The organism is Pleurocapsa sp. PCC 7319 (genome assembly GCF_000332195.1).
In the GTDB taxonomy this organism is placed as follows: domain Bacteria; phylum Cyanobacteriota; class Cyanobacteriia; order Cyanobacteriales; family Xenococcaceae; genus Waterburya.
In genome coordinates this window covers 3,275,959-3,737,331 of the sequence record NZ_KB235922.1, presented here as the reverse complement: position 1 = coordinate 3,737,331, position 461,373 = coordinate 3,275,959, and the positions used below count along the sequence as shown (strand labels likewise).

The 461,373-nt window shown below is 38.8% G+C and carries 393 protein-coding genes, 3 tRNA genes, 10 pseudogenes and 1 riboswitch (1 of these 407 only partly in view); of the genes and pseudogenes, 197 read left to right on the top strand and 209 right to left on the bottom strand.

The features are described from left to right. Window positions 1-113 precede the first annotated feature (113 nt). The 5 genes from PLEUR7319_RS42815 (at window position 114) to PLEUR7319_RS0120960 (ending at window position 6,373) form a co-directional block, all read left to right on the top strand. Entirely contained in the window at window positions 114-305 is a 192-nt protein-coding gene (locus tag PLEUR7319_RS42815) for a hypothetical protein (protein ID WP_144054351.1), read from the top strand. Between the two features lie 132 nt (window positions 306-437). Continuing rightward, window positions 438-872 (top strand): GNAT family N-acetyltransferase, encoded by a 435-nt coding sequence (locus PLEUR7319_RS0120975; RefSeq protein ID WP_019507196.1) that lies wholly within the window; start codon window positions 438-440, stop codon window positions 870-872. A gap of 160 nt (window positions 873-1,032) precedes the next feature. Further along, complete coding sequence (locus PLEUR7319_RS0120970; RefSeq protein WP_019507195.1) at window positions 1,033-1,470, top strand: DUF1330 domain-containing protein; 438 nt, start codon at window positions 1,033-1,035, stop codon at window positions 1,468-1,470. Window positions 1,471-1,713: 243 nt separating this feature from the next. Then, window positions 1,714-3,087: an efflux RND transporter periplasmic adaptor subunit gene (locus PLEUR7319_RS0120965; protein ID WP_019507194.1), complete on the top strand. Its 1,374-nt coding sequence runs from the start codon at window positions 1,714-1,716 to the stop codon at window positions 3,085-3,087. 184 nt (window positions 3,088-3,271) lie between these two features. Further along, window positions 3,272-6,373, top strand: a complete 3,102-nt coding sequence (locus tag PLEUR7319_RS0120960; RefSeq protein ID WP_019507193.1) for an efflux RND transporter permease subunit — start codon at window positions 3,272-3,274, stop codon at window positions 6,371-6,373. Here the strand turns inward: PLEUR7319_RS0120960 and uvrA are convergent. The 5 genes from uvrA to PLEUR7319_RS0120935 form a co-directional block, all read right to left on the bottom strand. Then, window positions 6,370-9,300, bottom strand: coding sequence for an excinuclease ABC subunit UvrA (uvrA, locus tag PLEUR7319_RS0120955; RefSeq protein WP_019507192.1), 2,931 nt, complete (start codon window positions 9,298-9,300; stop codon window positions 6,370-6,372). The genes PLEUR7319_RS0120960 and uvrA overlap by 4 nt on opposite strands. 122 nt (window positions 9,301-9,422) lie before the next feature. After that, window positions 9,423-9,495: transfer RNA gene (locus tag PLEUR7319_RS0120950), tRNA-Glu, on the bottom strand. 114 nt (window positions 9,496-9,609) lie between these two features. Further along, window positions 9,610-10,155, bottom strand: a complete 546-nt coding sequence (locus PLEUR7319_RS0120945; RefSeq protein ID WP_019507191.1) for an NYN domain-containing protein — start codon at window positions 10,153-10,155, stop codon at window positions 9,610-9,612. 130 nt (window positions 10,156-10,285) lie between these two features. Then, window positions 10,286-10,999, bottom strand: coding sequence for an energy-coupling factor ABC transporter ATP-binding protein (locus tag PLEUR7319_RS0120940; RefSeq protein WP_019507190.1), 714 nt, complete (start codon window positions 10,997-10,999; stop codon window positions 10,286-10,288). Further along, window positions 10,999-11,274, bottom strand: coding sequence for a hypothetical protein (locus PLEUR7319_RS0120935; protein ID WP_019507189.1), 276 nt, complete (start codon window positions 11,272-11,274; stop codon window positions 10,999-11,001). Before PLEUR7319_RS0120935 ends, PLEUR7319_RS0120940 begins: the two co-directional genes overlap by 1 nt. A 389-nt stretch (window positions 11,275-11,663) precedes the next feature. On the opposite strand from PLEUR7319_RS0120935, the gene psbD reads away from it, so the two are divergent. The 5 genes from psbD (at window position 11,664) to PLEUR7319_RS0120910 (ending at window position 16,142) form a co-directional block, all read left to right on the top strand. After that, a complete protein-coding gene (psbD, locus tag PLEUR7319_RS0120930) occupies window positions 11,664-12,722 on the top strand; it encodes a photosystem II D2 protein (photosystem q(a) protein) (RefSeq protein ID WP_019507188.1) in 1,059 nt (352 codons plus the stop codon). Between the two features lie 484 nt (window positions 12,723-13,206). After that, a complete protein-coding gene (locus PLEUR7319_RS0120925) occupies window positions 13,207-14,130 on the top strand; it encodes an NAD(+) kinase (RefSeq protein WP_019507187.1) in 924 nt (307 codons plus the stop codon). Between the two features lie 91 nt (window positions 14,131-14,221). After that, window positions 14,222-14,917 (top strand): response regulator transcription factor NblR, encoded by a 696-nt coding sequence (gene nblR, locus PLEUR7319_RS0120920; RefSeq protein WP_019507186.1) that lies wholly within the window; start codon window positions 14,222-14,224, stop codon window positions 14,915-14,917. Between the two features lie 13 nt (window positions 14,918-14,930). Beyond that, window positions 14,931-15,434, top strand: a complete 504-nt coding sequence (locus tag PLEUR7319_RS0120915) for a DUF192 domain-containing protein (RefSeq protein ID WP_071592935.1) — start codon at window positions 14,931-14,933, stop codon at window positions 15,432-15,434. A gap of 498 nt (window positions 15,435-15,932) precedes the next feature. Then, a complete protein-coding gene (locus tag PLEUR7319_RS0120910) occupies window positions 15,933-16,142 on the top strand; it encodes a DUF2949 domain-containing protein (protein WP_019507183.1) in 210 nt (69 codons plus the stop codon). Window positions 16,143-16,173: 31 nt separating this feature from the next. Here the strand turns inward: PLEUR7319_RS0120910 and PLEUR7319_RS0120905 are convergent, their stop codons facing one another. From PLEUR7319_RS0120905 to bchB, 8 genes are all read right to left on the bottom strand, one after another. Further along, window positions 16,174-17,424, bottom strand: a complete 1,251-nt coding sequence (locus tag PLEUR7319_RS0120905) for a DUF445 domain-containing protein (RefSeq protein ID WP_019507182.1) — start codon at window positions 17,422-17,424, stop codon at window positions 16,174-16,176. 38 nt (window positions 17,425-17,462) lie between these two features. Further along, window positions 17,463-18,173, bottom strand: a complete 711-nt coding sequence (ubiE, locus tag PLEUR7319_RS0120900) for a bifunctional demethylmenaquinone methyltransferase/2-methoxy-6-polyprenyl-1,4-benzoquinol methylase UbiE (protein ID WP_019507181.1) — start codon at window positions 18,171-18,173, stop codon at window positions 17,463-17,465. Between the two features lie 137 nt (window positions 18,174-18,310). Then, complete coding sequence (locus tag PLEUR7319_RS36245) at window positions 18,311-20,173, bottom strand: diguanylate cyclase (RefSeq protein WP_019507180.1); 1,863 nt, start codon at window positions 20,171-20,173, stop codon at window positions 18,311-18,313. Between the two features lie 197 nt (window positions 20,174-20,370). Further along, window positions 20,371-21,606 carry a DUF4912 domain-containing protein gene (locus tag PLEUR7319_RS0120890; RefSeq protein WP_019507179.1) on the bottom strand — a complete coding sequence of 412 codons (1,236 nt, stop codon included), beginning with the start codon at window positions 21,604-21,606 and terminating at the stop codon, window positions 20,371-20,373. A 428-nt stretch (window positions 21,607-22,034) separates the two neighbouring features. Next, on the bottom strand, window positions 22,035-22,382 hold the full coding sequence (locus tag PLEUR7319_RS0120885) for a hypothetical protein (RefSeq protein ID WP_019507178.1): 348 nt from the start codon (window positions 22,380-22,382) through the stop codon (window positions 22,035-22,037). 147 nt (window positions 22,383-22,529) lie between these two features. Then, the gene (gene rpmA / locus PLEUR7319_RS0120880) at window positions 22,530-22,799 is read right to left on the bottom strand and encodes a 50S ribosomal protein L27 (RefSeq protein ID WP_019507177.1); all 270 of its coding nucleotides are present in this window, start codon (window positions 22,797-22,799) and stop codon (window positions 22,530-22,532) included. A gap of 48 nt (window positions 22,800-22,847) precedes the next feature. Next, the gene (gene rplU / locus PLEUR7319_RS0120875; protein ID WP_019507176.1) at window positions 22,848-23,237 is read right to left on the bottom strand and encodes a 50S ribosomal protein L21; all 390 of its coding nucleotides are present in this window, start codon (window positions 23,235-23,237) and stop codon (window positions 22,848-22,850) included. 350 nt (window positions 23,238-23,587) lie between these two features. Then, the gene (gene bchB, locus PLEUR7319_RS0120870; protein WP_019507175.1) at window positions 23,588-25,114 is read right to left on the bottom strand and encodes a ferredoxin:protochlorophyllide reductase (ATP-dependent) subunit B; all 1,527 of its coding nucleotides are present in this window, start codon (window positions 25,112-25,114) and stop codon (window positions 23,588-23,590) included. A gap of 657 nt (window positions 25,115-25,771) precedes the next feature. On the opposite strand from bchB, the gene PLEUR7319_RS41670 reads away from it, so the two are divergent. Together PLEUR7319_RS41670 and aroQ are read left to right on the top strand one after the other, a co-directional pair. Beyond that, window positions 25,772-25,915, top strand: coding sequence for a hypothetical protein (locus PLEUR7319_RS41670; protein WP_019507174.1), 144 nt, complete (start codon window positions 25,772-25,774; stop codon window positions 25,913-25,915). A 31-nt stretch (window positions 25,916-25,946) separates the two neighbouring features. After that, window positions 25,947-26,399 carry a type II 3-dehydroquinate dehydratase gene (gene aroQ / locus PLEUR7319_RS0120860; protein WP_026102675.1) on the top strand — a complete coding sequence of 151 codons (453 nt, stop codon included), beginning with the start codon at window positions 25,947-25,949 and terminating at the stop codon, window positions 26,397-26,399. 12 nt (window positions 26,400-26,411) lie between these two features. Here aroQ and PLEUR7319_RS0120855 read toward each other — a convergent pair whose 3' ends face one another. After that, window positions 26,412-27,803: an RNA-guided endonuclease TnpB family protein gene (locus PLEUR7319_RS0120855; protein ID WP_026102398.1), complete on the bottom strand. Its 1,392-nt coding sequence runs from the start codon at window positions 27,801-27,803 to the stop codon at window positions 26,412-26,414. A 56-nt stretch (window positions 27,804-27,859) separates the two neighbouring features. Here PLEUR7319_RS0120855 and tnpA (PLEUR7319_RS0120850) point away from each other — a divergent pair, with 56 nt between their 5' ends. The 3 genes from tnpA (PLEUR7319_RS0120850) (at window position 27,860) to PLEUR7319_RS0120840 (ending at window position 30,651) form a co-directional block, all read left to right on the top strand. Next, window positions 27,860-28,348 (top strand): IS200/IS605 family transposase, encoded by a 489-nt coding sequence (gene tnpA, locus PLEUR7319_RS0120850; protein ID WP_019504823.1) that lies wholly within the window; start codon window positions 27,860-27,862, stop codon window positions 28,346-28,348. A gap of 55 nt (window positions 28,349-28,403) precedes the next feature. Then, window positions 28,404-29,258 carry a DUF72 domain-containing protein gene (locus tag PLEUR7319_RS0120845; RefSeq protein ID WP_019507172.1) on the top strand — a complete coding sequence of 285 codons (855 nt, stop codon included), beginning with the start codon at window positions 28,404-28,406 and terminating at the stop codon, window positions 29,256-29,258. A 217-nt stretch (window positions 29,259-29,475) separates the two neighbouring features. After that, on the top strand, window positions 29,476-30,651 hold the full coding sequence (locus PLEUR7319_RS0120840) for an RNA-guided endonuclease TnpB family protein (RefSeq protein ID WP_019507171.1): 1,176 nt from the start codon (window positions 29,476-29,478) through the stop codon (window positions 30,649-30,651). A 648-nt stretch (window positions 30,652-31,299) separates the two neighbouring features. Here the strand turns inward: PLEUR7319_RS0120840 and PLEUR7319_RS0120835 are convergent. Beyond that, window positions 31,300-31,812: a phosphoribosyltransferase gene (locus PLEUR7319_RS0120835; protein ID WP_019507170.1), complete on the bottom strand. Its 513-nt coding sequence runs from the start codon at window positions 31,810-31,812 to the stop codon at window positions 31,300-31,302. A 96-nt stretch (window positions 31,813-31,908) separates the two neighbouring features. On the opposite strand from PLEUR7319_RS0120835, the gene PLEUR7319_RS0120830 reads away from it, so the two are divergent. The 3 genes from PLEUR7319_RS0120830 (at window position 31,909) to ppk2 (ending at window position 35,821) form a co-directional block, all read left to right on the top strand. Further along, on the top strand, window positions 31,909-33,486 hold the full coding sequence (locus PLEUR7319_RS0120830) for an MFS transporter (RefSeq protein ID WP_371265400.1): 1,578 nt from the start codon (window positions 31,909-31,911) through the stop codon (window positions 33,484-33,486). A 118-nt stretch (window positions 33,487-33,604) separates the two neighbouring features. Next, window positions 33,605-34,837, top strand: coding sequence for a UvrD-helicase domain-containing protein (locus tag PLEUR7319_RS0120825; RefSeq protein WP_019507168.1), 1,233 nt, complete (start codon window positions 33,605-33,607; stop codon window positions 34,835-34,837). A gap of 135 nt (window positions 34,838-34,972) precedes the next feature. Next, window positions 34,973-35,821, top strand: coding sequence for a polyphosphate kinase 2 (gene ppk2 / locus PLEUR7319_RS0120820; protein WP_019507167.1), 849 nt, complete (start codon window positions 34,973-34,975; stop codon window positions 35,819-35,821). A 453-nt stretch (window positions 35,822-36,274) separates the two neighbouring features. Here the strand turns inward: ppk2 and trpC are convergent, their stop codons facing one another. After that, window positions 36,275-37,159 carry an indole-3-glycerol phosphate synthase TrpC gene (gene trpC / locus PLEUR7319_RS0120815; RefSeq protein WP_019507166.1) on the bottom strand — a complete coding sequence of 295 codons (885 nt, stop codon included), beginning with the start codon at window positions 37,157-37,159 and terminating at the stop codon, window positions 36,275-36,277. A 240-nt stretch (window positions 37,160-37,399) separates the two neighbouring features. Here trpC and PLEUR7319_RS0120810 point away from each other — a divergent pair, with 240 nt between their 5' ends. After that, a complete protein-coding gene (locus tag PLEUR7319_RS0120810; RefSeq protein ID WP_026102674.1) occupies window positions 37,400-38,167 on the top strand; it encodes a transposase in 768 nt (255 codons plus the stop codon). 125 nt (window positions 38,168-38,292) lie between these two features. Here the strand turns inward: PLEUR7319_RS0120810 and PLEUR7319_RS36240 are convergent, their stop codons facing one another. From PLEUR7319_RS36240 to PLEUR7319_RS36235, 4 genes are all read right to left on the bottom strand, one after another. After that, window positions 38,293-40,836 (bottom strand): GUN4 domain-containing protein, encoded by a 2,544-nt coding sequence (locus tag PLEUR7319_RS36240; RefSeq protein WP_202804258.1) that lies wholly within the window; start codon window positions 40,834-40,836, stop codon window positions 38,293-38,295. Then, a complete protein-coding gene (locus PLEUR7319_RS0120800; RefSeq protein WP_019507162.1) occupies window positions 40,817-41,383 on the bottom strand; it encodes a Uma2 family endonuclease in 567 nt (188 codons plus the stop codon). Before PLEUR7319_RS0120800 ends, PLEUR7319_RS36240 begins: the two co-directional genes overlap by 20 nt. Window positions 41,384-41,550: 167 nt before the next feature. Then, complete coding sequence (locus PLEUR7319_RS0120795; RefSeq protein ID WP_019507161.1) at window positions 41,551-42,480, bottom strand: branched-chain amino acid transaminase; 930 nt, start codon at window positions 42,478-42,480, stop codon at window positions 41,551-41,553. 8 nt (window positions 42,481-42,488) lie between these two features. Then, window positions 42,489-42,725, bottom strand: coding sequence for a hypothetical protein (locus PLEUR7319_RS36235; protein WP_019507160.1), 237 nt, complete (start codon window positions 42,723-42,725; stop codon window positions 42,489-42,491). Between the two features lie 137 nt (window positions 42,726-42,862). On the opposite strand from PLEUR7319_RS36235, the gene PLEUR7319_RS0120785 reads away from it, so the two are divergent. Then, entirely contained in the window at window positions 42,863-44,344 is a 1,482-nt protein-coding gene (locus PLEUR7319_RS0120785; protein ID WP_019507159.1) for a PLP-dependent aminotransferase family protein, read from the top strand. Window positions 44,345-44,556: 212 nt separating this feature from the next. On the opposite strand, the gene PLEUR7319_RS0120780 is transcribed toward PLEUR7319_RS0120785, so the two are convergent. From PLEUR7319_RS0120780 to pyrF, 5 genes are all read right to left on the bottom strand, one after another. Next, a complete protein-coding gene (locus PLEUR7319_RS0120780) occupies window positions 44,557-45,336 on the bottom strand; it encodes a photosystem II S4 domain protein (RefSeq protein WP_019507158.1) in 780 nt (259 codons plus the stop codon). Between the two features lie 208 nt (window positions 45,337-45,544). Beyond that, window positions 45,545-46,564: an HD-GYP domain-containing protein gene (locus PLEUR7319_RS0120775; RefSeq protein ID WP_019507157.1), complete on the bottom strand. Its 1,020-nt coding sequence runs from the start codon at window positions 46,562-46,564 to the stop codon at window positions 45,545-45,547. A gap of 385 nt (window positions 46,565-46,949) precedes the next feature. Next, window positions 46,950-47,816: a tRNA (5-methylaminomethyl-2-thiouridine)(34)-methyltransferase MnmD gene (locus tag PLEUR7319_RS0120770; RefSeq protein WP_019507156.1), complete on the bottom strand. Its 867-nt coding sequence runs from the start codon at window positions 47,814-47,816 to the stop codon at window positions 46,950-46,952. A gap of 63 nt (window positions 47,817-47,879) precedes the next feature. Further along, complete coding sequence (locus tag PLEUR7319_RS0120765) at window positions 47,880-48,941, bottom strand: Mrp/NBP35 family ATP-binding protein (RefSeq protein ID WP_019507155.1); 1,062 nt, start codon at window positions 48,939-48,941, stop codon at window positions 47,880-47,882. A gap of 215 nt (window positions 48,942-49,156) precedes the next feature. Further along, entirely contained in the window at window positions 49,157-50,065 is a 909-nt protein-coding gene (pyrF, locus tag PLEUR7319_RS0120760) for an orotidine-5'-phosphate decarboxylase (RefSeq protein ID WP_019507154.1), read from the bottom strand. A gap of 74 nt (window positions 50,066-50,139) precedes the next feature. Here pyrF and PLEUR7319_RS0120755 point away from each other — a divergent pair, with 74 nt between their 5' ends. Continuing rightward, window positions 50,140-50,937: a Zn-ribbon-containing protein gene (locus PLEUR7319_RS0120755; protein WP_144054349.1), complete on the top strand. Its 798-nt coding sequence runs from the start codon at window positions 50,140-50,142 to the stop codon at window positions 50,935-50,937. Between the two features lie 26 nt (window positions 50,938-50,963). Here the strand turns inward: PLEUR7319_RS0120755 and PLEUR7319_RS0120750 are convergent, their stop codons facing one another. Further along, window positions 50,964-52,292 (bottom strand): ABC transporter substrate-binding protein, encoded by a 1,329-nt coding sequence (locus PLEUR7319_RS0120750; RefSeq protein WP_019507152.1) that lies wholly within the window; start codon window positions 52,290-52,292, stop codon window positions 50,964-50,966. 117 nt (window positions 52,293-52,409) lie between these two features. On the opposite strand from PLEUR7319_RS0120750, the gene PLEUR7319_RS0120745 reads away from it, so the two are divergent. Continuing rightward, window positions 52,410-53,429, top strand: coding sequence for an ion transporter (locus tag PLEUR7319_RS0120745; protein WP_019507151.1), 1,020 nt, complete (start codon window positions 52,410-52,412; stop codon window positions 53,427-53,429). Between the two features lie 304 nt (window positions 53,430-53,733). After that, window positions 53,734-55,290 (top strand): histidine kinase dimerization/phospho-acceptor domain-containing protein, encoded by a 1,557-nt coding sequence (locus tag PLEUR7319_RS0120740; RefSeq protein ID WP_019507150.1) that lies wholly within the window; start codon window positions 53,734-53,736, stop codon window positions 55,288-55,290. Here the strand turns inward: PLEUR7319_RS0120740 and PLEUR7319_RS0120735 are convergent. The 4 genes from PLEUR7319_RS0120735 to PLEUR7319_RS0120720 all read right to left on the bottom strand — a co-directional run bounded on the left by PLEUR7319_RS0120735 (window position 55,287) and on the right by PLEUR7319_RS0120720 (window position 61,422). Continuing rightward, the gene (locus PLEUR7319_RS0120735) at window positions 55,287-56,684 is read right to left on the bottom strand and encodes an ATP-binding protein (protein ID WP_019507149.1); all 1,398 of its coding nucleotides are present in this window, start codon (window positions 56,682-56,684) and stop codon (window positions 55,287-55,289) included. The two genes, PLEUR7319_RS0120740 and PLEUR7319_RS0120735, sit on opposite strands and share 4 nt — an antisense overlap. A gap of 129 nt (window positions 56,685-56,813) precedes the next feature. Beyond that, entirely contained in the window at window positions 56,814-57,731 is a 918-nt protein-coding gene (locus PLEUR7319_RS0120730) for a histone deacetylase (protein WP_019507148.1), read from the bottom strand. 120 nt (window positions 57,732-57,851) lie between these two features. Beyond that, window positions 57,852-59,891 (bottom strand): glycoside hydrolase family 9 protein, encoded by a 2,040-nt coding sequence (locus PLEUR7319_RS0120725; protein WP_019507147.1) that lies wholly within the window; start codon window positions 59,889-59,891, stop codon window positions 57,852-57,854. Between the two features lie 160 nt (window positions 59,892-60,051). Beyond that, complete coding sequence (locus tag PLEUR7319_RS0120720; RefSeq protein WP_019507146.1) at window positions 60,052-61,422, bottom strand: DNA cytosine methyltransferase; 1,371 nt, start codon at window positions 61,420-61,422, stop codon at window positions 60,052-60,054. A 770-nt stretch (window positions 61,423-62,192) separates the two neighbouring features. Here PLEUR7319_RS0120720 and PLEUR7319_RS0120715 point away from each other — a divergent pair. Next, on the top strand, window positions 62,193-62,465 hold the full coding sequence (locus tag PLEUR7319_RS0120715; RefSeq protein ID WP_019507145.1) for a hypothetical protein: 273 nt from the start codon (window positions 62,193-62,195) through the stop codon (window positions 62,463-62,465). Between the two features lie 61 nt (window positions 62,466-62,526). Here the strand turns inward: PLEUR7319_RS0120715 and PLEUR7319_RS0120710 are convergent, their stop codons facing one another. The 10 genes from PLEUR7319_RS0120710 to ureA form a co-directional block, all read right to left on the bottom strand. Next, window positions 62,527-62,943 (bottom strand): hypothetical protein, encoded by a 417-nt coding sequence (locus tag PLEUR7319_RS0120710; RefSeq protein ID WP_019507144.1) that lies wholly within the window; start codon window positions 62,941-62,943, stop codon window positions 62,527-62,529. A gap of 377 nt (window positions 62,944-63,320) precedes the next feature. Further along, window positions 63,321-64,334, bottom strand: coding sequence for an aromatic ring-hydroxylating dioxygenase subunit alpha (locus PLEUR7319_RS36230; protein ID WP_019507143.1), 1,014 nt, complete (start codon window positions 64,332-64,334; stop codon window positions 63,321-63,323). Then, window positions 64,324-64,836: a bifunctional 2-polyprenyl-6-hydroxyphenol methylase/3-demethylubiquinol 3-O-methyltransferase UbiG gene (locus tag PLEUR7319_RS36225; protein WP_019507142.1), complete on the bottom strand. Its 513-nt coding sequence runs from the start codon at window positions 64,834-64,836 to the stop codon at window positions 64,324-64,326. The genes PLEUR7319_RS36230 and PLEUR7319_RS36225 overlap by 11 nt, the downstream gene beginning before the upstream one ends. After that, window positions 64,823-66,070, bottom strand: a complete 1,248-nt coding sequence (locus tag PLEUR7319_RS0120695; RefSeq protein WP_019507141.1) for an alpha/beta hydrolase — start codon at window positions 66,068-66,070, stop codon at window positions 64,823-64,825. The genes PLEUR7319_RS36225 and PLEUR7319_RS0120695 overlap by 14 nt, the downstream gene beginning before the upstream one ends. Window positions 66,071-66,278: 208 nt before the next feature. Continuing rightward, the gene (locus tag PLEUR7319_RS0120690) at window positions 66,279-67,142 is read right to left on the bottom strand and encodes an urease accessory protein UreD (RefSeq protein WP_019507140.1); all 864 of its coding nucleotides are present in this window, start codon (window positions 67,140-67,142) and stop codon (window positions 66,279-66,281) included. A 160-nt stretch (window positions 67,143-67,302) separates the two neighbouring features. Then, window positions 67,303-67,695 (bottom strand): type II toxin-antitoxin system death-on-curing family toxin, encoded by a 393-nt coding sequence (locus PLEUR7319_RS0120685; protein WP_019507139.1) that lies wholly within the window; start codon window positions 67,693-67,695, stop codon window positions 67,303-67,305. Further along, the gene (locus PLEUR7319_RS0120680; RefSeq protein ID WP_019507138.1) at window positions 67,692-67,913 is read right to left on the bottom strand and encodes an AbrB/MazE/SpoVT family DNA-binding domain-containing protein; all 222 of its coding nucleotides are present in this window, start codon (window positions 67,911-67,913) and stop codon (window positions 67,692-67,694) included. Before PLEUR7319_RS0120680 ends, PLEUR7319_RS0120685 begins: the two co-directional genes overlap by 4 nt. 50 nt (window positions 67,914-67,963) lie before the next feature. Then, entirely contained in the window at window positions 67,964-68,596 is a 633-nt protein-coding gene (gene ureG / locus PLEUR7319_RS0120675) for an urease accessory protein UreG (RefSeq protein ID WP_019507137.1), read from the bottom strand. 40 nt (window positions 68,597-68,636) lie between these two features. Continuing rightward, a complete protein-coding gene (gene ureB / locus PLEUR7319_RS0120670; protein ID WP_019507136.1) occupies window positions 68,637-68,942 on the bottom strand; it encodes an urease subunit beta in 306 nt (101 codons plus the stop codon). Between the two features lie 28 nt (window positions 68,943-68,970). Continuing rightward, window positions 68,971-69,273 (bottom strand): urease subunit gamma, encoded by a 303-nt coding sequence (gene ureA / locus PLEUR7319_RS0120665; RefSeq protein ID WP_019507135.1) that lies wholly within the window; start codon window positions 69,271-69,273, stop codon window positions 68,971-68,973. 429 nt (window positions 69,274-69,702) lie between these two features. Here ureA and urtA point away from each other — a divergent pair, with 429 nt between their 5' ends. From urtA to PLEUR7319_RS0120615, 10 genes are all read left to right on the top strand, one after another. Continuing rightward, window positions 69,703-71,031 (top strand): urea ABC transporter substrate-binding protein, encoded by a 1,329-nt coding sequence (gene urtA, locus PLEUR7319_RS0120660; RefSeq protein ID WP_019507134.1) that lies wholly within the window; start codon window positions 69,703-69,705, stop codon window positions 71,029-71,031. Window positions 71,032-71,361: 330 nt separating this feature from the next. Then, window positions 71,362-72,522, top strand: coding sequence for a branched-chain amino acid ABC transporter permease (locus PLEUR7319_RS0120655; protein WP_019507133.1), 1,161 nt, complete (start codon window positions 71,362-71,364; stop codon window positions 72,520-72,522). A 32-nt stretch (window positions 72,523-72,554) separates the two neighbouring features. Next, complete coding sequence (gene urtC, locus PLEUR7319_RS0120650; protein WP_019507132.1) at window positions 72,555-73,724, top strand: urea ABC transporter permease subunit UrtC; 1,170 nt, start codon at window positions 72,555-72,557, stop codon at window positions 73,722-73,724. Between the two features lie 60 nt (window positions 73,725-73,784). Beyond that, a complete protein-coding gene (gene urtD, locus PLEUR7319_RS0120645; protein WP_019507131.1) occupies window positions 73,785-74,531 on the top strand; it encodes an urea ABC transporter ATP-binding protein UrtD in 747 nt (248 codons plus the stop codon). Between the two features lie 52 nt (window positions 74,532-74,583). Continuing rightward, window positions 74,584-74,814, top strand: coding sequence for a DUF433 domain-containing protein (locus tag PLEUR7319_RS0120640; RefSeq protein WP_019507130.1), 231 nt, complete (start codon window positions 74,584-74,586; stop codon window positions 74,812-74,814). Then, window positions 74,811-75,176: a DUF5615 family PIN-like protein gene (locus PLEUR7319_RS0120635; RefSeq protein WP_019507129.1), complete on the top strand. Its 366-nt coding sequence runs from the start codon at window positions 74,811-74,813 to the stop codon at window positions 75,174-75,176. Before PLEUR7319_RS0120640 ends, PLEUR7319_RS0120635 begins: the two co-directional genes overlap by 4 nt. A 52-nt stretch (window positions 75,177-75,228) precedes the next feature. Next, entirely contained in the window at window positions 75,229-75,930 is a 702-nt protein-coding gene (gene urtE, locus PLEUR7319_RS0120630) for an urea ABC transporter ATP-binding subunit UrtE (RefSeq protein ID WP_036800506.1), read from the top strand. Between the two features lie 151 nt (window positions 75,931-76,081). Beyond that, complete coding sequence (gene lexA / locus PLEUR7319_RS0120625) at window positions 76,082-76,696, top strand: transcriptional repressor LexA (protein WP_019507127.1); 615 nt, start codon at window positions 76,082-76,084, stop codon at window positions 76,694-76,696. Between the two features lie 357 nt (window positions 76,697-77,053). Beyond that, complete coding sequence (gene dusB / locus PLEUR7319_RS0120620; protein ID WP_019507126.1) at window positions 77,054-78,121, top strand: tRNA dihydrouridine synthase DusB; 1,068 nt, start codon at window positions 77,054-77,056, stop codon at window positions 78,119-78,121. Window positions 78,122-78,310: 189 nt separating this feature from the next. Continuing rightward, on the top strand, window positions 78,311-78,709 hold the full coding sequence (locus tag PLEUR7319_RS0120615; RefSeq protein WP_019507125.1) for a hypothetical protein: 399 nt from the start codon (window positions 78,311-78,313) through the stop codon (window positions 78,707-78,709). Between the two features lie 17 nt (window positions 78,710-78,726). Here PLEUR7319_RS0120615 and PLEUR7319_RS0120610 read toward each other — a convergent pair whose 3' ends face one another. The 3 genes from PLEUR7319_RS0120610 to PLEUR7319_RS0120600 form a co-directional block, all read right to left on the bottom strand. Then, window positions 78,727-80,133 carry a hypothetical protein gene (locus PLEUR7319_RS0120610; RefSeq protein WP_019507124.1) on the bottom strand — a complete coding sequence of 469 codons (1,407 nt, stop codon included), beginning with the start codon at window positions 80,131-80,133 and terminating at the stop codon, window positions 78,727-78,729. 262 nt (window positions 80,134-80,395) lie between these two features. Then, the gene (locus PLEUR7319_RS0120605) at window positions 80,396-81,529 is read right to left on the bottom strand and encodes a DUF4350 domain-containing protein (RefSeq protein WP_019507123.1); all 1,134 of its coding nucleotides are present in this window, start codon (window positions 81,527-81,529) and stop codon (window positions 80,396-80,398) included. 32 nt (window positions 81,530-81,561) lie between these two features. Beyond that, window positions 81,562-82,170 carry a DUF4129 domain-containing protein gene (locus tag PLEUR7319_RS0120600; RefSeq protein WP_019507122.1) on the bottom strand — a complete coding sequence of 203 codons (609 nt, stop codon included), beginning with the start codon at window positions 82,168-82,170 and terminating at the stop codon, window positions 81,562-81,564. Window positions 82,171-82,356: 186 nt separating this feature from the next. Between PLEUR7319_RS0120600 and PLEUR7319_RS0120595 the strand changes: the two genes are divergently transcribed. Both PLEUR7319_RS0120595 and PLEUR7319_RS0120590 read left to right on the top strand, forming a co-directional pair. Continuing rightward, a complete protein-coding gene (locus PLEUR7319_RS0120595; RefSeq protein WP_019507121.1) occupies window positions 82,357-83,142 on the top strand; it encodes an RDD family protein in 786 nt (261 codons plus the stop codon). A gap of 42 nt (window positions 83,143-83,184) precedes the next feature. Then, window positions 83,185-83,802: an NUDIX hydrolase gene (locus tag PLEUR7319_RS0120590; protein ID WP_019507120.1), complete on the top strand. Its 618-nt coding sequence runs from the start codon at window positions 83,185-83,187 to the stop codon at window positions 83,800-83,802. 765 nt (window positions 83,803-84,567) lie between these two features. Here PLEUR7319_RS0120590 and PLEUR7319_RS0120580 read toward each other — a convergent pair. Then, window positions 84,568-87,039: a ribonucleoside-diphosphate reductase subunit alpha gene (locus PLEUR7319_RS0120580; protein ID WP_019507118.1), complete on the bottom strand. Its 2,472-nt coding sequence runs from the start codon at window positions 87,037-87,039 to the stop codon at window positions 84,568-84,570. A 320-nt stretch (window positions 87,040-87,359) separates the two neighbouring features. Here PLEUR7319_RS0120580 and PLEUR7319_RS0120575 point away from each other — a divergent pair, with 320 nt between their 5' ends. The 5 genes from PLEUR7319_RS0120575 to PLEUR7319_RS0120555 all read left to right on the top strand — a co-directional run bounded on the left by PLEUR7319_RS0120575 (window position 87,360) and on the right by PLEUR7319_RS0120555 (window position 91,637). Further along, window positions 87,360-87,653 carry a PipX family protein gene (locus PLEUR7319_RS0120575; RefSeq protein ID WP_019507117.1) on the top strand — a complete coding sequence of 98 codons (294 nt, stop codon included), beginning with the start codon at window positions 87,360-87,362 and terminating at the stop codon, window positions 87,651-87,653. 46 nt (window positions 87,654-87,699) lie between these two features. Then, window positions 87,700-88,371 carry a YggS family pyridoxal phosphate-dependent enzyme gene (locus tag PLEUR7319_RS0120570; RefSeq protein ID WP_019507116.1) on the top strand — a complete coding sequence of 224 codons (672 nt, stop codon included), beginning with the start codon at window positions 87,700-87,702 and terminating at the stop codon, window positions 88,369-88,371. 401 nt (window positions 88,372-88,772) lie between these two features. Next, window positions 88,773-89,345: a cell division protein SepF gene (locus PLEUR7319_RS0120565; protein WP_019507115.1), complete on the top strand. Its 573-nt coding sequence runs from the start codon at window positions 88,773-88,775 to the stop codon at window positions 89,343-89,345. Window positions 89,346-89,374: 29 nt separating this feature from the next. Beyond that, entirely contained in the window at window positions 89,375-90,181 is an 807-nt protein-coding gene (gene proC / locus PLEUR7319_RS0120560) for a pyrroline-5-carboxylate reductase (protein WP_019507114.1), read from the top strand. Window positions 90,182-90,350: 169 nt separating this feature from the next. Beyond that, window positions 90,351-91,637: a S41 family peptidase gene (locus tag PLEUR7319_RS0120555; RefSeq protein WP_019507113.1), complete on the top strand. Its 1,287-nt coding sequence runs from the start codon at window positions 90,351-90,353 to the stop codon at window positions 91,635-91,637. A gap of 78 nt (window positions 91,638-91,715) precedes the next feature. Here the strand turns inward: PLEUR7319_RS0120555 and tnpA (PLEUR7319_RS0120550) are convergent, their stop codons facing one another. Further along, the gene (tnpA, locus tag PLEUR7319_RS0120550; RefSeq protein WP_026102670.1) at window positions 91,716-92,201 is read right to left on the bottom strand and encodes an IS200/IS605 family transposase; all 486 of its coding nucleotides are present in this window, start codon (window positions 92,199-92,201) and stop codon (window positions 91,716-91,718) included. 31 nt (window positions 92,202-92,232) lie between these two features. Between tnpA (PLEUR7319_RS0120550) and PLEUR7319_RS0120545 the strand changes: the two genes are divergently transcribed. Next, the gene (locus PLEUR7319_RS0120545) at window positions 92,233-93,558 is read left to right on the top strand and encodes an IS200/IS605 family accessory protein TnpB-related protein (RefSeq protein WP_019507111.1); all 1,326 of its coding nucleotides are present in this window, start codon (window positions 92,233-92,235) and stop codon (window positions 93,556-93,558) included. Window positions 93,559-93,852: 294 nt separating this feature from the next. Here the strand turns inward: PLEUR7319_RS0120545 and PLEUR7319_RS0120540 are convergent, their stop codons facing one another. After that, the gene (locus tag PLEUR7319_RS0120540; protein WP_019507110.1) at window positions 93,853-94,290 is read right to left on the bottom strand and encodes a response regulator transcription factor; all 438 of its coding nucleotides are present in this window, start codon (window positions 94,288-94,290) and stop codon (window positions 93,853-93,855) included. A 764-nt stretch (window positions 94,291-95,054) separates the two neighbouring features. Between PLEUR7319_RS0120540 and sufC the strand changes: the two genes are divergently transcribed. From sufC to PLEUR7319_RS0120525, 3 genes are all read left to right on the top strand, one after another. Then, window positions 95,055-95,831: a Fe-S cluster assembly ATPase SufC gene (gene sufC, locus PLEUR7319_RS0120535; RefSeq protein ID WP_019507109.1), complete on the top strand. Its 777-nt coding sequence runs from the start codon at window positions 95,055-95,057 to the stop codon at window positions 95,829-95,831. Continuing rightward, complete coding sequence (sufD, locus tag PLEUR7319_RS0120530; protein WP_019507108.1) at window positions 95,831-97,168, top strand: Fe-S cluster assembly protein SufD; 1,338 nt, start codon at window positions 95,831-95,833, stop codon at window positions 97,166-97,168. The genes sufC and sufD overlap by 1 nt, the downstream gene beginning before the upstream one ends. Before the next feature lie 78 nt (window positions 97,169-97,246). Beyond that, on the top strand, window positions 97,247-98,536 hold the full coding sequence (locus PLEUR7319_RS0120525; RefSeq protein WP_019507107.1) for a SufS family cysteine desulfurase: 1,290 nt from the start codon (window positions 97,247-97,249) through the stop codon (window positions 98,534-98,536). A 35-nt stretch (window positions 98,537-98,571) separates the two neighbouring features. Here PLEUR7319_RS0120525 and PLEUR7319_RS0120520 read toward each other — a convergent pair whose 3' ends face one another. Both PLEUR7319_RS0120520 and PLEUR7319_RS0120515 read right to left on the bottom strand, forming a co-directional pair. Continuing rightward, window positions 98,572-99,492, bottom strand: a complete 921-nt coding sequence (locus PLEUR7319_RS0120520) for a class I SAM-dependent methyltransferase (RefSeq protein ID WP_019507106.1) — start codon at window positions 99,490-99,492, stop codon at window positions 98,572-98,574. Window positions 99,493-99,848: 356 nt separating this feature from the next. Next, on the bottom strand, window positions 99,849-100,046 hold the full coding sequence (locus PLEUR7319_RS0120515) for a hypothetical protein (protein ID WP_019507105.1): 198 nt from the start codon (window positions 100,044-100,046) through the stop codon (window positions 99,849-99,851). Between the two features lie 291 nt (window positions 100,047-100,337). On the opposite strand from PLEUR7319_RS0120515, the gene PLEUR7319_RS0120505 reads away from it, so the two are divergent. Both PLEUR7319_RS0120505 and PLEUR7319_RS0120500 read left to right on the top strand, forming a co-directional pair. Next, entirely contained in the window at window positions 100,338-101,330 is a 993-nt protein-coding gene (locus PLEUR7319_RS0120505; protein ID WP_019507103.1) for a D-glycerate dehydrogenase, read from the top strand. A gap of 734 nt (window positions 101,331-102,064) precedes the next feature. Next, window positions 102,065-102,601, top strand: a complete 537-nt coding sequence (locus PLEUR7319_RS0120500; RefSeq protein ID WP_158441867.1) for a COP23 domain-containing protein — start codon at window positions 102,065-102,067, stop codon at window positions 102,599-102,601. 130 nt (window positions 102,602-102,731) lie between these two features. Here PLEUR7319_RS0120500 and PLEUR7319_RS0120495 read toward each other — a convergent pair whose 3' ends face one another. From PLEUR7319_RS0120495 to PLEUR7319_RS0120470, 6 genes are all read right to left on the bottom strand, one after another. Continuing rightward, the gene (locus PLEUR7319_RS0120495) at window positions 102,732-103,106 is read right to left on the bottom strand and encodes a hypothetical protein (protein WP_237743597.1); all 375 of its coding nucleotides are present in this window, start codon (window positions 103,104-103,106) and stop codon (window positions 102,732-102,734) included. 301 nt (window positions 103,107-103,407) lie between these two features. Beyond that, window positions 103,408-106,539: a cyclic nucleotide-binding domain-containing protein gene (locus PLEUR7319_RS0120490; protein WP_019507100.1), complete on the bottom strand. Its 3,132-nt coding sequence runs from the start codon at window positions 106,537-106,539 to the stop codon at window positions 103,408-103,410. Next, window positions 106,536-107,984 carry an MFS transporter gene (locus PLEUR7319_RS36220; protein WP_019507099.1) on the bottom strand — a complete coding sequence of 483 codons (1,449 nt, stop codon included), beginning with the start codon at window positions 107,982-107,984 and terminating at the stop codon, window positions 106,536-106,538. Before PLEUR7319_RS36220 ends, PLEUR7319_RS0120490 begins: the two co-directional genes overlap by 4 nt. A gap of 143 nt (window positions 107,985-108,127) precedes the next feature. Beyond that, on the bottom strand, window positions 108,128-109,336 hold the full coding sequence (locus PLEUR7319_RS0120480) for a HAMP domain-containing sensor histidine kinase (RefSeq protein ID WP_019507098.1): 1,209 nt from the start codon (window positions 109,334-109,336) through the stop codon (window positions 108,128-108,130). 229 nt (window positions 109,337-109,565) lie between these two features. Then, window positions 109,566-110,438: an aldo/keto reductase gene (locus tag PLEUR7319_RS0120475; RefSeq protein ID WP_019507097.1), complete on the bottom strand. Its 873-nt coding sequence runs from the start codon at window positions 110,436-110,438 to the stop codon at window positions 109,566-109,568. A 141-nt stretch (window positions 110,439-110,579) separates the two neighbouring features. Beyond that, a complete protein-coding gene (locus PLEUR7319_RS0120470; protein WP_019507096.1) occupies window positions 110,580-111,278 on the bottom strand; it encodes an SDR family NAD(P)-dependent oxidoreductase in 699 nt (232 codons plus the stop codon). 63 nt (window positions 111,279-111,341) lie between these two features. On the opposite strand from PLEUR7319_RS0120470, the gene PLEUR7319_RS36215 reads away from it, so the two are divergent. Next, window positions 111,342-111,785: an SRPBCC domain-containing protein gene (locus PLEUR7319_RS36215; RefSeq protein ID WP_019507095.1), complete on the top strand. Its 444-nt coding sequence runs from the start codon at window positions 111,342-111,344 to the stop codon at window positions 111,783-111,785. A 130-nt stretch (window positions 111,786-111,915) separates the two neighbouring features. On the opposite strand, the gene PLEUR7319_RS0120460 is transcribed toward PLEUR7319_RS36215, so the two are convergent. From PLEUR7319_RS0120460 to PLEUR7319_RS0120445, 3 genes are all read right to left on the bottom strand, one after another. Then, window positions 111,916-112,485, bottom strand: coding sequence for a Uma2 family endonuclease (locus PLEUR7319_RS0120460; RefSeq protein ID WP_019507094.1), 570 nt, complete (start codon window positions 112,483-112,485; stop codon window positions 111,916-111,918). Between the two features lie 103 nt (window positions 112,486-112,588). Then, on the bottom strand, window positions 112,589-113,596 hold the full coding sequence (locus PLEUR7319_RS0120455) for an NAD(P)-dependent alcohol dehydrogenase (protein ID WP_019507093.1): 1,008 nt from the start codon (window positions 113,594-113,596) through the stop codon (window positions 112,589-112,591). A gap of 153 nt (window positions 113,597-113,749) precedes the next feature. Continuing rightward, complete coding sequence (locus tag PLEUR7319_RS0120445; RefSeq protein WP_019507092.1) at window positions 113,750-114,535, bottom strand: GNAT family N-acetyltransferase; 786 nt, start codon at window positions 114,533-114,535, stop codon at window positions 113,750-113,752. Window positions 114,536-114,859: 324 nt separating this feature from the next. Between PLEUR7319_RS0120445 and PLEUR7319_RS0120440 the strand changes: the two genes are divergently transcribed. Beyond that, window positions 114,860-115,561, top strand: coding sequence for an SDR family oxidoreductase (locus PLEUR7319_RS0120440; RefSeq protein WP_019507091.1), 702 nt, complete (start codon window positions 114,860-114,862; stop codon window positions 115,559-115,561). Between the two features lie 10 nt (window positions 115,562-115,571). Here the strand turns inward: PLEUR7319_RS0120440 and PLEUR7319_RS41395 are convergent, their stop codons facing one another. After that, entirely contained in the window at window positions 115,572-115,727 is a 156-nt protein-coding gene (locus PLEUR7319_RS41395) for a hypothetical protein (protein WP_019507090.1), read from the bottom strand. 57 nt (window positions 115,728-115,784) lie between these two features. Here PLEUR7319_RS41395 and PLEUR7319_RS0120430 point away from each other — a divergent pair, with 57 nt between their 5' ends. Continuing rightward, window positions 115,785-117,176 (top strand): IS4 family transposase, encoded by a 1,392-nt coding sequence (locus tag PLEUR7319_RS0120430; protein WP_019503390.1) that lies wholly within the window; start codon window positions 115,785-115,787, stop codon window positions 117,174-117,176. 102 nt (window positions 117,177-117,278) lie between these two features. Further along, the gene (locus PLEUR7319_RS36210; protein WP_019503389.1) at window positions 117,279-117,560 is read left to right on the top strand and encodes a hypothetical protein; all 282 of its coding nucleotides are present in this window, start codon (window positions 117,279-117,281) and stop codon (window positions 117,558-117,560) included. Here PLEUR7319_RS36210 and PLEUR7319_RS43615 read toward each other — a convergent pair. Next, a pseudogene (locus PLEUR7319_RS43615) lies at window positions 117,532-118,429 on the bottom strand (IS630 family transposase). The gene PLEUR7319_RS36210 and the pseudogene PLEUR7319_RS43615 overlap by 29 nt on opposite strands. 312 nt (window positions 118,430-118,741) lie before the next feature. Between PLEUR7319_RS43615 and PLEUR7319_RS0120415 the strand changes: the two are divergent. From PLEUR7319_RS0120415 to PLEUR7319_RS0120400, 4 genes and pseudogenes are all read left to right on the top strand, one after another. Next, entirely contained in the window at window positions 118,742-119,311 is a 570-nt protein-coding gene (locus PLEUR7319_RS0120415; protein WP_019507089.1) for a Uma2 family endonuclease, read from the top strand. A gap of 362 nt (window positions 119,312-119,673) precedes the next feature. Beyond that, window positions 119,674-120,731 (top strand): annotated as a pseudogene (locus PLEUR7319_RS36200) (transposase). Between the two features lie 36 nt (window positions 120,732-120,767). Next, complete coding sequence (locus PLEUR7319_RS0120405) at window positions 120,768-121,214, top strand: MAPEG family protein (RefSeq protein WP_019507088.1); 447 nt, start codon at window positions 120,768-120,770, stop codon at window positions 121,212-121,214. Between the two features lie 111 nt (window positions 121,215-121,325). Next, a complete protein-coding gene (locus PLEUR7319_RS0120400; RefSeq protein WP_019507087.1) occupies window positions 121,326-121,541 on the top strand; it encodes a type II toxin-antitoxin system Phd/YefM family antitoxin in 216 nt (71 codons plus the stop codon). On the opposite strand, the gene PLEUR7319_RS0120395 is transcribed toward PLEUR7319_RS0120400, so the two are convergent. The 15 genes from PLEUR7319_RS0120395 to PLEUR7319_RS36180 form a co-directional block, all read right to left on the bottom strand. After that, window positions 121,532-122,431, bottom strand: a complete 900-nt coding sequence (locus PLEUR7319_RS0120395) for an SDR family oxidoreductase (RefSeq protein WP_019507086.1) — start codon at window positions 122,429-122,431, stop codon at window positions 121,532-121,534. The genes PLEUR7319_RS0120400 and PLEUR7319_RS0120395 overlap by 10 nt on opposite strands. Before the next feature lie 56 nt (window positions 122,432-122,487). Further along, window positions 122,488-122,793: a hypothetical protein gene (locus PLEUR7319_RS0120390; protein ID WP_019507085.1), complete on the bottom strand. Its 306-nt coding sequence runs from the start codon at window positions 122,791-122,793 to the stop codon at window positions 122,488-122,490. Continuing rightward, entirely contained in the window at window positions 122,778-123,035 is a 258-nt protein-coding gene (locus PLEUR7319_RS36195) for a VOC family protein (RefSeq protein ID WP_019507084.1), read from the bottom strand. The genes PLEUR7319_RS0120390 and PLEUR7319_RS36195 overlap by 16 nt, the downstream gene beginning before the upstream one ends. A gap of 37 nt (window positions 123,036-123,072) precedes the next feature. After that, window positions 123,073-123,915, bottom strand: a complete 843-nt coding sequence (locus PLEUR7319_RS0120380) for an oxidoreductase (RefSeq protein WP_019507083.1) — start codon at window positions 123,913-123,915, stop codon at window positions 123,073-123,075. Between the two features lie 171 nt (window positions 123,916-124,086). Continuing rightward, window positions 124,087-124,503 carry a VOC family protein gene (locus tag PLEUR7319_RS0120375; protein WP_019507082.1) on the bottom strand — a complete coding sequence of 139 codons (417 nt, stop codon included), beginning with the start codon at window positions 124,501-124,503 and terminating at the stop codon, window positions 124,087-124,089. Between the two features lie 32 nt (window positions 124,504-124,535). Beyond that, a complete protein-coding gene (locus PLEUR7319_RS0120370) occupies window positions 124,536-125,435 on the bottom strand; it encodes an MBL fold metallo-hydrolase (protein WP_019507081.1) in 900 nt (299 codons plus the stop codon). Between the two features lie 186 nt (window positions 125,436-125,621). After that, window positions 125,622-126,398, bottom strand: a complete 777-nt coding sequence (locus tag PLEUR7319_RS0120365) for an SDR family oxidoreductase (protein ID WP_019507080.1) — start codon at window positions 126,396-126,398, stop codon at window positions 125,622-125,624. Between the two features lie 91 nt (window positions 126,399-126,489). Next, the gene (locus PLEUR7319_RS0120360) at window positions 126,490-126,927 is read right to left on the bottom strand and encodes a nuclear transport factor 2 family protein (protein ID WP_019507079.1); all 438 of its coding nucleotides are present in this window, start codon (window positions 126,925-126,927) and stop codon (window positions 126,490-126,492) included. 66 nt (window positions 126,928-126,993) lie between these two features. Next, window positions 126,994-127,542, bottom strand: a complete 549-nt coding sequence (locus PLEUR7319_RS36190) for an SDR family NAD(P)-dependent oxidoreductase (RefSeq protein WP_158441866.1) — start codon at window positions 127,540-127,542, stop codon at window positions 126,994-126,996. A 167-nt stretch (window positions 127,543-127,709) separates the two neighbouring features. Further along, window positions 127,710-128,636, bottom strand: a complete 927-nt coding sequence (locus tag PLEUR7319_RS0120350) for a hypothetical protein (RefSeq protein WP_019507077.1) — start codon at window positions 128,634-128,636, stop codon at window positions 127,710-127,712. A gap of 36 nt (window positions 128,637-128,672) precedes the next feature. Beyond that, window positions 128,673-128,915 carry a nuclear transport factor 2 family protein gene (locus PLEUR7319_RS0120345; RefSeq protein ID WP_158441865.1) on the bottom strand — a complete coding sequence of 81 codons (243 nt, stop codon included), beginning with the start codon at window positions 128,913-128,915 and terminating at the stop codon, window positions 128,673-128,675. After that, window positions 128,879-129,487 carry a putative quinol monooxygenase gene (locus tag PLEUR7319_RS0120340; protein ID WP_019507075.1) on the bottom strand — a complete coding sequence of 203 codons (609 nt, stop codon included), beginning with the start codon at window positions 129,485-129,487 and terminating at the stop codon, window positions 128,879-128,881. Before PLEUR7319_RS0120340 ends, PLEUR7319_RS0120345 begins: the two co-directional genes overlap by 37 nt. 151 nt (window positions 129,488-129,638) lie before the next feature. Beyond that, window positions 129,639-130,007, bottom strand: coding sequence for a nuclear transport factor 2 family protein (locus PLEUR7319_RS36185; protein WP_256380670.1), 369 nt, complete (start codon window positions 130,005-130,007; stop codon window positions 129,639-129,641). Window positions 130,008-130,176: 169 nt separating this feature from the next. Beyond that, on the bottom strand, window positions 130,177-130,611 hold the full coding sequence (locus PLEUR7319_RS0120330; protein WP_019507073.1) for a VOC family protein: 435 nt from the start codon (window positions 130,609-130,611) through the stop codon (window positions 130,177-130,179). A 13-nt stretch (window positions 130,612-130,624) separates the two neighbouring features. Beyond that, window positions 130,625-131,326: a TIM barrel protein gene (locus PLEUR7319_RS36180; RefSeq protein ID WP_083892512.1), complete on the bottom strand. Its 702-nt coding sequence runs from the start codon at window positions 131,324-131,326 to the stop codon at window positions 130,625-130,627. 207 nt (window positions 131,327-131,533) lie between these two features. Between PLEUR7319_RS36180 and PLEUR7319_RS0120320 the strand changes: the two genes are divergently transcribed. Both PLEUR7319_RS0120320 and PLEUR7319_RS0120315 read left to right on the top strand, forming a co-directional pair. Then, a complete protein-coding gene (locus tag PLEUR7319_RS0120320; protein ID WP_019507071.1) occupies window positions 131,534-131,824 on the top strand; it encodes a nucleotidyltransferase family protein in 291 nt (96 codons plus the stop codon). Beyond that, window positions 131,814-132,164 carry a DUF86 domain-containing protein gene (locus tag PLEUR7319_RS0120315; protein ID WP_019507070.1) on the top strand — a complete coding sequence of 117 codons (351 nt, stop codon included), beginning with the start codon at window positions 131,814-131,816 and terminating at the stop codon, window positions 132,162-132,164. Before PLEUR7319_RS0120320 ends, PLEUR7319_RS0120315 begins: the two co-directional genes overlap by 11 nt. Window positions 132,165-132,347: 183 nt before the next feature. Here PLEUR7319_RS0120315 and PLEUR7319_RS0120305 read toward each other — a convergent pair whose 3' ends face one another. Both PLEUR7319_RS0120305 and PLEUR7319_RS38390 read right to left on the bottom strand, forming a co-directional pair. Next, window positions 132,348-132,785: a nuclear transport factor 2 family protein gene (locus PLEUR7319_RS0120305; RefSeq protein ID WP_019507068.1), complete on the bottom strand. Its 438-nt coding sequence runs from the start codon at window positions 132,783-132,785 to the stop codon at window positions 132,348-132,350. A 254-nt stretch (window positions 132,786-133,039) separates the two neighbouring features. Then, window positions 133,040-134,317, bottom strand: coding sequence for a GNAT family N-acetyltransferase (locus tag PLEUR7319_RS38390; protein ID WP_019507067.1), 1,278 nt, complete (start codon window positions 134,315-134,317; stop codon window positions 133,040-133,042). An 80-nt stretch (window positions 134,318-134,397) separates the two neighbouring features. Between PLEUR7319_RS38390 and PLEUR7319_RS0120295 the strand changes: the two genes are divergently transcribed. Then, entirely contained in the window at window positions 134,398-135,204 is an 807-nt protein-coding gene (locus PLEUR7319_RS0120295; protein ID WP_019507066.1) for a phytanoyl-CoA dioxygenase family protein, read from the top strand. A 69-nt stretch (window positions 135,205-135,273) separates the two neighbouring features. On the opposite strand, the gene PLEUR7319_RS0120290 is transcribed toward PLEUR7319_RS0120295, so the two are convergent. Further along, on the bottom strand, window positions 135,274-136,884 hold the full coding sequence (locus PLEUR7319_RS0120290) for a Ppx/GppA phosphatase family protein (protein WP_019507065.1): 1,611 nt from the start codon (window positions 136,882-136,884) through the stop codon (window positions 135,274-135,276). A 215-nt stretch (window positions 136,885-137,099) separates the two neighbouring features. Between PLEUR7319_RS0120290 and PLEUR7319_RS0120285 the strand changes: the two genes are divergently transcribed. After that, window positions 137,100-137,972 carry a 4-hydroxybenzoate solanesyltransferase gene (locus PLEUR7319_RS0120285; protein WP_019507064.1) on the top strand — a complete coding sequence of 291 codons (873 nt, stop codon included), beginning with the start codon at window positions 137,100-137,102 and terminating at the stop codon, window positions 137,970-137,972. 52 nt (window positions 137,973-138,024) lie between these two features. Here the strand turns inward: PLEUR7319_RS0120285 and PLEUR7319_RS0120280 are convergent, their stop codons facing one another. Continuing rightward, a complete protein-coding gene (locus PLEUR7319_RS0120280; RefSeq protein ID WP_019507063.1) occupies window positions 138,025-138,690 on the bottom strand; it encodes a histidine phosphatase family protein in 666 nt (221 codons plus the stop codon). A gap of 33 nt (window positions 138,691-138,723) precedes the next feature. Then, on the bottom strand, window positions 138,724-138,957 hold the full coding sequence (locus PLEUR7319_RS0120275; protein ID WP_019507062.1) for a DUF4278 domain-containing protein: 234 nt from the start codon (window positions 138,955-138,957) through the stop codon (window positions 138,724-138,726). 218 nt (window positions 138,958-139,175) lie between these two features. On the opposite strand from PLEUR7319_RS0120275, the gene PLEUR7319_RS0120270 reads away from it, so the two are divergent. Then, window positions 139,176-140,045 carry a branched-chain amino acid ABC transporter permease gene (locus PLEUR7319_RS0120270; protein WP_019507061.1) on the top strand — a complete coding sequence of 290 codons (870 nt, stop codon included), beginning with the start codon at window positions 139,176-139,178 and terminating at the stop codon, window positions 140,043-140,045. A gap of 117 nt (window positions 140,046-140,162) precedes the next feature. Here the strand turns inward: PLEUR7319_RS0120270 and PLEUR7319_RS0120265 are convergent, their stop codons facing one another. Further along, window positions 140,163-140,924, bottom strand: coding sequence for an ATP-binding cassette domain-containing protein (locus tag PLEUR7319_RS0120265; RefSeq protein WP_019507060.1), 762 nt, complete (start codon window positions 140,922-140,924; stop codon window positions 140,163-140,165). Between the two features lie 131 nt (window positions 140,925-141,055). On the opposite strand from PLEUR7319_RS0120265, the gene PLEUR7319_RS0120260 reads away from it, so the two are divergent. Further along, a complete protein-coding gene (locus tag PLEUR7319_RS0120260) occupies window positions 141,056-141,829 on the top strand; it encodes a hypothetical protein (protein WP_019507059.1) in 774 nt (257 codons plus the stop codon). Window positions 141,830-141,968: 139 nt separating this feature from the next. Then, complete coding sequence (locus PLEUR7319_RS0120255) at window positions 141,969-142,331, top strand: DUF1815 family protein (protein WP_019507058.1); 363 nt, start codon at window positions 141,969-141,971, stop codon at window positions 142,329-142,331. A 90-nt stretch (window positions 142,332-142,421) separates the two neighbouring features. Here the strand turns inward: PLEUR7319_RS0120255 and PLEUR7319_RS0120250 are convergent, their stop codons facing one another. Then, window positions 142,422-143,402 (bottom strand): ABC transporter ATP-binding protein, encoded by a 981-nt coding sequence (locus tag PLEUR7319_RS0120250; RefSeq protein ID WP_019507057.1) that lies wholly within the window; start codon window positions 143,400-143,402, stop codon window positions 142,422-142,424. A gap of 237 nt (window positions 143,403-143,639) precedes the next feature. Between PLEUR7319_RS0120250 and PLEUR7319_RS0120245 the strand changes: the two genes are divergently transcribed. The 5 genes from PLEUR7319_RS0120245 (at window position 143,640) to PLEUR7319_RS0120220 (ending at window position 151,236) form a co-directional block, all read left to right on the top strand. Further along, complete coding sequence (locus PLEUR7319_RS0120245; RefSeq protein ID WP_019507056.1) at window positions 143,640-144,737, top strand: glycosyltransferase family 4 protein; 1,098 nt, start codon at window positions 143,640-143,642, stop codon at window positions 144,735-144,737. A 98-nt stretch (window positions 144,738-144,835) separates the two neighbouring features. Continuing rightward, entirely contained in the window at window positions 144,836-145,969 is a 1,134-nt protein-coding gene (locus tag PLEUR7319_RS0120240; RefSeq protein ID WP_036799050.1) for a DegT/DnrJ/EryC1/StrS aminotransferase family protein, read from the top strand. Window positions 145,970-146,098: 129 nt separating this feature from the next. After that, a complete protein-coding gene (locus PLEUR7319_RS0120235) occupies window positions 146,099-148,699 on the top strand; it encodes a polysaccharide biosynthesis tyrosine autokinase (protein WP_019507054.1) in 2,601 nt (866 codons plus the stop codon). 141 nt (window positions 148,700-148,840) lie between these two features. After that, the gene (gene murG / locus PLEUR7319_RS0120230) at window positions 148,841-149,926 is read left to right on the top strand and encodes an undecaprenyldiphospho-muramoylpentapeptide beta-N-acetylglucosaminyltransferase (protein WP_019507053.1); all 1,086 of its coding nucleotides are present in this window, start codon (window positions 148,841-148,843) and stop codon (window positions 149,924-149,926) included. Window positions 149,927-150,336: 410 nt separating this feature from the next. Next, the gene (locus PLEUR7319_RS0120220) at window positions 150,337-151,236 is read left to right on the top strand and encodes a homogentisate phytyltransferase (RefSeq protein WP_019507051.1); all 900 of its coding nucleotides are present in this window, start codon (window positions 150,337-150,339) and stop codon (window positions 151,234-151,236) included. Window positions 151,237-151,353: 117 nt separating this feature from the next. On the opposite strand, the gene PLEUR7319_RS0120215 is transcribed toward PLEUR7319_RS0120220, so the two are convergent. After that, window positions 151,354-152,949, bottom strand: a complete 1,596-nt coding sequence (locus PLEUR7319_RS0120215) for a glycosyltransferase family 39 protein (RefSeq protein ID WP_019507050.1) — start codon at window positions 152,947-152,949, stop codon at window positions 151,354-151,356. A gap of 779 nt (window positions 152,950-153,728) precedes the next feature. Here PLEUR7319_RS0120215 and PLEUR7319_RS0120210 point away from each other — a divergent pair. The 6 genes from PLEUR7319_RS0120210 (at window position 153,729) to PLEUR7319_RS0120185 (ending at window position 161,024) form a co-directional block, all read left to right on the top strand. Next, entirely contained in the window at window positions 153,729-155,186 is a 1,458-nt protein-coding gene (locus tag PLEUR7319_RS0120210) for an NAD(P)/FAD-dependent oxidoreductase (RefSeq protein WP_019507049.1), read from the top strand. Window positions 155,187-155,256: 70 nt separating this feature from the next. Then, entirely contained in the window at window positions 155,257-156,306 is a 1,050-nt protein-coding gene (locus PLEUR7319_RS0120205) for a glycosyltransferase family 2 protein (RefSeq protein ID WP_019507048.1), read from the top strand. A 3-nt stretch (window positions 156,307-156,309) separates the two neighbouring features. Beyond that, window positions 156,310-157,536, top strand: a complete 1,227-nt coding sequence (locus PLEUR7319_RS0120200; protein ID WP_019507047.1) for a glycosyltransferase family 4 protein — start codon at window positions 156,310-156,312, stop codon at window positions 157,534-157,536. Between the two features lie 96 nt (window positions 157,537-157,632). Next, window positions 157,633-158,628 (top strand): sulfotransferase domain-containing protein, encoded by a 996-nt coding sequence (locus tag PLEUR7319_RS36170; RefSeq protein WP_019507046.1) that lies wholly within the window; start codon window positions 157,633-157,635, stop codon window positions 158,626-158,628. A gap of 8 nt (window positions 158,629-158,636) precedes the next feature. Then, window positions 158,637-160,145, top strand: coding sequence for a lipopolysaccharide biosynthesis protein (locus PLEUR7319_RS0120190; protein WP_019507045.1), 1,509 nt, complete (start codon window positions 158,637-158,639; stop codon window positions 160,143-160,145). A gap of 6 nt (window positions 160,146-160,151) precedes the next feature. Continuing rightward, a complete protein-coding gene (locus PLEUR7319_RS0120185; RefSeq protein ID WP_019507044.1) occupies window positions 160,152-161,024 on the top strand; it encodes a glycosyltransferase family 2 protein in 873 nt (290 codons plus the stop codon). Between the two features lie 50 nt (window positions 161,025-161,074). Here the strand turns inward: PLEUR7319_RS0120185 and PLEUR7319_RS0120180 are convergent, their stop codons facing one another. The 3 genes from PLEUR7319_RS0120180 to PLEUR7319_RS0120170 form a co-directional block, all read right to left on the bottom strand. Continuing rightward, complete coding sequence (locus PLEUR7319_RS0120180; RefSeq protein ID WP_019507043.1) at window positions 161,075-162,106, bottom strand: glycosyltransferase family A protein; 1,032 nt, start codon at window positions 162,104-162,106, stop codon at window positions 161,075-161,077. 268 nt (window positions 162,107-162,374) lie between these two features. After that, entirely contained in the window at window positions 162,375-162,740 is a 366-nt protein-coding gene (locus PLEUR7319_RS0120175) for a DUF1818 family protein (protein WP_019507042.1), read from the bottom strand. Between the two features lie 34 nt (window positions 162,741-162,774). After that, the gene (locus PLEUR7319_RS0120170; protein WP_019507041.1) at window positions 162,775-163,002 is read right to left on the bottom strand and encodes a DNA-directed RNA polymerase subunit omega; all 228 of its coding nucleotides are present in this window, start codon (window positions 163,000-163,002) and stop codon (window positions 162,775-162,777) included. A gap of 226 nt (window positions 163,003-163,228) precedes the next feature. On the opposite strand from PLEUR7319_RS0120170, the gene PLEUR7319_RS0120165 reads away from it, so the two are divergent. Beyond that, window positions 163,229-163,933, top strand: a complete 705-nt coding sequence (locus PLEUR7319_RS0120165; RefSeq protein ID WP_019507040.1) for a GDSL-type esterase/lipase family protein — start codon at window positions 163,229-163,231, stop codon at window positions 163,931-163,933. A 34-nt stretch (window positions 163,934-163,967) separates the two neighbouring features. On the opposite strand, the gene grxC is transcribed toward PLEUR7319_RS0120165, so the two are convergent. Beyond that, window positions 163,968-164,282: a glutaredoxin 3 gene (grxC, locus tag PLEUR7319_RS0120160; RefSeq protein WP_019507039.1), complete on the bottom strand. Its 315-nt coding sequence runs from the start codon at window positions 164,280-164,282 to the stop codon at window positions 163,968-163,970. Window positions 164,283-164,517: 235 nt separating this feature from the next. Here grxC and PLEUR7319_RS0120155 point away from each other — a divergent pair, with 235 nt between their 5' ends. The 6 genes from PLEUR7319_RS0120155 (at window position 164,518) to PLEUR7319_RS0120130 (ending at window position 170,367) form a co-directional block, all read left to right on the top strand. Then, entirely contained in the window at window positions 164,518-165,501 is a 984-nt protein-coding gene (locus PLEUR7319_RS0120155) for a LysR family transcriptional regulator (protein WP_051044445.1), read from the top strand. Between the two features lie 39 nt (window positions 165,502-165,540). Beyond that, window positions 165,541-167,082 carry an NAD(P)/FAD-dependent oxidoreductase gene (locus PLEUR7319_RS0120150; protein ID WP_019507037.1) on the top strand — a complete coding sequence of 514 codons (1,542 nt, stop codon included), beginning with the start codon at window positions 165,541-165,543 and terminating at the stop codon, window positions 167,080-167,082. Window positions 167,083-167,298: 216 nt separating this feature from the next. Further along, a complete protein-coding gene (locus PLEUR7319_RS38385) occupies window positions 167,299-169,107 on the top strand; it encodes a GUN4 domain-containing protein (RefSeq protein ID WP_019507036.1) in 1,809 nt (602 codons plus the stop codon). A gap of 13 nt (window positions 169,108-169,120) precedes the next feature. Beyond that, window positions 169,121-169,546: a secondary thiamine-phosphate synthase enzyme YjbQ gene (locus tag PLEUR7319_RS0120140; protein WP_019507035.1), complete on the top strand. Its 426-nt coding sequence runs from the start codon at window positions 169,121-169,123 to the stop codon at window positions 169,544-169,546. Beyond that, entirely contained in the window at window positions 169,543-169,893 is a 351-nt protein-coding gene (locus PLEUR7319_RS0120135; protein WP_019507034.1) for a DUF952 domain-containing protein, read from the top strand. The genes PLEUR7319_RS0120140 and PLEUR7319_RS0120135 overlap by 4 nt, the downstream gene beginning before the upstream one ends. 30 nt (window positions 169,894-169,923) lie before the next feature. Next, a complete protein-coding gene (locus PLEUR7319_RS0120130) occupies window positions 169,924-170,367 on the top strand; it encodes a bis(5'-nucleosyl)-tetraphosphatase (RefSeq protein ID WP_202804255.1) in 444 nt (147 codons plus the stop codon). 39 nt (window positions 170,368-170,406) lie between these two features. On the opposite strand, the gene PLEUR7319_RS0120125 is transcribed toward PLEUR7319_RS0120130, so the two are convergent. The 9 genes from PLEUR7319_RS0120125 to PLEUR7319_RS36160 form a co-directional block, all read right to left on the bottom strand. Further along, complete coding sequence (locus PLEUR7319_RS0120125; RefSeq protein WP_019507032.1) at window positions 170,407-171,897, bottom strand: GMC oxidoreductase; 1,491 nt, start codon at window positions 171,895-171,897, stop codon at window positions 170,407-170,409. Between the two features lie 229 nt (window positions 171,898-172,126). Next, a complete protein-coding gene (locus tag PLEUR7319_RS0120115) occupies window positions 172,127-173,053 on the bottom strand; it encodes a hypothetical protein (protein WP_144054348.1) in 927 nt (308 codons plus the stop codon). Between the two features lie 141 nt (window positions 173,054-173,194). Next, window positions 173,195-173,815 (bottom strand): heme-copper oxidase subunit III, encoded by a 621-nt coding sequence (locus PLEUR7319_RS0120110; protein WP_019507029.1) that lies wholly within the window; start codon window positions 173,813-173,815, stop codon window positions 173,195-173,197. Between the two features lie 199 nt (window positions 173,816-174,014). After that, window positions 174,015-175,238, bottom strand: a complete 1,224-nt coding sequence (locus tag PLEUR7319_RS0120105) for an aryl-sulfate sulfotransferase (RefSeq protein WP_019507028.1) — start codon at window positions 175,236-175,238, stop codon at window positions 174,015-174,017. 76 nt (window positions 175,239-175,314) lie between these two features. Beyond that, a complete protein-coding gene (gene ctaD, locus PLEUR7319_RS0120100) occupies window positions 175,315-176,967 on the bottom strand; it encodes a cytochrome c oxidase subunit I (RefSeq protein WP_019507027.1) in 1,653 nt (550 codons plus the stop codon). 29 nt (window positions 176,968-176,996) lie between these two features. Further along, a complete protein-coding gene (locus PLEUR7319_RS0120095; protein WP_019507026.1) occupies window positions 176,997-177,902 on the bottom strand; it encodes a cytochrome c oxidase subunit II in 906 nt (301 codons plus the stop codon). Window positions 177,903-177,911: 9 nt separating this feature from the next. Next, window positions 177,912-178,511 (bottom strand): DUF2231 domain-containing protein, encoded by a 600-nt coding sequence (locus PLEUR7319_RS0120090; protein ID WP_019507025.1) that lies wholly within the window; start codon window positions 178,509-178,511, stop codon window positions 177,912-177,914. Beyond that, window positions 178,511-179,011 carry a DUF2231 domain-containing protein gene (locus PLEUR7319_RS0120085; protein WP_026102662.1) on the bottom strand — a complete coding sequence of 167 codons (501 nt, stop codon included), beginning with the start codon at window positions 179,009-179,011 and terminating at the stop codon, window positions 178,511-178,513. Before PLEUR7319_RS0120085 ends, PLEUR7319_RS0120090 begins: the two co-directional genes overlap by 1 nt. 893 nt (window positions 179,012-179,904) lie before the next feature. After that, window positions 179,905-180,027, bottom strand: a complete 123-nt coding sequence (locus tag PLEUR7319_RS36160; RefSeq protein ID WP_036799046.1) for an element excision factor XisH family protein — start codon at window positions 180,025-180,027, stop codon at window positions 179,905-179,907. A 208-nt stretch (window positions 180,028-180,235) separates the two neighbouring features. On the opposite strand from PLEUR7319_RS36160, the gene PLEUR7319_RS0120075 reads away from it, so the two are divergent. Both PLEUR7319_RS0120075 and PLEUR7319_RS0120070 read left to right on the top strand, forming a co-directional pair. Continuing rightward, entirely contained in the window at window positions 180,236-182,236 is a 2,001-nt protein-coding gene (locus PLEUR7319_RS0120075) for an endonuclease/exonuclease/phosphatase family protein (protein WP_019507023.1), read from the top strand. A gap of 62 nt (window positions 182,237-182,298) precedes the next feature. Beyond that, a complete protein-coding gene (locus PLEUR7319_RS0120070; protein WP_019507022.1) occupies window positions 182,299-183,498 on the top strand; it encodes a hypothetical protein in 1,200 nt (399 codons plus the stop codon). Window positions 183,499-183,525: 27 nt separating this feature from the next. On the opposite strand, the gene PLEUR7319_RS0120065 is transcribed toward PLEUR7319_RS0120070, so the two are convergent. Further along, on the bottom strand, window positions 183,526-183,933 hold the full coding sequence (locus PLEUR7319_RS0120065) for a TerB family tellurite resistance protein (RefSeq protein WP_019507021.1): 408 nt from the start codon (window positions 183,931-183,933) through the stop codon (window positions 183,526-183,528). Between the two features lie 34 nt (window positions 183,934-183,967). Next, a complete protein-coding gene (locus PLEUR7319_RS0120060; protein WP_019507020.1) occupies window positions 183,968-185,323 on the bottom strand; it encodes a 16S rRNA (cytosine(967)-C(5))-methyltransferase in 1,356 nt (451 codons plus the stop codon). Window positions 185,324-185,594: 271 nt separating this feature from the next. Beyond that, window positions 185,595-185,661: riboswitch (Glutamine riboswitch) on the bottom strand. A gap of 575 nt (window positions 185,662-186,236) precedes the next feature. Here PLEUR7319_RS0120060 and PLEUR7319_RS41390 point away from each other — a divergent pair. The 3 genes from PLEUR7319_RS41390 to PLEUR7319_RS0120045 all read left to right on the top strand — a co-directional run bounded on the left by PLEUR7319_RS41390 (window position 186,237) and on the right by PLEUR7319_RS0120045 (window position 189,998). Next, complete coding sequence (locus tag PLEUR7319_RS41390; protein WP_158441863.1) at window positions 186,237-186,374, top strand: hypothetical protein; 138 nt, start codon at window positions 186,237-186,239, stop codon at window positions 186,372-186,374. 196 nt (window positions 186,375-186,570) lie between these two features. Then, window positions 186,571-188,913: a CHASE2 domain-containing protein gene (locus PLEUR7319_RS0120055; RefSeq protein WP_019507019.1), complete on the top strand. Its 2,343-nt coding sequence runs from the start codon at window positions 186,571-186,573 to the stop codon at window positions 188,911-188,913. A gap of 308 nt (window positions 188,914-189,221) precedes the next feature. Beyond that, window positions 189,222-189,998 carry a DUF928 domain-containing protein gene (locus PLEUR7319_RS0120045; RefSeq protein WP_158441862.1) on the top strand — a complete coding sequence of 259 codons (777 nt, stop codon included), beginning with the start codon at window positions 189,222-189,224 and terminating at the stop codon, window positions 189,996-189,998. 87 nt (window positions 189,999-190,085) lie between these two features. Here the strand turns inward: PLEUR7319_RS0120045 and PLEUR7319_RS0120040 are convergent, their stop codons facing one another. Further along, window positions 190,086-191,492: an AAA-like domain-containing protein gene (locus PLEUR7319_RS0120040; RefSeq protein ID WP_019507016.1), complete on the bottom strand. Its 1,407-nt coding sequence runs from the start codon at window positions 191,490-191,492 to the stop codon at window positions 190,086-190,088. Between the two features lie 395 nt (window positions 191,493-191,887). Between PLEUR7319_RS0120040 and PLEUR7319_RS0120035 the strand changes: the two genes are divergently transcribed. The 7 genes from PLEUR7319_RS0120035 to PLEUR7319_RS0120005 all read left to right on the top strand — a co-directional run bounded on the left by PLEUR7319_RS0120035 (window position 191,888) and on the right by PLEUR7319_RS0120005 (window position 204,629). Next, window positions 191,888-192,334 (top strand): hypothetical protein, encoded by a 447-nt coding sequence (locus PLEUR7319_RS0120035; RefSeq protein WP_019507015.1) that lies wholly within the window; start codon window positions 191,888-191,890, stop codon window positions 192,332-192,334. A gap of 331 nt (window positions 192,335-192,665) precedes the next feature. After that, window positions 192,666-193,802: a thioredoxin domain-containing protein gene (locus tag PLEUR7319_RS43300; RefSeq protein ID WP_019507014.1), complete on the top strand. Its 1,137-nt coding sequence runs from the start codon at window positions 192,666-192,668 to the stop codon at window positions 193,800-193,802. A gap of 371 nt (window positions 193,803-194,173) precedes the next feature. Then, window positions 194,174-196,393 carry a peptidase domain-containing ABC transporter gene (locus tag PLEUR7319_RS0120025; RefSeq protein WP_019507012.1) on the top strand — a complete coding sequence of 740 codons (2,220 nt, stop codon included), beginning with the start codon at window positions 194,174-194,176 and terminating at the stop codon, window positions 196,391-196,393. Window positions 196,394-196,505: 112 nt separating this feature from the next. Further along, window positions 196,506-198,008 (top strand): HlyD family efflux transporter periplasmic adaptor subunit, encoded by a 1,503-nt coding sequence (locus PLEUR7319_RS0120020; RefSeq protein ID WP_019507011.1) that lies wholly within the window; start codon window positions 196,506-196,508, stop codon window positions 198,006-198,008. Window positions 198,009-198,090: 82 nt separating this feature from the next. Continuing rightward, a complete protein-coding gene (locus PLEUR7319_RS0120015) occupies window positions 198,091-199,110 on the top strand; it encodes a Rieske 2Fe-2S domain-containing protein (protein WP_019507010.1) in 1,020 nt (339 codons plus the stop codon). 84 nt (window positions 199,111-199,194) lie between these two features. After that, a complete protein-coding gene (locus PLEUR7319_RS0120010) occupies window positions 199,195-201,876 on the top strand; it encodes a filamentous hemagglutinin N-terminal domain-containing protein (RefSeq protein WP_158441861.1) in 2,682 nt (893 codons plus the stop codon). Continuing rightward, entirely contained in the window at window positions 201,873-204,629 is a 2,757-nt protein-coding gene (locus PLEUR7319_RS0120005; RefSeq protein ID WP_019507008.1) for a CHAT domain-containing protein, read from the top strand. Before PLEUR7319_RS0120010 ends, PLEUR7319_RS0120005 begins: the two co-directional genes overlap by 4 nt. Before the next feature lie 321 nt (window positions 204,630-204,950). On the opposite strand, the gene PLEUR7319_RS0120000 is transcribed toward PLEUR7319_RS0120005, so the two are convergent. The 4 genes from PLEUR7319_RS0120000 to PLEUR7319_RS41385 all read right to left on the bottom strand — a co-directional run bounded on the left by PLEUR7319_RS0120000 (window position 204,951) and on the right by PLEUR7319_RS41385 (window position 209,334). Then, window positions 204,951-206,246, bottom strand: a complete 1,296-nt coding sequence (locus PLEUR7319_RS0120000) for a DUF389 domain-containing protein (RefSeq protein ID WP_019507007.1) — start codon at window positions 206,244-206,246, stop codon at window positions 204,951-204,953. A 12-nt stretch (window positions 206,247-206,258) separates the two neighbouring features. Then, window positions 206,259-207,428, bottom strand: a complete 1,170-nt coding sequence (locus PLEUR7319_RS0119995; RefSeq protein WP_019507006.1) for an AI-2E family transporter — start codon at window positions 207,426-207,428, stop codon at window positions 206,259-206,261. A gap of 791 nt (window positions 207,429-208,219) precedes the next feature. Then, window positions 208,220-208,489, bottom strand: coding sequence for a hypothetical protein (locus tag PLEUR7319_RS36150; RefSeq protein ID WP_019507004.1), 270 nt, complete (start codon window positions 208,487-208,489; stop codon window positions 208,220-208,222). A 92-nt stretch (window positions 208,490-208,581) separates the two neighbouring features. Next, window positions 208,582-209,334 carry a hypothetical protein gene (locus PLEUR7319_RS41385; RefSeq protein ID WP_019507003.1) on the bottom strand — a complete coding sequence of 251 codons (753 nt, stop codon included), beginning with the start codon at window positions 209,332-209,334 and terminating at the stop codon, window positions 208,582-208,584. A 242-nt stretch (window positions 209,335-209,576) separates the two neighbouring features. On the opposite strand from PLEUR7319_RS41385, the gene PLEUR7319_RS0119975 reads away from it, so the two are divergent. From PLEUR7319_RS0119975 to bioF, 5 genes are all read left to right on the top strand, one after another. Continuing rightward, complete coding sequence (locus tag PLEUR7319_RS0119975; RefSeq protein ID WP_019507002.1) at window positions 209,577-211,391, top strand: ABC transporter ATP-binding protein; 1,815 nt, start codon at window positions 209,577-209,579, stop codon at window positions 211,389-211,391. Between the two features lie 322 nt (window positions 211,392-211,713). Continuing rightward, a complete protein-coding gene (purL, locus tag PLEUR7319_RS0119970; protein ID WP_019507001.1) occupies window positions 211,714-214,068 on the top strand; it encodes a phosphoribosylformylglycinamidine synthase subunit PurL in 2,355 nt (784 codons plus the stop codon). 214 nt (window positions 214,069-214,282) lie between these two features. Then, window positions 214,283-215,779: an amidophosphoribosyltransferase gene (gene purF, locus PLEUR7319_RS0119965; protein WP_019507000.1), complete on the top strand. Its 1,497-nt coding sequence runs from the start codon at window positions 214,283-214,285 to the stop codon at window positions 215,777-215,779. A gap of 289 nt (window positions 215,780-216,068) precedes the next feature. Then, window positions 216,069-216,290, top strand: coding sequence for a hypothetical protein (locus PLEUR7319_RS0119960; RefSeq protein ID WP_019506999.1), 222 nt, complete (start codon window positions 216,069-216,071; stop codon window positions 216,288-216,290). 97 nt (window positions 216,291-216,387) lie between these two features. Next, a complete protein-coding gene (gene bioF / locus PLEUR7319_RS0119955; protein ID WP_019506998.1) occupies window positions 216,388-217,539 on the top strand; it encodes an 8-amino-7-oxononanoate synthase in 1,152 nt (383 codons plus the stop codon). A 67-nt stretch (window positions 217,540-217,606) separates the two neighbouring features. On the opposite strand, the gene PLEUR7319_RS0119950 is transcribed toward bioF, so the two are convergent. Together PLEUR7319_RS0119950 and PLEUR7319_RS0119940 are read right to left on the bottom strand one after the other, a co-directional pair. Beyond that, a complete protein-coding gene (locus PLEUR7319_RS0119950; RefSeq protein WP_019506997.1) occupies window positions 217,607-218,701 on the bottom strand; it encodes an AI-2E family transporter in 1,095 nt (364 codons plus the stop codon). Between the two features lie 678 nt (window positions 218,702-219,379). Then, window positions 219,380-219,943, bottom strand: coding sequence for a response regulator (locus tag PLEUR7319_RS0119940; RefSeq protein WP_019506995.1), 564 nt, complete (start codon window positions 219,941-219,943; stop codon window positions 219,380-219,382). Window positions 219,944-220,122: 179 nt separating this feature from the next. Between PLEUR7319_RS0119940 and lipA the strand changes: the two genes are divergently transcribed. Next, on the top strand, window positions 220,123-221,040 hold the full coding sequence (lipA, locus tag PLEUR7319_RS0119935; RefSeq protein ID WP_019506994.1) for a lipoyl synthase: 918 nt from the start codon (window positions 220,123-220,125) through the stop codon (window positions 221,038-221,040). A gap of 97 nt (window positions 221,041-221,137) precedes the next feature. After that, window positions 221,138-222,313, top strand: coding sequence for a class I SAM-dependent methyltransferase (locus PLEUR7319_RS0119930; RefSeq protein WP_019506993.1), 1,176 nt, complete (start codon window positions 221,138-221,140; stop codon window positions 222,311-222,313). Between the two features lie 114 nt (window positions 222,314-222,427). On the opposite strand, the gene PLEUR7319_RS0119925 is transcribed toward PLEUR7319_RS0119930, so the two are convergent. Next, window positions 222,428-223,099, bottom strand: a complete 672-nt coding sequence (locus tag PLEUR7319_RS0119925; RefSeq protein WP_019506992.1) for a hypothetical protein — start codon at window positions 223,097-223,099, stop codon at window positions 222,428-222,430. A gap of 30 nt (window positions 223,100-223,129) precedes the next feature. On the opposite strand from PLEUR7319_RS0119925, the gene lepB reads away from it, so the two are divergent. Next, entirely contained in the window at window positions 223,130-223,687 is a 558-nt protein-coding gene (gene lepB / locus PLEUR7319_RS0119920; RefSeq protein WP_019506991.1) for a signal peptidase I, read from the top strand. 39 nt (window positions 223,688-223,726) lie between these two features. Here lepB and PLEUR7319_RS0119915 read toward each other — a convergent pair whose 3' ends face one another. Continuing rightward, entirely contained in the window at window positions 223,727-224,044 is a 318-nt protein-coding gene (locus tag PLEUR7319_RS0119915) for a 2Fe-2S iron-sulfur cluster-binding protein (RefSeq protein ID WP_019506990.1), read from the bottom strand. A 191-nt stretch (window positions 224,045-224,235) separates the two neighbouring features. Between PLEUR7319_RS0119915 and PLEUR7319_RS0119910 the strand changes: the two genes are divergently transcribed. Further along, window positions 224,236-225,063, top strand: coding sequence for a squalene/phytoene synthase family protein (locus tag PLEUR7319_RS0119910; protein ID WP_019506989.1), 828 nt, complete (start codon window positions 224,236-224,238; stop codon window positions 225,061-225,063). Between the two features lie 3 nt (window positions 225,064-225,066). Continuing rightward, on the top strand, window positions 225,067-225,936 hold the full coding sequence (locus tag PLEUR7319_RS0119905; protein ID WP_019506988.1) for an alpha/beta fold hydrolase: 870 nt from the start codon (window positions 225,067-225,069) through the stop codon (window positions 225,934-225,936). 165 nt (window positions 225,937-226,101) lie between these two features. Here the strand turns inward: PLEUR7319_RS0119905 and PLEUR7319_RS36140 are convergent, their stop codons facing one another. The 8 genes from PLEUR7319_RS36140 to PLEUR7319_RS0119865 form a co-directional block, all read right to left on the bottom strand. Beyond that, window positions 226,102-226,512, bottom strand: coding sequence for a hypothetical protein (locus PLEUR7319_RS36140; RefSeq protein WP_019506987.1), 411 nt, complete (start codon window positions 226,510-226,512; stop codon window positions 226,102-226,104). A 102-nt stretch (window positions 226,513-226,614) separates the two neighbouring features. Then, the gene (locus PLEUR7319_RS36135; protein WP_019506986.1) at window positions 226,615-227,184 is read right to left on the bottom strand and encodes an alpha/beta hydrolase; all 570 of its coding nucleotides are present in this window, start codon (window positions 227,182-227,184) and stop codon (window positions 226,615-226,617) included. Between the two features lie 148 nt (window positions 227,185-227,332). Beyond that, window positions 227,333-228,154, bottom strand: coding sequence for a Cof-type HAD-IIB family hydrolase (locus tag PLEUR7319_RS0119890; protein ID WP_019506985.1), 822 nt, complete (start codon window positions 228,152-228,154; stop codon window positions 227,333-227,335). A 148-nt stretch (window positions 228,155-228,302) separates the two neighbouring features. After that, on the bottom strand, window positions 228,303-229,403 hold the full coding sequence (locus tag PLEUR7319_RS0119885) for a TRAP transporter substrate-binding protein (RefSeq protein ID WP_019506984.1): 1,101 nt from the start codon (window positions 229,401-229,403) through the stop codon (window positions 228,303-228,305). A gap of 223 nt (window positions 229,404-229,626) precedes the next feature. Further along, a complete protein-coding gene (locus PLEUR7319_RS0119880; protein WP_019506983.1) occupies window positions 229,627-230,799 on the bottom strand; it encodes a response regulator in 1,173 nt (390 codons plus the stop codon). Then, on the bottom strand, window positions 230,796-231,218 hold the full coding sequence (gene mutT, locus PLEUR7319_RS0119875) for an 8-oxo-dGTP diphosphatase MutT (RefSeq protein ID WP_019506982.1): 423 nt from the start codon (window positions 231,216-231,218) through the stop codon (window positions 230,796-230,798). Before mutT ends, PLEUR7319_RS0119880 begins: the two co-directional genes overlap by 4 nt. 122 nt (window positions 231,219-231,340) lie before the next feature. Further along, window positions 231,341-231,667 carry a DUF760 domain-containing protein gene (locus tag PLEUR7319_RS0119870; RefSeq protein ID WP_019506981.1) on the bottom strand — a complete coding sequence of 109 codons (327 nt, stop codon included), beginning with the start codon at window positions 231,665-231,667 and terminating at the stop codon, window positions 231,341-231,343. A gap of 352 nt (window positions 231,668-232,019) precedes the next feature. Next, complete coding sequence (locus PLEUR7319_RS0119865; protein ID WP_019506980.1) at window positions 232,020-232,976, bottom strand: RNA polymerase sigma factor, RpoD/SigA family; 957 nt, start codon at window positions 232,974-232,976, stop codon at window positions 232,020-232,022. 691 nt (window positions 232,977-233,667) lie between these two features. Here PLEUR7319_RS0119865 and PLEUR7319_RS0119860 point away from each other — a divergent pair. Then, complete coding sequence (locus tag PLEUR7319_RS0119860) at window positions 233,668-235,605, top strand: S9 family peptidase (protein WP_019506979.1); 1,938 nt, start codon at window positions 233,668-233,670, stop codon at window positions 235,603-235,605. A gap of 60 nt (window positions 235,606-235,665) precedes the next feature. On the opposite strand, the gene PLEUR7319_RS0119855 is transcribed toward PLEUR7319_RS0119860, so the two are convergent. Both PLEUR7319_RS0119855 and PLEUR7319_RS0119850 read right to left on the bottom strand, forming a co-directional pair. Then, window positions 235,666-235,944: a TMEM165/GDT1 family protein gene (locus PLEUR7319_RS0119855; protein WP_019506978.1), complete on the bottom strand. Its 279-nt coding sequence runs from the start codon at window positions 235,942-235,944 to the stop codon at window positions 235,666-235,668. Window positions 235,945-235,970: 26 nt separating this feature from the next. Beyond that, on the bottom strand, window positions 235,971-236,333 hold the full coding sequence (locus PLEUR7319_RS0119850; RefSeq protein WP_019506977.1) for a TMEM165/GDT1 family protein: 363 nt from the start codon (window positions 236,331-236,333) through the stop codon (window positions 235,971-235,973). Between the two features lie 171 nt (window positions 236,334-236,504). Between PLEUR7319_RS0119850 and PLEUR7319_RS0119845 the strand changes: the two genes are divergently transcribed. From PLEUR7319_RS0119845 to PLEUR7319_RS0119830, 4 genes are all read left to right on the top strand, one after another. Then, complete coding sequence (locus PLEUR7319_RS0119845) at window positions 236,505-237,452, top strand: serine hydrolase (RefSeq protein ID WP_019506976.1); 948 nt, start codon at window positions 236,505-236,507, stop codon at window positions 237,450-237,452. Between the two features lie 199 nt (window positions 237,453-237,651). Continuing rightward, on the top strand, window positions 237,652-238,698 hold the full coding sequence (locus tag PLEUR7319_RS36130) for a tetratricopeptide repeat protein (RefSeq protein ID WP_019506975.1): 1,047 nt from the start codon (window positions 237,652-237,654) through the stop codon (window positions 238,696-238,698). A 37-nt stretch (window positions 238,699-238,735) separates the two neighbouring features. Further along, window positions 238,736-239,212, top strand: a complete 477-nt coding sequence (gene bcp, locus PLEUR7319_RS0119835) for a thioredoxin-dependent thiol peroxidase (protein ID WP_019506974.1) — start codon at window positions 238,736-238,738, stop codon at window positions 239,210-239,212. 81 nt (window positions 239,213-239,293) lie between these two features. Then, window positions 239,294-239,578, top strand: a complete 285-nt coding sequence (locus tag PLEUR7319_RS0119830; protein WP_019506973.1) for a DUF2470 domain-containing protein — start codon at window positions 239,294-239,296, stop codon at window positions 239,576-239,578. A gap of 165 nt (window positions 239,579-239,743) precedes the next feature. Here PLEUR7319_RS0119830 and PLEUR7319_RS0119825 read toward each other — a convergent pair whose 3' ends face one another. The 3 genes from PLEUR7319_RS0119825 to trpB all read right to left on the bottom strand — a co-directional run bounded on the left by PLEUR7319_RS0119825 (window position 239,744) and on the right by trpB (window position 242,460). After that, window positions 239,744-240,376 (bottom strand): ribonuclease H-like domain-containing protein, encoded by a 633-nt coding sequence (locus tag PLEUR7319_RS0119825; RefSeq protein ID WP_019506972.1) that lies wholly within the window; start codon window positions 240,374-240,376, stop codon window positions 239,744-239,746. Window positions 240,377-240,389: 13 nt separating this feature from the next. Then, window positions 240,390-240,947, bottom strand: coding sequence for a CAP domain-containing protein (locus PLEUR7319_RS36125; protein WP_202804254.1), 558 nt, complete (start codon window positions 240,945-240,947; stop codon window positions 240,390-240,392). A 250-nt stretch (window positions 240,948-241,197) separates the two neighbouring features. Next, window positions 241,198-242,460, bottom strand: coding sequence for a tryptophan synthase subunit beta (trpB, locus tag PLEUR7319_RS0119815; protein WP_019506970.1), 1,263 nt, complete (start codon window positions 242,458-242,460; stop codon window positions 241,198-241,200). Between the two features lie 192 nt (window positions 242,461-242,652). Here trpB and PLEUR7319_RS0119805 point away from each other — a divergent pair, with 192 nt between their 5' ends. Beyond that, window positions 242,653-242,901, top strand: a complete 249-nt coding sequence (locus PLEUR7319_RS0119805; RefSeq protein ID WP_019506969.1) for a hypothetical protein — start codon at window positions 242,653-242,655, stop codon at window positions 242,899-242,901. A 127-nt stretch (window positions 242,902-243,028) separates the two neighbouring features. Continuing rightward, window positions 243,029-243,919, top strand: a complete 891-nt coding sequence (locus tag PLEUR7319_RS0119800; RefSeq protein ID WP_158441859.1) for a tetratricopeptide repeat protein — start codon at window positions 243,029-243,031, stop codon at window positions 243,917-243,919. A gap of 111 nt (window positions 243,920-244,030) precedes the next feature. On the opposite strand, the gene PLEUR7319_RS0119795 is transcribed toward PLEUR7319_RS0119800, so the two are convergent. Beyond that, complete coding sequence (locus tag PLEUR7319_RS0119795; RefSeq protein WP_019506967.1) at window positions 244,031-244,390, bottom strand: iron-sulfur cluster assembly accessory protein; 360 nt, start codon at window positions 244,388-244,390, stop codon at window positions 244,031-244,033. Window positions 244,391-244,651: 261 nt separating this feature from the next. Then, on the bottom strand, window positions 244,652-244,987 hold the full coding sequence (locus tag PLEUR7319_RS0119790) for a hypothetical protein (protein ID WP_019506966.1): 336 nt from the start codon (window positions 244,985-244,987) through the stop codon (window positions 244,652-244,654). 562 nt (window positions 244,988-245,549) lie between these two features. Here PLEUR7319_RS0119790 and PLEUR7319_RS0119785 point away from each other — a divergent pair. Further along, window positions 245,550-245,930, top strand: a complete 381-nt coding sequence (locus tag PLEUR7319_RS0119785) for an alr0857 family protein (RefSeq protein ID WP_019506965.1) — start codon at window positions 245,550-245,552, stop codon at window positions 245,928-245,930. Window positions 245,931-246,045: 115 nt separating this feature from the next. On the opposite strand, the gene PLEUR7319_RS0119780 is transcribed toward PLEUR7319_RS0119785, so the two are convergent. Both PLEUR7319_RS0119780 and PLEUR7319_RS0119775 read right to left on the bottom strand, forming a co-directional pair. Beyond that, a complete protein-coding gene (locus PLEUR7319_RS0119780; protein ID WP_019506964.1) occupies window positions 246,046-247,002 on the bottom strand; it encodes a hypothetical protein in 957 nt (318 codons plus the stop codon). Window positions 247,003-247,179: 177 nt separating this feature from the next. After that, entirely contained in the window at window positions 247,180-248,127 is a 948-nt protein-coding gene (locus tag PLEUR7319_RS0119775; protein ID WP_019506963.1) for a glycosyltransferase family 9 protein, read from the bottom strand. Between the two features lie 103 nt (window positions 248,128-248,230). Between PLEUR7319_RS0119775 and ispD the strand changes: the two genes are divergently transcribed. The 3 genes from ispD to PLEUR7319_RS0119760 all read left to right on the top strand — a co-directional run bounded on the left by ispD (window position 248,231) and on the right by PLEUR7319_RS0119760 (window position 252,399). Next, window positions 248,231-248,938 (top strand): 2-C-methyl-D-erythritol 4-phosphate cytidylyltransferase, encoded by a 708-nt coding sequence (gene ispD, locus PLEUR7319_RS0119770; protein WP_019506962.1) that lies wholly within the window; start codon window positions 248,231-248,233, stop codon window positions 248,936-248,938. 12 nt (window positions 248,939-248,950) lie between these two features. Next, window positions 248,951-250,192 (top strand): MFS transporter, encoded by a 1,242-nt coding sequence (locus tag PLEUR7319_RS0119765; RefSeq protein ID WP_019506961.1) that lies wholly within the window; start codon window positions 248,951-248,953, stop codon window positions 250,190-250,192. Between the two features lie 404 nt (window positions 250,193-250,596). Further along, the gene (locus PLEUR7319_RS0119760; RefSeq protein ID WP_019506960.1) at window positions 250,597-252,399 is read left to right on the top strand and encodes an EAL domain-containing protein; all 1,803 of its coding nucleotides are present in this window, start codon (window positions 250,597-250,599) and stop codon (window positions 252,397-252,399) included. A gap of 84 nt (window positions 252,400-252,483) precedes the next feature. On the opposite strand, the gene cax is transcribed toward PLEUR7319_RS0119760, so the two are convergent. The 7 genes from cax to hemJ all read right to left on the bottom strand — a co-directional run bounded on the left by cax (window position 252,484) and on the right by hemJ (window position 261,840). Next, window positions 252,484-253,575: a calcium/proton exchanger gene (cax, locus tag PLEUR7319_RS0119755; protein WP_019506959.1), complete on the bottom strand. Its 1,092-nt coding sequence runs from the start codon at window positions 253,573-253,575 to the stop codon at window positions 252,484-252,486. Between the two features lie 329 nt (window positions 253,576-253,904). Then, complete coding sequence (locus tag PLEUR7319_RS0119750) at window positions 253,905-254,411, bottom strand: AAA family ATPase (protein ID WP_019506958.1); 507 nt, start codon at window positions 254,409-254,411, stop codon at window positions 253,905-253,907. 350 nt (window positions 254,412-254,761) lie between these two features. Then, window positions 254,762-256,357 (bottom strand): hypothetical protein, encoded by a 1,596-nt coding sequence (locus tag PLEUR7319_RS0119745; RefSeq protein WP_036800437.1) that lies wholly within the window; start codon window positions 256,355-256,357, stop codon window positions 254,762-254,764. 28 nt (window positions 256,358-256,385) lie between these two features. Further along, window positions 256,386-258,308, bottom strand: a complete 1,923-nt coding sequence (locus tag PLEUR7319_RS0119740; RefSeq protein ID WP_158441858.1) for a CRTAC1 family protein — start codon at window positions 258,306-258,308, stop codon at window positions 256,386-256,388. Between the two features lie 275 nt (window positions 258,309-258,583). Further along, a complete protein-coding gene (locus PLEUR7319_RS0119735; protein WP_019506955.1) occupies window positions 258,584-259,852 on the bottom strand; it encodes a glycosyltransferase in 1,269 nt (422 codons plus the stop codon). A gap of 132 nt (window positions 259,853-259,984) precedes the next feature. Continuing rightward, a complete protein-coding gene (gene recF, locus PLEUR7319_RS0119730) occupies window positions 259,985-261,142 on the bottom strand; it encodes a DNA replication/repair protein RecF (RefSeq protein ID WP_019506954.1) in 1,158 nt (385 codons plus the stop codon). A gap of 104 nt (window positions 261,143-261,246) precedes the next feature. Further along, entirely contained in the window at window positions 261,247-261,840 is a 594-nt protein-coding gene (gene hemJ / locus PLEUR7319_RS0119725; protein ID WP_019506953.1) for a protoporphyrinogen oxidase HemJ, read from the bottom strand. 160 nt (window positions 261,841-262,000) lie between these two features. On the opposite strand from hemJ, the gene PLEUR7319_RS40825 reads away from it, so the two are divergent. Together PLEUR7319_RS40825 and psaK are read left to right on the top strand one after the other, a co-directional pair. Further along, on the top strand, window positions 262,001-262,270 hold the full coding sequence (locus PLEUR7319_RS40825) for a hypothetical protein (RefSeq protein WP_026102656.1): 270 nt from the start codon (window positions 262,001-262,003) through the stop codon (window positions 262,268-262,270). Between the two features lie 258 nt (window positions 262,271-262,528). Beyond that, on the top strand, window positions 262,529-262,795 hold the full coding sequence (gene psaK, locus PLEUR7319_RS0119715; RefSeq protein WP_026102655.1) for a photosystem I reaction center subunit PsaK: 267 nt from the start codon (window positions 262,529-262,531) through the stop codon (window positions 262,793-262,795). An 81-nt stretch (window positions 262,796-262,876) separates the two neighbouring features. Here psaK and PLEUR7319_RS0119710 read toward each other — a convergent pair whose 3' ends face one another. Next, on the bottom strand, window positions 262,877-263,065 hold the full coding sequence (locus PLEUR7319_RS0119710) for a DUF6335 family protein (RefSeq protein WP_019506951.1): 189 nt from the start codon (window positions 263,063-263,065) through the stop codon (window positions 262,877-262,879). An 86-nt stretch (window positions 263,066-263,151) separates the two neighbouring features. Next, window positions 263,152-263,568, bottom strand: coding sequence for a rhodanese-like domain-containing protein (locus PLEUR7319_RS0119705; RefSeq protein WP_019506950.1), 417 nt, complete (start codon window positions 263,566-263,568; stop codon window positions 263,152-263,154). 192 nt (window positions 263,569-263,760) lie between these two features. Here PLEUR7319_RS0119705 and PLEUR7319_RS0119700 point away from each other — a divergent pair, with 192 nt between their 5' ends. From PLEUR7319_RS0119700 to PLEUR7319_RS0119690, 3 genes are all read left to right on the top strand, one after another. After that, entirely contained in the window at window positions 263,761-264,633 is an 873-nt protein-coding gene (locus PLEUR7319_RS0119700) for an SDR family oxidoreductase (RefSeq protein ID WP_019506949.1), read from the top strand. A gap of 637 nt (window positions 264,634-265,270) precedes the next feature. After that, the gene (locus PLEUR7319_RS36120) at window positions 265,271-267,727 is read left to right on the top strand and encodes an ATP-binding protein (protein WP_144054346.1); all 2,457 of its coding nucleotides are present in this window, start codon (window positions 265,271-265,273) and stop codon (window positions 267,725-267,727) included. Then, entirely contained in the window at window positions 267,727-269,928 is a 2,202-nt protein-coding gene (locus tag PLEUR7319_RS0119690; protein ID WP_019506947.1) for an EAL domain-containing protein, read from the top strand. Before PLEUR7319_RS36120 ends, PLEUR7319_RS0119690 begins: the two co-directional genes overlap by 1 nt. Window positions 269,929-269,935: 7 nt before the next feature. Here the strand turns inward: PLEUR7319_RS0119690 and alr are convergent, their stop codons facing one another. Further along, complete coding sequence (alr, locus tag PLEUR7319_RS0119685; RefSeq protein ID WP_019506946.1) at window positions 269,936-271,126, bottom strand: alanine racemase; 1,191 nt, start codon at window positions 271,124-271,126, stop codon at window positions 269,936-269,938. A 264-nt stretch (window positions 271,127-271,390) separates the two neighbouring features. Here alr and PLEUR7319_RS0119680 point away from each other — a divergent pair, with 264 nt between their 5' ends. The 6 genes from PLEUR7319_RS0119680 (at window position 271,391) to PLEUR7319_RS0119655 (ending at window position 278,055) form a co-directional block, all read left to right on the top strand. After that, the gene (locus PLEUR7319_RS0119680) at window positions 271,391-271,888 is read left to right on the top strand and encodes an HNH endonuclease (protein ID WP_019506945.1); all 498 of its coding nucleotides are present in this window, start codon (window positions 271,391-271,393) and stop codon (window positions 271,886-271,888) included. A gap of 122 nt (window positions 271,889-272,010) precedes the next feature. After that, window positions 272,011-273,249 carry a bifunctional oligoribonuclease/PAP phosphatase NrnA gene (locus tag PLEUR7319_RS0119675; RefSeq protein WP_019506944.1) on the top strand — a complete coding sequence of 413 codons (1,239 nt, stop codon included), beginning with the start codon at window positions 272,011-272,013 and terminating at the stop codon, window positions 273,247-273,249. A gap of 22 nt (window positions 273,250-273,271) precedes the next feature. Further along, window positions 273,272-273,766 carry a phosphohistidine phosphatase SixA gene (gene sixA, locus PLEUR7319_RS0119670; RefSeq protein WP_019506943.1) on the top strand — a complete coding sequence of 165 codons (495 nt, stop codon included), beginning with the start codon at window positions 273,272-273,274 and terminating at the stop codon, window positions 273,764-273,766. A gap of 389 nt (window positions 273,767-274,155) precedes the next feature. After that, complete coding sequence (locus PLEUR7319_RS0119665) at window positions 274,156-274,485, top strand: MgPME-cyclase complex family protein (RefSeq protein WP_019506942.1); 330 nt, start codon at window positions 274,156-274,158, stop codon at window positions 274,483-274,485. A gap of 102 nt (window positions 274,486-274,587) precedes the next feature. Then, window positions 274,588-276,456 (top strand): fatty acyl-AMP ligase, encoded by a 1,869-nt coding sequence (locus PLEUR7319_RS0119660; RefSeq protein WP_019506941.1) that lies wholly within the window; start codon window positions 274,588-274,590, stop codon window positions 276,454-276,456. Between the two features lie 30 nt (window positions 276,457-276,486). Beyond that, window positions 276,487-278,055 carry an alpha/beta hydrolase gene (locus tag PLEUR7319_RS0119655; protein WP_019506940.1) on the top strand — a complete coding sequence of 523 codons (1,569 nt, stop codon included), beginning with the start codon at window positions 276,487-276,489 and terminating at the stop codon, window positions 278,053-278,055. A gap of 176 nt (window positions 278,056-278,231) precedes the next feature. On the opposite strand, the gene PLEUR7319_RS36115 is transcribed toward PLEUR7319_RS0119655, so the two are convergent. From PLEUR7319_RS36115 to PLEUR7319_RS0119635, 4 genes are all read right to left on the bottom strand, one after another. After that, window positions 278,232-279,011 (bottom strand): helix-turn-helix domain-containing protein, encoded by a 780-nt coding sequence (locus PLEUR7319_RS36115; protein ID WP_144054345.1) that lies wholly within the window; start codon window positions 279,009-279,011, stop codon window positions 278,232-278,234. Further along, window positions 278,972-279,325, bottom strand: coding sequence for a DUF4160 domain-containing protein (locus tag PLEUR7319_RS0119645; RefSeq protein WP_019506938.1), 354 nt, complete (start codon window positions 279,323-279,325; stop codon window positions 278,972-278,974). Before PLEUR7319_RS0119645 ends, PLEUR7319_RS36115 begins: the two co-directional genes overlap by 40 nt. An 87-nt stretch (window positions 279,326-279,412) precedes the next feature. Beyond that, window positions 279,413-279,739: a hypothetical protein gene (locus PLEUR7319_RS0119640; RefSeq protein ID WP_019506937.1), complete on the bottom strand. Its 327-nt coding sequence runs from the start codon at window positions 279,737-279,739 to the stop codon at window positions 279,413-279,415. 161 nt (window positions 279,740-279,900) lie between these two features. Further along, the gene (locus PLEUR7319_RS0119635) at window positions 279,901-282,765 is read right to left on the bottom strand and encodes a filamentous hemagglutinin N-terminal domain-containing protein (protein WP_019506936.1); all 2,865 of its coding nucleotides are present in this window, start codon (window positions 282,763-282,765) and stop codon (window positions 279,901-279,903) included. A 116-nt stretch (window positions 282,766-282,881) separates the two neighbouring features. Here PLEUR7319_RS0119635 and PLEUR7319_RS43610 point away from each other — a divergent pair. Next, window positions 282,882-283,037, top strand: a pseudogene (locus PLEUR7319_RS43610) (zinc ribbon domain-containing protein); the annotation flags it as partial. A gap of 233 nt (window positions 283,038-283,270) precedes the next feature. Here PLEUR7319_RS43610 and PLEUR7319_RS0119630 read toward each other — a convergent pair. The 5 genes from PLEUR7319_RS0119630 to PLEUR7319_RS0119610 all read right to left on the bottom strand — a co-directional run bounded on the left by PLEUR7319_RS0119630 (window position 283,271) and on the right by PLEUR7319_RS0119610 (window position 291,802). Further along, window positions 283,271-286,264: an S-layer family protein gene (locus tag PLEUR7319_RS0119630; RefSeq protein WP_019506935.1), complete on the bottom strand. Its 2,994-nt coding sequence runs from the start codon at window positions 286,262-286,264 to the stop codon at window positions 283,271-283,273. Between the two features lie 479 nt (window positions 286,265-286,743). Continuing rightward, the gene (locus tag PLEUR7319_RS36110; protein WP_019506934.1) at window positions 286,744-290,127 is read right to left on the bottom strand and encodes a filamentous hemagglutinin N-terminal domain-containing protein; all 3,384 of its coding nucleotides are present in this window, start codon (window positions 290,125-290,127) and stop codon (window positions 286,744-286,746) included. A 169-nt stretch (window positions 290,128-290,296) separates the two neighbouring features. Then, window positions 290,297-290,773, bottom strand: coding sequence for a DUF4112 domain-containing protein (locus PLEUR7319_RS0119620; RefSeq protein WP_026102652.1), 477 nt, complete (start codon window positions 290,771-290,773; stop codon window positions 290,297-290,299). 46 nt (window positions 290,774-290,819) lie between these two features. Beyond that, window positions 290,820-291,329 (bottom strand): DUF1499 domain-containing protein, encoded by a 510-nt coding sequence (locus tag PLEUR7319_RS0119615; RefSeq protein ID WP_019506932.1) that lies wholly within the window; start codon window positions 291,327-291,329, stop codon window positions 290,820-290,822. After that, window positions 291,329-291,802, bottom strand: coding sequence for an N-acetyltransferase (locus tag PLEUR7319_RS0119610; RefSeq protein ID WP_019506931.1), 474 nt, complete (start codon window positions 291,800-291,802; stop codon window positions 291,329-291,331). Before PLEUR7319_RS0119610 ends, PLEUR7319_RS0119615 begins: the two co-directional genes overlap by 1 nt. Window positions 291,803-292,018: 216 nt before the next feature. On the opposite strand from PLEUR7319_RS0119610, the gene murD reads away from it, so the two are divergent. Continuing rightward, entirely contained in the window at window positions 292,019-293,419 is a 1,401-nt protein-coding gene (gene murD, locus PLEUR7319_RS0119605) for a UDP-N-acetylmuramoyl-L-alanine--D-glutamate ligase (RefSeq protein ID WP_019506930.1), read from the top strand. 137 nt (window positions 293,420-293,556) lie between these two features. Here the strand turns inward: murD and PLEUR7319_RS0119600 are convergent, their stop codons facing one another. Next, the gene (locus PLEUR7319_RS0119600; protein WP_019506929.1) at window positions 293,557-293,781 is read right to left on the bottom strand and encodes a hypothetical protein; all 225 of its coding nucleotides are present in this window, start codon (window positions 293,779-293,781) and stop codon (window positions 293,557-293,559) included. 120 nt (window positions 293,782-293,901) lie between these two features. After that, window positions 293,902-294,597, bottom strand: a complete 696-nt coding sequence (locus PLEUR7319_RS0119595) for an MBL fold metallo-hydrolase (RefSeq protein ID WP_019506928.1) — start codon at window positions 294,595-294,597, stop codon at window positions 293,902-293,904. A 128-nt stretch (window positions 294,598-294,725) separates the two neighbouring features. Between PLEUR7319_RS0119595 and PLEUR7319_RS0119590 the strand changes: the two genes are divergently transcribed. Beyond that, window positions 294,726-296,222 carry a site-2 protease family protein gene (locus PLEUR7319_RS0119590; protein ID WP_019506927.1) on the top strand — a complete coding sequence of 499 codons (1,497 nt, stop codon included), beginning with the start codon at window positions 294,726-294,728 and terminating at the stop codon, window positions 296,220-296,222. A gap of 210 nt (window positions 296,223-296,432) precedes the next feature. On the opposite strand, the gene aqpZ is transcribed toward PLEUR7319_RS0119590, so the two are convergent. Further along, window positions 296,433-297,212: an aquaporin Z gene (aqpZ, locus tag PLEUR7319_RS36105; protein ID WP_019506926.1), complete on the bottom strand. Its 780-nt coding sequence runs from the start codon at window positions 297,210-297,212 to the stop codon at window positions 296,433-296,435. 206 nt (window positions 297,213-297,418) lie between these two features. On the opposite strand from aqpZ, the gene PLEUR7319_RS38370 reads away from it, so the two are divergent. From PLEUR7319_RS38370 to PLEUR7319_RS0119570, 3 genes are all read left to right on the top strand, one after another. Beyond that, entirely contained in the window at window positions 297,419-297,754 is a 336-nt protein-coding gene (locus PLEUR7319_RS38370; protein ID WP_019506925.1) for a hypothetical protein, read from the top strand. Window positions 297,755-297,879: 125 nt separating this feature from the next. Then, on the top strand, window positions 297,880-298,923 hold the full coding sequence (gene bioB, locus PLEUR7319_RS0119575) for a biotin synthase BioB (RefSeq protein ID WP_019506924.1): 1,044 nt from the start codon (window positions 297,880-297,882) through the stop codon (window positions 298,921-298,923). 9 nt (window positions 298,924-298,932) lie between these two features. Then, complete coding sequence (locus PLEUR7319_RS0119570) at window positions 298,933-299,736, top strand: bifunctional 2-polyprenyl-6-hydroxyphenol methylase/3-demethylubiquinol 3-O-methyltransferase UbiG (protein WP_019506923.1); 804 nt, start codon at window positions 298,933-298,935, stop codon at window positions 299,734-299,736. 154 nt (window positions 299,737-299,890) lie between these two features. Here the strand turns inward: PLEUR7319_RS0119570 and PLEUR7319_RS0119565 are convergent, their stop codons facing one another. From PLEUR7319_RS0119565 to ppk1, 3 genes are all read right to left on the bottom strand, one after another. Continuing rightward, window positions 299,891-300,610: a rhomboid family intramembrane serine protease gene (locus PLEUR7319_RS0119565; RefSeq protein ID WP_019506922.1), complete on the bottom strand. Its 720-nt coding sequence runs from the start codon at window positions 300,608-300,610 to the stop codon at window positions 299,891-299,893. 230 nt (window positions 300,611-300,840) lie between these two features. Continuing rightward, the gene (locus PLEUR7319_RS0119560) at window positions 300,841-301,842 is read right to left on the bottom strand and encodes a 2-hydroxyacid dehydrogenase (protein WP_019506921.1); all 1,002 of its coding nucleotides are present in this window, start codon (window positions 301,840-301,842) and stop codon (window positions 300,841-300,843) included. Window positions 301,843-301,855: 13 nt separating this feature from the next. Further along, window positions 301,856-304,015, bottom strand: coding sequence for a polyphosphate kinase 1 (gene ppk1, locus PLEUR7319_RS0119555; RefSeq protein ID WP_019506920.1), 2,160 nt, complete (start codon window positions 304,013-304,015; stop codon window positions 301,856-301,858). A gap of 360 nt (window positions 304,016-304,375) precedes the next feature. On the opposite strand from ppk1, the gene pyk reads away from it, so the two are divergent. Beyond that, a complete protein-coding gene (gene pyk / locus PLEUR7319_RS0119550; RefSeq protein ID WP_019506919.1) occupies window positions 304,376-306,133 on the top strand; it encodes a pyruvate kinase in 1,758 nt (585 codons plus the stop codon). A 253-nt stretch (window positions 306,134-306,386) separates the two neighbouring features. After that, a complete protein-coding gene (locus PLEUR7319_RS0119545; protein ID WP_019506918.1) occupies window positions 306,387-307,346 on the top strand; it encodes a YegS/Rv2252/BmrU family lipid kinase in 960 nt (319 codons plus the stop codon). 87 nt (window positions 307,347-307,433) lie between these two features. Here PLEUR7319_RS0119545 and hisH read toward each other — a convergent pair whose 3' ends face one another. Next, window positions 307,434-308,081, bottom strand: coding sequence for an imidazole glycerol phosphate synthase subunit HisH (gene hisH / locus PLEUR7319_RS0119540; protein ID WP_019506917.1), 648 nt, complete (start codon window positions 308,079-308,081; stop codon window positions 307,434-307,436). A 162-nt stretch (window positions 308,082-308,243) separates the two neighbouring features. Here hisH and PLEUR7319_RS0119535 point away from each other — a divergent pair, with 162 nt between their 5' ends. Beyond that, complete coding sequence (locus tag PLEUR7319_RS0119535; RefSeq protein ID WP_019506916.1) at window positions 308,244-308,639, top strand: hypothetical protein; 396 nt, start codon at window positions 308,244-308,246, stop codon at window positions 308,637-308,639. Window positions 308,640-308,709: 70 nt separating this feature from the next. Next, window positions 308,710-309,741, top strand: coding sequence for a folate-binding protein YgfZ (locus PLEUR7319_RS0119530; RefSeq protein WP_019506915.1), 1,032 nt, complete (start codon window positions 308,710-308,712; stop codon window positions 309,739-309,741). Window positions 309,742-309,882: 141 nt separating this feature from the next. Here the strand turns inward: PLEUR7319_RS0119530 and PLEUR7319_RS0119525 are convergent, their stop codons facing one another. From PLEUR7319_RS0119525 to PLEUR7319_RS0119500, 6 genes are all read right to left on the bottom strand, one after another. Continuing rightward, window positions 309,883-310,722 (bottom strand): alpha/beta hydrolase, encoded by an 840-nt coding sequence (locus tag PLEUR7319_RS0119525; protein WP_019506914.1) that lies wholly within the window; start codon window positions 310,720-310,722, stop codon window positions 309,883-309,885. 96 nt (window positions 310,723-310,818) lie between these two features. Beyond that, on the bottom strand, window positions 310,819-311,037 hold the full coding sequence (locus PLEUR7319_RS0119520) for a DUF4278 domain-containing protein (RefSeq protein ID WP_019506913.1): 219 nt from the start codon (window positions 311,035-311,037) through the stop codon (window positions 310,819-310,821). 128 nt (window positions 311,038-311,165) lie between these two features. Continuing rightward, window positions 311,166-312,347 carry a M20 family metallopeptidase gene (locus PLEUR7319_RS0119515; protein ID WP_019506912.1) on the bottom strand — a complete coding sequence of 394 codons (1,182 nt, stop codon included), beginning with the start codon at window positions 312,345-312,347 and terminating at the stop codon, window positions 311,166-311,168. Between the two features lie 46 nt (window positions 312,348-312,393). After that, the gene (locus PLEUR7319_RS0119510) at window positions 312,394-313,119 is read right to left on the bottom strand and encodes a Stp1/IreP family PP2C-type Ser/Thr phosphatase (RefSeq protein WP_019506911.1); all 726 of its coding nucleotides are present in this window, start codon (window positions 313,117-313,119) and stop codon (window positions 312,394-312,396) included. Between the two features lie 78 nt (window positions 313,120-313,197). Further along, the gene (locus tag PLEUR7319_RS0119505) at window positions 313,198-314,991 is read right to left on the bottom strand and encodes an AarF/ABC1/UbiB kinase family protein (RefSeq protein WP_019506910.1); all 1,794 of its coding nucleotides are present in this window, start codon (window positions 314,989-314,991) and stop codon (window positions 313,198-313,200) included. Window positions 314,992-315,186: 195 nt separating this feature from the next. Next, on the bottom strand, window positions 315,187-315,555 hold the full coding sequence (locus PLEUR7319_RS0119500; protein WP_019506909.1) for a DUF6825 family protein: 369 nt from the start codon (window positions 315,553-315,555) through the stop codon (window positions 315,187-315,189). A gap of 183 nt (window positions 315,556-315,738) precedes the next feature. Here PLEUR7319_RS0119500 and PLEUR7319_RS36095 point away from each other — a divergent pair, with 183 nt between their 5' ends. The 3 genes from PLEUR7319_RS36095 to PLEUR7319_RS0119485 all read left to right on the top strand — a co-directional run bounded on the left by PLEUR7319_RS36095 (window position 315,739) and on the right by PLEUR7319_RS0119485 (window position 320,572). Further along, window positions 315,739-317,385: a mechanosensitive ion channel family protein gene (locus PLEUR7319_RS36095; RefSeq protein WP_158441857.1), complete on the top strand. Its 1,647-nt coding sequence runs from the start codon at window positions 315,739-315,741 to the stop codon at window positions 317,383-317,385. Between the two features lie 370 nt (window positions 317,386-317,755). Further along, window positions 317,756-320,029 carry a BON domain-containing protein gene (locus PLEUR7319_RS36090; RefSeq protein ID WP_019506907.1) on the top strand — a complete coding sequence of 758 codons (2,274 nt, stop codon included), beginning with the start codon at window positions 317,756-317,758 and terminating at the stop codon, window positions 320,027-320,029. A gap of 15 nt (window positions 320,030-320,044) precedes the next feature. Further along, a complete protein-coding gene (locus tag PLEUR7319_RS0119485; protein ID WP_019506906.1) occupies window positions 320,045-320,572 on the top strand; it encodes a Rab family GTPase in 528 nt (175 codons plus the stop codon). A 133-nt stretch (window positions 320,573-320,705) separates the two neighbouring features. Here the strand turns inward: PLEUR7319_RS0119485 and PLEUR7319_RS38365 are convergent, their stop codons facing one another. The 5 genes from PLEUR7319_RS38365 to hemC all read right to left on the bottom strand — a co-directional run bounded on the left by PLEUR7319_RS38365 (window position 320,706) and on the right by hemC (window position 328,410). Further along, entirely contained in the window at window positions 320,706-324,569 is a 3,864-nt protein-coding gene (locus tag PLEUR7319_RS38365; protein WP_019506905.1) for a substrate-binding domain-containing protein, read from the bottom strand. Between the two features lie 439 nt (window positions 324,570-325,008). Beyond that, a complete protein-coding gene (locus PLEUR7319_RS0119475; protein WP_019506904.1) occupies window positions 325,009-326,160 on the bottom strand; it encodes an iron-containing alcohol dehydrogenase family protein in 1,152 nt (383 codons plus the stop codon). A 90-nt stretch (window positions 326,161-326,250) separates the two neighbouring features. Beyond that, window positions 326,251-326,760, bottom strand: a complete 510-nt coding sequence (locus PLEUR7319_RS0119470; RefSeq protein WP_019506903.1) for a Ycf51 family protein — start codon at window positions 326,758-326,760, stop codon at window positions 326,251-326,253. Between the two features lie 245 nt (window positions 326,761-327,005). Beyond that, window positions 327,006-327,350 carry a hypothetical protein gene (locus PLEUR7319_RS0119465; protein ID WP_144054344.1) on the bottom strand — a complete coding sequence of 115 codons (345 nt, stop codon included), beginning with the start codon at window positions 327,348-327,350 and terminating at the stop codon, window positions 327,006-327,008. Between the two features lie 91 nt (window positions 327,351-327,441). Further along, window positions 327,442-328,410 carry a hydroxymethylbilane synthase gene (gene hemC / locus PLEUR7319_RS0119460; protein ID WP_019506901.1) on the bottom strand — a complete coding sequence of 323 codons (969 nt, stop codon included), beginning with the start codon at window positions 328,408-328,410 and terminating at the stop codon, window positions 327,442-327,444. A 433-nt stretch (window positions 328,411-328,843) separates the two neighbouring features. Between hemC and PLEUR7319_RS0119455 the strand changes: the two genes are divergently transcribed. Both PLEUR7319_RS0119455 and PLEUR7319_RS0119450 read left to right on the top strand, forming a co-directional pair. Next, entirely contained in the window at window positions 328,844-330,103 is a 1,260-nt protein-coding gene (locus PLEUR7319_RS0119455) for an inorganic phosphate transporter (RefSeq protein ID WP_019506900.1), read from the top strand. A gap of 218 nt (window positions 330,104-330,321) precedes the next feature. After that, window positions 330,322-331,464, top strand: a complete 1,143-nt coding sequence (locus PLEUR7319_RS0119450; RefSeq protein WP_026102649.1) for a citrate synthase — start codon at window positions 330,322-330,324, stop codon at window positions 331,462-331,464. A gap of 488 nt (window positions 331,465-331,952) precedes the next feature. Here PLEUR7319_RS0119450 and PLEUR7319_RS42160 read toward each other — a convergent pair whose 3' ends face one another. The 5 genes and pseudogenes from PLEUR7319_RS42160 to PLEUR7319_RS40200 form a co-directional block, all read right to left on the bottom strand. Beyond that, on the bottom strand, window positions 331,953-332,207 hold the full coding sequence (locus tag PLEUR7319_RS42160; RefSeq protein WP_202804253.1) for a hypothetical protein: 255 nt from the start codon (window positions 332,205-332,207) through the stop codon (window positions 331,953-331,955). Then, window positions 332,180-332,572: an MFS transporter gene (locus PLEUR7319_RS42155; RefSeq protein ID WP_026102647.1), complete on the bottom strand. Its 393-nt coding sequence runs from the start codon at window positions 332,570-332,572 to the stop codon at window positions 332,180-332,182. Before PLEUR7319_RS42155 ends, PLEUR7319_RS42160 begins: the two co-directional genes overlap by 28 nt. A gap of 228 nt (window positions 332,573-332,800) precedes the next feature. Then, window positions 332,801-333,628, bottom strand: a pseudogene (locus PLEUR7319_RS38360) (IS4 family transposase); the annotation flags it as partial. Between the two features lie 18 nt (window positions 333,629-333,646). Then, a complete protein-coding gene (locus PLEUR7319_RS42790; protein WP_237743596.1) occupies window positions 333,647-333,943 on the bottom strand; it encodes a hypothetical protein in 297 nt (98 codons plus the stop codon). Between the two features lie 258 nt (window positions 333,944-334,201). Further along, a pseudogene (locus PLEUR7319_RS40200) lies at window positions 334,202-334,369 on the bottom strand (type II toxin-antitoxin system HicA family toxin); the annotation flags it as partial. 72 nt (window positions 334,370-334,441) lie between these two features. On the opposite strand from PLEUR7319_RS40200, the gene PLEUR7319_RS0119420 reads away from it, so the two are divergent. The 6 genes from PLEUR7319_RS0119420 to PLEUR7319_RS0119395 all read left to right on the top strand — a co-directional run bounded on the left by PLEUR7319_RS0119420 (window position 334,442) and on the right by PLEUR7319_RS0119395 (window position 337,934). Then, window positions 334,442-334,738: a BrnT family toxin gene (locus PLEUR7319_RS0119420; protein WP_019506895.1), complete on the top strand. Its 297-nt coding sequence runs from the start codon at window positions 334,442-334,444 to the stop codon at window positions 334,736-334,738. Then, window positions 334,728-335,015, top strand: a complete 288-nt coding sequence (locus tag PLEUR7319_RS0119415) for a hypothetical protein (RefSeq protein WP_019506894.1) — start codon at window positions 334,728-334,730, stop codon at window positions 335,013-335,015. The genes PLEUR7319_RS0119420 and PLEUR7319_RS0119415 overlap by 11 nt, the downstream gene beginning before the upstream one ends. 117 nt (window positions 335,016-335,132) lie before the next feature. After that, window positions 335,133-335,450: a hypothetical protein gene (locus PLEUR7319_RS0119410; protein ID WP_019506893.1), complete on the top strand. Its 318-nt coding sequence runs from the start codon at window positions 335,133-335,135 to the stop codon at window positions 335,448-335,450. 234 nt (window positions 335,451-335,684) lie between these two features. Beyond that, window positions 335,685-336,530, top strand: coding sequence for a tetratricopeptide repeat protein (locus PLEUR7319_RS0119405; protein WP_036799034.1), 846 nt, complete (start codon window positions 335,685-335,687; stop codon window positions 336,528-336,530). Between the two features lie 4 nt (window positions 336,531-336,534). Continuing rightward, window positions 336,535-337,062: a hypothetical protein gene (locus PLEUR7319_RS0119400; protein ID WP_019506891.1), complete on the top strand. Its 528-nt coding sequence runs from the start codon at window positions 336,535-336,537 to the stop codon at window positions 337,060-337,062. A 56-nt stretch (window positions 337,063-337,118) separates the two neighbouring features. Further along, window positions 337,119-337,934, top strand: a complete 816-nt coding sequence (locus tag PLEUR7319_RS0119395; RefSeq protein ID WP_083892509.1) for a CHAT domain-containing protein — start codon at window positions 337,119-337,121, stop codon at window positions 337,932-337,934. 338 nt (window positions 337,935-338,272) lie between these two features. Here the strand turns inward: PLEUR7319_RS0119395 and PLEUR7319_RS0119390 are convergent, their stop codons facing one another. After that, window positions 338,273-338,752 carry a hypothetical protein gene (locus PLEUR7319_RS0119390; protein ID WP_026102646.1) on the bottom strand — a complete coding sequence of 160 codons (480 nt, stop codon included), beginning with the start codon at window positions 338,750-338,752 and terminating at the stop codon, window positions 338,273-338,275. A 211-nt stretch (window positions 338,753-338,963) separates the two neighbouring features. On the opposite strand from PLEUR7319_RS0119390, the gene PLEUR7319_RS0119385 reads away from it, so the two are divergent. The 3 genes and pseudogenes from PLEUR7319_RS0119385 to PLEUR7319_RS43605 form a co-directional block, all read left to right on the top strand. Beyond that, on the top strand, window positions 338,964-339,218 hold the full coding sequence (locus PLEUR7319_RS0119385) for a type II toxin-antitoxin system HicB family antitoxin (RefSeq protein WP_019506888.1): 255 nt from the start codon (window positions 338,964-338,966) through the stop codon (window positions 339,216-339,218). After that, on the top strand, window positions 339,218-339,430 hold the full coding sequence (locus PLEUR7319_RS0119380; RefSeq protein WP_019506887.1) for a type II toxin-antitoxin system HicA family toxin: 213 nt from the start codon (window positions 339,218-339,220) through the stop codon (window positions 339,428-339,430). Before PLEUR7319_RS0119385 ends, PLEUR7319_RS0119380 begins: the two co-directional genes overlap by 1 nt. An 86-nt stretch (window positions 339,431-339,516) precedes the next feature. After that, window positions 339,517-339,720, top strand: a pseudogene (locus tag PLEUR7319_RS43605) (transposase); the annotation flags it as partial. Between the two features lie 639 nt (window positions 339,721-340,359). Here the strand turns inward: PLEUR7319_RS43605 and PLEUR7319_RS43600 are convergent. The 3 genes and pseudogenes from PLEUR7319_RS43600 to PLEUR7319_RS0119365 all read right to left on the bottom strand — a co-directional run. Next, window positions 340,360-340,731, bottom strand: a pseudogene (locus PLEUR7319_RS43600) (RHS repeat-associated core domain-containing protein); the annotation flags it as partial. Between the two features lie 100 nt (window positions 340,732-340,831). After that, window positions 340,832-341,191 carry a hypothetical protein gene (locus tag PLEUR7319_RS0119370; protein ID WP_019506885.1) on the bottom strand — a complete coding sequence of 120 codons (360 nt, stop codon included), beginning with the start codon at window positions 341,189-341,191 and terminating at the stop codon, window positions 340,832-340,834. Window positions 341,192-341,212: 21 nt separating this feature from the next. Beyond that, window positions 341,213-342,280: a DUF6443 domain-containing protein gene (locus PLEUR7319_RS0119365; protein WP_144054343.1), complete on the bottom strand. Its 1,068-nt coding sequence runs from the start codon at window positions 342,278-342,280 to the stop codon at window positions 341,213-341,215. 92 nt (window positions 342,281-342,372) lie between these two features. On the opposite strand from PLEUR7319_RS0119365, the gene PLEUR7319_RS0119360 reads away from it, so the two are divergent. Continuing rightward, complete coding sequence (locus PLEUR7319_RS0119360; protein ID WP_019506883.1) at window positions 342,373-342,663, top strand: hypothetical protein; 291 nt, start codon at window positions 342,373-342,375, stop codon at window positions 342,661-342,663. Between the two features lie 75 nt (window positions 342,664-342,738). On the opposite strand, the gene PLEUR7319_RS0119355 is transcribed toward PLEUR7319_RS0119360, so the two are convergent. From PLEUR7319_RS0119355 to hisF, 3 genes are all read right to left on the bottom strand, one after another. Further along, window positions 342,739-342,811, bottom strand: a tRNA-Ala gene (locus PLEUR7319_RS0119355). Between the two features lie 48 nt (window positions 342,812-342,859). Then, window positions 342,860-343,042: a hypothetical protein gene (locus tag PLEUR7319_RS0119350; RefSeq protein WP_019506882.1), complete on the bottom strand. Its 183-nt coding sequence runs from the start codon at window positions 343,040-343,042 to the stop codon at window positions 342,860-342,862. Window positions 343,043-343,138: 96 nt separating this feature from the next. Then, window positions 343,139-343,909 (bottom strand): imidazole glycerol phosphate synthase subunit HisF, encoded by a 771-nt coding sequence (hisF, locus tag PLEUR7319_RS0119345; protein WP_019506881.1) that lies wholly within the window; start codon window positions 343,907-343,909, stop codon window positions 343,139-343,141. Between the two features lie 281 nt (window positions 343,910-344,190). Here hisF and PLEUR7319_RS0119340 point away from each other — a divergent pair, with 281 nt between their 5' ends. The 3 genes from PLEUR7319_RS0119340 (at window position 344,191) to PLEUR7319_RS0119330 (ending at window position 347,673) form a co-directional block, all read left to right on the top strand. Beyond that, the gene (locus PLEUR7319_RS0119340; RefSeq protein WP_019506880.1) at window positions 344,191-345,939 is read left to right on the top strand and encodes an ABC transporter ATP-binding protein; all 1,749 of its coding nucleotides are present in this window, start codon (window positions 344,191-344,193) and stop codon (window positions 345,937-345,939) included. A 34-nt stretch (window positions 345,940-345,973) separates the two neighbouring features. Then, complete coding sequence (locus PLEUR7319_RS0119335; protein WP_019506879.1) at window positions 345,974-346,897, top strand: histone deacetylase; 924 nt, start codon at window positions 345,974-345,976, stop codon at window positions 346,895-346,897. Between the two features lie 443 nt (window positions 346,898-347,340). Beyond that, window positions 347,341-347,673 carry a filamentous hemagglutinin N-terminal domain-containing protein gene (locus PLEUR7319_RS0119330; RefSeq protein WP_144054342.1) on the top strand — a complete coding sequence of 111 codons (333 nt, stop codon included), beginning with the start codon at window positions 347,341-347,343 and terminating at the stop codon, window positions 347,671-347,673. Between the two features lie 222 nt (window positions 347,674-347,895). On the opposite strand, the gene PLEUR7319_RS0119325 is transcribed toward PLEUR7319_RS0119330, so the two are convergent. The 4 genes from PLEUR7319_RS0119325 to PLEUR7319_RS0119305 all read right to left on the bottom strand — a co-directional run bounded on the left by PLEUR7319_RS0119325 (window position 347,896) and on the right by PLEUR7319_RS0119305 (window position 354,400). Next, window positions 347,896-349,671 (bottom strand): glycoside hydrolase family 9 protein, encoded by a 1,776-nt coding sequence (locus tag PLEUR7319_RS0119325; RefSeq protein WP_019506877.1) that lies wholly within the window; start codon window positions 349,669-349,671, stop codon window positions 347,896-347,898. 117 nt (window positions 349,672-349,788) lie between these two features. Further along, window positions 349,789-350,649, bottom strand: coding sequence for a universal stress protein (locus PLEUR7319_RS0119320; protein ID WP_019506876.1), 861 nt, complete (start codon window positions 350,647-350,649; stop codon window positions 349,789-349,791). 17 nt (window positions 350,650-350,666) lie between these two features. Next, window positions 350,667-352,160, bottom strand: a complete 1,494-nt coding sequence (locus tag PLEUR7319_RS0119315; protein WP_019506875.1) for a SulP family inorganic anion transporter — start codon at window positions 352,158-352,160, stop codon at window positions 350,667-350,669. Between the two features lie 803 nt (window positions 352,161-352,963). Then, on the bottom strand, window positions 352,964-354,400 hold the full coding sequence (locus PLEUR7319_RS0119305; RefSeq protein ID WP_019506873.1) for an efflux RND transporter periplasmic adaptor subunit: 1,437 nt from the start codon (window positions 354,398-354,400) through the stop codon (window positions 352,964-352,966). A gap of 457 nt (window positions 354,401-354,857) precedes the next feature. Between PLEUR7319_RS0119305 and PLEUR7319_RS0119295 the strand changes: the two genes are divergently transcribed. The 3 genes from PLEUR7319_RS0119295 to PLEUR7319_RS0119285 all read left to right on the top strand — a co-directional run bounded on the left by PLEUR7319_RS0119295 (window position 354,858) and on the right by PLEUR7319_RS0119285 (window position 359,540). Then, window positions 354,858-355,082, top strand: a complete 225-nt coding sequence (locus tag PLEUR7319_RS0119295; RefSeq protein ID WP_019506871.1) for a hypothetical protein — start codon at window positions 354,858-354,860, stop codon at window positions 355,080-355,082. Then, window positions 355,079-356,527 (top strand): sodium:solute symporter family protein, encoded by a 1,449-nt coding sequence (locus PLEUR7319_RS0119290; RefSeq protein WP_019506870.1) that lies wholly within the window; start codon window positions 355,079-355,081, stop codon window positions 356,525-356,527. Before PLEUR7319_RS0119295 ends, PLEUR7319_RS0119290 begins: the two co-directional genes overlap by 4 nt. 601 nt (window positions 356,528-357,128) lie before the next feature. Continuing rightward, window positions 357,129-359,540, top strand: a complete 2,412-nt coding sequence (locus tag PLEUR7319_RS0119285) for a phosphoketolase (RefSeq protein WP_019506869.1) — start codon at window positions 357,129-357,131, stop codon at window positions 359,538-359,540. Between the two features lie 471 nt (window positions 359,541-360,011). On the opposite strand, the gene PLEUR7319_RS0119280 is transcribed toward PLEUR7319_RS0119285, so the two are convergent. Together PLEUR7319_RS0119280 and PLEUR7319_RS0119275 are read right to left on the bottom strand one after the other, a co-directional pair. After that, the gene (locus PLEUR7319_RS0119280) at window positions 360,012-361,307 is read right to left on the bottom strand and encodes a dihydrolipoamide acetyltransferase family protein (RefSeq protein ID WP_026102645.1); all 1,296 of its coding nucleotides are present in this window, start codon (window positions 361,305-361,307) and stop codon (window positions 360,012-360,014) included. 309 nt (window positions 361,308-361,616) lie between these two features. After that, a complete protein-coding gene (locus tag PLEUR7319_RS0119275) occupies window positions 361,617-362,861 on the bottom strand; it encodes an FAD-dependent hydroxylase (protein WP_019506867.1) in 1,245 nt (414 codons plus the stop codon). 357 nt (window positions 362,862-363,218) lie between these two features. Between PLEUR7319_RS0119275 and PLEUR7319_RS36060 the strand changes: the two genes are divergently transcribed. From PLEUR7319_RS36060 to PLEUR7319_RS0119260, 3 genes are all read left to right on the top strand, one after another. Continuing rightward, a complete protein-coding gene (locus tag PLEUR7319_RS36060; RefSeq protein ID WP_019506866.1) occupies window positions 363,219-363,728 on the top strand; it encodes a hypothetical protein in 510 nt (169 codons plus the stop codon). Window positions 363,729-363,804: 76 nt separating this feature from the next. Beyond that, window positions 363,805-364,854 carry an energy transducer TonB gene (locus PLEUR7319_RS0119265; protein ID WP_019506865.1) on the top strand — a complete coding sequence of 350 codons (1,050 nt, stop codon included), beginning with the start codon at window positions 363,805-363,807 and terminating at the stop codon, window positions 364,852-364,854. 300 nt (window positions 364,855-365,154) lie between these two features. Further along, window positions 365,155-367,656, top strand: coding sequence for a TonB-dependent receptor domain-containing protein (locus PLEUR7319_RS0119260; RefSeq protein ID WP_019506864.1), 2,502 nt, complete (start codon window positions 365,155-365,157; stop codon window positions 367,654-367,656). Between the two features lie 672 nt (window positions 367,657-368,328). Here the strand turns inward: PLEUR7319_RS0119260 and PLEUR7319_RS36055 are convergent. The 3 genes from PLEUR7319_RS36055 to PLEUR7319_RS38950 form a co-directional block, all read right to left on the bottom strand. Next, entirely contained in the window at window positions 368,329-368,874 is a 546-nt protein-coding gene (locus tag PLEUR7319_RS36055) for a calcium-binding protein (RefSeq protein ID WP_019506863.1), read from the bottom strand. 151 nt (window positions 368,875-369,025) lie between these two features. Further along, on the bottom strand, window positions 369,026-369,751 hold the full coding sequence (locus PLEUR7319_RS36050) for a LemA family protein (RefSeq protein WP_019506862.1): 726 nt from the start codon (window positions 369,749-369,751) through the stop codon (window positions 369,026-369,028). A 21-nt stretch (window positions 369,752-369,772) separates the two neighbouring features. After that, complete coding sequence (locus PLEUR7319_RS38950) at window positions 369,773-370,657, bottom strand: YgcG family protein (RefSeq protein WP_019506861.1); 885 nt, start codon at window positions 370,655-370,657, stop codon at window positions 369,773-369,775. A gap of 221 nt (window positions 370,658-370,878) precedes the next feature. On the opposite strand from PLEUR7319_RS38950, the gene PLEUR7319_RS36035 reads away from it, so the two are divergent. The 4 genes from PLEUR7319_RS36035 to PLEUR7319_RS0119225 all read left to right on the top strand — a co-directional run bounded on the left by PLEUR7319_RS36035 (window position 370,879) and on the right by PLEUR7319_RS0119225 (window position 376,567). Further along, window positions 370,879-372,225, top strand: coding sequence for an AAA-like domain-containing protein (locus tag PLEUR7319_RS36035; protein ID WP_019506860.1), 1,347 nt, complete (start codon window positions 370,879-370,881; stop codon window positions 372,223-372,225). 9 nt (window positions 372,226-372,234) lie between these two features. Continuing rightward, window positions 372,235-375,624, top strand: a complete 3,390-nt coding sequence (locus tag PLEUR7319_RS0119235) for an AAA-like domain-containing protein (RefSeq protein WP_019506859.1) — start codon at window positions 372,235-372,237, stop codon at window positions 375,622-375,624. Window positions 375,625-375,738: 114 nt separating this feature from the next. Further along, complete coding sequence (locus PLEUR7319_RS0119230) at window positions 375,739-376,308, top strand: Uma2 family endonuclease (RefSeq protein ID WP_019506858.1); 570 nt, start codon at window positions 375,739-375,741, stop codon at window positions 376,306-376,308. Window positions 376,309-376,384: 76 nt separating this feature from the next. After that, window positions 376,385-376,567 (top strand): hypothetical protein, encoded by a 183-nt coding sequence (locus tag PLEUR7319_RS0119225; RefSeq protein WP_019506857.1) that lies wholly within the window; start codon window positions 376,385-376,387, stop codon window positions 376,565-376,567. Here PLEUR7319_RS0119225 and PLEUR7319_RS0119220 read toward each other — a convergent pair whose 3' ends face one another. Then, window positions 376,568-378,106, bottom strand: a complete 1,539-nt coding sequence (locus PLEUR7319_RS0119220; protein WP_019506856.1) for a gamma-glutamyltransferase — start codon at window positions 378,104-378,106, stop codon at window positions 376,568-376,570. It lies immediately after the preceding gene. Between the two features lie 301 nt (window positions 378,107-378,407). On the opposite strand from PLEUR7319_RS0119220, the gene PLEUR7319_RS0119215 reads away from it, so the two are divergent. Beyond that, on the top strand, window positions 378,408-381,032 hold the full coding sequence (locus tag PLEUR7319_RS0119215; protein WP_019506855.1) for a protein kinase: 2,625 nt from the start codon (window positions 378,408-378,410) through the stop codon (window positions 381,030-381,032). 69 nt (window positions 381,033-381,101) lie between these two features. Here the strand turns inward: PLEUR7319_RS0119215 and PLEUR7319_RS36030 are convergent, their stop codons facing one another. Continuing rightward, on the bottom strand, window positions 381,102-381,656 hold the full coding sequence (locus PLEUR7319_RS36030; RefSeq protein WP_019506854.1) for a COP23 domain-containing protein: 555 nt from the start codon (window positions 381,654-381,656) through the stop codon (window positions 381,102-381,104). A gap of 567 nt (window positions 381,657-382,223) precedes the next feature. On the opposite strand from PLEUR7319_RS36030, the gene PLEUR7319_RS0119205 reads away from it, so the two are divergent. The 3 genes from PLEUR7319_RS0119205 (at window position 382,224) to PLEUR7319_RS0119195 (ending at window position 389,836) form a co-directional block, all read left to right on the top strand. Further along, a complete protein-coding gene (locus tag PLEUR7319_RS0119205) occupies window positions 382,224-384,980 on the top strand; it encodes a filamentous hemagglutinin N-terminal domain-containing protein (RefSeq protein WP_019506853.1) in 2,757 nt (918 codons plus the stop codon). A gap of 267 nt (window positions 384,981-385,247) precedes the next feature. Continuing rightward, window positions 385,248-387,011 carry a ShlB/FhaC/HecB family hemolysin secretion/activation protein gene (locus PLEUR7319_RS0119200; RefSeq protein WP_144054341.1) on the top strand — a complete coding sequence of 588 codons (1,764 nt, stop codon included), beginning with the start codon at window positions 385,248-385,250 and terminating at the stop codon, window positions 387,009-387,011. Next, on the top strand, window positions 386,957-389,836 hold the full coding sequence (locus PLEUR7319_RS0119195; RefSeq protein WP_019506851.1) for a CHAT domain-containing protein: 2,880 nt from the start codon (window positions 386,957-386,959) through the stop codon (window positions 389,834-389,836). Before PLEUR7319_RS0119200 ends, PLEUR7319_RS0119195 begins: the two co-directional genes overlap by 55 nt. Before the next feature lie 5 nt (window positions 389,837-389,841). Here the strand turns inward: PLEUR7319_RS0119195 and PLEUR7319_RS0119190 are convergent, their stop codons facing one another. The 5 genes from PLEUR7319_RS0119190 to PLEUR7319_RS0119170 all read right to left on the bottom strand — a co-directional run bounded on the left by PLEUR7319_RS0119190 (window position 389,842) and on the right by PLEUR7319_RS0119170 (window position 394,843). After that, the gene (locus PLEUR7319_RS0119190) at window positions 389,842-390,207 is read right to left on the bottom strand and encodes a hypothetical protein (protein ID WP_019506850.1); all 366 of its coding nucleotides are present in this window, start codon (window positions 390,205-390,207) and stop codon (window positions 389,842-389,844) included. Window positions 390,208-391,003: 796 nt separating this feature from the next. Then, on the bottom strand, window positions 391,004-391,873 hold the full coding sequence (locus tag PLEUR7319_RS0119185; RefSeq protein ID WP_026102642.1) for a hypothetical protein: 870 nt from the start codon (window positions 391,871-391,873) through the stop codon (window positions 391,004-391,006). Between the two features lie 85 nt (window positions 391,874-391,958). Further along, window positions 391,959-393,479: an aldehyde dehydrogenase gene (adh, locus tag PLEUR7319_RS0119180; RefSeq protein WP_019506848.1), complete on the bottom strand. Its 1,521-nt coding sequence runs from the start codon at window positions 393,477-393,479 to the stop codon at window positions 391,959-391,961. Window positions 393,480-393,695: 216 nt separating this feature from the next. Beyond that, a complete protein-coding gene (locus PLEUR7319_RS0119175) occupies window positions 393,696-394,067 on the bottom strand; it encodes a response regulator transcription factor (protein ID WP_019506847.1) in 372 nt (123 codons plus the stop codon). Between the two features lie 104 nt (window positions 394,068-394,171). Continuing rightward, on the bottom strand, window positions 394,172-394,843 hold the full coding sequence (locus tag PLEUR7319_RS0119170) for a response regulator transcription factor (protein WP_019506846.1): 672 nt from the start codon (window positions 394,841-394,843) through the stop codon (window positions 394,172-394,174). Between the two features lie 240 nt (window positions 394,844-395,083). On the opposite strand from PLEUR7319_RS0119170, the gene PLEUR7319_RS0119165 reads away from it, so the two are divergent. From PLEUR7319_RS0119165 to PLEUR7319_RS0119135, 6 genes are all read left to right on the top strand, one after another. Beyond that, entirely contained in the window at window positions 395,084-397,570 is a 2,487-nt protein-coding gene (locus tag PLEUR7319_RS0119165) for a tetratricopeptide repeat protein (RefSeq protein ID WP_019506845.1), read from the top strand. 451 nt (window positions 397,571-398,021) lie between these two features. Next, the gene (locus PLEUR7319_RS38350; RefSeq protein ID WP_019506844.1) at window positions 398,022-399,458 is read left to right on the top strand and encodes a Hint domain-containing protein; all 1,437 of its coding nucleotides are present in this window, start codon (window positions 398,022-398,024) and stop codon (window positions 399,456-399,458) included. A gap of 57 nt (window positions 399,459-399,515) precedes the next feature. Next, window positions 399,516-400,154: a YqiA/YcfP family alpha/beta fold hydrolase gene (locus PLEUR7319_RS0119150; RefSeq protein WP_019506843.1), complete on the top strand. Its 639-nt coding sequence runs from the start codon at window positions 399,516-399,518 to the stop codon at window positions 400,152-400,154. A 295-nt stretch (window positions 400,155-400,449) separates the two neighbouring features. After that, the gene (locus PLEUR7319_RS0119145; protein ID WP_019506842.1) at window positions 400,450-401,619 is read left to right on the top strand and encodes a hypothetical protein; all 1,170 of its coding nucleotides are present in this window, start codon (window positions 400,450-400,452) and stop codon (window positions 401,617-401,619) included. Between the two features lie 21 nt (window positions 401,620-401,640). Next, window positions 401,641-403,344 carry an aconitase/3-isopropylmalate dehydratase large subunit family protein gene (locus PLEUR7319_RS0119140; protein WP_019506841.1) on the top strand — a complete coding sequence of 568 codons (1,704 nt, stop codon included), beginning with the start codon at window positions 401,641-401,643 and terminating at the stop codon, window positions 403,342-403,344. Window positions 403,345-403,703: 359 nt separating this feature from the next. Beyond that, window positions 403,704-404,072, top strand: coding sequence for a DUF6464 family protein (locus tag PLEUR7319_RS0119135; protein WP_019506840.1), 369 nt, complete (start codon window positions 403,704-403,706; stop codon window positions 404,070-404,072). Window positions 404,073-404,127: 55 nt separating this feature from the next. Here PLEUR7319_RS0119135 and fmt read toward each other — a convergent pair whose 3' ends face one another. Together fmt and PLEUR7319_RS0119125 are read right to left on the bottom strand one after the other, a co-directional pair. Further along, window positions 404,128-405,129, bottom strand: a complete 1,002-nt coding sequence (gene fmt / locus PLEUR7319_RS0119130; RefSeq protein WP_019506839.1) for a methionyl-tRNA formyltransferase — start codon at window positions 405,127-405,129, stop codon at window positions 404,128-404,130. A gap of 66 nt (window positions 405,130-405,195) precedes the next feature. Further along, the gene (locus PLEUR7319_RS0119125) at window positions 405,196-405,576 is read right to left on the bottom strand and encodes a hypothetical protein (RefSeq protein ID WP_019506838.1); all 381 of its coding nucleotides are present in this window, start codon (window positions 405,574-405,576) and stop codon (window positions 405,196-405,198) included. Window positions 405,577-405,788: 212 nt separating this feature from the next. On the opposite strand from PLEUR7319_RS0119125, the gene PLEUR7319_RS0119120 reads away from it, so the two are divergent. Together PLEUR7319_RS0119120 and PLEUR7319_RS0119115 are read left to right on the top strand one after the other, a co-directional pair. After that, a complete protein-coding gene (locus PLEUR7319_RS0119120) occupies window positions 405,789-406,058 on the top strand; it encodes a hypothetical protein (protein WP_144054340.1) in 270 nt (89 codons plus the stop codon). Between the two features lie 176 nt (window positions 406,059-406,234). Continuing rightward, window positions 406,235-406,441 carry a hypothetical protein gene (locus PLEUR7319_RS0119115; protein ID WP_019506836.1) on the top strand — a complete coding sequence of 69 codons (207 nt, stop codon included), beginning with the start codon at window positions 406,235-406,237 and terminating at the stop codon, window positions 406,439-406,441. A gap of 271 nt (window positions 406,442-406,712) precedes the next feature. Here PLEUR7319_RS0119115 and PLEUR7319_RS0119110 read toward each other — a convergent pair whose 3' ends face one another. The 3 genes and pseudogenes from PLEUR7319_RS0119110 to nuoH (PLEUR7319_RS0119100) form a co-directional block, all read right to left on the bottom strand. Next, window positions 406,713-408,800 (bottom strand): prolyl oligopeptidase family serine peptidase, encoded by a 2,088-nt coding sequence (locus tag PLEUR7319_RS0119110; protein WP_019506835.1) that lies wholly within the window; start codon window positions 408,798-408,800, stop codon window positions 406,713-406,715. 85 nt (window positions 408,801-408,885) lie between these two features. Further along, window positions 408,886-409,425: pseudogene (locus PLEUR7319_RS36015) on the bottom strand (thiopurine S-methyltransferase); the annotation flags it as partial. 41 nt (window positions 409,426-409,466) lie between these two features. Next, window positions 409,467-410,618: an NADH-quinone oxidoreductase subunit NuoH gene (nuoH, locus tag PLEUR7319_RS0119100; RefSeq protein ID WP_019506833.1), complete on the bottom strand. Its 1,152-nt coding sequence runs from the start codon at window positions 410,616-410,618 to the stop codon at window positions 409,467-409,469. 424 nt (window positions 410,619-411,042) lie between these two features. Here nuoH (PLEUR7319_RS0119100) and PLEUR7319_RS0119095 point away from each other — a divergent pair, with 424 nt between their 5' ends. The 3 genes from PLEUR7319_RS0119095 to PLEUR7319_RS0119085 all read left to right on the top strand — a co-directional run bounded on the left by PLEUR7319_RS0119095 (window position 411,043) and on the right by PLEUR7319_RS0119085 (window position 418,460). Beyond that, the gene (locus PLEUR7319_RS0119095; RefSeq protein WP_019506832.1) at window positions 411,043-414,612 is read left to right on the top strand and encodes an NB-ARC domain-containing protein; all 3,570 of its coding nucleotides are present in this window, start codon (window positions 411,043-411,045) and stop codon (window positions 414,610-414,612) included. A gap of 130 nt (window positions 414,613-414,742) precedes the next feature. Next, window positions 414,743-416,233, top strand: coding sequence for an Asp-tRNA(Asn)/Glu-tRNA(Gln) amidotransferase subunit GatB (gene gatB, locus PLEUR7319_RS0119090; protein WP_019506831.1), 1,491 nt, complete (start codon window positions 414,743-414,745; stop codon window positions 416,231-416,233). Between the two features lie 319 nt (window positions 416,234-416,552). Beyond that, window positions 416,553-418,460 carry a glycoside hydrolase family 9 protein gene (locus PLEUR7319_RS0119085; protein ID WP_144054339.1) on the top strand — a complete coding sequence of 636 codons (1,908 nt, stop codon included), beginning with the start codon at window positions 416,553-416,555 and terminating at the stop codon, window positions 418,458-418,460. A 114-nt stretch (window positions 418,461-418,574) separates the two neighbouring features. Here PLEUR7319_RS0119085 and PLEUR7319_RS36010 read toward each other — a convergent pair whose 3' ends face one another. The 3 genes from PLEUR7319_RS36010 to PLEUR7319_RS0119070 all read right to left on the bottom strand — a co-directional run bounded on the left by PLEUR7319_RS36010 (window position 418,575) and on the right by PLEUR7319_RS0119070 (window position 421,882). Further along, a complete protein-coding gene (locus tag PLEUR7319_RS36010) occupies window positions 418,575-419,651 on the bottom strand; it encodes an alpha/beta hydrolase (protein WP_019506829.1) in 1,077 nt (358 codons plus the stop codon). 135 nt (window positions 419,652-419,786) lie between these two features. After that, a complete protein-coding gene (locus tag PLEUR7319_RS0119075) occupies window positions 419,787-420,704 on the bottom strand; it encodes a hypothetical protein (RefSeq protein ID WP_019506828.1) in 918 nt (305 codons plus the stop codon). A gap of 173 nt (window positions 420,705-420,877) precedes the next feature. Further along, on the bottom strand, window positions 420,878-421,882 hold the full coding sequence (locus tag PLEUR7319_RS0119070) for a multicopper oxidase domain-containing protein (protein ID WP_019506827.1): 1,005 nt from the start codon (window positions 421,880-421,882) through the stop codon (window positions 420,878-420,880). A gap of 365 nt (window positions 421,883-422,247) precedes the next feature. Here PLEUR7319_RS0119070 and PLEUR7319_RS0119065 point away from each other — a divergent pair, with 365 nt between their 5' ends. The 3 genes from PLEUR7319_RS0119065 (at window position 422,248) to mreD (ending at window position 424,792) form a co-directional block, all read left to right on the top strand. After that, window positions 422,248-423,249 carry a rod shape-determining protein gene (locus PLEUR7319_RS0119065; RefSeq protein ID WP_019506826.1) on the top strand — a complete coding sequence of 334 codons (1,002 nt, stop codon included), beginning with the start codon at window positions 422,248-422,250 and terminating at the stop codon, window positions 423,247-423,249. Window positions 423,250-423,267: 18 nt separating this feature from the next. Next, complete coding sequence (gene mreC / locus PLEUR7319_RS0119060; RefSeq protein WP_019506825.1) at window positions 423,268-424,017, top strand: rod shape-determining protein MreC; 750 nt, start codon at window positions 423,268-423,270, stop codon at window positions 424,015-424,017. A 220-nt stretch (window positions 424,018-424,237) separates the two neighbouring features. Beyond that, on the top strand, window positions 424,238-424,792 hold the full coding sequence (mreD, locus tag PLEUR7319_RS0119055; RefSeq protein ID WP_026102638.1) for a rod shape-determining protein MreD: 555 nt from the start codon (window positions 424,238-424,240) through the stop codon (window positions 424,790-424,792). A gap of 358 nt (window positions 424,793-425,150) precedes the next feature. Here the strand turns inward: mreD and PLEUR7319_RS0119050 are convergent, their stop codons facing one another. Together PLEUR7319_RS0119050 and PLEUR7319_RS0119045 are read right to left on the bottom strand one after the other, a co-directional pair. Then, window positions 425,151-425,456 carry a hypothetical protein gene (locus PLEUR7319_RS0119050; RefSeq protein WP_019506823.1) on the bottom strand — a complete coding sequence of 102 codons (306 nt, stop codon included), beginning with the start codon at window positions 425,454-425,456 and terminating at the stop codon, window positions 425,151-425,153. Window positions 425,457-425,574: 118 nt separating this feature from the next. Next, the gene (locus PLEUR7319_RS0119045) at window positions 425,575-428,826 is read right to left on the bottom strand and encodes an ATP-binding protein (RefSeq protein WP_019506822.1); all 3,252 of its coding nucleotides are present in this window, start codon (window positions 428,824-428,826) and stop codon (window positions 425,575-425,577) included. Between the two features lie 290 nt (window positions 428,827-429,116). Here PLEUR7319_RS0119045 and PLEUR7319_RS42780 point away from each other — a divergent pair, with 290 nt between their 5' ends. Continuing rightward, on the top strand, window positions 429,117-429,917 hold the full coding sequence (locus PLEUR7319_RS42780; RefSeq protein WP_019506821.1) for a response regulator: 801 nt from the start codon (window positions 429,117-429,119) through the stop codon (window positions 429,915-429,917). A gap of 68 nt (window positions 429,918-429,985) precedes the next feature. Continuing rightward, complete coding sequence (locus tag PLEUR7319_RS40185; RefSeq protein WP_019506820.1) at window positions 429,986-430,138, top strand: hypothetical protein; 153 nt, start codon at window positions 429,986-429,988, stop codon at window positions 430,136-430,138. Window positions 430,139-430,403: 265 nt separating this feature from the next. Here the strand turns inward: PLEUR7319_RS40185 and PLEUR7319_RS0119025 are convergent, their stop codons facing one another. From PLEUR7319_RS0119025 to PLEUR7319_RS40815, 3 genes are all read right to left on the bottom strand, one after another. Next, a complete protein-coding gene (locus PLEUR7319_RS0119025) occupies window positions 430,404-431,669 on the bottom strand; it encodes an NAD(P)/FAD-dependent oxidoreductase (protein ID WP_019506818.1) in 1,266 nt (421 codons plus the stop codon). A gap of 104 nt (window positions 431,670-431,773) precedes the next feature. Further along, complete coding sequence (locus tag PLEUR7319_RS0119020; RefSeq protein WP_019506817.1) at window positions 431,774-432,148, bottom strand: hypothetical protein; 375 nt, start codon at window positions 432,146-432,148, stop codon at window positions 431,774-431,776. A 91-nt stretch (window positions 432,149-432,239) separates the two neighbouring features. Then, a complete protein-coding gene (locus PLEUR7319_RS40815) occupies window positions 432,240-434,222 on the bottom strand; it encodes a calcium-binding protein (RefSeq protein WP_019506816.1) in 1,983 nt (660 codons plus the stop codon). Here PLEUR7319_RS40815 and PLEUR7319_RS41380 point away from each other — a divergent pair. Further along, on the top strand, window positions 434,221-434,364 hold the full coding sequence (locus PLEUR7319_RS41380; protein ID WP_019506815.1) for a hypothetical protein: 144 nt from the start codon (window positions 434,221-434,223) through the stop codon (window positions 434,362-434,364). The genes PLEUR7319_RS40815 and PLEUR7319_RS41380 overlap by 2 nt on opposite strands. Before the next feature lie 508 nt (window positions 434,365-434,872). On the opposite strand, the gene PLEUR7319_RS0119005 is transcribed toward PLEUR7319_RS41380, so the two are convergent. Next, complete coding sequence (locus PLEUR7319_RS0119005; protein WP_019506814.1) at window positions 434,873-435,157, bottom strand: hypothetical protein; 285 nt, start codon at window positions 435,155-435,157, stop codon at window positions 434,873-434,875. Between the two features lie 377 nt (window positions 435,158-435,534). Then, window positions 435,535-436,582: pseudogene (locus PLEUR7319_RS43595) on the bottom strand (ISAs1 family transposase). Window positions 436,583-436,701: 119 nt separating this feature from the next. Here PLEUR7319_RS43595 and PLEUR7319_RS43590 point away from each other — a divergent pair. Continuing rightward, window positions 436,702-436,767: pseudogene (locus PLEUR7319_RS43590) on the top strand (hypothetical protein); the annotation flags it as partial. Window positions 436,768-436,836: 69 nt separating this feature from the next. Then, complete coding sequence (locus PLEUR7319_RS42775) at window positions 436,837-437,007, top strand: hypothetical protein (protein WP_019506813.1); 171 nt, start codon at window positions 436,837-436,839, stop codon at window positions 437,005-437,007. A 152-nt stretch (window positions 437,008-437,159) separates the two neighbouring features. Here the strand turns inward: PLEUR7319_RS42775 and glmS are convergent, their stop codons facing one another. Continuing rightward, window positions 437,160-439,043: a glutamine--fructose-6-phosphate transaminase (isomerizing) gene (gene glmS / locus PLEUR7319_RS0118985; RefSeq protein WP_019506812.1), complete on the bottom strand. Its 1,884-nt coding sequence runs from the start codon at window positions 439,041-439,043 to the stop codon at window positions 437,160-437,162. A 62-nt stretch (window positions 439,044-439,105) separates the two neighbouring features. Next, window positions 439,106-439,690 (bottom strand): DUF3172 domain-containing protein, encoded by a 585-nt coding sequence (locus PLEUR7319_RS0118980; protein ID WP_019506811.1) that lies wholly within the window; start codon window positions 439,688-439,690, stop codon window positions 439,106-439,108. Window positions 439,691-439,795: 105 nt separating this feature from the next. On the opposite strand from PLEUR7319_RS0118980, the gene PLEUR7319_RS0118975 reads away from it, so the two are divergent. Continuing rightward, on the top strand, window positions 439,796-440,629 hold the full coding sequence (locus PLEUR7319_RS0118975; RefSeq protein ID WP_051044554.1) for an ABC transporter permease: 834 nt from the start codon (window positions 439,796-439,798) through the stop codon (window positions 440,627-440,629). Window positions 440,630-440,688: 59 nt separating this feature from the next. On the opposite strand, the gene PLEUR7319_RS0118970 is transcribed toward PLEUR7319_RS0118975, so the two are convergent. The 3 genes from PLEUR7319_RS0118970 to PLEUR7319_RS0118960 form a co-directional block, all read right to left on the bottom strand. Next, on the bottom strand, window positions 440,689-441,585 hold the full coding sequence (locus PLEUR7319_RS0118970; RefSeq protein WP_371265399.1) for a pentapeptide repeat-containing protein: 897 nt from the start codon (window positions 441,583-441,585) through the stop codon (window positions 440,689-440,691). A gap of 794 nt (window positions 441,586-442,379) precedes the next feature. Next, a complete protein-coding gene (locus tag PLEUR7319_RS35985; protein WP_019506808.1) occupies window positions 442,380-443,825 on the bottom strand; it encodes a GAF domain-containing protein in 1,446 nt (481 codons plus the stop codon). 831 nt (window positions 443,826-444,656) lie between these two features. Continuing rightward, window positions 444,657-446,207, bottom strand: coding sequence for a DUF6798 domain-containing protein (locus PLEUR7319_RS0118960; protein WP_036800372.1), 1,551 nt, complete (start codon window positions 446,205-446,207; stop codon window positions 444,657-444,659). Between the two features lie 697 nt (window positions 446,208-446,904). Here PLEUR7319_RS0118960 and ald point away from each other — a divergent pair. Beyond that, window positions 446,905-447,990: an alanine dehydrogenase gene (ald, locus tag PLEUR7319_RS0118955; protein ID WP_019506806.1), complete on the top strand. Its 1,086-nt coding sequence runs from the start codon at window positions 446,905-446,907 to the stop codon at window positions 447,988-447,990. 42 nt (window positions 447,991-448,032) lie between these two features. On the opposite strand, the gene PLEUR7319_RS0118950 is transcribed toward ald, so the two are convergent. Continuing rightward, window positions 448,033-449,463, bottom strand: a complete 1,431-nt coding sequence (locus tag PLEUR7319_RS0118950) for a carotenoid oxygenase family protein (RefSeq protein WP_019506805.1) — start codon at window positions 449,461-449,463, stop codon at window positions 448,033-448,035. A gap of 916 nt (window positions 449,464-450,379) precedes the next feature. On the opposite strand from PLEUR7319_RS0118950, the gene PLEUR7319_RS0118945 reads away from it, so the two are divergent. The 10 genes from PLEUR7319_RS0118945 to PLEUR7319_RS0118900 form a co-directional block, all read left to right on the top strand. After that, a complete protein-coding gene (locus tag PLEUR7319_RS0118945) occupies window positions 450,380-453,598 on the top strand; it encodes a non-ribosomal peptide synthetase (RefSeq protein ID WP_019506804.1) in 3,219 nt (1,072 codons plus the stop codon). An 87-nt stretch (window positions 453,599-453,685) separates the two neighbouring features. Beyond that, window positions 453,686-454,771, top strand: a complete 1,086-nt coding sequence (hppD, locus tag PLEUR7319_RS0118940) for a 4-hydroxyphenylpyruvate dioxygenase (protein WP_019506803.1) — start codon at window positions 453,686-453,688, stop codon at window positions 454,769-454,771. A gap of 435 nt (window positions 454,772-455,206) precedes the next feature. Beyond that, window positions 455,207-456,325, top strand: coding sequence for an NADH-quinone oxidoreductase subunit NuoH (gene nuoH, locus PLEUR7319_RS0118935; protein ID WP_019506802.1), 1,119 nt, complete (start codon window positions 455,207-455,209; stop codon window positions 456,323-456,325). Between the two features lie 99 nt (window positions 456,326-456,424). After that, entirely contained in the window at window positions 456,425-457,039 is a 615-nt protein-coding gene (gene ndhI / locus PLEUR7319_RS0118930) for an NAD(P)H-quinone oxidoreductase subunit I (protein ID WP_019506801.1), read from the top strand. Window positions 457,040-457,158: 119 nt separating this feature from the next. Next, entirely contained in the window at window positions 457,159-457,779 is a 621-nt protein-coding gene (locus PLEUR7319_RS0118925) for an NADH-quinone oxidoreductase subunit J (protein ID WP_019506800.1), read from the top strand. Between the two features lie 89 nt (window positions 457,780-457,868). After that, window positions 457,869-458,174, top strand: coding sequence for an NADH-quinone oxidoreductase subunit NuoK (gene nuoK, locus PLEUR7319_RS0118920; protein WP_019506799.1), 306 nt, complete (start codon window positions 457,869-457,871; stop codon window positions 458,172-458,174). A 250-nt stretch (window positions 458,175-458,424) separates the two neighbouring features. Beyond that, a complete protein-coding gene (locus tag PLEUR7319_RS0118915; RefSeq protein ID WP_019506798.1) occupies window positions 458,425-459,477 on the top strand; it encodes a dipeptide epimerase in 1,053 nt (350 codons plus the stop codon). Beyond that, the gene (locus tag PLEUR7319_RS0118910) at window positions 459,464-460,498 is read left to right on the top strand and encodes a DUF1611 domain-containing protein (protein ID WP_019506797.1); all 1,035 of its coding nucleotides are present in this window, start codon (window positions 459,464-459,466) and stop codon (window positions 460,496-460,498) included. The genes PLEUR7319_RS0118915 and PLEUR7319_RS0118910 overlap by 14 nt, the downstream gene beginning before the upstream one ends. A gap of 142 nt (window positions 460,499-460,640) precedes the next feature. After that, a tRNA-Asp gene (locus PLEUR7319_RS0118905) sits at window positions 460,641-460,714 on the top strand. 571 nt (window positions 460,715-461,285) lie between these two features. After that, window positions 461,286-461,373 carry the beginning of a hypothetical protein gene (locus PLEUR7319_RS0118900; protein ID WP_019506796.1) on the top strand. 656 nt of this gene lie beyond the right edge of the window, so 88 of the gene's 744 nt are visible here — the first part of the coding sequence; its start codon is at window positions 461,286-461,288; its stop codon lies off the right edge, out of view.

Below are 461,373 nucleotides of genomic sequence, written 5' to 3'. Positions count from 1 at the left end.
CAACCAAATTTACATAGATAGCAAAGCGATTTGCCTATCGCGCAGTCTTCGGTATCGGCTTCACGACCTCACTTAAAAGTTTTTGCGACAACAACATAATCAAGGAGATTCCGATGAATAGCTCACTACCATTACGAATTGCCCTTATAGCAAATGCTGTTTTCTCATTTACTTGTGCCATGTTGATGATATTCAACTCGTCTATTGTCGACCAGATACTTGGTATCCAAGCACCGCTGGTGATTCAGTCCATAAATCAGGGAAATCAAAGAGTGATCGCTCGTCTCATACCGAAGTTTTGCTGATATCAATACGATTAATGGTTAACTTTTGAGTGAAGCCCTTTATCTTCGCTATAGCTGTTAGACGGATAACTTAAACTAAGGCTAATAGCTAAAAGCCAAAAGCTAAAGGCTAAAGGCTAAAGAAAAACAATTATGCAAATACGACAATACACTGATGATGATTTGAAAGCAGTAATTTCATCTTGGGAGAGCGCTTCAAAGATGGCTCACCCATTTTTAGAAGAAGATTTTTTGGCGCAAGAGCGAATAAATATCGCTGAGTTATATCTGCCCAATGCGGAAACTTGGGTAGCCGAGCTAGACGGAAAGGTTATTGGGTTTATTGCACTCATAGGTAATGAAGTCGGTGGAATATTCTTACAACCTTCATATCACGGAAAAGGGATTGGTAAAGCTTTGATGGATAAAGCCCAGGAATTACGTGGAAGTCTTGAGGTTGAAGTATTCACTAAAAACTCGATAGGACGAAAATTCTACTCCAATTATGGGTTCGAGAAAATTGAAGAAAAAGTCCATGACAAAACAGGCAATGACTTGCTGCGCTTGAAGTTTATCGCTGCTAAGTAACAGCTCAGTTATTTTCTTTTTTCAAACTGACTTAAGTGTTAGGAGATCCGACCATGACAAATGCACTACCTCCCAAACGACAGAAAACTCTAGATACTTTTTATCAGGTGAAATATGTCGAACGTTCATACCTGTCAAAAAAAAGATAATTGGAGATATTATGCAATATTCAACCGAAAATCTGATTAATATTTATGGTTCTGGTCAAGGATTACCAACGGCTAAACAATGGGAAACTCTCCTTAGTGGGGATATGAACTCACCCCTGACAGTTGTTAACTTTTTCAAGTTTAGCGATCGCGCCGATTCAACTTTAATCAGTGGAAAAGAAATGGCTGGAAGGGAAGCCTTTGCAGTCTATGTTAAAACCAGTGTTCCTAAAGTTTCTCAGGTTGGCGGACATTTCATTCTCCGAGGGATTGTTGAAGGTAGTTTAATCGGAGATAATTCGACCCAATGGGATATTGTTGCGATTGGACAGTATCCTCGACGGGAGTACTTCTTCAAATTATTCCAAGATGATGAATATCAAAAGGCTTTTAAGTTTAGACAAGCAGCCTTAGAAAAACAAGATGTCTTTTTGGTTAGTACAGTGTAGGCATTAATTTGATGACTCTATCTCACCTGTATAAATCTTTAGTAGTAGAACTACAGTTTTTGGCTACATTACCGTATTCAATTTATTTCCAAGTGCATCCCTATTTCTTCCCGATTGTCCCTTAAGGTTGAGAACACTGGTAATGTGATCTCTCCACAGTCAGTTGTCCGTCAAGAATGTACTTCATTTAATTAAGAAGAGCTACTAGTAATTATCTAGGATCGGAACAGATCCTTAGGAAAGATGAAATCTTCTGAATTTGCTAATCCGTTCAACGAGAAGTTTGAAGAATTTGAATCCTCCCCAGCAGAGAATCGTCCCTCAAAATGGCTCTGGGTATTGTTGAGTTTGACAATACTTTGTGGTGGCGGTGTCAGTTGGCTATGGCTGAAGCAAAATAATGCTCCTCTGACGACAGAGAATCAATCTACTCCTGCCATTCCCGTAAGACTGCAACAGTTAGAAGTTAGTAAAATTAATAATACTTCCGAATTTGTCGGCGCACTTGAGGCTCGTCAAAGAGTAAATTTACGACCAGAAGCCGAAGGAAGAATTGTCAACATTTTAATTAGTTCTGGCGACAATGTTAATCAAGGAACACCTCTAATTCAACTTCGACCCGATAAAAATCAGGCTCAACTAAATAGTGCGATCGCGAGGATCAATTCTTTAAAAGCCTCTCTTAACCGAGCTGAATCAGAACTCAGAGCAGCTGAAGCAGAAACATCTAAGGAGGCAGCAGAGTTAGAGTTACAAAAAGAAGAATTGAAACGGACAAGTTTTCTAGTTTCCGAAGGAGCGCAATCCGCCCAAGATCTAGACCGAGTTAAACGCGATCGCCAAGCTGCCCTGGCTAGCTTTGAAGCGGCTCAAAAGCGAATCCAAGCTGCGGAAGCGGCGATAGAGGCTGCTAATGCCGATCTTAGGCAAGCAGAAGCAGAAGCAGATTTAGAACAGGAAAATCTAAAAGATACAGAAGTAGTTGCCCCACTGACAGGAAATATCGGCGATATTCCCGTCAAGATTGGAGATTATGTCGAAATTACTGACACTCTAACCACAATTACCCAAAACCAAGCTTTGGAATTACGTCTTGCTGTTTCGATTGAAGATACTACTAAATTAAGTATTGGTTTGCCAGTAGAACTCAGGACATCTCCAGGAGGAGAACCTTTAATAGTGGGCACGATTAGTTTTATCTCTCCTACAGTAGATACGACATCTCAGACTGTTTTGGCAAAAGCTAATTTTCCCAATCCCCAGGGGAAACTACGAGATAAGCAATTTGTTCGAGCCAGAATAATTTGGGAGCAAGTTTCAGGAGTTTTAATACCCGCTTCGGCGATTACCCGCTTGGGAGGTCAGGCATTTGTCTTTATTGCTCAAAATTCAGAAACTACCAAATCAGAAGAATCAACACAAACAGCTGAGCAACGTCCAGTCAAATTAGGTTCAATTCAAGGGAACTACTATCAAGTTATTGACGGGGTAGAGTCTGGAGAAACTCTGATTACTTCTGGTTTGTTAAATCTCTCTGATGGGGCTGTCATCATGCCCGAATCGGCAAGTTCTTCAACCGAAGCTTCTCCCTCTGAGTTTTTGGCTATTGGCGATTAGTTACTCTCCGCTAGTTGATAAGAATAACAGACTCAAGAGTCAAAACTTCTTGGTGAATTATTAACCGTATGTAAGTTCAACATCGGGAATAATTACTGATTACTGATTACTGATTACTGAACTCCGAACTCCGAACTCCGAATTCACTTATAGCCCATCATATTCTTTGTCAGCTTTAGATATCATGTTTATCGAAACTTTTATCAAGCGACCAGTTTTAACCATTGTCTGTTCGATCGTCGTCTTGTTAGTGGGATTAGTCAGTATTCCCACTTTACCTGTCGAACAGTATCCTGATATCAGCCCCGTGCAAGTGGTAGTAACTGCCAACTATATTGGAGCCAGTGCAGAAGTAGTCGAAAAAACCGTCACCACAGTTTTAGAAAGGCAGATTAATGGTGTTGATGGGATGAAGTATCTTAATTCGATTAGCTCTGAAGATGGCACTAGTCAGATTATAGTTACCTTCGATCAGGGTTATAACATCGACATTGCTGCAGTTGATGTTCTCAATCGAGTGTCTTTGGCTGAACCACAATTACCAGATTTAGTTAGACAAACTGGGGTTTCTGTAACTAAGCAATCCAGTAATTTTCTCCTGGGCATGGCAGTTTTTAGCCAAGAAGAAGGTAAATATGACAGTAACTTTATCAGTAACTATGCCGATCTCTATGTCTTAGATGAAATTAGAAGAATTAGAGGGGTAGCTAATATTGTCCCCTTTGGTGAACGCCGTTATGCTATGCGCTTGTGGTTAGACCCTCAAAGATTAGCTAGTCGGGGTATTACGGCTCAAGATGTGGTTGATGCCCTCAACGAGCAAAACCTAGAAGTTGGAGCAGGAAGGATTGGTCAACCTCCAGCTAAAGACGGACAAATGTATCAACTTACCCTCAAGGCTGTAGGTAGGTTGAAAGAAGCGTCTCAATTTGAGGAAATGATTCTGCAATCGGGTTCGGATGGGACCCTGATTAAGCTCAAAGATGTGGGACGAGCTGAATTAGGAGCTGAAAATTATGAAACCTTTGCTAAGTATAGTGGTCGGAATGCAGTAGGTTATGGCATTCAGCAAGCTCCTGGCAGTAATGCTTTAGAAGTTGCCAATGCTGTCAAAGCCAAAGTAGCTGAACTAGCGGAAGATTTTCCCCCAGGAATAGACTATGAAATTCCTTACGACCCTAGTTTGTTTGTAGTTGAGTCGGGAAGGGAAGTGGTGCGAACTCTAGCTAAAGCAGTGTTGTTAGTAGTCCTGGTGCTGTTTATCTTTTTACAGAACTGGCGAGCTACCCTCGTTCCTGCGATTGTGATACCGATTTCCTTGATTGGAACTTTTGCCTTTATCAAATTATTTGGGTTTTCTATTAATAGTCTGACTCTATTTGGTTTAACTCTCGCTACAGGGATGGTAGTTGATGATGCGATCGTAGTAGTAGAAGACATTGTGGCTAAAGTACAGGAACAGGGAATGCAACCCCATGTAGCAGCGATGGAGGCAATGCGAGAACTTTCAAGTGCCGTAATTGCAACTTCTTTGGTTCTCTTGGCGGTTTTTGTACCTGTAGCCTTTTTCCCTGGAACTACTGGGCAGCTTTATAAACAATTTGCTCTGACTATTGCTTTTTCGATTGTTATTTCTACTTTCAATGCTTTAAGTTTGACACCTTCGCTTTCCGCTTTACTTTTACGTCAAGGACAACAGCCACAAGGTTGGTTAGGCAGAGTTTTTGCTGTATTTAATCGTGGCATAGACTGCTTGCGTCAAGGATATCGGGGTATATTATCGCCCTTAAGTCGGATTAAAGCCTTTATTGTGGGGCTATTTATCTTCTTTTTGTTGTTAACAGTCTGGATGTATCAAAATGTACCCACGGCATTTTTGCCAGAAGAAGACCAGGGCTATTTGATTAAACTGATTCAAGCACCAGAAGGAACTTCTTTAGCCTACACCGAGCAAGTAGTCGATAAGTCCGATCGCTATTTTGAGGATATACCTGAAGTGGCAGGGACGTTTTCGATTGGCGGCTTTGGTTTTACTGGTAACATAGCCAATGTTGCCACTACTTTTACCCCTTTTATACCCTGGAGCGATCGCCTAAAATCCGAACAGTCAGCCCAGGGAATTCTCGGTCAGGTAATCGACAAACTGATGGCAATTCCCGATGCTAGGGTCTTCGCCATTAATCCACCCACAATTCAGGGTTTAGGAAATTTTGGAGGCTTTGTATTTCAGCTTCAAGACCGAGGCAATAATGATATTCAGACTTTCTTACAATTTGCCGGTCAGATCCTAGAAAAAGCTAATCAGGCTCCCGAACTGGAAAACGTCTTTACTACTTATACGGCTAATTCCCCCCAACTATTGTTGGAAATTGATCGTAATCAAGCCAAGGCTGTAGAAGTCGAGATTGATGATATTCTCAATACACTTCAAATTTTCCTCGGTTCACGTTATGTCAACGACTTTAATGAGTTTGGTAGAACTTATCGGGTATACATTCAAGCTGACAAGGAGTTTCGCTCTAACCCCGAAGATATCGGCAAACTCTATGTTCGTTCTGCCCAAAATCAGATGATTCCTCTGAGCAATTTAGTCCAAGTAACTCCTGTAACAGGACCACAGATCATCAATCATTACAATTTGCTTCGTTCAATTGAAATCAATGGTGCTGCTGCTTCAGGTTATAGTTCTGGTCAGGCGATCGCTGCTATGGAACGGATCGCGGCTGAAATTTTACCTAAGAATATGGATTATGAATGGTCGGGAATTTCCTTAGAAGAAATTGAATCTGGCGGTCAAGCCCCAATTATTTTCGGCTTAGGAGTGTTCTTTGTCTTCCTAGTTCTAGCGGCTCAATATGAAAACTTTGTCGATCCGTTTATTATTCTACTGGCAGTTCCTCTTGCCATCTTGGGCGCACTATCAGCAGCTTCTCTCAGAGGTTTTCCCAATGATGTTTATTGTCAGGTAGGTTTAGTGATGTTGATCGGCTTGGCTAGTAAAAATTCAATTCTGATTGTGGAGTTTGCCAACCAACTTAGAGAACAAGGTATTCCCATTGCTAAAGCGGCCCTAGAAGCAGCACAGCAGCGATTACGACCAATTATTATGACGGCAATTTCTACACTGCTGGGAATTTTTCCACTAGTTGTAGCTACAGGGGCGGGTTCGGCTAGTCGTCAATCACTGGGGACAGCAGTATTTGGTGGCATGGTAATTGCTACAGTTCTGAGTCTGTTTATTGTGCCCATACTTTATATTATTGTGGCGAAGCAATTGAGGGATTAATTCAAATCAGCTCCTACTGGGTATTTCTGTAAAACAGTTTTTAGATATTGCCCTGTATATGACTGTTTATTCTGAGCCACTTCCTCTGGAGTTCCTGTGGCAATAATTTCTCCTCCTTGATCTCCTCCTTCGGGACCCAGGTCGATAATCCAATCGGAACAGCGAATTACATCTAGATTGTGTTCAATCACGATCAGGGAATTACCTTTGTCGACCAAACGTTGTAGAACATTTAAGAGATGATGAACATCATAAAAAGATAAACCAGTGGTAGGTTCATCAATTAGGTAAAGAGTTTTACCTGTGGCGCGACGGGATAATTCCGAAGCCAGCTTAACTCTCTGGGCTTCTCCTCCAGAGAGAGTAGGGGCTGGTTGTCCGAGTTTTATGTATCCTAAACCAACATCGACTAATGTTTGCAGTCTGGAAGCAGCGCGGGGGATATTTTTAAAAGTTTCTAAGGCTTCTTCCACAGTCATGTTTAAGACATCGGCAATGGAAGAATTTTTATATTTAACTTGTAGAGTTTCACGATTATATCTTGCCCCTTTGCAGACATCACACTGAACATAGACATCGGGTAAAAAATTCATTTCAATAACATTCACCCCTTGTCCACTGCAGGCTTCGCAACGACCACCTTTTACGTTAAAGGAAAATCGTCCTGCTTTATACCCCCTGGCTTTAGCTTCGATGGTTTCGGCAAAGATCGCTCTAATAGAATCAAATACTCCTGTGTAAGTGGCAGTATTAGAGCGCGGAGTTCTGCCAATGGGAGATTGATCAATGGTAATTACTTTGTCGATCGCCTGTAGCCCTTTGACTTCACCAAGATTTTTGGGGAAAGGTACTTTGCGACTGAGTTGATGCTTTAAAGCGGGATGCAACAATTCATTGACCAAGGTAGATTTACCAGAACCCGATACCCCAGTGATACAGACAAATTTACCCAGGGGGATCTCGATATCAAAATGTTTGAGATTATTCTGATGACAATCTTTGAGAGTTAAACCATGAGCTTTACCCTTTCTTCTGGCTTTGGGAGTGGTAATTACGCATTTACCTGATAAATATGCTCCTGTGAGAGAGGTTTCAGACTTCAATAAAGCGTTTAAATCCCCTTGAACAACAATATCTCCCCCGTGTACTCCAGCTTTAGGACCAATATCTACAATGCTATCGGCAGCATAAATTGTGTCCTCATCATGTTCAACAACAATTAGAGTATTGCCTAGATCTCTTAGCTTTTTCAGAGTTCCCAGTAACTTATGGTTATCTCGTTGGTGCAAACCGATACTGGGTTCATCTAACACATATAGTACGCCTGTCAATCCTGCACCTATTTGAGTCGCCAAACGAATACGTTGAGCTTCTCCTCCAGATAGAGTCATGGCTGCGCGATCGAGGGTTAGATAGTCTAAACCGACATCAAGTAAAAATTGTAGACGAGATTTAATTTCTTTGAGGGCTAATTCTCCAATTAATGCTTGACGATTGGTTAGTTTTAGATTGTTGACTCGATCTAAACAATCGCGAATCGGTACACCTGTTAAATCATTGATGCGATATTGTCCCAAGCTAACGGATAAGGATTCTGGTTTAAGGCGTTGACCGTTACAGGTAGCACAAGGGCGATTAATTAAATACTGTTCTAGTTTATTTTTGACGGAGTCGGAGTTAGTCTCTTGATAGTTGCGTTGCAACATTTTGATAACTCCAGAATAGTGACGATGGTATCCTTTCGGTTGACCACTGCGGGTATCTGATTGGAAATATACTGGTTCGGATGCACCATAGAGAATAACTGACTGTTGTTCTTCTGTAAGCTGTTCCCACTTAGCTTGAATTTCAAAACCAAAAGCTTGACCTACCCCGTGCAGCAGGGAGAGATAGTAAGAATTATCTTTATCTGACCAAGGAGCGATCGCACTGTAGACTGGTTGCTTAGGATCGGGGACAACTAACTCGGGAGCAAAGGTCCGATGACTTCCTAAACCATGACAGGCGGGACAAGCACCATAAGGAGAATTAAAGGAAAATAAACGGGGTGATAATTCTTCAATTACGGCACCATGTTCAGGACAGGCAAAGTTTTCCGAAAAAACGATCTTCGAAGAGTGACTATTCTGTTGACTATCAGCAGCCGTCAGAATTTCTATTTCGGCAATACCATCAGACAGACGTAAACAAGTGGCTAGTGAATCTACCAGACGTTCTTGAATTCCTGCCTTTTTAATTAGGCGATCTATCACCACCTCAATATCGTGTTTATAATTTTTGTCTAATTTGATCTGGTCATCTAACTGTTTAACTTCGCCATTAATCCGCACCCTGACATACCCTTGAGAAGCCAAACTAGATAATAATTGCTTGTGTGTCCCCTTTTTACTCCTGACCACCGGAGCCAGAATAAGAAACTTGGTTTGATCAGGTAATTCCATGATGCGATCGCACATTTCATCAATGGTCTGAGGTACTATCGAGCGATCGCACTTGGGACAATGAGGTTCTCCCGCCCTGCCAAATAAAAGCCTTAAGTAATCGTATATTTCTGTAACCGTGCCTACACTAGAACGAGGATTATGAGAAGTAGATTTTTGATCGATGGAAATAGCAGGACTCAAACCTTCAATGGCATCAACATCTGGTTTATCTAGCTGTCCTAGAAATTGACGAGCATAGGCACTGAGAGATTCTACGTAACGCCTTTGTCCTTCAGCAAAAATCGTATCAAAAGCTAAAGAGGATTTTCCTGAACCAGAAACCCCAGTAAACACGATTAACTGATTGCGAGGCAAGTCTAAATTAACGTTTTTTAAGTTATGTTGCCTCGCACCCTTGATGCGAATCACGTTTTCATCTACAGAAGATCTCTTGATCTCAGTAGTTTTGTGGTTGGCTTGAATACCGTTACTGAAGGGAGTCATACAGACAAGACTTAATAGTTTTTAATCATATTAACGTTTAAAATTGCTTTTTAATGTGTTGGAGTTTTCTCAGCCAAAAAAAAGAAGAGCCAAGATCTAAACTTGACTCTTCTCTTAACTAATACCCCCAAGGGAATTTGAATCCCTGTCGCCTCCGTGAAAGGGAGGTGTCCTAGGCCACTAGACGATGGGGGCTTAGGTTAGTTGGTTGCTACGGTCAAACTCGCAACGTTTTTAAATATATCTAATATTATTGTCACTGTCAACACTTTTTTTTGGGAAAAAGTTTTCATCCCTGAAATAATTTTGTCACATACCTCGCTGCATTTGCCTGAGACGTCTTTGCGCAGCTGGATCGAGGGTATTAAATAAAAAACTTCCCGCAGGCTTTTTCTTCGTCTGTCTCTTAATTCTGGTGTTGCGAGCTGCCTGTTGTACTTCGCCTGCTAGCATTTGAGCAGAACGCCATTCTGCCCCATAGCCAACTACTGTTAATTGTTGTGCGCGATCGCTCGTAGCAACTATTAACCGAGTAGATTCTTGCTGGTATTTTTTGCGGTTAAAAGTGGCACAAAATTTTTCGATATATGTATCTGCGGTTTCTGCAAAAGCTGTGTAATGAACTGATAACGCCGCAGTATACCCTTCTGTACTACGAGGTGTATCCTGATAATGAGCATCAAATATTATTTTGGTTCGATAGGCAACAGCAGCAGTGTAATTGATTAAGCATTCAATTAACTCGCGACGAGCTGCCTCTAAACCGTGACGATCGCGACTTTTTTTTAAGTCTGACCAGTCGCCGATGATGTTATAACCATCGACGAGTAGTATTGCCTGGTAGGAGGAAGACATTGCAATTTATTTTTGTTTCAAAAATGAGAATGATATTCTCATCTATTCTAAGCAGAATGTTAACAAAAAGTTAAACAAATTTAAAAAGCGCCAAATTGCTAACTGAGGTTTTCCAAGTAAAAAACAATAGTTAATAACGTTGTTTTTCTGTCGCCAACAGTTTAGCTTTCAGCTTTTGAGGCTCTCCTTTGGCCACAACTTTTCCTCCTTCTAACAGAAAAGCTCCGTCGCAGTAATCTAATTCTTCAAGACGATGCGTTACCCACAGAGCAGTTAAGTTACGCTTCTTAACCAGATTTCTTACCTGAGCTACTAATTCTAATTGAGTATCAGGATCGAGTAGTGCGGTGGGTTCATCAAACAAAATTACTTCGCAGTTACGAGCAATTGCCCCGGCGATCGCAATTCGCTGTTTCTGTCCGCCACTGAGGGCATGAATCGGTCGTCTCTCCAAATCTAGTAGATTTACTGCTGACAAAGCAGATTGAACTCTTTCCCTGACCTGAACGGTCGATAAATTCTCACTTACTAAACCAAAGGCAATATCCGCACCAACAGTAGGCATGACTAATTGATGATCGGGATTTTGAAAGACAAAACCTGTTTTATAAGGCATGACGATAGAGCCAGCATCAGGGATTAGTAGTCCTGCTAACAGCCTTAATAAGGTAGATTTTCCGCTACCGTTATTGCCTAACAGCATCCAAAACTCCCCAGAAGGTACTTCTAGAGAACAACCATCTAGCACCTTTGCTTCAGTCGACCAACTAAATTTGATCTGGTCTACTCGAATAACTGGTGATTTGTCTGACTCTAGATTCTGATTATCAGTCGAGGAGGTCATTACTGGTCAGCAGCAGTAGCAGCGAAGAAACCAGGTACTCGTCCTTCTGCCATACCGCCAGACTTTTTATTTACATTTACGGCACAGATTAAATTACCCTTAACTGCTACTTTTTTTTCCTCATCTTTGTCACAGGTCAGCTCAACTAAATCTGAACTTCCCGATCGCATTGCCTGAACAATTTGTTGATAAAGACTTTCGGCAGCTTCAGATTCTTTGCGCTGTACGGAAATAGGCAACGGGATGTCTTGTAAAACTATATCAATGGTAAACATAAAGCTCTAATAAAAAAGATGGCAACAGTTAAATTATCTTCCAAATTCAAGGAAATTCCCATCTTGATTTATTTCTACTGAGGGAAAAATTTAATTTTTTCTTTGGATTTGCCCTGGAAATATTAACTGTTTTCTTCTATTATGTGTAATATAAGTAAAGAAAAGTTAACTTTTCTCACAATTGATTTGACCAACGGTCACAGCAGCGCGAAGTTATGTTGCGGGAGTTTCCCCCTTTATCCCAAAGGGATACCGCAAGTATAAGCAAACTTCGAAATGAGGCTTCATCGTTTTACGGCGGAGTAATCTGTGACTTATTAAAAGTTAGATCAGCGAAATCGTAATATTCCCAACGATCTTATTAATTATTATTTCGGAGATTTATTTACATGACAATAGCAGTAGGGCGCGCCCCAGCTAAACGCGGCATCTTTGATGCGGTAGATGACTGGCTCAAGCGCGATCGATTTGTATTCGTAGGATGGTCGGGTATTCTGCTTTTCCCCTGTGCCTACTTGTCCATTGGTGGTTGGCTCACTTGCACTACCTTTGTGACTTCCTGGTATACTCACGGTCTAGCAAGTTCTTACCTCGAAGGATGTAACTTTTTGACCGTAGCCGCTTCCACTCCCGCAGATAGCATGGGTCATTCCCTGCTATTTCTCTGGGGTCCTGAAGCTGCTTGGAGTTTTACCCGTTGGTGTCAAATCGGTGGTTTGTGGGCTTTCATCGCTCTCCACGGTGCCTTTGCATTGATTGGCTTTATGCTCCGTCAGTTTGAGATTGCTCGTCTCGTAGGAATTCGTCCTTACAACGCGATCGCTTTCTCCGCCCCCATCGCCGTATTTGTTTCGGTATTTTTGCTTTATCCTTTAGGACAGCACAGTTGGTTCTTCGCACCTAGCTTAGGTGTAGCGGGAATCTTCCGTTTCATCCTGTTTGTACAAGGATTCCACAACTTCACCTTGAATCCCTTCCACATGATGGGAGTAGCAGGTGTTCTCGGTGGAGCATTATTGTGTGCGATTCACGGAGCAACAGTAGAAAATACCTTGTTTGATGACGGTGGCGAAGCGAACACCTTTAGAGCGTTTGAACCAACTCAAGCAGAAGAAACATATAGTATGGTGACAGCAAACCGTTTCTGGTCACAGATTTTCGGGATTGCTTTCTCCAACAAACGTTGGTTACACTTCTTTATGTTGTTCGTCCCCGTAACCGGACTATGGATGGCAAGTATCGGGATTATCGGCATTGCGTTGAACTTACGAGCATATGACTTCGTATCTCAAGAGTTGAGAGCAGCAGAAGATCCTGAATTTGAAACTTTCTACACCAAAAATATTTTGCTCAACGAAGGTTTGAGATCCTGGATGGCAACTCAAGACCAACCACATCAAAACTTTGAATTCCCTGAAGAAGTATTACCTCGTGGTAACGCGCTGTAAGCAGGAAAAGGATCCTACAGATTAATATGAATATTATCTAGCTGATCTGTAGTTTGATTTAAATCCATCAGGTTTGGTATTAGACCCCTCTACAATGAGGGGTTTATTTTATATTAAATTGATTAGCTTTTGATATAGCGGTTCTCAAATAAGTGAGGTACAAATATAAACTTAGTCAAAGACTTGAAAACCCCTATTCCCTATTCCCTATTCCCTGACTCCACCAAGGTGTATCTCATTAATACGAGAACCGCTATAAATAAGAATGTTAATCATAACAATAAGCAAACTAGACTAGGATTTTTAGCTTGTCCACGATAGTCTAGAAGATAATATTATGAGATGAAATATCCTCTCAAGTTCAAAAGATGAGGAGTATTCAATCGATAGCAATTTACTTTTTAGATTAGTTTTTAGCTAAAAGCCAATAGCTAAAAGCTTTTCGAACATGATAACCAGTTTAGTACAGGATAAATAGTTAGTTGTGCCAAAGCCAATAGCAGGCATTGTTTATAACGATATTAAGCCAATAGCTTGCAAAGTTGCATCAGAAATAGAAGAGAAACTTGCTGGTTCAGGTTGGGATGTACGGATGACGACAGGAGTAGGAGGAATACTAGAATATTCAACTCCCGGTAGTCCTGTGTGCAACACACGAATCGAGCAATTAACCCCTCCTAACTTTGATCGAGATATAGAATTTGCGGTAGTCTTGGGTGGTGATGGTACAGTTTTATCGGCTTTTAGGCAACTTGCTCCCCATAATATCCCTTTGCTGACTATTAATACAGGTCACATGGGCTTTCTGACAGAGACATATCTCACTCATTTAGACGAAGCTGTAGACAAGCTTTTAGCCAAAGACTATGAAATAGAAGAGCGTTCTATGCTCACGGTTAGAGTATTTCGCAATGATGCTATGTTATGGGAGGCTCTTACTCTGAACGAAATGGTTTTGCATCGAGAACCATTAACAAGTATGTGCCATTTTGAAGTACAAATTGGTCAACACGCACCAGTAGACGTAGCAGCTGATGGCATTATCATTTCCACACCAACTGGTTCTACTGCTTATTCTTTGAGTGCGGGAGGTCCCGTGGTAACTCCGGAGGTTCCTGTATTGCAGTTAGCACCGATCTGTCCTCATTCTCTTGCGTCTCGGGCATTAGTGTTTAGCGATCGCGAATCAGTCAAGGTATTTCCTGCCACTCCAAATCGGATGGTAATGGTGGTCGATGGCAATGGTGGATGCTATATTTTGCCTGACGATCATATTTATATTGAAAAATCAGTTTATCCTGCTCGCTTTATTCGACTGCGATCGCCTGAATTCTTCCGTATCCTGAGGGAAAAGTTAGGTTGGGGATTACCTCATATTGCCAAACCTACCTCAGTGGAGCTACCCTAAATCACAGATTACTCCGTCGTTGTACGGCAAAGCAATTTGTGACTGTTAGTTAGCTTTACTCTGAGCTTGCCCTGTAGCGAGTCACACTACCATGATTACCAACAAGAAGACCAATGCCACCAATTCACCAATTTTGTTATTAACCGATAATGATTTTGCCCAACAAGCAAGTTTAGATTTACAGAGGGCGGGCTACTTGCCCCTGTTTGAAAAAGCCCAGAAGGGATGGCAAAAACTAAGTATCCTTCAGCCAGCAATGGTAATTGTCGATCACTCAATTTCTGGCACCTCAGGTGTTAGTTTGTGTCGTCAGTTACGTAGTTCAGGCAATAGGATTCCCATCTTGATGCTAGTTGAGCAAGAAACAGTAGCAGAAAGGGTCGCTTGTTTAGAATCTGGAGCAGATGACTATCTATTAAAACCCTACAATCGTGAGCAACTGTTGGAGCAAATTAGTTTATATCTTCAGTCAGAAGTTCCCGTCCCAGAGCAATTAAGATTTGGTGAATTAATTTTAGATTTAAGTACTCGTCAAGTAATACGTAATGATCGAGTTATCGATTTAACCATGAAAGAGTTTGAATTGTTGAAATACTTGATGTCTAATCCACAGCAGGTCATGACTCGGGAAGAAATCATTGAAAATGTCTGGGGATTCGATTATCGTGGGGAATCCAATGTTATTGAAGTTTATATTCGTTATTTGAGACTAAAAATAGAAAGCCAAAATAGTAAAAGATTAATTCAAACTGTCAGAGGAATTGGTTATGTACTTAGAGAATCGTAAAATTGAAGTATAAATGATGAAATTAAAAATTAATCTAGGTATCGTACTACTAATTCTTTTATCTAGTTGCTCATTTATAACATCTGCTAAGAAAACTATAGCTAATGCTTCAGAGGAAATTAAACAGGGTCAAATGTTACCCATAACCGCCACAGCCGAAATTGCTGAAGCAACAATTCAGTTAGAGGTAGCCCAAACTCCACAACAACAGGCGACGGGCTTGATGTATCGTGATTGTTTAGCAGACGATCGGGGGATGTTATTTCCTTTTGAATCGGTCAAGGTTGCTCGTTTTTGGATGAAAAATGTCCCTATATCTTTGGATATGATTTTCCTAAATGGCGATCGCGTTGTCGGGATTGCTAATGATGTCCCTTCCTGTCAAGATAACCCTTGTCCTGTATACGGTCCAGAAGCTTTAGTCGATCAAGTAATTGAATTACGGGGAGGAAGAGCCCAAGAATTAGGGATTAACGTCGGAGATCAAATTGTAGTTAAATTTTTGGATTCTAAGTAAAAGCTACAATCTTGAATACTAGTGATTAATTATACTTGGCAAAAAAAAAATTGATTAATAATTAGCAATGTTCTTAAACAATAATTAATCTATGCATATTTATTGCTAGCGAAACCTAACTATATATCAATAGGCAGAGTTAAAACAAGCAGTAAATTACATATTATATTTTAACAATCAGTAATTTTAAGTAGTTTTACATACTGATGTATGTCATTATAGAAATTCCCAATTTGTGGAATACTCTAACCGACAAAAAAGTAGAGTTCTTAGTAAATAAAAATAAAATTTTAGTTAATTGTGATTTAAAACACTAGCAATATTTTATTTGTCTCTAACAATAGTAAGAATTCATATTTGATTGATCATGACAAATGACAATAGTCATACTGTTCAGACAGCTCTGACTTAGCTGACTTATGAAGCAATGGACACGGCGGAGCAATCTGTGACTAATGTAATGACTTGATTTAAAAAGTTTGAAACAGGGTAAAAGCAATGAAACCAGCCATCTATGCCAAATTTATTAAATTCTTGACCGAAGAACTATCTCTTTCCCATGACTCTATTGCGATAGTACAAAGAGCCGTGGAAGAAAATCCGGCGCCAATACCGATGATTCTTTGGCAGTATGGACTAGTCACTCTAGAAGAACTAGATCGTATTTATGACTGGCTTCATTCTAAGACCAAATTAGATCTCAACTAGCAATCGGAAATTTTTGAGATTATTATCATTACTAATTAAAAAATAATAAAATTGTTTGTAATAATCCGACAATAAACCCTAGTATTCCTCCTAAGTTAACGATCGCTTGGAGTTCATTTTTAACTATACCTTGTACTGCTATTTCTAAATCTTCGGGAGAGGTAGCAGAAACACGATTGATAATTACTTGATCGATTGACAGGATTGGTATCGCTTGGGCAACTAGTTTCTCTAAATCTTCTTCTAGATAACGTTCCAATACCAAAGCCAATTCCTGACTAATTACTTCTAAAGAATCATTGACTGCCGGCGATGATTGTAGACGTTTGAGAATTAATACTGATAAATTTTCCCACTCCACGGAATCACCTAGTCTGGCAATCACATTACCCCCTTCCTCTCTAATGTAATTGCGTACTGTTTCACGTACTGTTTTACGTAATTGTCTCACTGTAGAAACAGGCAAATTTTGCAGCGAGAGATTTTTGAGCCAATTTTTAATGCGATCGCGAATTTGTAATGAGAAAGTTAATTCTTCTAGTCTGGCGTTGGTGATTTCTTTTTCATCAATACAAAAAGAGCGTAATCTAATTAGACTGTTACGTAAGCCAAATAAGTTGGCAACCACCCAATAAGTACCACTGGTTTTTTCCCGAAAACCTTCATCAATAATTTGAATATTGCGATCGCTTAAAAAATCAATAATTGCACGACGAATTACGTCAGGGGGCAGAACAGAACCTAACAGCCAGTCGGAAAATTTCTTGGCTTGGGACTCTTTGAGTTGAAAATTGAGCAGAATCTGATCGAAAATTTGATTAGTTTGAGCTTCTAAAAAATCATCTCTTCTCGCCAATACTCTAAGCAATCGGGGTAAAGATTGACTAAATAGATCGTGCAAGATATTGGCTAAAACTTTGGCTGTTTTTTGTTCTCGATCTTCCTGAACTTGTTCCAAGGCTAATTTAAGCAACCATAAAATAGCACTTTCCATACGTTCCGTTGCCAGAAGCCTTTGAGCTAACTTTTGCAGTTCACTGGGGGTCAGTAATGAACCCATAATAGTGTCGGAAACTTTTTGAGCTAGACGCTCTTGATTACTGGGAATTAAGCCAGGAGTGAAAGGTAACTTTCGCTTACCAATGTAAATAGCCTTGTAGGGACGAAAGAGCATTTTAATGGCTATGTCGTTAGTAAAATAGCCAATAATACTCCCTGCTACAGGAGGAACAAAAAATATCCAGAGGTTAGCTAATGCCAAAGCAGTATCTTGAATCGACAATAAAGATTAGGAGGCAGAAAATTAATTCCATTCTTATTTTATTTCGTTAGTGCCAATATCCCCATCATTCCTCCCATCAATGGGTAATGGATCGCTTGGCTGAATCCGGCTGAATGAGCTAGTTTAACCTGTTCTTTTCCCAGGGGAAATCTTTTCACACTAGGAGTTATGTAAGCATATTCTTCCTTAAGATTCATTTCTGCCGCAGTTGGTACTACGATGTTAGTAAGATACCACTGTTGAAAAGCTTGCATATAGCCTTGGCTGGGACGATGAAAATCAAGCACTGCTGCTTTTGCTCCTGGTTTAAGAACACGATACAATTCCTGCAAACAACGAGGAATATTAGTCACGTTTCGCAATCCGTAACCCATAGTGGCACAGTCAAATTGATTAGGGACAAATGGCAAATTTAAAGCGTCTCCTTCAAGCCACTCCATTGGTACGGTAGGACATTTAACCATTTGTCGTTGTTTTGCGATCGCCAGTTGCTCGCAGGCAAAATCTAAGCCCGTTACCTTACCACTATTGCCCACTTTTTGTGCTAGTAATAGAGCAAGGTCTCCGCTACCACAACATATATCCAAAGCGTGATCTCCTAAACTAGCCTCACACCATTTGACGGTCATCAGCTTCCAAATACGATGCTGACCAAAACTTAAGCGATCGTTTAATTGATCATATACTGGTGCAATACGATCAAAAATAGCTTTTATTTCTGTTGCTGCTGGAGAAGCCGCTGGAGTCATGAAATTTCTGTCCGGGATTAATTTTTACCAATCATATAACATCGCCTTAAGGCAAAATAAAGAACCGGAAAAATCTTCATCAAACTATTAGTCATTAGTCATTAGTCATTAGTCATTAGCAACTCCACGTATTTCAGTCATGTTGCCAGATTTTCCTCTGCCATAACCCAACAATTTTTCCCCTGTTGTTTTGCTTGATACAGTGCGTTATCTGCACTCTCAATTAGATTTATTGATGATAAGCCAGGGCTAGGGGAAAAACAAGCAATACCACAACTAATGGTGACATAATTTTCTACATTGGAAGTACCATGAAATATATTTAAATTACTGACGGCATTCATCATTCTTGTTGCTACTTGAACAGCACCCTCAGAACTGGTACGAGGCAAAATTATGGCAAATTCTTCTCCGCCATACCTAGCAGTAACATCTTGATCTCTATTAATAGATTCATTCAGAGCTTTTGCTACTTTTTTCAGGCATTGATCGCCCATGGGATGACCATAGGTATCGTTATATAATTTAAAATTATCTACATCACATAAAATCAAAGCGATTTGTGTTCTTTCTCTGATAGATTCTCGCCAAAGTTTTTGCAGTGTTAGATCGAAATAATAGCGATTATAAATTTGAGTCAGACTATCTACATTAGCCAAGCGGCTAAGTTCTTGATTTACTTGTTCAAGATTTCTAGTTCTTTCTTCTACTTTTTCTTCCCATCTAGACTCCAAATTTTCGATATTTTGAGCTGAGGTTTGGAGTTTTATGGCCATAAAATTAAATGACTCTGTAAGAATAGCTAGCTCTTTAATTTTGGATTGCTGCTCGATCGTCAATATTTGTTCACTAGATATTGCTTTGGCAACATGAGAAATATAAGTCACCGATTTAATAATCCACTGATTAGCGATCGCACCCAAAAAAATTGCCAAAATTAAAGCCAGAACACTCAGCAATAGAGTTGTATAAGTATTATTACGAATATATTCTATAAAGTCTGACTCTGGAATTACCGTAACTATTAACCAATCCAAACCAGAGTGGCTATCTAGACTAGTAGCTTGCACAAAATGCCGACTATGATCAAATTTAAAAATCACCTGTTGTGGTGAGTTAATCTGTTGAAAATTGTTAAATTCTAACTGTAAAAAATCTGCTGTAGCTTTAATTAGAGGATCTGAACTATCGGAATAATGCAAACGCTCGTTTCCCCAGGTATTTCTTCTTACTAGAGAATTATTAGTCGAAGTTGCTACCATCTTTCCCGATTTCTCAATAATAAAAGCTCTCCCTGAATCGCTAATTTTTAAAGTGGTTAAAAACTTACTAATTTCATCAAGAGTTAAATCGATCGCCATTACTCCTTTAATCTTCTGCGTTTGACGATCTTTAAGCGTAATTGCAGGAGTAATGCCCAAAACGGGAGGATCTGCAAATAGATATATGGGGGACCAAACTAAACTATCTTGGGAGATCGCTGCTTGATACCAAGGTCTTTGTCGAGGATCGTATTTTTGTTGTCCTAAAAAAGTAGTTTTTTGACCCTGTTCATCTAGACGATACAATTGCCAATATGGTGCGGTAGAAGAGTTTCTCATAGCTACTTTAGGAAAGTCTTTCATCTCTATTTCAATAAAGTCTCCTGTTTCACTACCAAAAAAAAGGGTGTTTATTTGAGGGGTAATTTGGGCTTGCTGCCAAAAAACATCCTGTAAATCTTGAAGATCATCTAAGTTTAAACGATTAGATTCGGCTAATATCTGATTAATCTTGAGAAATGTGAGCGGAATATTCAAATAATCGGCTACGTGCTGCTGAGTATGAGATGTTACTTCTCTACTTAAACGCAATGCTAGAGCTTCAACAGTTTTTTGACCATTTTTCCAGGAAAAGTAACCAGTTAAACCAACGACTACGCCAACCTGAAAAATAAGAGAAGCAATTAAAATTTGACGTATAGATAAGTTCGTATTAAAAGCTCTAGTCGCTCTATTCATGTAGAAGAAAATTAGGACACCAACTCGAATAAGTGTCTATAGATTTTACTGGATACTTATGGAACAATATATTTAGTTTTTTTGATTATGTTTTATTCTGCTCGAACTAAATTTCAAATGTAGCAAAAAACCGAGATGATTTGCTTCATCTCGGTTAATAGTCTGTGATATTTATCGATAATTGGAATCAACTCAACTTAAGCAAACCATTCTTCAACAGCTTCTTCCTTCGTATTAGTGTTACGAGAAGGAGTTTGACGCTCAAAATTCATGTGAACCGAGCGGGTTTGCTCACCATCAACAGCTACAGCCTTAATAGGATAGTCAATGATGCCATCCTGGAACGACATTTGGAAACGGAATGTGCCATCGGGATTGAGTTTTATTTGGCGATCGCCAATAGTAACAGTAGCATCAGGCTCAGTTGCACCATAAACAATTAGTTCTGCATCAGCAACTAACCAGAACTTGCGAGGACGAGCTGGAGGGGCACTAGCAGAGAAGCCTGCTCCAGACATATTGATGCCAGAAGCACTAGGTACAGCCCACATTCCCACACCAGAAGGGAAAACATAAGAACTAACTGCTGCCTCAGGAGTTTGTTGCATGGAACCAAACAAAGATCCTGCCATACGCATAGATTCAGTTGACTTAGTCATGCCAAACACAGCGTCATAAAGCTGATCTCCTTGAGCTGCACCAGCCGTAGATTGTCTCTTAGCAGGAGGTACAAGAGTATATAAAGTTTTACCTCTAAGATCATCCTGCCAGTTGACAGTAATAAAGGCATCTTCAATCCAATCGGAAGGGTAGACAGGAGGAATGCTTACAGATGCCGAACGCGCTAATACTAACCAACGACCATCTGCACAGCGATAGCCGATGTCTGCTACATAATCGCGATCGCTAACTGGAATTGGCAAGTACCATTCTCTTGCCATCTCATCACAGAGATATTCTTGAACACTGTGAGGTGCTTGGTGATTAATATCAATATCCGTTACATCATAAATGCGTAATGCTAGCTGTTGCCCACCCTGACGTCGCAATTCTTCTTTGCTGGTATTGGGGACATCCCAGTAAGCATATGCCCACTGTGGGTCACGAGGCATCAACACAATGCGGCTCTCTCCGTAACCGTCGGGAAGTTCTCCTAAATCTTGATCGACAGAAGCAAGGCTTTCTTGGATATTATCTTCCTGACCGACCTCAAATTTGGCAGCATTAATTTTTTGTTCCACTTCTTGTTCCTCCTGGATGGCTGATGGATTTTGAATAAACCTTTCTTGTTCTGTCTTTTTAATTGCTTCTTTAATAGAAGAAAGTAGTTGCGCTTTGCGCATTCGACTATAACGGGATATTTTATATTCGCTAGCAACTTTTCTCAGCTGCCGCAAAGTCATCTCCTCTAACGGTGGGCGTTCTTTTGCCATTTGTTTACAGCCTCCGATTAATTAGACGATGTTTAGCTGCTGGCAGCCATATTAAGACTTAAGAAGCTAGGAAATAAGCTAAAACTTCGTTGGTCTTTCAACCTTAATTTGCGTCTACTTGTTTTTATTTTGTTTTTGTTTATTTAAATGTGGGAAAGGTATTAACCACTTGATTAAGTTATACCAATAAAATCCCGTTCGGGATCAAGAAGTTCGTGCTTAAAATTTTTAAATAACGATTTTACGTGCTTTCAGCTCTTTTAATGTCATAGATCTATGACAATTATCTTGATATACGATTTTTGATCCCCTGACATTGTCATAAATTCATAACATTAAACTAGTTATAGAAAGTGAAACCCCACGAACGAAGGGGAACCATGGGAGTTTCCAGGTGAGTCTGTTCAGGTCGCAGAAAAAAGGTCGTTTCAAATTCGCTCTACTGAATCTGAAAGAGATTTTGGGATTTGAGGAACTACCAGAATTTCTTTCAAGGATTTTTCTGGCTGTTGTTTTTCTTGTTCTATTTGATAAGGCTTTTTAGTTAATCCCAATTTATTCAAGAGATAATAGGTGCCAATACCTAAAATTGCACCAATAGCTAAACCTAAAGCAATTAGTTTAATAAAAATACTCTCGATCTGTTTTTTGCGTGTCGCAATGTTTTTAGCTGATAAATTCGCATCAATGTTATCTAAATTTTTGTTATCTAAATTTTTGTCTGAATTCGGATCTTGAGAATGATCGAGGTTGAAATTATCGTCAGATTCGTACATCGATAGATAAAATCCTAAACTTAAGTTGAACGTTGCCTTAGTTTAACCAAACAATAAAAAAGCACCCACTAAAATGAGTGCCGTACTATTCAACAGTTAGTAGCTGTTGTTAAATTAATTTATTACTGTAAATGACTTCTAAATGACTTATGCTGTACCTTCGGCAACAGGATAAACACTTACTTTTCTCTGCGATCTACTTCTATATTCAAACTTAACTACGCCATGAATCAGAGAATAAATAGTATCGTCTTTACCACGACCAACATTATTACCAGGATATACGCTAGTGCCTCTCTGACGAACTAAAATACTTCCTGCGGTAACTTCTTGACCACCATAACGCTTTACTCCAAGTCGTTTGGAATTAGAATCGCGACCGTTACGAGTACTACCAGTTCCTTTCTTATGAGCCATGTTATTTTTACTCCTTGAATTTTAATGAAAAATCAAATTAATATTTTTTTATTCTTCCTCAGTTGTTGTTGTTACTGCTGTTACTGCTTTTGATTCAGCTTCAGCAGCAGCAACAACAGAACCATTTAGACTGATAGAATCAATCATCAAGCGAGTTAATTCCTGACGATGACCGCGTTTTTTGCGAGTTTTCTTTTTAGGCTGCATCTTATAGACAATTACTTTTTTGCCTCGTCTATGACGCATTACAGTACCTTCTACCGAAGCACCTGCAATAAAAGGACGACCCACAGTTACATCATCGTCATTACTTACCAATAAAACTTTGTCTATGATATAGCTAGAATCTGGTTCGCCAGCTAATAAGTTAATGTCATAAAAGCGACCTGGTTCAACTCTAATTTGTCCGCCGCCTATTTCTACAATTGCGTAAGTCATAAAATTTATTTCTGTTGAGTATTGCCGTAAGGGTAGCCAGGAAAAAAGCTGAAACCAACTGAGATATCAGCCAAAATTATCAAGCTTTAATGTGGCGTTTGTTAAATGTTTTTACCCGCTCCGAGCAAGTCAAGTATTGAATGCCCAATCTCTAATCTTATTCAGCTCTATTAGTTTTGTCAAGATAATTTTGGGGTTAGATCTAACATTTTATTAGCTCTAACCCTTTAATAATTGAACAACGGACAGATTAGTCCGTCGTTTCATGGCGGACTAATCTGTGACTTTAACTCTTTTTCAATTCACTCTCAAACTGACAAATGTGGATTTGTTTGAGCAATTGAATTTAGCTAAGCACCAACAGATTCTTTGGCAGCATACATTACTTCTAAAGTAATTTCCGAAAGATTGCGATCGCGAGCGAATTTTTCGGTGTTACGTTTTACTTTCCCTCTAACAAAACCAGGAATTTTGGCAAGTTCAGCTTTCGCTTCTTTGTTCCAGTTTAAGTCGGAGTCTGCTGATATTCCTTTCGTAATAACTTCTTTCGTATCGTGTCCACCGAAGATTTCCAAAAGATGATCTTCCATTCCTAAAGTAAAAGAGTTATACACCAAATCAGCAATTTGATTAGTTCCTTCATAACCCACAAATGGTTTATAGCCGATCGGGAAATTTTGGATATGAATTGGTGCCGCAATCACACCACAGGGAATATCTAAACGTTTCCCTACATGACGTTCCATTTGTGTACCAAAGATAGCTGCTGGTTCATGACGAGCGATCGCATCACCAATTTCAGCATTATCATCACTGATCAGAACTTCATCACAATATTCACTTACCTGTTCTCTAAACCAGTCAGCATCGTATTTACAGTAAGTTCCAGCCAAAACAACCTGAATTCCCATTTCTCTGGCTAAGATCTTGGTCATCGCTGCGGCATGAGTATTATCTCCAAATACGACTGCCTTTTTACCTGTTAAATTCTGACAGTCAATAGAACGAGAAAACCAAGCAGCCTGAGAAACATAGAGAGTCTGGTTATTAATATATTCTTCGTAGTCAACTTCTGCCCCCTGAGCATTAATTACCTGTTGAATTTTGCGGATACAACGGGCGGTTTCGACTACTCCCATCGGTGATATATCCACATAAGGCATAGAAAATTCAGATTCTAAATATTCTGCTGCCATTCTACCTAGTTCACGATAGGGAACAAGATTAAACCAAGCACGGGGTAAATTTTTGAGATTGTGTACCGAAGCACCTTCAGGAATTACTTCGTTGACTTCAATTCCCAAGTCAGCCATCAACCGTTTTAACTCAGTGCAGTCGTGTTGATTGTGAAAACCTAAGGTGGAAATACCTAGTATATTGACTGATGGTTTGGCAGTTTTGTCTGTTGGTAAGTTTTCTTTTTTTCTGGCTTTGTCAATGTAATATTTAACCACCTGATATAGAGTGCGATCGGCTGCTTGTAATTCGTTATATCGATAGTGATTAACATCAGCCAGCATCACATCTCCTTGAGTATCCATTTCCGCTCGACTAACGAAGTTTTGTAAGTCTTCTTGCAGAATACTGGATGTACAAGTGGGAGTAAGCACGATCAAGTCTGGGTGTTCTTCCTTATCTTTGCGAGTAATGTTATCCACCACTTTTTCTTGCGAACCACGGGCCAAAACATTTCGATCCACTACGCTAGCAGTAACTGGAGTAAAATTTCTCTCTCTCTCTAACATTGAACGCATGACGTTAAAGTAATCATCTCCGAGGGGAGCATGCATAATGGCATGAACATTTTTAAAAGAACTAGCGACCCGTAGAGTTCCGATATGTGCAGGACCAGCATACATCCAGTAAGCTAACTTCATTTGTTTTAATCTCCTAAATTAAATTGATGAAACCGATTCCAAATAAATATTGGGATAGAAAATAGCGGTATGAATACAAAAAACTCTTTCTGATTGTCCCAGAACGAGGTCAGGAAATGCGACTGACTAATTTTCATCAATATCAAGGCACCAAATATTGAGGAAACCCTCTTGAGGACTATGTTTAAGATTAATCTATTTAATCCGATTTTCTGGATTTTAGGGCAATAAATCTTATTAATGTCTATCTTAATTAACAGTTAAAAAATTATTCTTGACTAAATATTTTCCCTACTATGATCGACAAAATGTACAAGTTAGATGTGGATCAGCTTATTTACTTGGTAATTTACAAAATTTAGTCAAGATATGATTCAGCAGGCAATGCTTAGAACAATATTAAGAATGGCATGATTAGAGCAGAGAATATATACTCATAATCTCACCTTGTGTTAGTCTTTATATTAATTCTAAAATTGTGTTTTTGATTTTACATTAGTAAACTTTTGTAACAAAATATGTCGCAAAAGTTGTAGAATTAAGAAAAAGAAGCTCAATAATTACTTTCTTTCGAGAAGGGTTTAGAAGTTATCGATTTATTGGGCATAAATAGTACAACAAGCAACATTAAGGTTTTCCTAAGGAGTCGTTTATCCGATGGACTATATAGAACAATTACTTGACAGATTAAAAGATTTAGCCCAAAAGCTAATTGAAGTCTTACTAGGACCCGAAACTGAAGCAGAGAAAGAAATGATTCCAATTCCAGTTGATGATCGTCAGCATCGTCAGTATCACTAGTTTGCTATTGATCTTCAATATTTAATTTATCTTGTCTAAAACAAGCATATTGGTTTTGCATGGTCCTAATTTAAATTTATTGGGTCTAAGAGAGCCTGAAATATATGGTTCAACAACTCTAGTGCAGATCAATAAGACTCTTAAATCTAATTCTGAAAAGCTGCAAGTTAGTTTATTCTGCTTGCAGTCTAATTGTGAAGGGGAGCTGGTAGATGCAATACATAATGCCAGAAATCAACACCAGGGAATTATTATCAATGCAGGTGCTTACACCCATACAAGTGTTGCTATCCGTGATGCCATTACAGCAGTTCAAATACCTACTGTAGAAGTGCATTTAAGTAATATTTATACTAGAGAAGAGTTTCGACATCATTCTTATATTGCCCCCGTAGCGATTGGTCAAATTAGTGGTTTTGGCGCCGATAGCTATTGTTTGGGGTTGCAGGCTTTGGTTAATTATTTGAAACAAGAGCAAAGTTAAGAAGTGATGTACCTACACTGACCCTTCGGGTACAGATGTAGGCTTCTCCAAATCCCGAAGGACAGAGAGAACTTGCTTCAAGGTACTATTAGTAGTAGATGCGACTATTACTGGATTCCCTTTACGCCGTTTTAAAGTTGGAAACACATCCAGTCCAACCCTCTTGGTATTTATTCCAGCCGAGATGTCTCGGTCTACCAAAAGTTGATATTCTTCATCCCAATATTCTCTGATGCTGCAATCGGTAAAAACAAATTCATCTTTGTACGGCAGCAATTGAGATGTGTATTGTGGATTAACAGGTATTACCAAAGCACCAGCTTTCTCGGCTTTGAACTTCAGTATGTTGAAAAACTGACCAAAGGCAGCATCAGCCCAAGACTTATTTAGTCCTGATTTAGCTGACTGTCCATTAGGTAAAAACTTACCCGTCTCATCAGTTTTAACTTTATTCCTCCGACTCAACCCAGCAAGATTGAGTTGTTCATGAAAGAAAACTTTTTTGCCAGTATTAAGGAGAGCCTGGGCAGTATTGTAGGCATGATCTTTTCTAGCTCTCGCTATTTGCTGATGTAGCTTGGCTTCGCGCTTCGCCAGCTTACGACGAGATTTACTACCTCGTTTTTTTGTAGATTTACGCGCCTGAATCTTGGCTAGTTTGCCTTGAGATTTCCGAAATGACTTAAGACTAGGTAATTTAACGCCTTCGCTCGTAGCCAAATAGTCATTTTCATGAAGAACAGCGTCCATGCCCAATGAGTTATCCCAAGTAGGAGTAATATCGGGCTGGAAATCAGGAACAGAATCGTCTTGTAATCTTAGGTTGATGTACCAACCATCGACTTTCTTGATTACCTGAGCTTGCTTTAATGTTGCACCATCAACCAGTTGTCTATGATGTCGCACCTTGACCATACCTATTTTTGGCAAATTAATATGCAGCCATTTACCACCAACAGAGCAAGAATGAAGCTTTACCCCGCTCATAACCATCGATCTGAAACGTACGCTTGTTTTGAATCTTGGTTTGCCCGAACGCTTACCGTTTTTGTCTCCCGATACGAAACGACTGAAAGCTAGTTTCACCCGTTTGCACACCTCTTGCAGAGTCTGTGAGGGAACAGAATTGAAGTCCAACAATTCACCACTCCAGCCAACAGAAACCAAATCTTTTTTGATTATTGGTAGCTGCTTTTTTTGCCCATAATATTCAGGTTTTTCTTTTAACTGTGGCAAATGACAGATTAATGGGCATCGGTCAGTGTAGCTACGATTCTTCGACCACCAATCAAACCTTTCTCTCAGTTGGCGGTTGTACCAGTACCGACAGATACGAAGCCAGTCATTAAGGACAAGCTTTTGTTCTGTAGTTGGTCTTAGTCGGTACTGGTAGTTGTATAGCAAAATTAGAGTTGTTTATTTTGATACACTGATATTAACATATTTATCTCCACCTATTCATGAAGAAAGATTTTGTATCAAGAGGGCGTTCTGTATCTGATTTAAAAGCTCATTTAGTTTTAACAACCAAATACAGACGTAAAGTTTTGACTGCGCCAATGATAGATAGGCTTCATGAAATCTGGGAATCTTTGTTGGATAAATTTGACGGCAAAATCGTTGAGTTCAACGCAGAGAGTGACCACGCACACTTGCTTTTTCAATACCACCCAGAAATACAATTAAGCAAACTGGTTAATAGCCTTAAAAGTATTTCTAGTCGTAAGCTGAGGCAAGAATTTTTACCAGAACTAGAGAAAACATACTATAAAAAGAAAGTGGTTTGGAATAGTAGCTACTTTCTCGCGTCATGTGGTGGAGTTACTATTTCAACACTGAGAAAATATATAGAAAATCAAGATTCTCCTATAGCTAGTCTATTACTGGCGATTCATCCCACACTCATTGCTGTCGTAATAGAGATGTGGGGCTTCTCGCCAACTAGCTAATTGCCGTTCAAATAGTGAACTTTAAACAGTAGTTAAAATCATTGAATCATTAATAGTGAATTTTTATTTAGGCTGTGCAGTCTGGTCGTACAAAGATTGGGTAGGCAATTTATATCCTCCTCATAGTAAATCTCAGGATTTTTTGAATTTATATAGTCACCGCTTCACTGCTGTGGAAAGCAATAGCACTTTTTATGCTCTACCTTCGGCAGCAACAATTGAGAAATGGATTGAGCAAACTCCTGTTAGCTTTAAATTTTGTCCCAAATTTAGCCGCACAATTACTCATCAAGGCTTATTATCTCCATTTATTCCTGATGCTTTAAATTTTTTATCCAGAATATCTAGCTTTGGCGATCGCTTGGGAACAACTTTTATTCAATTACCTCCTAGCTATGGTCCGGAATACATAGCAGATTTAACCGAATTTTTGCAAGCTTGTAGCCAATCAGGATTATCCTTGGCATTAGAAGTACGCCACCTAAATTGGTTTCAGCAGAATCATAATACTTACCTTAACTCTCTGCTTACTCAATTAAATATAGCTAGAGTTTTGCTCGATACTCGTCCAATTTATGATTGTCCTGATGATCCACAGCTTGGTTCACCGCGCAAAAAACCTCAAGTACCTCTTCAGTCGATAATTACAGGAGACACTGGCTTTATCCGATTTATTAGCCATCCTGACCAAAAATACAACCAGTCTTATCTGGAACAATGGGCTAGTGATATAAATAATTGGCTTGAGCAAGAAAAAACAATCTACTTTTTTGTCCATTGCCCTCAAGAAGTCAACTCTCCTAAGACGGCAAAATATTTTCAAAGTTTGCTAGAACAAAAAAACTTTAGTCTTTCTCGTTTACCTTGGAATATGATTGAACCCTATCCACAACAACTTAGTCTGTTTTGATAAATACCTTATGTAAAGAGAATGAATATAAACTCATTTAGCAAAATATAAATTTTTCATTAAGATTCTAATGATTTAGAGTACAGCATATATAAGCTGACTATCAACCATTCATTTTACCGATTCGTGCCGTAAAGCCCCTGGCTTCAGACATGGGGATATAAGGCACGGCTAGCACTTGCTGGGTTAGTTTATGCTTATATGATAGCATAAGAATATGTTAGTTCTAGAGATGAAGATACAAGCCAAGCCAACTCAATACGATGCGATGGATGAAGCCATCAGAACGGCACAATTCATACGCAACAAAGCATTGCGATATTGGATGGACAATAAAGGAGTAGGAAAATACCAGCTATCGGCATACTGTAAAGTACTAGCTGCTGAATTCCCCTTTGCTCACAAGCTAAATTCAATGGCCAGACAAAGCAGTGCAGATCGAGCCTGGGCTGCAATATCTCGTTTCTATCAAAACTGTAAACATAAAACTCCTGGAAAAAAGGGATTTCCTAAGTTCAAGAAGCATTCTCGCTCGGTCGAGTATAAGACTACAGGTTGGAAGCTTTCTGAAAACAGAAAACAGATAACCTTCACCGATCAGAATAATATCGGTCGGGTCAAGCTCAAAGGTACAAGAGATTTGAATTGGTACGATATCAAACAATTCAAACGAGTACGAATAGTTAGACGTGCTGATGGTTATTATGGTCAGTTTTTAGTCGATGCCGACAACCGAGAAAGAGTAGAACCATCTTATTCTGAAATTGGTTTAGACGTTGGCTTGAACTATTTCTATACCGACGACAAAGGGAATCAGATTGAGAATCCTCGGTTTTATCGAAGAGGTGAAAAAGCACTCAATCGCTTAAACCGAAGCAAGTCTAAAAAGTACGTCAAAAGTAAAAAACCACAGTCTAAGAACTATCACCAAGCGAGAAAAAGATACGCCCTAAAGCATCTTAAGATAAGTAGGCAACGTAAAGACCATGCCGTGAAATTGGCACGGTGCGTAATCACATCTAACGATGTAGTCGCTTATGAAGACTTAAGAATTGGCAAGATGGTAAAAAATCACAATCTTGCCAAGTCGATAACCGACGCTGGCTGGTATCAATTTAGAGTGTGGTTAGAGTACTTTGGCTATAAGTTTGGCAAAGTAACAGTTGCCGTACCACCGCAGTATACTTCTGTTAACTGCTCTGGTTGCGGAGCTAAAGTAACTAAAACTCTCAGCACCAGAACTCATAAGTGTAAGTGTGGCTGTGTTCTCGACCGAGATGAAAATGCAGCTAGAAACATCCTATCTTTAGGATTAAGTACCGTGGGACACACGGGATCTAAAGCTTGGGGAGACGAAACCTCTATCTTGGCTGATGAGAATTTGTCAGGGTAAGTTTTTTCTACGAACCAAGAATCTCCCGCATTCATGCGTGGGGAGTGTCAAGACTCGAACTGAATGTTGCTTAGTAGTTCTTCTAAAGTTGTCTTGAAGGCATTGTTTGGCTGGCAAAGCCTCTATCTTTTTATTTTTATTTCTTGTCTTTAACAAATAACGTTCCAGGAAGTCAAAATGAAGGTAAACAAAAAGCAATAATTTTAACACTTGATTATACTGAATAACCTCAATTTGACTCTAATCCAAGGGACAGTGCTTCATAAAACTTAATAGTAGCCTGACCGAGGAGAGTCAATAGGTTTGCTTAATTAGTAGCTGTTGATACTTTTATAAATAGACCAAAACTACGCCATTTCATCTTAGAATGGTGATTGTGTATTCATAAAGAGCAACTAGACGTTTAATTAGCTCTTTAAATATTACGGCTCGATTTGAATATTGCTTAACGGTTCTATATGGTTGGCTTTAGGAGTGTTGTTTGGCTGACAATGCTCCTGATTTTTTTGCGTTTTTTCAACTAAGATACAGACTAATTGGAAAATCAAGTTCTTGTCTTCCGTAAATATACTAGTTTTTGATGTTAATTTAACCTTTCAAATTTAAATTTTTGCTAACTTGTTCCGTAGTTAAGCGTATTTGGCGGATTCAATTGGGCTTGAGCAGACCTGCAAGCTCAGCAATACTAGTAAGTTCGTAGTTTTCAAATGGTTGATGTATCCAGGGATTATCAGGAAGATAATCAACATAATAGTCTGGTGTTTTTATCGAAGTATTTTTGTACCAAATTACGGCAGTACGAATTTCTGTTATATTTTTACCGTGTTTTGCCTGAAGCCAGTTCAAAGATTTTTGTAAGCTGATCCCAGAGTCCACCAGATCGTCTACGAGTAAAATGCGATCGCCTAGAGGATATATTGTTGACAGATATTGAGAAAATTTGATGCTGCCGCGATCGCGATTGTCTTTTCCTCCGTAGGAAGAAGCCGACAAAATTGCCAAGGGTTTACGATATAGCCGACAAAAAATATCTCCTACTCTTAAGCCTCCCTTGGCGATGCAGACAATTTGATTAAACTGCCAATTAGATTGATAGACCTTGACAGCTAGGGTTTCGATTTTATGATGATATTCTGACCAAGTTACATATAAATCTGTCATAAATAGAGGAACTTAAAAAAATTGCCTACTAACGAGAAGTCTATAGACCGAGAGCAGCTTAACTTTACCACTAAACTTGCCTATGGTTCTGGAGATATGGGACCAGCTATCACGGCTAATATTTTAGTATTTTTCCTGTTATATTTCTTTACTAATGTTGCCGGATTACCTGCGGGTCTTGCAGGTAGTATTTTAGCTATTGGTAAAATTGGCGATGCGATTAACGATCCGATTGCGGGGATTTTAAGCGATCGCACTCGTACTCGATGGGGCAGGCGTATCCCTTGGATGTTGTTTGGGGCAATTCCTTTTGGAATTTTCTTTTTTTTGCAATGGATTGTGCCCCATTTTAGTGACGATCCCGGGACGAATAATTGGTATTTGTTTGCCTATTACGTGGTTATTGCCATTCTATTTAACTTAGCTTATACAGCAGTGAACTTGCCCTACACTGCCCTGACTCCCGAATTAACCCAAGATTATAATGAACGCACCACCCTCAATAGTTTTCGCTTCGCCTTTTCGATTGGTGGCAGTATTTTATCTTTAATATTGGCAACGGTTATTTTTGCAGCTTATCCAGATAATCCCAAACAACAATATTTAGTTTTAGGCGGAGTTAGCACACTGCTATCAATCATCGCTATCTTATGGTGTACTTTTCGGATTCAAGAGCGGGGAGCATCGCCATTATTATCACAACAGGGGAAGAAAATTTTTGGATTTATTTTGGCTGCAGTAGGAGCCTTAGGGCTTGTTTATGGTGTTAGTCAAATATTAAGTGCTTTGGAAAATGAGCAAGCAAGTGTTTTAGGACTAGTCACTATCTTGTTGGGACTACAGTGTATTGGTTTTGGCTTGACTTTGATTTTGGCTAAAACTGAATCTCATTTAAGCAGTCACGAGGCGATTGCCGCCAGGAATAACGCTAATAGTATTCCTAGTATTCCCCTTAAAGAACAGTTGAAAATTGCTTTTGCCAATAAAGCTTTTTTGTACGTTATTGGAATTTACTTATGTTCCTGGTTAGGTGTACAGCTGACCGCTTCGATTTTAATTTATTACGTAGTTAGTTGGATGGGAATGGAAGAAGCTGCTTTTCCCACAGTGGCGATCGCCGTCCAAGGAACAGCCCTGATCATGTTGTTTTTCTGGAAATTTGTTAGCGAAAAAGTAGGGAAAAAAATTGTTTATTATCTGGGAATGTTTGTCTGGATTATTGCCCAAGCCGCCTTGTTTTTAATTCAGCCCGGACAAATTAGTCTGCTCTATACAGGAGCAATTATGGCGGGCTTTGGTGTCTCTGTAGCCTATCTAATTCCTTGGTCAATGATTCCCGATGTTATTGAGTTAGATGAACTCAATACTGGTCAAAGACGGGAGGGAGTCTTTTACAGCTTTATGGTGTTATTACAAAAGCTTGGTCTAGCTTTAGCCTTATTCTTGGTAGGACAAGCCCTAGAATGGTCTGGATTTATCGAGAGACTCCCAGGAGAACCTATTCCTGTTCAACCAGAAAGTGCTTTAATGGCGATTCGGATTGCGATCGCACCTTTACCCACAGTATTTTTAATTATCGGCTTAATTCTGACCTATTATTATCCCATCACCAAAGAAGTTCACGCCAATATACGTTGGCAATTGCAGGAAAGAAAAAATAAACAGGTTAGTTAAGATCGATCTCGCTCTTGGAGTAAATGTTCTGAGTTTTTTCACAGCCTTAAGTAGTTCTAAGTAGAGACGCAAGGTAAAAATCCGCCTAGGATTTAAATAAATATTATTATGATTTAAAATGTGGATTAATTTTGAACAAAGCCTGGGACAAAGGTTAGAACTGAAGGAGCTAAATTCATCACAAAATAGAGCTAAAAACTTGCGTTCCAAGGGAGCAGCAATTGTTCGCGGAGTAGCAGGTTCGGGAAAGTCTTTAATTTTAAGAAATAGAGCAGAAAAATTATTAGAAGATTTTGAGCAGATTTTAGTCTTAACCTACAATCGTTTTATGAATGGTTGGTTAAAATCTCAATTAGAAGCTAGTCAATTTAATAAGGTTGAGTGTAAAACTTTTCATCAGTGGGCATATAAACATTTGAAATATAGTTACGATGATGATATTAGTAAGTTAGTAAAATTAGCTCATAAATCCACTAAAAGATATCAGGCGATATTGATTGATGAAGCGCAAGATTTTCCTGATGAATGGTTTCAAGCTTTACTAGAAGTTTTAGATAGTAGAACTAAAGCCTTATTTATTGTTTACGATAATACTCAATCAGTTTATGGACAACCTCATCGACGTAAATCTGATTGGAGTTGGAAGAGTTTAGGCATTAATATCCCTGGGGGGCGATCGCAAGTATTTGATTTGAATTACCGTAACTCCCCAGAGATTTTGGAACTTGCCTGGAAGTTTATTACCCCTGCCTTAGAAATTGCAGACATAAAAGTTGAAAAACGGCAACGAGATGAAGCGGGCAAAGTTATTTATACCCCCAGTATTGGTAGCATTATTGAACCCAAGAAAAAGCTATCTCGTAGCTCAGGAATTCAACCTTTATTACTAGAAGTCTATTATGAGGATATGCCAGACAAAATTGCTTATCAAATACAACAGGCATTACAAACTCATCCTGAATCTTCTATTGGCATATTACTTCATCCCCAAGCTCAGGATTTAAAACAAGAAATCAGCAAAGAATTAACGACTTTAAATATTGAACATCACGCTCCTGAAACTTCCCGCGATCGCGATGGCAATGTAGTCAGTCAACCTTACGTCATTGTTGATTCTTGGAATGCTTTAAAAGGGGTAGAATTTGATGCCGTAATTATTGCAGGAGTAGATAGCTTATCGGAGTATAAACCAGAAAATGCTGAGATTAGTTTTGAAACCAAGGCAGGTTTATACACCGCAATGACTAGAGCTAAAGATCATTTAGTCATGCTCTATGAAACTAAAGATGTCATTGTCGCAGAAATTGAAGCTGCCTTAAACTCTGCCGATTGCTTAGACAGCGAAACATAAAAATATTAAACGCAATATTTATTTGCTTAACTATAAGTATGATTAAAATTAACGGTGAGTTACTCTATAGACTGCGATTTTTATTTTAAAAATTGCTATAAGTTACTTTAAGGATTAATTAAGAGCAAGAGAAATATGGGTAAGAAGGATTTAAATGGCAAAGCTACTAAATCAAAGAAAGAGAATAAAAAAGAGCAAGATAAATCTAAAAAGCTGAGTAAGAAAGTATACGAGAAAGAATTAGCCAAACTCCAAATAGAGCTAGTCAAATTACAGAGGTGGGTACAACACAAGGGCTTAAAAGTTGTAGCTATCTTTGAAGGCAGAGATGCAGCAGGTAAAGGTGGTGCAATTAAACGCATTAGTGAATGTTTAAATCCCCGTGTCTGTAAGGTCGTGGCTTTAGGGACACCTAGCGATCGCGAAAAAACCCAGTGGTATTTCCAAAGATATGTACCTCATTTACCCGCAGCAGGGGAAATAATTCTGTTTGACCGCAGTTGGTACAACCGTGCAGGGGTAGAGAAAGTAATGGGTTTTTGTACCTATGATGAATATAATGAATTCATGCGTTCTTGTCCCCAGTTTGAAATGATGATCCAGCGATCGGGCATCATTTTAATTAAGTATTGGTTTTCCGTTAGCGATCAAGAACAAGAAAAACGTTTTCAAGATAGGATTAAAAACCCAACAAAACGTTGGAAAATAAGCCCGATGGATTTACAGGCGAGGGAGAAATGGGTAGATTATTCTCGTGCCAAAGATGATATGTTTGCGGCAACTGATATTCCTGAATCCCCTTGGAATGTAGTAGAAGCTGACGATAAGAAGCGAGCAAGACTTAATTGTATCAGTCATCTTTTAAATACAGTTCCTTATAAAGATCTACCCCCCAAAAAAATTGAATTACCTCCTCGACAAAAGGCAATAGACTATGAGCGTCCACCTATTACCACTCAGAAGTTTGTACCAACAGTATATTAGCTTTTATAGCCGTACCAAATTATGTTAGGACGTTAAAAGTGATTGGTTCGTAAGTAATGAGTAATGAGCCTCTGACGAGGTAGGCAACAGGCAACAGGCAAAGTGTTTCGCTTGATAATCCAGCATTGCTTTTATATCGCCGTTTTGGATTTGAACTTGTTGAGCAGCATGACAATTCCTTAACCATGAAAAAAGATCTATAACTCCAATAGATCTAATCCCTCTTCCTTGAGACTATTGACTCCTCACCGCCCTAAAGAGTCGGTGATTCTGGTTTTTAGTTTTTAGTTTTGTCTTACGAAGTTTGCTCAAGCGGGGGAACCCCGCCACCGCAACTTCGCGCTAGTTTTTAGTTCAAATTGACTACTAATTACTAATTACTAATTACTAAAAGAAGTCTTCCTAGAAGAAAGAGGCTTTAAACCCAGAACGATGGTAAAGATGTCTAGCTTATCAAGAGGCAAATAAATTAGATACTGCTTGTGCTATATTTTCTTGTTTAACTAAAGATTCCCCAATTAAAACAGCTTTTGCTCCTGCCTCTTTGACGGTATTTAAATCTTCTGGGGTATGTAAACCAGATTCACTTACCACCAATATGTTGCGTTGTTCTAAGATATCTTGTCTGGCAGCAAAGATATCCTTCGTAGTTTGCAAGCTAACCGAAAAGTCTTCTAAGTTGCGGTTATTAATACCAATTAACTCGACACCATCGATCGCCAGTACTCGGTCTAATTCTTCTAAAGTATGCACTTCAATTAAGGGAATCATGCCCAAGGCTTTAGTGATCTTGACGAAGTAATTTAAGTCTTTGTCTTCCAAGACCGCAGCAATTAGTAATACCGCATCGGCACCTTTGGCGCGGGCAAAATAGATTTGATAGGGATAAATAATAAACTCTTTACACAGAAGGGGTAATTCTACTTCTTGTCTGACTAAACTGAGATTATCAAAACCTCCCTGGAAAAATTTTTCATCCGTTAAGACAGACAGACAACTGGCACCACCTGCTTCATAAGCTTTAGCGATCGCCACTGGGTTAAAGTCGGCTCTAATTACCCCTTTAGAGGGAGACGCTTTTTTAACTTCGGCAATTAAAGCTGGGTTAGTCTTACCGTTGCGTAAGGCAGCTAAAAAATCCTTGGCAGGAGCAACATCTTGTACCTGTTGACGTAATTTTAAAAGAGGCAAGCGATCGCGCATTCGAGTTACTTCGACCTCTTTATGCCATACAATCTCTTCCAAGATATTATTTGGTTCAGTGTTAGGAATTTTTGATTGATATACCACTTCTCCCGTATTGACTTTAGGATTAGGATTTCTGCGTCTAATCTGCATTTTTTAGCTGTTATGTTACTAGAATAATTAACTACCTTGAATCTTAGGCTAGATTGATTTGACTCTCAAGTCTGGCTCAATTGACAATCATCTGAAAAGCCCTTTTAACCACACGACTTAAAAGTCAAAGAAAAAATGAGAAGGTCTTTTTTATTTGTAGTCTGGTAGGTAAATCAATTTTTCTGAAACGTTTTTCTGGTTATGGTTTTATTTTGCCCACCCTACGAAGGTGTTGAAAAGATGCCCAGAAAACCCCGCAACCTACAAACCAATTATTGCTACCATGTTACCGTTCGTTGTAACAACAGAGAATTTAAGCTTATCCGCCATGAATGCCGTGAGGTGTTCTTGTATGCCCTGAAACGAGCCAGAGAGAAGTTTAATTTTAAACTCTATGCTCTCTGTATTATGAGTAATCATGTCCACTACTTACTCGAACCAGCACAGCCAGAGGATTTACCCCGCATTATGCACTGGTTAAATTGGTACACTGCCATGTGTTTTAACCGAATGCTCAATAGAACAGGGCATTTTTGGGAGAAACGATATTATAGTAGTGGCTTTGAGAAGACTGATTACCAAAGGGCATTAAACACTCTGAGATATATTCATGCTAATCCCAAAGCAGCCAAGATGCAGCAGGGCTTTTTCTATGATTTTTCTAACTATGGTATCCATGACAGGTTGAGTGATGATGGTTTAACACAATGGCATCCTGCTTTCTTATCTTTAGGCAAGTCTCTGGATGAATGCGCTAAAAAGTATAGAGGATTCTGTAAGAAATATAAGCCCAAACCCAAGCCAGAAACTCGCTATCACTGGGGAAACAAGTTGTTGCCTAAAGTGCTGAGTGCACGGGAGAGGAAAAAGCGTGTACCTGGACAGATGAGTCTACCTTTTTGGGACGAATGGGAAGCGAGTAATGAGGAGATAAGGGAAGTAGCAGAAATGTTTGTGATAGCAAATTGCTATGACCCGAAAGTAGCAGCCCAATTTTTAAAAAACTAATTTTGCTCACCCTTTTTGATTACCCCCGAACACAAAGTGCCAGGTATTGATTTAGGAAAAAGCCTATGAACTCGTAGAAAAGTACAAAAAAATAAGGTTGACAAAATTCCTAACCAGCCTATATCTTATAGGTTAAGTCTTGATGCGAGAGAAGAGACATTTGTCATCACATTCCTGTCTGTTTCCCGGGTATAAGAAAGGGCGGGTAAATTGCCATCTTGTGATTCCATTGAAAAGGGCAATGAATTGTACTCCTTCCAGCTTTTTTTTTCGATGTTATACCATTCTACCTGTTTGCCGAATTTTTTTTCCATCTCATAGTCGGGATTTGGGTTTCCTCCCACACCTTCCCATATTCGCTTTTGTATACTGAATCCAAACTTTCCTTTACTGTGATTAACCCAGAGTTGGTCAATCTCGTTGAGGATTTTACTGGGAAAGTTTTTCCATAGCTCTGTCCAATCTTTGAAGTCTTGCTGCACCATCACTACATAAAAAAGCCAGGCGGTTTCCTCATCAGCTTTTCTCCAGTCTCCTTGGCTTAAATAATTCTCTAGTTGACTTGTTCTCTTCTCTTTTGGTAATTCATCTTTCGATCGTCTCAGTTCTGCTTCAAATGCTCCATCTGCTTTATAGTTATATTGAACTGCCAACATTTTAGAGAATCCCTGTCTAAATCGTTCTGGATTATTTTTATCCGCAAATAATAACCTGAAAATCTCCCGCCATTTTTCCTCACTTCTATTTTCTTCATTCCCCCATAGCTCGTGTAATTTATCATGAGCCTTGCGGGAGAGAGAATAGACTTCTGGTGCTTCAGGTAGTCTGATATGGGTAATAATATGGGGCAAAATTCGAGAGACGCGATAGACTCGATCTTCTTCTCTTGGTTCGGGACTGACTTCTATTAGTCCTAACTTAATAGCTTGATTTAACTGTTCTTTGGAATCAGAAACTGCTTCTAATGCTTCTTTAGGTACAGGAATTTCAAATACTAAGCACCGACTGACTATTTTCTCAATAGAAGAGTCGATTTTTAATTTAGGAGCGTCTTCTGTTACCCAAATAACTTTTTCCTTCCAACCTTCAGAACTAGCTTCCAATTCACTGAGTTCTGAATCTGCATTTTCCTTTGATAGAACATCATCATTTAACCATTCCAACAAGCGAGGATTCCCATCTGCCAGTTTTAAAGCTCTTTCAACGATTAATTTCTTCTTATTATCATTCTCATCAAATTCAAAATTTGGTAATTGCTTTAGCTTCTTTTGTAAATCAGCTTTACGTAAGCCTTCTAACGGTTGCTTGTAGAAGTTTTTTAATAAATCCGATTTAAAATCATAACGACAGGTAATAATAATAAGGTGTTCAGTAATACTCTCTTGATTTTTGACCGCCCATACTACATCACTCAACACTTGGGCAACATCAGGTTTAAGAATATACCCTTCATCACGAGGTTCTAAATTCCACTCAAAGTCATCAAATACCAGCAAAAACTTTTGGTTCGAGTTTTTAAATAAACTTTTCAATCGATATTTGAGTTTTTCGTTGTTGTTTATGAGTGCTGCTCGTTTTTCTGAATTCTCAATCTCCCCTTTTATCTGAGCGACTAACTTAAATTCATCAATTTGTCGCCACCAAACAATTTTTGTATGTTCGGGTAATCGATCTAGCAGTCGAGAAGCGATGGTACTTTTTCCCAATCCTCCCATGCTATGAATTAAAACCCCAATCTTGCCTTCTGGCGGAAGCTTCTTTAATTCCCGTAGACAGTTTTGTAACTGGCGACGACGACTAATAAAACTCTCACGGCTAGCAACTCTAACTTCTCCTTCAGAATCTAAAAACTCAGTAGTAACAGAAGGGATAGGTGCAAGTTTGCGTCCTTCTGTGTTGTAACTTGTAACTAATGCACCTGGTAGTTTTTTAGCAACATACAATCGCAACAAATGCCACTTTCGCTTTTTTTCAATTAGTTCTTGGTAGGTTTTGGCAATTGCTTCTGGGAGTGTATCTCCTGCTGATAAGCTACTGTATAAAATTGCTGCTGCTTCCGTAGCATCCAAATCTGGAACATTATCACCCCAACTTAAAACGGCAGTTGCACCTTTTTTTAATAGTACTTCTGCCATTGAAGAAAGCCTACCTTCGTCCCAATGATATCCAGTCCGACAGCCTGAAAGGAAAATTATCTTTGGTGTTTTTTGGGGTGACAGTTTTTTAACAATGTCGTTTGCACTGCTGTATTCAGGCTCTCCTAATTCTGTTTCAGTGATGAAACAATGTTTTTCATTTTTAAAAGTTGCATGACCCACTAGGTGGAAGATATCAAAATGTCCTTTTTCATAGGTTTGCACTAAATAACCCAATTCTTTTAGACAACCGCTTTCTTCGACTTTCAAAGACAAAGGTATGCGTTTCGTTGCTTCTAAAATCTGCCCTTCCTCTGCCTCAAAATCTAACACTGGTTTTATTCCCAAGGGGGACGTTGCCATAAACAAGAGGTTCAGTGCTCGATTTTTTTTCTGCTCATCCCAGGTTAATTTTCTACTACTATTATTTCTCCACCTTACTGGAATAATGGTGCGTTCTACTAAAAAATCATCTCCATTGTGCAGCGGCGCGATCGTCTTTTTCTGTTGTTTATCACTTATACAAATTACCAACCAAACAACTAAAATCAGGTAAAAGAGGAGATTCTATTACATCATTTTCTAACAGAGTAGTTACTAAAACTAATCTAGTATTTTCTCGACGATAGATACTAACTTGTTTGTTAAATCTGTCACAAATCCAATATTCCCTAACTCCGTGTAGAGAATAGAGTTTTAATTTAGCTTCTTTATCTCTAGTTTCGTTATTTTTCCCAAGAGATAATACTTCAATTACTAACTCTGGTGCGCCTAATAAATGTCCTGCTTCATCTTCTATATTGGCTAGCTTTTCTTTGCTTAACCAAACCACATCGGGAATTACACTATCAAAATCGGAAAATATTACCCCTGGTGCGATTATAGTTTCTCCCAAACCACTGTTTTCCGACCAAACATCCAGATAGCGAAATAATTTACCACAAATTCTTTGGTGCAAGCGATGGGGCGATCTGGTCACAAACAACTCTCCATCGATAATCTCATAATTAACCGATTCATTTTGAGGAAGAAATGGTATGTCCCGAATTGTCCAAGCTATTTTTTCTCTGAGTTTGGTCATTGAAAATTTCTGAATGGGCGAATAGAGCCTTAACCTCTTTTATCATATCTAATAGGAGAAAGTGCAACATCAGTTTGTATCGCGATCGCCCTTATGCTTTCCTTTTGTCTCGTCGATTTAAAATTGCCTCAATCGGCAAACTGCTGTATACAAAAGAAGTTAACAAACTACATTTGTTGATTTGTTGAAAGCTTAATAATAGTAATCCAATCTTGATATTGAGGGGCTTTATTTTCTGTAGCTGCCGTAAATTGTTTTTTAAGTTGATTAGTAATGGTTTTGTTGTCTGGAAGCCGATAATTTTCAATACGGTTAACTGAGGTTATTTTTAGTGCTGTGCCGCATACAAAAACCTCATCTGCAATTAATAGCTCAGATTTATCTACTGCTCTTGCTTCGGTTTTGATGCCCAAATCTTGAGCAATGCTCATAATACTATCTCTGGTAATTCCTTCCAGGATATCTTGATTACAGCTGGGGGTAATAAGGGTTTCATTTCTGACTATAAAAATATTTGCAGCAGAAGCTTCCGCCACTTTACCTTGAGAATTGAGTAAAATTGCTTCGTCAAAGCCAGACTCGACGGCTTCAGTCTTAGCCAGAGCAGATGTAATATAAGAAGCACTAGTTTTACCTTTGAGAGGACAGCTGCGATCTTCCTGTCGATACCAGGAGCTAAATCTACAGCTAATACCTTCAGGATATAAGTCATCCGCTATGGCTAAACCATAAACTAAAAAATCCTGCTCAATCTGATGCAATCTAGGAGCAATACCTAAGCTAGAGGTATAAACTAGCGGTCTGAGATAAAAAGAAGTTTGGGGACGGTTTTTAAGGACAAAATCGGTAATGATATGTTCAATTTTATCTGCTGGCAAATCGTAATTCAGATATTTGGCACTGTTACTCAATCTTTGGCAATGACGGTCTAATCTAAATAAAAGAATTTCTGATGGATTTTGAGGATTGAGAACACCTCGTAATCCTCCTAAAGCCGCGGTTCCATAATGTAAAGCATGGGTGGCAATCGAAACTTGAGCTTTCTCTATGGAAATAAATTGATTTTGAAAATATGCTAAAGGTAAAAAATTTTTCATGGTGATTTTCAAAGTTGGGAGTATTTTTGGTCTAGCCAGAATCTGACTTCTTGTTCCGAGGCGAAACTGCTATGCTGTCTGGTTTGAGGATCGTAAACCTGAAAATACTTGTTACCATGGCGATCGCTTTTAGTCAGAATTTTGGGTTGATAGCTATCAAAAGCTAAATTTGTAAGGGAACTGACAATAACTGTGAAGCAATTTTTCCAGGAATTAATAACTTGAGTTGGAACAATTAATTTCATAGTGGACGCTTATAATTATTGCTACTCCTTAATTATTGAAGATTTAACTTTTGGTTTACAGAGGCAGTTTAACTAAATTGTTATCATGACAGTCACAAACAGCAAAACTGTTATGGTGTCAAATAGGGTTAACTGTCGTGATCGACAAATCTTTAAAGCAAAATCTTTACGAACAAGTTGCCGATCGCTTTGGAGAGTTAATTAACAAAGGAACTTTACAACCAGGCGATCGCTTACCCTCTGTCCGTAAATTACATCAGCAATTGTCGGTTAGCATTTCTACAATTTCGGAAGCATATCGTCTGTTAGAAGATCGAGGCTTAATTACAGTACGACCTCAATCTGGCTATTACGTCAAAACAAATATTACTGTTCCAGAACCAAATCCTTCTGCTCCTCCTCTCAAAGTCAGCAATATAGATACATCAATTATTGCTCGGGTTTATGCTGATATAGCTCGACCTCAAATTGTTAAACTAGGTGCTGCCATTCCCTCTGCCGAACTTCTGCCGCTCAAAACTCTCAATCGACTTATGAGTCAGGTAATTCGCACCTACCCAGAAATGGCTCACTCTTACCAAGTTCTCAATGGTTGTGAAATTTTGCGCCACGAAATTGCCAGAAAATTAATCGATGCTGGTTGTTCTATTTCTCCAGAACAAATTCTTATTACTAACGGTACGACGGAAGCAATTTATCTAGCTTTACGAGCAGTCACTAAACCAGGGGATACGATAGTAATTGAATCTCCTAGCTACTATGGGTTACTACAAACTCTAGAATTACTCCATCTGAAAGCCGTGGAACTACCCACCGATCCTAGAGAAGGAATTTGCCTAGAAAGTTTGGAAACAGTATTCAAAAACTCCAGTATTAAAGCTTGTGCTTTAGTCTCCAATTTTAGTAATCCTCTCGGCAGTTGTATGAGCGATCGCCGTAAACAAGATTTAGTCGCCTTATTAAACAAGTACGATGTTTCTCTGGTCGAAGATGATATTTATGGAGATTTATCGTTTAATGGTCATCGTCCCAAAGCGATCAAAGCTTTTGATACTCAAGGTAGAGTTTTATATTGTTCTTCAGTTAGCAAAACCCTTTCTCCCGGCTTAAGGGTTGGTTGGTTGGTAGCGGAACGTCACTTGATTCAAGTCCAGAAATTAAAAATGGTAACTAATGTAATGACTTCGGTTGTGCCACAACTTACGGTAGCAACTTTTCTCGCTAACGGCGGCTACGAACGTCATTTGAGGAAGCTACGGCGCACTTATCATTCCCAGATGGAAAAAATGAGACACAGAATCAGTGATTATTTTCCACCCCAAACCCGAATGACACAACCTCAAGGAGGACAGGTATTATGGCTGGAGTTGCCCCAACATTTCGATGTGATGCAATTTTACGAAGCGGCCTTAAAGTATCAGATTAGTATCGCTCCAGGAATTATATTCTCTCCTACCAACAGCTATAGAAATTGCTTAAGACTTAACTTTGGTTTATTGTGGTCAGAACAGTGTGATTACGCTCCGCGTACCGACAAAGTTGATCGCGCTCTAGAAATTTTGGGAGCTTTAGCACAACAGCAGTTAAGTAGTTCTACTTTGTTAAAAATTAAGCGTTAGAAACTACGAACTTTTAGGGCTAAGACAAGTTTAACCAAAACTGACTTAACCTGATTTCAAGATAAGCTAGAACTTTTATTGTAGTTAACTAGAAATATTATTTTTTCGTTGAATTTCCCTGTAGTGCTTGCTATATGAAAAATACCACAAAAGCTAATAGCTAATAGCTGATAGCTAATCTGACCAGTTAATTGTGGGAACCCAAACTGAGGTTACTTATACCGCACTAAATTAACTCGATAACGTTGCTTTTTAGTAATCGAAACTTCGCCAACTTCTAATCTGCCCTTTCCACGAACGGCAATTAAATCGCCAGCCTTAACGTTATGGCTAGACTGAGTAACTTCTTTCCAGTTAACCCTTACATCCTTGGCGGCGATCGCGTTGGCCATTTTACTACGAGACATTCCAAAGCCGGCAGAGGCGATCGCATCCAGACGCATTGAAGCTTCTACGGTAGTCATTTCTTTCTTTTTGGGGGGACGAATTTTTAATTCACTAAACTCTATTTGCTGAGTTTTGACCGCGACCGAACGCACCTGGGTCAAGGAAGTAGTTAAAAACTCAACCATTTCTGGGACCACGATTACTTGCGCACCTCTTTCCCCTAAAACAATAATATCGCCGACTTTTTCTCTGACAATACCAGTCCCTAAAATTGACCCCAAAAAGTCTCTGTGGGTAGCAGGATCAAAGAGAAAATTGCCAGCTATGTCTAGGGCTGCTAGTTCAATTTGTGATTCATCTAAAGGAAGATCAGGGCGAGCTAAACCTACGCGTTGTCTTTCGGCTTGAGGATAGCCACCCCACGGTAAAGCTGCAATTTCAGTCAAATTTTGAAAAATTGTTTGTACCTCTGCTAACACAGGAGGAGATAGAAAATCTGTAGCGACTACTTCCCAATTTTTAATTGCTTGCTCCGCTTTATCAATAACACGGGTAATGTCTTCTTTATTTTCGACTCGCTTTAATAGGTCTTCTCTCGGTAGCATTGAGTTATGTTTCGTTTTGATCTACATAACAGTTTACCGATAATATTCCCTAAATTGTGAGCGATTCTTGCGGTAATTACTAATGGCAATCTCAAAAGAAACTAGGGTAACATCAGCTTCCACATCGATTTACCTGATAAATTGATCTGAGAATGCAATCTAATACTAGACAATTAAACTACAGTTAGAGTCCAAATCCAAAACTCTATTATTGTTCTTGAGAGCGAATAAAATCGGTAAATTCAGCAATTAGTTGAGGATTACGCCAGCCTTTTTGAGTTTCCTCCATAATTATGTTTAGTGCCTCTACGGGAGTATAAGCTTTCTTGTGAGGGCGATCGCTAGTTAAGGCATCATAAATATCAATAACCTGAAATATTTGAGCTAGATAGGGTATTGCAGAACCATGTAAACCATCAGGATAGCCGGTACCATCCCAACGTTCATGATGGTTACGAATAATAGGCAATACCCCACTACGATTACGCAACGGCTGACAAATTTCTTCTCCAATTAAAACGTGCTGTCTGATTAATTCTCTTTCTTCGGTAGTTAACTCACCTTTCTTGAGCATAACCGCATCAGGAATAGCAATAGTGCCAATATCGTGAAGATGTGCCGCAAAGGCTAGATTATCAATGTCTTCTGCTGATAAATTGAGATATTCGCCAAAAGATTTCACCAATGAAACAACGCGGGCACTACTACCTCGATTAACAGAACGACTATCAACTGCCTTGGCGATGGTAAATAATACCTGTTCAGTTTGATCTAATCCCTCATTGAGACGTTTTTGATTGATTAAGGAGCTAACTCTAGTAGATAGTTCTATACGATTAAGAGGTTTTACTAAAACATCGTCTCCACCAGCCTCCATGACCTTGATCCGGTATTCTCGGCTATCACTCAGAGTTGTTAAGACAATCGGGATATCGGCTGTACGTCGATCTCTTTTCAGTTGACGGCAAAAGGCAAAGCTATCTAATTGCCGCATCATTACATCAAGTAAAATTAGGTCGGGGTGCTGCTCCGTAATGCTAGCAAGAATTGAAGATTCGTTATCAGCTTCCAATACTTCGTAACCATCTAATGAAAGCAAATCTACTGCAGTCATTCGGCTTAGAGGGTTTTCGTCAATAATTAGAATTTTAGCTGGGATAAGATTAGGATGATTGATCTCTGAAAAACTCACTTTAGTCGCCAAAGGTAACTCGCCAACTTTTTTCATTATCTTCCTTATTATTGAACATTTATATATAGCGTTAATGTGAATTCAAACTGGTCTCATAGCTCAAGGTTTTAGAAACGGAGTAACAATGTTTGATAATTTCTGGGAAACTGCGAGCTTTTTGAGTCTAATTCACGTCTAGCATATCCATAGTAAAATAATAAATGATTTATTTCACCTTTAAGCCTAGCTCGGATCTCTGGACTAGATAACAAAATTACTACTAAAGTCTTATATTTTAATTGTCATTAGTACTATTATGAATTTTAATTTTTTGTTTGAGATCGGGCATAATACTGAGTCTATGGTGCTCCATTTCTTTCAGGTAAGCTGACGAAAACTATGTCTAGTTGAATTTACGGTTAACGGTACGTTAAATAGTCAACTAAAGCCAACGTTTTCTCCACTGAGAAGTAGTTTCAAGATTACTATTTTGCTGTTCTTGTTGTCTTGTAATCTTGATTTTTTCTGGTTGAGTTTGTAGATTAGGATCTCGATAAGGAATTGCCGCACGGGTTCTTAAATGTTCCTGTTCTTTTAAAGGTAACTGTGGTAAATTCTTATACTCAAAACTGCCAATTGTTCCCGGGGACTTACGCCCTGCACCCATAATTGAACTTAAATTCAATCCTGCTGTTGATAGGGCAGTGCGAACTGCTGCCGAACAAGAATAGGTAGCTAATCTACCACTAGGATGAAGACATTGTGCAACTAAATTGATAAACTCGACTGTCCATAGTTGAGGACATTTGGGGGGAGAAAAGGGATCGAGAAATATAGCGTCAGCTTGCCAATCTGTTTGAATTACTTGCTGAATTGTCTGTCTAGCATCACCTAATAGCAATTTCCCATTGAGATATTCTGCTTGAACTATAGATTCATTAGCTAATTCGGCCAATAATTGAGGCACTGGGGAACTCCATTGGTCTAATAAATGATTTGCTATAGCCTGACTAGGAACTTCCAAATTGATTTCTAAGGCAGTTAACTCTACTCGGCATTGAGGATTAATTGACCAAATTGCCTCCAACGCGGCAGCAGTGTTATAACCTAAGCCATAACAAATGTCCAAAATTCGGATTTTTGGTTGTTTTGTGGCTAATTGCTTGATTAAACACGGTTCAATATACCTTACTTCAGCTTCTTGTTTGGCTCCAAAAGAAGAGTGAAAAGCTTCTTGAAACTCAGCCGAATAAAAAGTATATGAACCATCCTCAGTTAATTGGGGAATAAATTGGCGATCGCTATCCATAAATTGTTACTGGCAACAAAAAGCTTAGAGCTTAGAGTCTATAGCTTACAGATTACAGCTTTATTAAGCAAAGGCAGCGATGGAAACTTTAGCCGCAATTTGTTCGGCGATCGCCATAAGGGCTTTAGCAGAGGCTGACTCTGGTTCGGCAATAACAATAGGAGTACCAGAGTCTCCTCCTTCTCTTAAAGCAATTTCTAAAGGGACACAACCAAGTAAAGGAATATTTAATTCTTGGGCAGTTCTTTCTCCACCACCTGAACCAAAAAGATCGTAGCTCTTTTCAGGCATATCAGGGGGAATAAAATAGCTCATATTTTCGACAATACCCAGTAGATTTACCCCTAACTGCTGAAACATTTTTAACCCACGCCGAGCATCAATTAGAGATACAGTCTGGGGGGTGGTCACAATCACTGCTCCCGCCATTGGTACAGCCTGAGCCATAGTTAACTGAGCATCTCCAGTACCAGGAGGCATATCCACAATCAAGTAATCCAATTCGCCCCATTCTACCTGATAGAGAAACTGACGAATAATTCCGTTGAGCATGGGACCACGCCAGATTACGGGTTGATCGGGGTCAATCAAAAATGCCATGGAAACTAGCTTAACCCCATGATTGAATGCTGGTTCGAGTATTTCGCCACTACTACCTTGTTTGACAGCGATTTTAGCATCAGATAAACCAAACATATTAGGGGCATTAGGACCATAAATATCCGCATCTAACAAGCCAACTTTAGAGCCTCTTGCAGCTAGGGCAACAGCGACATTAACCGCTACAGAGCTTTTTCCTACCCCACCTTTGCCGCTAGAGATGGCAATGATATTTTTAATTCCTGGAACAGAAGTGCGGTCGGGCAGAGACTTCTGCTGAGGAGTTTCGGCGGTTACTTCTACTTCTACCTTTTCTACTCCAGGCAACTTTTTAACCGCAGTTTCACAGTCTTCGACGATAAACTCTCTCAGAGGACAAGCAGGAGTAGTTAGAACTAAGGTAAAGCTTACTTTGCCTCCGTCTACTACTACATTACGAATCATATTTAACTCGACAAGACTTTTTTGCAGTTCAGGGTCTTGTACGGGGCGCAAAGCTTCTAAAACCGTTTTACTATCTACCATTTAATTAATTCTCCTCTCGCAATGAACGCCTTGGGGGCGATCGCAATTTATGATTGTTGTTTTGAACAAACCGAGTATTGTTACTTAGTTTAATTATCAACGCAAAAGGAGTAAGTAAACAACGTGAGTTCGTAATTCGGAGTTCGGAGTTCGGAGTTCGCTCTGCGGGTTCGACAGTTTTGTACCTCAACTAGTTTGAGAAAGGCTATAGAAAGTTAATTATTCAGTATTTCTTGAACTTGAGCAATAAGATCCAAAGCAGCCTGTCTAATTGTTTCTTGATTGGAATCCGCGCTACCGTATTGATGAGGATACATAATCGCTCTGGAGCTACTTACCACTGCCCCCAGACCATCAGAATTAAAACAGGCTTTTATCCCCTCGTTTCCGCCTCCTTGTGCGCCTACACCTGGGACTAGGAACAAACTGTTTGGTAGTTGTTGACGTAATCGATAGGCAGCTTCGGGGTACGTTGCACCCACTACTGCACCGATACCGCTATAGCCAGATTTGCCAATACTCTGATCTGAAGCGGGTTTAATTAAATCAGCAATAATTTCGTATAAATAACGGTTATCTATTTTTTGCTCTTGGACGATTGCCGCCCCAGGGTTAGAAGTTTTAACACAGACAAAAACACCCTTGCCCCATTTATTGGCTTCTTTAAAAAAGGGTTCGAGACAGTCTTCACCTAAATAGGGAACGATAGTAATCGCATCAGCTTCATAGGGACGGGGTCGCTCAGAAGATAGATAGCTTCTAGCGTAAGCCGTGGCGGTAGATGCAATGTCTCCCCGTTTGACATCTAAGATAACTAGTAAACCGCGATCGCGAGCTGCCATAATCGTTTTTTCTAGGGCAACAAATCCTGCTGAACCAAATAATTCATAATAGGCAGACTGGGGTTTTACGGCGGGAACGAGATCGGCGATCGCGTCTAAAACCATCAGATTATATTGGTAAATTGCCTCTGCACAATCAACTATAGAGCTTTCTTGACTAATCCCCTGTTTTTGTTTCCAGCTATCTGGCATTCTCTCCAAAGCAGGATCTAATCCGACAATACAAGAAGTATTTTTAAGTTTAATTTGCTTGATTAGGCGATCAATAAATAATTTTTTCATGGACAACTTTTAATACAAGAGTGTTTCAACTGTTACATTAAGAGGATTTGAGTGCAATAAAATAGTTAGAACACTTGAATAGCATACATGGATTAGAAATGGATGTTGTAGAGGTTAGGTTTAAAATTAACAGCGATCAAAATAAGGATAAACAGCTAGATCTTATTCACTCGTTGTTAGGTGCTTACAGAATGAATGGGCAAATTTTAGGTCGAGAATTTGTAATTTTCAGACAAAGCGAGGAATATGTGACTCATGTTAAATTGCCAGATACCGATTCTTTACAAGACAAACACAATAACAGATATGTTAATCAAAGTATTGAAAAACTACGTAATAATATTGGATTAGAGCAACCCATAATTAATAAATTGGGCAAAGATACCGACGCTGCATCATTATGTAAATGTGATGCAATCAATGGCTATATTTTATATACGTCTTATATATCGCTAGATTCTCCCCTACGGTGCTTTGATTGCTTTGGCACTATTCCTCTTTATCGAATACCCAAAACATACGATGAGGAATACTACGATATTATTTGTTGGCAAAGCGATTATCAATCATGCGATCAGTTGCAGATGAATTGCAAAGTAGGTGAACAATTTGCTATGAACCAAATGTTTAAACTTGATTCTGCGCTGACTAAACAGGGTATTGAGATATGTCGTAAAATTTATGAGATAACGCAAAAGTCTACTTACTATTATCTATATCAAGGTGAAAGCAGAAGCATAAAGTCTGAACAGACAAGAGTTTGTCCTTCCTGTCAGGGAGAATGGCTGTTAGCAAAAAATATTCACGGAATATTCGATTTCAGATGCAAAAAATGTTCATTACTATCTAATATATCCTGGGATGTTCGCTAAACCATGACTAATTAAATGTATTGAACTTATTGTCCAAAGACTAATTCTAAACGTTGCTGCGATCGCTTTAACGCTTCTTCGGGACTTTGCTTACCTAATAAACTGGCTTCAATGGCACGACCTAAGTTTTCTGATAATCTTGTGTATTGGGGAATAATCGGACGCGATCGCGCCCATTTCATTTGCTCTAAAAAGACTTTTACCACTGGGTTTTCAGCCACAAATTTTTGATACTCCTTGCTTTGTTGAGATTTAAGATTAACTGGTAAATACCCCGTCTTTAATGCCCAAGTAGTTTGGAATTCTTCACTAAGGACATATTCTAAGAATCGTAAACTAGCTTGTTCTCTTTTAGGGTTAGTTTTAAACACAAACAGATTTTCGCCACCAATTACCGCAGCTGGTTTTTCGGCAACAGGAATGGGAAAAACATCATAATCGATATCCGTTGCTTTTAATTGAGCCAAGGTCCAAGGTCCTGTAATCTGCATAGCTGCTTTGCCCGCTACAAAATTATCAATTTCGTAACCTCTTTCTGGAGGGGATAAGATCGCTACTCCATCTTTGACTAAATCGGCTCCTAGTTGTAAAGCGGCGATCGCTCCTGGGTTAACCAAATTAGGTCGCTCTCCCTGTAATAAATCTCCACCAGCACTGTAAATAAAAGGTAGCCAGGTAAATACTGTCCATTCACTTTTACCTAGAGACAGAAAAATTCCATGTTGATCCAAGCGATCGTCGTTATTAGTATCCTGAGTTAGTTGTTTGGCAGTAGCACGTAATTCTGACCAATTACGAGGAGTATTATTGATTCCTGCTTGGTCAAATAAGCTGGGGCGATAAAATACCGCAGCATTGTTGGTAGCAAAAGGAACGGATAAAATATGTTTGTTTAACTCCATAGAGTCAAACATTGCGGGATTAATTTCCGATTTAATCCTTGAATTATTTAACCAATTTTCTAAAGGGAGTAATGCCCCAAGCTGATCTAGTTTTCCTGTAATCTGAGCCACAAACCAAAGAATATCTGGTGGTTGACCACTAACTACAGAAGCAAATATCTTCGGCAGTTGAGCATCAGGTTGACCGATGTATAACGCCTCTACTTTAATATCAGGATTTTCTTGGTTAAACTTGGAAACTAATGCTTGAAAAATATCACGATTTTCGGGGGGATTGATACCATGCCAAAAAGTTATCTTAGTTACTTCTTGTTGAGCAATTTGCTTCTTGCCGCTACATCCACTGAGTAATAAGAGACATAATAGACCACAAATTATGAGAATTTTGGCAAAATTTTGATATTTGAATTTATGAATATTTTTCGATAATTTACGCTTAAAAACTACCAACATAAATTTATTTAATTGATCAAATTCAAGTACGGTGCAATGTTTTAGCTACTTAATAGTCTCTCTGATAAATATCTTTGTATACCTGCTAGGTTATAAAATAGGAGCAGCTCTGGAGTGATGAAAAGAAAGGGATTTCGACGTAAACTTTACCATATTTTAGAAAACAAAAACTACAGTAACTGGTTTGGTAAACTAGACCAGATTTTATTATCTGTTTTAATTTTTCTCGACATCAGTTCATTTATTTTAGAGACATCACAACAGTTAAATCAGCAATATTACTGGGTCTTTAAAAGTGTAGCTATATTTTCAACGATAATTTTTACTCTAGAATATGGGTTGCGCTTATGGTTATGTACGGTAGAACATCGTTTTCGTCATCCATGGTGGGGTAGAATCCGCTATGCTCTGACTCCTATGGCACTGATTGACTTTATCTCCACCTTCCCTTTTTATCTGTTGTTAGTGTTTCACAACCTAGCGTTTTTGAAAACTCTGAGATTACTACGGTTGGCTAGAATACTCAAAATTGGCAGACATTCCAAGTCGGTACGTTCCTTAGTTAGAGTAGTGATTAGCAAACAAGAAGAATTACTCATTACTTTCTCGATCATTTCTTTTCTCTTAATTATTGCTTCTAGTTTGATGTTTTTTGCTGAACACGATGCCCAACCAGATGCTTTTTCGAGTATTCCTGCTTCGATGTGGTGGGGAGTAGTAACCTTAACTACTGTTGGCTACGGGGATATTTATCCCGTGACTATAATCGGTAAATTGTTGGGAGCAAGTTTGGCTTTTTTTGGTATTGGAGTCTTTGTACTTCCAGCAGGGATTGTGGCCTCAGGTTTTGCAGAGAAATTGCGAGAAGGAATAGAGCCAGAAGACCAAAAATATCAGAAGCAAGAACTAAAATTAAATGAGGCTGAGTTGAATGGTTTATCTGCCAACAAGCTAGAGCAACAAGCTAAATATCAGCAGATCGAAGTAGATGCTAAATTATTAAAACATTGTCTACAAACAGCTCAGATTGAACTTGGTTCAATTGATCCTAGTAAAGAAGCAATTGATTCTTGGGCAATGTTTCTTTACCTACAAGCAAAACAAGAAGCGATCGATTTATCTCAGTTGCCTAATTAACAATACAACTCACATCGAGCTTAATCCTACTTATAGCCGTACCAAGTTATGTTAGGACAAGTAAAGTTACTGGTTCGTAAGTAGCAAGTAGCAAGTAGCAAGTATTAGTTTCAAAAAGTGTCCTAACCTAAATACGTAATGCTATAAATCAATCGGCGATTGCGAATTTCTAAGTTCGGTTTTACGTCTTGGTATGAGACGATAAAAACAGCTATTATCAATACAAATTAACAAGTATTACTTTTGATAAGTTTGATTTAAGTATTACTTTTAATATGAGAAGTTACAGGAGGTCAAACCAGTGGTGCCAAACTGGTTACTGCAAAATTTAAGTGATGTTCTGAACCGAGAGTTACAAGCTGAGCTGGATTCTAATAAGCCTGAAGTTAATTTATCAGTCCAACAGGTAACTAAAACTAATTCAGAATCTAAATGTCATAGTGAAAAAAATCGTCTTGCAGAGCTTAAGGCGCAGAGAGAATGGTGTGGTGCGATCGCGTCAGTAGAAAAACTACTTTTATCAGAAATTGAGCAAAATCAAACAACTATTTCTTCAGAAAAACAGGGACTTATTTTTTCTGCTCCTGTTCCATTATTAAGCAATTCTGATTTAATTTCCTGTTTCCAAAGTGCAGTATTTACTAGTGACGCATTTAATGTCAATGCACTGATGCCCTGTCGTTACTCAATGGCATCAAGTCAAGCAAGTAAAAAGGTTGCTCCAGTCATTAGATTACCTTTAATTCCTCAAGATCCAATTGCTGAAGAACAATTTTGTCTAGTTTTAACTGCCAACTTTGGCTTAGTCATGGTTTTAGGACAGGATCGCCAAGGTAGTGCTAAATTTCATTTTTCCTTCGATCCGCAAGTTATTGGTGAAGTATGGGCAACTTTGCGATCGCGTCTGGTGATCGCCAACTATCATCATTTAGAACAGCTAGATAACTTAGTAGAGCAATTTGCACCACAAAATCCCGATTATCGCTTAGTCACTAGCTTTAGTCGCTATTTATTGCAAAATTTACCTGATTTAACTTCTATGGCTGTTGCTCCAACTCGTAAGGTAGAAACCGTTGCTGCTAATTCAGAAGCAGATAAAGCGGATTTCCCAAAAGGTTTTACGCCTCAACGAGCTACCAGTCATCTAGAAATGGAGTTATTACAAGCACTTACCCATGAGGTAAGGACACCTTTAACAACTATTCGTACTCTCACCAAGCTCCTACTCAAGCGTCAACAGGATTTTAAACCTAACGTCGTGAAGCGTTTACAAACTATAGACCGCGAGTGTACTGAACAAATAGAGCGCATGGAATTAATTTTTCGAGCTGCTGAATTGGAGTCTACTGCCCCCACTGCTAAGCCAGTAGAGTTAGTTCCTTTTTCTTTGGATCGAGCTTTTCGGCAGAGTATTCCTCGATGGCAAGAAAAGGCACGAAGACGCAATGTGGAGTTGGATTTTACCTTGCCTCAAAAGTTACCCCAGGTAGTTAGCGATCCTGCTATGTTGGATACTGTTTTAACTGGATTAATGGAAAGTTGTACCCGTAGTTTAACTACTGGGGGACACATCAACGTCAAAGTTTCTACGGCAGGAAACCAGCTGAAATTACAAGTTCTTTCTCAAGCTAGTAATTTTGATAATCCTTTGAAATCCTTAGGTCAATTACTCACTTTTCAACCAGCAACAGGATGTCTCAGTCTTAATTTAGACGTAACCAAAAATATTTTCCAGGCTTTAGGAGGCAAACTTATCGTTAGACAAAGACAAGAGCAGGGCAAAGAATTAACTATCTTTCTTCCTTTAGGCAACTCTAGTAAAAACTCTAACCAGGTAAATAATGCCTGTCTAGAAGTTTAGGGCTTACCATCAATTAATTCTGCTGGTACAGCGGGCAATAATATTTTAAAACTTGTTCCTTTCCCCACCTTACTACTGACAGAAATCGATCCTCCGCACCTTTGGATTAGCTGTCGCACCAGAGTTAATCCTAAACCTGCACCAGTTGCCTTCTCATTGGTAGTTGTTTTGGTACGATAAAAACCATCAAAAATTTTGTTGATTTCTTTGGTAGCGATACCTATCCCTGTATCTGTAACTGAAATTTCAATATATCCATCTTTAAATACTGCTTGGACAAAAACTCTTCCCTGAGGAGGAGTAAAACGCAAACTATTATTGAGAAGATTGATAATAATTTGTCTAAACCAAGTTTGGGGGCAAGCAATAGGGGGAAGAGCTTTAGGAATTGTATAGCCTAGCTGAATTTCTTTTTCTTTCGCTAACGGTTGATATGTACTGACTATTCCAGGTACTAAATCTTCCAAATAGATATATTCCGCCTCGGCGGGAATTTCTAACTGCAATAGCTCTAATAAACCACCCACTAGAGAATTTTGCCGATCGCATTCATCGCTGACCATCTTCAAATAACGCTGGCGTTGTTCTCCTTTGATTTGTTTTGATTCTAGAAGACTTAAAGCCGTTTTCATGTGGGTAATAGGCGATCGCAATTCCCTGACAAGATTATTAAAAAAATCGTCTTGTAATCCCAGCATAGTCAAGTTTTTGTCGGAGTTATGACGAGTTTTAGATAAAGAATCAACTCTCTTTTGTAATATTTCACCAGACTCTACTTGTTTGAGAATTAAATCTCCCAAGAAATCAGATTTTGTGGCTAAATTTTGGGGAAATGACAAGTCTTTCTCGATAGGAATGCCAACACCAGATATTATATTTTCTTGCATCTTTGATAAGATGTGAATGATTTTCTGAGGTTCAAAGCTAGAAACCATTTCTAAATATGGTTGCTGTAGTCTTTTTCCCGAAGATTCAATACATATTTTGCCTTTTTGCCATTGAGCTAATATCAAGCTACAAAAATCGGCAGACAAAATAATTAAAAAAGATTCTCGTTGTAAAAGAGGACTTTGGTGGAGTCCAATTGGCAAAATTGGTGTTTTAGTAGAAGTACGATCTAAAACCGATAGAGCCGGATTATCTTTGTTATTACTACATAAGTAAATACGCTCGGCATTGCCCTCTTGCTGTAATTTGTGTACCTGATTTAACCAACTTTTCGTCTGGGGTAATTTAACCCAAATCGTTGCCGGAATCTGTTTTTCAATTACTAGATCGATAATAGAACTTACATAAGATTTGAGCGTCTCTGCGCCAATAGATTTAGAAACAAGAGGATCGTCTGAATCCTGAGTCAACTGGTACAAAGATAGTTCAGAAGTAACAATATTCATATTTATAAGAGCTTCACTATTTTATCTAGCAAAATTACAGATAAAGACAACGAGATAAATTTACTTGTTGACAAACAGTTTTTAGTTAGATTTTTTTTAGTTAGATTTTTGACAAATAATCATCAACTATTACAGACAACTGTTTAAAGTGGCAACTGCTGAATTAGCTAAAGCTCTTAAATGATAACCGCCTTCTAAACCAAATAATGGGTATCTGGTAATTTGTAGTACATACTTCGTTAATAAATCGTAATCATTAGGTTGTAAGGAAATAGCGGCTAGGGGATCATCATCATTAGCATCATAACCAGCGCTAACAATTAAGAAGTCTGGTTGCCAATTTTGTAAAAAGGGCATTACTTCTTGTTCAAAAACTTGTTGGTAATCTGTAATATTACTTCCTGCAGTCATTGGTAAATTAAGGATATTCTGGTATTTACCATGATCGTTCTGATTACCACCTGTACCTGGATAGCAGGGATGCTGATGTAGCGAACAATAGGCAATCTTTGGGTTATCCCTAACAATCTCTTCGGTTCCGTTGCCATGATGGACATCCCAGTCTAAGATAGCGACTCGCTTAATCTTAGGTTTAGTTAAAGCATAATTGGCTGCGATCGCTGCATTGGAAAATAAACAAAATCCCATAGCAGTATCTCTAGTGGCATGATGTCCCGGAGGACGAGCCAACACAAAAGCAGGGCGATGATGATCTAAAACCTGGTCTACTCCATCTAGCCAAGCACTGACTGCTAACAGTGCCACATCGTAACTACGTTCAGAAATTGGTGTATCCAGATCTATATAACCACCACCTTCACTGGCGACTCGTTTAATCCGCTCTATATGTTCAGAGGTATGAACTTTTTGGATATGAGCTAGTACATTTCTTTGTTCTACAGGTGAAGGCAACTGCCAATCAATCTGCTCTTGCCAATCTACTCCTTTTAAAGCTTCCACAATTGCTGTCAAACGTTTAGCTTTTTCAGGATGACCATAGCCTGTATTATGCTCTAAAAACTCTGAAGAATAAATAACCGAAATCATGTTTACAAGCCTACTATGGGAAGTAAATTAATGATACATCCACAGCAAAAATCCCGCCTCATGGAGACGGGACAGATACTTGAATAAACTTTATAGCTTATAGCTTACAGCTTACAGCTTTTAAAAACCAACGCCATTGGCATCAACCCCAATCAACTGATCTAATTCCGAATTAGAAAGCGCATCTCCACCGGAATCGTCATACTGTTGAATCAGAGCAGAAGCGAAAGGTGCATTGTAGCTAATTCCCACTTCATTAGTTACCCAGTCATCACGTCTATCATTATGCGCATAATCATCTGGAGCATCGGGACCGCCTACAACTGCACCATAGAGAATATTTTCCTGTACTACTGTGGGTTGACCACCTAAGTTAGGAGCAGAACCCCGATGGTGGGGACGCTGAGGATAGTTATCACCAAAACCAATCATATAACTATAGTTGAGGGGATTATCACCCAAAATATAATCCACTTGGTTATTGGCAAAATCACTATAGCGACTATCCTCTTTAACTGTGTCGTTATATAGTTCTGCCAAAAATGCTGTGGCACTGGTAACAGGAATAGAACCCCAGGTGGCACGATGAGCAAATCCCCCAGAAGTATAGTTAATCGCACCTTCGCCATTAATCCATCTATCTAACCAGCCTTCAACTTGATCTTGGAAGAAAGGATCATCACTTTCTTGTGCCAAAATCACTGCTGCGCTATAGGAATGGTCATCTACCGCCCAAGACCAGTCTCCTAGTCCACCAATATTATTCTTAAAATAGTTTTCAGCTTTAGTAAGATAGGACTCTTCTCCCGTAGCCTTGTGTAACCAAGCTGCCCCAGAAGCCAACTCATCCCCGTAGCCACTCCAACTAGTGTAATAAGGATTGGCTGCACTGACAGAATCGGAATATTTGCCTTGATAGGTTTCAGCAAACTCATATAGTTGCTCGGCATTCTTTAACAACTTGTCGGCATAGGTATCATCAACACCTCGGAAAAGCATAGACGCAGCAGCAAAAGCACTAGAGGTAGAAGCAGCTACATCACTGCCAGGATTAGCAGGATCGATAGCAAAAGCATTTCGGGTAGTATTAGCTTCTACAGTCTCAGGTGCGCCCCAATAACCATGATCGTTATTACTACCTCCTTCTCCAACCTGTACCCACAATTTACTGGTATTACCATTGCTATCAGTTTCGTGAGCTTTGAGAAAATAGTCAGTGCCCCACTTGACTGCATCAAGTAATTCATCGAATTGTCCAGATTGTTGGTAGGCTTGTTTGTATTCCACCCCACCCCATGCCAGCATATTGACAGAAGCTGCCATAGGTTGACCGAATTTGACATGGTCTCCCGCATCGAAATAACCTCCTTCTAGGTCGCGACCGACAGTACTACCATCATTGAGGGTAGAATCTTGTCGCCATTCAAGACGGTTATCAGGTCCTAAGTCCCCAGAACGATTGGCTTCGTAAAAGAGGAAATTCTTTTGTAAGGCTTCACCATAGGCAAATTGACCTTGTTGCCCCACTGATTCGCCTTGGTTATCAGGAAAGGGAAATTGATTTAGTTCTTCTACAACTACTGGTTCTGAGTTGTCGACAGGTTCTTCTACAACTACTGGTTCTGAGTTGTCGACAGGTTCTTCTACAACTACTGGTTCTGAGTTGTCGACAGGTTCTTCTACAACTACTGGTTCTGAGTTATCGACAGGTTCTTCTACAACTACTGGTTCTGAGTTATCGACAGGTTCTTCTACAACTACTGGTTCTGAGTTGTCGACAGGTTCTTCTACAACTACTGGTTCTGAGTTGTCGACAGGTTCTTCTTCAACTACTGATTCTGGGGTGTCTAAAGAGTCAATTGAAACTGAATCGATGAATTCGGGGATTATTGCCTCTTGTTGATCCTCATCGATAATGAAGATCGCTTTGAGAGACTGTCCTTGTTGTAAATTTGTTTGGCTGTTTAGACCTTCAATACTATAGTTACCGTCGCCATTGTCGGTTAACTGTACTCCATAGACTTCTCTAATTGTGTAGGGGAGGTTGAAGTCTAGTTTCCAGTTACTGATATCGGATTCTGCTGTTAAATCTACTTCTAGTTTGTATCCTCCATACCAATCTTCAGGAATAAAAGCGTTGATCTCAAAATTTGTAGCCATAAGTAGCTTTAAAGTGTAATTTGTTTAACATCGCTACCTTTATAAAAACTTTACATTGGCTTTACGGTGATTTGAAAAGCCCAATTGCGGTGATTTCACGACATATGAAAAACTGATTGAGATCACTACAATTGGAATGTAATGTGCTAGAGAGACTAGATTATTTTCTTTGTCTTCTGGCGATCGCTCTAGTCTCTAAATGGTGATATGCTTCAGCTTGGGACATTTTGAAGTGCAATAACTCTGTCTGAGCTAAATGATATTGCTGGAGTGGTTTTGTGGGAATAATATTCAAAGCTTGAATAATTTGTTGGGCTATTGCCTTGGCTAATAATGGAGGAACAGAATTCCCAATTTGGCGAAAACCATGCCACTTGGTTGTATGAAACCGAAACCAATCAGGATATGAATGTAATCTTGCCGCCTCTCTGACTGTAATACAGCGGGGAGTGATGGGATGAATCGGGCGAGGGGAGGTGAAAGCACCACGATTACTAGCTGTTCCCGCCCTAAGAGTGCTACACAGACCGTTTAAATCGAGACGATAAAAATGACTAATGCGATCGCTTTGACCGGGAATGGTAGCAGCAAATCTGGTGACAGTTTGTTGACTATGTTTAGTGCGTCGACTACAAGTTAATAATTTTGGGTCATGTTCTCGCTTATAAGAATAATCATCTTGATCGAAAGTTAAATTACGTAGTCTTTTTGCATACTCACTTGGTTGACCATAATTAGCTACTACCCAATCTTGATACTCTAATTCAGGATAATTATTTACCTCAGGAATATCTCCAATCGCGTCTTTGACTGTGGGAGTAAAGGGTAAATTATTTTTAGATGAATGATGTTTCCGAGTTTTGTCTGAAGAGAACAAGACGGGCGAAGAAGCTTTGCCCACTTGATATGTCCGTGAGGAATTAACAGCTTGAATATCCTTACGACCAGGAGGTTGACTGAGAGGTTGAGGATAGTTGGGTAGGATAAATTCAGAGCGGCAACCAATTAAAAATAATCTGTGACGATTTTGAGGAACACCATAGTTGGCAGCATTTAAAACTTGATATTCTTCTTTGACCTGGTAGTTATGGTTTTTAAACTCTTCAATTATGGTTTGCAAAAACTTTTTTTGGCGACCAATGGTAATGCCCCGCACATTCTCCATCACGAAAAATTTGGGTTGCAAATCCAGAACCAGACGCAAAAAATGCCAGATCAAAGTATTTCGTTCATCATCTAAATTACGTTTTCCCATCAGAGAAAAACCCTGACAAGGAGGACCCCCAAAAACCACGTCGATATCGCGATCGCCGATTGCCGATAATTCCCTAATTTCTCTCCCAGTAGTTTCGGTGACACTTTTACAAATAGTTGTCCAAAAAGGGAAATTATACTCATGAACACTAGCATGAATCGGGTCTAGTTCTACCGCTGCCAAGACATCAAAACCTGCTTGCTCAAAACCTAGTGTCATTCCTCCTGCACCAGCGAATAAATCTACAGCTATTGGTCTTTGATTACTCGTAACCATGAAATACCTCTACTGGGAGCTCGATCTAAGATTTTAGTCTGATTGACTGGCGATTGGCTCCGTCATCTCTCTTAGAGAGATCACTCAGAAAATATGATCCAAGTTAACCACTAGCAGGAAAAATATAAGATACAGGGATTAAAGAAAAGTTATTTTCTGTTCCATTCGTTATTTAATTTTGATTACAGGTACTTAATTTTTCCATATTTTTTGGAGGTAGTTATTATCTAGTTTGCCCGATTTTGGCAATTTTTAATACTACCCTTTGATTTTTTATCCTGCTTTAATAAATCAAGTAGTATATGTCTAATAAATACTAAGTTTTCCAAGTATTATTTTTTCTTATTATCGAAATTGTCTTTAGGTTTCTATGACCAATTTCATAATTGACTTAAATTATTTCTCTATGGTCTAATATCCTTGAATATTATCCCCTATTTATTTAGTATTGATTGACAACTTGGTTACAAAAAACTGTTTCTTAGGTTGTTTATATAATTCTTTTTCGACAGAAGTATTTGATATTAGAACTGAATTACATCAAGATTGATTTTATCTTAAATCTAAAATTTTAGAGATATTATTTAAAAGTTGATAACATCCTTGAGTATTTTCAGAATAGCAATTTTAAGGGTTTTACATTTAAGTTGATCTGCTATAATAACTACTAAGTTTCAATTCATTCGTGTTTACCTTGAAATAAAAAATACTATAAATCATAATTTATAATTTTATAGATATCAAATTATAAACGCAATACTCTAATTAAGATGAGCAATAATGATTTCGAAGAAGAATATGAAAAAGTAATCATCAATAAATTGATCGAACTCTCAGAAACAACAAAACTTCTCAAAAAAGATATAATAAATATCAAAAAAGATATGTATAAATTTGAAGAGGATTTGCAAGATATACAACCAATGATTGAAAGTGTTTATAATGTTGTAGGATCTTTAAAGTTGAGTTTGACAATCATCAATATCTTAATGATTATAAGTATTTTAAGCATAGTGTTTTTAACAGTAATCAGTAATCAGTAATCAACATAAAATTGTAGTCTTGTGAATTAGTTATATTCACAAAATATTACTCTTTACGAAACTAAAAAGAATTAACCGCTCCTAATATTTTCAAGGTTTCTTGTTGTGCAGAGGTTAAACCCGTCACTCCAGTAATATTCATCTCTTCGTAAAGTCTTTGAGGTCTAATAATTTTAAGAAATTGACCTGTCGCAACATCCCATAGTGTTATATATTGTAAAGTTTCTAGTTGTAGACAGCGTACCTGTAGATATTCTCTTTCAAGACTTGAAATTTCTTGAGGCTTCTCTCGCGAGGTCAGCAATAAACAACTTTGATGTTTTGTGGCACCAATTAATTTAAACAGTTGTCCATAATCTGGATGACTCTGACAACTATAACTATCTTTCTGGGATTTGGCAGTTTCTAAAATAGATTCGGCATTATCTAAAATTAGTAAACATCTGTAACCAGATAAATATTTTAATAGTATAGTCATTCTAAAATCGAACAAGACTTTGCGACGCGAAGCTAATCCTTTAGGGCATCCTCAAAAAAAGACGTATTTATTCCGCTCCTGGTACTTCCTTGGATGACATCGTTAAATCATACGGAAATTATTTAGAATGACTATATCCCTCTTCTGTCACTCTCCGAGATTTCCTATTAATAAAAAAATTTCAAAAGCAACAATATCAATTCGTTGAGCCGTTTGTAGTTACATTTTCGTCATTTGAGCGCCCGATTAAATTTATACTCAGAAATAACTCAGCAATCATTTAGTAGACAAGGGTTACAGAATTTAGAAATCACAAAAGTTTTCGGAGAGTGACAAAAGAGGGATAACTTATTTTTCTTTGTTGTTAATTGAAATGACTATAATTCCGAACTCCGAATTCCCAACTTCGAACTCACCTTGAGCAAATATTCATGTCGTTTCAAGTATTGTGCGCTACCAGCATCGGCAGCAACAAATTTATTTGATTTGAGGTCAGCTTGCTTGGGTTTTAGCGATCGCAGTACTGGTAAATCCTGTCGTTCTTGAAATATTTTAAACTCAACCATCAGAATCAGCCAGGCTAGCAATCGACCGAGTAACGGTATTTTTACATAATCCTGATAGTAACGAATTGCAACCCAGGAGTTATTTTCATCAATGGGTGTAACTATAACCAGAAGACGTACCTTTGGTGATAATTCAATCAAAGACAATTGGGGAAAAATTACGGTGATTCTAAAAAACCATCCAGGCGATTCTTCAGCAGATTTGCCATCATCCTGGCGTAATTGTCCCCAAGTAGTAATTAAATCACCCTCTGTTTCGACGTGATAAGGATCGATCCGAGTACCTACACCAGGAGTAACAGAGCGATGTACGAAAGGAAGATGATGAATGTCCAAGTTATTCTCCATAATCCGGGCGTAATTAACATTCCATACCTGAGATGCTTCTGCGGTATGTGCCAAATTGGTATCAAGTTGCTTAAATCTAGGTGGTTCGGGTAAAGGCGATCGCTCTTCAGGGCGGTAGGCTACGTCCAATCGCTCTTCACCCCACCAAATCCAGATAAAGCCTTGAGTTTCGCGGACAGGAAAAACTTTTACCTCAAAACCCGGAGGAATTCGAGCCTTCTTTCCTTTACAGGGCATTAGGGTACATTGCCCCTTGGTATCATATTGAAATCCATGATAAGGACACTCAATACAGTTATTCTTGACTCTACCCAAACTGAGAGCAGCACCCCGATGAGGACAGCGATCAATCATGCAAATTACGTTACCTTGAGCATTGCGCCAAAGAACTAAATCTTCGCCCATCCGGCTGATGCTGACTGGTTTTTGCTTGACTTTATTCGCTTCGATGATGGCATACCAATAGTTAGGAATCATAATTGCACCATTTACCTAAGTTTTTGAAAAGACAAGTAAATCTCATGGCATGAACTTCTTTTCCCCTTAAATCAAGCAGAATCTGTCCACCAGATTTTAGAGAAAAATAGGCATTATCCAGCACTCTCCGATCTTCCTCCAAGTTGCTGAAATAACCAAAGGAAGAATACATATTGAGAATGATGTCAAAAGCCTGGACACGCTTAAAATTCCGCATATCATCTTCAACAAACTCGATAGTTGCATTTTGTCGAGATGCATATTCTTGGGCTTTTCCTAGGAGAAAAGGTTGCAGATCGACTCCTGTAACTTCAAATCCTGATTTTTTCAGGGGAATACTATATCTTCCTGGACCACAGCATAGATCGAGAACTTTGCCTGAAGTTCGTCCCAATAAATTTTTAATATTGTCAATTTGTGCTTCTGCTTGCTCAAATGAATCCGTCGGGAACATCCAATCGTAAAATCGATACCAGAAGTCAGTTTGTTCAAACCAATTCATAATCTATATCTGGATATATCTGAATATTCTGTCTGCTCTTGGAAGAAAATACCTCATCGAGCCAGTCAAACATTACCTGATTAGGTAAAGCTGGATTATCGATCTGACAATGGACTTCTCCGCCCTCTTTTTGAGTGAAAATGACTAGCTTGTTTAACGGGTTTGGTAGTTGTTCATAGCACTCGCGGGCAATATCAAGAGTGATTTGAGCTTCCCCTTCCCCCGCCAGACAAAGAGTTGGGCATTGAATTTTACTTAGTTTAACTTTACCAAACAAGAAATATTCACCAGCTTTAACTACACGTCGACAAATATCCTTGGGGTTAAAATTAATTTTCAAACCCATGCGCCAGGCGATCTGCTTAAAAACACTGTTGCTAATTGGGTCTCCGATGCCATGATTTCCCTGCTGTGCTAAGGCAGCACGAAATACATCGGGCATGGCGGGGTTGGCAATTAATGCCTTGATTCGAGGATCGTCTTGAACACCCTGGAAAGCGATGTGTCCCCCCCAACTAAAACCATAAACCGCTAAATTGTCAGGGTTTACTTCAGGACGGGTCAAAGCATAGTCCACTACAGCTTTTACCGAATTTCCCATTCTCGCTCCTAAAAACATTCCGCTCTCAGGATTAACTCCTTGACCGGGCAAATCGACTGTCATGACGTTATAGCCACGCTTAGTACCAGTTAAGCCAGTCATAAAATAACAATCTTCAGCAAAGGTCTCTAGTCCACCTATAACAATGAGAGTAGGACGTTTTTGTTTCCGATCGCCAACTTTCCAGAAATAGCCAGGTAAATGTTTGTCATGAAAGGGAACTTGTATACTCTCAATGGGTGGCTCAAATAAGGAAGCCGCCGTTTGGAAACAGAATTTCATATTTTTCCAGTTGGTTGAAAAAGCGGAATTTGGCGGATTCATGATAAATAAGGGCGCTCGATAATAAGTACAAGCCCGCAAGTATAACTTCCGTCCATTGATGAGATCGCCTCGATTTAAAGCTTGCGAACCTAGTTTCTCTATTTCTTGAGCTAGTTTAAGCCACTCTTGCTGCCAGCTTTCTGCATCGCCATCAACGATCCGTGAGGCGACATTAAAATATTCCTCTGCCTTGCTACCATCGTAAATATGACGACCTAAAATCCAGGCAAAATAGTAGTCCATGTCTTGATGGTCAAAGTACAATTTTTGCTGGCTACGTTGGGCGATCGCTGTCTGTGTAGTTTTCATACTGTTATCAAATTAGGCAATTGATCGATTAGACTTCAAAAATTATTGCCTACCCATAATTTGCAACCATTGGATAATTTGAGCCAGGAAAGATGAAAAGTTAAGCAGATAACTTAAGCTCAACATTACCGATAATTAAAACTTTTCAATACTAGGACTTACGCAGTGAAGCGAATAATCAAATACAGTTAATCAACCAAATTTGATATTACTTGGGAATATGGGGTAAAGAAGATTGATTAGTTATTGCACGTATACAGTTAAGGGCGTACCTAAAATATTTTTTAAGTTCAGTAGTCTTGTTAGCTAAAGCCCGAATTAGAACACCATTACCACTAGGTAGAATCGTTGTTGCCACTTCTATATTGGGACAATTGGCTAATTCTATATTCTCGATGTGTGTAGTCAGAAGATTCAGATCAATATTTGGTAGTACAGCGATCGCACTTCCCATAATGGGTAAAGGTGCAAACAGCTTATTATTTTTGAACGGATTCTCTTTTCCCATTAAACGCATTGCATCAGTAAACAACAATGTGCCTTTTAAGTCTGTCACTTGCAAACGGTTAAAATAATAGTCAAAATCATAATATTCTTGCTTGGCTAATCTACCTGGGAGAATTATTTCAGTTAAAAACAATCTAGCTGTAGAATCCAAATTAATTGTCGTATTTTGCTCTAAAGCTGATTCACTATAAAGAATAATTGGTTCAGGAACAAGCTCTAAACTAGCATTTGCATTAACTATGATTTGAGAGTTAACACTGGCTTTACTGTTAATTTCTGGCATGGGATGCACTTTAGTCGCAGCCTGATCTGTGAGATATAACTGGCTGTTTGCCGCTAGTTGCAGAGAAATATTTAACTCATCTCCAGCGAGTAAGCCAGGAGAAGTATTAATTAAATATAGATAGGCTCGCTCAGAACTAATTCCTTCTAAACGAAATATGGGAGATAAACGCAGAGGAAAAGAAGTGTACTGATGATCGCAAATCGTTTGGCAAGCTTGATTAGAACCGACTATCAATTCCAGGTTATTTTGATATTTGACTTTTTCAATATTTTGTACCATCAATTAGATATTATCTCAGTACAGGACAAAACTTGAACAAGGAAATTGAACAAATCTTCTTGCTCGCCGTCTGTTATGTAAAAATTTTGATTTTGATAAAAAATGACTAATTGCGATCGCTTAACGAGAATTAGTTGCTGGTTTAAAATCTAGCTCTGGTTTAAAATCTAGCTACTGAAAACTCATTCAGCCAATCACTTAATTGCTCCTGTGACATTTGATTAGAAGCTACAGCAAGCATAATATGAACTACATCAACTTCAGAAGCAGTTAGCAAGATTCCATTAATTTGCAGGAAAACTGCCATGACGACGAATGCGGTGCGCTTATTACCATCAACAAAACTGTGATTGTTAGCTATTCCCCAACCAATAGTTGCTGCAAGATCGTAAATAGTAGCTTCTGGATTGTAGTTAGCCAAATTTTGCGCTCTGAACACGGCACTTTCTAACTTGCTTTCATCTAGTATTCCTGGAGAACCACCAAAATTTAATATTTGCTGTTGATGAATTGCTTTAACTTGTTTAACAGTCAAAAACCTGATGTTGCTCATTCCGCTAATTTTTTCAGAGCATTTTTATAGCGAGAACTTACATCTTTTGCTGCTTCCATAACTTCGGCAAATTCTGGATCGTAAGGAGAGAGTAAAATTCCTTCAGGTGTTTCTGTGACATATAAAGAGTCCCCTTCTCGTACCATCAATTTTTCGAGAAGTTCTTTAGGTATGCTTGCACCTAGTGAGTTGCCAATTTTACGAATTTTGAGTTTCACGATTTTGGTAGTTACGAATGTATCTACTATATTAGCAAATTTTCCAAAAACTAATTAGTATTACCTACGATTTCGCGGAATAAAACCGTTTCCAAAATAAAATCCCTCACCCGTTCCAAACCATTTCCCGTTTTACAGTTGGTATAGAAAATAGGTTTTCCTCGTCGGTGTTCTGGTGCTTGTTGACGGATCAAATCTAAGTCGGCACCGACATAGGGAGCAAGATCTATTTTATTGATCACAACCAAATCAGCCTGGACAAAACCTGGACCATTTTTACGGGGTATATCATCCCCGGCACCAACATCGATCACAAAGATATAAGAGTCAACCAAATCATAACTAAAAGTAGAAGCTAAGTTATCGCCACCACTTTCAATAAAAATTAAATCTAATTGAGGGTAAAGCAACTCCAGATCTTTTACAGCTAGTAAATTCATGGTCGGATCTTCACGAATAGCTGTGTGGGGGCAGCTACCTGTTTCGACACCGATAATTTTCGACTCAGGTAAAAATCCTTTTCGCTTGAGGCGATCCGCATCTTCAGTCGTTAGAAGATCGTTGGTGACTACCGCTACTTCAATATTCTGACGAGTTAGCATTGGTACTAAACACTCCAACAGAGCGGTTTTACCGCTGCCTACTGGACCTCCTATTCCCAACCTCGCAACAGATTTACTCATTTACTATTAATCCTGGTAAAATTCCTCATCTTTTATCCTTTCAGACTTTTCCTTCAACTAAGCCATTAAAACCATAAATTTCTCTGCTGCCGGCGATCGCAACTAAGTTGACAATTTTCTCATCCCCTGGCTCGAATCGAACGGCGGTACCAGCAGGAATATTAAGTCGCATTCCTTTGGTAGCCTCACGGTCAAATTGAAGTGCAGAATTCACCTCATAGAAATGAAAATGAGAACCGACTTGGATAGGGCGATCGCCTGTATTAGCAACCTCTATTTCTAAAGTCTCCCGATCTTGATTTAATTCAATTGTCCCTGATTGGGTAATTATTTCTCCTGGAATCATTATTTGATTACTGATTACTGATTACTGATTACTGAATTGGGTTATGGACTGTAACTAACTTTGTTCCGTCGGGGAAGGTGGCTTCTACCTGAACTTCATGAATCATTTCCGGAATCCCCTCCATCACCTCGTCTCGGCTAAGTATAGTTGTGCCATAGCTCATCAACTCGGCGACAGATCTTCCTTCCCTGGCACCTTCCAAAATAGCTGCCGAAATATAGGCGATCGCTTCCGGATAATTCAGTTTTAAGCCCTTATTTTTACGTCGTTCGGCAAGCAACCCTACGGTAAAAATAGTTAATTTGTCTTGTTCTTGGGGTGATAACTGCATAAAATTTGGCTTTACAATTGAAAGAGTTGGTTTAATATCCTAAATTAGTAGCTATTAAGTGGCAGAATTTTCTAAGATTAATATCTTAAATTTTCTATTATTTTGCGTCTATCTTCTGAATTATGATACATAAGCCTCTTTTTTTCTTAACAAAGTACTTTGTATTACTTTATGACTATAAATCTTAAGATTTTTTAATTAATTAGCTTAAATAGAATATTCAATACGCTTTTTGCATCTTTTTAATGAGATATATACAAGTCGTGTGTTTTTTTTGTATAGAATATTTCTTTTTTTATTTTGTATTAGAGAGTACAATTCCTTCTCATACGAAATACTTTGAACAATCAAAAGTAATTCTAGACTAACCATTATCTCTAAAACATAGGTAATCAAGGTCAATTAGAGAAAATAATAAATATTAAGCTCATGTCACAATTAGGAAGACGTAAATTTTTACTTTATAGTTCTACAGGAATCTTAGCTAGCTTACTATTGAAGGGATGTGCTGATGGAGGAGGAGGCGATACTGCTGCCGATCCCTGTGCTGGAGCAGACCCTTGTGCTGCTGCTAATCCCTGTGCTGCTGCCAGTGGAGATGGAATTAAAGTCGGTATATTACACTCCTTAAGCGGGACGATGGCGATTAGTGAAACCACTGTAGTCGATGCAGAAATGCTCGCGATCGATGAAATTAATGCTGCGGGAGGGGTTTTAGGTAAGCAAATTATTCCTGTTAAGGAAGATGGTGCATCGGATTGGCCCACCTTTGCCGAAAAAGCAGCTAAATTAATCGATCAAGATAAGGTAGTTACGGTTTTTGGTTGTTGGACTTCTGCCAGTCGAAAAGCAGTATTGCCCGTATTTGAAGAGAAAAAACATATGTTGTGGTATCCCGTGCAATACGAGGGACAGGAATGCTCCAACAACGTATTCTATACAGGTGCAACACCCAACCAACAGATTGAGCCCGCAGTAGATTGGCTACTAGAAAACAAAGGCAAAGAGTTTTTCTTAGTTGGTTCAGATTATGTATTTCCTCGTACTGCTAATACGATTATTAAAGAGCAATTAGCAGCTAAGGGTGGAACAACTGCTGGTGAAGACTATTTACCCCTTGGCGATACTGAAGTAACTCCGATTATTGCCAAAATCAAAGCAGCATTGCCTAATGGTGGTGTAATCTTTAATAGTCTCAATGGAGATAGTAATGTCGCATTCTTCAAACAGATGCAAGGTGCAGGCTTAGGTCCCGATAAGTATCCTGTAATGTCTGTAAGTGTGGCTGAAGAAGAAGTAAGACAAATTGGACCAGAATACCTCAAAGGGCATTATGCTTCTTGGAACTACTATCAAACTGTAGAAACTCCTGTCAATAACAAGTTTGTCTCAGATTTCAAAGCTAAATATGGCGAAGATCGGGTAACTAACGATCCGATGGAATCAGCATATATTATGGTTTATCTGTGGAAACAAGCAGTTGAACAAGCTGGTACTACAGATTTAGAGCCCGTTAGAGCAGCAGCAGTGGGACAATCATTCGATGCGCCTCAAGGCAAAGTAGAAATGCAGCCTAATCATCATATTTCCCAGACTGTACGTCTCGGACAAGTAAGAGATGATGGACTATTTGATATTGTCTGGTCTACCGAAGGATCTTTAAAGCCTATTCCTTGGAATCAATACGTGAAAGAAACTAAAGGCTTCGGTTGTGACTGGACCGATCCTAATAAAGGCGGAAAGTACAAAGAGGCTTAAAGTCTTGCTAATTTAAAGTTGAGATTGGGAAAGCAAACTGTTAATAGCTATTAGCCATCAGCCCTTAGCTATTAGCTAGTTTATTTTTTAAGTTTCATGTGAATTAAACTCGTTATCTCAAGTAAAAATTAACGAGTAAAGCAGATATCTGAACTCAACTTTAGTTACGAAGGGGTTTGGGGAAGCCGTCACTTCCCCAACTGGGGGCCTGGGGGAAAGTTCCCCCAGAGATAAATATGGTTTTGAATGATGAATTACTAACAAAATAGTTCAAAATTATGCATTATTAATTCACATCAAGCGTTTTTTTAAAGTATCAAAATAAATAATGTGTCTACATTAATAGAAGGTTTATTTAACGGTCTTAGTATCGGTTCGGTATTATTAATTGCAGCTTTAGGGTTAGCCATTGTCTTTGGATTAATGGGAGTAATTAATTTAGCTCATGGCGAATTGATGATGCTAGGTGCCTATGCCACTTTCGTTGTACAAAATATTTTTAAACCCCTGGGAGAACCTTGGTTTAGCTTATATATTATCGTGGCAATTCCCGTTGCTTTTATTGTCTCGGCAATTATGGGATTGATCCTCGAAAGGGGGGCAATTCGCTTCCTCTACGGTAGACCCTTAGAAACCTTGCTGGCAACTTGGGGAGTAAGCCTGATTTTGCGGCAATTTGTGCGTAGTGTTAATTGGCTCTTGTTTATGTCTATCGGCGTTTTCTGCCTTTTGTTTTTTGGGGGGATGAAATTGGTCAAGCGTCGAGCTGATTGGTCAAGAATCAAGAATGGAGCGATCGCTTTACTGCTAGTTTTGTCTGTGGGAATTGCGATCGCTTTTTATTCTTTGCTAGGTAAAAATTCGGCTTTAACCAAAGCTTGGTTTAGTGCGAGAAATGTTGATGTTACAGCCCCTGCCTGGTTACGAGGCGGTACAGACGCACTAGGATTTCAGATGCCTTATGTACGTTTGTTCATTATCGGCTTGACGATAATTTGTTTGATAGGAGTTTATTGGTTTTTACAACGTTCTACTTGGGGTTTAAAAATACGTGCAGTAACTCAAAACCGTACTATGAGTTCATGTTTGGGCATTCCCACAGATAAAGTTGATGCCTTAACTTTTGCTTTGGGTTCAGGTTTAGCGGGAGTCGCTGGCTGTGCCGTTAGTTTGCTTGGTTCAGTGGGTCCAAATACAGGACAAAACTACATTGTTGATACCTTTATGGTAGTGGTAGTCGGTGGCGTGGGCAATCTTCTGGGGACAATCCTGGCAGCTATGGGCATTGGAATTATTAATTATTTGGTTGGTTCGGGGACCTTGGCTTTATTTTTGACTTCAATTAAGGCTTCTCAATCTTTAATTGATTTCTTCTTATTTTTTGCTACCAGTAGTATGGCAAAAGTAATGGTATTTGCCTTAATTATTACTTTCTTACAAATTAAGCCCGCAGGTTTATTTCCCCAAAAAGGAAGAACGGCAGAACTTTAAATCAATGAATAATAAACACTTAATAATTAATAATGAGTTTGGAACTTGAAACGGGAATTCAAAGGAAGCAAAATCAGCGTAGGAAGAAGTTAATTGAACTCAGTATTATTGTTGCTTCGATAGTTATTCTGGCGATTATTTTACCTAGTATTTTGCCTGCTTTCAGATTGCGTCTAATTGGTCGATTTTTATCCTTGGCAATAGTAGCTTTGGGTATCGATCTCATTTGGGGATATACAGGTTTATTAAGCTTGGGTCACGGCATCTTTTTTGCTTTGGGAGGCTATGCTCTGGCAATGCACTTAAAATTACAAATCCCAAAAGGACAGATCCCAGACTTTTTTACTTTGTATGGTGTAAAAGAATTACCTTGGGTATGGCAACCTTTTTACTCTTTTCCCATTACGATCTTAGCTTTAATTGTTATTCCTGGAATGGTAGCTGGATTAATTGGCTATCTAGTATTTCGTAACCGTATTAAAGGGGTTTATTTTTCCATTTTAACTCAAGCGGCGCTACTGGTTTTTTATAACTTTTTTAACGGTCAGCAAAAAATTATTAATGGTACTAACGGTTTGAAAACCGATAGTGAAAAAATCTTTGATTTGGTAGTCAGTTCGGCAAATGTACAACGTAGTTTTTATATAATTACTGTTATATTGCTAGTCCTAATTTATCTTTTATGCCGTTGGCTTACTAGTGGACGTTTTGGTAGATTACTCAAAGCAATTCGAGATGACGAAACTAGAGTCAGATTTTCTGGTTATAACCCGACGGGATATAAGGTTTTGGTGTTTGCCATTTCAGGAGCGATCGCAGGAATAGCAGGAGCCTTATACACTGTCCAAACGGGCATTATTACTCCCAGCATTATGCAAGTAGCCTTTTCAATTGAGATGGTAATTTGGGTGGCTGTAGGTGGTAGAGGGACTTTAATTGGTGCAATTATTGGCACGATGTTAGTTAGATTAGCTCAAACATTTTTAAGCGAAAGTTTTCCTGAAATTTGGTTATTCTTCCAGGGGGCATTATTCCTAATTGTGGTGACAGTATTACCTGACGGTATTGTTGGCTGGTGGCAAGATTATGGCTGGGGTAAATTGCGATCGCTCTTGGGACTTAGCCAGCCCTTAGTTACTTATCCTAGCTTGGCAGAAAATCCCGAAGTACAGCATGAAAGAGATCAAATATCGGGACAATAAGTAGGGGCGAACGGCTGTTCGCCCATAAGTAAATAGGAAATAACTAATGAGTAATGAGTAATGAGTAAGATCTTAGAGATTGAAGATTTAACGGTTAGCTTTGATGGTTTTAAGGCTCTAAACAACCTAAATTTTAGTATGGATTCGGGAGAGCTGAGAGTCATTATTGGTCCTAATGGTGCAGGAAAAACCACTTTTTTAGATGTAATTACTGGCAAAGTTCAGCCAACTAAGGGAAGAGTATTATTCAAAGGTCAAAATCTTAAAAAGTTACCCGAATATAAAATAGCCAGAATGGGAATTGGACGCAAATTTCAAACTCCTAGAGTTTATTTAAATTTGACTGTCAGAGAAAATTTAGATTTAGTTTGCAACCAAAATAAAAACGTTTTGCCCACCTTGTTTGGTCGTTCCAATTCAGGAGAAAAAAGAACAGTTGCGGGATTATTAGAAACTATTGGCTTAGATACAAAAGCTAACCTCTTGGCAAATTTACTATCTCATGGCGAAAAACAACGGTTAGAAATTGGGATGTTAGTAGCACAGTCACCAGACTTACTATTAGTAGACGAACCAGCAGCAGGACTAACAGACGAAGAAACGGAAAACGTCGGGGCATTATTACTTTCTCTGGCTGAAAGTCATTCTATTATCGCGATCGAGCATGATATGGAATTTGTCCGCCAAATTGCCAACGACAAAGTAACTGTCTTACATCAGGGAGCTTTACTTTGTGAAGGAACTATGGACAAAGTACAAAACGATCCTAGAGTAATTGAAGTCTATCTCGGAGAAACACCAGAATAAGAAATCAAGTAAATATTAAAGTATTAAATAATCGCTTATTGAAATAAATATGATGTTTGATCGCATAACATTTAATTCACAAATCATGGGAGGAAGAGCTTGTATTAGGGGAATGCGCATTACCGTATCTTTAGTTTTAAGCTTAGTTGCCAATGGCATGAACAATCAAGAAATTATTGAAGCTTATCCTTATCTTGAAGTAGAAGATATCCAAGCTTGTTTAAACTATGCAGCATTTTTAGCTAGTGAAGAAATTCATCCTTTTACTGAAATTCCAGTATGAAGTTTTTAGCCGATATGGGAGTTTCTCCTCTAACAGTTACAAAACTGAAGGAAGAAGGATATGATGCTGTTCATCTAAGCGAAGTAGGATTAATCCGAATGCCAGATAGCGAAATCTTGGCAAAAGCCAAACAAGAATCAAGAATTGTTCTGACTTTTGATTTAGACTTTACCGATCTTTTGGCAGCTAGTAAAGATAATTTACCCAATGTAATTATTTTTAGATTAAAAACTACTCTTCCCAATTTTGTTAGTTCAAGATTGTTCACTGTGATTTCTGAATGTGCTGAAAATTTCAATAATGGCGCAATTATCATTGTTGAAGATTATCGTTATCGGGTTCGTAATTTGCCATTGAATTAGAAATTAATTAAGAATCAATAATAAAAAAACAATGACACAAGCAACGGATTTAATGCTCAGGGTATCAAACCTGAACGTATATTATGGTGAAAGTCATATTTTACGTAATGTTGACCTTAGTGTACCTGCTGGGCAAATGGTATGTTTAATTGGGCGTAATGGTGTCGGTAAAACTACCTTGCTAAAAACGATTATGGGGCTGTTACCTCCACGCACAGGCAATGTATTTTTTGCCGATAAATCTTTAACTAAGTTAACACCAGATCGTCGAGCAAAGTTGGGTATTGGTTATGTACCCCAGGGTCGAGAAATTATTCCTCGGGTTTCGGTTAAAGATAATCTTCTCTTGGGTTTGGAAGCACGACCTCAAGGAAGAAAAGGGAATGAATCTATCCCTGAAGAAATATTTGACCTCTTTCCTGTGCTCAAAACTATGCTATCCCGCATGGGAGGAGATCTGAGTGGAGGACAACAACAACAGTTGGCGATCGCCCGTGCTTTGATGGGAAAACCCCGTCTCTTGGTTTTAGATGAACCCACCGAAGGCATTCAACCCTCAATCATTTTGGAAATCGAGGCGGCGGTTAAAGGGATCATTGCAGCCACAGGTATTTCTGTGTTATTAGTTGAACAACATCTACATTTTGTACGTCAGGCCGATAAATATTACGCGATGCAGAAAGGCGGTATTGTAGCATCTGGCAACACTGAGGAATTAAGCCAAGAAGTGATTCAACAATTTTTGGCAGTATAACTTCATAAACATTTAAATTGAATATTTAAAACTTGACTTCCTAGGGGTTAATGTCTTCTAATATTTAGTACCTATGTTCTGAATGAACATAGTTAGTTTTTGCTGATTTGGCAAAAGGTTCATCCTCACACAAATATTCGAGAAAGAAGTTATGGAAAGTTTAACTCCAGCCCAGAAAGAGCTGTATGATTGGCTGATCGAGTATATTCGCTCAACTCAACATGCACCATCAATTAGACAAATGATGAAAGCGATGAACCTGCGATCGCCTGCCCCTGTTCAAAGCCGCTTAGAAAGATTACGCAGTAAAGGCTATATCGATTGGATTGATGGCAAGGCGCGCACCATTAGAATATTACATCAACCTGAAAAAGGCTTGTCAATTGAAGGTGAAATTGCTGCGGGAGGATTGGTGGAACCATTTAACGACGAGAAGAATAAACTAGACTTATCCGATTTATTTTCTCAATCCGACTGCTATGTGCTTCGGGTAGTAGGAGATAGCATGATTGAGGATCTGATTAATGAAGGAGATTATGCCATCATGCGATCGCTTTCATCTACGGCAGAAGTAAAAAATGGTGATATTGTCGCTGCTAGAGTTTCTGGACACGGCACAACTTTAAAACGCTTCTATCAAGAACAGGAACAAGTTACTCTCAAGCCTTCAAATCAGAATTACGAATCGATTAAAGTAGAAGCTGATAACGTAGAAATTCAAGGCATCTTAGTTGGTATCTGGCGTTCTGTAGCATCAAACAACTGAATTAAAGCTAGTTCGGAAGTCGGAGTTAGGAGTTATATTTACTTGGCTTGAAACTAAGAACTTCAGCTTCTCAAAAATCAGTAATTATTCGTGTTTTTTGACGAGTTAATCTGGAGCGGATGATCAACATCTCCCAGAAAAACAAATAATATCAAATTGAAAAAAGAATGCGACACATCTCGTAAGGGCGATTGGCCAATCGCCCCTACCCCGAAAACTATCTGTTGTAAACATTAATTGAATTGGTATAAGACGATATCTCCGTTAGATACATGGGAAAGAACTAATTGGCTTGGTTATATATATCACTTGATTACTTAAAACATCTTAACTTCAAACTACGAATTCACATTATTAATGATTTTTGATTCTCCACCCTTGAGTTTGTCTTCTGCACTTAAAACTAAGTTGAGTACACCACTTAATATAGGAGCAGTAGTAGTTAACAGCCGTGTTTTACAGTCTCCTCTATCTGGAGTTACTGATTTAGTATTTCGGCGATTAGTACGGCGATATGCCCCCCAATCGATGATGTATACCGAGATGGTGAGTGCCAAAGAAATTCACCATTTAGCAGAATTACCAGCAATTATGGCGATCGCGTCTGATGAAGATCCGATCAGTATTCAACTATTTGACTGTCGCCCAGACTTTATGGTAGAAGCAGCTCAAAAAGCTGTTGTCGAAGGAGCAAATACGATCGATATCAACATGGGTTGTCCGGTAAACAAAATTACTAAAAAGGGTGGTGGATCTTCTTTATTGCGCCAACCACAAATCGCCGAGGCAATCGTCAAAACTGTCGTCGATGCGGTAGATGTACCTGTGACAGTTAAGACTCGTATTGGTTGGGATGATGGAGAAATAAATATTGTTGATTTTGCCCGCAGGATGGAAGCTCAGGGAGCACAGATGCTAACTCTTCATGCCCGTACTCGCGCTCAGGGTTATAACGGTACTGCGAGATGGGAATGGATTGCTAAAGTAAAACAAGCTCTCTCAATACCTGTAATTGCCAATGGTGATATTTTTTCTGTCGAGTCTGCCGCTGAGTGTCTAGAGAGGACAAATGCTGATGGAGTAATGTGTTCCCGGGGAACTTTAGGCTATCCTTTTTTAGTAGGGGAAATCGATCATTTCTTGAAGACAGGTGCCAGAAGACCTTCACCTTCCACCGTTGAAAAGCTCCAGTGTGCTAAAGAACACTTATTAGGCTTATGGGAATATAAAGGGCAGAAAGGCATCTATCAATCCCGAAAACATTTAGCTTGGTATTGTAAAGGTTTTCCTGACGCAGCAGAGTTCAGAGATCGAGTATCCCAGATTGAAACTGTCGAACAAGGAGCTGCCATATTAGATGAGGCGATTGAGCGAAGCTCACCAGCGAAGCTGATCGCCAAATATAGCCGTACAAAGTTATGTTAGGACAAGCAAAGTTACTGGTTCGTAAGTAGCAAGTAGCAAGTAGCAAGTAGCAAGTAGCAAGTATCAGTTTCAAAAGTGTCCTAACCTAAATACGTAATGCTATACAAACAAGCAGAATAACAATTGAACTTTTTGATTGAGAATTTTGATTTAATTCTAAAAATTTAAACCAGAAATTCGGTCATTGACATGAACCAATTTTTCAAGTGGAAATCATTAATTATCAAAATTAGTCTTGGTTACTTGTTAGTAACTATAATTTTTATTGGTGTTCAAGTTACCAATAGCTCACCTGTATCAGCTCACTCCAATTCTAGTATTAATGCTGAAATTACTAGTTTAAGAGGTCGAATCAGCCGTGTAGAACAAGAAGTTCGTCGTCTGAGTAATTCTAGTAATCGAAGCAATATTCCTCGTTCTGCAACAGTAAAACCTCCAGCTAATAGAAACAATTCGACTAGGATACGAGAGCAAGCGATCGCAGGCAGCGAACCTACATATGATCGCTTGGCTACTTTACTTATTGAATTAAAAGAAGATGTTAGAAATATTGACCAACGATTGACGGAAATTGAGAAAAGATTTTGATCTCAGTAAGATCATCTTTAGACCGTAAATTGTGGCTCTAGCATATAGCTAGGAGTATCCAACCCAAAAAACTTCAACATCGCTGGTGCATATTCAAGATAGTCAACTGTATCCTGAGTAGTACTACTAGTTTTGCTGTTATAGACAATTAAACTTCCCTCTGGACAGTGTCTACCTGAATGATGATCTTCAATCAGAACTTGTCGAAAACCTAAATCATTATGACTAAAGCGTTGACCTTTAATTAAAAATTGATCGGTACGAGAGCTTAAATTAGTTGATAGGGTGATAACCTGGTCGTTGATATCTATTTCCAGCCAAATATTTTCTAGATGGGGTTGAGACTCTTGAATCGCTTGAAAACACTCTTGTGCTTCAGTTCTAGAGGTAAATTTCAAAGAATATTGGGGAATCATCGCTGCATCTATCTGATAGTCATACTGTTTTCCTTGACAGAGTATGTCTAAGAACTTTTGAATATTTTCCAACTTGTAGCTATATTTTGGAGTCTCTGTTAATTTCTCATTTGCAGCTTGTCCCATGCTACTTACTAAAATAAGCGATCGCTGCTGTTGATCGCAATAAGTGATTAAGCGACGAAGAAAATTATCTAATAATTCTAAAGATACTAGAATCTCTGAAGAATATTTATCCATCCATTTTTGATCGTATAGTTGGAGACCATAATCTTCAGGGAACAAACCATACCAATAGCGATGCATATTTGCGGCGATATGATTAGTAAATAAGATTGCTAGATCAACATCTTTTGTTTTGAGTTGTTTAAAGAAAATATCGCCTAGCAAAGTAAATTGCAAGTTTCTTAGTCTTTCTTTATTCACTCTGCCTGTTTTAATTCGAGCTACCAGACTAGCAGCATCTAGTAGAGTTTTTGATTTGATTCCCAATGCAGGAGATTTTACTAACGTAGCAACAGCTTTTTGGCGCGGAAATTTCATAGTTGTTTCGCGACCGTTTTCAGAAGTTGCACTAGTGTTTAATGATTGAAAATCTTGATAAATCTCTGGTTTAGTTATGTTATTGCTGGCAAAACAATCTGGAATCACAAACTTATAGTTGCTTTTATCAATATAGCTATCTGCTGGTGATGAATGTAATGTATTAATTAAGCCTACACTGATACCACTATTGGCAATAGTTTTCCAGTACAGTGGATATTCGTCAGGTTTGGGGTCGTTATACCAATGAATTTTATGCTGATCGTATGCAACTCCAGTATTCAAGGACCCCCATGTTTGAGAAGGATATAAAAAGCTCTCTTCTACATCTTTAGCTTCAGTTTTTAAAACTAAAGATTGATTTAGTAGATGAGCAATACTTGAGTTGGGTTTTAGTTTTTTATAATGATTGAGAATCCTTAAGGGAACTTCATTGATCTCGATAACAACAGCTTTTTTATTCATTTTCTTATTTTAAAATTTAGCTCGTGGGCAGACACCCAAAGGGTTTTTTTGGGGAATAGACAAGTCATGGCAGACTATTAAAGCCTATGCCATCGGATTTGAAAATATCGGAATTATGATTAGATTATCATTCTGAAGAGAATTTTTTAAGTATAAACTCTTATAAAAACTGATTAATTTCGTAACAAGGTAGGTTTGGCGTTAACGTAGCGTCTTGGCTGAAAATAGCCTTTCTCAATGAGTCTAAGAATTTTTATCGTTGTCAGCTTTCAATGATTTTTTGCCATTTTTGAATCCAGGCAATCAATTGTGCCTCACTAATTTTTTGCTTGGTGTTATTGATCTTCAATAATTTACTCAATTCTGCTGATGATTCTTCCCTTTGTACTTGCCAGGCAGAGAGTAGTGTATTTTCATCAACTAGAGATGCTCCTAGACCAAGAGAAGCTTGTAGCTTACGCTGCTCATCTTTACCTACAGTATCCACGACAAAATCAGTACTTTCCGCTTTTTCTAGTACTCCAGCTAGAGCATCAATATAAGCCGTACTATTATCGACGATCGCAGTTTTAGGAATATTTGGGCTACCAAAGCGACGAAATGCCGAAATTGAGGCAATTAAAGCAATAATCACTGTTTGAATAAATAGCAAAAATAAAGGGGTTTTAGCTAAATAACTGAGAACATTTTCCTCTTGCTCTTGCGCAATCGTTTCTTTATCTTTGTAGCCGTGGATATATTCATCTACCCAAATAGCTTTGTTTTGGCTAACTAATTCTGCCAGAAATTCATAGTTATCTGGAAAATCTTGATAAGCATTGGCGGCAAGGTAAGGAGTTGCACTATAAATTACTTTTCCTTTGCCGATAGTTTTTTCCCAGACTACGGCACCATATTGATCGCCTAATAATTTTTGCGTTTCGTTGTCGGATTGATGGCGACGGGTAGTCTCGATTTTAATTTGTTGATCTGATAGAGGTCTAACTCGATTAGAAATTAAACTTTCAAAGGGTGCTGCTGTGGCAGGTTGATGTTCACCAATAATTACTAACGTATTGCCTTGGCTAACCCAGTCATACTCAGATGAAGATAAGTCATGCTCGATGAGTCTGCTTAATTGAAAATCAGTTTTACTCCGAATTTGAATATAGGTAACATCTTGAACATCCTGGTCGAGGAACTGCTCAAAAGGTTTGCGCCAACGCTTAATCGGTATTTCCTTATTAGACATATATTCATACCATGCACCATATCCATAAGGATTTCGTCCATAAGTTGAGCCACTGTCATCTTTACGACCGCTACTATTGGGGGCAGCAAACAAGATTAAAATTACAATTACAGCGATCGCAATGATCCCGAAGAGCCATAGTTTACGTTGACGAAGATTCTGCATACTGGTCAGTGATTATAGTTAAATAGGGGAAATTAACCTTCAATCTGACGATAGGCTTGTTGACATTGCTCGAACAGAGATTGACTGGCTTCTGCACTACTAAAACACAATCTTTGATGAATCGACAATAATAATTCGTAGGGTTGGGTTGGAGAGACTTGCAGCTTACTTAGCGATCGCCGATACTCTTCATCGGTACGACTTAATTGAGCGGGAATTACACCCCGTTCATCTAGTAATTGCAACATTCCCTGATATAAGCACAAAATTGCCTGACGGTAGTTGCCATTGATTCTGGCGGTTTGCGATCGCTCTACCCAATCTGCTGCCGATAGTTTAACTATGGGAGTAGACATCTGTTCTTGAGCAAAGCGATCGCCCTTTCTTTGCCAGCGTTTCCAATAGGGTCGTAATAACAACCATATCTGCCAAGTAATCCACACTAGTAAGACTGCAATAATCGACCAGAGACAAAACTTTATTACTTGCCAGAGTAGTTCAGATTTGAGAAAACTTAGATCCCAAGAATCATTTTCAAGATCTAATTGAGAAGTCTTATATTCGATCCATTCACTTACTCTCTGTTTAATTAAGTCAATGCGCCACCCTAAACCATCTTTCTGGAAAGATCCTGCGGACATAGTATAAGTTTAATTTTCTAGTTGATGATAGGTAAAACTTCCTAATTATCAATATTATCAATTGCTTCAGATCAATTGTCCATTATGATGATTTTATGCATAAAATCACAGTCTATTACCTAATAAAAAGCTAAACTCGAATCCGATATTAATTATTGATTTTTTTATAAAAACTCTTGTTCTTGTATGCGTTTTTTTAATCGAATTAACCTACAAACTCCAGAAAGCGTTGAGCTAGAATTCACTTTGGCAGGGATTGGAAATCGTTCTTTTGCCTTGATAATTGATTATATTATTATCGGCTTGGTTTTGTTACTTGTCTGGATTATCAGTATTTTTCTGGCTTTTCAGCTTGCTCCAGAGTTTATTTCCGATGGCAAAATAAACGGAGTGGTGCAATGGATTTGGGCAATTCAATCAATAACTACTTTTGCAATTTATGCGGGATATTTTGTTATTTTAGAAACTCTTTGGCAAGGACAAACACCTGGAAAAAAATGGACTAAAATCAGAGTTATTCGTGATAATGGCAAACCAGAGAGATTACCTCAAGCAATTTTGCGCGCATTATTACGACCCATAGATGATTTTCTTTTTCTTGGTGTATTCATCATTATATTTTCCCAACAAGAAAAACGTGTAGGTGATTTAATAGCTGGAACCATAGTGATTCAAGATGAGCAGGCGACCAAGTCGGCTGATTTTAAGATTTCTCCTGAGGCTGAGGATTTAGCAATTCAATTGAGAATTGAAGCTGAAATAAGCAATCTCTTACCAGAAGACTTTGCTACTATACGCGATTTCCTGCAAAGACGAAATAACATTATGTTGGAATATCAGCATAAACTGAGTCGCAAACTCGCTGATCAAGTCAAAGAAATTATTGTTTTAGATGAAGTTCCAGATGGCTATAGTAATAGTCAATTTTTAGAAGCGATATATTTAGCTTATCAACAACATAGAGAGTCTTAAGTAATGGACAATGAACTAAGGACAATTGATCATTAACAACTTATGAATTGGATTGAATGGGCAAAAGAACTTCAAGCAATAAGTCAGACGGGTTTACACTATTCCCAAGAGCAATTTGATCGACAACGCTATCAGCGCATTGGAGAAATTTCCGCAGAAATATTGGCAAACCATACTAATCTCTCCGTGGAACAATACTTAGAATTTAATGCGACTGAATTTGGCTATGCAACCCCTAAAGTTGACGTGCGCGGAGTCGTTTTTCAAGACTCAAAAATTCTTTTGGTCAGAGAGATTGCCGATCGCGGGCGTTGGACATTACCTGGTGGATGGGCCGATGTTAATGAAACACCAGGTGAATCAGTCACTAGAGAAGTTTATGAAGAGTCGGGATTTGAAACGAAAGCGATTAAATTGCTAGCAGTCTATGATCGAGAAAAACAGCAACATCAACCAGCTTATCCTTATCATATCTATAAGCTATTTTTTCACTGTGCAATTATCGGAGGGGAAGCTACAGTAAGCAATGAAACCAGTGAAGTTGCTTTCTTTAGTGAACAAGATATTCCTGAATTGTCTGAGTCTAGAGTTACTGAAAAGCAAATCAAAAGATTTTTTAAATATTACCGCAATTCAGATTTACCCACAGATTTTGACTAAAAAGATCATTTCAGTTTTTAGTTAAAGTTGGAGATTCTGTACGAATCAACTATTTGTCTTGACTTAAAACTTTAGGCTCCATAAAATCGTGTTTTTCGTAGTTCCAACCGATTTCCTTCGTGCCTTAGTTAATGTTCAAAGATCGGAACGACCTCTAGTTAACTTGCCCAGCTTGGAGTGCTTTAATAAATTTGCATAATACCAACAGAGGATTTTTCGTTCGTCAAAAAAAAGACAATGACATATCTCGATTAATTTTCTACTGACACTGTTTATTCGTCGAACATCTGGGTTTCCTCCCAATCCGCCTCCATATCAAAGTCCACGTTCAGTTTCATAAATCCTGATAGCTCAGATAAATTTGTTATCGTTATTAATTGCAACAATAGGATAAGAAATTGAGTCGTATTCATCGCGATCGCTTGTTTAAAAGATACTTTGTTCTTGGCAGAAGATTTTTTTGTCTTAGTAGACAGTAATCTTCTATATAACTTAAAGACTAAGTTAGTTTAAATTAATAGGTTTGTTTCATTGGTATAAGGACATACCAATTCATAGCTAAACTAAACCTTAAATTGCCTTAACCCTAACTGACGTTAAGTTAGGCAGTATTTTAAAATTAGATAAGAAGCAATGTTGAATTTAAGTTGAATTCGATCTATCTCCGCTCAAAAAAGAGGGATAGAACAAATGCTCTATCCCTCTAGTAAATAAAATAATTTAATTAACGCCAATCAAAAATCAACTATTAAGCATTAACTTGTTTTAGTTAGCACAAGCTGCGCATCCTTCGCTAGATTCCTTAAAGTCGTCTTTTTGTACAGTCCGGACATAGTAAACTGCTTTGCAACCTTCTTGCCATGCCATAACCAGAGTTTCAAAAATATCTTTAGCTTTAACTGCTCTTTCTGGCTCATCAGGAAAATATACCCCTTGATTGAGATTAAAGAGCAATTCCATGGAAATTCCAGTATCGATCCACTGCTGCATCGTAGCGACGGCTTTGATGACAATTTTTTGATTTAAGCTTTTGTTTTCGCGATAGAACCAAAAACAGTCTTGAATAAATGGTGGGGCGATAGGTACTGTTCCTTTAGCCCATTTATCGTAGAAAAACTTGCTGTAGACAGGCAGAATACTGGCAGTACAGCCTTGGACTAAGGAAGAAGAAGTATTAGGTGCGATCGCCGTAATATGAGAATTACGAATGCCATAAGTTTGCACATCTTGGACTAATTGCACCCACCGCTCTTTATTTTTGGCAATCGCCAAAATTTCCTCTAAGGTTTTCGCTCCTAATAATTTTCCTTTACTCCATTCACTACCAGCAAAAGCAGCATAGGCACCGCGCTCTTTCGCTAATTCCATAGAGGCAGAGGTACACCAGTAAGCTACCTCTTCAAAGAGATGACTAATCTCACTTAGGCTTTCATAGGTTAAATGACGTTTTGCTAGCCAGTCAGCTAGACCCATACAACCAACCCCAATAGTGCGGTATTTATCGTTGTGGGTTTTGCTATCAGTAAAAGGTGGCTTAGTTAAATCAATAGTGTTATCCAGTATTCTGACAGCTAGCTGAGATACAGTCGCTATCTCTTCTGTTTCTAAATTAGCCAAATTAAGAGAGACTAAGTTACAACAATGGGCTTCTAATCCTGGTTTGACGTTGCTAAAGCTCTCACAACATAAGTTAACTCCAGGGATATAGCCTTCATGTTTATTAGGGTTTGCCCGATTAATGGTATCTTTAAAGGCTAAATAGGGCATTCCCGTCTCAACCTGACTGCGCATGATGTGTTTAAACAATTCACGAGCATCCACTTGCTTATAGAGGGTAATTTTGTTGCCTAATTCTGCTTCTATTTGAGCATAGGCAGCTTCAAAATTTTCGCCCCACTGTTCGGCTAACTCTATGCCCAATTGTTCTCTAACTTCATAAGGATCGACTAGCGTCCATTTTTCTTTCGCCTCAACTCGACGCATAAATTCATCGACGATGACTAGCTGAGGAAATACATCGTAAGCTTTGCGACGGCGATCGCCATTTTCTGCCTGCATTTCTAAGAACTCAGGCACGTCCAGATGCCAAATATCTACACCGACAGTAACTGCTCCGGCTCTACGTCCACCTTGATTAACTGCGATCGCTGTGTCATTGAGTAACTTAATCCAGGGAATAATTCCTCCCGATGCATTGTCTTTGCCCATGACCCAGCTACCAGTAGCACGGATCCGACTAACGTTGACTCCAACACCACCACCATTTTTAGAAATTCGAGCGGCGTTAGTAATCTCCTCAAAAATACTTTCTAAGTTGTCGTCCATGCCAATGATAAAACAACTACTCAAGGAGCCGTTAGGCACTCTTAAATTCGCTAAAATCGGCGTTGCCAAAGAAATTTTACGTTGGGCGATCGCTTGATAAAATTTTCTAGCAATAGTTAATCTAATTTCTGGCTTTTCCTGAGAAGCAAGTAATAAAGCACAGGTAAGATAAGCCTCTTGGGGTAGTTCATCGGTTAATAAATAACGTTTAGTTAATAAAACTGCCCCCGCATAATCATAATCTTTATCCCAATCAGGGTTAATCCAACTGCCAGCTTCAACTAATTCGGCAGTTGAATATTTTAAAATCTGGCGATCATAGCGTCCTGCGTCTAATTGAAATTGAACTGCTGCGTAATAATCTCCGTAGCCAAATCCACGATTAACCTGGGTGTCTTTCCATAAACTCCAGACATGAAGCCTTCCCGCTACATATCGCCATTCAGGTTCAGCAGGACTACACATTCCTAAAGCACAGTCGATTAAATTATCTTGAATCTCTCTCGTAGTAACGCCATCACGTAACCTAGTGGTTAAGCCAGCCTCCAAGATAATAGGATTAACATTGTGCTCGCTATGTTGAGCGTAAACATTTGAGGAAATCTCGGGCGACGGGGACTTACAAGCCCATTCAACCACAGAACGTATCTTGGTAATATCTAAAGACGTGAGTGAGCCATCTCGCCTAACTACCTGAATCTTTGAAGTTGCTTCTTGTCGGGTTTTTAAATAAGGTTGTGATGTTCGTGAAGAGCCAGAGTCAGAAAAATTTACTAATTGTTGGGTTTGTCCCGTGTTCAATGTTTTTTGATTTGAATCGTTTGTTGATATTGAAGTCTGGGAATGGAGAAGTTCATCTGCCATATCCAACTGGCTTGTTGAATCGTTAGTTAACGGTAGAGTTGGCTGCATACTCAAACAATTTTGATTAGTCTGGTTTTCTACTATAACCCAACTTTACCCACATATAGTGTTAAATTAATCAGATTCAGCTCATATTACTCTATATATAGTTTTGATTTTAGATTTTGAAACACAATAAAACACAATAATTGGCTCTAGAACGGAACAAATACAATTTGCTTTTCGCACCTGTAAAGTAAATTGCCATTAGAAAATTCCTAATGATTTCTTAAGTTGCCTTGACAATTTTGAATCACCACTATCGATGTGTGAATAGTATAATTTTTAAAAATATTCATGGCATCTAGCAAAATTACTTGAATTACAGAGTGAACAATCAACCAAATGAGAGTCAACCAAATGAAATTTATTTGAATCATCCTACCTTTGGACTTCTCTACAGAATATGTCTGCTTAAGGATAATCAAGAATTATTTACTACTCTGTATGCCCAACGTTTGTTTTTTACGGTAACAACTGACAGTAATTATTTTTCTTTTGAACCCATTAGTAGAACCGATGCTCGTTTATTAGTCGAGAGCTTGATGCGACGATTATTACTCGACCGTGAAGTAGCCAAACATCGTCAACTTCAAGCTATTTATCAGCGTACTTTTCTCTAAAATTCATCCATACTAAGATTTTAAAATTAACTTTTAGATTATCTTAATGACAGACTCGGTCTCGGAAAAAATTCAGCGAATTAAACAAGAAATTCCCAAAACTGTTAAGTTGATTGCCATTACTAAACAGGTTGGTATTAAACCAATGCGTGAAGCTTATGCTGCAGGAGTACGAGATTTTGGTGAAAATCGCCTTCAAGAAGCTCTTACCAAACAAGACCAACTGCAAGATTTGACTGATATTAGCTGGCATTTTATTGGACATATTCAAACCAATAAAGCTAAAAAAATCATTGAGAATTTTGATTGGATTCATTCGGTCGATCGGTTATCTTTAGCAAGGCGATTAGACAAGTTAGCACAAGATTGTCACCTTAGACCTCAGGCTTTACTCCAGGTCAAGATCTTACCCGACCCTAATAAATATGGCTGGGAAGTACCAGAATTACTATCCGCCTTAGAAGAACTAAACCAATATCAGTATCTTAAGATTCGGGGGTTGATGACGATTTTACCGCTAGGATTATCCTCAGAAGAGACACTAAAGGCTTTTCAAGAAACTCGAAAATTAGCAACAATAATAAGACAAAAAAACTACTCTAATTTGTCTATGGAGCAGTTATCTATGGGAATGTCTGCGGATTATTTGTTGGCCATCAAAGCTGAGGCTAATGTGATTCGCTTGGGCAGAATAATTTTTGGTCCCAGGAATATTTGAACGCAACTGTTTATCCGACTGGATTACAAGATATTTTCCGCAAGAAAAATAAATTAAGAAAATTACTGTAATGTTAAGAAAAACCAAGAAAAGCCAAGATAGATAAATTTAAATCAATTTATTGATTTTACCGAACCTGCTATTTAGGGAATTGTGGAGTAGAATTAAGTCGCCAAACAAATATTTCTTTAAACACAGCCACTTTCTCATTCAATTTTGAGAATGATATTGCTAGTTACTCTAATTGTCTCAAGCTGAAGCTATCAAAAGATAAATAAACAAAAATTTGTTGTTTAAAAAATGTTCGGTTTTTCATTTAGATTCATAACTCAGCAATAACTTAAAGAGATATCCTATTCAGCCAAATTAAAGTCGTAAATTAGTTAGGAATTGTTAGCAATATGTTTGATACATTAAAAGAATTTTTTGGGATTGAAGGCGGATACATCGGCGAAGATGAGGATTATATAGAATATGATCCAGCTCAAGAAGGGCTGGAAAATCAGCCTTATAACAACTCTTCGAGATCCAATCAACCAGAACTTACTAAAATCCCATCTTCCAACAACAATAAACCAAACCGTAAGCAAGACATGAAGCTCAATAATGTAATTGGTATGCCAGGATTAGCTAATGGAAATTCCGAAGTAGTAGTAATTGAACCCCACTCTTTTGAAGAAATGCCTCAAGTTATTTTGGCATTGCGGGAGCGTAAATCGGTGGTGTTAAATCTCAACGTTATGAATCCAGAAGAAGCTCAAAGAGCTGTAGATTTTATCGCTGGTGGAACTTATGCCATGGATGGTCATCAAGAGCGAGTTGGCGAAAGTATCTTTTTGTTTACTCCCAGTTCAGTTAAAGTCAGCAGCTTGACAGGAATTCTTAGAGATGTGCATACCCCAGAACCTCATGTACGTCGTTCTGTACCCGAACCTGATTCTTGGGGACAACAACCTAGTGTAGTTGCTCAATAATTCTCATCAATCAATAGTATTATTAGGTAATGACATCTAATAGTATTTGCCTCGGTATCATTGGAGGCGGGATTATGGCAGAAGCTATTTTGTCTCGCCTCTTAGCACAAAAAATATTCGCTGCCAATACCATATTAGTCAGCGAACCCAGAGCAGAAAGACGTGAATTTTTAGTTCAGCGGTATCAAGTTCAAGTTACGGCAGACAATCAAGCTACGGTATCTGCTTCAGAAATATTGTTACTCGCTATCAAACCCCAGGTATTTGCTCAGGCGATCGCTAATATTACTCCAAATCCCCACAGCACAGTAATTTCGATCTTAGCAGGAGTTACCTTAGACAAGTTAGAGCAAGCTTTCCCCCAACAGCCAGTAATTCGGGTCATGCCTAATACTCCCGCTACAGTAGGAACCGGAATGACGGCGATCGCTCCAGGAACAAAAGTACAGGAGCAACATATTCAGCAAGCTAAATCAATTTTTGCTGCGGTAGGAGAAGTCGTAGAAGTTCCCGAGTCTTCCATGGATGCGGTGACAGGATTATCAGGTTCAGGACCAGCTTTTGTGGCATTAGCCATTGAAGCTCTAGCTGATGGAGGAGTAGCTTCGGGATTACCCAGAGCGATCGCACTTCAGCTAGCGACTCAAACAGTATTAGGGACAGCTACCCTAATTAAAGAAACAGGAATGCACCCAGGAATTCTCAAAGATCGGGTAACGAGTCCGGGGGGGACAACTATTGCTGGAGTGGCTAAATTAGAAAGTTTAGGGTTTCGTTCGGCACTAATCGAAGCAGTGAAAACGGCAACCGCTAGATCAAAGGAACTAGGTGAGTAAAATTTCCCAAGCAATTACCGACGACTAGTTACCTTTAAAAGCTATGAGCTGTTAGCTATTAGCTGGGGCGAAGCCCCTTGACTCTCGTTACTGACGATCAGGGTCAAGTTTCCGACTTAGTTCTTCATCACAATGGAAGAAACATAACATTTAATCAAATTAATTAGAGATGAAACCGTCAATCTTTTCTCAGCTTAGTAGATGGAGAGCAGCCCTTGTGTTAGGCTTTTTCTTGATTTGGTTATGCTATTCTATCTCACCTGTTTTTTCGCAATCATCTTCATCTCAAGTAAAAGTATTTGAATCAGCCTGGAGTACTGTCAACGAAAACTTTTTCGACCCCAATTTTAACGGCGTTGATTGGGAAGAAATGCGATCACAGTATCGACCGAAAGCAGCACAAGCTAAATCAACCGAACAGCTAGCTGAAATTATCAATCAAATGCTTTCAGAGTTAAATACTTCCCACACTCACTTCTATACTCAAAACGAACCAGCCTACTATCAAATTGCGGGAATTTTCCGCCAGTACTTGCTGAAAGACCTCAAACCATTTTTACCCAATGGCAAATTGGAATATACTGGCATCGGCATCTACACTGAAGAGTTTAAAGGTAAAACTTTTATCAAAGCAATGATCAATGGTTCTCCTGCTTGTTCAGCAGGACTTAAAGTAGGAGACCAACTATTAAGTGTTGAGGATAAACCCTTTCAAGCTATTCAATCATTTATTGATCAAGCAGGACAAAAAATCCCAGTGCAAATCAAGCGAACTCCTGAATCATCGCCGCAAGAAATTGTTGTCACGCCAAAAGTATTCAATCCCGCAACTATGTTTTTGGATGCTGTTAAAGATAGTGTGGAAGTAATCGAACGGGAAGATAAAAAAGTTGGCTATATTCATATTTGGTCTTATGCAGACCCCAAATATCAAGAACAGCTTGAAGAAGAGCTAGTTTATACTCGTCTAAAAGATACCGATGGATTAGTTTGGGATATTCGTGATGGCTGGGGAGGAGCAAGTCCTGACTACCTAAATATTTTTACTGCACCAGTACCAACCATTACTAGTATTCCCCGCGACGGTGTTGCCAGAGAAAGCCAATTACAATGGCAAAAACCGGTAGTAATGTTAGTCAATCAAGGCTCGAGAAGCGGTAAAGAAATTCTAGCCTATGGCTTCCGTAAATATGATGTTGGACCAATTGTTGGCAGCCAAACCGCAGGAGCAGTAGTTGCCGGTCGTCCCTACATTATGCCCGATGGCAGTTTGCTTTACTTAGCAGTCGCTGATGTATTTGTTGATGGCGATCGCTTAGAAGGAGAAGGTATCATACCTGATGTCAGAGTTCCATGGTCTATTCCCTACGCTCAAGGAGTCGATCCGCAAAAAGAACAAGCAATAGAAAACGTACTGAAGGCGATCATTGATGTGCCTCAAGGTAAATCGTATTGAACAGGCAATCAGCTCGCACTCTCAGTCCTCGCCTCGATAGAGCAGGGCTGAGTTAGAGCGCCGAGCTATTGGTTGAGATTAATCATCGTAGCCTTGGTTTTCGATATATCTGACAAGCACATCGATAGCGGCTCCACCTGCACAAAGGCTTGAGCCGCATGTAGTATAGCCATACCCCTGTTTCCCAAATTTAGGCTTCCTCTCTTGGTCAGCGTTCCCTTGCGCCTGTCGGCGACGCGGGGTCTGACCGCAGTAATAAGGTTTTAGCTCAGTAGCAAATTCTTTTCTAATCTCTCTACTGCTAATAGTTTTCAGAATATTACAAAGCTTACCAAGAGATAATCTAGGCGCAAGGTCTACTAACAAATGAATATGATCTAGTTTTCCTAAGTCTGCTTTGCATTCTAAAAGTTCAGAATCTTGAGTAGAACAAAGCCTCGAAAACATTTCTATTAATCTAGATTCTATTTCTTTGTTTATGACTTCGTGACGATATTTTGTTACAAACACTATATGAACAGCATTGTACCCAAAGCTTTGATTATGAGGCTTTGGTTTGATCATAAAAATAAACACTATATGATACAATACTTTCATGGTCAAACAAAACATCAGGACAGATAAGTGGAGTATTGTGGCAACCCAAAAGCAAAAAGAGTTGTTGCAAAACACTGTGTCCGAGTTCAGATGTTTAGTTCGTTGCTTAATTGGAGTTGTTCAAACACACTGGTCAACTATTGGCAGACTAGAGGCGAATAAACAAATCCCAGCAGTAGAAAGATTAATTCATGCTACTGCTAAAAATCCTGAAATCAAATATAGATACTTTGGTACTCGCTTTCATAAATTCCCTAGCTATTATCGTCGTGGAGCAATTCAATTTGCTATAGGACAAGTATCCAGTTTCGTAACTAGATATAGAGAATGGCAATCAGGAATTAGAAAGCGCAAAGATGCGCTACCGCCAAGATTAAATACTGACTGTCGAACTTATCCCCCTTTATATAAAAATCAGTGTATTCGTTTTGCTGATGACAATAACAGTGCGGAGATAAAAGTGTTCACTGGAAGTGATTGGTTATGGATAACAGTAGGTGTAACTGGTCATAGACAAAGACATTTAAATCCAGATAACCAGCGCCAATCACCATACTTAATTGTAAATGAGCAGAAGTGCCACCTGTCTGTGCCATTTCAAATCAAGAACGCCAAGCTAAAAGAAAAAGATTCAGTCTTATCAATAGACTTGGGAATCAATACAACAGCTACAGCTTCAATTGTTAACTTTGACGGTACTGTAAGCCATCGTGAATTTATTCATCCTGGCAGAGACATAGACCGTCGAGACAAACGACTAAAGCGAGTTAGTAGAAAAGCCAGTCTAACTGGTAAGCTATGCAAAGGTTTCACCCGTGGACTTTACCGCAAAGCAGGAAACATCAATCGAGAAATTGGGCAAAAAGTATCTGCGAGATTGGTTAAAATAGCCAAACAATATGGTGTCAAATATATAGTGTTTGAGCATCTAAAAGGCTGGCGACCAAGAGGTGGCAAGCGGAAGTCTACTCTGAGACAACGTTTTCACAGTTGGTTACATCGTCGCATTGTTGAGCTGACGCAGATGAAATGGTCAGAACTTGGTGGACAAGTTCAATTTGTCTATCCCCGTGGCACTAGCAGTAATGCTTTCGACGGTAGCGGTAAAGTAAAACGAAGTAGTAAAAACTACGAATTAGCCGTATTCAGCAGCGGGAAAAAGTACAATTGCGACTTGTCTGCTAGTTATAATATTGGCGCCAGATTTATTCTTAAACTGATGGGTGGAAACAGCCCACAGGATGAGCAAGGCAAAAGTTCCTGCTCATCACCTAGAAGCTGGGTAACGCTTTCGATGTTGTGGTCATGCAGACCTACATTGTAGAGCAGATACTCAGTCCTCGCCTCCAGGCAGGGCTGAGAGCTTCATGTCTTCACTCTGACAAAACGATAGTGGTTTCCAAGCTGTTCTCATCTAGATAAGTAGGTAGGCATAATAATTTATAAAACCCAGGTAATTAATCTTTTCCCTATCACCCATCCCCTAACCCCTAATCCCTGCCAAAACCGTTTTATATTTAATTTCACCCACCTACTTACGTCGGGATGAACCAAGAATCCCACGTCATTTATGCGTGGGAGCATGACACTGAGAAATTTAATCGATGTCAATCTACAATTAACAATTTTTAATTGGTTTACCCGACTTGGCAATAGAGTCTATGGTGCAAAACGAAGCATAAAAGCTGGGGTTTGTCTGCGAACCCATAGTCCAGAGCTGATAACGGGTAAGTAATAATTCTACTTTGAGTGCGATCTCTGGACCATAGAAAGGAAATTCAATCCAATCATCTGCACCAGATAGTCGCACATCATCAAGTGATTCCAAGGCCATCAATAGAAGTGGACGACTATAGCCACGGCAGCGCAGTTCTCGACATAGTTCAACTCCTCCAGAGGAAAGTTCTGCATCAACCATGATTAGATCAGCCTCTGGAAAAATATTAATCGCGTCTAGTGAGTTCTCAGCCAGACGGGGAGTGTAGTTAGCTGCTCTTAAAAATTGAGCAAGCTTGAGCCAACGGGATAGATCATCTACAACAACCAGAATATTCAACTGGGGACCTCTCGAAATATAAAATTAGTTACTCTCACTAGCATGGAACCCAAAAGTGACAAAGTCGGTACAAAACAGAGATAAAGTGCTTTTTTGTTATGATTCGTAATGATTGTATAGATTTAAGACAATGCTTATTATTTGCAACAAAGATATTCACTCATGAATTAGCTTTGTTCTTTTTACCTTCATTGATCTCCAGGGATCTCAATCGATGAGCTTCAGCTAAGTAGATAGGCATAATAATTTATAAAACCCAAGTAATTAATCTTTTCCCTATCACCCATCCCCTAACCCCTAACCCCTGCAAAAACCGTTTTATATTTAATTTCACCCACCTACTTAATACTAAATCCTGTTGTGTAGCTTACTTAAATAAACGAAGTAATAAGTAACTAAGTATTGATTACTTCCCCAATCTCTCTGGAAATGTCAATCGCGAAATTTTTGATTTGTGTCTAAAGTCCAATTTTGTAGTGGTTAATCAAGATTTTTTCCGACTTTGACAACATATAGGTTGTTAATGTAGTCTACAATAGACTAAAACAACAAAAATGTTGTTTTAATAAACAAATAAACCAATCTTCTTGGAAAGCATTCCCTTGCGGAAAAATGCGGTTTTAGACGAGGTGCTCCAGCTCTTGAAATGAATTCAAGAGTCAGCCTCTCAGGTTTTACCGCTAATCTTCACCAATGTCTAGCTTATCCTAACCTGAGTTTGGGAGTCTTAAAATCAATAGTCAGAAATTGTTTATTAACAAACAATGAGCGAAACAATTTTATCAGTACACAATTTAACAGCCAATGTCGATGGTACACCTATCCTAAAAGGTGTCAATTTAGAAATTAAAGCGGGAGAAGTCCACGCTATTATGGGGCGCAATGGTTCAGGTAAAAGCACTCTATCTAAGATTATTGCAGGACATCCTGACTATGAAGTCACTGGCGGAGAAATTATTTACCAGGGTCAGAATATTCTTGAAAAAGAACCTGATGAAAGAGCTAACAGTGGTATTTTTCTGGCTTTTCAGTACCCGATCGCTATCCCTGGAGTGAGTAATCTAGACTTTATGCGAGTTGCTTACAATGCCAAGCGCAAATATCAAGGGTTAGAGGAAATTGATACCTTTGATTTTGAGGATTTAATTGAAGAAAAGCTAGAAGTAGTCAAGATGAACCCCAGTTTTTTAGAGAGAAGTCTCAATGAAGGGTTTTCTGGTGGAGAAAAAAAACGTAACGAAATTCTCCAAATGGCGTTACTCGATCCTACCCTGACTATTTTGGATGAGATTGATTCAGGTTTAGATATCGACGCACTCAAAATTGTTGCTGATGGGGTAAATCAACTGAAAACTCCTGAAAAGGGTTACTTGGTGATTACTCACTATCAACGCTTGTTAGACTACATTGAACCAGATTTTGTTCATGTAATGCAAAATGGCAAGATTATTACCAGTGGCGGAAAAGAGCTAGCTCTGGAGTTAGAAACACGTGGTTACGACTTCTTGGATGATAAATCTACGGCGGAGGTAGGGGTCTAATGGCTGTACAAATTCCTTTTGCAACTATCTCTCAAATCAATGAAACCCCAGTAGTAGAAGATATTTTTTTCACAGGTTTATTGCAACAATGTCTGGTAAGGGCTAATGAACCTGAGTGGTTACAAGATATTCGTCAACAGTCGAAGAATTGGCTTTCTCATTTATCTGTACCTACCAAAAAAGATGAAGACTGGCGTTTTATAGATTTGTCATCTTTGACAGCAACTAAATTTTTGGCAGTAGAAGACCAAGTAGGAGCAATTGGCAAATCACATTTAAAGGAAACAGAAAATAGCCGTTTAGTTTTTGTCAATGGGTCATACGATGCCAAACTATCTAACGTATCAGGATTACCTTCTGGGGTATATGTTGGTAGTTTAAATGACTTACCTAATAATTTTGACCCCTCAAAATACTTTGCTCAACAGCATGGCGCACAAGATGCCTTTTCCGCTCTCAACACTTCAGGCTGTAATGATATCGCTGTAATTTGGGTGGAAAAGAACGTGGTGCTCGAAAATCCCCTACATCTTTTATTCATATCTAATGGCGATCGAGAAGTAAGTTTTGCTCAACCCCGTACTTTGGTGGTAGCTGAAACAGGAGCTAGTATTTCCTTGCTAGAAGAATATGTAGGTACAGGAGAATACTTTACTAACGCTGTTACCGAAATTTTTGTACAAAATAACGCGAGAGTTAATCATACACGTCTACAACAGGAATCAAAAGCTGGCTTCCATATTGCTAAAACTGCGGTATCTCAAGCTCGCGATAGTCACTATACAATCAATGAGATTAATTTAGGGGCAAGATTATTTCGTCATAACCCAGAGGTATTGCAGCAGGGAGAACAAACCGAAACCTATCTCAATGGTTTAACGGTGGCAACAGGAGAACAAACGTCAGATACTCACAGTATTGTTGCTCTGACAAAGCCCAATGGCACAACAGATCAATTACACAAATGTATTGTAGGCGATCGCGCTCATACAGTCTTTAATGGTAAGGTTTTTGTTCCCAAAGAGGCTCAGTTAACGGATGCTACCCAGTTAAACCGTAACTTGTTGCTATCACCAAAAGCCAGGGTTGATACCAAGCCTGAACTGCAAATTACTGCCGATAATGTCAAGTGCGCTCATGGAGCTACGGTAAGCCAACTAGAAGCCGACGAAATATTCTACCTTCGTAGTCGGGGTTTAAGCGAGGCTGATGCTAATCAACTATTAATCGATGCTTTTGCAGCAGAAATTATCGATCGCTTGGCTCTGGAATCTCTGAAAACCAGAATTACTGAGACTATTGAACAAAAAATTAACTCGCAACCTTCGAAGGAATAGGAAACAGAGAATAGACAAAAAAGATTATATAGTAACTGATACTTAGCTAAAGATTAAAAAGCGAGAATTAAAAGGAATATGACTTTAACCCAGGAAAAAACTTTAGGCGAATTCCCGACCGAAAGTAGCTTAGCCCATCGCGTCAGAAAAGACTTCCCCATCTTACATCAGGAAGTAAATGGCAATCCCCTAATATATTTTGATAGTGCTGCCAGTTCTCAAAAACCTCAAGCAGTTTTAGATGTGCTGCAAAACTACTATCAACAAGATAATGCCAATGTTCATCGGGGTGCTCATACCCTTAGTGGCAGGGCTACCGATGCCTACGAAGGGGCGAGGGACAAAGTTACTCAATTTATTAACGCTGCTTCCCGTGAAGAGATTGTTTTTACCCGTAACGCCAGTGAAGCAATTAACTTAGTAGCTTATAGTTGGGGATTAGCTAACCTTAAACCTGGGGATGAAATTATTCTTTCGGTAATGGAACACCATAGCAATATTGTTCCTTGGCAGTTGATTGCCCAAAAAACCGGTGCAGTAATTAAGTATGTTGAACTAACTCCTACTGAAGAGTTTGATTTTACTCAGTATCAATCTCTACTGTCCGCTCAAACTAAGCTCGTTTCTGTAGTTCATGTTTCTAACACTCTCGGAGTAATTAATCCCATAGAAGAAATTACTCAAGCAGCTCATCAGTATGGAGCTAAGGTATTAATCGATGCCTGTCAGAGTGTCCCTCATATGCCTGTTGATGTCCAAGCAATAAACTGCGATTGGCTAGTAGCCTCAGGACATAAAATGTGTGCTACTACGGGGATTGGCTTCCTTTACGGCAAAAAAGAAATTTTGTTAGCAATGCCACCTTTTATGGGTGGAGGCGAAATGATTGATGAGGTATTTTTAGACCATTCTACTTACGGTGAATTACCTCATAAATTTGAAGCGGGAACTCCTGCGATCGGCGAAGCGATCGCCCTTGGGGCAGCAGTGGACTATCTGACTAATATTGGCATGGATCAGATTCATACCTATGAAGAAGAATTAACTGCCTATTTGTTCCAGAAGCTAGAAACTATTCCTGGTCTCAGAATTTACGGTAAAAAACCCACTGACAAAGGGAAAGGGAGAGCAGCTTTAGCAGCTTTTAACGTCGAAGGTATCCATGCCAGCGATTTAGCTACTCTATTAGATCATGAAGGGATTGCCATTCGTTCTGGTCATCATTGTACTCAACCCTTACACCGTATCTTTAAAGCTTCTGGTAGTGCCAGAGCAAGTCTATATTTCTACAACACCCGTGAAGAAATTGATACCTTTGTAGAAGCTTTGAAAAGTACTATTGAGTTTTTTCAGAGTATGAACGAATAAGTAACACTAAACTTTGGAGCTTAAAGCTTGTTCAATTAATCTGCCTGAGCAATAATTGTTCTGTGTCTGGGACTATTGACAGTAATACTGGGAATCGTCAAACCTGCTTGTGAAAATACTTGTTTCATATCCAACGCAAAGTATTGATCTAGATAAGGTTCAGTGCTTTTGAGTAGAGTTAGGATGTAGGGTGGCATCTTCAGAAAAATTTCCGACTGGGGATTCATGTCCATAATGGCAAGATAACCACCAGGACGTAACAAACGTCGAGCTTCAGTAATAATGTCTTGAGCGGCGGTGGCAGGTAATTCGTGAAACATTAAGCAAGCAGAAACCAAATCGAAGCTAGCATCAGCTAATCCTGTCGATTCAGCAGCAGCATGAACCCAATTAATATTTTTTTGATTTTGTTGCCCCCGATATTGAGCTACCGCCAAAAAGTAAGGGGACAAATCAAGTCCCGTAACTTGGGCTTGGGGATAAATTTCTTGTAAAGCAAAGGTACTCATCCCAACACCACAACCCAAATCGAGAATTGTTGCGGGGGTGATGTCTAATTTCTGTTCCATAACTTGATGGTAGCTTTGCCGTAGCATCGGATCGCCACTAGGATCTCCTGTAGACCAAATTTTGGCATGGACTGCATAAGCAGCAGATTCTACTTCCCAAGCTGCTTTCCAGCTCAGATTTCCCTCTTCGTAGGCATGAAAAGAAGTGGTGTAGTAGTCGGGATATTTGAGTTCTCGATTCTCAACTGCGGTTAATTCTGCATCCCAATTGCGATCGCTTAATCGTTGTACATTTTCTCGCCAGGGTACACCGATCGCTTCAGCTCGCTTAATCATCATGTTGCGGGCGCGGTTTTTGGCAAAGCTGGCTAAGGGTTTGATTGCTAAAACTCCGTTTACCAAACGGGAAGACAATCCAAGCTGAGGTTGAGTTGCAGTAACAGTCATGAAAACAGAATTAATCGCAGATTATTAAATAGTTCCTGTTTTAGGATACCAATCTTTGACATCCTCTCCCGATAAGCTCTTATACTAAATCCTGTTGGTGTAGGTTACTTAAATAAACGAAGTAATGAGTAATGAGTAATGATTACTCCCCCAGTCTCCCAGTCAGCCTACATAAATAACCTCTGTCAATCTTATTTAGTATTACCTCCTTTTAACAGAAGATTCAAAAACAGTTGAGGCTCGGCGATAGATAAACTACGAACCCACTTACCTATCAATCAACAAAAAACCTTGGCAGAATCTGCCAAGGTCAAGTAGGAGAAATCAATGTCGACGAGAGAAAAAATTTAACTATTTTAAGCCAGTAAACCTAACCTTTTACCATTGTCACGGGCCGTTCTAATCAAGTTCTGTCTGGTTGTCCTTTCGATATCAAAACGATTACAAATTTTAGTTATGACCTGAGAATGTAATGCGATCGCTTTACCGCGAAGCTGATTGAACTTGACTTTACCTAGACGATTTCTAACTTGAATTACTATTGGTGCAAACATGATTATTTTCTAGACCTCAATCAAAATTTCTTAAAATTGCCGTTGTGTACTGACTCAATGGCAAATTTTTTATTTATTTCCTTATGTAAATTAATGTAACAAATAATTTAAGTTTTGCAAACTTTATTTGACAAATATATTTTTATAGTATCTATAAGTGAAATTAATCAATACTGGTAAACTGACTATTGAGTTAGAAAAAGAAGTTTTACTCTATGCGATCATCAATTATTTAGGCACCGCTATTATCTGTAATGAGAGTTATTGAGGGAATTACCTTTCATTCAGAATATGTCACCAGCTAATCTAGCCCGAGTATTTATTACTCGCCGTTTACCCCAAGTTGATGAATTAGAACAATTACGCCAGATAGCAGTAGTAGAAACTTGGTCGGAAAGACAACCACCAACTTACTCAGTGTTACTGGAAAAAGTTAAGTCTATAGATGGTTTACTGTGTTTGCTTACCGATTCGATTGATCGGCAACTGCTTGAAATTGCACCATCTTTGAAAGTTATCAGTCAAATGGCAGTTGGCTACGATAATATCGATATCCCTGCGGCTACCGCTAGGGGGGTTCCTGTAGGTAATACACCTGGAGTTCTCACTAATGCCACTGCCGATCTGACTTGGGCATTATTAATGGCAGCAGCACGTCGAATAGTAGAAGCTCAAAGTTTTGTTAGAGGTGGTCAATGGTTGACTTGGGAGCCAACTTTATTACTCGGAGCCGATTTAAGTGGTTCTACCCTTGGTATTGTTGGCTTGGGACGAATTGGTCAAGCCGTTGCCCGTCGCGCCAGAGGATTTGACATGAAAATTCTCTATTACAGCAGACACCGCTTAGAACCTTCATTGGAAGAATCATTGGGTGTAGAGTATGCAGAATTGAAGACTTTATTGTCAGAGTCTGATTTTATTTCCCTACACACTGCTTTATCAGCAGAAACTTATCATCTAATTGGCGATCGCCAGTTTCAATTGATGAAATCTTCTGCCATTTTGATTAATACAGCTAGGGGTTCAATCGTAGACTCCCAAGCTCTATATCAAGCTCTAAGTACGAATCAGATTGCTGGTGCTGCCTTAGATGTTACCGATCCCGAACCAATTCCGATGGATAGTCCCCTCTTAAAATTAGATAATGTGATTATTACTCCCCATATTGGCAGTGCCAGCTATCAAACCAGAGCTAAAATGGCGCAAATGGCTATCAATAATTTAATTGCGGGATTAGAAGGTAAAAGATTGCCCCATTGCGTTAACGATGAATTGTATCGTTAATGTGAGTTAGGAATTCGGAGTTAGGAGTTATGAATTTTTACCTATAGAAAAAAGGATTCAGGCATCTAAAAATTTATAAATTCTGGTAAATTGCTGAGTTTTTAACATCGTCGAACTGACGTTATCGTTAAGAAAACCGTCTGAGCAATTGTTTGGCAATGTTAAGTAGCTCCACCTAATAAAACGTCTAATAAAACAGTAAAAAAATTGAAGATGATTCTCCCTAATCCCTAACCCCCATCACCTAACCCCGATCTTAACCATTCCATGTTTAATAAAGTGGATCTACTTAGGAGCGCAATTACCAGTAAATTCAATGATACAAATCAAGGGCATTCTGACGTAGGATGGCGATCGCAATTGTCTCTGCTTCCCTAGTAGTTAATTCCTTTCGAATTAGTCTGAATTGCTGCTGTGCGATGGTTAAAGCCAACGGAAAACACTAGTAAAAAGAAGTATTAGCCACGCTAGATTTTACTGGCGATCGCCCTGGGAAAAGCTCAAAAGCGATCGCCAGTAAACATCAACTACAGTTAACAGAAATATGAGGAGTGTGGGTAATCAATCTTGTCTGTGCGATAGGCAGTATTCCCACTCGCACTATAAAGCAAGTTTGAGTCTTGTTTGGGCTTGATTTTTGTTTAAGTCCTGGTTAATTCAAATTAATAATCTTTCCAGTTTGAAGAGGTAATATGTTAGTAAAAGCCTGTAGCCAAATGAGCTACTTAAGAGCTATGAAAAGCATAAATTTATCTTTAGGATCTCTGTTAGTAGCTGGCATAATTGCTGCTGCCACTACCGCTGCTCATGGCGAATCTAACCTGTTATCGTCAGAGAAAACCTTTTTTTGCCAAACTAATAATAAGATCTCTTCTACCTTAGCCAAAACCAGTGATGGTGAGATTTTACCTATATTTAACTGGAAGCAAGAAGCTTTGCCCAGCGAGACTGATCTCCAGCAAACCTGCAATGATGTATCCCAAAGACTAGAAAATTATTTTGTTTCACATGGCGATTTGTCTAGTCTGACTTTCAAACCGACACAACTAGAAAATCTTCCCGTTATTTGTTTGGCTGGGGAAAACAATGAGTGTAATTTTCTTTTACTGGCTCTAGATCCTAATGAAAAACCTCTCAAAACCGCGAATGAAGTTCTAGAATCAATTCTCAACCCTCAACTCCAAGCTAATAAAAAGATGTCTTACGAGCGAGGGGTACAATCGATTTACTATTCAGTTGACTTATTGCAACTTCTAGGACTCAAAATTTAAAATTAAATGCTTGCGCTTAATTACTCAATTGAGTTAATCCACATTTAACTTGCAATTTATTAATGCTGTTCATCATCATCCAGATTGAGGGATGGCAACGCCAGATTTCACCTGCGATCGCCAGTGAACATTAACTACACTTAGCAGAAATATGAGGAGTGCGAGTACCGAGCTTATCTGTGCGATAGGCAGTTAAGATAACTTGACCATCTTTAGTTTTGATCGCCCCTCTGGCTGGAAGGATTTTGCCCATGCTAGTTTTAATGGGGTTTATATCTTGAGATTTAGCTGATAAATTTGGGGTGGCAACTTGACCATCAACTAACAACAAACCAGAATCTAAAGGTTGGCTCGGTTCGGGGAGGATACCACCTTGGCCTTTAATCGTTAAGCCATTTTGAGCAGCTATTTCACGATTAGCATTACAAGCTTGGACTATTGTTTCTTCGGATTCTATTACATTACTAGGTAACTCTACTACATCCTGAAAAGAATCAACATCCAAAGTCAGGATTGAAACTGTGCCATCTAAACCCAATTGAGAACTGGCACTAATAAAGTTAACTCCTGCTTCACGTTCTCTCTCTTCTATCCCAAAAATTCCTTACTTGTTACTTGTTACTTGTTACTTGTTACTTGTTACTTGTTACTTGTTACTTGTTACTTGTTACTTGTTACTTAAACAACGCGAAAATAAAGTTTTGCCACCGTAAATTTCGCTCACCCGTAACCGAGAGACCGAATGCCTTGGCTAAACCCCTACCCATTAATACAATGACTACTTTAAGTTGAAAATTGCTCAGAGTTTAAGACGATCGCATTTTCTTTGCAGACATATACTTGTCAGTTTCCCGTAACCTTTTGCTCAAAAAGCGACAAATTTCTAAAATAATGTGGGGGCGTTGAGAAATCAGACTAATAAAGCGTTTCTTTTCCAAGCCTAGTAAGACAGAATCTTCTAGAGCGATCGCTCCATCCCAACGGGGAGCCTCATCAAAAAGAGCGATTTCACCAAAATATTGTCCTGTAGATAATTGTTTAATTTCCTGCTGCTCACCATCAACCTCTTTAACAATTTGTATTCTTCCCTCAGCAATAATATACAAATGCCAGCCCCAACTTCCCTCAGAGTAGATAGTTTCTCCTGCCATGACTTGTCTTTGTTCCAAAGCTTGATCGATGGGAAACAGCTCATCTAGAGAGAGATTTTTAAACAGGGCGACGTTTCGCAGTAAGAGTAATCGATTCATAGAAGTGCTAACAGGAGAAGTAAGCTGAGCAGCGGCAGGAAAAATTTCCTGTGCCACTGATTGTACGATCGGATCGGGGTCTTTGAGTAGGGCGGTGGGGATAACTGCTAAAGCTATCGATGCCCCAGTTTTAATCCAGCGATCGCTCGACTCTAAAGCTTCCAGTAGTAATTTATAGCCTTTATTTCTTAACCATTGGGGAGAAGACTCGATTTGATTTGGAGGTTGTTCCGCTACAGCTTGTTCCAATAAAGGTATCAAAGGTTGAATAAAACGACGGTGATTGATCGAAGACAAGACTTCCACCGCGTTAGCTAAATCACGACGATCGCTGGTTGCCAAAATACGCTGTACTAAATTAACCGTGCGGGAATACCCTAAACAGGAGAGGATATACAAAACCTTTTGCAGTAGACGTTGCTGATAATCTTCAATAGCTACCGCCAGTAATTTCCAGCTAGGATCTTGAGCGGGTATTTGCTGTTGCCACTTGCGAGTTAGAGCTAATTGCTGAAACTCTGGAGTCAGGTGGGTGAATAAGATTTCGTTAGCGCGTTTGCTTCTAATTTTACCAATAGTAGCGATCGCCGTGTTAACCACATCAGGATTATCAGCCGCCAGGTTAGTTTTGGCGATCTTTAAACCATCTTTGCCAAATGCCGCCAAAGTGCTGGCTACCTGTTGACGAACTCGTGGATGATGATCTTTTAATCCAGTAGCAACAACATCTAACATTTCGGCAGAATGAGTAATTTCCAATAACTTATATGCCGCAATTCTGACTGAAGGTTCAAAATGACCAATTTCAGATCGAGCCAATTTTGCCAAATTATGGTCTTGAGGTAAAGCTAAGCTAGCCAGAGCTGCTAATGCTTCCTGCTTAGCTACTGGACTGGATCGAGGTAGTAAATATTCAATCAGGGTAATAAATTCGGGATTTCGGCTATAACGAACAACTCTAGAAATTGCTTTGGCAATAGTGTCAGATAATTCCGACTGCCAAAATTGCTCGGCAACATTGAGGTCTAGATCTTCGGAATTGGTACATTGAAACGCGGCAATTAAGCCTAATATTTTTACTTCCTCATCACTGTCGTCAATTAACACTTCTAGCTGTGATGATTCAAAAGTATATTGGTTAGCAATCAAAACCTCTAGAGCAGTTGCTCTTACAGTAGGATGATTATCAGTCAATAAATGGGCAAACTTTTGTAGTGTTACTTCATCGCGATCGCTGCTAAACAGCTTGAGTATTTCTTGACGTAGCAAATTATCAGCATCAGGTAATAAAACTTTGATCTCAGGAAAAAACTGACTCGGATTCCCGACATTGGCAGCTAATTCCAATCCCTTAATTTGAGTGTAGCGATCGCTATCTGCCAGAAATTCCCGAATTACCTTGCCTGACTGAGGTGGTAATGGAGTTCCTTCATCGCTAAAATCATCTAAATTAATTGTATCAGAGCGAATCATTTCCTCCAGACTCTGGGCATAGAACCGACCCATTGGTAAACGCACTAGTAATAAAATTAGGGTCAAGGCAGCTGCCAACCAAGTTATTTGCACCAAGCTCAAATAAAAATGACAGACCCACAAAACTACTCCAGCTAAAGTTAACCCCAGAGAATAAATCAAACCATCGCTCAATGCCCGAATTCTGCCGACAAACTGATGGGGAATGCCGTTGTAGTTTAGCTGATGTATGGGAAGATTAATTGATTTATAGAGTGCATCTCCATTGATATGTAGTCCAATCGCTGAAGCTAAATTAAAATTAAGCAGCAAACCTCCAAGGCTCAAGAGAGTAGTAACTGGATACACTGCATTTAACCGAGCTACACCTACCCATTTAAGTAAGGGACGAGTAATACCGTACAGGAATACCACTTGGATGAGGGAAATAATCATCCGCATTAATCCCAAAAATGCGGTTAATTTTGATTCATTGAAGTATTGTCCATAAATATTGAACCAAAGAAATTCGGAAGTTATATAAATAATTACGAGTAAATAAGTGCTAGTAGCCAAAAATAACACTAAAGGATAACGTCGGCACAGATCGGGTAATGTTCTTAAAGATTCGACGATACTGATGTCTGATTCCTTGGTAGGAGTTTGGAGACGACGTTGAGATTTTTCTAAATATATTAATTGTCCAAAAGCGATCGCCATAAATAATGGCAAAGCCAATAGTAATTCCCGACTGGGAAAGTAACGGGAGAGCAAAATAGTCAAACCACCACCCAAGAGAGTACCTACTGCCTGAGCCATCCCAATATAGGGAGCATATTGCTTATATTCCAGGGTAGTAAAATAATCCGTTAGGAGTCCAGGATAAAGAATATTATTATTAAAATCCCACTGAAAAAAAATCGTGATTAAAAGAGCATAATAAATCCAAGCCAGATCCAGACTAATCAACAGCCTTAATCCCAACATCATAACAATTGAGATTAACAACACATAGCGAAATATCTGGGGACGACTATAGCGATCGGCAACCTGAGAAAAAGCACCATAAGCAGGAAGAGAACATAAGCCAATCAAAATAAACGCGATCGGCAGTTCTCCAGCCCCAACATGACTGACAAAAAGAGAATTAGCACTCGCCATAGCCATGACGTTATAAGTCAATACTGTTACGGCTAACAGTAAGAGTTGAGGCAAGCGACCAAATTGACTAATCATGATGTTTTTTGCTCATTTGCTGCATTACTTTCTGCCAGTTTAGAAGCTCTTTCTTCTTGAGTCTCTAAGTTTTTCATCTCGATTGTCAAATTATCAACGGGGCTAGATTGAACTAATAAAGTTAACCCCGCCGCGATGACCAAAAATACTCCACCGATGACCACAGCTAAAAGACGATTCTCATGGAGAAAATGCTGCATAACCCACCCAAAACCCAGAGAAACTGTAATTTCTGGCAGTACAACAAAAAAATTAAATATTCCCTGGTAAATCCCCTGACGCTGGGGTGGAATTGAACCGCTCAACATAGCGTAAGGCATAATCAAAGCACTAGACCATGCTATTCCTAAACCCACCATTGCTAGGAGTAGCAAATATTGATTGGTAATTATTAACAGAGAAATCAAACTAATTCCGCCGCAAAGCAAGCACAAACTGTGAGTTACGGGACGACCAAGTCTCTGAGCAATACGGGGCAAAACAAAAGAAAAGCCGATGCAAACCGCATTATATACTGCAAAACAAATTCCCGCCCATTCCACTCCTTCGCTATAGAGTATTGAATTCTGACTTGTGGCACCAAAAATATTCCAAGCCACCGCAGGAGGAAAATAAAGCAAAAAACAAAATATACCCAACCAAGTAAAAAACTGTACCCTCGCTAATTGCTGCATCTTCCCTGGCATTTGTCCTAAAGTCTGCCAAGTTTCTCGTAGACTACTGGTAATACCGCCTCTTTTGGCTCTTAAACGCTCAAACTTAGCTAAATTTGGCGGTGGATACTCAGGAGTAGTTACAATTGTCCACAATACAGTACCCAAAAATAGTAGACTCCCAATGTAAAACGAAATTTCTACTGTGAGAGGGATTTTCCCCAAACTACCACTAATATTACTAACATGAAAAACTTGACTTAATACCCAAGGCAGAGCTGATGCCGAAACCGCTCCCAAGCCCAGCATAATACTCTGCATCGCAAAACCTTTCGTTCTTTGCTTTTTGGGTAACAAATCGCCGACAAAAGCTCGAAACGGCACCATACTCACGTTCGCACTCGTATCTAAAATCCATAATAATCCTGCTGCCAGCCAAAGATTAGAGCAATTAGGCATTGCTACTAAGGCTATAGAAGCTAGAATTGCCCCTACTAAAAAATATGGTCGCCTTCGGCCCAAAGAATTCCAAGTATAGTCACTTAAATTACCGACAATAGGTTGAACCAACAAACCGGTTAAAGGAGCAGCAATCCAAAGAATCGGTAATTGAGCTGCGCTGGCGCCTAAATGCTCAAAAATAGCACTCATATTGGCCATCTGTAGTCCCCAGCCAAATTGAATTCCTAAAAAACCGAAGTTCATATTCCATAGTTGCCAAAAATTAAATTGGGACTTGGAAACTGAAAGTGATGCATTTTCTGATTCACTAGATGGTTGAGGAGTTGACATAAAACAAAAATGGATAGATTGTTGGTAGACTCAACAAACTTGGTACTAAGGTAAGTTTAATGCAACATCACTCCTTAGCTTGATAATCTTCGATATATCATCAGACTTTTACACTTATAACTTGACGATTACGATGTTAAAAACTAATTTTCTGTTTCCTTGTCTGTAATCGTTGTCGGAAAAGTTACGGTAAAAGTAGAACCCTCTCCGGGTTGGGAAACTAAGTCTATTTCACCCTGAAGTAGTTTGACTAACTTGTCCACAATAGCTAATCCCAAACCAGTACTATGAGGAGAGTAGCTGCCTTTCGAGCTAGCTCGATAATAAGGTTCAAAAACTTGGGTCTGAGCTTCGGGATCTATACCAACTCCAGTATCGGTAACAATAAGTGACCATTGGTCATTGTTGTCGGTAAGACAGGTTATCGTAATAGTTCCTGAATCGGTATAACGAATAGCGTTGCTAAGCAAATTAGTAATAATTTGCTGTAATTTTAGAGGATCGGTGCGTATTTGTTCGGGAGCGAGATCGCAGTTTAAGATTATTTCTAAGTTTTTCTGAATAGTAGAAATTTCTAAAGTTTCTGTGATCACTCGAATAAGCGATCGCAAGTCAGTTGATTGCAAATTTAATTGTATTTTTCCGGTTTCGTAGCGAGAAATTTCGAGAATATCGTTAATTAAACGCAGTAGTTGTCTGCTATTTGTAATTACCTTTTCGGTAAGTTGTAGACTCAAAGATGTATCTTTGCCTTGAGTAACTTTTTGCTGTTGTTGTAATAGCAGGGTAGAAAAACCCATGATTGAATTAAGAGGAGACTTTAATTCGTGTGCCAAATGAGAAATATCTTCTTTTTGCGTTGCTACCAGACGAGTCAATTCTTGGTTGGTAAGCAATAGTTGACCCCGTACTTGTTCGAGTTCTTGTAATTGGGTTTCAAGATAACTTTCTAGAGATAGAGAAATGACGCGATCTATTAATGAATCAACAAGTTCGATTGCTTTCAGTATTTCATCCCCAGATTTAACCAGCAAATCTGGTTTTAAGATCGTAAAAATAATTTTGCGTAATAAACTATATTCTCGCACGATCTCAGCTACATCATAGCCTTGTTCGGCTCTCATAATTCCATGTTCCCAACCTTTATCTTCTAGCTTTTGTGGTTGATTGGTTAATGCTTGAGAAAGCAAAGTAGCGAGAGCTTCTACAACTAAAGGAATACTATTACGTACAGCCTGGTATGTCATCCCTTTAGAACTCTCTATATCAACATCCTTCTGAATAGTTTTAATCCAACTGTCGACTATAGTATCGGTTCTAGCCAATAGAGTTTTGCCAAGATCTTTGCTCACTGAAAAATTACTAACTTGCGTACTGCTTGATATTAGTACAATAATACTTCTGCTGATAGATGTCAAAAAAAGAATTATTTTCTAAATTGCGATGTAATCTATAAGAAATAGCAAGCGATGGACTGAATTGCTCAATTTTTCGAGGTGCCCTTTAGCTCAATGGTTCAAACTTTCTGAGCAAATCCTAATTAAAGAGTTTATTTCAATATTGCATTAAAGCAAGTGCTTTTTAATGGTTTAAAGCCTCTATCTGTTTTAAAGTAAGAGTAATATCGGCAGCAGCCATATTTTCCTCTAAGTGAGCAATAGTTGTAGTTCCTGGAATTAAAATGATATTTGGCGCGCGATGAAGTAACCATGCCAAAGCAATTTGATTAGGTTTGACACCTTTACTCTGAGCAATATCTGCTATGATTCCCTCTGCATTGGCTAGAGGTGCGCCTTGTTTTAGGGGATGTGCGTCTAATGAACCATGAGGAATAAAAGCGATATCGTTTTTGGTACAGTAATCTAAGACATTCTCCATCGAGCGATCGCTGATACTAAATTTATTCTGCACTGACACAATTGGCACTATCTGACGCGCCTGTTCAATCTGTTCTACAGTTACGTTGGATAGACCGAGATGACGAATTTTCCCTTCATCTTTTAGTTCTTTTAATGCTCCTATAGACTCAGCAAAGGGAACTTTCGGGTCTGGACGATGTAATTGATATAGATCGATTTGTTCCAGTTTTAGCCTTTGTAGGCTGCCTTCTACACCACTCCGCAGAAATTCTGGTGAAGCATCAGCTAGAATTTTATCTGGTGCGGGTTTGTTTATTCCGCCCTTAGTAGCAATAACCAGGTCTTGTTTATATGGATGCAAAGCTGAAGCAATGATTTCTTCATTGAATCCTGCACCATATGCTTCTGCGGTATCGATAAAGTTTACTCCTAGCTCAACTGCACGACGTAAAAGCTGTTCTCCTCCCTCCCAGTCAGGATAAGCTCCAAAGTTTCCTGGTTGTCCTGAAAGACGCATTGCGCCATAACCAAGGCGATTAACTGTTAAGTCTTCGCCGATACTGTAAGTTTGAGCTACTGCTGTTGTGTTTTTCATAGTTGCTTTTTTATTTAAAACGAAACGTAATGTAAATATTATATCAAAAAAACTTAGCTTGTCTAGTTCGAGCTAAAGAAAGTACGGTGATAATGGCATTTCTCTTTATATAAGTAGGTGGGTGAAATTAAATATAAATGATTACAAGGAAACAACAGAGCGATCGCGCCACAGTTTTCCACTATCTTTAACTGCATCAATCGTAGCTAACCAAACTGCTGTATCCGCACCTTGTTCGGTGGTTCTTGGTGCATTTTCTCCCCCCATATCCGAACTTACCCAGCCAGGATCGACAGCATTGACAGTAATATTTTTACTGGCTAAAGCATCCGCCAACATAATCGTTGCCCCATTGAGAGTTAGTTTCGATAAGCAATAACTCGGTACGCCAGCAGAAAGTCCCGCTAATTGTCCGTAACCACTGGAGTAGTTGATAATTCTTGCTTGGTCGGCTTTTTCAAGTAAGGGGAGAAATATTTGTGTTGTCTTAATCGCCCCAAAGGTATTTGCATTTAAGGTTTTAGTTAACAAATCGCGATTGATAGTCAGAATATTGAAACCATTGTCAGGATAGATACCTGCGTTATTAACTAATACGTCCAGGCGATCTATTTTGTCGTTTAACTCATTAAAAGCCTTGTTAATACTATCATCCTCAGCAATATCAATTTCTACCACACTAACTAAGGGTGAATTGAGTTGTTCGGCTGCTGCTTTACCTTTGTCGAGCGATCTAGAACCAATAATCACTTGAAAATCTGCTTTTAGCAATCCGTGGGCGATCGCATATCCGATACCGCGATTTGCACCCGTAATTAAAGCAATTTTTTGATTGTTCATAGTGTTGTTGATATTCCGTATAATTTAAAATTCAGCTAATTATTGAGGTAGAAAAAACAAATTATGGAAATTTTCTCAATCGAGAAAACACTGCTTATCAATGCACCTACTAATGAAGTGTTTGATGCTTTAACTAATTCCAATAAAATTGTTCAATATTACCCCTTAGAAGAAGTTATTTCAGACTGGCAAGTAGATAGCGAAATAATTTGCAAAGGAAACGTTGACGGCAATAGCTTTAGTGATTACGGCAAAATTGATGTTTTATTACCTAATGAAAAATTTCAATATACATATTGGAGTACTAATCATGGGACAGAACGAACCTCTCAAAATTACGTCACAATTTGCTATAGCCTGTCTGAACAAGACAATGGCACTACTTTAACATTAGAACAAAAAAATATTCAATCCGAACCAATATATCTTCAAATGTTGCAGGTATGGGATTTTTTACTATCAAATCTCAAGAATTTTGTTGAAAAAAACCGTTCCTCGACTGTTTAGTTGTTGTTATGTAAATTGAGTTAATACGTCAGGACAATTTATTCTGTCGTTCAATCTTTTTTACAGCGATCGCGATTCGATAATTACTTGACAATCTCTTATTTAAACCTATTTTCTACTTGGATATAGACTAGTTATTAAAAATTTGCCCTACTGTAAAATTGAGTTTGGGAAACTGTGACGAAAGCAGTTGCGATCGACCAGAAAAATTACCCTTCTCCTGATAGTTCCCTTCAGATAATTCCAAAATTAATACTGTTTGAGCTTCAGGATCGATAATCCAATATTCAGGAATACCACAGTCTTGGTATTGTACTCGTTTAGCAATGTAATCACGATTGCGCTGTAATTCTCCAGGACTGACTACTTCCGCTACCAGTAAAGGAGGAGACATAGTTAAACGAACCGTATTACGCTTTGCCAATTGTTCGATATGTTCTTCCCGCAAGATCGTCAAATCGGGATAGCGGTTTCTCGGTTCGCCATTTACTTCTACTTCTAATCCATGCCCTCTTACTCTATCTGTGCCAAGTAAAAGAGCAAACATTAGAAAAAGACGATTGGCAATTTGGACATTTATTCCCGATTCTGGAGGCACTTCGATTAATTCTCCATTGAATAGTTCGTATAGCTTATCCGTGCCATCGTCATAGACTAAATATTCTTCAAAGCTTTGAAACCTTGGCTTGACCTGAATCATAATTTTAGTGGGTATGAAACACCAGCAACTATCTAGATTTTAAGCCATCTAGAGAATTCAATTAACTGATTAACTAAACAAGTCATTAGCTTTTACTTCTTACTTAAATTTCAATTACCACCTTGCCGAAATGAGAACCACTTTGGAGATATTGATAAGCTGCTTTAGCTTCTGCAAACGGAAAAACGCGATCAATGACAGGCTTTAATTGAGCCTGAGAAATTGCCTGATTCATCGTCTCAAATATTTCCCTACTTCCTACGTAAATGCCATTTACAGTCACGCTTTTCAACATAATCGGCAGGGGACTAATTTCACCACCAAAGCCAGTTAAAACTCCAATTAAATGTACTTGTCCGCCATAGCAAACAGCTTGTAACGATTTAGCTAGTGTTCCCGCACCACCGACTTCAACTACATGGTCAACCCCTGTCCGTTCGGTTAGCTCGTAAACCTGTTTTTCCCAGTCAGGAGTAGTTTTGTAATTAATAGTCAGATCTGCTCCCAATTCTCGCATTTGTTCTAATTTGCGATCGCTACTGGAGGTGGCAATTACTTTTGCGCCCTTTAATTTGGCAAACTTGGTAGCGAATCCAGAAACTCCTCCCGTACCTAACACCAATACAGTTTCCCCTGCTTGCAGATTACCTTTAGTAACAAGAGCGTGCCAGGCAGTAACAGCAGCACAGGGCAAAGTTGCAGCTTCTGTATAGCTTAGATGTTCGGGAATTAAAACTACACCATCCTGGTTTAGTACTACGTATTCAGATAGCATCCCATCAATAGCGCCACCGAGATCGGAAGACATGACAGAACGAGTAATCTTGCCAGAAATCCAATCTTGAAAGAAAGTACCGGCAACGCGATCTCCTACTTTCACGCGAGTTACCCCTTCCCCTACCGCCACTACTTCTCCAGTACCATCGGACATGGGAATTACAGGAGATTTCTGTCCCTGATACTGTCCTTGCAAGACAATTAAATCGCGATAGTTGAGTGCGGTTGCTCTTACCTTAATCAGCACTTGTCCGAAACCAGGTTGAGGCTTGGGTAATTCAGTCAATACTAGATCGTTTTTATTCTCTGTAGTTTGAACTTGGTAAGCTTTCATGATGATTTATTGTTGATATGATGTTTGAAGAAGTTCTAGCAATTGGGCAAAGTCTGACGCTGCGTGATCGCAAATCCAATTCCACGATTTGCACCCGTAATTAATGCTGTTTTGACTGATTTATCATTCATTAGAATATAGGAAGTAAAGTTTTTAACTAGGTGACACCAAAAAACATTTCAGACGATCGATACTGCGATATCCAATTCGTTGATAAACTGATTCGCCCATTGGCGATGCTTGAAGGGTAGCTATTCGCGCTCCTCGTTGAAACCCTGCGTTACTAGCCAAACTCGTACAAATAGTACTTAAGCCCAAACCTCTAGCTTGAGGAGTAGTACTTACCCAGTAGATTCCAGCTACTAATTCGGTCATAATAGTCATGGCAGTAGAAGCTGGTTGACCGTCAAGATAGGCGATATAGGTAATTATCTTAGGAGAAAGCAGTCTGTGAGGAACTCCAAAAATCGCTTCGGTATGTTCTCTGGGAATTTCAAGGGTTTCAAAACCAAGGCTATTTACATGACGTACATCTAAAATATCTTTCTCACTATCAGCTACTTTAATTTCAACAGAAGCGGGAATATCGGGTATTTCTACCTCAGAATCTAAAACCATAACAGGGGTATCAAACAATTGCTGTAGCTGTAAGGAGCTTAATTGCTCTTCTAAATCTCGATCTTCTTCTCCGTAAGTGTAAATAGTAAAATCTCTAGCATGAGGTTGAAACCAAGATTTTGCTCTGTCGATCGCCTCTCTTGCAGGTATCTGGCGATCGAGGCGAACAACACAATTAGTAAATATAGGAAAAGTCGTACCTCCGAGGATGCACATCAGTCCGTCTTGCTCGATTAATTGATTCGAGCGACCCCAACGTCCAAATTCCCTAGTGGCTTCAACAAAGTTGTCATATATCAGTCGATCTAATAGAGGATTCAACTTCTTTTCCCTCCTATGAATAGTTAGCGATCTTGCCGATATTGTAGATTACAAGATTTTTGTGGTTAGAAATACTGCGATGACAACGTTGAAGTAATTGGCGATCGCCAATCCAATCTTGTAATTACCACCTGTAACTAAGTAGCTCTACTTTATTAAACATTAAACCGATAAGCAGACTTGGGGGAATAAGGGAGTAGGGATTTTTATTTTACGTTTAATTAGGTTGACCTACTTAATACTATTTTAGGTTCTTGGACATTCATTTGTTTGCTCCTTTTGTCTTTGGTAAGTTTGAGAAAATAAATTTGAGGTGACTCGAACGTGGCTCGTAAATTTCAAAAAATTCTTGTAGTTGGTGCTAGTCGTGGTATCGGTGCTGCAGTTAGCGAGCATATCTTGTCTTCTACTACCGAATTAATTACTGTCTCTCGTTCTCGGGCTAATTTTGGCAATTGGATCGAAGCAGACATTAGCACTAAAGCAGGAATTGAAACTGTAAAACTTGCAGTTGGTAATTCTCCTTTGGATGCACTTTTATACATGGGAGGTACATGGGAAACTAATGCTTTTACCAAAGAGTATTCTTTTGAACGATGCGCTGATGAAGACATAGAAAATGTTATCGCTGTGAATCTTTTAGCACCAATTCGTCTGGTTAAATCTTTATTACCCGCCCTGCGTCAAGGTGCAAACCCAAAAGTAATTTTTATGGGGGCGTTATCGGGTTTGGATAATTTTCCTGCACGAGAAGTTGCTAACACAGCATCAAAGTTTGGTTTGCGAGGTGTCGTTCATGCGCTTAGAGAAGAATTACGCAGCGATCGCATTGCAGTCACAATTATCAATCCTGGAAATATCGCTACTCCTGAAGTATTAGACGATCTCAAGCAAGCTGGACAACCTGAAAGCAATGCTATCCCTTTATCAGATTTGTTGAGCGTTATTGATTGCATTTTGTCTTTATCCCGTTCAACTTGTATCAAAGAAATTCAAATTCCTGCGATGAGTGCTAGAGGGGCGTAATATTTTTGAGTTACTGCTGATTTTTAAATTCAACAATTAATAGAAAGCGATCGCTCTTTTCTGCTCGAACTTTTAGAACAATTGCAAAGCTAAGATCTGACTTTTCACGGCATCTTTTGAAGGGTATATAAGTTGTGTAACAATATTCGCTAACAATTTTATCCATTTCGAGAAATCTGCCCTCTCGATAGAGCAAAATAATTGAGCAGATTTTGAGTGGTGAATGAATCAGACCAAAAATTTAATAACCGAAAAATGTGACTTTGGAGATCAGCGTTTAACCAAAAGGGCTATGTTCATCGAATCGAGATTATCGTTAAAATATGGCAAACCACTCTCCGCGATTTTTGAGAGAGCAAGTGACCTGAAAAGAGCTTATGAATTCTTTGCCAATCCGAAAACTAGCCTAAACAGTGTGTGCCAACCCTATCATCTTCAAACAGCAGAGCAGATTAAAGAACTCTCAATCGTATTAGCAGTAGGAGATACAACCTATCTCGATTACAAGAAAATCCGCGAAAAAAGAGCCGAATATGGACCCATTGGCAATGGTGGGAATGGACTAATTTTACATAGCACCTTAGCTGTAAATGGGGAGAATGGACAACCCATAGGATTATTAACAGAAAAACTGTGGCATCGAAATCATGAAGAAAGTAAGAGTTTAACTCAGAAACAGAAGCAGAAAAAGCAAGCGGAAGCAAGAAGACGTCCGATTGAACAAAAAGAATCTTATAAATGGATAGAAGCTCTCCAATCCGTCCAGAAACTCTTAGAAAAATCCGAACCAGAGAGTATTAGCACCAAAGTAATTCATGTATTTGACCGAGAAGGAGATATCGCGGAAGTCTTTGAACAAGTCAGTCAAACCGCAAATACAGGGTTAGTGGTAAGAGCAGCACATAATAGGGCATTATCAGAGTCAAACAGTTATTTATGGTCATGGCTCCCATCTCAATCTATCAAGATGGAAGTAGCAGTAGAATTAGCCAAAACCCCAAATCGAAAAGAGCGAACCGCTACTCTGGCAATTAGATATGCACCCATCAAACTTCGCAGTCCTGCCAGAATGAAAGAACCAGAATATTTTGAAGTTTATGGGGTTTATGCCGTAGAAATTGACCCCCCAGAAGGCTGTGAACCCGTAGAATGGATGATCTTGACCTCCGAACCCGTTACCAATGGGGAACAAGCACAAACCATTTTACGATGGTATACTTACCGTTGGCGAATTGAAGAATATCATAAAATTCTCAAGTCAGGGTGTAAAGCGGAAAGCTATCGTCTATCTGGAGATAGTATGCAAGTTTTACTGGGATTTTTAACGAATATCGCTGCACAATTGTTAAAAATGACCTATGTTCATCGAACCAAACCAGATGCACCTGCATCTTCAATTTTAAATCAGGTACAAATTGAGGTTTTAGCTGCCAAATTTGGAAAATCAGTCACCGCAGTAGATTTAACGGTAGCTTGGGCGATACAAGCTGTAGCTCGTTTGGGCGGTTACTTGAGTCATCGCCGAAAGAGTAATATTGGCATCACGGTGTTATGGCGTGGCTTTTTAGAGCTGCAATCTTTATGTGAAGGATGGCAATTACGCTCCCCTGGTTGAAGTTTAGAAGCGAGTTGATTGTAACTTTGGAGAGGACTAGAATGAGAATATAGTTGGCGAGCTTTGTTACACAACTATATCCGATTATTTCTGAGCTGAACTATGGCTAATGCCCGTCAACAGAAGGATCTAGCCACTCGTCTAGATGAACTTAAACATCTTATTAAACAACTCCAACAAGATATTCAAGACATAAGGGACGAAGGTGAAATTGCTCCGTCTGGTTGTTGGATTGTGCGCTACCAAGCTAAAGGAAAAAAGGGTGGTCGTTATTGGTATTACAAATGGATGTCCCATGAGCCGATTTTTGTCACCAAAAATGGCAATCCTTCTCGTCATCAATATTTAGGTATAGTCATTCTAAATAATTTCCGTATGATTTAACGATGTCATCCAAGGAAGTACCAGGAGCGGAATAAATACGTCTTTTTTTGAGGATGCCCTAAAGGATTAGCTTCGCGTCGCAAAGTCTTGTTCGATACGATTAAAATCAGGTGAATAGGGTGGTAAAAACAAAACTTTGTGACCCGCTTGTTCGGCAATGCGAAACACATCATCCTTGCGATGAAATGCCGCATTATCAAGAATTAGAGTGGAGTTTGGTTTCAATTCGGGAATTAGATGCTCTTCGAGCCATTGATTAAACCATAAAGCACCATTTACTTCCTTTAAAAAGAACTGGTGCTAACAACTCTTTGCCTCTTTTGCCAGCTATCAGACTTGTTCTTGTTCCTCTTTTACCATTGCGATTGGCGAAGCCACTGCCCTTCGGGCAATCGCCGTAAGTTTTTTGTCCTCGTTTTGACCAGCCATAAGGACGATAGACATATTCTTCAAAGCCTGATTCATCCAAGTAAACTAAATTGCTTGATCCGTCAAGAATGACAATTTTACGTAAATTTCTCAGAAAGCTGATTCGCTCACTATGCTTACGTTCAGTGTATTTCAGCGTTTTTTTTACGAGTTAACTTCATTTGCTTCTGGGCATACCCAATAGCACTCGTATGCACTCCAAAATATTGCGCCCTTTCTCTTAACAAAGCATCTGGATTTTCTTGAATATGTTGGGCAATTGCTAGAGAGTCTAGTTTTCGCTTTCTTCCAAGTTGTGGTGCTGGAGTCAAATTCTTTCTTCGACACCAATCATTCACACACCATAGACTTACCTCATATCTTCTTGATGCTTCGGCTTTGGAGCCTCCAGCCGCTACAAAGTCCACTACCCGCTTTCGCAAATCTACACTATAAGTCATCTAACCTGATTGATTTCTCATCTAGCTTATATTATTTCATATGTTTCCTATTTAGAATGACTATAAAGCTGGAAGTCAAGCTTATTTGAAAGCGGTTGAAGCTCTATCACGTCGTGGTCGAATTGAAGCTTTGGAGCGAGGGATGAGTACACTTTCAATGGGTTTGTCAGATTTGGTTGAGGAAACCTCAAGATTGAACAAAAGTTAGCGAACATTATTACCTAGTTTTTTTTCGACCCAAGATACCGTGAAAAGTCAGAGCTAAGATGAGCCAAATGATAGGATCGAATAAACTCCTGAGGAATTCTAAAAATGACCACTACCACTCAGAAAATGTCTCTAGAAGAGTTCCTTGCTTATGATGATGGCACGGATAATTTATACGAACTAGAAAATGGAGAATTAATCTGGATGCCTTCGGAGAGCGAAATTAATCGCCGAATTGCCATGTTTTTGCTAGCATATTTGCTCCAACAGGGTATTCCTTCTTATCGACTGACCATGAAAACAGAGATAGCCGTTAGTGGGGCAAGAGTATCTGTACGCTTACCAGATTTACTTGTGTTATCCGAGGAATTGGCGACGGTACTCGAAGGTGCGACTAGATCGATTATCTTAATGGATATGCCACCACCTATTCTGGCTGTAGAAGTTGTCAGTCCTAATCAAGAAAAGCGAGATTATCGTTACAAGCGCAGTGAGTACGCAGCCAGAGGAATTAGCGAATATTGGATCGTAGATGCAATTCAACAGAAAGTAACAATTTTGGAATTGGTTGAAGGTTTTTATGAGGAAAAAGTTTATCGAGGTAGCGATCGCATTTACTCACCTTTATTAGCACAAAACGATTTAACAGCCGATCGAGTATTACAAAGAGGATAAGAGATTAATTAAAGCTAATTTATTGCATAATAATTCAATTAATGTTTTATCACACGTCTCAATTGGGAAGTTATTATAATTGAATGTTAGTCGCAAATCCAATCCCACGATTTACACCAGTTATTAAAGCTGTTTTTTAATCACTCATAATTTTGTTTCTCCATAAGTAAATAAAATCGTATCGAATTGATCGACAAGCCCGAACATTTTGCTAAGCAACCAATTCGCATCTTTTTACTCTTGACCTTGGAGTATAGTCCATAGTTTACACTATTGGGTGATTCAACTTGCAACGTCTAAATTAAGGTGTAATTTGTGGCTTATTTTATTAACTGACGTTACGCAAAAGCTATCATATTGAGATGAACATGAAGCTTTTGGAATTATACAGCGATTATATTATCAGCTCATTTGGACAGATAACAGCAACAGGATTATCTAAAGCACTGGGAGGAAGTATCAGTCATGACAAAATAACTCGTTTCTTATCGAACAAAGACCTGAACTCGAAAGAGCTATGGAAACTAGTAAAACCAGTAGTAAGAGAGTCTGAACAAGAAGAAGGGGTACTGATTGTAGATGACACGATTGAGAAAAAACCTTATACACAAGAAAGTGAATTGGTTTGCCCTGTCATGACCATCAATCAAAACGCTCAGTTAAGGGAATTAACATCATCAATTATGTCTACAGTGTAGAAAATATCAGCTTACCAGTCGGGTTTAATATTATCAAAAAACCTATAAAATTCTGTGATTTAAAAACTCGAAAAGAGAAACGAAGAGGAACAGTAACTAAAAATGAGCTGACTCGAAATCAATTAAAGATTTGTCAGAGAAATCAGCTTAAATATAAGTACGTGCTAGCCGATAGTTGGTTTTCTTCTAAAGAAAACATGACTTTTATTCGCCAAGATTTAAAGAAGCATTTCATCATGGCAATCAAAAGTAATCGTACAGTAGCGGTGAGTGAGGAAAGTAAGAAACAAGGTCATTTTTGCCGAATAGATTCTCTTGAATGGTCAGAAAAAAAGCTAATTAGGGGGTGGCTTAAAGGATTAGATTTTCCTGTTTTACTCCACCGTCAAGTCTTTACAAACAAAGATGGAAGTATTGGCATTTTGTATTTGGCTTGTAGCGATTTTAACTGTGATGTGACCAAACTTGAAGCAATCTATCAAAAACGGTGGAACGTGGAAGTCTTTCATAAAACACTCAAGTCCAATACTGGTTTGGCGAAATCTCCAACTAAATCAATCCGCACTCAAAGCAATCACATTTTTATGTCCGTCTATGCTGCATTTCAATTGGAATGTCTAAAATTGAAACACAAAATGAACCATTTTGCCCTGAGAAATCGTATTTATGTCACTGCTTTGAAACAAGCTATGTGCGAATTACATTTGCTCAAGAGTGCGTAACGTCAGTTATTAATTTAACAATAGGAGAAATAAGTTATGGATAGTTGGAAAATTTATGGACTGACGGTGGTGGTGCTGTTTTTAAAAATGTTCGCAGTGGTTTTAGTCCAGGGATATGAACGATATAAACATCGCGGTTTTGACAATCCCGAAGATGCAGCAATGTTTGATAAATTGTTTGGTTCTAAGCCTGATGCTACAAAACAAGGTGAACTAGTTGATCGAGCCCAAAGTGTACTGCGTAATGATGGTGAAAATATTCCCATTTTCCTATTTATAGCGATCGCCTATATACAATTAGATTGTTGGTCAAGAGGAGTTGAGATTTATCTACCACTATTTGTAATCGGCAGAATCGCTCATACGATTAGCTATCTAAAAGCACTTCAGCCCTGGCGTAACTTATCATATCAGTTGGGGCTTTGGGTGACATTTGCCATGGCAGGACATATTGTTTGGCAATCTACTTTTGCAGCTAATTAAAGCGTGCGATCGCTTACGTCTAGCTGGATAAAATGTGCGTCGATATTTTCGAGTGTGCGTTTATTTTGCTACTCCTACAGTCAATTATTAATAGAAAATCAAATTCAGACTATGACTCAGGTAGATATAACTCAAGCTAAAACAAATTTAGCAAAATTATTAGACATGGCGATTGAGGGTGAAGAAATTACAATTGTTCGGGACAATAAGCCAGTAGCAAAGATTTCACCAGTAAAACGTCCTTTGAAAAGAGGTAGTGCAAAAGGTAAGGTTTGGATGAGTGATGATTTCGATGAGCCTTTAGAAGACTTTAAAGACTATATTTGACGCTCGTATTTGGTAAGTTGTTCGCGATAGTTTACGGCAAAATCTTTCCAGGTATTTGGTTTGCGTCCTACTATGGCTTCAAAATTATTGAAAGTGCGATCGGCTTCGGGGATTTTATCGGCTACGTTTAACTCGAATTGAGTATACACACATTTCATATAGGCATTAGGATAGACTCCTTCTACTCCCTCTTGTAGAGCATTGTTTAAAAACTCTTTGGTCGGATGAGCTTCGATCTTAAATGGTTGTCCGACAACTTCTGTGAGAATTTGAGCTACCTCGTCCATTGTTTTGGCATCGTAACCAAGAGGTATAGTTTGACCCGCATATTTGTCTGGATGTAATAAAGTTTGCACTACCACCGCAGCCAAGTCATAACAATCGATCCAACTCCAACGAGCATTACCAATATAGTTAGTAATTACCCCATTATTGAGCCAACCAAAGCCAAATAGGTTTTGCATGAAGGCTTCGGGACGTAGATGGGTGTAGCCAAAGCCTAGTTTTTCAATATATGACTCAATAAATTGATGCCATCCCCAATGAGCCACTTCATTAGTAGGTGCGGTAGATGCGCCGATGTGAACGATGTGTTTGACTCCTGTTTGTTTGGCTGTATCGAGAAATCGCTTGCTTTGTCTAAGCATATCAACGGTGTAGCCGGTTAGTAATAATGCTCTGTCTATATTTTTCAGTGCAGGGGCGATCGTTTCTGGATTATCTAAGTCTAAAATTACGCTGTCAATGCTTTTGTCTTTAAACGCTTTGGCTTTGTCTGAAGAACGAGTAGCAGCTACTACATTAATATCTTTATTATTTTGTAGCTGATTTATTACTTCACCACCAACTTTCCCCGTAGCACCAAGAACCAAAATATTTGGTTTGGTCATTGTAATTAACTCCTTATTAGTATTGTTTTAATTGAATATAGCGATCGCCAGTAAGTTTATTTGCTGCCTGTTATGGCATTTTTTTGAACCTCTTGAGATTCACCTCTCCAATTGGTATGTTGCAGCCAAGCTTCAAAATTCATTAAGTTAGGATAGATTTTTCTTAACGTTTCATGGTCGCGATAAGGACCATATTGACGGTGAAACTTAAATTGATTGAGCGGATCGTGGACATTAGATATATCAAGAGCTAAAAAATCTTCATCGCTCATTGATTGATATTCTGCGAGAATACCCGTGACTCGCTCAAAGGTAGCTGCTAATTCAGTAAAAGTAAGGCGATCGCTTAAAAACCAAGACACTGAAAGCTTAATACCACTCCTGCATAGTTAGGGTCATAACTAATATTTTCAGACGCATTAACAAAAGTTCCCAATTTCTGACGGTTGAAGATAGTAATCTGAGTTTGACCTGTAGCTAGTTCGGTATATTCTTCCTTATCATCGGTAAAGATAACTTCAAATCCCAATATATCGCGGTAAAACTCTTTACAGACTTGATAGTTAGCGACATTTAAGCGCGTATATGTATATTCAAATTTCATAAAATTAGTAAAATTGATTTAGTTGAATCTTTTTGATTTAATAAGCTGTAGAAGCAGAAACTTCTTGCCAAGCTCTAACATCTTGCTGCAAACGTTCGATTTTATCCTGAATCGTTTTAATCGCATCATTACCTAAAGCTAAGTGCAACGGTGGTTTGTCCGATTCAATCAGCTTGATTATTGCCTCGGCTGCTAGCTCGGGATCGTTGGGCTGATTTCCTGAAAGATTATCGATAAATCCTCGAAATTTACCTGCGGGGGTTTCTTGGTAGTCATCTAAGACTTGTTCTGTATGCTGTAAAGAGCGTCCTGCAAAATCAGTCCGAAATATACCTACGGTTAAAATAGTGACATTGATTCCCAACGGTTTAACTTCTGCTGCTAAAGCTTCCCCCATAATATCTACAGCTGCTTTAGCTGCACTGTATACCCCAAGACCGGGAAAGCCAGTAAAACCACCAATAGCTGAATAATTAATAATGTGACCACTTTTTTGTTGGCGCATCTGCGGAAGTATGGCGCGAGTAACTCTCAGATTACCCAAAAAATTGGTATCGAGCATTCGTTGAGCTTCGAGATCGCTAGTTTCTTCAATTGCACCTACTAAACCGTGTCCCGCATTGTTAGCCAATACATCAATCTGACCAAAAGTGGTGATCGCTTTTTCCACTCCAACCTTAACTTGTTCGGGATTGGTAATATCCATTTCTACTGCGACTGCACGTCCTGGAGCAAGTGCTTCAAATTCACTCATCTGTGACTTGTCTCGCAGAGTACCAGCAACACAGCCACCCCGTTCTAAAATTTTCTGAGCTAAAGCCCGACCCAAACCTGAAGAAACACCAGTAATTAAGACTTTTTTTGTTTCAATATTTGTCATGACTGTATATCCTGGTTAGTTTGCGTAGAAAACTTTTAGTTAGCTTAAAAACCCGTCAGTAAAATTGTCTTGTCAGATCTTGCTCATTTTTTCTTTTTCTTGCGTTTTCAAGAAAAGCGATCGCTATTTATTCACAAGCGATCTATTTCCATGTTTAAGAAGTTACTTTATTTATTGAGCAGAATTCATTGCACCTGAGAACTCAATTATATTGCCGTTATTGTCTTTGACAAAGCCAACTCTTACCCCAACTTGAGGTGCATCAAATGCTTCGATAAATGTTGGTACGCCTTTTTTATTTAATTCCGCGATCGCATCATCAACGCTATCTACTCGAAAGCAAAAATGTCCCACGCCTGTTGTGCGTAAAGCTTCTCCAAAATCTGACATCTTGGGCATTCCCGAACGCGCTTGAGTCGTACCTACAACTTCAATCCGAAAACCTCGAACATCTAGATAAGCTAGTTGTAAATCGGGGAATTCATCTACAGTCCATTCTTTTTCTATGGTTGCACCGAATTTTTCTTGATACCATTGAAGCGTTTCTTGATAGTTGGGAACGCTAAGCATTACGTGGTCAATTTGCATTGAATCAAGTTATGTTCGGTTTAATTTAGAATTCATGCCACCTCCTGCATCCATTCAAGGCATTTTACTAATTCCTGCTGCATTTTTTGAGCATCTGCATGATAGCGTCTGCCATGACCTGGTAACACCCATTCAAAATTGTAGTTAGTTAGCTTTGCCATCGATTTGGTTAACTCCGTCCACGAATACCAACAAGCACGACGAAAAGCGATTAGCTGATGTTCTTTATCAGACCATGCCAAATGATCGCCAGTAAATAAGAATTTGTTATCGTACAGTAAAATCGTATGTCCTTTAGTATGACCAGGGACGACAATAACTAGCAGATCGTCAGCTAACTGATAATTATCCGTACCAGTTAAAACAATTTCTACATCTTTTGTAGATTGAGAAATCTCATCTTGATGCAAAATGCGTTGCATAGCTATGCCGTCAGGCTTATCGCAACCAAAATGGTCATTAAATTTACGATGGTCGGCAACATCATCGCGATGGGTAAGATACAGATATTTAACTCCTCCCATTTGTTCAATTTGCTTGACCAATGGGGGGGCGAAACGAGGGGAATCTACCAAAATATTCCCTTCGGGACGTCGAATTAAGTAACTTGCAGCACCAAAAGAAGATTCTGAGTGATAGCCACAATGATAGACATTGTCAGCTATTAAAAGCGGAAATCTCGACTGTACCTGCTTGATTTCTTGGGGTTTCTCGATCGTACCAATCGAAGCTGTCGGACAGGCTAGCAGTGCTTCCAATGCTTGAATACGTTCATCTGGATTGCTTGGTTGATGGTATACAGCAGATTTAGAACCTTCCTGACGGTAAATATTAGGAGCCATCCAACGACAGGTATCGCAGTTGATACAAGAGCGATCGACATAAAAATCACCGTCAACATTTTCGGAGCGTTTTTGTTGTAAGTTAGCCATTTTTGTATGTAATTATCTTTTTTTACAAATCTTTTTTAAATTAAAGCGTTTGTTGATATTTGAGAACGCTAATCATAACGTGGTCAATTCGCATTGAATCAAGTTTTGTTTTAATTTCGATGTTGAAATTTGATATTAGGATTTTTTCCAAACTAGTTGTGTTGAGTTTTAATTATCCTGTGAAAATTACCAAGGCATAGGTTGTTGCTTTTCATCAAAATAACCACCAGTTGCTCCCTCTTCAGGTAATGTTGCTAACCAAACTGGTGTTGCTGCACCTTCTTCTATGCTTAACTCTCCTGCATCTGTTCCCATATCAGTCTTAACCCAACCAGGATGAGCGGAATTAACTTTAATGTTGGTGTCTTTTAATTCGTGTGCTAAATGAACAGTAAAAGCGTTTACTGCTGTTTTGGATGAATCATAAGCAAGTTGTTTGTAATTGTAAAACTTAAAATTGGGGTCTTGATGTAGAGTCAAAGAAGCCATATCGCTAGAGATATTAACAATTCTGCCAGCATCAGATTTGTGAACTAACGGCAGCATTGCTTGAGTGACAGCGACAACTCCAAAATAATTAATCTCAAAGGTTTGTTTGAGAACATCGAGACTTACTTGACTTGGTGCGGGTAAACCTGCCGAAAATTCTAAGTTAACTCCTGCATTGTTAACCAAGATATCTAGTTTGCCATATTGCTCGGCGATCGCATTATAAGCCGATTCAATCGAAGTGCGATCTAGCGAAGTAAGGTGGCTTTGCCAATCGCTTACGTCTAGTTTGATAAAATGTGCTTCAATCTCTTCAAACCTCAATTTTTCAACTGCTTTTTTGCCTTGTTCTTGGTTACGCGCCCCAATTAAGACTGTAATACCTTGTTTGCCTAGTTTTCTGGCTATTCCGAATCCAAGCCCTTTATTTGCGCCAGTAATTAAGGCTACCTTGTTTTGATTCTGTATGTTCATTTTTTTACTCCTTGAAAAAAATAAAATTTGTGAAATTTTTTAACTATATTTTTGATATTTGACTACTCTATAAATCTTCAAATATTGGCGTTCAAACAATTGAGGCATTATCTCGAACGGGAGTAGAAATATGTTCGTGTACGATTTGCCATATACCGTTATGATTTTCAAAGACAAGAGTGGCATGAAGTTCGGTAGAAATTTCTTGACCGTCGGCTTTCACTGTTCCCCAAGCTTTCCAAGTAAAAGTAGCTACGCTTATTTCATCTCCAGCATGAATAACAAGATCGTCATTTATTTTTATATTCCAAGGTGAATATGCTTGCATAAAAGGCTGCCAAACTCGAACATACTGCTCATAACCGCGAAGAATGCTTGGAGTTTGAGGAGAAGTTAGATCGTAAGCAACAAGGCTTTCATCCTTGACATATAGATCTTTAAAACGATCCATTGAAAACTCATCGCTACCGACATTCCAGGCTGCTTCCCACTGTTTTACTCTTGCTAATATCGTTTCTTGAGATTTCATAACTATTACCTCATAATCAAGTTGTTTTCTCGATAATTTTTTCCAATCTGTAAGAGTATTTAAAGGTTAGAGATAATAACCGCCACTAGCTTCTACAATTTGTCCTGTGATAAAACTAGCTTCAGTTGATGCTAAAAATACGGCAATACCAGCTATATCTAATACTGTTCCAGTTCTTTTTAAAGTAGACATACGAGCAGCTTGTGCTGGTACTTCTGGATTTTCTCGCCAGAAATCTCGGTTAAGATCGGTTTCAATCCATCCTGGAGAAATGGCATTAACGGCAATATTTCGAGAACCTAATTCTTTGGCTAAGGTTTTAGTAAAAACTTCAATTGTTCCTTTTGACATAGAATAAATTCCATATTCAGGTTCGGTAATTCTTGCAGCAGTAGAGGTAGTATTAATAATCCGTCCGCCATTGGGCATTCTTTTTAAAGCTTGCTGAGTAACAAAATAAGTACCTTTAACATTTACGGAAAACACTTTATCAAAGGCTTCTTCTGAACTATTCTCTACAGTGCCAAACTCAATCACACCTGCATTGTTAACCAGAATATCAAGGGAATTACTACCTATTCGCTTTTCTAATTGCTCATCTATTCCTACAAACAATTGTTCAATATCTTTATTTAGTTTTAATAGTTTTACAAAGAGCAAAACAAATAGCGATTAGGCTCCGCCCACCAGCGAAGCTGATCGCCAAATTTTTAGATAATGGTAATAGAATTGATTGAAGTCTGACTTGCACCTGTGATGGACAAAGACATAATTATCAATTGCTACTCGTTTACGGGACCCCAAATATTTTCGTGAACGATAACCCAATTGCCATCTCGTTTTTCCAGTAATAAGGTGGCGTGAGCGCGTGCGTTAAATTCTGTCCCATCAGGTTTTCTGCCATAGTTATCAACGTAAAGGGTTGCTGCTGCTGCTCGATCTGATTGAGGATATACGCGAATGCTTTCTGTTACAGGAGTAAAAGTCCAGTAATCATAACCTTGAACAAAAGCCGACCAAGTATCGTGATGAATTTGAACGCCTTTAAAAACAGTTCGTGATTCAGCGTCGGTAAAATCAAATCCCAATAATTCCTCAGTTTGCAGATAAAAAGGTTCAATAGAGTCTCGGGTAAATTCAGTAGCATTTTCTTTGGGACTCCAGGCTTCACCCCAAGCAGTGATAAATTTACGAACTTCTGTTTCTACTTGAGTAGAATTGTTTGCATCTTGTTTTGAAATTAATGCAGCCTGTTGAAGATTGTAAGGATCGCCATCGACGAAAAACTGAATGCGATCTAAACTACCATCGGTGTTATAGGCATGGACATTAGAACCAACGCGATGATAGGTAAAGCAATTTTCTTCACCCTCTTTGAGATTATCCCAACGACCACAAAGCATATTTTTGTCAACGCGCCAACTGCCTAGTTCAATTTTTTCGGAGTTTCCGTCTGAGATACGTCCAATTAATCGACCGTTAGGTTCAACAAAAACTGCATAGCTCAAAGAGCGATCGCTGAAAGTACCGACTGTTGTGTTTCCCGAAACAACTTCCAGAATTTCTGCCCCTGTCATTGGAGAGGTTTTTGGCTCTGCCTTAGTTGATAGAGTAGTAAAGAAAGTCGAAGTAAAGAAGCAGCTAAGTGCGATCGCGCAGCGCCTCGCCTTTGGTGCGATCGCTATTTTTTTGAGTTTTTGAATGTGCATTTTATCTATTTGAAGTTTTTATGTTTGATAATTCTGCTATCTAGGCTGACTAACTGGAGAGTCCTCAGTAATCAGATTGGAGCCATGTTCGTGAATTATGCGCCATCCGTTAGCAGTTTTGCGCCAGCCAAGAGTATAGAAGACGGGCATTATAGTCCTTTCACCATTAGATTCGACAATGGCATCAGCAGTGAAAGAAGAAAAGGCGAGATCTCCTTCTACCTCTACCTGATAAAAACGGGTCAACTTGTTATCGGCATAATCGAGATCGGCAAACAATTCCTGCCAGATACGCCTCTTTCGCGGGTTTTAGAAATAGTGGGAGTTGCTCCTGGTTGTGCTTCAACTAATGATCGATTTACTTTGCCATCTCCTTTAGCTGGTTCAGAAGCAGGTTGATATATTCTTACTTGCACTGGTTCTGTAATTAATTGTGCAAGCTTGTTTTGAAATTCTTTTCCGTGAGTAGTATTCCTGTTTTTTTGAAGCGCGCTTCTATCCGACCATTGTTCAAAAAGAACGAATTGATTGGGTTGTTCGATATTCTGAAAAAATCGATATAAAACAGGGCTATCTTTACCGTTAGTGAAAGCTGCTACTTCTGCTGCTCGATCAATAAATTCCTCTACCTGTTCTGAATTAACTACAAAATGCGATCGCACAGCGACTATATTGCCTTGATAATTGAGTTCATCAAGACGTTGCATAATATTCTCCCAATCTTGTTTTGAATTAGATGTTTGTGCAATTACAAAGCTTGATAAGTTTAATGTGGGAATATTAATTAAATATGGCAAAAATAGGCTAGATACTAGAGAGAAAATCAATACTTTGGTAAATCGATAATTCATTTTTTACTCCCATTGGAAAACTAAAATTAATAAAAATGTTGAGACATGATTGTCAATCTCCAATTGAAATCTTTAAAACCTTACTAATTTTTATGCCAAAAATCTTTTAGATTGTTGCTCAAATTGTTGCAATATTTTCTTTTCTAAGCTTTTAACCAGCAGTTAAATGTTCGTGTACCAAACGCCATTCACCATCAAGACGTTTCCAAGTATGCGTACCGTACTGTCTAGCTTTTACTTCCTGTCCATCTTTAGTTCTTCCACCACCAATCCAGGAAAAAGTACTGACTGCCAAATTTCCCTCGATTGAGATGCTTAGGTTATCTTCTAACTTAATTTCCCAGTAGCTAAAGTTCTTCATTACTGGAATCCAGGTATCAAGATATTCCTGAAGGCTATACAGCACCACCACACCATCATCGAAATTATCAAAAACTAAGATTTCGTTTTCTTCTGTAGCAAAGAGGTTCTCAAAACCTTTGTCTGTGAAGGTTTTATCTTGAGGACTCCAAGCATCAATCCACTGTGCGGTTAGGTGTTGAATCGTAGTTTTGTCTGTTTCTAATTAAGATTGTATTGTTGGGTTCATCTTTTTAATAAATACGAATTGTTTGGTTAAAGTATTTGACAAATAAATTTAGCTAGATTTGTTGTTTCAAGATAAATAGCTTTACTGAATTAATGGTTATTTATTTTCCTTTAAGCGTTCCTGCAAACTCGATAATGTTGCCATTGTTATCTTTGACAAAACCAACTCTACGTCCGACGTTGGGATAATCAGCAGCATCGACAAAAGTAGGAACACCGCGATTATTCATTTCTGCTAAAGCAGCGTCCACATCATCAACTCGAAAACAAAAATGTCCGATGCCAGTAATGCGTAAAGATGCGCCAAAGTCCGAAGCATTAGGCATTCCCGTTTTTGCTTGGGTGCTGCCAACTACCTCTAAACGAAACCCATGAATGTTGAGGTAGGCTAATTTTAGATCGGGCAATTCGTCTACAGTCCATTCTCTTTCAATGGTGGCATCGAGTTTATCTTTATACCATTGAATAGTTTCTTGATAATTTGGCACGCAAATCATTACGTGGTCAAAACTCATATAGTCAAAAGCACTACTCATATTTCTCTCCTTGTTAATAAGCAAAGTTTTTATAGAAATCTATTACTGCTTGTTCCCCAGCTTTGCCAGGTTGAGAAATAGAATGTTCCATTTCAATCAGTCCGTTATATCCTTTTGCTTGAATATGTTTGAGGATGTGACCGTAATTCATTTCACCGCTATCGGGTTCTGTTCTTTGGGGTGCGTCGGCAATCTGAAACAAAGCAATCTCATCCCAGACGCGATCGATATTGGCAATAATGTTGCCTGTTTCCATCTGCGTTTGAAAAGTATCAAAAATTAGTTTTACGGCGGGACTATTGACTGCTTTTACAATTAGATAAGCATGAGGAATTGTAGTTACAAAAGTACCTTTCCACCATTTTCCTGTAATAGCTTCAATACCCAGAACTATTCCTGCTTTTTCCGCTATTTCCGCACAATATTTAAGGTTTTCTATCACATTGGCAGTCTGATAATCTCGGTCTAAACTGGGATCGAAAATTCCAGAAAGAGTAGTAACGTATTTACCATTAACTCTTTTGGCTACTTCGATGGTTTCTTGTAATTGTTGTAATATTACTTCTCTAGCTTCGGTAGAGTCGCTGACGAAGGTAGGGCGATCAAAGATTAGGTTATTGACAAAACAACCCATTTCTAAGTTTTGTTTGGCTAATTCTTTGCCTATTTTTTCTTGAACTTCGACAGAACGAAGCTTGAGAAAATTATCTTCAATGCCAAATAATCCTTGGTCAGCGTTCGATTATCATAAATAGCATGGGATTTTTTTGAAGTTGCGATCGCAATATTTAATTATGAAATCTAATCGAGCTACTGGTATTTTATTTAAGAGGTTTATTTCCTCCTTAGCAAGCTAAAGTAACTACCTGCAATATTTTTCTCTAAATAAGAATTGATTGTCGTATCTAGAATCAAGATTAAAATGAAAAAAGACGAAGTTTTAAAAATTATTACTTTACACCGAGAAGAACTTCAGAAAATGAAAGTAAAATCTCTAGATTTATTTGGTTCGGTTGCACGAGATGAAGCAAAAATTGATAGCGATGTTGATTTTTTAGTAGAATTTGATGGTGAAGTTGGATTATTCGAGCTAATAAAAGTACGATTGTTTTTAGAAGATATCTTGGATTGTTCGGTGGACATAGGAACTAAAGATGCTTTACGAGAACACTTAAGAGAAGTAGTAACAGAGAATTTGATTCATGCCTTCTAGAGATTGGCAGTTTCGTATTAAAGATATGATGCAAGCTAGTTTGGCTATTCAAAATCGCTTAGTTAATATGAGTTTTGCTGATTTTCAAAATAACGACACCATCGCTAAAGCAGTTTTATACGATTTTTTGATAATTGGAGAAGCAGCTACCAATATTCCAATAGAAATCCAATTGCGTTATCCAAAAATACCTTGGCGTATTGTAGGCGATATGCGAAATGTTATGGCTCACGAGTATTTTCAAGTTAATTTAAAAATTGTTTGGAATACCGTTAAAAATAATCTTCCAGAATTAATATCGCAATTAGAATCTTTAATCGAAAACGAGAGAATTCAATGATTTGACAGTTATTGTTTCTAGTTTTTCCGTCGCTCTAAAGATTTAGTCATTCGGCAAAATTACAAGATAACCATCAAATATAATTATGAGTTATACTCAAGCTGCTGGTATTTTATTTAATAAGTTTATTTCCTCCTTAGTAAGCTTAATTGAACTAGCTGCAATATTTTCTTTTCTAAGCTTTTAACCAACAGTTAAATGTTCGTGTACTAATCGCCATTCACCATCAAGGCGTTTCCAAGTATGCGTACCGTACTGCCTAGCTTTTACTTCCTGTCCATCTTTGGTTCTTCCAGCACCAATCCAGGAAAAAGTACTGACTGCCAAATTTCCCTCGATTGAGATGCTTAGGTTATCTTCTAACTTAATTTCCCAGTAGCTAAAGTTCTCCATTACTGGAATCCAGGTATCAAGATATTTCTGAAGGCTATGCAGCACCACCACACCATCATCGAAATTATCAAAAACTAAGATTTCGTTTTCTTCTGTAGCAAAGAGGTTCTCAAAACCTTTGCCTGTGAAGGTTTTATCTTGAGGACTCCAGAGCGATCGCCATTGTTCGGTCAACTCGCATATTTTTGCTTTGTCTTGTATCTGTTGCGATTGTGTTGTTGAATTCATTTTTATTTTTTATTTCGTTACGTTTAGTAAAATATTAAAGTAAAAGTTCTAAATGTGATCTGAGTTTATTAATCTTAGGTAATCAATTGAATACTTCGGTCTGTCAATCAGTATTTATCCAACACATTGAAAGAGCAAAAAGAAATTTAACGATACGATACGTAATTAATATAATAAACCTAAACAATTATGTCAACCTCTAAAACATAAAAATCTGAAAAATTCGCCGTAGTCTAAGCGATCGCTGAGACAATTTAAGACTTGAAATGATCATCTAAATCAAAAGACCACAGCATCCATTGAAGATTGTTGGGTTGGGAGATAAATCCTAATTTATGATAAAAATCGACAATATGTGGACTGGCAAATAAGGTAATATCCTTAACTCCTGATTGACGAAGTTGTTCAATTAGATTGGTGACAATAGTTTTCCCTAAACCTCTATTTTGGAAATTAGGATGAACTAGTATATCCAGCATAGTGGCATGAAAAGTACCGTCTGAAACAGCTCTAGCAAATCCAATCAATCGTTGTTCCTGATTGTGAATATGCCAAGCTGCAATGTAGCTAAAACTATTATCTAAAGCTTGTTGAACCCTGTTCAGAGGACGGCGTGACCAGCCTACCGCGCTGCATAAATCTTCCAGTTGATTTGGCTGAACAGCGCAATCGCTGTTGACTATAATTCGCCCAGGAAGATTAGGGGTTTTTGGTTTTGGGATGGGGCTTGGTTTCAACCTGCTTAGTAATTCGCTATTTGATTCACTTTCCAGTTTTTGGCGACGGTAGAGAAGGTTTCTCTCTAACTGATTTTGCTGCTGTAGTAACTGAGCCAGTTGTTGCAAAACCCGATCCTGATAGGGCTGAAGCTCTAAAAGTAAGTAATAGAGAATAATCGCTCCGATCGCTTGATGTTCTTTGGTCAGAGTATCGGCAAAATCCAGTAATAATTGTGGCTGGGTTTTGAAGATACTAAAAATTGAATTTGGCTCTGGAGATTGTATTACTTGACGATAATATTGAATTGATTCTTCTAGATTACCTCTTTGTTTAAAAGCCGTTCCCAATTTTTGATAGACAAGTTGGTTACTGGGCTGTAGGTGAATCGCTTGGAGATAACTAGCGATCGCTCGATCCCATTGTTGTAGATTAATTAAAGCATCGGCTAGATTATGCCAAGACCAAAAAAAGTTCGGGTCAAGTTGTACTGCGGAGCGATAGGCGATCGCTGCTTGTTCCCATTGTTTTAACTTTGTGAGAGCATCGGCTAGATTATGCCAAGACCAAAAAAAGTTCGGGTCAAGTTGTACTGCGCGACGATAGGCGATCGCTGCCTGTTTCCATTGTCGCAGTTGAGTGAAAACATCTCCCAGGTGATGATAAGACCAAAAAAAATCTGGTCTAAGTTCGATTGCCCTTTGAAACGCTATGGCAGCATTCTGCCATTGTTGCTGATTTCTGTAAGTATCGGCTAAATCATAAACTTCAGACCAGTTTGAGTTACTGGCGATCGCCTTTATTTCTGCTGTCATGATCTAATTTGATACCTGACTTGAATTAGCTTCATTTATATTAACTTCTGGCTATTAATAAAATATTTTTAGGGAAAAATATGGAAATAAGCAAGCAGTATGCCGAGCGAGGTTATGCCGTTATCAAAAAACTCTTGAATCAAGATGAGATCGAGAAAATAACCATCATTGTCGATCTTATTTACGATCGATGGCTTAATGAAAATGGAGATGCATTGATTGAGCATCAACTCATCAATATGCACTCATTAACTCATCCTAGGTATTTCAAAAATAACAAAAGCGAAAGGATAAAGTTCTTCGAGTTGATTGCGCCTGAACAACTTACAGACTTAATAGAGAAAATGTTCGGCAAAGGAATCAATTTTCACAATACTCAGCTATTTTTTAATCCTTATACCAACACTAAGACTCCTTATTGGCACAGAGATCTTCAATACAGCCTAATTGAAGATTCTATTCAAGCCCAAGAGCAAAATAACATTCTTAGTCTGCATATTCGGATTCCACTGATAGCAGAAAAAGGTATTGAACTAGTTCCAGGTACCCATAAACGCTGGGATTCTGAGCTAGAGAGAAATGTACGGCTTGAACTGAACGGACACATCAACAGTGAAAAACTTCCAGGAGGTATTCTTATCGAGCTAGAACCTAGAGATATTTTAATATTTAATGCACAAATGATTCATCGAGGAAACTATGGATTGAATAAGGTTCGTAAAGCATTAGATCTTTGTATCGGCAAGCAACACCATCTTCTTTCAGGCTTCCTAGATAGGGATATTCTTCCCAACGACGACGAAATAAGATGCATATCTAACAACCAGTGGTATGTCCTTGCCAAAGACATTGCAGATCAAAACTTTGCTAAAGAGATCGAAAACTAACCAAAGTGTTAATAGTCTCAATCTATCAATCTGATAGCTTTCAGCGTTTGAATAAGACCTAGTTGATCACTATGCCTTCATAGTAGCAATAGGCAATTTAGTTTCCGAGATAGTTGCAGTCAGTTCAACATCAAATTCTTCTTCAAAGATTTCTTTCTTATAACTCAGATTCCATAATTCTAAAGCGCACTTATCACCTACTTCTGAAGGCTGAATCAGAAACTTAAGTGAGCGATGATGACTATCATATTGGCAGGTTACTCCAGCGATCGCACCTTGATTTCTCCGGTCTAGAGCTACCGCTAGTCTGAGAATAGCACTCAATTGCTTTACTATTTGCTGGTACTCCTTATGAGGGAGCTTATGATAAGCATCGTGTTTTTTCCTGGGCTTACTTTTGCGATGGTAGCGGGCAATATTCGCAATTAGTTCTAATTCTAATTCCGTAAAGCCCAGTAGCTCGGCATTGCGAATCAGATAGTAAGAATGCTTATGGTGAGATGAATGACTAATATATACGCCAGAATTGTGCAGAATTGCTGCCGACCATAATAATTCTCTTTCTTCTGTTCCCCAGGAATGCAATACGCCTTTTAGCTGATCGAAGATACTTAAAGCAAACTGTGCCACCCGTTGGCTGTAATCTAAGTCAACATGATACTTTTGAGCAATCTTGAGCACGTTGCGGCTTTTGACTTCGTTTTGATACCGTAATCGACTATTTATTAAGCCACGAGTTAACATCCAATCAACTATGATGCCTTCCCGCAATGCCCGTTCACAAATCATGATCGAGTCTAGCTTAAGCATCCTCATTGCTTCTAGCAAAATAACCGCCCCTGGTACAATAATTTCGGCTCGTCTTTCGGAAATCCCCGGTACATCTAACCGTTCCTCATAACTCATTTTTGCCAGCTTTTTGACCATTTTTTCGATGTCTTTACGACTCATCTCATAGCCATTGAGGGGGTCGGGCACTGTATCTAGTTCGTCTCTAGCATGAATTACTGCTAATGTTTCAATGGTGCCTGATGTGCCAACGGCATGGGGAACTTCATTTAGTTGTAATTGTTGCCAAATTCCATCCACTGAACGCTCTAGCATTCCTCTCACGTAAGCTCGCAATACTTTTAACTCTCGATCGCTAATTGGATCGGTGGTCACAAACTCTTTAGACAAGCGTACTGCACCAACTTTGGTACTGCTTAAAAAGCGAGGTTCGTGAATATCTGCCAAGATTAATTCTGTAGAACCACCACCGATATCAATAATGATATGAGGCTTTTCATTGAAATCCATCCCCGACAACACGCCCAGATAAATTCGCCGGGCTTCTTCCTGTCCTGAAATGAGATTGACAACGATACCTAACTCCTCTTCAATTTGACGCAGAAAATCCTGTCCATTGGGAGCTTCTCTGGATGCACTGGTTGCCACGGCAATAATTTGACTAGCGTTTAAGCTAGTAGCCAAATCTTTACAGCGTCTTAAGGTAGCAAGGGAACGTTGGATCGCTTCTGGAGTTAGTTTTCCTGTTGCTGGATCGCGATCGCCTAAACGAACTGTATCTTTTTCTTTGGCAATTACTGTAAAAGCCGGAAGCGAAGGCTCTATCCTAACAATTACCATGTGGATTGAGTTAGTGCCGATATCGATCGCTGCAATAATCTGTTTATTCATGGCAATTGTCTGAGTTTAACTTCTTTTAAGGGCAGATTTATGGATAAAATTAACGACGAAAAGTCTTTTAGACCAATAACTTTTCTCAATCATATTGTTAAAGTAATCTTATAATCTCATGGATAATGCGAACAAAAGCATTAAAACTTAAAATTTCTATATATTTATCACAACTCAATATTAAAATTTTCTAAGATTGTTCAAAAACTATAAATATGACTCAGTATCAACTCACCAAGGAACCAATCTGGCAGCAAGTGATTCGCCTTTTGCGTTGGGATAAACCAGCAGGAAGATTAATTCTGATGATTCCTGCATTATGGGCAGTTTTTTTGGCAGCCAAAGGGACTCCTCCTATACCTCTAGTGGGGGTAATAATTTTGGGAACTTTAGCTACTAGTGCGGCAGGTTGTGTCATCAACGATCTTTGGGATAAAGATATTGACTCTCAGGTAGCTCGAACCAAGTCTCGTCCCTTAGCATCTCGTGCCATTTCCGTGAAAGTCGGCATTGTCATTTTTGCGATCGCCCTAATCTGCGCTGCGATATTGGCTTTATATCTTAACCGTCTTAGTTTTATCCTTTGTCTGGCTGCCGTTCCTCTGATTGTTGTTTATCCTTTAGCCAAGCGAGTAATTCCTGTCCCCCAGTTGGTTTTATCTTTAACCTGGGGTTTTGCAGTGCTGATCAGTTGGACAGCAGTAACAGCCAAAATTGAACCTACCACTTGGATACTTTGGGGAGCGACAGTAGCCTGGACTCTGGGTTTTGATACTGCCTATGCCCTTTCCGATCGCGAAGACGATCTCAGAGTTGGGATTAATTCTAGTGCTATCTTTTTTGGTAAATTTACTCCAGAAGCGATCGGTGTTTTTTATGGAATTACGGCAAGTTTGCTGGCTTATCTAGGTGTCCAACTAGGTTTGAGTTTGGCTTTTTGGGTCAGTCTAGTTCTAGCTACAGTTGGTTGGGTTTGGCAATATTTAATGTTACGCCAACCTAATATTCCGCCTTCTGTCTATGGTCAACTGTTAGGGCAAAATGTCTGGTTCGGTTTTATTTTGCTGGCAGGAATGATCTTAGGATGATTTGAATCCAAATGTTTGTTCCTGAACCCTTATTAAATAAGAGTTTTGAGAGTTAATTAAATCTAACTTGAGATTCAGTTTGGCTTAAATGAGAAGTATCGGCAAAAAATTCTAATTTCCAACTGCGATTGCGCTGCGCGCACTGGCAAAGCCAATCGCTCTGGATAACTTTAGTTAAACAACATAGAGGAATTTTATTTTCAGGCGTATTGGTTACCAATCCTTGAGTAACACCCAATACTGAGGCACCATGTCCGACAATCAGCAGATCATCTGAAAATTCTTGCACAAGCTGCTTGACAGTTGCTTCCGTACGTTGATTCACTTCAGTTTCACTTTCAGGATATTGAGGGGTGAGGTACGAGCTATAGCTCCAATCAATTAAGGGAAATTGTTCAGCCAAAAAATCTGGAGGGTGAGTTTCAGGTATTTCTGTCATCCAATCTTGATTGTGCCATTCACTTAAACCAGCCTCTAGTTTAATTGGCAGATTTAGAACTTTTGCCACCTGGTTAGCAGTTTGGATAGTTCTTAAAAAAGGAGAGGCAAAGATGTGATTGATATTTTCCGGTTTTAATCTTTGTGCTAATTCCATAGCTTGCATCAAACCATCCTCCGATAAGGGAGGATCGTAACGTCTGGCTGCGGTATTGAACCATTCGGGGTTAACAAAATCGAGACGATTGCCATGTCTGGCTATCCAAACTGTTTGGGACATGATCTTAATGGGATAAAAGTACTTTTTTATCTATTACTGTCTGTCGATATCAAGCAAAAATTTGGTTCGATTATCAAATATAAGTTGCTTAGTATAGCTAACACCACGATAGGTAAAGTAATGTATAGGTCTGATTAAGATAACTTTATTAGAATCTTGATGATTAGAAAGCCGATATTTGGTGGTGGGAATGCCTCCACTTAAATGTTTGGGATCAATTGCTGTTTTTCGGGATTTATAGTTTATGCCACGGTAGGTAAGTTTCATAGTAGTCTCTCAGTAATCTTAAATTAATTTCAAAAAAGTATTGAATACCATTTACTACGTACGAAACCATGAAAAATTGCAGTAATCACCTAGAGTATTTAAGTGAAAGCACTACGAGAAAACATTAGGACATTCCCTATTCCCTATTATCTATTCCCTATTCCCTTTGAACCAATATCTTATGTTAAAAGCTTTGGGATATTTAGAATCGAAGAATTATGTTACAGCAATTTATTATTTCTGGTATTGCTATTGGTAGCGTTTATAGTTTGATTGCCTTGGGATTCCAGATCACCTATTCCGTTTCTAATACGATGAATTTTTCCCAAGGTGCTTCGGTGATGTTGGGGGCAGTTGTCTGTTATGTATTTAATATCACTTGGGAGTGGCATATTGCGATCGCCATTCCTTTGTCGTTAATTATCTGCGCTGTTTTTGGCTTAATCGTTGAAAGATTGGCAGTAAGACCATTTGCAGTAGATGGTTCCAACTCCTGGTTACTGACTACGATTGCTGTCGGCATTATCGCTGAAAACTTAGCCATGCTTACTTTCGGCAAAGAAGTTCGCGCCTATCCTTCATTTTTAGCTAAAACACCCATTAATATTTTGGATTTTGGTGTTTATCCCCTGGAATTACTGATTCCCATAGTCGGTATAGCGATCGCCTTGATGATTCGTTTTACTTTTACTCATACTTTATGGGGTAAAGCTTTTCTGGCGACGAGTGAAAATCCAGAGACTGCCAAAATTATGGGCATTAATGTGGAGGGAGCGATCGCATTTTCTTATGCATTATCAACAGTTTTAGCAGGAGTGGCTGGTATTCTGATTGCACCAATCTACAATGTCTCCGCTGGTATGGGAACAATGCTAGGGTTAAAAGCCTTTGCTACAGCAATTATTGGCGGGTTGAATAGTCCATGGGGCATTGCGATCGCTGGAGTATTTTACGGTATTGGGGAATCTCTCGCTGCAGCATATTTAGGCGGTAGCTATCGAGAAATTATTGGTTTTGCCTTAGTAATTTTAGCTTTAACCTTCAGACCTAACGGATTGTTTGCCAGGAACCAAATTAAAAAAGTTTAATCAGTCTTCAGCTATTAGCCCTTCGGGTTCGACAGTTTCTTTAAGCGGGGGAACCCCGCCAACGAACTGTCTCACTATCAGATCTAAAGTCAACTTAAATAAAAGCTAATAACTTAGCTATTCAAGCCATTCTTGTTCTTGAGCAGCTTGTAGTTGAAGTAACTTTTGTCTTAGTCTTAACCAATCAGCTTCAGTAGCTCCAATGTCTTCTTCTAATCTTCCTGCATTTAAATATAGAATGCGATCGCAGAAATTTTTAATTAATTCCAGTTGATGATTGACCATGATGATAGTTAGGTTTTGCTTCTGGTTTAAGTCTTCTAGAACATTTAAAAGATGATTAGCAATACCTACGTCTAAAGCTGATGTCGGCTCATCTAACAGTAACACCTGGGGATTCATTACTAAAGCACGAGCGATCGCAATTAATTGTCTTTGTCCTAGAGATAGCTGAAGTTCAGTTTTATTAAGCCATTCTGGGGATATTCGCAATCTATCCATCCAAGTTTCAATCCTGTGGCGAATTTCTGTCTCTGCTAATTTCTGTAAGTGTAATGGATAGCTCAGAGCTTCTAGAGTATTCATCCCAAGTAGCTTGGGCTCTTGAGCAACCAAAACTACTCGACGGCGTAGTTGAATAGAGGTCAGTTTTTGTCTTGGTTGCTCTTGAAAGTAGACTGTTCCCAAATCGGGAGAAACTAAACGGTTAAGCAGTCGTAGTAACGATGTTTTTCCTGCCCCAGATGCACCGACTATCGCTATTTTATCTCCTGGTTGAATTGTAAATGAGATGTCCTGTAACAAAAAATTAGAGCCAATAGTAGCCTTGAGACCAACCTGTTCTAAACGCACAATTGATGGGAGATGATGAGGACTCATGTAGTATCTTATTGAAGACAATAATGGCAATAATTTACTGTAAACTGATGTACTGTCAATCTCAAGAATAATATTATCTTGAGCTAAAATTTAACTGGCTCATATTACTAAACTGTTTAAGGAGTAAAGATTTGAGGCTTCTAAAACTAGCAAATTGGCTTTCTGAAGGAGATTTTGATAAATACAAGCAACAAGCACAGCAAGCTCAACAAGCTGAAGCCAAGTTAAAAAAAGCGGAGTCGACAATAGAAAATTTGAGAACTGATTTAGAAAAATCTCAGCAAGAGTTGGCTCAGACCCAGGCTCTTCTGCAAATTAATCAAGGTTTTCAGGTAGAACTGGGAGAAACTCAGTTGAAATTGCAAAAAAATACTGCTGAGGCGCAACGTTATAAAAAGGAATTATTTGAGCAACAAAAAGCATTTAATCTGTTACAGTCACAATTCAAACAAGCTCAACAGGCATTAACGAGATCGCAAAATTGGCTACAGCAAATTAAAACTCCAATTAAGGTAGTCGATATTCAAAAAACTCTGCCTAAAAATAATTTTGATACATTATGGGGCTTTGGAATTCTTACGCCCAAAGTAGATTCAATGGCGATCGCTGGCTCGATTATGGTTAAAGGCTGGGTATTAGGCAAACAATCTCCCGCCAAGATCTTAAGAGTCATTTATCAATCACAAACCCTTTTGGAGGCTCCTGTTGAATTACGTCGCCCGGTCGTCATCCAACGATATCCAGATATTCCCTCATCTAATCAAAGTGGCTTTGAGTTTTCTCTGACAGTTGCTGGATTATCTGCACCCGAGTTAAATTTAGAAGCTGTTTTAGAAGATCAAAGCGTAATTCCTCTCTGTACTATTGTCTTAAAATCTGAACCCCTTGAATCTGAGTCAAAATAGAAAATTGGATTAAACTTAATTAGACTGATGATTAATTGCTCAATTCATCTACCCAGAGGAAAGCGCCCAGAAAAATATTAAGAAAATATAAAAAATTACAAAACCGTTTACAATATGAAAAGGTGTTCGGAGGAACAAAGTGTTTATTAGACTTGCACAACAGCATCGTCAATTTGTACAGAATTTAGTGATGACTCTTCAGGCATTGGCGATCGCCTTAGAAGGAAGAGGTTATCTAGCCTCTTGCTACACTTGTGGTGGTGAAATGAATAGTGCTTCGTTTATGGTTAGTTTGGGAGATGATCATCTAATCCGTTTTTTAGTTTCAGACTATGGAATCACCTGGACGGAAATGAGAGATGACCGGGAACTAATGAAATTAGAAGGAGCCGAAGCAATTAACCAACTACAAGATTTGGCGGATTTAATTAAATATCAGACTCCCTCTTCTGAATCTGAAGCGATTCATTCAGAAAGTTCTCAAGCTAAAGAGCGTGTGTAACTAAGATCTTGATGAAAAATATCTACATTAAAATGCCTAAATTAGTTAGTTAGTCTAGGCATTTAGTCTGGTTTTCGACCAAATAACTATTCAGCGACTAACTTCAATTCCTCTGGCTCGTAGTTGCTCCATGAAAAACTCTTCCAAAGAAGGTCTAGCTAACTTTAGACTGACTAACTTGGCCTCAACATCATCAAGATGAGTCATAAACCGATTTGGTTCAACTTTGAGCTGACCATGCCAACGATTATTTTCCTCAGTTAAATTAGTCATCCAAGGTGCTAAAGATTCGGAGTTACCTCCAGCAACAGTTGCCTGATAAGCATCGCTAGTCCCCAGTAATTCATCTAGAGAACCCTGACAAATTAATTCCCCCAAAGCTAAAAAAGCAATGCGATCGCAAATCTGTTCGATATCAGATAGTATATGGGAATTAAAAAAGATTGTCTTGCCTTCTTGTTTAAGAGATAAAACAATTTCTCGCATTCGATAGCGACCCATGGGATCGAGTCCCGACATGGGTTCATCTAAAAACACAATTTCAGGATCGTTAATTAGAGCTTGTGCCATTCCCACTCTTTGCAACATCCCTTTAGAATACTGCTTGAGTTTCTTTTTGCGAGCAGTGGAACGAGCCAGCCCAACCAAGTCTAATAATTCAGTAATCCGTTTATGCTGTTTGCCGTGGGGAATTTGGAATAACCCAGCAATAAATTCTAAAAACTCCCAAGCAGTTAAAAAATCATAGAGATAGGCATTTTCAGGCAAATAGCCAATCTTTTGCTTAACAGTGCGATCGCCAATGGATTTACCAAAAATGAGAGCTCTCCCTGTGGTGGGACGGGTAATACCTAGCAAAGTTTTGAGGAGGGTCGTTTTTCCGGCTCCGTTTGGTCCTAATAGACCAAAAGTTTCTCCACGACAAATACTGAGAGAACAATTTTTCAGAGATTCTATCTTTTGATTCATCCAAAAGCCAGTGCGGTAAATTTTTCCCAGATTCCAAGTTTGCACCACTGGCACACAATCTCCTGGTGAATAGTTAGTTGATGAATAAGCCGAAAAAGCCATAGTTAACTGTCTCTTCAAAAGTACACTGATGACTCCATAGTTCCCCAAAATAAACCATTTTTTATCATCTAACTGCGACTTTAGCTATCTAAATTCGACAGGAGTCAATATTCTACTTTAGGCAGTCAAATTGCTACTTTATCAAAAAAATATATATTATCTAAGTATTTTCACTTATCATTCTATTTAGACGGTTTTCTCAAACTTTTATCCCACGATTTTTTTACGCAGTTAAAAATGAATATTCTATTTGTAATTACTAGAGCTGACGCCATAGGGGGCGCTCAAGTTCATGTACAAGATTTGGCCATTGCTTTACAAGAAGAACAACACAAAGTTCTAGTTCTCACTGGTCAAAAAGGTATATATAATGAGATTCTAAGACAAGCAGGTATTGAGTCAATTTCTTGTGAGTATCTACAGAGAAAAATTAATCCAGTTGCAGATGGCAAAAGCTTTCGATACATCTTACACATAATTGACCTATTCAAACCAGATTTAATTGCGGCTCATTCCAGCAAAGCGGGAATATTAGGTCGCCTTGCCAGCAAACTTACTAAAGTTCCATGTGTTTTTACTGCTCATGGCTGGTCATTTACTCCAGGTATACCAGAGCCCAGTCGTACTATTTTTCGCTGGCTGGAAAGACTAATGGTACCTCTAACAGAAAAGGTAATTTGTGTTTCCGAATTTGATCGCCAGATTGGATTTACAGCAGGTATGAATCCTCAGCAATTACTAACAGTTCATAATGGCATGAAAGATGTTGTTCCCATCTTAAGGGCTAATCCTGCTAAATCTGATCCAATTAAAATCGCTATGGTGGCACGTTTTGACGAACCAAAAGATCACTCAACTCTAATTAAGGCTGTTCAAGATCTTGATGCACAATTAATTTTAGTCGGGGATGGTCCTAATTTACCAATAATTCGTCAACATGTGGAACAATTAGGAATAACTAAAAAAGTGGCGTTCCTTGGTTTTCGTCAAGACGTAGCCAAAATTTTAGCAGAAGTACAAATTTTCACCTTAATCTCAAAATTTGAAGCTTTACCTTGTACGATTATCGAAGCGATGCGAGCTGGTTTACCCGTGGTAGTTTCTGATGTTGGCGGAGTTAAAGAAATTGTCATTGACAATGAAACAGGGTACGTTATCCCTCGCAATGATACCGAAAAACTACGTCAAAAGCTGTCATATTTGATTGATAATGACCAAGAAAGAAGTCGTATGGGCAAATTAGCTCGTCAGAAATATGAATCTGAACTGACATTCAAGCATATGTACGATAGAACTTTGACAGTTTACCAAGAAATTGTAGCTCAAAAATCTTAGTTGGCTATAACTACTTTTAAAATCAAATCAATGTCCTTTTTGTATTAAAGTAATACAACAATTATCCTTTTTGACAAAGAATATATTTTTAAACACCAGTGAATCAGCCAATTCTTTTATCTACTCCTCACATGGGAGCGCAAGAACTAGAATTTGTTAAAGAAGCTTTTGAGACTAATTGGGTTGCCCCTGTCGGTCCTAATATAGATGCTTTTGAACAAGAATTTTCTCAAGTAGTTGGCTCCAAATATTCTGCGGCTTTATCCTCAGGTACAGCAGCTTTACATCTAGCTCTCAAGCTAGTGGGGGTTAAATCCGGGGATGAAGTATTTTGTTCGACTTTTACGTTTATTGCTAGTGCTAGTCCCATAACTTATTTGGGGGCCAAACCAGTATTTATCGATAGCGATCGCCTTTCCTGGAACATGGATCCAAACCTGTTGGCAGATGCCTTAGCCAAACGAGATAAACAGGGAAAACTACCTAAAGCGGTATTGTTAGTTCATCTCTATGGTCAGAGTGCCGATCTTGAACCGATTTTAGCCATCTGCGATCGCTATTCGATTCCTGTAATTGAAGATGCGGCTGAAGCCTTGGGAGCAACCTATAAAAATACTTCTCCGGGAACATGGGGACGTGCAGGTATTTTCTCCTTTAATGGCAATAAAATAATTACTACCTCTGGTGGAGGAATGCTAGTTTCTGATGATCTTAACTTGATTGACAAGGCTAAGTTTCTGGCAACTCAAGCAAGGGATCCTCAACCCCATTATGAGCATACCGAAATAGGCTTTAATTATCGATTGAGTAATATCTCAGCTGGCATTGGTCGGGGACAATTATTAGTATTAAAGGAAAGAGTAGCTGCCCGCCGCAAAAACTTTGAAATTTATCGTGAAGCTCTGGGAGATTTACCGGGTATTCAATTTATGCCAGAGCCCAATTACGGAGTGAGTACTCGTTGGTTAAGTTGTTTAACTTTTGACCCCCAAATTGCGGGAATTGATCGAGAACAAGTACGTCTACAACTGCTAGCAAAACAAATAGAAACCAGACCAGTTTGGAAACCAATGCATTTACAACCAGTATTTGCTGACTGCGAGTGCATTAATAATGGGGTGGCCGAAGATTTATTTCAAAAGGGTTTGTGTCTACCTTCTGGTTCTAACTTAAGTGATGCAGATTTAGCACGAGTAATTTCTGAGATTAAACAAGTGTACAAGTTTAAATGACTTGCTAGCTTCATCAAAACTTTGTTTAAAGTTAGTAATTATTCAGTTATTATATGTTAAGCATATTTACGTATGTAGTCATTTTCTAAATATATATTAAATAAACTTCGCTCAATATAGCATTTTTTTATGTATCCTTCGCAAACTTCTGTAGGTGTTGACCAGTATTGGGAAATAGTTAAAAGACGTTGGCTTCCTGGGTCAGTAGTATTCTTGTCCGTATTAACTTTGGGGGTTGTTGCCACCTCCCTCAAAGAAAATATATATCAGGCGGAAGCTAAGTTAAAGTTTAAAGAAAGCACCGTTAGTTCCTCCCTATCAGAATCAAGTAGAGCTCTAGGTGCTTTTTCACCTGTTGCTGATAAAGGCAATCCCATTGATACTGAAGCTGAAGTATTACGCTCAGTTCCCCTGATCAAAAAAACCATCAGTGATCCTGAAATTGAACTTAAAAATGAAGAGGGTGAGCGAATAAGTGTTTCAGCATTTCAGAACAAGCTTAAAGTTGGTTCCATACCAGGCACAGATATTTTACAGGTTTCATTTGCTAGCAAAAATCCTGAGGAAGCAGCGAAAGTAGTTAATACTTTGGTGAGAAATTATTTGGAGAATAACACCGTAGTTAACCGAGCCGAGGCAGTTTCTGCTAGGGAATTTTTAGAAGAACAATTACCTAAAGTAGAAGATGCTCTGCAAAGAACCGAAGCTGAAATTCGCCAGTTAAAAGAGTCAAATGAGTTCGTTTCTCCTGATGAAGACACTAAAGCTTTAATTGATTCCATACAAGAAGTACAGTCAGAAATAGCTAAAGCTAAGGGACAAATAAATAATGCTAGATCTCAAGCTAATTACTTAAAGGATAAACTGGGATTAAATTCAGAGCAGGCGGTAATTTTAAATACGATTAGCCAGTCGCCTGAAATTAGAGAAACAATAGCTAAACTTCAACAAGCAGAATCAGAGTTAGCGACGGCTCAAGCACGCTACACTGCCAATAGTCCCAACGTAATCGAATTAAAAGAACAAATCGGTTCTTTAGAAAAACTGCTAGATCAACAAACTCAATCCGTTGGGGGAGAACAGGCAAAAGAACTATTGAAGAACAGCAAATCTGGCATGATTCAACAGGAGCTTACCAGTGAATTAATTAAGCTAGAAGCCAACAATATTGGTCTTCAGAAACAGATTGATAGTCTAACTGAAACCGAACAAAACCGTCGGGTAAAAATCAAACAAGTACCTCAAATAGAGCAAAAACTGCGGCTGCTAGAAAGACAAGTAAAATCATTTGAATCAACTTATGACATTTTGTGGCAACAGCTGCAGACCGTTAGAATTGCTGAAAGTCAAGATCCCGGTAATGTTAGGGTGATTTCCAATGCAGTTATTCCCAATAAACCAGTTTCTTCTCGTGCGGTTGGTTATTTAGCTTCTGGTTCTCTGGCACTTTTAGCAGCAGCAGGGATAATTTATCTCTTGGAGATTACTGACAAATCAATTAAAACCGTTGAAGAAGCTCGGCAGCTATTTGGCTATGATTCGTTGGGTGTAATTCCTAGTCTTGATAAATCAAAGCTATCTAGCCTTCCTCCAGAATCTGAGCAAGATCAGCTAATTCCTAGGTTAGTGGTTGGGGGATATCCATCCTTGCCTCAGAGTGAGTCTTATCGGATGTTACAGTCAAATATTCAGTTTTTGAACTCTGATGCAACAATTAAAAGTGTTGTAGTTACTAGTTCTAGCTCTCAAGAGGGTAAATCTACAGTTGCAGCCAACTTAGCGGCGGCAATGGCTCAGGTAGGGAATAAAGTTCTCTTGGTTGACGCGAACCTGCATAGCCCAATTCAACATCGTATCTGGGATATTTATAACAACAATGGTCTGAGTAATGTTATTGCTGAACAGATAGACCCGAGAACGGTTACTGAAAAAGTTATGCCCAATCTTGACTTGCTAACTTCTGGGGTTATTGCTCCATCTCCTGCTGCCCTTCTTGATTCTCAAAGAATGAGAATGCTGATGGATTATTGGACAGAACGTTATGACTTCGTTATTCTTGATACTCCTGCGTTGGATTTCACTGCTGATGCTCCTATTATTGGACGTACAGCTGACGGAGTTTTATTAGTGGTTAGACCAGGTTCTGTAGAAAAAGGACAAGCTAGATTTACTAAAGAAATTTTGGATCAATCTGGACTCAATATGTTGGGAGTTATCTTTAATGGTGTCAATCCCCAGTTTGACTCCCACTCTTATTATCATGTTCTTGAAGAACAGCGAGGTAATTTGATTCCCAAACAATTGCCAGGTTCTTCCTCTAAAGAAGAATTGTGGGAAACCATATCTTCTCTATCAAGAGAGTCAAAGAAAAATAAGCTGGCTACAGATTTAGATGAACAGCAACTTCAAATAGCTCCTATTGAAAAACTGGAGTCAATGGTGTTCAATTTACAACGAGACTTGGCAGATTTAACCCGAATGGTGAAGGAACAAGAAGAAGAACTGCTGGCACAACGTCAAAAAGTGAAAAAGCTGCAAAGAAAAGCTAATCTTGCGACTGAAAATGAGCTGTTTTATCTAGAAAATCAATTGAAACAAGAGCAAGAAATAAAAAGAATGCTTGATGAAACGTTGGTTGGTCAGAGAAGAAATCTGGAAAAACGTCGCCAAATGCTTTATCAATATCAACAAGTTTTAGACAGTAGACAAAATGCTGCCTCTGTATATTAAAAGCTAACAATGAGCCTAGGTGTACGAATGAGTAAAAGGGTAAGTAGTGACGATTTTCTTGCCCTTGCATTTTTTAATCCTAATTAGCAGTTAATATTTAGCTACGTTCATTATTGAAAGTAGAATTGGGAGTTAATATTTGTGGCATCGTCTTCGGCTCGTCTACTAATAGCAGCTAGTGGTACTGGGGGACATTTATTTCCGGCGATCGCTCTAGCTCAACAGTTACCTGAGTATGAGATTGAATGGTTGGGAACTGCTAACCGTTTAGAAACCAGCCTGGTACCAGATGATTATCCCTTAAACACCATTGCTGTAGAAGGATTTCAGCAACGCCTGAGTTTTAAAACCCTCAAAATTATCTCTGGCTTTATTGGCTCCATTTTTCAAACTCAAAAACTGCTCAAAGAACATCAAATCAATGCTGTATTTACTACGGGGGGATATATTGCTGCGCCTGCTATCTTAGCAGCACGTCTGCAAAAAATACCGGCAGTAATTCATGAATCTAACTATATCCCTGGTAAAGTTACCCGTTTCCTTAGTCGTTGGTGTAATATCGTAGCCTTGGGTTGTGCAGGAACAGCTCAATATCTTCCTCAAGCTAAGACAATTCATGTTAGTACTCCTGTTCGCCCTCAGTTTCTCACTCTCCAGTCCTTAGATTTAGATCTTCCTGAGGATGCCATAGTAATCTTAGTTGTCGGTGGCTCTCAAGGAGCAGTAGCAGTCAATCAACTAGTTAGAAAAGCTGCTAACACTTGGTTAGATATGGGTGCATATATTGTTCATCTTACTGGCAAAAACGATCCTGAAGCAGATAGCTTAAAACATCCACAATATATTTCGATGCCCTTCTACGACAATATGGCGGGATTATTACAAAGAGCAAATCTAGCAATCAGCCGTGCTGGGGCCGGTACATTAACTGAATTAGCTTTTACAGGTACTCCCGCAGTTTTAATTCCCTATCCCTATGCTGCAGAAGATCATCAAACCTATAATGCCCAAGAATTTGGTGACGCTGGTGCTGCTGTAGTTTATCAACAATCAGTACTAACTGCCGAAATACTTACTGAACAAGTATGCCAATGGTTGCGATCGCCTGAACAATTACAAGAGATGGCTAACAAAGCCAAGGCTCTAGCTATTACCGATAGTGCAGAAAGATTGGCTGCTATTATTCGTGACCTAGTAAAGCGGCAGAGCCGCAGCTATAAGCTGTAAGCTGTAAGCTGTAAGCCAATTATAAGAGGCTTTAACCTCTCCTAATTGTAGACCACCAAACTTCGTTTGCTGGGGGCATTAAACCCGATAGCTATAAGCCCTTCGGGTTCGACAGTTTCTTCTTGATGAAGTTGTTCATGGGGGAAACCCCCGCCCTCGACAGTTCCTTCAAGCGGGGGAACCCCGCCAACGCCCTGCTTCACCGCCAACGAACTGTCTCACTGTTAGCCGTTTACCAAGCGTAAACTTTAGAGCTTAAAGCTTAAGGCTTAGAGCTTAAAGCTTTTTAAGGTAAAACAAGATTAAACGAGCAAATCTATTTCTTAGCTGTTAACTAAATTCAAGATTCAGACATTTTAAGCTGCTAATCGCGCTATATTCAACTAAGCTTTATTCAAAGATCTTAATTTATGACCAGACTATCTAGTTTCTGGAAATTTTCTCGCCCCCATACAATTATTGGCACTAGTTTAAGTGTCTTGGCACTTTACTTAATTTCTATTGCTACCACAGGCAATGATCTTACCCTGATAAATTTAGAACAAATGCTGGCAGTTTGGTTAGCCTGTGTCTGTGGCAATGTATATATTGTTGGTTTAAATCAACTCTGCGATATTGAGATTGACCGCATCAATAAGCCTAATCTTCCTCTTGCTTCGGGAGCATTTACGCCCCAACAAGGACGATTAATTGTAGGTGTTACAGGTATCTTCGCTTTGCTAATTGCTGGGCTATCAGGAAACTGGTTATTTGCCACCGTGGCTATTAGCTTGTTTATTGGTACAGCTTACTCTTTGCCACCGATACGTTTAAAACAATTTCCTTTTTGGGCTGCTTTTTGTATCCTTACGGTACGAGGAATTATCGTTAATATCGGGCTGTTTCTCCACTATGGAGATAAATTGAATGGCAGAGAAGCCTTAAACCCCTATGTTTGGACATTGACTCTATTTATTTTATTGTTTACGGTGGCGATCGCCATTTTTAAAGATGTTCCCGATCTGGAGGGAGATAAAAAATATAATATCAAGACCTTTACTATTGTGATCGGCAAGCTAGCTGTATTTAATCTCTCTCGGTGGGTGATTACTATTTGCTATTTTGGGATGATTATTGCTGGTTTCTTTTGGCTAACTTCCCTTAATGTTGGCTTTTTTATTGCCAGTCATGTAGTGCTACTAGGGTTATTATGGTGGCGTAGTCGCTATGTGGATCTAGAAGAAAAAAGCGCGATCGCCGATTTTTATCAGTTCATTTGGAAACTTTTCTTTTTGGAGTATTTACTATTTCCTATCGCTTGTTTTATCTGACATTACTCAGCAAAATTTAGCGATCGCCTTCTCAAAAAACCAACAAATACAGCGATATCCAATTATTCAGGAGTTTCGCGATCTCGCTCCGCGAGGTGTAAGTCAATATTCATGCAATTAAACTACAAATATTCTGATAGTAGCAACAATTGCAGCGAGTAAGATTAATCCCCAAATCGCTATCAAGATAGGAATTATTTTGTTTAGTGGAGATTTTGCTAATTTTTTTTGATATAGAAAAGGCAAAATATTCCATCGAGATCTACTTTCAATTTTTTCTTGTAAAGCAATAGTCTCAGTAGAATCTTCTAGCGATGTAATATTCACATCTGTTTTTATCGATGAACCATTCAATATTTCTGAAATATTTTTAAATCGCTGTACTATGCGTAATGAAGAACCAATTCCTAACCGCTGTTGATATGCTTCTACAACACCATCAATAGCAATTGAAGAAAACTGAATACAAATAGCCAACACTACGATAGCTCTAGCACCTAAAATTAATATCTTCTTAAATAAATTTTTACGTTGAGCAATTTGTTCGATTGCACCTTGAATTAATAGAGGAATTAAGGGAACTAAGAGTAAATGAATAGAAGTGATATGATATCTTGCTCCCCATGCACCTTGATCGATCCATCCAAGACTCCAAGAATAGATATATAGATGAAGTAAAAATCCAACTGTTGCTGCAATCACATACCATCTAATATATTTAGATAAGTATTTCCAGCAAATTACCAATAAAATTAAACAGGGTAATACCAAAGGGTCATAGATAAAAATACTCTTCTCAGGTGAGAAAAATGGCGCGAATAAAGCTTCTGGTTTAACTTTAGTTAGTAATTTTAAAAACGGAAAACTTTTAGTAGTTCCTTCAACAACTGTATCTGTAGAGTTAATCAACTCACCTGCCTTATTATAAATCTGCAAGTGTAACGATACAGTTGTTGCCGTCCAACTACCATAACGAATATAAGTTAGTATTCTTTCTAATAATAAGAAAGGAACAAAGCCGCTCATCCATAAAAGTATAGGACGAAAACTTACTGATAACGATCTGGTTTTTTCTCGGCTTAAATTGCATCCAATTAAAAACAGCAAAATACTAGCGACATAGATAATATTAGTGATTCTGATGATAAAAGTAAAGCCTAAAGCAACACCGCTTAGTATCGCCCAATATTTTTTGTTCTTAATAAGATACATCAAAGCAGCTTGATAACTAAGTAAAACAAACAAAAGTATTTGATTATTTTGTTGATGAAAACTAGAATAAAACAAGATACTAGTTCCAATTAACCAAACCAAGCTAGATAATCCTGACACTTTTTCTGAATAGTTCAAAAGACGGAGAAATCGAAAGCAAGTAAGAACTGCTAAAAGATTAAGGGGTACAAAAATTAAAAAGCTTACAATTGCCCCTCGAAAATGTTCTCGTATCAATTCATTTTTAATACTCTGCCCTAATTGTTCTCCCAACCAATCCCCTGGAAGCATTAGTATCGATTGCCCCAGATCGTAGGGAATATATTTTTTATCGTTAACACTAATAACTATTTTGTTACCAGGAAAGCCTTCTTCTGTTCCAGTCCACCAGGCATGAGACATACTCAACCTACGAATGGTATCAATACTAGTCATAATGCCTGGATTGACAAAAATAAGCCACAATAATGCTATTACAGCTATTTGACGAGCCATTTTCATAGTTTATTGTCTGTATAGATATTAAAAAGTAAACCCAAATTTATTTATTTTATTTTGTAAAATTGCCAGCTTATTTATCGAAAATTTTATATTTTAGACTCTAATTTGACACTCAATTGATAGTTATATCCAAAAAAAATTTAAACTAACGTACTATAAATGTATACTTAGAGACATTTTTGAAAATATATATACAATAATTTTAAATACCAAATGACAATTCGATCTTAAATATAGATTCAAAAATAGATTTGCTCCGTGTTTTAAAAATAGTATTAGAAATTGCAAATGGTTATTTGCTTAGTACATTTTTTACATTTACTTCATATTTGAAGATAAAAGTGGTTAATTTATGAAGCTTCTATGAAGCTATCACAATCTAAGTTATAGAAAGAAAAATTGAAATTATAATTGTCGATAATAGTAAAAACACTTAGACGCAATAGTATAATTACTACAAGCCAAATACTGATGCGTTATTTATTTAAGTATTTCTTAAAACTCTTAAAAAAATATTGAGCTTATGTTTAAAATTAAACTATTAATAGTAAAGAAATGTTGAAGTTTTTGTTTTACTAAGTTGCTTACCGGAGTTTAATTTGATTGAAATATTACGGCAATAATATATGAAGTCATACCCGTAACTTTTAAAACTATGATTCGAGGAGTCACTATAATCTACCTCGTGTCCAATAGACTGACATAATCAAATACTTTTCAGACAACCTCTAGAGTAACACCAAGACATAGACATATAAAAACATCCAAGGTCAAAATACATGAACTTTACTTCGACGATTGTAATTGGTGGTGGACCTGCTGGTCTTACTGCGGCTTATGAACTGAGCAAACACGGTCAAAAGTCAGTAGTATTTGAAAAAGCAGATCGGGTAGGAGGCATATCTCGTACTGAAACTTATAAAGGCTATCGTTTTGATATTGGCGGACATCGGTTCTTCACAAAAGTTGGTGAAGTAGAGGCCCTTTGGCAAGAAGTGATGGGAGAAGAATTTATCAAAGTGCCTCGTATGTCGAGAATTTATTATAAAAATAGATTCTTCAGTTATCCCTTAGAACCTCGTAATGCTCTATCTAATTTGGGTTTAATAAATAGCGTTCTAATTATGTGGAGCTACTTCAAGGCTCAAGTTAAACCCAATCCTATAGAAGAAAACTTTGAGCAATGGGTTTCTAATCGCTTTGGCAAACGTTTATATGAAACTTTTTTTAAAACCTATACAGAAAAAGTCTGGGGTATACCCTGTACAGAAATTAGGGCAGATTGGGCTGCTCAGCGCATCAAAGGGTTGTCTCTTAAAAAAGTGATAACTAATGCTTTATTTGGTGGCAATAATACCAAAACGTTAATCAAGGAATTTAACTATCCCATCTATGGACCGGGGCAAATGTGGGAGCGTTTTCAACAAAAATTGAATAGTAAAGGTTCGCCCGTACATCTCAATACGGAAGTAGTGGAAATAGAAAAAGATAGCTATAAAATTAATAGTGTTGTTATTAGGCAAAATGGTGAAACTAGTAAAGTAAAAGGTGATAACTTTGTTTCTAGTATGCCCGTATCTTTGCTGCTGAAAAAAATGAATCCTGCCCCACCAGCAGAAATATTAAAAGCGGCTAACAACCTTAAATATCGCGACTTCTTGATCGTATCTTTGGTAGTAGATCAAGCAGAATTATTTCCCGATAACTGGATTTATATTCACAGTTCTAAGTTTCAGGTAGGCAGAATCCAAAACTTTAAAAACTGGAGTAAAGCCATGGTTCCCGACCAAAGTAAAACCTGTTTGGGAATGGAATACTTCTGCAATGAAGGGGATAAATTATGGCAGATGTCTGATGCAGAATTAGTTGAACTCGCCAGCGGTGAGGTCAAAGCGTTGGGGCTGGTAGATCCAGAAGTCAAGATCGGAGATGGTACGGTAATACGCCAATATAAAGCCTACCCAGTCTATGACGACGAGTATCGTCAAAACGTAACAGTAATTCAAGAATACATTCAGAAATTTGAGAATTTACAAACAATAGGTCGTAATGGTATGCACCGCTATAATAACAGCGACCACTCAATGTTAACTGGTCTATTAGCAGCGAAAAATATTCTGGGCGAACAACATGATATTTGGAATGTGAACGTCGAACGCTCTTATCATGAAGAGTTTACCGATAGCAAGGAAGCTTACTCTAACCTTAATCAAGAAGCGATCGCTGTATCTAATTAAGCTATATCTAATTAAAATGTCGTTAGCTCAATTGAATTTAGCTAATTAAATCAAATGGAGATTAAAGCTAATGAATCCTTTAGTTACGATAGTTGTCGTTCCTCGCGAACGTTTTAGCTATACTCATCAATCATTGACCAGTATTTATCAAAATACTAAATTTCCCTTTAAGCTCGTCTATGTAGACGGTAATTCTCCTCAACCAGTTAAAGACTATCTAGAAGCTCAAGCAAAACACAAAGAGTTTGAGTTGATTAGAACCAATTATTATCTTTATCCCAATCAGGCGCGTAATTTGGGTTTGGCTAAGGTAGATACTAAATATGTAGTCTTTGCGGATAACGATATTGTGGTGCAGCCTGGCTGGTTGAAAGCATTGGTAGATTGTGCCGAAAGCGACCCCAAGGCAGCGGTGGTTGGACCTTTGATGTGTCAGCACGAACCAATACACGAAGAAATTCATTGTGCTGGTGGAGAATCTCGTATTGTTGTCGATGTTAAAGGTAGAAGGCGGATGCGAGAAAAAATGTACAAGCAGGGTCATGCGACTAAGAAATGGCGATCGCAAATGCAGCGTTGCGAAACCGAACTATGCGAGTTTCACTGTATGTTAGTTAAAACTAGTATTTTCGAGGAATTGGGCTATTTTGACGAATTGATGCTCAATACTAAAGAGCATATTGATTTTTGTATGGACGTGATGGAAGCAGGTTATAAGGTTTATTTTGAGCCTGATAGTTTAGTGACTTATGTTCCCGCAGTTCCTTTAGAATGGAGCGATTTACATTATTATATGCTTCGCTGGAGCGATAATTGGGAAACTAAAAGTTTGCAGCGAATGCGCGAAAAGTGGAATTTAGCTGAAGACAGTTATTTCACACAAAAGCACAAAGCGTTAGGTTGGCGACGTAGGGATACGATCTTATCTCCCATAGTTGATAAACTAACATTAGGAATTGACAATCGTCTCCTTAAAAAACTAGTGATGTTTGGTTTACTCGCACCAGTAGAAAAAACTCTCAATCACTATCTAACCTCCCGACACGAACAAGCCCATCTACAAAGACGAAACAACTTTCCCGCCCAACAAATGGATGTTAGAGAACTAGTTCGTAGTTGACCTATGAAAATTCTTCTAATTCATGACATCGGCACGGCTACGGGAGGGGCAGAATTACAGATGTTTTCCTTGCGTCAGGGTTTTCGCGATTCGGGTCACGATGTCAGGTTGTTTTCTAGCTTAGCCACACCAGTAAAAGATAGTAAATTCATAGCAGACTATAGCTGTTTTGGCACTAATACTTTGATACAGGTTTTATCTCAGACGATTAATCCTAGTGCTTATTTCAAACTACGCCAGATTTTGCAGGAATTTCGACCCGATGTAGTCCACGTCAGAATGTTTATGTGGCAAATGTCGCCAACAATTTTAACCCTGCTTAAAGATATTCCCTGCATCTATCAAACTGCTGTTTATAAAGCAATTTGTCCCGCAGGAACTAAAGTCTTACCTAATGGTAGTGATTGCTACAGTAGCCCTGGAACAGTATGTTTACGTAACGGCTGTCTTACTACTCAGTCTTGGGCAGTATTGATGGTACAGCATAAACTTTGGTCATATTGGCGGGATGCTTTTGATGTGGTAGTAGCCTTAAGTCAGGGTATGAAAACTAAGCTAGAAGAGGCGGGAATTAAACCGGTGGAAGTAGTTTATAACGGCGTACCAGTTAGGGAAGAGCGATTACCCTTAAACTTAATTCCCACGGTAGTATATGCAGGACGCTTAGTAACCGAAAAGGGCGTAGATATTCTCTTAAAAGCTTTTGCTAAAGCTATGGTACAAGTACCTCAAGCCAAACTTATGATTGCTGGTGATGGTGCAGAGAAAAATAAGCTACAGACTTTGAGCCGAGATTTGGGTATTGTGGATGCGGTGACTTGGTTGGGTTATTTACCCCAATCGGAAATGGAACGGCATTTTGCAGGTGCTTGGGTACAGGCAGTCCCCTCTCAGTGGGCTGAGCCTTTTGGCAATGTTACCACTGAAGCCATGATGCGTGGTACAGCGGTAATAGCCTCGGCAGTAGGAGCGCAACCAGAAATTGTAGTCGATTGCGAAACGGGGTTTTTGATCTCCTCTCCAGAGGATGTGGAATCTTGGGCAACAAATCTGATTTCCTTATTATCAGATCGTCAGTTAGCAGCCAAAATGGGCAACGCAGGACATGCTCGCGCTATTAATAATTTTAGCGAACAGGCTCGCAACCAAAGGTTTTTAGAGATTTACAATCGCCTTCAAGCTAGGTATACTACTTCTCCAATAATTGTTCATAAATCAACAATGTTTTAGAAAACTTAGCAGCAGGCTTGACTATCTATAATTTATCGCTCATTTTCTCTATCTTCTTCCCTTTATCGAGCATATTAATGATAAGTGTTTAATGCAATGACTATCTTACAGGCAGGAGTTCCCAAAAGCGGAAATTATTGGCTTTACAATATTATTCGCAATATTCTGTTAAAAACAAGGAAAGAACATCGCAGCTATATTCAACAGCACCCTATTCAAGAACAAGCTAAGAATTGGCAGTTAAGCTTTGCGGGACAGAGTTCAATGGATTTTTTAACGATTGAAAAAGGACGCTGTTACTGTCGTATTAGTAGTGTTTTCCGAGAAGAAATTACCGACATAGATAGTTATATTGAGCAGTGTAGCCAAGTATGGACTCATTCGTCTTTAAATCCTTTAACAAAATCTATTTTACCCAAATTTAATAAAATTGTTTACGTTATTCGTGACCCTCGCGACGTAGCTATTTCCTATTCTAAATTTGCCTTTACCGAACACAAACTTAAAAATGGTTCGCCCCACTACGAACAAAATTCCGAAACTTATTTAGTCAACCGACTTGAAGAAATGACCCGCCAATGGGTGCAGCACGTAGGCGGATATTTAAAATACCAAACAGAATTAAACATTTATCCTATTTTTTATGAACGGTTGCTACATTCATTTGATAGGGAATTAGAAAAATTATTAGTTTATTTGGAAATAGAATTATCCTCAGAAGCGATCGCGAGAATCAAACGCAATGTTGCTTTTGAAACCATGAAGCAGCAAAGTCCCAAACACCTACGTAAAGGGAGTTCGGGTCAATGGCAGGATAAACTAAGCGCTCGCCAACAAGAACGAGTAGCCAAAGTAGCAGCGCCAATGTTGGATTTATTGGGTTATTCTTTAACGACCAGAAATATTCCCGATTTACCTCAAAAGATCGACCAAAAAGTATTAGATTATGCGATCGCAACTTCTGAACGTTCCCCTTTAGACCACCTACAGCGTTTTTATAATTTTATTAATAGTCAGCGTAGTATTTCAGCGAAAGCCAACTTAGCTAAAGATTGGTCGTTCGGCAAAATTAAACGCTCTATTAAGGCATAGAGAAGTACATGAGCCAGAAACCTTGTCAGCAGCATTTTAATACCGACGAACTATCTGCTAATCTCAAACAGAAATCAATTCAGTCTGGCTTGATTACTTTCGCGTCTCAACCCTTAAAATTAATTTTGGGCATTGGCTCAACTGCAATTTTAGCTCGCTTGCTAACTCCTGAGGATTTTGGACTGTTAGCTATGATTACTCCACTATTTTTGCTGGTAGATAGCCTAAGCAACTTTGGTCTTGAAACAGCAGTAATACAAAAAGATTATTTAGATCGGCAACAAGCCAGTGCAATTTTTTGGCGATCGCTGAAAATTAATAGTGTACTCATTGGTATAACTGCTTTGCTAGCTCCCGTAATTGCCTGGTTTTATTATGAGAAGAGACTTACAGGTATGATTTTAGGACTAGCGGTGGGGGCGTTTAGTGTTTGTTTGGCTTTTCAGCACAAAGCTTTATTAAAGAGGCAGATGCGGTTTGGAACAATAACTATTATTGAATTGATCTCGCTAATTTTGAGTTCTATAGTTGCGATCACTGCTGCTAAAATCGGCTGGGGATATTGGGCGTTAGTGTTGCAATTATCAGTGATGCAGGTAACTCAAAGTATCGCTCAATGGTGTGTTTGTGACTGGCGACCAAGTAAATATATTAAAGACGATAAATTAAATATAGAACTAGATTCAACGATGAGCTATGGTAAACATTTAACGGGCTTTCGTTTTTTAACTCGAATTGGTATGCACCTTGATCGCATCTTGATTGGTTATGTTAGTGGTGCAAATGCCCTAGGTTTATATAGCGTAGCGTACAAATGGGCATACTTTCCCTTTGAACAAGTTTACTTTCCTATGTTTGATGTGGCAGTTTCCAGCCTAAGTCGCGTACAGCACAACCACGATCTATATAGATCATATTCTCGTCAGGGGTTGATGCCTATTTTTGCCTTTTGTATGCCCGCCTTAGCTTTTTCCTTTGTTGAAGCCCATAGCATTATTTTACTGCTGCTAGGGGAACAATGGCTTGAAGCGGTACCTCTATTTAGATTGTTAGCAGTAGCAGTATACGTTGTCAGTATGTACCGCGTTACTAAATGGTTTTATGTTTCTACCGGTCAAACTCAAAGACAATTTCGTTGGGCATTGATCCATACTCCTGTAATGATTACTGCCGTAGTTATTGGCGCGCAATGGGGAGCTTTAGGTGTAGCAATCGGCTACCTAACAGGGACTTGCTTGTTAACTTACCCTGCAGTTAGCTACTGTCTTAAATTTTCCCCTCTTGGCTGGCAAGATTTTATCGGTGCAGTGTGGCGACCACTAATTGCCTCAATTTTGGCAGCTGTCTGTCTGTATTTTAGTACAGGTTGGTTAAGTAGCTATAGCGATAGTCTATTTTTAGATTTCTTTGCTAAATCTATTACCTATGGATTTTACTATGTTGCCTTTTGGTTACTATTGCCAGACGGTATAGCCTCGACATTAGAAATAATTAAAAGTATTGAAACTTCTAAGTAGTTATTCATGAATAAACTGTTTTTTTCAATTATTATTCCTACCTATAATCGTCCTGAAAGATTGGTAAGTTGCTTAAAGGCGATCGCTCTTTTAGACTATCCTGGCGATCATTTTGAAGTTATTGTGGTGGATGATGGTAGTGAAACACCTCTAGATGATGTAATTATACCTTTTAAAGATAATCTAAATATTAAATTATTGCGTCAAAACAATGCTGGTCCTGCTACTGCGAGAAACAAAGGTGCAGAATTAGCCCAAGGAGAATTTTTAGCTTTTACTGACGATGACTGTCAGCCTAACCCAGATTGGCTAGAGCGATTTGCAGAAGGCTTTAAAAAAAATCCAGATGCTATGATCGGCGGTAAGACGATTAATGCTTTAGACAATAACCTTTTCTCCACTGCTTCGCAAAAGCTAATTGATTATCTCTATGAATATTACAATTCAGCTAGAGGCAAGGATGCTTTTTTTGCTTCTAATAATATTGCTACGCCTGCAGCTAATTTTAAAGCATTAAATGGATTTGATGTATCGTTTCCGCTTGCTGCTGCCGAAGACCGAGATTTCTGCGATCGCTGGAATAGTCAATTTCCCATGTTGTATGTTCCCGAAGCTCAGGTAAACCATTATCATCAGCTGAGTTTAGCTTCATTTTGGAGGCAGCATTTTGGTTACGGCAGAGGAGCATTTTGCTTTCATCAGTTGCATTCTCAAAGACAATCTAAACAGCTTGAAGTTGAACCATTATCTTTTTACTTTAATTTGCTCTTCTATCCTTTTACTCAGCCATCAGAACAACCCAAAATTTTGATATCAGGTTTATTTTTTCTCTCTCAGGTAGCTAATGTTGCGGGATTTTTTTGGGAAAAGGTAAAATGAGAAAATTTATCTTATGTAGCTTGCTCTACCATTTGCCTTGGGTTTAATCCCTATTCTTCTGAAATCAAACCTTTGTTCTTTTGAGCTAGTAAGTCAGTGATGAGCGATAAAGTCCCTAATGCCAAGGATAATCCAGAATAAAGATAATAAAGCCAGTGCATAGGAATGACTTTAGCTGTGAATACAATTCCCCGCTTATTATAGAAGAAATGATATACATCCCAGTTAAGATATAGTAGCAAAATTGCTATTAATAAACCAGGAATAATTGCTGTTAACTTAAACAAGGCTCCTAACAAACAAAGAATTAAACTGTAGGTAGCAATTACACTAACGCGGTTACTAGTTTTTAGATTGAGGTCGTTAATAATGTTCGATTTATTGGCAAGTAACAGTTTTGTCCATGGAATACCGCGATCAAAAACATCAGTTTTAACTAAACCAAATAAGTTCCATGCTTTATGATGTTTTACTTGTAAATCTTTAGCTAAATAAATATCAAATCCAGCTTGTTTAAGACGATATCCTAGTTCTATATCTTCAATACTGGGACGAGGATAAAGTTTTGTATTAAATCCACCTAAATCTAAAAAAACACTGCGCTTGACTACGCCGAAACCTGCCCAAAAAGTTGAGGCATCTTCGTTACCTTGTTGATGAACATAGTGATGCATTAAATTTTTGTATTGAGCCACAAAATTAGTTGCTTTGGGAGCATCATCATAGGAACCAAATAGAGCATCTATTGGAGATCGCGACTTAAGTATATGAGCTAATTGAGCGATTGCATCATCACACACTTCACAATCTGCATCAATAAAACATAAATAATCCCCTTGCGCCGCTTCAGCACCAAGATTCCGCGCTTTGCCCGGTCCTTGCCTACCATTGGTTTGTAATACTTTCGCTTCGAATTTCCGAGCAATTGCTGCTGACTCATCCGTAGAGCCATCATCTACCACAATTAACTCCCAGTCTGAAAATTCTGTCCGCGATATGGCTAATAAACAGTAAACAAATGGATACCCCCCATTGTATACAGGAATAACAACCGATATTAATGGAGGTTTATTGATACACATTTAATTTATTTGGGTTGAGATTTGAATTGATAGCAATTCCTGTTGTATGTTTGAGTGCAAAATTAGTTCTTCGTGGTATTAAATTGAGGAAAATGTGAGTAAAATCTCAATCTAAATTAATTACAGACAGTTAAGTAAATCCACTTTATTAAACATGGAATGGTTAAGATCGGGGTTAGGTGATAGGGGTTAGAGATTAGGGAGAATCATCTTCAATTTTTTTACTGTTCTATTAGACGTTTTATTAGGTGGAGCTACTTAAAGATGTCTAACCTAACTCTAATGAATTTATTGCTTCAACTAAGTTGGGAGCTATACCCTCAGACCAATTTCCTTCACAGCGGCGATCGCAGTGAATAATTAAACGCAGTGAATAGGAGTGAGGATAGCCTTCCACTTCTAACCACAGCAAATCAGTTTCAGCTTCACAGCTAATTTTCTCCTCGTCCATTAATTCAGTCGCCATCTGACTCATAGTTGCTACTAGCTGATTGAGTAGGCGACAAAAATCGAGCAGTTCAGCTTGAGTTAACTCGATTGCCCAATCGTTGGCACCAACTAAACCTTGGTATTTTGAATGGTGGGGACTCCAGCCAACACGCCAACCATCCCCACTTTTTACAAATTGTTCCAATGATTATTTTAATTCTGACTTTCGTTCAGCAATACTAGTCCCCAATAATTTCTGGTTGAGTTAATTCGTCAGACATTTCGATAATGGCACGAATTACCGGTTTCATGGTGGGATCGTCAAAGTTTTCTAGTTCTTCATAACGACGGCGTTTAGCACGATTAGCAACCTGAACAGTAATGCGGTAACGATTAGAAGCCGCACTCACTAGTTCTTCGGAACGAAACATAATTTGAGAGGAGTTAAAAGAACTTTTTCTTTGCATTAAATTAATAGGGATACCCTTTAAACTAAATTATTGACTAGGTGCAGTCACAACCGCTAACTAATATATCCAGTTTAACAATTGATATAAATTATTCCTAATTCGCCATCAAATAGGGGATCAGCTATACTCTACTTTTAATTTGCCACGATAATTGTGTACTATTGTTTCTAAATGTTAATTTGTGCTTTATAAGATATTCTGATTTTTAAATTAATTACTCTTTATGCAAGCTATTTTTTCAGCCAATTCTACTTTAAGTACCAGTAACAATGGCATCTTACAAGAAAAGCTAAAACGTCAGCAACCTTTGAAAGTAGTTGCTTTGGGAGATAGTTTAATTTATGGTTATGGAGATTTTGTTGGTGGCGGATGGGTAGAAAGATTACGCCGTCAGTGGATGTCTCCCCAGGGTGGAGGTCACGTTCTCTATAATTTGGGAGTCAGGGGTGATCGCGTAGCCCAAGTTTCTCAGCGTCTAGAACAAGAATTTAGTTGTCGTGGTGAATTACGCAACCGTTTACCAGATTTAATCCTGCTTTCTGTTGGCGTGAACGATTCATCTCGTGTAGGTAAGCCAGAAGGAAAACCATACACTAACTTGGAAGATTTTAGATTACAGATCGCCCATTTACTAAATGTTGCTCAAAATCTCTGTCCAGTACTGTTTATTGGCATGACACCAGTTGATCGAGACAAAATGCCCTTTATGAATTGTCTTTACTATAATCACCTCGATCAATATCGTTACAAAGAAGCAACTTTACAGGCTTGTCAGCAGCGTAATATTCCCTATTTAGATATCTTTGATCTATGGCTATCTAGAGGAGAAGACTGGCTCAAAACCCAGCTAGGAGAGGATGGCTTACATCCAAACGTTAGTGGATATCAAACCTTGTTGGCAGATATTATGGCGTGGGAATCAAACTAGTATCGCAGCATGGAAACCAAGATCCTTGGTCTGTTCAGTTGGGTGACTGGGCTAATAGAGGATCTAACTCGTTTCTGGCATCTAGATCGTAAAGATCGTCACAGCCTCCTAAATGACGATCATTGAGGAAAATTTGCGGAACTGTTCTTTTGCCGTTGGCTCTTTGTGCCATATTATTACGGGCTGTTTCGTTCCCATCTATTTTATACTCAGTGAAATTCACCCCTTTCCACCATAAAAGCAATTTGGCACGAATACAAAAAGGGCAAGTCATCCAAGTATATATCTCTACGTTAGCTTTATTCCGTTCTGGATGTCGATTAAGTATTGAGTTGAAAAAATCAAACATGATTTAAAGTTTGAGTAATATTGAACCTTGTAGATAGCGGTAAGTCTAGCTTCTTGTGAATTCCGAACTCACCTATTTATCTGCTTTTTCCAAGCTATCAAAGTCATTGTACAAAAATGTATAACATTTTTTTTAGTCACCTATCATATACTTTAAATTATGATTTCTTTTATAATCATTGATTTTTGTGTATGATTAGATTAGTAATTAGAGAAAAAACAAGGAGAAGTAACTTTTGATACAAGCAACTCTGCATCAATTAAAGGTATTTGAGACAGTGGCACGAAATGGTAGTTTTACCCGTGCAGCCGAAGAATTGTTGATCACTCAACCAACTGTTTCTAGTCAAGTTAAACAATTAACTAAGGCAGTAGGGCTGCCATTATTGGAACAAATTGGTAAAAGTTTGTATTTAACTGACGCTGGGGAAGATTTGCTGGAAACTTGCCAGGATATCTTTGAAAAGTTGAGTAACTTTGAGATGAAAGTGGCTGACTTGAAAGGAACTAAACAGGGGCAGTTGAAACTAGCTGTAATTACTACGGCAAAATATTTTGTCCCCAGGTTACTAGGCTCTTTTTGTCAACTCTATCCAGGGATTGATGTTGCTTTGAAAGTCACTAATCATCAAGAAATTCAGCAAAGAATGTCAGAAAATAGAGATGATCTATATATAGTTAGTAATCCTCACAAAGATATGGATTTGAAGAGTAAATCATTTTTAGATAATCCTTTGGTAGTAGTAGCTAAAAAAGATCATCCCTTGGCACAGCAGCAGAATCTTGAACTAAAACATTTAAATGATCGTCCCTTTATTATGAGGGAGTATGGTTCGGGGACAAGAGAGGCAATTCTAGAATTATTTGACAAGCACAAAATATCAGTAAAGGTCAAACTAGAGCTAGGCAGTAACGAAGCCATCAAACAAGCGATCGCCGGAGGGTTAGGTATTTCAATTTTGTCAGAACACTGCCTAATTTCGGAAGGAATATCAGGGGAATTAACCATCTTAGACTTTCAACATTTTCCAATCAAGCGTCGTTGGTACGTATCATACTTAGCAGGAAAAAAACTCTCAGTTATAGCTGAAACTTTTTTAGACTATTTATTAACTGAAAGTCCGAAAATTCCATTTCCAGAATCTAGTATTCTCGCCAAATTGACTAACGGTAAAACTAATCTGAGTGGTCTTACAGCGGAGCGCTCTTTGATCACCTAAATCGATATTCTGTACTTAACATACTTAATAACTAACCGGATGAGCTTAACAGAAGAAATACTCTCACAACAGCCTGATAATGTCCTTGAAAGACTGCGAAGAGCAGATAAGTTTTGGTCAGCTTTGCGCTCAGGAAATATAGATGCTCCAGATGTAGTTGACACAAGTACAGAATGTTTGGAAGATTGCGAAGTTGATATCGTTATTTGTGGAGGTACATTAGGCATCTTGTTGGGTGCTGCATTACAAAAACTTGGTTGGCAAGTTACCTTGATTGAGCGGGGAATTTTACGAGGCAGAACACAAGAATGGAACATCTCCCGCCAAGAATTAGCCACTTTGGTTGAATTAGAGCTATTGTCTGAAGCTGAATTAGAACAGGCGATCGCCACAGAATATAATCCTGCTCGAGTTAGTTTTCAAAACGGACAAGAAGTATGGGTAAAAGATGTTTTAAATATCGGGGTCGATCCAGTTTATTTATTAGAAACACTAAAACAAAAATTTCTTCAAGCTGGTGGTTTATTACTGGAAAACACAGCGTTTAAGTCCGCCCAAGTACATCCTGATGGAGTAATACTAAAAGCAGGAGAACAGGCAATTAAAACTCGCTTGCTGATTGATGCTATGGGTCACTTTTCACCAATCATTAAACAGGTAAGAAAAAGTGCAAAACCCGAAGCAGTCTGTGTGGTAGTTGGTAGCTGCGCCCAGGGCTTTCCTGAAAATAATACAGGAGATTTAATTTATTCTTTTACACCCATCATCAACTATTGCCAGTATTTTTGGGAAGCGTTTCCTGCCAGAGATGGTCGTACAACCTATATGTTTAGCTACTTAGATGCTAACCCCGAAAGACCTAGCCTCGAATACTTTATGGAGGAATATTTAAGACTGCTACCAGAATATCAAAACGTTAGCTTAGAACAGCTAGAATTTCAGCGATTTTTATTTGGTTTTTTCCCTGCTTACAAGAATAGTCCGATCAAGTTACCGTTTAATCGCATCTTACCCGTGGGAGATAGTGCGGGAGGACAATCTCCAGTTAGCTTTGGTGGTTTTGGGGCAATGATACGTCACCTCAAACGTCTGACTTATGGTATCAATGAAGCTCTAACCTTAGATAGTTTAAACAGTAAAGATTTAGCTATATTGCAACCTTATCAACCCAATATATCTGTTACCTGGCTATTTCAGCAAACTATGAGTGTTGAGGTGGGCAAGCAAGTTAATCCACAACAAATTAATAATTTAATGAATGGCGTCTTTGCAGTGATGGAGCGTTTAGGAGATAGTGTCCTCAAACCATTTTTACAGGATGTAATTCAATTTATCCCTCTGGCGAAGACCCTACCCCTAGTCAATCCTAAGCTAGTTGTTCCTTTGATACCGCAGATTGGAATCAAATCTCTGGTCAATTGGACTGCTCACTATCTTAATTTGGCAATGTACGGTAGTTTTTATAGCGCAGCTAAATTAGTTCAGCCAGTAGTCAAAAATTTATCTCCGACTCAGCAGTATTATTATCATCGTTGGCTAGATGCCTGGAAGTATGGTTCTGGTGGGGATTATGATGAGTAATAGTGAGAATATTGACCTATAACTTTTGACCATAGGGCAGTTACTATTCGAGAATTAATAAGATAGTTGATAATCGATTATCTATTACAGATTTCAATCTGTTTTTTTATTGTCGTGGTTTGTTGATTCTAACTAAAGATTTGGTTAAGGAACGATTATCGATTTTAACGTCAATACCAATAAATACTTTTAGTTAGACCTATCGGAGTTAAATGAATGAAATTTTCTGGGAAAATTACCAAACTATATGTAGGAGGAACAATCAGCTGTACCTTTCTACTAAGTGCCTTAGCTTTGAACCTACAACCACAAATTACCAAAGCTTCAGTTACTCAACTAGCTCAAACTCTTACTCCAGAAGAAGTTAATCTTCGTGCTAAGCAAATTACTGTGCGCATAGATGGTGCTAGTGTTGGTTCTGGTTCACTGATTGAATATTCTAATAATGTTTATACCGTGTTAACCAACTGGCACGTTATGAAAAATCCTGGAGAATATATTGTTCAGACCATTGACGGCAGAAAACATCCAGTTGATCCCGCCAGCATTAAAAAATTACCAGGGTTAGATTTAGCGATATTACAATTCACCACTAACCAGAACTATCAATTAGCCGAAATAGGTAATTCGGGAAATTTGAATGAAGGACAAAGTATTTATTTTGCTGGCTATCCTGGAGAATTACGTAAAGAAGATAATCGTTACTATCGCTTCTTTCCAGCTAACTTGGTTGGTATACTACCCAAATCAACAGAAAACGGCTATTCTCTCATCTATAATGGCGAAGCCTTTCCTGGTATGAGTGGGGGACCAGTATTTAACCAAGAGGGTTTGATGATCGGTATTCATGGGGAGGCTAATGTCAATGCCATATCTGGAGGGACTTCCAATTACGCAATTCCTATGAATAGTTATCAAGAGGCGATTGGCTCTGCCACCTCGCAAAGCGAGATCGCTAAGCCAGATAGTCAACCTATCGCCAAAAATCCAGCACCAGCAGTGGAAGAAACAAATATCCCAGAAACCTCATCTCCGCCAACTACCGATGTAGCTAACCAGCCGGAGGTTGAGTCAACTCCAGAATCAGAGCCAACTAATCCTACTTCCTCTCAACCAGATAACAGCGATCAGCCTGAAGTATCAACCGACCCCGATACTATTACTTCAGTACCTACTTTTACTCCTGCTCCTACTCAAGAAACTGTAAATTCTGAAGTTGAAAATGAAGTGGCAGAGTCGAATGAATCGCCAACTCCTGATGTAGTAGTTGAATCGTCAGCAGAAACTGAATCTCAACCTGAAACCGATGAAGCTCTTAACCAACCCAATGGATCAGAAGCAGCAACTACTGATGCTGCTAAAATTCCTAATAAAATAGCTTTGATTTCAGAGAAAACTGGTATTGATTACAGCGTGCTGCGTGATTTGTTAAAAAATCAAAAATGGTCAGAAGCTGATCTGCATACCTATAAGCTAATAGAGCAAATTGTCAAAACGGCTAAACAGCAAAATAAGCACGTATTTATTGAGCTCAAAACTATTGCCGAATTTTCTTGTCCTGATATCACGACTATTGATTATCTCTGGAAAAAATATAGTGGTAATAAATTTGGTTTTAGTTCACAGCAAGAAGTTTGGCAGAGTGTTAACCAAAAAGGAGATTTCTCAACTGAAACCTGGCGACAATTTGCGACACAAGTTGGTTGGAAAAAAGGTGAAGTCTCTAGCGGTACTGGATATCTACTATATGAACAATTAAGTTTTAATCCTACGGAGGCACCAGTAGGTCATCTTCCTTGGTGGTTTGCTCTGCCCGAGGTAGAACAGAAAGTGATCAAACATCTCTTCGCCCGCTGTAATTTTAATCCCTCGGCTCAGGAGGTAGAAGCAGAAGCCAGAGACAATAAACCCCCAAATAATTCCCAAAATACTTCTGATTCTCAGAGTGAAGCCGCTAAAAATAGCGAATCCATTATCGACCAAGAGCCAAAGTCTTCTAATAACCACCTGAGCAAAAATAGTTAAATTGCACGCAACAATGAAACACCATCAAATAGCTTTAAAAATTAGAACTACAGGAAAATCACTCCACAAAATTACCAATCAAGTTGAACAAGCCGTGGCACAATCTTCGGTAAATACTGGTTTGTGTACTATATTTGTCCGTCATACTTCTGCATCTTTGGTAATCCAAGAAAATGCCGATCCCGATGTCTTAAGGGATTTAGAAAACTTCTTTGCTCAATTAGTACCCGAAGATTCTATGCGCTATATTCACAGTGCGGAAGGTCCTGATGATATGCCAGCTCATATTCGCTCGGCTCTTACCCATACCTCGGAACATATTCCCATTTCTGGAGGGAGATTAGTTTTGGGTACCTGGCAGGGAATTTATCTCTGGGAACATCGTCAGCGTAGCCATTACAGAGAGTTGATTGTTCATATTAATGGTGAACAACATTGAATCAATTGATTTATCATATAACCTCATTGGCTGAGTGGGATTATGCTCAATCTATTGGTGTATATCAACCAAAAGGTTTTGTTATCGAGCAATTTATTCACTGTTCTTATCTTGACCAACTTCTGACAGTAGCAGATCATTTTTTTCGAGGGCAAAATAGTCTTGTTATATTAGTTGTTGAGCCTTCAAAAATAGATAGCGATTTAGTAGAAGAAAATCTTGAAGGAGGAACAGAATTGTATCCTCATCTTTATGGTTTATTGCCCTGCACTGCGGTAAAAAAAGCGCTCGCTTTTCCCTGCAATGCTGATGGTAGCTTCACTCTACCTGAGGAATTAAAAGTTTGAATTATGCTCTAAAAAACATTTATCTCGATCATGATCGTCTTTGTAATGCGATCGCTCTCCATGCAAAAAGTAAAATCCTGTGGTGTAATTTGTTTCACTAAAACTAAACAACCATCATTTCTCTTAATGAAGCGATCGCATCGTTACGATCTACCTAAAGGTCATATTGAACCAGGGGAAACAGAGCTACAGTGCGCTTTACGAGAGTTATCTGAAGAAACAGGAATTACTAAACGACAAGTTTGCTTGGAATTGGATTTCCGCTATAGAACAATTTATTATCCACGATACAGACTTTTTGGTGGGCAAAAAGTTGAGAAATCGCTGGTTATTTTTTTGGCTTGGGTCAGTGAAGAATTAGAAATTGTGATGACAGAACATAGTTCTTCGGAGTGGATTAAATGGAATCCTCCCCATTATTTCCATAATCGGATCATTGATGAGTTGTTGTTGGCAGTAGATCGGTTTTTATAAAACTATTCCCATCTTACTGATAGTGAGGAGATTACAGGCTTAACTCAACTGTTCAATTAAATAATCTCCTACTCTTAATGCGTTAGCAATGACTGTTAAGGCTGGACCAATAGCTGCACTAGAAGGAAAAAAACTACTATCGACTACATATAGATTCTCGACATCGTGAGTACGACAGTTGAGATTAAGTACTGAAGTTTGAGGATTTTCGCCAAAGCGACAAGTACCGCATTGATGTGCCACAACTTGAATGGGAACAGTTCCGTAAGGATGGATTCCGCGAGATTGCTTATCTGTAGTTTTGAGAACTTCTTGCCAACGATATAATAGGCGATCGTGTGCCTCAAGGTTGTTAGGAGTATAGTCTACGTAAAGCTTATTGTCAGTTAACCTAACTCGATTATTAGGATCGGGCAAATCTTCTGTTTGTAGCCACCAGCCCAGGGAACGTTTCGCTAATTGTTTTAAGCCAAATCCAGGCATTAATTTAGCGGCAACCGATAAAATTGGTGGAGATTCTGAAAAGATTACGTCTTGTAAAATCCCTCCCGCATCTTGGATATGACCCATTGGGTAGGGAAAATCTTCATCACCCCAATAGAAATCATTAATATACATAGTGCGTTGAAATAATCCAGAATGAGGCTGAGGAGATTGTTGTAAGATGACCGTCATCAGGTGTTTCATTAGATTGCGTCCCATTAAATCGGAACTATTAGCCAGACCGCGAGGATGTTTTTCATTTGCCGATCGCAATAATAAAGCAGCAGAATTAATCGCCCCACAGGAAAGTACGACAATATGACCCATAAATAGATAAGATTGTCCGTTTATCTGAGCTTCAACGGCTTTAACCTCACTTCCTGAAGCATTGGTATGTAAAGCTACGACTTTAGCCGACGTTTTCAACGTTACATCATGACCTGCCTGTATTGCGGGGCTAACTCCTGTATCTTCTGAATCCGTGCGTCCTTCATCTCCGATCCCAATAGGTAAGTAAGCCGGGTGTAGTCCGTATTTAAAAAGGCGATCGCTGATTTCTTGGATAGGTGGGATGCGATCGACAGGTGGTATGGGATAATCTTGGCTTCTAGTCGGTTCTGTGGGATCATCCCCTGCTTTACCATGAGTGCGATACAGCTTTTCTGCTTCGGTGTAATAAGGTTCAAAATCTTGATATTTTAAAGGCCATTCAGGGGAAATACCATCTTGATGCTGTACTTGCTCAAAATCTTTTTCTCGAAATCTTAAAAAAGCTCCACTATAAATTTTAGTATTGCCACCGACACAGTAGCTAGTTTGAGGATTAAATGGTTCACCCTCGCGATCGTACCATTGCTCTGGGGCGTGATAATCTTCTTTCTTAAATACTTCAACTTCAACTAATTCAGAACTTTCTTTATCGGTAAACTCTCCCTGTTCTAATACCAAAATCTTTTTGCCAGCTTCGGCTAATTTGCGAGTTAATGTCCCTCCCCCCGCACCCGTACCAACAATAATTACATCGTAAAAGCGATCATCGATAATCATATTTTGATTTGTCCTTTGTTATTCGTCATTCGTTATTCGCCAATTCTTATTAATAGCTATTTGTTAATTGTCATTTCCATGAGTAAATCTCCATCATCGAGATTACCAATATAGGAAAATCCGATTTTTTGATAAAGTTGTCCTGCTATTTTATTTTTGGGTTTGTGCATAGTTTGAATGCGTTTTACACCCAATTGTTTTATTTCATCAATAACAAGTTTGAGCTAAATTAGTCATTTATTGGATTGATTTGAGAATATTTTTCGATTGTTTTCTCCCAATCATTAAACAGTTGGAGAGATACATCAAAACGTTCTTCCCATTCCTGACTTTCTTTGTTTGACTTGTAAATTTCAAAAGCTGACTCTGGAGAGTTATCTTGGCAGTAATATTCAACTTTATGATCAAGTATATTCTTGACAATTTGAAACTTTGAATCTAATTTTTGGTTGAATTCATCATGAATATTTTTCATTACTATAATATATTCCTTGATCAGCAATCTAATATTTAGCTTTTTAGGATATTTTTGTAATTCTTGCTGAGAATAATTAGACAATTTATTTTCAAGATATGTCTTTAATTCTTGTCTTTCATCTGACAGCTTTAATATTTTATTAACATCAGTAGTAAATCCAATTTTTATGACTGGATTGTTAATTGACGTTGGACTCCCCGTTATTGGACTAGAATGGTGCTGTGTGTAATTTCTTAACTTCCAGAAAAAATTACACATGGTATTTTGATCGTGGTGTTCATTCTTAATATTTTCTAGGATCTTGCGTATATCATCTTCTCCCGAAAATAATTCTCTCTGTTTATTTTTTCCTTGATAATCGAATAAATCTAGATACGATCTACAGGTAGTAAGCAGATTCATCACAAGCAGATTAAAAATGTGAGTATTTTCGAGTCTAAAAGAACCATTTTCCCATTGTTCCCTGAAATCATTAGAATTATTCTTAGCTTTAGTCTCTATTCTCTTGCTCTCACTCTCTAGTTGGGAGAAGTTTCTGACGACATAAGAAAAAAATTCTTTGACCAATAGAATATCCCAAGCTAGTTTTCTGGCGTTAGTAATTTCTTGATATTCAGCTTCATTAATTCTTACTGGATTTCCCACTTTAGGGAGAATGGGTCTAATTACATATTTCACAATCATTACCTAAATCAATTTAGTCATATAATTCCCAAAAAGAATTAGCATGAGTGCTTTGACTAGATTTATTCTCAAACCCATCGATAAAGAACTGTGAGGCGACATGACCTCTTAATTTCGCGATCGCAACTAGCTGTATTATTGCCAGACATAAATCAGAATAAACAAAATAATCCAAATAACATCGACAAAGTGCCAAAACAGTGAAGTAGCCTCTACGCCAAATTGCCCGTCTTCATAATTCCCAGGAATAAAGGAACGAATTAGCATAATTCCCTGAAGCAGCACACCAGTAAAGACGTGCAAACCATGAAAACCAGTTAGTAGATAGAACGTTCCGCCAAATACGCCAGAAGTAAAACCAAATTGCAGAGTATTCCATTCCACTGCTTGTCCATAGAGGAAATAGCTCCCCATAGCCATAGTTAGTAACCAAAAGAAGCGAAAACCCCAAAGATTTTTGTCATGAAGATAGCGTTCGGCAATATAGATCACAAAACTACTGGAAACAAGAATGATGGTATTGATGGTCGGGTCTCTGACCTCTAGTCCTTCTACACCAGAAGGAAGCCAATTAGAGGTTGTGGTTTTATAAACTATGTAGCCAGCAAAAAAACTAAGGAAAATAACGCTCTCAGAAAGCAAGAAGGTAATGAAGCCGAACATACTATTGCCAGCTTCATCATGTTCGTGTTCGTATACTGCGTGGCTAGAATGGTTTAATTGCTCTTGATCTAAAGTAGGTTCTAAACTGGTCATAATTGTTGATTTTTGATTGTTAGTTGTTAGTAGAGTAAGGTGGACGACTGAAGGGAGTACTTTAGTGCATTGCCACCTTACAATTTTTAATTAGTCAAAGGTACTTAAACTACAAAATTTTTTTGAGAAAGAACTTTATTTTTCTCGGAAAAATTTTCCATCCCTGTTGTCGTTCTTTTCTAAATCTTTTGCTTATTTCTTATTTCTTACTTTGACAAACTCGATAAACCATCTGACCTTTAGGTAAGCTCATTTCTAAAGCCACTGTACCTTGAGGTGTAATTTCAGAAACAAATGGCTTAGTAGCAAATCCCCAACCAATTAAAGTATTACCGTTGGGAAGACGTTCAACTGAACCTTGAGCAGGTGTATACTGATTATTGCTATAACTCCAAATTAGTCTAGCAGTAAAATTTTGCTCATCAATTTCGTATTCGACGGCGCGAGACTCTTTTTGAGAATGTAATGTCCCATTGTCGAACAGCAATAGATTATTGTTGGGTAGAATTCGCGCACTATGTTGATTGGAAAAACCATTATTAGGATCGTTTACAAAAGTGAACTGATTCTTCAAACATTTAGAACCACCAATACACCAGATTATGTCTTTAGTTTGTCGATCTATCTTAATTAGACAATTCATATACTTCAAAGATAAAAGTATATTTCCGTCAGGAAAAAAACCTAGTGCGTTGGCGTGAGCATAATCTACGTGCAAGGGAGCAATGGCATTAATATCTACATCAGGACTATTAGTACTATTAAAAATATCATTAAGATCGAAGTGTTGTTTTCCATGCCAAAACCAAGTAATTTCACCAGATGATGTTTGCTCTATGATGACTGGATCGTAAACTAGAGCTTCTTTATCTCCTCCTATACTACTCAAGTCTATTTTACGGCTCTGGTAAGATAGCAATAACACATTGCCGTTTTCCAGTAGTAGAAATTCATGCAAATCCGTAGTACTTTCAGGTAAATCAACTATTCGGAAAGAGTTAATTACTTTTAAATTGCGATCGCACAAATAATGAGTGCCACTATGTCCTCCTCCATTAACTCCAATTTTTTCTAAAATCCCGTAAGAGTAACCGTCTGGTTGTGATTGAAATAAATATGCCTTCGTCAAAATACGCCGATAAAGTAATATTTTTCCAGTGTATTTGTCAATCTCAGCAATATGACTGTTAAAACGTTCAATATTACTGAGAAATGGGTTATTGGCATTCGTAAACAGTAATGTTCCAGGGTATGGATTCTCCAAGATTCCTATATTGATTGTTGGAAATTTCAACGGTAGCTTTTTTGGCTTAATTACAGGTTGAAAAAAACGTTGTCCCCAAACTAGAATGCGAATTAGCCAAATGGGAGGTATAGATATTTCAGTATTGTTTACTACTCCACTAATAGCACTATCAGTCATAATTCTATTCTTCGTTTTTTGTCTTTCATCATTGACACTAATGGCTAATCACTAATCACTAAATAATGACAAATAACTAACCTATATTCTCTGTCAATGGTTCCGACTTACCATATCCATAGGGTTCTGCAATTACTATAGGAAGCTCTTCAAAGTTTTCCACATCGGGAGGAGAAGTTAACAGCCATTCCAAACCAATTGCACGCCAAGGATTATTTGGGGCTTTTTTACCAGAAATCCAAGAACTAATCATATTGAGTAGAAAAGGTATGGTAGACATTCCTAGTACAAACGCGCCAATACTAGCAATTACGTTCCAAAAAGCAAATTCGGGATCATACGAGGCAACTCGCCTGGGCATTCCCATTAAGCCTAAAGGGTGCATCGGTAGGAAATTGAGAGTAGTACCAATAAAGGTTAGCCAGAAGTGAAGCTTTCCTAGTCCTTCGTAGTACATTTTTCCCGTCATTTTAGGAAACCAGTGGTAGATTCCAGCATACAATCCGAAGACGATCGCGCCATAAATAACGTAGTGGAAGTGTCCGACTACAAAATAAGTATTGTTGACGTGAATATCTACAGGAACAGAGGAAAGCATAATCCCTGTAATGCCAGAAAAGACGAAATTGATCAATCCTCCTAGGGCAAACAACATCGGAGTATCCAGACGGAGTTTGCCGCCCCAAATCGTTCCTACCCAAGCAAATACTTTAATTCCTGTCGGCACGGAAATCAGCATGGTAGAAAACATAAACAGCATTCGCATCCAATCAGGAGTACCACTGGCGAACATATGGTGTACCCAAACAACTGCACTTAATCCAGTAATAATGAGAGAAGAAACAGCTACTACTTTGTAGCCAAATAAAGGCTTACGAGCATATACGGGGAAAATTTCGGAGAAAATACCAAATACTGGCAAAATCATTACATAAACTGCAGGATGAGAATAAAACCAGAAAAAGTGCTGAAATAATACGGGATCGCCTCCTTGAGTAGGATCGAAAAAGGTAGTGCCAAAGGTTAGGTCGCACAGCAGCATAACCGCCCCAGCAGTTAAAGCAGGAAGTCCAAATAGTTGAATAATTTGCGCTGCCAATACTGTCCAAACAAATGCCGGCATTTTAAACCAACTCATCCCAGGACAGCGCATTCTGAAGATGGTAGTCACAAAATTGACTGCCCCCATAATCGAGGAAACACCCGACATCGCTACTGCTAAAAGCCACAGAAATTCTCCGTTGAGCCATTGTCCGCTGGGATTTTGAATGCTAACCGGAGGATAAGACCACCAACCCGCTTGAGCGGGACCGCCAGGGACAAGAAAACTAAGGAGAAACAAGATCCCGAACACGGGAACCATCCAGAATGCCACAGCGTTGAGACGGGGAAAAGCCATATCTTTCGCCCCAATCATGATGGGAGCTAGATAATTGGAGAATCCAGCTAACACGGGAAACATCCAACCAAACAGCATGATTGTGCCATGCATGGTAAACAGCGCATTATATACCGTGCGATCAATTAAATCTGGTTCGGGGGTAATTAATTCTCCCCGCATAATCATGGCAAAAATGCCAGCTAGGAGATAAAAGAAAAAGGCTGTAACTATATATTGAATACCAATTACTTTATGGTCGGTACTGAAGCTAAAGTAGCGTCGCCAACTAAGGGGTTGCTCGTGGACATGGATCTCAGTTTGTGGGGTTTCTGGTGCAATTTGAGTCATTTTTGAGTCAAGAATACTGAGTTGGTGTTCTAGGGATGATAGTTAACCACTGGAGAAGAAGCGGGGACAACTGTTGCCCAACCTGCCTTGTCTTTTCTTTGTTCTCTGAGGGCGTATTCAGTGGCAGCTTGATTAGGAGAGGGAGAGGGTTCTGTTTGAGCTGCTTGAGCTAACCATTGCTGATAATCTGACATTGATTCAACTATTACATCTGCCTGCATAGCAGCAAAATATGTACCGCTATATTCAGAATCTCGCAGACGATATTTACCTGTACGAATGGGGGTGAATTCAAAGTCCATACTTCTTAGAGGAACAATATCTTGTTTAACTCTGAAAGCAGGGATATAGAAACCGTGAATTACATCTTGCGATCGCAATACTAAATGGGCGCGACGATCGATGGGAAGGTGTAGTTCGGTACTGGTAACATTTTTCTCTGGATAACGGAATACCCAAGCCCACTGTTTGGCATCTACTTCGATGTTGGTCATAGGTGCGACTGCCTGATCAATCGGTTCAGCGTAAGCAGCAGGAATCGATTCTGGCAAATGGTTGTGTGCCATTTCCATTGGACCTCGAATAGACATTTCAGTGTAAGTTTGATAGCTATATGCTGCAATCCAGATTACTAAAGCAAAAGGGATTGCTGTCCAAATTACTTCTAAGGTTACATTTCCCTCGATGGGAGGACCATCACTGCGGTCATATCTTCCTGCGCGATGGAAGATGACCGAATACATTACTGTTCCCGTAACTCCTAAAAGTATAAATGTTCCTAGAGTGACTAAAAAGCTAAATAAATCATCTACTAGCTGAGATTCAATAGAGGCTTGAGGAGGTACCCAAGAATAGGACAATTGACCTACCCAGATACTGATTGCACCTAACGCCAAAGCGATCGCAACCAAAGTCAAAATGGTTTTAAACTTCACATTTTTACCTCATCTCAGTAACATATTTGGGTTTTGCCCCATCCGTAACAGATGCCCTGCTGTGTTATGAACACTGAATTCAGCAGCTAGTTGCGCTCCCAGTGTGCCATGGACATACATTAAAAACATAATTACTACTCCTGCTAATAGGTATCGCCATTGCACTTGGCGACTAGTATCATTACGCCAAACATAGCGTTGGAAGCCACGCCAGACGGTCATAGCTACTATTAGTCCTAGCAGGAAAACTCCTCCTACTCCGTGCCAGAGCATAGTATCTATGGCGTTCAAACCCCAGACACTCTCGATCTCTGGTGGCGAATCCACGAGTAGCATTTCATAGAAGCCAGCCCCAACGGTAAAAAAAGTAATAACCGTCGCACCCAGCATGTTGTACCAGCCCACATCAAAGAAGTTAGAACGAGTGGCAGGAATTGCTAGATACTTAAAAATGGGTTTTTCAAACGTAAAAAAAACTCCCACTACGTCAAAAGCAATGCCAATAATAAATAAACCCAGAGTCAGATGCACTAAATTGGGATGAATCGGAATTGAGTAAGGAAGTCCGTTAGGACCTAAATTTAGTTGCTTGATCGCTTCTGAGTACACTATAAAACTCCCTCCTTAGCGGCATCAACCACAGGTACTGTATGTAATCCATAAATCCAAACCAGTTGATCGCCAAGATATACTTGAAAAAATACCAAACAGGTTAGACCAAATCCAAGTCCTAGATATGGAAGAGGCAATTTTTTGGAGTCAGATAATCGAATCACGTAACGCCAACCTGTAATCGCGGCAATGATTCCAGATAGCGACCAACCAATCAAAGTATGCAGATTCAGTACCGGTTCGACAGCATCGTAAGCGATCGCCAAACCGGCTTCTATTTGCCCAAAGATAATGGCAATAAAAATGGCAATGGTGGCAACAAACATATTCCACCAACTCACCTCATAAAGTTGATAATTACGAGTAAAATAGCCTGTTACATCGCAAAAAAAGCTAAATAAGACCATTGCAATCACAAAATGAACCACGATGGGATGAATCGTGTCGGGATATGGCAAATTATGGTCATTAAGTGGTGGGAGGAAATTGTCGAGCATAGTATTTTCTACTGAGTTATTGTATAGACGCTTCAATAAAATATTTTTAAAACACTACACTACTAGATTGTTTTTACTGAATTTGTAAGCTAGAGAAATCAAGCTAATTCAATGTATATAATAATTAAATTCAAAGTATATTGGCAACATTTTTGGGATTTTATTCTGATTTTGTTGAATATTTTTTTTGATTATCACCCAGACTCATGTGTTTGACGATTTGTAATATTAAACTTCGACCAATAGTCATATTTAAATTTTGTAATCATGGCTACAAAAGCAATTGAAAATATTAAAAAAAGAGAAAAATTTAGCTAATTACAAAAAGTTCAAATACTAGCGAAACTACTGAAATAGACATATATTATCAGTGTTGTCAGGAATATAATCCAGAAGAGCTGTTTTTGATTTACTTCTTTTCTCGACATTGTTGAATAGAAAATTTTATTCTATATATTGGACAATAGCATTTATTGAAAAAATCAACAAAAAAGCAGTGTGATAAAATCAACCTTGATTTTATTCGTATATTAACTTTATAATTTTATTAGTATTTTTTTGAATATTTTTGATTGAAATAACAAATATTCTATTGCATTAAAGGTATGGCAAAATTATAGCTGTGAATCCTTTTAAAATTACTTATACCAACCTAAAAACATCGTTAAAAGTTGTATGAAAACTAAGAGGTTGTCTGAAAAGTCTCATTTATTACTCGAACGCCCCCTAAATCCCCCAATCCTAGGGGACTTTGAAACAAAAAATCATCTGTCCCCCCAAACTTGGGGGGCTAGGGGGGCAAAATTTTAGTATCAAAAAACTTTTCAGATATCCTCTAAGTAAAATAGATAAATATAGCAATCCTAAATCATTCGTGAAATCAACTTCTGCTCTTATGCGATCGCATCTTCAGCTGCAAGGTCGATATAAACATCAACAATACCGTAACGTAAGCGATATGGATCGTGAGTAATTATCCAGCCATCTTTTTCTATAGCTTTTTTTATCGTTGACACACTAAGACTGACTTTCGATTTCCCTGGGTAATTCGCAATTCTTCATGGACTTTAGTCTTAAGTAAATGTACCCAATAAATCAGCGAAAGTATGAGGACTGTTATGTCTTTCGTTGAGGTTAGAATCAAGACGTTTTTCTGATGTATTTCTCTAGTCGAATCTCTACGATGAATTTAGTTAAAAGAATTTGATTAAAGAGAATTAAATCATGAAATCTACAGTTGCAATTGTAAGTACTTTATTAGTGACAACTTTTGGCTTTAGTAGTGTTGTCACAGCTAATGAAGATGTGGAGTTTAATCGAACGGCTCTTGAAGTTTTAGATATTCACGCCAAAAATCTAGAAACCGAATTCTCGACATTTGAAGAATTTCAAGATCTTTTCATTGATGTGTTTGGCAATAATATCGGCTCGCCAAATAACTTAGCCAATTTACAAAATCAGTTTATCGACGGTACATTGCGTCCCGAAGTCAAATTTGTCTCATCTGAAGCATTAACTGACGCTCAAGGAATTACTCGTGGTGCTGCTTTTGACCAACAGAGTCAGACAATTTTACTTTCGGAGGATTTGGACGCAGCAGGTATTGAAAGTAGTATCGAGCAGGAGATTGGACATTGGTGGGATGTGCAGTTAAACGGAGATGAGGACACCACCACCTCCGATGGTCAAGCTTATGATGAGGGAACAGCTTATGCCGAGAGATTTAGCGAAGGGGCAAATGGGGATAATATTTTCTCCGATTTAGTTTATCAAAACGATTTTCAGACAATTCCTATAAATGGGCAAGAAACAGAGGTCGAGTTCCGACCTATTGCAACTTGGAATATAAATGGTAATACGAATGGAGGCAATAACACTTTGCAAGTAGTGCTTGAGACTATGGAGGAGCCTGGTCAAGATCTAGCTCCAATTGACATTATGGGAATTCAAGAAGTTTCTTCTAGGACTTTGACAGAATTGTTGCGCCAGGCAACAGGGATTGATGATTTACAACCAGATGCTATTTTAATCGATGAAGATAATAATATTGGTAGTCCGCTGTTGGAGTATAATTTTCGGTTTAACAATAATAATTATCAACTTTTTGCTAACTTTGATGGTGGCGGTTCGCCGACCCGAGGCACAGCGATAATTCTGAGAAATCCACCAGACGGAGTAAGACCTATATCGGGTGTCAATCCAGTTGCACAAAATTTTCGTGGTTATATAGGTGTTGAAACACCTCGAGGCTATTACTTCACTGTTCATGCTCGGGCACAACAGGGGGGTGGTCCTAATCAAAATAACGATGCACAAGCTTTGATTCAAAATATTACAGAGCTTGTTCGTCAGAATCTAGACCCAGATAGAGAACGAGAATTATATATTTTGGGGGACTTCAACAGAAACATCGCTGCTAATGGAAGGAGGAATAACGGTATTGGCATAGCTTATCCCTGGCAGCAACAGAATGGAAATGGAAGACGCTTGAATCGAATAATTGCAGACCCTAATAACTTCACTTTTAGTGCCAGAGAAGCAAATGCCACAAGCACTCTTGACTATATGTTTACAGAAGCGGCGTTAGTTGAAGATGAAGGATTCGTACTGAATCGATTACCAGGTGCCCCAGGTGCCGCCGGTACTCCTGATTTTCCCTCCGATCATTTTCCCGTCGTATATAACGATGCAGTTGAAGTTGCTGACAATCCGACTGTAACACTGACGATATATAGAGAAAATCTCCAAAATCCTATTGGAGAACCTATAACAGCAAATATTGTTCGAGGAGAAGCGAAATTTAGAAATGTCGATCTCAGTGAGCCTACTAGTGAGCCGACTAGTGAGCCTACTGTTATTATTCCTCCGCCTAGTACAAGTACAAGTTTGGATATCACTATTTCTAGTGAGAATCCTGATGAAGGCGGGAGGATTTCCGTGGTAGAGAATTCGCTTATACCCTCAACCATTCCTACTGGCACAAGAGCCCACTTCAGTTTTGAAAACGCATCTCCAATTGAGAGCATTAGATTAAATGAACCTACAAATTCTCTGGGAATAGATGTTAATGATACTGAATTGGTCGATCCAAGTAATATCGAATTGGACCTGCAAGGACTCCGTACTGGTCCTATTGACGACTCTCTTGTTCCTCGTAGGTTCGAAATATTATATGAATTTGATACCAGCGGGGTTTGTCCTATTCAAAATCAACAGAAATGTTGAAATATTCAGTTCGGTACTGGTAATATTTTTGTCTGGATAAAAGTGGATCTACTTAGAGTAAGGTGATTTTATTGGTTAGTAACCCTAATTGGCATTGCGAAGAGACAGCCAAATTCAAGGTGGGCAAAGCTTTTTATAATCCAGAAAGCAAGTTGGTACGTGATTTAGGAGTTTTAGCTGCCAGAGTCTATAAACAGGATTATGGCAGCTTGAGAGTTTTAGATGCTTTAGCTGGTTGTGGTGTACGCAGTTTACGTTATTGGCAGGAAAGCGATGCTGATTATCTTTGGGTAAACGAAGGGAATCCCGAACATAGTTCCACATTACAGCAAAATTTGAGCCAAGCGATCGGCTTTGCTGGTGCGCGACGCGGAGCTAGTCCTTTAGGGCGGAGCGCAATCGCTCCTAACTGTTATCGAATTACTCATCAAGATGCTCATCGGGTTTTCTTTAGTTGTTATGCCGATCGCGATTATTATGATTTGGTTGATGTTGATTGTTTTGGTACTGCAGTACCATATATCAATAGTATGCTGTGGGCAACTAAAATTGGCGGCTTAATTTATCTTACTGCTACTGATGGGCGTACTCTTACAGGACATCTACCAGAAAATAGTATTAAGGCTTATGGTGCGATCGCTCGTTCTCATCCGGCGGCTCAAGAACAAGCTTTAAGAATAATAATTGGCAATACTCAACAACAGGCAGCTACCAAAGGATTGGGAATTAAGCCCATATTTTCACTTTTTACAGGAAAGACTTATCGTTTGATGATGCGTTTAGTTGCTAAACCAGGATTGAATGACAATAACTATGGTTTTATCACTTATTGCCATAGTTGCGGTAACTATCAAACTGTTGGATGGCGTAAATTAAACCAAGTGAGCTGTAAATGCCATAATCCAGCCATAACTGTGAGTGGTGCAATGTGGCTAGGCAGATTACACGATCCACAGCAAATAGAGCGGTTTACCGTATTGGCTCAACAATTAGGCTGGCAAAAGATAGTTAAGTTGCTGGGTTTAATGGCAGGTGAGATCGATTTACCACCATACTTTTACACTTTGCGAGAAATTGGTCGCCGAGGAAAAATAGACTTGCCCCAGCGATCGCATTTAATTAAAGCTTTACAAGACCAGAGTTATCAAGCCGCTGCGACACATATTAATCCCCAAGGAATTAAAACCAATGCCAATCTTGATACCTGTATTGCGATCGCCACTCAAATCTCATCAAGCAATCATTATTCCCCTAACAACTGAAAAAATAGTTGACTAAAAGTTTAATGATTAAACTTGTTGTTCTATTGCTGCTCTATATATTCTTTGAATTTTTCGCAATAGTTTATCTAAAACAGAATTACGACATTCTGGATTTGCAGGATCGCAACTTTGAATGGTTTCAATTAATTTGGCTTCTCTAACATCCACATAACCATCGCTGTAAACTAATCCACTAATTTTCTCCAGCAGTTCTTGATAATCTTCTGCAGAATGATTTTCGCCAAAATATTCTTCTAACCATTGATAACACTCAGTCGGTTTAACTGGTCTTAATTCCGACAGTAGAGGTTTAAGTTCGGGATCATCAGCTAATTGAAAATCTTTAGCGATGCGACGTAAATAAATACGCTCTTCTGGTTGGATAATGCCATCTATCCAAGCGGCAGCAATCAGAATTTTCAGAATTTGCTTCATCTTGTTTTTTATTGTTGTTTTAAATCTCCACATCTCACCAATCTCGTATTAATCTCACCATAAAAAATCCGTCCATATTCTGAAGATGAGGATAAACTTTAATCCATTCTTCTGGTGTCACCAAGTTTTTTGCAATCACATCAGGGGGAGATTGAATACTCCAATTGAGGTGGTTTTCCAGAAACGATTGTATTACTTTTTCATTTTCTAAAAGATTAAGAGTACAAGTGGCATAAACTAAAATACCTTTTGGTTTGACCCAATGGGCTACTTGTTCTAATAGTTCCCTTTGTAACTTAAAAAGTTCCTGAATAGATTGATTTGTTTGTCGCCAGCGAATATCAGGACGTTTGTGTAATGTACCTAGACCAGAACAGGGTGCATCTAACAAAACTCTGTCAGCTATACTAGCAAATTGAGGGAAATTGCGACTATCTCCAACTTCAATTTGGATTGATTTTAAATGCAGCCTAGCAGCGTTCTCCCTCACTTTGTTTAATCGTTTGGCAGCGCGATCGCAAGCGATAACTTGACCTCGATCCCTCATTAGTTCGGCAATATGAGTGGTTTTTCCTCCTGGTGCTGCACAAGCATCAATAATTGTCTCCTCAGGTTGGGGATCGAGTAAATGGGTAACTAACTGCGCGCTACTATCTTGAATGACCCACCACCCCTGTTTATATCCAGGTAAATCAGTAACAGCACCGGCACCTTCCAGTCTTAATCCCTGAGGTAAACCAGGTATACGCTCGACAACGATTCCAGCAGCTTTAAATACGGTCTCTACTTCGGCAACAGTTTTTTTTAAAGTATTGACTCGCAAATCAATTTTGGGAGATTGATTAAACCAAGCAAGTAGCTGACCTACTTCCTCAATTGATAATTGCTCTAACCAAGTTTCCACAATCCAATCAGGAAAACTGTGTTGTACTCCTAATCTTGATACGGGGTCATCTGGTAATTGCAAAGGGTCCCCAGATTCAGCTTGACGAATGTATCCTCGCAACAAGCCGTTAACCACACCACCGAGTTTAGAGATCCCATTCGCCTTGGCTAACTCTACACTAGTATTAACTGCTGCTGCATTAGGAGTGCGGTCTAAATAACGCAACTGATATAAACCAAGATGCAAAATAATTCTTAAGTCTGGTGGTTGTTGCGCTGCTTTTTTTTTACCCAGTAAATCTATTAAAGAATCCAGAGTACGTTGCCGACGAACAACGCCATAAACCAGTTCACAAGCAAAACTACGGTCTGCTTGGCTAATTTCCAGCGATTTATCCACAGTCTTAATCACGCGATTTAAGGCAATGTCAGTATAAGCTTTCTTTTGATACACACTTTTTAGTGCCATGAAAGCCAACTGACGGGAACTGGGAATAGATGCCATGCTGAAGATTAAGAAAAAATTGCCCTATTCATTGTACATTTATAAATCCATCGTTTAGGGCACAAGTTCTATTTCTGTTTCTCTTGCTGATTAATCTCATCGTGAGACAAGTTAAGACACTTTCTCTTGGTGCTAACGATATTTTGCTGTTAAAACCCAGCATAGAGTGGGCGACATAACCGCTGTAAAGATAGTAATGATACTAAGTAGCCATAATAGATCGCTGTTAGAAAATTCCATGAATTGTCACCTCTGAAGTTAAACTGTGAAAAGTGCGTTCCTTCGAGAGATTTTCTCTACTTCCGTCTGTCTAAAATTTGATTAGATAGATGAACGATGCCTCGATTGTTTACATCTTTATTATCTCTTTTTGGATTCTGGCTTGCCTAGTAGAGTTATCACTAAGTCTTGGTGATCTATTACCAATTATTGATTAAGGCTATTTAACATAGGGCAAAAATTTATCAAACTTTTATTTTAATTCTATCAAGGGAAAGAGGCGTTACATAAGTTTCCAAGTTTACAATTAATCGATAATCATCCTGAAATAATCAATTTAAATGTTAACTTCTAAACAATATTAATTAATCAAAGAATGAATAATTGTATATGTTGCCATGATCGCTTACTGAGACATTTAAATCGCCATCGAGTTTTTTGGTTCTGCCCTACTTGTCACCAAGAAATGCCCAATATAGACGTGTCAATGCTTGTTTATTATCTTAAGGAGTCAGTGTTAACACTTCAAAAACCTTCATTGGCTAATAGTATTAAGTAGTCGATTTTCAATAAATTAATATCTGGTTCAGAAGATATTGATCATATATTTTTAAGTTCAATCTATGCTTACTTTAAGAGGCTTGATAATAGTAAATATATTGTTTATTTAGAAACTACTTATTTAGAGGGGGGAATGAACGATTACGTTGTGGCTCAGCGGCACAATCCCATTATTCAGCGGTTTCACGATCTCGCTCCGCGAGGTGATAGAGCCAATCGCTTGCGTCAAAGAGGAAAACACTCGATGGCTATTTTAGGCGCACTTATGTGAAAGCTTCTCCATATCGTCTATGTTGTCCTGAAAACTAGCAAGTCTTTCGATTCTAGTTACTGTCAAATTATTTGACTTTTAAGACGGTATCTGTACTTAGCAGAATTAACCATATTGTATTATTGATATATTCTACTTTCTTATTTAAGCAGATTTCGAATTTCTTCAACAATCTATTCAGCAATCCCTAAAGATAGTGGATAATTTCCTCGATTCTGGGTATAAATATCAAGCGGGTGGAAGTCTTCCGGCTGATGCACCAACTTATGTTGATCGCCAGGCGGATTTAGAACTCTATGAATCTTTATTAGCAGGGGAGTACTGCTACATTTTAAATTCGCGACAGATGGGTAAATCTAGCTTGCGAATTAGAACGATGAATAAATTACAAGCACGAGGAATAAATTGTACTGAGATTGAACTGAGTGGAATTGGCAGTCGGGAAATTACTGCACGGCAATGGTATGGAGGTATTATTCAAGAGCTAATTAGTGGTTTTGAGTTAAAAGTTAATCGTCGAACTTGGTTGAGAGAAAGAGAAGATTTATCACCAGTACAGAGTTTGAGTGAATTTATTGAAACTGTACTATTACAACAGAGCGATCGCCAAATTGTAATTTTTATCGATGAAATTGATAGCGTACTTAGTTTAAACTTTTCTACTGATGAATTTTTTGCCTTAATTCGCAATTGTTATGATAAGCGGGCTACTAATTCAGAGTATAAAAGATTAACTTTCATTTTGCTTGGTGTAGCTACTCCTGCAGATTTAATTCAAGATGAAAATGCGACTCCTTTCAACATCGGCAAAGCGATCGAGCTGCAAGGTTTTCAACTTCCTGAAAGTATCCCTTTAGCTAAGGGATTTGAGGGAAAAGTCACAAATCCTCAAAGTATCTTAAAAGAAATACTGTATTGGACAGGAGGACAGCCTTTCCTGACTCAGAAAATATGTCTGTTGGTATCTCAGCAGTTAAATGTTAAAAGTAGCGCTCGCCATGAGCGACCTCAGAGCGACAAAAAATTAATTAGAGAGTTGGTTCAATCTCGCATCATTAACAATTGGGAAGCTCAGGATGAACCAGAACATCTAAGAACAGTACGCGATCGCATCTTAAGAAATTCTGGCTCTACCGTTAAATTGCTCAAGTTATATCAAAAAATTCTGCCAAGAAAAAAAATAAAAGTTCAAAACCGTCAGGAAGATTTAGAATTGCGCTTATCTGGCTTGGTAACTCAAAAACGAGGTTATTTAGTAGTCAAAAATCCTATTTATCAAGCTGTTTTTAATTTTCCTTGGGTCAGACAACAGCTTAATCAACTCGAACCTAATATTTCGGTACTTCCTATTTGGAGCATACTTTTGCTCAGTCTTGTAGTTACCAGTATAGTTACCGGAATGCGAGTACTAGGCTGGTTGCAACCATGGGAACTTCAGTCTTTTGATTGGTTGATGCGGCTCCGACCCCAGGAAGGATTAGATGACAGATTATTATTAGTTACAATTACTGAAGAAGATGTTCGTTCTCAACCTCTAGCTGAAAGAGGTGCTGCGTCTTTATCCAATCGCGCTTTAGACAAACTACTAGCTAAGCTAGAACAGGGTCATCCAAGAGCCATTGGCTTAGATCTCTATCGTGAAGCCCCCCTAGGGAAAGAATATCTTAATTTAGCAACTCGAATGCAAAAGAGCGATCGCTTTTACGCTATCTGCCAATATGGGGAAGCACGAGTAAATCCCCCACCAAAAGTTCCTCCTCATCGTCAAGGATTTAATAATGTCGTTATAGATGCAGACGGTATTATTCGCCGTTATTTGCTTGCCGTTAATTCTGCCTTTCCTTGTAAAAATAATTTTTCATTTAGCTGGCAATTAGCTAATCGTTATTTAGCTGAAGAAGGAATTGATGCTGAAATTAGTCTTAACAAATATCTTCAACTGGATGACATTATTTTTAAAACCTTAGAAAGCAATACAGGAGGCTATCATAATATTGATGCTAGTGGACATCAAATATTACTTAACTATCGCAGTACCGATCGCATCGCACACAAAATTACTCTGCAAGAAGTATTGAGCTCTCGCTTTAATCCAGAATTAGTTAAAGATCGTGTTGTTATCATTGGTACTACTGCTGCTGATTTTAACGATGATCGCTGGCGTACACCTCTTAGTATGAGAAACTGGTCAGTAAACACTATAAGCGGTGTAGAGATTCAAGCCCATATGGTCAGTCAAATTCTCAGTGCTGTTTTGGATAATCGACCTTTAATATGGTGGTTGTCAAAGCCTCAGGAAGTTGTCTGGATTTGTTTTTGGTCTTCAGCAGGAGGTTTATTAGTTTGGCGTTTTTCTTCACCTATATCTGCAATCTTAGTAGTAGGAATTACTGCTAGTTTCGTATATATAAGTTGTTGGATATTACTCATACTGAATGGAGGCTGGCTACCTCTAGTTCCCTCTATACTCGTACTTGTATTCACTGCAAGCAGCATTGCTATCTACAGTCATCGATTACTGTTAAAGACAAAGTATTGATTGAAGTTTTCCCCAAAGGAATATCAAAATAAAAATTATTTTGGGTTTGATTTACTTGAATTTGGTGATCGCTTAAAAATTTTTAACTATCAAAACATTGAATCTTCCCTAATTATTCCCGATTGATTTCTAGCTTGGAATAATAAAGCTTGAAGTATGCATATTTTTATCTTTTCACCCATAGTTAAAAATAAAACTGAGAAGATTTAGAAATTTTCTCAAGTTTAAAACTATCAATTGAGCTTTTAGGGTGTAAGAAAATGTGGAAAAAATTGAGAAAAACACTTGAATTTCAACCCAAAAGCATTTTGGCTATAATTATAGGCTTTTCTAGCCTAATCTATAGTCCAGGACTATTATTAGCCCAGTCAAACGATCAAACCAATAGTCATGCTCAAGAGGTCAAAATTAGCTTCAATCCTCCAGCACAGCTAGAACCTCCTAATAGGGGAACCCCTAAATCAAATAAAGGGACTGGAAGTCGAGGTGACTGTCTTTATAATTCTTATTTACCACAACTCCAATCTCTGGCAGGAAAAAACTATTTAAAATTTACTACCAGCGATCGCCCTACGATCTGGGTATATTTACCTTATACCAAAAACGAAGCACCTTATGGAGAATTTTCTTTACAGGATGGAGATAAAGAGCTTTATCGCACTCGTTTTCAACTTAAAACCAAACCAGGAATTATGGGTATTAAATTACCTTCTACTGTTGAATCTTTAAAAGTAGGTAAATCATATCGTTGGTATGTTGATATTAACTGTTCTAATTCATTGTCTAAAGATGATTTCTCAACTCCCGCTTCTTTGACAGGAATGATAGAACGAGTTGCTTATTCCCAGGATTTTAGGCGCGAAATCCAAAAAACTGCATCCAAACCTCTCAATCAAATCGCTACTTATGCCAAACATGGTATTTGGTACGATGCGTTAACAGAGTTAGCTCAGTTGCGTTTGGAGCAACCCGATAATTCTATTCTTAAACAAATTTGGAATCAACTTTTAAGCGATCAACATGTGAACTTAGAAGAAATATCCTCTGCTGCATTTTTAGGAAATGTTGAGGTAATTGAACCATAGTAAAGCAGGCAAAGGAATTTGGAGTTATACTCATTTCAAAATTGACAGACTAGTACTGAATTGATAATCGCCATTTTAGCTATATCTCTAACGCTGTGAAAAATACTGGTGGTATAAGTTGCAGCGAGGTTCCACCTGATTTCCCAATAGTTTGACTAAACCCATACTTTGTAATTGATAGGCAGATATTGGTTCTAATTGTACTGGATTATTAGAAGTCACTACTTGTTGAAAAGCTATTGCTAGTTCTGGATGTTGTTGTAAATTTAACCAGTGTTCTCGTAGATGATTGCTATAAATACCGGAATCTGTAGCAGCTTTATCCAGCAAATCTTTGATAGGTACGTTGGGGTTATTTGTTAGATGAGAAAAAGCTTGTTGTAGCAAATAAGGATGCCCTCCTACCATCGACATTAAGGAGGCAAGATCCTGCTCTGTAATCTGAGATGTGTTTATGTTTAGTTTATGTATTTTAGCTAGCTCTTGAACTTGCTTAAAGTTAAATTCTGGTAATTCAATGGGCAATCCCACATTAAAGGGAGATTGATTGATATTTAATCTGATATATACATCCGTTGAATGCGCGATCGCTAACCGCAATTTTTGCCACAGTTTTCTAGTTCTAGCCTTCTCATACCAGGAACGTAATAAACCAAAAAAGTCTTCATATATTTCTGGATGAGGAAAAAGTAAATCTACATCGTCTAAACATAAAACAAGAGGACTCTTTACTTCAGACAATAAATACTCTTCAAAATAAGTAGTGCAGCTAACTTTTGCGCCCATTCCTTCTTCATCCCAATACTCATCTAGCTGATTGGTCAATTTTAATTCTCTTGTAACATTCAGGCAAAACCAGCGTAAGAATTTGTTGAGATTGGTAAAGTGTGTACTTCTATCTGCCAATTCAAAACTTAAATTAACGGTATGGTATCCTTCTTGAGATATTGGAGACAAAATTCTAGTAATAAGAGATGTTTTACCCATTAAGTTAGGAGCTTTAATCCGAACTAAGGAACCAGGCTGTAGTAAGGTTTCATAAAAGATTGATTCTATAGGAGGACGCTCGATATATACTTTAGTAGTGAAATCTATAAGTTCGCTGTGGTGACTCTCGAACACAGACGATTGCGCTTTGCGCACCAGCAAAGCTGATCGTTCTAAATTAGCAACCTTACCAGCTTTTTTTTCTACAGTTGACAAACTTTTCTCTAGGTTTAATTCACTTTCCCAACGTCTTTTGAGGGTTTCTTTAAAATTACTTTTTTTAACTTTTTCCCCTAAAGCTTCTGACAAATTTTTCCATAGTTTCGGCGCGACATCCTGACTAATGTAACTAGTAGCATATTGATTTTTGGCAGCGATCGTATCGTAGTCTTCTCGCTCCCAAGCTCCTTTAAATACTATTATTTCTACATCAGTAAGGTAACGATGCTGTTTTTGATATATTGCTTGATTGGCAGTGTTGAGAGCTTCATCTAGATTGAATTTCATCGCCCAACCTGTTGATACTTAGAGTCTAGAGTTACCTATTTTACCTGAATTTAGATAAGAAAAATTTATTTTAAGCTCGCCAGTAAATAATAAATTAGCTATTAATAATTTTTTATTCCTCAATAAAACTCAACTATTATTACTTTACAACAAGCATAATAAAACCAATAAAAGTTGTTTTTCTCTTGATTTGGTGTTCATAACCGCTTCATTCAGAAGCGGTTTTTCTATTATTAGTTCCCTAGTATTGGAGCATCAAACTAGTAATGATTACCTGGACAAATATAAAAAATATCTTTATGTAAATAAATCTAAAAATTACTGAATTTAAAAATAAAAACTATTTGAAATAGTCCTGAATTCAACTCAACAATTCAATAAAAGAATCAAACATAATGATTACAGAAAGCAACAAAAAGCTTTCGAAATCAAAAAAATTCATCTTAAATAGGGAGAAAATTATGTCAAATATTAATAAACTTAATCAACAAGGAAATGAAAAAATCATGTTGAAAAATAACAATGAATTTTTTGAAGATCTTTCAGATCGACAATCTGAAATACTAGCTGGAGGAATAACATCTTATACAATCTTAGAACGTACCTTTCGTAATACGAGTTCTTGCGTAGATGAAGCATTTCTGTCAATGCAGCAAGCAAGACTTAATCCCCAAGTTAGTAATAACTCTGGATCTATTGTTTTTGCAAGACCTGACAATAACAATCTAGTTATCGCATTATGTTCTGATTCACTTGATGTTGTCGCAATATATTCAGCAGGGAGTGATAGTCTAAGTACACACCAGACTCGTGCGCAGGACGTTGCCCGATTTTATGCATAAGAACAATACCCTACCATGAGGGGCAAAGTAGCTGGACTTACTGTTGCGCATAGCAATTAGTCTAATTATTTGGCGTCGTTTCAGCCTCTGGTTCTCAAGGAACAATCAATGAATTGAAAGTATTCCTTGTAAGGAATGTAATCCAGAGGTAGTCCTGAATCCGTTTTAGACTCAGGGTTTCGACTCTAGTTTCCCTTGGTAACATGACTACTGGTTTTAGACCTTCATGGTAACTAAAATTATTCACACTACACAGGCTTCCCAGAGATAGGAAGCCTGCAACTTCTCTACATAGGGTCGTGCTTAGTAATTACACAACAAGGTTTGGAAAATGAATTTTTCTATCACTGAAGTAAATACCGATAATTTCACAAATGAAGTAATTGACAAGTCTACTGATAAACCTGTCTTAGTTTTTTTTCATGCGACTTGGTGTCATTTCTGTCAGGACTTATCTCCCAGATTAGAAAAACTTTCTTCTGATTATGACTTGATTTTAGCCAAAGTTGACGTAGATCAAAACCCAGAATTAGTTCAAAAATATGGAGTTCAGACTTTTCCTGATGTTCAGCTCATCAACAATGGCGAGGTAACTGATGGTTTTTTAGGCGCATTGTCAGACCCCCTGATAATGGACTTTTTCTTCCGAAATCAACTTCAGCCGCATGATCTCTTATTGGGTGGAGATGGTCATGAGATAATGTTTGGCGGTCCTGGAAACGACAAACTGGATGGTGGCCCTGGTAATGACAAATTATTTGGTCGCAAGGGAAATGACCAACTCTACGGAAATTCTGGTAAAGATAGTCTTCTCGGAGGGTCTGGCGATGACTATCTGTGGGGAGGAAATGGAAATGATCTCCTCGCAGGAGGGTCTGGCGATGACTATCTGTGGGGAGGAAATGGAAATGATCTTCTCGCAGGGGGGGGCGGCGACGACAACCTGTGGGGAGGAAATGGAAATGATTTCCTCAGAGGGGGGGCTGGTAACGACAACCTGTGGGGAGGAAATGGAAATGATTTCCTCAGAGGGGGACCTGGTAATGAACTAATGGCTGGTGATTCTGGCAATGATACTCTTATTGGGGGAACAGGCAGTGATATTTTAGTTGGTGTTGACACCTCCAAAAATGCTGGGAAAGGTGAGATTGATATCCTTACCGGTAGTGCTGGCAGAAATACATTCGTCTTGGGGACTAGCAATCAGGTCTTTTATGATGATGGCGAACTTTCCAGTATAGGCACTAAGGACTACGCTAAAATTACTGACTTTAAGATCGATAAGGATATTATCTTGCTTGCTCAAGGCTTTAACTATCGTCTGGGTTCATCTCCAATTGCTAATTTAACAGGTACAGGGATTTTTGTTGATAACCAGTCTGGTGTAGATGAACTCATTGGTGTTGTGCGAGATATAGAGCTTCAGTCTCTGGATCTGAATAATTCCAGCCAATTTATCTTTGTTTAAAGAATAGCGTTCTTCTATTGAAAATTTCATTGATGAGTTAAAAATTTTCATCGCTGCTTCAATAGCAATTTTATGGTCAAAGAATCTTAGGAAAATCGTAAAATTCTTTGACCTAAATTGACCTGAATTTATCTAAATTAAGTGAGCTTAATTGAATTTTTTTGAGTCCCGAATTTTACTCAACTATTTAATTTATCTATCAAACACAATGAAAAGAGAAAGCACAAAACAAGCTTTCTTAAACAAGAAATTACATTCTATTAAGGAGAAAAATATGAAAGATAACAAGTTAGAAAAACTTCATAAGTCAGGGGAAAGGGAGCTCTCCTGCTTTTCTTTCCTCTCCTTTACTATCAATATCCAATATCAACATGAAATACTCAATTGTCCTACAACATAGTGAAGAAGACTGTGGTGCTGCTTGTATTGCCACGATCGCCAAACACTATGGACGCACCTTTGCCATTAGCCGTGTTCGTGAAGCAGTAGGCACAGGCGCGCGAGGCACGACCTTGTTAGGTATGAGTCGCGGTGCAGAAGCCTTTGGGTTCAATGCCCGTCAAGTTAAAGCTACTAGTCAAATTATCGATCGCCTGCACGAAGCTCCATTGCCAGCCATCATTCACTGGAAAGGCTACCACTGGGTCGTTTTATACGGCAAAAAAGGAAAAAATCATGTCATTGCTGACCCTGGCGTAGGTATTCGCTACCTGAATCGCAGAGAGTTGGTCGCAGGTTGGGGTAACGGTGTAATGCTGTTACTAACGCCAGATGACAGCCGTTTTTACGAGCAGGAAAATGACAAAGTAGGTGGTTTTGGTCGCTATCTCAAACGAGTTTGGCCTTACCGTCATATTTTGTTTTTAGCTATTGTCATCAATTTTGTCGTGGGGCTACTTTCTTTAGCTTCTCCCTTAATGATGCAACTACTTACTGATGATGTTTTGGTTAGAGGTGATACCCAACTGTTAACTACAGTCGCCATCGGGGTTATCTTTATGAATCTGTTTAGAAGTGTTGTCGGCTTAGTGCAATCCCATTTAGTCGGTCATTTTGGTCAAAAACTACAACTAGGACTAATCTTTGACTATGGACGTAGGCTAATGCACTTGCCCTTAGCTTATTTTGAGGGTCGTCGCAGTGGAGAAGTAGTTAGTAGAATTGCTGATGTCAACGCTATCAATGTTTTAATTTCCCAAATAGTTTTGGGCTTACCCAGTCAATTTTTTATTGCAATTATCTCACTGTGCTTAATGATTGCCTATAGCTGGGAACTTACGGTAGCTTCAATTGTGGCTTTTGTAGTCATTACTCTAATTAATTTTCTGTTTCTGCCAGCTTTAAGGCGAAAAACCCGTAATCTAATTGTTTTAGGTACAGAAAACCAGGGTTTTTTAGTTGAAACTTTTCGTGGGGTGCAGATACTTAAAACAACTCAAGCTACTTCTCAAGCTTGGCAAGAATATCAAGCTAACTATGGTCGTCTGGCTAATCTTGGTTGGAGCAAAATGAAGCTCGGACTCTATAGCGGGACGACTACAGGTATTTTATCTACCTTTATTTCGATTGGCGTAATGTGGTTGGGTAGCTATCTAGTCATTGGAGGCAAATTAAGTATCGGTCAGTTAATGGCCTATAACGGGATGAGCGGCAATTTTCTCGGTTTTTTAGGAGCAGTAATTGGCTTAGTTGATGAGTTTATTACTGCCCAGGTAGTTATCCAACGCCTAACTGAAGTTATCGATGCGACTCCAGAGGATGAAAATGATTTCCAAAAACCTTGGGCAGAAATTCCTGGAGATGCCGATATTATTTGTAAACAGCTTAATTTTCACCATGCTGGCAGAGTCGATCTCTTAGAAGATTTTTCAGTCAAAATTCCTGGTGGTCGAATTATCGCCTTGATTGGCGAATCTGGCTGTGGAAAAAGCACTCTGGCAAAACTAATTGCTGGTTTGTATTCCTCTCAATCGGGCAATATTCGTTACGACTTATACAATCAGCAAGATATATCCCTAGAATGTCTGCGTCAACAAGTGGTATTAGTTCCTCAAGAAGCCCATTTTTGGAGTCGCTCAATTATTGAAAATTTCCGCTTTAGTTATCCTAATGTCAGCTTTGAACAAATCGTCAAAGCTTGCCAAATAGCTGGTGCTGATGAATTTATTAGCGAACTTCCCGATAAATATCAAACAGTTTTGGGAGAATTTGGGGCGAATCTTTCAGGGGGGCAGAAACAAAGATTAGCGATCGCCAGAGCTATAGTTAGCGATCCTCCAGTACTAATTTTAGATGAATCTACAGGCGCACTCGATCCAGTAAGTGAAGCTAGAGTTTTGGAGCAATTACTCGCTCATCGCCAAGGCAAAACCACAATTATGATCTCTCATCGTCCTAAGGTAATTCGCCGTGCTGATTGGATTGTAATGTTAGAGGGGGGAAAATTAAAAATCCAAGGCACAGCTCAAGATTTAGCCGCTCAAGCTGGAGATCACCTAGACTTCCTTGATGATTTTGTTCCTTCTGCCAAAAATTTAGCTTTATTATCTTTAGGCGATCGCATTTCTAGTAATGGTCATTCACCTCATTAAATATTAGTGCCAACTAAATTACCCATTTAAGAGAGATAAAAGGCAAGTTCGAAAAATCAATCATAACTCCGAATTCCGAACTCCGAACTCCGAACTCAAGTTGAAAATTATTATGACTAATTCACAAACAAATTATATTCTTCCTCCCATTAGAGATAATGAATTTTTGCCTTCTATACATAACTGGATTAGATTTGGTGGCATCTTTATCGCTGCGACATTAGGATTAGCTATTCCCCTAGCCTCAAAAGCAAAGTATAAAGAAACAGTCAAAGCTCAAGCCAGCTTGCGTCCTGCGGGAGAATTAGCGCTCGTTCAGGCTGCTACTGAAGGACAAATTCTTAATATTGCTGTCAAAGAGAATCAAGCAGTTAAACAGGGAGATCTGATCGCAACTATCGATGATTCCCGCTTACAAACGCAAAAAAATCAACTAGAAACTAATATCGAGCAGGCAGAACAACAATTAATTCAAATTGAGGCTCAGATAAGTACCCTAGAACGCCAAATAGAATCAGAAACCGATCGCATTAACCGTGCTATTATCTCTGCGGAAGCGGAATTAGAACGTCGCCGTCGAGAATATAGCGACAAACAACTTACTACTGACGCAGAAGTACAAGAAGCTGAGGCTAATGTGAGAGCTGCTCAAAAGGATTTACAACGAGCTAAGGTAGAAATACAATCCTCTCAAGCTAATTTAAAATCTGTTGAAGCTGCTTATTTAGCAGCTCATTCCAAACACAAACGCTATCAACGTGTTGCTGCTCAAGGAGCTTTATCCCTCGATCACTTGGAAGAGGCCAAATTAGCTGTTGATCAGCAACAGCAAGCCGTTGTCTCAGAGCAAGCCGCCGTGGCTATGCAAAGAGAAACAGTTGCTCAACTACAGGAAGCAGTAGTTGCTGCTAGGGCCAGATTAGAACGGGCGAAAACTTATCTCAATCCCAGCCAGGCTGAAATTGCGATCGCCGAAGCTAAGATCGCTCAAGAACGAGCTAGTGGTCGTTCAACTTTGGCTACTTTGGTCAAAGAACAACAAGCTCTGCAACAGCAGCAGTTAGAAATCGACAAACAGCTTAAAGGCGATCGCCACGAACTACGACAGGTGAAAATTAACCTCAATCAAACTAAGATTACCGCTCCAGTAGAGGGAAATATTGCGGGACTTGCTTTACGTAATTCTAGCCAAACAGTTAGACCTGGAGAACAAGTAGCGCAAATCGTGCCGAGCAATGCAGCTTTAGAAGTTAAAACCAAAGTTTCACCTAAGGATATTGGTAAGTTAGAGGTCGGTCAAGATGTGCAAATAAAAGTATCAGCTTGCCCCTATCCCGATTACGGCACTCTTGAAGGTCAAGTAAAAGCCATCTCTTCCGATAGCATTCCCCCTAAGGCTCAAGGCAATTCTACTAACAACCCTCTTCAGCAACAAGGGAATAATCTAGGTGCTTTTTATGAAGTAACTATTGAGCCTGAAAGTTTAACCTTGGGGAAAGGTAACAATTTATGTTCTATTCAATTAGGTATGGAGGGTAAGGCAGATATTATTGCTAGAGAAGAAACCGCCTTACAATTTTTATTAAGGAAATCAAGACTGATGGTGGATTTATAGCCAGCGAAAAATAATTGATTTCTCTACTTCTTCCCGATTTGTTCTTAAGTTGAAATAAAAATATTTTCTTGAGGTAAAACTGATGAATTCCTCAACAATCAACCAGAATCTTGCCGAAACTTCCAATTCAGTAGCTATTTTACCTGGCGCGCCTTGGCTGATTGCCCACAAGTCAATGTTGAAAGTAAATCAACCCTACAAAATTACTTTTAACCATCAAGACTATGTTATCTGGAAAAACAATGATGGGGAGGTATTTGCCCTCAATAATATTTGTCCTCATATGCAAGCACCTTTATCTGATGGTTGGATTTGTACTGAGAGAAATACGATCGCTTGCCCTTTTCACGCTTTAGAATTCAACGGCGAGGGTAAATTATATCAAGAAGACAAACTACAAGGTAAACCGATTACTCAACCTTTAGACTTGATTGTGGAAGATGATTTAATTTGGATTTATGGTAATCATCAACCTCGAATACCTGTGCCTAATTTAATCCCTAGAATTACTGAAGGATATCAGTTTTTAGGCATAGCAGGAGAACAAAGTATTCCAGCTCTCTTCTTAAAGTGTCTCAAAATTAATTATGATTTCAATCATGCGATCGCAACCCACCGCGAACCATTGAAGCTCGATCAGATCCAAGTATATAACTATCAAGAAAATGGTTTTTACCTCACATTAGAACAAGAAGTAATGCGAGTAAATAATAGCTGGCAAGAAATTATAAAAAATCCAGTATTATTCACTGCTCCCAAAACCCTACACAATCATTTTGAATATTCTTTTCCTTCTACAAGTAGTCTCATAACCCAGACTGATTTTGGAGAAGTAGCTCAGTTTTTTATTCTTTATCCTGAAACCGATCAATCCACTAAGACTTTTGTTTTACTTTACATCAAACCTAAAAATAAATTCAGTCATTTTTTGTTTTTACTATTAAAAAGCTATTGGTTAAAGTCTTTTGATTTAATAATCGAACAGGATGCTCATGCCTTAGAAACTCTTTATTCAGAGCAAAAGCCTAAAATTCGTCTACCCAGGGAAGAGATTATGTTTTATGCCGAAAAACTATATCGTAAATGGAATTCAATTAAATAATTATTAGTAAAGACTTTCAATAATAAACATTTAATATATACTACGATGAAACTCCATCATCACCCAAAACGATTCCAGTTGAAATTGGTCAGTATAGGTGACGCGATCGCGCTATTAACTCCTTTAGTCTTGCTGGTTGGATATTGCGATCACCTTAACGCTCAGATTACTCCCGATCGCAGTTTGGGTAATGAAGCCTCAGTGGTGACACCTAATGTAGAAATTAAAGGACTTCCCGCAGATCGCATTGATGGTGGCGCTATCAGAGATAGTAATCTGTTTCACAGTTTTCAAGATTTTAATATCGGAGATTTACAACGAGTATATTTTGCTAATCCAGCAGGAATTAATAATATTTTTAGTCGAGTAACGGGCAGTAATCTTTCAGAGATTTTGGGAACTTTAGGGGTAAATGGTAATGCCAATCTCTTTTTCATTAATCCTAATGGCATTATTTTTGGTGAGAATGCCAGTTTAGATGTTGGGGGTTCTTTTTTGGGTAGTACCGCTAATAGTATTGTTTTCCCTGAAGGGGAGTTTAGTGCTAGCAATGTTCAAGAGCCACCTTTACTAACAATTAATATACCCATTGGTTTAAACCTTCCCGATAACCCTGGAGAGATACAACTTAAAAATTCAAATCTGAGAGTAGATCCCTCTCAGAATATAGTTTTACTAGGTGGCAAGATCGATTCAGATGGAGCAGCTTTAGTTGCTCAAGGAGGAAGAGTTGACTTGGGGGGATTGTCACAAAATGGAGAAATTAAGTTTGATAATGATGGTAGCTTAAGTTTTCCCAATAATATTCCGCGATCTAATATATTTTTAAGAAATCAAACTGTTATTCGTGTCGATGGAGAGCAGGGCGGAAACATTACCCTCACAGGAAAAAATATCAACATAACTGAAAATACCATCTTACAAGGTGGGACATCACCTGAGACTGGTTTAGCTAATTCTCAATCGGGAGATATTATTTTTAACGCCACTAAAGCAGTTGAAATAAACTCAAGCTTGATCTTCAATGCTGTAAATGCTGGTGATGCAGGCAATATAATTATTTTGGCCGACTCTTTGTCATTGGCAAATAGTACTAATATGCTCAACAGTACTTTTGGAGAAGGAAATGCAGGTAGTGTATTTATTGAAGTTGATGACTTTGTTTCCCTCGCCGATCCTGGAACTTTTATTGATACTGGCGTAAGGGCTACTGGTATAGGTCAAGGAGGTAATATCAATATCCGTGCTGCCTCTCTCTCCATTAGCAACAGAGCTCAGTTAGTTAGTGCAATTTTTAACGACAATATAGATATGGTAGCCGGACAAGGAAATGCGGGCGATATCAATATTGATGTATCTGGTGCGGTAACAATAAAAGACGCCCCTAGCGGTCTCTTCAGTTTAGTATCAACAGGGGCGATCGGGAATGGAGGAAATATTAACATTTCTGCTAGTTCTTTATCTATGAGTGATGGTTCTAACATATTTGCCAATAGTAATGGAGGAGGAAATGGGGGTTTGATTCAAATAGATGCTACTGATTTTGTAAGGATTTTGGGTACGAGTAATATTAGAGGAGACTCCAGTGAAATATCAGCACGTACTAACTCTGCCCATAGAGGAGGAGACATCACAATTAATACCAATATCTTTAGTCTATCAAACGGTGGAGTCATAAATACTCAAACTGTGAATGATGGTGATAGTGGCAATATCACCATAAATGTACAACAAGCGGAAGTTCTCAATGGGGGACAAATTCTTTCTAATAGTTCTGGAAGAGGAAATGCGGGAAAGATTGCGCTTGACGCTACTGATTTTGTAATAATAGCTGGGGTTGATACCACCTTGAACGACCGAGTTGCCAAATTTGGCACAAGCCGAGGAATTATCAATACTCTAGAAAATGGAGCTAGCGGTTTTTTTGTTCGCGCTGAAGATTCTGGAAGTAGCGGAGATCTTGAAATTACCTCTCCCGCAATTCAGTTGGAAGATGGTGGCAGAATATTTGCTGATTCAGCATTTGGCAATGGTGGGAATATTACCATAGATACGGAAAAAATAGTGCTTCTAAGACTTGGTAGTGCCATCTCTACTACCGCTGGCACTGCCGAATCGGGCGGTGATGGAGGCGATATCAACATTGATGCCGATCTAGTTGTGGCTTTTCCTCAGGAAAATAGTGATATTACTGCTAATGCTTTTTCAGGGAAAGGGGGTAATATCAACATCGATACTCAAAATATCTTTGGATTTGAGTTGCAAGAAAATTCTAACTTAAGCGACATTACTGCTAGCTCTCAATTTGGTTTAGATGGAACTGTTAATATTAATACTTCAGGGATTGAACCTGCTCAAGAATTGGGAAAATTGCCCATAGAAATTGTTGATGTTAGTGAATTAATTAACCAAAATCTTTGTTCTGCTGAGCAAAAAGGCGCATTTATCCTTACTGGAAAAGGTGGCTTATCTCCTTCTCCAAAAGATACTCTCAATACTGATTCTGGTTGGGAAGATTGGCGCATATTAGAAAATAGTGAATTTAATCATCAACAATCATCTCAAACTCAGTCTACTGAAGACAGTGTAAGGCGATCGCTTTTGGCAGAAAATAACCATGACTCGCATCAAATCGTTGAAGCTCAGAGCTGGTTTATTGCACCCAATGGTAATATTATTCTCTCTGCTCAACCAGTTAAGTCAGTCTCCCGAAGTTCTTCCTTTATGTCACCTGATTGTCGGTCATTAGACCAATTGCAACCATGAAACGTCTTGGTAGATTGATAGCTATTGCCATCTTGAGCTTAATTCTAAGTCTTAGTCTTAATGGATGGTTTTCCGTCAACGCCAGGCAACCAATTAACCAGAACAACTCCGAACTCCAAACTCCGAACTCCAAACTCCGAACTCCGAACTCCAAACTCCGAACTCCGAACTCCAAACTCCGAACTCCGAACTCCGAACTCCAAACTCCGAACTCATTAGTCCAAGCTGGCAAGCAATACTACCATGCAGGAAAATTCGCGGACGCTGCCAAAGCTTTACAACAGGCAACGCAAATATATGTAGCTAATCAAGATGTAATCAAGCAAGCACAAACTCTTAGTTTTCTATCATTAGCTTATCAAGAACTAGGACAGCTACAGCAAGCCGAAAAGGCGATCAACTCCAGTTTGTCTTTACTGGAAAATTTAACCTCAGGGGAGCCGCATAATCAAGTTCATGCCCAAGTTTTAAATCGTCAGGGACGTTTACTGTTGGCAAGGGGAAAAACGGAGCAAGCTTTAGCAACTTTTCAAACAACTGAATTATTGTATAAACAAGCCGAAGATAAGATAGGTATAATTGGTAGCCAGATTAATCAAGCTCAAGCCCTGCAAAATTTAGGATTTTATCGTCGATCGCAAAAACTATTTACAGAGATCGAAAATCAGCTAGAGACAGAAGCAGATTCTCTACTTAAGGTAAAAAGTTGGCATAACTTGGGTAATATCCGACGACAAGGAAGAGATTTAGAAAGTTCTCAGGAAATTTTAGAGCGCAGCTTAACTTTATTAGAAACATTAGTTACTACGCAACCATCGTTATTGAATGAATCTGTCCTAAATAAAAGTCAAATCCTCTTGAGTTTAGCTAATACCGAAAGGGCGTTGGCTCAAAGAGAAGAAGGTCGTAAAAATCAACAATTGGCAAACTCTTTTAATCAAGCAGCTCTAACCCATTATCAACAAGCGGCAGCAAATACTGATTTTCCTCTCATTCAAATTCAATCAAAATTAAATCAGTTGAGTCTTGAATTAGACAATAATCTAAATCAATCCACTCAATCTTTATTATCAGAAATCAATTCTCTTCTCCCTCAATTGCCCGTAAGTCGTCCATCTATTTATGCCAGTATTAACTTAGCTCAGAGTTTGATGAAGCTGGAGCAAAAACAAGAAATTAAAATTGCTAAGATTGCTCCAATATTAATTAATACAGTCGATCAAGCTCAAAAAATACAAGATTCCCAAGCAGAATCCTATGCTCTGGGAACTTTAGGCGAATTTTACGAGCAGAAAGCAGATTGGTTGCAGGCTAAAAAGTTTACCCTCTCCGCTTTATTAATTGCTCAAACTATCAATACACCAGAGCTTGCCTACAGGTGGCAATGGCAAATGGGACGTATTATTCAGAATCGCACACCACAAATACCTAATAATCAAGATACTAATACAGAAGCACTTAACTATTACACCCAAGCCTTTAACACTCTCAATCAGTTACGCAGCGATTTAGTTATCCTCAATCCAGAAGTTCAATTTTCTTTTCGTGAAAGTGTAGAACCAGTTTATCGGCAGTTAGTTGATTTACTTTTACGTTCTCCTCAACCAAGTAAAAGGAATTTAATTCAAGCTCGTAATGTAATTGAAGCACTCCAACTCGCTGAAATAGATAATTTTTTCCGCGATGCTTGTGCTAAACCAAAAAAAGTAGATATTGATAATTTAGATGCTTCCGCAGCAGTTATCTATCCCATCATCTTAGAGAATCGTTTGGAGATTATTCTTAAATTACCAGGAGTAAATAACCTGCGTCATTATGTTTATCGAGATGTTCCTGGAATTCAAGTAGAACAAGCAGTTCAAGCATTACGTCGCTCTTTAACCAGAAGAAGCACCAGTTTGAATCAGGTTAAACAGGAATCGCAACAAATTTATAATTGGTTAGTTAAACCCTTAGAAACCGATTTAGAAAATAAGATCAAAACTTTAGTATTTGTCTTAGATGGTTCATTGAGAAATTTACCCATGGCAGCCCTCTATGATGGAAAACGCTATCTAATAGAAAAGTATGCTGTTGCTGTCACACCAGGTTTACAGTTATTGGAGCCACAATCTTTATTGCCAGAACAGTTAAATGTATTGCTAGCTGGAGCGACTGATGCTCCTAGTTTTCGAGCAGAGGGATTAAGTCCGTTAGATAATGTTGAGGTAGAATTAGCCGAAGTTGCCCAACAAATTACTAACCATCAAAAGTTAACCGAAAGAGAGTTTCTTCAACAAAACCTAAAAAACCTGATTAATTCGGTTCCTTTTAATGTTGTTCATATTGCCACTCATGGCACTTTTAGTTCCAACCCCGAACAAACTTATTTACTTGATTGGCAAAAGCGCATTAGAGTGAAAGACTTCGATAACTTACTACGAGTTAGAGAAGAACAGATTGCAACTCCAATAGAATTACTCATTTTAAGTGCTTGTGAAACTGCTGCTGGCGATAAAAGAGCCGCTTTAGGATTAGCAGGAATCTCTATTAGAGCTGGAACTCGCAGTACTTTAGCTACTCTCTGGCAAATTAATGATGCATCTACTACTGAATTTATGATTCAATTTTATCAGCAACTTAAAAATCCTCTGATAACCAAAGCTGAAGCATTACGTCAAGCTCAACTTGCTTTTCTAACTAAGTATTCAGATACCGATTACGATCGTCCTTATCACTGGGCTTCCTTTATTTTGGTCGGAAATTGGTTGTAATGAGACTTTACGATTGAAGAAAAATTGAGAGGTGAAAGATATAGCTCTCAGCTTAGTCAAACTAAAAGATAGTTACGAATCACCAGCAATTCTTAAACTGATTTGTTTAATCCACGTTTGAAGTATAGCGATCGCAACGACACTGCCTGATATTCTAATACTTCAATGCCAGCAGCTTATAAAGCCTTTTGCTGTACTTAAATTCATGCCGCAAATTAAGAAGAGTAAAGACTCGGATGATTGGTTATTTTGCTCGTTCATAATTTTTCATAGTTATTAAATTTTTAAACCTATAAATATAAAGGAAAAAAAATTATAGGCTTAGTTTTGAGGTCTAAAACTCGAAGGGGTTTCTAGCACACTCACATTAACCAGTGGTGTAGCTTTAAAATCCTTTCGCATCAGGTGGTTTTGAATTTTGCCGGTCAGACGATCGCTGATTTCTTTGTTGGAAGCGATTACATTTTCAGAACGCTGAACGTAAATTAGACACAGCAAAGTATTCTGGTCTTCGACATCGGCTCTGGTAAAGCTGACGCTCGATTTCACTAATTTAGCCATGTCGCTGTTGTTAATCACTTTCTGGACTTCCGCATTAGCTCTTTGTTCTAAACTAGAACGTTGTAAATTGGGGTCGGAAGTGAATTGATAGCTTAATAAACCAATCAATAGAGCAGCAGTAATAGCTATGGTGACTGGGAAGATCCATTTACTACCCCGCTTATAACGCGCTCCCTTTTGAGATAAACCGTAGAGGCGAAAAACTGTGGCAGCAGCTATATTAATCCCTGCCAATTGTAATACCAACAAAAATAAACAGTTCAGCACCATTGACCACAGCCCCAGAGCGAGCGCCATTCCTGCTGTTCCCGCAGGGGGAGCAAGAGCGGCAGCGACCAGCATTCCCACTGCGGTACCAGAAACTAAACTACTTCTATCTGCCTGTAACAAATTTAATGCTCCAGCAGCACCACCGATCAGAGGCAGCAATACCGAAACCGTTGCTACTTTACTACTTTCTACCATCGCATTAGATGCCAGTTCTTGATTAAGAATTAAACTTAATCCTGCTGTTACCAAAATAGTGACGGCGATCGCAGCTAGATAGCGGACGAGACCTTTTCTGAGTAATAAACCATCCCCCCTGGCAGTAGCGATCGCTACATTCATTGCTGGTTCTGCAAAGGGGGCAATTAACATTGCTGCTACTAATAAAAAACTACTGTTGGTAAATAAACCAATCCAAACAATAACTGCACCAGCTACAGCATAGGCAATAAAACCTTTCCAAGCTCCGATACTCTGTAATCCAGCTAAAAAAACCTCTAGAGGACTACGAGATTGCACATCGAGAACTTCATCGGGAATTTCTGCTACCGGTGGTTGCAGAGGCATCACACCACGAGGAACCAAAGTAACGTGCAATTCCTCAAAATCCTCTAACTCCTCTAAGAACTGTTCTATTTGACCATTAGGAAAATAAGCGATTATCAGATCGATCGCACCTCTTTTGGTATTGCCCTCTAATTGACTCAGATTAGCTCCTTGATATTTTTCCGCTAAATTGAGCAGTGCTTTGCCCTGTCCTCGCTGTACCTCAATTAATAGTTGTCGCATTTACAATTGTCCTCAGATTGTATTTTCACTATTAAAATCAATTTCAGTAGTGGTGATTACTTCAGATGAAGTTGATGGAGAGAAATTGTGTTTAGGGGTAGTAAATTTAATCGATTTTGGCTGGGAGCGATGTCTTAGGCTAGTTGAGCGATCGCTTTTTCGATTCCAACTACTCAAAATATCTTTAATTAGAACTTCTTCAATCCAGACCTGAGCCACAACAGTTAGTGGTAGTGCCAGAAATAAACCAATAAAGCCGAAAAAGACGGCAAATGTAGCTTGCGCAAGTAAGGTAATTGCTGGTAGCAGGGATACCTGCTTTTTCATGACCAAAGGTGTCAAAATATTGCCTTCAGTCTGTTGAATTAGAATGTAGAGTATCATCACCGCCAAGGCTTTCCAAGGTGCATCAATCAAGGCCAAGGTTATAGGAGGAATGCAACTTAAAATAGGACCCAAATTGGGTATGAAGGTTAATAAGCCAGCTAAAAGCGCGTTAGCGAGAGGAAGTTTTATTCTCAAAAGCGATAAACCCAGCCAGCTAAGAATAGTAATCACTAGCATATTGAATAAAATTCCCTTAGTCCAACCAACTAAAGCTGTCTCACATTTTTGGAGGATTCGTGCTGCTCGACGACGATAGAAAGAAGGGAAAAATGCGACAAACAATCGTATATATGGACGAGGAGTGGCTAAAAGCATCACTGTAACTACCGTAACCACCAGTATATTCAAGATTGCTTCCAATGAACCTGAAAACACACTATAAAAGTTACCTACAACTTTGGATACTATGTTGGGTAATTCACGAGTAACATTTTCTAGCTTTTGAATTTCTCCGACTAACTGCTCGGGAACTCTTTGCTGGAGCCACGTTAACCAGACTTCTATTCTATCGACAGCGAGGGGTAACAAGTGTGAGGATTGTTGTACCTGGTCGATAAATGGCGGAATAATAAGCAAAATAAAAGCAATAAATATTAGTAGCAGCAAAATTAAGGCTACAATAATTGATACTCCTCGTTTTTTAATTCCCGATTCCATTAACAAGTTAACTAAATAGTTAATTGCCGTAGCCAAAGCGATCGCAGCAAATGACAGCAGCAAAATAAAGTGAATCTGCCACAACACATAAACGGCAATTAATAAGGCAATCGCACCAACAAAATTACTAAAACTCAAGCTCCTTCCTCTATCTTAGTCGAATGAAAAATGTATTAAATTTCAATTAAATGCAGCTTTTAGCACTAAAAGATACTTTTAGTCATAATAAATAACTAACTACTACAAATCTCACAATTTAATTGCTCATTCATCCATCTGTAGATATACAAATAAAAATATTAAGTTAACTACTTACCACACTTTTAAGTCTTAATTTTTTGCTGAAAAATTATAATTAAATTACCAGGAAAACTAGTTTCCTTCTGGGCTAGATTCTACTACTAAAGACTAAAAGGATATCTTAAAAGTCTCAATGGCTACTTGTGAGTTAATTTATCCTAACGGGATTACTGGGTTTCAACTTCATCATCTACGTATTAGATCTAACTTTTAAGTAACAAAATTTACTTTTCAGACATCCTCTAAAGTATTTTGATAATTATCAATATTATCTGTTTTGATGCAACTTACTATTCTAATCAAGTTGCTGTAGATTGGTGGAATAATCTTTGGCAATTAGGTAAATCGGGAAACTCTTTTTTTGATATTTATACACTAGCTGCTTTTACAGGGTAAGAGCATCTCAAACCCTATTGACAAAAGCATTTTAGAACAGTCATTATTCATAGCTGCGCGTTTCATTTTTTGGCGCAGACTACGCTTCAGAGTGGTCTCTAGATTCATGGCATTTAGTGCCATGCGCCTTAAATACTAGGTAAAAAATTTTTTTGGTCTCAAATGCAAAAGAGGATACCTTAATTCAGGGACAAGTGTATCCTCTTAATCCTTAAAGAATAGAGAATCTCAAGTTATTCCATTGATAAAGACTCCAAGACTATTTCTTGAAACTGTTCTTGAATCTCTTTTAATTGTTCTTCTGTTTCGACATTCTCCAACTTGCTTTTTAAAGCTTCGCCCTGTTCTGCCAAAACCTCATATCCAGCAAGACTTTCTTTCAAGATAAATGCATTGATATTTAACTGGATAAGAATAACGATTGTTCCAAAAATTATAATCATCGTTTTTCTGTATGGAGGCTGAAATATTCCTGCACCTAAGATTGTCATCAAAAGAGCCATCAAAATTGTAGCGATCGCAGAGATACTGTGAGAGAATTCACTACTTGTTTTTTGAGATTCCCATTCTTCATATTTCTCGTCGATTTCTTCTTCTAAAGATTTCTTAGCTTCTTCAAAGGGAACCTCTTCTCCAGCAGCTTCTTCGCCAGCAGCTTCCTCTTCTCCAGCAGCTTCTTCAGGAGCGGCTTCCTCTTCACCAGCAGCCTCTTCACCAGCAGCTTCTTCGGGGGCAGCTTCTTCGGGAGCGGCTTCTTCGGGGGCAGCTTCTTCGGGAGCGGCTTCCTCTTCTCCAGCAGCTTCTTCTCCAGTAGCTTCTTCGGGGGCAGCTTCTTCGGGAGCGGCTTCTTCGGGGGCAGCTTCCTCTTCTCCAGTAGCTTCTTCGGGGCAGCTTCCTCTTCTCCAGCAGCTTCTTCGGGGGCAGCTCCCTCTTCTCCAGTAGCTTCTTCAGGGGCAGCTCCCTCTTCTCCAGTAGCTTCTTCGGGGGCAGCTTCCTCTTCTCCAGTAGCTTCTTCGGGAGCAGCTCCCTCTTCTCCAGTAGCTTCTTCGGGAGCGGCTCCCTCTTCTCCAGTAGCTTCTTCGGGGGCAGCTTCCTCCTGAGCTAAAATCAACTCTTCACTTGTTCCCTTTGTTGAGGCGCCATTAGCAATAGAGTTGTCCATAGACAACAATGCGGGGGTTAGTACCGTCATAACCACTGTTAACATAAATGCTGTTATGGCAAGATGGCTAAATCTATTTACTCTGCTGAATTTCAAGTATGGTAATAGTCTAAAGCTATTAATTTTTTTTGGTTTAAGTCGTTTTCTCTTTGGAAGGGAAAAATCTTTCAAATTGTTCTGATTCATAATTACTTCTCACACTTTAAATATTAAATTTTGAGATTTTCAATGTTTACAAGCTGGTCTCTTATTCCTATGTCTTAAAACCATTGAGATATAGTGAGACAAGATTCTCTCCGTCACTCTTCAGGCTATGCCTGAGATATTTTCAGTTAAACCGACCTAAAAATAAATTGTCGGTAACTTACTAATAAACACTAAAATCTGCTAAGTTTTCAAGCAGAAGCCAGTGGAACTGAAAGTAAAGCATGACTTTAAACAAAGCTAAATCGCCTCAACACCCTCTTGCTCGATTACTGCAGTATGGGGATAAATATCGAATTACTATTTGGCAAGCTGTAACTTGTTCTATCCTCAATAAGCTCTTTGACCTGGCACCTCCAGCAATTATTGGTGCTGCGGTGGATGTGGTTGTACAACAAGAAGATTCAATTGTGGCTCGCTTTGGCATCACTGATATTTTTGGACAGCTTCTAGTTTTGTCTTTGTTATCAGCAATTGTTTGGGGTTTGGAATCGCTATTTGAGTATGCTTATCAAAGACTATGGCGCAATCTGGCACAAACTCTGCAACATGATTTACGTTTAGAAGCCTATCGCCATGTTCAAGATTTGGAGTTGGCTTATTTTGAGGAACGCAGTACAGGAGCATTACTAGCAATTCTCAATGATGATATCAACCAATTAGAAAGATTTTTGGATGTTGGTGCTAATGAGATTTTACAGGTAGTTACTACCGCAATTATTATCGGTGGTTCATTTTTTATCCTAACTCCTGATATTGCTTGGATGGCAATTTTGCCCATTCCCATTATTATTTGGGGTTCAGTAATGTTTCAAAAATGGCTTGCACCCAGATATGCTGAAGTACGAGAAAAAGTCAGTTTACTTAATTCGCGATTAGCTAATAATTTGAGTGGAATTACGACAATTAAAAGCTTTACCACCGAAACTTACGAACTAGAACGCTTAAGACAAGATAGTAACGCTTATCGCGAGAGTAACCAAAAAGCGATCGCCTTTTCCGCAGCTTTTATTCCTCTAATTCGTTTGGTTATTTTAGCTGGCTTTACTGCTATTTTGCTTTACGGCGGTGTGCAAGCGGCATCAGGAACAATAGCAGTTGGAACATACAGTGTATTGGTCTTTTTAACACAGAGATTATTATGGCCGTTAACTCGTTTAGGACAAACTTTTGATCTTTATCAGCGAGCCATGGCTTCCATATCCCGTGTGATCGATTTGTTAGATACCCCGATTGACATTCATTCTGGAGATATCTCTTTACCATTGTCAGAAATAAGAGGAGAAGTCAATTTAAATGATATTACCTTCGCCTACGATCAAAGACAACCTGTAATTAAAAATCTCTCTTTACATATTCCCGCCGGTCAAACCATTGCCATTGTTGGTGCAACTGGTTCGGGTAAAAGTACCCTGGTTAAATTGCTGTTACGACTTTACGAGGTGCGCTCAGGCCAAATTACTTTAGATGGTCAAGATATCAAAGATATTGTTTTATGGGATTTACGTCGGGGAATTGGCTTAGTTAGTCAAGATGTATTTCTGTTCCACGGTACAGTTAGAGAAAATATTAGCTATGGTTCTCCTGATGCTAGCTTAAGCCAAATCATCGCGGCGGCTAAAATTGCTGAGGCGGATGAATTTATCCAGCAATTACCATCTGGCTATGACACTATTGTTGGTGAAAGAGGACAAAAACTTTCTGGAGGGCAAAAACAGAGAATCGCGATCGCCAGAGCAATCTTAAAAGATCCGCCAATTTTAATCTTAGACGAAGCAACATCAGCCGTAGATAACGAAACCGAAGCAGCTATTGCCCGTTCCCTAGAAAAAATCACCCAAAATAGAACTACCATTGCGATCGCTCATCGTCTCTCAACCATTAGACATTCTGACTGCATTTATGTAATGGAATATGGTCAACTGATTGAATGGGGAACTCACGAAGAACTATTAGCCGAAGATGGTGTATATGCTAATCTCTGGAGAGTACAAACTGGCTCTCGACCAGGAAAAAAATTGACCTTAAAAGCTGACTAATGTGAGTTTGGAATTAAATGTGAGTTCGGAATTAGTAGTTAGTAGTTCGGAGTTTTATTTGTTTGGAGGTAGGCTTTAATCTTTTTCCAATTACTTTTCTTTAAGAAAGAGGTTTTTGACTAAACTCCGAATTCCGTAACTTACTTCTTGCGTAGCGAGTACTCTAAATCCTTAGAATTGGTGATTTTGGATGTCTCCTTCACAATTCCGAACTCCGAACTCCGAACTAAAGCAAAGCGACTTTGAGAGCTTTAAAAAAAAATCATCTTATATGTCTCCAGAATAGATACAATAAACCTCGTGCCATTAGTCTAGGGTTGCTATGTCTGAGATTGGGTCTACCCCTTTTAGTGCTGAGGAAATCGCTGCCGAAGGTATTAAACCAGAGGAATATCAGGAAATTGTTAATCGGTTAGGTCGTCATCCCAATAAGGCGGAATTGGGAATGTTTGGCGTAATGTGGTCGGAACACTGTTGTTATAAAAATTCTCGACCATTGTTAAGCCAGTTTCCAACTACGGGCGATCGCGTTTTAGTAGGTCCAGGAGAAAATGCTGGGGTAGTAGATTTAGGTAACGGTTTACGATTAGCTTTTAAAATTGAATCTCATAATCATCCTTCAGCAGTTGAACCTTTTCAGGGGGCTGCTACAGGAGTGGGTGGTATCCTTAGAGATATTTTTACAATGGGCGCACGTCCGATCGCGATTTTGAATTCTCTGCGTTTTGGTAACTTAGAAAATGCGCGAACCAGACGTATTTTTCAAGGTGTAGTCGAGGGGATATCACACTATGGTAATTGCATTGGGGTGCCAACAGTAGCAGGAGAAATTTATTTTGATCGGGCATATGCAGGTAATCCCTTAGTTAATGCCATGGCATTGGGGCTCATGGAAACCGATGAGATAGTTAAGTCTGGTGCGTCAGGCATTGGCAATCCAGTACTCTATGTCGGTTCAACCACAGGTAGAGATGGCATGGGAGGAGCGAGTTTTGCCAGTTCAGAATTAACTGATGATTCTATGGACGATCGCCCTGCGGTACAGGTGGGAGATCCGTTTTTAGAAAAGTCTTTGGTCGAAGCTTGCTTAGAAGCTTTTAAAACTGGTGCGGTAGTTGCTGCTCAAGATATGGGTGCGGCGGGGTTAACTTGCTCTACTTCGGAGATGGCAGATAAGGGGGGTGTTGGTATTGAACTAGATTTGGATCTGATTCCAGCTAGAGAGACGGGAATGACCCCTTATGAGTATTTACTCTCGGAATCTCAAGAAAGAATGCTTTTTGTTGCCTCCAAAGGTAGAGAACAGGAATTAATTGATATCTTCCACCGTTGGGGACTTCATGCTGTGGTTGCAGGAGCAGTAATTGAAGAACCAGTTGTGCGAATTTTATATCAAGGAGCAATAGCAGCCGAGGTAACAGCCACTGCTCTAGCTGATGACACGCCCATATACAAGCGAGAATTATTAAAAGAGCCTCCTGCTTATGCTCAAAAAGCAGCCACATGGGAAGCTGATGACGAACTACCAGGATGCGATTATCAGGGCATAGACGTCCAAGGAACTTACAAAACTTGGAATGAAATTTTATTGCAACTATTAGATACTCCTACGATTGCCTCTAAACAATGGGTATATCGCCAATACGATCATCAGGTGCAAAATAATACGATTCTTTTACCTGGTGGTGCCGATGCTGCTGTAGTTAGGGTTCGTCCTCTCGATGCCAAACCAGAAAACTGTAATATTGGGGTGGCAGCAACTACCGATTGTAATCCCCGCTATGTTTATCTCGATCCCTACGAAGGGGCAAAAGCTGCTGTTGCCGAAGCTGCTAGGAATTTGAGCTGTGTGGGAGCTGAACCTTTAGCGGTCACTGATAATCTCAACTTTGGTAGTCCTGAAAAACCTGTGGGCTATTGGCAACTGGCTAACGCCTGTCGTGGTATTGCTGATGCTTGTCGAGAAATGTCTACTCCTGTGACGGGGGGAAATGTCTCTCTTTATAATGAAACTCTTGATTCCGATGGTAATCCTCAACCAATCTATCCCACTCCTGTCATAGGAATGGTAGGCTTAGTTCCTGACATTGCCAAAATTTGTGGTCAGTCTTGGCAACAAGCGGGGGATATTATTTACTTACTGGGAACAGATTCTCAACTTATCACTCACCACTCACCACAAAGATCTTCTCTGGGTGCATCTGAATACTTGGCAGCCATTTACAATACTGTAGCTGGCAAACCCCCAGTAGTTGATTTTGATTTAGAAAAAAATGTCCAAGCAGCCTGTCGTCATGGCATACGTCAAGGATGGATTCAATCTGCTCACGATCTGGCAGAGGGAGGATTGGCGATCGCCTTAGCCGAAGCTTGTATCGGTAATAACTTTGGTGCAGACATTAATCTGCCTGTATCAGAGTCACAACGCTTAGATGAGTTGCTATTTGGGGAGGTAGCCAGTCAAATCGTAGTGTCGGTTAATTCGGAAATGACAGCAGCGTGGGAAGCTTATCTCCAAAGCAATCTAACTGATTGCTGGATGAGAATAGGTACTGTAGGTGAAGCTGAATCAAATTTGAACATTTTAACAAATGATAATCTTTCTTTAATTAATGTTAAGATTAGGATGTTGTCTGATACCTGGAGCCAGGCAATAGAAAGTAAATTAGTTCCCTAAATACTAAAGATAATACTTTTGAGTAAAATTTTTCCCCAGCAAACTTGTTTATGCCCGCCCAAGGTTCGCGGTCAAAACTTAGTCAGATCTCATTCTGTTTGTCAGCAAGCATTAAAGATAAATTCTTCGTAAAATGGGTGAGTTGGGTTAAAGTTTCAAGCATTTACACATATATAAAATATTTATTTACCGCAAGGTAGGAGCAAGCTATAGCATGATTCCACAACAGTCTTTTGATTGGACAAATAATTCTCTAATGAGTGATCAGCGTGGGGATAAGCCGGAAGAAGCCTGTGGTGTTTTTGGAGTATATGCCCCAGAACAAGCCTTTGAAGTAGCTAAGCTTACTTACTTTGGTCTTTATGCCTTGCAACATCGAGGTCAAGAATCTGCGGGAATTGCTACTTTAAAACAAGGTCAGGTTTATTGTCATAAAGATATGGGGTTAGTGTCCCAAGTCTTTAGTGAAGAAATTCTCGAGCAGTTACCAGGAGAAATAGCCATTGGTCATACTCGCTATTCAACCACCGGTTCTAGTCTCAAGGAAAATGCCCAACCAGTTATTTTAGATACTAGGTTAGGTAAATTAGCTTTAGCTCATAACGGCAACCTGGTTAACGCAGTAGAACTACGGCAACATTTAGCTAACAAAGAAGCTGACTTCGCCACCACTACTGATTCGGAAATGATTGCCTTGACCATAGCTGATGAGGTTAATCATGGCAAAGATTGGATTCAGGGAGCAATTAGTGCTTTTAAATTGTGTTCTGGAGCATACAGTTTGACCATTGCTACTCCTGCTGGCTTGATGGGTGTCCGCGATCGCAATGGTATTCGACCCTTAGTAATCGGTATTATACCTGGAGAATCAGGTGAAAGTAATCGCTATGTATTATCATCTGAGACTTGCGGTTTAGACATCATTGGGGCGGAATATTTACGAGATGTCAATCCAGGAGAGTTGGTATGGATTACTGAATCGGGATTGGTTTCAGTGAACTGGGCAGAAAAAGCGGAGAAAAAGCTCTGTATTTTTGAGATGATCTATTTTGCTCGTCCTGATAGTGTTATGCATGATGAGACTTTATATAGCTATCGCATCCGTCTGGGTAGACAACTGGCTCGTGAATCTTTTGTAGATGCTGACTTGGTAATTGGTGTACCTGATTCTGGTATTCCGGCGGCGATCGGTTTTTCCCGTGAATCTGATCTTTCTTACGGAGAAGGATTGATCAAAAATCGCTATGTGGGACGTACCTTTATCCAACCTACTCAAAGTATGCGCGAGGCAGGTATTCGGATGAAGTTGAATACTCTCAAGGATGCTTTGCAGGGTAAGAGAATTATTATTGTTGATGACTCTATTGTGCGGGGAACAACCAGCAAAAAGATTGTTAAAACTCTTCGAGATGCCGGAGCAACAGAAGTACACATGAGAATTTCTTCTCCTCCCGTGACTCATCCATGTTTCTATGGCATCGATACTGATAATCAAGATCAACTAATTGCTGCGACTAAGTCTATTCCAGAAATTGAAAAACGTATTGGTGTAGATACACTAGCTTACTTAACTTGGTCAGGAATGCTCAAAGCGACCCAAGAAGACACTAATCATTTTTGTTCCGCTTGCTTTACGGGAAATTATCCCGTATCAATCCCTGAAGATATTAAACGTTCTAAATTAATGCTGGAGGAGACTACCGCCGTTTAGCGCGATTATTTGTGCCACATTTGTGGATATTCTGAAATTCTTATCTCTGAGAATAAATACTGATTAAAACTTTTACATTGAAGAGATACTAGAAATTTATGTAAAGAAGTTTGACAATATTCTGCTTTTGACTCAATATCACTTTCTAGATTTCTCTGGTGCGTTAAAGTGAAAAAAAGAGATAAATAAATTTTATTTATCTCATTAATCAGCAAAAATTATCGTTTGAAAAATCTATCAAATTTAGCTCAGAAGATTAAAATTTTAGTTTCCAATTAGAGTGGTTTCTATGTTTCCCATTTTGCTATTCATCACAGCTGTAGTCAGTGTATTTTTATATCTTCGCACTTCCAATGATATATTTGCCTTGCTTGCTGTAGGAATGACGCTTTCATGTGTGATTTGGGGCTTAGTTCTCGCTCATTGGTCAATTCATTTATTAGCTTTACTGGCATTGTTTTTGCTTGGTAAACCTGCTGCTGTTGCTACGGTTAGTTCTCGCCGGAAGTAGAGCAATTTACATTCTCAAGCGCCAATATTTTGGGAAATATGTAAAGATAAACTGCAGCAGGTTTTTTGTCATTTTTGCCAGCTAAAGTTAGGAAATCATGCTTGCAAGTCCTTATAGTTGGTTAGATAAATCTTTAACAACTATTCATCGAGCCAATTGGTATCGTTCAGTTAAAACGATCGCTGGTATTCCAGGAGCAATAGTAGAATTATCAGGAAAGTCTGTAATTAATTTTGCTAGCAATGACTATTTAGGATTAGCAGGAGATCGAAGATTAATCCATGCGGCGATTAACGCTACACAAGTTTACGGTACGGGCAGTACGGGGTCGAGATTACTTAGTGGACACCGAGAACTACATCAAGAATTAGAAAATGCGATCGCAGCTCTTAAACAAACGGAATCTGCCCTGGTATTTAGTTCGGGCTATCTAGCAAATATTGGAACCGTTGCCGCATTAGTCGGTAAACCAGATTTAATTTTAGGCGATCAATATAATCACTCCAGTCTGAAAAAGGGGGCTATTCTAAGCGGAGCGAAAACTATCGATTATGAACATAACAATACAGAGGACTTGCGCCGTAAACTGCAAATCAATCGTCATTTATACCGCCGTTGTTTGATTACTACTGATAGTGTTTTTAGTATGGATGGGGATTTATGCCCTTTACCCGAATTGATTGCGATCGCCGAAGAATTTACCTGTATGCTGTTGATCGATGAAGCCCATGCGACAGGAGTGATGGGAGAAACTGGTGCGGGATGCGTCGAACACTTTAATTGTACGGGCAAAGAATTAATTCAAATTGGGACACTCAGCAAAGCTTTAGGTAGTCTTGGAGGTTATGTAGCCGGAAGTGCAACTTTAATTGATTTTTTGCGTAATCGCGCACCTAGTTGGATTTATACCACCGCTTTATCTCCTGCGGATACAGCAGCAGCCCATGAAGCGATTAAGCTAATTCAAACAGAATCTACTAGACGAGAACAACTGTGGCAAAACATTTACTACCTTAAGCAAGAACTATCAGATTTCAATCTTTTGCTCTCAGAGTCGCCAATTATCTGTATGGAATTTAAAAATCCTCAGGCTGTCCTATCTAAAGCGCAACAATTGCTCGAAGCTGGTATATTCGCCCCAGCAATTCGTCCTCCTACTGTACCTACAAGTCGGATTCGATTGTCGCTAATGGCAACCCATGAGCGATCGCATTTAGATTTTTTAGTAGAAAAGCTACGACAAGAATAGCTAATTCGTTTATTTGAGTAATTTATACCAACAGGATCTAGTATGACTAGTATGATATGTCGGATTACTATTCTTCTTCACTTGTTGGTAAACTCTCTACTTTTTCAACTATTCGATTTCCAGCAAAAGAGTAATTCCAGTTATCTAAAACATCTTTGACAATTACCTCTTTAAACCAGATCTGACCAACCACCGTCAGAGGTAATGAAAGTAATAAACCTAGAAAACCAAAGAAAGTGGCAAAAAACAATTGAGATAGTAAAGTAATTGCTGGCAGTAAAGACACTTGTTGCGCCATGACAATTGGGGTCAAAATATTACTTTCGACTTGCTGAATAATTATATACAAGATTAAAACAGCAACAGATTTCCAAGGAGCTTCAATTAAGGCGATCGCCATCGGTGCCAGTACACTCAAAGTTGGACCCAAATTAGGAATAAAAGTTAAGACTCCTGCTAGCATTGCCTGGGATAAAGCTAAGGGAATTCCTAAAATCAGTAAGACAACAAAACTTAAGATAGCAATTACCACCATATTAAACAAAATCCCCACTAGCCAACCTTCTAGACCTTCAGAGCAAAGATCTAGAATCTCTTCAACCCTTCGTCGATAAAAAGAGGGAAACAGACGCACAAAACCTTTACGGTAGGGAGTCGGATCGGCTAGGAGCATGAGGGTGATAGCAAGTAAAAGTAAAATACTTAATAACACACCCAAAGAATTATAAAAAACAGTCAACCCTCCCCCCAAAAATTGCTGGATCATTGGTTGTAACTGTCGATTTAATTCCTCTGTATCGGGTAGAAAATTAGTGATTCTAGGACCAAGACGTTCTGATAGCCCATTCGATAGTGTATCTAACAAGGTATCTAATTTTTCTACTCCCTGAGGGACTAATTTACCCAAGGCTTGAAACTGATCGATAAAAGGTGGAACAACTATCCACATACATCCAACCGCTACCGCAATTAGGGAAAACATGGATAAAAAAACGGCAAAACTCCTTTTTATCCCCCGCTTTTGAAAGTTTTTGACCAAAATGTTGAGGGAAGTGGCTAGAACAATAGCAGTGAAAAGTAGCAACAATAACTGTTTAATTTGCCATAAGACATATAAAGAAATAAAAAATACAATCAGACCAATCCAAGTGCCGAAATTCACCTTAGTAATCCTTCAGAGAAGGGAGAGTAAATTTTAGATTCGGTCTATAGGTTAACCTGAATTATTAGTTTTTACACTCTATATTTATTGATTGTTCATTGAGAATAGGGATAACATTTCAGCTAATTGAGTGATTATTGTTGGTAATTCCTACCCAAGACCAATCCGATAATTAATGATGGCAATAATACAATTATTAATACAAGAGTTGTAGTAGGTTTGATCGCAATTAGCTGACCACCATACTTAATTAAGATAGATAACCCTGTCGAATATAAAATTATTTTTAAAATAAATCCTGCCTGAGTATTCATGTAACTTAAAAGTAATTTACTAAATTAAGATTACTCAAAGTAAACTACGATAATTCTACATCTTACAGCTCGGAGTTTACCTTAAAAAGCTTTAAGCTCTAAGCCTTAAGCTATAAGCTCTAAAGTTTACTTAGGTAAACGGCTAACAGCTTATAGCTATCGGGTTTAATGCCCCCAGCAAACGAAGTTTGGTGGTCTACAATTAGGAGAGGTTAAAGCCTCTTATAATTGGCTATAAGCTTACAGCTTACAGCTTATAGCTGCGGCTCTGCCGCTTTACTTTATTAGCCAAGATTTACAAAGCATCACTTAGTTGAAGTATATTTTCTCTAGTAGAAGTCTAGATTAAATTCTAAGTAAGAAATTATTTGAATTTCTGTTTAATAAAACTAACTAATTGATTGAATTGCCTTTTTAATTGTTCAGATTCTTGCTCAAGTTTGGCAACTTTGAGCTTAAGTGCTTTAACTTCAGAAGTTACAGCAGCTATGTCAGCAGAGGGAGGACTGGAAGATTCTTCAGATAAGCCCGTACTAAGACCTTGGGGTTGTTTTTTGGCTTTTACCATCGAATCACGAATAGCATCCACTAGTTGCTCGCGATCAAATGGCTTTTCTACAAACGCAAAGTATTCAAAAGGCTCAGGGAGTTTGTCTGTTACTTCTTCCTTGCGACCAGACATCAATACCAAAGGAATTGAGCGGTATTTTTGTTGCTTTTGAATCTCTTGGTATACTTCCCACCCACTCATTTTCGGTAGCAAGAAATCGAGCATGATTAGGTTGGGGTTTTCGGTTCTAATCAGATTAAACCCTTCAAGACCATCTTTTGCTTCAATAACGTCAAAGTTCCCCTCTGGCAACATATCTTTGACTCGCATTCTAATGACTTTGCTATCGTCAATAACTAGAATTTTGTGGGTTGGCACGATTTACTCCTGAGCGACTAACTCCTTACGCCTGAGATTCACTAGACTGTTTGTGGGCAGTTAGTTTATGTTTACAAGCTTAGAGTTCCCTTTTAAATTACTAAAATAACAGGAAAAAACATCAAAATTACAATTATTTTTGTCTTCATAGTCAGTAATGTTGCTGACAATAAATCACTATGAATAATGAATCTCAATACTCAAACTCAACTAAAAATAACTGGCGAGATGAAGTGACCTCTCTTCCCTCTTGGTTAAAACGCCCCATTGGTAAAGCAAGTGACCTCTCTACTGTACAACGAATCATTAGGCAAAGGAATATACATACAATCTGTGAAGAGGGTAGGTGTCCGAATCGAGGAGAATGTTATGCCAATCACACGGCAACGTTTTTATTAATGGGACAAACTTGCACCAGAGCTTGTGCTTTTTGCCAAGTAGAGAAAGGTCATGCACCAATGTTGTTAGACCCCGAAGAACCTCAAAAAGTTGCTGATGCAGTTAACCTATTAGGTTTACGCTATGTTGTTTTAACCTCAGTAGCCAGAGATGATTTAAAAGATGGTGGTGCGGAATGGTTTGTCAAGGTGATGACAGTGATTCGCGCTCAAAATCCTCAAACTAAGATAGAAGTTCTAACTCCCGATTTTTGGAGTGGTAAAGACTCCGCTATTGCGCAAAAGAATAGAGTGGCTACAGTGGTTGCAGCTCAACCAGCTTGTTATAATCACAATCTAGAAACTGTGCGACGTTTGCAAGGACCAGTCAGAAGAGGCGCAAAATACGATCGCTCGTTAAATGTATTGCGCTTGGTTAAAGAACTAGATCCCACGATCCCTACTAAATCAGGCTTGATGTTAGGTTTGGGAGAAACAGAAGCGGAAATTATTCAGACGATGCAAGATCTGAGAGCTAGTAATTGCGATCGCCTAACAATTGGTCAATATATGCGTCCTTCCTTGGCTCATTTACCAGTGCAAAAGTATTGGACTCCTGATGAATTTACTCACTTGGGTCAAATCGCCCAAGACTTAGGATTTTCTCATGTTCGTTCTGCTCCTCTAGTACGTAGTTCTTATCATGCTGGAGAAAGTTAAGTTGGAATTGGGTTGGTTTGCTATTTTAGACATCAATTGAGAACTGAGCTAACATTAAAAATCCCTTAACTCCTTCTCTGAAAGTTAAAGTACAAACATGACTGATGACTTGGCTGCAATCAAGGAACAAGATTCCCTTGAAAAATATTTAGAGATAGCAAAACAATTACAACAACAATCTCAAAACTCTCAGGCATTAGAAAAATACTTACAGGTTTTAACTATTCGTCCTAATCATATACCTGCACTAAATCAAGTGGCAGAACTGTATGAAACTGATCAGCAGTTTGACCAGGCGGTTAGTTATTATCAACAGATAATTAAATTACAGCCTGACAACAGTATCCGCTATGTCAGGCTTGCTAAAGCAATGATGAGTCAGAATAATATTCAGGGGGCAATTACTGCTTATCAACAGGCAATTACTCTCAAGCATGATAGTCCTGCCTGGGTTTATCATGACCTAGGTGACGCTCTGATCAAAGATGCTAAAGTCAAAGAGGCGATTGTTGCTTATCGACAAGCTTTGAATAAACGACCTCTTAATCCCACTACAATAAAGCGTAAACTAAATCATGCTTTAAATTTAGAACCAGACAATCCCCTTAGACAAATTGCTACTAGTATTCAACGGGAGGCTCCTTATACCGGAGGACCAGTCCAACATTTTGAAATGGTTGGTAGAGATACAATTATTACTCTGCTGCAAAATGGATTAAGACCCGACCATACGATACTCGATTTTGGCTGTGGAGCATTGCGTCTCGGTTATTGGATTATCCGTCTTATGGAAAGAGATAAATATTATGGCATTGAGCCTAACTTTCCCATGTTAGAAGCTGGCAAAAAATATTCCTTGGATACAGAATTAATTAATCTTAAACAACCGCAATTTTCGACTAATTCTCAGTGCGACTTTTCAGTTTTTGGGGTTAAATTTGACTTTGTAGTGGCTCGGTCTATTTTTACTCATACAACTCCAGCCTTACTGCGCAAAACTTTACAATCATTTCGAGCAAATAGTACAGAAAATGGAATTATGCTCGCTTCTTACTGGCCTTTAGAATATAGTAAGCCAGGAGAAATAGGAGATCAATTGCCTCTGACTGATTCTCGTTTTATTCGAGTTGTTAAATATAGTTTGGCAACAATTCAATCTTGGTCAACAGAGTTTGGTCTTAAAGTATCTGAATATAGAGTCAATCCTTTAATTAACGAACAAGTATGGCTTAAATTTGAAAGATCGCCATCGATAACGAATGAGCATATATAGCGTTCCTAGTACTTGTGAGGTACACCTTGGCTGTGTTTGGGAAAAGGGGAAAGGGAAAAAATACTGTACCTCATGACTCTGCGAATTGCTATAGCTAACGATTTATGAGCGATTTTAATTGCTTAAAAGCTGGATCGTTATTTCTTGTAGGGTTTTTAACCCTGTTAGGGAACCTCGAATTAATCTGATCGCAGCTAGAGGTTGCTGGAGCAAAGCGATCGCCATAGGTAACGCCTGAAGATTTCCCTGAGAATCAATCGCACCACTCAAATCGGGAATATCCCCTGCCAGATCGTCACTAACTACCCGTAACATCGCCACCGAGATTCCCTGATGTTGTAATTCTTGTATGTAAGCATAGCCTTCCATATCTACCACACTTACAGGATAAGTCTGACTAAGTTGTAATTTTTCGGCAGCTTGGCAAATAGGGCGATCGCTAGTTAATCCAGTAACTAAATTAACTGATAATTTGCGCCGAATCATCTGAGTTAATTCAGGATTAGTCTTTACAGTAGAGCAGTTTAGATCCCAACATTGTTGATAAACTACTATGTCACCAACGGAATATAGTGGAGATAAACTACCACATAAACCCATGATCAGAACTTGCCGCGGAGGTGTTGTCTGAAGATAGTTCTGTATCCAGTTTTGTTTAATATTGTGCATCCCAATCGGAATTGAGATAACGTTAATCTTTTGTTCTCCAGTCTGTTGTATGCCACGACGAACTGCTTGGTATTCTGCCCCCTGAGGTACGACAATAGTATCAATCGATAAATTCACATCTAACGCTCAGTAACTTTTGCTTATTTTATGTCTGTAACGGAATCAACCAACAAAGCTAATTTATGGCGCAAAACCAAAGAAAATGGCACTACAGTAATCATTGCACTAGTTTTAGCTTTTGTAATTCGGATTTTTATTGCTGAACCTCGCTATATTCCTTCTGAATCGATGTTTCCCACTCTAGCTACTGGCGATCGCTTGGTAATTGAGAAAGTTGCTTATCATTTTCATCCCCCAGCAAAAGGGGAAATCGTCGTCTTTCAACCGCCAACTCAGCTAAGACTCTTGGGTTATGAAAAGAACCAGGCTTTTATTAAAAGAGCGATCGCGACTGAGGGGGAGACAGTAGCAGTCCAAAATGGCATCGTCTATGTAAACGATCGACCCTTAACTGAAGATTATATTGCTGCTCCACCAGAGTACGATCTCTTACCCGTCGCTATACCAGAGGGGCAACTATTTGTGATGGGAGATAACCGCAACAATAGTAATGATTCTCACGTCTGGGGTTTCTTACCAGTTGAAAATGTCATTGGTCATGCTGTTTTTCGCTTTTGGCCTCTAGATCGCATTGGCATAGTCTGAAAACTAATTTAACGATGGTCATTGATTATCGTTAAATGATTACGGTTTGCCAAACTGTCTTTGGTAAACGATTTCTTCTTTATGAGACTCTAATTTAATATCGGAGCGAGGGTATGATACACAAAGTAGAGCATATCCTTCGGCTTGTAGTTCTGGGGAAACCCCCATGCCATCGCTTTGTTCCACTTCTCCTGAGAGAATTTGGGCAGCACAGGTAGTACAAACACCAGCACTACAGGAAAAAGGTAAGTCAATTCCTGCATTAGTAGCAGCATCTAAAATAGTTTGTGATTCTGCAACTTGGATTGTTTCAGTTCTTCCTTGGTGGTGTATTTCTACACTATAGTTATTGGACATTTATCGACATCTTTCAGTGAATTTGACTAGATTTATTATCTTCTCATAAAATTCTTAAGAAAAAGTTTCCGACAATCTAATGTAGAAATCAAAATTTCAGTGTATGCTTTTCGTTAAGTCACAGCATTACTACATTGTTTAGATGATAGAGATCGCTATGACTGTTGGTTAGCCTGAGGAGTAGCGAATTGATGAATTTTCGGACTAGGGCCTTAGATACCCTAAAACAGACTAGTAGAACATTTTATATTCCTATTGCCCGACTACCAGGAGAGTTACAAGATGCAGTTGCATCAGCGTATCTTTGTATGCGGGCGATCGATGAGATAGAGGATACTCCTGACCTGGATAATCAAACCAAAGCTCAGCTGTTACGTAGTATTAGTCTTCGGCTACAAGAAATTGCTGATATTCACACTTATAAGCACATTGGTGTCGATTTAGTTCCCTATAGCGGTGTATTACCAGAGGTTAGTTTAAGTATTGGAGAATGGGCAAGTCTTGCCCCGATAACGATCGCGCCGCGAATTTGGGATGCCACTGCAGCCATGGCAGATCGCATGGCATATTGGGCAGAGAATAACTGGACGATTGAAACGGAAGCGGATTTGAACCGCTATACTTTTAGCGTCGCTGGAGCCGTAGGCTTATTGCTATCGGATTTATGGGCTTGGTACGATGGCACGGAAACGAATCGTTCTCAGGCGATTGCCTTTGGACGGGGTTTACAGGCGGTGAATATTGTTCGCAACCAAGGAGAAGATTCTCTACGAGGGGTCAGCTTTCTCCCTGAAGGTTGGACTAGTCACGATGTCCAAAGTTATGCGCGTCGTCAGTTACAACAGGCTAACCTATATATTCAAGCTTTACCTAAAAATAGTCCTGCTTTAGATTTTTGCCAAATTCCCTATATATTAGCTAAAGGAACTTTAGACGCGATCGCTCTCGGGAAACCAAAACTGAGTCGGCATGACGTTTTAAGTTTAGTTGAGAAATTTACTAACGTTAAATCTGCATAGATAATGTCTTTAGACAGCCTGGATCACGGTTTTATTAAGACTAATGGAATTAACTTACATTACGTTAGCCAAGGCTCAGGAAAATTAATGTTAATGCTACATGGGTTTCCCGAGTTTTGGTATTCTTGGCGACATCAAATTACTGAGTTTGCCCCTGATTATCACGTAGTGGCGGTCGATCTACGTGGCTATAACGATAGCGACAAACCCCAAGGTTTGGCAGCCTATCAAATGTCGGAATTACTGGCTGATGTTAAAGGAGTTATTAATGGTCTAGGTTATGAAGATTGCATTTTAGTGGCTCATGACTGGGGAGGGGCGATCGCTTGGAATTTTGCCTACGAGCATCCCGCCATGGTGGAAAAGTTAATCGTCATGAATCTTCCTCATCCTGCTAAATTTGCTGCGGGGTTAAAAACCTGGCAACAACTGCAAAAAAGTTGGTATATTTTCTGGTTTCAATTACCTTTTTTACCAGAATTGATCTTTCAAGCTAATAATTGTCAGGCGATCGCATCTGCTTTTAAAGGGATGGCGATCGATAAGTCGGCATTTCAACCCGAAGATTTAGCTGCTTTTAGGGATGCTGCTGCTAAACCAGGTGCGCTGACTGCAATGATTAATTACTATCGCGCTAACTTTCAAATCCCTCCCGATAATCTAGCGAAATATTGTGAGATTTTAGATGTTCCCACTCTAATGATCTGGGGAGAAGAAGATACGGCGTTGGGCAAGGAATTAACTTATGGTACAGAAGCCTATGTAAAAAACTTACAGCTCAAATACATTCCTAATTGTAGTCATTGGGTACAACAAGAACAACCTGCTTTAGTCAATCAATACATGAGAAACTTTTTATTGACAGACTCCTAAAAATCTATTGGTCTTCTTTAATTAGTTGCCCAAAATTTAGCTCAATAATTTAGCTCAATAATATTTACCAAGCAGAAAATTAAAAGTTTAAATTTATTAAAAACTGTTGGCTATTTTTTCTAAAATTAGACTCAGTAGAGTTAAGCATTTTTATCAATAATCTAATTAACCGCGATTGTTTGATTGATTATTGGGAACAGTTTCTAGCTCACCAGTGACAGCCTCTTCTTCGTTTATAGGAACTGGTTTAAAAGAGACTTTTGACTCTAACCAGGCTGTCAGTAGATCGGGAAGATTTTTCTTCAGCCAGCGTAGAGCAATTAAACGGGCAACAGGTTTAATATAACCGACTAAAACCTTCATGATTTTGTTTAAAGAAGGGTTCTGCAACTTGTGATTAGCATAGTTAATTGAACCAACATCAATTAGACAATCAATGATTAGCTTGAGTGCTACTTCTTCTCTTTCTACCATCTGCTGTAATAACATGGTTACATCACGCATCCGTTCTTGTTTTTTTTGTTCCTCAGCAGAAATTTTCTTTACTTTAAGAGATTCTTCGGGATAAGTCAGCATCAAAATTTAGGTTTTAAGATATTACTCTCATCATGTTATGGCTCTTTTCATAGCAGCACTATCTACAATGAGACATAAACCAAAACTCTATCCTGAATTTAATTAATTTAGCAACAAACTTAAGGGGATCTTGATATATTTGTTGGTCTCTTCGATAAAGCTAGCCAAGTCACGACTTACCTGAGCCAACAATTTACCATTCACATAAACTTTTTTCGTCGGGTATTTTTCTAACAGTTCAATTAAAGAAATTACTCGATCATCACTAGCAGAAGCCACTAATGCTCCTCTTAAAGCCTTAACATTGGCGCGCTCAGCTTTAGTCCCAACGACATTACTTGTTTGAGTTAAAACATATTCCCCGGGTGCAGTATTCAAAAGGTCATAAATTAACTTAGTATCAGCAGGGAACTGTTGACTCAGTACCCAATGGATCATCTGAGGATTTTGTTGACCAAACTTTAAGAGAAAGTCAAGGGATGGAGACATCTCTCCCGTCTCAGTAAAAGTTTGTAATTCCTCTAAAGTTACTGATTGGGTGGCGGCACCATAGGTAAAGATAATCTCTTCAGCAGCACTTGCTTGCTTGGGATTGATAGCAATAGTCATACTAGCAACAAACACTAAAATTCCAGTTCCCCGAAGCCACTTGAATATGTTTGTGAGCTGCATTGCCTTATCTCCCTAAGCATAAAGTCTTACTTAATTTTAAGAATACGATCTTTGCTGCTCAATTATGCGTTTAGCAATTTAATTTATTACGTCTATTTTCGGCGTAGTTCTAATTATCTTTTTGAATAATTCGATTGGTAATAAGCTCTTAAGCTAATTTCAGCACGAAGCGATCAATTGCCTGAGCGAAACCTTCTTCTTTATTGGAAGCGGTAACGTGAATGGCCTTTGTTTGTACTTTAGCATCGGCGTTACCCATCGCAATACTAACTCCACTATTAGAAAACATCGAGATATCGTTAAAACTATCACCGATAGTAACGATTTCAGCGGTTGGAATATTGAGCTGTCGAGCAATCTGTTTGACTGCTTCACCCTTATTGGCTTTGGGATGAGTAATATCCAGATTATAAGGTTGAGAACGGGTTGCTGCTACAGAATTGCCAAATTTCTGTTGGATAGCTGTTTCACATTGGAAAACCGCATCGAAATCGCTGCTAGCAGCAACAATTTTGAAGATATCACCCTCAACGTCTTCGTAGTTAGTAATGACACTTGGTTCAAACTGAAGAGTTTCTTTATGGTGGTCAACATGAAACCCATTTAAGTTTTTTAAATACCAATGGCGATCGCTATAAAGCCAGGCATTTAAACCGTAATCCTCTGCCATAGTGATGATTTCAGGAATCATTTTGTTATCTAAAGGAGTGCGATCAATAATCTTTCCGTCGCGACAAGAGATTAGACCACCATTAAAGCTACCAATAGGATATTGCAGATTGAAAGTTTCGGCGATTGCTTCCAAGCCAAAAGGGGGTCTGGCACTAGTAACGGTAAATAAAATGCCAGCTTCTCGTAGTTTTTGAACTGCTGTTTTAGTTTTATCTGTTAACGTTTTATTGTCGTCAATCAATGTACCGTCAACGTCAGAAATTACTAAAGATATTTTGCTTGCTCGATTAGATTCCATATTTTCCGTAGAAATTAAATTTTGCTAGTACAGCACTTCAATACTTACAAACAATCGCTTGATCAAACAATGTCTTTTGAGTACAAAATAAAAAATCTATGCACCACAAGGGATTTGAGATACTTGTGTCAGGCAGTCAGATCGTAGTCTATTTATTAACAAAACTAGCAAAACTTAACTCATTAATTTTATTCCACTCAGAAACTTCAATACGAAATTGATTCCACTGGTCAAATATTTTCTTGAAAGCAGGACTTTTACCAGCTTCTTCTTGATAATAATCAAAAGACGCTTTTTGGGCTGCCTGTAAAACTTCTGGAGGGTAAGCCTTCAGTTTAGTACCACTGTCTACCAGGCTTTTTAGAGCTTCCCGATTTAAGGCATCGTATTTTGACAGCATATTAAGATTAGCTTCCATAGCTGCGGTTTTAAAGATTTCTTGATATTCAATGGGTAGTTTATCCCACTGGGATTTATTAACTTGAACTTCCAAGGTGGGACCAGGTTCCCACCAACCAGGATAGTAGTAATAGGATGCTGCTTTATTCAAACCTAATTTTTGATCATCGTAGGGACCAACCCATTCTGCCGCATCGATCGCCCCCCGTTCTAAAGCTAGATAAATTTCTCCTCCTGGAAGCACTTGCACATTAACTCCCAAACGGGACATGACTTTACCCCCTAAGCCAGGGATACGCATTTTTAAGCCTTTAAGATCTTGGAGAGATGTTACTTCCTTCTTAAACCAGCCCCCCATTTGCGTTCCGGTATTACCCGCAGGAAAATTAATTACATTGAATGCACTGTAGAGTTCGTGCATTGTTTGTAAGCCGCCACCGTGATAGTACCAGGCATTTTGCTGTTGGGCAGTTAATCCAAAGGGTAAAGAGCAGCCAAAAGCTAGTGCAGGATTTTTGCCTACGTAATAATAACTAGCGGTGTGTCCACATTCTACTGTGCCATTTTGTACTGCATCCAAGACTTCCAATCCGGGAACAATTTCTCCTGCGGCATAGGGTTCAATCGTAAAACGTCCTCCAGTCATGGCAGAAATGCGATCGCATACGGTTTGCGCTCCACCATAAATTGTATCCAGAGATTTAGGCCAACTTGTTACCATCCGCCATTTAATATTGGGTAAATCATTGGCTTGAACATTAGGACTATTATTGGTTTGATCGCAGGCAACTAAGATAGTACTGGTAGTAGCAGCGATCGCCAAACGATCTAGTACTTGTCTCCTTTTCATAGCAATTATACTTATTAGTTTTATATGTGATTACACTAGGACAATGGTAAATCTTACTAGAAGATATCCTAAAGTGTTTCCTATTAATAATTAATAAGCTTTAATATTTATAGCGAAAAGAACTCAGGTATCAGGAGTAGTTATTAACATCCTCCAATAAAGGGACAAGAGGGTCTTCTCGCTCACAAAAGATAAATTTTCGATTAAGCTTTGTGTTTAATCTCTAAGGTAAAAGTTCAACCACTTTTTGCAACAATTCATCAGCATCAACGGTTTTCTTCAGAAAATCTGTTGAGCCAACCATCTTCGCTCTAAGGCGATCAATAATGCCAGAGTTCGCAGTTAAGAAGACAATTGGTGTTTCCGCAAACTCTTGATGTTTGCGCATTTGAGCGCAGAGATCGTAGCCACTAATTTTGGGCATCACGATGTCTAAAAAAATTAAATCTGGCTGACATTCGATCAAAGTTGATATTGCCTGCATGGGATCGTTGATGGAAATAAAACGATAGCCTGCCAAACAGATAATTTGCTCCATCATCTGAGAAATCATCAAACTATCGTCAACACAAGCAATTAAGGGACGGTCTTGATAGTTGTTGTGTGCTTCGGTAGTAGTAAACAACTCCAGAAAATCAGGAACTTCAACTAAACTAAATATTCCTGATTGAATGTAAGGTGATAGAGAAGAAATAACCTGCAGAGGTGATGTTCTCAGTTGTACAGCTAAGTCCCTAATATTTTTATTCCCATTAAGCAGTTTACACAAGCTTTGATAAGCAGAAATTGAGGTTTTCTCTTGTAGCTCTTTGGCTTGTAAAATTACAGGAGCTAAATTAGGCGAACGATCTGCAACTTTGGCGTTCTCCCACCTTGACCAAATTTGCTGATTTTGTTTAATCAATTCTTCTGGTTCAATGGGTTCTAATTTAGGAGCTAAAATATCATTTTGATTGAGACGGCATATTACCTGTCTAGCTTGAGTAACATCAAATAGTATTTCTCTAGCAGCAAATAGTAGGGCATTTTTCCCTTGTTGAGGCGTTATTATCTCCTGTTTGACCCAATTACATATTTGTCCATATTCCCAGACATTGTCGCTGAGATCTGCCTCATATTCAGTTAGCTGTTCCTGCAAACTAGCAAGTGAAAAAGGTATTTGAGGTAAATTGGTAACGAGATTTCTTTGCCAACGGCGAATCGGGTGAACTCCTCCCGTTGCATAGACGATGTTACCTAAGTAGAGATAGAAATGCCACTCATTCTCTGATATCGGGTCAGTAAAGGTCAGCTGCCCACTTACCTGGTTTTTTTGCAGAGAGATAAACAACTTGATTTGTTTTGGGGCAGTAAATTCTCTGATAATCAGATTGTCAGAAGTTGTTTTGGCATTCATTTTGTTATGCCTCTCTTTTGGAGAATGTCTATAATTTGGGTATTAGCTTGGGGAAATTGATATTGATTCAACTCTGATGAGTCGACCCAGAGGATTTCGTCACACTCTAGTGCTTGTGGCTCTCCACTTAGATGTTGGCAATCGTGAACATATAAGGTTACGATAAATTTCTCATAACGATGAGATATTGTTGTTACGTGATTGCCAACTATTATTTCTATTCCTAGTTCTTCTTTAATTTCTCGCTTAATACACTCTTCTACTGTTTCTCCTACTTCAATTTTACCCCCTGGAAATTCCCAAAGTCCTCCCATCTCCCCTTGAGTTTTTCTACGGTCTATGAGAATTTTTCCCTGTTGATTACTAATTAAAGCTACCCCTATTTGCTTATGCACCAGAGGAAGTTGTGTTTCTGGCATGGAATGTTAATTATTATATTGAGCTAACCATTAAAATATGCTCACAAATAAACATAGAATAACCCTTACCATAAATCGATAAAGGTTGTCTAGACTGGTAATTTAATTTACGTTTATAATTGTCATCTGTCAGTCTGTGTTGATGATAAAGACTTTTCAAAAGTCATTCTTTGTTCAGCGTTACGCAAGAAATAACCACTCATCATAGCCGAAGCTAATAAACGCCCTAAGTTTTCTCTGTTGGTGCTAATTGCAACATCAAAATGTTCAGAGGGAATATTACCCAACAATCCGATGATGTTGTGCTCTATGATTTGGAATACTTCCTGAGAATTAGGTTGGGAAAGTTGAGTAACAGTCTCTGGACTTAGGGATTGGACATATTGCCAGAGCGCATTGCCTTCTCCATTATGTTGAAATAAGTTTTGAGGACCACTTTCGCTCTTCACTACTTTATCTCCCTGATTGAATTAGAAAAAATTTAGTAATTGTATTAAAACTAAACTAACTTGATTACTTTCCAATTTAATCATATTCTAATTAATTAATAGTTATGTAGAACCGAACTGACATTAGCGAGTTTCCCGACCCAGCTAGATTTAAAATAAGTTCATTTTTGACCAAAAAATAATAGAAGCAAGCTCAGCAGTGACGGCATTCTCAGAATCAACAATTACTGTTAAATAAATGAATAACTACCAGGGAAACCGATAATTCACTTGCTTCACTTAGGTTTATTAATTAGTTACTATTAATTGAAGAATCTGTGACATTTTAAAGCGATAAAAGTGTTGGCATTTGTTAGCTAGCTAAATATTCCCGGATTACAGTCTTTCGTTTACGTAATTTGGAAAGTGCCTCTCTCTCAATCTGCCTAACTCTTTCCCTACTAATACTTAAACACTCCCCAATTCTAGCCAGAGTCATCGGTTTGCCATCAGCTAAACCAAATCTAAGAGAAATAACTTCTTTTTGTTGAGGGGTTAAATCAGCCATCAGTCTATCTAAATCCATCCTCAAAGAAGAAGAAGTAGCATAGTCTTCCGGAGATTGACCTGTATCTTCTAGCATATCTCCTAGTTCAGTATCATTGTTGTCCCCAACTCTGATATCCAAAGAAATTGGCTGGCGAGATTTTTCTAAGTAGTCTCGTACTTGCTTAGGAGTAAGATCTAATTCATTAGCTAACTCGGAAATTGTAGCAGTCCTGCCTTTTTTTTGAGCCAACTGTCTTTGGGCTTTTTTAATTTTGTTGAGTTTTTCGGTGATATGTATTGGTAAGCGAATCGTGCGACCTTTTTCCGCGATCGCCCTAGTAATAGCTTGACGAATCCACCAGTAAGCGTAAGTACTAAAGCGATAACCTTTAGTGGGATCGAATTTCTCAACTCCCCTTTGCATGCCAATTGTACCTTCTTGGATCAAGTCTAGAAGGTCAAGGTTCCGCTTGAGATATTTTTTGGCAACGGACACTACCAGACGTAAGTTGGCCTCTACCATTTTCCGTTTGGCAGATTCCCCCGCTTCAATTACAGCCGATAAGTCTGCTAGCGAAGTCTTGGCTGCTACCGCCCATTGAGCATCAGTGGGTTCTACTCCTAGCTCTTCGACTAAATCTTCTTTGACTTTGGCTAAAGCGATCGCCTTCTGAACTCTTTTGGCATAAAGAATTTCTTCCTCATGTGTTAATAGAGGAACGCGACCTATTTCTTTCAGATAGCTTCTAACTAAGTCGTTAGATTTGGTTGCTGTTTTCATGACGCGATTAACTTACTGGAATTTATTGGGTAAGAACGAAATTCTTGGTGATGTAAATATTTTGTTGTCTGTAAAAATAGATTCTTAAACTGAATATGAGAATCAACATTTACTTTTATTAACAAGCAATCGTGCTCAATGTCGAGCCTCAACTCGGCAGATGGCTTACTAATTCTTAATCATATTGCAACAGATTTAGTATTTGCTTGGCTACACTGGGGTTAATTGAACATAATTTTGCTTTTGTTCCCCAACTTCTAGGATACACTATATTTATTAACTTTTGTAACTTTTATGAGTAAGCAATGTTTATGAATTTCATAGGTTATGCTAACGAACCAAAGTCTCTGTCACGATCATACAGACAATTACTGATTAAAAATGCAACTCTGACAACAAAAAAAGTGTTAGCACCATTAGGTCAGAATAATTCCTGATAAAAGCGTTGACATCGACAAACTGCATTTATTTTGAAAAAATTACATATAAGTATAAATAAACAATAAAAAAGAGAAAACCTAAGCAGATGATTGAGAAGAAAGACTTCTTGCATAAATTCGCATAATTACCAATTATTACATGGTTCTATCTGAGATATTACTATAGGATTTGGACTCAGAAAGCTGTAAAAATTATTAAGTGTAGCTGACTAGGGGTTTTGTAGGAGAAGAGTAGTAAAAATATTAAAATCATGAATACATCTCAAGTTGCGGCATATGGTTCTTGGAAATCTCCCATTACCTCGAATTTGATTGTCTCTAAAACCATTGGTATCGGCAGTATTGTTGTTAACGGAGATGATATTTACTGGTTAGAGAAAAGACCCCAAGAAAAAGGCAGAAATTTAATTGTCCGCTATTCTAAGCAACGTGGCATCAAGAGTATTACCCCCTCACCCTTGAGTGTACGGAGCAAAATTCACGAATACGGAGGAGGGGCATTTATAGTTGAACAAGATACCATTTATTTCTCTAACTACAGTGATGGTAGAATTTATCAGCAAGTTTTGCCTAAACCGCCTCAAGCTCTGACCAACAAAGTGCAGCAGCGTTATGGTGATATCATTGTCGACCCTTCAAGAAACCGTTTGATTTGCGTTTGTGAAGATCATTCTCCAAGAGATCGCGAAGCAATTAGCACTATTATTAGCATCGATTTAAGTACAGGGAGAATACGCAATTTAGTTACAGGCGCAGACTTTTATTCTTCACCTCGTTTGAGTCCTAATGGTGAATGGTTAGCTTGGCTGAGTTGGAATCATCCCGATATGCCTTGGGATAGTACTTTTTTATGGTTAGCCAAGATCGATCATGATGGCTCGATTGCAAAACCAGAGTTAGTAGCCGGCTCAAAAGCTGAGTCAATTTGTGAACCCCAGTGGTCTCCATCTGGCGCGCTTTATTTTGCTAGTGATCGCACTAATTGGTGGAATCTATATCGTCGCAATCAAGATGGTTCAGTAGAGATTTTACACAAAATGGCGGCGGAGTTTGCTTATCCCCATTGGGTGTTTGGACTGTCAACCTATGCCTTTGCCGGGCGAGATCGTCTAGTTTGCGCTTATTCGACTAACGGTAGCTGGCATTTGGGGACTATAAATACTAAAACTAAGCAATTTAAAGAAATTAAAACTAAATATACTAATATTTCTGATTTACGAGCTACAAAAACCGGTTTGGCCGTATTTATCGGCGGAACACCCACAGAAACCACAGCAGTAATTAAATTAGATTTAGACACTGGTCAAGAACAAATATTAAAACGAACCGGAGATTTAACTATCAATCCTGGTTATTTATCTTTACCACAGGCGATCGCTTTTCCCACAACCGATAATTTCACCGCCTATGCCTGGTATTATCCACCCGTCAATCAAGATTACACTGCCCCAGCAGGAGAGTTACCTCCGTTAATTGTTAAAAGCCACGGAGGTCCGACCGCAGCAGCTTCAGTTGATTTAAACCTTCGCATTCAATATTGGACAAGTCGTGGCTTTGGTTACTTAGATGTGAACTATGGCGGTAGTATTGGCTACGGTCGAGAATATCGTCGTCGACTAGACGGTAAATGGGGAATTGTTGATGTCGATGATTGTGTCAATGGTGCTAAGTACCTGGTAAATCAGGGCAAAGTAGACGGGGAAAGATTAGTAATCACAGGCAGTAGTGCTGGGGGATACACGACTCTAGCGGCTCTTACTTTCCGTAATATTTTTAAGGCAGGTGCCAGCTATTATGGCGTTAGCGACCTAGAAATATTGGCTAAAGATACTCATAAGTTTGAGTCTCGTTATCTTGATCGTTTAGTTGGCAAATACCCTGAAGAACGGGAAATTTATCAAGAGCGATCGCCAATTCACTTTACCGAACAACTGAATTGTCCGGTGATCTTTTTTCAAGGTTTAGAAGATAAAGTTGTTCCCCCTAACCAAGCTGAGATGATGTTTAATGCTATCAAAGCCAAGGGACTGCCCGTTGCCTATGTGGCTTTTGAACAGGAAGCTCATGGCTTTCGGATGTCTGAAAATATTAAAAAGGCTTTAGATAGCGAGTATTATTTCTATGCTCGTATTTTTGGTTTTCAACCAGCAGAGTCAATTGACCCCATAGAGATCATCAATTTAAATTAAGGTTTTTATCGAAATCATGTTAATCAAATAGCTAATAGCTAATAGCTGGGGCGAAGCCCTTTATTCTTGCCCGCCTACCCACAAGATTCTTAATGCCATAGTTGCAAAACCAAGTGCTGCGAAAGATTTCAGTAGCTTCTCCGGTAAGAATTGTGCCACTGCCCCTCCAGCTAAAACCCCCAGAAAACTGGCTAAAATCAAGGCTACTGTTGAGCCAATAAATACTGCCCGAGGATTATTTGAGCTACCACCAAGAGCGATCGCTGCAAGCTGACTCTTATCGCCAATCTCTGCTAGGAATACGGTAATAAAGCTAATCCCAATTAGTTGCCAATCCATTTTCTAAATTATTAATTATAACGAGCTTAGAGTTTAATGATGTCGCTGATTAACCAGGCGGTAATGATCAATAGTAAAATTGCCACGGATAAATCTAGAGTTTCGGGAGTAAGTTTTTTTGATAACCAATAGCCAATAGAAACCCCAATTAAACTAGTGGCGATTAAAGCTAAAGCTGCACCTAAAAAGACAATCCAAGGTGCCTGAGATTCAGCACTCATTAAGAGGGTAACTAGCTGAGTTTTGTCTCCCATCTCTGCTAGAAAAATGGTGACAAAAGTAGAGCTAAAAACTACCCAAAAATTATTCCTTTTTTGCTGTTGAGATTCAAGATTAGATGCTTGTATTTTGGTAATTGGTTCAATAGATTGGCGATCGCTAGTTTCCATTAAATTTTTTAATTGAGTTGAGTTACATTCCCAACACGTACTCGATAATTAATTAAGTTCTTGCTATTGTCGCAAAATTTGTCTGAAACTCCAATAATCATGAAAATGATTGATGTTCTAAACACGATAAACTGAACGTTTGAATAATACTGTTCCTTATCTATAGTTTTTATGCCTTTTTTCTATCAGGATGAGCAATTAACTACAATTGCCCAAGAGATTTTACAAATCACAAGAGAGAAATTTCCTACTATAACTAGAGACAAAATTGCCCTTACTTGGATTGTATACGAAGAGCCAGTAATCGTTAATACTGGAGGAGCATTATCGGCAGCAGAGTTTTGGCAATATCCAATTAAAGGATTTAGTTACAGAGGAGTAGAGAGGATTTATCCTGCCAGCATTGTCAAACTCTTTTATTTAGTGGCAATACAAGAATGGTTAGAAGGAAAAATGGTAGCCGAGTCCTTAGAGTTAAACAGAGCTATTCGCGATGCAATTGTCGAGTCAAGTAATGATGCTACCAGTTTAATTGTCGATGTTCTAACAGGTACTACTAGTGGGCCAGAATTACCTCCTAAACCATTTGAAACGTGGCAAAATCAGCGCAACATAGTTAATCGCTATTTTAAATCTCTGGGTTGGGAAGAGTTAGAAAGTATCAATGTCAATCAAAAAACTTGGTGTGACGGTGCCTATGGGAGAGAAAAAGCCTTTTTAGGGGAATTGATGGAAAATCGTAATATGCTGACTACAGATGCGGTAGCCAGATTATTACACAGTATTATCGGCGGAGTTGCCATATCCAGAGAGCGATCACAAAAAATGATGCAGCTACTCAAGCGAAGTCTTAATCCGGTAGATTTTGTGGCAAGTGATGACGAAAACCAAATTACAGGGTTTCTGGGAGAAGGATTACCAGTCAATGCTCAACTATGGTCTAAAGCTGGTTGGATGAGCCGAGTACGTCATGATACTGCTTATATCGAAATTCCTAACTTACCGCCTTATTTATTGACTGTGTTTACGGAGGGGAAAGATAATGCTTTAAATAAATCTATTCTGCCTTTTATTTCTCAATCTGTTGTGGAAGCACTGCTCAATTGGAAACGTAATTAGATTAAGATTTTTAACTCTCAAAATTCACTGACTGGGTTCATAATGGAAACTAGTCAGTAGTAAATTTGACAGCAGAATAGGATCTTTGCGTGGGAATATTACTTATTCCCACTACGATCACAGTTATTTCTTAATTTTGATTAGATACTATTACCCAATACTAGGGTAGAAAAAAAAAGTAAAAAAGTAGGTAAGCTCCATGAAGTATTTTCGTTGGTTAACTATTTTCGGCATCACCACTAGCATCTTGTTAGCTAATGCCCCAAAATCATCAGTAAACGCTGCTATAACTTCCAAACAAGTAGAAGGAGACAAAAATAAAACCTATAAAAATTACAAAACCTACTATGCTTATAATCCTCCCTCGGAATTAGTCACCAATTTAGAAAAATACGAACAGAATATTTCTTGTTATCTTCCTCAGAAAAATTCTCAATTGACTCATTATCAAATTTGGCTCAATCGTGGAGTTGCTTTGCAACAGCAAAATAAATATCGTGAATCCATAATTTGTCTTGATCGAGCCTTATCACTACAACCGGATTTAAAACAAGCTTGGTATCGTCGAGGTATTGCTTTGAGCCATCTTGAACAATATTCTCAAGCGGTTTTTGCTTATCAACAGGCGATAAAGATTAATCCTCAGGAGCATACTGCTTGGTATAACCAAGGTAATGCCTATAAACATCTTGGAAAATACGAGCAAGCGATCGCCTCCTTTGAGCAAGCGATCGCTCTCAAAACTGACTTTCATGTGGCTCACTATCAACTAGCCAAAGTCTTCGAAAAAACGGGAGATTTTGAACGAGCAATTTTAGCTTATCAAGCTGCGACCGATCTTGAACCTGAATACGATCATGCTTGGTACGGTTTGGGTAGATTATTAAATAAATTAGCAAGATATGACGAGGCAATTTCTGTCTATCAAGATATCCTGAAGCTCAATCCCGAGGAACATCAAGCCTGGTATAACTTAGGCAATATTAATCTCCAGTTACATGATTATGAAGCAGCAATTACTGCTTATGAAGAAGCGATCACCTTAAAACCGAATTATCATCTTGCTTGGAATAATCGCGGGGTCGCATTAGAGGCTCTAGAAGAAACGAGAGCAGCCATCAAATCCTATAGTCAAGCTTTACGAGTCAATCCCAAGTATGACAAAGCTTTAAATAATCGTCGACGTTTATTAATGCTTGTTAGTAGTAGCAATCCAATTTTATTTAATACCGCTAACTTAAGATAGTTTAGTAGGTATTGGCATTCATCTTAAAATAGTAATAATGACTGATATCCCTGAGGTAGGACAACTAGCTCCAAACTTTAGCGCGAAAGATCATAATGGTAATACTGTTAGTCTCAAAGATAAAAGCGATCGCTGGTTAGTATTATATTTTTATCCTAAGGACAATACTCCAGGTTGCACCACTGAAGCTAAAGATTTTACCCAATATACTGCTCATTTTCAAGAATTGGGAGCAGACATTATCGGAGTTAGTCCAGATTTAGAGAAATCTCACTGTAAGTTTATCGATAAACATAACTTGTTGATTCAGCTGTTAAGTGATCCTGAGCATAAAGTGATTGAATCATACGGTGCATGGCGATTGAAGAAATTTATGGGTAAAGAATATATGGGTGTGGTGCGCTCGACTTTCTTAATCTCTCCTGATGGTAAAATTGCCCAGGTTTGGGATAAGGTAAGAGTCAAAGGTCACGTAGAAAAAGTCTTAACTGAGCTACAAAAACTAGTAAGCTAGTCTAGGTTAGTATTCAACCTCTTCGCTAGCTTCAGCGAGAGATTTGCCCAGCTTTGTGCCGTTAATATTCAAGAAAAAACCATGTCTGAACCAATTACTCCTGCTATTAGCGATCGCATTTGTAAACACATGAATGACGATCACCGCGATGCGATCGCCCTTTACGCCAAGGCATTTGGTGATGCGCCTCAAACTGAAACCGCAACTATGGATTCTATCGATCCCCAAGGTATGAATATTTCTGCCCAAATTTCAGGAAAAGTAGTACCGATTAGGGTGAAATTTGACCATACTCTCAAGGATGCGGAAGATGCCCATCACACCTTAGTAGCAATGATCAAACAAGCAAAAACTGGCAAAACTTAAAATTAGCAAGATTTACAAGTTAGGGCAGTATAAATAGGTGGGTGAAATTAAATATAAAACGGTTTTTGCCGGGGTTAGGGGTTAGGGGATGGGTGATAGGGAAAAAATTAACTACCTGGGTTTTATAAATTATTATGCCTACCTACTTAATTGTCGATAGTGTAGTTAATGGTGATCGAAGATATTGCCATATTGCAGTCGATCCAACGCCACAAATATAGGAATTGCCTGAAAACACTGCTGGGCTAGTTGATAACGTCCTTCCCTTTTGAGCATTGTGGTTAACTTATCTTTGATATCCAAAAGATAACGAACATCATTGGCGGCATAACTATATTGCTCTCCAGAAAGATTTTCGGCATCGCCCCAATCAGAACTTTGGGCGCTTTTATCTAATTCGACCCCCAATAATTCACCAGCTAAACTTTTTAAACCATGGCTAGAAGTATAGGTACGAGCTAGTTTGCTGGCAATCTTGGTACAAAAAATTGGTGCAGTTTCAATACCGAAGTGGGTATTAAACTGTGCGACATCAAAACGAGCGTAGTGAAAGACTTTGGTAATATCCCAAGAAGTTAGTAGTTTTTGTAGATTAGGTGCTTCTTTTTGCCCTTTGGCAATACGAATTGCAGTGACAAAACCTTGAGGATCGCACAACTGCACCAAACATAAGCGATCGCGTCCTAAAACTAAACCCATAGTTTCCGTATCTATGGCAAGAGCTTCGGCAGACATATAACGGGCATAAGTAGCTCCATCTAAATCCTCATCACAAATTTGAACGTTATTAAAAACCATATTGCCAAATTATTTATTTTTCGCGGATAAAAATTTGAGTGAAATAATATTCATCTTTTTCATTTTTGACTACTCCAATACCAGTTAAATTGAAGTTTCCCACCATATTGCGACGATGACCTTCACTGTCGATCCATCCCAGCACAGCTCTACCTGCTGGATCGCTATATCCCATATTGTATGCTACATTCTCTGCCACACTCCGATAAGGTAGATCGTTTTTTAAAGCGGCAACCCTATTTTCAAAATCATCATGACCAAATTTTACTTTTTGTTTAGCCATATTCTCGCTATGAATTCTAGCTTGTTCACTAATTACGGAATTGAATTCTAATGGAGCAAGGTCAAGAGTTGCCCGGTATTGGTTGACTAGAACATAAGCTCGTTGAGCTATCTCTTCTAGTTCCTGGCTGCTCTTAGTTTTTGTTGAAGCAGTGATTTGGTGAAGGGATCCTTCTTGACCCAAAACTGCCTTCGATTGCCACCATCCAATGTAAGTTGTGACCACTAAAGTAGATAGCAATATTTTGGCAAACATCCTAGTTAGTATAGGAATTAGGAATTTATACATTGTTTTTATATCATTTCAGTTTTTAGGTAAGACAGATTATTTGTAGGGGCTAACCGCAGTTCGCCCTTACCAGAATATTACGTGTCTCAGATATTATCCAAATTGATATTAGTTAGGCAACAAAGGCAATCTGAATACCTTATTGTATTATTTTGGCAATCTTAAAAACTACCGTAGTTTTATCTATCTTCCCGCACTAAAAACCTATAATTTATTCAATCTCCATCCCTTATCTCCAGATCATCATGCTTTAAAGTTGATCTCCTAAATATTTCGCTACTGTCTGTACATCTTTATCACCTCTTCCTGAGCAGTTCAGCACAATCCTCTGAGTACCAGTTAGCTGAGGACAGAGTTTTTCCAGATAAGCAAAGGCATGGGCAGTTTCTAGAGCGGGGATAATACCTTCTAGTTCGGATAGTAAGCGTAAAGCAGCGATCGCTTCTAGGTCAGTAACGGCATGATATTCTGCTCGTTTAGTATCTTTGAGATAACTGTGTTCTGGACCAACACCAGGATAATCTAGTCCAGCACTAATAGAATGGGCTTCAACAATCTGTCCCTGAGTATCTTGTAATAGATAACTCATCGCACCATGCAATACTCCAGGTCGACCTTCAGTTAAGGTGGCAGCATGTTTTCCGGAAGCTACACTTTCACCTGCTGCTTCTACACCAATCAAACGTACGCTAGGCTCAGGGATAAACTCATAGAATAATCCCATGGCATTGGAGCCTCCCCCCACGCAAGCAACCAGAATATCAGGAAGACCATTCCATTTCTCTGCACATTGCTGACGAGTTTCTTGACCAATTACTCCATGAAAGTCTCTAACGAGCATCGGGTAAGGATGAGGTCCAGCAACCGAGCCTAAAATATAGTGAGTACTCTCAACATTAGTTACCCAGTCTCGAATCGCCTCAGAAGTCGCATCTTTAAGGGTACCTGTACCAGCCGAAACTGGCTCAACCGTGGCCCCTAAAAGACGCATCCGAAAGACATTGAGTTTCTGTCTTTCCATGTCTTCAACGCCCATATAGATAATGCATTCTAAACCAAAGCGAGCGCAGACTGTGGCTGTTGCTACTCCGTGTTGCCCTGCTCCTGTTTCGGCAATGATACGTTTTTTACCCATGCGAATTGCCAAGAGAGCTTGAGCTAAGGCGTTGTTGATTTTGTGCGCTCCAGTATGGTTTAAATCTTCCCGTTTGAGATAAATTTCGGGAGTAAAATCGGGACGAGAATAGTGTTGACTGAGGCGTTCTGCAAAATAGAGAGGATTTGCTCTACCGACATAATCTTTTAAAAGCCCTTGTAATTCTTGAGTAAAGTCTGGATCATTTTTATATTTACTGTAGGCAGTTTCCAATTCTGCTAAAGCTGGCATCAAAGTTTCTGGAACGTATTTACCACCATAAGGACCAAAACGTCCTAGTTCATCAGGTACTGAGACAGAATTGCGATCGCCAGGAGACGGGGATGGGTAATCACCTTTAATTGGAGTAGCAGTCATATAACTAATTTTTTGTCAGGTAAATAAATAAATGCCAAGACAATTTGACAATTGTCAACAGCTTGCTAATATTGCTGTTTTTAACTTATTAATCAAAGTCTTTGAAGATAAGTAAAAATCTTAACATTATTCAGAACTAGTGATTAAGATGTAGTGCTACTTAATAAATTTAATCTCTATTTTAGATGATTTATGACGAAAACTATTATTGTTAAGCCTTTAGAATTAGTCTTACAGAAAGCTGGTTTAGTTTCCTCTGAACAAGTGCAAATTGCCCTTCAAGATCGTGCATTTCTACCAAAATCTAGAATCGGCGAGATCATGGTTCGTCGTAGATGGATCACTCAACAAACAACAGAAATATCTATTAGACATTGGTCTGATAAAATTAAAATAGGGCAGGGTCCGGATAGCCAATCGCATTTATCACAATATTTTTGACCATATTTGGCTAGAAGAACAAATGGCTAAGGTTAATAATTCAATTTCCTCATCCATAGAAGATAAATTCCTTAATTGTTCCCCTGAGCAAGTTTCTGTCGATGAGAATTCACAGAATTCTCCTAAAATGACCAAAAAAATTATACTAGCTAGTTTAATTCTGGTTAGTGGTTTAACTGGACTGGGATTTAGTTTGATTACTAAATTTCTACAGTTGCAACAACTTAAACAGGCTAATCAACTATTAGCCCAAAAAAATTATCAATCAGCAATAGCAGCTTATGATAAATTACTGCAAACTAATATTGGTCAACGGGAGAACCTGTGGCTCAATCGAGGTTATGCTTGGTCTAAATTGCAGAATTATAATGAAATGTTGCAATCTTGTTCGGCAGCAACTATTGTTGACACTCAAACTGATTTGGGCTGGAATTGCCGAGGGGAAGCTCTCTATCATTTAGGTCAGTATGAAGAAGCACTGCAAGCATTTAAGCAAGCTACTTCCATTAATCCTCGTGAATCAACTTATTGGCTGAACGAGAGTCGAGCTTTATTTAAGCTTAAGCATTATGATCGAGCTTTCTTCGCTAGTGACCAAGCGATTAAATTTCTGAAACAAAAAGTAGAAGATAAGGCAGATAAACCTCGCCGTGATTTAGCGATCGCTTTCAATCAAAAAGGTCAAAGTTTACTGAGAAAAGGTCAATTCCAGCAGGCGCTCGCAGCGTTTGATCGATCTATCAAAAATTCTGCTACATATTTATCTGCTCGACAAGGGAAGGCGATCGCTTTATATAAGTTAGGTCATCATAATCAAGCAGTTGCCGCTTTTGATCGTATTTTGCAACGGCATGCTCTAACTAACAATCAAGAAGCTACGATTTGGTTATATAAAGGTATTTGTCTCTGTGATGCGGAAAAATTAACAGAGGCAGATCGGGCTTTTAAACAAGTTTTACAATTAAGTTCAGATTCTCAGTATCATAAACTTGCTCAAGCAGGGTGTGGAATTCGGTGACTTTTTTTTGAAATAAAAAAACAATTCTCAAAAAAAGACAGACTGAATAGATTTAGTCTGTCTTGATGAGATAGTTAATTTTGTCTAGTTATAAGATATGTCTATTTAATTCTAGACGCCAAAAGACTTGCCACAACCGCAAGTTTGAGCAGCGTTGGGATTGGTAAACTCAAAACCACCACCAATCATGGCATTGCTATAGTCTAAGACCAAACCGTAGAGATATAAGAGACTTTTGGGATCACAGACAATTCTGAATCCGTCATAATTGAATACTTCGTCATGATCCTGAATCTTATCTGGTTCTTCAAAATCCATCATGTAAGACATTCCTGAACATCCCCCCTGGCGAACCCCTACTCGCAGGCAAAGTTCCTTATTCCCCTGTTGCTCTTGCAGCATTTTAATATGCTTGTAAGCTGTGGGTGTTAGCTGAATTCCTCTTTCAATGGTTTTAGTGGCTTCTGTCATTGGTGCCGAAAACTCCTTCTAGATTTATGATGAGTCAGTAAGATAAGTAACTTTATACAGTCGCTCAAAATCTACTATATGTCTGTATAACTTATATTTTAAAATCTATTCTAAATTCTTGTACTGCTTAAGACTCCGAGATAGTGATAAATCGTTGATATTTACGTGTATTTTAAAAATCTCTCAAACTTGAAGATTGCTATTTGTTAGGGAATTGAAAACTTAAAAAACTCAACTTTTCAATTCCCTAGCGAGGAAATTTTATTCGCTTACGCTATTTACACTTAGGGGAACTAGATCGCCATAAATTGTAAATCCTAAAAGCATAGGTTCATTTTCCTGAATCAGCTTGCCAGTAAGAGCACAACTTTCATCTTTACGAGCAGTTGCTTCAACGGTAGCACGAATATCAGAACGGGCAAATTGAGGACGATAATCACCAGACTTCTGATGAACATAGTTCCAAAGGATATCCCTGATTAAAGCTTGATAACCTTGATTGCCAGATAATTCTTTGAGTTTATCTTTAAGACTGCGTTCCAGCCGAATACTGGTAACTTCCATTTCGGTTGTCGATGTGCGAGTTAGGGTTCGCATTTTTTTTCCTCTAGATACTAGACATATACGGTACTATAAGTGTAGTATTTTAAATGCCTTTTGCAAACCCTTTTAGAGAAAATTAATGTTGCTGTTATCTCTTTTTACGCTGATCTCTACTATAGCGCATCAAAATTGTTGTCCAGAGACAGCGATTAATCTAGAGTATTTGTTGAACAAGAGATATAGTAACAGAGCATATTCGCCGGAACTCATACGTATAAGAGTTTGTAATCAAGAATATATAAAGGTTTTAGGTTTTATTAACACTTATTGTCAATTTCAACTAAAACAAATTAGCAGGAAAAGCAAAATTAAAATAACCAGACCTAAATAGGTCGTTGTCTTAACAAAACTTTACTTTACCTCGCTACTAAATTCCAGAAGCGGGGTTTTTTATGGGGTCATTTTTACTCCGATCAAAAAGAACAACCGCGACGTGATTTGAGTCAGTGCCAATATCGTGGAAATAGGAAAAATTGAATTAGGGACTATTTGAACAAAATGAGCACCAAGAACGACATCAGTTAAGAAGTTAAATTTTTTAGGAGCAGAGAAACTCATGTTAAAAATTACTTATTTAGAAGAAGAAATTTACTTAGAATATCTCCAAGAGTCAGTTGAAGCTTGGAAAGCTTCTAGAGTTTTGGTTAGCTTGCGCGCAGCAGCTAGTATTTATATCGAACCCAGTACCGCTTGTTTGATATTTCCGGTCAATATTCCTTATTTATCAGGTTGGTCAGAATTAGAAGTCAGAGCAAATGTCGAAATCACAATTTGTGACGAAGAATATATTGAAGTTTCTCTTTCAGGTACTTGGGTATCGATGAGCGAAGAAAGCGAAGAAGGAGTATTCGTTTGCGATTTGAACCAAAGAAATGAATACTTCTTGTACCAGCTCTGGCAGGAATCGCAAATTGGCTCTTCTGTCATGAGTGAATAATAATTAGGTGGTGGGTATGAGAATTGTATAGATAAGCCACCTAATTACTAAGCCATTTAATATTTAATATTTTTAGTAAGATTAATTATTGCAAGCTATTTAAGCAGTTAAATATTTAAGCATTCAAGCAAAAAAACTTGATTAAATCGGATAATTTAGTATTTTCATCAGTTGGCACTATAGCCTCAATTTTTTGAATATTTTGAGCATTAAGATAGATGAAAACTTGCTGCCGCAGGATCTGACGAATCGAAGCTGTAAATCCAGAAATCTCTAATTCCAATCTAGCTTGTCGCTCTTTTGCCATACTGACAATAAACTTCGTCATGTTAAGTAATCTAGCCTTGATACTATGTCGATCAAATGCTGGGTTACATTCACAATTTAAAATTAATTCTTTTAAATCCAAATTATCTTCCAAAAAAATCAAAACGCCTTCTCGAATATAGTTTTCTGCCCCTTCCATTCCTAAGGTACCTAAATCAGCTAAAGCAATTATGCTACCAACAACGGATATTTTACGTTGAGAATCGTAGAGATAGGGTTGATAAATAGAATAGGGAGAAAAACTATAGTTGGTTTTGCCCGCTTGTGGATCGCGATTGCAAATTGTAGCTAAGATACCATCTTGGATAATCTGGAGATCTAAATCGCTAAATAGAATTGATTTATCAACCTGATCGGTCAATAACTGTTGATTTAAATTACGGATATAGTTAAGCAGTTTTTTGACTGTAGCGGTTTCGCTGACCCCTGCAGCACGTTTTCTTGGTGTACTGGCATTAGTACTGGGATGAAAACACTGCACCATATCATGGGCGATCGCACAGAGATTAATCAAACTTTCTACCCTGTCTAAAGAGGCTAAAGGAATGCTTTGAGCTAAGACAGGTTGAATATTGTGGAAAATTTTATTAGCTCTGCGTTTTACCCCTAGAGCATGGCTCAGAGTATGGTAATAAAGCTGCTTCTCGCTTGTTTCTTGCCTAATTTCAATTACGGCGTAGTTCTCTACTAGCTTAACTGTCTCGGCAAAAGAGCTGGGTTTTCTTTGCCAATTATTTTTATTCATGTATTTTGATTCATGCTCAATCAGGCTGTTTTAAAAATCTCTCCTCATTGATTAAGTTGCTATAATTTTACATTCTAAATATATAATTGAAATATGACCGAAATCACAGAAGGTGCCGAATTTGTTCGACACCTTCTGTGTTAAGGCCAAATCATTAACGAGTTTACAGGTAAATTTCTAACCTTGCCATAGTTGTTGCACAATTGTTTCTGGCTTAATATCAGCAAGTTTTTCCGTTGTCGATTGAATACCTACACAATTTTCATTTTGTGCCAGGATCATCTTGCTCTCTTGAGAAGTTAATAAAGCGATACTGTAGATATTGGCTGCTACTGCTAACTGCAGCGGGGCACTATTATTACACAAAATTAAGTTAGCTCCAGCAACTATAGCTGCCATTTTACCCACATCAGGACAAGCGATCGCTTTAAGATTGCTATGATTCGAAATCATTGCCGTTACCCATTCTTGGTTGGTATCTGTTTGCAACAGGATAATGGATAATCCTGTTTGTCGTTGCTCGATATTCTCGACGATTTGTTGCCAACTTTTGAGCGGATAATTACTAATCTCAGTTGCAACAGATTGGTCATCACAGAGAATAATATAGCCACTATCTTTAATTTCTAAACGATGTTGCTCTGCTTCTGCCCAATTAATGTCTTCTGTAGGTACATTAATAGTGATGGGCGGACAAGTCGCTTTAATATCCAATCCTGTTACCAGATCGTGATACATTTCTGCTCGATATTGTTCTGGTTTACGGACAACAGAGTTAGACAGAAATAAAGCAAAGTCATCCTGATAACCTACCCTGGTAGGTATACCATTGAGCCACAGTAATAATTTGATGCGCCAAGAAGTTGGAAGACTAATTACAGCATCATATTCGCAATCGCGCACAATCCCTAAAAGATTAAGATAATCAGCGAGACTATTCTGGTCTTGGAAATCAAACACCAGGACTTCATCTACATTTTTGCAGACTCGGTAAGCTTTTTTTGCTCTAGGTTCTACTAGAACATCAATTGCAGCTTGGGGATATTGATTTTTTAGGGTTTCGAGAGTTGGGAAAAAGAGAAGTTGATCGCCAATTCCGCCAGGAACGAGAGCTAGTATACGCATCCTTAATGAAGTAGATATTTAGATATAGTCCTTATTTTTATCTGAGGACAATTTTAGTAGATGATAGAGCTAAACAGTTTTAATTTTTAGGAAAACGTCGTAAATGCACTTACTTATACCTGCGGCAGGCATGGGTCGTCGCATGGGTAGCGAGTTCGCTACGCGAGGGCTACGCCAACGTAATAAACTTTTATTGGAATTATTAGGAAAACCACTTTTAGCCTGGACTTTACTTGCTGCGGAAAACTCCCCAAGTATCGAATGGATTGGCATTATTGGACAGCCGAGAGATTTCGCCGATTTTCAACATATCCTCAGCCAGCTCAATTTGACTAAATCGGTGGAGTTAATTGTCGGAGGTGATACCCGTCAAGAATCTGTATACAATGGCTTACAGGCTCTGCCAGATAGGGCTGAGAGAGTTTTAATCCATGATGGAGCAAGATGTTTGGCAACTCCTAAATTATTTGATCGCTGCACTACAGCACTGGAAACTTGTCAGGGTTTAATTGCTGCTATACCTGTCAAAGATACAATTAAGATAGTCAACGATCAAGAAATTATTATTGACACCCCAGATCGCAGCAATTTATGGGCAGCACAAACTCCTCAAGGATTTGAAGTACAGCTTTTAAAGCGTTGTCATGCCCAGGGAAAAGAATTGGGTTGGTCTGTCACTGATGATGCAGCTTTATTGGAAAAGTGCCAACTACCCGTAAAAATTGTTCAGGGTGAAGAAACAAACTTAAAAGTAACGACTCCCGTGGATTTGGCGATCGCCGAATTTATTTTACGTCAAAGAAGTGATTAACCTAATTGATTAATGTCTACCATACTAAATTTCAGCTTCAAGGTTTGGATTCTGGCAGCAGGTAGACTTTTATCAGAAATTGGTACTGGTTTTACCCTGTTTTATGCGCCTATTTTTTTTGTCAATCAAGTAGGATTATCTTCTACCTTGGTGGGGGTAGCTTTAGGGAGTGGTTCTGTTTCGGGTGTAGCAGGACGATTTCTGGGGGGACAATGGGCAGACTCCCCTCGTTGGGGACGAAGAAAAACTCTCTTAGCTGCTGCTGCTGTGTCTGTATTGGCAGATGTGGTATTGGCCCTCACAGCGAATTTTCCCAGCTTGATTGTGGGTAATTTACTGATGGGTTTTGGCATTGGTATCTATTGGCCGGCAACAGAAGCGGCAATTATTGATTTAACAACTCCAGAACAACGCAATGAAGCTTTTGCCGTTACTCGATTAGCTGATAGCTTAGGTTTAAGTTTAGGAGTAGTTTTAGGTGGAGCATTAATCGCTAATTCAGGCAATTATCGAGCCTTGTTTGTCATTGACGGAATTTCTTTTGCTGTTTTTTTTGCAGTAATCTATTTTGCGATCGCCGAAACTTATCAATTTCAAGGGCAACAATCAGAGTCAAGTAGTATTAACGGTTGGTCTTTGGCATTACGCGATCGCGCCTTGATGGTTTTTGTGGCGGTAAGTATATTATTTACTATTTATCTTTCTCAAGTACAAAGTACTCTTCCTCTATATTTCAAAAACTATGTTCAGTTAGCCAACACAGGAGTAGGATTTTCAGAACGGGTTATCAGCGCTCTATTTACTTGGCATATAGCCTTTGCTGCCATTTGTCAGTTACCTATAGCCTGGATTTTAAATCGTTTTAGTCGCATTACGGCGTTGAGCTTGTCTTTGGTGTTGTGGGGAATTGCCTTTATCTTAGTCTGGCTGACAGGAACTATGCCTGATAAAACATTAATTTGGGCAGTTCTAACTTTGGGTTTGATGTCTTTGGGGATGGTTACTTATACTCCTGTTGCTTCGGGCTTAGTGGCAGATTTAGCCCCCACATCATTGCGAGGAGTATATTTCTCGATTAATTCTCAATGTTGGGCAATTGGCTACTTTGTGGGACCACCTCTTGGAGGCTGGGCTTTAGATCATCCCGAATATACTAACTATTTTTGGCTACTGTGTGCTGCCTCGACATTAGTCGGTTTAGGAATTTTAAGTTATTTGAAACAGTTAATTCCTCAAATGAAAGCAATAAAATAAATGAGGCTGAAGTTTTAAAACCTGTATTATTTCAAAGTGTAAAGTTAGTAGTGTTTAATTGATTTATTCTGCGATTTTTTTATGTGTTTTTGCTGTAATCTATAACACATTTTGTTGATTTACAAAAGTGTTGGTAATCTGAAGTATGTATTTGAAAAAACAATAAATTCGAAACAACCACTTATTATAAGCAATTCTACGATAGAAAAAATATTGATTTACAATCTTGATTTTTATTGCTATTTTAAGAACCTAAACATCAAAAAATATGTTTTGTTACCGATGAACAGTAGGCACTATTAATTTAACTATTAATTAAATATATTTCGCTTCTGTTGATTGCCAAGTCTGACTGATAAATATCTTAGATCAGAAATCTTACAATTAAAATACTGTAAATTGTTATGGATAAAATCAATATCTTGATCGTGGAAGACGAGTTGATAATTGCCCGAAACACAGCTAAAAAACTCCAAAGATTAGGATACACTATCTCTAAAATTGTTTCCTCAGGACAAGCTGCAATTGACTTTGTTAAAACCACAAAACCAGATCTCATTTTGATGGATATTGCCATCAAAGGAAATATAGATGGTATTGAAACAGCTAGCAGAATTAAATCTATAGCAGATATTCCTGTTATTTTCCTGACGGCTTACGCTAATGAGCAAACCCTAGAGAGAGCATCTCAAGTGGGATGTTATGGTTATCTCATCAAACCTTTTAGGGATCAAGAACTGCATGCCAACATTAAGATGATTTTGAGTAAACATCAAGAGCAGTCATCAATTCAACAGTCTTTACAAGATACTGTTAATGAATATTCTTCACAGTTTGATGACATATATAAAAATAACCTCACCAATCTCCCAAACAAACTTTTTTTACGAGATTTATTTGATTACTTAGTTTCCTCGATCAATAGTAAGAATAGCTCAGTAGAAGACAACAGTGAAAAACCGGAGCTAAAATTAATAGCAGTTCTTAATATTAGCTTAGATCGGTTTCAAAAAGTTAGTGCTTTCTTAACTAAAGAGCAGCAAGATAGTTTAGTTAAAGAGATAGCTAAACGTATAACCGACTATGTCAATGATTTAGAGTTTCAGGGTATTACTGTCTATCTAAAGGAAGATCACTTTGTCGTGATGATTCCTTTAGACAAGCAATTAACAGCCAGCAATTATGGACAAGAAATCTTAAATCGGCTTAGAGAACCATTCCTGATTAACAATCGCGAAATATTTCTCTCGACTAATATTGGTATTTCTTTTTATCCATCTGATGGTAAGGATATTGAAGAACTATTACAGCAAGGTGAAAAAGCGATCGAGTATGCGCGCTCACAAGGAGGAAATCGCTCCCAATTATTTACATATGCCTTTAATATTAAACCGTCTAGAGCTGCTGAAAGTTTGACCATGGAAGCGGAATTACATCATGCTCTAGAACGTGAAGAGTTTGAATTATATTATCAACCAAAAGTTAATCTCAAAACTAATAAAATTGTCGGTGCAGAAGCATTGATACGTTGGAATCATCCTGTTATGGGCAGAATTGGTGCAGGCAAATTTATTCCTTTAGCAGAAGAAAGTGGTTTAATTCGACCTATAGGAGAATGGATTTTAGATCGTGCCTGTAAACAAACTAAAGCCTGGCATAATCTTGGTTTAAATTTTTTAAATATTGGTATTAATCTGTCAGGATCTCAATTTAGACAATCAGATTTATTTCATCAGATAACTCAAGCTTTATTCAATTCATCTTTAGAACCTCAATACTTAGAGTTGGAGTTAACCGAAAAAGTCTTGGTAGAAAATATCAAAACTAACATTCAAAGAATGAATTTGCTCAAAAAGCTAGAGGTTAAAATCGTATTAGATGATTTTGGTACAGGTTATTCTTCTCTTGGATATTTGCAACAATTTCCCTTTGATATTTTAAAAATAGATTCTTGTTTTATTCATAATATTGATAAAGATCCAGTTAATGCAGTGATCACTAAAACTATAATTACCATGGCACATGAGTTGGGATTAAAAGTAGTGGCTGAAGGAGTTGAATCCGAAGCGGAATTAAATTTTCTCAAAAATAGTAATTGCGATGAAATACAAGGTTATATATTTAGTCGTCCTTTAAATGCTAGAGAATTTCAAAAGCTAGCTATGATTAATGTCTCAACTAAACCACAGATTAGCCCTATTGCATAATTATGTCGGGATATAAATTAATCTTTATACCCCGATGTAACAATTATCAGATATCAGAATTATCGAGACGATATTGTCTATCGTCTAAATTATCCCTTCTGTGACAGGATGGAAGAAAAAGGCAAGTGCCAGCACTGCATAAGTTGCTAAGAGCAAACTGCCTTCTAACCAATTAGATTCTCCATCAGAACTAATAGAATTGGCAATTAATACAGCAACTGTAACGGCAACTAGTTCAAACGGATGAAAATTTAGATCCATCGGTTGACCAATGATCCATCCGGCAATTACTAGTACTGGCGCAACGAAGAGAGCAATTTGCATACTTGAACCTACCGCGACGGAAACAGAGAGATCCATCTTATCTTTCATCGCCACAGTAACCGCAGTAGCGTGCTCAGCAGCGTTCCCAATAATCGGTAGTAAGATCACTCCAGTGAACAAGGCACTTAAACCTAAATCAGAAGTAGCTACTTCTAAGGAGCCTACAAGTAATTCTGATTCTATTGCCACAGCAAGGGTTACTAGTAATAAAATAAATACCCAAAAACTTAAATTGACTTTATGTTTATCTTCCCCGCCTTCACCTGATTCTATATCTCCCACATCACAAAGATAGGAATGAGTTTTCATAGAAAACAGTAGCGTCAAAATATAAACCATAATCAAAATTACCGCTACAGCTACCGATAGATTTTGTAGCGTCATTTCTTCAATACCTGACGATGTATACTCCACGGCAGTGGGCAAAAGAAGTGCAATTACAGCGAGATTCATTGTGGAAGCATTAAGACGGGCAACAGTAGGCTGAAACTGCTGCTCCTTAAAACGTAATCCTCCCAGCAACATTGAAAATCCCATGACCAATAGCAAGTTACTGACTATCGAGCCAGTAATAGTCGCTTTCACTACACCAACTAAACCAGCCTTAAGAGCAATAAAAGCAAGAATCAATTCAGTTGCATTACCAAAGGTAGCATTGAGTAATCCGCCAATATTGGGACCTGTGACAACGGCGATTTCTTCTGTAGCCGTACCCATATATGCTGCCAGGGGGACAATGCCTAAAGCTGCGGTAATAAATACGGTGGTTTCTCCCCATTCCCAAAAATTAGCGGCAATAGAAACGGGAATAAAAACTAACAAAACTAAGAAAAGTTTTTCTTTATTGAGCATATTGACTTATTATTCCTTGAGCTAGTTCTCTCACATTGATAACATCTCCTTTAACATAAGTCTTTATTGAATTTTCGACTTCTGACTAAATGTGTATCTGTTGTGGGGTGAACCCGAAGGGCGAACTAAGCGCCTTTGTCTTCGGCGACTGTAGAGGTATTACTCATTACTTATTACTCTCCAGAAACTAAACAGAATCATTAAAGGCTAAAACCTACGTCATAAGTAGTTTCTGACCTTATTTTGCGAGGCAAAGTATTTCCCCTGTTGCCTGTTGCCTACCTCGTCAGAGGCTCGTTACTCATTACTCGTGAAAAATACTTGAACTATTAACGAAAGTTCGATAAGCTTTCTTGCTTGTAGCTTGCCGTAAATCGCTCCCAGTAAGAAACAGTAGCAAGACTCAAAACTTGGGCTGTTTCCATTTTGGAATGTGAACCGACTAAAATCAAGGCAATATTACGACTACCAAAAAAATTTAAAAGACTTTGTATAGTATCTAGAGGTGCAAGTTGACTCTGATCTATAATCACCATTTTTAATGCCGCAGCTTCTATAATTTCGATTAAAGTTTGATTGCAGTTTAGGGTAGCCTTACCTAGTTTAGAAACCAACTCGTGAGTTAAAGTAGCTAAAAATTCCCTTGTACTCTCTTCAGGAAAAGCTTGATAGTAAATAACGGGAGTTTGGAGATTTTGATCGACACTTGAGACAAAGTTTTGAATAGTATCAAAGGTTTCTGAAAAATCATCATTAAAAACAATCCCATTTTCACCATGAATTAACCTGGATTTTAGCCAATTCAACAATTTTGTAGTTGTAGTAGACTCAATCATGAAATTAATAGATTTTGTTAGAACTTAACTGGTGTGTTAAAAACTTTGATTTCAAGTAACTAAAAAATAAAATAGGCGGTAATCTCTAGCTCATCTCTAAAACCCACAATTTGTGCCAGTAGGTAGAGTTTTTTAGACTCATGAGGTAGAGAATTTATGGGTATTGAGCAGTTGCTAATACACATAATTAGATGAGTATGATTTCAGATATACAGTATATAGCAATTTTTGGGCAAAATATCGTCGGATCATTTATTAAAAGCTATCCTTAAGATAAATTAGCAACAATAAGCAACTCAGAAAATGAATTGTTAATGCCACTAATAATTATTAGTATCGAGGTGTCAAGACTAGATATCTCTGGTTAAATCCAGAGATTCTTCCGAATTTAGGGCTTTGACCCGATCGCTCAAGTCTAAAGCAGTTTGGAGTTGTCCTGGTTGGAAAGTACGACTCATTACTACATAAATCGAAGTGCGATCGCAACCAATATCTGCCTGCACCACATCCTGCCAAGACTTTGCCATTAGCCGATCGCTGACGCGCCAATGATTATCTTGCCAATGGAAGTGACGAGTAAACTTGAATGGTGCATCTTTTTTACCAGTAATCAGTATTGTTTGTAATATACGACGAATTAGATTGGGAAAAAATCTTCCTAAAGTCAACATTACCAAGCGTAAGATAATCAGGTTGAGAGAGTTCATTTGTTTTTGTTTTGCCCAACCCAAAGTTCCCGCGATCGCAATTTGCTCTGGTTCTAATTGAATTTGATAATCATCAACTAAATGTCCCACCGCATTTCTGAGTTTTTTGCCATCTTTGACCAATAGGGAAAATTGGGTATCTGAGGCAACTAACTTGTCATCACGGAATATTTTAAATACACCGCCCTTATTTAAAGCCAAATACAATTCTGTATTGTCGCGCCGTTCGATGAGGATGCCACCTTCCTTGAAGTGAAAGCGTCCCTGAAGACGAGGTTTTAGTGGCGGACGAGCAGGGATAAAATCTTGCCAAGCTAGGAGATAATTCCAAGTATGATGCCCAATGATGCGATCGTCGGCATAACAGGAACCTAAACCATTGGCTAGTCCCTCTAAAAAGCGATCGTTAATGTTGAGAGCTTCAGGTAGCCATTTGCCTACCAATTCAAAGCCATGGGGAAAAAAGTTATAAGTATTGCGGCTCGTATATTCTCCCCCATAAGAACCATCAGGATGCACAAATTGGGCAGCCAGACTTACCCCTGAAGCGATCGCTTGTTTGAGTCTGACTCTAGGATTGAGTTCATACACTCGTGCCAGACAAGAAATAGTTAAAGTATGGTATCCAGGATCGCAACCCTCATATTCAATAAACCAGCCTTCAGGATTTTGCCAGGATAGCACCTGTTCCAAACGCTCTTGCTTACTGATATCCCAGCGATCGGTTTGTAATAAGTTTGCCAGTAACTCTAAACATAAGACAATCAAAGCTTGATGATTAGTTAAACGTCCGCTTTCTTGATGTTCTGCCAGCCAATCTGCTCTTTTACGGAAAAAATCCAGGGCTTCAGGGTTATTTAAACCCATAAGACGATAACTTTCGATGCAAGCAAGTAAGGAAAAAGCTGCGGCTCCGGCAGCCCTTTCATAGGGAAAATAATCATCACAGGAACCATTAGGGTGACTGCTCCGAGCTGCATAGATTATGCCAGCTTCAACCCATGTTTTAATAATCGGTTGTTGATAAAAAATATTGTCAGTCAGGTTGCAGTGATATGCCAATGCTAAAGGATAAACAAACTCCTGAGACATTCCCGCCGGAAAATCAATTACCTTATATTGCCAAAAAGTACGATCAAAACAACCATAGGTGGGACTATGAGGATTTCGGTCTAAGAGAGTTAAAATTTTGGGAATCTGGGCTAAGGCTTCACGAGCGAATAAATCTCTGTTACTCATAGACAAATTAGTGATTGCATCGTCAATTTTAGATAACACATCCTATCGTTTCCCAGCTGGTTTCTAGAAAGTTAGTTGATTCAGCACATTCGGTAATATTGAGAATTTGATCGACAGTTATATTTTCCATGGTTTGAACTATACCACTAGACCATTCAATCTTAATTTCTTCGACTAAAGTATTTTCTCCTAGTCCAAAGTGTAAGCGAGAATCATTTTGCACTCGATTATGCATCCCCCCGGATTGTTGTCGTAGTTGCGTAATGCCGCCAGCAGTAACATATACTTGAGCACCAATACCATCTCGGTTGGAGACGACTCCTTCTAGATCAATTGTTAACCAATGATTATCATTGCCCTCATTTTCCAATAGTTGATAAGGTGCGCTTTCGCTGAGTATAGGAGGAAAACCACCATTGGTAACAAATAAATCGAGAAATCCGTCATTATTGTAATCGGTTGTAGCAACAGATTCTCCAATACCTAAGATGCTTTCCTGAGCTGCTCCTAAATCTGCCACAGCGATAAACGTTCCATTGCCTTGGTTTTCGTAGAGGACGTTTGGTTCATTGCCCGCAGCATTTGCAGTAACAACATAAATATCTACATCCATATCATTATCAAAATCTCCTGCCACCGTACTGACTCCTGCAGTTCTGACACTATTAATTCCTGAGCCGTTAGTCTGATCGATTAACTCCGAACCGTTATTAATCAATAATTGATCGGGAAAAGGTTCAAGATCATTATTAAAAGAGATCGCTTTAGTTTCTGTAATTTCACTTGAAGATTCAACAATAGCGGCAACTAAATCTTGATCGGGAGTTGATAAAGATATTTCCCATTCAGCCAAAACTGGATCGTAACCAATATAGAGACCTTCATCTTCTCCGGGGGTAAAAGGGGCAACTCCCTCCACTCGCGAATCTTCTGGATCGAGATTCAACTGTAATCTAGTAATAGTGCTATTTTCAGCTTCTAAAGCAGTATTCAGATCCTCTGGATTCAAACCACGTGCACCAATAAATATCTCTTCTGGATCAATCTCCTCAAAACTATAGCCAAATGTAAACAAGTCAATAGAAACCTCCCCCTCAGTTTGAAAGGTAATGCCTTTCTGGTCTGCTTGAGCCAGAAAATTGAGATTTAGAGAATTATTTTGAGGCTGGAAAAAAGCAGAATTGCCTAAACCTCTTCTGGTTAAATATAAATCTGGTAACAAATCCCCGTTAAAATCTTCCGAAATAAAATCTTGAGCTTTATAGTTTTTTTCTAATATTGAGTCAGTAATATCGTTGATTTCTGTAGAGTCATAAATTGATATTCCCTCAGAGGGGTCAATGAGAATTAATTCTGGCGTATTGTCATCAACTAAATCTGACAAAACACCAAACCGAGTTGGTGCCAGATCAAAACCTAAACTGGGACGAAGGTCTTCAAATTGATCATCCTGACGAAAGATTGTTGCCGGAACTTCCCCATCGGGTCGTTCTCCAGCACCTTGTAACAAGTCCAATAAACCATCATTGTCGTAATCGAACCACAGGGGGCTTCTGCCACGAGAACCAATGTAACCTAAACCCAGATCGATAGCCCTTTCTACAAAAGTTCCGTTTTGATTAATCCAAAACTTATTGGCAATATTCGGATCGCTAAGACTGCTATTACCCGAATCTCCACCTACTAATTGAAGTAAATCCAAGTCACCATCATTATCAAAATCAACCCAAGCTGCACCATGAAAATCTCCCTTGAGTAGCTGCTGGTCAAATACATTTAAGGTGATATCGATAAAACTGCCATCGCCTTGATTCTGATAAAGATTAGGTAAAAAACCATGATTACTTACCCAGAGATCGGGATAACCGTCATTATTAAAGTCTCCCCAAGCTGCACCATAAGAACTTCCCGTATAAGTGATTCCACTGCCTTCAGTAACATTATTAAACAAAACCTTTTCCTCTGTAGCTATGAACAATAATCTCAGTTCGGGATAAGGCAATTTAAGGGTGAGATCAGCTCTAAGCTTTAAGCTATCAGCTCTAAGCTTTTTGGACTTATATTCTCGCCTAACTTTTTATGATTTAAGGAAAATCATGGTTTTTAATCAACTACACCATAAGTCATTCAGCTTATCCCGAATTTAGGTTATAAATATTAATGGCTATCACATCCATTTATAGCTGCTTGGATTTAAATGAGATACCGTAATTACTCGGTTTTTGGTTATTTGCTAGTTAATCTAATGCGATTAATTCTTGGTGATGAAATTTTTTTCTGATTAATTTGTTCTGTCCAGATCTCAACTAAATTATCAACTACTTGTGCCCAACTATATTTTTGTATCGCTTGTTGAGCTTGAATACCCATTGATTCTCGTAAACTTTGATTACTAATCAATAAATTCAACTTAGCTAAAAAATCAGATTCGTTTTGCGGCTCATATAAAAAGCCTGTGGTCCCATCTTGAATCGTATCTATAACTCCTCCAGCTCGAGGGGCGATCGCTGGTAGACTTGCTGCTGCTGCCTCCATTACAGTTAATCCTTTGGTTTCTTTTTGGGAATTGGTAATCAAGATATCCCCGTTGATTAACAAAGCAGGAACAAACTCAGGAGGAATTCTACCTAAAAGATAGACATGAGAAGTTACTTTAGCTAATGTTTGCTGAATGCGATCGCTCATGTCGCCATCTCCAGCAATAATAATCGCGATTTTCTGTCTAATTTCTGTAGGTAGTTTACTGAGAGCAGCAAGACCAAAATTCCAACCTTTATCTGGGGTTAGTCTTCCTAAAAAGAGCAGCTTAATCTTAGATTGAAGATCGGGTAAATCGTACCGTTCAACTAAATAATTATTGTTCTTGAAAGCAGCTGTGTATTGAGTAAGATCAACTCCCAAAATATCTGCTAAGTATAAATTTTTAATCCCTAATTGTCTCAGGTTTGCTTGTGTAATTCTGCTAGCTACTAAGGTTAAATCATATTGATTATAAATCCAGCTAAAAACCCAGCCCAAAATAGTTTTCAGTAAAATATTGAAGCCAAAAGGCAGGTTGAAATAATCATCAAAATAATCCAAATAGTTAGTATGATAAAAAGCAACACAGGGAATTTCGCTTTTCTTCGCAAACTTGACTCCAGGCAGATGCAAAAATCTAGTTGTGAGTCTTTCTGCTTCATCAACATGAATAATCTCGGGCTGAAACTCGTTTAGCTTTTGCTCAACAATTTGATATGACTTGCTAGTAACATCTCGTTCAAAATCTAAACCAATTGATTCTGTACTGGGCAAATTGACTACCGTGATTCCTGGCAGAATTGTTCCGGTATATTCTTGCCAATTGGGATAAATATTTTTGAGTACACTATAGTCTGGACAAAATAAAATTACCTGATGCCCTAATTCACTAAGCCTTTGCAATCGATAATGGATAGCAACTGTTACACCATCAATCACGGGAAAAAAACTAGAACTAATAATGGCTATTTTCATACGCTTGGCGTGAATTAGCTTTGTTCATATTAATCTTTTAGCTATCAGCTATCAGCTTTTAGCTTTTAGCTATGAGTTTCTAGATGTCTGAATTTTGGATGATCAAAACTCCGAATTCACGAATGCAAGTATTTAATTCAGTAAAACCTCACTGATTTTTCCTGCTTCAACAGCTAAGATCTGGGAGTCTTTAATCCACTCATGATTGAAGGAATCAATGTGGGTAGTAGTAATCATGGTTTGAAAGCGATCGCCAATTACTTCTAAGAGTTGCTGTTGACGATTAGGATCTAGTTCTGCCAATACATCGTCTAATAGTAATAAAGGAGGTTCACCGACTACTTCTTCAATCAACTTCAATTCTGCTAATTTTAAGGCTAATACTAGGGTGCGTTGTTGTCCCTGAGAGCCATAATGCCGAGCGGGAGTTCGATTAATGGTAAATTCTATTTCATCACGATGCGTTCCCACAACTGTCTTGCCCTGATATTGTTCTGCAACCTGACGTTGTTCAATTTTAGTCAGAAAGGCTTGCTGTACTTTTACTGGATCATCTTCTGTCCATTCTACGTTAGGCAGATAATTAATCTCTAACTGTTCAGTTGCACCACTAATGCACTTATGCCAATATTGTGCGATCGGGGCAAGTCTATTAATGACTCTTGCGCGTCTGCGAGTAACCCTGGAACCAGCTGCGGCTAGTTGTTCATTCCATAACTTTAGTTGAGATTGATAATTACGAACGAAACGATCCGGTTCATCTGGTGTCTGTTGTTGAATAACACGGATTTTTTTGAGCAAAGCATTACGCTGACGTAGCACTTGGTTATACTGCTGCAAAATACTAGAGTATATAGGCTCTAGTTGGATTAACAAGCTATCAATCCAACTGCGTCTGGAATCTGGCGCACCTCTAACTAAATCTAAATCAAGGCTGGAAAACTGTACCGCATTAAGTATCCCCAAAAAATCCAATTGACGGCGTAGTGGCTCTCTATTTATGGCAACAGTCCGTCTTCCCTGTTTACGGAAAATAATACTTAGTTCGCTGGTTCCATAGGCACGTTCTAGAACTGCTTCAATTTGACCAGCGCTAGCAGTTTCTAAAACTAATTCGCGATCGCGAGTAGTACGATGACTTTTAAGACTAGCTAGTAGTTCTACAGCTTCTAACAAATTTGACTTACCTTGTGCATTGTTGCCCACTATGATCGTTTTTCTTGCAGTAAACTCTACCTGGTGATCAACATAGTTCCGAAATGAGCGCAAGTGTAGTTTTTTTAAATACATTTACCAATAAGGATGAAGAACACGCTGTCAAAGATAAGTGAGCAGTTATCAATGAGCAACAAAGAACTAGTTGATTATCATTTATCCTTTATCCTTTTCAGCAATTATTCTCCAACAGAGCTAGCAAACCCAGGATTTTGATCCATTTGAGCTAATTTTTCTTTGTCTTTACGACGTTTCTTAGCATAGAGCTGAATACTGGCAACCATTGATACTACCAAGGCTACTATTAACCAAGTAGTCAAATCTAAAGGTAAATTGTTTTTAAATACCGCCAACAAAACAATCAACACCAGTAATATTGTAGGTGCTTCATTTAAGGCTCTAAACTGTTGTCCTGTCCAGTTACATTCCCCTGCAGCCAATTTCTTCATGATGCGCTTGCAAAAATGATGATAGCCAAGAAGCAAAACGACAAAAGTCAACTTAATATGTAACCAAGTTGACTTTAAAATTGCTGGTTCGGTAGAAATTAAACCGATCGCCATGGCTACGGTAACAAGCATTCCTGGGGTAGTAATAATGCCATAGAGACGCTTTTCCATCAATTCGTACTGCTTTTTCAAAATGCTGCGGGCTGGTTCTGGCTCTTGCTCAGCTTCCGCGTGATAAACGAACAATCGCACCAGGTAAAATAACCCTGCAAACCAAACTACAACACCAATTAAGTGAAATGCTTTAAACCAGTAATAAGCCATAAAGTATAGATCTTGAGCAAAAATTTATTCCATATGTATGTGAGTGTATATTTTTCTTGCACCACAAGTTACATCTACGCAATAAAATTTTAAAGACTGAATTGATTTGAGCTAATACATACAGCTGACATAATAAGTGAGATAACGGGACTGGCCAGATTTGAACTGGCGACCTAGCGCTTCAGATTGGTGTGAGTTTCCCCACTCTCTGGACTATTCCTTCACCTTGGGTAAGCTACCTTTAGGCGGTGGCCGTTATGTTGTAGGCTATCTTGTTGCAAACAAGATTTACGATTCGGTGACTTTCCTGATTTTAGACCTACAACCAGTCTCTGCACCTTCTCTACCAGGAACTATAGAGCTTGGCTCAAGATTACCATGGCTACTATTAGTAACTTTAGGCTTCCTTGAATTTGACCACATTCACTGATGAGGTTTCCCCCATAGTGCCCGAACTTTCAGGAGGCGCTTGCTCTATCCTACTGAGCCACAGCCCCTCGTTTATCTCAACTTCATAATAAACCACACCTTAAACTAAGACCAAAAAACTTGGCTCGAATACTATATTTTTGTATATAAAACTTTACTAGATTAATAAATATTGCAACATCGATTAATACTCTTGTTATGTAAAGAAATAAAATTATTATCGATTCAGGAAATATCAAATTTTCAGGAGAAACTAACCTTGACTTATCTAACTTTGCTTGCAGCAGCATATGTACCTACAACTGTATCTTGGAGTCCCAAAGTAGCAATTGTGATGATTGTTTGTAATATTGCGGCGATCGCTTTTGGTAAATACACCATTAAGAACCAGAGTGCTGGACCTGGTTTACCTTCCCCCGAGTTTTTCGGTGGCATGGGGCTTCCTGCTTTGCTAGGTACTACTAGCCTAGGACATCTCATTGGAGCAGGGGTTATTCTGGGATTAGCTAACGCTGGCGCACTTTAATCAGATATAAATATTACTATATTAGGAGTTAGCAAAATTGCTAACTCCCAAATTTTTTTAGGAGGAAGTGATTCAATAATTTTATTCAGATAAGTTCTGGTTAGGTTCTGATAAATCTAAACGACTGTCATCTCTTGCTTCAAGTTTGGCTTTTAATCCTAGTTTTTCATCATCAGGCATTTCTACACCTGCTTGTTTGCCTAACTTATCGACATCATTCACCTCAGCAAAAGGTTCAGTTTGGGCAAATTTTTGGGGATCTGTATTCATAATTTATGTATTTGTTATTTCCTTGAAGTCGTAAGCAAATAATTTAATATTCACCTACGACAAAATATCTTAATAGATAATTAAAGTTAGGCTACTCTTCCTTCGGTAGGACCATTAATGGCTTTCCATCCAGCTAAACCCCCTTGAAGTTGGGATACATTTTCAAATCCCTCTTGACGCAAATTATTTGCTGCTGTTGCTGTTTCTTCATTACTATCACCGTAAATATAAATTTCACGGTTTTGAGCAAGATTACCGACTTCAGACACTAACATTGCACCTCTGATGCGCTCTTTTAAATAAGCTTCTCGGGATCGAGTATCAATAATTGTTAACGCCGGCTCACCCCAATCTAAGCGCTCTTTTAAGGCTTGTGCGCTAGATACTGGAGTTGCTTCGGGAGGAGTAGGAATTACCTCGGATAGTTTTTCTTTGGCTTCGGAGATTACTTCAGCTTCTGGTTTTTGCTCAGACACATTAGCCTCTGGTTGTTGCTCAGACATAAATTTGCTTAATTTTTTGAATTCAATATTACTTTTTATTAAGACATTTTTGTCAACATAAATACTCCATCAAAAGCAGTAAGTTCTTTTGAATTGTAATTTTGCAAAATATTACTTTTGGCTCATAGATTTCTGATTATTTTTTTTTAATATTTTTGATAATAAAACTTTTAAAAATACCCTACTTTGAATATGCGTAGCGAAGAACGCCGTCCAAAACCTGAAGATATTCCACCACAGAAACTAGATTATCCCGCATCTCAAAGGGATATGGTTCCCCAACCTGATAGCGATTTATCTAACTATAGTCCTGCTGATAAATTGACTGGTAAAGTTGCTTTCATTACTGGTGGGGATTCCGGTATTGGTCGTGCTATAGCGATCGCCTATGCTATGGAAGGCGCAGAAGTCGCTATTTTCTATCATGCAAATGATACCGATGCCGAAGACACGAAAAAGATGGTCAAGGAAATTGGTAATAAAGACTGTCTAGTTATCAAAGGTGATGTTCGTAATTATGAAGACTGCGAAAATGCCCTCAAGCAAGTAGTTGACCGCTTTGGTAAATTAAGCATTCTGGTTAACAATGCTGCATACCAGATGACCCAAAAAAAGTTTGAGGATATTTCTTTAGAACAATTCCGCCGCACAATGGAAACAAATGTTTTTGGCTATTTCTATATGGCTAAAGCAGCTTTACCTTATTTGACAGAGGGAGATGTAATTATCAACACTGGTAGCATTGTCGGCAAAATGGGGAAAGGAATGTTAGTAGACTATGCTACTTCTAAAGGTGCAGTTCATACCTTTACTAAGTCTTTGGCTCTAAATTTAGGCGATCGTGGTATTCGCGTTAATTCTATTGTCCCAGGTCCCGTTTGGACTCCCAACATTCCCGCAACTATGCCGATTGAAAAAGTTGATAACTACGACACTGATGGCATTATGAAGCGTGCCGCCCAACCTGAAGAACTGGCACCTGTCTATGTATTTATGGCTTCCTCTGACAGTAGCTTTGTTACCGGTGCGCTTTATGACGTGACCGGTGGGCAACTATCTGCTTAGAGTTAAACCCACTAAGAATTTAAAAATAAAAAAGCCAAACTTCTTGAGTTTAACTGCTCTTGGGGTTTGGTTTTGCTGTGCATGGCTTTCAATTTTATCAAAAAGCTTTAAGCTTTAGGCTGTAGGCTATAAGCTCAAGGGTTTAATACCCTATCGTCTTCTTGGTTCATTCGCTCTTTGTTGGGAACCAACAAGACCGCGATACACCGCTACACGTTGTTTTCAATCAGTTGGGGTCTAAAACCCCATTTGATTGAGCTTAGAGCTTAAAGCTTATGGCTTATAGCTGGGGCGAAGCCCATTTATGAGGATAATAGCTAGTAGCTCGCGCTTTCAGGGATTTCTCGTATTTACAATTTTTAATAGCTAGAGTTATTTTAAAGGATATTTAGTACTCAATTTATAGTTTTTATTTCATATCTACTTAATTCGATATATTTAATCCTTGCTTTTTGTATTATACAGTATTTCAATATTTTTTGAGCTTCATATTGTAGCTTCAAGAAAAGATATAAAGCATTCTAACTATTTTATTCAAACATTAAATTGATAATGTTAGGGATATTTGGTTTGAATGGTAATCGAAAACTAAAACAATCTAAGTATTATCTTAGAGCCAAAAGCTGAGGAAGGCATTTTGAGTTTATTCTCTCAAGGAAAAACGCAAAGTTCACTGGCAATCTATGCGTATATTATCATTGGTGGATTAAGTAGTCTGCTAATGTTTTTTTTAATTCAGAATAGTTTACCTTTAAACAAAGAGAAAGCTAGAGAATATCAACAAGCTATTCAATTAACAAGACAAGAAATATTAGAATTAGAGAAAATCTTATCAAAATCAAACTACACTTATTCTGAATCGTCTGATAATCTTCTCTTGCAAACAAAGGTTATTAAGAAAGCTAGTGAGCGACTCCAGGAAATACCTAAGTTTTTGGCTCTCAGGGAACAAAATGTATTTAGTAGCAAGTTAGAAACTCAAGAGATATTGCTTGCTTCCCAAGTAAAAACAATTGAGCAGCTTCTCAATACCAAACCAATTTTAAGAGAGTCTTGTTTACATATTACTCGATTACAAAACGAACTAACAATTAATCCAGAAATACTTGGTAATGATCTATCATCAAATAGCCAATTGATTTCTATGATTAATGATTTAATGAGTAACACTATATTATACTGTCATAGTATTGATGAAGACTTGAAATTTACTCTAGAAAGCAAAATTCAAAATATAAATCTGTTACTCAAACAAGAAAAGTTCAAACAATATAAGCTAATTGTTGAAGAATTCATTAATCATACTAATATTATTATTCGCCAAAAAAAAGATATTGATCATAATATAAAGCAGCTAGAATCAGAATCAATTGATCTCAATAATCAAGTGCAGGAGTTAGAGCAATTTTTTCTAAACCAATATCAAAATACTCAAGAGAAAAATACTCTTTATCAGCTATTAAGTTTCTTGTTTATTTTAGTTATCATAATCTTTATTGCTTATAAAATTATAAATAATTTAAGGCGTACAAATCACAATATAGTCAAAATTTTAGAAGGTTTTACTCAAGAACTAGAGACAAAAGTAGAGCAGCGAACTGCACAATTAGAAGAAAGTATCCAAAATACTGAAATAGCCTTAGCACAAGCTCAAAATGCCAACCAAGCCAAAAGTACATTTTTGGCTAATATGAGTCATGAACTACGTACACCTCTGAATGCTATTTTGGGATTTACTCAGCTAATGTGTCGTGATTCTTCTATAGGAGAGGAACATCAGGAAAATCTCAAGATTATTAATCGTAGCGGCGAGCATCTATTAAAGCTGATTAACGACATTCTCGAAATGTCGAAAATAGAAGTGGGTCAAATCAATCTCAATGAAAGCAAATTTAACCTACATACAATGCTTAACAGCTTAGAAGAGATGTTGAGGTTAAAAGCTAAAGCTAAGAATTTAGATTTGATTTTCAATATAGCTAATAATGTTCCCCAATCTATTCATACGGATGAAGGAAAATTACGCCAAATTATCATTAATTTGCTCGGTAATGCACTCAAATTTACAGAAAAAGGTTCTATAACTCTGACAGTAGTACTAGAAGAAAATGCTAAGTTGGTCGAAGATAAAATTGATTTTCTTTTTTCTGATACTTATTCTCTACATTTTACGATCGCGGATACTGGTCCTGGTATCGAACCAGAAGATCTAGAACGGCTATTTTCACCTTTTGAGCAAACCAAAATAGGTCGTATTTCTAATGAAGGTACAGGTTTGGGTTTATCTATCTGTCACAAATTTGTCGATCTCATGGGAGGTGAACTCAAGGTACAAAGTACAGTAGGTCAAGGAAGTATTTTCTCTTTTAATATTTTAGTTAGGTCGCAAGAGACTGAAATAACCGAGGTAAGTAGTAAAACTGAATTTGCCAATCAAAGAATTATGGGTTTAGCACCTGGTCAGCCCGAATATCGCATACTCGCTGTAGATGATGTACCGGCTAGTCGTTTGCTATTGAGAAAATTGTTATCGGGAATTGGTTTTTTGGTTCAAGAGGCAGGAAATGGTCAAGAAGCTGTCGATCTATGGTCTAGCTGGCATCCTGATTTAATTTTGATGGATATGAGAATGCCAATTATGGATGGCTATGAGGCCACCAAGCAGATCAAATCTCATCCTCAAGGTAAAAAAACGATAATTATCGCTCTTACAGCAAGTGCTTTTGAAGAAGAGAAAGTAGTAATTTTATCGGCTGGTTGCGATGACTTTATGCGGAAGCCATTTTATGAAATGGAACTATTACATAAGATCGGTCAGTATTTAGACATAGATTATCTTTATGAAGAATTAGTTGATTTTGCCCAAAATCGGCAATCACCACCCCCAGAATTAACCAGAGAAAGCTTAGCCGTCATGTCTCCCCAATGGCGATCGCAACTACATCAAGCTGCGGCCAAAGTAGATAACCAAGAAATATTGCAACTATTATCAGATATTCCTGAGGAATATGAATCTCTTGCCAAAGGAATTGAAGATTTAGTCGAGCATTTTCGTTGTGACAAAATTATTGACCTGACAGAATCAGTTAACTAATGAGCTTACCCTCTTTAGAGCAAACTAAAGCCAAAATTTTAGTTGTAGACGATCAGCCAGAAAATCTACATCTGCTCTCTGATGCCTTGAATTCTGAAGGATATGATGTCAAGGGGGTGGTTTCGGGGGAAATGGCATTAGTGGTAGCTACTTCAGCAATACCGGATCTGATCTTGCTGGATATAGTGATGCCGGGATTAAATGGTTATGAAGTTTGTGCGCGGTTACGGGCTAACGCCATCACCCAAAATATTCCGATTATTTTCTTAAGTGCTAATAATGATGCAGTTAATCGCATTAAAGCTTTAAATGCTGGTGGAGCAGACTATATCGATAAACCTTTTCAAATTGATGAAGTCTTATTGCGGATCAAAAATCAACTCAAACTGCAAGCAGCCCAAAGAGAAATTCTGCAATTTAATCATGAACTAGAACGGCGGATCCAAGAACGGACGGCTCAGTTAGAATCAGCGAATCAAGAACTACAACGAGAAATTATCGAACGCAGACAAGTCACCAGACTGCTGCAAGAAAGCGAAGAAAAATTAGAGAGTATTCTCAACTCTTTGGAAGAAGTAGTTTGGTCAGCTGATGTTGCCACGAGTAATTTACTGTTTCTCAATCCAGCAGCCCAAAAAGTTTATGGTCGTTCAGTTGCCGAGTTATTAAATAATCCTGACCTACGCTTAGAGTCGATTCATCCTGAAGATCGCGATCGCGTAGAACTGTCGTTAGCTAGTTCTTTAAACCACAGCAATGATCTCGAATATCGAATTGTTCAGCCTAGTGGCGAAATTCGCTGGGTATGGGAGCGTAGTCGCTTAATTTATGATGAGCAGGGAATAGTTAAACGCAGAGACGGTATCATCTGTGATATCACAGAACGTAAACAAATCGAGGAAGAATTAAGCTACGAAGCTAAACACGATTCTCTGACTAATTTACCTAATCGAGCTAAATTTTTAGAGCGAATTGAGCAAGCATTAACCAGAAGTTTTAAAGACCAACATTATTTATTTGCTGTCTTATTTATCGATTTAGACCGTTTTAAAATTGTTAATGATAGTTTAGGTCATCTAGTTGGAGACAAATTGTTAATTAAAGTCGCTCAAATTCTTACTAGTTGTTGCCGCAACAACGATTTTGTGGCTCGCTTAGGGGGCGACGAATTTACGATCCTCTTAAATGAAATTCAGACTGTTGAAGACGGTATCCAAATAGCTGACAGAATTCAAAAACAACTAGAGTCGCCATTTTATTTAGAGGGTCATACTGTTTTTACCAGTGCCAGTATTGGGATTGTAATCGGTAATCATCAATATCAAGACAGTTCCGCAATTTTGCGTGATGCCGATATTGCCATGTATAATGCCAAATCCCATGGAAAAGCCCGCCATGAAGTCTTTGACCAAGAGATGTACGATGAGACTAGAGAGCTACTGGAAATTGAAAACGATCTCCGAAAAGCAGTTTTACAAAATGAATTTGTTCTGCATTATCAGCCCATAGTTTCTTTGGAAACCAATACTTTATATGGTTTTGAGGCATTATTGCGCTGGAATCACCCCACTAAGGGTTTGATATATCCTGACAAATTTATTCATGTTGCTGAAGAAACAGGATTAATTATAGCGATTGGAGAATGGGTTTTAAAGGAGGCTTGTCATCAATTATCTGCTTGGCAAAGTCAATATTCAGGTGCAGTTGAGTTAAAAATCAGTGTTAATATCGCCAGTCAACAAATTAAAGACCGTAATTTTTTAGCCACTCTAGATAGAATCTTAACTAATACTGGACTATCGGCAAATGCGCTACATATAGAGATTACCGAAAGTACTCTGATGGACTATAATCCCGAGACAATTAGCCTATTTAATCAAATTCGAGACCGAGGAATCAAGTTTAATATCGATGATTTTGGCACTGGTTATTCATCTTTACAATATTTAAATCGCTTCCCAATTAGTATTCTTAAAATTGATCGCTCATTTATACAGGGGATGTTAGATGAAAAGGAAAATTTTGAGATCGTCAAGACAATCATTACCCTGGCGAGAATATTGAAAATAGATGTCATCGCCGAAGGAGTGGAAAACTTAAAACAGTTCAGGGTTTTACAAACTTTTAACTGTAAATTAGGTCAAGGATATCTGTTCTCGAAACCAATGGATCATCAATCTGCTGCCCTACTGATCGATTAATCCTCATCTAGTTAACATTTATCCTCGGTAATCGATGTTTAAAACCACAAAGAATTTCCCAGGAAATAGTATCGAGTATATTTGCCCAATCATCAGCAGTAATCTGGAGACCATAGTGTTGACCAATTAAAGTAACTACTTCTCCTGGTTGTATATGGGGAATACAATCTACATTAAGCATTAGCTGATCCATAGTAATAGAGCCTATTTGAGAAACTAATTGCCCAGATACAATGGCCTGGAGACGATTGGATAAGTTGCGAGGAATACCATCGGCATAGCCAATACCAACAACAGCTACTTTGGTGTCTTTGGCTGTGATAAATTTACGACCATAACTAACGCCCTCTCCTGCGGGAATAGTTTTGACTTGAGTGATTTTGGCTTTGACTCGTAATACTGGTTGCAGGTCGATTACCTGATGAAGATGAGGTGCCGGATACAGACCATAAAGAGCTAGTCCAATCCTCACCAAATCATAATGGCAAGTGCGATCACTTAGGGCAGCAGCAGAATTAGCTAAATGTAATAGAGGCGGAACAAAACCCGCCTGTTTCAATTGGTCAATAGCATCACGAAAACGTCGGTGCTGCAGATTCATGGTAGTGCGATCGCTCTCATCAGCCGTAGAAAAATGGGAATAGATACTGGCTATCTTTAGATGAGGCAATTTTTGTACAAGCTGGACAAAAGAAACGGCTTCTTGCCAATTTGTACCTAAACGGGACATTCCTGTATCTAACTTGAGATGTACAGGTAAGGAATTCCCCACTCTCGCCATGGTTGACTCAAAAACTAATGCTTGTTCCTGATTGCAGATAGTAGGTTCTAATTGCCAAGCAGCGATCTCCTTAATGTCCTCAGGTGAATTGATCGCCCCCAAAATCAATATTGGTTCAGTAATTCCTGCTTGGCGTAATTCTACACCCTCTGCCAAAGTAGCGATCGCCAAACAATCAGCACCATTGGCGACGGCAGTCTGGGCGATCGTAATTGCACCGTGACCGTAAGCATCGGCTTTAACTACTGCCATCAGCTTAGTTTGATGTCCCAGAAAGCTTTTCAAAGCTCGCACATTATGAGCTAAAGCCTTTAAATCTATTTCTACCCAGGCCCGCTGGCGATTTGCCAACAGAGATAGATAATTATTTTGTTTGGGGGACGAATGAGTTTTGATTTTTTGCTGCCAGCCACCCATATAAAGTTAAGTCTTACTTTTAACGTTGTTGGTATTATTCACAAATATTAGACGAGAAATAGATAAGGTCAAGTTAGTGTAAAAATTTATAGTTTGATATTGGCTAGATAAAAGTTACGAATACTAACACCTACTTCTGCCTTAGCAAAAAAGTATTCTTGCAGCCATAAACCCTTAAGTTATAATTACCGAACTACAGTAATTAGTTCGCCTGTGTTACCATCTCTGATAAATAATATAAATAAATAATATAGACTTTATATTATGGGTAAGGTTTTGGTATTAAATGCTTCCTATGAACCCTTGAATATTACCAGTTGGCGTCGAGCAGTGGTATTACTTTTAAAGGGTAAAGCGGAGCAACTTGAACATAGGGGTAAAGTGATCTATGCCGATTTCCCCCTACCAACGGTAATTCGCTTACGTTACTATGTCCGTGTACCTTACAAAGAAATCCCCTTAACTCGCCGCAATGTTTTAGAAAGGGATAGTCATAACTGTCAGTATTGTCAAGCCAAGGGAGATCAGCTAACCATCGATCATGTTATACCAAGATCCCGTGGTGGTGGAGATACTTGGGAGAACCTTGTGGCTGCCTGTGTTAGATGTAATGTCAAAAAAGGGAATAGAACTCCTAAAGAAGCAGAAATGATGCTATTGACCAAGCCTCGTCGTCCCTATAGTAGTCTTCATTTTGAGTTAGTAAAATATACACAAGGAAACTCTAATCAAGAGTGGAAAAAGTATGTTATTGGAATTTAATTATTTAATGAAGATATACATTTTTGCAGTTAATGATAAACTCGTAGCTCTAGATAAATAAATATTTAAATCATATACTTACTCTATTACTCGGTAATTGTTCAATTACCATTAAAATTAATATGTCGTCTTCAAACCTTAACACTTCTCTAGAAAGCCGTTTAGCCAATAAAAAGAAAGTATCCAGCAAAAAGCCACTGGAAGCGGTTGATGGCTCTAAACTCAATTTGGAGACTAAGAAAAGTAGTAATTTGGCAAAAATTCTGCACCAACTGGGTGAAAATCTTGAAAAACATCATGGAGAGCGACAAGTAATCGTAATTCAGGATTTCCCGGATCCAGATGCTCTTTCCAGTGCCTGGGCTTATAAATTGATTGCGGCAAACTACGATATCAGTTGCGATATCCTTTATGGGGGAACTTTATCTCACCAAGAAAATATTGCTTTAGTTAGACTTACAGGATTACCCGCTACAAGAGTTTTAAATAGTGCGATTGGCGAACAAGATTTATCTGCTTATCAAGGTTGTGTTTTGATTGATAGTCAGGGGACAAATAGTCAAATGTATCCCATTGTCGAACAAGCTAATATTCCTTTGATTGTGGTAATCGATCACCACAGCAAACAAAAAGATTTAGAGGCTGAATTCATCGATCTTCGTCCTCAAACTAGGGCAACTGCGACAATTTTGACTCAGTATATTCAGTCAGGAATGCTGGAGCTCGATCACAGTAATGAAGAACACGTTAAATGTGCTACTGCTTTGATGCATGGTCTCCGTTCTGATACCAACTGCTTAATGCAAGCTAAAGAAGAAGATTTTAGTGCTGCGGCTTACTTGAGTCGCTTTTACGATTCTCAGTTACTAAATGCTATATTGCAGTCAGCGCGATCGCGTCGAGTTATGGACGTAATAGAGCGTGCTTTGCGCAACCGAATTATCACAAAGAACTTTTCGATTTCAGGAGTAGGTTATCTACTTTATGATGACCGCGATGCAATTCCCCAAGCAGCAGATTTTTTAGTCACAGAAGAAGATATTCATACCGCAGTAGTTTTTGGCATCGTTCACAATGAGGATGACGACCAGGAACTAGTAATCGGCTCGTTGAGAACTACTAAGCTGACATTAGACCCCGATGAGTTTATTAAAGAAACTTTAGGTAAAGATAATCAGGGAAGATATTTTGGCGGAGGTCGCTATATGGCTGGGGGATTTGAAATTCCTCTCGGTTTCCTAGGAAGCTTCAATGATAATTCAGATTACACTAAGCTCAAGTGGGAAGTATTTGATACTCAGATTAAGCAAAAGTTAATGCGTTTAGTTGAACCAAAAGGTAACGTTATTGCTTCTGATTAATGATTTGTTTGATTGGAGATAAATGCAAGTTTATTTAGTTCGTCACGGAATAGCTGCTCCCAGAGAAGATTACCATGATGACAAAAAGCGACCCTTAACTAATCAAGGTCGTCAAAAAACGACTAAGGTAGCAGAGCGATTGTTGTCTGTGGGAGTAAAATTTGACCTGATTTTAAGTAGCCCCTTGATAAGAGCATCTCAAACTGCAGAAATTCTCCAACAAGCAGGTTTATCTAAAACTGTTGATGCCTTTGACCCTCTAAAACCCGAAGGCGATATTGAACAGTGGTTAACTTGGCTACAGTCATGGCAACTTCAAAACGCCAATGGTACTTTAGCTTTAGTGGGGCATCAGCCAAATTTAGGTAACTGGGCAGAAACTTTAATTTGGGGAACTGTTAAACAACAAATAGTAGTCAAAAAATCGGGAATAATCGGCTTACAGCTTCCTAGTATTGGTACACCAATCTCTAGAAGTACCTTATTTCTGCTACTCTCCCCTAAATGGATAATTTAATGTCCAAATTTAACCTAAACCTATTTGATATTTTGATATATTTTGTGGAGCAAGTATAATAACAGAAAAAAAGCGATCGCTCCTTGGTCTAACGAGCAATCGCTATCGAAATAAGCCTCACTTGCAGTTTTTTACCACTGCAAATCGTATTGATGCAATCATATAACATTAATACATTTGAAGTCTGTAATTTGATTTACTCAGACTCTTTTCCTGATTAGATGATAGAAAGTTTAAACAGTTAGGTCCCGGCAGCGATGTTGGGACTTAGCTTTTCAAAACCATAAATAAAGAGAGTTATCACAAATTGCGATCGCTTCTAAATCTAACTTGCTCAAATTACTTTAAAATATTTATCTGACTACTTGTATTTGGTAACATAACCATTCATGACTACTTACTATTACGTTGCTGCTAGCCAAAAGTTTTTATTGGAAGAAGAACCTTTTGAAGAGGTAATTAAAGAAAGAATTCGTAATTATCAGGAACAAAATAAGGAAATTGATTTTTGGTTAGTTAAGCAACCAGCTTTCTTAGAAGCTCCAGAAATGGCAAATGTTAAAGCCCAAATTCCTCAACCAGCAGCAGCAGTAATCACTACCAATGAGCAATTATCTACTTGGCTCAAATTACGATTAGAGTATGTAGCATCAGGAAAATTTGAAGCACCTTCTGATACCATCCCTGAGCCGATCGCTTCTTTGGAACAAGTCATATAAAGGAAATTTTAGGTTAATTTTGCTGATTAAATCTTCCCGATCGCTGTAAACAATAGATAAGATATTAACTTTGATTATGGGCTCATCTATCTGTTTGATTTTATGAAGGCGGTTCAGGGTTACTCTAGTATTGTCGAGATATTACAGAAACAGGCTATTACTCAACCTGATGCCACAGCATATATTTGGCTAGAAGATGGGGAGAATAAAACCACTACGCTATCTTATAAAGAACTAGAGCTACAAGCAAAAGCGATCGCTATCCAATTAAGAAAGTACGCTGTTCCTGGTTCTAGGGTTTTAATTGCCTATCCTTACAGTACAGGGTTAGACTTTATCACCGCTTTTTTCGGTTGTCTTTATGCTGGAGTGGTTGCTGTTCCCTGTCATCCTCCTCTCAATCGTTTGACTATCGCTGAGATGAAGTCTCGTCTTGTCTCGGCGGAGATAGAGATCATTTTAACCAATTCAAGTTTATTTTCTAAGCTACAGAAACAATTAGCTGAGGTAGGATCGAGTTTACATTGGCTCAACACAGATAATTTACATCCATCAGATTCTCAAGAATTAGATAATTGGCAACCACCCAAGTTAGATTCTCATAGTTTAGCTTTTTTACAATACACCTCTGGGTCAACAGGAGAACCAAAGGGGGTAATGATTACTCACGACTGCTTATTACAAAACCAGGAAATGCTCAGACTTTCTTTTGGGCATAGTAAACAGTCTCTAGGAGTGGGTTGGCTACCTTTGTTTCATGACATGGGTTTAATTGGCAATGTGATCCAACCCATATATCTAGGAATATCTTGTGTCTTGATGTCTCCCGTTAATTTTGTGCAAAAACCGCTCCGTTGGTTACAGGCAATCAGTAAATATAAAGCGACCACTAGCGGTGCGCCCAATTTTGCCTATGATTTGTTATGCGATCGCGTCAAAGATGAACAACTCGCTCAATTAGACTTAAGTAGCTGGGAAGTGGCATTTTGTGGTGCAGAACCAGTGCAAGAGTCAACAATAGAACGTTTTAGCCGTAAATTCGCTTCCTGTGGCTTTCGCCAGCCAGCTTTTTATCCCTGTTATGGCATGGCGGAAGCAACTTTGTTAATTACTGGGGGTAGCAAGGAACAAGCTCCAAAATTTCAGTATTTGGATCGGGTGGCTTTAGAGCAGAATCAAGTAGTATTTGCAGAACAATATCAGCCAGGAGTTGCCTCAGTTATTAGTAATGGTCATCCTTGGCTGGATGGTAAACTGGCAATCGTCGATCCTCAGACTCAAACTAAATGTAACTCAGATACTATTGGAGAAATCTGGTTTTCTAGCTCTTGTATTGGTCAAGGATATTGGCAATCACCTCAAAAAACCCAAGCAACCTTCCAAGCCTATTTACAAGATAGTCAAGCAGAAAAATACTTGCGGACTGGGGATTTAGGCTTTATTCACCAGGGCGAATTGTATATTACTGGTCGTTTAAATGATGTGATGGTCTTTTGGGGGCTAAATCATTATCCTCAGAATATTGAGCAGACAGTTGAACAATGTCACCCCGCCTTAAAAGCGAATAATGGTGCTGCTTTATCAGTAAAAGTAGAGGGACAAAATCGTTTAGTCATTGTTCAAGAGATTGAACGTAGCTATCGAAAGTGTTTAGTCCCAGAAGAAGTTATTGAAGCTATTCGTTGGGCAGTATTTCAGGAACATTTTATTGATGTCTATGCGATCGCTCTTCTCAAACCAGGAGCCTTACCAAAAACTTCTAGTGGTAAAGTAAAACGTTCTGCTTGCAAAGAAAAATTTCTCTCTCAAAATTTGGCAGCTCTGCATACATGGTATATATCCGATGTCCGAGCAAGCGATGTCACCGCCCTCTGGCAAAGATACACTAATCCTTTAACCTATCTGAGAATTTTTGCCGCGATCGCTAGGGGAAGACTAAGACGTTGGTTATTTTTATTCTTGAAGGTTTAGTATCGGTTATTGATTCATTGTTAATTGTTCATGGCTAGATTTAACCGTCTAATAATTTTAATCCTTACCACCGCGATCGCCTTTTTAGCTGGGGAATCTCCTACTAATCCTGCCGAGAAAATTAAGTTTAACTACAGTATCTTAGGTTTTAGCCTGGATGTAGAAGATTTAGCTTTATACGCTAATGAGGGCAAAGTTACGAGGCAGTTCAACTTTTATCTCAAGCGATTTTCTCCTCAACAACAGGAGCAGTTACAAGAATTTTTGCAACTAAAATACGATATCGATCCTGTCCTCGTCTATCGCTTTTCTCGTACTTCCGTAGGTCAAAAGATGTTATTGCGAGTAGGAGAAATATTACAGACTCCCCATGATATTAACGGTTTTTATGGTTTACGTGCTGCTGCGGTGAAAACAGCCAGCGATTCTGAGGGGGTTAATCTAGTCAATTTTTTGCGCTATTTTCCCACAGAACTAAAGCTCAATTTGCCAGAAATACTTAAATTAGTTAAACAAGTCTCTAAAAATAGCCAAGAAACCGATGAATTTATTTCTAGTCTGAGTAAGCTAGATTCTGAACCCATTTCTCCAGTAAAAGCAGTCAAATTTTCAGATTTATCAATTCCTGGTCAATTCTCTGTCACCAAACAAGAACTGAACCTTCAAGATACCAATCGTGACAATCGTAGTTTGCTGGTCGATCTTTATCTACCCCAGAGCCGACAGCCACAAGCCAACGCTAAATACCCCATAATTGTCGTATCAAATGGTCTAGGGGCAAGGCGATCGCGATTTGTTGAATTAGCTGAGCATCTGACATCCTATGGCTTTGCCGTAGCAATTCCCGATCATCCAGGAACTAATCATCAACGCCAAGCAGACTTTATTAAAGGTCTATATAAAGAAAATTTTGATGCTCAAGATTTTATCGATCGCCCTTTGGATATTAGTTTGGTTCTGGATGAACTAGACCAATTAAATCACCATAAATTCAATAATCGCCTTGATATAGAAAATGCAGGTGTTTTTGGCTATTCTTTTGGTGGTGCAACCGCTCTTTCCTTGACTGGTGCAGTATTAGATTTTGAAGAACTGCAACAAGATTGCGATCGCCCACTAGATTTGCTTAATATTTCGATACTATATCAATGTCGAGCTTTGGAGTTACCTCGGCAGGAAGTAGACTTGCAAGATCCACGAATTAAAGCAACTTATATGTTTGTCCCTTTTGGTAGTAGCTTGTTTGGGGAAGAACAATTAAGCCAGATTACCACACCGACAATGTGGCAAACTGTAGACCGAGACTTTTTAACCTCTTTACTGAAAGAGCAGCTTCCTGCCTTCGAGGCGATGGGTAGTGCAGAAAAATATCTTGTCGTGTCCGAAAAACTGCCTCACACTAACGCTACTTTAGATCAAAAGCGATCGCAATCTCAGAATCTGGAATCAGACATCAGCAAAAAATATCAAAATGCCTTAGCGCTAGCTTTTTTCCAAACCTACGTGGCTCAAAATGCTGATTATCTTCCTTATTTAAGTTCAGACTATCTTCAAGTATTAAGTCAAAAACCTTATAATCTTCATTTACTTGAAAAATGAAAGATACTTAAAATAAATTTCTTCATCTCTCCTGTTATAGCCGTACAAAGTTAACTTAGGACAAGTTTATTTGATTGCTCGTAAGTAATGAGTAACGAGTAAAGAGTAACGAGTAACAAGTGTCCTAATCTAAGTCCGTATTGCTGCTATACTTTTGAGAAATGGTATAGATAGCTTTAAAATTTGACGTTTATGAGAGCTTGATTTACTTCAGCTAAGTAATCCTCTAAATCTAACCCGTGAGCTATGGATAGTTTTTTGAGAGCGTCTAGGGTTGGCTGTCGCCCTTCGGTTTCAATTCTTCTCAGATGCCTGTCCGAGATGCCATTAATCTCGTTTTGATTTAGTTTGTGGGCTTTTCTGACAACGGCGATCGCTTTGCCGAAAGATTTGCCATACTCTAGTTTGTTAAGTAGAAGCTGCTCTTTAAACTCTGGATCGACGGCAGCTTTGATGTCTTCTAGATCGAGATGAATAGCGGCACTCTTCCAGTAAAGATAACTACCATCTTCATCTATCTCGAAGTTAGATTTTTCTGATTCGGGGATTTTATCCAAACAGGGAAGGGCTTTAAAAGGGATCTCCCAGGTTGTTAGATCGCATCCCATAACAAATAATGAATCATCAGATACAGAGGCGATCGCAATTAGCTCGTCTTCAGCTTCCCATTTCCAAGCCGATTTAATTCTCTTGGCTACCTTTGGGTCAAAACCATAGTAAGACTCTACGGGCTTGTTTTGACCCTTCACCTGAAGAATTACAGAGTTTTCTAGGTAAATTAAATCTAGTTCTGATTTGGTTTTGTTGTTCTTAATCGTTTCGCTTTTCAAACGATTGAGATTCAAAGATTTTACAGCCAAGGAGTTTGCTCGGCGATCGACAGAATACATGGGGTCTACTTTAGTATTAAGGCTCATTACTTCATTTTCTCCTTGACGCATACTTGAATTTGCCAATCAAGTAGAAGCTTCTCTCTATTGCTGGTGACAAAACCGAGGATTGCTTTTTCCTCTTTAGAGGTAAGGGTAACTGACTTATTCTTGGGGAACTTGAAAGAGTAATCCAAGCCGTTTTTCGATGAGGTCAAAATATACACCCTTATTTCCCACCTTCCAGGCTTTTTAACGTGGAAATGTGGGGGGCGATGGTCGCTCGAACGAAAAAACGCCTGTAGTCCTTTTAGGCTGAACTCTTCGATTCTCCCCAAATAAAAATTCTCCTTGATTGAACCAGAGGGGCGAGAGATAGTAATATTCCCCGACTCCACCATAATTCAATAATGGCACTTAGCGGACATATTTTGCAACCTGTTTAAAATCATGTCCTATTTGATGGGGAATAGTGTTCTTATTCTTATCTATCCTCTGCCTTGACTACATTTAGGGGAAATATGAGAAGTACGAGTATCGATCTTGTCTGTAGGATAAGCAGTTAAAATAACTTGACCATCTTCAGTTTTGATGATGCCCCGTGCTGGAAAAATATCTCCCTTGCTAGTTTTAATAGGTTTGATATCTGGAGATTGAACTGGTGACTTGGGAGGAGTAATTTTTTCCTGGACTGAGAAAGTATCAGAATCAACTGATTCGCTAGATTCAGGAGGAATATTTCCGATAATATTTCCCATATTTGATCCCAAGGGTGGGATATCTGGAAATTGAATTGGTGGCTTAGAGGTGGTCATTTTCTTCTCGACTAAAATAGTATTCAAATCAATTGGTTAGCTAGATTCTTTAGCAATACTGCCCTTGCCCTTAATTGTAATTGTTCAACTATTACTTGTCTTAGAGAGCGATCGCTCTTAACATATTGCCAAGCAAAGAGCTGAGAGGTAATTAACCTGAGTTATCTGCAATTAGGGGAAATATGAGGAGTACGGGTATCGAGCTGGTCTGTAGAATAGGCAGTTAAAATAATTTGACCATCTTCAGTTTTGATGATCCCCCTAGCTGGAAGAATATTTCCCATATTAGATCCCAAGGGGGGGATATCTGGAGCTTGAACTGGTGGCTTAGAGGTGGTGATTTTTCCTTGAACTAATATAGCTTCCGAGTCAATGGGTTCTGTTGGTTGGGGAGGAATACCGCCTTTACCTTGAATCGTTAAACCACTAGATTTTCCCGAAATGCGATCGCTTTGACAAGCTTGAGCCACAGTTTGTTGAGAATCAACTAGGTTATTAGGTAATTCAAGATCGGTTTGAATCGTATTGATATCGGGGGTAAAAATAGAAATGTTACCATCTAAACCGAATTCGGAAGAGACATTAATATCGTTAGTGTTAGAATTTAAAGGACGTTCTTCAATACCCAATAAAGACTCGGCAGTAATATCAATATTGCCCCCATTCCCGTCTTCGGCAGTAGCAATAATATCGTTATTACCATTAGGGAAAGCAACGATAAAATTAGTATCAATAGTTAAGTTACCGCCATTAGCATTCTTGAAAGCTTGAGCGGAGATCAAACTGTTATCCTCTAGAGTGATACTATCGGCAACTTGGAGATTAATATTGACACTATTACTAGTTGTTTCAGCTTGAGTAGCAGCTACAATGCTAGCTCGATTACTCAGATTAATCGAATTAGCTTCAATATTAATAGTTCCTGGTTCTCCTGTACCTGGTGGAGAAGCATTCGAATCATCCAAGTTACCAACGTCAATAGTTCCACTATCATCAACAGTCAGTTGGCTGGTAACAACCAAATTATCAAAATTGCCAACGTCAATAGTTCCACCATCATTAATAGTCAGTTGGTTGGTAATAACATTGACATTGCCTCCATTACCGTCATTGAGTAGTGCGTTAGCATATAACCCACTACTAATATCTCCTTCTGCATTTAGACCATTGATGAAGATTGATTCAGTAGCATTAACAGTTAAATCCCCCGCATCTCCTGCACCACCTGTAGTAGTAGCAATGAACCCTCCTGCGCTCAGCTCCAGGTTAGCAACATTGATGGTCACATCTCCTGCATTTCCCGCACCAGCTGTCAAAGTAGTAATGAACCCTGCTGCGCTCAGCTCCAGGTTAGCCGCCGAGATGCTCACATCTCCTGCATCTCCTACTACATCTTCATCAACTATACTAGCAACGAAACTAGTATCACCATCAATGTAGATGGTATCTTGGGCGCTAATCTCGACATTCCCACCATTTCCCTGACCTAATGTACTAGTATTGACTTGTCCCCCCGACGTTAGAGTCAGATTATCAGTAGCAATGGTCACATCTCCTGCATTCCCATCACCTAATGTACTAGTATTAACTTGTCCCCCTGCCGTTAGAGTCAGATTAGCAGTAGAGATCGTGACACCTCCTGCATCCCCTACTGCATCTGAATTAACCAGACTAGTAACATTACTAGGAAAGCCACCATCAGAAAGTTGACCATCAATGGTAATGGTATCGCTAGCGGTAATATCGACCGAACCGGCATTACCTTCACCAAAAGTATCAGCAGCAACTTGCCCCCCATTGGTTAGAGTCAGATTAGCAGTGGAGATAGTTACACCTCCTGCATTTACTTCTGCATCTGAATTAACGTTACTAGTAGCACCACTAGGAGTACCGCCTGAATCTTCACCATCAAAAGTTATATCTCCAGTAGCGGTAATATTGACCGAACCTGCATCCCCTTGACCAAAAGTACTAGCATCAACATCTCCCCCATTTATTGCTTCAATTGAACCAGTATTAATCGTAATATTGCCTGAATTACCGACTCCATCTGAATCAACTTGATTAAAAATACCACTGTCATCAAGGGTTATATTTTCAGCAACATCGATAGTTACATCCCCTGCTTGTGCCTCGGCAGATGTAGATTCAGCTCTAATTCCTGCCCGAATGAGACTACTACCAAATTCTTCTCCTGCTGATAAATTTAAGTTACGAGCGTTAACGCTAACACTTCCTCCCCCTGTTCCCCTGGCATCTACATCGGCACCATTGCTCAAGTCAATATCTGCTTTGGTTACTCCATCAGGAAAACTCAAACTACCATCGGGATTAATCCCAACTGTCCCTGCTTCAGATAATCCTCCTAATTCTATGTTTCCTCCCTGAGTAGTAGCTTCACCCTCCTCAAAATTAATATTACCGCCAATAAAAGCTAGATTATTACCTGATGCAACCTCTAAACCGACAAATTCTCCAGAATCATTTTGCACAGAGGAACGATTTGTTATTTCTCCTGGTTCAGAGCGAAAACCCAAACCAATAGGTGCATTAATCGTTAATAAAGGTGGAGTTTCTAAATCTGTCGCACTAAATTCCCCATCTTCAAACAGAATACTACTGGCACTGCTGCCATAAAACGAACCACCAACATCTAATCTTGCACCTTGCCTAAAAATAATCCCCGCAGGATTAATTAAGAATAAATTAGCACTACCATTTGCCCGAATCAAACCATCAATATTGGAGATATTTCCCCCTGTGACTCTAGATAAGATATTGGCTATATCAGGAGCGTTATCAAAAAATGCCGAACCGCCATTCGGTACAGAAAAATCTTGAAAACTATGAAATAAATTATTCCCTGATCTATTTCCATCTTGGATGGTAAAATCATTTCCCTCGGCATTAACTGTAGTGTTGGTAGTGCCGTCTGGTGTTACTTGTGCTGTAGCTGGTTTTAATAAAATTCCAGGAATAATAATGCAGCCAACCAAAAATAGTAATAGAGATAATCTCTTTTTCATGTTTAACTTCTCAACTTCTCGATACCTTAGTTGAGATGCATTATACAGACATAAGTATTTAAAATCGATTGTCTATATTAATAGACATCACAAAATTTAATTGAGTCAAGACTAGATCGAGTGGGGTGAACTCATGCTGCGGAGAGTCAGGAGGAAGAAAAGAGTTAGATATTAGGGAGTGGGAGTGTTTGTTTTGCAATACAATTCACGACCGAGATATCAACGCAGCAAAAAACTTAAATCAATGGGCGGGTGGGCAATCCGACCAATCTAAAAAGCGCGACAACGCGGTCTTGCGAGACAGTCCGTTGGCGGGGTTCCCCCGCTTAAAGGAACTGTCGAGGGCGGGGGTTTCCCCCATGAGCGATTGTCGTAAGAACGGACGTGGGAGCAAGTGTCAGACTACAACAGTAGCAGTTTGTGTTGAACCGTCTACCACCCCTAAACAGTTAACTCTGTTTTAGGGAATCTCCGTACCTTCAGGTCGGAGAGGATGTCAACTGAGTTATCTGCAATTAGGGGAAATATGAGGAGTACGGGTATCGAGCTGGTCTGTAGAATAGGCAGTTAAAATAATTTGACCATCTTCAGTTTTGATGATCCCCCTAGCTGGAAGAATATTTCCCATATTAGATCCCAAGGGTGGGATATCTGGAGCTTGAACTGGTGGCTTAGAGGTGGTGATTTTTCCCTGAACTAATATAGCTTCCGAGTCAATGGGTTCTGTTGGTTGGGGAGGAATACCGCCTTTACCTTGAATCGTTAAACCACTAGATTTTCCCGAAATGCGATCGTTTTGACAAGCTTGAGCCACAGTTTCTTCTGATTCCACTAGGTTATTAGGTAATACAAGATCGGTTTGAATCGCATTGATATCGGGCGTAAAAATAGAAATGCTACCATCTAAACCAAACTCTGAAGAGGCATTGATATCGTTAGTGTTGGGATTTAAAGGACGTTCTGCAATACCAAATAAAGACTCAGCAGTAATATTAATATTACCCCCATTCCCTTGTTGGGCATTGGCGATAATATCGTTATTGCCATCGGGAAAAGCAACTAGAAAATTAGTATCAATAGTTAAATTACCGCCATTGGCATTATTGAAAGCTTGAGCCGAAATAAAACTGCTATCCTCTAGAGTGATCGTATCGTCAACTTGGAGATTAATATTGGCACTATTACCAATTTCAGCTTGAGTAGCAGCCTCAATTCTAGCTGTATCTACTAAATCAAGATTATTGGCTTCAATCAAAATATTTCCTGGTTCTCCCGTACCTGGAGTTCGTTCTCCTATATTGTCAAAATTACTGGCTTCAATTGTGCCACCATTAGCAATAGTTAGTTGCTCGGTAAACACATTTACATTACCGCCATTGCCATTATTGATTAGGGCATTAGCGGATATGCCACTGCGAGAGCCTTCAATTGCTCCACTGATGAAGATAGATTCTGTGGCATCGATGGTTACATTTCCCGCATCACCTTGACCAAAAGTACTGGCAGAAACTCGTCCCCCATTAGTCAGATTAAGATTAGTAGTAGAGATGGTTACTCCTCCAGCATCTCCTACTCCCCCTGTATCAACCAGACTAGTAGCACCACTAGGAATACCTTCTGAATCTTCACCATCAATAGTAAGATCTCCAGTAGCGGTAATATTAATCGAACCGGCATTTCCTTCACCAGAGGTATCAGTTTCAATTCCCCCTCCATTGCTCAGAATCAGAGTACCAGTATCAATGGTGATATCTCCAGCATCTCCCACTCCTTCTGAATTGACCTCACTGGTAACATCACTATCATCGCCCCCAGAATCTACACCATCAATAGTGATGGTATCCCTAGCGGTAATATTGATTGAACCTGCATTCCCTTGACCAGAGGTATCACTATTAAGTTCTCCTCCATTGCTCAGAGTCAGAGTACCAGTATCAATTATGATATCTCCAGCATTTCCTTCACCAGAGGTATCAGTTTCAATTTCCCCTCCATTGCTCAAAATCAGAGTACCAGTATCAATGGTGATATCTCCAGCATCTCCCACTCCTTCTGAATTGACCTCACTGGTAACATCACTATCATCGCCCTCAGAATCTACACCATCAATAATGATAGTATCGCTAGCGATAATATTAATCAAACCAGCATTCCCTTGACCAGAGGTATCACTATTAATTTCCCCTCCATTGCTCAGAGTCAGAGTACCAGTATCAATTGTGATATCTCCAGCATTTCCTTGACCAAAGGTACTAGCATTAACTACACTGCCAGCAGTTAGGTTGAGATTAGTAGTCGAGATAGTTATCCCTCCTGAATTTCCTGTTGCATCTGTAGCAACAGCACTAAAAATGCCACTAGAAATACCGTCTGAACCTTCCCCCGTAGCGGTAATATTTCCTGTGGCGGTAACATTAACTGCCCCTCCATTACCTTGACCAAAGGTACTAGCACTAAAGGAACCGCCATCGATTAATTCCAAAGAATCAGTAGTAATAGTAATATTCCCCGCATTACCTATTCCTTCAGGCTCGACTCGATTTCTAATGTTACTATCATCAAGGCTAATATTTTCAGCAACGTTAATCGTAATATCTCCCGCCTGGGCTTGAGGATTGGTGGAATTAGAGCTTATTCCTCCCCGAATCATGCTTATGCCCAATTCTCCTGCTGCTAAACTGAGATTATTCGCATCAATGGTAATATTTCCTCCTCCCGCACCTTGAACATCGACATCCGCAGCATTAGTCAGAGTAATATTTGCCTGATTTAAGTCGTCTGGAAAACTCAAACTGCCATCCTGATTTAGATTAACTATTCCTGCTTCGGCTAATCCGCCAAGATAAATATTTCCACCCCTAGCAGTAGCGTTCCCCGACTCAAACCTAATATCTCCCCCAACAAATGCCAGATTATTCCCCGAACTAATTTCTAAACCTGTTAATAATCCAGAACTGTTTTCGACTCGCGAACGATTAACAATCTCTCCTGGTTCATCCCGAAAACCCAACCCAATGGGTGCATTAATCGTCAGTATTGGCTGCTCGATATTATCTACCGCACTAAATTCCCCATCCTCAAACAGAATACTGCTAGCACTGCTGCCATAAAACGAACCACCAACATTTAAACTGGCATTCTCACCAAAAATAATTCCCGCAGGATTAATCAGAAATAAATTAGCACTACCATTTGCCCGAATCAAACCATCGATATTGGAGATATTTCCCCCTGTGACTCTCGACAAAATATTGGCTATATCGGTAGCGTTGTCAAAAAATGCCTCTCCGTCAGTAGGTACAGAAAAGTCTTGAAAACTATGAAATAAATTATTTCCTGCGCGATCGCCATTTTGGATTGTCAAATTATTCCCATTGGCATCAACTGTAGTGCTGGTAGTGCCGTCTGGGGTTACTTGTGCTGTAGCTGATTTGACCAAAATTCCAGGAATGATAATGCAGCCAACCAAAAATAGTAATAGAGATAATCTCTTTTTCATGTTTAACTTCTCAACTTCTCGATACCTTAGTTGAGATGCATTATACAGACATAAGTATTTAAAATCGATTGTCTATATTAATAGTCATCACAAAATTTAATTGAGTCAAGACTAGATCGAGTGGGGTGAACGAAAAAAGGTGTGGGAGTTAAATAATAGAGACGCTTTAAGTAACGAATAAAAAGTAACGAGTAACGGCAATTAAAATTTTGGCCACCGTAAATTTCGCTCACCCGATCGAGTGTTAAACCCCGTCCACATTGAAAACTGGAGTTTTGCTGGTTAAATAAAGTTGGAGTTAGAAGGATCAAGAACAACTTTTTACTTGCTACTTGCTACTTGTTACTTTACCTACCTAGATTTAACTCTTCATCCGAACTTGATATTAGAGCTGGTCATTTTCTTCTCGACTAAAATAGTATCCAAATCAATTGGTTTATCCTTCTTTTATGACTATAGGGTGATAAAAAAGAGATTACTCATTTGCTGCAAACTCTGTCATCTTGTGGCTGTGGTAGAGAACCATTCACATCAGTTTTCTGTGCCACCAACTCCACATTGCCGCGATCGTTAATTATCCATCCCTGAGCCTCAATAATTTCTTTTTCTTCTTCTATTTCTCTATTTGACTCGGCTTCCTTCACTGTCTCGACTTGCTCTGATTCTTCCCCAGTCGCCGGTGCCACTAAATCTACAGCAGTTACTTCCCCATCTCTTACTTGACTTGGATTTGGCGCTACACCACCTTTACCTGTGACAATAAATTCGCTTCCTTTCCCTTGCTGACAGAGATTTTGTGCTACTAATCCCACCACATCGATCACAGACATAGGTAACTCTTCTAATGCCTCGACGGGATTAACATCTAGTTGATTGATGCCTATTGTTCCATCTAAGCCAAATTCGGAAGAGGCATTAATATCATTGGTAACAGGATCGAGAGGACGTTCTTCAATACCCAATAAAAACTCAGCAGTAATATCAATATTGCCACCATCTCCTTGTTCTGCCGATGCAATCAGGTCATTACCATTACCCTCACTAGGGAAAGCAACTAGAAAATCAGTATCAATAGTTAAGTTACCGCCATCGGCATTTTCGAAAGCTTGAGCGGAGATCAAACTGTTATCCTCTAGAGTGATGCGATCGGCAACTTGGAGATTAATATTGGCACTATTACTAGTAGTTTCAGCTTGAGTAGCAGCTACAATGCTAGCTCGATTACTCAGATTAATCGAATTAACTTCAATATTAATAGTTCCTGGTTCTCCTGTACCTGCTGGAGAAGCATTCGAATCATCCAAGTTACCAACGTCAATAGTTCCACTATCATCAACAGTTAGTTGGCTGATAACAACCAAATTATCAAAATTGCCAACGTCAATAGTTCCACCATCATTAATAGTCAGTTGGTTGGTAATAACATTGACATTGCCTCCATTACCGTCATTGATTAGTGCATTAGCATATAACCCACTACTAACATCTCCTTCTGCATTTAGACCATTGATGAAGATCGATTCAGTAGCATTAACAGTTAAATCCCCCGCATCTCCTGCACCAAGTGTAGTAGTAGCAATTAACCCTCCTGCGCTCAGCTCCAGGTTAGCAGCATCAATGGTCACATCTCCTGCATTTCCCGCACCAACTGTGAAAGTAGCAATTAACCCTCCTGCGCTCAGCTCCAGGTTAGCAGCATCAATGGTCACATCTCCTGCATTTCCTACTACACCTTCACCAACCGCACTGAAAACACCACTAGCATCACCATCAATGGCGATGGTATTTTGGGCTCTAATCTCCACATTCTCACTATTTCCCTCACCAAAAGTACTAGTATTGACTTGTCCCCCATTGGTGAGAGTCAAATTAGCAGTATTGATTGTTACACCTCCTGCATCCCCTACTGCATCTTGATCAACCGCACCGAAAACACCACTAGGAGTACCGTCTAAATCTTCACCATCAAAAATAAGATCTCCTGTAGCGGTAATATCGACCGAACCGGCATCACCTTGACCACTCGTACTAGCATTGACTTGTCCCCCATTAGTGAGAGTCAGATTAGCAGCATCGATGGTCACACCTCCTGCATTTCCTTCTGCATCTGGAGTAACCACACTAATAGCACCACTAGGAGTACCGTCTGAATCTTCACCATCAAAAGTAATATCTCCTGTGGCAGTAAGAGCGACAGTTCCGGCATTCCCTCGACCAAAAGTACTAGCATCAACTCTTCCCCCTGCGCTCAGAGTCAGATTGTTTGTCCTGATAGTCACACCTCCTGCATTTCCTACTGCATCTAAATTAACCTGACTAGTAGCGCCACTAGGAATACCTTCTGAATCTTCACCATCAAAAGTAATATCTCCTGTGGCAGTAAGAGCGACAGTTCCGGCATTCCCTCGACCAAAAGTACTAGCATCAGCTCTTCCCCCTGCGCTCAGAGTCAGATTGTTTGTCCTGATAGTCACACCTCCTGCATTTCCTACTGCACCTGAAGTAACCTGACTAGTAGCACCACTAGGAATACCTTCTGAATCTTCACCATCAAAAGTAATGTCTCCAGTAGCGGTAATATTGACCGAACCGGCATTTCCTCGACCAAAAGTACTAGCATCAACTCTTCCCCCTGCCCTTAGAGTCAGATTGTTTGTCCTGATAGTCACCCCCCCTGCATTTCCTTCTGCACCTGAAGTAACCGTACTAGTAGCACCACTCTGGAAACCTTCTAAATCTTCACCATCAAAAGTAATGTCTCCTGTAGCAGTAAGAGCGACAATTCCGGCATCACCTCGACCAAAAGTACTAGCATCAACTTGTCCTCCATTGATTGCTTCAATTGAACCAGTATTAATCACGATCCTGCCTGAATTACCCACTCCACCAGAGTCAACTTGATTTGTAATAAAACTATCATTGAGAGTTATCTTTTCAGCCACATCGATAGTCACATCTCCTGCTTGTGCCTCGGCAGATATCGATTCAGCTCTAATTCCTGCGATAATGAAACTACTACCGAATTCTCCTGCTGCTAAATTTAAGTTACCAGCATTAACGCTAACACTTCCTCCCCCTGTTCCCGTGGCATTTACAACGGAAAAATTGCTCAAGTTAACATCTGCTTTGGTTACTCCATCAGGAAAACTTAAACTACCATCGGGATTAATATCTACTGTCCCTGCTTCAGATAATCCCCCTAATTTAATATTGCCTCCTCGTGCAGTAGCTAAACCCGTCTCAAAGTTAATATTACCGCCAATCAAAGCCAGATTATTTCCTGGAGCAACTTCTAAACCGACAACTTCTTGATTGCTATTTTGCCCTAAGGAACGGTTGATTATTTGCCCTGGATTATCTTCTAAACCTAATCCTAGAGGCGCATTAATAGTTAATAAAGGTGGATTTTCTGAATCGGTAGCACTAAATTCAATCCCATCTTCAAACAGAATACTGCTAGCACTGCTGCCATAAAACGAACCACCAAGATCTAATCTTGCATCTTGCCCAAAGATAATTCCCGCAGGATTAATTAAAAATAAATTAGCACTACCATTTGCCCGAATCAAACCATCGATATTGGAGATATTTCCCCCTGTGACTCTAGACAAAATATTGGCTATATTGGCATCGTTATCAAAAAATGCCTCACCGCCATTAGGTACAGAAAAATCTTGGAAACTATGAAATAAATTATTTCCTGCGCGATCGCCATCTTGGATCGTCAAATCATTCCCATCGGCATTAACTGTAGTGCTGGTAGTGCCGTCTGGTGTTACTTGTGCTGTAGCTGGTTTTAATAAAATTCCAGGAATGATAATGCAGCTAACCAAAAATAGTAATAGAGATAATTTCTTTTTCATGTTTAACTTCTCAACTTCTCGATACCTTAGTTGAGATGCATTATACAGACATGAAATATTAAAAGTCGGTTGCTTATCTTATAGCTGTTACAAAAATCAATTTAATTAGGGAACGATTAGATCAAGTATTCTTATGATTATTAGATTTGTTGGCTGCAAGCAGTCATCGCTAAAATAAAAGATTCCAGAGCCAACTTACTGTAAATACTGTAATCGCCGCAAACCCTAGTACGATTAAGGCTAAGAGTAAAATTAAGCCAAAAGTAAACAAGCGATCGCTTTTACTATTTTCAGCAATATCTAAATGCTTTTCTAATAGCTCAATATTTTTGACATTAGATTTCCAGCCTACATCAAATAAATCTCCCAATACCGGAATAGTTCCAGCAAAAGAGTCTATTAATATATTTCCCACCATTTTCCACAAAACCTCGCGGGGTAAACCCATTCTGGCAGCTTCTACCACAATATAAGCAGATAGTCCCCCAGTTACCGTATCACCACCTCCAGGAAGCAATCCCAAAATTGGATCTAGCCCAAAGCGAATCTTAGTTCCAGGTATAGGAATTGCGTTATCTAATAACCGACTCATCCGCCTCAGTCTATTGACCTTAGAAATTTGGTTAGTAGGTATGGGGGTTTTCATGAGAGAAAAATATTGGTTAGCTGTTTAACAAGTTATGAGCCAATAGTTAAACGCCTAAATCTTGCATTGCTAAACGAATTTGTTCGATACGTCGGCGGTTAACTCCCAAATCTGATTCACCAACTCGTGAAGCAGATCTAACGTGAATAATGTTTTCATCTTCAGGGAAATAAAATTCTACATCATCGACAAATTTAAAAATACGACTAGTAGATTCGCTATATATATAATTATCTGTCTGTTCGATAACTTCAGTGCGCGGTACCACCGAAAGCACTTTTAACAACGTTTCTTTGGCAGTAGCGCGATCGCCTTGGTAGGTAATTGGTTCAATTGCATGATCCGCATCTCCATCTTGACTAACCACACAGTTAGGCGAACTAGGACAAGCAGACAAATGACCATTGTTAATACCAATTGCTGCCCAAGCAGGAGTAGAAAACATTAAACTGCTCGATAGGGTAATAATAATGCCGAAAATAATTGAGATCAAACGAGACACAGTAATTAACTCTCTAACAAAATACTCTTTTAATATAAAGTGATTTTTAGTCATTAGTCTTCAAGTTTGACATAAACCTCCGTAGGATTAGAGATAGCGTCAGAAATATCCCATTGCCGAAACCCTAAACCTTGATATAATTCGGCAGCTATTTTATTCCCTTGCCGATAACTAGTCGCAATCATTTCGACATCAGGATATAACTTGAGACGACGAATAACCTCAATCATAGTAGCTTTTCCATAACCTTGCCTTTGATACTTTTGGTCGATCATCAGTCGTATGATAAATCCTACACCCGCAACAATTTCATACATCGTGAATCCAATCATTGGTGCTTCAGGCTGTTCGTAACCGCATACAGAACCATCGTAGACGGCTAAAGGAAAAAGATTGGGATCTACATAAGCTTCTGCCAGAGATTGTGTGGTAGTTGCAACCCAACTTTTCTGTAGCTCCGTAACCTGAAGATTCAGGCATTCTCGAAAATTTTCCCGCGTTACTTTTCGTAAGTGTACTTTTGCCACAAGCTTGCCTAGCTAAAATGAAATTTTTACTATTTGTTGCCTAGATTAACAGCTAAAATCTTTACAGGGTTTATGTTTGAGGCTAGATTACTTTTAATATAGTTTCGTTAGTTTTAGTTCTACAGTTTAACTTAGTTGCTGATTATCGAACCCGATTATAGTTACCTGAGGCAAAATAAGATAACATTCTATGGGAATTGTTACAGTACAAAGTATATGCCCAAAGGCGAAATTATTGGATTAGGAAGATCGGGAATTGCTGCTGCAAGATTACTCAACAAAGAAGGTTGGCAAGTCACCTTAGTAGACTCGGCAACAGAAGCACAAGTATTTTCAAGATCTAATGCTAATGAATTAAAAGCATTGCAACAGAAGCTAATTAATGAAGGAATCGCTGTCAAACTTGGCAGCAATGTGACCTTAGCGCCTAAAGAAGCTCCCGAAACAATTGTGGTTAGTCCAGGTGTTCCCTGGGATCTTTCTTCATTAGAGGCTGCACGACAACTAAGTATCGAAACTATCGGTGAGATTGAATTAGCTTGGCGTTATCTAAATAATATTCCTTGGATAGGTATTACTGGCACAAATGGCAAAACTACTACAACTGCTCTTATTGCAGCGATTTTTCAGGCTGCTGGTTTAAAAGCTCCTGCTTGTGGCAATATTGGCAATGCAGCTTGCGAATTGGCAATTCAAAATTTCAACGAGCCTAATTCTAAAACTTTTGATTGGATTATTGCTGAATTAAGTAGTTATCAGATTGAGTCTTCTGTTGAATTGGCACCACAAATTGGTATTTGGACTACTTTAACTCCCGATCATCTCAATCGGCATAAAACTCTGGAACATTACTCGGAAATTAAAGCTTCTCTACTCCGTCGCTGCCAGCAAAAAATTGTCAATGGCGACGATCGCTATTTACAAACAGCAGGATTAGAATTAGGTCAAGATGTTATCTGGACAAGTGTTAAAGGCAAAAATAGCTTTAATGATAATCGCCGACTAGAAGTTTACATCGAGGATGCTTGGATTGTAGCTTTTGGGGAACTTATTGCCCCAGTATCTTTATTTAAAATGTCAGGAGAACATAATCTACAAAATCTTCTGGTGACTGTAGCAGCAGCAAAATTAGCAGGAATTGACAAAAGCGCGATCGCCGAAGCCATAACAACTTTTCCAGGAGTCGAACATCGTCTGGAATACGTTTGCACTCATCAGGGAATTAAATACATCAACGATAGTAAAGCCACTAACTATGAAGCAGCAGAGGTAGGTTTAAATTCTGTAGAAGCACCAGTTATTTTAATTGCTGGGGGGCAAGCCAAAACAGGGGATGACAATTCCTGGATCGATACGATCAAAGCCAAGGTTGCTAAGGTGTTGCTAATTGGTGAAGCTGCACCAGCTTTTGCTCAAAGATTGAGCGATCGCGGTTATGATAATTTTCAAATTGTAGAAACCATGGACAATGCTGTAACTCAGAGCTTGGCGATCGCTAAAGAAGAACGGGCAAAGGTAGTCTTACTCTCCCCTGCCTGTGCCAGTTTTGATCAATATCTGAGTTTTGAAGCGCGAGGTGATCATTTTAGACAGCTATGTTTGGCAATGAAAGATTAGCAAGGGGAGAATTTCAGATAATATCTTCATACCTTGAGCTTTAGATGCTATTTTTTCCGAAAACACTAACTATTTATCTAGTCGGAAATGAATGAAGTGAGCGCTCATCTTAATCCAACTATTAATAGCAAGAGGTGTTAATCATCATCATCATCATCATCCAATTCTTCTTCCAATTCCTCTCCCTCTTCTTCCAATTCTTCTCCCCCTTCTTCCAATTCTTCTCCCAATTCCTCTCCCTCTTGTTCTAATCCTTCTTCTTCTCCCCCTGATTCACAACCAGTCAAACCAACAGAACCAAAAAATAGAGCAAAAATACCTAAAGTCACGCCGACAATTTTTTTCCAACTTGAGTTTTTCATCAATCTTGCTTCCTAGTTTTGAATTTCTCCAATCTCAATTTTTAACATAACAAAAAATTAAAACATCATTCATTTGATAGAAGTTTTGACAATCGACTGTGTTTCGACGTTTATATCAAACTAGATAACTTCAGTTGAGCGCAGTGCAGTTAAATCTAATGCTGTTAATTGTTCGTAAGCATTTTCAATATAACCTTTACCTCTCAAATATCCTGTGTTCGCCCCTGGCAGGATATATTTAAGAGTTTCAGCATCAAAGCGCTCGCACAATTTAGCAATACTATTTAACTGTCTCCACCAATGAAAAGTTTTAGCAGTACGCAAGGGGGCGATTTCAGTTGGTGATTTAGGTAAGAAATGTCTACCAGAAAACAAAATTCCTCCCTGCTGCTGCCAATAAAGACAAGATGAACCAGGGGAATGACCGGGGGTCCAAATCAGTTCTAAATCTGAACTTATGGTTAAATTTTCAGCAAAAGAATTGACTTCAACTTCTGGTAATAAATAAGCCTCTTGTTCTTGTAATATTATTTGGCAAGCCAAGGTCTGCTGCATCTGCATTACTTTATTGCCAATCCCTCCTCGATGAGTGATGATGAGAGTATTAATTCCTCCCTGAGCTAGCAAAAATTCCTGATTTGTTTCATTCCAAGCGGGACAATCAAGAAGAATATTGCCACTTTTATTTACAATTAAATAAGCAGTCGCACCTAAAGTATCTCGATTAGGAGCAAAAGCAAATATTCCTGGCAAAATAAGGCGAGGAGATTTAGTGTTTCCAGGGCTTGCAGTAATTTTTGTCGAGTTTTGGGGCATTCTAAATATTGAGATGCTCTAGATATTCATCTAATTGCAGTATCATTTTACATTCATATACTTAATTCACAGTCCAAATATAATCATTTAATTTAAAGAATCCAAAAACAGATTCAAAACGCCCTTTTATGAAACTCTGGTTGATTTTAATTATCATAAGCCCCATTGCTTACCTCATTGTCCAGCAAAGCGTAAAGAATAAAACCACTACGCCCGTTTGGTTATGTTGGTTGGTAATTATGCTGCCATCATGTATCTGGACTATTTGGACTTATATTTTTGGGCAGGATCAACCCTTACCCCTGCCAGTATTTTTGTTTCCTTTGATCGTGTGTCCCTTATTGTACGGATGGCTAGTACAAAGAGGAAAACCCAAAAAATCTAACCTTACTTCAACTTCAGAAAAGGAACAAGAAACTGTAGTTCCCGTGGCTGAATCTGCAATAGAATCCCCTCCTCCTCGCCCAATTGATCGTCAGGAAGAGACAACTCTGCGCAACTGTTTTCCTTGGAATGTTTACTACTTACAAACTATTGACTATCGACCTCAAGCTATTTTTTGTCGTGGAAAACTCAAGACTATTCCCGAAGATGCATATAACAAGATTAAACGTAATGTAGAAAAAGCTTTTGGCGATCGCTTCTTTTTGATTTTCCAAGAGAGTTTTCGAGGTAAACCTTTTTTTGCCCTGGTTCCTAATCCTGAAGCCAAAGCAACTGCTCAAGAAAAGGTTAAAAACGATCGTCGTTTTGGATTTGCCTTGACCATGTTTCTGATCACCCTGCTAACTACTACAGTAGCTGGAGTTAATATCATTGGAACATCTTCCGAGGAGTTATTATCTGATCCCCAATTATTTGTTCCAGGATTGCTCTATAGTTTGCCACTACTGCTAATTATTGGAGTGCAAAAATTTAGTCATTATTTTGTTGCTGCTTATTACAAAATTCGGACAACTTTGCCTTATTTTATTCCCTTTCCTTTCCTGCTAGATAGTTTTTCTTTGGGGACTTTGGGGGCAATTGTTCAGAGGCGATCGCCTATTCCTCACCGTAAAGCTTTATTTGATGTAGCGGTTGTCGGTTCTATATCGAGCTTACTGCTGATTGTGCCAATTTTATATTGGGGACTATCTCTTTCAACTGTTGTTCCCTTAGAAGAATCTTCGACCTTTGATATTCAAGCTCAAGATCCTCGGGTATCATTTTTTCTCAGCTTAGTAGCTAAATTAGCTTTAGGCTCATCTCTAGAAGCTGGGATGGGAATTGATCTTCATCCATTGGCCACTGCCGGTTGTGTTGGCTTGTTTATCGTTGCTATTAACCTGATGCCCATCGGACAGCTAGATGGAGGTCATATTGTTCATGCTGTATTTGGACAAAAAATGGCGATCGCCGTAGGACAAATTACTCGTATATTGGCTTTATTATTTGCCTTAATACATCCCTATTTCTGGATTTGGACAATTATATTGTGGTTAATTCCCCTAATCGATCAACCTGCGCTCAATGATGTTACTGAACTCGATAATCGGCGAGATTTTTGCGGTTTATTGGCTTTGGCTTTACTGATTGTAATTGTATTACCACTACCTGGTGCTGTAGGTACCTGGTTGAATATTTAGTTCAATATTGATTGAAACTATCAAATAGAAATTAGAAAAACTCAAATACTTAAAAAGCGAGGGCAAATACTGTGATTCTTAAGGTATTTGCTCTCGCTAATAATAATCTTGATTATCTATTACTTATAATACTTCTCTTATATACTTCTCTAAACCTGTACTAGCCACTAGTAAATAGAGATATTAGCTAGCTGGTATTTATTGTTCTTTTTATAATTGTGAGCTTTCAAAATTAGCGTCAGTCGCAGCATCAGCTAAGTTTTGTTCAGCTACATCCTCAGCAAAAACACTATTGTAGGTTAACCCCGCTAAAATTGCTCCTACAATAGGTGCTAGCCAGAATAGCCATAGTTGAGCAACAAGTTCTTTGCCTGCCCACAAAGCAACACCTGTACTTCGAGCAGGATTAACAGAAGTATTGGTGACAGGAATACTAATCAGGTGAATAAGAGTTAATCCCAAACCAATAGCAATAGGGGCAAATCCAGCCGGTGCACGCAAATCAGTAGCTCCTAAAATAATTATCAGGAACATATAAGTCATCACGACTTCTGTAATTAAACAGGTAATCAAGTTATAGCCTCCAGGAGAATGGTCTCCAAAACCATTAGTTGCCAGAGGATTAGAACCTTCTAAGGTAAACTGACCGTTGCCACTAGCAATCAAATAAATAAAACCACCAGCTAGCACTGCACCAATTACCTGAGCAATAATATAAGGTAATAACTCTTTGCCAGAAAAGCGTTTTCCTGCCCATAAACCAAAAGATACAGCGGGGTTAAGATGACATCCAGAAATATGTCCAATGGCATAAGCCATAGTCAATACAGTTAGACCAAAAGCCAATGACACACCCAGAAATCCTAACCCAATGTTGAAGAAATTAATGTCTTCTGTATTAGCGGTATAAACAGCAGCTAGCACAGCACTACCGCAACCACCAAGGACTAACCAAAAAGTCCCAATTAATTCTGCAATATATTTTTTCATAATTAGCTACATTGAATTTGGAAATTCCAGTAAATTGTAATGAATTATACTGCAAAAAAAAATATCTAGTAAATCTTTTAAATTTAAATTAATGTTTAATTCTTGGGGAGTGTCAATCAGATAACTTAGCAAGCGAAACTCTGGTCAAGATAGACAATCAAGGTTATCTTCAGATCAAATATTTATTGACCGCTTAATTAAAATAGATGATCATCAGTTGCCTAGAATTTGAATTTGACCTTTTGTGGGATGAGTTGTATCCGGACTTAGAATTAGAAACAGAGATACGTATAATTCCCCATCGTCGTTTTAAGTTTGATTATGTTAATTTTCCTGCCAAGGTGGCGATCGAGATCAATGGACAAATTTGGCATAAAGGTGGACATAGCACTGGGAAAAGTCTGATGCGGGATTACGAAAAACTTAATTTGGCTCAACAACATGGGTATTGTGTATTTCAGCTATCTCGCGAAATGATTACCGAAACCTGGTTAAAAGTGATCGCCGATACAATCCGTAGTCGCAGTCTACAATCAGCATAAAAATAACCTCTTTAAAAAATAACTTTTTATTTTTCTCTATTTTTCATCCTGCCTTGCCGTGGTAAAACAATAAAGTTCTCTGTAGATTAAAGAGCGTTCCGAAAGGTACGCGGAGCGTAATCATTATGACTACAACTTTAGATTTTTTAGACTATAATGCTCTAGCTAAACTGTCCCTTAACGGAGAGTTAATCGACCGCACCACAGCCAAAAGCATTTTAGGGGCACCAGATACCGTATTGCTAGAACAATTAGCAGCAGCCTATAAAGTTCGTCATCATTACTGGTCAAATCGCGTCAGACTCCATTTTTTACTCAACGCCCAGAGTGGTTTATGTCCAGAAGACTGCAACTACTGTTCCCAATCAAAAATCTCTGCGGCAGAGATCGAAAAATACCCTCTAATTGCTCAAGAAAAAATAGTCCAGGCAGCAGATCGAGCCGCAAAATTAAAAGCAGGGACTTTTTGTATGGCAATTTCCGGGCGATCGCCTTCTGAACCTGTCTTCAATAATGTGTTAGATGCCTTTAAAGCGGTCAAAACTAAACATGACTTAAAAATTTGTGCTTGTTTGGGACTCTTAAGCGAAGAGCAAACTCATCGTTTAGCTGAGGTAGGAGTCGATCGCGTTAACCATAATTTGAATACCTCCGAAAATCATCACGAGAATATCTGTAGTACTCATACCTTTCGCGATCGCGTTGCCACGATTAAAAATGTCCAAAAAGCAGGTATTACAACTTGTTCTGGCGGTATATTGGGCATGAATGAAACCGACGACGATATCATTGACTTGGCTTATTCCCTGCGAGAATTGGACGTTACTAGTGTACCGATTAATTTTCTGATTCCTATTGCGGGAACACCCTTAGGAGATGTCAATCAACTCAATCCTCGACGTTGCTTACGTATCCTATGTTTATTTAGATTTATCCTGCCCCAACAAGAAATTAGAATTGCTGGGGGCAGAGAAGTTCACCTGCGATCGCTACAGGTAATGGGTTTATATCCCGCCAACTCGATTTTTATCGGTGATTATCTCACCACCGCAGGACAAGCTGCCTCCGCTGATCTAGAAATGATTCGCGATGCTGGATTTGTTCTCGAAGCCCCCGATGGTTCAATTCTGGAAACAGCAGACACTAAAATGATCAATATTGAATGTTAAAAAACCAAAATGCCTGAACCCGAATATATTTTCACCGACACTCAATTTGAATCAGAATTAGAGAGACTAAAAATGTTGGAGAAGATATTCGACCCTCATAGTCACCGTCGAATTTTGGCGGCAGGTTTGACCCAAGGCTGGCAATGTTTAGAGGTTGGTGCAGGGGCAGGTTCGATCATGGCTTGGATGTCGAAAATAGTTGGAGAATCAGGCAAAGTAGTGGCAGTAGATGTTGACGTTCGGTTTATTGAACATACATCGTTATCGAACGTAGAAATGATCAAAGGAGATATCAGACAGATTGCTTTAAATAGTCATTCTTTCGATTTGATTCATATTCGTAATGTCTTAATTCACGTTGCCGATTTTGAATTTGCTTTATCCAAGATTTTGGATTTGCTTAAACCTAATGGTTGGTTAGTAATTGAAGAACCAGATTTTTCTGCTTCTAGAGTAATACATGGCGATCGAGAACAGTCTCAAGCAGTAAATAAAGTAAACCAAGCTATCTGCCAGATGTTTACCGATAAAGGATTAGATTACTCTTTTGGGATTAGGCTACCGTCTTTGCTACAGGAACTCGGATTACAACACATAGAAGTAGAAAACGATGTACCCATTTCTCCAGGGGGTTCAGATGTTGCCACGATGATGAAACTTTCTGCACTCCAACTAGCAGAGAAATATATTGCTACGGGCAAAGTAAGTCGAGAGGATATCCATAAATATTGCCAGTTTGCCGAAAATCAAACTTCTTGGGGAGTCTACTTAGCAACAGTTGGAGTTATTGGTCAAAAAAGGGATGATACTTGAATTCGGAGTTCGGAATTCGGAGTTCGGAGTTCGGAGTTCGGAGTTCGGAATTCGGAGTTCGGAATTCGGAGTTCGGAGTTCGGAGTTCGGAGTTCGGAGTTCGGAGTTATAGGTTATAGATTAGTTTGGAGTTGAATTTTTGTAGAGCTACCATTTAACCCATAACTTCAGGCTCATCTGATTTAGCAGCAAATAATCCTAATATTGGACCTAAAATTGCCCCCGCTACAAATCCACCAGCGTGCGCCCAGTAGGCTACACCACCGCTTTCCATGCCCACACTAGCATTAACTTCAAAAGAGGCAATCCCGTTTAAAGCTTGCTCCAAAAACCAAAAGCCGAGAAAATAAATCGCTGGTATTCTAAATAAAGGAAAAAAGAAACCCAGAGGAATTACTGTCACAATTTTCGCCTGAGGAAATTTAAGGATATAAGCTCCCATGACTCCCGCGATCGCGCCACTGGCTCCCAATGATGGCACATCGGAAAGTGCAGAAAAGAACCATTGTGCTAATACGGCTAAAACGCCACAGGAGAGATAAAAAACTAAATATTTAACTTTTCCGAGCTGTTCTTCAATGTTATTTCCGAATATCCACAGAAATAACATATTAAAAGCAATATGAGTAAAACCTGCGTGCAGAAACTGAGAGGTAATGGGGGTGACTAGTTCTGGGATCCCCTGGTGTAAATCAACCCCGCTAAAACTATAAGTTAGTTCTTTCGGAACAACGGCAAACAGATGAAAAAATATATCTAATTGAGTGGGATTTAAGCTTAGTTCGTAAGCAAAAACCAGAATGTTGACTGCAATTAGGATGTAAGTGACATAGGGAGTAATTTTAATTGGGTTTTCGTCTTTTAATGGAACCATTTTTTAAGAAAAGAGAGATGAAGGATGAAAAAATATGTATAGGACTTACGTAGAAATAGCAATAAATCAAGCTTTTGGGAGGGGTAAAGGAAAAAAAATTTTAACCTTTACCCCTTACCCTTTAACCCGCAGGTTCACCCGAATGCATTCGGGTGCTTGCCTGCAGGCGCATTCCGCGCCTTTTACCAGTCCTTAACCGCAAACTAGGTACGTAAGCCCTAATGTAAAAGTTATGAGTTAACAGCTTTTATTTGATTGGGACAAGGGTGGTTTTGCGAGATTGCAGTAATATTCGAGAGAGTGGTTTCGGCAATATTGTTAAGGGCATCTTCAGTAAAAAAGGCTTGATGTCCGGTGATGATTACATTGGGAAACGTAAGCAGTCTTTGAAAAACATCATCCTGAATAATTTCTCCAGATAAATCTTCAAAAAACATATCACGTTCTTGCTCGTAAACATCTAAAGCTAAATGTCCGATCTGTTTGGACTTTAAACCATCGATTAATGCTTGGGCATTTACTAAACCACCACGGCTAGTATTAACCAACATGACTCCGGGCTTCATCAAAGCGATCGCTTTGGCATTAATCAAGTGATGAGTTTCAGGAGTTAAAGGGCAGTGCAAACTGATAATATCAGACTGGCGCATTAGCTCTTCAAGAGCAACATACTCCCCATATTTCTCGGCAAATTCTTTATTGGGATAAAGATCGTAAGCCAGTATTCGACAGCCAAAACCTCTCAGAATTTGACCCGTAATGCGACCAATTTTGCCCGTACCGATAATGCCCACAGTGCGGTTATGGAGATCGAATCCCAAAAGTCCGTTGAGAGCGAAATTACCCTCCCGAACACGATAGTACGCTCGATGAATCTTACGGTTGAGTGTCAGGATCAGCGCGATCGCATGTTCGGCAACAGCATAGGGAGAATAGGCAGGAACTCTCGCCACTGTGATTCCCAACTCTTGAGTTGCATTAAGGTCAACATTGTCATAGCCTGCACACCTTAAGGCAATCAATTTGATCCCTAGATTTGATAAGGCTTCAATGACTGTTCGATTAAGGCTATCATTGACAAATACGCAGACTGCTTCAAATCCTGTGGCTAAAGTCACTGTTTGAGAGTCTAAATTAGGTTTAAAAAACTTTAAGATATGACCATGTTGCTGATTGAACTTTTCTAGGAATTTCCGATCGTAAGGTTTAGCACTAAATACTGCAACTTTCATCAATAAAATCTCGTTAATTTGGGATAATTCCAGCCGACTGTAAAGTCATTTCCATAAAAGTATCGTGAGTACTGCGGATTTCTTCGTCTTTTTTGGGTTTTCTTTGGATAAATGTCCCATCCGATTGTAATTCCCATGCCTTACGATTATCTGCTAACATAACTCCCAAAATTTCCTGTAAATCGCCAAAGATTTCGGGAGAATCAATCGGAGTTACAGCTTCCACTCGCCGACTAAGATTACGAGTCATCCAGTCAGCACTGCCAATATAGATTTCTTCCTGACCGTTATTATGAAAATAGAAAATGCGGGAATGTTCTAAGAAACGTCCAATAATGCTAATAACGCGAATATTATCGCTAAACTTAGGTAATCCCGGACGTAAACAGCAAATGCCTCGGACAATTAAGTCTATTTCTACTCCTGCTTGAGAAGCCTGATAAAGAGTCTGAATTACCTGCTGATCTACCAGAGAGTTCATCTTAGCGACTATGCGTCCAGTTTTACCTTGACGACAATTTTCTGCTTCGCGGTTAATCATTTCGATCATGCGATCACGTAAGCTTACAGGGGCAACTAGCAATTTGCGATAAGACTTTTGCCGAGAATAACCAGTCAAAAAATTGAATAAATCGGTTAAATCTGCTCCTAACTCTTCACGACAACTCAAAAGACCTAAATCAGTATAAATTTTGGCTGTTTTGGGGTTGTAATTACCTGTCCCGATATGGACATAACGACGTATCTGTTCTTTTTCTTGTCGTACTACCAAAGTGATCTTAGTATGTGTCTTTAACCCAGTTACGCCATAAACTACGTGTACTCCAGATTTTTCTAATTTCTTCGCCCAGATAATATTATTTTCTTCATCAAATCGAGCCTTAATCTCAACTAGAACTACTACTTGTTTCCCATTTTGAGCTGCTGCAATCAAAGCTTTAATAATTGGCGAGTCTCCTGAAGTACGATACAAAGTCATTTTAATTGCCAAGACATCAGAATCATAGGCAGCTTCAGTAACAAAACGCAATACGGTGCTAGAAAAAGAATGATAGGGATGATGAACTAACAGGTCTCCATTACGAATTACGCTAAAAAAACTTTCTCCATCGGCACTTTCTTCATTTTCTCGATCTCTTAACCAGCTCAGACGTGAAGGTAAGACAGCATTCCAAGGTTTATCTTTTAGTTCAGGCAAAGGCAATGCCAAAAAAGACATTAAATTCCCCAAACTCAACAAGCCATCAATATCGTAAACATCACTTTCTTCCAGGGCCAATTCGCGAATAATGGTCGAGCGAATATCAGGCGGAACAGAAGCTTCAATTTCTAGTCGCACTGAAGAACCCCCAATACGCCGTTTTTGTAGTTCTTTTTCGATCGCCAGTAGCAAATCATCTGCTTCATCTTCTTCCACCGATAAATCAGCGTTACGAGTCACACGGAAAGCATAGGATTCGAGAATATTCATTCCTGAAAACAAATACTCTAAATTATGGGTGACAACTTGTTCTATTGGTATACCAGTCCAAACTCCAGGTTGACCTCGATGTCCTTGTCTTAGCTCCTCAGGTAAAGTTACAAAGCGAGAAAGAACTTTGGGAATTTTGACTCTGGCAAATAATTCCCGTTCAATTGACGGATCTTTGAGTACAACCGCTAAATTTAAACTGAGATTAGAAATATAAGGGAAGGGATGGGAAGGATCTACTGCTAGAGGAGTGAGAACTGGAAAAATATAATCTTCAAAGAATTGATTAATATAAGTTCTCTGTTCCTGATTCAAATCTACATAATTAAGAATATGAATTCCCGATTTAGCTAATTCTTTTTTGAGAACTTTTTCAAAGTGTTGGTGCTGCTGTTCGATCATCGGAGTTAAAACTTCGGCGATCGCTTCTAACTGTTCCCGAGGTTTACGACCATCTGCCGATAGCTTAGTCACTCCTGCTGTAACCTGTTGCTTTAGTGCTGCGACCCTAACCATAAAAAATTCATCTAGGTTAGAGCTAAAAATTGCCATAAACTTAAGACGCTCTAGCAATGGTGTTCTTTTATCCAATGCTTCGGCTAAAACTCGTCGGTTAAACTCTAGCCAACTTAATTCTCGATTAAAATAATATTTAGGATCGTTGAGATTAATTGCACTATCAATGGATTTGGTACTAGTCATTGCTCGGTTGTCTTAGGAATGTGCTTGCAGTCTTAAATATTCTATAAAATTTGCCTGGAAAAATATTACTTTACTGCGATTTGACGACGCTATCTATCCGTAGCCGCAATTACTCAATCAGAATTGATTAAGACATATTTCGCTAATGACTAATCAGTAATTTGTTAATAGATAAACCTGGTAATAATCATCTACCCAACATAAATGCTGCATAAATTATTTAAATCTCAAAGCAGTAAAAAAAAATCTGCGCTGGTAATTATTGTATTGTAAACTAGGCTGAACGACTGAAATTCTCAGGTAATCGCTTGTTTCAGTCGTCAATTAACAGTTCTCCAAGTAAACCCCGGATAAAACGTAATGCGATCGCCAACTAACCCGCGTCGGACGAAAATTGTCGCCACTGTAGGGCCAGCTACACTAAAACCTGAGATACTGCGTCAGTTAATCAAAGCTGGTGCAACCACCCTGAGGATCAACTTTTCTCATGGTACGCAACAAGATCATCAAAAGGCGATACGTTTAATTCGACAGACGGCTTTTGAACTAGATCAACCTGTCGGTATCTTACAAGATTTACAAGGACCCAAAATTCGCTTGGGCAAGTTTGCTAGCGGTAAAATTAAGCTCAAAAATGGCGATCCCTATATCCTAACGAGTCGTAAGGTTGAGTGCGATCAGAACATAGGTTACATTAGCTACGAAAAGTTAGCCCAAGAAGTACCTGAAAATGCCACTATCTTGCTAGATGATGGCAAAGTGGAAATGAAGGTAGAGAGAATAGATCGGGCAAATCAAGATTTGCATTGCCGGGTAGTTGTAGGAGGACCCCTTTCTAGTAATAAGGGAGTCAATTTCCCTGGTGTTTTCTTATCAGTTAAAGCTCTGACCAAAAAAGACCGTGAAGATTTAATGTTTGGCTTAGATCAGGGAGTGGATTGGATTGCTCTCAGTTTTGTGCGAAATCCTCAAGACATTCTCGAAATCAAGGATCTTGTTGCTAGCGCCGGTAAGTCAATTCCGATAATTGCCAAAATCGAAAAACATGAGGCGATCGAGCAGATGGATGCCGTTCTCTCTCTCTGCGACGGAGTGATGGTAGCCAGAGGTGATCTAGGAGTAGAATTGCCAGCGGAAGACGTACCCATCTTGCAAAAGCGTCTGATTGCTACTGCCAACAGGTTAGGAATCCCCATTATTACCGCCACCCAAATGTTAGACAGCATGGTTAATAGTCCTCGACCAACCCGTGCGGAAGTATCTGATGTGGCCAATGCCATTTTGGATGGTACAGATGCAGTAATGTTGTCGAATGAAACGGCCGTGGGTAATTATCCTGTACAGGCAGTAGAGACGATGGCTACAATTGCCTGTCGGATTGAACAAGAACAAAAAATCCATAATCATAAACGAACTAAACGCTCCATTACTCACGCCATATCTGCTGCTGTGGGTCAGATCGCTGCCCAGTTAGATGCTGCGGCAATTATGACCTTAACTAAGACTGGTGCCACCGCCCGCAATGTATCTAAATTTAGACCAAAAACGCCAATTCTAGCGATTACTCCCCATGTATATGTTGCTCGAAGACTACAAATGGTTTGGGGAGTCAGACCATTACTAATGTTGGATTTATCTTCTGCTGCTCAGACTTTCCAAGCAGCAATTAATGTTGCTCAAGAAAAAAACTGGCTATCGGCTGGAGACTTAGTAGTCATGACCGCAGGAACTTTGCAGGGTGTATCAGGTTCAACAGACTTAATCAAAGTGGAATTAGTAAAAGCAGTCTTGGGAGAAGGCTCCGGAATTGGTCAAGGAGCAATTAGTGGTAGAGCTAGAGTAGCTCACAATCCTCAAGAGATTAATGATTTCAATCCCGGTGAAATTTTAGTTACCCCTGGTACTAATGCCCAGTTTGTTGATATTATCCGCCAAGCATCAGGAATTATTACCGAAGAAGATAACTTAACTAGTCATGCGGCAGTTATTGGCTTACGTTTAGGTATTCCGGTAATTGTTGGCTTTAAAAATGCAACCGAAGTAATCCGTGAAGGGGCAATTTTGACCCTAGATGCGAAACGTGGCATCGTTTTTTCTGGTGCAGCCAACAAAGAATAAGAAAATCATCGATACCTTCAAAGTTTTAAGGTTGGAGACTTAGGATGTTAATCTACACCTGCCAGGAAATTTCTGGAAATTTTAAGTTGGCTAAACTCTATTATTTATTTTGCTCAAAAAGAATTTAATGTTTACCTAGCCTCGAGGTAATTATAAAGATTTAACCAAAGATAGAATCTATTTTTGAACACTGGCTGTAGTTTAAAGTTAAATAATCTTTTTGCAATCGTTAAATGTTATTTAAATCAATATTATGAGTCGTAAAGCTTGTTTGATTTTTAATCCTGTTGCGGGTCAAGGAGACTCAGAACAAGATTTAGCAACCATTAAAAGCTACTTAGAACCGGAATTTGAGCTAGAAGTTCAATTTACCACTAAAGAAATTGACGGCGCAGAATTAGCTAGTCAAGCTGTAGCAAATGGAGTGGAAACGATTATTGCCTCCGGTGGAGATGGTACGGTTTCGGCTGTAGCGGGAGCTTTAATCGGAACAGATATTGCTTTAGGTGCAATTTCTAGAGGAACAGCTAACGCTTTTGCCAATGCTTTAGGTATACCCGACACAATAAAAGCCGCCTGTGATACTATTTTGGTTGGATCAACTAAAAAGGTTGACGTGGGGATCTGTAATGAAAAACCTTTGATTTTACTAGCAGGAATTGGATTTGAAGCCGAAACCGTAGAAGATGCCGATCGCGAGGCAAAAGATCGGCTAGGTATACTAGCTTATGTTTTGTCTGGATTTAAGCAATTACAGAAATTTACTAAGTTTACCGCCAAGATTGAAACTAAAGATAAATTAATTACTGTAGAAGCTAATGCAATTACGATTGCTAATGCTGCCCCTCCTTCTTCTGTATTAGCTCATGGTACTGCTGGTGTTATTTTTGATGATGGTTTACTAGATATTACAATTCTTGCTCCTCAAACCAAAACAGGTGCGATCGCCACCTCATTTCAATTGTTACAAAGTGCTAGTAATAAAGAGGCAGTAGATAGTGATGGAGTAGGATATCTGCGTTCAGAGTGGATTAAAGTAACCACCGAGCCGCCTCAAAAAGTAGTCTTGGATGGAGAAATTATAGGCAAAACGCCGATTGAAGTGAAGTGTATTCCTAATGGTTTAAATGTTTTTGTACCAATGGAGGGCAAAATTCAGCCAAAGGAGAAATTAGATAATTTGTCTGGAGTAGATATTGAATTGAAGCAATAGTTAAAAACCGCGTATATCTTAATTACTAAGAAACACTAATGGCTAAAGTATCAATCTTGGCTTTAGTTAGCTAACTTTTGGGTTTGGTTAGAAAGTAATTGCTAGATTCTGCTGATTTTTTACCAGGGTGATAAAGTTGGAAAGAATCAGTAAACCATTGTCAGAAGACTTTTCAGGATGGAATTGTACCGCCATCAAATTATCACGGGCGATCGCTGCCGTTACCGTTTGTGAGCCATGAGTTACGGTAGCTGCATTAATACTCCGATCTTCAGGATCGACGTAAAAAGAGTGCACGAAATATACATATGGATCTGGGGGTAAATCTTGCCATAAAGCTAGTTGAGGCTGGCTCATTTCTAGTTGATTCCAACCCATTTGAGGAATGGTAATATCTGGCTCACTTCTAAAACGACGCACGAGACCAGGAACAACTCCCAAGCCTCTTTCCGTCCCCTCTTCTGAACCATCAAACAATATTTGTAACCCCAAACAAATTCCTAAAAAAGGTTTTCCTGAAGCGATCGCCTCTTTAATTGGTTCTTCTAAATCGCGCTCTCTAATGTGTCGCATGGCGGGGTCAAAAGCCCCAACTCCAGGCAAGACAACAGCATCAGCACCGTGAATATCATGAGGGGAATGGGTGATCTCAGGCACTGCGCCAGACTTTTCTAAGCCTTTACAGGCAGAGTGAAGATTTCCCATATCGTAGTCAATCACAGCTACGTTGACCATATTAGCCCCTTCAGATTTAATTGCTCTTCTCTTTAATATCTTAGACAACTCTGACAATAATTTATGGGTTGAGGAGAGCCAAATTGAAAAATTTCCGATTTAACTAAAGTCTTTGACCTCCAAATCTTAAAATCTAATATAAGGAGCAAGGGCAAAATCACTATGAAACCAACGTTCAAAACTCAGCTAGCTTGGGAACAAGCACAAGTATTGATGCAACCTGCAATGTTACGGGTAGTGGATAATATTCGCAAAGAACTAGAATCATCTGACTGGAAAGGAACATATAAAGAAGTAACAGCACCAATTCCTGGCTATCATCTTTGTCTTTCTCGTCCTGGTTATCAAGTCGAGATTGATGTTTGGGAACTGTGTTATAAAGTTTGTTTTCAGCAATATGAACCCATTGAGCATATTTTTAGCCAAGAAGACGAAAGTGCTTATCCCGTAGATGTGGATACACGTTTAATTGATGATTTTGGTGAGGTAGACTGGCAACTATTAGAATCAAAAGCGCAACAATCAGTCAGAAAAGTTTTTAATACTCTTCCAGATTAAATACGCTCCTAGCTATGAGCTGATTATAGAAATTGCTAATTGGTATAATAATTTAACAAATTTGAAAATAATGAAATTAAAACAAGTTCAAGAAACAGCAGGAGCCATTTTTGATGAAGCAGGAGTTGCCCTTAGTTTTAACAATGATCACGAAGCATTAGATGCAGTTAATCAAGGTGTGGCAATATGCGATCGCTCTCATTGGGGATTACTCAAAATTACGGGGGAAGATCGTCTACGGTATCTCCATAATCAAAGTACTAACGATTTTGAAAAATTAATGCCAGGGCAAGGTTGCGATACAGTATTTGTTACTTCTACTGCCCGAACTCTAGATTTAGCCACAGCTTATGTAACAGAAGATGCGGTCTTGATTTTAGTTTCTCCTAATCGTCGTCAGCAACTTTTAACCTGGCTAGATCGCTTTATTTTTCCGTTTGATAAAGTTGAACTAACCGATATTTCGGCAGAATCAAGTATATTTAGTCTCATTGGTAATCAAAGCAGTACTTTACTGTCCCAGCTAGTCTCAGAAACTATACCTCAGAAAAATTTAGCGGCTCATCTCCTCGTGACTATTGCTGATGTTCCTGTCCGGGTGGCTATGGGGAGTGGTCTGGCAACTCCTGGATATACATTGATTATGCCTCCAGAAAATGCAGGTATTGTTTGGTCAAAATTAATCGAGCAGGGAAGTGTCCCCTTGGGCGATCGCCTGTGGGAAAGTCTCAGAATTCAACAGGGTAGACCAATTCCAGACCGAGAACTTACTGAAGATTATAACCCTCTAGAGGCAGGACTTTGGCAGACTATCTCCTTTGAAAAAGGCTGTTATATTGGTCAAGAAACCATCGCTCGCTTAAACACATATAAAGGAGTTAAACAAAAACTATGGGGAATTAAGCTCAATCAATCTGTTGCCCCAGAAACACCGATTACTATCGAAGACAAAAAAGTAGGTACGCTAACTAGTTATACTGATACTCCTGATGGCGGTTATGGTTTGGGGTATGTCCGTACCAAAGCGGGAGATGAAGGCTTAAAAGTGCAAATAGGCGATGCTGAGGGGATACTTGTTGCTCCACCATTTTTAACCATGTGAGCGAGAAATCCATATTTTCAGCGCAGCAAAGTAGGGATGAAAGCGAACTTTGCTGCGCAGTGGGATGATTTTAAGTAGTTAGACTACTATTAGGGAAAACTTAAATAAAGCTATTGATTAAATCAATTTTGATATCATAGGCTAATTTGTCAGATTTGATTGAATAAATTGTTGTAAATGCTCTAAATACTGTCGACCTCCAACTTGATGTACATTGTTGTGCATAGCCTGAGGAATAATCAAAAGCTCTTTAGGTTCTGGTGCCATAGCAAACAATTCATCAGCCATAGTCACTGGAATTACTTCATCAGCAGTACCGTGCATAATTAGCACAGGAACTTGTAATGACTGGATTTTGCTGATGGAGTCAAAATGCTGAGTCAGAATCCAGCCTAAGGGGAAAATGCGAAAAATTTTATCTTGGCTAGCTACCTCTTTTATCGAAGTAAAAGTTCCTTCAACAACTAACCCTGCCATTTCAGGGTGTTTAATTGCTAGCTCAATTGCGATCGCTCCTCCTAAAGAATGACCATAGACAAAAATTTTTGCCGGTTCAATTTGACGAACTGTAGTTAGATAATTCCAAGCTGCGAGGGCATCTTGATATACACTTTTTTCACTGGGGAAAGTGGGACTGCTTTTACCATAACCACGATAGTCAATCAACAATACAGATAATCCTATCTGATGGAACATGGCCGCAATATCAGTTACATCTCCATTATTACTGGCATTGCCGTGAAAATATAATAGAACTGGTGCAGTTTTTTCAGAAGCTGGTATCCACCAACCATGTACTTTTTCTCGATCTATCTCAATCCAAACATCTTGATAATCTAAGCCATAATTTTGGGGCGTTGTTCTGAGTACAGGATCGGGGTAAAAGATAAATCTGGTTTGTCCAAGTCGCAGTAGTATACATCCTGCTACGTATAATACTGCGGAAACAGCTAGAACAATCAAACCAAATTTTTTTAGCATAGATTACTCAAAGTTCATCGGAGAGCGCGATAATTTGGAATTAAGTAGTTAGTATCTTATCTTGGCAACGATTTTTTATCTTTGTAAAAATCACAATTATGAACTCCGAACTCCGAACTCCGAACTCCCGTTAAAAAACATTTTTCCATAAATTACTCCTCGATATTGATAAAAATTAGGCTCCAAAATAACTGGGCAACTGGTCTGACGAACAGTATAAGTTTTGCCCATAAATCTAGCGGTGGTCTCAGATTCAATAGTATTTACCGGAGTACTGCTGACTCGATAGGTTGTGCCTCGATAACAAAGTTCCATGATCTAAATTTACTCTTGATTAACTTGTTATTTAATTTACGAAGCGATCGGGAACAAGTCGGGATTAAATCGAGAACAAGTCGAGGAACTATCTAAAAAAGCGTATAATTAAGCATATTGCTGGAAGATTAAGCTGCTGATTGCCAATATTTACAGGCAGTATAGGCCATTGTTACCACCCCAGTCAGAATCGCGTCTTCATCAACTTCAAATTTAGGATGATGCAGGGGATAGTTAGTTTCGCCTCCAAGTCCTACGCCCAGACGGAACATACAGCCAGGAACTTGCTCTAGATATACCGAAAAGTCTTCAGCACCTAGAGATGGTTCTGGTAGAATTTGTACGCTTTCATTACCCCAGGCTTCTCGAGTAGCCGATTCTAGGAGCTGAGTTAAGGTCTCATCATTTTGCACTGAGGGAACTCCTCGACGATAATCTACATGGCACTTAGCCCCAAAAGTCTGACAAGTACCTTGGACAATATTTTCAATCCATTGAGGTAAATTAGCGTGGCTATCAGGATGAAGCGATCGCACTGTACCAATCATTCGTACGCGATCGGCAATTACGTTATGCGCTCTACCCCCTTCTATTTGCCCAATAGATAAGACAATGGGGTGTAAAGGATTTTGGGTGCGACTAATTGCTTGTTGCAGTGTGGTAATGACTTGCGCAGCAATCCAGATCGCATCGATCGCCTGATGGGGACGCGCACCGTGTCCCGACTCTCCTTGGATAATAATTTCTAACTCATCAGCAGCCGAAGTTAAAGCTCCATAGCGAATACCTATTTGACGGGCGGGAATTGAAGGAAATACATGAACCCCATAAATCGCATCTATACCAGCCATTACGCCGTCTTTGACCATCCATTTTGCTCCCTGGGCAATTTCTTCGGCTGGTTGAAATAAGAAGCGTACATTGCCAGGAAGACTAGTCGATAGCTGTGACAAAATCATTGCTGTGCCTAAACCTAAGGTGGCATGTACATCATGCCCACAGGCGTGCATAATTCCTGGATTGCGGGAAGCAAAGTCAAGTTTGGGATACTCCTGAATCGGAAGAGCATCCATATCAGTACGAATTGCTAAAGTACGGCGATCGCTTCCTGAACCAATTAACTCGCCTACTACTCCTGTTTTTCCGACAGCTTCTTGAACACTAAGACCACAGGAAGATAAGACTCCGGCAATATAAGCAGAGGTTTGATATTCTTCTCCACTTAATTCAGGATGAGCGTGGAGGTGGCGACGGATTTCGATTAGTCGAGGAGCAAAATTTTGCGCAATATTTTTGATTTCAGAGAGCATTTAGTTTGGACGGAAATCGTCTATCTTTCTCCAATTTTTTCGAGTATTATTCGTGAGCCACTATGACTACAGTGATATTATCAGAACCGCCTGCTGCTTTAGCTGTATCAATCAATTCCTGAGCAGTTGCTTGACAAGATTCTAAACTAGTCAAGACAGCTTGAATTTTTTCGTCAGGAACTTCCTCTGTTAAACCATCACTACAGATTAACAGGCGATCGCCTGGCTGAACTTCAAATTCTTGAATATCAATCCTCTGCAAATCTTGACGCCCAAGACATTGAGATAAAACGTGCCTCCAGGGGTGAAATTTAGCCTGTTCTGGATTTATTTCTCCGGCTTTAAGAGCCATGCCTACCCAGGTATGGTCTTCTGTAATTTGTTCCAATTGAGAACTACGTAATCGATAAAGACGAGAATCACCAACATGAGCGCACCAAGGTTTATCCTCGCGGAAGATCAATACTACTACCGTAGTACCCATGTCACCTCTTTCAGGATGAGCTTTTTGGTCGGCGATGATTCCCAGATTTGCTTTTTCTACGGCTTCTTTCAACAGCACTTCTGAAGAAAGGGGAGAATCCCAATATTGTTTTAAATAGGCTCTAATCTCTTCTGTAGCAATTTTGCTAGCTTCTTGACCGCCAGCATGTCCTCCCATACCATCAGCTACAATAAAAAAACGCCCCAATTCATCGTCGACAAAGTAATTATCTTGATTGGCTGTTCTTACAACCCCTGTATCGGTAAGACCTATAAAGTGACGCTTCATAAAACAGTTAGTCAGTAAACTGAAAAAATCAAAGACACTGAAAATCCCTTGAAAGACATTTCCTTCTGTGTATCTTTTTTAGAACATACGGTCAATGCGGTCGAGACGCTTTAATAAGCGAAACAATGCCCAACCTGGAACAAGTGCAATTATAGCAGCGATCGCTGCTATGATCTCGTACTCACTAACCAGTAGGAGAGTAGCGCAAATTAGTAAAGCACTAAATAACATAGTATAGTTCGTACCGAGCTGAATGGCACTTAAACGACGCATGACTCGTTCTGATTCTATAGAACGGACGCGGACTCGTAAATCTCCTCGTTCTAATTTATCTATTGTATCGTCGATTCGTCTAGGTAGTCCGAGAGCAGCTGTACCCACCTGTGCTGCTTGTTTACCAAGTTCATCAAATATGGTACTGCCATTAGGGTTATTACTATTAGTCATAAGCTGCATTGCATAGGGTTGAGCGACTTCCATAAAGTTAAATTCAGGATCTAGACCTTTGCCTACCCCTTCTAGGGTAGAAAAAGCTCGCATCACAAAGGTAAAAGTTGCCGGAAAACGAAATGGCTGACCATAAGCAATATCATAGAGATCTTCGCTAATGGCATCTACGGACTGTTCCTCAAAAGGTTTGTCCATAAAATTATCCAGCATAAATTGAACTGAACGCCTGACCGAAGTCATATCCCCTGTGGGGACTAAAGCTCCTAAATCAATCAGAGAATTAACCACCATATCGCCATTTTTCTGAGCAATACCGAGCAAAGTGTCCATTAAACCTTCACGAATATTATTCTCGATTTGCCCCATCATGCCAAAATCATAGAAAATCAAAGCTCCCTCAGTATTCACAGCAATGTTACCTGGATGAGGGTCGGCATGAAAAAAACCACCATTAAGAATTTGCTGAAGATAAGCTTTGGCTCCCAATCTAGCTAATACCTTACGGTCTAAACCTGCAGCTTCAATAGCCTCGTAGTGACTGATCTTAATTCCTGGCAGATATTCTAAAGTCAATACTTTGGGTGAAGCATACTTCCAGTACACACGAGGAACACAAACCCAGTCTTCTCCCCTGAAGTTGCGACGGAAAGTATCGGCATTTCGTCCTTCCTTTAGATAGTCAGTTTCTTCCCAGAGAATACGACAACATTCCTCATAAATTCCTAGCCAATCGCGATTTTGACCCCATTTCGGATGATTCTGAAAATAACGAGCAATTTGACGCAAGATAGCCAAATCAACAGTGAACAACTGCTTGAGTCCTGGTCTCTGAACTTTGACAACTACCTCTTCACCGCTATGAAGTTTGGCTTTATGTACTTGTCCCAAGCTGGCTGCTGCTAAAGGTGTAGGATCAAAACTTAAAAATAGCTGATTAATTGGTTTGCCAAAATCTAATTCAATAGTTTCTTTTACCTGTTCATAAGGAAAAGCGGGAACGCGATCCTGAAGCTTTGATAATTCTTCTACATATTCAGTGGGAAATAGATCCGCTCGGGTAGAAAATAATTGTCCTAGTTTAATAAAAGTAGGTCCTAGTTGCAGAAAATTTTCCCGAATCCAGATTGCTTGAGCTCTGCGTCTAATTGCTTGCTTTTCTGGAGTAAAGCCTCCTGAATAAGTCCACTTACGACTATTACGCCAGTTTTTAAACAAGAAAGCACAAACAAAAACCCAGATATCTATTCGGCGACGATTACGCGAGTATTTAGGACGATTCCAACGGTAAGATTTTACCGTTACAACTGTTCCAGCTCCTTCTCCTAAAGAAGTTGATGGAACAACTCCTAGGCTGGTCTGAGCTTGAGAATGTTTGTTTGACCCGTAATCTATTGAGTTTTGATTGGGAAGGACAGGAGACACTAAGTTTTTAACAAAAATTAACTGTGATGTTCTTTGGTTAACTAAGATTAACTAATCTTCATAGTAGCGACTTATCGTCAAAAAAACAGCTTAAGCATGGGAATATCTAATTAAGTTAGTCCCTAAGGCGACAGACAACAAGACTTATAGGAGAGGGTTAATTAGTTGGACAACAAGTAAAACTAAATAAAAAATTTAATTACGAAACTTTTTTAACTCAGCTCTGAGGGTAGCAATTTCAGCCCTCAACTGGTCTAGCATTGCTTGTAAATCGTCAGAGTTAGTAGTATTAATATCAATATTGATACTGCTGCTGCTACTGCTACTGCTGCTATTACTGTTAGAAGTATTGTTGACATCAGAACTGGGAGCAGAAACATTGCCTGCTGCTTGTTGAGCCCGATATTCTACTTCTTCGATAAATTGTCTTAAGTGTTCTCTTTGTTCGGCATCAAACTTGCCTAAATCACTCATGACGTTGGTAAAAGATTCTTCGAGCTTTTCGCTGAGAACTTCGGCTAAAGCTCTGCCCAAAAAGAAGGCATTGGTGACGGGATTACTCATAGAACAAACTTTCTTTAAGACTTTCGTAACAAATTATATCTCTAATGGAATCTGGAAAGGAAAATTACTCAATTAGTTTCAACCGATAATTGTCAGTTTAATGGCTTAATGGCTTATTTGTGGGTGGATAGTTTGTTTATTCTGCGGATAAGATATAGGTCTGATTTTTGGTTAGTGGTTAAAATGCAGAAAACTGGTTATTTTAGAAAAATTCTCCGTAGTGAGTTTAAAATAGCCATTCTGGCATTAATTTTTTATGTTTTGTTGGCTATTCCAGTCAGCGCACAGATGCCCTCTCTCCCACAAATTACCTGGGAAACCTTTCAACTAAACCTACATCCAGAAACTACCATTGTTTCTTCCTGCGTAAGGCTAGATGGTCGCTGCGTCTTTAAGATTTTGGATCAAAAGTCTCATCTGCCTCATAGAGTTAAATATACTGAAGCCAGGCTCAGAGATATTAGTCAGACCTATTTTAAACAGAAAGATAATCAGCTTGAAGTTTATCGTGAAGAGCAGGCAAATAACTTAATCATTTATGTCTCTGCGGGAAAACGTCAAGTTCCAGTTGTAACTTTATATCCTAAAGATGCCACAGCCAAGGGGGTAAATCTTCAACACCAGGGACAACATATTGTCAACCAACTAAATTTAGGATTGAAACAAGCCAAAAGAGAGCGACAACCCCAGCATTTGATTGATCAAGCTAAGTTGGCGGGAATTATTTCTTTTAGCATTATCTTGGGACAATTAGTAGTTGCATTTTGTTTAAAACGCTCTCAAAAACTCAAAGCTAAGTTAAAGTATGATGATTTTTCCTTACCACAACCCTTTGGTGACGATATCTATCAAATACAAAAACTCAATCTTCGTTTGTTGCAATATCGCTTACTACAAGTAACTCAAGTATTTCTGTGGCTAGGGGGGATTTTGTTGATTCTCGGTTTATTTCCCCAGACGCGATCTTTCCAAATTTGGCTATCTACTCTAATAAAAATTCCGATACGGGTTGCTGTTGTTGTTTTAATGACCTATGTTTTGATTCGCCTGAGCAATTTTTTGATTACCAAGCTCAATCGAACTATAGAAACTAACTATGTGCTTGCCTGGGATACTCGGCGCAGAATGCATGTCAGAATTAATACCATTACCCGTTTACTAGTTGGGATTATGACGTGCATCTTGATTTTAATGGGTTTCTTTACTGCACTTACCTTGATTGGTATTAATGTTACTCCTCTATTAGCTGGTGCAGGTATTGTTGGCTTAGGATTTTCTTTGGCTTCCCAAAATATTATCAAAGATGCCCTTAATGGCTTCTTGATTATATTTGAAGATCAATATGCAGTAGGAGATGTAATTAATGTCGGGGATGTAGGAGGATTTGTCGAAAAATTGACCCTTCGTATTACTCAGCTCAGAGATGGTCAAGGTAGATTAATTACCATTCCTAACAGCGAGATCTCAACTGTGGCCAATCTTTCTAGTCAGTGGTCAAGAGCGGAAATTGATATCCCGATTGCTTATCAGGCAGAAATCGATCACGCTTTGGAATTAATCAGTCAGGTTGGGCAGGAAATGGAACAAGAGTCAGACTGGCAGCAAAAAATTATCGAGCCTCCCAGAATATTAGGCATAAATGATTTTAGCGATCGCGGTTCTGTAGTAAGAATTTGGATTAAAACCGAACCTTTAAAACAATGGGAGGTTGCACGAGAGTTTCGCCGCCGTCTACAAAAAACTTTTAAAAAACATAACATTGCCCTGCCAGTATCACAACATAAAGTTTGGCAGGAACAAATCAAATCTCCATTCAATCAGCAAGATTAGTAGGCGAATTTTACATTCAATTTATTTTAGTTTAGTGTAACTTTATATTTAACTAGCTTTAAGTTCGATAATATTAGATTGATATTGTAATTTATATTTATTTATTTTTTAATTCCCGATATCTATATATTGTATTTACAGCTTAAATTATTTAATTTGCTAGGAGCGGATGAAATCCAATCTTCATATATAGTCCTTCCCAATAAAACCACATGATTAGTGAAGGACAATACTCTTACGAGAATGCTGGCGTCAAAGCAAAGCAAACTTTCGAGAACTATCTATTCTGATACGATTTCTCATATTTTATTCTTCTACTCTTTATAGCCATTATTGGGTCTATGCCACTTAATATATGGTGGAACTGCTTATGAATTCTTTCCCAGACAATCTTCCATCTCAAACTGATCATTCCCCCAGTTCAAAGTCAAATTCAGATCCTATCGATGAGTTACTTGATTTTGTCTTGAGTTTAGATCCATCTCTGGATAATTTGCCTCTAAAAGATGAGACTTTAGTTAATAATTCCCAGGCATCTTCTAAAACTTCAAATTTTGTTGAGCTTGAGTTGACTCAGCAAGAGACTGAGAATAAAGTTCAACCTGAATTAGATAATAATTCAAATATACGATACTTTGATTTAAATGTTGAGGTTCAGAGTAAACCTCGGCCAGAGATTACTTTGCCAGAGAATATTGACTCTAAAGCATTCCGAAGCAAGAGCTTCAAGCCTAAGAAAAGATCATTATTGGAAACTGATCAATTTAAAGTTAGTTCTATTCCACAACCTGAAAATGAAGCAGTAATTCCTCCCGCTTCACCCGAAGATTTAGTTGAATTGGTGAATACTCTCATTCCCTTGATTGTGGAGTTACTTAGATCTAACATTAATTATTCTGAAGAATCAATAATTCAATCAGTTGCTCCCGTAATTGACCAATTAATTGAAAAACGTTCTTTGGAAGATTCAGAGAAAATGGCGACAGCGATCGCTAAAATTTTACCCCATGCTATCACCACGGAAATTAATCTTTCCCCTAAAGCTATTGCCAAAGCGATCGCTCCAGAAATTGCTTTGTCTATTAAAGAGCAAATCCTGTTAGATGAAAATGCTATCTCTCAGGCTTTGGGTTCGGAAATGGGTAAAGCGATGAAAAATCAGATTGAATTGGAACGGGATGCCATGGTTGATGCGCTTTATCCTGTAATTGGTAATACCATTTCCAAGTATATGGTAGAAGTAGTTAAAGAGATAAACCGTAAAGTAGAAAACACTCTTAGTACGGAAGGAATTAAACGTAAAATTCGAGCCAAAATTCAAGGAGTTTCCGAAGCTGAATTAATATTCCAAGAATCGATCAGATATCATGTGCAAGCTATATTTTTGATTGATAAAGCTTCGGGATTAGTTATTCAGGAAGTGCAGCCCCCTGAAGAACAACACTTAGATTCTGATATGGTCGCGGGAATGCTGACGGCTATTCGTAGTTTTGCCAATGACTGTATTGCTTCTGGTTCAGAATTAGACACCATTGACTATGGTGACTGGCAGATTCCAATTGAAGTTGCAGGATATTGCTATCTGGCAGTGGTACTTAAAGGTGAACCTTCCAAGCAATTTAGAACTAAAATTCGGCAAATTCTCGGTAAAATCGTGCTCAACTATGGTGATGCGATCGAGAAATATCAGGGAGATGTGACAACTGTTCCCCAAGCAATTAGACCTCTGATGGAAGAATTAATTACGTTGGAAGATAATCAGTCCAGCAACTCTTCTTCTTCACCAATTCTCTTATGGTTATTGGCGATCGCTCTCACTCTTATAGTTGTTCCCTGGGGCATAGTTAAATATCGTGGTCGAGTAGCTCGCAATGTTGAACAAATAACTGCCAACCAGTTAGATGCAGCTCCAGAATTATCTGTCTATCGCATAGAATCTAAAGTACATCGTGGTAAATTGACACTTTCAGGAAGAGTCCCTAGTGAATATCTCCGCGATCAAGCAGCTAAAGTTACCCAAGATATAGCTCAACAAAGAGAGCTTCAGCTAGATAATCAAATTTTAACGGTTGATGTTCCTGTTAATCCTACTCTCATTAAGGGAGAAGTTCAAAGGCTGACTAACCTATTTAATCGGCAACAACCAGGAACGATCATCAAAACACATTATCAGCCTAAAACACTCACAATAGACGGCTTTGTCTTAAACGAATCAGATTTACAGACTATTAATCAGACTTTTCAAAAAATACCAGGAATCAAGCAAATAATTGTTAATGTCGCTCAAGAATTACCATTTGCCGACCAGCGTATTTACTTTGATTATGGTTCCAGTAAATTAAATTATGCCGATAATTCTAGTACTATTGAAGTCGTTAAACAATTATTAAACCAGTATCCCCAGTTACATCTAAAATTAATTTCTCATAGTGATGGTCTAGGTTCAATCGAGATTAATCAAAAGCTAGGACAAAAACGCTGTCAAAATGTTCTAACGGCATTGGTAGCTGAGGGAATTGAGCCAAGCAGATTAATAATGAGCTGTAGTAAACAGCTGCTTAATCAAGATAAAAATCATCAATCAACTTGGTTAAATCGATATGTTAGCTTTGAACCATTCATTCCCAAGAATCAGCACAAATAAGAATGAACTCAACTTATGTCAGCAATTACCAAAAAAATCTGTTTATTAGGTGATTTCAGCGTTGGAAAAACAAGTCTCATCAGACGTTTTGTGGAAAATATGTTTAGTGAGCAATATTTGTCTACCGTAGGTGTCAAAATATCACGTAAATCTCTAAAGCTCAAAACAGATTTAGACACTCATCAAGTTAATCTTCTGATCTGGGATCTCGAAGGTCATACTAGATTTAAATCAATTACTCCAACTTATCTTAAAGGAGCTAGTGGTTCGATTATTGTTGCCGATCTTACTCGTTCTAAAACTCTTAATAACTTAAGTCATCATATAGACTTTTTCCTTGAAATAAATCCTCAAAGTTCAGTAATTATTGCTTTAAATAAAGCTGATTTAATTCCTCAAGAAAAATTAGCTAAATTGATGGAACTGTATGGAGCTCATCATTCCACTCAAGTAGTTCAAGCATACCCTACTTCTGCCAAAACTGGAGCAAAAGTCAACGAAATTTTCTACGAATTATCTCATAGCATTTTAGCTCGCTCCTGAACAATAAAAATGAACCAATTAAACTAATAGCAAGTAAAAAATCCCTGAACAGACTTTTTGAGTTCAGGGATTAGAGCCTAGACTTTATTTTCCGGATAATGTCTAAACAATAATCATCTACGAGAGTTTTGGCTCAATTATCTTGGTTTGTATTAGAATCTCTTTCTAAAAGATCCTCTAAGAATTGAAATGAAATATCTTCTGCGTCATCTTTCGATTTCAGCTCATTTTCGTTATTCGGATTCTCTTGTTCCAAGTTATTGTCTGTAGTATTTATCGCTAGTTGATCTAACCACTCAGAAATATTGTCCGCATTATTGTCAGGTGTTTCGAGGTTATCTAACCACTGAGAAATATCACTAATGTCATTTGCATCATCAGCTTGATCGTCAAATAAATCACTACTTGGCGTTATATTACTATTTGCTAAATCTGATGTTGAGCTGTCATTTATCTCATTGAAACCAAGATCGTCTAAACTTATCTCTTGATCGTCGCTGACTGTGCTCGTGTCATTGAGAAACTCGTCAATTGAATTATCATCATCAAAGGTAATTTCCTCTAAATCAAGATCTTCTGAGTTATCAATATTTAAATTATTAATATTATCAAAAGTTAGTTCTTCGAGACTGGCATTTATGGAGTCATCACTATCTTCAAAGGTGATTTCGTCAAAATTAAGATCTTCTGAGTTATCAACATCATCAAAAGCTATTTCATCTAAGCTTGTATTCAAGTTACTAGGAGTAGTTTCAACATCACTGGCGAACTCATTGCTGGTTATTTCTTCGAGTGTAAGTTCCGTATCATCCAAATCCTGGAGCTCAATGATATCTTCAGCAGTCGAGAGCTCCATATCGAAGGTATCAACACCGTCTATAGAGCCTGAAGTAATATCTGGTGTCTCAGCTGATAAATTAGTCCCTTCCGCAGCTAATTCATCATTGGTCTCCAAGTTGAAAGGGCTAGTTTCCGCATCAGCAACAATATTATCGGCAAAGTCGTTGCTAGTCGTCTCTTCCAATGAGAGCTCAAGCTCATTTTCTTGAAGCTCAGTGGTTTGTTCTGTATCTTGGTTGGTGAAGAAGCCTGATGCTGCTGCCGCCCCTCCGGCGATCGCCGTATCTTCTGCTGAAGAAACTCGATCTACAAAGCCAGGAGCATTATCAGTACTATCTTCATCTTCATCTTCATCCAGGAAGAAATCTACCTCAGGGCTAGCAATCTCCTCTACAGAGTCTGACACAAGATTAATATCTGGTGTCTCCAAGGAAAACTCAGTTTCTTCAGAGGCTAATTCATCATTGGTCTCCAAATTTAAAGGGCTAGTTTCCGCATCAGCAACAATATTATCGGCAAAGTCGTTGCTAGTGGTCTCTTCCGATGAGAACTCAAGCTCATTTTCTTGAAGTTCAGTGGTTTGTTCTGTATCTTGGTTGGTGAAGAAGCCTGATGCCGCTGCTGCAGCACCTCCTAATGCAGCTCCACCTCCAGCGATCGCCGCATCTCCGGCTGAAGAAACTCGATCTATAAAGCCAGGAGTATTATCGGTACTCTCTTCGTCCAGAGATAAATCTACCTCGGAAGTAGTAATATCTTCTATGGAGTCAGCTTCTGCGTTAAGGCGATTAACCTCTGTAGTTGGCTCATTAAAACTTTGATCTAGGACATTAACTTGATCGATCTCATCTGTCTGTAAGATTGTTGGTTGTTCTGAAACATCACTTGGTTGGGCACTGGTCACATCATCACTGGTATTAGCAGTTTCTGCCGTTTCCGTGTCAGAATATTCACTATCTGTGAAGAAACCTGATGCTCCAGCTTCGTCCGATAAAGCGACATCTTCCGTCTGAATTACATCATCTAGTAAACTAGAAGCAACATTATCAGTTTCATCCTCTTCATTGAATTGTAGTTTTGTAGGTTGGTCAGTAACTTGTAATTTGGTTTTTTGATCTGTAAATTCATTGACTGGATTAGAAGGTATTTCAACGACAGGATCTTCAAGGTCTAAATTTGCGTCTGTGTCAGCATTTGCTTCAGCTTCGAGATCGATATTGTTAGATTCTTCATCTAATACGATCTGATCGAGATCAACATCTTCTTCAGCTCTTGTTTGACTACCTACCAGATTACTTGCTGCTGCTGCACTGCCAGCTATTGCAGCACCACCTGTCGCCAGGGTCGCACCACCAACTTTGGACGCATTGCCAACAGTTTCAGAAGCAACACTGCCATGATCACTCGAGATAGTTGAGCTTCCAGAAGACAAATTATCTGTTGGCGCGACGGGAAAGTTTCCTTCTCCTTGAGGTGCGTTGGGATCTAGAAAACTACTAACAGCAGGTTCTTGGTCGCTTTTCTCTTTACGTCCAAATAGGTATAGAGCCAAAGCCGCTAATGGTAATAATAGTATAAGTAACCACCACCATGATTTTCCCTTATTTGCTGTATTTTGACTTTCAGCATTTGTTTCATTGGCGATCGAGTTAGCTTCGCTATCAGGTTTTACATCGGCAGTGGCTACACTGTCCTGTTCTTCTAAATCAGTTTCAGGATTTGCTTGAGCATTGCCGTTTAAATCAGCATTTGCTATGGCTGCCTCATCTATGGTGGCAGAATTGGTATCTGCAGTGGCTACACTGTCCTGTTCTTCTGAATCAGTTTCAGGATTTGCTTGAGCATTGCCGTCTAAATCAGCATTTGCTATGGCTGCCTCATCTATGGTGGCAGAATTGGTATCTGCAGTGGCTACACTGTCCTGTTCTTCTAAATCAGTTTTAGAATTTGCTTGACCGCTTTCTGCTATGTCGGGATTAGGCTCACCACTTCCGGCTATATCGGGGTTCAGCTCACCGCTTCCGGCTATATCGGGGTTCAGCTCCCCACTTTCTGCCACATCGGGATTCAGCTCACCGCTTCCTGCAATGTCGGGGTTCAGCTCACCGCTTCCGGCTATATCGGGGTTCAGCTCCCCACTTTCTGCTATGTCTTCCTCTGCTACATTTGCATCATCTTCGGTAATAGAGTCGACCTCTGCTTCAGACGGAGATGCAATTTTAGAATCTCCCTCTAATGATTTATTTTTTAGATTAGAGTCTGCTATTGTTTTCGCAGCAGCAGTTGAAAAGGAGCCGACTCGGTTATCAATTATTTGTTGTCCAGCATCTGTAGTTGCAAAACCCAAGAATGCTTGAGCAGCTTTGCTGGGTGTTTCTTTATATATTAGGTTGACAGGTTGAGAGAAAGGATATTTCGGATCATCAGGCTGAGTTTGATGTAGAGCGATTACTTTGACATCATCTCTGTTAATAACATCACTAGCAACGGCATAGCCAATACCTTGTTCTCCCAGTTGAGCAATCATTTCCTCAATGCTATTCTGCTCTAATTGAACGGCATTAGATCCTGTAGAAAATTCTTCAGCTTGAAAAACTGGATAGCTGGGAAAAGCCTGTCTAGTGTCATTGGTATCAGGTAAATCGATTACCTGAATCTGTCCTGGAGAACCGCCTAATTCAGACCAATTTTTGATTTCACCTTTAAATATTTGAGCCAACTGAGAGATACTCAAACTAGCTCCATCATAGTCACTGTCTTTTGAGACTACGATCGCAATTTTCTCTCGACTGATCGGAACTTCTACGAATCCCTGAGCTTTTTCAGCTGCGGTTAAAGAACGACCAATTGCCACAAGATCAGCTGTTCCTGATGACAAGGATTTTAAAGCGGCTGCCGCTTCTTGGGTTTCAATATTAATTTGTGCTTGAGGAAATTTCTCGATAAAACTTTTTGTTAAGCTTTGGTTAATGCTACTAGTACTGTTTGAAGCGGCTATCTGTACTTTGGCATTTTCAGGAAGCTGTTCAGGAACAGTAAAGGTTGTTAGGTTTGAATCAGACTGAGCTATTAGAAAAGCCTTAGCTGGTCTTGATACTCCAACTAATGCTAGTAGTATTGTTAATGTAATTACAGAATTAGGTTGTTTATGTAACATTTCAGGTCTAAATAATATCTGATTATTTGGCGTTTATTATATAAGGCAGATAGAAAAGATATAAGGAAGAGTTATCTTGTTTTAAGTATTCTAGAATATTAGAAATACCTACACTTGATAAATTTCACAGATATTATCAAAAACATAAAACTATTCCCCATACAAGTCAATCAAATATAGTTGTCTTATGAATAAATTGTTGTAAAAGATAATTAATTTTCTTGTTTTGTAAGATTCAGGTTATAAATTCCAGCTCACGAAAATTTGATAATTACGTCTTTTTAATATCAAAGAATCTTAAAACTATTTATACAGAAACTTTTGGGGGATATACAAAGTAAAAAGAAATCTAATAACTACTAGTTTTAAATAGTCATCAGATTCCGTTGATTATTCATGTTTTTGAATAATAATAAGCCGTAAAACTGTTTCTTCGTATTTAATTAGTAATATGTGAATTTTTTACTGTTTCAACTACAGTAGAAACCATGGCCGCCATTAACTGTTCTGAAGATACTTTGAAAGGTAATCTATATATATCAGATTGAGTTTGGGTAGCAACTATCGCAGCATTCCGTAGTTGGGCTAAACTAATATTTTCTAAACCTAAATCTTCTAATGTTTTAGGTAAACCAATTTCAGTATAAAACTTTAATAATTGTAGTCTGGCGGATGCCGCTAATTGATTTCCTTGAACCATTTCTTCTAGGCGTAATTGGACTAAAATGCCATAAGCTACTTTTTCACCGTGGAATACGTCATGGGCTTCCAAAATATGAGTCAAGCCATTATGCACTGCATGAGCTGCCACAGTACGACAATCAGCACCGCCAATACCGCCAATTACTCCAGCTAATAATATGGTCGCATCAACAACTTCACGCCATTCATCGCTATCGGGATTCTTGAGAGCGATCGCTGATTTTTGAAACAAGATATCCCGCAGGATCCTTGCTTGTTGCACTGCCGAGATCAAAAGAGTCGCAGTCGAATTACCGCTACTGACAGAAGCCTCGTACCATTTGGCGATCGCATCCCCAATTCCGGCGACTAAAGTTCGTTGGGGAGCAGTACGCACCAAACCATAATCGAGAATTAAGAGCTCGGGACAACGACTGAGAGTAACATCATACTGAAAAGCTCCCGCCTCAGAATAAATATTCGACAAAGCTGTCCAGGCAGCACAGGTAGCTCCAGAGGTAGGAATAGTAACTATGGGTAACTCACACTGATGAGCAATTAATTTGGCTGTATCTAAAGCTTTACCACCACCAACACCAATGATCAGATCTGCTTGATGCTCTTGAACTTGATCCTTAAGCTTCAATAAGGAAGATTCAGCACAATCGGGGGCATAGCTAGCAAACTGACTGACTAGTTTTGCCGTTTTCAAAACCGGCTCAATAATCGGCTTGATTAAGGCTAAAGTTTGATTCCCGCCCACAACTAAGGGACGAATACCTAATTTGGCGATCGCCTCACCGGAACTTGCTAAACAATTATCGCCGCGCAGTACTCTGGCTGGAGCGATTGTCAAAGGAGTATATGTTGTTTTGGTTTTACTTGATGTGGTGGTAACTTTCTTGTTCATGCTGGAAATGGTTTCATTAATCTTGCTTATTTAGCTGCTAGATAAATACAGGTAGCTTATCAAAGATAAGTTGTCTCAAACAGATGAAGCCTAGTTTAACTTAGTCAAATTATCAGAAAATACATTAATTTCAATTTCTTCATCCCCTCTGGTAATTAGCGATCGCTTAGCTTCTCCTAAAAAAAGCGGTTGAGAAACTCCTGGTTGGGGATGCAATACAGTTCTTAATTTGACTGTAAATTGATTATTACCACCTACACCAGTTCTACCATAAGAATATAGATTGCTGGCTGCCTGAAGTAAGGTAGGTTCGATGGCAGAGATCTCGATATCTGGGGGCACGGCTACTACAGCTTGATTAGCGCCATTGTCGTATATCAGGCTATAACGGGCTGCACCGGGAATTTCTGTATGAGGAAATAGGCCTAAACCTAAGGCAAATATTCCGGCTGTCAGAACTCCCATAAAACTAGTTACGCCAACGAGACGAAATCGAAAGCCCCAACCCACAATAAACGATAAGATGGCAACAATTAAGCATAAAATAGTGGCAACTGCTGACCACTTGGCATAAACAAAAATATCGGTTGGTAATGTCATAAATAAATAAATAAATTTATCTTAAAAAGCCAATAGCTTACAGCTAGGGGAAAAGTTCCTTTATTTTAACGTCTTATGTTAATCAGCTTCGTTAGTCGCTAAATTTTCCCAAAAAAAAGGTATCAACAGTTAAATTAACCCTGATACCTAATTAAACTATAGTCTTAGTAAGACTACTAATTACTCACAATTAGTCTGCAATCATTGATAATTTGTCATGGATAACTAATAGTTAAAAACTCAAATTATTCGCTTTCACTGCCAGACATCTTGTCACCTAAATCTTTAATGGCATTACCTGCGTCTTCTGTACCTTGATCGACCCCATCCTTAACATTTTTCTCTAGATCTATCGCGCCATCTTTGATTGCCTGACCAGCATCCTCGGCACTTTTTTCAAGATCTTTAACACCTTCTTCGATTGCCTGACCAGCATCTTCGGCACCTTGTTCAACACCTTCGACACCTTCTTGAACTGCACCATCTACAGCATCTGGCGTTTCAATTGTCTGATCGGCGCAAGCACCAAATATAAGAGATAAAGTAATTAACAAGGGTAAAGCAATTGTTCTGATTTTGATATTCATCATTAATACAAAAAATTTGACTAGACTACACTAAGTGATACTCTAAGATTTCGATAGAGTCAAAGGGACTCTAATTTTAGATTTAACTTTTAATTTAACTGCGCCCTACTTGAGCAAAAATCTCCGCTAGTATATCACCTGCTCCCTGTTCTCGTAATCTAGATGCTAAATCTTGGCCTAATTGCTCTGAGTCTTTTCTATTACCGCTTACTGTGTCTTTAATTAATTGCAAACCATCGAGACTAGCGACCATTCCCTTTAAAGTGAGAATATCGTTTTCGATACTGGTATTTACTCCAATTGGCACTTGACAGCCTCCCTCTAACTCTCTGAGAAATGACCTCTCAGCCAAGGTGCGATCGCAGCTATCAGGATCTTCCAATACTTTTAAAATCTTAAGAATTTCTTCATCTCCTTCGCGACACTCTATTCCTAATGCACCTTGACCGACAGCGTGAAGAGAAATCTCAGGGGAAATAATCTGATGAATACGGTCATTCATATCTAGTCTTTGTAACCCAGCAACAGCCAAAATAATGCCGTCATATTCCCCTGCATCTAATTTAGCTAGGCGAGTATTAACGTTTCCGCGAATATCTTTAAACTCTAAATGGGGAAAGTTATGACGTAGCTGAGCCAATCTCCTAAGAGAAGAAGTACCGATAACTGAACCTGGGGGAAAAGTCTCTATTTTTTGGTCTTTATGCTTAGAGTTAACTGCTAAAGCATCCGCAGGATCGACTCTTTTGGTGACGCAGCCCAACATTAATCCTTCAGGTAAGTTAGTCGGTAAATCTTTGAGGGAATGAACTGCAAAATCAGTTTGATTATTGAGCATTCCCACCTCTAATTCCTTGGTAAATAGACCTTTATCACCAATTTTGGCTAAAGGAACATCCAGAATTTTATCCCCTTGGGTACTCATTTTTTCGACTTCAAATTCAATATTAGGAAAATGCTTTTCTAACTCTGCTTTTACCCAATATGTTTGTACTAAAGCAAGTTGGCTTTTGCGAGTTCCGATACGGACAGTGCGCTTAGAAGTTTCAATGGTGGAGGTCATAGGAAGTTTATCTTAAAAAAATCTAATAAATCACCCGATCTAGGGTAACGCAGTTACTGAAGTGTATTGATTAATTTTTGTTTGCTTCTCTAAACATTATTTTTTTTAAATATAGGCTTTCTCAAATAGGTGAGGTACAAAATTTTCCGAACTCCGAACTCCGTTGCGTAGCTTCTCGCGCGATGCGAAGCGAGTCCTTTAGGGTAGCGAGTACTCCGAATTCCGAACTTATCTTAACCGAGGTGTACTTCACTAATTCGAGAAGCGCTATATATCCAGTTTTTAATTAATGATTTAGAGATTTGGGATTAGATATTGGAAAATAAAAACTACTTATTGTCTATTACCTACAACTTACTACCTATTGCTGATTACTTAATTACTTTTTTCATCTTATGCTATTTGATATTTGTCGAATTTACCGAATATTCATTTGTCCATAACAATTATTCCCTTAATATTAATTTCTTTACTGGCAGCTTTTGTTGCTTGGAATCTGGGGGCTAATGATGTAGCCAATTCTATGGGAACGTCAGTTGGTTCCAAAGCCATTACTCTGACCCAAGCAATTATTATTGCCGGAATTTTAGAGTTTACAGGAGCAGTGCTATTTGGTCAGCAAGTATCGGCAACTATAGCCACCAAAGTTGCTAATTCTCAATTATTTATTGATACTCCCCAGCAATTGTTAGTCGGTATGATTGCCGTCTTACTTTCCTGCGGTATTTGGTTACAAATTGCCACCAGTCAAGGTTTACCCGTTGCTTCTTCTCATGCTGTGGTAGGTGCGATCGCCGGATTTAGTTGGGTAGCCATTGGTAAGGAAGCGATCGCCTGGAGCAATATTGGTTTTATCTGTTTGGGTTGGATTGTCACTCCTGTAATCAGTGCGATGGTTGCAGCTAGTTTATATAGTTTTTTACGTTACTGGCTCTTTGAACAACAAAATGTCCGGCAACAATTATGGGAATGGATTCCTTGGTTAAGTGGAGCTTTAATTAGTATTTTTGGCATTATTGTTTTACCATCAATTGTTCAGCTTCGAGTTTTCAACTATTTATTGTTACCAGAACAAACACTCAGTTTAGGTATCGGGCTATTGTTTACTACAGGAATTACTTTTTATAGTTGGAATCAGTTAAATAAGTATCAACAAAAAAATCTCCGGCATCAGCTAAAGACTCCACTGTTAGAGAAAATAATGGGCAAATTTCAATTACTTAGTGCCTGTTTTGTTGCTTTTGCCCATGGTTCCAATGATGTGGGTAATGCGATCGCTCCCTTAGCAGTTATTGTCTATGTTTTGCAAACTAATGCTGTGCCGATTAACAATCTAGATATGCCCATCTGGATCATGGTATTAGGTGGATTAGGTATCGTGGGTGGACTGGCAGTACAAGGCAAAAATGTGATTGCTACTGTGGGCGAAAATATTATTTCCTTGGTACCTAGTACGGGTTTTTGTGCCGAACTCGCTACAGCAACCACCATCCTGATTGCTTCCCGGATTGGTTTACCAGTTTCTACTTCCCATGCCCTAGTTGGTAGTGTAATTGGCATTGGCTTAATATCTAGCAATCAAAAAGTACGCTGGTCAACCATTAAGTCTGTAGTCTTAGCTTGGGTAGTTACTCTTCCTGTGGCAGCCATCTTAAGTGCGATCATTTTTTCTCTACTATTATTATTGCTTTAGCTTTAAGCGAATCTTTCGAAAATTAATTTGAGCTGATTCCAAAGTCTTATTAGGTATTTGTTCTGGGGTGGTGGATAACAAATCAGATTCTTACAGATAGAATAAAGGTAATATAACTCTCAGCCTCATCTTGATTTCAGTAACTTTCACAACTTTGAGAATGCTTGATTTAGGCTAGCTTCAGATATATTATCTTTAAATTTAATTTTGGAAAATCTATGACTGCAACATTTTGCGAATATATGCCAGGTTTAGAAGGTATCCCTGCTACCAAATCTAGTATTAGTTTTGTTGATGGTCAGAAGGGTATTTTAGAATATCGTGGTATTGCGATCGAAGAATTAGCTAAACATGGTAGTTTCTTAGAGACAGCATACTTGCTAATCTGGGGTAAATTACCTAGTGAACAGCAGCTTAAAGAATTTCAAACTGATATTATTTATCATCGCCGAATTAAGTACCGTATTCGGGACATGATGAAATGTTGTCCTGAGACTGGACATCCTATGGATGCTTTACAGACCTCAGCAGCAGCCTTAGGTTTATTTTATGCTCGCCGTGCTTTAGATGACCCTGAATACATCAGAAAAGCAGTAGTACGTCTTCTGGCAAAAATCCCGACGATGGTGGCAGCGTTCCATCAAATGCGTCGGGGAAATGATGCGATTAAACCTAATGATGATCTTGATTATGCTGCCAACTTTTTATATATGCTGACCGAGAGAGAACCTCATCCTTTGGCAGCTAAAATATTCGATGTCTGCTTAACTCTACATGCTGAACATACCATTAATGCCTCAACTTTTTCGGCAATGGTAACTGCTTCAACTCTGACCGATCCCTATGCTGTAGTGGCTTCAGCTGTCGGTACCTTAGCAGGTCCTCTTCACGGAGGAGCAAATGAGGAAGTACTTGTAATGTTAGAGGATATTGGTACCGTGGGTAATGTGTATCCTTATGTGGAAAATCTCATTACCAATAAGCAAAAAATTATGGGTTTTGGACATCGAGTTTATAAAGTCAAAGACCCTAGAGCCAGAATTTTACAAGGATTAGCTGAGGAGCTATTCGACGAAACAGGACATGATCACTATTACGATTTGGCTTTGGAGCTAGAAAAAGCGATTGAAGTCAAGTTAGGACATAAGGGCATTTATCCTAATGTCGATTATTATTCTGGTTTGGTTTATCGGAAATTGGGGATTCCTAGTGATTTATTTACCCCCATTTTTGCGATCGCTCGTGTCGCCGGCTGGCTAGCCCACTGGAAAGAACAATTGGCAGTTAATCGCATCTTTCGACCTACTCAAATTTACACAGGGGAACATAACGCTCCCTATATCAATATGGCAGAACGATGAACGGTAGTGCCTCAAATAACTGTGAATAGCTTACAAGATTATACCTGTAGATTAATCTAGCTCTCACAGTAGCTATTGCTCTCCATCGAGTGTTGAAGCAAATCTAATTGAAATAACTTATTTTTCAACTTCTCAGGTCAATATTTCCTTCAATTGCCTCAATTAAAAGTATAAAATTTCCGCGGCTCAATGTAAGTTTAAGCTTAAGGCAGCGGAAAAATTATGCTTTTAGTGACACAAACTGTAAATTAAAGTCTATTTTTGCCGCTTTTTAAAGTCTTACTTTGCCAATTGATTATTAAAATAGCCTTTTAAAGTTAAGTATACTAACTTAACTTCGTGACTATTAAAGTCTTTTTTTGCCGAAATATAAAAATTAATCTTTAATGTTGCCGAAATTTTTAATTATGATACTAGCCTTGGAATAATAGTAAAAGAGTGAACTTAGATTTTTTTCTCTGAGTAATTTGTATGAATCTTCTTTTGACTCAACTAATGACATCGGGCAATTCATCTTCTAACAACCTTAAAGGAGCATACTGACTGGCAATAATAGTTGTTAACATCGTGAAGATTCCCATGACCATAAACATCAAACCAATACCTCGACCAGTACCAGTACCAATGACTCGTCCAATACTTCCAGCTAGAAAACCATCAACTGACATCAGAGGTTCAAATATTCTGTCTGATAGAGGACCTGCAACCAGATAAGCTAGAGGTCGTGATGACCAGGCAAACATAGTTCTGTAGCAGCACTGTATGCGGGCCATTGAAAAGCATTGGAGAGAGAACTGATGGTGGTGGCCAGATAAATATGCCAAATTTGTATTTGTCCAATAGCTATTAGCAAGGCAATACAAAGGGTACTCAATCCAGCAATAGAATCGCTAAGAATCATTACCCAACGGCGATCGCATCGATCTACCAAAGCTCCCGCAAGGGGTGAGATTACTAAGCCTGGCAGCATTGTAAAAAAAGAGATTAAAGAAAACTGAGTGACCGATCCCGTATTTTGATATACCCAAACTCCAAGGGCAAAACTGGTCAGTTGAGAACCGAATAAAGATATGAGTTGACCAAACCAGACGATTAAAAAAGTCCTCATATCATTACTTCTGACTCCTTTTGCTGACCCTGTATCGGCGATCGATAGTTGTCGATCGTTGCAGCCAGATCTTCAACTTGGGGCGATCGCATGATGGTGTAATGATCTCCTGTAATAGTATGAGTTGCTGCGGATTTTTACTTGCGATCGCCTTTATAGAGAAAAGAGCGATCGCTTTTTATTTAAGGTTGTTTTTAAATTTAATGAGCTCACGGGGTGACAGAGGAGTTAAAAGGAAGATAGGATAAGCATTTTAGCCCTTATACCCTGTTGATAAAAAGGTAGCTTATTAGGAGTAAGTATCATTAGTTGCTCAACCCACTTATGGCATATTTGAAAAGATTCAACCCACAAACCACCATACAACCCCACCCAGAAATTGCTATGTCTTCGATCTTTTCTCAAGTTTTCTTTCAATCGGCAGACATATTCTTTGATACCTTTGAAGCTAATTGTTTGACCTTTTTTAATAGCACAAGTATAAGCAATTGCTATCAGTAAAATTAAAGATAATAAACGCTTATCGTTCCCTTGACATTGCTCTAAATTATACCCCCCAGATTTACAATCTTTGAACATTGCCTCGATTCCCATTCGCTTTTTGTAAGCTTTAATTGCTTGCTTTAAATTAGACAAATTATTAATTAAATACCAGCCCTCATTCTTCTTTTTTCCTTTAGTACTTTTATGCCAATATAAAGCAATATTTACTCGACTCATTCCTGGTTGTTTGGTAAATTTAACTTGCTTATAATAACTAGAGTTTCCTGGAGCTAATCCTAAAGACTTTAATTGTTGATAATCCTTTCCTTTTTCTTGGATGTATTTATTGTTTTTAGTTCTCAATACATACTTGCAATTTCGCTTAGAGAGCCAGTCTGCTAGATTAATATTGCCAAATTCTCTATCTCCAATTATGACTACTTGATATCCTTTTAATAATCTCAATGTGGATTTGAGTAACCTTTTTTGCTCGGTAATATTACTATTTCCTTTTTTATTTAGTAAGATCCAATGTAAAGGTATACCTCTTTTATTTTTGATTAGGCTGACTACAAATAAATTTCGCTCCTTCTATCTAGTTCTATCAATTGCTACATAGCAAATTCTCTTGTTAGTTTGGTTGATTTTTAACCATTTTTTGATGATGGGAAACCAAATACATTTAGGTGTTAACTTTGGTAACATCAAAAATCTTTGTAGATGACGACGACGGCTTTGATATTTGAGCGGAATCGGTAGGAGCGAAGCCAGTTTTTCAATCTGAATTGTTCTATAGTTTTGTAATAGTAGTACGACTATTCTTAGGGTTGCATATTGCCTTGGGGTCAATAACTTCTCCATACATTTGTGATAGAATCCTGGCAACATTTTTGTTTAGGGGTAATTCTCAATAATTTTTACCCCTTTTTTCTACCATCACACCGCTACATTTAACTGCTCGTCTTCCTTTTAACTCCTCTGTCACCCCGTGAGTTTAATGAGTTCTAACTTCATATGCGATCGCGACGGAGATCGGTTTTCTAGAAAGCAAGGAGATTCAATAAGATCGCAATTAGATTGAATTAATGCGATCGCTTTTTTAGGGTTAAAAAGGGTAATTGAGGATTGCTAGGGTGATCGCAACAGCTATAAAAGCTTCTGGAATTCTTCGATGGTTAATCCAGCATCTTTAACAATTCCAGCCATGGTATAGGCATTGACTGGATTAGCTCTAGGAATGATAATGATGCGCCCACCATCCGTCATGGTGATATGTTTGCCCTGTCTAACAACTTGAAAACCTACCTTTTTAAAAGATTGAGGGCTATTTTTGTGAGAGAATTATGTATTGACAATGTAAATACGAAATCTCGTATAATAGAGAAGATGGATAAAGAATTCATCCTCAATGGTATTACTTTTATCTGGAATGACGACAAGGCAAAGCAAAACCCATTAAAACATAAGGGAATTACATTTGAGCAAGCAGTCGAAGCTTTTTTCGATCCCTTTTTAGTAGTAGTCGATGCCAGTCGTAATGATGAAGCCAGAGATGCCATTATCGGAATGGATAAGCAAAGTTATCTCTTGTTCGTCGTTCATATTCAACAAGAGAACGATCAGATTAGAATTATTTCCGCTCGTAAAGCTACTCGTCAAGAACGCAATTACTATGAAAATTGAGACTTTGAAACAAAGATTAAGAAAAGATCGCCCCATGAAAAGTATTACCCTTCGTATTCCTGAAGATGTAGTTGAAGACTTGAAAAAAATCGCCCCCGTGTTAGGTTTTTCTGGTTATCAACCTTTAATGAGAACTTATATCGGACAGGGTTTGAGAAAAGATTTAGAGGAACTAGAAAACGATCCTTTCTGGGAATTAATAGAAAGTTTAAAACGTCATGGTGTAGAAGAAGAAGTTATCAATAATGCTCTTAATGAAATTACTACCCATTCATGAGATTAGGGATTATTTAAAATGATCGTTGTATACCTAAAAACGCGATCCCTTTTTAATTAAATTGGCTTCACCTATAATTACAGTGCCAATGAAGTAATCGAATCTCCTTTTGACGATTTGGATATTGACTCCAATTCCAACAGCTACGAACTAACTCTACGCCAGCCAGTTATCCAAACTATTAAACAGCAAAACTATCATGACTTTTCCCTCGGTTTGACTACCTCCCTTAGAGATAGCGAATCTACTATTGACGATCTGCCTTCTTTTCTCTCTCCTGGTGCTAATGAAGCAGGAGAAACTCGCGTATTTGCTCTGCGCTTTTTTCAAGAATATATCCAACACAACGCCCGCTCTGTATTTGCACTGCGATCGCAGTTTAATTTCGGACTGGATGCTTTAGACTCGACAGTTAATCAACAAGTAGCAGAGTAGAGAGAATTCCTGACAGTCGTTTTTTCGCTTGGCGATTTCAGGGACAATACGTACTGTTGCTGGGTAGAGATAGTTTATTCCTCAGGGGGTGACAACAGTGCTGAACTTTAGATGGGGTGTTGGGGAAAATTTATCCAAGGAATTCGATCATTTTTCGATGCAGTGGGTTTTGTTTTGAAAAGTTTTGCTTTTTGCCTAAGAAGAAACTGCCAAAGATATTTCGTGTTATTCCTGTTGAGTATCTTTTTAATCGTAGGAGTAATACCAGTCCAATCCCAAACACCTGTAGCTAATGCTCGACAGCTAGTACGACAGGGAGAAATTGAGTATCGTGCGGGGGAATTTGTCTCGGCGGTTAACTATCTCCAAGAAGCGGTTAGAGTCTTTGAAAGTGATGAAGACTGGCAAAACCTGGCAATAACTTTAACTAATTTGGGTCGTTTGCAGTTGAGTTTGGGCAAAGCAGAATTAGCTCTAAAAAGCTGGGAAAAAGCTACTGAGATTTCAGAGCAATTAAATGATGATTCAGCTATAGTTCGCGATCGCATTTATCAAGCCGAAGCCTCAGAGCAATTGGGACTTTACGAGCGCGCCTGTGTTACTTTGCAGTCAGCTTTAGCATTAGATAACAATATTTGTGCAGATCCAACATTTCAGATTCTAGAAAACAAAATTAAGCTTGTCTCGCCACTACAAACAACTGGCTGGCGTAGCCTGGGTAATGTTTTGCGCTTGTTAGGTAATTTAGAAGAGTCAGAACTAGTCTTACAGACCATCGCCAAAAGCTCCTTTGACACAGAGCCAGCAACTACTAGAATAAGCCTGGGTAACACCCTCAGAGCTAGAGGTAATATTATTCGCGATCGCCAAGCCTCACCTAAATACGACTATCTTCCTTGGCGTTGTGACGCGATCAAATCTAATTCGAGCAATCTGCCTCCAGAAGCACAAAATTTCTATCGACAGGCTCAACAACAATACAATCGAGCGATCGCTTTATCTAAACTAGGAAATAGCAAAATATCAGCCCAGCTCAATCTTCTCGATCTAATTTTAAAAAGCGATCGCTTTAACCTCTGATGCTTTGTTACTGGCTCAACCCGATAAGTCGCCTCAGATTGCCTATCAATGGCAATGGCAACTAGGAAGATTATGGGCGAGGGAAGAGAAACGAGATCGGGCGATCGCATTTTACCAAGCAGCCAGCAAAACTTTAGAATCTGTCCGTAGCGACTTAATTAACCTCAATTCCGACGTGCAATTTTCTTTCCGCGATGCTGTCGAACCTTTATACCGCCAGTTAATCGATCTGCTTCTAACTACAGAAGATAATCTCTCAAATAATGCAGAAAACTTCCCTACCCAAGCGTTAAAGGTAGTTGACTTTCTGCGTCTCTCGGAATTAGAAAACTTCTTGCAATGCTCTCTAGCTCCCCAATTGCAGATAGAAACAGCCGTAGGAGAAATAGACCCCCAAGCAGCATTTATCTATCCCCTGATTCTGGCAGATCGTTTAGAAATTATTTACAAATTGCCCCAACAACCCCTCACCCATCGAGCTGTATTTATTCAACCTATAGAAAGACAGTGGCCAAACTGCAAAGCTATTTAAGGCAATCTCGTTTCACCGAAGAAGTCAAACAGGAAGCCTAGAAAGTATATCAATGGATTATTCAACCACTCGAACCAGACCTAGAAAAATTAAAACAGAGCGGTCAGATAAATACCTTAGTTTTTGTTTTAGATGATACTTTGCGGGACATTCCCTTATCAGTACTCTACAACCAAGGAAAATATTTAATCGAAGACTATGCCCTAGCTGTAATTCCCAACAGACAGCTTTTCGATCCTCGACCCAGACAAGAACAGATTAATGTCTTGATGGCAGGAGTCAGTGAAGCACAAACAGTTGATGGTCAAGAATTTGCGGCCCTACCTTATATCTCCAGCGAACTAGCCGACATTCAGCAATTAACCGATACCACTACCAAACCACTGCTAAACCAAACTTTTACCGAGGAAAGACTAGAACAACAAATTGATTCTGCTGCTTTCCCCATCGTCCATATTGCCACTCATGGAGAGTTTAATTCCGACCCCAATAAAACTTACATCCTTGTTTGGGGACAGCGAGTCAAAGTCAGGAGTTTCGATCGCCTTCTCCAAGTAAATAACCCCGATAGTTCTCAAGCGATCGAGTTACTAATTCTCAGTGCTTGTGAAACCGCTCAGGGCGATCGCAGGGCAGCATTGGGATTAGCAGGGGTAGCAGCCCAAGCGCAAGTTCGTACTACCTTAGCTAGTTTGTGGAAAGTTAACGACCTCGCCACTGCGGAATTTATGACTAAGTTTTACGAAAACTTAAGTTCTGGAATAACTGTAGCCCAGGCTCTGCAACAGACTCAACTTTATTTTTTAAACGACCCAGATTTGAGAAGACCTTATTTCTGGTCGCCTTTTGTCATCGTTGGCAACTGGTTGTAAAACAGGCGTTGGTGATTTCATGAGGTGACCCCGTGTCGGCGTAAGACGTTTACCCAGGAGCGTTATCTGGGCAAGGGAACGCTCCTCATGGTGACATATAAAATACACAATATTACTGTTAGTAGTTCTAAGCTTTAAGCTTTAAGCTTTTTTAAGAAGAAATTCAATATAGAAATTTAGCAATCATACTTTGATTCACCAACGCCTAATTTTCTTCCCTTTGCCCCTTAACCTGAAGGTTCACCCGAATGCATTCGGGTGCTTGCCTTCAGGCGCATTCCGCGCCTTTTACCAATCTCAACCGAGGAATTGATTTTGCATAGGTTCTTATAGCCAACTCAATTATTTAGTAAAGCTTCAATTGGATCGAGAGAGTTATTCCCGCCTACTAATTCAATTGACACAAATCGCCTAATAGCAGCTTCGTGTGCAACTATGTACCCGAACAGTTCCTTGTCTTGTTTGATCGCCTGTTCCTCAAGCCGACGAAAAACTTCTTGATAATATTCTGTTTCTTTGAGTATTACTTTCAAAACAACATACCAAGGAGCAACTAAACAAAAAACACCTAATACTGAACCTCTAGCAACCGCCCACCTTAATTTTGGTATTTCAATACTATTAATCTCAAAATATTCGAGAATTCTGGTTTTTGTTTGAGCCTCCAAATGCCACAGCATCTTTGCTTTATGTCTACGATTTAATAACAACATAGAGTAGTATGCCGAACGAAAAAAGGCTTCTCCTAGCACTTCAGACTTCAAGGCGATCGTTAAATCTTTTGTTGGCTTTTCTATATCCGTTTGATGGCATTCCATAAATAATACGCCTTGTTCCACCCAATATAGTAATTACAAAACTAAAGCAAGGTCGGTCTAATCAGGACAAATAATAGGCGATCGCAAATTAGAGAAAATAGCAAGGCGATCGCTTTTTTACTTAACATTTAATTCAATAAAAAATCATTTTCTAACAAGAGCTATAATCACAACTGTAATAATTATTATTCTTTATGCTCTCTAAATTAAGATGAAAAACATCTATAAATTACCATTAGTTTTAGAGCCTCAGCCAGAAGGAGGCTACACAATTACTTGTCCTCTTTTGCCTAATTTAATCACAGAGGCTGATACTTTAGAAGAAGTTATGCCTAATGTTTCTGATGCTTTATCGGCAATTATTGAGGCATATCAAGACTTAAATCAACCTTTGCCAAGCATACTACAGCCTATTAGCGAACAAACAACTCTTTGGACAGAAAGTTTAATTCCTATCGGTGCATAGTGAAATATAAAGAAATTGTCAAAAAACTTAAAAAAATGGGATGCCAAGAAATACCTAGAAGAGGTGGAGGTTCTCATCGAAAATGGTATAACCCTCAAAATAATGCCGTTGTGCCAATTCCTGATTGGGGTAATAAAGATTTGAAAATAGGCACTTTAAGACAAATTATTCGTCAACTCGATCTTGATTGGGAAGAATTTAAGAATTTGTAGAAGGCGATCGTACTCTAACCTCTATACAAGGGAAATTTAAGTAAAAATTGTTCGTTCACAATGACATTTCTAGTGAATGATCGAAAATCGACAGTGAGATTTCTGCTTCACGCCAAAAACGGCAGGAGAAAAATCTTTGGCAGCGTCGGTTTTGGGAACATTTGATTCGAGATGAAAGAGATTTTGCCCAGTATTGTGATTATATTCATTACAATCCAGTACGTCATGGGTTGTGTCATTCGCCGCAGGAATGGCAGTTTTCCAGCATTCATCGGTTTATCACCGACGGCGACCTCTTCAATTGCTTTTTCTCCTTCTGAAGATAACACCTCAGTTTCCGCTGCAAAGGAGGAACAAGGACAGGACATACAACCGTCCGCTTCCTTAGACTTACTTTTTCCTCCTTGTCGCAGGCGCATACCACGCGCCATTCCTGCAAACATTATATCCATGCCCAACTGGATGCCATGCCCAACAGAAGGATCGCTGGCAAAACTGTAAACATCGTAAGCAAATATGCCCCTCAACGCTGCTGGACCAGCATACGGTACGGCAAATGCTGCACCCATGCCGAAACCGATACCAAAAGCAGAGGCAATATCACCAGCACTTCCTCCAGACATGGCTGTAAAGGAAGCATTCATTGTCCCCAGGACTCCACCTGCGATCGCCATATTGGCAGCAGCAGTCGCAGCAGCACCCCATCCAGCAGCAGCGACAGCCCCAGTGACTGCCAGACCCGCTCCCGCAGTGACCCCTCCAATAGCAGCACCACCAATGATGCCCGCCCAGGTTTTACCATCACTCCAGTCCCAACTTGCAGGGTTCATACTGTTGTTGACTGCTGCACCTCCCATAAAGGCACCGCCTGCCATGGCTGCACCAATAGCTAATACCGTCAAGGAGATGAAAAACTCCCCATTAGGGTCGATGCCACCAAGAGGATCGCCGTTACCATAAATGTAGGGACTAAAATATTGACGGGCAGGATCGGGAGTGAGAAAGCGACCCAGATGAGCGTCGTAGTAGCGAGAACCAAAGTAATAAAGTTCGCTGTTGCTGTCGAATTCTTTGCCTGTAAACTTGGCGCGGAAAGCATCCTCCCCTTCACTCGAAGCAGTTACCTCACCATAAGGTTCGTAATTTACTAAGCTAACTTGATTGGCTTGTGCGTCAGTAACCAAGCTGGTACTGCTCAAATGTCCATGATGGAAATATAAGATTTCCTCGGCTACAGGATAGCCCGCACCGTTAGCACCAGGGGTCAATTGAGCTAGGGTAATCGGTGCGGTTAAATTCATCGAAGAGAAGGCTACCAGTACCAAGGCAAAGGAACCAGGACGATGCCAAGCTCCTATTAGCCAGTTAGTCGGGGTAGGAGTATTTAATTGATTAGCCGTCTCAGGAGTGAGCAACTCCTGAGACGGCTAGCTGTTGTAAAAGTTGTTCGCGTAATTTGCCAACCCAACTCTCTCTCGATGCCGAGCGACAAAAACGATCTGCCCAAAGTACTACTGCTAGTAGCAGCCACCCTATCAGCGTAACGATTACTAATAACTGCCCTAGATAGGGATAGTAAGCAAATTGGAAAATTTTAGTTGAGAAGAACTGATGCAAACCGCTCCAGGTGCGGAGGTTGTACATATTCGCCTCTAGGCTGGCAGTGTTGTAATCTAATCCTGCTGTTAGATTTACGTCAACAACAGAATCAATTACTGGCTTAATAGAGTCAATTACTATATTAGAAATTGTATTATCCAAAGGACCGATAATTTTAACTATTTACCCCAGAAGATCGTATTCATAACTAGCAACGCTATTATCAGGAGCAATCTTACGTGTAGTCCAGCTTCGGGGGTTTGCCTGGACAATAGCATTAACAAAATTAACTCCCTCCATACCTTCGGTAGGATCTGGCAATTGGTATGTAAGCTGGCGAGAGCTATACTGTTTGGAGTAATCTGTTTTGGTTACTGTACCGTTGGGTTGAGTAGTTTGGGTTACTTGTCCTCGGATATCATATTGGTAGGAAGTATAATCTCGATCGTTATTGGGGTCAGCATCAGAATAATAAGGTAGGTAACTTTTCTCCACCTGCCCCCTGGCATTAAACTGCACTTTATCGATTAGCTTTGTTTGGCTGTTGTATCCTTTGGATTCGGACTGATAAGTACGCCCTAACCCGTCAATATATTCCTGTTCCCAGAGCCAAGTTTCATCATTGGGAACATCATCACCTTCCCACCGAGTACGATACCAAGTTTTGACCGACAATCCATTTGCTTCGGGATTAAACTCGGTCTTGCCCACTGTAACCATTGCCTCGCTATCGGGCTTAATTCCTTTAACCTCCAATATTCGCCCAAAGCCATCAATGTCACTGTCAAGAATTTCCATCGGCTTGTGACCGTTAGGATCGATAACTTGGGTTTTGATGCCAAACTTAGGTTCGTAGGTAGTAGTAACGGTTAGAGGGCTATCACTGGGATTGTTGGGGTCTGGATCTGGTGTCGTGCTGGTTTGAGGAAAAGTATGATATTTCTCTTCATAGCTGGTAGTAGAGGTATTTCCTAAAGGATCGCTGATGCTAACTACATTGCCATAAGTGTCATAGGTCGTACTAGAGGTCAGCCATTTACCTTCATTTCGATCCCAGTATTGACTGCGACTGGCAAGGTTCATCCGCTCGTCATAATCATATTTTTCCCAACTCAGAATATTTTTTTCAAATCCCAGCCAACCCCGATTGCGATCGGTTTTTGCCTTTTCGTATTTGTATTCATAGACAAATTTATTAGTAGGATTGCTATATACAAATAAATAGCCAAAAATTACCCCGTAGAGTTTCAAGCAAAAGAATATCACCTCAAAATTTCGATCTTCTAGAAATAGAAAAATTTCTCCAATCTGTCTTACAAGATCGAGAGAGTATCTCAACTACTATGAAAGAGATTGCTAAAGAATTAGCTATTGACCAAAGGACTTTATCGAAACACTTTCCCGAATTATGCCAAGCTATCTCTGCTAAATATCGAAATTACCGAGCTAAGATCAGCAGAAAAAATATTGAGGCTAGTTGCCAGGAAGTAAAACAAGCCGTGTCTACTCTGATTCAGAAAGGAGAATATCCTAGTGAGGCTCGCGTTTCGCAGTTAATTTCGCAACCTGGCAACTTCAGATACAAGCAAGTTAGAATAGCTCTTAAGAAAGCAAAGTCGGAAATTAGTTTTTAAAGCATAACCTTGCCAAAGCGGCAAACTCAAACTTTAAATTACACAAACAAATAATAAATTGAAAACTTTTAATCATGGAGCATAGCGGACTTGAACCGCTGACATCTTGCATGCCATGCAAGCACTCTACCATCTGAGTTAATGCCCCAACACTCTAATAATAGTATCACAACACAAAAGATACGTTGCCGTAAATTTAGCTAAGACGGCTCAAACAATTGCCAATAATGAAATATACCACCAACATAGCAGCAGCAGCAGCAGCAACAAGAGTGCCAGCAAGCATTAATGAAAATTCGCGCCGTTCCAAAGCCGATTGCATTAAATGCAGCGACCACGCTACCAAAGCAACATCAAATATGAGAATTGGAATCAGCATTTTTACGAAATGTAAATTTCTCCCCTTATTCTAATACACAATTTTTAAGTTTTGGGTCAAATTCTTAATAATTTAAGCTTTGCTAAAGATTATTTGCTAGTTAATTCGTACCGGAATTTTGTACTCCTGAAGATAGGTTTTAATTTCCTGAACACTTAGTTGTCCAAAATGCAGTAATGAAGCCAGAAGAGCGGCTTCAGCTTTACCTTGATTGAGAGCTTCGTAGATATGTTGACAATTGCCCGCACCACCAGAGGCAACTACAGGAATTTCAACCTGTTCGGCAATAGTCCGAGTAAGCTCTAGGTCATAACCAGCTTGAGTTCCATCAGCATCCATGCTGGTAACTAATAATTCCCCCGCACCTCTAGTTGCCATTTCCGTAGCCCAGGCGATCGCATCGATTCCCGTATTTTTTCTCCCGCCTCGTACATAGACATCCCAGCCAGGATTACTAGCATCAGTACGTCTGCGAGCATCAATCGCTACCACAATACACTGTTTGCCAAAGCGATCGCTTGCACGATTAATCAAGTCGGGATCGCGAACAGCAGCGGAATTAATACTTACTTTATCGGCTCCCGCGCGCAACAAAATTTTAATATTTTCTAAGGATTGAATACCGCCACCAACAGTTAAAGGAATAAAAACCTGTTCTGCTGTTCGATAAACGACATCGACAATTGTGTTACGGTCTTCATGGGTAGCGGTAATATCCAGAAACACTAGCTCATCTGCTCCCGCATCATTATAAACTTTGGCAAGTTCAACCGGATCTCCGGCATCTTTGAGATCAACAAAATTAATTCCTTTAACTACTCGTCCTGCATTGACATCTAGACAGGGCAATATTCTTTTAGCAAGCATAGTCAGTTTTTCTAATCGATTAAGTATATTTTTTAGGGTTAATCAGGGTAATTAACCATTGGGGAATTTTTTCACAGAAATAATGCCACTACAAACTGGTAACAAATCACAAATTACTCTGTTGTCAAAGCGACGAAACTCCTTTAGGTTCGATATAGGCTGCGATCGTTAGTCAACTTAGTGGTTGTTTTGCCAACTTATTCTCACATAATTCAACCAAGAGAAGATTATTAATTGCGAGGAAGTTGGTCAGAAAGAAAAAAGTTGTTAAGATTTGTAGCATGGCAAATTCAAGACTACAGAAATTAGGCAACTATCTTCGTCCCCACTGGCGAACTGTTTTATTGGGAACGGTCGCTTTGGTGATCGTCAATGCCTTGGGGGTTTATATTCCCCTATTAATTCGAGATAGTATTGACCAGCTACAGGGTCAATTTAGTTTTGAACAATTATCTCGTTCAGCATTATGGCTGTTACTTCTATCGTTTGTGATGTGGGGGTTTCGGATGTGCTCCCGTGTGTTTATTTTTGGTGTCGGAAGACAAATAGAGTTTGGTCTTAAACAAAGAATTTTCAGGCATTTACTCACCATTGAACCTGGATATTTTGCTGACAATACATCAGGAGATTTAATCAACCGCGCCACCAGCGATGTCGATAATATTCGTCGTTTGGTAGGGTTTGCAGTGTTGAGTTTTGTCAACATCATTTTTGCTTATGCCTTTACTCTGCCTGCCATGCTGAATATTAACGTGCGATTAACCTTATTAGCGATCGCCATTTATCCAGTCATGTTAATGACGGTACAGTTGTTTAGTACCAAGCTACGTCGCTATCAGCAAGAAATTCAAGAGAAACTTTCCGATCTTAGTGAGCTAATTCAAGAAGACATGAGTGGCATGGCTTTGATTAGGATTTATGCTCAAGAAGTTCAAGAAAGATTGGCATTCAAAGAGAAAAATCAGCAACTATTAGAGTCAAACTTAAAGCTAGCCAGAACCAGAAATTTTCTCTTTCCGGTAATTGAAGGGCTTGCCAACATTAGCTTATTAATTCTCTTATGGTTAGGAACAGGAGCGATCGCTAGTGGACAAATCAGCGTTGGTGACTTTATTGCCTTAGCATTATTTGTAGAACGATTAGTCTTTCCCACGGCTTTGTTAGGTTTTACCATTACTGCTTATCTACAGGGAGAAGTCAGTATTGATCGCGTGGAATCTATTACCAAGGCTGAACCTAAAGTTAAAAATCGCTCTAATGCGATTGTTTTACCCCTCAAAGATATCAAGGGAGAAATTACCGCCCGTCATCTTACCTATACTTATCCAGGTTCCCATACCCCGGCATTATACGATCTAAACTTCACCATTAAGCCGGGAGAAACCGTTGCCATCGTAGGAACTATCGGTTCAGGGAAGTCCACTCTGGCGAATGCTATTCCCCGTTTATTAAATGTGGAATCGGGAGAATTATTTTTAGATAGTTGCGACATTACTAAACTAGAATTAGCTACTTTAAGAAAAGCGATCGCTTATGTACCGCAGGATAGTTTCCTGTTTAGCACTACTATCAAAAACAATATTCGCTATGGTGAGCCGTTAATCGAAACTCTCGAAGTGGAATTAGCCGCTAAACAAGCTCAAATCCACCCTGAAATTTTGACTTTTCCCCAAGAATACGAGACCTTAGTTGGGGAACGAGGTATAACTCTCTCTGGAGGACAAAGACAACGTACTTCCCTAGCAAGAGCTTTATTAGTGGATGCCAAAGTACTAATCTTAGACGATGCTCTTTCCAGTGTAGATAACGAGACTGCCACTAGAATTCTTAATAGCTTATCTCCTACTAGAGCCAAAAAGACCGTAATCTTTATTTCCCATCAACTATCCGCAGCAGCTACGTGCGATCGCATTTTAGTTATGGATAAAGGAAAAATTGTGCAAAATGGTACTCACGAAACCTTATTGCAAGAGTTAGGATTATATCAAACCCTCTGGCAACAACATCAACTTCAAGAGGTCTTGAATTGATTAATAATTAGTAATTGATAATTAATAATTTGTCTTGAGTAACTACGGTTTTGCTATTGTTTATCATCCTGATTATGTTGCACCATTACCTGATGCTCATCGGTTTCCGATGCCCAAGTTTAAGATTTTGCGAGATCTATTACTTAAAGATGGGGTAATTGTACCAGAACAGATATATCAACCAGAATTACCTGATTTAGATTTCATTCAACTAGTTCATCATCCCGAATATGTTCAGGCTTACTGTGAAGGAACCTTAGAATCCAAAGCTCAGCGTCGGATTGGTTTACCCTGGAGCGAGGCACTAGCTCATCGAACCTGCATTGCCATCGGTGGAACAATTTTAGCGGCCAAGTTGGCTCTGGAATATGGTTGTGCCTGTAATACCGCTGGCGGAACTCACCACGCTTTTCCCAGTTATGGCTCGGGGTTTTGTATCTTTAATGATTTGGCGATCGCATCCCGTACATTACAAGATCAGGGATTAGTCAACAAAATTTTAATCGTTGATTTGGACGTTCATCAAGGAGATGGAACAGCCTCCATTTTTCGAAACGACGATAGCGTGTTTACTTTTTCTATGCATTGTGAGGCAAATTTTCCAGGGAGAAAACAACAGAGTGATTTAGATGTTTCGTTACCTGTTGGTTTAGATGACGATGGTTATTTACAGATCTTAGCCAGTCATTTATCTGATTTACTGACTCAGGTAAAACCAGATTTAGTTCTGTTTGATGCCGGAGTAGATACTCATGTTAGCGATCGCTTAGGCAAGTTATCTCTTACTGACTGGGGGATATATCGCCGAGAAAGAATGGTTTTAAGCACCTGTAAGGCTGGGGGATATCCAGTTGCCAGTGTAATTGGTGGCGGTTATGGCAAAGATATGTCTGCTTTAGTTTATCGTCATTCTCTATTACATCGGGCAGCGAAAGAAGTCTATGCCATGAATAATTGATTAGCTAAGCTCTATACGTACAAATACAGCTGAAAACATTTGTACAAAACTTTTTTACTCACAGCTTTATAAAGCGATTACGCTCCGCGTAGCCTTCGGATCGCTACATTCGCATTTCTACAAATTAACTCTAGTACATTATAGTTTTTTAGTCTAAAAATTTCCATAAACTCGGATAAACAAGACTTATCGATAGTATTTTTTATAACAAGCCATTATAGTTTTTGTAGCAACCATTATTTAAAATAAAACTCAAGAAACGTATTTTATTTTATATGCTTTTGATCGCTAAATTATATTTAGATTGGTAATTTCAGCAGTTAACAACTAAGTTCGGGAAAATGTTACAAATAATATAAAAAAAGTCAATATACAAGATGATAATTAACAAATCTGTATAATAATTTTAAATTAAATTATTGCTAAATATTGGGAGTGTTGTTTTGAAAAAGAATTTTTCCCTACCGTTATCTTTAGCTTTTTATCTAGTAAGCAGTTTACTTTCAATTGGCTTTGCTTCAGCCCAAGAAGTTATTCCTGATGGGACTACATCTACAACAGTTAATATTGATGGAAATAATTTTGAAATAAATGATGGAGATCGTGCTGGAGGAAATCTGTTTCATAGTTTTGGGGAATTTTCCGTACCTAATAATGGGCAAGCCTTTTTCAATAACTCCCCAGACATAACCAATATCTTATCCAGGGTTACAGGAGGCAATATCTCTAACATCGATGGTTTAATTCGTGCCAATGGCAGTGCCAACTTATTGTAGCTATTCTCTTCAGCTGCTAGACGCTCGTAATCCGACCAGGTAACTCCAGCCAAAGTTAATACCTGATCCTCACTATGATCAATTGGAATTTGTAGTAGATCTGTGAAGGTCATAGCAATCCTTTTCTTTTCATCCTGACTCTGAAGCAAAGCTTACAGAGAAGGAATTCTCACCCTAATTGGTTAAAATTTAAATACAGCGAGATCGCTTCAACGCAAGTCTCTAATTACTATCAGCAACAATTAAATTAGTAATTAAACTAATAACCGAAGCATTGTAATCGCTCGCATTTTCGTTAGTAGCATAAGAACGTTCATCATCAATATAACTCAGCTGACCTCTATTACTAACTACCATGCCATCTTGACCATCGCCATTGGGTCCTCCCACGACTAAACCAGGAATCAGGATTCCTTTGGCTCTGACGTATAAATTATTAATATGTTTGACAGGATTCTTACCAATGTCCGTAATAAAGCTTTTATTAAAATGATTACGTCCCAAAAGGTAATCAAGTTGATTAATTGCGCCAGTCAAATAGGCGGGATTTTTAGTTAACTGATAAGCATAAACTAGGGTAATTCCTTCTTCGGCAGTCATTTTATTTGAACCCCAGATAAAGCGATCGTTGGCAATATAATATGCACTTTGATTGATTTTACTGAGAATTAGCTCTGCCCGTTGTTTAATTTTGCTCTCTATTTTGGCAGTTAACTCATCTGATTTGGATTGTCTATTTTGTTTCAAATAATTAATGAACCCTAAAGGAGCAGGATTTTTCCACTCAAATAAAGTGTAGTCTACTTGATCTACGTGGTCAGCAAAGTAGTTAGCAAAATTTGATTTACCTGTAGTGATATATAGTTCCGTTGCTGCCCAAAGGCGATCGTCAAGATCAGTTTTCAAACTCTCTTCGCGATCAAAGTCGGATAGTAAATATTTATCTGACCCACTATCGTCCCCCTCTACCCAATTAACTTTCATAGTGGGTTGCCGATCAAGATATTGCCAAGCTAACTCAGCAGCTGATATATATCGGGTTGCTAATTCAGCATCAATAGCTTGATAATTTCTACTGGCAATTGCCATTACTGCAGCAAACTTTGCCGTTTCGGGAGTAGAAATGCCATATAGATAGCGAGGTTGATTATCTTCATCGGGAGCTAAACCAACCGGCCAGTTTTTACCTGATAATTTGCGATAAACTGCTCCGTCAACCCGCTGCATTTTTAAGAGCCAGTTTAAACCAAACTTCATCTCATCGAGTAAATCTGATAACCCATTGCCACTTTCAGGAATGTCTAACTGACTATCAGGAAATAAATCGGGATATTGTTCGTAGAGATTTAACAGGCGGGCAATTGCCACTGTTGACGTCGCCACATACTTGCTATAAGCTCCAGTATCGTGCCAACCACCTATTGTAGTAACGATTTCTCCTGCGTCATGATATTGATCTTGATGAGCGATCGCTGCATCTTGAAGATGGCAGGGAGGATGAGAGATGCCCGTGATCGAATCGTTAATTTCTACACCACATCTTAGAAGATAATAAGAACGTAGCAGTGTAACCAAAGGTTGTTTGTAGATATCCGTGCCAATTTTAAACGGAGCAGACTTCAATTTTCCCTGTTTGAGATAATAAGTACCTGGTTGAGTTACGGAACTAAAATCGATAGTGGAGATGACATCCTGAGTACCTGAATCGATGACTTCTTTCCCTAAAGACAATGTAGTAAACAATTTACCTGTCTGGTCATCAATTAATTGAGTCTCATCAGTTCTGTTTTTAGCAATAAATTCTATATTTCGGCGAAAAAATGCCTTTTTCTGCCATTGAGGATAATATCCGACTTGGTTAACCACAATCGCTGGTTTTTTATTGGCTATACCTGCTTTTAATAAAGTTTCAATATCGCTATCTAGAGTTGATAATATGGCAATTACAGCAGCAAATAGAAGGATTAGTAATATAGAATTGTGAAATCTAAATTTCATATAACGCTTAATGTGAACTAGCTTGGTTCAGACAAAAGGTTCTTAGCGGTTAGCTCTTAGCTTCTGTTCATAAACTCCAAATAAACCAAGTAATGAGTAAGGAGTAATGAGTAAAAACTATCTAAATAACAGCACTGGTATATGAGAGCTACGCAACATTTGGGCGGTAGTACTACCAATAACCAAACGACGAATACGACTATGACCATAAGCTCCCATAATCAGTAAATCAATGTTTTTGGTTGCCACATATTTTTCCATTTCTGGTTCAGGAGTACCTGGCAAAAGCTGACAAATAGGTTTAAAGTATGCTTTTTCCATGATTTCCCGAGCAGACTCTAGATGTTTTTGCGCTTTTTCTGTATTTCCTTGATCGACTGTAATAATATGTAATTCTAAATCTTTAACGGCAGAAAATTTTGTTAGATACTGTATTGCTTTTTGGCAGCTTTTACTACCATCATAGGCTAATAAAATACGATTTATTGTCTGAAATTCTCTGGGAGTAACTAAACAAGGTTTATGACTTGAGCGGACAATTCTTTCCACATTTGCCCCTAAATGTTCTGTGGCAAAGTTGGCATTTTCACCTCGTTTTCCCAAGATAACTAGATCGCTATCTTTTTCCAGTTTATGAAATAGATCGACTAAAAAACCGGTTTCGTGGGTTAGCTTAACGTTCTGAATAGCGCGATCGCTAAAAAACTGTTTGGCTTCTTGGAGAATGATTTTGGCTCTTTGGTGATTTACTTTCGCTCTCGCCCTTTCTAATTCTACTAACTCATTTAAAAGTTGTTGATAAGAATTGATGCCAATACTACCAGAAAAATCGGGAGTCTGGACTGCTTGTTCTCCGCGACGATCCGTTACATATAAAACTTCAATTGCAAATGATTTGCGCTGTGCTAACCAAGCTGCATACTCATAGCTTACCTGGGCATAGGCCGAACCATCGGTACATAAAAGAATTTTTTCCATTGGTGACTGACAATTGATTAATGACTAGCTAAATCCTCAAAAGAATCTAGTTTGTCGTGGACGGCTAATTTATCCACCAGGGTAGCACTAGCTTTATTTAATCCAACTACTTCAACATCTGCACCATTACGACGGAAATTAATGACTACTTTGTCCAGTGCTGCGATCGCCGACTGATCCCATAAATGAGCATGAGTAAGATCGATTTTGACTAATTCTACATCTTCTTTAAAGTCAAAGGCTTGGAGAAATTGATTAACCGAAACAAAAAATATCTGACCAGCAACGCTATACACGCGCTTCTCTCCCTGAGAGTCGATAACACTATCAACAAATACAAGTTGCGCAATTTTGCGAGAAAATAACAGGGCATTTAAGGTTACTCCACTTAAAACGCCAATTGCCAAGTTATGAGAAAAGATGGTCATGACTACGGTAGTAACCATGACAGCAGTTTCGCTCCGGGGAATTTTGCGAATTTGCCTCATAGAAGACCAGTTAAATGTCCCAATAGAAACCATAATCATGATTGCTACCAACGCTGCCATGGGGATTTTTTCCACTTGTGTCCCCAAAAACAGCATAAATAACAATAAGAAAACCCCTGCACTTAGGGTAGAGAGGCGAGTTCGTCCACCAGATTTTATGTTAATTACCGACTGTCCGATCATGGCACAACCAGCCATACCACCAAATAAACCACTCACAAAATTGGCGATTCCTTGAGCGAGAGCTTCTTTATTTTTATTACTGGGAGTATCGGTCAGATCGTCTACCACATTAGCCGTCAGAAATGATTCTAATAAACCAACTAAGGAAATAGCGATCGCATAGGGAAAAATAATTTGTAAGGTTTCAAAATTGAAAGGAACTTCGGGGATGCCAAAGCCAGGTAAAGTACTTGGTAATTCCCCCCGATCTCCTACAGTTGGGACACCACTATTCGTAACAACAGAAATAATGGTAATGATGATAATTGCGATTAAAGGAGAAGGGATGACGGTAGTGAAACGAGGTAATAAATAAATGATTGCTAAAGCACCTGCCACCATAGCGTAAACTGTGATCCAAGTCGGATTATCCAAACTCAATTCAGGTAACTGTGCTGTAAAGATTAAAATCGCCAGAGCATTAACAAAGCCGATCATCACTGCACGGGAAACAAACTTAAGTTGTTTAGCAATTTTAATTACTCCCCAAAATAACTGGAGAATCCCCGCCAAAATTGAAGCTGCTAAGAGATACTGCAACCCATTGTCATAATCTGTTACCAAATGAGTCATCAACAAAGCCGTGGCCGCAGTTGCTGCCGAAATCATCCCTGGGCGACCACCAAAAATAGCGGTAACGATCGCAATAATGAACGAAGCATAAAGTCCCACTTTCGGATCGACCCCAGCGATGATCGAAAAAGAAATAGCTTCGGGAATTAAGGCTAAAGCGACCAGAATACCTGCTAATAAATCTCCTCTGATGTTTCCTGTCCACTCTTTGAGTTTAAATAGCTGCAATAGTCTTTCTCCTAGTGTTAAATACCATCTACGCTAATTGAGTTAACAGAAAATAGCGTTAAAACTTAAAATAATAATAAATAGCTGTTAGCTATTAGCCGTTAGCTATTAGCTTCAATCAAATAGAGTCTTGAACTCGTCTTGAAACAGTTTCTTTAAGCGAGGGAACCGAGTCTTCGACTTGCTCCGCAACCGCCAACGAACTGTTTTGATACCTGATTGTAGATACCGCCAAGGCGGTGGGGTATTATACCCAATTACGCTTTTAGCAGTTAAACCAAAGCTAAGAGCTTAAAGCTAAAGGCTTAAAGCTTTTTGATAAAGATATCTCTATAGTTTACATTTGTTTATTTCACAGAGCATTTTTTCTTAGCGTTAAGTTTTTATATTTCTCTTTCTATCGATTTAGACATAAAACTTAATTTCTTAAGATTCTTTTAATATTTCTCTTACAATAAACATTGAAGCTATGGATTAAGATTATGGGTTTAGATACAAAAATACTCCGTGTTATGTGGATGTTAGTAGAAACATCGAATCCCTACAATATCTCGAAACTATCTGACGGAGAAATCATCAAACAACTGATCCAACAGATACAAACTATATCTTCACTTAGTTTGGAAGATAGTCAAGTTTTATCTAAATATATTAGCTCTAGAACAACACTGATCAGAGATCTAGCTTATTCAAAAATCTGTTAAGTATAAGCAAAAATTAAAGTGCCGATACTCTTGGTGGAGAGAGAAATCAGAGCAAAATCTTAAATAGAGTATTACCAATGAGATTATCTTGGTGGATTACTAGAGGGTTTTAACTTTTGCTCCTGATTGAATCTGTTCCGTAGGATGAAGAATGACTTTTTCTTGGGCTTGTAATCCATTTTTAATTACTGCCTCAAAATTACTACGTTGACTTACTTCAATCCGACGCTTTTGGGCTTGGTTATTTTCCACCACAAAAGTACACCATATATTAGAGGGGTTGCGATTATTACCTGGTTCACAGCGAAATAAAGCACTCAAAGGAACAACCAAGACATCTTCCCCCGACCAAACCACCGTTCTGGTTTCGACTCGATAGCGATCGCCTAAAGGTATTTCTGTATCGACAAAATCGGCAATGACATTGACTCGTTGTTCTTCTACTCCCAATGCAGATACTTTAGTAAATGCAGAAGGTTCTACATAACGAACTTTTGCTTGAAGAGTTGATTGACCGCCCCAGTGTTCAAGATACATCGTCGCACCAGGTTTAACTTTCACCGCATCGGAAGACAGTAAATCGACGACGATTTCTAAGTCTTGGGGATTTCCTAGTTCTAGGAGTTGATCTCCTGCTTCTACATATTTAGCACTTTCTAGATTAACTCGGAATACATATCCATCAATCGGCGAAGTAATATTAGTTCGCCGAGCATCATCAGTTAGTTTGGCTAATTCTGCCTCAATGCTGGCAATACGAGCATCATAAACATCTAATAGATAATCTGGGTCTTTTTGTTCTGCTCGGAGAATAGAGAGAGCTTCTTGGGCAGCATTCACTTCTGCTACTGCACTATCAGCTAATCTTTCTTCTACTTCTAAGGCTCTAATTTTGGTAACTTCTTCTAGCTCTGCTCGTTCTTTGGCTTGACGAGAAATAGCTCCGTCAGCGTATAAATTTTGATTGCGCTGGCGATCGCGCTTTGCCTGTTCTAATGATGCTCTAGCCCGTTCTACCTTAGCTGCTACTTCTCTTTGTTTAGCTACTGCTGCTTTGATTCTCGCTTGAGCTTGAGATAATGCTTCTGGTTTAGGACGCTGGGTTTCTACCCCTGCTTTTTCCGCTTGCCACTGACGCAATCTAGCCTGAGCTGCCTGGATATCAGACTCTAGGGGTAATGGATCGATTTGAGCAATGATTTCCCCTTGAGTAACGCGGTCGCCTTCATCTAAATTAATCCGAGCTAATCTTCCCGCCACAGGAGCAGAAACCACATAACGTTTGTGAATGCGAGTTTCACCTTCTTCGTCTACAGTTACCTGGACATTATCTCGTTTTACCTCAGCTACATCTACAGCAATTGGAGTAGGACGAAATGCCAAGATCAACATTACCAAGATACCCAATCCTCCCAAAATGTAAGGTAACTGCCGAGGCAAATATTTCTTCTTCTTCTTGTTTTTAACTTGAGGAGTTGCTGGGGTGCTTTCTTCTTCTTGAGTCCATTGAATTGGCTTGGACGGTTCATCGATCATCGTTAATTACTGCTTTGCTATTTAATCAGCACCAAAATTATTACTCAATGAGAATTAACAACTTTTTTGGTTAGAATTAAATCTACTATCCCAGTAAACCAGCTAGTATCAAAGTTCCCATTACTAACACTATAGCAATCCCAAAAACAGTTTCTGGAGCTATATTAGTAACAATTTCTTTTTTCGGTCGGTCACTCATTTTGCACCCTCCTAACCTCTAGTAATGGTGTCTTTATTCTCAGGATAGATAGTAACTGTGAGGAATTTGCGATCGGATATCTAAAATTTTTTGACCGCCCAAAAATTTAACAAAGCTAAAAGCTTTGTCAAATAAATTGAAGGTCTTCTCTCACAAAAAGATAAAAAACAATAAGTAAGCTAGATAGGAATCGTGTAATCTATTGTATGTTGAGCAATATTGACTCAATGAATTAATCAATGCACAGTATTTAAGGCAATGAAGATTTTTCAAGCTTCCTCATTCTGGTGGTTCAGCTTTACATTGATGTTTTTCCTTTCCCTTGATTTTTGGCATTGGGAACAACCAGTTAAGTTTTTCTGGCTTAATCTTCCGCCCTGGGTATTTTATTTTATTGGTTTACAAATTACCCTGACGATCGCCTTAATTGTCTTTGCACTGAAATTTTGGCCAACATCACGAGATGAAAAGCAAGAAAGATGAATTTAGAATTGCTATTTCCCTATCTAACTCTGGCTGCCTACTTATTATTTACACTTTGGGTAGGACTAATTGGTTATAGAAGTCAAAAAAATACAGCAGAAGATTATTTTTTGGCTAATCGCAGCCTGGGGGCAATTATTCTCTTTTTTACCTTGAGTGCTACTAATTTTAGTGCTTTTACTTTTCTGGGATTTGCTGGTTCGGGTTATCGCATCGGCATTAGTTACTATCCCATGATGGCTTGGGGAACTGGATTTGCCGCTTTGACTTTTTATTTTATTGGCGATCGCGTTTGGCGATTAGGAAAACAAAAAGGTTTCATTACCCCCGCCGAATTAATTGCAGATCGTTTCCAAAGCGAACCCCTAAAATTGATTTTTTTGGCGGTGATGGTTATTTTTACCCTGCCCTATTTAACCCTACAGCCCATTGGTGCAGGATATCTACTCGAAAATTTGACTGATGGACAAGTTCCCTATTTTATTGGGGCAACCTTCGTTACCTTGGCGATAGTTTTCTATGTCTGCATTGGCGGAATGAAGAGTGTAGCCTTAACTGATGTTTTTCAAGGCGCTCTCATGTTTGTCTTGATGATTGTCGCTTTTATGGCGATCGCTCAGGGACTGGGAGGAATTAGCGAAGCGAATCAGGCTGTGTATGATCTAAAACCAGAACTATTTAGTCGACAGGGTGCTGATAATTTCTTCACTCAGAAAAAGTGGTTTAGTTACGTATGTCTGTGGACATTTACGTTACCAATGTTCCCTCAGATGTTTATGCGTTTTTATACTCCTAAAACTACCGATTCACTTAAGGTAGCGACAATTTTTTATCCTATAATTACAATCATTTTATTTATTTGCCCAGTTTCAATAGGTATGTGGGGACATCTTGCTTTTCCTGAACTAGCAGGCAAAGCAGCTGATGAAATTTTCCCTTTAATGCTGGGTGAATACACTTCTAAATGGTTAGCATCTTTAGTGATGGTAGGCGCATTATCAGCCTTTATGTCTACCTTAGATTCCCAACTATTAGCCTTAAGTTCGATGATGACTCGGGATGTTTATACAGTCTATTTTAGACCACAGGCTTCTTTATCAGAACAAACATTAGTGGGCAGATTGTTCATCATTATTCTGGCGCTCATCGGATTAAGCTTAGCTTATCAGCCACCTGAATCTATACTGGCTCTGGCTACCGAAGCATTTACTGGATTATCGGTATTGTTCCCGACAGTAATTGCTGCTTTATATTTCAAAAATGTCTCATCTCTCAGTTGTATGCTGTCAATTATCTTTGGAGAGGGAATTTTGATTGGCTTGCAAACTGGTGTCATTCCCTCTAGCTTTACTTTGGGGTTTCTACCTGTAATTCCTATTGTTGCAATTTCATCGCTGATTATTATTCTGGGAACATTGCTCTTTCCTAAATCAATGCACCATTGAGATATTACAGACCGGAACATTAATTCAGTATTCATATCGATTGTCGCGATGGTGTTCGATATTGATTTTCTCTTCGTAAGTAGCGATTTTCTTGAACTAATAATTCACAATTAACATTCTTTTTTTATTAACAATTGATTGATAGTTTAATTCAGTGTTTTTCTACTATTAATTAGTAGTAGAGATAATGCTAGATAAATATACTATCTGAAAATACCAAGTATCATTCAAATTGATGCCTATTTCTTGTTAATTAAACAAAATATCATACTAATTAGTCAAAAGTTTTGCAACTTGTGATAGTACGTTTTTGTGTTTATATTTTTAGTATCTCACGATACTTTTTATGCCCTTAGTTAAAACAATATTAAAATTGTTTGTCGACTCAGAAATATGTCTTTAGCATATAGAAGAAGTAGATCTTGAAAGATAGATAGATTCAGTTCACAAAATACTATCATCAATCATAAGCAATGGGAAAAACTCTTGTTAAAGCAATAGAAGAGTTTTAATAATTGCTATGAATTAGTAACTTGCCAAATTGATTTCCAACTTTTTATACCATTTAAATGCAATATTAATTCGGAGTAAATAAGAGAGTATGGTTCAAGCTTTATCTACTCAAGCAAATCCTTTCAGTAATTTTTTGAGTCCCGAAGAAATAAGTAAAATAGACGCTTACTGGCGAGCTTGCAATTATCTGGCAGTCGGTATGATTTATCTACGAGATAATCCTCTACTAAAAGAACCTTTAACCCCCAAACACATCAAGCAAAGACTATTAGGTCATTGGGGTTCTTCTCCCGCCCTCAGCTTTACCTATATCCATCTCAATCGTTTAATCAAAAAATACGATTTGAACGCTATATTTCTTGCAGGACCAGGGCATGGCGCACCTGGGGTATTAGCGCCAGTTTATTTAGAAGGGACTTATTCAGAAATCTATCCCGAAAAGAGTGAAGATGAAGGAGGAATGCAGAAGTTCTTCAAACAATTTTCTTTCCCTGGCTATATTGGCAGTCATTGCACCCCAGAAACTCCAGGTTCAATCCACGAAGGCGGGGAACTAGGCTATAGTGTTTCCCACGCTTATGGGGCAGTTTACGACCATCCCGACTTGATTGCCGCTTGTGTTGTGGGGGATGGGGAAGCAGAAACAGGTCCTTTGGCAACTGCTTGGCATTCCAATAAATTCCTTAATCCCATTCGTGATGGGGCAGTATTGCCAATTTTAAATCTTAATGGCTATAAAATTGCTAACCCTACTATCCTCTCTCGTATTAGTCCCGAAGAATTAGACAATTTATTTAAGGGCTATGGCTATACCCCCTACGTAGTCGAGGGATCGGATCCCGAGCAAATGCACCAAAAAATGGCAGCGACGATGGAAGAGTGCATCACTAAAATTCACGAAATTCAGTCAGAAGCCCGTAGCCAGAATAAAGCTTTTCGTCCTCGTTGGCCAATGATTATCCTGCGTACTCCTAAAGGTTGGACTGGCCCATCTGAAGTAGATGGTCATAAAGTAGAAGGATTCTGGCGATCGCACCAAGTTCCTATGGGAGGAATGCACTCGAATCCCGAACACGTCCGACTTCTCGCAGAATGGATGAAGAGCTATAAACCTGAGGAATTGTTTGACGACAATGGGACTTTGATCTCCGAACTTAAAGAGTTAGCACCGGTAGGAATTAAGCGTATGAGTGCTAATCCCATAGCCAACGGTGGTTTGTTACGTAAAGATTTAAAATTGCCTGAATTTGTCGACTATGCAGTGGAGATCGATAAACCAGGCACGGTAGAAGTAGAAAATACCAGAGTCTTGGGTAAATTTTTACGGGATGTCATGAAGAATAACATGACTAACTTCCGTGTATTTGGTCCCGATGAAACAGCTTCTAACCGCTTGCAAGATATCTACGAAGTGACCAAGAAAACTTGGATGGCTGATTACTTACCCGAAGATGAGGATGGTAGTCAGTTGTCTCCCGATGGCAGAGTGATGGAGATGTTGAGTGAGCATACCCTAGAAGGTTGGCTAGAAACATACTTGCTTACAGGCAGACATGGCTTTTTCCACACTTATGAAGCTTTTGTTCATGTCATCGACTCTATGTTTAACCAACACGCCAAATGGTTAGATATCTGCAAAAAACACGTTCCTTGGCGGGCATCGGTTTCCTCACTCAATTTAATGCTATCTTCTTTAGTCTGGCGACAAGATCATAATGGCTTTTCTCACCAAGATCCAGGTTTTGTAGATTTAGTCACCAATAAAAGCGCGGATGTAACTCGAATTTATTTTCCCCCCGATGCCAATTGTTTACTCTCAGTAGCCGATCATTGTTTACGGAGCAAAGATTACATCAACGTCATTGTTTCTGATAAACAGAAACATCTACAATACTTGACAGTGGATGAGGCAATTAAACATTGCACCAAAGGTATTGGAATCTGGGAGTGGGCAAGTAATGATGACTGCGGGAAAGCAGCGGATGAGCCTGATGTCGTGATGGCTTGCTGTGGAGATATTCCGACAATGGAATCTTTGGCAGCTACCGCCATTTTACGGGAAGAATTTCCCGAACTAAAAGTTCGTTTTATTAATGTAGTCGATTTATACAGACTACAAAGCGAAAAAGAACATTCTCACGGTTTATCTAACAAAGAATTTGATATTCTTTTTACTCCTGATAAACCTATTATCTTTAATTTCCATGGCTATCCATGGCTAATTCATAAATTAGCTTATCGCCGTACTAATCAAGAACGGATTCATGTTCGGGGTTACAAGGAAGAAGGTAATATCAATACTCCCTTAGAGTTGGCGATTCTCAATCAAATAGATCGCTTTAACTTAGTCATTGATGTAATTGATCGAGTTGAGAAACTAGGTTCTAAAGCTGTCTATGTCAGAGAGCGGATGAGAAATGAAATTCTTGATAATCTAACATACGCTCACGAACAGGGGATAGATAAACCTGAAGTAGTTAACTGGAAATGGCCATATTAAGACCATATTAGAAATTTAGAAATGGGTGTAGCTCCATTGAGCGAAAAGTGGAGCTACTCTACAAGGTTGAGATGGCGGCAAATAGGATCACCCTCGTTAGGGTTTTGAAGCTATTGAATATTGCGAAATCGACTTCGTGCAAGATACTTGTCTGGAGATCGATTCAGCACTTAGGAAGCCTCAAAGACTCGTTTACCCAAATGTAGTTTTTTCGCCATCTCATAAGTTTGTCCTTGAGACCGTCTAGTACCTAATAATACCTTTACTAGGGGTACTGATAGGGGTGAACGAAAAAAGGCGTGGGAATTAAACAATCTTAGTCGCTTTGAGTAAAGAGTAAAGAGTAACGAGTAACGGCACAAAGCTATTCGTTACTTGTTACTTGTTACTTGTTACTTGTTACTTAAACAACGCGAAAATAAAGTTTTGCCACCGTAAATTTCGCTCACCCTACTGATAGCTGATAGCTAATTAAAGCGTCAAAGATTGAGCATTAGTCTCAACTAAAGTAGCCAAATCTTTCAAGAAAGCTGCTGCTTGTGCACCGTAAATAATACGATGATCGCAGGTGATGTTTACCTTCATCTGGCGTTTAACACCCATCATGCCTGAATCATCAGCGACTAATTGGGGTTTGGAACCACCAACGGCTAAGATTGATCCTTGTCCTGTGGGCAGAATGGCATCAAAGGTATCGACCCCAAACATTCCCAAATTAGAAAGAGTAAATGTGCCAGTGCTGTATTCCTCCGGCTTGAGTTGTTTGGCTCTAGAACGGTTTACGAGATCTTTCCAAGTTCGAGATAAGGAGTAAATATCCATCTGATCTGCATTACGCAATACTGGAGTGATTAAACCACCATCGGGCATAGCTACTGCCACAGCTATATTGATTTCAGAATTGTAACTAATGGCATCCTGACTATAGCTAGCATTAACTACAGGGTGTTGTTTAAGGGTTACAGCGATCGCTTTAGCCAACAACGCCGTCATGGTAACACCCTTAGGCTTAATTTGTTTATAAAGCTTATCTAGAGCATCGGTTGTAATAGTGTAAGCAACATGATAGGTAGGCACTTGTAGGCTTGCTACCATATTTTGTACCACTGCTTTTTGTAAAGTATTGAGAGGTACAGTTTCACCAGGAGTCACACTGGCTGGTGCAGCCACAGGAATAGGAGTAATGCTAGGTGCTGGTGCAGCTATTGGTGCAGTCATAGGTTTAGCAGCTGGGGCAGTTACAGCTTTTCCTGAAGCTTGTTCCACATCGGCTGCCGTAATCCTTCCATAAGGACCGCTTCCTTTGAGAGTTTTTAAGTCTACACTAAACTTTTTCGCCAGCTTCTTCGCTCTCGGAGACGCCACAATCCTGCCAGAACCATTACTACTATTACCTGTAGCAGTTGTAGTAGTACTAGCAGTAGCTACTTTAGCAGGAGCAGTAACTGCAGCGGGAGGTGCTTCTACAGGGTCGCTGGAACCTCCCTGATGGGAGGAGGCTTGTTTTTTGGCTTCTTCAATTTCTGCTTCAGTTTCGGCTATTAGAGCGATCGCACTACCTACGGGTGCTTCTTGACCTGCTTCCACCAAGATAACGGCTAGATAACCCTCATTAAAAGATTCTACGTCCATGTCGGCTTTATCCGACTCTACTACTAAGACCGTTTCCCCTTTTTCTACTTTTTCTCCAGGGGATTTAGTCCACTCAACAATTTTCCCTTCGGTCATGGTGGAACTGAGAGCAGGCATAAATATATCGTGAATCATGGTGTGCGATCTTTACCCTTGTAGTTATTAGTTACTTATTGATAATTAAAATTAAAGAAAGCTAAATAGACTTTCTTAAGCCTTGAGCTATTATTATTCGTTGATTACAACCTATGATAATAACATTTATCGCAGTTCTCTCCTGCGATGAGATCGGAAATTTTAGCTGATATAGCACTACGAGAAAACATTAGGACATTTTCTATTCCCTATTCCCTATTCCCTATTCCCTATTCCCTATTCCCTTTGAACCAATATGTTATGTCCTAAGCTTAAAGCGTAATGCTATAGTTATCAGCTCATTGAAAATTAGCGTTGAGCCAACTTGGGAGTTTTGCCCAATAAACCAGTCATTAACTTCAAAGCAAAAATTTTCAGTGGTCTCAAATTATTCATGCCCCACAATCCCAGACGACGTAGTGCTACTACTGGCAACCAACTATTAGAAAATATCCGATCTAGTAAGTCAGTAAAGCCTAAGATAGTAAGATTTTCTAGCTTACGCCAACCCTCATAGCGTTTAAGAATCTTAATCTTGCCAATATCTTGTCCTTTTTGCTGAGCAGCTTGTAATACCTGCGCTAAACTCGCAGCATCACGAATACCTAAGTTTAAGCCCTGTCCACCAACGGGATGACAACAGTGGGCAGCATCACCCACTAAAGCTAAGCGAGGTTTAATATAGCGATCGCACTGCATGAGCTGTACTGGAAAAACGAGGCGATCGCTAACGAGTTCTAAATCTCCTAAAACGCCTCCAGTATAGGTTGTAAGTTTAGCCAAAAAAGCCTTCTCATCTGACTCAGCCAAAGCTTTTGCTTCAGCATGAGGATGTGTCCAAACGATCTGACAGCGATTTCCAGGTAAGGGCAAGACCCCCATAGGACCACTAGGCCAAAAACGCTCAAAAGCGGTATTGTTTTGAGGAGCTGTATGTTTGATCGTAAAAGCAACACAAGATTGCCAATATTTCCAACCGCGAGTTTTAATCCCTGCCAAACTACGAATGTGCGATCGCGCTCCATCGGCACCTACTACTAGCTTGGTTTTAATTAAACGCTGTTCTCCATTGACCTTAACTTCTACGGTAGAAAAATATTCATCTGTTGCCACGTCAACTACTTCTCCAGGACATAGCCAGGAAATGTTAGGGCAGTCTGCTAAATAGTTTTGTAGAGTGGTTAAAACCACATGGTGTTGAGCAACATAACCCAAATGCTCTCCTGGCAAATCCTTAGTTTCAAACTTGACTGTCTGAGGAAAATCGGCATCAGACAAACTAATATTGCTATATTTCCCGATGTGAGGAAATATTTGTTTCCAAATACCAATGCCTTGGTAAATACGACTCGATAGAGGAGAAAAGGCATAGGCTTGAGTTTTTGCTGCTGCTTCTTGTAAAGGTCGAGCTTCGATAATAATTACCTTTAAGCTAGTACCTTTTAGGGCGGCTGCTAGGGTTGCACCAACAATGCCACCACCGACAATTACTAAATCACAATCAAGGTTTAAAGAATCTGTTTGAATAACTTTGGGTTGTTGTTTGGCTAACATTATTAAGGAAATTTTAAGAAAATAATAATTTATGTATATTTACTTTCTTTATTGTGACGCGATCGGCATTTAAGAACAAGGTTAACTGGAGTTCGGAGTACTCGCTAGGCAAGAAGTTATGCAAAGGAAACGTTTGTACATCACCCTGAAAATTTACCAAAAAAGCTAAGAGTACTAGTACATTTGATTGTACTTATTCTGTCTGCACACCGCTATATTTGACCTTTCTGTACACAAACTGACTTTACTTTGTCATTCAGTTGACACTTTATTGTCATATTTAGCCTGCACAATAGTTAATACTAAACAATTCTATTCAGAATCAAATTGATATCAGAAGTTTTAACTTCTACAATCATGAAAAATTTTGTTTCTTTGATGACATTTTTAACAACTATTACTGTTGGGGGATTATTGGCAACATCAGCCGAAGCAAACTCTATTAAGATAGCCTCAACTTCATTAGCAGAACAATCTCAAATTAATAACGAAACAGCAACTTTAGCTTCAATATCTCAGCTTAACGCTCGCAATACTTGGAATATTCCTGAAAATAATAACTCCGCCGACAACAGCCTAAATCAAATTATTGGTGTAACAGGATTGGCGATCGGCACAGGAGTCATTGCTTATCATTTGTCGAGAAATAATCGACCTTCTTTGGTTAATTCTTTACCCTACAATAATGCCGATACTTTACTATTAGAGCGAGTGAGTCCGAAATTGCGTCAAAAATTACTCCGTTTAGTAAACAACGAGCAAACAGTAAACCGACTTCTAACAGGAACAATGCTGCGTCATGGTGAACGTTCTCCTAACTGGTTAGCGGAAAAAGTGATCTATGATTTAGAGCGCGATCGCCGTTAACATATAACCCAACCTGAGTTCGGGATCAGAAAAGGGACAAGTAGTAAGCTGGAAATAACCACTTTCTATGACCTGAATGTCTAATTCTTATAACAGACAGCAACAAGAGAGAAATGATCTAATATTAGGCTTGTTGCTTTCTTTATTTATACATGGAGCGATCGCCTTAGTTTTATCTCGCTTCAAAGCCAAAGAGTTAGTGTCTGTAGAGGAAGAAAAACTGCTGACTCCTATAACCATTGTCGAACTAGATAAAAAGCCAAATCTAAAAGCATCTTCAAGTACGTCTTCGCCAAATCTCTCCTCTAGATCGACTCAAGATTCTCAAGTTGTTGCACCAAAAGCACCTTCAGAGGCATCCACATTGCAAACAACCGCTATCAATCCTCCACCCGAAGTCAAACCATCACCGACACCGTCAGAATCTCCAGTCAAACCTCCCACAACGCCGAAGACTATAACCGAAACATCGCAAACCAAATCTCCTACAACTGCTACAAAACCTGATTCATCCCTATTAACTAAGAATAAAACTCCAGTTACATCGCCGACTCCAGTAAAGCTAGATGGTAATAGCGATCGCCCGACTGCCGAACCAAAAATAGAACCAACTGAAAATAATAAACCCCTAGAGAATGATAATTTAGCTAAGAAACAACGTATTTCCGCCCTCGATAAACCAGTAAAACCTCCAGCATCCCCATTAAAAAAACCAATAGCCAAAAAGCGATCGCCTAACAACTCAGAACGCAATTTAGAAACTTCGGCATTGAGTAATCCCAGCAATTCTCCTCAAACCAACAGTACGGATCGTAGCCAGACTAATGCTGCTAACAATACCGCTAATGAATCCCCAGCACCTTTATCTATTGCCTGTGAAGACAACTGCCAACCAGAATATCCCGATGTTTTAGATGGCTCAGAAGGTACGGCAGGAATTCAACTGACAATTGATCGTGGTGGTCAAGTTATTGATGCTGAGATTGCCGTTTCTAGCGGTAATTTTCTCGTAGATAACGAAGCTTTAGAAGCTGCCAAACAAATGGAGTTTAGTAAAATCGACCGCGATCGCGCCATAGTCCAAATTAATCTTAGTTTTGCCGTTCCTGATTTGGATGAATGGTGAGGGATTAGTAGTATTCTGTCAATTAAAAATTGACGGGTAAAGGGAAAGGAGAAAAGGTTAAAGGATAGTTTTTAACTGTAAAAATATATCCATCATTAATTAGTTGACGTAGCAGTAGTCTGCCAATTTTGTTTTGATGGATACGAAATTAGCAATAATTGATCTACGACAGGATGTCTTTTGCTTTGAATATTTTTGACTGCTAGATTACAAGATTATTAACTTAACAAACTGCTGAGATAACAACCGCGCGAGACACACATCCAGCAGCATCTATTATTTTGGGCTTTTAAAATCAAAGTGAAGCAAAAATTATATCTAGGGCTAGTTTTAAATTTGTCATTGTTATCTCTCGGCAATATTATTAATCAAGCATCTGCTACCGAACAGCCCGAGCAAACTGAATTTCCTGCGATTACGGTTAAGCAATGGCGATTACCCAAAGGGTACGCTGCGCGAGCGCAGTTAAATAATTCAGCGATAATCATTACCAATGTCGAACTGCAACCGACAGCTACAGGAGTCGAACTGGCGATCAATACTGTTGATGGTAAAAGGCTACGTCGTGTTAAATACAGTCAAGGCAACAGTGTAGTTATTGATTTTGCTAATGCCCAACTTCAGTTAGCAGAACCTAGCTTTGTACGGAAAAATCCCGCGACGGGAATCTCACAAGTAAAAGCGATCGCCTTACCAGGAAATCGAGTTAGAGTTATTATTTCTGGGACAGAAGGATTGCCGACCAGCAAAATAATAACCAGCAATGGTGGTTTGATTGTTAACGCTACCCCACCCCTACCAGTAGCAGATGTTCAAACACAACCAGACCAGGTAATAGATGTTATTGTTACGGCCGAGAAAAAACCCGAACGACTGCAAGATGTACCCATAAGTATTACTTCCATTGGCGAACAAGAAGCAGAAGACGCTAATATTGACAGTTTTAGAGATATTTCCGAGAATACTCCCAACTTTACCACCTATACCCCCAGTCGTAACTTTGTTACTTATAGTGTGCGAGGATTCAGTAACTTTAACTTTATCTCTCGCGACTCGGTAGCATTTTATATTGATGATGTTCCCTATGACTACACTAATTTCTTAGGCTTAAATGTCTACCCAATCGAGCGAGTGGAGGTACTTAGAGGCGCACAGGCTACTCTTTACGGTAGAAATGCTCAAGCAGGGGTAGTTAACATTATTACCAAACCACCAGCGGAGGAGTTGGAATTTGACGGAGGAATTAGTTACGGTAATTTTAACAGCTACGAACTACAGGCTAGCGTCAGTTCGCCGATTGTCAAAGATAAGTTAACTTTTCGTCTTTCAGGACGTTACAACAATCGTGATGGTTTTACGGAAAATACTTTTTTAGATCGAGATATCGATTCCCAATCGGGATTGACCGCAAGAGGTAAGTTACTCTGGACTCCAACAGAAGATTTGAAGGTGGCGTTTAATGCTTCTGTAGACGACTATAACGATGGCGCGCAGCCGTTTGTAGCTTTAGATGCCGAAGATCCTTTTGAGATCGAACAGGAATTTGATGGTTTTACTAATGTTAATACCGATACTCAGTCCGTTAGAGTCGACTATAAGCACGATGCCTTTCGCCTAACTTCCATTTCCGCCAGACGCTTTTCCAGTTCAGATTTTGAAGCGGATGTGGATATTTTTAGTCCACCGACAGACAATACTGCCATTCAAGTATTTGATGTTGATTCCGACTCCCTTAGCCAAGAAATTCGCTTTCAATCTCCCAATCAAAAAAGCAGATTTCAATGGTTAGCAGGGAGTTATTTAGAATTTAGAGATTTTGAGGTTAACGACAGTAGCTTTATTACCGACGCGGGAATAACTCTTACTGAAGCGGAAATTGACGAGAATACCCTAGCTTTCTTTGGTCAAGTTAGCTATAAGCCAGTTGAACCCCTAACCCTAACCGCAGGATTGCGTTATGAGAGTTTTGATAGCACTTTAAACAATCGTACTATTTCCGACTTTACGGGTTTCGGACGCACTGTTACTAGTTTTAATGATATCGAACAAGATGACGATATCGTCCTACCGCGTTTTGTCGCCCAATATCGCTTTAATCCCAATTTAATGACTTATGCTTCGATCGCCCGTGGCTACAAACCTGCAGGAGTGAATTATTTTGCCGATGTGGAAGAGTTGTTAACCTTTGATACGGAAACCTCGACGAACTACGAGATCGGTCTCAAATCTTCTTTCCTCAAAGATCGCCTCAAACTTAACTTAGCTGCTTTTTATAGTCCCGTAAATGATTTTCAAATAAACGCTCTTGATGTCAATAGCTTTGCTCGTCAAGTGGCTAACGTCGATGCAGATATAGCGGGGGTTGAAGTTGAAGTTAAGGCTATTCTCTTTAAAGGCTTTGAGGCGATCGCGGGTTTTGGGTATGTGAATGCCACTTTTGAGGATTTTAGCAATCCCTTTGGTAATGAAGAACTTGAAGATAACAATCTGCCCTACGTTCCCGATTATACCTACAATCTCGCTTTACAGTACCGAGCGGATTTTGGTTTATTTACCAGACTGGAATTACAGGGAGTTGGCACGAGTTTCTTTGATAATCCCAATGAATTTAAACGAGATCCCTATACTTTAGTTAACGCCCGTATTGGTTACGAACAAAAAAATTATGGCATTTATTTCTTTGCCAATAATATCTTCGATACTGAGTATCTAACCACGGCATTTGATTTTGGTTCTCTGGGTCAAATTGCTAGCTTTGGCAACCCCGCCACCTATGGCGTTCAAGTCAAAACTAAATTCTGATCATGAAAAGTAATCGTTCTTCTAATCTATGTTTGTTTAGCCTTTTCTACAATAGTCTGGCGATTAATATCAGCAACTTCAACTTCCTGCTGTTTTAAAAGTAGCTTTTTCTGAGCATCTTGCTCTGCTTCCTCATTGACATCCTCCCACCGCTAAACGCTATCGCGCTATAGCGGGGGATTCCAACTCTCGCAAGTTGGTCTTTCTGCTTCGTCCTGTGCCAACTAGAATACTGTTACCAATACTCCCCGTCGCATCCAGTCCGCAGACATTTTGAACCACGCTATGCCCTAGCGCAGATAATCCTCTGTTTCTAATTTCTTGGCTAGCAAGGAACTTCAATGCAAATAATATTATTTCCTATCAATCCCGATACAAGAATCAAGAGAATTAAACCGCTTCCTATACAAATTAACAGCTCATAGATATCGGTCATTTTTCATCTTTTCAACCACATATAAGTTATAGCCGTACAAAGTTACGTTAGGACAAGTTCATTTGATTGCTCGTAGGTAATGAGTAACGAGTAACGAGTAATGAGCGTCCTAATAAAAGTTCGTATTGCTATACTTGCGATCGCGCTTTGCGCGGTGGCAGAGCCAATCGCGTAGCGTGGGCTTCGCCCAATCGCCTTAATAATCGCGATCGCTTTTGTACCATAGTTATTTTGACTCAAACAAAGATAAAATCACTCTCTAGTAGAACATCAGTGGTGTTTTCTACATATCCAATTAAGTCATTCTGATAGTAAATATCCATACCACCATCAAATTCGGAGAGAGAATAATCGCTAGCACTGCCAAATACTTGAATTTTATCTCCTTCAATCCATTCAAAATCGCTAATAGTTGCAAAGCCAAGTTCTGCGTAATAAACTCCAGACATATCACCAAGTACAAAGATATCTGCACCAACACCACCGCTTAAAGTGTCATATTCTAGTTCAGTCTGACCATAACCGTTGAGCAGATCGTCCCCAGCTTCTCCTGCAAGAAGATCATTACCTGTACCTCCTAGCAAGCTATCATTGCCTGTGTATCCTAGCAAGATATCGTTGCCAAAATCTCCTAATAGCTCATCGTTACCAGTCCAGCCATCTAAAAGATCGTCACCGTCCAAACCAGATAAAGTATCATCTCCTTCATAGCCAAATATAGAATTATCTGTGGCAGTTCCTACCAAATTATCATCAAACAAAGTACCTTCGATAGTAGACATTATTTCTACCTCCTGAAAAAATTGATTGTATAAATTCTTAAACTCTTAATTCCCTATTCCCTGACTCCAGCAAGGTGTATCTCATTAATACGAGAAAAGCTATATTTATTCCTCAAACATTTAGTAAGTTTTGAAGCCAAAATTTAAAAATCTATAGCGGTTCAAAATGAAAAGTTGTGGCTATTAGAGATTGAGGAAACTGTTGTATTTCTTGGTTATATTTTTGGACTGTCTGGTTATATCGCATTCTCTCCACTGCCAAACGGTTTTCTGTACCAGTAATTTCATACTGAAGATTGATGAACAGTGGGCTAGAGTTTAGTTGCTGGTTGGTCGAGGCATAATGAGCAAAATTACGTATTGTTTCGTCTAACTTAGCGATCGCCGTGATTTTTTCCTCTAAATTATCTGCCTTTAAGTAGCCTTGTCTGGCTTGAACTAATTGGGTAATAATTTTTTGTTTGTGATTAGTGTAAGTTTTGCTCAGGTTAACCAACTGAGGAATGAGGTCGGCTCGTCTTTGCAGTTGATTTTCTACTTGTTTTTGGGCAGTTTCAACTCTATTGCTCACAGTAACTAGATGGTTATAAGTAAAGGCACTCCAAGAAGCGATCGCACTAGTCAAAATTAAACTAAAACCAATAACCATTCCCAGGCAAGATTTGACTTTTCTTCGTTGTTCGAGTTGCTGCTGTTGTTGTTGTCCCAGATCGGCGATCGCTTTTCTAATCAGGCGATCGGGTATTTGAACTTCTGAGCCAGCTTGAACTAATTCGGCTACTGTATAAGTCTGATTTTCTGCGGTGTAATATCTGGCTGCTAGTTCCAGTATTTCAGATGCTTTATTGGAAGAGAAGCGGAATTCTGTGGGTTTCATGTTTTTCTAGTTTTGATAATTTTAAAAACCACCTCCTGCACCACCTCCACCACTGGAACCGCCACCAAAACCGCCGCCGCTACATCCTCCACCACTGGAACCGCCGCTAAAACCACCGCCGCTAAAACCACCGCCGCTATATCCGCCACCACTGGAAACGCCACTATAGCCGCCAGAGCTACTGCCATAGCTTTTTCTTTTTTTGCCTTTTCCAGAGCCACTACCACCGCTACCACCGTTGCTTGCAATTACTATGAGAATGAAACAAACAAAGAAAATAAATAGAATAGCTCCGAAACTACTGGTTTGAGCTACAAGTGAATTGGCTTGAGTTGGCTCAATAATCTTAAAAGTTACTTCGGAGGAGTCTTGGATATTAGTAACAGAAAGCAGTACAGAAATTAAGGCATTTGTGCCATCTAAAGTTCCACGGTCGAAGTTACCCTGTTTATATTGGGGGGTGATTTTGGTATCAATAATGTTGCCTACCTTGGCATCAGGTAATATACTCTCAATGCCATAACCAGTTTCAATTTCTACACGTCTGTCTCCTGTTGAAATCAAGAACAAAATACCGTTATCTGACTCAGCTTTTCCAATACCCCAATAGTTAAATAGTTCTGTAGCAAAAGTTTTGGGAGAATCAGCAGGGGAAGTTTCGGGAACAGTTACCACAGCAATTTCCGTACCATTACCTTGCTCTAAATTAGTAATTAGATGATTTAATTCAGTTTCAGTGCGATCGCTGAGAATATCTGCCATATCTGTCACCCAACCGTCATTTGTCTTCTGAGGATTAATTACTTCCTCCACTGTCAAAGCTTGACTAGTAAGAGGAGTTACTAAAACAGTTGAACTAATTAAACCCAAAGTAATGGTTTGCTTAAAAGTAGTTAAAGTTTTCATGATCTGTTAGGTTGCTATTAGCAATTACTAAACTCGATCATCAATATAGTGAAACTTTACTATCAAGCCAATCCACAAAATATAGAATTTTTTTTATTGGTTTCAAATAATAACTAGAACAAAAGTGGAATAAAACTGGAATTTTTATTGTTTTTATTATTTGGATCTACTTTTAGTCTTAGACTATATATGATAAATAAAACTTGAGGAGAGTTGTCCATATGTTATCTCTACTTGGATACGACCAAACATCTTGGAATAAATTTCTTGAAGCTAAAGCTGTGGAGCTAAATCTAACACCAGCTCAAACTAGAGTTTTTTTAACACGATTTTCTCAAGATAATTGGCTGCATAAAATAGAAGATATTTGGCAACAAAGTGATGTAAATAGTTGTGAAGCTTTTACGAAACATTCAACAAAAATTTATCAAAAATTCAAACCTTATTGTTTTACTCTTAGTAAAGGTGCAGGAAATTTTACTATTTTAAGGGATTGGTTATTACAAGATTTTAAAAATTATCCACTAGAAAGCTATCAGCTATCAACGGCAAATCATCTGAATAACACCTATTTAATTGAAGGATCAAAACAGTGTCAATTAACTGTAGCCTCAGAATGCTATCAAACTATTTTGCAACCAGGAGCTTTAATCAGAATAAAAGCCCCCAGCAAAATGGGTAAGACTTCGCTGTTGAATAATGTTCTTGCCTATGCCGATAAACAAGCATATCGAACAGTTCATATTAATTTATTACAAATAGAACGAGATAAATTTAGTAGTTTAGAGCAATTTTTACGTTGGTTTTGTGTTTACCTTAGTGATTCGCTAGATGTTAATCATCAATTAGATCGATTCTGGAATGAAGATCGGGGAAGTATGCTCAGTTGTACCCGATATTTAGAGATGTTATTACAAGATAATGATACTCCTTTAGTTTTGGGGTTAGATGAAGTAGATCGTCTATTAAATTACCCAGATATTAGTCAAGATTTCTTTTATCTATTACGGAGTTGGCATGAAGAGGCGAATAATGATGAGCTTTGGGAACAATTAAAATTAGTGGTCGTGTATTCTACGGAAGACTTTGGCTCTCTAGATATAAACCAGTCTCCTTTTAACGTTGGTTTGCCTGTTGAATTGCAACCCTTTAATCAAAAACAAGTAGAAGAATTAACCCAGCTATATCAATTAGATTTATCTGCTCAAGATATTAAATATTTAATGCAGATAACTGGAGGACATCCTTACCTAGTTGATTTAGCCTTGTCCCATTTAGTACATAATCCAGAACAAAGTTTAGCCGAACTATTACAACAAGCTGCAACAGATATGGGAATTTATAGTAGCTATCTTCGACAGCATTTAATTAATTTGAAATCTAACAGTAAATTAACCAAGGTGTTTCTCGATATATTAAATAGTCCCGAGCCAATACAAATAGATACTCTTTTAGCTTATCAACTTTATCGTATGGGATTAATTCAATGGTCTAAAGGAGGGAATCGGGTTATTCCTAGCTGCGATCTATATAAACTGTATTTTCCTCCAAGACTCAGCAATCAGTAATCAATAAAAATGTTTGATTTTTATAAAGTTGGGGGAAGTTTGCGTTACGGACATCCAACTTATATTCAAAGACAGGCCGATCGCGACATATATATTGCTTTAAAACAAAAAGAGTTTTGCTATGTACTAAACTCTCGGCAAATGGGTAAGTCTAGCCTAAGGGTACGGACAATGAAAACTCTTGCCAACGAGGGTTTTAAATGTGTGGCGATTGACTTGGGTATTTTAGGGAGATTTACTACAGCAGAGCAGTGGTATGGCGGCTTGGTTGCAGAATTATGGCGTAGATTGCGCTTAAGCAATGGGATGGATGACGATCTTAATTGGTGGCGATCGCATTTGGAATTACCGCCAGTGCAAAGGTTTAGTCGCTTTATTGAAGATATTTTATTAGTTAATTGCACCGCAGATATTATTGTCTTTTTGGATGAAGTCGATAATATTATCAATTTAGATTTTCGCGATGAGTTTTTGATCTTAATTCGGGACTGTTATGAAAAAAGAGTTGAACAACAGCAATACCGTCGTTTAACCTTTTGTTTGTTAGGAGTAGCGACTCCTTCTAGTCTCAGGATAAACAAACAATTAAGTCCCTTTAATATTGGTCGAGCTATCCAACTGACAGGATTTAATTTTACTGAAGCGCAACCATTAATATCGGGTTTGGCAGGTCGATTCAGTCAACCAGAAGCTATTTTAAAAGATATTTTGTCCTGGACAAAAGGACAGCCTTTTTTAACCCAAAAACTTTGTTCTTTAATAGTTCGCTCTGCTGAAGAAGAGCCAATTTATATTCCTCAATTAATTCAACATCGCCTAGTAGATAATTGGGAAATTCAAGATGAACCAGAACATCTTAGAACGATACGCGATCGCCTGTTACACAATCAAAACCATAAAGCTAGACTGCTTACTGTCTATCAACAAATACTCAAACAGGAGGGCATAACCATTGATGGTAGCGATGAACAAGTTGAATTACGCTTAAGTGGTTTAGTTACCTCCCAAGAGGGTAAATTAAAAGTTAGTAATCCCATTTACGAAAGAGTTTTTAATCAACAATGGGTTAGCCAACAGCTATTTGCGATGAGTCCCTTTCAAGATGCGATCGCAGCTTGGTTAAAATCTCAACGTCAGGATCGATCTCGTTTATTGAGAGGAACAGCTTTAGCAGAAGGACAAACCTGGGCTAGGAAGCACAGTATCAGCTCAACTGAAAGAAAATTTTTGCAAGCTAGCGAAACTTTAGCCGTTGAAGAGCAAAGACAGGCGAAATTAGCTCAAAAAGCTGAACAAGTTGCCAGACAACTAGCACAGAAAAAAAGATTAGTAAGGTGGCAAAGATTATTTATTCTTTTTTCTTTGGCGATGATTACAGGATTTTATCTCAAATCTCGTCAAGCTAATGTGACTAGTATTGCCAATCTTGTTCAGTCAAGTGAAGCTCTCTTTGCTTCCGAGCAAAAACTTGATGCCCTGATTGCAGCCATTAAAGCCAAACAACAGTTACAAAAATCCTGGCGAGTCAACCAAAATTTAACTCAACAGGTTGATGCTGCTTTGCAACAAGCAGTATACGAGATCGAAGAATACGATCGTCTTTTAGGACATAGCGATCGCCTTTATGGTTTGGCAATTTCTAACGATGGCAAACTCATGGCTTCTACTGCTACCGATCAAACTGTTAGACTATGGATAAAAAAATCATCAGGTTGGCAATTTAGTCAAGAATTAACAGGTCATCAAGGTTGGGTATTAGATGTAGCAATTAGTCCTAATGGTAATACTATTGCCTCTGGTAGTCGCGATCGCACAGTTAAATTATGGAGTCAAACGGGCAAGTTACTGGATACACTACAACATCAGCAGCCAGTTACAAGTGTAGCTTTTGACCACAATAATCGAGTAATTTCTGGTACCGAAGATGGTGAGATCGCAATCTGGCAACAGGGTAAGCCAATTCAAACTTTAACAGAACATACCGCAGCAGTAGAGGCGATCGCCATTAGTCCAAAAGGAGAGATTATTTCAGCCAGTGAAGATAAAACTCTTAAAATTTGGCGATCGGGAAAAGTAATTAAAACTCTGAGAGGACATACTGAAGGAGTTCGAGATGTGGCAATTACTCCTGATGGCACAAAAATAATCTCTGGTAGTCGGGATAAAACCCTAAAAATCTGGGACATTAAAGGTACACAAATAGCTACTCTTAGGGGACATTTAGCTTCTGTATATGGCGTGGCAGTGAATCCACTCAATAACCAAATTGTCTCAGCTAGTGCCGATCAAACCCTAAAAATTTGGGGGAGCAACGGCACGGAAATCTCTACTTTACGAGGACATACTAATCGAATTTGGGATGTCGCTTATACTGCCAATGGTCATATTGCCTCAGCAAGCTGGGATAAAACCATCAGATTATGGCAACCTGAGAATGACCTGAAAAAAGTCCTATCTGGTCATCAAGATGTGGCGATCGCTCTTGATTATGATTCCAATATAATTGCTTCTGCTAGCGACGATAAGACAGTAAAGCTTTGGGACAAACACGGAACTCTCCTCAAAACTTGGCGCGGTCATAGTGCCGAAGTCTATGATGTAGCAATTAATGACCAAACCATTGCAACCGTTGGTGCAGATAAAACTCTTAAAATCTGGCAACCTAATAGCAATGTAGTGAATACAATTAACGCTCATAAATCTTCAGTTTGGGCAGTCGATCTCAGCTCTGATGGTACTAAAATTCTTACTGCTGGCAACGATAGCATTATCAAAATCTGGGATATTGATGGTAACTTATTACATCAACTTAAAGGACATTTACAAAAAGTCTGGGATGTAGCTATTAGTCCTCAAGATAAATATCTAGTCTCTGGTAGCGAAGATAACACGGTAAAACTATGGGATCTTCAAGGTAATTTTTTAGATACCCTTGAAGGACATGAAGATGCAGTCAGGGCAGTCGCTATTAGTGCTGATGGTAATCTGGTAATTTCCGGTAGCGAAGATCGTAGTATCAAAATTTGGAATCGCAAGGGAAAAATAGTCACAACTTTAGAGGGACATCAAGCTGCCGTTAAAGGAGTCGCAATCGGTCGCGATAATCAATATCTTGCTAGTGTTGATGATGATGGCAAGATATTTCTTTGGCAGCAATATCAACAAACTTGGCAGCATTTTAAAATATTACAAGGACACGATAGTTCCCTTTGGTCGGTGGCATTTAGTCCTGATGGTCAAACTTTAGCTACTGCTGGAGAAGATTCCCAAGTTATCCTCTGGAACTTAGACAAAATTTTCAACTTAGATCCTCTAGAATATGGCTGTCAAAAGGTTAAAAATTATCTATTCTATCTTGCAGAAATTGACCCAAAAAATCGCCATGTTTGTCATGAGTAAATAAAGTTCTATTTTCAGACTAAACGGGAAAACCCAGAACATTCAATTCCGTTCAATTTAAAAACTAAACGGGAATTAAAATTAAGAATACGAAGTTTCCAGGAAATAAATTTAATGAAAGTACCTATTCAAAAAACTTCAGCACTTACCATAGAAGAATTTTTAAAATTACCAGAAACCAAACCAGCAAGCGAATACATTGATGGAAAAATTCAACAAAAGCCAATGCCACAGGGGAAACACAGTACTTTGCAAATTGAATTAGCTTCTGCTATCAATCAAGCGGGAAAAGCTAAAAAACTAGCTTATGCTTTTACAGAATTGCGCTGTACTTTTGCAAGACGCTCTATAGTTCCAGATATAGCTGTATTTGAGTGGCAAAGAATTCCTTTAGATGATAATGGTCAAATCGCTAATAGATTTAAAATAGCCCCAGATTGGACAATTGAAATTCTCTCACCCGAACAATCAGCAAATAGAGTAATTCGGAAAATTGTATTTTGTGTTAATAACGGTACGAAATTAGGCTATTTAGTAGATGCTGATGATGAATCAATTACAGTCTTTCAACCAAATTGTTTGCCAGAAGTAAAAGAAAAACAAGATATATTACCTGTATTAAATGTTTTGCAGAATTGGCGACTAACGGTAGAAGATATATTTAATTGGCTAAACTTTTCCTAACTGCTTGTATGACAAATTTTCTCTCTGTAGGCGAACAAAGATTTATAATCTGAAAAACTAAAACTATTTAACGATCATGAACTTAAGAAAAGTAATTTTACCTTTGATTCTGAGTTTGTCTTTCTTGTTTGGAGCTTGTCAAGAATCAACTCAAACCCCTGAGAGTGAAGGATCAGAAAGCCCAGTTAGTGATGAGAGTGAAGATGCAGGCGAGGCCATAGAAGATGCGGGTGATTCTCTTGAAGATGCAACTAATTAGTCAGTTTTCACCCCAGGCAATTGCTCCTGTACGACGTAGGTCGGCAGCAGCAGTCAAACCCGCAGTGGGATGAGCCATAGCAGCTTGAACTCCTCCAAAATACATGGAATGTCCCTTAAATTGACGACTTGTTAAATTGAGTGCATTCACATTCAAACCAGTTTCAAAAGCAATCGTAGGAGAACTATTGAACACTTCAAAGTGCAATCGAGGATGGGATATAGCTTGCTCTAAGGATAAATCTAAGCTAATAAAATTAAAGAGGACTTGAGCGATCGCAGTAGTAATGCGGGATGCTCCTGGAGAACCAATTGCCAACACGGTGCCATTGTCATGACGACAGATAGTAGGTGCCATATTAGAAGTGAGGCGACTACCTGGAGACAAGTCATGTAAGCCTTGAGGGTGTAACTCAATTTCGCCTAAAGAATTATTCAGCCATAGCCCTGTACCTCCTGCCATAACTCCCGAACCATATCCAGAAGAAGCAGAGATAGAACAAGCTAAACCATCACTATCTACAGCAGAGATATGAATTGTAGAGGGAGATTTAGTTAACTGTTGCCAATTATCTTGAGCTGCCAGTGAAAGTAAATGAGCTGCCTGTTGCCCAATTTGCTCCTCGGTTACTCCTTCTAAGTAATTGCTGCGATATTGTAGTACTGCCTGTTGAATCTCAGCTATTTCTTTGACTGTCACTGCATTCCATTCATGTAGCGATCGCTGGTCGATTAACGATAGCATAGCTGCTAAACAAACACCACCAACTGCGGGAGGAGGATTAGTAGCAATTGACCAGTCTCCGAAGTTAATGATAATTGGCTCTCTTTCAATAGCTTCATAGCTAGTCAAATCTTCGGCAGTAAGTAATCCCTGATTAGCTTGAATTTCTGAAGTGATTTTCTCTCCCAATTCTCCGTGATAGAAAATATCTACTCCGCGATCGGCAATCATCTCCAAACTATGGGTTAGTCCAGGAATGTGAACTCGATCTCCGTGTTTTAGATGGCTACCGTCTGCTTTATGGATAACTCGATAACTATCGGGATGCCAGCCAAAAATAACTTGATGAGTATAGGAAAAATATTCTGCTGCCACACTAGACAAAGAAAAACCTCTTGCTACCTGCTGTTGTGCGGGACTGACTATTTCCGACCAAGGAACATTACCATATTTTTCTGCTGCTAAACCCAAACCAGCAAAGATTCCAGGAGTAGCTACAGAACCATAGCCAACCATAGTACTAGTACCGCCTCCGTAAGCAAAAAATGCCTCTTTCATGCCACTACCAAACTTGACTGAATCCAATCCCCGTCCAGGCATTTCTGCATAGGCATCAATCGTAATCGGGTTTTCTCCCTGTCGCCAAATAGTAATAAACCCGCTAGCACCAGGGGAAATAATCCCCAAGTTAGTACACATAGAACTTAGAGTAGCTGCAATAGCAGCATCAACAGCATTACCGCCGCGATTAGCGATCGCAGCACCAGCATCGACTACAATCTGGGCATCAGAAGCAATAATAACTTTTCGTGGCATAAATAATTGGTGTCACTCTCGGCTCGCATTTATCTTACTATCACACAGAAAAGTTACAAGCTATTATGAAGATTTTGCAACCATTCAGACTCTATTTAAATCATTTATTTATTTAATTAATTAGACATTACCAAACTGATGATATTTAAATTTCGATATAATACTTGTCTATAGCTAACTTTAGTCAAAACTATAACAAACTAACTATTAAAAACCCAAAACCATATACAGAAAGACTTTAAAACTTTAGTTGATAACAGTTTTACATTACAGGTTTGGTAGAGCCTTTTATTGAAAGTATATGAATAATGAAATTGACTTTGAATCTGGAAAAAATATAAATAATAAGTATAAAATTCTCAAAAAAATCGGAGAAGGAACTTTTGGTGAAACTTACATAACTCAAATCATACATCAACCAGGTAGTTTGTGTGTCATCAAAAAACTTAAGTCCAAATTTGAAGATCCTGAAATTTTGCAAGAAGCAAGAAGTCGCTTTTTAAAAGAAATAAGAACCCTAGAGCTTTTAGCTGCAAATCCTCAAATACCAGAGCTTCTAGACTCTTTTGAAATCAATGGTGAATTTTATCTAGTTCAACAATGGATTGATGGACAAAATATTCTTGAAGAAATAGAAGAACAAGGTAGCCTATCTGAGATCGAGGTCATCAAATTATTGCAATCTACTTTAGAAACATTAGATTTTGTTCATCAACAAGGCATTATTCACCGTGACATCAAACCTTCAAACTTAATGCGAAGAAAAGAAGACGGTAAAATTTTTCTAATTGACTTTGGAGCAATGAAACAAATACCCACTCTATGTTTCAATTCTAAAACTCAAAACTATTTTACAAAAATTATCGGTACACGAGATTATATGCCCATCGAGCAACTTAGAGGTACTCCAACCTTTAGTAGTGATATATATTCTTTGGGGATAACTGCAGTTTATGCTTTGACTGGGCAAAAACCTGAAATTGAACTTAATAGTAATGAAAGTTATGGTTTTCCAAAATGGCAAAAAGATGACAATGTAAGCAGGGAATTAGAGTCTATCTTAGACAAAATGATTCATCCTAATATTTATAGAAATCGTAGCGGTTTATGTCGTTATCAATCTGCCCTTGAAGTCCTCCAAGATTTAGAGCCTTTACTCAAAATCCAAGTTACCTTAGGAGGTCGCTATAAAATTTGGCAATATTTAGGCGGTAGTATCTGGGGATATACTTATTTAGCAGAAGATATTTATGCTAGACATCTACATTCTCAGTGTATAGTCAAAAGCCTAAGACCACAAAATAACAGGTTATCCCATGACGCTGAAGAAAGATTTAATAAAGAATTAGCAGTTTTAAGAGCATTAGGTGAGCATGAACAAATTCCTGGATTTTTCAATGAATTCGCTGAAAACGAAGAAATTTATTTTGTAAGAGAATTTATTAATGGCAACGATCTAGCTCAAGAAATTAAAAGTAAAAAAAAATTAGAAGAAAATAATGTTATTAGAATTCTATTTGATGTCTTAGAAATTTTACAGTTTGTTCATGGTAAACGGATTATCCATCGGGATATAAAACCCTCTAACTTAATTAGACGGGCCTCTGATGGAAAAATTGTATTAATTGATTTTGGGGCAGTCAAAGAAATTGTTCAGTTATCTTCTAATAGTAGTAGAATAACTCTCTCAACACAGGCTGTAGGCACAGAAGGGTATATGTCTCCAGAGCAAAGTTCTAAAAGACCAATTTTTGCCAGTGATATATATGCTTTGGGGATGACTGCAATTCATCTACTCACTGGGAAACATCCACAACAATTCCAGACAGATCCAGAAACTGGCAAACTATTATGGCGTAATGAAACCGAAGTCAGTCAAGATTTAGCAGAAATTTTAGACAAAATGATCAAGGTTGGATTAGGAAAAGGAGGACGTTACCAATCTTGTGATGAAGTTTTATCGGCTTTAAAACGTAAGTTTAACAAAATAAAATTAAATTCAAGTAGTAAAATTCGTTCTCAAGGTAGAATGAATATTCTACATAAAATAAACTGGAAAATATCTATTCTTTCGCTTTTTACTATTTTGCTTGTGATCACTTTGTTGTCTAAGTTAACCACAAATAAAGGTTATAAATATACTTTTAGAGAAGGTGTAGAATTAGTCAAGCAAAAAAAATATCATGAAGCAATTGCAAAATTCGATGAAGTATTAGCAATCAATGCTAATTACTATCAAGCTTTAATCAATCGAGGAATTGCACAAGGTTACTTAAAGCAATATGCGGATATGCTAGCCTCTTGTCAGCTAGCTATTACAATTAGGAAACATGATAGTTATGCTTGGAATTGTAAGGGAGAAGCATTACATAATCTCAACAGACATGAAGACTCATTAATTAGTTTTAACAAAGCAATAGTTCTTAATTCTCAAGATCCTTATTATTGGTTTAACAAGGCAGAATCATTGCTAGCTTTAAAGGAAAATCAACAAAGTATAGAGTCTATTGATAAAGCAATTTCAATCGTTGAAGAAAGTAGTGAAGGGATAACAGATCCTACTTTTCTATCAATACTTTACTCTTCCAAAGGTAGAAATTTACGAGAGATCAAGCAATATGATCAAGCGCTGGCAGTATATACTCAAGCTTTAGAATTGAATCCCAACTATTTTCCTGCTTTGCGAGATGTGGGAATTGTTTTTAAAAATTTGAAGCAATATGATCAAGCTAGAGATCAATTTAATAAGATTATCGATAGCCAAAAATTTACTGATGAGCAAAAAGCTCAGGTTTACTACTTTAACGGCTTAACTTGGTGCGAACAAAAAAATTATCCGATGGCTCAAGATAGTTTTGACAACGCTTTAAAAATCAAACCTGATTATCAATCTGCTGAAAAAGCCAAGGCAGCATGTTGGAACTAACAACATAAATCAAAACAGGGTGAGAAATGCTCACCCTACTACTCAAAATTTTACGCAAATCAAGCAATTTTAGAAAGGCCACCATCCACGACCTCGAGCCGAATCCCAAAAGGAAGGAGTAATATCAGTATACATCCGACTTACTGTTCGACTATCAGGACGAGGATTAGATTGCTTAATACTATTATCGAGCATATCGTATAAAGCCAAGGTAGGATCTGTGCCCTGAGCAAGAGTAAACAATATCTCTGAGCTATAACTATCGCATTTACTTCCTCTTCTAGTAACTGCACAAACTACAGATTGTCCGCCATCAATAGTATCGCTAGATAAGTAGCTGATATTATCTGTTTTATAGAGTTCTTGCAATTTGTTGGCTGTAGTCTGACACTTACTGATTGCCTCGTTTGGAGAAAAATATTCAGGTAGAAACTGAAGAATAGTATCTTCTTGAGTACTGCCTTTTTCTATTAGACTAGCAACAATAGTTGGAGTACCTTTGTTTGCCTTACAAGTAACATCAAAAGTACTAGCATTACTAGGTTGAGTTGAGGTTGCTATAGCTAGCAGAGGAAATGCAGAAATTGTTATCAGTTTTAGAGCTTTATTTCGCCATTTATTCATAATAATCTATCCTTTTGTGAGTTATTTACCGTCTAAGATCTACAGAAAATTTCGGCAATATTCTATTATTTTCATTATTTTCATTACAAAAGGTGCAGTTTTATGTTTTAAATACGATTAAAGTTCCGTAAATATGCAACTATTGTAATATTGCGTAATGCTTAGCTCCTTATAGAGATTTCTATCTTGTTTATATAATACTACTCAGATAGTCTATAGAGTACATTTTGACAATGCTTAAGTGCTAACTTTTAACAATTCTTTTGATTTCTTTTGAAAATTTAGTACAGTACTTGTCAGTATTTGTTTTTTGCCTTGTTAATTGAATGAACAATTCGGATCACTCACAAAATTGATTTAAGAATAGTTATTGATAACTTACTTCATATTATTTTGAGTAGTGAAATAAAAATTTTATATTATTAGTCTTAAATAAGTATGCTCTAACCGTAATATTGAGATACATCATATGAAAAACTAATAAAAAATTCTCGAATTTAAATCCGCACTTATTGATTCACAAAATCACATACTTACTTTTGTGAATTAAAATTATTTTGAAAAATCATGCAAAAGCTTATTCATCGATTGAGTTTGGTAGGCAGTATTACCCTGATGTCTCTATTCTTTGGTAATGCTGCTCAAGGGCAAGTATCTCCTGATGGGACATTGTCAACTAATGTAGATTTGTCAGGCAATGTTTTTGAAATTACTGGTGGTGCCACGGAAGGAACCAATTTGTTCCATAGTTTTGGCGAGTTCTCTGTCCCGACGAATTTTGAAGCGTTTTTTAACAATGGAACGATAGACAATATCATTAGTCGGGTTACTGGTGGCTCGATTTCTAATATTGATGGTTTAATTCGTGCTAACAATGCTAATTTAATTCTGATTAACCCTGCTGGAATTAGCTTTGGTTCTGGTGCGAGTTTAGACATTGGTGGAGCTTTTTTGGGTAGTAGTGCTACTAGTGTCAACTTTGAAGACGGTACTGTATTCAGCGCAGATCCCAATCAAGCACCTTTACTAACTGTTAGCGCACCTATTGGAGTAGCATTTGCGCCCAATCCAGGGAATATACAAAGTCAAGGTGCAAATTTAACTTTAGAATCGGGTAATACTTTTGCTCTAATTGGAGGAAATGTTAGCCTGAATAACACCAAGATTACTGCACCTTCAGGAAATATTGAAATTGGCAGTGTTGGCAGTGATGAAACTGTTAATTTAACGGGAATTCCGCAAGGTTGGGAATTAGGGTTTGAGGGGGTGAATAATTTTCAGGATATTCAAATCACCTCAGCTTCTGAACTGGCATCTACACTTAGAAGTGCAATAGAATCACCTGGTGGTCGTACTGAATTTATTTATAGTGATGTTGGCGGAGATATCAACATACGAGGACAAGATATTACTATTGCTCAAGGTACTGAAGCTACATTACCCACTATCTATACTAGAGGACAATCTCAAGCTGGAGACATAACTATTCAAGGGCGTAATATCTCAATCAGTGAGGGTTCTCAACAGTTTGATAATTTTGAGTTTTTTAATCCTGTAGATACTATTGATGCTGACAGTTTGAGTAATCAGTTGTCTGGCACGATCGCAATTGATGGAGAACAAATTACCATTGATAATAGTGTTGGCATTACTTCGGAATTATGGAATCGCACTATTCAGGGTGAACCAGATAGTAATGAGCGAGGTGCTATTTTTATTGGTACTAATACCGATGGGAATCGAATTTCTATTAATGGTAGCAATAATCTTCCTGAGAATGATGGCAATACTCAAATTATTACGGATACTCATGGTTTTCACGGTAATAATGAAATTCCAGGAACGGCTAATAACATCAATATTGGAAATATTAATAGTCAGGAAGTAATTATTCAAGAAGGAGCTGAGATTGCTGCTGAATCTCACCCTCATAATCCAGCTTCATTTGGCGTAAGAACAGACTTTGATGCTGGCGAAGCAGGTTCGATCACTATAAAAGGTCAACAAGTCAACATCAATGGAGAAGATACTAGCGTTACGGCTACTGCTTTTGGGACAGGTGCAGGAGGTAGCATTTCTCTTGAAGGAGCAAATATTAGAATTGAAGATCAAGCTATTGTTGTTGCGGAAACATCAGGTGCAACCTCCGAAGCTACTGGAGGGAGTATTTCTATTGGTAGTGACAATACTAACAATGAGGTGACTATCAACAATGCCACGGTTTCTGTCAGGACTGGAGACACTATAGCCAATAGTCATGGTGGTACTGGTCAAGAAACTCGATTTGGAAATGCTCCTGCTGGTAACATCTCTATAGGTAATTCTGATAGTACTCTGGATATTCTCAATGATTCACGAATTAGTGCTAGCACTATCCAGGCTGAAGGTTTCAATCCAGGTCTTGGTTCAGCAGGAACCATTGAAATTGATGCGGATGAGTTTAATCTGATTCAAGATGCGATCGTGTCAAGTGAAACTGTTACTCTTGGTAATGCTGGAGATATTTTCTTAAGGGTTGGCAGCTTACTTAACATTGAAAACGGCTCTGAAATCAATGTAACTGCTTCTCGTCAAGGTCAAGCAGGCAACATCGATATTGTTACCGACTCTCTTCTTTTAAACAACGAAGGGATCATTAGTTCAGATACCCAAACGGGTGAGGAAGGAAACATCACTATACAATCTCGACAGGCTATTTTGGATAATAATAGTGAGATTCGTACTGATTCTAATCAGACTAGCGATGGTGGTAATATTACTTTCACCAGCTCAGATTTTATTGCCTTATTAGGAAATAGTGATATTACTGCCAATGCAGAACAAGTAGGACAAGGCGGGGTTATTTCCATTGATACTCAAGGGGTATTTCAGTGTGGTGATTGTCGGATTGAAGCTATTGGCGGTGTTGCGGGAATTGTCGACATTAATACTCCAGAGGCACAAAATACTTTAGAGTTTTTGGATATCCCTCAACAAGTTATTAATTCAGAAGATATGGTTGTCAGTGCTTGTGGTGTAGATAAGGGTAAGCAAGAGAGTCAATTTACGATTACAGGAAGAGGTGGTTTACCTGCACGTCCAACGTCCTCACTATCTACGGAAGCATTAATTGGATTTGATTCAGAGGATGGAGTTAATCAAAATCCTACTAATTCAACAGAGACTAACCAAGATTCTGATGTAGAACAACTACCATCTGCTGCTAGAGGTTGGTATTTAAATTCTCAAGGAAGGCTAGTTCTTACTGCAAGTATAGCTAATACTAATCCTTATTATCCTGGAGAAAATAACCCAGATTGCGATTCTGTTTCCCACAACCAGTAGTTAAATTACACTCTGATTGGGGTGAACGAAAAAAGGTGTGGGAGTTAAATAATAGAGACACTTTAAGTAACGAGTAAAAAGTAACGAGTAACGGCAATTAAAATTTTTGCCACCGTAAATTTCGCTCACCCCTCTGATTGTTGATTGCATAAAAGCTGAAAGCTTTAATTTGGAAGCGATAAATTTGCTACTTAGACAACATAAAAATTAACTATCAGTTCCTAGCGTTTAATAGAAAATAATAGAACAAGTTTAAAAATTAAAATTGTGAGCAATACTTGGCATAATAGGTTGATTTTGTCTCGTTTGAGAGCCATATTTTTAGTATTGTCTCCTATTTTAGCTATTTTTTTTTATGCACCTCAGGGATTTGCACAATCGAGAAATCCCGTTCCTTCTCAATCTCCTGAACTTCCCGCTCCAACTCCTCTAACACCTCAAGAACAACCAATCGAAACACCTTCTACTGAAGAAACAACACCTTCGGAGGGGGTTCCTGATATTCCAGGAGAGTTTACTTTTGAGAGTTTTGAATTTGTTGGCGGGACGGTATTTAAAGAAGAAGAATTACAGGCAGCAACGGCTGAATTTATTGGTCAGCCGATTAGTTTTGCACAACTACTTCAAGCAGTCAATAGGATAACAGAGCTTTATTTACAACAAGGGTATATTACTTCGGGCGCCTATATCCCCGAACAGCAACTGGAATCAGATAGCCTGAAAATTCAAATCGTCGAAAGCAGCTTAGCAGATATTAATATCAATATTACCCAAGGTAGACTCAAAGAAAAATACATCCGCGATCGCATTTCCCGGGCAACGTCCACACCTTTAAATATTAATAAACTGCAAGAAGCACTACAACTATTGCAGCTTAATCCTTTGATAGACAATATTAATGCTGAACTTGCTAGTGGCAATAAAAGAGGTACAAATATTCTCGATATTACTGTTAACGGAGCAAAAACTTTTGGCTTCCAAGCCATTCTCAATAATAATCGAAATCCTAGTGTCGGCAGTGTTCAACGCGGTGTTGAGATATCAGAAGATAATCTTTTTGGCATTGGAGATGGGATCAGTTTGACCTATCTCAATACTGATGGTAGTGACGAATTTGAAGTAGGATATACTTTACCGATTAATTCTCGCGATGGTAGTTTGGGTTTTAACTTCAGAAATATTGATAGTGAAATTGTTGAAGACCCGTTTGATGATTTAGATATTGAAATTAATTCCCGTGATTTTGATTTTACCTACAGACAGCCAATCCTTCAAAAAGCCACAGAGAATAGTACTCAAGAACTAGCTTTGAGCTTAACTGCATCTAGACGAGAAAGCGATGGTCAACTACTGGGAAGAGATTTTCCGATTTCTATTGGAGCAGATCGAGAAGGAGAAACTAGACTATCTGTATTGCGTTTTGCTCAAGAATGGCAACAACGCAGTCGTCAAACATTTCTTGCTGCTCGATCTCAATTTAGCCTTGGAATAGATGCTTTTGATGCTACTGTCAATGATAATGGTGAAGCAGATAGCCAGTTTTTTGCCTGGCGAGGACAAATATTATGGTTACGCCTTTTAAAGACACCAAAAAATAATTCTCAAGTAGGTACTAGCTTAGTCGTAAAATCTGATTTTCAGCTAGCAACCGATTCTTTAGTTTCTTTGGAAAACTTTGGGCTAGGGGGTCAAGCAAGTGTGCGAGGATATCGTCAAGATGTGTTATTGAGCGACAGTGGGATCTTGGCTTCAGCGGAGCTTAGGGTACCTATTCTTCAAGTTTCCCAAGTGCAAGGCAGTTTGCAAATAACACCCTTTATCGATTTGGGAACCGTTTGGAATATTGAGCGACCAGATCCTGAGACTAATACTTTAGTCGGTACGGGAGTGGGTTTGTTATGGCAGCAAAGTGATAATTTGACAGCTCGCTTAGATTGGGGAATTCCTTTAGTAGATATTGATTCTGGTGATAACACATGGCAAGAAAACGGCGTTTATTTTCAATTAAATTACAATCTCAAACTATTTTAAGAAAAGCCATTAATCTGATTAAATCTCGTAATCTGGTAATTTTTATTTTTTGTAGTTTATTGGGATTGAGTTCCAGTTTATTGTTACCAGCTTCGGCGCGTAATATACCCTTGTTGCCTGACATCAATCAAGAGCAAATACAAGTAAATAAAAGTAAGATCGATAGTGAAGTATTATTAGCTAAAGCTGAGTCAGGCAAAAATTCTGATATTTTGGCAATCACCAAGAAAGGTCAACAACAATACAATGCCGGAAAATTTGACGAAGCAATCAATCTCTGGGAGAAAGCAGCCGAAGCTTATCAACAAGTAGGTAATGAAGAAGGAGTTTTTAGTAGTCTGGTTAATAAAGCTCAAGCTCAGCAAAATTTAGGTACATATCCTAGAGCCTGTAAAACTTTACTTCAAGCCTTTGCTTTCGAGCAACCAAATTGTGACTCCGAGCAGGTTGATTTGTTGCTTGATCAATTCTCTCCAAATTCTCAAAAAATATCAATTGATCGAGCGATCGCCTTTCGCAGTCTGGGGGAAGTTTTGAGACTACAGGGACAGCTTAAAGAATCTCAAAAAGTCTTAGAATATACTCTCTCTAATGTTCAGGGTCTACCAGTGGAGGGAGCTACCCAATTAAGTTTAGCTAATACGAAAAAGACTTTAGGTATTCAAACGCGACATCGCTGGAATTACGAACAAATCACTGAGATTATCGCCTCTCAATCTCAATCAAAGGCTTTGGAACCAGATATCTCAGCTATTGAATCTTATCAGAAAGTAGAAACCAGCTCATCTACTTCACCTATGACTAAAGTTCAAGCACAACTTAATCACTTAAGTTTACTAGTAGATCTTAAGCAATGGTGGCAAGCAGAAGTAAATCGACGTATTTCTTCTTGGTCAAGAGTTGACGATTCTCGATTAATTCAAAGAGCAGAAGGCTTTTTATCTTTACTCAATACAAGATTAAATCCAGAAATTGCCACCTTACAAACCACAATTAAATCTAATATTAACGATTTACCTCCAACTCGTGCAGCAATATCCGCGAGAATAAATTTTGCTAATCAATCTCTCAAATTGTCACAAATAGATATTGTTGAACCTCAGTTGACAACATCTTTAGAACAGGCTCGCTCTTTACAAGATAGTGAATCTGAATCTTATGCCTTGGGTTACATGGGTCTGATGTATTACAAACAGTGGCAACAGCTAGATTCATCAACACAGTCAAGTAATGACGGACAAAAGATACTCCAACAAGCAAAGCAAATGACAGAGCAGTCTTTATTGCTTGCTGAAAATTCTCAGGAAATTAGCTATTTATGGCAATCTCAATTAGGAAATATCCTCAGAGATCTTGGAGATACAAAAGGTGCAATTTCTAGTTACTTTGCTGCCTTTAATACTTTGCAATCTCTTCGTACCGATCTAAATAAAAATAATCAAGATTTACAATTTGATTTTCGCCAAGAGATTCAGCCTGTATATAAATCTTTAGCCGATTTACTACTTAAATCCGAGCTTTCAGAACCAGAATTAGAATCTTTAATAGTTTTAAATCCGCAAACTTCTCAAACCAAATCTCAAATCAAACCGCAAAAAAATCGTTTAGAACTAGCAAGAACTATTATAGAATCTTTGCAGATTGCAGAATTAGATAATTTCTTTCAAGATCCTTGTGTAGAAGAGGCACAAGTTGCTATCCAAATTGAGGATTTAGATAACCAGGCAGCAGTAATCTACCCGATTATTTTTCCCAATAGACTAGAAGTAATTTTATCTTTACCCAAACAGCCATTAAAACAAACCACCATTGCGATCGCAGAAACAAAATTCAATGAAACTTTAGATAGTCTGTATGACAACTTATACAATGAAAGCTTTAATGATTCTGCTATTAATATATTCAAAACTGTACCTCTTAGGTCAAGACAGGTAGAGGCAAACACCCAAAATTTGTTGCCGATATTAACACAGTTATACGAATGGTTAATTCGCCCTTTTGAGTCTGAATTAAACTCTAGCCAAATTGAAACCTTGGCTTTTGTGCTTAACGATCGCTTACAGAGAGTACCAATGGCTGCACTGTATGACGGTAAACAATATTTAATTGAAAATTACGGTATCGCTTATGTTCCTAGTTTACAGTTACAGTCACTTACTTCTCAACAGTCTAAATCAGAATCATTAAGCATTTTAGCTGCTGGAGTTAATCAACAAGTTGAAATTGATGGAAAACTTTTCTCTGCACTCGATAAAGTTGCTCTAGAACTTAACCAGATCGGCGCAAATTGTCCTAATTGCCAACAGCTTCTTAATGAAGAATTCACCGCCAAGCGACTTGAAAATGAACTTAAACAACAGCCATATGACGTACTTCATTTAGCAACTCATGGTTTATTTAGCTCCAATCCTGAAAAAACTTTTATTGTTACAGGTGATGGAGAATCCATTAATGTTGATAAGTTGAATCAATTGTTAAGTGTCGGAAAAACTAATATTCCAGAACTTCTTGTGTTAAGTGCTTGTGATACTGCAGCAGGAGATGAAAAAGCTGTTTTAGGTTTAGCTGGAGTAGCTGTTCGTTCTGGGACTAGTAGTACTATTGCTAGTCTATGGCCAGTGGGAGATAAATTTACGGCTGATTTAATGACTCAATTTTATCAGGAGTTGAGGAAACCCAATTCCCAAAAAGTAAACGCACTCAAAAATTCTCAACTTTCTCTGATAAATTTTCTGAGAGAAAATCCTAGATTTGAATCTCTTAAAGATCTACCACCCCATCCTTTCTACTGGTCTCCTTATGTCCTAGTCGGAAATTGGCAATAAGTACGTTAGTTTGTGTGGTTGGTTTCTAATTCATATTGAGAACTACCTCCAGGAAAATTATCAATTGGTTTTGTTGACCCGGTTTCTTGGATTACTTTGATGTCAATAGTGTTGATCTGGAGAATACCTTCTCCAAAATAATGCTCTGGATCTTCCAAAATTTCTATTTCCCTTTCCATATTGCGCCTGCCTTGTTCAAAGAATCTTTGGGCTGATGTTGGTGTAAACAAGCCATTTGAGTCAAAATTATCCAGCTGAGGAACTGTATTTTGTGCTTTTGCAGTACCCATTGCACCAATCATTACCAAGGCGATCGCCATTGCTAAAGAAGTGCAGAAAAAAGAAACAGAGTATAAAGTGTTAGTTTTCATGTTGCCCTCTCACCATTATGGAGTGGCTTCGCTACCTTTATTATAAGTGTTTAGTTCAATAGACTACATTTCAGACTCAAACTAGAGGTCAAGGTTAGAAAGGTAAAGGGCTTCGCCCTAGCTATCAGCCCTTCGGGTTCAACAGTTTGCTTATGCTTGCGGTATCCCTTTGGGACAACGGGGGGACCCCGCACAACGCAACTGTTTCACCGTTTATTTAAGTAAACGCTTTTGAAGGTCACAGGGACAAAAAATTTGACATACTCCTCTTGCTTCAGCTAGAGGATTCTGCAATACTGGCGTAGATAGCAAGTTAGACTTGTCTGACATCTACTCTCACACTGGAAAATGCCCTCACCAGTTGGATTACTCCAAACAACCAGGATTGGTTTTCTTTCTTTAGGTCTTCTAGAGCTTAGTTGAATCCTGCATTTTACCGCTAGCGATTCGCATTTGTTCCAATCAAACTAGAAAGACTACATTCTCAAGTGTTGCTCGAAGTTTTACCTAAAAAACTCGTTTTTAGAACCCCATACTTCAACTCTGTTAGAGAACTTACAAGTATTATACAATGTCTGAAACTCTTGGTATACAAAGATTATGTGTCAAATATGGCGGTGGGCTACGCTGAATCGAATTCAGCTTGTAGAACCACCGCGTTGTAAATTCTCAACCCAAGTCCGTTCAGTTCGCTATCATCCTCCATCTGAAGGAAGAGGCTTTCTCGCTCACATCTGGTAAATATAACCTTTGTCCCTTGTCCATTAAACTTTTCCCATTTCCATGACTAACACTTTTATCTTCTTCTTCGAGAACCCCTAAAGCTACGTCTGGGAGTTCTCAGACCGGAGCTGCTACCAAAGCCGCTAGGACGTTTGAACTGCTTAGCTTTTGCTTTTCCAGAAGAACGGAGAGTGCTAGAACCAACACCAGATCCAGTAGCGCGATTTTTATTGCTCAATGACTTGCGAGCTTTATTGCTAGCAGTATTACGAACACTACCAGTGGTTCTCAGTGTACGACGGTTTTTGACTGCCGCAGGAGGAGCATTATAGCGATCTTGATAACGATTAACCGCTTGAGAATAACTACTACCATAACCACCATAACCAGTTAAAATTCCCCCTGATTGATATACAGGTGGGACATAATATTGGGGTCTAAATAGCATACTGGCAATTGCTTGTCCTGCCAAGGCTCCAGCAAAAGGAGTCCAGAAACTAGATTCTCTTCTAACCACTACTGTCTCAGTTTGACCAGTTTGAGGATCGGTTCTAGTTTCCGTGGCGTTATGAACATATTCAATTTTGAAATCTTCTGTGAGGTACATCACGGGTTGACCATTATCAACCTGAAGATAAGTTTTTTCTCCGTTTGCCGCTTGCTCTTCATCAATTCGTGCCATCTGGAGCTGGGCTGTTTGCAATACTGGAGGTGTTCCTGGGGGAGTATTGAGTAACATTAAACTGTACTCACCACTTGCATCGTCATAGGTTGCCTGCTGCACCGGATATTTACCATCACTAATAGATGTTGGTGCAGAGGAAATACTAGCATTATTATTAGAAGATGATGGGGATTGCATTGACGTTGAAGAGCCAGAACAACCTAGAGTAGTCCAGCACAACGACAATGACATGATCAGAATTAAGATTTTACGCAACATAGAAATTTTTATCTTTGTCTGCTTTGATAATTCTGATTGTAAAACTTTCCCGAACAGTATTCTTTACGGTAATTACGATTTGCTACTAAAAGAATCCCATTGCTTTAGGGTTGTAACTGACTAGCAAGTTTTTAGTTTGCTGATAGTGCTCTAGCATCATCTTATGATTTTCGCGCCCAATACCAGACACTTTGTAACCGCCAAAGGCAGCATGAGCAGGATACAAATGATAGCAGTTGGTCCAGACTCGTCCAGCTTTGATTCCCCGTCCTAAGCGATAGGCCGTGTTCATATCTCTCGTCCATACTCCTGCACCTAGCCCATAGAGAGTATCATTAGCTATTGTCAAAGCTTCTGCTTCGTCTTTAAAAGTAGTAACGGCTAAAACAGGTCCAAAGATTTCCTCCTGAAAGATCCGCATTTGGTTGTGACCTTTGAAGACAGTAGGTTTGTAATAATAACCATCTTTTAAATCACCATCTAGAAGATTTTTTTCGCCACCAATTAGACATTCTGCACCTTCGGCCCGACCCAAATCGACATAAGACTGAATCTTCTCCATTTGATTAGCTGATACTTGCGCACCTAACATAGTTGAAGGTTCAAGAGGATTGCCTTGTTTAATCTCGGCTACTCTAGCTAAAGCTTTTTCCATAAATTGCTCGTAAATCGATTCTTGAATTAGAGCACGAGAAGGACAGGTGCAAACTTCACCTTGATTGAGGGCAAACATGACAAATCCTTCGATCGCTTTATCGAAGAAATCATCATCTTTAGCGCAGACATCTTCTAAGAAAACGTTGGGGGATTTACCGCCAAGTTCTAGAGTTACGGGGATAATATTTTGGGACGCATACTGCATAATTAAACGCCCGGTGGTAGTTTCCCCTGTAAAAGCCACTTTAGCGATACGATTGCTGGTAGCCAGGGCTTTACCGATTTGTGCTCCCGAACCATTGACAATGTTAATCACTCCATCAGGTAGCAAATCGCCAATCAGTTCCATTAACACCAGAATGGAGGCAGGGGTAGGTCCGGCTGGTTTAAGGACGACGCAATTTCCGGCTGCTAGGGCAGGGGCTAATTTCCAGGTTGCCATTAGCAAAGGGAAATTCCAGGGAATAATTTGACCGACTACCCCCAATGGCTCGTGAAAGTGATAGGCTACAGTATCGCCATCAATTTCCCCAATTGAACCTTCTTGAGCACGAATACAACCAGCAAAGTAACGGAAGTGATCGATCGCCAAAGGAAGATCGGCAGCAGTCGTTTCTCGGATTGGCTTCCCATTGTCCCAAGTTTCTGCTGTAGCTAGCATTTCTAGGTTTTCTTCCATGCGATCGGCAATCTTATTTAAAATACGGGCGCGATCGCTAACTGAAGTTTGACTCCATTGTTCCTGAGCTATATGAGCAGCATCTAAAGCTAATTCAATGTCTTCTTTACTGGAACGGGGAATTTGACAAATAGGTTTTCCAGTTACGGGCGAAAGGTTATCGGCATACTGACGATTGTGTGGAGCAATCCATTTCCCGCCAATAAAGTTATCATAGCGAGATTGAAAAATAGGGCGATTATCTAATTGTTTTGGAGCGGATACAACCATTGATTATGACCTCCTGATCTTTACAGCGGTTCTCATTTACGTGAAATACAGTCCTAAACCCTGGTTTTGGCTAATGGCTAATGGCTAATGGCTAATGGCTAATCGAGGTGTACCTCATTAATTTGAGAAAGTCTATACTCCCAATTAGAGCAAACAATTAGCAACTACTTCGTTATTTATAAACTTAATTTAATAGCAATTCTATAGATGTAGATATTAATTTACGCTTTCATTTGGTAAATTGACTTGTATTAGCTCTAGTAGCTCTGCGAATCGAAAAGGTTTACATATATAATCTGGAACTCTTTTCGTAATTCGTTTGAGGCTAGCTGAGACATCATCACTAGCAGTTACGACAATAGTCGACAAGTTAATAGAATTAGCTTCTAATTCACTCAATACTGTCCAACCATCTATAATCGGTAGTCCTATATCCAGCAGCAATAGATCGAATTCACCACTGCGGATCATTTGCAATGCTTGCACTCCATCACTGGCGATCGCTATTTGATAGCCATTTCTACGTAAACCCTTTTCGATAAAGGCAGCTAAACGTGCTTCGTCTTCAGCAATAAGAATACGACTCATGGGTTAATTAATTATCGGAGAGAAATTAATTGAGTAATTGTACTTAATTTCTTTAAAATAACATTCTTCCGAACCTTATCGATAAATCTAAAATGAGACTTTTCTCATCTTCGCAATCGATAGCCCATGCCTCTGACAGTTTCGATTGTTTTACTCCCTAATTTTTTCCGTAGATATCCTACGTAAACATCAACGATATTAGAACCAGGGTCATAATCATAACCCCAAACACGGTCTAGTAACTGTTCACGGCTCATCACTTGGTTAGGATGCCGCATAAAGGTTTCTAAAAGAATAAATTCTCTTGCGGGCAAATCTATTTCTTGATTAGCAATTTTTACTTTGCGAGTTCGTAAATCTAGCAGTAAATTACCAACTACCAGATTTGTTTCTTCTCCTTTTGTTGTATCTTGCTGATAAGAGCGTAAGCGTAAGCGTATTCTCGCTAGTAATTCTTCAAAACTAAAGGGTTTGGTAACATAGTCATCCGCTCCACTTTCTAACCCAGCTACTTTATCTTTGATATCATCGCGAGCTGTAAGAATAATAATTGGCAACTTAGCACCTTGCCCGCGTAATTCTTCTAAGACCGTTAATCCATCTTTGATTGGTAGTCCTAAATCCAACAGCATTAAATCAAAATCACTTCCCAGCACCATATTGAGTGCTTCTTGAGCATCACTGGCGATCGCAGTAGTAAAGCCATTGGCTCGCAGCCCCTTTTGCACAAAGGCAGCAATGCGTGGTTCGTCTTCAGCAATCAGGATTCTACTCATAGACTCTACTCAATTAATCTGGGAATGTCATTCCCGTTCTGCCCTATTGTTGCCTTTAAGAGTAAAATCACAGTAAAAGTCGAGTTTTACTAAAAGCGACAGGGAAAGCCCCTTTCACAGCTTATCCCACGTCAGCACAACCTCAAAAAATATTGAGTTATTATTAGGAATTATTCTGGTCAATGGATCTTGATGATAACCGATGTAACCAAATAATTTTAGATCAGTAGTTCATTTAAGATGAGCGAGTCGAAAAATCAAACCACACAGAAACGTTTATCTGATATTAAAAAGCTGGGGAATTCCCCCCAAGCTATTAATCAAATACAAAAACTTTTAGAAAAATCTCCCAATAATTTTAATATTCTCATGCATCTTGGGAAATTAGAACGTCAGAGAGGTCGGAGAAAACAAGCACTCAAGTACTATCAAAAAGCTTTAGAGATCGACCCACAAAATCTATGGGCTAATCTGGATGTTGCAATTGAACTGAGAGATTTAAATAATTTTGAAGCAGCCAGAAAAAAAATAGACCTGGCATTAGAATATTATCCTGATAACTTTAATGCTCTAATACAAATGGGTCAATTAGAGCAAAAATCTCAACAACTAGAGATAGCCCTGAGCTATTTTCAACAAGCGATCGCCAATTATCCTGAAAGAATTGAACCGCACTTCAATAGGATAGATATTTTATTTGATTTAGGACGTTTGGTAGAAGCTCAAAATAATCTCGAAATATTGCGTCAAAGATATCCTGAAGAGCCTCGTACCGTAATGTATTCTGGTCACTTGGCTAGAAAATTAGGTCAACGAGGAAAAGCATTGCAGTGTTTTTGTCTCGCTCAAGAAAAAGCTTCTAATTTGGCTGATTCTCTTAATGCCGAACTATTTGCCCTTGAAGAATTAAGAGATTTAGGTCGTATAAACGAAGCACTTAAACTTATCGAGGCAATTATCCCGAAATTTCCCGAAAACATTCGCGCTCAAATGATTAAAGGCAGTATTTTCCAAAAAATACCAAATCTGTCCGCAGCAGCAAGTGTATATAAGAGTATATTGGCAACTAATCCAGAACATCTTAACTCCCGTATTGAATTAGCCAAAATTTATAGTCAGTCTGGTCAAGTTGAATTAGCTATTACTCTTCTTGAAGAAACCTACCGGTTGTTAGGAGCGAATATCCCAGTTTTAATTCAATTAGGGTCACTATACCAAGCTTTAGAAAATTGGCAAGCAGCACGTCAATCTTATCAGGAAATTTGTCATCAACATCCTAATCACCATCACGGATATTGTCTGCTAGCTAATTTAGTTTTTCTTCAAGGAGAAACAGGAGCTGCTTTGAAATTACTGCAAACAGCACAAGATAAAATACCTAATTCAGTTTATATTCTCATTCAATTAATTGAATTACAGTTACGTTTGGGTAATCTTGAACTCAGCCATCAACTTTTAATCAACGGACTGGCTCGTTTTCCTCATAATATTCAACTATCATGGCAGCTTGGTCGCGTACTGATGGAGCAAGGTGATTATGCTGCTGCTCTTGATGTACTCGATCAAATTTCTACGGACAATCAAGACTGGATTAGACAAACTGAACAGCTAAGAGGCAATGTCTATTTTTATCAATACGATTACCCAAAAGCTGAAGCACATTTCCAAAAAGCGATCTCATTATCAGCTATAGCAACAGGAGCCAGAAATCGACTAGCAACCATCTTCATGCTTACCGGTAGAATAGATGAGGCTCGCCAAGAATTTAAAATCGCCACCGAAGAACTGAAGCTTAAAACTCCACCTGGCAAAACTGCTGTGCCATTGAAAAGCCATCCTGCTATGGTTACTAATGAACTTCGGATTAATCCGCCCCTATTAGCAGAACTTCAAAAAGCACAACAAGAAACAGGATCCGAGAGAATATTAAAATTAGGAAGTCTCCTGGCGCAAGAACCTACTTATTTAGGGACTGCTCTTTATCTTGCCCGAGAATTAAGACAACAAGGAATTTTTGACGGAATTCAACAAACATTATCTATAAACTCAACTAGTATTCCTGCTATTCCCCAAAGAATCGTTCAATTTTGGGATGAACCAGAACCTCCAGAAGAATTACAGAGAATTTGTCAAAGCTGGATCGATCTGAATCCCCAGTATGAATACACTCGTTTCTCTCTGAATACAGCGATCGCTTTTTTACGACAACATTATGATGCTCAAGTCCTTCAAGCGTTTGCCAATTGCGACCAACCAGCTACCCAAGCAGATTTTTTTAGACTAGCGTATCTAAATATCATGGGGGGGTTTTATGCTGATGCGGACGATCTTTGCCGTCAATCACTAGACACAATTGTTAGTCTAAATCCTGAATTAGTTGTTCTTCAAGAAGATTTTGCCTGTATTGGCAATAATTTTTTAGGCTGCATACCAGGTCAAAGTATGATTCGCACAGCTTTTCATCAAGCCGTTAACAATTTAACTGATTATTGCAATGAAGGTCCTTGGTTTAAAACCGGTCCAGGCTTAATTACCTCAGTAGTTTGTAGTGGTTTAATTCCCTATCTTACTTATACAGATTACCAAATGTGGCCGCGATTATTAGTTTTGACTCAAAGTCAGTTGAGGAAATTTATCACTCAACATATTTTCTTGGCTTACAAAAGAACTAACAAAAGTTGGCAACACAACGCTTACCATAGAAGAATTAGAGCCACACAGTTTTGAGTACAGTTTTGAGTTTTTAGCTATCAGATCTCAGCCTTAATGATAAATAGCGTTATTTATTTAGCTATTTTAGATCATTTCAGTTTTTACTTAAGACAGATTATTTGTTGGAGCGAACAGCGGTTCGCCCTTACGAAATATTATGTGTCTAAGATATTTTCTAAATTGATATTAATTAGTCTTTAATTAATTTTTGCCTTTCAAATTAGCTAAAGTGTAATATTTAATATATATGGATAATTTTAAAATCAAATGTTATGTTGGTAACACTTATAAATAAAATATAAAAGAAGAAAAAAAAGGTTTAGTTGTTATTAATTAAGTATTTTCTTGTTGTCAAAAATCTATATATTACCAATCAAATTGCCGATTTATCTGATTTGATTGAGTTTCTGAAAAATTTAAATTACTTATTATCACAGTAAAAATACAGTAGCAGAGAAAACAAACTATGTCTGAACCAACGAATCAAGATCAATTGATGCTTGAGCTGATTAATCGAGCTCGCGCCAATCCTCAGGCGGAAGCAGACAAATTACTTGCAGGAGATCTTAACGAAGGTCTGACTCCTGGAACTATTTCAACAGACCCCAAACAACCTCTGGCTTGGAATGAAAACCTAATTTCAGCAGCAGTGGGTCATACTCAAGCCATGTTCGATCAAAATGCTATTAATGATGATGACTTTTTTGCTCATACTAATCCCAACACAGCTAGCACTATCAGTAGTCGTGCGATCGCGGCGGGATATACAGGTTCAGTAGGAGAAAATATTAGCGTTGGGGTCAGCTCAGGTTCTTTAGATTTGACAGACGCAACCATTGCTAGGCATGAAGGTCTATTTGTTACCGAAAATACTCCTGGACGAGGGCATCGAATCAACATTCTCAATGCAGACTACCGAGAAATTGGTATTAGTAATGCCCTGGGTACTAATTATTCAGCAGGCGGTCTACTTGGTCAAGAATGGAATCATGCTGCCATTGCAACCCAAGAATTTGGCTTCGTTAGTGGCACAAATCCCTTCTTAACTGGTGTTGTTTATAACGACACTACCGATGACGACTTTTACACTGTAGGAGAAGGACTAGGCAACATCTCTGTCCAAGCGATTAATTCATCTCTACAAACCTTTAGTACCACTACTTATGATTCTGGTGGGTATCAACTTCAGTTAGCACCTGATACCTATACCGTTTCCTTTACTGGTGACTTAGACAGTGATGGCGACAATGATACTTTTAATCAAGAAGTAACCATTAGTTCTGAAAATGTCAAAGTAGACATTGAATGTTTTCTCACAGGTACTCATATCCTCACTGAAAAAGGAGAAATCGCCGTAGAAAATCTCAAAATTGGCGATTTTGTGCAAACTGCTAATGGTCAACTCGAGCCCATTAAATGGATAGGGCGACAGACCATCAAACCAAATCAAGTTAAAAATCCTCTGCGCGGTTATCCAATTTTAATTAAAGCCGGTGCTTTAGGAAATAAAACTCCCAGTCGGGACTTGTATACATCCCCAGATCATTCTTTGTTCGTAGAGGGATTGTTGATTAATGCTGGAGCATTAGTTAACAATATCTCAATTATTAAAACTAAACCGATTGAAACATTTACCTATTTTCACATCGAATTAGCCAATCATGCTTTGCTAGTGGCTGAGGGGACTCTGGCAGAAAGTTATCTACCACAAAAAGAAAATCGCAATGAATATGATAACTGTGCTGAATATGAACAACTATATCCTCACGGTAGTAATTTGATGCTCTGGCCAATGGATTATCCTCGTGTGAGTAGCAAGAATAAAGTACCTCGGTTTGTTAGTAAAAAACTGATGGCAATTACTGAACAATTAACAGATCGGGAAATTAAACTGAGAGCATAGAATTTAGGATGAATTTAATTAAATTCTTCTTTGCGATAGGTTCTCAATTTGAATCTGATGACAACATACATTTATCTTCATGGTTTTGCCTCTGGTCCTCAATCTAACAAAGCACAGTATTTATGGGCTCGCTTTGCCGAAATCGGCATCAATCTCAACGTCCTCGATCTTAATCAAGGGGATTTCACTCACTTAACTCTAACCCGACAAATCGAGCAAACGATTGCTGCTTTTCCCCATTCCCAATCCCCTATTACTCTAATTGGTTCTAGTTTTGGTGGATTAACTGCGGCATGGGTGGCTGAAAAATGTCCTCAAGTAACAAAACTCATTCTCCTCGCACCTGCTTTTGGTTTTCCTAATAGTTGGTTATCGAGGTTAAACCCCGCTCAAGTCAAACAATGGCAAGAGTCAGGTTATTTGCCTGTGTACCATTACGGTGAAGAACAAGAGGTTCCTTTGAATTATCAATTTCTCAAAGATGCGGAATGTTATCCTCTTTCAGGATTAAAGCGATCGCTTCCTACAACAATTTTACATGGTATCAATGATGATGTTGTGCCGATTCAAGTTAGTCGAGATTATGCTCGTCAACATACTGAGGTTAAGTTAATCGAGCTGTTGAGCGATCATGGTTTAAATGATATGAAGGAGAGGATTTGGCAAGAAATTCAGGTTTTTATGGTTGGTAAATAATTTGCCCTAAAGAATAGGTAAATTCTGTCTAAAGATAAAAACAGTCTATAATTTGCTCTACATCGGAATATAGATGTCTTGAGCATAATACATGACTTACTCCCAGAAATATTTCACTCTAGAGCCTACTAGCAAAATTAGCTTTTAAGAGCTATTATCCAATTTTCATAGTTACTCCAGACTTAAAAAAGTTATATAGATGAAAAATTTGGGAATTATTGCTGTTATATTGAGAGCTTAATTGCCTTAAGTAAGACCATCTGCCTTAAACTGACAAATTGCCTATATTGTTGTGATGACCAAGATTAGATTAACCATTTTTGATGAAACTCTTCGAGATGGCGAACAACAGGTAGGATTATTTCTCGATCACAATACCAAAGGTAATTTAGCGCAATTAATTGCCCAGACAGGAGTACATCATCTGGCTTTAATGCCTGCTATTCATAATACTGAAGCAGCTTTAGTTAGCAGTTTAATTAATCAAGGTTTACAAAAGCAAATTGTCGCTTCCACTATGATGGGAGAGAGTTTTATTCGGCAATCTCAAGAATGTGGTGCCCAAACTTTGATCTTGTTTCATGCGGTAAGCGATCGCCTTTTGTGGCTGAGGGATGAGAAAATTCGCCAAGATCCTCTCCATCGTCAAAAAACTATCGATGAAGTTGCTGATCTACAGCTGATTGAGCAAGTTCGCGGTAGAATGTTGAATAAAGTTTTAGCACATTTAAACTATGCTAAATCTCTAGGCTTAAAAATATGTTTTGCCGCTGAGGATGCCAGCCGCGCTGATTTTGATTTTCTCGTAGAATGTATTACCAAATTTGAGCCTTACTTAGAACATTTTCTACTCTGCGATACCGTTGGTATTTTAACTCCAGAAACAACTAAATATTGGATTCGTAATCTGCTTGAGTTTGCCCCCAATGCTTCTTTAAATGTTCATTTCCATAATGATAGTGGTTTGGCGTTAGAGAACACGATTCAGGCATTAATGTCTGGAGCTACAGGTATCTCAGGAACTTTTGGCGGTATTGGCGAAAGAGCTGGCAATGTTGCGATTGAGCAAGTTTTGCATGGGATAAAATTGCGCTTGGGCTGGGAAGTAGAAGGAATTAACTATGATGCCTTGGCAAAGGTAGGTAAATATTTAGCACAGCACAACATCAAGGCGAATATGCCTTTTTCTCCGGAAGCTCTACGCTATGAAACGGGAATTCACGTCCAATCTTTACTACGCGATCGCTATTCATATTATCTCTTCCCCTATGGTGAACCTGAAATTTGGTTTGGTAAATGTAGCGGAGCTAGTAATTTTAAATATCTCTTTGAACATTATCTGAATGACCCCAGATCGGAGCAAGAATATCAAAGGTATCGTGAAATAATCAAAGCTATTTCCATTGAACAAAAGCGTTCTTTTTCTGCTCAAGAAGTCTTGAAAATATTAAAAAATAAAATTTAATAATAAGATCAACCTAAAAAAATGCAGTCAAAAATCCTAACCGTTGGTGATGATATCAATACTGATGATATTATTCCTGCCGATCGCACTACTAATCCCGATCCAGAACATCAAAAACATTTTGTCTTGGAACATTTAATTGGTATCGATACTTTGTTAGGTTATGACGTTATCGAAGCAGGGAAAAACTTTGGTTGTGGCTCAAGTCGAGAGTATGCTGCGCTAGCGATCAAAGCAGCAGGAATCAAAACCGTCCGTGCTCGTTCTTTTGCCGAAATTTTTTATCGCAACAGCATTAATATTGGGCTAAATCTGGAAATCATAGATTCTCAGCAAACCAATCCCATAGTTCAGGCGATCGCTAAAGCTAATGGTCTCACTCCTTTTAATCAGCAAAGATTACTGGGCAAGATTGCTATCCCTCAAAGCACTACTTCCGCCCGCCCCATGACCATGGCGGAGAAATTATTAGCCCAAGCTTCGGGTAATGAATATGTGCAACCAGGAGAAGTAGTATTTGCCAAGGTAGATCTGGCTATGTCCCATGATGCGATCGCAGCACCAGTATTTAATCTATTTCATCAGCATTTTGGCAAAGATGCTCAAGTTTGGGATGCTACTAAATTAGTATTGGTTGCCGATCATTTTATTCAAGTAAACGATATCAGGGTAGATCCTCAGGCAACTAAACTCTACGAACAAATGGTTACTTTCGCCAAGCGACATGGCTGTCAATTATTTGATTTGGTTTCTCCTGGAGAAGCTGCGGGTATTTGTCATGTCTTATTACCCGAATCAGGTTTGATTCAGCCAGGCATGATCATTGCAGGGACGGATTCTCATAGCTGTACTTACGGTGCTTTCGGTAGTTTCTCGACAGGAGTTGGCACAACTGATATGGCTAATATTTTAGCAACTGGAGATATGTGGATTAAAGTCCCAGCAACTTTAGTATTTGAGCTTTCAGGACAATTACCTTCTGATATTAGTGCCAAAGATATTATGTTATTTATCCTCGGACAAATTGGCTGTCAGGGAGCTATGGGTAAGGTTATGGAGTTTCGCGGTAGTGTTATTAAGAGTTTATCGATTGATGAGCGCATGACTCTCAGTAATATGGCGGTGGAGTGCGGAGCAGTGTGTGGCTTAATTGCTCCTGATGCCATAACCCAAGACTATTTAAAAGATCGTGTGCAGTCAGAGTTTAGCAGCGTTACAGGAGATGCCGAAGCCGAATACGAACACATTTATCGTTTTGATTTGACTAATTTAGAACCTCAGGTAGCTTGTCCCCCCAAACCCGATCGGGTAAAAAATATTAGTGAATTAGATGATATCCCCATTACTCGCGCCTTTGTTGGCTCTTGCACCGGAGGCAAACTAACCGATTTAGCCGTAGCTGCATCCGTTTTGCGCGATCGCTATATTAATCCTAAAGTGCAAATGCACGTTGTCCCAGCTTCCCAAGCTGTTCTCAATCAAGCACAGCAACTAGGATATTTAGATATTTTTGAGCGAGCAGGAGTACAAATTCTCAAGTCTGGTTGTGGTGCTTGCATTAATTCTGGTCGAGGAGTCTTAGGAAAAGAAGAAACAGGCATCTATGCCACTAATCGTAACTTTACTGGACGCAGTGGCGATCCCAGTGCCAAAAACTATCTCGCTTCTCCCAGAGTAGTTGCTATTTCTGCCATTGAAGGCAGAATTACAGATCGACTGTCTTAGGCATTGAGTATAAAACGCTTGATGTGAAATAGCTTCGTTCAGATTAAACGGTTTTTAGCTATCAGCTCTTAGTCTCTTTGATCGATATATTTGTGGCGCTTTTATTGGCACTTTTCGGCAAATTTAGCTGTTATCTCTCACAAATTTCAATGAATTGAGGATTTTGACTTCTGTACTTAGATTATTATCTAAATAGCTGATATCTGACAGCTGATAGCTACTAATGTTATCTTTAAATTTTTTAATTTACATTAGGCATATAAAATATTTGGAGTAAATGATAGACATTAATAACTGCTGTCGATCAAAACCAGATCGCGTTAATATTTTTCAATGAAGCTTAATGTCTATAAATTTTCATGTTGCTTAAGAAAAATCTATTACCTACAGAAATTATTCTCACTCCTGCTCGTCAATGTATTGCTAAGCTCTATCTTGATCGCCAACTGCAACCAGGAAACTACATGGAAATCGAAGGCAAAACCTATGCCATTCTCGAACGTCATCATTTCTACCAATATCGTGTAGGAGGATATCGGTTTGATAAAGCCACCCTTCATGTTCAAGAATCGAAAAGACCAGAAGAAACTACTTTAATTGGCGATCGCTATGTGATTGGTAATGCAGATTGTAAATTTAACGCTCGTTCGGAAATCATGCGCTGTGCAGTCAATCCTGAAGGTCCTTGCGAGGGCTGTCGCTTGTTTGAATCAGTTGATGATTGTTAATCTTGCTCATTATTGATTGCTAGGTATTAATTCTATCAATAATAGAAACCGCTAACTATCCATTATCAATCTTTGTTCCCTCTTGTAAACGCATTCCATTGACAAAGTCCCAACCAGATTGAGAACGTTTTCCCGCAAGTTGCACTTGTTCTAATAGCAACGATCCTGAGCCTGTCTGCACTAATGCGCCCAAGTTTTTAACATTCTTAACTATTTCCCCTGGTTCGCCTTTTAAAGAGGCTAGTTCTGAATATTGCTGTTTTAAACTACTATATTTTTCTGGCAAGTCTTTGATGGTCGCTTCAGTAATTGGTACAGTAGCACTGATTTTTAATTTTTTGTCTTGTAGTTTGGCAACACAATTAGGAAAAAAACCACGAACTTGATTATGTATTTCTAAGGCACTTTTTGACCAATTAATGGCAAAATCAGCTTTATCGATTAGTCGCGCATAGGTTGCCTGAGCATTATCTTGAGGAATGGGCGTAATTACTTTTTGCTCTAGTTTAAACAGGGTTTCTATCAACAAATCTGCTCCTTGGAGCGCAAGTTTAGCAGCTAAATCATGAGCATTATCCAGTAACTTAATCTCAGTTTCAGCTTTGAGTAACATATCCCCCGTATCCATTCCCCGATCCATTAACATCGTGGTAATTCCCGTCAGGCGATCGCCATTAACAATACTCCACTGAATCGGTGCCGCACCACGATAGCTAGGTAATAGTGAACCATGAACATTAATACACCCTAGTTTGGGCATTGAAAGTATTTCCGGGGATAAAATTTGTCCATAAGCTACCACCACAAAAGCATCTGCATGAGTCGCCCTTAGATGATCTAAAGTTTCTTGGTCTTTTTTAATTCTAGAGGGTTGCCAGATGGGTAAATCATGTTCTAGTGCTATTTGTTTAACTGGCGAAGGTACTGTTTTGTTCCCTCTGCCTCTTCTTTTATCTGGTTGTGTCACTGCTCCCAATACTTCCAGTTCGGGATGTTCAAGGAGTTTACTTAACGTAGCCACAGCAAATTGAGGAGTACCAAAAAAAACTATTTTCATAGTGTGAAAAATATAATTCTTGTTCTAATAAATAATTAACGTGATGTGCAACTTCTCCAATTCGTTTTACTCGTACTCGTACTTTTTATGTATCCAAACCTCACCTTTTTGAACAATAATGTTACTCTGCTGAAACCACTCTAATTCATCTACGACAACACTTATTTCAATATTGAGCTTTTTGGCAATTTCATTGGCTGAAAGTCCCTCAACATGAGACTTAATTAAGCCAATAATTGAATTTACTCGATTGATAAAATTTCTGATGGCAGAGATTCTAATAGCAGTAGCTTCAGATTCGCTAGTTAAAGCTGCTATTTCAACTACACTCCATCCGCTACGATAATATTCTAATATTGCCACACCATTGTTTTTAATATTTTCACTATCTCTTTTTGCTAATAGTGCCGCCTGATTTGCACGATTACTTTCCTCATAACTATTCATATATAGATAATTGATTGACTAATTATAATAACTAGTCATAGCTACAATAAATAGCTCAGTTATAACCTTGTATATTTAAATTGCATATATATAAGGTTATAAATTACATAGAGTAAACTATTTAGCAAGTTTCCATATTGTGGTTGTGGTGAAAACTACATGGTTTTTCAGGCTAGAGATCGCCACTTAAAAACAATTTGTAACACTAAAATATGTTCAACGCGGTAATCTCCAGTTCACCAACGCCACTTTTTTTGTTTGGCATGAAACGAGCAGAAAGTTTGATTGGTTCTCCAGTTTACAGCCAAGGTTGGTTCCGTCGCGATATTATGCCTTGGATGGATTTAATTCAACTGGAAGCAGTCGACGGTACTGTAGTCAATAGTTACCATCGCTTTTGGACCTTTCTCTTGGGTGGCAGCAAGATCTCTTTAGGTATATTTTTAGGTTTATTCTTATTAGATCTATTATTAAATAACTAAAGTTGCTAATTATTACTCCAAGGTCGTTCGAGAGTAGTAATATCAGTGTTTCTACTGACAAGTATTTGTAGAATCCATTAAAACTCAGTAATTTCTTGGTAGAAATTTTTCTGAGATAGTAATATTTTCCTAATTAGCAATATAAGACAGTCAATAATAATATCTTTTAATAACAGATGAAAATTAAAACTTTACTTGGTTTCAATGAATATAGCTTGATTGTCTGCAATGAATCGGGAAATTTATACCACTTAAGTATTATCGATCAGGAGAATAAGGTTCATAATTTTGAAGGAATTTATCCTACTCTGCAAACTGCCATTGAACAAGGCAAATCTGTGATTCAAAATCTTGAGTATTTGCAGCAAAATACCTCTTATTAATTACCTATTAACAAGTACGCGACTGCATGGGAGAACTATCCCCACCACATTTGTGGGTGGGATGAGCTTAAAAACGAAGTAATAAGTATTGATTCTCTCCCAGTCTCCTATTCAGACTACTTACATAACATCAAGTACGGATAATTAATTGAAATAAACAGGCTTATTGCAGACCTGAAAAACTTATTACTTGTTACTTGTTACTTGTTACTTGACCTCATTCTTAATTTAAGTATTCAACCGAACTTGATATAACATCTGTCAATCGGATTTAGTGTTGCTCCATATCGAGATTGGACACTAAAAATGCCCATTTATCTGCGGCTTCTTCAATGATTTTAGTGGTAGGTTTTCCGGCACCATGACCCGCCTTGGTCTCAATCCGAATTAAGACAGGGTTATCTCCTTGGTGAGCAGCTTGTAAAGCAGCAGCAAACTTAAAACTATGAGCAGGAACAACCCGATCGTCATGATCGGCAGTAGTAATCATAGTTGCTGGGTAAGCTGTACCCTGTTTCAGATTGTGCAGTGGAGAATAAGTATAGAGAGTTGCAAAATCTTCCTCATGATCGGGGCTACCATATTCCGTACACCAAGCCCAGCCAATGGTAAATTTGTGAAAGCGCAGCATATCTAATACACCTACAGCGGGAATAACGGCTGCAAAGAGGTCAGGACGTTGAGTCATACAAGCACCTACTAACAAACCGCCATTACTACCGCCGGCGATCGCTAATCTCTCACTACAAGTATATTTATTGGCGATTAACCATTCCGCTGCCGCGATAAAGTCATCAAAGACATTTTGTTTTTTATCTTTCATTCCCGCCTGATGCCAGGCTTCACCATATTCACCACCACCCCGTAAATTAGGTACGGCATAAATACCACCCATTTCCAGCCAAACCAGATTACTGATGGAAAAGCTAGGGGTTAGGGAAATATTAAAACCACCATAGGCATAAAGATAGGTGGGATTATTACCATCAAGTTTGATTCCTTTTTTGTGGGTGATAAACATCGGTATTTTGGTTCCATCTGGGCTGGAATAAAATACCTGCTGAGTTTGGTAATCATTAGGGTTGAAGTCTACTTGCGGTTGACGAAACAGTTGACTTTTTCCTGTGTTCATATCGTAGCGATAAATAGTTGCAGGAGTCGTAAAACTAGTAAAGGTATAAAAAGTTTCAGTATCGTGTCTTTTACCACCGAAGCCACCAGCAGAGCCAATTCCTGGTAACTCTACTTCTCGAACAAAAGTACCATCAAGATTGAAGATTTTAACTTGCGATCGCGCATCTTGCAGATAATTGGCCACAAATTGATAATTGAGTATGCCAACACTTTCCAGAGTTTCTGGTGCTTCGGGGATAATTTCTTGCCAGTTGGCTTTCTGCGGATTATGAAGATCGATAGCAATTACCTTACCCCGAGGTGCATCTAAATCAGTCTGTACCCAAAAAATATCACCATCATTGTCGATTACACCGTAGCTCGCTTCAAACTCACTAATTAACTCCACAACCTCGCTATCTGGCTGTTCTAAATTTTGATAGAAAACTAAATTCTTAGTATCTGTACCGAGCCAAACACTGATAATTAGATACTTGCCATCTTCGGTGACACCACCACTAAAACCCCACTCTTTTTGGTCAGGACGATGATAAATTAAAATGTCTTCTGCTTGTTCTGTACCTAAGCGATGATAATAAAGCTTTTGATAATAGTTAACATCTTCTAGTTTGGTTTGCTCATTGGGTTCATCGTAGCGACTATAGAAAAATCCCTGATTGTCTTTGGTCCAAGACGCTCCAGAAAATTTAATCCATTGAAGATGATCGGGACAATCTTGTCCTGATTCAATATCTCTTACTCGATATTCTACCCAATCCGAGCCGGCGCTAGACAAGCCATAAGCCATCAACTTACCATCATCACTAATGGACAAACCTGATAACGCGACTGTACCATCTGCCGATAAGGTATTCGGATCTATTAAGACTGTTCCTTCATCATCCAGAGAGTCTAAAGTATATAAAACACTTTGATTTTGTAAACCGTCATTTTTGAAATAAAAATAACGCTCTCCTCGTTTAAAGGGACTACTGTATTTTTCATAATCCCAGAGCTGAGTTAGTCTTTGCTGAATCTGCTCTTTAGCCGAAATAGTCTCTAAATAATTAGTAGTGACTTGATTTTGGGCTTTTACCCAGGCTTTAGTTTCTTCTGAATCGGGATTTTCGAGCCAACGATAAGGATCTTTTACCTCCACACCATGATAGTTATCGCTTTGCTCTACTTGATGGGTATGAGGGTAAACCAAAGTATTACGAGAAGATGTCACAACAAAGAACTCCATTAATATCTGTTTACAGCATAATGGTGTCTGGAAACGATTGTAAGCTCAGGGCAGAGTACTACACTTAATTGTTGCTCCATTATGGCTAAATCAAACGCGATCGCTCTTTAGAAGGTGTTTTGACTTGCCAGAAATCAAAAAATTTTCTAGTTTTCTTTTCAGCAATTTTAGTCAAGAAAAAACCATGTTCTTTAAGAAAATCTAAATTGAACTTTTGAACCATGCGATGTTCGGGTTGTTCTTGTTTTTCAATGTGATCGATGATGTAGCGATCGCCATAATAACTTTGAACTTCTTCAGGAGTAATACTAAATGGTGGTTTCGCTCCCAAATAAGGTTGAAATTCTAACGTTATCAACAAACATTTTGAACCAACAGACATAAATTCATCAACTTTACGTTGATAAAGCTGCCGCAAACCCTCAGGTAATGCCACCAAAGCGGCACGATCATAAACCAAATCAATTTTGCCGACTTCAGCAGGTTTTATATTAAAAATATTGCGATTAAAAACGGTAATTCCTTCTGCTTCGTATCGCTTATCAGCAGTTTGACGATAAGTCAGATTATGCTTTTGAAAAAATTGCTCGATCGCCTGAGATGAAAGTTCTATTCCTACTACATGAGCTGCGCGATCGCCAGTTCAACTTGTGACCGAAAGACATCCTAAGCAGTAAAAATATTAAAGGTAATTGGCAACAAGAGTTTGCCGGCAGCAGTTAAAATCAAGTTGAGCAAAGAAACAGGAAGCAAAAATTTCCAGCCTAAATCCAATAATTGGTCAATCCGAACTCTAGGGACTGTCCAGCGCATGAGGATAGCTATAAAAATCATTAGATAAGCTTTGAATAAAGTCATCGTAATACCCAAGCTGAAGACAATAGGTGTAAACCAGAGCGCCCCTTCACTTACTCCCATCCAACTAGCTAGAAGCTCTATCGGGATTGGAAAACTCCAACCGCCAAGGTAAAGGACAGAAAAGATTATCGAGGAAAGAACTAAATTGAGATAAGAACTGCCATAAAAGAGCATAAATCTCACACCACCATACTCAGTTTGATATCCTGCGACTAGTTCCTCTTCTGCTTCTGGCAAATCAAAAGGAAGACGTTCGGCTTCAGCTAAAGCGGCAATCCAGAAAATAACTACCCCAATAGGTTGCCGCCAAATATTCCAGCTCAATATTCCCTGACTAGATTGCTGAGCGACAATTTCTAACGTACTAAGACTATCCGACATCATTACAATAGCTAAAACAGATAGAGCCAAGGGAACTTCGTAACTTATCGACTGGGCAGCTGAGCGTAATCCTCCCAGAAGGGAATATTTATTGTTGGAGGCATAGCCAGCCATCAGCGCACCAATAGGAACAATACTCGAAAGAGCAATCCAGAGAAAAATTCCCATGCCAATATTGCCGAGAATTAGCTGTTGACCAAAGGGAACAATGAGAAAAGAGAGCAAAATCGGCACGATTACCAACACAGGAGCGAACATAAATAGAAAAGATTCGGCTTGTGTTGGCGTTGTTACTTCCTTAAAAATCAACTTAATTACATCGGCTATCGGAACTAGTATCCCTTGAGGTCCAATATATTCTGGACCAATTCTTTGTTGAGCGGCAGCAGATATTTTGCGTTCTAACCAAGTTCCTACTAATGCTAATAATGTAGCTAAGACAATTACCAGAATCATGGGTATTGGCATCCAAAGAGCTTTAGCTACTCCAGTAGTCAAACCACAATCTGTAAGAATCTTGATAAAACTTGCTTGAAAGTTAATCTCATTACTAATAGTCAAGAGCAAAATTGGATTCATTTTCATCACCTTCTCATTTGAGTTCTGGCGGCTTTAGATTTGTCTTGATTTCTCTGTAGATAAAATCTAATTCCAACTTGAGATGTATATTCGTAGTCTGCCAAGATTGCCCAGGAAGCACCAGGCAAGATGAGAAGTTAAGCAGACAACTTAGACTCAACAGCAAAAAACCATCAATGCTAGTTATCAAGAACTTTTCAACACTTACAAAATCTAGAGAGCTAATCAACGGGCAACTTAAGCTTCAATTAGATTTAAGATGAAATAAAAGAGGAAAGCAGACATAGCAATTCTCAGACTTGTTAGGTATTTCTCAATGAACAATTAGCCATTAGCCATTAACAACAACCAGGATTTCAAACAGTACCTCATGACCATGAGAACGTCTATATAGCAGAGCTTTTGTGTCCTACCTACCATAACCATGCCTAACTTCCAGCAACGGTCAAAGCGTAAACGGGGAGTAATTCTATCTCCTGTTGGTTGGCAACGTCTCCAGTCGGCTCAAACAGAATCAGAAAAGGAGACAAATTGCGCACATCCCTACACTCTGGAAGACTTGAATGAGTTAACGGGACTGAGTTCTCATACTTTGACCAAAGTTCGTCGCCGTCAAGCCCCTGTAGATAAGCGATCGCTTGAAGATTATTTTAGTGCTTTTAATCTTACCCTTACTCCTAGTGACTATCTTAAACAAACTTCGACAACCCAAATCCCCAATAAAAAAGTAATTTCCCTGCAACAAGACTGGGGAGAAGCCATTGATGTCTCCGTATTTTATGGACGCATAGCAGAACTGGCAACTCTAGAAAAGTGGATTCTGACTGATCGCTGTCGGCTAGTAAGTGTATTAGGTATGGGGGGCATTGGCAAAACTGCTTTAGCAGTAAAAATAGCCCAACAGCTTCAAGAACAGTTTGAGTATGTTATTTGGCGAAGCTTGCGTAATGCACCTCCCCTAGAAACTCTTTTGGGAGAGCTGATTCCATTTTTATCGGCAGAAGAGAAAACCCAGGGAGAAATCAAGTTGCTACTTCAGTGTTTGCGCTCCTCGCGCAGTCTGATAATTCTAGACAATGTGGAAACAATTTTACTCCCAGGGGATTGCGCTGGACAATATCGTGTTGGTTACGAAAATTATGCTCAACTATTTAGGTTGATCGGGGAAACAGCTCACTCTAGCTGTCTGATACTTACTAGTCGAGAAAAGCCAGCTGAAATAGCTGCTATAGAAGGAATAGATCTAGCGGTTCGCTCTCTGCAATTAACAGGTTCGACTGAGGCTGCCCAGAAATTAATTCAAGTCAAGGGACTTTCTGGTTCAGAAAAGCAACAGCAACAGTTATGTACCCGTTATGGTGGTAATCCTCTCGCTTTAAAGATTGTCGCCACATCGATTCAAGACTTATTTGACGGTGAGATTGGAGAATTTCTGGCTCAAGATACAACTGTTTTTAACAGTATTCAAAAGCTTTTAGACCAACAATTTGAACGTCTGGCTCCATTGGAGAAGACGATTATGTATTGGTTAGCGATTAATCGAGAATGGACGACTATTGCTGAGTTGATAGAAGATATTGTACCTACTGTTTCTAGGGGAGATTTATTAGAAGCTCTAGAATCTTTGATTTGGCGATCGCTAATTGAGAAGCAAGCTGGCAGTTATACCCAACAGCCAGTAGTTATGGAATACGTTACTAAACGTTTAATTGAACAGATTTACCATGAAGTTATCGAGGCTAGTTGTTCTAATTTACCTCTTTTCTATAGTCATGCTCTGCTAAAAACCACGGTCAAAGACTATGTTAGAGAGAGTCAAATTAGACTAATTTTAGAACCAATAGCATCTCAGTTACGCAACAATTTGGGTTCTTTAACAGCAATCGAACAACAGCTTCAGAAAATTCTCAAGTTGTTGCGAGAATCAGGTACAACTTTATCAGGTTACGCAGGTGGCAACTTGATTAATCTAAGTCATCACCTGCAAATTGATTTAACTGGCTATGATTTTTCCAGTCTGAAGATATGTCAAGCTTATCTCCAAGGACTAAACTTACAGCACGTCAATTTTTCCTACACCGATCTAACCAAGTCAGTTTTTTCTCAGACCTTTGGCAGTATTTTAGCCGTAGCATTTAGTCCTAATGGCGAGTACTTGGCGATCGGAGATACCAAAGGAGAGGTTCATCTCTGGCAAGTTGCTCCTTGGCGATCGCCCTTCGGACAGTGGCAAAGCCAATCGCTCTTAACTTTTCAGGGACATACTAGTTGGGTCGTATCATTAGCTTGGAGTCCCAACGGCAATATGCTTGCTAGTAGCTCCTACGATAAAACCATCAGGCTTTGGAATCCTCTTACAGGTCATTGCGTAAAAACTTTAACAGGACATACTAATTGGGTGTTATCAATAGCTTGGAGTCCAGACGGTAAGATGCTTGCTAGTGGAGGTGATGACCAAACAATCAGGATTTGGGATGTTCAACAAGAGAAATGCAGCCAAATTTTATCTGGACATAAGAATTGGGTGATGTCAGTAGCTTGGAGTCCAGACGGTACGGTGCTTGCTAGTGGAGGTGATGACCAAACAATCAGGATTTGGGATGTCCAACAAGAGAAATGTCGCCAAATTTTATCTGGACATACTAATTGGGTCAGATCGGTGGCAATAAGTCCTGACGGTAAGATGCTGGCTAGTGGTAGTGACGACCAAACGATAAAACTCTGGCATCTTCATACTGGTCGATGTCTTCATACTCTTCAAGGGCACACCTATTGGGTTTCCTCAGTAGTCTGGAGTCCTAATGCTCAAAACCTTGCCAGTAGTTCTCATGACCAAACAGTGAAGCTTTGGGACGTTAAAGAAGGAAAATGTCTCCAAACCTTCCATGGGCATACTAAGTGGGTTTGGTCATTAGCTTGGAGTCCCGATGGACAAACCCTTGTTAGTGGCTCTTTCGACCAAAGCGTGAGACTCTGGAATCCAAGTACGGGTAAATGTCTCAAAGCTTTACAAGGCTATACCAACTGGGTGTTTTCAGCAGTGTGGAGTCCCGATGGACAAACCCTTGCCAGTAGCAGTGAGGATGGAACAGTCAAGCTCTGGAGTATCAGTGAAGGGAAATGCTGGAAAACTATGCTCGGTCATACTGGTTTAGTTTCTTTATTGGCATGGAGTCCCAACGGACAAATAGTCGCTAGTGGCAGCGACGATCACACAGTCAAACTCTGGGATACAAAACAGGGTAAGTGCCGGAAAACTTGCACTGGTCATACTGGTTTAGTGTGGTCAGTGGCAATAAGTCCCGACGGACAGACAATCGCTAGTGGTAGTAATGACCACACTGTAAAACTTTGGGACATAAGCTCAGGTCAATGTTTACTTACTTTGAAGGGGCATAGTGATTCAGTTCACTCTGTAGCCTGGAGTCCCGATGGTAAAACCCTCGCTAGTGGCTCTTACGATCAAACCGTGAAGTTATGGAATCCAAATACAGGTCAATGCTTACTTTCGTTGGAAGGACATGAAAATTGGGTTAGGTCAGTAGCATGGAGTCCCGATGGGCAAATTCTTGCCAGTGGCTCTTATGACCAAACGATCAAACTCTGGGAACCTCAACAGGGTAAATGCCTGAAAACTTTATTAGGTCATACTGGTCAAGTCTGCTCAGTAGCGTGGAGTCCCGATGGGCAAATTCTTGCCAGTGGCTCTTATGACCAAACGATCAAACTCTGGGAGCCTCAACAGGGTAAATGCCTGAAAACTCTCAAGGGACACATTAGTCAGGTTTGGTCAGTAGCCTTTAGCCCCGATGGACAAACCCTAGCTAGCAGTAGCTCAGATGAAACGATCAAACTTTGGGATCTGCATACGGATAGTTGTTTGAGAACTCTAAAAGCTGACCGACCCTATGAAGGGATGAACATCACAGGGGTCACAGGGTTAACGGAAGCACAACAATTAACATTGTGCGCTTTAGGTGCGATCGCCAATTAACTTTGAACTAACCTATAACCTATAACTCCGAACTTTTTTAGCATCCATCATTTCAAAATTGGCAGACTACTAGAAAGCAAACAAAACAGATAAAATAAAAAAATCATTTCCTACCATAAGCTAAAGATTTATGACTAGTGCTGCACCAGCTAAGATAGAGTACGAAGCAATAATTGGATTAGAAACCCACTGTCAACTAAGTACCGAAACTAAAATATTTAGTCGAGAATCAACTAAATTCGATGGTGATAACCCTAACACTAATATTTCGCCAATTTGCTTGGGATATCCTGGGGTGCTTCCCGTCTTAAATGAAAAAGTACTGGAATATGCTGTGAAAGCAGGCTTAGCAATTAACTGTCAGATTGCGCCCTATAGTAAATTTGATCGCAAGCAGTATTTTTATCCTGACTTACCCAAGAATTACCAAATTTCCCAATACGATCTACCCATTGCTGAACATGGTTGGCTCGAAATCGAAATTGTCGAGAAACCCAACACCGAACCAATCAGGAAAAAAATTGGCATTACCCGCTTGCACATGGAAGAAGATGCAGGAAAATTAACTCATGGTGGTAGCGATCGCCTTGATGGTTCGACTTATTCCTTGGTTGACTTTAACCGCGCAGGAATTCCGCTAGTAGAGATTGTTTCCGAACCTGACCTTCGTTCAGGTAAAGAAGCTGCTGAATATGCCCAAGAATTGCGTCGCATTATGCTGTACCTAGGTATCAGTGATGGCAAGATGCAGGAAGGATCTTTGCGTTGTGATGTGAACATCTCTGTCCGTCCAGTAGGACAAAAAGAATTTGGAACTAAAGTAGAAATCAAGAATATGAATTCCTTTAGTGCCATCCAAAAAGCGATCGATTATGAAATTGAAAGACAAATTGCAGCCATAGAAAACGGCGAACCCATCTATCAAGAAACTCGTCTGTGGCAAGAAGGTTCTCAACGTACCAAGAGTATGCGTCTTAAAGAAGGAAGCAGCGATTATCGTTATTTTCCTGAACCCGATCTGCCTCCGATTGAAGTATCCCCAGAACAATTAGAAACTTGGAAAGCGGAATTACCTGAACTTCCGGTGGCAAAACGCCATCGTTACGAGACGGAATTGGGTTTATCGGCTTACGATACCCGTGTATTAACTGACGATCGCAATGTTGCCGAATATTTTGAAGCGGCGATCGCTGCTGGTGCCGATACTAAGCAAGTAGCTAACTGGGTGATGGGGGATATTGCTGCTTATATCAATAGTAATAACCTCAAGATCACAGAAACAGAACTGAAACCTGAAATTTTAGCCGAATTAATTGGTTTAATCGATAAAGGCACAATTAGTGGCAAAATTGGCAAAGAAATCTTGCCTGAACTCTTGGAAAAAGGCGGCTCAGCCAAAGCTTTGGTTGAGAAAAAAGGCTTAATTCAAATCTCTGATACGGGAGAGATTGAAAAAATTATTGATGAAGTAATTGCAGCGCATCCCAAAGAGTTAGAACAGTTCCGCAATGGTAAAACTAAGCTTAAAGGCTTCTTTGTCGGGCAAGTAATGAAAAAAACTAGTGGACGTGCCGATCCTAAATTAACTAATCAATTACTAGGGAAAAAACTGCAAGGGTAATTAATAATTAATAATTTGGGTAAAACTTAAAGGGGAAGGGTCTTACTCTGGGGAAGGGTTAAAGGTTAAGGGGGAAGGGTCTACGCATGTAGCAGATTGTTCCTTTTCCCTTTTCCCTTTAACCCAGTCCAAACTTATCTAATATTTCTTCGTCGAACTCACGTTTCTATACGCTTTAAAATTATCGAATAAATTACTAACCACACGTTAGCCTAGTGATTTATTCCTATTATTACAGCTGGCGATGTATTTAATAGCTAAATATAGTCACATAATCTTTAAACAATTTTTTGAATCCCCAAAAATCCTAGCTGGCGTAATGACATTGATCTTCATTGTTCTTACCTCAGCACATACAATCAGCCAAGCTACAGAAAATTATGGTGAAGCATTACAAAAATCGATATTATTTTTTGAAGCGCAGCAAGCAGGAAAACTGCCAGAATGGAATCGATTTCCTTGGCGGGGAGATTCAACTCCAGAAGATGGTGCAGATGTAGGCATTGACCTCAGTGGAGGCTGGATAGATGCGGGAGATAATGTCAAGTTCAATTTTCCGATGGCCTATAGTGTCACTACTTTGGCATGGGGAGGAATTGAATATTATGATGCTTATCAACAATCAGGTCAATTAGTTCATCTTGGGCAAAACATCAAGTGGGCGACAGATTATCTACTTAATTCCTTTGTCAATGATACTCCTGGTAATTATGTTCTTTACGGACAAGTTGGCAATGGAAAGAAGGACCACAAGTGGTGGGGAGCAGCAGAAGTAGTCCATTATGAAATGGAACGACCAGCTTATAAAATCGATACTAGTTGTCCTGGTACAGATCTGGCAGGAGAAACCTCCGCGGCGATGGCTTCCAGTTCTATTCTATTTCGTCAAAATGGTGATCTAGAATATGCTGATTTGCTGGTAGAAAAAGCAGAACGGTTGTTTGATTTTGCCAATAATTATCGTGGTAAATATTCTGATTGCTTGAAAGCAGCAGTTCCATTTTATACTTCAGTTAGTGGAGAACAGGATGAGCTAGTATGGGCAGCAATTTGGTTGCATAAGGCTAAAACAGCCCAGAATAGAGATTATTCAGGAGAGTATTTAGATCTTGCTGAGGCTGAATATCTCAAAATGTCTAAACCTTTTAACTATACTTATCAGTTTGATGATAAGTCCTATGGGATTTATGTCTTGTTGGCGCAGGAAACAGGAAAAACAGAATATCAAAAGCGTACCGAAGCTTGGTTAGATTTCTGGACTGTGGGTTATCAGGGTAAGAAAATCACCTATACTCCTGGTGGTTTAGCATTTTTGGCTAAATGGGGTTCTTTACCTCTAGCAGCTAACACGAGCTTTTTAAGTTTTGTCTACAGTGATTGGTTAAAAACTCAGGGAGAAATAGAAAAAGCTGAACGCTATTTTGATTTTGGTGTCGATCAGATTAACTATATTCTAGGTCATAATCCCTCTAAACGCAGCTATATGATTGGTTATGGCAACAATTATCCTCAAAATCCTCATCATCGTACTGCTCATGGCAGTTGGCTAAATAATGCTCACAAGCCCTCGAACAATCGCAATCTTTTGATGGGAGCATTGGTTGGTGGACCTGACAATCAAGATAATTGGCAAGACGATCGCAATGATTGGGTACGTAATGAAGTAGGGGTTAGCTATAACGCCGGTTTTGCAGGAGCTTTAGCAAAAATGTACGCTGAGTTTGGTGGTGAACCTTTAACGGAGATATCTTTTCCCCAAGCTGATGAACCTGAAATCTATGTCGAGACGCAGACTAATATATCAAGTAGGAAAGTTACTGAGATTATTCTGACCATTATTAATAAATCGGCTACGCCAGCGCGGGGACTGGAAAATGCACTAGTACGAATATCTTATGATGCTGACCCTAAGCAAGCTGATAATATATCTGTATCTGTGATGTCCCGTGATTGTCCCTATACTCCAGCACAAATAGTCAAAGTTGAAGATGGTGTTTACTACACCGAAGTTGGCTGTGGGGGAACAGTTATTTATCCAGGGGGAAATAGAGACTATAAAAAGCGAATCAAACTGAAGCTAGAACAGAATAAATCGGCAAGTGGCAATAATAGCTTATTTAATAGTTTCAATGGAATATTTGGCAAACCACTAGCAATTGCCAAAATTTGTTTGTATGAGGAAAATGAACTGCTTTGGGAGTCTGATTCCTCAACGGAAATATTCTAAGGCGATCGCCTTAGAATATTTCCACTTAAACGATTGCTTTGAAAAGAACTTTAAAAAGCTGTAAGCTCTAAGCCAATAGCTCTAAGCTTTTTAGTTGGCAACCTGCGTAGTAGCTTATAGCTGGGGCTTCGCCCCTTTATTATTGCGTTTCAGCATCCTGATACGTGCAGCGTTGTTTTCTAACCGTCTACTATCAGAGCCGTTGTTTAAGTGTTGCTCAAAAAAGTCATAAACAAGATTCAGCACGCGAGGTGTCCAGACTCCCTTGCCGTGATCGGCACCTTTTATTTTGTAAAAGGTCACATCTTGTCCTGCGTCACGTAACGCTGTATACAGTAGTACACTTTGGTTAAAAGGAACCTTTCCATCCTGGTCTCCATGTACGATCAGAAAAGGGGGGAGTTCCTTATCTTTAGAGATGTACGTAATTGGATTATACATCTGCACAAGTTCTCTATATTTAGGATCTTGAATCGGTCCACCAATTACTTGCGACTCTGGTGAGTCTTCAGCGTCATGGTCCATTTGAGTCGGATATTTATTCATCTGAGTAAAATCAGTAGGACCATAAAAATTAACTACAGCTTTGACAGAACTAGGCTGGGATTGATTATCTTCCGTCAAAAATTCCGCTACGCCATCACTGGTACCTATCATAGAAGCAAGATGTCCTCCCGAAGAACCACCCCAGATCCCGATCCTTTCGGGATCGATATTATATTCCTCAGCATTGGCCCTCATAAAGCGTATTGCCGCTTTAACATCTTGCACTTGAGCAGGAGCCTTAGCTTCCATAGAATGGCGATGTTCAACCATGGCTACTACATACCTGTTATCTCTATGGGCAAAATAAGCTAGCTGTGGAGGGATAAGTTTATTCCAATTCCGTCGTCGCCATCCTCCTCCCTTGATATACAGGATTAATGGTCTTGGTGGAGCTTCACCTTGATTGACTGGCATCAAAATATTCAGTTTTAAGCGGCGATCGCCATACTTAGCATATTCGACATTAGGAAGGTAAATAACTGTATCTTCACTGACAATCTCTTTCATCCCCTCAGGATGCTCAGTAGATGGTGGAATTACTTGTAATTCTGGAGGAGTTACTTGCGCTGAAGTGGAATTAAATGGAAACGAACTTTCAACTAACCAAAAAGCCAAAGACAAAAGTAGAGCAAAACTTGGCTTCACCTAAATACTCCTCAACCATCGATAATCTCATTGAGAGTATTCTACAGATATTGTTGTACTGTGAATTAGTTCTATACAATACTTATAAAAGGTGAAAAACCAAGCTTCTTTAAGATTATTTTCCTTGAGATTGACTTACTTATTAAACTCAATCTGAGAAACTAAACTATAAACTTCCGAAGGATCTAATATGGGAGCTTCAGGTGGTTCAATCGAGGGCCAAGCTGTTTTTAATTCAGTCAAGCTATCAGTGATAATTTGATGACCATCTGGATCTGCTTGGCTTTTTTGGTCAGCAACAGTTTGGTATAGTTCATCAGAATACAAGACAAATCCTCTCGAATCCTGATATTCAACGACCTCGACAAATTGATTGTTGACGATCGCCGCTTCATATTCTGTAGCAGCATTTTTGAGCATCTCCACAATTACATCTAGGACAAATTCTGGAGAGTTGCGTTGTTCGTCGGGTACTGCTGCGATCGCTTCATCGATAGAAGCTAAAGTCTGATCGAATAGGGTTTGCATTTCGGGAGAATCGGGCGCGGATTGTGCCAAATCATGTAGCTGATTAAGAGTGGGCTTGAAGTCGTTTACTCCCTTTTCAGGTAAAACAGTTTCAATATCGCTGTAGAGTTCCTCGACAGGATGACCGATATGAGGTTCTGCTTCTTCATAGTTTTCGACGGCAATTAGTTCTTGAGCAGCAATTAAATGACCTTTCATTAAACCCAGAACAGTCATATAGTCTACGTCAGGATCTCCAGTATCAACAGCAGCTCCGGCAGCCTCGCCACCTTCGCCACCTTCGCCACCTTCACCACCTTCGCCACCTTCGCCACCTTCGCCACCTTCGCCGCCTTCACCACCTTCACCACCTTCGCCGCCTTCGCCACCTTCAGCCCCCTGGGCAAGCAATAGAGACATTTCAGAAGCAGATTCATCTAATATTTCATCAGTTTCATAAGCTTGGGAGGGTAAAGTTTGAGTTCCCACGGCAGTTGCGAAACTAAGAGCTACAAATAATTCTATAGTTTTAATTTTATTAGACATACAAATTCTTATTTAAATAAATTCTTAATTGTTCTGAAGATGTACTCTACTATTACTGAAAAAAAAAGTCAATAATTTATTAATTATTAATTTTGAGATTAACGAGCAAAGCTCTAAGCCATAAGCCATAAGATCTAAGCTTGTTGATGATTTTGATTTTGGTGCGGGTAAAATTATTCTTCTTCAGGAATTACATCAAAAAACCCTATACAACCATGTTCGGCAATATAGTCTTGGTGAGGATGAAACATATATTTACCAGGATATTTATAGGCAAATTCTAAGATATGTCGTTCCGCAGTTCCCATCGTAATGACATCACTTTCTTCACTAGGATCTAAGCTACGACCAGTACGATAAACCTGAAACATATTGGCATGAATATGAAAAGTGATGGCAGGGTCAAACTCAATCATGTTGAGGATATAGAGGCGGACCAATTGATTTTGATAGATCGGGATTGGGCGATCGCGATAATAGTTAGGAATGCCATTAAAAGCATACAGTTCGTTTTTACCATCACTATCTAAATCATAAGCACCCATCACCATTACCATTTCATCAGCTTCAGGACGACCTTCAGGGGGATCGACAATAAATAAGCCATATAGTCCCTTGCCAACATGACGAGTAACGGGAGCAACATGACAATGATATGGATGAACACCATAAGGCTCGGCATCAAATTCATAGATAGTTGTTTTGCCCCTACGTACCGATTTAACTCCATCCATTTCTACAGGATGAGTGCCGTGAAAATGCATACTGTGAGAATGTCCCTCTTCATTATGAAAAATAATCCGAACGCGATCGCCTTCGGTGGCTCTTAGAGTTGGACCTGGAACGCGATCGTTTAAATTCCAGCTAATAAAAGTAATAGCAAGATTAAGCTGTAAAGGAGTACTATGGGCAACCACTTCAAATTCTCGAACAGTCCTTCCATCTTCCTCTTTGAGGGTGCCATAGTTAAAATCTCTTAAAATTGACATCGGATCGAAGCTCAAATCCCAAGTATTGTCTATTTTTGGTATGGGAGGAATTCTCACTGGGTTAGCCGCCTGAGCCTGACGAGGATTTAACTTTAGTGCAGCGATAGAGAGCCCACCTGCTAGTAAACCCCATTGAATAAATTGGCGACGAGTCTTAAGTTTTCGATCTAATTGAAATAAATTTGACATGAAAAATAAATGATTTAGGGATTAGGTTTTAGATAGTTTGACGTTTTAAATTACTGGTTCCTAGTCTCTAATTAGTTTATTTAGGCATTGATAAAAATAATATTTCCCACCTAATTAAATAATTGCATATCCTTCTTAATAAGAACAAATATTTTCTTGGTAATAAAAATAATTTTAAATAAATGAGTCCACTTTTCATTCTTCCTCCCCTATCCTTGATACTTTTGGAGATTTAAGTATATTTTCTATTAGACTAATTACAATATTGAGAGTAAATTAGACTCGGCTCTGGCAAAGCAGCACTAGTTTTTTGGGAGCAGTAAATTAACGTGGGCTTTCTTAATCGTTTTAATCTTTCGAGGGACATGGGCATAGATCTAGGTACTGCTAACACTTTGATCTATGTATCTGGTAAGGGTATCGTCTTGGAGGAGCCTTCTGTAGTAGCGATCGAACGCAAAACAGAAACCCCAAGAGCATTTGGTAAAGAGGCAAAATTATTATTAGGGCGTGCGCCAGAAAACATTGAAGCTTTACGTCCTCTCAAAGATGGTGTGATTGCTGATTTTGATGCCACAGAAGCAATGATCCATGAATTTGTCCGACGGGTTTTTGAGGGCAATCCGTTGGTTCATCCCCGTATGGTGATTGGGATTCCCAGTGGTGTGACTAAATTGGAACGTCGCGCTGTAATCGAAGCGGCTTCAAATGCAGGAGCAAGGGAAGTTGATTTGATTGAAGAACCGTTGGCAGCAGCTATAGGCGCAGGACTACCCGTAGCTGAACCTACGGGAAATATGATTGTGGATATTGGTGGTGGTACTACAGAGGTAGCAGTGCTTAGCTCTCAGGGCAAAGTAATTAGCGAATCAATTCGCATCGCTGGGGATGAACTAACCGAAGCAATTGTTAATCAAATGAAAAAGGAACATAAACTCGCGATTGGTGAGAACACTGCCGAAACTATTAAACTACAACTCGGTTCGGCTTATCCCGTTAAGGATGATGATTCTACAATGGAAGTACGAGGCTTACATATGCTATCGGGATTACCTCGTAGCGTTGATGTTAAGGCGTCTGAGATTCGTGAATGCCTACAAGATCCAGTAAACAGTATTATTGAAGCGATTAAGAGAACTTTAGAGCAAACTCCTCCAGATTTAGCTGCCGATATTATTGATCGCGGAATTATGTTAGCAGGTGGAGGGGCAATGTTACGGGGATTAGATGTTTTTATTAGTCACGAAACAGGTATTGTCACTCATATTGCACCTGAACCATTAAAATGCGTAGTTTTGGGTACAGGAAGGGTACTTGAAGATAAAAGCTTAGATCGTGTTTTTAGCGATCGCTCTACACTCAATTAGATTGTCAAGATAAACAGTATGAGTCGCTGGTGGGATAAATATGGTTTGGGGACAATACTAATGTTTGTAGCTTTGGCAATGGCTTTGTTCATTAAACAAACTCAAGCATCAGTCTTGTCAGAGATATATTATTTTATAGTTAGTCCCTTTCAATCCCAAAAACAGCTAGTCATAGAAGATAGACTAACTAATGCTCGTATATTAGAGCTAGAGCAACAGGTAACTGAATTAGAACAGCAAAATCAGCAGCTAAAGCAGTTGTTAAATTTTACTGAGACCCAAACGGCTAAAACTATAGCCGCTCCAATAATTGGTCGTAGTGGCGATCGTTGGTGGGATCACGTTACCTTGGGTAAAGGAAGCCAAAATGGCATTAAACCAGGTTTTGTAGTTATGGGTATTGGAGGCTTAGTTGGTCGTGTCACCCACGTTACCCCTCATACCAGCAAAGTATTGTTAGTTACTGATGCAACCAGCAGAGTTGGGGCAACTCTCAGCCGCAATCGTCAATTAGGCTACATTCAGGGAAAAGGTTCATCCAAGATAGTAATGAAGTTCTTTAATCAGGTTGCTGATATCAAGTCTGGAGATGAAATTGCTACTTCTACCCTCAGTAAGTTATTTCCTCCTGGTATGCCGATTGGGAAGGTTAAATCTCATCAGCGTCACGAAGATTCGACATCCGAAATAGAGATAGAGTTAGCTGCTCCAATTGATATTTTAGAATGGGTCATTGTGCAGCCTTTTGAACCTAAAATAGGAATCTAGTCATAGTTTAAGTCTGAAATTGTGTTCAGCAAAGTTCTGAACCCGAAGAGAGAGCGATCGCTACTGAGTAAATCTTGAAATATACAAAAGACTTTAATCGATGAAGCAATTAAACTAATCGCAATTAGTCAATTAAAAATACTTCGGATATTATTAATAGTCTCAATCAAAAACTAATTACAAATTGAGTGCTAATACAACAATATTTACTATTTAGGTAATGCCTACTAAGATTCAGACATCTAATAATATTTTGAACATAATTAACACGTTATTTATTTGTGCTTCCGTAGTTTTGTGTTCACTTTTGATGCTGTTACATATTCCTGGTATGGAGCTACTCCAAACTAATCCCAATTGGCTTCTAATTTGGGTTGTCTCCTGGAGTCTTCAAAGGTCAGTATGGCAGGCAGCGATCGCCGGCTTAAGTATAGGGTGGATATATGATGGTATGACCATCAGTTCACCTTCTCATGTTCTCAGTTTAGTTTTAGTTGGGGTATTTACTTCTGCATTACAAAAGCAAAAATATATTGGAGAGGATTTTATTTCTGTTGCTTTGATTGTTTTTTTTATGACAGTTTTGGCGGAAACAATTTTTGCGTTGCAATATACAATGCAGAGATTTCTTTCGATATCAGAAGTTTGGCAACAATATCAACAAATCGTTATAACTACAGCGATGATTACTAGTCTCTGGAGTCCTGCTTTTTATTACCCATTTAATCTTTGGCAGCAGAGAATTAATAGAATGGCAAAGAATGTTAATAGTTAATCAAACATCCTAAAGCTACTCGAATCTAGATACAGACTCTTGGTCAAGAGGCTAAATCTTTGATGGGCTATCTTTTTTATAAAGTTTTTAACTTTATTATTACTCCACAATCACTGTAAAGTAACAATAAAGTTGGTAACTTAGAGAGGCTGTAAAACTTATTCTGTCGTTGACAAAACAGTAATTCAAAAAAATAAAGATGGAAACTTTACTTCGTTAAACTGTGAAAATAAGGTATTTTGTTGACAATAAAGTAAGTCGAATGAAATCACTGCTATTCCTAAACTGCTGAAGCTCTTAACTATTGAAGGAGGATTTGTTAAGGTACTTTTTCAGGTGTTATGACTGTCGAACGAAATCAAAAAACCCTAAATCTATAATCTTGATCAACTTCTTCAACTGCTGTTTGTAGGATATTAGTAACAGTGTTGCTTAACTGATGAATTCCTAAACCATACAGAGTTATAGTTGCAATAACTAAAATCGCAGTACCTAGTAGACAAGGTTTTTTTTCGGCTAAATTAGCGGTTTTTTCAGTTCTGGTTGGCTCTGATAGCTTATCTGGTTGCTGATTACTAATAGCTGGCTCGAATGCAGACAGGTAGTTTAAGTTAAGATGAGATTCCCGACCTGGATATTGAACTTTAGGATCAAGATTGTGCATTGGTAATTATCTCCTGAGACGTTGTTCTCTTTCCTTTGTTGATTCCACTATGGCGGAAATACTCGGCAGAAAAAATCCTGTTTTGTTCAGGAAAGTTCAGGTGTTTTGGCAGACAAGTTCAGGAAACAGAAAAATTCATTAATTTAACAATCTCATCAAATTGATAGTTATCTGCTAAAGTTCGCAGTTGGCTAGCAAGAGCTGCTTTTTCTGGCGGAATATCTTTAATTAACTGCATCACTTTTTTACCCCTGAGTTGACTAGAAGCTTGGTGCAGCTCCCCTAACCATTCAGAGTGCATAGACTGTAAGTCCTTCGATAAATCGGCGGAAGTAACTTGGTCTTGAGAAATAGTCTTGGGCATTCCTTGACCATTGTTCTCAGGGGACAGTTGGTAAATTAACTCAATCCCCAGATGTTGCTTCATGTTCGACCAAATCAGCAACTCTTCAAAAGGTTTGATCACAAAATCATCAAAACCTGATGCTAGTGTGATGTCTCGCTCCTCCTTAAAGGCACTAGCTGTCAGAGCAATAATCTTAGTCGAAATACCCTGTTTGTCTAACTCCGATTCTGTCTTTCTAATGCTTTTGGTTGCTTCGTATCCATTCATCTGGGGCATCCACAAATCCATCCAAATCAGATGGGGCTGCCAAGCTTGCCAGATATCTATAGCTTCTTTTCCATTGCTGGCTTGCTGCACCGAAAACCCCACTGAAGTGAGTAAATCTAATAATAAGAGACGATTGTCCGCCTCATCATCCACTACTAAAATCCGATATTCAGGTTGTTTTGGAGCTAAACCAATCACTTTACCCCTAGCTTTTTTGAGAGGATTCCCTTCACTGGAACTGAGGTGAATCGGAATGGAGCATTGAAAACAACTACCTACACCTACGGTGCTGCTAGCAGTAATCTCTCCTCCCATCAGTTCAATAAACTTGTGAGTGATGGCTAGCCCCAATCCAGTCCCCTGTTTGATTTTACGCCCCGCTGTGGTTTGTTCAAACGGCACAAATAACCGATCTATTTCTTCTGGGGAAATCCCTAGACCTGTATCTTCTACTTCTAATTTGAGTAGAGGTTGGTTAGAATCGACTTTAGCTCTTAGGATTACTTCACCCTGTTGGGTAAATTTAACGGCATTGCCAATTAAATTAATTAAGACTTGTCGCAGTTTTCCCTCATCAGTAGAGATGTATTGGGGTAAATGGGCATCAGATTCTAAGAAAAATTGCAGTCCTTTGTTTTGGACTTTCAGAGCAAACATTTGTTGCAGGTTCATCAGCAAAGCGTGGAGGTCAAAATCTATTTCATTGAGAGGGATTTGACCAGCTTCAATTTTGGACATTGACAAAATATTGTTAATCAAAGATAGCAAATGTTCGCCACTGCGATTAATAATACTTAAGCGTTGCTGTTGTTCTGGTTTTAAGGAGCTATCTTTATTGAGAATTTGAGCAAAGCCCAGGATACTATTGAGAGGAGTTCGTAGCTCATGGCTCATATTGGCTAAAAATTCTGACTTGGCTAAATTAGCACTTTCTGCCTTTTCTTTGGCTCTTTGAAGTTCTATTTGGGTTGCTTCTAGCTTACCTAGAGTTGAACGTAATTCTTGGTTGCTTTGTTCTAGAGCTTTTTCAGCTTTAATCAAATCGCTAATATCAGCGATAAAACCTTCAAGAAATTCTACTCCCCCAGATTGGTTAAAAATCCCTTGTCCTTGTTCCCAAACCCATTTTTCAGTCATCTGTTGAGTTAAAATACGATAAGTAACCTGAAATGAGCGTTTTTGGGCGATCGCATTTTGGATCTCTTGTCCAACCATGTTTCGTTCTTCTGGATGAATTAATTGATTGTATTTAACTGATTGGTTTTTGGTTAAATCTTCAGGTAAATAACCCGTTAAACTCTGGCATCCTTCACTGACAAAAATCATCGTCCAATCTCGGTCATTGAGACAGCAATAAGCCATTCCTGGTAGATTACTCATTAGAGTAGCCAGAGTTCTTTGGCTTTCTGCTAGAGAAGCTGTTCGTTCTGCTACTTTTTGCTCTAATTCTTGATTAGCTTGTTGTAAGGCAAGCACATAGGTATTGATTTGCTCACCCATGTAATTGAAAGAGTTAGCCAGTTCTCCTAGTTCATCATTGCGAATAATTTCAACGCTATTATCTAATTCTCCTTGGGCAATTGCCTTGGCTGCCTGATTGAGATGTCGAATTGGTTTAATTACCCAGCGTGAAGTTAATATACTAATAGCAATACTCACAATTAATGCCAAAATACAAAGGAAAATAGTGGTGCGAGTATTGGCATTAATCTCAGTCATAAAGTCAGATTCCGGTATTAACACCACAATTAGCCAATCTATACCATTTTCTGGCTGAAAAGGTGTTACCTGCAAAAATTGCCTTTTTCCCTCTATAGTCAACTGCTCCACAGAGGAGGAGTTGATTTGATTTAAGTTTCCCCATTGTGTAATTAGATAGTTGGTAGTTTTTCTAATTAGAGGATTATTACTATCGATGGCTTGCTTAATTTGTAGCTGTTCACTATTACTAATGAACTCAGACTCAAGGAGAGAACTTGAAACCAAGGTACCAGTTCGCTCCATGATAAATACCTTTCCTGTCTCTCCTACTTTCAGACTTTGCAGGAACTGACTTAGTTCTACAGGTAAAAACAAGTCAGTGGCACAAACTCCCACAAATGTCCCGTTCTGGTCATACACTGGCAAACTTGCGGTAATTGTAGGGACTTTAGCCTCAAAATCTAAATAAAGAGGACTCCAGGTAAATTTACCAGCTTTTTTAGCTGCTTGATACCAAGGTCTGGTTCTAGAGTCATAGGGTTGACTGTCAACCCGCAATAGCTTCTGTTTATCGCCCTGATTATCCAAGCGATAGTAATGTCCACGGAAATCTGTACTTTGGTTATAAATTAACAGTTCTAGAGAGCGATTTTTTCCTTCGGGACCAACTCCAATGAGTTCTCCTAAAGCCTCAGTACCACAATAAACTAGGTTAGTTCGGGAATGGGTGTGAGCTTGAAGCCAAAGCTGATGTTCTCCTTTGACAGTAGTAGCATCTAAATCTCCTCTGAGCAAAGAATTAGCATTGATGGTATTAATAGAATGGGGAATTGCCAGATAGGAATGGATCTGCTGTTGGATCCGCTGAATTAGCTCATGGAGCAATTGAGCAGTCACATTATTAACTGCTTTCTGTCCATTACGTAAGGAAAAATATCCAACTAAACTAACTATGATAAAGATCTGTAAAACAAAAGGAGCTGTCAAAACTATCTGTAACGGCAGTTGGCTCAAGGGTTTAATAATAAACTTTTTGAATAGAGAGTTAGATAGCATCAGGGTTGACCATCTAGTATTTTAGATTTTAGTGGCTTTGTTATATAAATAAGTCAGAAGCCTTGTAAATCAAGGGTTTCTTAACAAGACTCGTTAAGAGGAAATTTTTCGGGACAAGGTTTTGAGGATATTCGTGGAACAAAGTTGATTTTAGCAGTTATAAAGAAAGATATATAGAAATCTAGATTCTCAGTGACTTTTTTCGATGGGGAAGCAAGTTCCTCTTGTATTGCCAGAGCAATCACGAGCTGTAGTTCACTTTATATTCACTTTGAGAGTGTCTTGTTAACATGAGCAACTTTGAAGAGCTTGTAGCATTTGCTGAAGAATTAATATATGGCAAGAGCGGTAATTATTTGAGTGATTTGCAACGTACTATCTTATTTACTACTCTAAAGGGGAGTAGAAAGACTTATGAGCAAATTGCCAAGGAATGTGGCTACTCTCCTAAATATGTTAAACAAGACATTGCTCCTAAACTCTGGCAACTCTTTTCTCAAATTTTAGAGCAAAAAATTACTAAATCTAATGTTAAAGCAATACTAGAGCATCAAATGCGCCATCAGCCTCCTATGGTTGAATCCCCTGACCCTGTTACTTTATCCCCAGTTTCCTCCGCTGCCCCAAAGATTTATGAGAAAGGGAATATTCTTTTAGTGGACGACCAACCAGAAAATCTGAAACTGTTGTCGGATTTACTGGAAGAACAAGGATATGAAGTGCAACAGGCAATTAATGGTGTAGTTGCACTACAAGCGATCGCGATTGCTTGTCCTGATGTAATATTATTAGATATTAATATGCCAGAATTAGACGGCTATACTGTCTGTCAAAAACTCAAAGCTAATCCCCCAACCCAAGATATTCCAGTGATTTTTATCAGTGCCTTCGATCAAGCCTGGGATAAAGTTAAAGCTTTTTCTGTCGGAGGCAGTGACTACATTACCAAGCCCTTTAAAACAGTTGAGGTATTAGCTAGGGTGGAAAATCAATTAAAAGTTCGACGTCTGCAACTTCAGCTACAAGAGAAAAACCGTCAGTTACAGCAAGCTCTCCACAAATTAGAAAAAATTACGGGAACGACACCCTAAATTTTCATCGACCTAACCCCACAGCGGGTAGGCTCACCAATTATCTTGATATTCAGATTCATAATTTTGTGGCACTTGCTTTAGCTGGAGTCAAATCCAGAAACTACCAAAAAACTCAAACCCCTCACGATAACAAGGATTTACCGTTCCCAGATGTTGCTAAAGATATTATTCGTTCTTTGACTGGTTGGGAATATATTTTAGATGCCTTATCTCTCTAGCTACTTTCGAGAATTGGTATTAGATTGGTAAAAGACGAGTTCGATAGAGCCAATTTTTTATAGCCTTTAAAGGCTAAACCTAAACTGCCAATAATCAATAAGCCAAAATCAGATGACAAAGAGATTTGAGCGTTACTTTGTAAAGCATTCCTTTCTTGAACCAATGTAAGAGCGCAAACTGGCAAGGTAACAAATGTTCTTAAAGTAATAAATGAAGCTAATTGAGCTATGGTTAAGTAATTTGCTCGTAAAAGCTTTTAAAGTTTTATTTTTCATGATGATTAATTGGTAATGATAGATTATATTGATAAAGCCAGTCTGAAAAAGCTTTTTGACCAATTTTGGCTTGTTCTGGTACTATTCCAAATGATCTATTAAAAAACCGTTTTGGTCTTATGAAAGGATTGAACATTTGAGCAGCAGAAAACAGCGTACGATATTGCACAATAGTTGTACGCTCAATGCGATTTTTTTCGTAATATCCTAAAGCCTCTTCCAGATTGCCATAATTAGATAAACAAGCCGACAATACCCACGCATCTTCAAACGTGGTGTTAGTGCCTTGTCCAAGATGTGGACCCATATAATGGGCAGCATCTCCCACTAGAGTTATCCTGTTGTTACTCCATTTGGGCAAGATCAGGGGATTGCCAACTGGTCTTTCAACGACGATATTAGCATCCGTTAGGTCAATAATTTCTTGTACTACAGGATGCCATTTTGCCAGTTCTTGAATAGCTCGTTCTTTTACTTCCTTGGCATTCTTAGATCGATGACTTGTTTCAGAAAGCATCTCCAATGACCAGGAAATATGTCCATCCCCATTATCCAGAAGCAAAAAGATCTTTCCTCTATTGGCAAAAACGGTTGCTTGATGAGGGGGCAACAAACGATGCTGATATTTCAGCACCCCGCGCCAGGTCATCCAACCACTATAGGTCGGTTTTTCAACCCCAAACAACTGTTTGCGAACAGCAGAGCGAATACCGTCTGCACCAATAAGTAGATCGACGGTTGTAGCTTCGTCATTTTCAAAGCGAAGCGTGACGCTCTGGTGGTTTTGTTCAAAGGCAATTAGTCGATGATTGAGATGAAGGTTGTCGGGGGGCAGTTGGGATCTCAGAATTTCCTGTAGGCAGAACCAGCGAACCGCCATAAACGGTTGATCGTATTCGTCGCCCGTCATGCTTTGGGTAATGAGAGTCCATCCTCTTTTGGAGGTTCTGACTTTGAATTGTTTAATTTGAGAACCTTGCCGTTTGAGTTGCTCAACCACATCTGGAGCGATCGCTGCTAAACTTCTTAATCCGTTAGGAGACAGGGTAAGTCCTGCACCAATGGGTTTAAATTCTCTGGCTTGATCGTAAATGTGGACTTCAATACCTTGTTTTTTGAGGGCGATAGCTGTGGCTAATCCAGCAGGTCCCGCCCCGATGATGCCGACTTTTTTGAGGCAGGTTTGGGAGTTCTTAAAGTTGGTATCTATTTGTTCACTCTCAGATGGTGTATTGAGGTTCATTAGTTCTGTCATTGAAAAGCGGAGTCATCATGTCTGATTCTTTGAAAAGAGGCATTATTCTAGAAATATTACCTTAGTTCTAGAAATGGTTTTGAGGTCGATACAACACTTGAATGTTAGGGGTCGTCGCCATACCACGAGATGTTTTCAGTAGCCGAGAGTGTCAATTGATAATCAACGAAGTCGTTTAAAGGTTGCAAAAGTCGATCGATAATGGGGTCATCAGACCTGAGTCTTCCCTCGTTAGTAACTTGACATTTGTTCCACCATTGTAAATCGGTTTGAGAGAGTGATTTCAATAAACTGAGGTAAGGTGTCTTGTGATGATTGCTACCTCGATCATTTGAGGGGAAGTAGTCAAGCTTTTTCATTGCCGAACAGCAGATTCGTACATAGGAAATAGCTTTTAGGTAAAGAGGAATATCTGGAGCCAAAAGTTTCTGCCTAGCAAAAGTGAGTTGGTAAAGAACTGTATGGTTGTTCATCAACATAAAATTGCTCTCCGATTAGATTTGAGTCGAAGTTTTTGTGAGTAATTGGGCTTTTTCTTTTTTCTCAGGTTTTCTATTGTTCGTATAGAGATTAAACAAAGGTAAAAGCAGGATCGTCAAGGCTTAAATCGGCAGTAACATTTTTGATCACAGCAATTAATTCCGAACCCGAAGCAATCCCTGAATCGTAGATTAATTGGGCATCCAAACTACCTGCACTATTAGGAAGGAAATCTAAACTATATTGCTCTGCAAAACCAAATAATTGAATACTATCTTCTGGAGCATTAAAATCGGTAATAAGGGCAAAATCACTATCTCCAAAGGAATTGATATCTCCATCATCATAAAAAACACCAGTTTCAATACCTAAAACAAAAGTATCGACACCTGAGCCACCAGTTAAAGTATCATTTTCATTACTACCTAACTCATTGCTATTGATATCTATACCAATTAGTCTGTCATCTCCGCGATCGCCATTAAGAATATCGTTGCCCTTATCACCAACTAGAGTATCGTTATCGTTACCTCCAGTTAGAGTATCTAATCCATCTCCTCCTATTAGCCTATCCCTGCCATCATTACCTAAGAGAATATCATCTCCACCATTAGCAACAAGTCGATCGTTGCCCTTCCCGCCATCTAAAAAATCATTGCTCTCAGCACTAATGAGTAAATCGTTACCTTCTTCACCAAACAGAGCATCTTCTCCCCCATTGCCGAAAATAGCATCATCACCTGTATTGCCAAAGATAGAGTTTACCCGATCGGTACCATTAAGTAAATCATCATTGACAGTACCATTGATAACAGTATCAGCATCAACAATAACTGAAGTGGCAATACTATTGTCTGAGTCTATGGTGTAGCCATCTCTTGGCAAAAGCGTTAGAGAAAAAATTTCATTGCCCTCAACTCGATTGTCTTCAACAGCAGCAAAACCAAAGTTAGCTTGAGTCGCGCCTTCTGTAATAGTAAATCGAGTGATTAATTGTCCATTTTCTACAACTAGTTCAGCATTATCAATATTTTGAACTAGGTCAGGAACACCCGTAACATCTCCTGTGTCATTGTCTGGATCGATCAAGAGAGCATCAACTACTAATCCGCCAGGAGGTGCAGGTTCACTCAAGTTAAAACTAAGGCTTTGAAATTCTCCTCCTTCAATTAAAAAATTAGGTTCCAGGTCGATACTAACGACAGGAACAGTATCCGCATCAATAATAGTGGAAGTGACAGTATTATTATCTGGGTCGATCGTATAACCATCTCTTGGCAGAAGCTCAAGAGAAAAACCTTCCGTTCCCTCAACAACACCATCTTTGATCGCAGCAAAATCTAGACTAGCTTGAGTTGCTCCCTCTTCTATAATAAATCGAGCGATCGCCTGACCATTTTCTACCACTTCTTCCGCATCAATTAAATTTTGCGCTTGCTCGAAAACGGGTATGGTATCTGTTTCGGTGTCAGAATCGATAATTAGAGTGTCAACTATCAATCCGCCAGGAGGTGCGGGTTCACTCAAATTAAAAATGACAGTTTGAGCATCTCCACCCTCTATTATTAGAGTAGGTTCGAGATCGATGCTGACGACAGGAAATGGTTGTATATCAATGGCTTGGTTCAAAGGCTGAAATAGGTTAGTAACATCTTTACCATTAACGTCAATAGCTCTGAGTACAGTAATGCCTAAGTCTGGCTGACCATCATTTTTTAGATCGGCAACAGCAGCATACTCTCCCTCAATGATAATTTCGATGGTATCGGGTGCTGCCCCAGGAAGACCGCTGAGGGTAAAAATTTGGGAAGCAAAATTGTCCCCCATGGACTCTTCCACGATGTTGACATCGGGTAAAAGAGCTATCCCATCATCAGTTCTAGCAATTGCTATGGGCAGGAGTTCGGTGATGTCGATATCTCCTTGAAGTTCTAAGAATAGTAAATTATTATCCAGACCAGAAGTATCTAACTCGAAGCTCACACTAAACTTTTCGTCAGGATTAACTTGTAGGTCAGCAATAGAGTCGTTATCTAATTGTGAACCAGTAGGGGAAAAAGATAAAGATGCCATGTTGTTTAAATATCCTATAGAAGATGACTTGATTTCAATTGATGAGTTTATGCGCGATCGCTTTGACTTCGGTAGCGACTATCAAAGAGGACTTGAGTACTGCATAAAACTTCAAACATTTGCTTGTAATTATTTTGAATAATAAAGAAACGGCTACGCCGTAGCTATTAGCTCTTAGCTCTTAGCTTCAATCAAATAGAGTCTTAAACTCTACCTGATTGTCGACGACCTAAGAGGTCGGAGTCTTAAACTCAATTACGCTTTTAGCAGTCAAACCAAGGCTAAAAGCTAAAGGCTAAAGGCTAAAAGCTTTAAGATAAACAGCATTTGTTAGTATTATGCAGAGAGTTTTCGATTAATAACTCTCTTTTCTCAGAGTGGGTCAAAAGAGAGTTTTACTAGGGGAAAAATTCAGGTATTTTTTCAGGTAACGTGAGTTCGGAGTTCGGAGTCCTAAAGGATACACCTGCGGATAACCGACAGGGAATGCTAAAGCACATTGTACCCTTGTGGTATACCGCTTCGAGACCGAAGGGAATCCTTTAGGGCATATCCTTTAGGGCATATTCGGAGTTATAATTTTTGTCTCAAATTATGAGCGATTAGGCACGAAATAATCAGGATTTCAGCGATCCTAAAACTGATTAATGTTAATGAATTCCTAAAGTTTTAGCTTTGTCGAACTCACGTTTAATAAGATCAGAACCATTCGTGCCAATGACATTTTCATAAACTTTCCAGTTACCTTGATAAACTCTGGTTGGATCACTGCTGGAATTCGCTCTAGAACTTGTCCAAAAATCACTAGAGTTTCCATTCTGATAATATGAGCCATTCATATAGTAGGATTCGGTCTCTTTGTGAATGACTATCTCACCATAACCTTTGAGAAAATAATAATCGCTTTTTGAAGTATAAATTTGCTCTAATGCCATTGTTCTTTTTCCTTTATTGATTCCACTATCGCGAAAATACTCGGCAGAAAAAATCCCGTTTTGTTCAGGAAAGTTCAGCTGTTTTGGCAGAAAAGTTCAGTAGAGCAAAAAGTTTCTAGGTGTATTCGGAATTGCGGGTTTTCTCGGTTCAGATTGGGAGGAGAAAAAGATCAAAGATTTGATGAACAAGATGAACTCTTTTCTAGCAGAATCATAAGCCAGATTACTCCAGCATTCAAGAATTAAAAGAGATTAAATCTCTTAATTCCACGCAATTAACTATATTTAAGCCAATCAAACCCCAAATACCCCAAAAAATGACCACTGCCAACTTCAACGAGCCAAAAACACCACCACGACAACCCAAAGATTCAGGGCTATTTCATTCTAAAAATTTCCAAAATGCGCTCAAGACCATACTTACATTTTCGTTCTGCTTGAGCCATATTAGAAAATCCAGCATCTCGATATAAATTTAGGGCTAAATTTCTCGCGATCGCCATGATTTGAGGTAATGGAGTGGTACGAATTCTCGATTTATCTTCACCTTGAGTTACATCTCTTACATAGTGAACTTTGTTCTCAACTCCCCAATAACTACGAATTCTTTGGTAAAACTGAAATGCTGTTTCTTTTAAGTCAGAAATATAATATCTGTTATTAAATTCTATTTTAGATTTCGTTTTACGTTCAGATTCAACCTTAATAATTGTTTTGACTGCTAACCAATCCGTCAGATGAAGACTGATTCGAGCGATACTTACTCTTCGTTTTTCAATCCGTCCATGTCCTGAATTGATCTGTTCAAAACTGTCTTCTGGGATAAAATGCCATTGAATAGTTGGAAAAAGCTGAGGCTGATTACCTTTGACTGCTGCTAAGTAATGATTCCCACTCTTGACAATTGTTTTTACTGTTTTTTTGGGTGTTCATGGCATCAAATGCCACTACGACACCTTTTAGTGCTAAAGCTTCGATTAACTGCGGTACCGCCTTAATTTCGTTACTCTTATTCTCGACTTCCTGCGGTCTTAAAATTAATCCTCTTTCGACCAAGTAAGCACTAACCAACGTTATCGCTTGATGTGGCTCACAGTTAGGATTGTCTTCCGATAACAAGTATGAGCCTCTCAAGACTTTGCCATCGACAGCTAAAGTTTCCCCTTCTCTGGGAGTAATCTCCAAAAAACGAGCTAATCTAGATGAATACTCTTCATAATCTAGACCCAGCAAGGCTCTTCTAATGGTACTGTAGGATGGCAACCGCTCTACGCCAAACAGTTCCTTTAACTGTCTGCTATAAGACGAGAGCCAATCTCCTATCGCCAGAAACCCTTGATTTCCCGCAGCCACCGCCAAGATAAACAAAGCTAAACACAATTTTAGTGAATGTCTTTTTCCTTGTTTTCTTCTACAGTCTGGCATTCCCTCAAAGACATCTAGAAGTGCGATTTGATTCATTTATTCAATTCGATTCTAACTTAACATGGTTATCCTACCATTTAGAATGAAATAGCCCTGAAAATTATCCTGGCGTTAGCTATCAAGATATTTATAATGCCAATCGCGACATACTTAATAGTCCTCACAAAATCTATCCAGGTCAACAATTAGATATTCCTTCTTCCTCACAACATACAGCTATAACTCCTTCTATTCATGAAGATGAACCTAGTGCAATGGAAGTAGATTATAACTGCGACGGTTACACAGATGAATATTATGTAGACTCTAATGGTGATGGTTACGTAGACACCGCCTATGTCGATTCAAATGGCGATGGTTATGTAGATACAATGTATGCAGATGTGGACTATAATGGTTCGGTTGACATGGTTGTTAATGCTTAAAGCGATCGCCAAATAATTCGAATTTAATCCAACAAGAAATAAAGCCATACTCAATTATTTTGCAAGGTAATTGAGTATGGCTTATTATATTCATATGATTTCAAGCGCAATGCTAAGATAAATAGATTAAAAGCAAGCAAATAGCATTTATTCTACTCAACAGTCACACTTTTCGCTAAATTACGAGGCTGGTCTACATCTAGCCCTTTAATCGCTGCAATATGATAAGACAACATTTGTAAGGGAATAACTGAGAGTACAGGAGAAATCAATTCATCTACCTCTGGTACAGTCAACATATCATCAAAAGTATGGGCTGCTTCAGTAGCATTCATGGCGGTAGTGACACCAATTAAACGAGCATCTCTAGCTTTGGCTTCTTGAGCGTTAGAAATCACTTTGTCATATACACTCCCAGGCATAGCGACAGCGACTACTGGTACTTTATTATCTAGTAATGCAATCGGTCCGTGTTTCATTTCACCTGCGGGATAGGCTTCTGCATGGATATAAGAGATTTCTTTGAGTTTTAACGCACCTTCAAGGGCAATGGGAAAGTTGATGCCTCTGCCAATAAAAATAAAGTCTTCGGTTTCGGCTGTAAAATCATGAGCTAATTCTTCAATATATTCTGCTTGGGTATCGAGAATAGTTTCAATCTGACTGGGGATATGACGCAAGCCTTCAATTATTTCGCCAATTCTGCTATTGGATATTGTTTTTTGACGAAAGGCTAAATCTAAAGAGAGGAAATAAAAACCCATCACCTGAGCTACAAAAGTTTTAGTAGCTGCAACACCAATTTCGATACCTGCTTGAGTATCAATAATGCGATCGCATATTTGAGCAATAGAACTTTCTGCTCGATTAGTTACAGCTAGTAATTTTGCCTGGAATTTAGGTTCTAAATCTGCTCGTCTAGCTCTTTCTGATTCTAAGGCGGCAATGGTATCTGCAGTTTCTCCAGATTGGGTCACACCAATAGTAAGAGTGTTGGGAATTATGGGTTTAGGGGAGTAACGAAACTCAGAGGCATAATCGACGGTAGTGGGAATACCTGAGACTTGTTCTAAGAGGTATTTACCAACTAATGCAGCGTGCCAACTTGTACCACAAGCTAATATTTGAATATGTTTTAAATCATCAGTTAGATTGGGAGTTAAACCAATATTTACAGGACTATAATCAGGATTTTCATCTGCGTGCCAGTTGGGATTGATGTAAGTATCTAAACACGTTCTAACTACCGCAGGTTGCTCGTAAATTTCTTTGAGCATATAGTGACGGAAACCCTGTTTTTCTGTTTGTACGGGATTCCAATCTAGGGTGCGGGGGAAGCGAGAAATACGCTCGCCAGCAAAGTTATAAATTTCTACTCCCAGTGGGGTAAGTCTGGCTATCTCACCATTTTCTAGATTGAGAATGGTCCGGGTGTAAGGCAAAACTGCTGTAATGTCCGAGGCACAGAAAAATTCTCCCTGTCCGAAACCTAAAATCAATGGTGCTTGTTGACGTGCCACAATCAACTCAAAAGGATTATTGGCATCGACAATGGCGATCGCAAATGCTCCTTCTAATCTGGCGATCGCTTTTTGAACAGCTTCTAACAAAGAACTAGAATTTGCCAGAAATATAGAAATTATATGAGGAATAACTTCAGTATCGGTTTCAGAGCGAAATTCAATTCCTTTGCTGATTAATTCTGATTTTAATTCTAAATAATTTTCAATGATGCCGTTTTGCACTACGGCAAGACTCATATCTGCATTTAAATGGGGATGGGCATTATGCTCTTCAGGTTTGCCATGAGTTGCCCAGCGGGTATGTCCAATCCCAATTTGAGATTTATTTTCTGTTTGTTCTAGTTTTTCTCTTAAGTTGAATAGTTTTCCTTTGGCCTTAACACAGTTAATTTTGTCTGCTTCGACCGTGGCTACTCCCGCAGAGTCGTAACCACGATACTCTAATCTTTCTAAACCAGCAATTAAAATATCTGTAGCTGCTTGAGTACCGATGTATCCGACAATTCCACACATATTAAAAGTTTTTATAAAGTTATTAATCGACTCCAGTTTAGATCAGATTAATCAAAATGAGTTTAGAAATTATCTGTTTCTGGTCTTACTCCAGATCCTGGCTGAGCCAAAAATAAGTTACCAGCAGCATCATTTTGATAAACGCAGTCAATTTTGGGATTGCCCTCTAAAGTACCAATAAAGCCAAAGGTGTTCATTCTTCTCTTACAATCTCGCACCTGTTCAGAATTAACTAGTTTTTTTTGTTCCAGAACAGCCCAATTGGTACGGCGTAGCACGCATCCTGGCTGCATACGGGGTTGGGTCAAATAGACGCTGAAAGGAGTCAAAGTTAAAAATACCCGCATATCGGTAACGATCGCACTGGCTCCAAACTGTTGACAAATTTCAGGATTGGGGGCTTTGCGGTCAATTTGCAGGCTAGAATCGATTGTGGTGGGATTAGAACTAGTAGTTAAATTCAAAGCCAACCCGACCACTACACCTACTACAAAAACACTGGCTAAAATCGCTGCTTTAGCGACATTTATCGGACTATCCTTGGGTGGAATAGGATTACTTTGACGATAACTCGGAGGATCATAACGATTGTAATTATCTCTATTTCTACTGTCTCTATTTCTACTGTCTCTATTTCTGCGGGTCATAAAAGTATTACAGATTACTGATTATTGATAATATTGTCAAGTAAAATCAAATGTCTACATACATCTTAAAAGTTTTGATTCGTGAAATTAAAATCTCAGAACGACATCAACACGAAAAAAAGTGCTAAATATGCTGTACCAAAGTTTAAAACTATTTTAGAAGACACCTTAACTGTATTTGATGGGGAATGGCTAGATTTGCGGGCTAGAGGAGTTCAAATCGCTGCTATAGGGTTATTTTCTCCCTTGATATATATTTATACTTTTGGCTTGGGTTTAGGTAGTACGATTGATAATTTCATCAAACCCACTGCAGGGGTAAATTACTTGCAATTCATCTTGCCTGGAATGGTAGCTCTCTCCTCGATGACCATTAGCTTTGGTGGTACAACCTTTTCTATTTGTGGGAATCGCCTTTTGATTAAAAAGTTTGAAGAACTATTATTACCAGTACATCCCTTAGCTTTGCATCTGGGTAAAATGCTGGCGGGAATTCTGCGGGGAGTAATGACTGCTATTTCGGTCATCTTAGTAGCGATCTTGTTCACGGGGAAAATCAGTAGCTTTCTCAATCCCTTATTCTTGATTATACTAATCCTGAATTGTGCTGTCTTTGCCGGATTAGGAGTAATTATTGGTTTAAGAGTTAAATCCCTGGAAAACGTTAGCTTATATAACAACTTTCTAATTGTTCCCATGTCCTTTTTAGGGGGAACTTTTTTTGACCCATCTAATTTACCGGCTACTTTAAAAGTAGTAGTTCACTGTTTACCTTTAACTTACACTAGTATTGGGCTGCGTTCTGCAGCTTATTTGCCTTTATCAGATTTTCCCTGGTATTGTATCGCGATCTTATTAATCTTGGCGATCGCCCTTTCCGCTGCTGGAACTTATCAATTTAGTTTACCCATCAAAGAGATTAAAACACTAAGTAATTAGGGTATGTCCTCTTTCCACCCCAATAAAGACACTTCCTAGTTTCAGTAATAAGTTAAATTTTAAGGATGAATAGAGCCATCAGGTAGAGTTGCACCGGTTAATTTAACCGCAGTAAGTTTAACCATTATTTTATTTTGAAAGCCAACTTTAGCCCCACTTAAATCTGCCTCACTTAAGTCGGCCCCACTTAAATCTGCGCCAATTAAATTAGCTTCCTTAAGATTAGCTTTTTTTAGGTTGGCCTGAAGTAAATTCGCCCCTTTGAGGTTAGCCCCTTGGAGATTTGCTTCTTCTAAAACAATTTTGTGCAAGAAAGTATCGCTCAAGTCGGCATAGGATAAATCTGCTTGGGATAAATCTCTACCCGAAAAATCTCTTTCCTTAAAATTAGATCTACTTAAATTTGCTCCTCTTAAATCTTTATAGTATGGTCTTTTATAGTTACTTTCAACTTGACGATTTGAACCATAATTTTTGCTTGATTCGCGAAAATCTTGATATCCATCCGTCCCACTAGAGTTACTATTTCTGGAATTACTTGATGTGGAGTAGTATGCTCGATAGTCCCAAGGTTTAGCTTGTTCGCGACTTGGGGTTTGCTGATAGTTAGGTCGGGAATAAGTCTTTTTACTCCTTTGACGATAGGTTTCGCTGGTACGCTGAGTTGTATTTCTCTTGGAGTATGTTTCTCGATTACCTGCACTATTGCCATCGCTGTAATACGATCTAGTAGAATAGGGCTTAGGAGTAGTTGGGCGATTAATCTTAGTTTTCTTATGGGTACGATGGTAAGAACGCAAAGAATCCCGCGCCTCATTGATCTGTTGAATCTTGGCAACAGATTTTTTAACTAATCTCTCATTTTCTTGCGGAACACGGTCAGGATGCCAAATAAACACCAAGTCTTTATAAGCTTGATTAACTTCTTCGAGAGATGCGCCTGGTTCTAATCCCAAGACCTTATAGTGTTGTTCTAGGTTTTGAATCACTATGGCAATCCTTCCTTAACTGCTACCTAAGTTTTACTTAAACTGTTTAGCCGTGATAGTGCCTAAATTTACTAATTAACTATAATTTTAGAATAGTTGTTTCCAGAGCTGATCGCTATAATAACTGATTATTATTATAAGTATTAATATATTTTATGTAAGCTTCCAATTCGATTTGTAAACTAATCTGTAATTACCACTTAATATAAATAGCAATTTGAGTAATCAAAAAGTCATCTTCTCCTAATTGACACAAGCTCACCACTAGTCTTAGCAAAGTATCTAAAACTTGTTGAGGTTAGTCAATAAATAACAATGATTCGGGAAAATGAAGCAGCGATAGCTCCATAATCACAAAAGCTTGAGTAATTAGGATGAGATTTAATTAGTTTTTGGTTGAATTTCAAGAAATTAAACGAACGTTGATACTGTTGGCGATAAGCTTGCTCATTAAGATAGCTATATCGAATGAGAAAGTAAAACTTGCTCGACCGCAACTGTTCAACAGAGTTTAAAACAAAGTCACCAGAAATTTTTGTTGAGGTTGTGTCTAATCCCCTACTGAATTTAGTAGAGTTAGTATAATTGTGGTAACTCTATCTATTGTTGTTAATTTTTCAACAGTTTTAACTTACTTGATGCTACCGGCAAATAACTCGAAAGAATTATTTCGTTTCTAATGCATCTATGTACTTTTTTTGAGATCTGGTTCTGAGCTGAGTTTGAGCTAAACTTTTAGGTTGTATACTCTACATAATCAGCTAGTTAGATAACTTTCTAATTACAGCTTCATCTAAAATATCTTTCATGTGATTAACATGTGTTTGATATAAGTCCAGATACTTTTTGAGTTTTACAACATTAACAGTCATTTTCTTGGCTAATATTTGCATGACTTTAATTTCTTTTTTTTCTGGCTTAAAATCAGATTGAGCAATTAAAGCAACTTCTTTATTTAAGATTCTATTTAAGTTGTTTACTTCTGATAAAACTTGATTAAAATTCTGAAGTGACTCTCCTATTTTTTGAGTTTTGATTTTAGTAAATTTTATAATCTCTCTAGCAGCTTTCAAACTATTTTTACTGGATTTTAGGTTACTTAATTCTGCTTCTAATCTTGATCTAGACAAGGCTAATCCTGTCTGAACTCCTACTTTTTGAAGCCAATTTGATTCTTGGTCTTGCCATTTTCTAAATTCAAAACATTCATGAGCTACTAATAAGCCAAAAAGTTCTCCATTTTGCCAATTAATAGGAACTACTAAATTAGATTTAACAGATATTTTTTCGAGATTTTCTACATAACAAGTAGTCAGATCTGCTTGGTAAATATTATTGATCGCTCTGGTTCTACCTTGTCGATATTTATCTATAAATCGATATTCAAAACAAGGGTCTTTAATAATGCGCTCTTTAATAGGCTTTAAACTGGGGAGTGTTGATTCGGCTACAATTTTCCCCACAATTTTGTCATACAATCCATATATAACTGTACGATCACATTGCAAAATTTCTCGAACTCGATCTACTGTAACTTGCAAAACATCATCACAATTATTGACTCTATGAATATCATGAGTAATTTTTTGTAATGAATTTTGCCATTCTACGGTTTGATCTAATTGAGTTTGAAGTCGAGCATATTTTTTCAAGTACGAAATCTGTTCCATAGCCCAACCAGCAATTTGAATTGCAAAATTGACTTCTGCTAGCTCCCATTGACGAAATGCAGAACATTGATGTGTGACCAATAAACCAAATAACGAATTATCCGTATAATTTAGAGGAACAACCAAATTGGCTTTGACCTCTATTTTCTCTAAATTTTCCACATAACAAGGACTCATCCCCGCTTCGTAAATATTATCGATCACCCTGACTCTACCTTTTTGATACAGGTCGACATATCTAGCTTCAAAACAAGGGTCTTTAATAATCGAATCAATAGTTGGTGAAAAACCAGGTGTTAAGGCTTCGGCGATGATTTTACCTTGAGATTCGGATAGCAAACTATAGACTACAACTCGATCACATTTTAGAACTTCATAGACTTGAGCCACGCACAGTTGAAGTATTTCTCTCTCTGTAGTTTTTCCGCGTATCGTTTGAATTACATTGGTTAAAGAGTATAACCGGCTTTTATTGAATAAATTACGGGTTTCTGATGAATTATTGGCAATTTCTAAAGAATCTTGGTTACGAGTCATAAATTGAAAATAATTGATGAAGTACTTCTCAAACTAAAAAAGCTGTTAGAATCTTTTGAAATTAAGCATGATTGTTCGGATTAAGCTGGTGCTTATCGACGATATTAACCTGAAGACCAACATGAAATTGGCTATAAAAAAATGTCCAGAATTGAAGTGCGACCCTACGTAACCGTCAGGTGCAAACGCTAGTTCTACAACTTAAGGAAACTACGCAACAGACTGCTTTAGGAATTAGCACCTTGAGCAAAAACATATTCGCTTACAAAGCAAATTTAAACGACTATAAAGGAAAAACAAATTGCTTCTCCAAATCGTGAAGTAATTCACGAGCCAGACATGGGACTATTGATAAATTAATATGAGTTTAGAATAAGACTTTTCTAAAGAGCTTAACTAACTTCGATGTAAGTTAGTTAAAAAATGGTAATTGCTATTTAGTTTGTCCAAACAATGGAACTAAATAGTTAAATATAATTCTTGATCCTGATCCTCAAAAAGGCGTTACGACGGCAAATGGACAAGAAACAACGCTCGACGTAAAGTTTAACCATGATTCTGTATACCAAGTTAACTATTTCAATATTTATTATAGTATCAGAAGGTAAAAATCAGGAGTAAATCTTGAATTATAGTTGTTTTCTCCTTATTTTTAGCTTACAGCTAACTGGAGCATCGACTTAAACAAGTTTATAGCCTGTGAAGATAATTTATGAAGCTTTTACATAGCTCATTGTGATACTCTTTTGTTTCAATTAGCGGTGTTCAAATTAACTTTTCAACCTAGCATTTCAATTTAGTATTATCAATCACGAAGAATTTGTCTGCATATTATTCAATTTTTGCCACTTGATATTTTTTGTTGCGATAAATTCTTTTTAAGTGATCGCACTCTAAATTACGTTGTTCTTTGTAAAGCACGACATGAGTTATGGAGTAGTTGGCTACCAGTTCGGACAAAATTTGACAACTGCGATCGCTCATTTGGTAAAAGTCTCTAGCTTTTTTTAAGCGCTCAACCCACTCTAGTACTTCAATGTCTTTATAGGGATGTGTTTTATCGTTAATAAAAATAGGTGAACCAGTAGACAGGCGAAATTTTCTCATATCTGACATATCTGGTGGGATCAAATAGGTTTCTCCAGATTGCCGATTTTCTCGCACAAAATCCATCATCATATTTGATGTCTTGCCATAGCCAAAGGATAAAACCTGATTAATAGTTCCAACTATGACTATGATAGAGATAATAGTGATACATAAGCGAACAATTACTTGCTGATATTTAGAGATAAAAACTCGATATCGATTAAAAATAAAAGTTACAATCTGAGCCAAGACAATACTTGTAGCAATTGGTACTAGAAAAATTGACAGGCGCCAGGGAGCAATAAAAGCGATAGTATTACTATTTACCAATAACTGAATAATAGTGGATAATACTGTCGCTAAAAAAGGTATTAGTAAGATTAAAAATAGTTCACTTTTTCTCACTAACCACAGGGCAAAAATGACTATACAAGCTTGTATGTAAGCCTTATAACCATCTTCCCTTAACCAAACTTGAGGTAGGGAGTGATGAGGAATTCTTAGTTGGACAATAAATTCTTGAGCTTGATGCCAAAGCTGAGGATTTGTTGGCGTAAAAGTCCCAGACATATAGCTATATACTGGCAAAACAAGAATTAAAGATAACAAGCCCATGAAAAAAATCTTAAATAAATTTTTTTCCCGAATATAAACAACTATCAAATATGCAAAAGTTAGAATTCCAGCACTAACGAGATAGGTTGGATGAAAAGTAGCAGCCAAAGCTAATAAAAATACTGCTAAATAATATCTTTTATAAAGCGAACAACAGATCGATAAAATTATGAATACACCAAATGTTGATGGTTGAAATACTTTTCCTAATACGTATTGTCCTGCCACTCCGTAATGTAAATCTCTACCTAAGTCAAATTGAAATATCTTCAAATGAACTGTATGAATAATAATTAAAATCGTAAAATAAACAATAGTTTTTAACTTATTTTTTTTAAAATCATAGATATAGTTTACTATTGCTAATATACTATATACATAAGTTCCAAAAATAAGAAAATAATATACATAAAACATATATTCTGGATGAATATATTTACAAGTTATTTCCACTAGCCAACTAAAAGCAGGAAGCGGGTCAATAGTATTAGCAACCCAATCTTCATTCAAAAATCCATAACCAGCATTTGCTAACCCGTGGAGAAATTTTGTATTTTGATTTTCTGGGGAATTGTAGATAGGATCTTGAGTATATGCAAGACCAAAAATAAGCGAAATCAATAAAAACTTGGTAACGGATACTAACCTTTGATGCTTAAAAAAATAATGTAGTTTCATTGCCATGCAGGTTGATATCGATGCTAAATCCTGGCAATTATACTACGGATATGGTGATTACTGTTGAAGCATTGACGATCGGCTTGAGGACTATCTGGTGAATCACTTCAGTATTGTTCTACGTCTCCATTAAATAGCGTTGTATAAATAGACTTGTATTGGTTGGACTTCTTTACTTGATGCTGAATTAAATAGACTCAAGCTAAAGGTCAAAAATAGACTAGTAATAAAAATTTGCCAATGTTTCATATTATTCTCCTCTTTTTTAAGCACCATTAAAAGTTTTTTAATCCATAGCTCACTTTCCGTATAAAAGTGAAAATCTTGTTAACTGATTTGATAACAGCGAGCGATAAATTCCCGATTGCTGATTACCTTACAAGATTTATGAGAATTTTTCAGCAAGAGATATGCAGCACGTCGACAAATTTTTATTGTTTTTTGGCGTAACATCATTTTCCTCCTGTGAAGTTTTTTTGTTGATAACACTAAAATTAGATCGCGATCGTGAAGAACTAGGGATGATTTGACTTACTCTGTGACTTTGAATATGTTTGCTAAGGTTTAAATCAGACAAATTTATCAGCAATAATGATAAAAAAAGAGTATCAATAGAGCAAACTACAATTTATCAACTGTTCTTTTTACCTTTTGGCAATAGAACAGTATTTAACCAGGACTAAACCAAAGGAAGGAAATGGAAATAGGCGTTCCTAAAGAAACCAAAGATCAAGAATTTCGTGTCGGCTTAACTCCTCATAGTGTTCAGGCATTATCAAAAAATCATGCTGTATTTGTGGAAACTAATGCGGGTATCGGTTCTGGTTTTACTGATGAAGCATATCAAAAGGCTGGGGCAAAAATTGTTACTAATGCCGTCGATGCTTGGAATAAAGAACTAGTTGTTAAGGTTAAAGAACCTTTGGCAACAGAATATCAATATCTTCAATCAGAACAATTACTGTTCACCTATCTTCATTTAGCTGCTGAGCGTGACTTAACGAAGGCTTTAATCGAAGCGGGGACAATTGCGATCGCCTATGAAACTGTTGAATTAAGTAATGGTAAGTTGCCTTTACTTACACCGATGAGTGTTATTGCGGGTCGTTTATCGGTTCAGTTTGGAGCAAGATACTTAGAAAAACAGCAAGGAGGAAGAGGAGTATTGCTAGGTGGTGTGCCAGGAGTTCCCCCTGGTAATGTAGTAATTTTGGGGGGTGGGGTCGTCGGCACAGAAGCAGCTAAAATTGCTGTCGGCATGGGTGCCAGAGTTCAAATTGTGGATATCAATGTTGATCGTCTTAGCTACCTAGAAAATTTATTTGGCTCAAGGGTAGAGTTACTCTATAGTAGCCCTGGACATATAGAAGCTGTTGTCTCCAATGCCGATTTACTGATTGGAGCAGTGCTAGTAGTCGGCAAAAAGGCTCCTACATTAGTATCTCGTTCTTTAGTAGCTCAGATGCGACCCGGTTCCGTAATTGTAGATGTAGCAGTAGATCAGGGTGGTTGTATCGAAACTTTACGTCCTACTTCCCATAGTCAACCTACTTACATAGCCGAGGGAGTAGTTCATTTTGGTGTGCCTAATATACCTGGGGCAGTGCCTTGGACAGCAACTCAAGCTTTAAACAACAGCACTTTGCCTTATATTTTGCAGTTAGCTAATCATGGTTTATCAGCCTTGGAAATGGACGAAGCTCTGGCAAAAGGTTTGAATATTAAAAGGGGACACATAATACATCCCGCAGTCCAAGAAGTATTTAACAACGATATATTATGATTTTTTCTGTACTTAGCCGCAAAATACCCAGTTTATCAAAAGCTAATCTTGATGTTGCTTCCAAGTGCCATGAAAACTATGAGGGATAACAAAGGGTAAAGCTAAACGACATACAGGAGTTTCAAATAAGCAATCGCTTTGATAAATTCTAACTTCACTCCTATCGTTATTGCCGTCATAGACTACTGTTAGTAGCCAACCTTGTTCTGGATTATTTTTACTGGGGACTAAAATCGGTTCGGATGGATAGCAGTTAGATCCCATATCAGCGATCGCCATATTTTTGGTTTGACGATCAAAACAGGCGATCGCATTAAATAGTTCTTCTCCAATAGTTGCTCCATAACGATGCACATTTAGATAAGTATAACGCCAGGGTTGTCCAACCTTTTGGGGCGAAACTACGGCAAATTCACTTGCAGCATCAGATAATTGCTGATTACTGATTACTGCGGCAGTTTTGGGATCAATAGTCAGTGACCACAAAGTTCCTTTGGCGGGAGTTTGGGTATAGCCAGATGCCACTTCTTTGAGATATTGGTTAGTGTCAAAGTTGGCATAGCGGATAAATTCGGTGACAATATTGCCTTCTTCGTTGAGATATCCGTTAGCAAAATGCCATTGAAACCAAGGATCGGTCTGACTACGACTGACTAAAGATAAATTATTCCGTTCAAAAATCAAAATCTCTGTAGCTAGATTGGGTTTCCACTCCATCGCTTCACTATAACTTTTTTGTCCTAGCAAAACTTGAGTCAAATTTATTCTTACTGGAGAGACTAGAAAAACTAAATACTCTCCTGCTAGACAAAAATCGTGAATTAGAGGCACTCCTGACAAAGTCAAAGAATTTTGTTGTTTTAGTTTGCCACTAGAGTCGCAGCAATAAAGGTTGAGAGTAGCATTTAATCCTGCGCTCATTCCATAATTAAATATTTCTCCTGTAATCGGATCGACTTTAGGATGAGCGGAGAAAGATTGCTTGTCAGCAAAACCAGCAAGTTGGTCGATTCCCAAAGTAGCTAAAGTTTCTAAATCTAAAGCATGAGGTTTTCCACCTTCCCAAAGAGCTAGTAAACGGTCTGATAATGCCAAAACCGAAGTATTAGCCGCATTTTTTACCGGTTTAAACCAGTTATTCCAAAATGCCCCAGTGGCAGTCATGCCATAGTTAGGATAAATAAAAGCATCTGCTTCTTGCTCGTCCAAATATCCTTGGGTTTGGACATAACGATATATTCCTGTTGCTCCAGAATCAGTGAAGTGAATTCCCAATACTGCTCCATCACCATCAAACCAATGTCCTACCTTTTGACCTCCTCGTGATAATCTGGCAGGACCATTGCGGTATAGTGTTCCTCTTAAATCAGCGGGTATTTCTCCAGCAATAATTGATAGGGGAGTAGAATCGAATTCTCTGGCTGGTTGGGCAATCGCTTTAGACCAAGATTTAAATTTAGATGCTGTTATCATTTAGCTCCTTTTAAGTTTTGAAAATTAATTCAAAATTAATAGATTAACGGACAACGATATACTAGGTAATGATAAGCGATAAAAATTGTACAAGCTCTTGATCTAATGGTGGAATGAGCTAAATCCAAGGCTATAAATACAATTGATTTAGATATTTTTGCTTGGTCAAGAAGTGGGTTCTCCCTTTTGAACCGCTTGATTTGCCTGACTATGAATCTTGCCAATACTCAGAGAATAATCAAACAAATCTCTTAGCTTCTCCGCGAAAGAGCTCACACTATATTTCCAATGATGTCTCTAAACTCCAGTTATAACGCGGATCAACATTTTGATGTAAATAGTTAAATTGCTATTCATCAAATCTTTATATGGCAAGGGTTTCAAGCGTTGTATATTACTTGTGTTTCGAAAGAAGACTAAAAGTTCATCACACAAGGTACCTCGACAACTTAAGATATAGGGTTCTACAGGGAAGTGTGACTAACTCAAAGTTGCTGTCTCCTGTGGGTAAAATCTTTAAGGAACTTTGGTTATAGGTTTGAATGGGTGGCAAGCTTTATCAGACGGAAATACTGGGAAAACCCCAGTTTATTCTATGTCTGTTCTTGAAATCTCATCAGATCAAGCTGGATTTATACCAGACGTTAATACGCCGTAGCGAGAAAGAATATGAGTGTCGTGATGGAAGTTTCTCTCTGCTCTTTTCCAGGGTTTGGAGAAAGGCGCATAGTTCGCCGCATCTAGCCTACATTCTTATGTGAAGAATCGGTGTAGAAGTCATCACAACTAGTGTTCTGTTAGAGTCAGTAATTTTCCCTCAAAGTCCTCCTGAGTCGAATAACGTCCTCAGATTTCTGTCGAACTGACACCGGCAATTTTAAATGAATTTGCAACTCAATTAACGAAATATGGTTGAATGACAATACAAGAATATTTAAATCCCAAGATATTTCCGCACCAATCTCATTTTCAAGCTCCGCTTCACACCATTTTTGAGCGGATCGCACGAGAGCAGCCAAACAAGAATGCAGTGTCTTTTGTTGAGGAACATTTGACATATGGGGAACTGAATGAAAAAGCCAATGAACTAGCTCATTGGTTGATATTTAAAGGAATTAAAGCTGAACGTTGCGTTGCGGTATGCCTTAGACCTGGTTGGGAAATTATCGTCGCTTTGCTCGCCATTCAGAAAGCAGGTGGAGTTTATCTGCCCATAGATCCAGATTATCCTAAGGTGAGAATTCAAAGTATTGTTGAAGATGCAGGGGTTGATTTAACCATAGCTCAAGATGATGTCATTAAGAATCTCGGTGACGTTCTTGTCCGTCCCTATACCCTCCAACAGACGAAGTCTATATCGGATGTTGCTAGACGCGATAATCCGCGAGTTGACATTGACGAACAGAATACTGCATACATTTTTTATACTTCTGGCACTACTGGTCAACCGAAAGGAATTGCTATCAACTACAAAAGTTTAGCCTACTACGTACTTTCGGCAATAAGTCAATTTGGAATGACTCCGAAGGATACGACACTAACCATTGCCAAGTTTTCGTTTAGCATCAGCTTGTTTGACCTGATGACAAGTATTATCTCTGGTGGACGGTTAATAGTTCTACCGAGGGATGAAATTATGGACTATGATAGCTTAACAACCGCCTTAGAGAGAGCAACCGTTGTCCACATTGGTCCAAATCTATTAAGAGGGTTGGTTTTTTACATCAAAAAGAATTACCCGACCTATCAGCGGTTTGCTGGGCTGCGACACGTTTCGTCGGGTGGAGATATCGTACCTGCGGAGTTATTAGAAGAACTTAAGATTATTTTCCCTCGGGCGGAAATCTATGTGATTTATGGATGTACGGAAATTGCCTGTATGGGTTGCTGCTATTTGATCCCTCGGGATACCTTGGTCGAAAGATCATACATTGGCAAACCCTTTAGAGGAACGAAAGTGATCCTGTTGGGTGACGACGGGAAACAAGTAACCAATGGTGAGATAGGAGAAATTTGTTTTCAAGGACCCGGTGTAATGAAGGGTTACTTGAATAGAGAGAAATTGACTAGCAATACGTTCGTAAAAATTGGTGGTTCAACTTATTTCAGGACGGGCGATCTTGGTCGAATACATTCTTCTGGGAATTTGGAGTATCTTGGTCGACGGGATTTCCAAATAAAGCTTAGAGGTCAGCGCCTTGAACTGGTCGAACTCGAAAGTCACTTGAGGCAAGCACCGGGAGTGCGCGATGCAGTTGTTACAGCTAATAAAATTGGAGTTGGCGACAAACGCCTGATTGCCTATATTACTCTTGAAGACCCAAATAATTTTTCCCTGGACGCAATTCGTGCTTACTTACACGATCGCTTACCCGATTATATGCAGCCGTCTGGTTGGATTATTTTAGAAAGTATACCGCTCAATGAAAATTTCAAAATTGCGCGCAATGCACTGCCACCAGCAACCCTAGAAAATTTAATTATTACAGATACCTATGTCGCACCACGTAATGAAATAGAGCGAATCCTCACAACAATTTGGCAGAATGTACTAGATATTCCGCAAGTGGGCATAAACGATAATTTTTTCAATATCGGTGGTAATTCCCTGATCGCCATGAATATAAGCATGATAGCAGCAGAGAAGGGGCTAGAAGTCTCCCCGTTGCAGATGGCACATACGCCAACTATTGCTGGACTGGTTGAAGCAGGCTTGGGGCAATACTCTGAGTTAGATGGCTGTGTGCCAAACAATCTCTCTTTTGGCTCTTTACCCGAACTGCCACCATTTATCTTGCGGTTCTTATACGAACGAGGCTGCCAGACACCCCATCATTGGAATATCTCCAGGATATTGGTTGCCAAAAGACGTCTTGCTTTCGAGTTGCTGGAAAAGACGTTTCGTTATCTCGGCGATCGCCATGATGCTTTGAGGCTTCGCTTCGATCTTGATGGTGATCGTTGGCAGGCTAGGGTCTTAAAAACATCTAAAGACACCCTCGCTTGTAAAACAGTCGATTTATCTAATCTATCGCCAGAAAAACAGGTCGAAGCAATAGCCGAAGTCGCCAAAGTTTATCAGAGAGAGATCAACCTAACCAATGGGCCTATTGCCTATATGGTTTTGTTTGACCTAGGAAAAAAGCAGCCACAAGAATTATTTTTTGTGGTGCATCATTTCGCGATGGATGTTATCTCCTGGAAGATTTTTTGGCTTGAATTTGAGTTAGCGTACCAACGGCTTGAAGCAACAAGTGAAATTACTTTGTCTACCTTGCCAGTATCCTTTAAAACTTGGACGCAGGTTTTGCGGCAATATGCTAATTCACCGACAGTAGAGACGGATGTTCAAAAATGGATTCGACAACCTTGGTCGGAAGTGCCGACCTTACCAAAGGATCTCAGCGACGAACGCAGTGTGAATACCAATAGTTCTGCGGAGGTTGTACGCTTCGCGCTGTCGGAATGGCAGACCGAAACTCTAATGCGGAGTGGAACTTACGAACTTGATGTCGAACATATCTTGATTAGTAGTCTTGCAACAGCACTCAATCAGTGGCAAGAAAGCGGTTTTATATATTTTGATCGCTTAGTACACGGACGAAATGTTGGTCTGTCGGAATCTAACTTAAGCAGAACTATAGGTTGCATTATCAGCTACTCGCCTACACTTTTGAGAATCGATACGCGGGCATCTGCAGGTAATATTTTACTTGACGTTGCCCAACAGATGGAACAACTAAGAGACTCAGGAACAAGTATCGACTTGTACAGATATCTAGGGTCAAATCCCGCCCTTGTTAAGAGCTTGAAAGAACTACCACAGGCAGAAGTTCTCTTCAACTATCGCGGTAAGGTTGACGATATTCTAGAAAGAAGTAGTGTTTTCGATGGGACGCGCGCAATCGCCGGTTTAGATCACAATCCCGAAGGCCTCAGACAGTATCCGCTGGCGATCGTTATTGATATTATCGATCGCCAACTAGAAGTCCGATGCGTGTACAGCGCAAACATCCATAAGCGGGAAAGCATTGTCGCCTTATGTGCTGAGTTTTTGGATCGGATAGTAAGTATGCAGTGCGAGGCAGCGAGACGTTCTCACCTCGAAATTTTCAACCACGAGTTGAAAGACTGATTTAAGATCGATACTCAATCAAGATTTTTTAGATTCAATCGCCAGTTTTTTTAAAATCCATTTAATATCAAATCTCTCTTTTAAATAATGACTACTATTTGCCCAATCGAAGGATTCGACCATCTGGAATTTTATGTTGGTAATGCCAAGCAAGCATCAGTATTTTATTCCACATATTTTGGATTTAATCCCGTAGCTTATTGTGGATTAGAAACTGGCGAACGAAAAAAGACCTCCTATGTTTTAAAACAAGGGGATATTCGCTTTGTTATCAGTTCTGCTCTCAGTCCCAATCATCCCATTGCTCGCAGTGTTTTAGAGCACGGAGACACAATCGCTATTATTGCTTTGGCAGTTTCAAATGTAAATACTGCTTACCAATATGCCGTGGCACGAGGCGCAGTTGGAGCAATTCCCCCAACCACCCAAAAAGACGAGAGTGGTGTATTTCGGTTTGCAGCGATCCACAGCTTTGGCGATACGCTGATTAAGTTTATCGATCGCAGTGACTATCCCAGCAACTTTGCTCCTGGTTATATAGACCGCGTTACCAAATCAGTCAATTCAGCTGGCTTAACCTCGGTCGACCACGTAGTAGGCAATGTTGAACGGGGTACTATGAATCAGTGGGTTAAGTTTTTCGTCAAGACGATGGGATTTGATGTGCGGATGTACTTTGACGAGCAAACCGTCTCCACTGAGTATTCAGCCTTGATGTCAAAAGTGCTGGAGAACGGTGGCAAGACCATCATCAATATCAACGAACCCGCAAATGGTTTACGAAAATCTCAAATTCAAGAATATCTCGACTTCCACTATGGTCCTGGTATTCAGCATCTTGGTCTAGCAACCAATAATATTGTGCAGACGGTCGTTCGACTCAGGGAGGCAGGGGTTGAATTTCTCCCGATTCCGCAAACCTACTACGAAAACTTGGAAGATTGGGTGAAGGATATTAATGTCTCAGTTGAAGATCTAGCCAAATTAGGTATTTTAGTGGATCGGGATGATAACGGCTATCTATTGCAGCTTTTCACGAAACCGATTAGCGATCGCCCCACCTTGTTTTTTGAGATCATTGAGCGGCGAGGTTCTCAGGGATTTGGAGCGGGTAATTTTAAATCCTTGTTTGTCGCCCTAGAAAAAGAACAAAAATTACGCGGAAATTTCTGAGCCCATCGCTCTTCCACTGCGATCGCAGTGGAAGAGATTGCTTTCTTATCCAAAAATCAGTGATGTTATTTTTCTGTATTTAGAGGCTTAATCCAAATTCATATTGTTGATATCAGCCTATTCTTATATCAAGTACGGATAATTAATTGAAATAAACAGGCTTATTGCAGACCTGAAAAACTTATTACTTGTTACTTGTTACTTGACCTCATTCTTAATTTAAGTATTCAACTGAACTTGATATTATTGGCGATCGCCTGAGACCAAGTTTTAAGTTGAGATATTGTTATCATTTAGCTCCTTTTAAGTTTTGAAAATTAATTCAAAATTGATAGATTAACGGACAACGATATACTAAGCAAAGATAAACGATAAAAATTGTACAAGCTCTTGATCTAGTGATGAGATGAGCTAAATCCAATACTATAAACACAAATGAACTCAGGAATCGATTTACAAGGAAGTTTTATCCAAACTCTTCAAGACTTTGGACTTTCCATTGGTCTGGCCAAAGCTATTTGGCTACCGTTGCCCATGCTGTTGATGATTATTGGTGCAACGGTGGGAGTTTTGGTAGTTGTTTGGCTAGAAAGAAAAATCTCTGCCGCCGCCCAACAGCGTATCGGACCCGAATATGCAGGTCCATTGGGCGTATTACAACCAGTTGCCGATGGCATCAAGTTGGTTTTTAAAGAAGATGTAATCCCAGCCAAAGCAGATCCTTGGCTGTTTACCATGGGTCCTGTGTTAGTTGTTGTTCCTGTATTTTTGTCCTATCTCATCGTTCCTTTTGGACAAAACTTGGTGATTACAGACCTAAACGTTGGTATTTTTATCTGGATTTCCCTATCTAGCATCGCTCCCATAGGCTTGTTGATGGCTGGTTACGCATCTAACAATAAGTACTCTTTATTAGGGGGATTGAGAGCTGCCGCCCAGTCTATTAGTTATGAAGTTCCCTTGGCATTGGCAGTACTGGCGATCGTGATGATGTCCAACAGCCTCAGCACAATTGATATTGTGGAACAACAGTCTGGTTACGGTATCTTAGGTTGGAATATCTGGAGACAACCCGTAGGTTTTATTATTTTTTGGATCGCCGCCTTGGCTGAGTGCGAACGACTACCTTTTGATTTACCAGAAGCAGAAGAAGAATTAGTTGCTGGTTATCAAACTGAATATGCAGGCATGAAATTTGCCCTCTTCTATTTAGGGTCTTACGTTAACTTAGTGTTATCTGCACTAGTTTTTGCCATCCTATATTTAGGTGGTTGGGAATTTTTTATTCCTTTAGATCGTCTGGCAGATTGGCTCGGTGTTGCTGAGACTACTCCCTGGTTACAAGTGTTAACCGCATCTTTAGGCATTATCATGACCCTGATTAAAGCTTACTTCTTAGTCTTTATTGCTATTTTGTTGCGTTGGACAGTACCCAGAGTCCGCATTGACCAACTGTTAGATTTAGGTTGGAAATTTTTATTACCAGTTTCTCTTGCTAATCTTTTGATTACTGCTGCACTAAAACTGTCATTTCCGATAGCATTTGGCGGTTAGTAGCAACAACTGGAAATAAGATATATGATTCTCAATCCTAATTGATTTAACTATCTAAATTAATCGCCAATCATACAGTATCTAAATCAACTACAAATCATGTTTAAGATTCTCAAACAAGTCCAAGACTATGCCAAGGAAAGTTGGCAAGCTGCTAAATATATTGGTCAAGGGCTTTCTGTTACCTTCGATCATATGCAGCGTCGTCCCGTAACCGTTCAGTATCCTTACGAAAAATTAGTCCCTTCTGAACGCTATCGCGGTAGAATTCATTACGAATTTGATAAATGCATTGCCTGTGAAGTTTGTGTTCGAGTTTGTCCGATTAACCTACCTGTAGTGGATTGGGAATTTGACAAAAAAGCTAAAAAGAAAAAACTCAATCATTACAGTATTGACTTTGGAGTCTGTATCTTCTGCGGTAATTGTGTAGAATACTGCCCGACAAATTGTCTTTCGATGACGGAAGAATATGAATTAGCTTCTTATGACCGTCATGAGCTGAATTACGATAACGTTGCTCTAGGTCGCTTGCCTTACAAAGTCACTCAAGATCCCATGGTGAATCCTCTAAAAGAGTTTGCCTACTTACCCAAGGGCGTGAACGATCCTCACGATTTACCTGTTGGTTCCCAACGTGCGGGTAAACGTCCCGAAGAGATTTTAGCGGAAATAGAAGCTGCTAAACCTAAAACGGAAGAAGCAAGTAAATAGGTCTTTAGGTGTTAGGTACTAGAAAAATTAATTACCAGTAACCTAATACCTAAAAACTTAAAATCTTCAAAATTGCAAGTAATTCCATTGATTAAATAATTTAGAAAGAGGAGAACAAGGTGAATTTAGCTGAAGGAGTGCAGATAGTTTCTTTTGGCATTTTGGCAGTAATGATGATTGGGACAGCTTTAGGGGTTGTCTTGTTACCGAGAATCGTTCATTCGGCTTTTCTGTTAGCAGCAGTATTTGTGAGTATTTCCGGTTTATATATCTTACTCAATGCTGATTTTGTGGCTGCGGCTCAAATTTTAGTCTACGTTGGTGCAGTCAATGTCCTGATCTTGTTTGCCATTATGCTGGTTAACAAGCAAGAAGATTATTCCGAGCTTCCAGGTCGTTTTTTCCGCAAAGCTGCAACGGGTGTAGTTTGTTTCGGTCTATTTGCCCTTTTGGGAACAATGGTTTTAGTTACACCCTGGTCCCTAGACACCACTTCCCCTGCCGTAATTGAGAATACAGTAGTGGCTCTGGGCGAACATTTCTTTAGTGATTATTTACTACCTTTTGAGTTGGCATCAGTTCTACTTTTGATGGCAATGGTAGGAGCCATCATCCTCGCTCGTCGTGATTTTATTCCCGACTCGGTAACCAAAAAAGAGGCTGTTACAGCAAATTTGACTTTGCCAGAGCGTCCTCGTGAATTAGCTACTCTAAGTGGTAATGAGCCGCAAGATAAGTAATCAAAATTATGAATATTAAATTGTAACTTTGATATTCATCACAGTTAACTAGATTAAAAATTACAAACAATTAAAGGAGTCGGAATTAAGTGCATCTCGAATATTTTTTGTTGTTAGCAGCAGCTTTATTTTGTATTGGCATTTATGGTCTGATCACTAGCCGTAACGCTGTCCGAGTATTGATGTCGATTGAATTAATGCTAAATGCAGTTAATTTAAACTTAGTAGGATTTTCTAATTATTTAGACCCCAGCAATATCAGAGGTCAAGTATTTACTGTATTTGTCATTACAGTGGCAGCAGCAGAGGCAGCAGTGGGTTTAGCAATTGTGCTCGCTATTTACCGTAACCGCAACACCATTGATATGGAGCAATTTAATTTACTTAAATGGTAATTGCTTAGTACCGCTTCGCGGAAGTAAAAAGGCAAGAAATATTAGTTTTCAAGCATTTTAACTAGTGGGTTTATTTACTAAAAAAAGCCGAGGTAACTCTCGGCTTAAATTAATAATTAACAATCTAGTAGGTGTGAGGGCTAGTTATTAAGATGATGTCTGGTATCAATTTTGCAAGAGCAAAGTAAGGGGTGGATTAAGAGAAATTTAATCCTTATACTTACTGATTTATCCTTGCCTCACCAAAGTTATGAAATTAACAGTTCAAACTTTTACGGTTCATAAGAAATTCGCGCTCCAAATTAGTCGCGGTACAACGGCTCAAACTATTAATATCTGGTTACGTATTCAGCAGGATAACATCGAAGGATGGGGAGAAGCATCACCGTTTTCTATTGATCAAACTGAAATTAAAGACTCTTCCCAATTGTTAGCTGAATTTGAGCAGCTTATTCCCCAATTAGAATCTTTTCATCCTCTTCAAAGACAAGAAATTTCGACAAAATTGCAAGCCATCAAAGTATCTTCTGCTATTCAGGCATCAGTAGATATGGCTCTTCATGATTGGCTAGGCAAAAAAGCTGGTCTACCCCTATGGCAAATCTGGGGCTTAAATCGAGATCGCATTGTTCCTATTTCAGTCACTATTGGCATCAGTTCTCCAGAGCAAGCTGTCGCCAGGTTAAAAGACTGGCAAGATAGCCTGGAAGTAAAAATGATTAAGCTCAAGCTAGGTAGTCCAGAAGGGATTCCAGCAGATAAAGCTATGGTGCAGGCAATTAGGCAAGTAGACCCTAAAACAAAGCTCACTGTAGATGCTAACGGTGGTTGGCGTTTTAATGATGCTGTATATATGTCCCATTGGTTAGCTGAGCATGGGGTGGAATATATCGAGCAACCTCTACCAGTAGCAGAAGATAGTAAACTTGTAACCTTGTCTGCTAATTCACCGTTACCTATATTTGTCGATGAAAGTTGTTTTACTAGCTCAGACATACTTCGACTAGCAGATTCAGTAGCAGGAGTTAATCTGAAGATCATGAAAACAGGTGGATTAACTGAAGCGATCAAAGCAATCCAAATTGCCAAAGTCTGTGGACTAAAAATTATGTTTGGTTGTTATTCTGATAGTAGCTTGGCTAACACCGCCATGTCCCATCTAGCACCTTGGGCCGATTATTTAGATTTAGACAGTCATTTAAATCTAATTGACGATCCCTTTCAAGGAGCAACAATCAAAGAAGGACGTTTAGTACCAAATAATTTACCAGGATTGGGAGTAAACTACAGTGCTGAAGGCTAATAATCGTGTAGTAATTTTGTTAGAAGGTGGCATTACAGGTCATCATGGCAAAACAGGATTAGCTTTTTTACGCTATAGCAATACAGATATAGTTGCGGTAATTGATCGCACTTGTGCTGGCAAATCTCTAACTAAATTAACCGGTATTCAGAAAGATATTCCTATTGTCGTCAATATTCAAGCCGCCTTGGCATATAAACCAGATGCTCTACTCATAGGGATTGCGCCTTCAGGGGGACAACTACCACCCAATCTTCACGTAGAGATAACGATCGCGATTGAAGCAGGTATTTCTATAGTTAATGGCTTACATACTTTGCTTAAACCTCAGTTTCCTAATCTACAACCCGGACAATGGATTTGGGATATTCGCCAAGAACCTCCTGGGTTGACTATCGGTACTGCTCAAGCGCGATCGCTGAATGCTCAAAGAGTCTTAACGGTAGGCACAGATATGGCAATCGGCAAAATGTCTACCAGCTTAGAACTATATAATGCAGCATTGCGTCAGGGTATCAAAGCTCAATTTATTGGCACAGGACAAGCAGGTATTGCGATCGCAGGACAGGGAATACCTTTAGATGCAGTGCGGGTAGATTTTGCAGCTGGTGCAGTAGAAAAAACTGTTTTGGATTTAGGACGAGATCAAGACTTAATCTTTATTGAAGGGCAAGGTTCGCTCTTACATCCCGGCTCCACTGCTACTTTACCTCTAATTCGAGGTAGCCAACCAACAGGATTAATTTTAGTCCACCGTGCAGGAGCAAAACATTTATATGACTTACCCGATATTTTGATTCCACCATTGCCCGAAGTAATTAAACTCTATGAAACCATAGCCTGCGCAGGAGGTATCTTTGGAAATGTCAAAGTTAAAGCGATCGCTCTTAATACTTTTGGGATGGATACAACCACAGCCAATCAAGCGATCAAGTCTACTTCTGAGTTAACTGGATTACCCTGTAGCGATGTAGTCCGTTTTGGTGGAGAAATTCTATTGCCAGCAATTAAATCCCATTAATTTGTTCTTGTTTGGCTGAGTTATTGAAGAATTTTCTAGAGTTTTTCTATCAAAAACTTAATTATGGTGGATTTTTGCGTTCAATGTGCTAATATTAAACTCGTGGAAAAAATGATTCTTGTATTTCAAGAGTTAACTATAAGGGACTGTAGTTCAGCTGGTTAGAATGCCTGCCTGTCACGCAGGAGGTCGCGGGTTCGAGTCCCGTCAGTCCCGTATAAGTTATACCAGTAGTTTGAAGCAATTGGTCTTATTCGGAATTTACAACTAATTTCCAGTATAGAACCAAATAAGAACCAAAACTAGTTGGTTCATTTGGTTTTCGCTACAGAGAAATTATTAAGATACATGAGCTAAGTCTGACTAAACATCGGACTTAGCTTTTTTGATGTGTCTATTTCAGACACGATGCGACTAGCTTCTAAATGAACACAGCCAAATATAAAGTTGCTTCATATTCATAGATTGCCTGAGCAATAAAGCTTTAAGAAGACAATTTGAAAATTTTGTCATTTTTTTTGTAGCCTAATTGTATAGTGTGTGTGAAGCCTATTGCCATCTCACTTTTCTGTAGTTAGATTAGTTACATAAGAAAAACAAATTTCTACCAGAAACTGAATGATTCAAAAACAGTTCTCCATCTTTATTGGTATTTCCCTAGCTACTGTTCTTTCTCAACTAGAGAAACATTTCAAATAAACAGGACATAAACAGCGAAAGGAATAGCCAAGTTATTGCTCACTCATTTGTGAGCAGAAAGTAAATAAATAAACTGGAGAATAACAGTATGACTGATGCAAGTAACGTTCAAATGAATGAGAAAGACCTCATGAGATATCTAGGTCGTTGCAGTAGAGAATTTCTTGATGAGCTGG

What these genes read in the sequence shown, in the direction of transcription:
- PLEUR7319_RS42815 (WP_144054351.1), top strand. Translation starts at nt 114, where the DNA reads ATGAATAGCTCACTACCATTACGAATTGCCCTTATAGCAAATGCTGTT.
- PLEUR7319_RS0120975 (WP_019507196.1), top strand. Translation starts at nt 438, where the DNA reads ATGCAAATACGACAATACACTGATGATGATTTGAAAGCAGTAATTTCA.
- PLEUR7319_RS0120970 (WP_019507195.1), top strand. Translation starts at nt 1,033, where the DNA reads ATGCAATATTCAACCGAAAATCTGATTAATATTTATGGTTCTGGTCAA.
- PLEUR7319_RS0120965 (WP_019507194.1), top strand. Translation starts at nt 1,714, where the DNA reads ATGAAATCTTCTGAATTTGCTAATCCGTTCAACGAGAAGTTTGAAGAA.
- PLEUR7319_RS0120960 (WP_019507193.1), top strand. Translation starts at nt 3,272, where the DNA reads ATGTTTATCGAAACTTTTATCAAGCGACCAGTTTTAACCATTGTCTGT.
- uvrA (WP_019507192.1), bottom strand. Translation starts at nt 9,300, where the DNA reads ATGACTCCCTTCAGTAACGGTATTCAAGCCAACCACAAAACTACTGAG.
- PLEUR7319_RS0120945 (WP_019507191.1), bottom strand. Translation starts at nt 10,155, where the DNA reads ATGTCTTCCTCCTACCAGGCAATACTACTCGTCGATGGTTATAACATC.
- PLEUR7319_RS0120940 (WP_019507190.1), bottom strand. Translation starts at nt 10,999, where the DNA reads ATGACCTCCTCGACTGATAATCAGAATCTAGAGTCAGACAAATCACCA.
- PLEUR7319_RS0120935 (WP_019507189.1), bottom strand. Translation starts at nt 11,274, where the DNA reads ATGTTTACCATTGATATAGTTTTACAAGACATCCCGTTGCCTATTTCC.
- psbD (WP_019507188.1), top strand. Translation starts at nt 11,664, where the DNA reads ATGACAATAGCAGTAGGGCGCGCCCCAGCTAAACGCGGCATCTTTGAT.
- nblR (WP_019507186.1), top strand. Translation starts at nt 14,222, where the DNA reads ATGATTACCAACAAGAAGACCAATGCCACCAATTCACCAATTTTGTTA.
- PLEUR7319_RS0120915 (WP_071592935.1), top strand. Translation starts at nt 14,931, where the DNA reads ATGATGAAATTAAAAATTAATCTAGGTATCGTACTACTAATTCTTTTA.
- PLEUR7319_RS0120910 (WP_019507183.1), top strand. Translation starts at nt 15,933, where the DNA reads ATGAAACCAGCCATCTATGCCAAATTTATTAAATTCTTGACCGAAGAA.
- ubiE (WP_019507181.1), bottom strand. Translation starts at nt 18,173, where the DNA reads ATGACTCCAGCGGCTTCTCCAGCAGCAACAGAAATAAAAGCTATTTTT.
- PLEUR7319_RS36245 (WP_019507180.1), bottom strand. Translation starts at nt 20,173, where the DNA reads ATGAATAGAGCGACTAGAGCTTTTAATACGAACTTATCTATACGTCAA.
- PLEUR7319_RS0120890 (WP_019507179.1), bottom strand. Translation starts at nt 21,606, where the DNA reads ATGGCAAAAGAACGCCCACCGTTAGAGGAGATGACTTTGCGGCAGCTG.
- PLEUR7319_RS0120885 (WP_019507178.1), bottom strand. Translation starts at nt 22,382, where the DNA reads ATGTACGAATCTGACGATAATTTCAACCTCGATCATTCTCAAGATCCG.
- rpmA (WP_019507177.1), bottom strand. Translation starts at nt 22,799, where the DNA reads ATGGCTCATAAGAAAGGAACTGGTAGTACTCGTAACGGTCGCGATTCT.
- rplU (WP_019507176.1), bottom strand. Translation starts at nt 23,237, where the DNA reads ATGACTTACGCAATTGTAGAAATAGGCGGCGGACAAATTAGAGTTGAA.
- bchB (WP_019507175.1), bottom strand. Translation starts at nt 25,114, where the DNA reads ATGAAGTTAGCTTACTGGATGTATGCTGGTCCTGCACATATCGGAACT.
- PLEUR7319_RS41670 (WP_019507174.1), top strand. Translation starts at nt 25,772, where the DNA reads ATGGACTATATAGAACAATTACTTGACAGATTAAAAGATTTAGCCCAA.
- tnpA (WP_019504823.1), top strand. Translation starts at nt 27,860, where the DNA reads ATGAAGAAAGATTTTGTATCAAGAGGGCGTTCTGTATCTGATTTAAAA.
- PLEUR7319_RS0120840 (WP_019507171.1), top strand. Translation starts at nt 29,476, where the DNA reads ATGTTAGTTCTAGAGATGAAGATACAAGCCAAGCCAACTCAATACGAT.
- PLEUR7319_RS0120835 (WP_019507170.1), bottom strand. Translation starts at nt 31,812, where the DNA reads ATGACAGATTTATATGTAACTTGGTCAGAATATCATCATAAAATCGAA.
- PLEUR7319_RS0120830 (WP_371265400.1), top strand. Translation starts at nt 31,909, where the DNA reads ATGGGACCAGCTATCACGGCTAATATTTTAGTATTTTTCCTGTTATAT.
- PLEUR7319_RS0120825 (WP_019507168.1), top strand. Translation starts at nt 33,605, where the DNA reads ATGTGGATTAATTTTGAACAAAGCCTGGGACAAAGGTTAGAACTGAAG.
- ppk2 (WP_019507167.1), top strand. Translation starts at nt 34,973, where the DNA reads ATGGGTAAGAAGGATTTAAATGGCAAAGCTACTAAATCAAAGAAAGAG.
- trpC (WP_019507166.1), bottom strand. Translation starts at nt 37,159, where the DNA reads ATGCAGATTAGACGCAGAAATCCTAATCCTAAAGTCAATACGGGAGAA.
- PLEUR7319_RS0120810 (WP_026102674.1), top strand. Translation starts at nt 37,400, where the DNA reads ATGCCCAGAAAACCCCGCAACCTACAAACCAATTATTGCTACCATGTT.
- PLEUR7319_RS0120800 (WP_019507162.1), bottom strand. Translation starts at nt 41,383, where the DNA reads ATGACCAAACTCAGAGAAAAAATAGCTTGGACAATTCGGGACATACCA.
- PLEUR7319_RS0120795 (WP_019507161.1), bottom strand. Translation starts at nt 42,480, where the DNA reads ATGAAAAATTTTTTACCTTTAGCATATTTTCAAAATCAATTTATTTCC.
- PLEUR7319_RS36235 (WP_019507160.1), bottom strand. Translation starts at nt 42,725, where the DNA reads ATGAAATTAATTGTTCCAACTCAAGTTATTAATTCCTGGAAAAATTGC.
- PLEUR7319_RS0120780 (WP_019507158.1), bottom strand. Translation starts at nt 45,336, where the DNA reads ATGCTACCGAGAGAAGACCTATTAAAGCGAGTCGAAAATAAAGAAGAC.
- PLEUR7319_RS0120775 (WP_019507157.1), bottom strand. Translation starts at nt 46,564, where the DNA reads ATGAAAAAAGTTGGCGAGTTACCTTTGGCGACTAAAGTGAGTTTTTCA.
- PLEUR7319_RS0120770 (WP_019507156.1), bottom strand. Translation starts at nt 47,816, where the DNA reads ATGGATAGCGATCGCCAATTTATTCCCCAATTAACTGAGGATGGTTCA.
- PLEUR7319_RS0120765 (WP_019507155.1), bottom strand. Translation starts at nt 48,941, where the DNA reads ATGGTAGATAGTAAAACGGTTTTAGAAGCTTTGCGCCCCGTACAAGAC.
- pyrF (WP_019507154.1), bottom strand. Translation starts at nt 50,065, where the DNA reads ATGAAAAAATTATTTATTGATCGCCTAATCAAGCAAATTAAACTTAAA.
- PLEUR7319_RS0120750 (WP_019507152.1), bottom strand. Translation starts at nt 52,292, where the DNA reads ATGTTGGTAGTTTTTAAGCGTAAATTATCGAAAAATATTCATAAATTC.
- PLEUR7319_RS0120745 (WP_019507151.1), top strand. Translation starts at nt 52,410, where the DNA reads ATGAAAAGAAAGGGATTTCGACGTAAACTTTACCATATTTTAGAAAAC.
- PLEUR7319_RS0120735 (WP_019507149.1), bottom strand. Translation starts at nt 56,684, where the DNA reads ATGAATATTGTTACTTCTGAACTATCTTTGTACCAGTTGACTCAGGAT.
- PLEUR7319_RS0120730 (WP_019507148.1), bottom strand. Translation starts at nt 57,731, where the DNA reads ATGATTTCGGTTATTTATTCTTCAGAGTTTTTAGAGCATAATACAGGC.
- PLEUR7319_RS0120725 (WP_019507147.1), bottom strand. Translation starts at nt 59,891, where the DNA reads ATGGCTACAAATTTTGAGATCAACGCTTTTATTCCTGAAGATTGGTAT.
- PLEUR7319_RS0120720 (WP_019507146.1), bottom strand. Translation starts at nt 61,422, where the DNA reads ATGGTTACGAGTAATCAAAGACCAATAGCTGTAGATTTATTCGCTGGT.
- PLEUR7319_RS0120715 (WP_019507145.1), top strand. Translation starts at nt 62,193, where the DNA reads ATGAGCAATAATGATTTCGAAGAAGAATATGAAAAAGTAATCATCAAT.
- PLEUR7319_RS0120710 (WP_019507144.1), bottom strand. Translation starts at nt 62,943, where the DNA reads ATGACTATACTATTAAAATATTTATCTGGTTACAGATGTTTACTAATT.
- PLEUR7319_RS36230 (WP_019507143.1), bottom strand. Translation starts at nt 64,334, where the DNA reads ATGATTCCTAACTATTGGTATGCCATCATCGAAGCGAATAAAGTCAAG.
- PLEUR7319_RS36225 (WP_019507142.1), bottom strand. Translation starts at nt 64,836, where the DNA reads ATGAATTGGTTTGAACAAACTGACTTCTGGTATCGATTTTACGATTGG.
- PLEUR7319_RS0120695 (WP_019507141.1), bottom strand. Translation starts at nt 66,070, where the DNA reads ATGAAAACTACACAGACAGCGATCGCCCAACGTAGCCAGCAAAAATTG.
- PLEUR7319_RS0120690 (WP_019507140.1), bottom strand. Translation starts at nt 67,142, where the DNA reads ATGGTACAAAATATTGAAAAAGTCAAATATCAAAATAACCTGGAATTG.
- PLEUR7319_RS0120685 (WP_019507139.1), bottom strand. Translation starts at nt 67,695, where the DNA reads ATGAGCAACATCAGGTTTTTGACTGTTAAACAAGTTAAAGCAATTCAT.
- ureG (WP_019507137.1), bottom strand. Translation starts at nt 68,596, where the DNA reads ATGAGTAAATCTGTTGCGAGGTTGGGAATAGGAGGTCCAGTAGGCAGC.
- ureB (WP_019507136.1), bottom strand. Translation starts at nt 68,942, where the DNA reads ATGATTCCAGGAGAAATAATTACCCAATCAGGGACAATTGAATTAAAT.
- ureA (WP_019507135.1), bottom strand. Translation starts at nt 69,273, where the DNA reads ATGCAGTTATCACCCCAAGAACAAGACAAATTAACTATTTTTACCGTA.
- urtA (WP_019507134.1), top strand. Translation starts at nt 69,703, where the DNA reads ATGTCACAATTAGGAAGACGTAAATTTTTACTTTATAGTTCTACAGGA.
- urtC (WP_019507132.1), top strand. Translation starts at nt 72,555, where the DNA reads ATGAGTTTGGAACTTGAAACGGGAATTCAAAGGAAGCAAAATCAGCGT.
- urtD (WP_019507131.1), top strand. Translation starts at nt 73,785, where the DNA reads ATGAGTAAGATCTTAGAGATTGAAGATTTAACGGTTAGCTTTGATGGT.
- PLEUR7319_RS0120640 (WP_019507130.1), top strand. Translation starts at nt 74,584, where the DNA reads ATGTTTGATCGCATAACATTTAATTCACAAATCATGGGAGGAAGAGCT.
- PLEUR7319_RS0120635 (WP_019507129.1), top strand. Translation starts at nt 74,811, where the DNA reads ATGAAGTTTTTAGCCGATATGGGAGTTTCTCCTCTAACAGTTACAAAA.
- urtE (WP_036800506.1), top strand. Translation starts at nt 75,229, where the DNA reads ATGCTCAGGGTATCAAACCTGAACGTATATTATGGTGAAAGTCATATT.
- lexA (WP_019507127.1), top strand. Translation starts at nt 76,082, where the DNA reads ATGGAAAGTTTAACTCCAGCCCAGAAAGAGCTGTATGATTGGCTGATC.
- dusB (WP_019507126.1), top strand. Translation starts at nt 77,054, where the DNA reads ATGATTTTTGATTCTCCACCCTTGAGTTTGTCTTCTGCACTTAAAACT.
- PLEUR7319_RS0120615 (WP_019507125.1), top strand. Translation starts at nt 78,311, where the DNA reads ATGAACCAATTTTTCAAGTGGAAATCATTAATTATCAAAATTAGTCTT.
- PLEUR7319_RS0120610 (WP_019507124.1), bottom strand. Translation starts at nt 80,133, where the DNA reads ATGAATAAAAAAGCTGTTGTTATCGAGATCAATGAAGTTCCCTTAAGG.
- PLEUR7319_RS0120605 (WP_019507123.1), bottom strand. Translation starts at nt 81,529, where the DNA reads ATGCAGAATCTTCGTCAACGTAAACTATGGCTCTTCGGGATCATTGCG.
- PLEUR7319_RS0120600 (WP_019507122.1), bottom strand. Translation starts at nt 82,170, where the DNA reads ATGTCCGCAGGATCTTTCCAGAAAGATGGTTTAGGGTGGCGCATTGAC.
- PLEUR7319_RS0120595 (WP_019507121.1), top strand. Translation starts at nt 82,357, where the DNA reads ATGCGTTTTTTTAATCGAATTAACCTACAAACTCCAGAAAGCGTTGAG.
- PLEUR7319_RS0120590 (WP_019507120.1), top strand. Translation starts at nt 83,185, where the DNA reads ATGAATTGGATTGAATGGGCAAAAGAACTTCAAGCAATAAGTCAGACG.
- PLEUR7319_RS0120580 (WP_019507118.1), bottom strand. Translation starts at nt 87,039, where the DNA reads ATGCAGCCAACTCTACCGTTAACTAACGATTCAACAAGCCAGTTGGAT.
- PLEUR7319_RS0120570 (WP_019507116.1), top strand. Translation starts at nt 87,700, where the DNA reads ATGACAGACTCGGTCTCGGAAAAAATTCAGCGAATTAAACAAGAAATT.
- PLEUR7319_RS0120565 (WP_019507115.1), top strand. Translation starts at nt 88,773, where the DNA reads ATGTTTGATACATTAAAAGAATTTTTTGGGATTGAAGGCGGATACATC.
- proC (WP_019507114.1), top strand. Translation starts at nt 89,375, where the DNA reads ATGACATCTAATAGTATTTGCCTCGGTATCATTGGAGGCGGGATTATG.
- PLEUR7319_RS0120555 (WP_019507113.1), top strand. Translation starts at nt 90,351, where the DNA reads ATGAAACCGTCAATCTTTTCTCAGCTTAGTAGATGGAGAGCAGCCCTT.
- tnpA (WP_026102670.1), bottom strand. Translation starts at nt 92,201, where the DNA reads ATGATCAAACCAAAGCCTCATAATCAAAGCTTTGGGTACAATGCTGTT.
- PLEUR7319_RS0120545 (WP_019507111.1), top strand. Translation starts at nt 92,233, where the DNA reads ATGGTCAAACAAAACATCAGGACAGATAAGTGGAGTATTGTGGCAACC.
- sufC (WP_019507109.1), top strand. Translation starts at nt 95,055, where the DNA reads ATGAGCGAAACAATTTTATCAGTACACAATTTAACAGCCAATGTCGAT.
- sufD (WP_019507108.1), top strand. Translation starts at nt 95,831, where the DNA reads ATGGCTGTACAAATTCCTTTTGCAACTATCTCTCAAATCAATGAAACC.
- PLEUR7319_RS0120525 (WP_019507107.1), top strand. Translation starts at nt 97,247, where the DNA reads ATGACTTTAACCCAGGAAAAAACTTTAGGCGAATTCCCGACCGAAAGT.
- PLEUR7319_RS0120520 (WP_019507106.1), bottom strand. Translation starts at nt 99,492, where the DNA reads ATGACTGTTACTGCAACTCAACCTCAGCTTGGATTGTCTTCCCGTTTG.
- PLEUR7319_RS0120515 (WP_019507105.1), bottom strand. Translation starts at nt 100,046, where the DNA reads ATGTTTGCACCAATAGTAATTCAAGTTAGAAATCGTCTAGGTAAAGTC.
- PLEUR7319_RS0120505 (WP_019507103.1), top strand. Translation starts at nt 100,338, where the DNA reads ATGTCACCAGCTAATCTAGCCCGAGTATTTATTACTCGCCGTTTACCC.
- PLEUR7319_RS0120500 (WP_158441867.1), top strand. Translation starts at nt 102,065, where the DNA reads ATGAAAAGCATAAATTTATCTTTAGGATCTCTGTTAGTAGCTGGCATA.
- PLEUR7319_RS0120490 (WP_019507100.1), bottom strand. Translation starts at nt 106,539, where the DNA reads ATGATTAGTCAATTTGGTCGCTTGCCTCAACTCTTACTGTTAGCCGTA.
- PLEUR7319_RS36220 (WP_019507099.1), bottom strand. Translation starts at nt 107,984, where the DNA reads ATGTCAACTCCTCAACCATCTAGTGAATCAGAAAATGCATCACTTTCA.
- PLEUR7319_RS0120475 (WP_019507097.1), bottom strand. Translation starts at nt 110,438, where the DNA reads ATGAAAAACACAACAGCAGTAGCTCAAACTTACAGTATCGGCGAAGAC.
- PLEUR7319_RS0120470 (WP_019507096.1), bottom strand. Translation starts at nt 111,278, where the DNA reads ATGAACAATCAAAAAATTGCTTTAATTACGGGTGCAAATCGCGGTATC.
- PLEUR7319_RS36215 (WP_019507095.1), top strand. Translation starts at nt 111,342, where the DNA reads ATGGAAATTTTCTCAATCGAGAAAACACTGCTTATCAATGCACCTACT.
- PLEUR7319_RS0120460 (WP_019507094.1), bottom strand. Translation starts at nt 112,485, where the DNA reads ATGATTCAGGTCAAGCCAAGGTTTCAAAGCTTTGAAGAATATTTAGTC.
- PLEUR7319_RS0120455 (WP_019507093.1), bottom strand. Translation starts at nt 113,596, where the DNA reads ATGAAAGCTTACCAAGTTCAAACTACAGAGAATAAAAACGATCTAGTA.
- PLEUR7319_RS41395 (WP_019507090.1), bottom strand. Translation starts at nt 115,727, where the DNA reads ATGGATAAAATTGTTAGCGAATATTGTTACACAACTTATATACCCTTC.
- PLEUR7319_RS0120430 (WP_019503390.1), top strand. Translation starts at nt 115,785, where the DNA reads ATGAATCAGACCAAAAATTTAATAACCGAAAAATGTGACTTTGGAGAT.
- PLEUR7319_RS36210 (WP_019503389.1), top strand. Translation starts at nt 117,279, where the DNA reads ATGGCTAATGCCCGTCAACAGAAGGATCTAGCCACTCGTCTAGATGAA.
- PLEUR7319_RS0120415 (WP_019507089.1), top strand. Translation starts at nt 118,742, where the DNA reads ATGACCACTACCACTCAGAAAATGTCTCTAGAAGAGTTCCTTGCTTAT.
- PLEUR7319_RS0120405 (WP_019507088.1), top strand. Translation starts at nt 120,768, where the DNA reads ATGGATAGTTGGAAAATTTATGGACTGACGGTGGTGGTGCTGTTTTTA.
- PLEUR7319_RS0120400 (WP_019507087.1), top strand. Translation starts at nt 121,326, where the DNA reads ATGACTCAGGTAGATATAACTCAAGCTAAAACAAATTTAGCAAAATTA.
- PLEUR7319_RS0120395 (WP_019507086.1), bottom strand. Translation starts at nt 122,431, where the DNA reads ATGACCAAACCAAATATTTTGGTTCTTGGTGCTACGGGGAAAGTTGGT.
- PLEUR7319_RS36195 (WP_019507084.1), bottom strand. Translation starts at nt 123,035, where the DNA reads ATGAAATTTGAATATACATATACGCGCTTAAATGTCGCTAACTATCAA.
- PLEUR7319_RS0120380 (WP_019507083.1), bottom strand. Translation starts at nt 123,915, where the DNA reads ATGACAAATATTGAAACAAAAAAAGTCTTAATTACTGGTGTTTCTTCA.
- PLEUR7319_RS0120375 (WP_019507082.1), bottom strand. Translation starts at nt 124,503, where the DNA reads ATGCAAATTGACCACGTAATGCTTAGCGTTCCCAACTATCAAGAAACG.
- PLEUR7319_RS0120370 (WP_019507081.1), bottom strand. Translation starts at nt 125,435, where the DNA reads ATGGCTAACTTACAACAAAAACGCTCCGAAAATGTTGACGGTGATTTT.
- PLEUR7319_RS0120365 (WP_019507080.1), bottom strand. Translation starts at nt 126,398, where the DNA reads ATGAACATACAGAATCAAAACAAGGTAGCCTTAATTACTGGCGCAAAT.
- PLEUR7319_RS0120360 (WP_019507079.1), bottom strand. Translation starts at nt 126,927, where the DNA reads ATGAAATCTCAAGAAACGATATTAGCAAGAGTAAAACAGTGGGAAGCA.
- PLEUR7319_RS0120350 (WP_019507077.1), bottom strand. Translation starts at nt 128,636, where the DNA reads ATGCACATTCAAAAACTCAAAAAAATAGCGATCGCACCAAAGGCGAGG.
- PLEUR7319_RS0120340 (WP_019507075.1), bottom strand. Translation starts at nt 129,487, where the DNA reads ATGAATTATCGATTTACCAAAGTATTGATTTTCTCTCTAGTATCTAGC.
- PLEUR7319_RS0120330 (WP_019507073.1), bottom strand. Translation starts at nt 130,611, where the DNA reads ATGAGTAGTGCTTTTGACTATATGAGTTTTGACCACGTAATGATTTGC.
- PLEUR7319_RS0120320 (WP_019507071.1), top strand. Translation starts at nt 131,534, where the DNA reads ATGAAAAAAGACGAAGTTTTAAAAATTATTACTTTACACCGAGAAGAA.
- PLEUR7319_RS0120315 (WP_019507070.1), top strand. Translation starts at nt 131,814, where the DNA reads ATGCCTTCTAGAGATTGGCAGTTTCGTATTAAAGATATGATGCAAGCT.
- PLEUR7319_RS0120305 (WP_019507068.1), bottom strand. Translation starts at nt 132,785, where the DNA reads ATGAATTCAACAACACAATCGCAACAGATACAAGACAAAGCAAAAATA.
- PLEUR7319_RS38390 (WP_019507067.1), bottom strand. Translation starts at nt 134,317, where the DNA reads ATGACAGCAGAAATAAAGGCGATCGCCAGTAACTCAAACTGGTCTGAA.
- PLEUR7319_RS0120295 (WP_019507066.1), top strand. Translation starts at nt 134,398, where the DNA reads ATGGAAATAAGCAAGCAGTATGCCGAGCGAGGTTATGCCGTTATCAAA.
- PLEUR7319_RS0120290 (WP_019507065.1), bottom strand. Translation starts at nt 136,884, where the DNA reads ATGAATAAACAGATTATTGCAGCGATCGATATCGGCACTAACTCAATC.
- PLEUR7319_RS0120285 (WP_019507064.1), top strand. Translation starts at nt 137,100, where the DNA reads ATGACTCAGTATCAACTCACCAAGGAACCAATCTGGCAGCAAGTGATT.
- PLEUR7319_RS0120280 (WP_019507063.1), bottom strand. Translation starts at nt 138,690, where the DNA reads ATGTCCCAAACAGTTTGGATAGCCAGACATGGCAATCGTCTCGATTTT.
- PLEUR7319_RS0120275 (WP_019507062.1), bottom strand. Translation starts at nt 138,957, where the DNA reads ATGAAACTTACCTACCGTGGCATAAACTATAAATCCCGAAAAACAGCA.
- PLEUR7319_RS0120270 (WP_019507061.1), top strand. Translation starts at nt 139,176, where the DNA reads ATGTTACAGCAATTTATTATTTCTGGTATTGCTATTGGTAGCGTTTAT.
- PLEUR7319_RS0120265 (WP_019507060.1), bottom strand. Translation starts at nt 140,924, where the DNA reads ATGAGTCCTCATCATCTCCCATCAATTGTGCGTTTAGAACAGGTTGGT.
- PLEUR7319_RS0120250 (WP_019507057.1), bottom strand. Translation starts at nt 143,402, where the DNA reads ATGGCTTTTTCGGCTTATTCATCAACTAACTATTCACCAGGAGATTGT.
- PLEUR7319_RS0120245 (WP_019507056.1), top strand. Translation starts at nt 143,640, where the DNA reads ATGAATATTCTATTTGTAATTACTAGAGCTGACGCCATAGGGGGCGCT.
- PLEUR7319_RS0120235 (WP_019507054.1), top strand. Translation starts at nt 146,099, where the DNA reads ATGTATCCTTCGCAAACTTCTGTAGGTGTTGACCAGTATTGGGAAATA.
- PLEUR7319_RS0120220 (WP_019507051.1), top strand. Translation starts at nt 150,337, where the DNA reads ATGACCAGACTATCTAGTTTCTGGAAATTTTCTCGCCCCCATACAATT.
- PLEUR7319_RS0120215 (WP_019507050.1), bottom strand. Translation starts at nt 152,949, where the DNA reads ATGAAAATGGCTCGTCAAATAGCTGTAATAGCATTATTGTGGCTTATT.
- PLEUR7319_RS0120210 (WP_019507049.1), top strand. Translation starts at nt 153,729, where the DNA reads ATGAACTTTACTTCGACGATTGTAATTGGTGGTGGACCTGCTGGTCTT.
- PLEUR7319_RS0120205 (WP_019507048.1), top strand. Translation starts at nt 155,257, where the DNA reads ATGAATCCTTTAGTTACGATAGTTGTCGTTCCTCGCGAACGTTTTAGC.
- PLEUR7319_RS0120200 (WP_019507047.1), top strand. Translation starts at nt 156,310, where the DNA reads ATGAAAATTCTTCTAATTCATGACATCGGCACGGCTACGGGAGGGGCA.
- PLEUR7319_RS36170 (WP_019507046.1), top strand. Translation starts at nt 157,633, where the DNA reads ATGACTATCTTACAGGCAGGAGTTCCCAAAAGCGGAAATTATTGGCTT.
- PLEUR7319_RS0120190 (WP_019507045.1), top strand. Translation starts at nt 158,637, where the DNA reads ATGAGCCAGAAACCTTGTCAGCAGCATTTTAATACCGACGAACTATCT.
- PLEUR7319_RS0120185 (WP_019507044.1), top strand. Translation starts at nt 160,152, where the DNA reads ATGAATAAACTGTTTTTTTCAATTATTATTCCTACCTATAATCGTCCT.
- PLEUR7319_RS0120180 (WP_019507043.1), bottom strand. Translation starts at nt 162,106, where the DNA reads ATGTGTATCAATAAACCTCCATTAATATCGGTTGTTATTCCTGTATAC.
- PLEUR7319_RS0120170 (WP_019507041.1), bottom strand. Translation starts at nt 163,002, where the DNA reads ATGCAAAGAAAAAGTTCTTTTAACTCCTCTCAAATTATGTTTCGTTCC.
- PLEUR7319_RS0120165 (WP_019507040.1), top strand. Translation starts at nt 163,229, where the DNA reads ATGCAAGCTATTTTTTCAGCCAATTCTACTTTAAGTACCAGTAACAAT.
- grxC (WP_019507039.1), bottom strand. Translation starts at nt 164,282, where the DNA reads ATGTTTGATTTTTTCAACTCAATACTTAATCGACATCCAGAACGGAAT.
- PLEUR7319_RS0120150 (WP_019507037.1), top strand. Translation starts at nt 165,541, where the DNA reads ATGAGCTTAACAGAAGAAATACTCTCACAACAGCCTGATAATGTCCTT.
- PLEUR7319_RS38385 (WP_019507036.1), top strand. Translation starts at nt 167,299, where the DNA reads ATGAAATTTTCTGGGAAAATTACCAAACTATATGTAGGAGGAACAATC.
- PLEUR7319_RS0120140 (WP_019507035.1), top strand. Translation starts at nt 169,121, where the DNA reads ATGAAACACCATCAAATAGCTTTAAAAATTAGAACTACAGGAAAATCA.
- PLEUR7319_RS0120130 (WP_202804255.1), top strand. Translation starts at nt 169,924, where the DNA reads ATGATCGTCTTTGTAATGCGATCGCTCTCCATGCAAAAAGTAAAATCC.
- PLEUR7319_RS0120125 (WP_019507032.1), bottom strand. Translation starts at nt 171,897, where the DNA reads ATGATTATCGATGATCGCTTTTACGATGTAATTATTGTTGGTACGGGT.
- PLEUR7319_RS0120110 (WP_019507029.1), bottom strand. Translation starts at nt 173,815, where the DNA reads ATGACCAGTTTAGAACCTACTTTAGATCAAGAGCAATTAAACCATTCT.
- PLEUR7319_RS0120105 (WP_019507028.1), bottom strand. Translation starts at nt 175,238, where the DNA reads ATGACTGATAGTGCTATTAGTGGAGTAGTAAACAATACTGAAATATCT.
- ctaD (WP_019507027.1), bottom strand. Translation starts at nt 176,967, where the DNA reads ATGACTCAAATTGCACCAGAAACCCCACAAACTGAGATCCATGTCCAC.
- PLEUR7319_RS0120085 (WP_026102662.1), bottom strand. Translation starts at nt 179,011, where the DNA reads ATGCTCGACAATTTCCTCCCACCACTTAATGACCATAATTTGCCATAT.
- PLEUR7319_RS0120075 (WP_019507023.1), top strand. Translation starts at nt 180,236, where the DNA reads ATGAAATCTACAGTTGCAATTGTAAGTACTTTATTAGTGACAACTTTT.
- PLEUR7319_RS0120065 (WP_019507021.1), bottom strand. Translation starts at nt 183,933, where the DNA reads ATGAAGCAAATTCTGAAAATTCTGATTGCTGCCGCTTGGATAGATGGC.
- PLEUR7319_RS0120060 (WP_019507020.1), bottom strand. Translation starts at nt 185,323, where the DNA reads ATGGCATCTATTCCCAGTTCCCGTCAGTTGGCTTTCATGGCACTAAAA.
- PLEUR7319_RS41390 (WP_158441863.1), top strand. Translation starts at nt 186,237, where the DNA reads ATGAACGATTACGTTGTGGCTCAGCGGCACAATCCCATTATTCAGCGG.
- PLEUR7319_RS0120040 (WP_019507016.1), bottom strand. Translation starts at nt 191,492, where the DNA reads ATGAAATTCAATCTAGATGAAGCTCTCAACACTGCCAATCAAGCAATA.
- PLEUR7319_RS0120035 (WP_019507015.1), top strand. Translation starts at nt 191,888, where the DNA reads ATGATTACAGAAAGCAACAAAAAGCTTTCGAAATCAAAAAAATTCATC.
- PLEUR7319_RS43300 (WP_019507014.1), top strand. Translation starts at nt 192,666, where the DNA reads ATGAATTTTTCTATCACTGAAGTAAATACCGATAATTTCACAAATGAA.
- PLEUR7319_RS0120025 (WP_019507012.1), top strand. Translation starts at nt 194,174, where the DNA reads ATGAAATACTCAATTGTCCTACAACATAGTGAAGAAGACTGTGGTGCT.
- PLEUR7319_RS0120020 (WP_019507011.1), top strand. Translation starts at nt 196,506, where the DNA reads ATGACTAATTCACAAACAAATTATATTCTTCCTCCCATTAGAGATAAT.
- PLEUR7319_RS0120015 (WP_019507010.1), top strand. Translation starts at nt 198,091, where the DNA reads ATGAATTCCTCAACAATCAACCAGAATCTTGCCGAAACTTCCAATTCA.
- PLEUR7319_RS0120005 (WP_019507008.1), top strand. Translation starts at nt 201,873, where the DNA reads ATGAAACGTCTTGGTAGATTGATAGCTATTGCCATCTTGAGCTTAATT.
- PLEUR7319_RS0120000 (WP_019507007.1), bottom strand. Translation starts at nt 206,246, where the DNA reads ATGCGACAACTATTAATTGAGGTACAGCGAGGACAGGGCAAAGCACTG.
- PLEUR7319_RS36150 (WP_019507004.1), bottom strand. Translation starts at nt 208,489, where the DNA reads ATGGCTCTTTTGATGACAATCTTAGGTGCAGGAATATTTCAGCCTCCA.
- PLEUR7319_RS41385 (WP_019507003.1), bottom strand. Translation starts at nt 209,334, where the DNA reads ATGAATCAGAACAATTTGAAAGATTTTTCCCTTCCAAAGAGAAAACGA.
- PLEUR7319_RS0119975 (WP_019507002.1), top strand. Translation starts at nt 209,577, where the DNA reads ATGACTTTAAACAAAGCTAAATCGCCTCAACACCCTCTTGCTCGATTA.
- purL (WP_019507001.1), top strand. Translation starts at nt 211,714, where the DNA reads ATGTCTGAGATTGGGTCTACCCCTTTTAGTGCTGAGGAAATCGCTGCC.
- purF (WP_019507000.1), top strand. Translation starts at nt 214,283, where the DNA reads ATGATTCCACAACAGTCTTTTGATTGGACAAATAATTCTCTAATGAGT.
- PLEUR7319_RS0119960 (WP_019506999.1), top strand. Translation starts at nt 216,069, where the DNA reads ATGTTTCCCATTTTGCTATTCATCACAGCTGTAGTCAGTGTATTTTTA.
- bioF (WP_019506998.1), top strand. Translation starts at nt 216,388, where the DNA reads ATGCTTGCAAGTCCTTATAGTTGGTTAGATAAATCTTTAACAACTATT.
- lipA (WP_019506994.1), top strand. Translation starts at nt 220,123, where the DNA reads ATGAATAATGAATCTCAATACTCAAACTCAACTAAAAATAACTGGCGA.
- PLEUR7319_RS0119930 (WP_019506993.1), top strand. Translation starts at nt 221,138, where the DNA reads ATGACTGATGACTTGGCTGCAATCAAGGAACAAGATTCCCTTGAAAAA.
- lepB (WP_019506991.1), top strand. Translation starts at nt 223,130, where the DNA reads ATGTCTGTAACGGAATCAACCAACAAAGCTAATTTATGGCGCAAAACC.
- PLEUR7319_RS0119915 (WP_019506990.1), bottom strand. Translation starts at nt 224,044, where the DNA reads ATGTCCAATAACTATAGTGTAGAAATACACCACCAAGGAAGAACTGAA.
- PLEUR7319_RS0119910 (WP_019506989.1), top strand. Translation starts at nt 224,236, where the DNA reads ATGAATTTTCGGACTAGGGCCTTAGATACCCTAAAACAGACTAGTAGA.
- PLEUR7319_RS0119905 (WP_019506988.1), top strand. Translation starts at nt 225,067, where the DNA reads ATGTCTTTAGACAGCCTGGATCACGGTTTTATTAAGACTAATGGAATT.
- PLEUR7319_RS36140 (WP_019506987.1), bottom strand. Translation starts at nt 226,512, where the DNA reads ATGCTGACTTATCCCGAAGAATCTCTTAAAGTAAAGAAAATTTCTGCT.
- PLEUR7319_RS36135 (WP_019506986.1), bottom strand. Translation starts at nt 227,184, where the DNA reads ATGCAGCTCACAAACATATTCAAGTGGCTTCGGGGAACTGGAATTTTA.
- PLEUR7319_RS0119890 (WP_019506985.1), bottom strand. Translation starts at nt 228,154, where the DNA reads ATGGAATCTAATCGAGCAAGCAAAATATCTTTAGTAATTTCTGACGTT.
- PLEUR7319_RS0119885 (WP_019506984.1), bottom strand. Translation starts at nt 229,403, where the DNA reads ATGAAAAGGAGACAAGTACTAGATCGTTTGGCGATCGCTGCTACTACC.
- PLEUR7319_RS0119880 (WP_019506983.1), bottom strand. Translation starts at nt 230,799, where the DNA reads ATGAATGCCAAAACAACTTCTGACAATCTGATTATCAGAGAATTTACT.
- mutT (WP_019506982.1), bottom strand. Translation starts at nt 231,218, where the DNA reads ATGCCAGAAACACAACTTCCTCTGGTGCATAAGCAAATAGGGGTAGCT.
- PLEUR7319_RS0119865 (WP_019506980.1), bottom strand. Translation starts at nt 232,976, where the DNA reads ATGAAAACAGCAACCAAATCTAACGACTTAGTTAGAAGCTATCTGAAA.
- PLEUR7319_RS0119860 (WP_019506979.1), top strand. Translation starts at nt 233,668, where the DNA reads ATGAATACATCTCAAGTTGCGGCATATGGTTCTTGGAAATCTCCCATT.
- PLEUR7319_RS0119855 (WP_019506978.1), bottom strand. Translation starts at nt 235,944, where the DNA reads ATGGATTGGCAACTAATTGGGATTAGCTTTATTACCGTATTCCTAGCA.
- PLEUR7319_RS0119850 (WP_019506977.1), bottom strand. Translation starts at nt 236,333, where the DNA reads ATGGAAACTAGCGATCGCCAATCTATTGAACCAATTACCAAAATACAA.
- PLEUR7319_RS0119845 (WP_019506976.1), top strand. Translation starts at nt 236,505, where the DNA reads ATGCCTTTTTTCTATCAGGATGAGCAATTAACTACAATTGCCCAAGAG.
- PLEUR7319_RS36130 (WP_019506975.1), top strand. Translation starts at nt 237,652, where the DNA reads ATGAAGTATTTTCGTTGGTTAACTATTTTCGGCATCACCACTAGCATC.
- bcp (WP_019506974.1), top strand. Translation starts at nt 238,736, where the DNA reads ATGACTGATATCCCTGAGGTAGGACAACTAGCTCCAAACTTTAGCGCG.
- PLEUR7319_RS0119830 (WP_019506973.1), top strand. Translation starts at nt 239,294, where the DNA reads ATGTCTGAACCAATTACTCCTGCTATTAGCGATCGCATTTGTAAACAC.
- PLEUR7319_RS0119825 (WP_019506972.1), bottom strand. Translation starts at nt 240,376, where the DNA reads ATGGTTTTTAATAACGTTCAAATTTGTGATGAGGATTTAGATGGAGCT.
- PLEUR7319_RS36125 (WP_202804254.1), bottom strand. Translation starts at nt 240,947, where the DNA reads ATGTATAAATTCCTAATTCCTATACTAACTAGGATGTTTGCCAAAATA.
- trpB (WP_019506970.1), bottom strand. Translation starts at nt 242,460, where the DNA reads ATGACTGCTACTCCAATTAAAGGTGATTACCCATCCCCGTCTCCTGGC.
- PLEUR7319_RS0119805 (WP_019506969.1), top strand. Translation starts at nt 242,653, where the DNA reads ATGACGAAAACTATTATTGTTAAGCCTTTAGAATTAGTCTTACAGAAA.
- PLEUR7319_RS0119800 (WP_158441859.1), top strand. Translation starts at nt 243,029, where the DNA reads ATGACCAAAAAAATTATACTAGCTAGTTTAATTCTGGTTAGTGGTTTA.
- PLEUR7319_RS0119795 (WP_019506967.1), bottom strand. Translation starts at nt 244,390, where the DNA reads ATGACAGAAGCCACTAAAACCATTGAAAGAGGAATTCAGCTAACACCC.
- PLEUR7319_RS0119790 (WP_019506966.1), bottom strand. Translation starts at nt 244,987, where the DNA reads ATGCGAACCCTAACTCGCACATCGACAACCGAAATGGAAGTTACCAGT.
- PLEUR7319_RS0119785 (WP_019506965.1), top strand. Translation starts at nt 245,550, where the DNA reads ATGTTAAAAATTACTTATTTAGAAGAAGAAATTTACTTAGAATATCTC.
- PLEUR7319_RS0119780 (WP_019506964.1), bottom strand. Translation starts at nt 247,002, where the DNA reads ATGAATAAAAATAATTGGCAAAGAAAACCCAGCTCTTTTGCCGAGACA.
- PLEUR7319_RS0119775 (WP_019506963.1), bottom strand. Translation starts at nt 248,127, where the DNA reads ATGCGTATACTAGCTCTCGTTCCTGGCGGAATTGGCGATCAACTTCTC.
- ispD (WP_019506962.1), top strand. Translation starts at nt 248,231, where the DNA reads ATGCACTTACTTATACCTGCGGCAGGCATGGGTCGTCGCATGGGTAGC.
- PLEUR7319_RS0119765 (WP_019506961.1), top strand. Translation starts at nt 248,951, where the DNA reads ATGTCTACCATACTAAATTTCAGCTTCAAGGTTTGGATTCTGGCAGCA.
- PLEUR7319_RS0119760 (WP_019506960.1), top strand. Translation starts at nt 250,597, where the DNA reads ATGGATAAAATCAATATCTTGATCGTGGAAGACGAGTTGATAATTGCC.
- cax (WP_019506959.1), bottom strand. Translation starts at nt 253,575, where the DNA reads ATGCTCAATAAAGAAAAACTTTTCTTAGTTTTGTTAGTTTTTATTCCC.
- PLEUR7319_RS0119750 (WP_019506958.1), bottom strand. Translation starts at nt 254,411, where the DNA reads ATGATTGAGTCTACTACAACTACAAAATTGTTGAATTGGCTAAAATCC.
- PLEUR7319_RS0119745 (WP_036800437.1), bottom strand. Translation starts at nt 256,357, where the DNA reads ATGAGTAACAGAGATTTATTCGCTCGTGAAGCCTTAGCCCAGATTCCC.
- PLEUR7319_RS0119735 (WP_019506955.1), bottom strand. Translation starts at nt 259,852, where the DNA reads ATGAAAATAGCCATTATTAGTTCTAGTTTTTTTCCCGTGATTGATGGT.
- recF (WP_019506954.1), bottom strand. Translation starts at nt 261,142, where the DNA reads ATGTATTTAAAAAAACTACACTTGCGCTCATTTCGGAACTATGTTGAT.
- hemJ (WP_019506953.1), bottom strand. Translation starts at nt 261,840, where the DNA reads ATGGCTTATTACTGGTTTAAAGCATTTCACTTAATTGGTGTTGTAGTT.
- PLEUR7319_RS0119710 (WP_019506951.1), bottom strand. Translation starts at nt 263,065, where the DNA reads ATGAATACAGATCCCCAAAAATTTGCCCAAACTGAACCTTTTGCTGAG.
- PLEUR7319_RS0119705 (WP_019506950.1), bottom strand. Translation starts at nt 263,568, where the DNA reads ATGTCTGAGCAACAACCAGAGGCTAATGTGTCTGAGCAAAAACCAGAA.
- PLEUR7319_RS0119700 (WP_019506949.1), top strand. Translation starts at nt 263,761, where the DNA reads ATGCGTAGCGAAGAACGCCGTCCAAAACCTGAAGATATTCCACCACAG.
- PLEUR7319_RS0119690 (WP_019506947.1), top strand. Translation starts at nt 267,727, where the DNA reads ATGAGCTTACCCTCTTTAGAGCAAACTAAAGCCAAAATTTTAGTTGTA.
- alr (WP_019506946.1), bottom strand. Translation starts at nt 271,126, where the DNA reads ATGGGTGGCTGGCAGCAAAAAATCAAAACTCATTCGTCCCCCAAACAA.
- PLEUR7319_RS0119680 (WP_019506945.1), top strand. Translation starts at nt 271,391, where the DNA reads ATGGGTAAGGTTTTGGTATTAAATGCTTCCTATGAACCCTTGAATATT.
- PLEUR7319_RS0119675 (WP_019506944.1), top strand. Translation starts at nt 272,011, where the DNA reads ATGTCGTCTTCAAACCTTAACACTTCTCTAGAAAGCCGTTTAGCCAAT.
- sixA (WP_019506943.1), top strand. Translation starts at nt 273,272, where the DNA reads ATGCAAGTTTATTTAGTTCGTCACGGAATAGCTGCTCCCAGAGAAGAT.
- PLEUR7319_RS0119665 (WP_019506942.1), top strand. Translation starts at nt 274,156, where the DNA reads ATGACTACTTACTATTACGTTGCTGCTAGCCAAAAGTTTTTATTGGAA.
- PLEUR7319_RS0119660 (WP_019506941.1), top strand. Translation starts at nt 274,588, where the DNA reads ATGAAGGCGGTTCAGGGTTACTCTAGTATTGTCGAGATATTACAGAAA.
- PLEUR7319_RS0119655 (WP_019506940.1), top strand. Translation starts at nt 276,487, where the DNA reads ATGGCTAGATTTAACCGTCTAATAATTTTAATCCTTACCACCGCGATC.
- PLEUR7319_RS0119645 (WP_019506938.1), bottom strand. Translation starts at nt 279,325, where the DNA reads ATGGTGGAGTCGGGGAATATTACTATCTCTCGCCCCTCTGGTTCAATC.
- PLEUR7319_RS0119640 (WP_019506937.1), bottom strand. Translation starts at nt 279,739, where the DNA reads ATGACCACCTCTAAGCCACCAATTCAATTTCCAGATATCCCACCCTTG.
- PLEUR7319_RS0119635 (WP_019506936.1), bottom strand. Translation starts at nt 282,765, where the DNA reads ATGAAAAAGAGATTATCTCTATTACTATTTTTGGTTGGCTGCATTATT.
- PLEUR7319_RS0119630 (WP_019506935.1), bottom strand. Translation starts at nt 286,264, where the DNA reads ATGAAAAAGAGATTATCTCTATTACTATTTTTGGTTGGCTGCATTATC.
- PLEUR7319_RS36110 (WP_019506934.1), bottom strand. Translation starts at nt 290,127, where the DNA reads ATGAAAAAGAAATTATCTCTATTACTATTTTTGGTTAGCTGCATTATC.
- PLEUR7319_RS0119620 (WP_026102652.1), bottom strand. Translation starts at nt 290,773, where the DNA reads ATGAAAACCCCCATACCTACTAACCAAATTTCTAAGGTCAATAGACTG.
- PLEUR7319_RS0119615 (WP_019506932.1), bottom strand. Translation starts at nt 291,329, where the DNA reads ATGACTAAAAATCACTTTATATTAAAAGAGTATTTTGTTAGAGAGTTA.
- murD (WP_019506930.1), top strand. Translation starts at nt 292,019, where the DNA reads ATGCCCAAAGGCGAAATTATTGGATTAGGAAGATCGGGAATTGCTGCT.
- PLEUR7319_RS0119600 (WP_019506929.1), bottom strand. Translation starts at nt 293,781, where the DNA reads ATGAAAAACTCAAGTTGGAAAAAAATTGTCGGCGTGACTTTAGGTATT.
- PLEUR7319_RS0119595 (WP_019506928.1), bottom strand. Translation starts at nt 294,597, where the DNA reads ATGCCCCAAAACTCGACAAAAATTACTGCAAGCCCTGGAAACACTAAA.
- PLEUR7319_RS0119590 (WP_019506927.1), top strand. Translation starts at nt 294,726, where the DNA reads ATGAAACTCTGGTTGATTTTAATTATCATAAGCCCCATTGCTTACCTC.
- aqpZ (WP_019506926.1), bottom strand. Translation starts at nt 297,212, where the DNA reads ATGAAAAAATATATTGCAGAATTAATTGGGACTTTTTGGTTAGTCCTT.
- PLEUR7319_RS38370 (WP_019506925.1), top strand. Translation starts at nt 297,419, where the DNA reads ATGATCATCAGTTGCCTAGAATTTGAATTTGACCTTTTGTGGGATGAG.
- bioB (WP_019506924.1), top strand. Translation starts at nt 297,880, where the DNA reads ATGACTACAACTTTAGATTTTTTAGACTATAATGCTCTAGCTAAACTG.
- PLEUR7319_RS0119570 (WP_019506923.1), top strand. Translation starts at nt 298,933, where the DNA reads ATGCCTGAACCCGAATATATTTTCACCGACACTCAATTTGAATCAGAA.
- PLEUR7319_RS0119565 (WP_019506922.1), bottom strand. Translation starts at nt 300,610, where the DNA reads ATGGTTCCATTAAAAGACGAAAACCCAATTAAAATTACTCCCTATGTC.
- PLEUR7319_RS0119560 (WP_019506921.1), bottom strand. Translation starts at nt 301,842, where the DNA reads ATGAAAGTTGCAGTATTTAGTGCTAAACCTTACGATCGGAAATTCCTA.
- ppk1 (WP_019506920.1), bottom strand. Translation starts at nt 304,015, where the DNA reads ATGACTAGTACCAAATCCATTGATAGTGCAATTAATCTCAACGATCCT.
- pyk (WP_019506919.1), top strand. Translation starts at nt 304,376, where the DNA reads ATGCGATCGCCAACTAACCCGCGTCGGACGAAAATTGTCGCCACTGTA.
- PLEUR7319_RS0119545 (WP_019506918.1), top strand. Translation starts at nt 306,387, where the DNA reads ATGAGTCGTAAAGCTTGTTTGATTTTTAATCCTGTTGCGGGTCAAGGA.
- hisH (WP_019506917.1), bottom strand. Translation starts at nt 308,081, where the DNA reads ATGGTCAACGTAGCTGTGATTGACTACGATATGGGAAATCTTCACTCT.
- PLEUR7319_RS0119535 (WP_019506916.1), top strand. Translation starts at nt 308,244, where the DNA reads ATGAAACCAACGTTCAAAACTCAGCTAGCTTGGGAACAAGCACAAGTA.
- PLEUR7319_RS0119530 (WP_019506915.1), top strand. Translation starts at nt 308,710, where the DNA reads ATGAAATTAAAACAAGTTCAAGAAACAGCAGGAGCCATTTTTGATGAA.
- PLEUR7319_RS0119525 (WP_019506914.1), bottom strand. Translation starts at nt 310,722, where the DNA reads ATGCTAAAAAAATTTGGTTTGATTGTTCTAGCTGTTTCCGCAGTATTA.
- PLEUR7319_RS0119520 (WP_019506913.1), bottom strand. Translation starts at nt 311,037, where the DNA reads ATGGAACTTTGTTATCGAGGCACAACCTATCGAGTCAGCAGTACTCCG.
- PLEUR7319_RS0119515 (WP_019506912.1), bottom strand. Translation starts at nt 312,347, where the DNA reads ATGCTCTCTGAAATCAAAAATATTGCGCAAAATTTTGCTCCTCGACTA.
- PLEUR7319_RS0119510 (WP_019506911.1), bottom strand. Translation starts at nt 313,119, where the DNA reads ATGAAGCGTCACTTTATAGGTCTTACCGATACAGGGGTTGTAAGAACA.
- PLEUR7319_RS0119500 (WP_019506909.1), bottom strand. Translation starts at nt 315,555, where the DNA reads ATGAGTAATCCCGTCACCAATGCCTTCTTTTTGGGCAGAGCTTTAGCC.
- PLEUR7319_RS36095 (WP_158441857.1), top strand. Translation starts at nt 315,739, where the DNA reads ATGCAGAAAACTGGTTATTTTAGAAAAATTCTCCGTAGTGAGTTTAAA.
- PLEUR7319_RS36090 (WP_019506907.1), top strand. Translation starts at nt 317,756, where the DNA reads ATGAATTCTTTCCCAGACAATCTTCCATCTCAAACTGATCATTCCCCC.
- PLEUR7319_RS0119485 (WP_019506906.1), top strand. Translation starts at nt 320,045, where the DNA reads ATGTCAGCAATTACCAAAAAAATCTGTTTATTAGGTGATTTCAGCGTT.
- PLEUR7319_RS38365 (WP_019506905.1), bottom strand. Translation starts at nt 324,569, where the DNA reads ATGTTACATAAACAACCTAATTCTGTAATTACATTAACAATACTACTA.
- PLEUR7319_RS0119475 (WP_019506904.1), bottom strand. Translation starts at nt 326,160, where the DNA reads ATGAACAAGAAAGTTACCACCACATCAAGTAAAACCAAAACAACATAT.
- PLEUR7319_RS0119470 (WP_019506903.1), bottom strand. Translation starts at nt 326,760, where the DNA reads ATGACATTACCAACCGATATTTTTGTTTATGCCAAGTGGTCAGCAGTT.
- PLEUR7319_RS0119465 (WP_144054344.1), bottom strand. Translation starts at nt 327,350, where the DNA reads ATGATGAATATCAAAATCAGAACAATTGCTTTACCCTTGTTAATTACT.
- hemC (WP_019506901.1), bottom strand. Translation starts at nt 328,410, where the DNA reads ATGACCTCCACCATTGAAACTTCTAAGCGCACTGTCCGTATCGGAACT.
- PLEUR7319_RS0119450 (WP_026102649.1), top strand. Translation starts at nt 330,322, where the DNA reads ATGACTGCAACATTTTGCGAATATATGCCAGGTTTAGAAGGTATCCCT.
- PLEUR7319_RS42160 (WP_202804253.1), bottom strand. Translation starts at nt 332,207, where the DNA reads ATGTTTGCCTGGTCATCACGACCTCTAGCTTATCTGGTTGCAGGTCCT.
- PLEUR7319_RS42155 (WP_026102647.1), bottom strand. Translation starts at nt 332,572, where the DNA reads ATGAGGACTTTTTTAATCGTCTGGTTTGGTCAACTCATATCTTTATTC.
- PLEUR7319_RS42790 (WP_237743596.1), bottom strand. Translation starts at nt 333,943, where the DNA reads ATGTTGCCAGGATTCTATCACAAATGTATGGAGAAGTTATTGACCCCA.
- PLEUR7319_RS0119420 (WP_019506895.1), top strand. Translation starts at nt 334,442, where the DNA reads ATGGATAAAGAATTCATCCTCAATGGTATTACTTTTATCTGGAATGAC.
- PLEUR7319_RS0119415 (WP_019506894.1), top strand. Translation starts at nt 334,728, where the DNA reads ATGAAAATTGAGACTTTGAAACAAAGATTAAGAAAAGATCGCCCCATG.
- PLEUR7319_RS0119390 (WP_026102646.1), bottom strand. Translation starts at nt 338,752, where the DNA reads ATGGAATGCCATCAAACGGATATAGAAAAGCCAACAAAAGATTTAACG.
- PLEUR7319_RS0119385 (WP_019506888.1), top strand. Translation starts at nt 338,964, where the DNA reads ATGAAAAACATCTATAAATTACCATTAGTTTTAGAGCCTCAGCCAGAA.
- PLEUR7319_RS0119360 (WP_019506883.1), top strand. Translation starts at nt 342,373, where the DNA reads ATGAAAGAGATTGCTAAAGAATTAGCTATTGACCAAAGGACTTTATCG.
- PLEUR7319_RS0119350 (WP_019506882.1), bottom strand. Translation starts at nt 343,042, where the DNA reads ATGCTGATTCCAATTCTCATATTTGATGTTGCTTTGGTAGCGTGGTCG.
- hisF (WP_019506881.1), bottom strand. Translation starts at nt 343,909, where the DNA reads ATGCTTGCTAAAAGAATATTGCCCTGTCTAGATGTCAATGCAGGACGA.
- PLEUR7319_RS0119340 (WP_019506880.1), top strand. Translation starts at nt 344,191, where the DNA reads ATGGCAAATTCAAGACTACAGAAATTAGGCAACTATCTTCGTCCCCAC.
- PLEUR7319_RS0119325 (WP_019506877.1), bottom strand. Translation starts at nt 349,671, where the DNA reads ATGAAATTTAGATTTCACAATTCTATATTACTAATCCTTCTATTTGCT.
- PLEUR7319_RS0119320 (WP_019506876.1), bottom strand. Translation starts at nt 350,649, where the DNA reads ATGGAAAAAATTCTTTTATGTACCGATGGTTCGGCCTATGCCCAGGTA.
- PLEUR7319_RS0119305 (WP_019506873.1), bottom strand. Translation starts at nt 354,400, where the DNA reads ATGATCGATGAACCGTCCAAGCCAATTCAATGGACTCAAGAAGAAGAA.
- PLEUR7319_RS0119295 (WP_019506871.1), top strand. Translation starts at nt 354,858, where the DNA reads ATGAAGATTTTTCAAGCTTCCTCATTCTGGTGGTTCAGCTTTACATTG.
- PLEUR7319_RS0119290 (WP_019506870.1), top strand. Translation starts at nt 355,079, where the DNA reads ATGAATTTAGAATTGCTATTTCCCTATCTAACTCTGGCTGCCTACTTA.
- PLEUR7319_RS0119285 (WP_019506869.1), top strand. Translation starts at nt 357,129, where the DNA reads ATGGTTCAAGCTTTATCTACTCAAGCAAATCCTTTCAGTAATTTTTTG.
- PLEUR7319_RS0119280 (WP_026102645.1), bottom strand. Translation starts at nt 361,307, where the DNA reads ATGATTCACGATATATTTATGCCTGCTCTCAGTTCCACCATGACCGAA.
- PLEUR7319_RS0119275 (WP_019506867.1), bottom strand. Translation starts at nt 362,861, where the DNA reads ATGTTAGCCAAACAACAACCCAAAGTTATTCAAACAGATTCTTTAAAC.
- PLEUR7319_RS36060 (WP_019506866.1), top strand. Translation starts at nt 363,219, where the DNA reads ATGAAAAATTTTGTTTCTTTGATGACATTTTTAACAACTATTACTGTT.
- PLEUR7319_RS0119265 (WP_019506865.1), top strand. Translation starts at nt 363,805, where the DNA reads ATGTCTAATTCTTATAACAGACAGCAACAAGAGAGAAATGATCTAATA.
- PLEUR7319_RS36055 (WP_019506863.1), bottom strand. Translation starts at nt 368,874, where the DNA reads ATGTCTACTATCGAAGGTACTTTGTTTGATGATAATTTGGTAGGAACT.
- PLEUR7319_RS36050 (WP_019506862.1), bottom strand. Translation starts at nt 369,751, where the DNA reads ATGAAACCCACAGAATTCCGCTTCTCTTCCAATAAAGCATCTGAAATA.
- PLEUR7319_RS38950 (WP_019506861.1), bottom strand. Translation starts at nt 370,657, where the DNA reads ATGAAAACTTTAACTACTTTTAAGCAAACCATTACTTTGGGTTTAATT.
- PLEUR7319_RS36035 (WP_019506860.1), top strand. Translation starts at nt 370,879, where the DNA reads ATGTTATCTCTACTTGGATACGACCAAACATCTTGGAATAAATTTCTT.
- PLEUR7319_RS0119235 (WP_019506859.1), top strand. Translation starts at nt 372,235, where the DNA reads ATGTTTGATTTTTATAAAGTTGGGGGAAGTTTGCGTTACGGACATCCA.
- PLEUR7319_RS0119230 (WP_019506858.1), top strand. Translation starts at nt 375,739, where the DNA reads ATGAAAGTACCTATTCAAAAAACTTCAGCACTTACCATAGAAGAATTT.
- PLEUR7319_RS0119225 (WP_019506857.1), top strand. Translation starts at nt 376,385, where the DNA reads ATGAACTTAAGAAAAGTAATTTTACCTTTGATTCTGAGTTTGTCTTTC.
- PLEUR7319_RS0119220 (WP_019506856.1), bottom strand. Translation starts at nt 378,106, where the DNA reads ATGCCACGAAAAGTTATTATTGCTTCTGATGCCCAGATTGTAGTCGAT.
- PLEUR7319_RS0119215 (WP_019506855.1), top strand. Translation starts at nt 378,408, where the DNA reads ATGAATAATGAAATTGACTTTGAATCTGGAAAAAATATAAATAATAAG.
- PLEUR7319_RS36030 (WP_019506854.1), bottom strand. Translation starts at nt 381,656, where the DNA reads ATGAATAAATGGCGAAATAAAGCTCTAAAACTGATAACAATTTCTGCA.
- PLEUR7319_RS0119205 (WP_019506853.1), top strand. Translation starts at nt 382,224, where the DNA reads ATGCAAAAGCTTATTCATCGATTGAGTTTGGTAGGCAGTATTACCCTG.
- PLEUR7319_RS0119195 (WP_019506851.1), top strand. Translation starts at nt 386,957, where the DNA reads ATGGCAAGAAAACGGCGTTTATTTTCAATTAAATTACAATCTCAAACT.
- PLEUR7319_RS0119190 (WP_019506850.1), bottom strand. Translation starts at nt 390,207, where the DNA reads ATGAAAACTAACACTTTATACTCTGTTTCTTTTTTCTGCACTTCTTTA.
- PLEUR7319_RS0119185 (WP_026102642.1), bottom strand. Translation starts at nt 391,873, where the DNA reads ATGTTGCGTAAAATCTTAATTCTGATCATGTCATTGTCGTTGTGCTGG.
- adh (WP_019506848.1), bottom strand. Translation starts at nt 393,479, where the DNA reads ATGGTTGTATCCGCTCCAAAACAATTAGATAATCGCCCTATTTTTCAA.
- PLEUR7319_RS0119175 (WP_019506847.1), bottom strand. Translation starts at nt 394,067, where the DNA reads ATGAGTCGTATTCTTATTGCTGAAGACGAAGCACGTTTAGCTGCCTTT.
- PLEUR7319_RS0119170 (WP_019506846.1), bottom strand. Translation starts at nt 394,843, where the DNA reads ATGAGTAGAATCCTGATTGCTGAAGACGAACCACGCATTGCTGCCTTT.
- PLEUR7319_RS0119165 (WP_019506845.1), top strand. Translation starts at nt 395,084, where the DNA reads ATGAGCGAGTCGAAAAATCAAACCACACAGAAACGTTTATCTGATATT.
- PLEUR7319_RS38350 (WP_019506844.1), top strand. Translation starts at nt 398,022, where the DNA reads ATGTCTGAACCAACGAATCAAGATCAATTGATGCTTGAGCTGATTAAT.
- PLEUR7319_RS0119150 (WP_019506843.1), top strand. Translation starts at nt 399,516, where the DNA reads ATGACAACATACATTTATCTTCATGGTTTTGCCTCTGGTCCTCAATCT.
- PLEUR7319_RS0119145 (WP_019506842.1), top strand. Translation starts at nt 400,450, where the DNA reads ATGACCAAGATTAGATTAACCATTTTTGATGAAACTCTTCGAGATGGC.
- PLEUR7319_RS0119140 (WP_019506841.1), top strand. Translation starts at nt 401,641, where the DNA reads ATGCAGTCAAAAATCCTAACCGTTGGTGATGATATCAATACTGATGAT.
- PLEUR7319_RS0119135 (WP_019506840.1), top strand. Translation starts at nt 403,704, where the DNA reads ATGTTGCTTAAGAAAAATCTATTACCTACAGAAATTATTCTCACTCCT.
- fmt (WP_019506839.1), bottom strand. Translation starts at nt 405,129, where the DNA reads ATGAAAATAGTTTTTTTTGGTACTCCTCAATTTGCTGTGGCTACGTTA.
- PLEUR7319_RS0119125 (WP_019506838.1), bottom strand. Translation starts at nt 405,576, where the DNA reads ATGAATAGTTATGAGGAAAGTAATCGTGCAAATCAGGCGGCACTATTA.
- PLEUR7319_RS0119120 (WP_144054340.1), top strand. Translation starts at nt 405,789, where the DNA reads ATGTTCAACGCGGTAATCTCCAGTTCACCAACGCCACTTTTTTTGTTT.
- PLEUR7319_RS0119115 (WP_019506836.1), top strand. Translation starts at nt 406,235, where the DNA reads ATGAAAATTAAAACTTTACTTGGTTTCAATGAATATAGCTTGATTGTC.
- PLEUR7319_RS0119110 (WP_019506835.1), bottom strand. Translation starts at nt 408,800, where the DNA reads ATGGAGTTCTTTGTTGTGACATCTTCTCGTAATACTTTGGTTTACCCT.
- nuoH (WP_019506833.1), bottom strand. Translation starts at nt 410,618, where the DNA reads ATGAATCCAATTTTGCTCTTGACTATTAGTAATGAGATTAACTTTCAA.
- PLEUR7319_RS0119095 (WP_019506832.1), top strand. Translation starts at nt 411,043, where the DNA reads ATGCCTAACTTCCAGCAACGGTCAAAGCGTAAACGGGGAGTAATTCTA.
- gatB (WP_019506831.1), top strand. Translation starts at nt 414,743, where the DNA reads ATGACTAGTGCTGCACCAGCTAAGATAGAGTACGAAGCAATAATTGGA.
- PLEUR7319_RS0119085 (WP_144054339.1), top strand. Translation starts at nt 416,553, where the DNA reads ATGACATTGATCTTCATTGTTCTTACCTCAGCACATACAATCAGCCAA.
- PLEUR7319_RS0119075 (WP_019506828.1), bottom strand. Translation starts at nt 420,704, where the DNA reads ATGTCTAATAAAATTAAAACTATAGAATTATTTGTAGCTCTTAGTTTC.
- PLEUR7319_RS0119070 (WP_019506827.1), bottom strand. Translation starts at nt 421,882, where the DNA reads ATGTCAAATTTATTTCAATTAGATCGAAAACTTAAGACTCGTCGCCAA.
- PLEUR7319_RS0119065 (WP_019506826.1), top strand. Translation starts at nt 422,248, where the DNA reads ATGGGCATAGATCTAGGTACTGCTAACACTTTGATCTATGTATCTGGT.
- mreC (WP_019506825.1), top strand. Translation starts at nt 423,268, where the DNA reads ATGAGTCGCTGGTGGGATAAATATGGTTTGGGGACAATACTAATGTTT.
- mreD (WP_026102638.1), top strand. Translation starts at nt 424,238, where the DNA reads ATGCCTACTAAGATTCAGACATCTAATAATATTTTGAACATAATTAAC.
- PLEUR7319_RS0119050 (WP_019506823.1), bottom strand. Translation starts at nt 425,456, where the DNA reads ATGCACAATCTTGATCCTAAAGTTCAATATCCAGGTCGGGAATCTCAT.
- PLEUR7319_RS0119045 (WP_019506822.1), bottom strand. Translation starts at nt 428,826, where the DNA reads ATGCTATCTAACTCTCTATTCAAAAAGTTTATTATTAAACCCTTGAGC.
- PLEUR7319_RS42780 (WP_019506821.1), top strand. Translation starts at nt 429,117, where the DNA reads ATGAGCAACTTTGAAGAGCTTGTAGCATTTGCTGAAGAATTAATATAT.
- PLEUR7319_RS0119025 (WP_019506818.1), bottom strand. Translation starts at nt 431,669, where the DNA reads ATGACAGAACTAATGAACCTCAATACACCATCTGAGAGTGAACAAATA.
- PLEUR7319_RS0119020 (WP_019506817.1), bottom strand. Translation starts at nt 432,148, where the DNA reads ATGTTGATGAACAACCATACAGTTCTTTACCAACTCACTTTTGCTAGG.
- PLEUR7319_RS41380 (WP_019506815.1), top strand. Translation starts at nt 434,221, where the DNA reads ATGTTGTTTAAATATCCTATAGAAGATGACTTGATTTCAATTGATGAG.
- PLEUR7319_RS40815 (WP_019506816.1), bottom strand. Translation starts at nt 434,222, where the DNA reads ATGGCATCTTTATCTTTTTCCCCTACTGGTTCACAATTAGATAACGAC.
- PLEUR7319_RS0119005 (WP_019506814.1), bottom strand. Translation starts at nt 435,157, where the DNA reads ATGGCATTAGAGCAAATTTATACTTCAAAAAGCGATTATTATTTTCTC.
- PLEUR7319_RS42775 (WP_019506813.1), top strand. Translation starts at nt 436,837, where the DNA reads ATGGAAGTAGATTATAACTGCGACGGTTACACAGATGAATATTATGTA.
- glmS (WP_019506812.1), bottom strand. Translation starts at nt 439,043, where the DNA reads ATGTGTGGAATTGTCGGATACATCGGTACTCAAGCAGCTACAGATATT.
- PLEUR7319_RS0118980 (WP_019506811.1), bottom strand. Translation starts at nt 439,690, where the DNA reads ATGACCCGCAGAAATAGAGACAGTAGAAATAGAGACAGTAGAAATAGA.
- PLEUR7319_RS35985 (WP_019506808.1), bottom strand. Translation starts at nt 443,825, where the DNA reads ATGACTCGTAACCAAGATTCTTTAGAAATTGCCAATAATTCATCAGAA.
- PLEUR7319_RS0118960 (WP_036800372.1), bottom strand. Translation starts at nt 446,207, where the DNA reads ATGAAACTACATTATTTTTTTAAGCATCAAAGGTTAGTATCCGTTACC.
- ald (WP_019506806.1), top strand. Translation starts at nt 446,905, where the DNA reads ATGGAAATAGGCGTTCCTAAAGAAACCAAAGATCAAGAATTTCGTGTC.
- PLEUR7319_RS0118950 (WP_019506805.1), bottom strand. Translation starts at nt 449,463, where the DNA reads ATGATAACAGCATCTAAATTTAAATCTTGGTCTAAAGCGATTGCCCAA.
- PLEUR7319_RS0118945 (WP_019506804.1), top strand. Translation starts at nt 450,380, where the DNA reads ATGACAATACAAGAATATTTAAATCCCAAGATATTTCCGCACCAATCT.
- hppD (WP_019506803.1), top strand. Translation starts at nt 453,686, where the DNA reads ATGACTACTATTTGCCCAATCGAAGGATTCGACCATCTGGAATTTTAT.
- nuoH (WP_019506802.1), top strand. Translation starts at nt 455,207, where the DNA reads ATGAACTCAGGAATCGATTTACAAGGAAGTTTTATCCAAACTCTTCAA.
- ndhI (WP_019506801.1), top strand. Translation starts at nt 456,425, where the DNA reads ATGTTTAAGATTCTCAAACAAGTCCAAGACTATGCCAAGGAAAGTTGG.
- PLEUR7319_RS0118915 (WP_019506798.1), top strand. Translation starts at nt 458,425, where the DNA reads ATGAAATTAACAGTTCAAACTTTTACGGTTCATAAGAAATTCGCGCTC.